Annotated in this window: 403 protein-coding genes, 5 tRNA genes and 3 pseudogenes (2 of these 411 only partly in view); 200 read left to right on the forward strand and 211 right to left on the reverse strand. The window is 61.1% G+C overall.

From position 1 onward, the window contains the following. The 3 genes in view from C4J89_RS15040 to C4J89_RS15050 are tightly spaced (at most 1 nt apart) and all read right to left on the reverse strand, a layout consistent with a single transcriptional unit that may run on beyond the window. On the reverse strand, positions 1 to 1,136 hold the 5' portion of the coding sequence (locus C4J89_RS15040) for an FAD-binding oxidoreductase (RefSeq protein WP_124363141.1). Its footprint begins 286 nt before the window's first position; only the first 1,136 of its 1,422 coding nucleotides appear in the window; it begins with the start codon at positions 1,134 to 1,136; its stop codon lies off the left edge, out of view. Beyond that, positions 1,129 to 1,935: a transporter substrate-binding domain-containing protein gene (locus C4J89_RS15045; RefSeq protein ID WP_124363142.1), complete on the reverse strand. Its 807-nt coding sequence runs from the start codon at positions 1,933 to 1,935 to the stop codon at positions 1,129 to 1,131. The genes C4J89_RS15040 and C4J89_RS15045 overlap by 8 nt, the downstream gene beginning before the upstream one ends. A 1-nt stretch (position 1,936) precedes the next feature. Next, positions 1,937 to 2,758: a transporter substrate-binding domain-containing protein gene (locus tag C4J89_RS15050; protein WP_124363143.1), complete on the reverse strand. Its 822-nt coding sequence runs from the start codon at positions 2,756 to 2,758 to the stop codon at positions 1,937 to 1,939. A 243-nt stretch (positions 2,759 to 3,001) separates the two neighbouring features. Between C4J89_RS15050 and C4J89_RS15055 the strand changes: the two genes are divergently transcribed. The 3 genes from C4J89_RS15055 to C4J89_RS15065 all read left to right on the forward strand — a co-directional run bounded on the left by C4J89_RS15055 (position 3,002) and on the right by C4J89_RS15065 (position 5,847). Next, complete coding sequence (locus C4J89_RS15055; RefSeq protein ID WP_124363144.1) at positions 3,002 to 3,853, forward strand: LysR substrate-binding domain-containing protein; 852 nt, start codon at positions 3,002 to 3,004, stop codon at positions 3,851 to 3,853. Positions 3,854 to 3,932: 79 nt separating this feature from the next. Further along, a complete protein-coding gene (locus tag C4J89_RS15060; RefSeq protein ID WP_124363145.1) occupies positions 3,933 to 5,078 on the forward strand; it encodes a MalY/PatB family protein in 1,146 nt (381 codons plus the stop codon). 82 nt (positions 5,079 to 5,160) lie between these two features. Continuing rightward, a complete protein-coding gene (locus C4J89_RS15065; RefSeq protein WP_218565833.1) occupies positions 5,161 to 5,847 on the forward strand; it encodes a hypothetical protein in 687 nt (228 codons plus the stop codon). Between the two features lie 20 nt (positions 5,848 to 5,867). On the opposite strand, the gene C4J89_RS15070 is transcribed toward C4J89_RS15065, so the two are convergent. After that, a complete protein-coding gene (locus C4J89_RS15070) occupies positions 5,868 to 6,083 on the reverse strand; it encodes a molybdopterin-binding protein (protein ID WP_003173733.1) in 216 nt (71 codons plus the stop codon). Positions 6,084 to 6,398: 315 nt separating this feature from the next. Between C4J89_RS15070 and C4J89_RS15075 the strand changes: the two genes are divergently transcribed. The 8 genes from C4J89_RS15075 (at position 6,399) to C4J89_RS15110 (ending at position 13,830) form a co-directional block, all read left to right on the forward strand. Further along, the gene (locus C4J89_RS15075) at positions 6,399 to 7,355 is read left to right on the forward strand and encodes an aliphatic sulfonate ABC transporter substrate-binding protein (protein ID WP_124414879.1); all 957 of its coding nucleotides are present in this window, start codon (positions 6,399 to 6,401) and stop codon (positions 7,353 to 7,355) included. Positions 7,356 to 7,365: 10 nt separating this feature from the next. Next, positions 7,366 to 8,187 (forward strand): ABC transporter permease, encoded by an 822-nt coding sequence (locus tag C4J89_RS15080; protein ID WP_124414880.1) that lies wholly within the window; start codon positions 7,366 to 7,368, stop codon positions 8,185 to 8,187. Next, a complete protein-coding gene (locus C4J89_RS15085; RefSeq protein ID WP_124414881.1) occupies positions 8,184 to 8,900 on the forward strand; it encodes an ABC transporter ATP-binding protein in 717 nt (238 codons plus the stop codon). Before C4J89_RS15080 ends, C4J89_RS15085 begins: the two co-directional genes overlap by 4 nt. Positions 8,901 to 9,126: 226 nt before the next feature. Then, positions 9,127 to 10,377, forward strand: coding sequence for a ribonucleotide-diphosphate reductase subunit beta (locus tag C4J89_RS15090; protein WP_124414882.1), 1,251 nt, complete (start codon positions 9,127 to 9,129; stop codon positions 10,375 to 10,377). A 151-nt stretch (positions 10,378 to 10,528) separates the two neighbouring features. Next, entirely contained in the window at positions 10,529 to 11,017 is a 489-nt protein-coding gene (locus C4J89_RS15095) for a DUF1289 domain-containing protein (RefSeq protein WP_124404433.1), read from the forward strand. Between the two features lie 49 nt (positions 11,018 to 11,066). Then, a complete protein-coding gene (locus C4J89_RS15100; RefSeq protein ID WP_124414883.1) occupies positions 11,067 to 11,987 on the forward strand; it encodes a class I SAM-dependent methyltransferase in 921 nt (306 codons plus the stop codon). Between the two features lie 148 nt (positions 11,988 to 12,135). Continuing rightward, entirely contained in the window at positions 12,136 to 12,852 is a 717-nt protein-coding gene (gene pcsA / locus C4J89_RS15105) for a phosphatidylcholine synthase (RefSeq protein ID WP_124363153.1), read from the forward strand. Between the two features lie 198 nt (positions 12,853 to 13,050). Next, positions 13,051 to 13,830: a TSUP family transporter gene (locus C4J89_RS15110; protein WP_124363154.1), complete on the forward strand. Its 780-nt coding sequence runs from the start codon at positions 13,051 to 13,053 to the stop codon at positions 13,828 to 13,830. On the opposite strand, the gene nudC is transcribed toward C4J89_RS15110, so the two are convergent. Further along, positions 13,798 to 14,631 carry an NAD(+) diphosphatase gene (nudC, locus tag C4J89_RS15115; RefSeq protein WP_124414884.1) on the reverse strand — a complete coding sequence of 278 codons (834 nt, stop codon included), beginning with the start codon at positions 14,629 to 14,631 and terminating at the stop codon, positions 13,798 to 13,800. The two genes, C4J89_RS15110 and nudC, sit on opposite strands and share 33 nt — an antisense overlap. Positions 14,632 to 14,636: 5 nt before the next feature. Beyond that, positions 14,637 to 15,449 carry a crotonase/enoyl-CoA hydratase family protein gene (locus C4J89_RS15120; RefSeq protein ID WP_124363156.1) on the reverse strand — a complete coding sequence of 271 codons (813 nt, stop codon included), beginning with the start codon at positions 15,447 to 15,449 and terminating at the stop codon, positions 14,637 to 14,639. Positions 15,450 to 15,610: 161 nt separating this feature from the next. On the opposite strand from C4J89_RS15120, the gene C4J89_RS15125 reads away from it, so the two are divergent. The 3 genes from C4J89_RS15125 to C4J89_RS15135 all read left to right on the forward strand — a co-directional run bounded on the left by C4J89_RS15125 (position 15,611) and on the right by C4J89_RS15135 (position 17,935). After that, a complete protein-coding gene (locus tag C4J89_RS15125; RefSeq protein WP_124414885.1) occupies positions 15,611 to 16,165 on the forward strand; it encodes a UPF0149 family protein in 555 nt (184 codons plus the stop codon). Between the two features lie 91 nt (positions 16,166 to 16,256). Then, the gene (locus C4J89_RS15130; RefSeq protein ID WP_124414886.1) at positions 16,257 to 17,513 is read left to right on the forward strand and encodes a 3-phosphoshikimate 1-carboxyvinyltransferase; all 1,257 of its coding nucleotides are present in this window, start codon (positions 16,257 to 16,259) and stop codon (positions 17,511 to 17,513) included. A gap of 32 nt (positions 17,514 to 17,545) precedes the next feature. Further along, entirely contained in the window at positions 17,546 to 17,935 is a 390-nt protein-coding gene (locus C4J89_RS15135; protein WP_124414887.1) for a hypothetical protein, read from the forward strand. A 1-nt stretch (position 17,936) separates the two neighbouring features. Here the strand turns inward: C4J89_RS15135 and C4J89_RS15140 are convergent, their stop codons facing one another. Further along, the gene (locus C4J89_RS15140; protein WP_124414888.1) at positions 17,937 to 18,536 is read right to left on the reverse strand and encodes an NAD(P)H-dependent oxidoreductase; all 600 of its coding nucleotides are present in this window, start codon (positions 18,534 to 18,536) and stop codon (positions 17,937 to 17,939) included. A 72-nt stretch (positions 18,537 to 18,608) separates the two neighbouring features. On the opposite strand from C4J89_RS15140, the gene C4J89_RS15145 reads away from it, so the two are divergent. Then, positions 18,609 to 19,229, forward strand: coding sequence for a TetR/AcrR family transcriptional regulator (locus C4J89_RS15145; protein WP_124414889.1), 621 nt, complete (start codon positions 18,609 to 18,611; stop codon positions 19,227 to 19,229). Positions 19,230 to 19,347: 118 nt separating this feature from the next. Here the strand turns inward: C4J89_RS15145 and C4J89_RS15150 are convergent, their stop codons facing one another. After that, complete coding sequence (locus C4J89_RS15150; protein WP_124414890.1) at positions 19,348 to 20,019, reverse strand: GNAT family N-acetyltransferase; 672 nt, start codon at positions 20,017 to 20,019, stop codon at positions 19,348 to 19,350. A 176-nt stretch (positions 20,020 to 20,195) separates the two neighbouring features. Between C4J89_RS15150 and C4J89_RS15155 the strand changes: the two genes are divergently transcribed. Together C4J89_RS15155 and C4J89_RS15160 are read left to right on the forward strand one after the other, a co-directional pair. Beyond that, positions 20,196 to 21,047 (forward strand): CAP domain-containing protein, encoded by an 852-nt coding sequence (locus C4J89_RS15155; protein ID WP_124414891.1) that lies wholly within the window; start codon positions 20,196 to 20,198, stop codon positions 21,045 to 21,047. Positions 21,048 to 21,219: 172 nt separating this feature from the next. Continuing rightward, a complete protein-coding gene (locus C4J89_RS15160) occupies positions 21,220 to 23,424 on the forward strand; it encodes a GAF domain-containing protein (RefSeq protein ID WP_124414892.1) in 2,205 nt (734 codons plus the stop codon). Here C4J89_RS15160 and C4J89_RS15165 read toward each other — a convergent pair. The 4 genes from C4J89_RS15165 to C4J89_RS15180 form a co-directional block, all read right to left on the reverse strand. Beyond that, entirely contained in the window at positions 23,403 to 24,530 is a 1,128-nt protein-coding gene (locus tag C4J89_RS15165; protein ID WP_124414893.1) for a diguanylate cyclase, read from the reverse strand. The two genes, C4J89_RS15160 and C4J89_RS15165, sit on opposite strands and share 22 nt — an antisense overlap. A gap of 90 nt (positions 24,531 to 24,620) precedes the next feature. Further along, positions 24,621 to 26,858, reverse strand: coding sequence for a 1,4-alpha-glucan branching protein GlgB (glgB, locus tag C4J89_RS15170; protein WP_124414894.1), 2,238 nt, complete (start codon positions 26,856 to 26,858; stop codon positions 24,621 to 24,623). After that, positions 26,855 to 30,202, reverse strand: a complete 3,348-nt coding sequence (gene treS, locus C4J89_RS15175) for a maltose alpha-D-glucosyltransferase (RefSeq protein ID WP_124414895.1) — start codon at positions 30,200 to 30,202, stop codon at positions 26,855 to 26,857. Before treS ends, glgB begins: the two co-directional genes overlap by 4 nt. A gap of 153 nt (positions 30,203 to 30,355) precedes the next feature. Beyond that, the gene (locus C4J89_RS15180) at positions 30,356 to 32,344 is read right to left on the reverse strand and encodes an alpha-1,4-glucan--maltose-1-phosphate maltosyltransferase (RefSeq protein ID WP_124414896.1); all 1,989 of its coding nucleotides are present in this window, start codon (positions 32,342 to 32,344) and stop codon (positions 30,356 to 30,358) included. A 205-nt stretch (positions 32,345 to 32,549) separates the two neighbouring features. Here C4J89_RS15180 and C4J89_RS26935 point away from each other — a divergent pair, with 205 nt between their 5' ends. Continuing rightward, positions 32,550 to 32,726 (forward strand): hypothetical protein, encoded by a 177-nt coding sequence (locus tag C4J89_RS26935; protein ID WP_164484545.1) that lies wholly within the window; start codon positions 32,550 to 32,552, stop codon positions 32,724 to 32,726. Here C4J89_RS26935 and C4J89_RS15185 read toward each other — a convergent pair. Then, positions 32,704 to 33,195, reverse strand: a complete 492-nt coding sequence (locus C4J89_RS15185) for an MgtC/SapB family protein (protein ID WP_124363169.1) — start codon at positions 33,193 to 33,195, stop codon at positions 32,704 to 32,706. The two genes, C4J89_RS26935 and C4J89_RS15185, sit on opposite strands and share 23 nt — an antisense overlap. A gap of 122 nt (positions 33,196 to 33,317) precedes the next feature. On the opposite strand from C4J89_RS15185, the gene C4J89_RS15190 reads away from it, so the two are divergent. After that, on the forward strand, positions 33,318 to 33,557 hold the full coding sequence (locus tag C4J89_RS15190) for a DUF3203 family protein (protein ID WP_124367309.1): 240 nt from the start codon (positions 33,318 to 33,320) through the stop codon (positions 33,555 to 33,557). A 252-nt stretch (positions 33,558 to 33,809) separates the two neighbouring features. After that, complete coding sequence (gene mapR / locus C4J89_RS15195) at positions 33,810 to 35,219, forward strand: GntR family transcriptional regulator MpaR (protein ID WP_124414897.1); 1,410 nt, start codon at positions 33,810 to 33,812, stop codon at positions 35,217 to 35,219. Positions 35,220 to 35,245: 26 nt separating this feature from the next. Here mapR and C4J89_RS15200 read toward each other — a convergent pair whose 3' ends face one another. From C4J89_RS15200 to C4J89_RS15215, 4 genes are all read right to left on the reverse strand, one after another. Beyond that, entirely contained in the window at positions 35,246 to 35,992 is a 747-nt protein-coding gene (locus C4J89_RS15200) for an SDR family oxidoreductase (RefSeq protein ID WP_124363173.1), read from the reverse strand. A 120-nt stretch (positions 35,993 to 36,112) separates the two neighbouring features. Then, entirely contained in the window at positions 36,113 to 37,021 is a 909-nt protein-coding gene (glsB, locus tag C4J89_RS15205; RefSeq protein WP_124416031.1) for a glutaminase B, read from the reverse strand. A 54-nt stretch (positions 37,022 to 37,075) separates the two neighbouring features. Then, positions 37,076 to 37,420, reverse strand: a complete 345-nt coding sequence (locus tag C4J89_RS15210) for a hypothetical protein (protein ID WP_124363174.1) — start codon at positions 37,418 to 37,420, stop codon at positions 37,076 to 37,078. A 159-nt stretch (positions 37,421 to 37,579) separates the two neighbouring features. Further along, positions 37,580 to 40,576: an amino acid adenylation domain-containing protein gene (locus C4J89_RS15215; protein WP_124414898.1), complete on the reverse strand. Its 2,997-nt coding sequence runs from the start codon at positions 40,574 to 40,576 to the stop codon at positions 37,580 to 37,582. 315 nt (positions 40,577 to 40,891) lie between these two features. Between C4J89_RS15215 and C4J89_RS15220 the strand changes: the two genes are divergently transcribed. Next, positions 40,892 to 41,974, forward strand: a complete 1,083-nt coding sequence (locus C4J89_RS15220; RefSeq protein WP_124416032.1) for an LLM class flavin-dependent oxidoreductase — start codon at positions 40,892 to 40,894, stop codon at positions 41,972 to 41,974. 42 nt (positions 41,975 to 42,016) lie between these two features. Here the strand turns inward: C4J89_RS15220 and uvrA are convergent, their stop codons facing one another. From uvrA to C4J89_RS15260, 7 genes are all read right to left on the reverse strand, one after another. Beyond that, on the reverse strand, positions 42,017 to 44,545 hold the full coding sequence (gene uvrA / locus C4J89_RS15225) for an excinuclease ABC subunit UvrA (RefSeq protein WP_124414899.1): 2,529 nt from the start codon (positions 44,543 to 44,545) through the stop codon (positions 42,017 to 42,019). Next, positions 44,542 to 46,254 carry an ATP-binding protein gene (locus C4J89_RS15230; RefSeq protein ID WP_124414900.1) on the reverse strand — a complete coding sequence of 571 codons (1,713 nt, stop codon included), beginning with the start codon at positions 46,252 to 46,254 and terminating at the stop codon, positions 44,542 to 44,544. Before C4J89_RS15230 ends, uvrA begins: the two co-directional genes overlap by 4 nt. A gap of 100 nt (positions 46,255 to 46,354) precedes the next feature. Beyond that, positions 46,355 to 49,426: an error-prone DNA polymerase gene (locus C4J89_RS15235; RefSeq protein WP_124414901.1), complete on the reverse strand. Its 3,072-nt coding sequence runs from the start codon at positions 49,424 to 49,426 to the stop codon at positions 46,355 to 46,357. A 136-nt stretch (positions 49,427 to 49,562) separates the two neighbouring features. After that, positions 49,563 to 50,978: a DNA polymerase Y family protein gene (locus C4J89_RS15240; RefSeq protein WP_124414902.1), complete on the reverse strand. Its 1,416-nt coding sequence runs from the start codon at positions 50,976 to 50,978 to the stop codon at positions 49,563 to 49,565. A 7-nt stretch (positions 50,979 to 50,985) separates the two neighbouring features. Then, on the reverse strand, positions 50,986 to 51,600 hold the full coding sequence (gene imuA, locus C4J89_RS15245) for a translesion DNA synthesis-associated protein ImuA (RefSeq protein ID WP_124414903.1): 615 nt from the start codon (positions 51,598 to 51,600) through the stop codon (positions 50,986 to 50,988). Then, on the reverse strand, positions 51,600 to 52,217 hold the full coding sequence (gene lexA, locus C4J89_RS15250) for a transcriptional repressor LexA (protein WP_124414904.1): 618 nt from the start codon (positions 52,215 to 52,217) through the stop codon (positions 51,600 to 51,602). Before lexA ends, imuA begins: the two co-directional genes overlap by 1 nt. A 461-nt stretch (positions 52,218 to 52,678) precedes the next feature. Beyond that, complete coding sequence (locus tag C4J89_RS15260) at positions 52,679 to 53,266, reverse strand: NUDIX domain-containing protein (RefSeq protein ID WP_124363181.1); 588 nt, start codon at positions 53,264 to 53,266, stop codon at positions 52,679 to 52,681. 182 nt (positions 53,267 to 53,448) lie between these two features. Here C4J89_RS15260 and C4J89_RS15265 point away from each other — a divergent pair, with 182 nt between their 5' ends. Continuing rightward, complete coding sequence (locus C4J89_RS15265; protein WP_124414906.1) at positions 53,449 to 54,375, forward strand: alpha/beta hydrolase; 927 nt, start codon at positions 53,449 to 53,451, stop codon at positions 54,373 to 54,375. Between the two features lie 194 nt (positions 54,376 to 54,569). On the opposite strand, the gene C4J89_RS15270 is transcribed toward C4J89_RS15265, so the two are convergent. The 4 genes from C4J89_RS15270 to C4J89_RS15285 all read right to left on the reverse strand — a co-directional run bounded on the left by C4J89_RS15270 (position 54,570) and on the right by C4J89_RS15285 (position 57,173). Then, positions 54,570 to 55,727 carry an alpha-hydroxy acid oxidase gene (locus C4J89_RS15270; RefSeq protein ID WP_124414907.1) on the reverse strand — a complete coding sequence of 386 codons (1,158 nt, stop codon included), beginning with the start codon at positions 55,725 to 55,727 and terminating at the stop codon, positions 54,570 to 54,572. Between the two features lie 68 nt (positions 55,728 to 55,795). Then, on the reverse strand, positions 55,796 to 56,533 hold the full coding sequence (locus C4J89_RS15275; RefSeq protein WP_124414908.1) for a DUF72 domain-containing protein: 738 nt from the start codon (positions 56,531 to 56,533) through the stop codon (positions 55,796 to 55,798). Then, entirely contained in the window at positions 56,530 to 56,961 is a 432-nt protein-coding gene (locus tag C4J89_RS15280; protein WP_124414909.1) for a DNA methylase, read from the reverse strand. Before C4J89_RS15280 ends, C4J89_RS15275 begins: the two co-directional genes overlap by 4 nt. A 2-nt stretch (positions 56,962 to 56,963) precedes the next feature. Beyond that, positions 56,964 to 57,173 carry a hypothetical protein gene (locus C4J89_RS15285; protein WP_124363186.1) on the reverse strand — a complete coding sequence of 70 codons (210 nt, stop codon included), beginning with the start codon at positions 57,171 to 57,173 and terminating at the stop codon, positions 56,964 to 56,966. 197 nt (positions 57,174 to 57,370) lie between these two features. On the opposite strand from C4J89_RS15285, the gene C4J89_RS15290 reads away from it, so the two are divergent. Further along, entirely contained in the window at positions 57,371 to 57,874 is a 504-nt protein-coding gene (locus C4J89_RS15290; protein ID WP_124363187.1) for a DUF4142 domain-containing protein, read from the forward strand. A gap of 30 nt (positions 57,875 to 57,904) precedes the next feature. Further along, complete coding sequence (locus C4J89_RS15295) at positions 57,905 to 58,465, forward strand: type 1 glutamine amidotransferase domain-containing protein (protein ID WP_124414910.1); 561 nt, start codon at positions 57,905 to 57,907, stop codon at positions 58,463 to 58,465. Positions 58,466 to 58,528: 63 nt separating this feature from the next. Here C4J89_RS15295 and C4J89_RS15300 read toward each other — a convergent pair whose 3' ends face one another. Next, positions 58,529 to 58,735, reverse strand: a complete 207-nt coding sequence (locus tag C4J89_RS15300) for a hypothetical protein (protein ID WP_124363189.1) — start codon at positions 58,733 to 58,735, stop codon at positions 58,529 to 58,531. A 279-nt stretch (positions 58,736 to 59,014) separates the two neighbouring features. On the opposite strand from C4J89_RS15300, the gene C4J89_RS15305 reads away from it, so the two are divergent. From C4J89_RS15305 to C4J89_RS15320, 4 genes are all read left to right on the forward strand, one after another. Further along, positions 59,015 to 59,491, forward strand: a complete 477-nt coding sequence (locus C4J89_RS15305; protein ID WP_124414911.1) for a hemerythrin domain-containing protein — start codon at positions 59,015 to 59,017, stop codon at positions 59,489 to 59,491. Positions 59,492 to 59,872: 381 nt separating this feature from the next. After that, complete coding sequence (locus C4J89_RS15310; protein ID WP_124363191.1) at positions 59,873 to 60,481, forward strand: SCO family protein; 609 nt, start codon at positions 59,873 to 59,875, stop codon at positions 60,479 to 60,481. Continuing rightward, positions 60,481 to 60,963 carry a copper chaperone PCu(A)C gene (locus C4J89_RS15315; RefSeq protein ID WP_124363192.1) on the forward strand — a complete coding sequence of 161 codons (483 nt, stop codon included), beginning with the start codon at positions 60,481 to 60,483 and terminating at the stop codon, positions 60,961 to 60,963. The genes C4J89_RS15310 and C4J89_RS15315 overlap by 1 nt, the downstream gene beginning before the upstream one ends. Before the next feature lie 244 nt (positions 60,964 to 61,207). Beyond that, positions 61,208 to 61,726 carry an HIT family protein gene (locus tag C4J89_RS15320; protein ID WP_124414912.1) on the forward strand — a complete coding sequence of 173 codons (519 nt, stop codon included), beginning with the start codon at positions 61,208 to 61,210 and terminating at the stop codon, positions 61,724 to 61,726. A 113-nt stretch (positions 61,727 to 61,839) separates the two neighbouring features. Here C4J89_RS15320 and C4J89_RS15325 read toward each other — a convergent pair whose 3' ends face one another. Further along, positions 61,840 to 62,352 carry a GNAT family N-acetyltransferase gene (locus C4J89_RS15325; RefSeq protein ID WP_124416033.1) on the reverse strand — a complete coding sequence of 171 codons (513 nt, stop codon included), beginning with the start codon at positions 62,350 to 62,352 and terminating at the stop codon, positions 61,840 to 61,842. Positions 62,353 to 62,564: 212 nt separating this feature from the next. On the opposite strand from C4J89_RS15325, the gene C4J89_RS15330 reads away from it, so the two are divergent. Genes C4J89_RS15330 through argE form a run of 4 tightly spaced genes read left to right on the forward strand, consistent with a single transcriptional unit; the run spans position 62,565 to position 66,119 of the window. Continuing rightward, positions 62,565 to 63,854 carry an NAD(P)/FAD-dependent oxidoreductase gene (locus C4J89_RS15330; protein WP_124414913.1) on the forward strand — a complete coding sequence of 430 codons (1,290 nt, stop codon included), beginning with the start codon at positions 62,565 to 62,567 and terminating at the stop codon, positions 63,852 to 63,854. A 23-nt stretch (positions 63,855 to 63,877) separates the two neighbouring features. Further along, entirely contained in the window at positions 63,878 to 64,288 is a 411-nt protein-coding gene (locus C4J89_RS15335; protein WP_063030874.1) for a RidA family protein, read from the forward strand. Between the two features lie 11 nt (positions 64,289 to 64,299). Further along, on the forward strand, positions 64,300 to 64,977 hold the full coding sequence (locus C4J89_RS15340; protein WP_124363195.1) for a DUF1028 domain-containing protein: 678 nt from the start codon (positions 64,300 to 64,302) through the stop codon (positions 64,975 to 64,977). After that, entirely contained in the window at positions 64,974 to 66,119 is a 1,146-nt protein-coding gene (gene argE, locus C4J89_RS15345; RefSeq protein ID WP_124414914.1) for an acetylornithine deacetylase, read from the forward strand. Before C4J89_RS15340 ends, argE begins: the two co-directional genes overlap by 4 nt. Before the next feature lie 121 nt (positions 66,120 to 66,240). Here argE and C4J89_RS15350 read toward each other — a convergent pair whose 3' ends face one another. Beyond that, positions 66,241 to 67,152: a LysR substrate-binding domain-containing protein gene (locus tag C4J89_RS15350; protein ID WP_124414915.1), complete on the reverse strand. Its 912-nt coding sequence runs from the start codon at positions 67,150 to 67,152 to the stop codon at positions 66,241 to 66,243. 250 nt (positions 67,153 to 67,402) lie between these two features. Here C4J89_RS15350 and C4J89_RS15355 point away from each other — a divergent pair, with 250 nt between their 5' ends. The 3 genes and pseudogenes from C4J89_RS15355 to C4J89_RS15365 all read left to right on the forward strand — a co-directional run bounded on the left by C4J89_RS15355 (position 67,403) and on the right by C4J89_RS15365 (position 70,574). Then, positions 67,403 to 68,818: a cytosine permease gene (locus tag C4J89_RS15355; protein WP_124414916.1), complete on the forward strand. Its 1,416-nt coding sequence runs from the start codon at positions 67,403 to 67,405 to the stop codon at positions 68,816 to 68,818. 365 nt (positions 68,819 to 69,183) lie between these two features. Then, positions 69,184 to 69,327, forward strand: a pseudogene (locus tag C4J89_RS15360) (GNAT family N-acetyltransferase); the annotation flags it as partial. An 83-nt stretch (positions 69,328 to 69,410) separates the two neighbouring features. Then, on the forward strand, positions 69,411 to 70,574 hold the full coding sequence (locus tag C4J89_RS15365; protein WP_124414917.1) for a hypothetical protein: 1,164 nt from the start codon (positions 69,411 to 69,413) through the stop codon (positions 70,572 to 70,574). Between the two features lie 26 nt (positions 70,575 to 70,600). Here C4J89_RS15365 and C4J89_RS15370 read toward each other — a convergent pair whose 3' ends face one another. Then, positions 70,601 to 71,800 (reverse strand): YgcG family protein, encoded by a 1,200-nt coding sequence (locus tag C4J89_RS15370; protein ID WP_124414918.1) that lies wholly within the window; start codon positions 71,798 to 71,800, stop codon positions 70,601 to 70,603. Between the two features lie 131 nt (positions 71,801 to 71,931). Between C4J89_RS15370 and C4J89_RS15375 the strand changes: the two genes are divergently transcribed. Continuing rightward, entirely contained in the window at positions 71,932 to 72,747 is an 816-nt protein-coding gene (locus tag C4J89_RS15375) for an alpha/beta fold hydrolase (RefSeq protein WP_124414919.1), read from the forward strand. Beyond that, entirely contained in the window at positions 72,737 to 73,897 is a 1,161-nt protein-coding gene (locus C4J89_RS15380) for a PAS domain-containing sensor histidine kinase (protein WP_124416034.1), read from the forward strand. The genes C4J89_RS15375 and C4J89_RS15380 overlap by 11 nt, the downstream gene beginning before the upstream one ends. Here C4J89_RS15380 and dapF read toward each other — a convergent pair. Next, on the reverse strand, positions 73,857 to 74,672 hold the full coding sequence (gene dapF / locus C4J89_RS15385) for a diaminopimelate epimerase (protein ID WP_124414920.1): 816 nt from the start codon (positions 74,670 to 74,672) through the stop codon (positions 73,857 to 73,859). The two genes, C4J89_RS15380 and dapF, sit on opposite strands and share 41 nt — an antisense overlap. 66 nt (positions 74,673 to 74,738) lie before the next feature. On the opposite strand from dapF, the gene C4J89_RS15390 reads away from it, so the two are divergent. Further along, positions 74,739 to 75,347, forward strand: a complete 609-nt coding sequence (locus C4J89_RS15390) for an AAA family ATPase (RefSeq protein ID WP_124414921.1) — start codon at positions 74,739 to 74,741, stop codon at positions 75,345 to 75,347. Positions 75,348 to 75,360: 13 nt separating this feature from the next. Here C4J89_RS15390 and C4J89_RS15395 read toward each other — a convergent pair whose 3' ends face one another. From C4J89_RS15395 to C4J89_RS15405, 3 genes are read right to left on the reverse strand one after another with little or no spacing between them, the layout of a single operon-like run. Continuing rightward, on the reverse strand, positions 75,361 to 75,777 hold the full coding sequence (locus C4J89_RS15395; RefSeq protein ID WP_124367337.1) for an SRPBCC family protein: 417 nt from the start codon (positions 75,775 to 75,777) through the stop codon (positions 75,361 to 75,363). A 26-nt stretch (positions 75,778 to 75,803) separates the two neighbouring features. Beyond that, positions 75,804 to 76,601 (reverse strand): SDR family NAD(P)-dependent oxidoreductase, encoded by a 798-nt coding sequence (locus C4J89_RS15400; RefSeq protein WP_124414922.1) that lies wholly within the window; start codon positions 76,599 to 76,601, stop codon positions 75,804 to 75,806. A gap of 16 nt (positions 76,602 to 76,617) precedes the next feature. Next, positions 76,618 to 77,622 (reverse strand): aldo/keto reductase, encoded by a 1,005-nt coding sequence (locus C4J89_RS15405; protein ID WP_124414923.1) that lies wholly within the window; start codon positions 77,620 to 77,622, stop codon positions 76,618 to 76,620. Positions 77,623 to 77,734: 112 nt separating this feature from the next. On the opposite strand from C4J89_RS15405, the gene C4J89_RS15410 reads away from it, so the two are divergent. Together C4J89_RS15410 and C4J89_RS15415 are read left to right on the forward strand one after the other, a co-directional pair. Then, positions 77,735 to 78,628, forward strand: a complete 894-nt coding sequence (locus tag C4J89_RS15410; protein WP_124414924.1) for a LysR substrate-binding domain-containing protein — start codon at positions 77,735 to 77,737, stop codon at positions 78,626 to 78,628. Positions 78,629 to 78,819: 191 nt separating this feature from the next. Continuing rightward, on the forward strand, positions 78,820 to 80,982 hold the full coding sequence (locus C4J89_RS15415; RefSeq protein ID WP_124414925.1) for a TonB-dependent siderophore receptor: 2,163 nt from the start codon (positions 78,820 to 78,822) through the stop codon (positions 80,980 to 80,982). A gap of 3 nt (positions 80,983 to 80,985) precedes the next feature. On the opposite strand, the gene C4J89_RS15420 is transcribed toward C4J89_RS15415, so the two are convergent. From C4J89_RS15420 to C4J89_RS15435, 4 genes are all read right to left on the reverse strand, one after another. Next, entirely contained in the window at positions 80,986 to 81,423 is a 438-nt protein-coding gene (locus tag C4J89_RS15420) for a carboxymuconolactone decarboxylase family protein (RefSeq protein WP_124363208.1), read from the reverse strand. A 93-nt stretch (positions 81,424 to 81,516) separates the two neighbouring features. After that, positions 81,517 to 82,962, reverse strand: coding sequence for a mechanosensitive ion channel family protein (locus tag C4J89_RS15425; RefSeq protein WP_124371006.1), 1,446 nt, complete (start codon positions 82,960 to 82,962; stop codon positions 81,517 to 81,519). Positions 82,963 to 83,066: 104 nt separating this feature from the next. Further along, a complete protein-coding gene (locus C4J89_RS15430) occupies positions 83,067 to 83,933 on the reverse strand; it encodes a pirin family protein (protein ID WP_124414926.1) in 867 nt (288 codons plus the stop codon). A 76-nt stretch (positions 83,934 to 84,009) separates the two neighbouring features. Beyond that, entirely contained in the window at positions 84,010 to 85,215 is a 1,206-nt protein-coding gene (locus C4J89_RS15435; RefSeq protein ID WP_124414927.1) for a multidrug effflux MFS transporter, read from the reverse strand. A gap of 100 nt (positions 85,216 to 85,315) precedes the next feature. Here C4J89_RS15435 and C4J89_RS15440 point away from each other — a divergent pair, with 100 nt between their 5' ends. The 5 genes from C4J89_RS15440 (at position 85,316) to C4J89_RS15480 (ending at position 97,175) form a co-directional block, all read left to right on the forward strand. After that, entirely contained in the window at positions 85,316 to 86,422 is a 1,107-nt protein-coding gene (locus tag C4J89_RS15440; protein ID WP_124414928.1) for an efflux RND transporter periplasmic adaptor subunit, read from the forward strand. 2 nt (positions 86,423 to 86,424) lie between these two features. Next, positions 86,425 to 89,499, forward strand: coding sequence for an efflux RND transporter permease subunit (locus C4J89_RS15445; protein WP_124414929.1), 3,075 nt, complete (start codon positions 86,425 to 86,427; stop codon positions 89,497 to 89,499). 110 nt (positions 89,500 to 89,609) lie between these two features. Then, positions 89,610 to 94,400 carry an RHS repeat-associated core domain-containing protein gene (locus C4J89_RS15450; RefSeq protein WP_124414930.1) on the forward strand — a complete coding sequence of 1,597 codons (4,791 nt, stop codon included), beginning with the start codon at positions 89,610 to 89,612 and terminating at the stop codon, positions 94,398 to 94,400. Beyond that, positions 94,397 to 94,804 carry a hypothetical protein gene (locus tag C4J89_RS15455; RefSeq protein WP_124414931.1) on the forward strand — a complete coding sequence of 136 codons (408 nt, stop codon included), beginning with the start codon at positions 94,397 to 94,399 and terminating at the stop codon, positions 94,802 to 94,804. Before C4J89_RS15450 ends, C4J89_RS15455 begins: the two co-directional genes overlap by 4 nt. Positions 94,805 to 96,755: 1,951 nt before the next feature. Next, positions 96,756 to 97,175, forward strand: a complete 420-nt coding sequence (locus tag C4J89_RS15480) for a hypothetical protein (protein ID WP_124414935.1) — start codon at positions 96,756 to 96,758, stop codon at positions 97,173 to 97,175. A 66-nt stretch (positions 97,176 to 97,241) separates the two neighbouring features. Here C4J89_RS15480 and C4J89_RS15485 read toward each other — a convergent pair whose 3' ends face one another. The 5 genes from C4J89_RS15485 to C4J89_RS15505 all read right to left on the reverse strand — a co-directional run bounded on the left by C4J89_RS15485 (position 97,242) and on the right by C4J89_RS15505 (position 101,425). Then, positions 97,242 to 98,471 (reverse strand): M20/M25/M40 family metallo-hydrolase, encoded by a 1,230-nt coding sequence (locus C4J89_RS15485; protein WP_124414936.1) that lies wholly within the window; start codon positions 98,469 to 98,471, stop codon positions 97,242 to 97,244. 48 nt (positions 98,472 to 98,519) lie between these two features. After that, a complete protein-coding gene (locus C4J89_RS15490; protein ID WP_124414937.1) occupies positions 98,520 to 99,578 on the reverse strand; it encodes a diguanylate cyclase in 1,059 nt (352 codons plus the stop codon). A gap of 81 nt (positions 99,579 to 99,659) precedes the next feature. Further along, positions 99,660 to 100,292, reverse strand: a complete 633-nt coding sequence (locus tag C4J89_RS15495) for a LysE family translocator (protein WP_124414938.1) — start codon at positions 100,290 to 100,292, stop codon at positions 99,660 to 99,662. Between the two features lie 53 nt (positions 100,293 to 100,345). Beyond that, positions 100,346 to 101,215 (reverse strand): sugar phosphate isomerase/epimerase, encoded by an 870-nt coding sequence (locus tag C4J89_RS15500; RefSeq protein WP_124414939.1) that lies wholly within the window; start codon positions 101,213 to 101,215, stop codon positions 100,346 to 100,348. Between the two features lie 27 nt (positions 101,216 to 101,242). Next, entirely contained in the window at positions 101,243 to 101,425 is a 183-nt protein-coding gene (locus C4J89_RS15505) for a rubredoxin (protein ID WP_124414940.1), read from the reverse strand. Positions 101,426 to 101,583: 158 nt separating this feature from the next. Between C4J89_RS15505 and C4J89_RS15510 the strand changes: the two genes are divergently transcribed. Continuing rightward, entirely contained in the window at positions 101,584 to 102,996 is a 1,413-nt protein-coding gene (locus tag C4J89_RS15510) for a PLP-dependent aminotransferase family protein (protein ID WP_124414941.1), read from the forward strand. A gap of 12 nt (positions 102,997 to 103,008) precedes the next feature. Here C4J89_RS15510 and C4J89_RS15515 read toward each other — a convergent pair whose 3' ends face one another. Next, positions 103,009 to 103,479 (reverse strand): Lrp/AsnC family transcriptional regulator, encoded by a 471-nt coding sequence (locus tag C4J89_RS15515; protein WP_124410194.1) that lies wholly within the window; start codon positions 103,477 to 103,479, stop codon positions 103,009 to 103,011. Between the two features lie 123 nt (positions 103,480 to 103,602). Between C4J89_RS15515 and C4J89_RS15520 the strand changes: the two genes are divergently transcribed. Beyond that, the gene (locus C4J89_RS15520) at positions 103,603 to 104,844 is read left to right on the forward strand and encodes a methionine gamma-lyase (protein WP_124414942.1); all 1,242 of its coding nucleotides are present in this window, start codon (positions 103,603 to 103,605) and stop codon (positions 104,842 to 104,844) included. A gap of 42 nt (positions 104,845 to 104,886) precedes the next feature. Here C4J89_RS15520 and aqpZ read toward each other — a convergent pair whose 3' ends face one another. From aqpZ to C4J89_RS15535, 3 genes are all read right to left on the reverse strand, one after another. Further along, a complete protein-coding gene (gene aqpZ, locus C4J89_RS15525; RefSeq protein WP_124414943.1) occupies positions 104,887 to 105,591 on the reverse strand; it encodes an aquaporin Z in 705 nt (234 codons plus the stop codon). Between the two features lie 294 nt (positions 105,592 to 105,885). Next, the gene (locus C4J89_RS15530) at positions 105,886 to 107,070 is read right to left on the reverse strand and encodes a sugar transporter (protein ID WP_124371024.1); all 1,185 of its coding nucleotides are present in this window, start codon (positions 107,068 to 107,070) and stop codon (positions 105,886 to 105,888) included. A gap of 143 nt (positions 107,071 to 107,213) precedes the next feature. Then, complete coding sequence (locus C4J89_RS15535) at positions 107,214 to 108,212, reverse strand: bile acid:sodium symporter family protein (protein WP_124414944.1); 999 nt, start codon at positions 108,210 to 108,212, stop codon at positions 107,214 to 107,216. An 85-nt stretch (positions 108,213 to 108,297) separates the two neighbouring features. Here C4J89_RS15535 and C4J89_RS15540 point away from each other — a divergent pair, with 85 nt between their 5' ends. After that, complete coding sequence (locus C4J89_RS15540; protein WP_124363230.1) at positions 108,298 to 109,086, forward strand: helix-turn-helix domain-containing protein; 789 nt, start codon at positions 108,298 to 108,300, stop codon at positions 109,084 to 109,086. Positions 109,087 to 109,195: 109 nt separating this feature from the next. Then, a complete protein-coding gene (locus C4J89_RS15545) occupies positions 109,196 to 109,627 on the forward strand; it encodes a hypothetical protein (protein WP_124363231.1) in 432 nt (143 codons plus the stop codon). 120 nt (positions 109,628 to 109,747) lie between these two features. Here C4J89_RS15545 and C4J89_RS15550 read toward each other — a convergent pair whose 3' ends face one another. The 10 genes from C4J89_RS15550 to C4J89_RS15595 form a co-directional block, all read right to left on the reverse strand. After that, entirely contained in the window at positions 109,748 to 110,992 is a 1,245-nt protein-coding gene (locus tag C4J89_RS15550; RefSeq protein WP_124363232.1) for a zinc-dependent alcohol dehydrogenase, read from the reverse strand. 60 nt (positions 110,993 to 111,052) lie between these two features. Continuing rightward, the gene (locus tag C4J89_RS15555) at positions 111,053 to 112,192 is read right to left on the reverse strand and encodes a carboxylate-amine ligase (RefSeq protein ID WP_124414945.1); all 1,140 of its coding nucleotides are present in this window, start codon (positions 112,190 to 112,192) and stop codon (positions 111,053 to 111,055) included. A gap of 6 nt (positions 112,193 to 112,198) precedes the next feature. After that, positions 112,199 to 113,143 carry a class I SAM-dependent methyltransferase gene (locus tag C4J89_RS15560; protein WP_124414946.1) on the reverse strand — a complete coding sequence of 315 codons (945 nt, stop codon included), beginning with the start codon at positions 113,141 to 113,143 and terminating at the stop codon, positions 112,199 to 112,201. A 9-nt stretch (positions 113,144 to 113,152) separates the two neighbouring features. Continuing rightward, positions 113,153 to 114,532 carry an iron-containing redox enzyme family protein gene (locus C4J89_RS15565; RefSeq protein ID WP_124414947.1) on the reverse strand — a complete coding sequence of 460 codons (1,380 nt, stop codon included), beginning with the start codon at positions 114,530 to 114,532 and terminating at the stop codon, positions 113,153 to 113,155. A 302-nt stretch (positions 114,533 to 114,834) separates the two neighbouring features. Beyond that, positions 114,835 to 116,577: an ABC transporter substrate-binding protein gene (locus C4J89_RS15570; protein ID WP_124363236.1), complete on the reverse strand. Its 1,743-nt coding sequence runs from the start codon at positions 116,575 to 116,577 to the stop codon at positions 114,835 to 114,837. Positions 116,578 to 116,737: 160 nt separating this feature from the next. After that, entirely contained in the window at positions 116,738 to 117,010 is a 273-nt protein-coding gene (locus C4J89_RS15575; RefSeq protein WP_124363237.1) for a DUF2160 domain-containing protein, read from the reverse strand. A gap of 11 nt (positions 117,011 to 117,021) precedes the next feature. Continuing rightward, positions 117,022 to 117,822 (reverse strand): carbohydrate ABC transporter permease, encoded by an 801-nt coding sequence (locus C4J89_RS15580; protein ID WP_003232361.1) that lies wholly within the window; start codon positions 117,820 to 117,822, stop codon positions 117,022 to 117,024. 10 nt (positions 117,823 to 117,832) lie between these two features. Next, positions 117,833 to 118,699 (reverse strand): carbohydrate ABC transporter permease, encoded by an 867-nt coding sequence (locus C4J89_RS15585; protein ID WP_124363238.1) that lies wholly within the window; start codon positions 118,697 to 118,699, stop codon positions 117,833 to 117,835. Next, positions 118,696 to 119,793: an ABC transporter ATP-binding protein gene (locus tag C4J89_RS15590; protein WP_124363239.1), complete on the reverse strand. Its 1,098-nt coding sequence runs from the start codon at positions 119,791 to 119,793 to the stop codon at positions 118,696 to 118,698. Before C4J89_RS15590 ends, C4J89_RS15585 begins: the two co-directional genes overlap by 4 nt. Then, positions 119,793 to 120,887, reverse strand: coding sequence for an ABC transporter ATP-binding protein (locus C4J89_RS15595; protein ID WP_124363240.1), 1,095 nt, complete (start codon positions 120,885 to 120,887; stop codon positions 119,793 to 119,795). The genes C4J89_RS15590 and C4J89_RS15595 overlap by 1 nt, the downstream gene beginning before the upstream one ends. Positions 120,888 to 121,224: 337 nt before the next feature. Between C4J89_RS15595 and C4J89_RS15600 the strand changes: the two genes are divergently transcribed. After that, positions 121,225 to 123,042: a sigma-54-dependent Fis family transcriptional regulator gene (locus C4J89_RS15600; RefSeq protein ID WP_124414948.1), complete on the forward strand. Its 1,818-nt coding sequence runs from the start codon at positions 121,225 to 121,227 to the stop codon at positions 123,040 to 123,042. 29 nt (positions 123,043 to 123,071) lie between these two features. On the opposite strand, the gene C4J89_RS15605 is transcribed toward C4J89_RS15600, so the two are convergent. Continuing rightward, positions 123,072 to 125,189, reverse strand: coding sequence for a TonB-dependent receptor domain-containing protein (locus C4J89_RS15605; RefSeq protein ID WP_124414949.1), 2,118 nt, complete (start codon positions 125,187 to 125,189; stop codon positions 123,072 to 123,074). 207 nt (positions 125,190 to 125,396) lie between these two features. Here C4J89_RS15605 and C4J89_RS26940 point away from each other — a divergent pair, with 207 nt between their 5' ends. The 3 genes from C4J89_RS26940 to C4J89_RS27510 are packed head-to-tail and all read left to right on the forward strand — an operon-like array spanning position 125,397 to position 126,737. Next, positions 125,397 to 125,555: a hypothetical protein gene (locus tag C4J89_RS26940; RefSeq protein WP_164484546.1), complete on the forward strand. Its 159-nt coding sequence runs from the start codon at positions 125,397 to 125,399 to the stop codon at positions 125,553 to 125,555. Positions 125,556 to 125,560: 5 nt separating this feature from the next. Beyond that, a complete protein-coding gene (locus tag C4J89_RS15610) occupies positions 125,561 to 126,187 on the forward strand; it encodes a helix-turn-helix domain-containing protein (RefSeq protein ID WP_124363243.1) in 627 nt (208 codons plus the stop codon). A 55-nt stretch (positions 126,188 to 126,242) separates the two neighbouring features. Further along, positions 126,243 to 126,737: a hypothetical protein gene (locus C4J89_RS27510; protein ID WP_372238291.1), complete on the forward strand. Its 495-nt coding sequence runs from the start codon at positions 126,243 to 126,245 to the stop codon at positions 126,735 to 126,737. Between the two features lie 258 nt (positions 126,738 to 126,995). Here the strand turns inward: C4J89_RS27510 and C4J89_RS15620 are convergent, their stop codons facing one another. Then, positions 126,996 to 127,277, reverse strand: coding sequence for a hypothetical protein (locus tag C4J89_RS15620; protein WP_124414950.1), 282 nt, complete (start codon positions 127,275 to 127,277; stop codon positions 126,996 to 126,998). Between the two features lie 139 nt (positions 127,278 to 127,416). Beyond that, positions 127,417 to 128,157, reverse strand: a complete 741-nt coding sequence (locus C4J89_RS15625) for a hypothetical protein (protein ID WP_124414951.1) — start codon at positions 128,155 to 128,157, stop codon at positions 127,417 to 127,419. Positions 128,158 to 128,670: 513 nt separating this feature from the next. Here C4J89_RS15625 and C4J89_RS15630 point away from each other — a divergent pair. After that, entirely contained in the window at positions 128,671 to 129,285 is a 615-nt protein-coding gene (locus C4J89_RS15630) for a LysE family translocator (protein ID WP_124363246.1), read from the forward strand. 40 nt (positions 129,286 to 129,325) lie between these two features. Here C4J89_RS15630 and C4J89_RS15635 read toward each other — a convergent pair whose 3' ends face one another. Further along, on the reverse strand, positions 129,326 to 130,246 hold the full coding sequence (locus C4J89_RS15635) for a LysR family transcriptional regulator (RefSeq protein WP_124414952.1): 921 nt from the start codon (positions 130,244 to 130,246) through the stop codon (positions 129,326 to 129,328). Between the two features lie 83 nt (positions 130,247 to 130,329). Between C4J89_RS15635 and C4J89_RS15640 the strand changes: the two genes are divergently transcribed. Further along, positions 130,330 to 131,127: an NAD(P)H-dependent oxidoreductase gene (locus tag C4J89_RS15640; protein ID WP_124363248.1), complete on the forward strand. Its 798-nt coding sequence runs from the start codon at positions 130,330 to 130,332 to the stop codon at positions 131,125 to 131,127. On the opposite strand, the gene C4J89_RS15645 is transcribed toward C4J89_RS15640, so the two are convergent. The 4 genes from C4J89_RS15645 to C4J89_RS15660 form a co-directional block, all read right to left on the reverse strand. Further along, complete coding sequence (locus C4J89_RS15645; RefSeq protein ID WP_124363249.1) at positions 131,124 to 132,071, reverse strand: DMT family transporter; 948 nt, start codon at positions 132,069 to 132,071, stop codon at positions 131,124 to 131,126. The two genes, C4J89_RS15640 and C4J89_RS15645, sit on opposite strands and share 4 nt — an antisense overlap. 79 nt (positions 132,072 to 132,150) lie before the next feature. After that, on the reverse strand, positions 132,151 to 132,879 hold the full coding sequence (locus C4J89_RS15650; RefSeq protein ID WP_124363250.1) for an AraC family transcriptional regulator: 729 nt from the start codon (positions 132,877 to 132,879) through the stop codon (positions 132,151 to 132,153). A gap of 123 nt (positions 132,880 to 133,002) precedes the next feature. After that, positions 133,003 to 133,521, reverse strand: a complete 519-nt coding sequence (locus tag C4J89_RS15655) for a DUF1993 family protein (protein ID WP_124363251.1) — start codon at positions 133,519 to 133,521, stop codon at positions 133,003 to 133,005. Between the two features lie 187 nt (positions 133,522 to 133,708). After that, positions 133,709 to 133,799, reverse strand: a tRNA-Ser gene (locus C4J89_RS15660). A 152-nt stretch (positions 133,800 to 133,951) separates the two neighbouring features. On the opposite strand from C4J89_RS15660, the gene C4J89_RS15665 reads away from it, so the two are divergent. Beyond that, positions 133,952 to 134,623 carry a Bax inhibitor-1/YccA family protein gene (locus C4J89_RS15665; RefSeq protein WP_053256786.1) on the forward strand — a complete coding sequence of 224 codons (672 nt, stop codon included), beginning with the start codon at positions 133,952 to 133,954 and terminating at the stop codon, positions 134,621 to 134,623. Between the two features lie 71 nt (positions 134,624 to 134,694). Here C4J89_RS15665 and murB read toward each other — a convergent pair whose 3' ends face one another. The 8 genes from murB to C4J89_RS15705 all read right to left on the reverse strand — a co-directional run bounded on the left by murB (position 134,695) and on the right by C4J89_RS15705 (position 141,550). Continuing rightward, the gene (gene murB / locus C4J89_RS15670) at positions 134,695 to 135,714 is read right to left on the reverse strand and encodes a UDP-N-acetylmuramate dehydrogenase (RefSeq protein WP_124414953.1); all 1,020 of its coding nucleotides are present in this window, start codon (positions 135,712 to 135,714) and stop codon (positions 134,695 to 134,697) included. Continuing rightward, positions 135,711 to 136,175, reverse strand: a complete 465-nt coding sequence (locus C4J89_RS15675) for a low molecular weight protein-tyrosine-phosphatase (RefSeq protein WP_124367380.1) — start codon at positions 136,173 to 136,175, stop codon at positions 135,711 to 135,713. The genes murB and C4J89_RS15675 overlap by 4 nt, the downstream gene beginning before the upstream one ends. Further along, positions 136,175 to 136,939: a 3-deoxy-manno-octulosonate cytidylyltransferase gene (gene kdsB / locus C4J89_RS15680; protein ID WP_124363254.1), complete on the reverse strand. Its 765-nt coding sequence runs from the start codon at positions 136,937 to 136,939 to the stop codon at positions 136,175 to 136,177. The genes C4J89_RS15675 and kdsB overlap by 1 nt, the downstream gene beginning before the upstream one ends. Next, a complete protein-coding gene (locus tag C4J89_RS15685) occupies positions 136,936 to 137,121 on the reverse strand; it encodes a Trm112 family protein (RefSeq protein ID WP_003174668.1) in 186 nt (61 codons plus the stop codon). Before C4J89_RS15685 ends, kdsB begins: the two co-directional genes overlap by 4 nt. A gap of 23 nt (positions 137,122 to 137,144) precedes the next feature. Then, positions 137,145 to 138,155, reverse strand: coding sequence for a tetraacyldisaccharide 4'-kinase (gene lpxK / locus C4J89_RS15690; RefSeq protein WP_124371042.1), 1,011 nt, complete (start codon positions 138,153 to 138,155; stop codon positions 137,145 to 137,147). Then, entirely contained in the window at positions 138,155 to 138,583 is a 429-nt protein-coding gene (locus tag C4J89_RS15695) for a biopolymer transporter ExbD (RefSeq protein WP_124363256.1), read from the reverse strand. The genes lpxK and C4J89_RS15695 overlap by 1 nt, the downstream gene beginning before the upstream one ends. Beyond that, positions 138,580 to 139,215, reverse strand: coding sequence for a MotA/TolQ/ExbB proton channel family protein (locus C4J89_RS15700; protein WP_122676958.1), 636 nt, complete (start codon positions 139,213 to 139,215; stop codon positions 138,580 to 138,582). Before C4J89_RS15700 ends, C4J89_RS15695 begins: the two co-directional genes overlap by 4 nt. A gap of 109 nt (positions 139,216 to 139,324) precedes the next feature. After that, entirely contained in the window at positions 139,325 to 141,550 is a 2,226-nt protein-coding gene (locus C4J89_RS15705) for a DNA internalization-related competence protein ComEC/Rec2 (protein WP_124414954.1), read from the reverse strand. Positions 141,551 to 141,685: 135 nt separating this feature from the next. Here C4J89_RS15705 and C4J89_RS15710 point away from each other — a divergent pair, with 135 nt between their 5' ends. After that, entirely contained in the window at positions 141,686 to 142,201 is a 516-nt protein-coding gene (locus C4J89_RS15710; RefSeq protein WP_124363258.1) for a DUF2062 domain-containing protein, read from the forward strand. 3 nt (positions 142,202 to 142,204) lie between these two features. Here the strand turns inward: C4J89_RS15710 and C4J89_RS15715 are convergent, their stop codons facing one another. After that, entirely contained in the window at positions 142,205 to 143,563 is a 1,359-nt protein-coding gene (locus C4J89_RS15715) for a sensor histidine kinase (RefSeq protein ID WP_124414955.1), read from the reverse strand. Then, a complete protein-coding gene (locus tag C4J89_RS15720) occupies positions 143,550 to 144,278 on the reverse strand; it encodes a response regulator transcription factor (RefSeq protein WP_124414956.1) in 729 nt (242 codons plus the stop codon). Before C4J89_RS15720 ends, C4J89_RS15715 begins: the two co-directional genes overlap by 14 nt. Before the next feature lie 205 nt (positions 144,279 to 144,483). Between C4J89_RS15720 and C4J89_RS15725 the strand changes: the two genes are divergently transcribed. The 4 genes from C4J89_RS15725 (at position 144,484) to C4J89_RS15740 (ending at position 149,296) form a co-directional block, all read left to right on the forward strand. Next, positions 144,484 to 147,237: a response regulator gene (locus C4J89_RS15725; protein ID WP_124363260.1), complete on the forward strand. Its 2,754-nt coding sequence runs from the start codon at positions 144,484 to 144,486 to the stop codon at positions 147,235 to 147,237. Between the two features lie 159 nt (positions 147,238 to 147,396). Beyond that, positions 147,397 to 148,386, forward strand: a complete 990-nt coding sequence (locus C4J89_RS15730) for a 2-hydroxyacid dehydrogenase (RefSeq protein ID WP_124414957.1) — start codon at positions 147,397 to 147,399, stop codon at positions 148,384 to 148,386. Positions 148,387 to 148,457: 71 nt separating this feature from the next. Continuing rightward, positions 148,458 to 148,898: a hypothetical protein gene (locus C4J89_RS15735; protein ID WP_124371049.1), complete on the forward strand. Its 441-nt coding sequence runs from the start codon at positions 148,458 to 148,460 to the stop codon at positions 148,896 to 148,898. Then, a complete protein-coding gene (locus C4J89_RS15740; protein WP_124414958.1) occupies positions 148,895 to 149,296 on the forward strand; it encodes an META domain-containing protein in 402 nt (133 codons plus the stop codon). Before C4J89_RS15735 ends, C4J89_RS15740 begins: the two co-directional genes overlap by 4 nt. 80 nt (positions 149,297 to 149,376) lie before the next feature. Here the strand turns inward: C4J89_RS15740 and C4J89_RS15745 are convergent, their stop codons facing one another. After that, positions 149,377 to 149,838 (reverse strand): TlpA disulfide reductase family protein, encoded by a 462-nt coding sequence (locus C4J89_RS15745; protein ID WP_124363264.1) that lies wholly within the window; start codon positions 149,836 to 149,838, stop codon positions 149,377 to 149,379. 115 nt (positions 149,839 to 149,953) lie between these two features. On the opposite strand from C4J89_RS15745, the gene arsC reads away from it, so the two are divergent. Genes arsC through C4J89_RS15760 form a run of 3 tightly spaced genes read left to right on the forward strand, consistent with a single transcriptional unit; the run spans position 149,954 to position 151,309 of the window. Next, positions 149,954 to 150,307 carry an arsenate reductase (glutaredoxin) gene (gene arsC / locus C4J89_RS15750; RefSeq protein WP_124414959.1) on the forward strand — a complete coding sequence of 118 codons (354 nt, stop codon included), beginning with the start codon at positions 149,954 to 149,956 and terminating at the stop codon, positions 150,305 to 150,307. Positions 150,308 to 150,360: 53 nt separating this feature from the next. Further along, on the forward strand, positions 150,361 to 150,918 hold the full coding sequence (wrbA, locus tag C4J89_RS15755; protein ID WP_372238987.1) for an NAD(P)H:quinone oxidoreductase: 558 nt from the start codon (positions 150,361 to 150,363) through the stop codon (positions 150,916 to 150,918). Continuing rightward, a complete protein-coding gene (locus tag C4J89_RS15760) occupies positions 150,902 to 151,309 on the forward strand; it encodes a DUF2069 domain-containing protein (protein ID WP_124363267.1) in 408 nt (135 codons plus the stop codon). Before wrbA ends, C4J89_RS15760 begins: the two co-directional genes overlap by 17 nt. A 62-nt stretch (positions 151,310 to 151,371) precedes the next feature. Here C4J89_RS15760 and C4J89_RS15765 read toward each other — a convergent pair whose 3' ends face one another. Then, positions 151,372 to 152,043: a DNA-3-methyladenine glycosylase I gene (locus C4J89_RS15765; protein ID WP_124363268.1), complete on the reverse strand. Its 672-nt coding sequence runs from the start codon at positions 152,041 to 152,043 to the stop codon at positions 151,372 to 151,374. 67 nt (positions 152,044 to 152,110) lie between these two features. Beyond that, positions 152,111 to 152,935, reverse strand: coding sequence for a tRNA 2-thiocytidine(32) synthetase TtcA (ttcA, locus tag C4J89_RS15770; protein WP_124414961.1), 825 nt, complete (start codon positions 152,933 to 152,935; stop codon positions 152,111 to 152,113). Between the two features lie 295 nt (positions 152,936 to 153,230). Here ttcA and C4J89_RS15775 point away from each other — a divergent pair, with 295 nt between their 5' ends. Beyond that, positions 153,231 to 153,833 carry a Yip1 family protein gene (locus tag C4J89_RS15775; protein WP_124367395.1) on the forward strand — a complete coding sequence of 201 codons (603 nt, stop codon included), beginning with the start codon at positions 153,231 to 153,233 and terminating at the stop codon, positions 153,831 to 153,833. Between the two features lie 129 nt (positions 153,834 to 153,962). Next, entirely contained in the window at positions 153,963 to 154,457 is a 495-nt protein-coding gene (locus C4J89_RS15780; protein WP_124414962.1) for a SprT family zinc-dependent metalloprotease, read from the forward strand. A 93-nt stretch (positions 154,458 to 154,550) separates the two neighbouring features. Here C4J89_RS15780 and C4J89_RS15785 read toward each other — a convergent pair whose 3' ends face one another. Further along, complete coding sequence (locus C4J89_RS15785) at positions 154,551 to 155,726, reverse strand: CaiB/BaiF CoA-transferase family protein (protein ID WP_124414963.1); 1,176 nt, start codon at positions 155,724 to 155,726, stop codon at positions 154,551 to 154,553. A gap of 159 nt (positions 155,727 to 155,885) precedes the next feature. On the opposite strand from C4J89_RS15785, the gene tusD reads away from it, so the two are divergent. From tusD to C4J89_RS15815, 6 genes are all read left to right on the forward strand, one after another. Further along, positions 155,886 to 156,278 (forward strand): sulfurtransferase complex subunit TusD, encoded by a 393-nt coding sequence (gene tusD / locus C4J89_RS15790; RefSeq protein ID WP_124414964.1) that lies wholly within the window; start codon positions 155,886 to 155,888, stop codon positions 156,276 to 156,278. Position 156,279: 1 nt separating this feature from the next. Further along, positions 156,280 to 156,630, forward strand: coding sequence for a sulfurtransferase complex subunit TusC (tusC, locus tag C4J89_RS15795; RefSeq protein ID WP_124414965.1), 351 nt, complete (start codon positions 156,280 to 156,282; stop codon positions 156,628 to 156,630). Further along, positions 156,630 to 156,908 (forward strand): sulfurtransferase complex subunit TusB, encoded by a 279-nt coding sequence (tusB, locus tag C4J89_RS15800; protein WP_124363275.1) that lies wholly within the window; start codon positions 156,630 to 156,632, stop codon positions 156,906 to 156,908. Before tusC ends, tusB begins: the two co-directional genes overlap by 1 nt. Continuing rightward, positions 156,905 to 157,240: a TusE/DsrC/DsvC family sulfur relay protein gene (locus tag C4J89_RS15805; RefSeq protein ID WP_124414966.1), complete on the forward strand. Its 336-nt coding sequence runs from the start codon at positions 156,905 to 156,907 to the stop codon at positions 157,238 to 157,240. The genes tusB and C4J89_RS15805 overlap by 4 nt, the downstream gene beginning before the upstream one ends. Beyond that, a complete protein-coding gene (locus C4J89_RS15810) occupies positions 157,237 to 158,238 on the forward strand; it encodes a glycosyl transferase family protein (RefSeq protein ID WP_124414967.1) in 1,002 nt (333 codons plus the stop codon). The genes C4J89_RS15805 and C4J89_RS15810 overlap by 4 nt, the downstream gene beginning before the upstream one ends. Positions 158,239 to 158,326: 88 nt before the next feature. Beyond that, on the forward strand, positions 158,327 to 159,322 hold the full coding sequence (locus C4J89_RS15815; RefSeq protein WP_124414968.1) for a glutathione S-transferase family protein: 996 nt from the start codon (positions 158,327 to 158,329) through the stop codon (positions 159,320 to 159,322). 188 nt (positions 159,323 to 159,510) lie between these two features. Here the strand turns inward: C4J89_RS15815 and cysG are convergent, their stop codons facing one another. Genes cysG through C4J89_RS15845 form a run of 6 tightly spaced genes read right to left on the reverse strand, consistent with a single transcriptional unit; the run spans position 159,511 to position 167,013 of the window. Continuing rightward, positions 159,511 to 160,905 (reverse strand): siroheme synthase CysG, encoded by a 1,395-nt coding sequence (gene cysG / locus C4J89_RS15820; RefSeq protein WP_124414969.1) that lies wholly within the window; start codon positions 160,903 to 160,905, stop codon positions 159,511 to 159,513. Further along, a complete protein-coding gene (gene serS / locus C4J89_RS15825) occupies positions 160,906 to 162,186 on the reverse strand; it encodes a serine--tRNA ligase (RefSeq protein ID WP_124363280.1) in 1,281 nt (426 codons plus the stop codon). Positions 162,187 to 162,202: 16 nt separating this feature from the next. Further along, positions 162,203 to 162,577 (reverse strand): fluoride efflux transporter CrcB, encoded by a 375-nt coding sequence (gene crcB, locus C4J89_RS15830; protein WP_124363281.1) that lies wholly within the window; start codon positions 162,575 to 162,577, stop codon positions 162,203 to 162,205. Further along, on the reverse strand, positions 162,574 to 163,899 hold the full coding sequence (locus C4J89_RS15835) for a replication-associated recombination protein A (RefSeq protein ID WP_124414970.1): 1,326 nt from the start codon (positions 163,897 to 163,899) through the stop codon (positions 162,574 to 162,576). Before C4J89_RS15835 ends, crcB begins: the two co-directional genes overlap by 4 nt. 27 nt (positions 163,900 to 163,926) lie before the next feature. Continuing rightward, complete coding sequence (gene lolA / locus C4J89_RS15840) at positions 163,927 to 164,550, reverse strand: outer membrane lipoprotein chaperone LolA (protein WP_124363283.1); 624 nt, start codon at positions 164,548 to 164,550, stop codon at positions 163,927 to 163,929. A gap of 54 nt (positions 164,551 to 164,604) precedes the next feature. After that, entirely contained in the window at positions 164,605 to 167,013 is a 2,409-nt protein-coding gene (locus C4J89_RS15845; protein WP_124363284.1) for a DNA translocase FtsK, read from the reverse strand. A 500-nt stretch (positions 167,014 to 167,513) separates the two neighbouring features. Between C4J89_RS15845 and aat the strand changes: the two genes are divergently transcribed. From aat to infA, 3 genes are all read left to right on the forward strand, one after another. Continuing rightward, on the forward strand, positions 167,514 to 168,194 hold the full coding sequence (gene aat / locus C4J89_RS15850; protein ID WP_124414971.1) for a leucyl/phenylalanyl-tRNA--protein transferase: 681 nt from the start codon (positions 167,514 to 167,516) through the stop codon (positions 168,192 to 168,194). A 56-nt stretch (positions 168,195 to 168,250) separates the two neighbouring features. Further along, positions 168,251 to 168,958, forward strand: coding sequence for an arginyltransferase (locus tag C4J89_RS15855; protein WP_124363286.1), 708 nt, complete (start codon positions 168,251 to 168,253; stop codon positions 168,956 to 168,958). A gap of 100 nt (positions 168,959 to 169,058) precedes the next feature. Then, positions 169,059 to 169,277 (forward strand): translation initiation factor IF-1, encoded by a 219-nt coding sequence (gene infA / locus C4J89_RS15860; protein WP_002553999.1) that lies wholly within the window; start codon positions 169,059 to 169,061, stop codon positions 169,275 to 169,277. Positions 169,278 to 169,523: 246 nt separating this feature from the next. Here the strand turns inward: infA and clpA are convergent, their stop codons facing one another. Together clpA and clpS are read right to left on the reverse strand one after the other, a co-directional pair. Beyond that, positions 169,524 to 171,794, reverse strand: coding sequence for an ATP-dependent Clp protease ATP-binding subunit ClpA (gene clpA / locus C4J89_RS15865; RefSeq protein WP_124414972.1), 2,271 nt, complete (start codon positions 171,792 to 171,794; stop codon positions 169,524 to 169,526). Between the two features lie 29 nt (positions 171,795 to 171,823). Next, on the reverse strand, positions 171,824 to 172,192 hold the full coding sequence (gene clpS / locus C4J89_RS15870) for an ATP-dependent Clp protease adapter ClpS (protein WP_005789091.1): 369 nt from the start codon (positions 172,190 to 172,192) through the stop codon (positions 171,824 to 171,826). Between the two features lie 224 nt (positions 172,193 to 172,416). Here clpS and cspD point away from each other — a divergent pair, with 224 nt between their 5' ends. Then, the gene (cspD, locus tag C4J89_RS15875) at positions 172,417 to 172,683 is read left to right on the forward strand and encodes a cold shock domain-containing protein CspD (protein WP_124363289.1); all 267 of its coding nucleotides are present in this window, start codon (positions 172,417 to 172,419) and stop codon (positions 172,681 to 172,683) included. A 74-nt stretch (positions 172,684 to 172,757) separates the two neighbouring features. Here cspD and icd read toward each other — a convergent pair whose 3' ends face one another. Next, positions 172,758 to 174,014: an NADP-dependent isocitrate dehydrogenase gene (gene icd, locus C4J89_RS15880; protein ID WP_124363290.1), complete on the reverse strand. Its 1,257-nt coding sequence runs from the start codon at positions 174,012 to 174,014 to the stop codon at positions 172,758 to 172,760. A 494-nt stretch (positions 174,015 to 174,508) separates the two neighbouring features. On the opposite strand from icd, the gene C4J89_RS15885 reads away from it, so the two are divergent. Beyond that, on the forward strand, positions 174,509 to 176,734 hold the full coding sequence (locus C4J89_RS15885; RefSeq protein WP_124414973.1) for an NADP-dependent isocitrate dehydrogenase: 2,226 nt from the start codon (positions 174,509 to 174,511) through the stop codon (positions 176,732 to 176,734). Positions 176,735 to 176,803: 69 nt separating this feature from the next. Here the strand turns inward: C4J89_RS15885 and C4J89_RS15890 are convergent, their stop codons facing one another. From C4J89_RS15890 to C4J89_RS15910, 5 genes are all read right to left on the reverse strand, one after another. Further along, positions 176,804 to 177,682 carry a LysR family transcriptional regulator gene (locus C4J89_RS15890; RefSeq protein WP_124414974.1) on the reverse strand — a complete coding sequence of 293 codons (879 nt, stop codon included), beginning with the start codon at positions 177,680 to 177,682 and terminating at the stop codon, positions 176,804 to 176,806. Positions 177,683 to 177,821: 139 nt separating this feature from the next. Further along, a complete protein-coding gene (locus C4J89_RS15895) occupies positions 177,822 to 179,378 on the reverse strand; it encodes an FAD/NAD(P)-binding protein (protein ID WP_124414975.1) in 1,557 nt (518 codons plus the stop codon). A 61-nt stretch (positions 179,379 to 179,439) separates the two neighbouring features. Continuing rightward, positions 179,440 to 180,963 (reverse strand): acyl CoA:acetate/3-ketoacid CoA transferase, encoded by a 1,524-nt coding sequence (locus C4J89_RS15900; RefSeq protein WP_124414976.1) that lies wholly within the window; start codon positions 180,961 to 180,963, stop codon positions 179,440 to 179,442. After that, the gene (locus C4J89_RS15905) at positions 180,960 to 181,385 is read right to left on the reverse strand and encodes a cupin domain-containing protein (protein ID WP_124414977.1); all 426 of its coding nucleotides are present in this window, start codon (positions 181,383 to 181,385) and stop codon (positions 180,960 to 180,962) included. Before C4J89_RS15905 ends, C4J89_RS15900 begins: the two co-directional genes overlap by 4 nt. A gap of 39 nt (positions 181,386 to 181,424) precedes the next feature. After that, positions 181,425 to 182,321 carry a DMT family transporter gene (locus tag C4J89_RS15910; RefSeq protein ID WP_124414978.1) on the reverse strand — a complete coding sequence of 299 codons (897 nt, stop codon included), beginning with the start codon at positions 182,319 to 182,321 and terminating at the stop codon, positions 181,425 to 181,427. Positions 182,322 to 182,589: 268 nt separating this feature from the next. Between C4J89_RS15910 and C4J89_RS15915 the strand changes: the two genes are divergently transcribed. The 22 genes from C4J89_RS15915 (at position 182,590) to C4J89_RS16025 (ending at position 207,178) form a co-directional block, all read left to right on the forward strand. Continuing rightward, entirely contained in the window at positions 182,590 to 183,036 is a 447-nt protein-coding gene (locus C4J89_RS15915) for an NUDIX hydrolase (RefSeq protein WP_124363292.1), read from the forward strand. Between the two features lie 59 nt (positions 183,037 to 183,095). After that, entirely contained in the window at positions 183,096 to 184,220 is a 1,125-nt protein-coding gene (gene mnmA / locus C4J89_RS15920; protein WP_124414979.1) for a tRNA 2-thiouridine(34) synthase MnmA, read from the forward strand. Beyond that, on the forward strand, positions 184,217 to 184,840 hold the full coding sequence (gene hflD / locus C4J89_RS15925) for a high frequency lysogenization protein HflD (protein ID WP_017137510.1): 624 nt from the start codon (positions 184,217 to 184,219) through the stop codon (positions 184,838 to 184,840). The genes mnmA and hflD overlap by 4 nt, the downstream gene beginning before the upstream one ends. Before the next feature lie 125 nt (positions 184,841 to 184,965). Then, positions 184,966 to 186,336: an adenylosuccinate lyase gene (purB, locus tag C4J89_RS15930; RefSeq protein WP_124363294.1), complete on the forward strand. Its 1,371-nt coding sequence runs from the start codon at positions 184,966 to 184,968 to the stop codon at positions 186,334 to 186,336. Between the two features lie 84 nt (positions 186,337 to 186,420). Beyond that, complete coding sequence (locus C4J89_RS15935) at positions 186,421 to 187,587, forward strand: cupin domain-containing protein (protein ID WP_124414980.1); 1,167 nt, start codon at positions 186,421 to 186,423, stop codon at positions 187,585 to 187,587. Further along, positions 187,580 to 188,002: a GNAT family N-acetyltransferase gene (locus C4J89_RS15940; protein WP_124363296.1), complete on the forward strand. Its 423-nt coding sequence runs from the start codon at positions 187,580 to 187,582 to the stop codon at positions 188,000 to 188,002. Before C4J89_RS15935 ends, C4J89_RS15940 begins: the two co-directional genes overlap by 8 nt. A gap of 228 nt (positions 188,003 to 188,230) precedes the next feature. Next, entirely contained in the window at positions 188,231 to 188,968 is a 738-nt protein-coding gene (locus C4J89_RS15945; protein WP_124414981.1) for a secretin N-terminal domain-containing protein, read from the forward strand. A 177-nt stretch (positions 188,969 to 189,145) separates the two neighbouring features. After that, the gene (gene aceA / locus C4J89_RS15950) at positions 189,146 to 190,471 is read left to right on the forward strand and encodes an isocitrate lyase (protein WP_034106845.1); all 1,326 of its coding nucleotides are present in this window, start codon (positions 189,146 to 189,148) and stop codon (positions 190,469 to 190,471) included. 1,155 nt (positions 190,472 to 191,626) lie between these two features. Next, positions 191,627 to 192,040, forward strand: coding sequence for an NADH-quinone oxidoreductase subunit A (locus tag C4J89_RS15960; protein WP_003192109.1), 414 nt, complete (start codon positions 191,627 to 191,629; stop codon positions 192,038 to 192,040). A gap of 10 nt (positions 192,041 to 192,050) precedes the next feature. Continuing rightward, positions 192,051 to 192,725, forward strand: a complete 675-nt coding sequence (locus C4J89_RS15965; protein WP_003174719.1) for an NADH-quinone oxidoreductase subunit B family protein — start codon at positions 192,051 to 192,053, stop codon at positions 192,723 to 192,725. Positions 192,726 to 192,796: 71 nt separating this feature from the next. Next, positions 192,797 to 194,581 (forward strand): NADH-quinone oxidoreductase subunit C/D, encoded by a 1,785-nt coding sequence (gene nuoC / locus C4J89_RS15970; RefSeq protein WP_124363298.1) that lies wholly within the window; start codon positions 192,797 to 192,799, stop codon positions 194,579 to 194,581. Positions 194,582 to 194,583: 2 nt separating this feature from the next. Continuing rightward, positions 194,584 to 195,081, forward strand: coding sequence for an NADH-quinone oxidoreductase subunit NuoE (gene nuoE / locus C4J89_RS15975; RefSeq protein ID WP_003232080.1), 498 nt, complete (start codon positions 194,584 to 194,586; stop codon positions 195,079 to 195,081). Next, positions 195,078 to 196,436: an NADH-quinone oxidoreductase subunit NuoF gene (gene nuoF, locus C4J89_RS15980; protein WP_124414982.1), complete on the forward strand. Its 1,359-nt coding sequence runs from the start codon at positions 195,078 to 195,080 to the stop codon at positions 196,434 to 196,436. The genes nuoE and nuoF overlap by 4 nt, the downstream gene beginning before the upstream one ends. 136 nt (positions 196,437 to 196,572) lie before the next feature. Continuing rightward, positions 196,573 to 199,287, forward strand: a complete 2,715-nt coding sequence (nuoG, locus tag C4J89_RS15985; protein WP_124414983.1) for an NADH-quinone oxidoreductase subunit NuoG — start codon at positions 196,573 to 196,575, stop codon at positions 199,285 to 199,287. After that, on the forward strand, positions 199,284 to 200,291 hold the full coding sequence (gene nuoH, locus C4J89_RS15990; protein ID WP_003174724.1) for an NADH-quinone oxidoreductase subunit NuoH: 1,008 nt from the start codon (positions 199,284 to 199,286) through the stop codon (positions 200,289 to 200,291). Before nuoG ends, nuoH begins: the two co-directional genes overlap by 4 nt. An 11-nt stretch (positions 200,292 to 200,302) precedes the next feature. After that, positions 200,303 to 200,851 (forward strand): NADH-quinone oxidoreductase subunit NuoI, encoded by a 549-nt coding sequence (nuoI, locus tag C4J89_RS15995; protein ID WP_003174725.1) that lies wholly within the window; start codon positions 200,303 to 200,305, stop codon positions 200,849 to 200,851. A gap of 9 nt (positions 200,852 to 200,860) precedes the next feature. Then, the gene (gene nuoJ / locus C4J89_RS16000; protein ID WP_065884950.1) at positions 200,861 to 201,364 is read left to right on the forward strand and encodes an NADH-quinone oxidoreductase subunit J; all 504 of its coding nucleotides are present in this window, start codon (positions 200,861 to 200,863) and stop codon (positions 201,362 to 201,364) included. A 2-nt stretch (positions 201,365 to 201,366) separates the two neighbouring features. Beyond that, entirely contained in the window at positions 201,367 to 201,675 is a 309-nt protein-coding gene (gene nuoK / locus C4J89_RS16005; protein WP_003174727.1) for an NADH-quinone oxidoreductase subunit NuoK, read from the forward strand. Continuing rightward, a complete protein-coding gene (gene nuoL, locus C4J89_RS16010) occupies positions 201,672 to 203,525 on the forward strand; it encodes an NADH-quinone oxidoreductase subunit L (RefSeq protein ID WP_124414984.1) in 1,854 nt (617 codons plus the stop codon). Before nuoK ends, nuoL begins: the two co-directional genes overlap by 4 nt. Before the next feature lie 55 nt (positions 203,526 to 203,580). Continuing rightward, positions 203,581 to 205,113 carry an NADH-quinone oxidoreductase subunit M gene (gene nuoM, locus C4J89_RS16015; protein WP_124414985.1) on the forward strand — a complete coding sequence of 511 codons (1,533 nt, stop codon included), beginning with the start codon at positions 203,581 to 203,583 and terminating at the stop codon, positions 205,111 to 205,113. A gap of 7 nt (positions 205,114 to 205,120) precedes the next feature. Continuing rightward, positions 205,121 to 206,584 carry an NADH-quinone oxidoreductase subunit NuoN gene (gene nuoN, locus C4J89_RS16020; protein WP_124367423.1) on the forward strand — a complete coding sequence of 488 codons (1,464 nt, stop codon included), beginning with the start codon at positions 205,121 to 205,123 and terminating at the stop codon, positions 206,582 to 206,584. A gap of 279 nt (positions 206,585 to 206,863) precedes the next feature. Continuing rightward, positions 206,864 to 207,178 (forward strand): DNA-binding transcriptional regulator, encoded by a 315-nt coding sequence (locus C4J89_RS16025; RefSeq protein ID WP_124414986.1) that lies wholly within the window; start codon positions 206,864 to 206,866, stop codon positions 207,176 to 207,178. Positions 207,179 to 207,407: 229 nt separating this feature from the next. Here C4J89_RS16025 and C4J89_RS16030 read toward each other — a convergent pair whose 3' ends face one another. Further along, complete coding sequence (locus C4J89_RS16030) at positions 207,408 to 208,160, reverse strand: outer membrane beta-barrel protein (protein WP_124414987.1); 753 nt, start codon at positions 208,158 to 208,160, stop codon at positions 207,408 to 207,410. Between the two features lie 252 nt (positions 208,161 to 208,412). Here C4J89_RS16030 and C4J89_RS16035 point away from each other — a divergent pair, with 252 nt between their 5' ends. After that, a complete protein-coding gene (locus C4J89_RS16035; RefSeq protein WP_124363304.1) occupies positions 208,413 to 208,649 on the forward strand; it encodes a DUF6555 family protein in 237 nt (78 codons plus the stop codon). A 43-nt stretch (positions 208,650 to 208,692) separates the two neighbouring features. On the opposite strand, the gene C4J89_RS16040 is transcribed toward C4J89_RS16035, so the two are convergent. Both C4J89_RS16040 and C4J89_RS16045 read right to left on the reverse strand, forming a co-directional pair. Continuing rightward, positions 208,693 to 208,890: a DUF6021 family protein gene (locus tag C4J89_RS16040; protein ID WP_124367427.1), complete on the reverse strand. Its 198-nt coding sequence runs from the start codon at positions 208,888 to 208,890 to the stop codon at positions 208,693 to 208,695. 14 nt (positions 208,891 to 208,904) lie between these two features. Then, positions 208,905 to 209,084 (reverse strand): hypothetical protein, encoded by a 180-nt coding sequence (locus C4J89_RS16045; protein WP_124363306.1) that lies wholly within the window; start codon positions 209,082 to 209,084, stop codon positions 208,905 to 208,907. A 114-nt stretch (positions 209,085 to 209,198) separates the two neighbouring features. On the opposite strand from C4J89_RS16045, the gene C4J89_RS16050 reads away from it, so the two are divergent. Beyond that, a complete protein-coding gene (locus C4J89_RS16050; RefSeq protein WP_124414988.1) occupies positions 209,199 to 209,708 on the forward strand; it encodes a DUF3087 family protein in 510 nt (169 codons plus the stop codon). Here C4J89_RS16050 and C4J89_RS16055 read toward each other — a convergent pair. Together C4J89_RS16055 and C4J89_RS16060 are read right to left on the reverse strand one after the other, a co-directional pair. Continuing rightward, positions 209,703 to 211,076: an MFS transporter gene (locus C4J89_RS16055; RefSeq protein WP_124363308.1), complete on the reverse strand. Its 1,374-nt coding sequence runs from the start codon at positions 211,074 to 211,076 to the stop codon at positions 209,703 to 209,705. The two genes, C4J89_RS16050 and C4J89_RS16055, sit on opposite strands and share 6 nt — an antisense overlap. A gap of 134 nt (positions 211,077 to 211,210) precedes the next feature. Then, positions 211,211 to 212,092 carry a Dyp-type peroxidase gene (locus C4J89_RS16060; protein WP_124363309.1) on the reverse strand — a complete coding sequence of 294 codons (882 nt, stop codon included), beginning with the start codon at positions 212,090 to 212,092 and terminating at the stop codon, positions 211,211 to 211,213. Between the two features lie 138 nt (positions 212,093 to 212,230). On the opposite strand from C4J89_RS16060, the gene C4J89_RS16065 reads away from it, so the two are divergent. Continuing rightward, positions 212,231 to 213,847, forward strand: a complete 1,617-nt coding sequence (locus C4J89_RS16065; RefSeq protein ID WP_124414989.1) for an NADP-dependent glyceraldehyde-3-phosphate dehydrogenase — start codon at positions 212,231 to 212,233, stop codon at positions 213,845 to 213,847. 92 nt (positions 213,848 to 213,939) lie between these two features. Further along, positions 213,940 to 215,001 (forward strand): FUSC family protein, encoded by a 1,062-nt coding sequence (locus tag C4J89_RS16070; RefSeq protein ID WP_124363311.1) that lies wholly within the window; start codon positions 213,940 to 213,942, stop codon positions 214,999 to 215,001. Positions 215,002 to 215,167: 166 nt separating this feature from the next. On the opposite strand, the gene C4J89_RS16075 is transcribed toward C4J89_RS16070, so the two are convergent. Beyond that, on the reverse strand, positions 215,168 to 215,920 hold the full coding sequence (locus C4J89_RS16075; RefSeq protein ID WP_124414990.1) for a TetR/AcrR family transcriptional regulator: 753 nt from the start codon (positions 215,918 to 215,920) through the stop codon (positions 215,168 to 215,170). Positions 215,921 to 216,272: 352 nt separating this feature from the next. Here C4J89_RS16075 and C4J89_RS16080 point away from each other — a divergent pair, with 352 nt between their 5' ends. The 4 genes from C4J89_RS16080 to C4J89_RS16095 are packed head-to-tail and all read left to right on the forward strand — an operon-like array spanning position 216,273 to position 220,881. Further along, complete coding sequence (locus C4J89_RS16080; protein ID WP_124414991.1) at positions 216,273 to 216,980, forward strand: ABC transporter ATP-binding protein; 708 nt, start codon at positions 216,273 to 216,275, stop codon at positions 216,978 to 216,980. Then, positions 216,977 to 218,176 carry an ABC transporter permease gene (locus C4J89_RS16085; RefSeq protein WP_124414992.1) on the forward strand — a complete coding sequence of 400 codons (1,200 nt, stop codon included), beginning with the start codon at positions 216,977 to 216,979 and terminating at the stop codon, positions 218,174 to 218,176. The genes C4J89_RS16080 and C4J89_RS16085 overlap by 4 nt, the downstream gene beginning before the upstream one ends. After that, positions 218,169 to 219,647, forward strand: coding sequence for a TolC family protein (locus tag C4J89_RS16090; RefSeq protein ID WP_124363315.1), 1,479 nt, complete (start codon positions 218,169 to 218,171; stop codon positions 219,645 to 219,647). Before C4J89_RS16085 ends, C4J89_RS16090 begins: the two co-directional genes overlap by 8 nt. Continuing rightward, positions 219,637 to 220,881 (forward strand): efflux RND transporter periplasmic adaptor subunit, encoded by a 1,245-nt coding sequence (locus tag C4J89_RS16095; RefSeq protein WP_124414993.1) that lies wholly within the window; start codon positions 219,637 to 219,639, stop codon positions 220,879 to 220,881. The genes C4J89_RS16090 and C4J89_RS16095 overlap by 11 nt, the downstream gene beginning before the upstream one ends. 118 nt (positions 220,882 to 220,999) lie before the next feature. Here the strand turns inward: C4J89_RS16095 and C4J89_RS16100 are convergent, their stop codons facing one another. From C4J89_RS16100 to C4J89_RS16150, 11 genes are all read right to left on the reverse strand, one after another. Continuing rightward, complete coding sequence (locus tag C4J89_RS16100) at positions 221,000 to 222,394, reverse strand: FAD/NAD(P)-binding protein (RefSeq protein ID WP_124414994.1); 1,395 nt, start codon at positions 222,392 to 222,394, stop codon at positions 221,000 to 221,002. A gap of 12 nt (positions 222,395 to 222,406) precedes the next feature. Beyond that, positions 222,407 to 223,174, reverse strand: coding sequence for an ABC transporter ATP-binding protein (locus C4J89_RS16105; protein ID WP_124414995.1), 768 nt, complete (start codon positions 223,172 to 223,174; stop codon positions 222,407 to 222,409). 3 nt (positions 223,175 to 223,177) lie between these two features. Next, on the reverse strand, positions 223,178 to 224,518 hold the full coding sequence (locus C4J89_RS16110; RefSeq protein ID WP_124363319.1) for an ABC transporter substrate-binding protein: 1,341 nt from the start codon (positions 224,516 to 224,518) through the stop codon (positions 223,178 to 223,180). A 21-nt stretch (positions 224,519 to 224,539) separates the two neighbouring features. After that, positions 224,540 to 225,589, reverse strand: coding sequence for a branched-chain amino acid ABC transporter permease (locus C4J89_RS16115; protein ID WP_124414996.1), 1,050 nt, complete (start codon positions 225,587 to 225,589; stop codon positions 224,540 to 224,542). A 4-nt stretch (positions 225,590 to 225,593) separates the two neighbouring features. Further along, positions 225,594 to 226,475, reverse strand: coding sequence for a branched-chain amino acid ABC transporter permease (locus tag C4J89_RS16120; protein WP_124414997.1), 882 nt, complete (start codon positions 226,473 to 226,475; stop codon positions 225,594 to 225,596). Continuing rightward, positions 226,472 to 227,242, reverse strand: a complete 771-nt coding sequence (locus C4J89_RS16125; protein ID WP_124371091.1) for an ABC transporter ATP-binding protein — start codon at positions 227,240 to 227,242, stop codon at positions 226,472 to 226,474. Before C4J89_RS16125 ends, C4J89_RS16120 begins: the two co-directional genes overlap by 4 nt. Beyond that, positions 227,239 to 228,087 carry an AMP-binding protein gene (locus C4J89_RS16130; RefSeq protein ID WP_124414998.1) on the reverse strand — a complete coding sequence of 283 codons (849 nt, stop codon included), beginning with the start codon at positions 228,085 to 228,087 and terminating at the stop codon, positions 227,239 to 227,241. Before C4J89_RS16130 ends, C4J89_RS16125 begins: the two co-directional genes overlap by 4 nt. 111 nt (positions 228,088 to 228,198) lie before the next feature. Continuing rightward, positions 228,199 to 229,632, reverse strand: a complete 1,434-nt coding sequence (locus tag C4J89_RS16135; RefSeq protein WP_124414999.1) for an LLM class flavin-dependent oxidoreductase — start codon at positions 229,630 to 229,632, stop codon at positions 228,199 to 228,201. Further along, positions 229,632 to 229,958, reverse strand: a complete 327-nt coding sequence (locus C4J89_RS16140; RefSeq protein WP_124363325.1) for an acyl-CoA dehydrogenase — start codon at positions 229,956 to 229,958, stop codon at positions 229,632 to 229,634. Before C4J89_RS16140 ends, C4J89_RS16135 begins: the two co-directional genes overlap by 1 nt. 12 nt (positions 229,959 to 229,970) lie before the next feature. Further along, the gene (locus tag C4J89_RS16145; RefSeq protein WP_124415000.1) at positions 229,971 to 231,167 is read right to left on the reverse strand and encodes an SfnB family sulfur acquisition oxidoreductase; all 1,197 of its coding nucleotides are present in this window, start codon (positions 231,165 to 231,167) and stop codon (positions 229,971 to 229,973) included. 154 nt (positions 231,168 to 231,321) lie between these two features. Continuing rightward, on the reverse strand, positions 231,322 to 231,885 hold the full coding sequence (locus C4J89_RS16150) for a helix-turn-helix domain-containing protein (protein ID WP_124363327.1): 564 nt from the start codon (positions 231,883 to 231,885) through the stop codon (positions 231,322 to 231,324). 92 nt (positions 231,886 to 231,977) lie between these two features. On the opposite strand from C4J89_RS16150, the gene C4J89_RS16155 reads away from it, so the two are divergent. The 7 genes from C4J89_RS16155 to C4J89_RS16185 all read left to right on the forward strand — a co-directional run bounded on the left by C4J89_RS16155 (position 231,978) and on the right by C4J89_RS16185 (position 239,124). After that, a complete protein-coding gene (locus C4J89_RS16155) occupies positions 231,978 to 232,907 on the forward strand; it encodes a DMT family transporter (RefSeq protein WP_124415001.1) in 930 nt (309 codons plus the stop codon). A gap of 174 nt (positions 232,908 to 233,081) precedes the next feature. After that, positions 233,082 to 236,006, forward strand: coding sequence for a monovalent cation/H+ antiporter subunit A (locus C4J89_RS16160; protein ID WP_124415002.1), 2,925 nt, complete (start codon positions 233,082 to 233,084; stop codon positions 236,004 to 236,006). Continuing rightward, positions 236,006 to 236,350, forward strand: coding sequence for a Na+/H+ antiporter subunit C (locus tag C4J89_RS16165; protein WP_124363330.1), 345 nt, complete (start codon positions 236,006 to 236,008; stop codon positions 236,348 to 236,350). The genes C4J89_RS16160 and C4J89_RS16165 overlap by 1 nt, the downstream gene beginning before the upstream one ends. Next, a complete protein-coding gene (locus C4J89_RS16170; RefSeq protein ID WP_124415003.1) occupies positions 236,347 to 238,029 on the forward strand; it encodes a monovalent cation/H+ antiporter subunit D in 1,683 nt (560 codons plus the stop codon). Before C4J89_RS16165 ends, C4J89_RS16170 begins: the two co-directional genes overlap by 4 nt. After that, positions 238,026 to 238,514: a Na+/H+ antiporter subunit E gene (locus tag C4J89_RS16175; RefSeq protein WP_124363332.1), complete on the forward strand. Its 489-nt coding sequence runs from the start codon at positions 238,026 to 238,028 to the stop codon at positions 238,512 to 238,514. The genes C4J89_RS16170 and C4J89_RS16175 overlap by 4 nt, the downstream gene beginning before the upstream one ends. Next, complete coding sequence (locus C4J89_RS16180) at positions 238,511 to 238,789, forward strand: K+/H+ antiporter subunit F (protein ID WP_005789171.1); 279 nt, start codon at positions 238,511 to 238,513, stop codon at positions 238,787 to 238,789. Before C4J89_RS16175 ends, C4J89_RS16180 begins: the two co-directional genes overlap by 4 nt. After that, positions 238,786 to 239,124, forward strand: coding sequence for a Na+/H+ antiporter subunit G (locus tag C4J89_RS16185; protein ID WP_124363333.1), 339 nt, complete (start codon positions 238,786 to 238,788; stop codon positions 239,122 to 239,124). The genes C4J89_RS16180 and C4J89_RS16185 overlap by 4 nt, the downstream gene beginning before the upstream one ends. 76 nt (positions 239,125 to 239,200) lie before the next feature. On the opposite strand, the gene C4J89_RS16190 is transcribed toward C4J89_RS16185, so the two are convergent. Both C4J89_RS16190 and C4J89_RS16195 read right to left on the reverse strand, forming a co-directional pair. Continuing rightward, positions 239,201 to 240,319: an acyl-CoA dehydrogenase family protein gene (locus tag C4J89_RS16190; protein WP_124415004.1), complete on the reverse strand. Its 1,119-nt coding sequence runs from the start codon at positions 240,317 to 240,319 to the stop codon at positions 239,201 to 239,203. Positions 240,320 to 240,383: 64 nt separating this feature from the next. Beyond that, complete coding sequence (locus tag C4J89_RS16195; RefSeq protein WP_124415005.1) at positions 240,384 to 241,148, reverse strand: GNAT family N-acetyltransferase; 765 nt, start codon at positions 241,146 to 241,148, stop codon at positions 240,384 to 240,386. A 328-nt stretch (positions 241,149 to 241,476) separates the two neighbouring features. Between C4J89_RS16195 and C4J89_RS16200 the strand changes: the two genes are divergently transcribed. Further along, positions 241,477 to 241,599: a winged helix-turn-helix transcriptional regulator gene (locus C4J89_RS16200; RefSeq protein WP_256681745.1), complete on the forward strand. Its 123-nt coding sequence runs from the start codon at positions 241,477 to 241,479 to the stop codon at positions 241,597 to 241,599. Between the two features lie 79 nt (positions 241,600 to 241,678). Here the strand turns inward: C4J89_RS16200 and C4J89_RS16205 are convergent, their stop codons facing one another. The 3 genes from C4J89_RS16205 to C4J89_RS16215 all read right to left on the reverse strand — a co-directional run bounded on the left by C4J89_RS16205 (position 241,679) and on the right by C4J89_RS16215 (position 245,424). After that, on the reverse strand, positions 241,679 to 242,005 hold the full coding sequence (locus tag C4J89_RS16205; RefSeq protein ID WP_124363336.1) for a nuclear transport factor 2 family protein: 327 nt from the start codon (positions 242,003 to 242,005) through the stop codon (positions 241,679 to 241,681). Positions 242,006 to 242,322: 317 nt separating this feature from the next. Further along, on the reverse strand, positions 242,323 to 243,705 hold the full coding sequence (gene cysS / locus C4J89_RS16210; RefSeq protein WP_124415006.1) for a cysteine--tRNA ligase: 1,383 nt from the start codon (positions 243,703 to 243,705) through the stop codon (positions 242,323 to 242,325). A gap of 18 nt (positions 243,706 to 243,723) precedes the next feature. Continuing rightward, entirely contained in the window at positions 243,724 to 245,424 is a 1,701-nt protein-coding gene (locus tag C4J89_RS16215; protein ID WP_124415007.1) for a glutamine--tRNA ligase/YqeY domain fusion protein, read from the reverse strand. Between the two features lie 248 nt (positions 245,425 to 245,672). Here C4J89_RS16215 and C4J89_RS16220 point away from each other — a divergent pair, with 248 nt between their 5' ends. Both C4J89_RS16220 and lpxH read left to right on the forward strand, forming a co-directional pair. Beyond that, positions 245,673 to 246,179 (forward strand): peptidylprolyl isomerase, encoded by a 507-nt coding sequence (locus C4J89_RS16220; RefSeq protein WP_065877469.1) that lies wholly within the window; start codon positions 245,673 to 245,675, stop codon positions 246,177 to 246,179. Continuing rightward, positions 246,176 to 246,925 (forward strand): UDP-2,3-diacylglucosamine diphosphatase, encoded by a 750-nt coding sequence (lpxH, locus tag C4J89_RS16225; RefSeq protein ID WP_124363339.1) that lies wholly within the window; start codon positions 246,176 to 246,178, stop codon positions 246,923 to 246,925. The genes C4J89_RS16220 and lpxH overlap by 4 nt, the downstream gene beginning before the upstream one ends. Positions 246,926 to 247,081: 156 nt before the next feature. On the opposite strand, the gene C4J89_RS16230 is transcribed toward lpxH, so the two are convergent. The 7 genes from C4J89_RS16230 to C4J89_RS16260 form a co-directional block, all read right to left on the reverse strand. After that, positions 247,082 to 248,611 carry a DHA2 family efflux MFS transporter permease subunit gene (locus tag C4J89_RS16230; protein WP_124363340.1) on the reverse strand — a complete coding sequence of 510 codons (1,530 nt, stop codon included), beginning with the start codon at positions 248,609 to 248,611 and terminating at the stop codon, positions 247,082 to 247,084. Then, entirely contained in the window at positions 248,611 to 249,810 is a 1,200-nt protein-coding gene (locus C4J89_RS16235; RefSeq protein ID WP_124363341.1) for an efflux RND transporter periplasmic adaptor subunit, read from the reverse strand. The genes C4J89_RS16230 and C4J89_RS16235 overlap by 1 nt, the downstream gene beginning before the upstream one ends. 15 nt (positions 249,811 to 249,825) lie before the next feature. Beyond that, entirely contained in the window at positions 249,826 to 251,277 is a 1,452-nt protein-coding gene (locus tag C4J89_RS16240; RefSeq protein WP_124415008.1) for an efflux transporter outer membrane subunit, read from the reverse strand. Next, positions 251,277 to 251,747: a MarR family winged helix-turn-helix transcriptional regulator gene (locus C4J89_RS16245; RefSeq protein WP_124415009.1), complete on the reverse strand. Its 471-nt coding sequence runs from the start codon at positions 251,745 to 251,747 to the stop codon at positions 251,277 to 251,279. The genes C4J89_RS16240 and C4J89_RS16245 overlap by 1 nt, the downstream gene beginning before the upstream one ends. 236 nt (positions 251,748 to 251,983) lie before the next feature. Then, complete coding sequence (locus C4J89_RS16250) at positions 251,984 to 255,670, reverse strand: translocation/assembly module TamB domain-containing protein (protein WP_124415010.1); 3,687 nt, start codon at positions 255,668 to 255,670, stop codon at positions 251,984 to 251,986. Further along, positions 255,670 to 257,397, reverse strand: a complete 1,728-nt coding sequence (locus C4J89_RS16255; RefSeq protein ID WP_124415011.1) for an autotransporter assembly complex family protein — start codon at positions 257,395 to 257,397, stop codon at positions 255,670 to 255,672. Before C4J89_RS16255 ends, C4J89_RS16250 begins: the two co-directional genes overlap by 1 nt. 64 nt (positions 257,398 to 257,461) lie before the next feature. Next, a complete protein-coding gene (locus C4J89_RS16260; RefSeq protein WP_124415012.1) occupies positions 257,462 to 258,112 on the reverse strand; it encodes an N-acetyltransferase in 651 nt (216 codons plus the stop codon). 169 nt (positions 258,113 to 258,281) lie between these two features. Here C4J89_RS16260 and xthA point away from each other — a divergent pair, with 169 nt between their 5' ends. Both xthA and C4J89_RS16270 read left to right on the forward strand, forming a co-directional pair. Continuing rightward, positions 258,282 to 259,094: an exodeoxyribonuclease III gene (xthA, locus tag C4J89_RS16265; RefSeq protein WP_124363347.1), complete on the forward strand. Its 813-nt coding sequence runs from the start codon at positions 258,282 to 258,284 to the stop codon at positions 259,092 to 259,094. Positions 259,095 to 259,292: 198 nt separating this feature from the next. Next, on the forward strand, positions 259,293 to 260,624 hold the full coding sequence (locus C4J89_RS16270; RefSeq protein WP_124415013.1) for a substrate-binding domain-containing protein: 1,332 nt from the start codon (positions 259,293 to 259,295) through the stop codon (positions 260,622 to 260,624). Positions 260,625 to 260,744: 120 nt separating this feature from the next. On the opposite strand, the gene C4J89_RS16275 is transcribed toward C4J89_RS16270, so the two are convergent. Then, entirely contained in the window at positions 260,745 to 261,974 is a 1,230-nt protein-coding gene (locus tag C4J89_RS16275; RefSeq protein ID WP_124363349.1) for an acyl-CoA dehydrogenase, read from the reverse strand. Between the two features lie 151 nt (positions 261,975 to 262,125). On the opposite strand from C4J89_RS16275, the gene C4J89_RS16280 reads away from it, so the two are divergent. From C4J89_RS16280 to C4J89_RS16290, 3 genes are all read left to right on the forward strand, one after another. Then, a complete protein-coding gene (locus C4J89_RS16280; protein ID WP_124404584.1) occupies positions 262,126 to 263,061 on the forward strand; it encodes a LysR family transcriptional regulator in 936 nt (311 codons plus the stop codon). Between the two features lie 115 nt (positions 263,062 to 263,176). Beyond that, complete coding sequence (locus tag C4J89_RS16285) at positions 263,177 to 263,569, forward strand: MerR family DNA-binding transcriptional regulator (RefSeq protein WP_124415014.1); 393 nt, start codon at positions 263,177 to 263,179, stop codon at positions 263,567 to 263,569. 16 nt (positions 263,570 to 263,585) lie between these two features. Next, positions 263,586 to 264,485 (forward strand): hydroxymethylglutaryl-CoA lyase, encoded by a 900-nt coding sequence (locus C4J89_RS16290; RefSeq protein WP_124415015.1) that lies wholly within the window; start codon positions 263,586 to 263,588, stop codon positions 264,483 to 264,485. Positions 264,486 to 265,160: 675 nt separating this feature from the next. On the opposite strand, the gene C4J89_RS16295 is transcribed toward C4J89_RS16290, so the two are convergent. After that, positions 265,161 to 266,792, reverse strand: coding sequence for an AMP-binding protein (locus C4J89_RS16295; RefSeq protein ID WP_124415016.1), 1,632 nt, complete (start codon positions 266,790 to 266,792; stop codon positions 265,161 to 265,163). A gap of 150 nt (positions 266,793 to 266,942) precedes the next feature. Between C4J89_RS16295 and C4J89_RS16300 the strand changes: the two genes are divergently transcribed. From C4J89_RS16300 to C4J89_RS16315, 4 genes are all read left to right on the forward strand, one after another. Next, complete coding sequence (locus tag C4J89_RS16300) at positions 266,943 to 268,106, forward strand: isovaleryl-CoA dehydrogenase (RefSeq protein WP_124415017.1); 1,164 nt, start codon at positions 266,943 to 266,945, stop codon at positions 268,104 to 268,106. 105 nt (positions 268,107 to 268,211) lie between these two features. Further along, complete coding sequence (locus C4J89_RS16305) at positions 268,212 to 269,816, forward strand: carboxyl transferase domain-containing protein (RefSeq protein ID WP_124415018.1); 1,605 nt, start codon at positions 268,212 to 268,214, stop codon at positions 269,814 to 269,816. Positions 269,817 to 269,949: 133 nt separating this feature from the next. Then, positions 269,950 to 270,756, forward strand: a complete 807-nt coding sequence (locus C4J89_RS16310) for a gamma-carboxygeranoyl-CoA hydratase (RefSeq protein ID WP_124415019.1) — start codon at positions 269,950 to 269,952, stop codon at positions 270,754 to 270,756. Next, positions 270,753 to 272,678, forward strand: a complete 1,926-nt coding sequence (locus tag C4J89_RS16315) for an acetyl/propionyl/methylcrotonyl-CoA carboxylase subunit alpha (protein ID WP_124415020.1) — start codon at positions 270,753 to 270,755, stop codon at positions 272,676 to 272,678. The genes C4J89_RS16310 and C4J89_RS16315 overlap by 4 nt, the downstream gene beginning before the upstream one ends. Here C4J89_RS16315 and C4J89_RS16320 read toward each other — a convergent pair. Further along, complete coding sequence (locus C4J89_RS16320) at positions 272,675 to 273,310, reverse strand: LexA family transcriptional regulator (RefSeq protein WP_124416035.1); 636 nt, start codon at positions 273,308 to 273,310, stop codon at positions 272,675 to 272,677. The genes C4J89_RS16315 and C4J89_RS16320 overlap by 4 nt on opposite strands. A gap of 129 nt (positions 273,311 to 273,439) precedes the next feature. Between C4J89_RS16320 and C4J89_RS16325 the strand changes: the two genes are divergently transcribed. Continuing rightward, entirely contained in the window at positions 273,440 to 273,790 is a 351-nt protein-coding gene (locus C4J89_RS16325; protein WP_124363358.1) for a DUF6124 family protein, read from the forward strand. 464 nt (positions 273,791 to 274,254) lie between these two features. Then, entirely contained in the window at positions 274,255 to 275,406 is a 1,152-nt protein-coding gene (locus tag C4J89_RS16330) for a M14-type cytosolic carboxypeptidase (protein ID WP_124363359.1), read from the forward strand. A gap of 7 nt (positions 275,407 to 275,413) precedes the next feature. Here the strand turns inward: C4J89_RS16330 and C4J89_RS16335 are convergent, their stop codons facing one another. The 4 genes from C4J89_RS16335 to C4J89_RS16350 all read right to left on the reverse strand — a co-directional run bounded on the left by C4J89_RS16335 (position 275,414) and on the right by C4J89_RS16350 (position 280,181). After that, positions 275,414 to 275,953 (reverse strand): cytochrome b, encoded by a 540-nt coding sequence (locus C4J89_RS16335; RefSeq protein ID WP_124371126.1) that lies wholly within the window; start codon positions 275,951 to 275,953, stop codon positions 275,414 to 275,416. Continuing rightward, positions 275,950 to 277,032: a catalase family peroxidase gene (locus C4J89_RS16340; protein ID WP_124415021.1), complete on the reverse strand. Its 1,083-nt coding sequence runs from the start codon at positions 277,030 to 277,032 to the stop codon at positions 275,950 to 275,952. Before C4J89_RS16340 ends, C4J89_RS16335 begins: the two co-directional genes overlap by 4 nt. 253 nt (positions 277,033 to 277,285) lie before the next feature. Continuing rightward, the gene (locus C4J89_RS16345) at positions 277,286 to 278,581 is read right to left on the reverse strand and encodes a hypothetical protein (RefSeq protein ID WP_124415022.1); all 1,296 of its coding nucleotides are present in this window, start codon (positions 278,579 to 278,581) and stop codon (positions 277,286 to 277,288) included. After that, positions 278,574 to 280,181 (reverse strand): amino acid adenylation domain-containing protein, encoded by a 1,608-nt coding sequence (locus tag C4J89_RS16350; RefSeq protein ID WP_124415023.1) that lies wholly within the window; start codon positions 280,179 to 280,181, stop codon positions 278,574 to 278,576. Before C4J89_RS16350 ends, C4J89_RS16345 begins: the two co-directional genes overlap by 8 nt. A gap of 194 nt (positions 280,182 to 280,375) precedes the next feature. On the opposite strand from C4J89_RS16350, the gene C4J89_RS16355 reads away from it, so the two are divergent. The 4 genes from C4J89_RS16355 to C4J89_RS16370 all read left to right on the forward strand — a co-directional run bounded on the left by C4J89_RS16355 (position 280,376) and on the right by C4J89_RS16370 (position 284,152). Then, positions 280,376 to 280,882: an RNA polymerase sigma factor gene (locus C4J89_RS16355; RefSeq protein WP_124363364.1), complete on the forward strand. Its 507-nt coding sequence runs from the start codon at positions 280,376 to 280,378 to the stop codon at positions 280,880 to 280,882. Then, positions 280,879 to 281,616 carry an anti-sigma factor gene (locus C4J89_RS16360; protein ID WP_124415024.1) on the forward strand — a complete coding sequence of 246 codons (738 nt, stop codon included), beginning with the start codon at positions 280,879 to 280,881 and terminating at the stop codon, positions 281,614 to 281,616. The genes C4J89_RS16355 and C4J89_RS16360 overlap by 4 nt, the downstream gene beginning before the upstream one ends. Positions 281,617 to 281,715: 99 nt before the next feature. Continuing rightward, positions 281,716 to 282,810 (forward strand): cell division protein ZapE, encoded by a 1,095-nt coding sequence (gene zapE, locus C4J89_RS16365; RefSeq protein WP_124415025.1) that lies wholly within the window; start codon positions 281,716 to 281,718, stop codon positions 282,808 to 282,810. A 40-nt stretch (positions 282,811 to 282,850) separates the two neighbouring features. Then, positions 282,851 to 284,152, forward strand: coding sequence for a leucine-rich repeat-containing protein kinase family protein (locus C4J89_RS16370; RefSeq protein WP_124416036.1), 1,302 nt, complete (start codon positions 282,851 to 282,853; stop codon positions 284,150 to 284,152). 123 nt (positions 284,153 to 284,275) lie between these two features. Here C4J89_RS16370 and C4J89_RS16375 read toward each other — a convergent pair whose 3' ends face one another. Both C4J89_RS16375 and C4J89_RS16380 read right to left on the reverse strand, forming a co-directional pair. Next, positions 284,276 to 284,983 (reverse strand): YebC/PmpR family DNA-binding transcriptional regulator, encoded by a 708-nt coding sequence (locus C4J89_RS16375; protein WP_124367488.1) that lies wholly within the window; start codon positions 284,981 to 284,983, stop codon positions 284,276 to 284,278. A 99-nt stretch (positions 284,984 to 285,082) separates the two neighbouring features. Then, positions 285,083 to 285,940 (reverse strand): LysR substrate-binding domain-containing protein, encoded by an 858-nt coding sequence (locus C4J89_RS16380; protein WP_124415026.1) that lies wholly within the window; start codon positions 285,938 to 285,940, stop codon positions 285,083 to 285,085. Positions 285,941 to 286,051: 111 nt separating this feature from the next. Here C4J89_RS16380 and C4J89_RS16385 point away from each other — a divergent pair, with 111 nt between their 5' ends. From C4J89_RS16385 to C4J89_RS16395, 3 genes are all read left to right on the forward strand, one after another. Next, on the forward strand, positions 286,052 to 287,161 hold the full coding sequence (locus C4J89_RS16385) for a 2-aminoethylphosphonate--pyruvate transaminase (protein WP_124415027.1): 1,110 nt from the start codon (positions 286,052 to 286,054) through the stop codon (positions 287,159 to 287,161). Between the two features lie 28 nt (positions 287,162 to 287,189). Then, positions 287,190 to 288,017, forward strand: coding sequence for a phosphonoacetaldehyde hydrolase (gene phnX, locus C4J89_RS16390; protein ID WP_124415028.1), 828 nt, complete (start codon positions 287,190 to 287,192; stop codon positions 288,015 to 288,017). 111 nt (positions 288,018 to 288,128) lie between these two features. Then, on the forward strand, positions 288,129 to 288,683 hold the full coding sequence (locus C4J89_RS16395) for a cytochrome b (protein WP_124415029.1): 555 nt from the start codon (positions 288,129 to 288,131) through the stop codon (positions 288,681 to 288,683). Between the two features lies 1 nt (position 288,684). Here C4J89_RS16395 and C4J89_RS16400 read toward each other — a convergent pair whose 3' ends face one another. Together C4J89_RS16400 and C4J89_RS16405 are read right to left on the reverse strand one after the other, a co-directional pair. Next, on the reverse strand, positions 288,685 to 289,575 hold the full coding sequence (locus tag C4J89_RS16400; protein ID WP_124415030.1) for a 1-aminocyclopropane-1-carboxylate deaminase/D-cysteine desulfhydrase: 891 nt from the start codon (positions 289,573 to 289,575) through the stop codon (positions 288,685 to 288,687). A gap of 67 nt (positions 289,576 to 289,642) precedes the next feature. Then, positions 289,643 to 291,682, reverse strand: a complete 2,040-nt coding sequence (locus C4J89_RS16405) for an NADPH-dependent 2,4-dienoyl-CoA reductase (RefSeq protein WP_124415031.1) — start codon at positions 291,680 to 291,682, stop codon at positions 289,643 to 289,645. A 211-nt stretch (positions 291,683 to 291,893) separates the two neighbouring features. Here C4J89_RS16405 and C4J89_RS16410 point away from each other — a divergent pair, with 211 nt between their 5' ends. The 3 genes from C4J89_RS16410 (at position 291,894) to C4J89_RS16420 (ending at position 295,402) form a co-directional block, all read left to right on the forward strand. Continuing rightward, positions 291,894 to 293,024 carry a carbon-nitrogen hydrolase family protein gene (locus C4J89_RS16410; RefSeq protein ID WP_124415032.1) on the forward strand — a complete coding sequence of 377 codons (1,131 nt, stop codon included), beginning with the start codon at positions 291,894 to 291,896 and terminating at the stop codon, positions 293,022 to 293,024. Between the two features lie 4 nt (positions 293,025 to 293,028). Beyond that, positions 293,029 to 294,063: an AraC family transcriptional regulator gene (locus tag C4J89_RS16415; protein ID WP_124415033.1), complete on the forward strand. Its 1,035-nt coding sequence runs from the start codon at positions 293,029 to 293,031 to the stop codon at positions 294,061 to 294,063. Positions 294,064 to 294,394: 331 nt separating this feature from the next. Further along, positions 294,395 to 295,402 (forward strand): pyruvate dehydrogenase, encoded by a 1,008-nt coding sequence (locus tag C4J89_RS16420; RefSeq protein ID WP_124415034.1) that lies wholly within the window; start codon positions 294,395 to 294,397, stop codon positions 295,400 to 295,402. A 16-nt stretch (positions 295,403 to 295,418) separates the two neighbouring features. Here the strand turns inward: C4J89_RS16420 and C4J89_RS16425 are convergent, their stop codons facing one another. After that, entirely contained in the window at positions 295,419 to 295,889 is a 471-nt protein-coding gene (locus C4J89_RS16425) for a MarR family winged helix-turn-helix transcriptional regulator (protein WP_124363377.1), read from the reverse strand. Positions 295,890 to 296,034: 145 nt separating this feature from the next. Here C4J89_RS16425 and aceE point away from each other — a divergent pair, with 145 nt between their 5' ends. Further along, complete coding sequence (gene aceE / locus C4J89_RS16430; RefSeq protein WP_124415035.1) at positions 296,035 to 298,695, forward strand: pyruvate dehydrogenase (acetyl-transferring), homodimeric type; 2,661 nt, start codon at positions 296,035 to 296,037, stop codon at positions 298,693 to 298,695. Position 298,696: 1 nt separating this feature from the next. Here the strand turns inward: aceE and C4J89_RS16435 are convergent, their stop codons facing one another. Then, positions 298,697 to 299,521, reverse strand: a complete 825-nt coding sequence (locus tag C4J89_RS16435) for a DUF2242 domain-containing protein (RefSeq protein WP_124415036.1) — start codon at positions 299,519 to 299,521, stop codon at positions 298,697 to 298,699. Between the two features lie 233 nt (positions 299,522 to 299,754). Between C4J89_RS16435 and nhaA the strand changes: the two genes are divergently transcribed. Continuing rightward, a complete protein-coding gene (gene nhaA / locus C4J89_RS16440; RefSeq protein WP_124415037.1) occupies positions 299,755 to 301,104 on the forward strand; it encodes a Na+/H+ antiporter NhaA in 1,350 nt (449 codons plus the stop codon). Positions 301,105 to 301,161: 57 nt separating this feature from the next. Here the strand turns inward: nhaA and C4J89_RS16445 are convergent, their stop codons facing one another. Further along, positions 301,162 to 302,055, reverse strand: coding sequence for a LysR family transcriptional regulator (locus tag C4J89_RS16445; RefSeq protein ID WP_124363381.1), 894 nt, complete (start codon positions 302,053 to 302,055; stop codon positions 301,162 to 301,164). Positions 302,056 to 302,175: 120 nt separating this feature from the next. Between C4J89_RS16445 and C4J89_RS16450 the strand changes: the two genes are divergently transcribed. Both C4J89_RS16450 and C4J89_RS16455 read left to right on the forward strand, forming a co-directional pair. Next, positions 302,176 to 302,502 (forward strand): carboxymuconolactone decarboxylase family protein, encoded by a 327-nt coding sequence (locus tag C4J89_RS16450; RefSeq protein ID WP_124415038.1) that lies wholly within the window; start codon positions 302,176 to 302,178, stop codon positions 302,500 to 302,502. Between the two features lie 112 nt (positions 302,503 to 302,614). Continuing rightward, complete coding sequence (locus tag C4J89_RS16455) at positions 302,615 to 303,040, forward strand: cupin domain-containing protein (RefSeq protein ID WP_124387221.1); 426 nt, start codon at positions 302,615 to 302,617, stop codon at positions 303,038 to 303,040. A gap of 145 nt (positions 303,041 to 303,185) precedes the next feature. Here the strand turns inward: C4J89_RS16455 and C4J89_RS16460 are convergent, their stop codons facing one another. From C4J89_RS16460 to C4J89_RS16505, 10 genes are all read right to left on the reverse strand, one after another. Continuing rightward, positions 303,186 to 305,060 (reverse strand): SurA N-terminal domain-containing protein, encoded by a 1,875-nt coding sequence (locus C4J89_RS16460; RefSeq protein WP_124415039.1) that lies wholly within the window; start codon positions 305,058 to 305,060, stop codon positions 303,186 to 303,188. 231 nt (positions 305,061 to 305,291) lie between these two features. After that, complete coding sequence (locus C4J89_RS16465) at positions 305,292 to 305,564, reverse strand: HU family DNA-binding protein (RefSeq protein WP_003174819.1); 273 nt, start codon at positions 305,562 to 305,564, stop codon at positions 305,292 to 305,294. 149 nt (positions 305,565 to 305,713) lie between these two features. Then, on the reverse strand, positions 305,714 to 308,110 hold the full coding sequence (gene lon, locus C4J89_RS16470; protein ID WP_124415040.1) for an endopeptidase La: 2,397 nt from the start codon (positions 308,108 to 308,110) through the stop codon (positions 305,714 to 305,716). Positions 308,111 to 308,300: 190 nt separating this feature from the next. Beyond that, complete coding sequence (gene clpX, locus C4J89_RS16475; RefSeq protein ID WP_010209414.1) at positions 308,301 to 309,584, reverse strand: ATP-dependent Clp protease ATP-binding subunit ClpX; 1,284 nt, start codon at positions 309,582 to 309,584, stop codon at positions 308,301 to 308,303. Between the two features lie 112 nt (positions 309,585 to 309,696). Beyond that, positions 309,697 to 310,332, reverse strand: coding sequence for an ATP-dependent Clp endopeptidase proteolytic subunit ClpP (gene clpP / locus C4J89_RS16480; protein WP_124363386.1), 636 nt, complete (start codon positions 310,330 to 310,332; stop codon positions 309,697 to 309,699). Positions 310,333 to 310,423: 91 nt separating this feature from the next. After that, positions 310,424 to 311,734 (reverse strand): trigger factor, encoded by a 1,311-nt coding sequence (gene tig, locus C4J89_RS16485; protein WP_124363387.1) that lies wholly within the window; start codon positions 311,732 to 311,734, stop codon positions 310,424 to 310,426. Positions 311,735 to 312,134: 400 nt separating this feature from the next. Beyond that, a tRNA-His gene (locus C4J89_RS16490) sits at positions 312,135 to 312,210 on the reverse strand. A 77-nt stretch (positions 312,211 to 312,287) separates the two neighbouring features. Beyond that, positions 312,288 to 312,372: transfer RNA gene (locus C4J89_RS16495), tRNA-Leu, on the reverse strand. A 55-nt stretch (positions 312,373 to 312,427) separates the two neighbouring features. After that, positions 312,428 to 312,503 (reverse strand) — tRNA-His (locus C4J89_RS16500). Between the two features lie 32 nt (positions 312,504 to 312,535). Continuing rightward, positions 312,536 to 312,612 (reverse strand) — tRNA-Arg (locus C4J89_RS16505). Positions 312,613 to 312,886: 274 nt separating this feature from the next. On the opposite strand from C4J89_RS16505, the gene folD reads away from it, so the two are divergent. The 3 genes and pseudogenes from folD to C4J89_RS27220 all read left to right on the forward strand — a co-directional run. After that, positions 312,887 to 313,741, forward strand: a complete 855-nt coding sequence (folD, locus tag C4J89_RS16510; RefSeq protein ID WP_124363388.1) for a bifunctional methylenetetrahydrofolate dehydrogenase/methenyltetrahydrofolate cyclohydrolase FolD — start codon at positions 312,887 to 312,889, stop codon at positions 313,739 to 313,741. A 118-nt stretch (positions 313,742 to 313,859) separates the two neighbouring features. Beyond that, positions 313,860 to 315,191 (forward strand): annotated as a pseudogene (locus C4J89_RS16515) (IS4 family transposase). Positions 315,192 to 315,314: 123 nt separating this feature from the next. Beyond that, positions 315,315 to 315,490: pseudogene (locus C4J89_RS27220) on the forward strand (SOS response-associated peptidase family protein); the annotation flags it as partial. A 102-nt stretch (positions 315,491 to 315,592) separates the two neighbouring features. Here C4J89_RS27220 and C4J89_RS16520 read toward each other — a convergent pair. Together C4J89_RS16520 and C4J89_RS16530 are read right to left on the reverse strand one after the other, a co-directional pair. Next, the gene (locus C4J89_RS16520; RefSeq protein WP_124415041.1) at positions 315,593 to 316,543 is read right to left on the reverse strand and encodes a hypothetical protein; all 951 of its coding nucleotides are present in this window, start codon (positions 316,541 to 316,543) and stop codon (positions 315,593 to 315,595) included. Positions 316,544 to 316,798: 255 nt separating this feature from the next. Then, positions 316,799 to 317,980 carry an acyltransferase gene (locus C4J89_RS16530; protein WP_124415042.1) on the reverse strand — a complete coding sequence of 394 codons (1,182 nt, stop codon included), beginning with the start codon at positions 317,978 to 317,980 and terminating at the stop codon, positions 316,799 to 316,801. 463 nt (positions 317,981 to 318,443) lie between these two features. Here C4J89_RS16530 and pbpG point away from each other — a divergent pair, with 463 nt between their 5' ends. After that, positions 318,444 to 319,367, forward strand: coding sequence for a D-alanyl-D-alanine endopeptidase (gene pbpG / locus C4J89_RS16540; RefSeq protein ID WP_124363392.1), 924 nt, complete (start codon positions 318,444 to 318,446; stop codon positions 319,365 to 319,367). 126 nt (positions 319,368 to 319,493) lie between these two features. Here the strand turns inward: pbpG and C4J89_RS16545 are convergent, their stop codons facing one another. Then, complete coding sequence (locus C4J89_RS16545; protein ID WP_124415044.1) at positions 319,494 to 320,156, reverse strand: peptidase C39 family protein; 663 nt, start codon at positions 320,154 to 320,156, stop codon at positions 319,494 to 319,496. Between the two features lie 213 nt (positions 320,157 to 320,369). Here C4J89_RS16545 and C4J89_RS26945 point away from each other — a divergent pair, with 213 nt between their 5' ends. Next, positions 320,370 to 320,531 (forward strand): hypothetical protein, encoded by a 162-nt coding sequence (locus tag C4J89_RS26945; protein ID WP_164484550.1) that lies wholly within the window; start codon positions 320,370 to 320,372, stop codon positions 320,529 to 320,531. On the opposite strand, the gene C4J89_RS16550 is transcribed toward C4J89_RS26945, so the two are convergent. Further along, positions 320,528 to 320,938 carry a hypothetical protein gene (locus tag C4J89_RS16550; protein ID WP_124363394.1) on the reverse strand — a complete coding sequence of 137 codons (411 nt, stop codon included), beginning with the start codon at positions 320,936 to 320,938 and terminating at the stop codon, positions 320,528 to 320,530. The genes C4J89_RS26945 and C4J89_RS16550 overlap by 4 nt on opposite strands. Positions 320,939 to 321,142: 204 nt before the next feature. On the opposite strand from C4J89_RS16550, the gene C4J89_RS16555 reads away from it, so the two are divergent. The 4 genes from C4J89_RS16555 to C4J89_RS16570 all read left to right on the forward strand — a co-directional run bounded on the left by C4J89_RS16555 (position 321,143) and on the right by C4J89_RS16570 (position 327,606). Further along, positions 321,143 to 324,364: an efflux RND transporter permease subunit gene (locus C4J89_RS16555; protein ID WP_124415045.1), complete on the forward strand. Its 3,222-nt coding sequence runs from the start codon at positions 321,143 to 321,145 to the stop codon at positions 324,362 to 324,364. Beyond that, positions 324,354 to 325,523: an efflux RND transporter periplasmic adaptor subunit gene (locus C4J89_RS16560; RefSeq protein ID WP_124415046.1), complete on the forward strand. Its 1,170-nt coding sequence runs from the start codon at positions 324,354 to 324,356 to the stop codon at positions 325,521 to 325,523. The genes C4J89_RS16555 and C4J89_RS16560 overlap by 11 nt, the downstream gene beginning before the upstream one ends. Beyond that, positions 325,507 to 326,925 carry an efflux transporter outer membrane subunit gene (locus C4J89_RS16565; protein ID WP_124415047.1) on the forward strand — a complete coding sequence of 473 codons (1,419 nt, stop codon included), beginning with the start codon at positions 325,507 to 325,509 and terminating at the stop codon, positions 326,923 to 326,925. Before C4J89_RS16560 ends, C4J89_RS16565 begins: the two co-directional genes overlap by 17 nt. Before the next feature lie 222 nt (positions 326,926 to 327,147). Continuing rightward, a complete protein-coding gene (locus tag C4J89_RS16570; RefSeq protein WP_124415048.1) occupies positions 327,148 to 327,606 on the forward strand; it encodes a transposase in 459 nt (152 codons plus the stop codon). Between the two features lie 132 nt (positions 327,607 to 327,738). On the opposite strand, the gene C4J89_RS16575 is transcribed toward C4J89_RS16570, so the two are convergent. Both C4J89_RS16575 and C4J89_RS16580 read right to left on the reverse strand, forming a co-directional pair. Further along, positions 327,739 to 329,022, reverse strand: coding sequence for a Zn-dependent hydrolase (locus tag C4J89_RS16575; protein ID WP_124415049.1), 1,284 nt, complete (start codon positions 329,020 to 329,022; stop codon positions 327,739 to 327,741). Positions 329,023 to 329,106: 84 nt separating this feature from the next. After that, on the reverse strand, positions 329,107 to 330,594 hold the full coding sequence (locus C4J89_RS16580) for an NCS1 family nucleobase:cation symporter-1 (RefSeq protein ID WP_124415050.1): 1,488 nt from the start codon (positions 330,592 to 330,594) through the stop codon (positions 329,107 to 329,109). A gap of 602 nt (positions 330,595 to 331,196) precedes the next feature. On the opposite strand from C4J89_RS16580, the gene hydA reads away from it, so the two are divergent. From hydA to preA, 3 genes are all read left to right on the forward strand, one after another. Then, positions 331,197 to 332,636, forward strand: a complete 1,440-nt coding sequence (hydA, locus tag C4J89_RS16585; RefSeq protein ID WP_124415051.1) for a dihydropyrimidinase — start codon at positions 331,197 to 331,199, stop codon at positions 332,634 to 332,636. 164 nt (positions 332,637 to 332,800) lie between these two features. Further along, entirely contained in the window at positions 332,801 to 334,168 is a 1,368-nt protein-coding gene (locus C4J89_RS16590; protein ID WP_124415052.1) for an NAD(P)-dependent oxidoreductase, read from the forward strand. Continuing rightward, positions 334,168 to 335,442, forward strand: a complete 1,275-nt coding sequence (preA, locus tag C4J89_RS16595; RefSeq protein WP_124415053.1) for an NAD-dependent dihydropyrimidine dehydrogenase subunit PreA — start codon at positions 334,168 to 334,170, stop codon at positions 335,440 to 335,442. The genes C4J89_RS16590 and preA overlap by 1 nt, the downstream gene beginning before the upstream one ends. Positions 335,443 to 335,546: 104 nt before the next feature. Here preA and C4J89_RS16600 read toward each other — a convergent pair whose 3' ends face one another. Then, positions 335,547 to 336,167 carry a TetR/AcrR family transcriptional regulator gene (locus C4J89_RS16600; RefSeq protein WP_124363404.1) on the reverse strand — a complete coding sequence of 207 codons (621 nt, stop codon included), beginning with the start codon at positions 336,165 to 336,167 and terminating at the stop codon, positions 335,547 to 335,549. Between the two features lie 116 nt (positions 336,168 to 336,283). On the opposite strand from C4J89_RS16600, the gene copC reads away from it, so the two are divergent. The 9 genes from copC (at position 336,284) to C4J89_RS16645 (ending at position 344,934) form a co-directional block, all read left to right on the forward strand. Next, positions 336,284 to 336,649 (forward strand): copper homeostasis periplasmic binding protein CopC, encoded by a 366-nt coding sequence (copC, locus tag C4J89_RS16605; RefSeq protein ID WP_124363405.1) that lies wholly within the window; start codon positions 336,284 to 336,286, stop codon positions 336,647 to 336,649. A gap of 3 nt (positions 336,650 to 336,652) precedes the next feature. After that, positions 336,653 to 337,510 (forward strand): copper homeostasis membrane protein CopD, encoded by an 858-nt coding sequence (gene copD, locus C4J89_RS16610; RefSeq protein ID WP_124415054.1) that lies wholly within the window; start codon positions 336,653 to 336,655, stop codon positions 337,508 to 337,510. A gap of 274 nt (positions 337,511 to 337,784) precedes the next feature. Next, positions 337,785 to 339,047, forward strand: coding sequence for an OprD family porin (locus tag C4J89_RS16615; protein ID WP_124415055.1), 1,263 nt, complete (start codon positions 337,785 to 337,787; stop codon positions 339,045 to 339,047). Positions 339,048 to 339,275: 228 nt separating this feature from the next. Further along, positions 339,276 to 340,091 carry an NAD(P)-dependent oxidoreductase gene (locus C4J89_RS16620; protein WP_124363408.1) on the forward strand — a complete coding sequence of 272 codons (816 nt, stop codon included), beginning with the start codon at positions 339,276 to 339,278 and terminating at the stop codon, positions 340,089 to 340,091. Between the two features lie 30 nt (positions 340,092 to 340,121). After that, positions 340,122 to 340,997 carry an SMP-30/gluconolactonase/LRE family protein gene (locus C4J89_RS16625; RefSeq protein ID WP_124415056.1) on the forward strand — a complete coding sequence of 292 codons (876 nt, stop codon included), beginning with the start codon at positions 340,122 to 340,124 and terminating at the stop codon, positions 340,995 to 340,997. Between the two features lie 51 nt (positions 340,998 to 341,048). Further along, positions 341,049 to 342,011, forward strand: coding sequence for a TRAP transporter substrate-binding protein (locus C4J89_RS16630; RefSeq protein WP_124404625.1), 963 nt, complete (start codon positions 341,049 to 341,051; stop codon positions 342,009 to 342,011). 74 nt (positions 342,012 to 342,085) lie between these two features. Next, positions 342,086 to 342,613 (forward strand): TRAP transporter small permease, encoded by a 528-nt coding sequence (locus tag C4J89_RS16635; protein ID WP_124363411.1) that lies wholly within the window; start codon positions 342,086 to 342,088, stop codon positions 342,611 to 342,613. A gap of 1 nt (position 342,614) precedes the next feature. Beyond that, positions 342,615 to 343,895 carry a TRAP transporter large permease gene (locus C4J89_RS16640; protein ID WP_124363412.1) on the forward strand — a complete coding sequence of 427 codons (1,281 nt, stop codon included), beginning with the start codon at positions 342,615 to 342,617 and terminating at the stop codon, positions 343,893 to 343,895. A 145-nt stretch (positions 343,896 to 344,040) separates the two neighbouring features. Further along, entirely contained in the window at positions 344,041 to 344,934 is an 894-nt protein-coding gene (locus C4J89_RS16645; protein ID WP_124415057.1) for an aldose 1-epimerase, read from the forward strand. Between the two features lie 72 nt (positions 344,935 to 345,006). Here C4J89_RS16645 and C4J89_RS16650 read toward each other — a convergent pair whose 3' ends face one another. From C4J89_RS16650 to C4J89_RS16670, 5 genes are all read right to left on the reverse strand, one after another. Continuing rightward, entirely contained in the window at positions 345,007 to 346,152 is a 1,146-nt protein-coding gene (locus tag C4J89_RS16650; RefSeq protein WP_124415058.1) for an HlyD family secretion protein, read from the reverse strand. Further along, positions 346,149 to 347,795, reverse strand: coding sequence for an MFS transporter (locus C4J89_RS16655; protein ID WP_124415059.1), 1,647 nt, complete (start codon positions 347,793 to 347,795; stop codon positions 346,149 to 346,151). The genes C4J89_RS16650 and C4J89_RS16655 overlap by 4 nt, the downstream gene beginning before the upstream one ends. A 109-nt stretch (positions 347,796 to 347,904) precedes the next feature. Next, complete coding sequence (locus tag C4J89_RS16660; RefSeq protein WP_124363416.1) at positions 347,905 to 348,708, reverse strand: sulfite exporter TauE/SafE family protein; 804 nt, start codon at positions 348,706 to 348,708, stop codon at positions 347,905 to 347,907. Then, positions 348,709 to 349,953, reverse strand: coding sequence for an FAD/NAD(P)-binding oxidoreductase (locus C4J89_RS16665; protein ID WP_124415060.1), 1,245 nt, complete (start codon positions 349,951 to 349,953; stop codon positions 348,709 to 348,711). Between the two features lie 51 nt (positions 349,954 to 350,004). Further along, a complete protein-coding gene (locus tag C4J89_RS16670; RefSeq protein WP_005789341.1) occupies positions 350,005 to 350,340 on the reverse strand; it encodes a helix-turn-helix transcriptional regulator in 336 nt (111 codons plus the stop codon). Between the two features lie 94 nt (positions 350,341 to 350,434). On the opposite strand from C4J89_RS16670, the gene C4J89_RS16675 reads away from it, so the two are divergent. Further along, positions 350,435 to 351,298: an MBL fold metallo-hydrolase gene (locus C4J89_RS16675; RefSeq protein ID WP_124363418.1), complete on the forward strand. Its 864-nt coding sequence runs from the start codon at positions 350,435 to 350,437 to the stop codon at positions 351,296 to 351,298. Between the two features lie 119 nt (positions 351,299 to 351,417). On the opposite strand, the gene bkdR is transcribed toward C4J89_RS16675, so the two are convergent. Continuing rightward, positions 351,418 to 351,906, reverse strand: a complete 489-nt coding sequence (bkdR, locus tag C4J89_RS16680) for a Bkd operon transcriptional regulator BkdR (RefSeq protein WP_122489983.1) — start codon at positions 351,904 to 351,906, stop codon at positions 351,418 to 351,420. 194 nt (positions 351,907 to 352,100) lie between these two features. Between bkdR and C4J89_RS16685 the strand changes: the two genes are divergently transcribed. The 5 genes from C4J89_RS16685 (at position 352,101) to C4J89_RS16705 (ending at position 358,285) form a co-directional block, all read left to right on the forward strand. After that, positions 352,101 to 353,336, forward strand: coding sequence for a 3-methyl-2-oxobutanoate dehydrogenase (2-methylpropanoyl-transferring) subunit alpha (locus C4J89_RS16685; protein ID WP_124363419.1), 1,236 nt, complete (start codon positions 352,101 to 352,103; stop codon positions 353,334 to 353,336). A 1-nt stretch (position 353,337) separates the two neighbouring features. Continuing rightward, entirely contained in the window at positions 353,338 to 354,396 is a 1,059-nt protein-coding gene (locus tag C4J89_RS16690; protein WP_124363420.1) for an alpha-ketoacid dehydrogenase subunit beta, read from the forward strand. Then, positions 354,397 to 355,662, forward strand: a complete 1,266-nt coding sequence (locus C4J89_RS16695) for a dihydrolipoamide acetyltransferase family protein (RefSeq protein ID WP_124415061.1) — start codon at positions 354,397 to 354,399, stop codon at positions 355,660 to 355,662. A 4-nt stretch (positions 355,663 to 355,666) separates the two neighbouring features. Next, complete coding sequence (gene lpdA / locus C4J89_RS16700; protein ID WP_124415062.1) at positions 355,667 to 357,046, forward strand: dihydrolipoyl dehydrogenase; 1,380 nt, start codon at positions 355,667 to 355,669, stop codon at positions 357,044 to 357,046. Between the two features lie 216 nt (positions 357,047 to 357,262). Further along, positions 357,263 to 358,285 carry a branched-chain amino acid aminotransferase gene (locus C4J89_RS16705; RefSeq protein ID WP_124363423.1) on the forward strand — a complete coding sequence of 341 codons (1,023 nt, stop codon included), beginning with the start codon at positions 357,263 to 357,265 and terminating at the stop codon, positions 358,283 to 358,285. 126 nt (positions 358,286 to 358,411) lie between these two features. Here the strand turns inward: C4J89_RS16705 and C4J89_RS16710 are convergent, their stop codons facing one another. The 5 genes from C4J89_RS16710 to C4J89_RS16730 form a co-directional block, all read right to left on the reverse strand. Beyond that, positions 358,412 to 359,302, reverse strand: coding sequence for a GNAT family acetyltransferase (locus C4J89_RS16710; protein WP_124415063.1), 891 nt, complete (start codon positions 359,300 to 359,302; stop codon positions 358,412 to 358,414). Between the two features lie 76 nt (positions 359,303 to 359,378). Further along, positions 359,379 to 360,212 (reverse strand): TIGR03915 family putative DNA repair protein, encoded by an 834-nt coding sequence (locus tag C4J89_RS16715; RefSeq protein ID WP_124415064.1) that lies wholly within the window; start codon positions 360,210 to 360,212, stop codon positions 359,379 to 359,381. Next, complete coding sequence (locus C4J89_RS16720) at positions 360,209 to 361,429, reverse strand: putative DNA modification/repair radical SAM protein (RefSeq protein ID WP_124371175.1); 1,221 nt, start codon at positions 361,427 to 361,429, stop codon at positions 360,209 to 360,211. The genes C4J89_RS16715 and C4J89_RS16720 overlap by 4 nt, the downstream gene beginning before the upstream one ends. Positions 361,430 to 361,617: 188 nt before the next feature. Continuing rightward, positions 361,618 to 362,955 (reverse strand): lysine N(6)-hydroxylase/L-ornithine N(5)-oxygenase family protein, encoded by a 1,338-nt coding sequence (locus tag C4J89_RS16725; RefSeq protein WP_124415065.1) that lies wholly within the window; start codon positions 362,953 to 362,955, stop codon positions 361,618 to 361,620. Between the two features lie 120 nt (positions 362,956 to 363,075). Beyond that, on the reverse strand, positions 363,076 to 363,558 hold the full coding sequence (locus C4J89_RS16730) for a sigma-70 family RNA polymerase sigma factor (RefSeq protein WP_124363428.1): 483 nt from the start codon (positions 363,556 to 363,558) through the stop codon (positions 363,076 to 363,078). Between the two features lie 256 nt (positions 363,559 to 363,814). On the opposite strand from C4J89_RS16730, the gene C4J89_RS16735 reads away from it, so the two are divergent. The 14 genes from C4J89_RS16735 to C4J89_RS16800 all read left to right on the forward strand — a co-directional run bounded on the left by C4J89_RS16735 (position 363,815) and on the right by C4J89_RS16800 (position 379,653). Further along, positions 363,815 to 364,984 (forward strand): efflux RND transporter periplasmic adaptor subunit, encoded by a 1,170-nt coding sequence (locus tag C4J89_RS16735; protein ID WP_124415066.1) that lies wholly within the window; start codon positions 363,815 to 363,817, stop codon positions 364,982 to 364,984. Position 364,985: 1 nt separating this feature from the next. Next, positions 364,986 to 366,959 (forward strand): MacB family efflux pump subunit, encoded by a 1,974-nt coding sequence (locus tag C4J89_RS16740; RefSeq protein ID WP_124415067.1) that lies wholly within the window; start codon positions 364,986 to 364,988, stop codon positions 366,957 to 366,959. Beyond that, positions 366,952 to 368,364 (forward strand): efflux transporter outer membrane subunit, encoded by a 1,413-nt coding sequence (locus C4J89_RS16745; RefSeq protein WP_124415068.1) that lies wholly within the window; start codon positions 366,952 to 366,954, stop codon positions 368,362 to 368,364. Before C4J89_RS16740 ends, C4J89_RS16745 begins: the two co-directional genes overlap by 8 nt. A gap of 108 nt (positions 368,365 to 368,472) precedes the next feature. Further along, positions 368,473 to 369,228, forward strand: a complete 756-nt coding sequence (locus tag C4J89_RS16750; protein WP_124415069.1) for an alpha/beta hydrolase — start codon at positions 368,473 to 368,475, stop codon at positions 369,226 to 369,228. A 108-nt stretch (positions 369,229 to 369,336) separates the two neighbouring features. Next, on the forward strand, positions 369,337 to 370,104 hold the full coding sequence (locus tag C4J89_RS16755; RefSeq protein ID WP_124415070.1) for a FadR/GntR family transcriptional regulator: 768 nt from the start codon (positions 369,337 to 369,339) through the stop codon (positions 370,102 to 370,104). A gap of 233 nt (positions 370,105 to 370,337) precedes the next feature. Further along, the gene (locus C4J89_RS16760) at positions 370,338 to 371,540 is read left to right on the forward strand and encodes an ABC transporter substrate-binding protein (protein WP_124415071.1); all 1,203 of its coding nucleotides are present in this window, start codon (positions 370,338 to 370,340) and stop codon (positions 371,538 to 371,540) included. A 41-nt stretch (positions 371,541 to 371,581) separates the two neighbouring features. Continuing rightward, positions 371,582 to 372,442 carry a branched-chain amino acid ABC transporter permease gene (locus C4J89_RS16765; protein ID WP_124415072.1) on the forward strand — a complete coding sequence of 287 codons (861 nt, stop codon included), beginning with the start codon at positions 371,582 to 371,584 and terminating at the stop codon, positions 372,440 to 372,442. A gap of 1 nt (position 372,443) precedes the next feature. Then, the gene (locus tag C4J89_RS16770) at positions 372,444 to 373,454 is read left to right on the forward strand and encodes a branched-chain amino acid ABC transporter permease (RefSeq protein ID WP_124415073.1); all 1,011 of its coding nucleotides are present in this window, start codon (positions 372,444 to 372,446) and stop codon (positions 373,452 to 373,454) included. After that, positions 373,451 to 374,200 carry an ABC transporter ATP-binding protein gene (locus C4J89_RS16775; RefSeq protein ID WP_124415074.1) on the forward strand — a complete coding sequence of 250 codons (750 nt, stop codon included), beginning with the start codon at positions 373,451 to 373,453 and terminating at the stop codon, positions 374,198 to 374,200. Before C4J89_RS16770 ends, C4J89_RS16775 begins: the two co-directional genes overlap by 4 nt. Beyond that, on the forward strand, positions 374,200 to 374,895 hold the full coding sequence (locus tag C4J89_RS16780) for an ABC transporter ATP-binding protein (RefSeq protein ID WP_124367543.1): 696 nt from the start codon (positions 374,200 to 374,202) through the stop codon (positions 374,893 to 374,895). Before C4J89_RS16775 ends, C4J89_RS16780 begins: the two co-directional genes overlap by 1 nt. A 13-nt stretch (positions 374,896 to 374,908) precedes the next feature. Beyond that, positions 374,909 to 376,177, forward strand: a complete 1,269-nt coding sequence (locus tag C4J89_RS16785; RefSeq protein ID WP_124415075.1) for a Zn-dependent hydrolase — start codon at positions 374,909 to 374,911, stop codon at positions 376,175 to 376,177. Continuing rightward, complete coding sequence (locus tag C4J89_RS16790) at positions 376,174 to 377,580, forward strand: amidase (protein ID WP_124415076.1); 1,407 nt, start codon at positions 376,174 to 376,176, stop codon at positions 377,578 to 377,580. The genes C4J89_RS16785 and C4J89_RS16790 overlap by 4 nt, the downstream gene beginning before the upstream one ends. 146 nt (positions 377,581 to 377,726) lie before the next feature. Next, on the forward strand, positions 377,727 to 378,590 hold the full coding sequence (locus tag C4J89_RS16795; protein ID WP_124367546.1) for a LysR family transcriptional regulator: 864 nt from the start codon (positions 377,727 to 377,729) through the stop codon (positions 378,588 to 378,590). A gap of 58 nt (positions 378,591 to 378,648) precedes the next feature. Further along, positions 378,649 to 379,653 (forward strand): LacI family DNA-binding transcriptional regulator, encoded by a 1,005-nt coding sequence (locus C4J89_RS16800; protein ID WP_124415077.1) that lies wholly within the window; start codon positions 378,649 to 378,651, stop codon positions 379,651 to 379,653. Here C4J89_RS16800 and C4J89_RS16805 read toward each other — a convergent pair. From C4J89_RS16805 to C4J89_RS16850, 10 genes are all read right to left on the reverse strand, one after another. Next, positions 379,650 to 380,375 (reverse strand): SDR family oxidoreductase, encoded by a 726-nt coding sequence (locus C4J89_RS16805; RefSeq protein ID WP_124415078.1) that lies wholly within the window; start codon positions 380,373 to 380,375, stop codon positions 379,650 to 379,652. The two genes, C4J89_RS16800 and C4J89_RS16805, sit on opposite strands and share 4 nt — an antisense overlap. 307 nt (positions 380,376 to 380,682) lie before the next feature. After that, positions 380,683 to 382,215, reverse strand: a complete 1,533-nt coding sequence (locus C4J89_RS16810) for an FGGY-family carbohydrate kinase (RefSeq protein WP_124415079.1) — start codon at positions 382,213 to 382,215, stop codon at positions 380,683 to 380,685. Positions 382,216 to 382,217: 2 nt separating this feature from the next. Next, positions 382,218 to 383,297 (reverse strand): alcohol dehydrogenase catalytic domain-containing protein, encoded by a 1,080-nt coding sequence (locus C4J89_RS16815; RefSeq protein ID WP_124415080.1) that lies wholly within the window; start codon positions 383,295 to 383,297, stop codon positions 382,218 to 382,220. A gap of 26 nt (positions 383,298 to 383,323) precedes the next feature. Continuing rightward, positions 383,324 to 384,316, reverse strand: a complete 993-nt coding sequence (locus C4J89_RS16820; RefSeq protein ID WP_124367550.1) for an ABC transporter permease — start codon at positions 384,314 to 384,316, stop codon at positions 383,324 to 383,326. Further along, positions 384,282 to 385,790: a sugar ABC transporter ATP-binding protein gene (locus C4J89_RS16825; protein WP_124415081.1), complete on the reverse strand. Its 1,509-nt coding sequence runs from the start codon at positions 385,788 to 385,790 to the stop codon at positions 384,282 to 384,284. Before C4J89_RS16825 ends, C4J89_RS16820 begins: the two co-directional genes overlap by 35 nt. 63 nt (positions 385,791 to 385,853) lie before the next feature. Then, on the reverse strand, positions 385,854 to 386,777 hold the full coding sequence (locus tag C4J89_RS16830; protein WP_124367552.1) for a substrate-binding domain-containing protein: 924 nt from the start codon (positions 386,775 to 386,777) through the stop codon (positions 385,854 to 385,856). Between the two features lie 333 nt (positions 386,778 to 387,110). Next, positions 387,111 to 388,553 (reverse strand): hypothetical protein, encoded by a 1,443-nt coding sequence (locus tag C4J89_RS16835; protein ID WP_124363449.1) that lies wholly within the window; start codon positions 388,551 to 388,553, stop codon positions 387,111 to 387,113. Positions 388,554 to 388,702: 149 nt separating this feature from the next. Next, positions 388,703 to 389,767, reverse strand: coding sequence for a lipocalin-like domain-containing protein (locus tag C4J89_RS16840; protein WP_124415082.1), 1,065 nt, complete (start codon positions 389,765 to 389,767; stop codon positions 388,703 to 388,705). Beyond that, complete coding sequence (locus tag C4J89_RS16845) at positions 389,757 to 392,219, reverse strand: ABC transporter permease (RefSeq protein ID WP_124415083.1); 2,463 nt, start codon at positions 392,217 to 392,219, stop codon at positions 389,757 to 389,759. Before C4J89_RS16845 ends, C4J89_RS16840 begins: the two co-directional genes overlap by 11 nt. A 1-nt stretch (position 392,220) precedes the next feature. Beyond that, complete coding sequence (locus tag C4J89_RS16850) at positions 392,221 to 392,889, reverse strand: ABC transporter ATP-binding protein (RefSeq protein WP_124415084.1); 669 nt, start codon at positions 392,887 to 392,889, stop codon at positions 392,221 to 392,223. Positions 392,890 to 393,169: 280 nt separating this feature from the next. On the opposite strand from C4J89_RS16850, the gene C4J89_RS16855 reads away from it, so the two are divergent. From C4J89_RS16855 to C4J89_RS16870, 4 genes are all read left to right on the forward strand, one after another. Then, positions 393,170 to 393,847: a histidine phosphatase family protein gene (locus C4J89_RS16855; RefSeq protein ID WP_177413031.1), complete on the forward strand. Its 678-nt coding sequence runs from the start codon at positions 393,170 to 393,172 to the stop codon at positions 393,845 to 393,847. 187 nt (positions 393,848 to 394,034) lie between these two features. Further along, entirely contained in the window at positions 394,035 to 395,690 is a 1,656-nt protein-coding gene (gene arnT / locus C4J89_RS16860; protein ID WP_124415086.1) for a lipid IV(A) 4-amino-4-deoxy-L-arabinosyltransferase, read from the forward strand. 22 nt (positions 395,691 to 395,712) lie between these two features. Then, entirely contained in the window at positions 395,713 to 397,230 is a 1,518-nt protein-coding gene (locus tag C4J89_RS16865; protein WP_124415087.1) for a glycosyltransferase family 39 protein, read from the forward strand. 577 nt (positions 397,231 to 397,807) lie between these two features. Next, entirely contained in the window at positions 397,808 to 398,113 is a 306-nt protein-coding gene (locus C4J89_RS16870; protein WP_124371198.1) for a DUF6124 family protein, read from the forward strand. 384 nt (positions 398,114 to 398,497) lie between these two features. On the opposite strand, the gene C4J89_RS16875 is transcribed toward C4J89_RS16870, so the two are convergent. The 12 genes from C4J89_RS16875 to C4J89_RS16925 form a co-directional block, all read right to left on the reverse strand. Beyond that, positions 398,498 to 399,358, reverse strand: a complete 861-nt coding sequence (locus C4J89_RS16875; protein WP_256681746.1) for a hypothetical protein — start codon at positions 399,356 to 399,358, stop codon at positions 398,498 to 398,500. 110 nt (positions 399,359 to 399,468) lie between these two features. Further along, positions 399,469 to 400,620: a type III secretion protein gene (locus tag C4J89_RS16880; RefSeq protein WP_256681747.1), complete on the reverse strand. Its 1,152-nt coding sequence runs from the start codon at positions 400,618 to 400,620 to the stop codon at positions 399,469 to 399,471. A 260-nt stretch (positions 400,621 to 400,880) separates the two neighbouring features. Beyond that, positions 400,881 to 401,813, reverse strand: coding sequence for a pyridoxamine 5'-phosphate oxidase family protein (locus tag C4J89_RS16885; protein ID WP_124415088.1), 933 nt, complete (start codon positions 401,811 to 401,813; stop codon positions 400,881 to 400,883). An 80-nt stretch (positions 401,814 to 401,893) separates the two neighbouring features. Then, positions 401,894 to 402,778, reverse strand: coding sequence for a LysR family transcriptional regulator (locus tag C4J89_RS16890; protein ID WP_124415089.1), 885 nt, complete (start codon positions 402,776 to 402,778; stop codon positions 401,894 to 401,896). Beyond that, a complete protein-coding gene (locus C4J89_RS16895) occupies positions 402,778 to 403,698 on the reverse strand; it encodes a LysR family transcriptional regulator (protein ID WP_124415090.1) in 921 nt (306 codons plus the stop codon). The genes C4J89_RS16890 and C4J89_RS16895 overlap by 1 nt, the downstream gene beginning before the upstream one ends. 16 nt (positions 403,699 to 403,714) lie before the next feature. Beyond that, on the reverse strand, positions 403,715 to 404,341 hold the full coding sequence (locus tag C4J89_RS16900; RefSeq protein ID WP_124371204.1) for a glutathione S-transferase family protein: 627 nt from the start codon (positions 404,339 to 404,341) through the stop codon (positions 403,715 to 403,717). Positions 404,342 to 404,482: 141 nt separating this feature from the next. Further along, the gene (locus tag C4J89_RS16905) at positions 404,483 to 404,644 is read right to left on the reverse strand and encodes a hypothetical protein (RefSeq protein ID WP_256681748.1); all 162 of its coding nucleotides are present in this window, start codon (positions 404,642 to 404,644) and stop codon (positions 404,483 to 404,485) included. A gap of 248 nt (positions 404,645 to 404,892) precedes the next feature. Then, a complete protein-coding gene (locus C4J89_RS16910) occupies positions 404,893 to 405,804 on the reverse strand; it encodes a DMT family transporter (RefSeq protein WP_124415091.1) in 912 nt (303 codons plus the stop codon). A 7-nt stretch (positions 405,805 to 405,811) separates the two neighbouring features. Next, positions 405,812 to 406,477 carry a 2OG-Fe(II) oxygenase family protein gene (locus tag C4J89_RS16915; protein WP_124415092.1) on the reverse strand — a complete coding sequence of 222 codons (666 nt, stop codon included), beginning with the start codon at positions 406,475 to 406,477 and terminating at the stop codon, positions 405,812 to 405,814. Then, the gene (locus tag C4J89_RS27030) at positions 406,470 to 406,919 is read right to left on the reverse strand and encodes a hypothetical protein (protein WP_218565835.1); all 450 of its coding nucleotides are present in this window, start codon (positions 406,917 to 406,919) and stop codon (positions 406,470 to 406,472) included. The genes C4J89_RS16915 and C4J89_RS27030 overlap by 8 nt, the downstream gene beginning before the upstream one ends. Positions 406,920 to 406,930: 11 nt before the next feature. Continuing rightward, a complete protein-coding gene (locus C4J89_RS27035) occupies positions 406,931 to 407,593 on the reverse strand; it encodes a ThiF family adenylyltransferase (protein WP_218565836.1) in 663 nt (220 codons plus the stop codon). Between the two features lie 76 nt (positions 407,594 to 407,669). After that, positions 407,670 to 407,771 carry a pantocin A family RiPP gene (locus C4J89_RS16925; protein WP_218565837.1) on the reverse strand — a complete coding sequence of 34 codons (102 nt, stop codon included), beginning with the start codon at positions 407,769 to 407,771 and terminating at the stop codon, positions 407,670 to 407,672. A 522-nt stretch (positions 407,772 to 408,293) separates the two neighbouring features. On the opposite strand from C4J89_RS16925, the gene C4J89_RS16930 reads away from it, so the two are divergent. From C4J89_RS16930 to C4J89_RS16940, 3 genes are all read left to right on the forward strand, one after another. After that, the gene (locus tag C4J89_RS16930; protein WP_124415093.1) at positions 408,294 to 409,370 is read left to right on the forward strand and encodes an aldo/keto reductase; all 1,077 of its coding nucleotides are present in this window, start codon (positions 408,294 to 408,296) and stop codon (positions 409,368 to 409,370) included. Between the two features lie 73 nt (positions 409,371 to 409,443). Beyond that, entirely contained in the window at positions 409,444 to 409,680 is a 237-nt protein-coding gene (locus C4J89_RS16935; RefSeq protein ID WP_124363466.1) for a hypothetical protein, read from the forward strand. Between the two features lie 39 nt (positions 409,681 to 409,719). Then, positions 409,720 to 410,550 carry a 5'-nucleotidase, lipoprotein e(P4) family gene (locus C4J89_RS16940; protein WP_124415094.1) on the forward strand — a complete coding sequence of 277 codons (831 nt, stop codon included), beginning with the start codon at positions 409,720 to 409,722 and terminating at the stop codon, positions 410,548 to 410,550. A 224-nt stretch (positions 410,551 to 410,774) separates the two neighbouring features. Here C4J89_RS16940 and C4J89_RS16945 read toward each other — a convergent pair whose 3' ends face one another. After that, positions 410,775 to 412,076 carry an IS4 family transposase gene (locus C4J89_RS16945; RefSeq protein WP_124416039.1) on the reverse strand — a complete coding sequence of 434 codons (1,302 nt, stop codon included), beginning with the start codon at positions 412,074 to 412,076 and terminating at the stop codon, positions 410,775 to 410,777. 449 nt (positions 412,077 to 412,525) lie between these two features. Between C4J89_RS16945 and C4J89_RS16950 the strand changes: the two genes are divergently transcribed. Together C4J89_RS16950 and C4J89_RS16955 are read left to right on the forward strand one after the other, a co-directional pair. Continuing rightward, entirely contained in the window at positions 412,526 to 413,083 is a 558-nt protein-coding gene (locus tag C4J89_RS16950) for a helix-turn-helix transcriptional regulator (protein WP_124371210.1), read from the forward strand. 86 nt (positions 413,084 to 413,169) lie between these two features. After that, the gene (locus tag C4J89_RS16955; protein WP_124363469.1) at positions 413,170 to 413,742 is read left to right on the forward strand and encodes an HD family hydrolase; all 573 of its coding nucleotides are present in this window, start codon (positions 413,170 to 413,172) and stop codon (positions 413,740 to 413,742) included. Between the two features lie 6 nt (positions 413,743 to 413,748). Here C4J89_RS16955 and C4J89_RS16960 read toward each other — a convergent pair whose 3' ends face one another. The 17 genes from C4J89_RS16960 to C4J89_RS17040 form a co-directional block, all read right to left on the reverse strand. Then, the gene (locus C4J89_RS16960) at positions 413,749 to 414,171 is read right to left on the reverse strand and encodes a RidA family protein (RefSeq protein ID WP_124363470.1); all 423 of its coding nucleotides are present in this window, start codon (positions 414,169 to 414,171) and stop codon (positions 413,749 to 413,751) included. An 11-nt stretch (positions 414,172 to 414,182) separates the two neighbouring features. Continuing rightward, on the reverse strand, positions 414,183 to 415,766 hold the full coding sequence (locus C4J89_RS16965) for an FAD-dependent oxidoreductase (protein WP_124415095.1): 1,584 nt from the start codon (positions 415,764 to 415,766) through the stop codon (positions 414,183 to 414,185). An 11-nt stretch (positions 415,767 to 415,777) separates the two neighbouring features. Beyond that, on the reverse strand, positions 415,778 to 416,701 hold the full coding sequence (locus C4J89_RS16970) for an ABC transporter substrate-binding protein (protein ID WP_124363472.1): 924 nt from the start codon (positions 416,699 to 416,701) through the stop codon (positions 415,778 to 415,780). An 18-nt stretch (positions 416,702 to 416,719) separates the two neighbouring features. After that, on the reverse strand, positions 416,720 to 417,493 hold the full coding sequence (locus C4J89_RS16975; protein ID WP_124415096.1) for an amino acid ABC transporter ATP-binding protein: 774 nt from the start codon (positions 417,491 to 417,493) through the stop codon (positions 416,720 to 416,722). Further along, on the reverse strand, positions 417,486 to 418,457 hold the full coding sequence (locus tag C4J89_RS16980; RefSeq protein WP_124415097.1) for an amino acid ABC transporter permease: 972 nt from the start codon (positions 418,455 to 418,457) through the stop codon (positions 417,486 to 417,488). Before C4J89_RS16980 ends, C4J89_RS16975 begins: the two co-directional genes overlap by 8 nt. A gap of 19 nt (positions 418,458 to 418,476) precedes the next feature. Beyond that, positions 418,477 to 420,870: a TonB-dependent siderophore receptor gene (locus C4J89_RS16985; protein ID WP_124415098.1), complete on the reverse strand. Its 2,394-nt coding sequence runs from the start codon at positions 420,868 to 420,870 to the stop codon at positions 418,477 to 418,479. Positions 420,871 to 421,394: 524 nt separating this feature from the next. After that, complete coding sequence (gene gspD, locus C4J89_RS16990) at positions 421,395 to 423,518, reverse strand: type II secretion system secretin GspD (protein ID WP_124416040.1); 2,124 nt, start codon at positions 423,516 to 423,518, stop codon at positions 421,395 to 421,397. A 5-nt stretch (positions 423,519 to 423,523) separates the two neighbouring features. Then, a complete protein-coding gene (locus C4J89_RS16995; RefSeq protein ID WP_124415099.1) occupies positions 423,524 to 424,024 on the reverse strand; it encodes a general secretion pathway protein GspN in 501 nt (166 codons plus the stop codon). Next, on the reverse strand, positions 424,021 to 424,623 hold the full coding sequence (gene gspM, locus C4J89_RS17000) for a type II secretion system protein GspM (RefSeq protein ID WP_124415100.1): 603 nt from the start codon (positions 424,621 to 424,623) through the stop codon (positions 424,021 to 424,023). Before gspM ends, C4J89_RS16995 begins: the two co-directional genes overlap by 4 nt. Next, positions 424,598 to 425,590, reverse strand: coding sequence for a type II secretion system protein GspL (locus C4J89_RS17005; protein ID WP_124363478.1), 993 nt, complete (start codon positions 425,588 to 425,590; stop codon positions 424,598 to 424,600). Before C4J89_RS17005 ends, gspM begins: the two co-directional genes overlap by 26 nt. Further along, positions 425,587 to 426,288, reverse strand: coding sequence for a general secretion pathway protein GspK (locus C4J89_RS17010; RefSeq protein WP_124415101.1), 702 nt, complete (start codon positions 426,286 to 426,288; stop codon positions 425,587 to 425,589). The genes C4J89_RS17005 and C4J89_RS17010 overlap by 4 nt, the downstream gene beginning before the upstream one ends. Next, entirely contained in the window at positions 426,285 to 426,893 is a 609-nt protein-coding gene (locus tag C4J89_RS17015) for a prepilin-type N-terminal cleavage/methylation domain-containing protein (protein ID WP_124415102.1), read from the reverse strand. The genes C4J89_RS17010 and C4J89_RS17015 overlap by 4 nt, the downstream gene beginning before the upstream one ends. Next, entirely contained in the window at positions 426,890 to 427,222 is a 333-nt protein-coding gene (locus C4J89_RS17020) for a type II secretion system protein (RefSeq protein ID WP_124410344.1), read from the reverse strand. The genes C4J89_RS17015 and C4J89_RS17020 overlap by 4 nt, the downstream gene beginning before the upstream one ends. After that, a complete protein-coding gene (locus C4J89_RS17025) occupies positions 427,219 to 427,644 on the reverse strand; it encodes a GspH/FimT family pseudopilin (RefSeq protein ID WP_124363482.1) in 426 nt (141 codons plus the stop codon). The genes C4J89_RS17020 and C4J89_RS17025 overlap by 4 nt, the downstream gene beginning before the upstream one ends. A gap of 7 nt (positions 427,645 to 427,651) precedes the next feature. Continuing rightward, positions 427,652 to 428,062 (reverse strand): type II secretion system major pseudopilin GspG, encoded by a 411-nt coding sequence (gene gspG / locus C4J89_RS17030; protein ID WP_124415103.1) that lies wholly within the window; start codon positions 428,060 to 428,062, stop codon positions 427,652 to 427,654. Between the two features lie 19 nt (positions 428,063 to 428,081). Further along, complete coding sequence (gene gspF, locus C4J89_RS17035) at positions 428,082 to 429,278, reverse strand: type II secretion system inner membrane protein GspF (RefSeq protein WP_124415104.1); 1,197 nt, start codon at positions 429,276 to 429,278, stop codon at positions 428,082 to 428,084. Next, the gene (locus C4J89_RS17040; RefSeq protein ID WP_124416041.1) at positions 429,275 to 430,942 is read right to left on the reverse strand and encodes a GspE/PulE family protein; all 1,668 of its coding nucleotides are present in this window, start codon (positions 430,940 to 430,942) and stop codon (positions 429,275 to 429,277) included. The genes gspF and C4J89_RS17040 overlap by 4 nt, the downstream gene beginning before the upstream one ends. Positions 430,943 to 431,604: 662 nt before the next feature. On the opposite strand from C4J89_RS17040, the gene C4J89_RS17045 reads away from it, so the two are divergent. From C4J89_RS17045 to C4J89_RS17065, 5 genes are all read left to right on the forward strand, one after another. Continuing rightward, on the forward strand, positions 431,605 to 431,940 hold the full coding sequence (locus tag C4J89_RS17045) for a hypothetical protein (protein WP_124415105.1): 336 nt from the start codon (positions 431,605 to 431,607) through the stop codon (positions 431,938 to 431,940). Positions 431,941 to 432,040: 100 nt separating this feature from the next. Next, positions 432,041 to 432,976 (forward strand): hypothetical protein, encoded by a 936-nt coding sequence (locus tag C4J89_RS17050; protein ID WP_124415106.1) that lies wholly within the window; start codon positions 432,041 to 432,043, stop codon positions 432,974 to 432,976. A gap of 2 nt (positions 432,977 to 432,978) precedes the next feature. After that, positions 432,979 to 436,554 carry a hypothetical protein gene (locus tag C4J89_RS17055; RefSeq protein WP_124415107.1) on the forward strand — a complete coding sequence of 1,192 codons (3,576 nt, stop codon included), beginning with the start codon at positions 432,979 to 432,981 and terminating at the stop codon, positions 436,552 to 436,554. Beyond that, on the forward strand, positions 436,551 to 437,909 hold the full coding sequence (locus C4J89_RS17060) for a hypothetical protein (protein ID WP_124415108.1): 1,359 nt from the start codon (positions 436,551 to 436,553) through the stop codon (positions 437,907 to 437,909). The genes C4J89_RS17055 and C4J89_RS17060 overlap by 4 nt, the downstream gene beginning before the upstream one ends. Positions 437,910 to 437,925: 16 nt before the next feature. Beyond that, positions 437,926 to 448,338: a peptidoglycan-binding protein gene (locus tag C4J89_RS17065; protein WP_124415109.1), complete on the forward strand. Its 10,413-nt coding sequence runs from the start codon at positions 437,926 to 437,928 to the stop codon at positions 448,336 to 448,338. Positions 448,339 to 448,756: 418 nt separating this feature from the next. Here C4J89_RS17065 and C4J89_RS17080 read toward each other — a convergent pair whose 3' ends face one another. The 3 genes from C4J89_RS17080 to C4J89_RS17090 form a co-directional block, all read right to left on the reverse strand. Then, positions 448,757 to 449,629 carry an oxaloacetate decarboxylase gene (locus C4J89_RS17080; protein WP_124415111.1) on the reverse strand — a complete coding sequence of 291 codons (873 nt, stop codon included), beginning with the start codon at positions 449,627 to 449,629 and terminating at the stop codon, positions 448,757 to 448,759. A gap of 119 nt (positions 449,630 to 449,748) precedes the next feature. Beyond that, the gene (gene dctA / locus C4J89_RS17085; RefSeq protein WP_124363493.1) at positions 449,749 to 451,056 is read right to left on the reverse strand and encodes a C4-dicarboxylate transporter DctA; all 1,308 of its coding nucleotides are present in this window, start codon (positions 451,054 to 451,056) and stop codon (positions 449,749 to 449,751) included. A 102-nt stretch (positions 451,057 to 451,158) separates the two neighbouring features. Beyond that, complete coding sequence (locus C4J89_RS17090) at positions 451,159 to 452,328, reverse strand: mandelate racemase/muconate lactonizing enzyme family protein (RefSeq protein ID WP_124363494.1); 1,170 nt, start codon at positions 452,326 to 452,328, stop codon at positions 451,159 to 451,161. A 99-nt stretch (positions 452,329 to 452,427) separates the two neighbouring features. Between C4J89_RS17090 and C4J89_RS17095 the strand changes: the two genes are divergently transcribed. From C4J89_RS17095 to C4J89_RS17105, 3 genes are all read left to right on the forward strand, one after another. Next, positions 452,428 to 453,303, forward strand: coding sequence for a LysR family transcriptional regulator (locus C4J89_RS17095; RefSeq protein ID WP_124415112.1), 876 nt, complete (start codon positions 452,428 to 452,430; stop codon positions 453,301 to 453,303). Positions 453,304 to 454,331: 1,028 nt separating this feature from the next. Beyond that, on the forward strand, positions 454,332 to 456,002 hold the full coding sequence (locus C4J89_RS17100; RefSeq protein WP_124415113.1) for a hypothetical protein: 1,671 nt from the start codon (positions 454,332 to 454,334) through the stop codon (positions 456,000 to 456,002). A 158-nt stretch (positions 456,003 to 456,160) separates the two neighbouring features. After that, entirely contained in the window at positions 456,161 to 456,814 is a 654-nt protein-coding gene (locus C4J89_RS17105; RefSeq protein WP_124415114.1) for a GIY-YIG nuclease family protein, read from the forward strand. A 241-nt stretch (positions 456,815 to 457,055) separates the two neighbouring features. Here the strand turns inward: C4J89_RS17105 and C4J89_RS17110 are convergent, their stop codons facing one another. After that, positions 457,056 to 457,949, reverse strand: coding sequence for a hypothetical protein (locus C4J89_RS17110; protein ID WP_256681749.1), 894 nt, complete (start codon positions 457,947 to 457,949; stop codon positions 457,056 to 457,058). 423 nt (positions 457,950 to 458,372) lie between these two features. Beyond that, positions 458,373 to 461,373, reverse strand: the 3' portion of a protein-coding gene (locus tag C4J89_RS17115) for an ATP-binding protein (RefSeq protein WP_124415115.1). The gene runs 1,343 nt beyond the window's last position; 3,001 of the gene's 4,344 nt are visible here — the last part of the coding sequence; its start codon lies off the right edge, out of view — the gene reads right to left on this strand; it ends in the stop codon at positions 458,373 to 458,375.

Raw genomic sequence — 461,373 nt, forward strand, 5'->3', positions numbered from 1 at the left:
AAGGTGAAGTGGCGCACGCCGGGAAAGTGCTGCTGCAACAACGCATCGGTCTGGGCCACGAACGCCACCACCTGGGAAATCGGCACCGAGATATCGTGCTTCATGTTGCGCCCAGCGCGTTTCTGCGCCTCGCTCATGTTTTCGCGCAGCAGCCACAGGGCCTGGCTCTGCGCCAGGCTCTCGGCGATCAGCGCATCACTGATCAATCGGTGTTCGAAGGCCTCACCCAAGACGTGTTCGAAGGCTTCGCGGGCATGGCTTTCGCCGTGGTTGTCGGACAGTTCGATCAGGGCGAACCAGGGTTGGCGCGCGCTCTTGAACGGCTGCGGGCCTTGGGGGAACTGCTCGCGCAGCAGGGCCAGGCAATCGGCAGAGAGCAATTCGAAAGCAGTCAGGTTCGCGCCGAAGCCGGCGCGGGCATGGGACAGGAAGGCGACGGCCTGGGCCAGTTCATCGAACGCCAGCAGCGCCGTGGCCTGGGCCAAGGGCTGCGGGAACAGCTTCAAGGTGGCGGCGGTGATAATGCCAAGGGTGCCCTCGCTGCCAATGTAGAGGTCGCGCAGGTCGTAGCCGGTGTTGTCCTTGCGCAAACCGCGCAGGCCATGCCAGATCTCGCCTTCGGCCGTAACCACTTCCAGCCCCAGGGTCAGCTCGCGGGTATTGCCGTAGCGCAGCACCGCCGTGCCACCGGCATTGGTGCCGAGGTTGCCGCCGAGGGTGCAACTGCCTTCGGCGCCCAAGCTCAGGGGAAACAGGCGGCCGGCCGCGCGCGCCGTGGCCTGGACGTCGTGCAGGATGCAACCGGCTTCCACGGTCAGGGTGTCGTTGTCGGTGTCGACATCGCGCACGCGGTTCATTCGGTCCAGCAACAGCAATACCGAACGCCCGCTGGCATCCGGCGTAGCGCCGGCCATCAGCCCCGTGTTGCCGCCCTGCACCACGATCGGCGCCTTCAATGCCACGCAGGCACGCACCACCGCCGCCACTTCGTCAGTGTTGGCCGGGTGCACCGCCGCGACGACCTGGCCGGTGTAGCGCCCCTGCTTGTCGGTCAGGTACTGCGCCGCCTGCGCGCTGCTCTGCACATGGGCGCTGCCGAGCAGTTGCTGCAGGGTGGCGAACAGCGCATCACTCATGGCTGTACTGCTCGTGCAAATCGCGCAGGGCCTGGGACGGCGCCATGCCGGTGCGCTCGCCCAGGGCAATCAGGAAGCCGCTTTTATGCCAGCCCTTCACGATGGCATCGAGCCTGGCCTGGGTGTCGTGCTCGCCCTTGCGAATCCAGATCACCGAGTTGGAGGGAATCAGGTCACCCGGCAGCGGTATCTCATAACCGGCCCACTCGGCGTCGCCGAGCAAGGCGTGCATGGTCGGGCTGACGTGCACCGCCGCCACGCACCCATTGCCGCGCAACGACAGCAGCGATTCGGACTGGCTGCGGAACGCCTTGATCTGCGCGCCGTAGGTGTCTTGCAACGGCTTGATGAAGTTGCTGCCCTGGGACACGCACACCGGCTTGTCCTTGAGGTCGGCCCACTGTTTGATGCCCGACCCCTTGCGAATCAACGCCGCGCCACCGACTTCTTCGTACGGCGTGGGCACGTAGTCGAGGATCTCGGCGCGCTCTTCGGTGAACTGCATATTGGCGATCAGAATGTCGACCTTGCCCTGTTGCAGGAACTGCACACGGTTGGGCGCCAGCACCGAAACGGTCTTGGTCTCGACGCCCAGCGCCTGGCCGACGGCCTTGGCCAGTTCGACGTTGTAACCCAGGTGCTCGCCGGTCTTGGGGTCGAGGGTGCCGAACGGCGGGCCGCTGAGGATCACCCCGACGCTGATGGCGTGGCGCTGGCCGATCTTGTCGAGGGTGGCGTCGGCATGGGCCACGCCTGCGCACAGGGCCAGGCCGAGCGCGAGGAGGCTTTTGAACGGCATGTCAGGCCCCCTTGAACTGTTGTTGCAACTCCACCAGCGCCGGCGAGGCCGGGCTGATGCGGTTGCGGGTCTGGGCTTCGATCAGCCAGCCGCTGCCGTGCAGCCGCTTGATGATCGGGTCGAGCCTGGCCTGGGTGTCGCTTTCGCCGCGACGGGTCCAGATCACCGATGGCGCCGGGTTGAGTTCCGGGCCGATGACACGGTAGTCCTGCCATTCGGCGCTGTCGTTAATCAGCGGGTTGATCAGGGTGGCGTCATGCACCGCCGCCACGCAATTGTTACCGCGCAGGGCCAGCAGGGATTCGGAGGAGCTTTTGAACGCCTTGATCTGCGCGCCGGATTCGGTCAGCGATTTGACATAGCTGCTGCCCTGGGAGGTACACACCGGCTGATCCTTGAGGTCTTCCCAGCGTGCGATCTTGCTGCGCTTGAGTACGGCCGCGGCGCCGCCGACGCGGTAGAACGGAGTGGGCACAAACCCGAGGATTTCGCCGCGCTCGGCGGTCCATTCCATGTTCGCGATCAGCAGATCAACCTTGCCCTGCTGCAGGAACTGCACACGGTTGGCGGGCAGTACCGGCACCAGTTGCACCTGGGCCTGGAGCTGGCGGCCGAGTTCGTTGGCCAGGTCCACGTTCAGGCCCTTGGGCTGCTGCGTCGTCGGGTCGATGCTGCCGAACGGCCCGCCGGACAACAGCACGCCCACCACCAGCACATGGCGCTGCTCGATCTTGTCCAGGGTCGCATCGGCCTGCGCCGCCACGCTGGCGCCCAGGGCGATCATCGACCCGAGGGCCACCGGCAACCATTTCTTCAACTTCATTGGATTTCCCCTGGCGAATGATCGGCGTAGCCCCGACCTGATGGAGGGGCATGCTAGGGAGAGTGGGCGAGCAACGGAAATGCAAATATCTCATATCGTTATAACTTTACTTTGAGGCGCCACCTTCGATTGCGGAATAAGCCATGCTTTGCTGGACTGAATAAAAACAGGCTTCCCTCATACATAAAAAAATGTAATGTTTAACTTCACACCGTTGATATAAAACCGCCTCCGGAACCGGCCATGTCGACCCTCGACCTAGAACTGTTGCGCACCTTTATCGCCGTGGTCGATCACCACAGCTTCGCCGAAGCCGGCCTACACCTGGCCCGCACCCAATCTTCCGTGACCCAGCATATGCAGCGCCTCGAGCAGCAGGTGGGGGTCAGCCTGTTCGAGAAGCGCGGGCGGCAAAAGCAACTGACCGAGCCCGGACTGCAGTTGCTGCGCCATGCGCGCCAGATGCTGTCGTTGAATGACGAGGTGCTGAATTCCCTGCGTGAAAGCAGCCTGAGCGGCGTGTTGCGTATCGGCTCGCCGCACGATATCGCCGACACCATCCTGCCGCCGATCCTCAGCCACATCGCCCGCTCCGCGCCGCGCTTGCGCCTGGAAATCGATGTGGGGCGCAGCCCGTTTCTGATGGACGATCTGCACCGGGGCAAGGTCGACATGGTCATTTCCACCCGCTCCGACCCCACCCTGGAGGGGTTTGCCTTGCGCACCTCGCCGGTCTGGTGGATTTGTTCGGCGCAGTACATTCATCAGCCCAGCGAACCGTTGCCATTGATTCTGGTGGATGAGCCGAGCATCTACCGGCGCTATGCACTGGAGGCACTGGAGCGGGCCAATATTGCCTGGCGCCAGGCGTACCTGGCGTCGAACCTGATCGGGATCAAGGCGGCGACCCGTGCCGGGCTGGGGGTGACGCCGCGCAGCATGGAGATGCTTGGCCCGGACATGCGCGTATTGGGCGAAACGGACGGGCTGCCGCGCCTGCCGGAGGTGACGTATTACCTCTGGATCCGCCCCAACACGGCCAACCCGATTGCCAGGAAAGCCTATGACTTGATTCGTGGCAGCCAGGGCTTGTAAAACACGCTGCTGGCAACGGGATGTTATCCCGTTAGAATCACCGCCCTATACTGCCCGCCTTCCTGATACGAGCCCCTCCATGAGCTTTGATTTCGACACGATCCACCCACGCCTCGGCACCGGCAGCACCAAGTGGAACCGCTACCCGCAAGACGTCTTGCCGATGTGGATCGCCGACATGGACATCGCCGCCCCACCTGCCATCCTTCAAGCCTTGCATGCGCGCCTCGACCAGCAGGTGCTCGGCTACAGCGTCGCCGGCCCGGATGTGCGCGAGGCGATCATCGCCGACCTGTGGGCCAAGTACGCGTGGCGCGTGCAACCGGATGAGCTGCTGTTCCTGCCGGGCGTCGAGCCGGGTTTCAATATGGCCTTGCACGCGTTTGTCCAGCCAGGCCAGCCGGTGGTGCTGCAAACCCCCAACTACCGGCCGATTCGCCTGGCGCCCGGCCACTGGAATTTGCCACGCATCGAAGTAGCGTTCGAGTGGATCGAGGGCGAATACCGCACGCCCCTGCCGGCGCTGCGCCAGGCACTGAGCGGCGCCGGTGCGCTGCTGTTGAGCAACCCGCACAACCCCATCGGCAAAGTCTTTCCCCATGCAGAACTGCTGGCCGTGGCCAACGCCTGCCTGGAAAGCGGTGCGCTGATCATCTCCGATGAAATCCATGCCGAACTGTGCTTTGACGGCCGTCGGCATATCCCGATTGCCAGCCTCAGCGAAGAGATTGCCCAGCGCACCATCACGCTGATGTCGGCGAGCAAGGCCTATAACGTGGCCGGCCTGAAGACCTGTTTTGCCGTGGTGCAGAATGCCGAAATCCGCGAGCGTTTCAACCAGGCCCGTTGCGGCATGGTCGACAGCGTCAGCCCCCTGGGCCTGGAAGCCACCCGCGCCGCCTACAGCCAATGCGGCGCCTGGCTCGACGCGCTGAAGCATTACCTGCAAGCCAACCGTGATTACCTGCTCGATGCCGTGCACACTCGCCTGCCCGGCGTGGTAATGCATGCGCCACAAGGTACATTCCTGGCCTGGCTCGATTGCAGCGCCCTGGGCCTGGAAGATCCGCAGCAGTTCTTCCTGGAACAGGCCAAGGTCGGGTTGAGCGCCGGCATTGAGTTCGGCGATGACAGCCAGCAGTTCGTGCGCCTGAACTTCGGCTGCCCACGGTCGATGCTGGAAGAGGGCCTGCAACGTATGGAACGCAGCCTGAAAAACCGCTGAATGGGCTGGAACCGTAGAAGGCTTTTTCAGCACTCAAGGCAATCCCCTTGTGCCGCTGAACCTTCTCGGAGCTTTGCGCCCTATGCTGTCGACACGCCCTGCAACCAACGGCCCTGTGCAATTCACAGAAGCATTCAAGCCGAACCAGTCACCGCAAGAACCTGCACCAACGGGCTCGGTTCTAGAGGCCGCTGCCTTCACCGCATCACATCAATTGACGCGCTTTGTGGGGCTGAAACATCCACTGGCTAACCCGCCCAGCGCGCGTTCAGACATCAAGTCTGTGGAGGTCGAAATGGGCCGGTCAGTCTCTTTGAATAGAGGCCACGACCCGCTCGCTACCCGCGGGTTGTCGGACTGCTCGGCGCTGGCAGTGCTCACCGGCTGGAACGGATCCACCTACCAGAATCGCACCTTGATGCATCTTACCGGCAGCAATCTGGAACTGGGCCTGAATCCGGGAAATAGCGATACTCGAGCATTGATGCACAGATTGCAGGCGTCGCTGGACAAGAACAGTCATGTGATTCTGGTAGCCGGGGTGAATTCAAGTTCCCTGCAAGGCATGGCAACGACCATCGGGCAAACCCTGCACGGCGAGCAGCCGCTACGGGACCTGCTCATCGGCCACTCAGGCGCGGCAGTGACCCTGGCCAGTTCCACCGGCATCACAATCAATGCCGATGGCACCTTCAAATTGCTCGACGGAACCGGTAAAGGGGTACTCAGTCGCGAAGACGTCGCCAGCGTGTTTGATCGCGTCGACTGAAAACGCCCGCCTCAGGCTTTTTAAAGCTTGGCGATGGACACTTCGGTAGACTTCACAAAGGCAATTACCTCGCTGCCTACCTTCAACTCCAGGTCACGCACCGAGCGGGTGGTGATCACCGACGTGACGATGCCGGATGCGGTTTGCACGTCGATTTCCGACACCACTTCACCCAGCAGGATTTCCTTGATCACGCCCTTGAACTGGTTGCGCACGTTGATCGCTTTAATGGTCATATCGGTTTTCCTTTTGGCTGTTGAGTCAATCCGCACGAATGCGCAGGCACTCAAAATGCGCTCTCGACAAGAACATTAAAAGGAATATATAACTCTTTATTTATTCGATATAGATATATACAAACTGTTGCCCAGCCAACAGCACTTCAACAATCTGCCTGCATCCGCCACAGCCTCCACTCGGCACACACGCGCAAACACGCGACAACGCAGATGGCACAGAGACTGCATATTCCTTAAAAGCATGATGGAACATGCGAACTAATTTTCTGAATATAAGAAAACTCTAAATGCCCACGTGCCCGGAGCTGTTCCATGAAATCCTTTGCCCAACGCTTACTCGGCGCATGCGCCCTCGCCCTGTGCCTGCAGCCGCTGGCCCAGGCCGCCGACAACGATCCCGCAAAAGTCACTCTCGACTACGCCTACTACTCACCCGTCAGCCTGGTGCTCAAGCATTTTGGTTGGCTTGAACAAGCCTTGCCGAATTCCAAGGTAGGCTGGGTATTGAGCCAGGGCAGTAACCGCTCCCTGGAATACCTCAACAGCGGCGGCGTGGATTTCGCCTCTTCCGCCAGTTTGTCCGCGGTGCTGAGCCGGGCCAACGGCAGCCCGATCAAATCGGTGTATGTGTACAGCCGCGCCGAGTGGACGGCCCTGGTGGTGCGCAAGGATTCGCCCTTCAACAGCGTCACCGACCTCAAGGGCAAGAAAATCGCCGCTACCAAAGGCACCGACCCCTACCTGTTCACCCTGCGCAGCCTGCAACAGGCCGGGCTGAACAAGGACGATGTGGAACTGGTGCACCTGCAGCATCCGGACGGCCGCACCGCCCTGGAAAAAGGTGACGTTGACGCCTGGGCCGGCCTCGACCCGCATATGGCCGCCAGCCAGATACAGGCCGGTTCGCGCCTGCTGTATCGCAACAAGGACTTCAACAGCTACGGCGTGGTCAGCGTCACCGAGCAGTTCGCCAAGGCGCATCCGCAGACCATCACCACGGTACTGGGCGCCTATGAAAAGGCCCGGGACTGGGCGGTAAAGCACCCGGATGAGTTCGCCAAGCTGCTCGCCGATGAATCCGGCCTGCCGTTGGAAGTGGCCAAGCTGCAGCTGTCGCGTACCGACCTGAGCACGCCGTTCTTGAGCAGCAAGGATGTGTTCGCCTCCAAGGCCGCCGCGCCGATCCTGGTGTCCGAAGAGCTGGTGCGCAAAGGGGTGAACGTGGACCAGGTGATCGACCAGTTGCTCGACACCTCGTTCGGCCGCTAAGGAGCGCGTGATGACCAGCAAAACCCAAGCCCTGCCACTCGCCCCGCCACGACAGATCAAGCGCAGCGCTTGGCCGCAACGGCTCAAGGGCCTGGTGTTGCCAGTACTGATCCTGCTGGTGCTGGAGGCGGTGGTGCGCGTGGGCTGGCTGCCGTCGTACCAGATGCCGGCGCCCAGCGAGATCGCCGTGACCCTGGCGGACCTCGCCGAAGGCTCCCTGTGGAAACACATCAGCGCCAGCCTGGTGCGGGTGCTGCTGGGTTTTGCCATTGGTGCGAGCCTGGCCTTGGTATTCGCCGCCTGGGTGGGCTTGAGCCGCGAAGCCGAGGCCTATCTGGAGCCGACCTTCGCCGGGTTGCGCTCGATCCCGAGCCTGGCCTGGGTGCCATTGCTGCTGCTGTGGCTGGGCATCGACGAGACCTCCAAGGTCGTGCTGATCGCGATTGGCGCGTTCTTCCCGGTGTACCTCAATGGCGTTGCGGCCATCCGCGATATCGATCGCAAGCTCGTGGAAGTCGGGCAAATGTATGGGTTCAATCGGCGCCGCCTGGTACGTCGCATCCTCTTACCGGCGGCGCTGCCCGGCCTGTTTACCGGATTGCGCAGCGGCCTGAGCCTGGCCTGGATGTTTCTGGTGGCGGCAGAGTTGATCGCGGCCACCAAAGGGCTGGGCTACCTGCTCAGCGATGGGCGGGAAACCTCGCGGCCGGATATCGTGCTGGCGGCGATCATCGTACTGGCGCTGCTCGGCAAGGTCAGCGATGGCCTGCTCGCGGCACTGGAAAAGCGCTGCCTGGCCTGGCGCGACACCTTCCAGGGAGCCGGAAAATGAGTGTGCAACCGCTGCTGGACATTCACGTTGTGCGCAAAAGCTTCGACAGCGCCGCCGTCTTGAACAATGTGCGCCTGGCCTTGCAACCGCGCGAAGCCGTGAGCCTGCTGGGGCCCAGCGGGTGCGGCAAAAGCACCTTGTTGCGCATTGTCGCGGGACTGGATAACGACTACCAGGGCGAACTGCACAGCCCCAACGGCGAGGTGGCCTTCGTGTTCCAGGAACCACGGTTGATGCCCTGGCTTACGGTGGAGCAAAACATCGGCTTCAGCGCGGACAATCACTACGACAAGGCCTGGGTCACGCAGTTGATCGAAGAAGTCGGCCTCACGGGTTTTGCCCAGGCGCTGCCCAAGGCGTTGTCCGGCGGCATGGCGCAACGGGTCGCGATTGCACGGGGCCTGTATTCACGGCCGCAGGTGTTGCTGCTGGATGAACCGTTCAGCGCCGTGGATGCGTTCACGCGCATGAAGCTGCAGGACCTGCTGCTGCAACTGGCCGAACACCATGCCATCGCCTTGCTGCTGGTGACCCATGATGTGGACGAGGCGCTGTACCTCAGCGACCGGGTATTGGTGATGGGCAATCGGCCCAGCAGCATTCGCCAGGTGCTGGCGGTGGATTTGCCGCACCCGCGAGACCGGCGCGATCCGTCCCTGGCTCGGCTCAAGGCGCTGTGCCTGACCGAGTTGCAACACGCCCACGTCATCTGACGGACTCCCCTCCAGCGTTCAACGCTCAGGCGCCGACTTGTGCGTTGACCATCGCTGTCACACACCATATAGTGTGCCCACAAACACATAACACCACTACATAGTGTGCAGGCTCGGTATTTTCCGACCACACTATGCGCCGTATTTCAATGCCTTGAAGCCTGCAAACCGCATATTTTTGGACGGTTTCACGCACCGTCAAAACAGAACAGGAAGGAGTATTTCGATGCTGAGTTGGGATGAAGTCGACAGCGAAGACAGCGTTGCCCCCGTGATCAAAGGCGCCAACGCCGGCCACGCCACCGAAGCCAACATGGACCGCCTCGACGGTGCCGGCGCCGCCGCCGCCATCGAAGCCCGCGCCGTCACCGCCAATGACTCCGCCGCCATCGTGCGCGCCAAGGCCGCCCTGGACAAACTCGACGTCGCCGAAGGCCTCGCCGAACTTGAAGGCGCCTCCGCCCGCGTCGCCGTTGACGAAAAACGCATGATCAACTGCCGCGCCGACCTCAACCAACTCGTGCCCTTCAAGTACGACTGGGCCTGGCAGAAATACCTCGACGGCTGCGCCAATCACTGGATGCCGCAAGAGGTCAACATGACCGCCGACATCGCCCTGTGGAAAGACCCCGGAGGCCTGACCGACGACGAGCGCCGCATCGTCATGCGCAACCTCGGCTTTTTCTCTACTGCGGATTCGTTGGTCGCCAACAACCTGGTGCTGGCCGTGTACCGCCTGATCACCAACCCGGAGTGCCGCCAGTACATCCTGCGCCAGGCCTTCGAAGAAGCGATCCACACCCACGCCTACCAGTACTGCATCGAATCGTTGGCCATGGATGAAGGCGAGATCTTCAACATGTACCACGAGATTCCATCGGTCGCCAAGAAAGCGGCCTGGGGCCTGAAGTACACCCGTTCGATCTCCGATCCCAAGTTCGAAACCGGCACCGTCGACACCGACAAGGAACTGCTGCGCAACCTGGTCGCCTACTACTGCGTGCTGGAAGGCATCTTCTTCTATTGCGGCTTCACCCAGATCCTCTCCATGGGCCGCCGCAACAAAATGACCGGCGTGGCCGAGCAGTTCCAGTACATCCTGCGCGATGAGTCGATGCACCTTAACTTCGGTATCGATGTGATCAACCAGATCAAAATCGAAAACCCGCATTTGTGGGATGCCGAGATGAAGGAAGAAGCGACCCAGATGATTCTGCAAGGGACCCAGCTGGAGATCGAATATGCGCGCGATACCATGCCGCGTGGGGTGCTGGGGATGAATGCGGCGATGATGGAGGACTATCTGAAGTTCATCGCGAATCGTCGGCTGTCGCAGATTGGGTTGAAGGAAGAGTACCCAGGCACGACCAACCCGTTCCCGTGGATGAGCGAGATTATGGATTTGAAGAAAGAGAAGAATTTCTTTGAGACCCGTGTGATCGAGTATCAGACCGGCGGCGCGCTGAGCTGGGATTGATTCAACAGCACAGATCCAACATGTGGGAGGGGGCTTGCTCCCGATAGCGGTGTATCAGTCACAGCTGCTTTAACTGAACCACTGCTATCGGGAGCAAGCCCCCTCCCACATTGGGAACGCGGTGTTTCATAAACTTTGCAAATTGCCCTTTATGCCCAACCAAACCATCAAAACGCCCTGTGTAGGCCTGTGCTCCACCGTCTACGGTGACCTGGTCTGCCGGGGCTGCAAGCGTTATCACCACGAAGTGATCCAGTGGAACGGCTATAACGCCGAGGAAAAACACGCGGTGTGGCTGCGCCTCGAGCAGTTGCTGGTGCAGGTCATGGCCAGCAAGCTGGAAGTGTTCGACCCGCAGCGCCTGCGCCAACAGCTGGAAGACCGCAAGATTCGCTTCATGCCGCAACAGTCGCCGTATTGCTGGGCATACCAGCTGATTGCGCGGGGGGCGCGGGTGATGTCGAAGCTGGACGCCTATGGGTTGGCGTTACTGCCGGAATTTCGTGAACGTAGCCTCACGGACCTGCGCGATGCGATTGACCGGGAGTTTTTCCTGCTGTCCGAGGCGCATTACGAGCGCTATATTGCGCCGGTTTTTCTGCGCGATTCCTTTGGTCCAGCCCTGATCGCCACGCTCTGACGCGCAATTGTGTTTAAAATGCCGCCCGCTCAACGACTGACGCTCAACGATGACCCCAGACGCACTCGCTACCCTGCACGCCCATCTGCTCACCGCCCTGGCCAGCGCTCCGGCTGAAACCCGGCGCCTGTTTCACGGCCGTGGCCGCTGCTGGCCGGGCCTTGAGCAGGTGACGGTGGACTGGCTGCAAGGCGTGGTGCTGGTAGCGCTGTTCAAGGAAACCGAGCATCTGCAGGCCCTGAAACAGCAGTTGTTGCAGATCGACTGGGCAAGTTTCGGTGCCCATACCGTGGCGCTGCAACACCGCTACCTGCCGCAAAGCACCACCGAGTGGCTGGTGGGCCAGGCAATCGATGAGCTGACCATCACCGAAGGCGGCCTGCGTTACCTGATCGACCTGGGTAAAAAGCAGAACAGCGGCCTGTTCCTCGACATGCGTTACGGGCGCAACTGGGTGCGCGAGCAGGCCGGGGGCCAGCGCGTGCTTAATCTGTTTGCCTACACCTGCGGATTCTCCGTGGCCGCGATCGAAGGTGGCGCCGACCATGTGGTGAACCTGGACATGGCCCGTGGCGCCCTGAGCCGTGGCCGCGACAACCATCGCCTGAATGGTCACGACTTGAGCAAGGTAAGCTTTCTGGGCCACGACCTGTTCAAGTCCTGGGCCAAAGTCACCAACAGCGGCCCCTATGACCTGGTGATCATCGACCCGCCGTCCTTTCAGAAAGGCAGCTTTCTGTTGAGCAAGGATTACCAGCGCGTCCTGCGCCGCCTGCCGGATTTGCTCACGGCCCAGGGCACGGTGCTGGCGTGCATGAACGATCCGGCGTTTGGCGAAGACTTCCTGATCGACGGCGTCACCCGCGAGGCACCGGGCCTGCGCTTTGTAGAACGCCTGGCAAACCCACCGGAATTCCCGGATATCGACCCGCAAAGCGGGTTGAAGGCCCTGGTGTTTCGCCAAGGCTGATGCCGAAAAGTCCTACGCTTGCTACGCTAAGCCATACGCCGGGCGGTGAACCTTATCCCTGCCTTCCCGGTCGATACCTGCATTCCCCGGCCAGACTCGACAGCGTTACGCTGTCGGCTGCCCCGTTTGACCCTTTGGAGAACCGCCCGTGATATCGACCCTGCATGTAGCCAGAATCAAAGCCTGGGGCGCCCACGGCTTTACCGCCACCGGTGTGGTACTGGCATTCCTGGCCACCCTGGCGCTGCTGGAAAACTCCCCCAAGGCCTGCTTGCTGTGGCTGGGCCTGGCACTCGTGGTGGATGGCGTCGACGGCTCCCTGGCGCGACGGGTCAATGTCAGCACGGTATTGCCCAGCTTTGACGGCTCGGTATTGGACCTGGTGATCGATTACCTCACCTACGTATTCATCCCCGCGCTGTTTATCTACCGCTATATCGACCTGCCGGACTTCACCCACCTGTTTGCGGTGTCGGTGATCCTGGTGTCGTCGCTGTTCTGCTTCTGCAATGTCAACATGAAGAGCAAGGACAACTATTTCGTCGGCTTCCCGGCGGCATGGAACGTGGTGGCCTTGTGCGTGTACATCATCCAGCCCGACGCCTGGATTACCTTGCTCACTGTAATCGGCCTGGCGCTGCTGACCGTGACGCCGATGAAGTTCCTGCACCCGTTCCGGGTCAAGCGGTTCATGCCGATCAATATCGCGGTGACCACAATCTGGCTGCTGTGCAGCTTCCTGATGGTGGTGGATTACCCGAACACCAACCCGTGGACGTTCGGCTTATGGTCGCTGATGTCGGCGTACTTCCTGGGTATTTGCATCTGGCGCACGGCGCTGGAGTGGATGGGCACCCACAAATAACCCAAGCGAACACTATTAAACATGTGGGAGGGGGCTTGCTCCCGATGACGGTGTATCAGTAGCACTCAAGCTCGCTGACCCACCGCTATCGGGGGCAAGCCCCCTCCCACATTGGGTTCTGCTCACTCATTTGGTTCTGCGCACATCCGGCAGGTAAGATGGCGGGCCTGCGTGCCCACCCAACAATAAGCCCTGCCCATGCCCTTCGAACTCAGCGTTGACCTGACTACCCTCGCCATTCTCGCCGTCGTGGCTTTTATCGCTGGCTTCATCGACGCCATCGCCGGCGGGGGTGGCTTGCTTACCACCCCTGCCCTGTTGACCGCTGGCATGCCGCCGCACCTGGTGCTGGGCACCAATAAACTCAGTTCCACCTTTGGCTCGGCCACCGCCAGCTTCACCTTCTACCGCCGCAAGCTGTTCCACCCGCGCCAGTGGGTGCATGCCATCGTCGGTACCTTGGTCGGCGCGCTGACCGGCGCTGTGGTCGCGCACTATTTGCCCGCCGAGACCCTGAACAAGATGCTGCCGGTGATTGTGTTCGCCTGCGGGGTGTACCTGCTGTTCGGCGGCACGCCCAAGGCACCGCTGGACGCCGAGGCGCCGATCAAGAAGAAATGGCAGGCTACCCAGGGCTTCGGCCTGGGTTTCTACGACGGCGTGGCCGGGCCCGGCACCGGTGCGTTCTGGACCGTGAGCACCATGCTGCTGCACCCGATCGACCTGGTGAAGGCCAGCGGTGTGGCGCGCAGCATGAACTTCGTCAGCAATGCGGCGGCGCTGACAGTGTTTATCATCAATGGCTCGGTGGACTGGGTGGTCGGCCTGGCGATGGGCGTCTCGGTAATGGGCGGCGCGTTCTTTGGCGCGCGCAGCGCAATCAGCGGCGGCGCCAAGTTCATTCGCCCGGTATTCATCACCGTGGTGCTCGGCCTGACGGTGCGCCTAGCCTGGCAGCACTGGTTCAGCGTGGCCTAAGCGACGGGCCACATACAGGTCGATCAGGTAACGCGCAATCGAGCGTGACGCCGGCAACGGCGGCAGGTCGTGGATGTTGAACCACTGCGCATCTTCGATCTCGTCGGCCTGGGGCACGATGTCGCCACCGGCATACTCGGCATGGAAACCCAACATCATCGAATGCGGGAACGGCCAGCACTGGCTGCCCATGTACTGCAGGTTCTTTACCTCAAGCTGCACTTCCTCGCGCACTTCGCGGATCAGGCAGTCTTCGGCCGACTCACCCGGCTCGGCAAAGCCGGCCAGGGTGCTGTAGACCCCGGTGACAAAGCGTGGCGAGCGCGCCAGCAGAACCTCATCGCCACGGGTCACCAGCACGATCATGCTCGGCGAAATCCGCGGATAGCTGCGCAGGTCGCAGGGTTGGCAGTACATCGCGCGCTCGCGTGCCACCTTGACCATCGCCTGGCCGCAACTGCCGCAGAACCGATGCTCGCGCGCCCAGGTGCCGATCTGCGCGGCATAGCCCAGCACTTTGTACAGGGTGTGATCGCCTTGCAGCATAAAGCCGCGCAGGCCTTGCCAGCTGCAACCCGGTACTTCGCCAGCGCTGTCGAGTTCCAGCAGGTACACCGGCTCGCCATCGAGGTGGCCGATGCCGTGTTCGGCAAACACCGACAGGTCCTGGCGCTTGAGCCATTCCCGAGGGAACAGAGGCCCGTTGGCATCCTGCAAAAAGCCATCGCGGCTGCGGGCGACGGCCCAGCCGCCGGCAGCGTCATTGTCCAACAGCGTTGTGGTAATCCAGCCTGGGGTCATATCGATCAATCCAAGAATTCGGGTGCCTGCTTGCTCATATGGGCCGCGATGGCCACGCGCAGGTCGTTGGATTGCAACATAGCCGAGTTCCAGGTGGCAACGTATTCCAGGCCATCATTGACAGTGTGGTCGCGCATATAGCTGATCATGGCCTTGGTACCGGCCACGGCGATCGGCGACTTGGTGGCGATTTCATGGGCAATGGTCATGACGCCGGCCAACAGGCTTTGCTGGTCGGCAAACACGCGGTTGACCAGGCCGATGCTGCGCGCCTCTTCGGCTCCGAACTGACGACCGGTGTAGGCCAGTTCGCGCAACATACCGTCGCCGACGATGCGGGGCAGGCGTTGCAAGGTGCCGACGTCGGCGGCCATGCCCATGTCGATTTCCTTGATCGAGAACTGCGCGTCCTCGGCGGCGTAGCGCATGTCGCAGGCGCTGATCAGGTCAATGGCACCGCCGATGCAGTAGCCGTGGATCGCGGCGAGTACCGGCTTGCGGCAGTTGTCGACCGCATTGAACGAGGCTTGCAGCCCGAGGATCTTGCGCCGCAGCAGGCGTGCATTGCGGCCCACATCCTTGCCCAACTCATTGGCCACCGAGGCCAGCAGCATCAGGTCGATGCCGGAGGAAAAATGCTTGCCGGCACCGCTGAGCACCACGGCGCGCACGGCATCGGTGTCGTCGACCCATTGGAAGATCTCGATGATTTCGCTCCAGAACGCCGCGTTCATCGCGTTGATCTTTTCCGGGCGATTGATCTGCACATGGGCAACGTTGCCGCTGAGTTCCACAACGAACGCTTGGTATTCGGACATGGCCGTGATCCCTGACTGGCGAGTGATAAGGGCCGAACTATAACAAGGGCAGGCAACGGCGCATCGGCCAAAAGCGGGACTGGCAAAAAACCTTGCCAGGCGCCATCCTTGGCGCTTTAAGCCGCCCCAACGCGGCGTTCGACGTTTGAAGGATATGCCCCATGCACGCCCAGCCGCTCACCCCCGCCGAGTTCGACCAGATCGAAGAAACCCTGCTCAAGTACGGCGACGACCATTCGGTGCTCAACGTCGCCGAACTCGACGGCTACTTCACCGCGCTGGTATCGAGCCCGACGCAGGTGGATATCGCCGAGTGGTTTCCGGCGATCTGGGGCGGGCAGAACCCGGACTGGGAAAGCCCCGAAGAGGCCGGGCAGTTCCTGGACCTGTGTGTACGACACTTCAATACGCTGGCGGCGCAACTGGCCGGCGATTCCAAGGCGTTCAAGGCGCTGTTCGATGAAAAGGAGCACCACGGCCAGTCCGTGACCCTCGCCGAAGAATGGTGCTTCGGCTATATCCGTGGCGCGGCCATCGGCAACTGGCCGCCGCTGCCCGCCGAACTGGCCACTCAGTTCGAGAAAATCTCCTGGTGCGCCGAGCAGGATAATTTCGAATTACCGGCGGACCTGGATGTGCGGGCCCATCAGCAGCGGGTCAGCGAAATCGAACCGGCGGCGCGGGCGCTGCACGATTACTGGCTGAGCAAGCGCTAAATCTCGACAAGCACCGCACCTTTGGCCGATTATTCGGGTCCGCCCCGTCGGCCACTCCATGCCACCTCGCCTTGATCAGGAGCCTTGTCCCTTGAGTTCGCAGAAAACCGTGACCGTTACCCCGCCCAACTTTCCTCTCAATGGCAAGGTCGCGCCCCCCGGCTCCAAATCCATTACCAACCGCGCCCTGCTGCTGGCGGCCCAGGCCAAGGGCACCAGCCGCTTGAGCGGCGCCCTCAAGAGCGACGACACCCGTCACATGTCGGTGGCCCTGCGGCAGATGGGCGTGACCATCGACGAGCCGGACGACACCACCTTCGTGGTCACCGGCCAGGGCAAACTGCAATTGCCGCCACAACCGCTGTTCCTCGGTAATGCTGGCACCGCCATGCGCTTTCTCACCGCGGCCGTGGCAACCGTGCACGGCACCGTGGTGCTGGACGGCGACGAGTACATGCAAAAGCGCCCGATCGGGCCGCTGCTCGCCACCCTCGGCCAGAACGGCATCCAGGTCGACAGCCCGACCGGCTGCCCACCGGTGACCGTGCACGGCGTGGGCAAGGTCCAGGCCAAGCGTTTCGAGATCGATGGCGGGCTGTCCAGCCAATATGTCTCGGCGCTGCTGATGCTCGCGGCATGCGGCGAAGCGCCGATTGAAGTCGCCCTGACCGGCAAGGACATCGGCGCCCGTGGCTATGTGGACCTGACGCTGGACTGCATGCGTGCCTTCGGCGCCCAGGTTGAAGCCGTCGACGACACCACCTGGCGCGTGGCCCCGACCGGCTACACCGCCCATGATTACCTGATCGAACCCGACGCCTCCGCAGCCACCTACCTGTGGGCCGCAGAGGTGTTGACCGGCGGCCGTATCGACATCGGTGTCGCCGCCGAGGCGTTCACCCAGCCGGACGCCAAGGCCCAGGCGGTGATCGCCCAGTTCCCGAACATGCAGGCCACGGTGGTGGGCTCGCAAATGCAGGACGCCATCCCGACCCTGGCGGTGCTCGCCGCGTTCAACAATACGCCGGTGCGCTTCACGGAACTGGCCAACCTGCGCGTCAAGGAATGTGACCGCGTGCAGGCGCTGCACGACGGCCTCAACGCAATCCGGCCGGGCCTGGCGACCATCGAGGGCGACGATCTGCTGGTTGCGGCTGACCCGGCCCTGGCCGGCACGTCCTGCAACGCCTTGATCAATACCCACGCCGACCATCGCATCGCCATGTGCTTTGCCCTGGCCGGGCTGAAAGTCGCGGGCATTCGCATCCAGGACCCGGACTGCGTGGCCAAGACTTACCCTGGGTACTGGAAAGCCCTGGGCAGCCTGGGCGTAACGCTCAGCTATTAAGACAACAGCGCAGGTTCAGGGAGGGCACGCACATGACCATTCGCCAACCCTGCCCGCCCGGCGTTTGTGACTGCGAGCGCGAACGCTTGCTGGAGGCGCCCGAGCCCGACCTGCGCATTCTCCACCTCACACGCCAGGAAGAAAAACGCCTGCTCGAGCGCCTGGAGAACCTCAAGAGCCTGCAAGACCTCGAGCATCTGCAGCAGCGGATGTTCGAACAGCTGGGCATCCGCCTGCATATCGCGCCGGGCCACACCGAGGTCAAGAGCATGCGCGGTATCCAGATCGTCATCGACGAGCTGCCCGGCCTGTGCCGCAAGACCCGCCAATCGATTCCAGCGGCGATCCGGCGCGGCCTGGAGAAGCAGCCCGAGATTGCCTACCGCTTGCTGGACGCCCACGACCTGTTTCGCAACGCTTGAATCACCCCGCTACCGTCTCGCGCACAAACAGCGTCTGCCCTGTCTCCCTGGCCTTTCGCAGATGCGCCTCGGCACTGTCGCTTTCCGATTCCAGCAGCAACTGCGAGGTCAGCACCTGCGCTCCGCAGTAGTCGAAGATCCCGTAATCGATCTGCGTGCGCATGGCCTGGGCATAACCGTGCCGGTCAAAGGCGCCGGCATCGGCAGCCCCCAAGGCCAGCAGGTGCACCTGCAAGTGCCGCAACTTCTTGGTCACCGGTGTATCCGGGCCGTAATCGATCGCCCAGCCGTTGACGAAGACACGGTCGATCCAGCCCTTGAGCAACGCCGGCATGGACCACCAGTAGATCGGGAACACCACGACCAACGCGTCGGCGCGCTCGATGCGGGCCTGTTCGGCGAGGACATCCGCCGGCGGCGTGGCGCGGCTGCGGTGTACCTGGTGGTCGGCGGCGGTGTAGCGCGGGTCGAAGCCTTCGGCGGCGAGGTCGGCGGTTTCAAAGGTGTGCCCGGAGGCGCTCAAACCGCCACCCACGTGCGCGGCCACGCTGTGGGTCAGGGATTGGCTGTCGTGATGAGCCACAACGATGAGTGCATGCATGACATTGACTCCTTTTAGGCTTAAGCTACTTTTAGTAAGTTACCTTATTTAAGTTACTTTTGGTATATAAGCATGTCAAGCGAACAATCTCCTGCCCCGCGCCGGCGTCTTTCCCGCGAAGAACGCCTGCAACAATTATTGGAAACCGCCTGGCAACTGGTGCGCGAGGAAGGCACCGATGCCCTGACCCTGGGCCGTCTGGCCGAGTTGGCCGGGGTGACCAAACCGGTGGTGTACGATCATTTCGTCACGCGCTCTGGCCTATTGGCCGCGCTGTATGAAGATTTCGATGGGCGCCAGAACCAGGTGTTTGTTGACGCCATCGAGGCCAGCAGCGCGACGCTTGAAGCGCGCGCGTGGGTGATTGCCTCGTCCTATGTGGATTGCGTGTTGCTGCAGGGCCGCGAGATTCCGGGGGTAACGGCGGCGCTCAGTGGCTCGCCGGAGCTGGAGGCGCTCAAGCGCAAGTACGAGGCCATCTTCCTCGATAAATGCCGCGATGCCCTGGCGCCCTTCGCGCCGGATGGCACGCTTTCCCAAGCGGGCCTGCGCGCCATGCTGGGCGCGGCCGAAGCCTTGTCCCATGCCGCAGCCAGCGCGGAAATCAGCCGCGAAGAAGCGCAACAGGAACTGCTGGCGATCATCCTGGCGATGGTCAAGCGCGGCGCATGTGGGAGTGGTTCAGTCAATTAATAGGTGACTGATACACCGCTATCGGGGGCAAGCCCCCTCCCACATTTGAAAGTATTCACAGTTCAAAGTGTGGGAGGGGGCTTGCCCCCGATTGCAGGGGTGAAGTCACCGCGAGTGCTCAACCCAAGCGTTCATCTACAAACCGCTGCACCTTGCGCGTCAATTGATCCAGGTGCCGGTCGCGCTGCTTTTCCGCGTCCACCATCGCGCGCTTCCCATGCTTTTGCAGCAGGTAGGTATGGATCTGCCGCACTTCCAATGAGCTGTAGATAGCAGCCACGTCGAGCACGCCCATCAACCCATCGGTGCCGTAGTCCCGCGTATTCATCAGCACTTGGGTGCCACGCGCGCCGCGCACCTGCAAGCCCATCGCTTCGAATGCCGGAACCTTCTCCACCGAGCACGCCAGCTCTCCATGGGGATAGCGCGCGAACACGTCATTCAGCATGGCCCGGGCCACGCCTTGGCGCCGGAAAGCCGAGTGCACGGCCATAAAGGCCACGCCACAGGCTTGAGGGTCGTCCTTCACCGGGAGGTACAGGCAAAAACCAACGACGGTCTCCTCCTGCATCGCCACGACCAGCTCAACGCTGATGCCCTTCGATCCATCCAGCGCCTCCAGGTACAAGTGCACCTCAAACCCGATGGCGTACTGGTAAATGTTGTAGAGCAGGTTGCTGGGCGCCAGTGCCACGCTGCTGATGTCGGTGAGGTTATCGACCACCAACTGCAGGATCTGGCTGTTGATCGGTTCGGGGCACGGCATGGTGTAGCGGGTAAGGCTGAACATGCAAATTCCTGGGGTTTCACGTCAAGGCAGTGGCGATTGTACCTGTTGCACGCCGTGAAGCCTCGGCCCTGAACCGCCGGCACTCAAGCATTGAACAAAAAAAGTTCGGACCAACGGGTGCATGCACGCACCTGGATCGCGCATCATGGGCACTTTCAAGCTCAAGGGTAACGTCCATGCGCGTTCTGTCATTGATGATGGGTCTTACGACGCTGGCCGCCAGTACGGTGTTCTGCGCCAGCGCGATGGCGAATGAAGAAAGTCAGTTAGTCGAACAGATCAACCAGTACCGCAGCCAGGTGCAGCGCTGCGGCGATCAGGGTTCCCAGGAATTGCCACCGCTGAACAGTGATACACGGCTGGTGCTGCCGGCCACCAATGTCGGCGATTTGCAGCAGTCGCTGGCGCGGGCCGCGTACCCCATGGTCAACGTGCAGGCCATCAGCCTGTCCGGGCCCAGGGATGCCGAGGCCGCTATGAAAGCGGTGCGTGAAAGCTTCTGTCGCGTGGTACTCGACCCGCAATTCGTCGACATCGGCGTGAGCAACAGCGGCCAGGACTGGCGCATCGTGCTCGCCCGCCCGCTGCTGACCAGCGGCCTGGGCGACTGGCAGACCGAAGGCCGCAAACTGCTCGACCTGATCAACGCCGCCCGCGCCCAGCCGCGCCAGTGTGGCACCCAGGCGTTCACCGCGACCACGCCGCTGTCGTGGAACGACGATCTGGCCGGTGCCGCCAACAGCCATACGCGCAACATGGCCAACGGCAACTTTTTCGATCACCTCGACCACGACGGCCGTACCCCCGGCGACCGCGCCGAGCTTGCCGGGTATATCGCAAAAAACATCGGCGAAAACATCGCCGCCGGCCTCGATACCCCACGCAAGGTGCTCGACGGTTGGCTCGCCAGCCCCGGCCATTGCGCCAACCTGATGAACCCACAATTTCGCGAATTGGGCGCGGCCTATGCAATGGACCCGAAAAGCGATGCGGGCATCTACTGGACGGGGCTGTTCGGCGCACAATAACGGTGGGCGGCGGCCCGGCCCTGCGACCACTCGTTCCGCCAAATGGGCAATGAAATCAAAGGGCCACCTAGGAGATAAACGCGCTGAACTGATCCAGATCATTCCGGTCTGTTGCTAGTCGGTCTGACCTCTTCAAAGCCTAACAACGCGTAGCGAGCAAGGTGTGAACCCAATGATGAATTGGCTGCAAGGCAGCAGCGTAATGGCAGAGCGGGTTCGTCGGCATGATTGGGCCAGTACGCCCCTGGGGCCAATTGAACACTGGCCGGACGTGTTGAAGACAACCGTTGCGTTGTGCTTCGCCTCCAGCTTTCCCCAAGCCATCGTCTGGGGGCCTCAGTTGATCACCCTCCACAACGATGCATTCGTGCCGATCCTGGGCAACAAGCCCGACGCCCTGGGCCGTCCGTTCAACGAGGTGTGGCACGAGGCATGGGATGACATCCGCCCTATCGCCGACACCGCGTTCGCCGGGCAGGCCACCTATATCGAAAACTTTCCGCTGTTGATCCTGCGTGACGACACGCCTGAACAAGCGTATTTCACCTTTTGCTACAGCCCGATCCGTGATGCAAAAGGCGCGGTGGTGGGGTTGCTCGATACCGTCACCGAAACCACCGCCACGGTCTTCCTCACCCGGCGCCTGGCCGTGCTGGACGCCATCGGCAACAGCGTCGCCACGGCCACCGACCCCGAAGCAATCATGATGTCGACCACCCGCCTGCTGGCCGAACACCTGCAAGTATCGATTTGCGCCTACGCCGACATGGAAGACGACCAAGACGGCTTTACCATTCGCGGCGACTGGTCGGCGCAAGGCTCGCCGAGCATCATCGGCCATTACAGCCTGGCTGCGTTCGGTGAGCGCGCGGTGGCCTGCCTGCGCGCCGGCGAGCCCCTGGTGATCGGCAATAACCTGCTCGAGTTGCCGGCCCATGAAGCCGCGAACTTCCAGGCACTCGGTGTAACGGCGACCATTTGTATGCCGTTGATCAAAGACGGCCGCCTCACCGCGCTGATGGCCGTGCACGACAAACAGCCCCGCCACTGGTCCTCCTATGACCTGGCGCTGTTGGGCGAAGTCACCGAACGTTCCTGGGCGCATATCGAGCGCGTACGCGCCGATGCTGTGGTGCGTGAGGGCCTGGCGGCCTATACCGAACTCAATGCAACCCTGGAACAGCGCGTCGAAGAGCGCACCCGCGCCCTCGCCCAGGCCGAAGCCGCGTTGCGCCAGTCGCAAAAGCTCGAGGCCATCGGCCAACTCACTGGCGGCGTCGCCCATGATTTCAATAACCTGCTGACGATCATTCGCTCATCCGTGGACTTCCTGCGCCAGCCGGGGCTCTCGGAAGAACGCCGGCAACGCTATATGGGCGCGGTGTCCGATACCGTCGAGCGGGCCAGCAAGCTCACCAGCCAACTGCTCGCCTTCGCCCGCCGCCAGCCGTTGAATCCGCAGGTGTTCGATGTCAGCCAACGGGTGCGCAACATTGGCGACATGCTTGAGAGCGTCACCGGCGCACGCATTCATGTGCAGGTGCAATTGCCCGAGCAGCCGTGCTATGCGCGCATCGACTCCAGTCAGTTCGAAACCGCCCTGATCAACATCGCCCTTAATGCCCGCGACGCCATGGACGGCCAGGGCAGCCTGATCATCAAGGTCGCCGGCCAGCAGCCGCTGCCGCGCATCCGCGGGGATGCCGAGTCGCGCCTGCCCTACATCGCTATTTCCCTGGCCGACACGGGCGTCGGGATTCCCGGCGATACCGTCGAACGCATTTTCGAGCCGTTCTTCACCACCAAGGCCGTCGGCAAGGGCACCGGCCTGGGCTTGTCGCAGGTGTTCGGCTTTGCCAAGCAATCGGGCGGCAATATTGATGTGGCCAGCACCCTGGGGCAAGGCACGGTGTTCACCCTGTACCTGCCCGAGGTGGAAGGCGAAGCCGCGCCCCGGCAGGACGCACAGCGAGACCTTCCACCCCCGTTGGACCTGGCCCAACGGCATGTACTGATCGTGGAGGACAATCTGGAGGTGGGCCGCTTCGCCAGCCAGATCCTCAAGGACCTGGGTTACCAGACCACCTGGGCCACCAACGCCGAACAGGCGCTGACGCTGGCCGGCAACGACGCCCAGGCCTTCGACGCGGTGTTCTCGGATGTGGTGATGCCTGGGATGACTGGCGTCGCCATGGCCAAACTGATGCGCCAGCGCCGGGCGGACCTGCCGGTGGTGCTGGTTTCCGGATACAGCGAAGAACTGGCGGACAGTGGCTATGAAGGCTTTGAGTTCCTCGCCAAACCCTACTCCGCCGAACAGGTTGCGCGCGCGTTGGCCAAGGCCATGGCCAAGGATCAGCCCGCCACGGCCACCTGATTGCGGCCCAGCGCCTTGGCCCGGTACAGCGCCTTGTCAGCGCTGTCCATCAAGCCATACAAGTCCAGCGCCTGGGTATGGGTCGAAGCCAGGCCCAGGCTGGCACTCAGCCCCTGCACCGGGTCGGCCCGCAAATCGCCAATGGCCTGGACCAGTTGCTCGGCGATGCTGCGCGCGGTCTCCAGGGACGTATTGGGCAGCAATATTGCGAACTCTTCGCCCCCCAGGCGGCCGTACACATCGACCTGGCGAAACGAGGTGCTGATCACGCTGCCAATCTGACGCAACACCTGATCACCGGCTTGGTGCCCGTAGGTGTCATTGATGGTTTTGAAGTGATCCATGTCCAGCATCAGCACACACAGCGGCTGCTGCTCGCGACGGCACTGGGCATAGAGCGCCTGGGCCTGTTCGAAAAATGCACGACGGTTCATCAACCCGGTCAGCTCATCGGTCTGGGAGGCGTGGGTTGAAATGGTGTGGGCGCGCTCCATTTGCCGGGTCAGGCGAAAAGCTTTTTCCAGCGCGTCGGACAGTTTGCGCGTGGCGCCCACCACAAAGGATGAGAACACCAACACCGCCAGCGCCACGCCCACCTGCATCGGCGACGGCTGGAACAGCAGCCACAGGGTACAGGGCAACAGCACCAGGCCCATGGACCCCAGCGACATGTAGCGATACGCCGAATAGCACGACACCGCGCTGACCGACATGCCCACGGCGAACAGCATGACCAGCACCTGGGACACGCGGTCATCGACCGGCATCACCGCCAGCGCCCCGCCCCCCCAGATGCCCGCCGACAGCATCAGCGTCAGCCAGTAACGCCGCTCCCAACGCGCAGGCGTACGCTCGCTGTCAGGGCAGCGGAACCATTCAAGGAATAATTGCAGGCGCAGCAGTGACGAGCCGGCCAGTAGCACCAGCCATACCACGATCACTTGGTGATCGAAGCGGTCCCAGCACAACCAGCACAGCATAAGAGCAGCCAGGTAGCTGCCAAACAGCGCCGGGAACGACTGGCGAAACAGCTGGTGCAAACGGTCGGTGCGCACCTGCTGTTCGATAACACGGTCCGGGTCTTGCCCAAGCCCACGGCTATTCATGCGATTCGCCTGTCTGAGTGCTACGACAAAGGTGCCATTGTGGCACCCTGCCAGTAGCCCGGACAACCGCATCCGTCGCGCCAGGCGCGTTTAACTCTCCTGTGGTCGCAGAATCAACACACCCAAGGGTGGCAGGTTCAGCGACAGCGACACCGGCTGCCCGTGGCGGGGTTCATCCAGGGTCTGTACCGCACCGCCATTACCGTAGTTGGACCCGGCATACATGTCGGCGTCACTGTTGATCACTTCGCTCCAGCGTCCGGCGAAAGGAACGCCGACCGCATAGGCCTCACGCGGCACTGGGGTGAAGTTGGCGACGACCAGCACTGGCTTGCCGTCCTTGCTCCAGCGCAGCCAGGCATAGACGCTGTTGATCGCATCGTCGCCAATCAGCCACTGGAAGCCCTGGGGTGCGTCATCCTGCTCGTGCAGCGCTGGCTCCTCGCGGTACAGGCGGTTCAAGTCGCCCACCAGCTTTTGCACCCCACGGTGCTCGGGGTATTGCAGCAGGTACCAGTCCAGTTGCTGGTCGTGGTTCCACTCGCGCCACTGGCCGAACTCGCAGCCCATGAACAGCAGCTTCTTGCCAGGGTGCATCCACATGAAACTCAGGTAGGCACGCAGGTTGGCGAATTTCTGCCAGCGGTCGCCGGGCATCTTGTCGATCAGCGAGTGCTTGCCGTGCACCACTTCGTCGTGGGAAATCGGCAGGATAAACCGCTCGGACCAGGCATACACCAGGCCGAAACTCAGCTCGTTGTGGTGATGGGCGCGGTACACCGGGTCTTGCTGGATGTAATGCAGCGAGTCGTGCATCCAGCCCATGTTCCATTTGTAGTTGAAGCCCAGGCCACCTTGCTGGGTGCTTTGGCTCACCCCCGGCCACGCGGTGGATTCCTCGGCGATCACCAGGGCGCCCGGCGCCTCCAGCGCCACCACGTCGTTCAAGTGGCGCAGAAAATCGATGGCTTCCAGGTTTTCGCGGCCACCGTGACGGTTGGGCACCCATTCACCGGCTTTGCGCGAATAGTCGCGATACAGCATCGAGGCCACCGCATCCACGCGCAGGCCGTCGACGTGGAAGTGCTTGAGCCAATGCAACGCCGAGGCCAGCATGAAACCGTGCACCTCGGTACGGCCCAGGTTGTAGATCAGCGTGTCCCAGTCCTGGTGGAAACCTTCCAGCGGGTTGGCGTATTCGTACAGCGCGGTGCCGTCGAACTGCGCCAGGCCGTGGGCGTCCGTCGGAAAATGCGCCGGCACCCAGTCAAGGATCACGCCGATGTCCGCCTGATGGCAGGCGTTGACGAAATACGCGAAATCTTCCGGCGAGCCAAAGCGTGCGCTCGGCGCAAACTGGGACAAGGCCTGATAGCCCCACGAACCGCCAAAGGGATGCTCCATGATCGGCATCAGCTCGATATGGGTGAAGCCCAGTTGCTGCACATAGGGAATCAGCCGCTCGGACAGTTCGCGCCAGCCGTACTGGCGTGACACTTCCCCGGCCTCGTCCAGCTCGCATTGCCATGACCCTACGTGCAACTCGTAGATCGACAGCGGCGCGGTGGCTTTCTGTTTGTCACCTCTAGCCTGCATCCACTCGTGGTCCTGCCAGTCCACCTGCAACGGCGCGGCGACTTTCGAGGCGGTGTCCGGCGGCAGCTGGGTGGCCAGGGCCATCGGGTCGGCCTTGAGCGGCAAAATGCCGTGGGCACCGAGAATCTCGTACTTATAGGCCGCCCCCGGTTGCAGACGCGGGATGAAAATCTCCCACACGCCCGACGGATGGCGCAGACGCATCGGGTGCCGGCGACCGTCCCAGATGTTGAAGTCGCCCACCACCGAGACCCGTCGGGCATTCGGCGCCCACACGGCGAAACGTACGCCCTGCACGCCGTCGACCGTGGTTACCTGAGCCCCCAGGCAACTGCCCAGGTCGCGGTGGTTGCCTTCGGCAAACAGGTACAGGTCCATTTCACCGAGCAGCAATTGGTTGAAGCTGTACGGGTCTTCAGTGATCTGCTCGCCGCCGGCCCACTGGATCTTGAGCAGGTAGGCCTGACGCGTGCTGAAGTGCCCGACGAACAGCCCCGGCACCTGGCTGGCGTCGAGGCTGCCGATCGGCTCGCCACTGTCACGCGCCAATACCTGGACACTCAAGGCTTCGGGCAGGAACGCGCGGATAAATTGCCCGCCCTGCTCATCATCATGCGGCCCAAGGATCGAGAATGGATCGTGGTGCTCGGCGCGTACCAGCGCCTCGACGTCCTTGGACGCCGGCATTGCAGTCAACTTGGGCTGCAGCGGTTCTCTATGCGTAAAACTCATGACGTCTCCCCACCGCGTGCAGTTTTCGATTCAGGTGTAAGCCCGCTGAGCAAACCGTGCAACCCTTGCAAGGGCACCGGCAACCAGCTCGGGCGATTTTCCGCTTCGTAGGCCACTTCATACGCGGCCTTCTCCAGGCTGAACAACGTCAGCGCGGCGTCCTGGCCGTTGGCATCCTGCCAGTCATGCGCCAGTGTAGCCGTCGCCGCCTGATAAGCCTGGGTAAATGCCTGGCGGGCTTCACTCACGTAACGCTCGGTCACGCGACGACGCGCGGCGTCGGCTTCCGGCGAATGATCAACCCCTTGCACATTCAGGGCCATGGCCGCTGCGTAATCAAAGGAGCGCAACACCCCACTCACGTCCTTGTAGGGGCTGTGCTTGCCGCGCCGTTCATGCAGCGGCCGCGCCGGTTCGCCTTCAAAGTCGATCAAATAGGCATCGCCCTTGACCACCAGTACCTGGCCCAGATGCAAGTCACCGTGGACGCGAATCCGCAACCCGCCCAGCGTGGCTTTCGCCAGCGCCTGGACATGGCTGCCGATGGCTTTTTTCTGCGCCAGTAATTCACTGACCAGCGCCTGATCGGCGGGGTTCAACTGGCTTTGATTTACTTTGAGCAACTGCAGGGCCCGCTCGATCTGCGCCCCCACATCCTTGGCCCAGGCCTGGGTGTCCTTGGCCGAAGTGACTTCGGGCTTGAAGTCCTTGTTCTGGGTAGGCGCGCCCAACACCACGTGCATCTCGCCCAGACGCTGGCCGAGCAGGCCGGCAAAGTCGGCCAGTTCGCCCAGGGCGTTGTAATGCTGCTCCTGTTCGGAAATCGCCTCGGCCAGTTCGTCGCGAATGGCGCGTTCGAGGTTGTTCTGGGTCCAGCTCCAGGCGTCGCCCTGGTTGCTCAGGTAGCCCTGGGCAATCATCAGCAGGTTGTCCTGGCCCTGGGCGTCGCGCCGGCTCATCGAGCCCATCAACGGCGAAATGTTCGGGTATTCGGCTGCGGTCAAGTAGGCGCTCATTTCCAGTTCCGGGTGCACCCCGGCACTGACTTTGCGGATCAGCTTGAGCACCAGGCTCTCGCCGACCACCACTGAACTATTGGACTGCTCGGCAGACAAGTAGCGCACCGCTGATTCATCCGTCAGTTGCAAGGCTGCCAGGTGCGGCGTGGCTTCAAAGCGCAGGTCACCCTCGCTGCTATTGAGCACGGTACCGGCCTGCAGGCTTTGAATCACGCTGCGCACGAAATGCTCGAGGCTGAACGCGTCGGTGACCAGCCCTACCTGGCGGCTGCGCCGTACCCGGGCCATTGCCAGTTGCTGCGGCAAGGCGCTGGTGAGCTGGTCTTCGCCAAGGAAGCCGAAGGGCAGCTGATAACGGCTGGTCTGGCCCGCGCTGGTTACGTCGATCTCGCTGAGCAGTACCGGGTGCTGGGCGTCGCCGAAGCGCACGCCGTAGGCGATATGCACACTGTCGATGGTGGCATCCTTACCGGCGAACCAGCGGCGCTTGGGCAGCCAGGCCGGCAGCGACGTATGCTCCAGGGTGGTGCGGCAGGGTTCTTCCAGTAACTCTTCCATACGTTTTTTCAACACCAATGTCGTGAAGTCAGGAATGCTCTGGGCCGGTTCCACATGCCAGCTCGGCATCTGGTTTTCCGCCGCCAGCACGAACCAATAAAAGCCATAGGGCGCCAGGGTCAGCAGGAAATTCAGTTGGCCGATGGGCGGGAACGCGTTACCGCCGAGCATCTCCACCGGCACCATGCCGGCGAATGCCGACAGGTCCAGCTCCGCCGCCTGGGCGCTGCGCGAAACGTTGGCCACGCACAGGATGGTTTCAGTGCGGCCGTCCTCCCCAGTGTATTCACGGGTATACGCCAGGATGCGGCGATTGCTCGGCGACAGCATTTTCAGGCTGCCTCGGCCAAACGCCTTGGATTGCTTGCGCACCGCCAGCATGCGCCGCGTCCAGTTCAGCAGTGAATGCGGGTCCTGGGCCTGGGTTTCGACGTTGACCGACTGATAGCCGTATTGCGCGTCCATGATCGGCGGCAGCACCAGGCTGGCCGGGTCGGCGCGGGAGAAACCGCCATTGCGGTCGATGGACCATTGCATCGGCGTGCGCACGCCATCGCGGTCACCCAGGTAAATGTTGTCGCCCATGCCGATTTCGTCGCCGTAGTAGAGGGTCGGCGTGCCGGGCATCGACAGCAACAGGCTGTTGAGCAGTTCCACGCGGCGCCGGTCACGCTCCACCAACGGCGCCAGGCGCCGGCGAATGCCCAGGTTGATGCGCGCGCGACGGTCTGCGGCATAGTAGTTCCACAGGTAGTCGCGCTCTTTGTCGGTGACCATCTCCAGGGTCAATTCATCGTGGTTGCGCAGGAAGATCGCCCACTGGCAATTGGCCGGAATTTCCGGGGTCTGGCGCAGAATGTCGGTAATCGGAAAGCGATCTTCCTGGGCCAGGGCCATGTACATGCGCGGCATCAACGGGAAGTGGAAGGCCATATGGCATTCATCGCCGTCGTCGCCCTTCCTGTCACCGAAGTAGAGTTGGGTGTCTTCCGGCCATTGGTTGGCTTCGGCCAGCAGCATGCGGTCTGGGTAATTCGCGTCGATTTCGGCGCGGATCTGCTTGAGCACCCCGTGGGTTTCGGCGAGGTTCTCGTTGTTGGTGCCGTCCCGCTCGATCAGATAGGGAATCGCATCCAGGCGCAGGCCGTCGATGCCCAGGTCGAGCCAGTAGCGCATCACCGACAGCACGGCTTTCATCACCTGGGGGTTGTCGAAGTTAAGGTCGGGCTGGTGCGAGTAGAAACGGTGCCAGAAGTACTGGCCGGCCACCGGGTCCCAGGTCCAGTTGGACTTCTCGGTGTCGAGGAAGATGATCCGCGTACCGTCGTATTTCTGGTCGTCATCCGACCACACATAGAAGTCCCGCGCCGCCGAGCCCGGTTTGGCCTTGCGGGCGCGCTGGAACCAAGGGTGCTGGTCGGACGTGTGGTTAATCACCAGCTCAGTGATCACCCGCAGCCCACGCTTGTGGGCCTCGGCTATGAAGCGCTTGGCGTCGGCCATGGTCCCGTAGTCGCTGTGTACGCCACGGTACTCGGCGATGTCGTAGCCGTCATCACGGCGTGGCGAGGGGTAGAACGGCAGCAGCCAGATGGTGTTCACGCCGAGGTCAGCAATGTAGTCGAGCTTGGCGATCAGCCCGGGAAAATCGCCGATGCCGTCATTGTTGGAGTCGAAATAGGATTTGACATGCACCTGGTAAATCACCGCGTCCTTGTACCAGAGCGGGTCCTTGATAAAGGTGGCAGCCTTGGGTTTTTTCGCCATTGGAAACTCCTGGAATACTCAAACTCTTACAGACTGAACGCGTTCAATGTGGGAGGGGGCTTGCTCCCGATGGCGGCGGTTCAGATAGATGTTCAGTGACTGACACACCACCATCGGGAGCAAGCCCCCTCCCACAGTTGATCTGCGCAAGATTCAGGAAGCAGTGATGCGCCAGATCCCGAACGGCATTTGCGGCTCCAGCCGAGTCCATTGGGTCTTGCCATACCAGGTCCAGCGATGGCCGTTCATCAAGTCTTCACCCTGGGTCTGGGCGTCGTCCGGCAAGCCCATCTCCCATAGCGGCAACTCGAAGTGCGCTTCCTGGGCGTTGTGCGGGTCGAGGTTGATGGCCACCAGCACGAAATTGCTGCCGTCCTCGCTGCGCTTGCCGAAGTACAGGATGTTGTCGTTCCAGGCGTTGTAGAGCTTGAGCCCCAGGTGCGTCTGCAACGCCGGGTTTTGCCGGCGGATGCGATTGAGCTGGGCGATCTCGGCAATGATGTTGCCGGGCGCGGTGAAATCGCGCGGGCGGATCTCGTACTTCTCCGAGTCCAGGTATTCCTCTTTACCCGGCACCGGCGCGGACTCGCACAATTCGAACCCGGAGTACATGCCCCACAGGCCCGAGCCCATGGTGGCCAGCGCGGCGCGGATCAGGAACCCTGGACGGCCGGACTCGTGCAGGAAGCCAGGGTTGATGTCCGGCGTATTGACGAAGAAATTCGGCCGGTAGCATTCGCGCCACGGCGACTGGTTCAACTGGGTGAAATACTCACTCAGTTCGGCCTTGGTATTGCGCCAGGTGAAATAGGTGTAGCTCTGGGAATAGCCGACTTTACCCAAGCGCGCCATCATTGCCGGGGTGGTAAAGGCTTCGGCCAGGAAGATCACCTCCGGGTATTTGGACCGCACATCGCTGATCAACCATTGCCAGAACGGCAGCGGCTTGGTGTGCGGGTTGTCCACGCGGAAGGTCTTCACGCCCTCTTCCACCCAGCCCACCACGACGTCGCGCAGCTCGGTCCACAGGCCGGGAATCGCATCCGCCGCGTAAAAGTCGACGTTGACGATATCCTGATACTTTTTCGGCGGGTTTTCCGCGTATTTGATCGTGCCGTCCGGACGCCAGTTGAACCAGCCCGGATGCTGCTTGAGCCACGGGTGGTCCTGGGAACACTGGATAGCGAAGTCGAGGGCGATTTCCAGGCCGTGGTCGGCAGCGGCCTTGACCAGACGGCGGAAATCCTCGCGGCTGCCCAGTTGCGGGTGGATCGCCTCGTGCCCGCCCTCTTCGCTGCCGATTGCGTAGGGGCTGCCGGGATCATCGGGGCCGGCGTTCAGGGAATTGTTCTTGCCCTTGCGATGGCTGCGGCCGATGGGATGGATCGGCGGGAAGTACAGCACGTCAAAGCCCATGTCATGGATCATCGACAAGCGTGAATGCACATCGTTGAAGGTGCCATGCCGGGCCGGATCGTCGGTGATCGAGCGGGGAAACAGCTCGTACCAGCTGGCAAACTGGGCGCGCTCGCGCTCCACGTCGATCGGGTACACGCGACTGATGCTCAAATAGGCACGGTGGTCGGCCTGGGTCATCAGGTGTGCACTGTCTTCGTGCAGGAACTGCGCGACCTGCTCGGTTTCCAGCAGGCCGGAGAGTTCGTGATGCAGCAGCATCAAGCGGTCGCGCAGTTCGTTGTCACTGCGTTCGGCGGCCTGCAGCACCAGGCTGCGGCCTTCCTGCAGCTCCAGGCTGACCGGCACCCCGGCTTCGTGCTTTTTGCGCAATTCATAGCAGAAGCTGGCGAAGGTATCGATCCAGGCCTCGATGCAGTATTCATGGGGCCCCTGGGCGGTGACGGTGAATGCACCTTCCCAGCCGTTGTTGCCCACATCGCTCATGACCACGCTGTGCCAGTTTTCCTGCCCGCGCGGGCGCCAGCGCACCAGCACCGCCAGTTGGTCATGGCCATCGGCGAACACTTTACTGGTCACGTTGACGCGCTGGCCAACCACCGCCTTGACGGCAAACTCGCCACCATCGATCACCGGCATGGTGCTTTCAATCGCAATTCTGGGTAATAGCAGCGCCTGGGACAACGGCAATAAAGACTCTTCTGGAACCAGTGTTTCAGCAGTCATCGAGCATATTCCCCTTACGCCCTGTGGACGCTCTGTGCTTGATCCGAATTCTTGAGATGGCGGCGCGCTCAATGAGCAGGCCCGTATTAGGTCCGAGCCTGGGCTTCGGGCAAAAGTTCAGGTGAATATGCCGCCACCCGGCGGGGAATCAATTCCCACCAATGGCTGTCCACCGATAGAGCAAAGCACAAAGGAGGCCACACCGATGAATATCCCCATCCCGGCTGAAACCCCGGACCCGAACATCGACAACCCGACGCTGCCCCCCACGGAGCCTGCACCGATTCCGGAAAAAGAACCGCCGGAGAACGAGCCGCCACCGGTGCAGGAACCGCCGACCACGATGCCGCCTGTGATCGTCAGTCCTTCTCGAAACGCTTGACGATTTTTGGCATCACGCTGAACACCGCCAGGGCCAGCAAGGTACTGAGTACCGCTGTCGATTCCCGGCCCAGACCGGCCGAGACCCCAATCGCAGCGGTCATCCACAAACCGGCGGCGGTGGTCAGGCCCTTGACGTGGCCGGCATCGTCATCCTTGCCCTTGATGATGGTGCCGGCTCCCAGGAAGCCAATGCCGGCAATCACCCCCTGCACCACCCGGCTCATGGCATCGGCCTGATTGCCGGACATCTGCGGCACCATCACAAACAGCGCCGCGCCCAACGCCACCAGCATATGGGTGCGCACCCCGGCGGCCTTGCCCTTGCTCTCCCGTTCAAACCCGAGAATGGCACCCAGTAGCGCGGCCATCAGCAGGCGCACGGTCATCTGGGTGAGCTGCCGGGCGTCGCCGATATCGGCAAATTCAGCCTGCAGTGTTTGCCACGCTTCATGCAACCAAGCGTCCATGAATGCCCTCCTGTGTTTTTTATAGGTAAAGGATGGACAGCGACGACCGCCAGTCAGTTGCGCGGAACCTGCATACACCGCAACACCCTAACCTTTATCGCCCATGAACAAAGGAGACCGGCATGTCCCTACGTATCGAAGATCAGCTGTGCTACTTCACGCTCGGTGACAATGCTCAGGAACACAGCGTGCCTGCGACCCGAGTCAATATCGCGACCGACACCGAAAAGTCCATGTCGTACGTAGAATTGGCGGCCGAGCGGATCTACATCACCGAAGCCGAGGCTGACGCCCTGACCGTTGCGGGGGCACATGATGGGCGTCAGCATGTGAAGGCTGATGCACCTGGCTCGGTGATTTGACTAAGGTGATTTAACTGAGCTGTGCAGTACCTGTGGGAGGGGCTTGCTCCCGATAGCGGAGGGTCAGTTACCTGATGTATCAACTGACCCAGCGCAATCGGGAGCAAGCCCCCTCCCACATTTGAGTCGGTTTCTTCAGTTAGCGCTGGGCGAGTCGCCCATCTGATCCGCTTTTTGTCGCACTACTTGATTCTGTTATGCAAACAGAGGTGCGGGTATAGTCCCCGGGGGAAATCAGCACCCAAGGCCCCCATGAAACGCTACGAAAAATTCGCCGAAGACATCGCAGAACTGATCCGCTCCGGCGTGCTCGGCCCCGGCCAGCGCGTGCCTTCGGTGCGCTACGCCAGCCAGACTTACGGCGTCAGCCCGTCCACAGTGTTCCAGGCCTACTACCTGCTGGAGCGCCGTGGCCTGATCCGCGCCCGACCGCGCTCCGGTTACTTCGTCAATACCCATGCGCCCAGCCCGTTTTCCGAGCCGGTGGTGAGCGCGCAGGTGCACGAGAGCACCGAAGTCGATGTGAGTGAGCTGGTGTTTTCGGTGCTGGATTCGATCAAAGACCCGAACACCGTGCCCTTCGGCTCGGCCTTCCCCAGCCCGATGCTGTTCCCGTTGCCGCGCCTGGCCCGCTCCCTGGCCAGCGCCAGCCGCGCAATGGACCCGCGCCTGGTGGTCACCGACATGTCCCCAGGCAACCCGCAACTGCGCCGTCAGATTGCGCTGCGCTACATGGTCGGCGGGCTGATGCTGCCCATGGAAGAACTGCTGATCACCAACGGCGCCCTGGAAGCGCTGAACCTGTGCCTGCAGGCCGTCACCGAGCCGGGCGACCTGGTGGCGATTGAAGCCCCGGCGTTTTATGCCTGCCTGCAAGTGCTCGAGCGCCTGAAGCTCAAGGCCGTGGAAATTCCGGTGCACCCGCGCGACGGCATCGACCTTGACGCCCTGGCGCAGAGCCTTGCGCGTTACCCGATCAAAGCCTGCTGGAGCATGACCAGCTTCCAGAACCCAATGGGCGCCACGGTGCCGGAAGAAAAAAAGCGGGCGTTGGTCGAGCTACTGCGCAGCCACCAAGTGCCGTTGATCGAGGATGATGTATATGCCGAGCTGTATTACGGGCAGCACGCGCCGAAACCGGCCAAGGCCTTCGACACCGAGGGGCTGGTGCTGCACTGCGGCTCCTTTGCCAAGAGCCTGGCGCCGGGTTATCGCGTTGGCTGGGTGGCGGCTGGTCGCTTCGCGCAGAAGGTCGAGCGCTTGAAACTGATGACATCGCTGTGCCCGTCGATGCCGGCCCAGGCCGCGATTGCCGATTACCTGCAACACGGCGGCTACGACCGGCACCTGCGCAAACTGCGCTATGCCCTGGAAGAACAGCAAAGCGCGATGCTCGCGGCGATCGGCCGTTACTTCCCGGCACAGACCCGAATCAGCCAACCGGCCGGCGGGTATTTCCTATGGCTGGAATTGCCCGAGCACACCGATTCATTGAAGTTGTTTCAGATGGCCCTGGCGCAAGGCATCAGCATCGCACCGGGGCCGATCTTTTCGGCAACCCGGCGCTTTCGCAACTGCATCCGATTGAACTACGGCAGCCCGTGGACCGACGAGTCGGAGCAGGCGATGGAGACCCTGGGCCGGATCGTACGCTCGTTTTGAGTAGCGCGGGTACAGGCACCGCGTAATCAGCGACCGCCGCCCAAGTCGATAAACGTACCGGTAGCATACGAGGCCTTGTCCGACAGCAACCAGATAATCGCCTCTGCCACTTCATCCGGGCGCCCGCCACGGGCCATCGGAATGCCGGACTCCAGCTTGCTGACCCGGTCCGGATCGCCACTGAGGGCGTGGAAGTCGGTGAAGATATAGCCGGGGCGCACCGCGTTGACGCGTATGCCCTCGCCCGCGACTTCCTTGGACAGGCCGAGGGTGAAGGTGTCGAGCGCGCCCTTGGACGCAGCATAGTCAACGTATTCCCCTGGCGAGCCCAGGCGCGCCGCCACCGACGAGACGTTGACGATACTGCCGCCCTGCCCGCCATGCCTGGGCGACATACGCAGCAGCGCATGCTTGGCGCAGAGGATCGGGCCCAGTACGTTGGTCTTGAGGATTTTCAGGATGCGGAATTCGGACATTTCATCGACCCGCGATTTATGGCCGACAGTGCCCGCATTATTCACCAGCGCCGTGACGCGGCCCAGCTCGGTATCGACACGGTTGAACAGGGCGATCACTTCATCTTCGTTACTGACGTCCGCACGTACCGCAATTGCCTGTGCACCAAGGCCGCGCACCTGTTCCAGTACACGCTGGGCGGCGTTTTCGTCGGACTGGTAGTTGATGCAGATGCGATAGCCCTGGCGAGCGGCCAGCAAGGCTGTTTCGGCGCCAATCCCGCGACTGCCTCCGGTAATGATGACGACTCTGTCCATGTGCAGTCTCCTGACTCAACCTGATGTTTGGGGTTGAGTTGAAGAATACCCGTCACGCAGGGCTTTTGTCAGGCGCGTGCGCGTGTTGAGATCGTTCCCACTAGAAGCGTGGCGACGATCTTAAAACACCGACCACCCAATCCGCTCACTCAACAACTCCAACGCCTTCATCCCTGCCAGTGAATTCCCCGCCGCGTTCAATTCCGGCGACCAGACACACACCGTAAACTGCCCCGGCACCACCGCGACAATCCCGCCGCCTACCCCGCTCTTGCCCGGTAGCCCGACCCGATAAGCAAAATTGCCCGCCTCGTCATACAGCCCGCTGGTGGCCATGATCGAGTTCACCTGCTTGGTCTGGCGCGCCGTCAGAATCTGCTCGCCGCTGTGGGCGCTCACGCCCTCGTTGGCCAGGAAGCTGAACGCCCTGGCCAGGTCCAGGCAGCTCATTTGCAACGCGCAGTAATTGAAGTAGCTGTGCAGCACCGCGTCCACATCGTTGTGGAAGTTACCGAAAGCCTTCATCAGGTAAGCCATGGCCGCGTTGCGCGCGCCGTGCTGCGCTTCCGAGTCGGCGACGACGCTGTTGACCAGAATCTGCGGGTTACCCGACAGGCGTCGTACGAAGTCGCGCATCGACAGAATCGGCACGGCGAAGCGTGATTGGTTGATGTCGCAGATCACCAGCGCGCCGGCGTTGATAAACGGATTGCGCGGGCGGCCGCGTTCGAATTCCAGCTGCACCATGGAGTTGAACGGTTGCCCCGACGGTTCGTGGCCCAGGCGCTCCCAGATGGTTTCGCCGCCGTGGTCGATGGCCTGCACCAGGCTGAACACCTTGGAAATGCTCTGCACCGAGAACAGCGTGTAAGCATCACCGGCGCAGTAGGCCGCGCCGTCGTTGCCGTAGACCGCGATGCCCAACTGGTTGGCGGGCACGTCGGCCAGGGCGGGGATGTAATCGGCGACTTTGCCGAGGCCGATCAGGGGGCGCACTTCGTCGAGGATCGACTCCAGCAGCGCCTGCATATCTTGTCCTGTCATCTTCTCTGGATCAGTAGTGAGCGAGGCGCGGAGCATACTTCAATGGGCGCGATAGCCCCACACAATCTCTACGACCCGCTCGGCAACCACCAGGTAAATCAGGATCAACAACACTTGCAGCGCCAGGTGATAGCGCAACTTGGCCAGGCGGCGAATGCCGTCGCTGACGTTCAAGAGCATCAACAGCGTCGACAGGATAATCAGCCCCCAGCCGGCGACGTTGGAGGCAAATACCCCGATAAATAACTCACGTTGGCCGACCAGTGTATTGGTGCCCGCCGCAAACAACAGCGCACACACCAGCAGGTTTTTCACGTTGTCGAACACCTGTGTGCTCAGGTCGTTTTCCAGCAACGCCAGATACCGCGTCCATAAGGTGCGCATGCTTGTGTACCGAGTGGGAAGGCTCGTCAATCAAGGTAGTTCAAAAGTGGGCGCTGTCGAGCATCGGCGAGACTTAGAAATGCGTCATATCCCACACCCGCTCATCCAGGCTCAACCGCTGACGCATTACCTGGGACCGCCGGGCCTTACAGCAATACATCAACCATCGCTTTGACGTGAGGCTTGTTGCTCTAACTTGTCGAGATAACGTGCCATTACTTCGCTCGAGAATTGCGTCTCGCGAATGCCGCTGCCGTCGAGAAACCGCATGGTATTGCTGCGGTCCCACAAATAATTTTCTTGGTAAAGTTCAAGGATGGTCTGGCCTGCGTGCATCGGATCTTTGAACATCCCGAGCAATGGGTAAAGTAACGCCTCAGAGTTGTGCTTCCACAGTTCGACCCACCGTTTGTAAGCCACAACCGAAAGCTTTCGGCCATAATGCTCGCCGACCTGCTCACAAAATGCCTTGAGATCAAAATTGGTGGCTTCAGGCGGGCACAGGTTGAACTTCAACCCTAGCGCTTGTGGGTTACGGGAAATATGTGCCACCGCCTCAACCATGAAGTCCACCGTGGTCAGACCTTCACGCAAACGCACCAAGTCAGGCACCGCGCCGTACGACAAGCAGGTGCGGATAAAACGCCCCCACCATTGGTACTGAGCGCTCTCGCCGGTCACGCTATGGCAAGTGGCGTAACCGAGGCGAAAGGTCATCAACGGCAGTCCTCGGGAAGCGGCCAGATCGGCAAGCTTTTCCATCACCCACTTACTTTGCACATAGCCCAGGTCATCGCGAATGGCCGGTAAGTTTTCATCGATATCATCCTGTTCGTACACATGGCTTTTATGGGTGAAACGATGGCCCCAGCTATAGATGGATATGGTCGACATCAACATCAGTGCCTTGGTCTTGTGTGCACCGCAAAAATGTAGGATTTGTGTGAGTGCCGCTACGTTATCTCGCCTCATGTAGCTGTAGGGCATGATGAAGTTAACCGCGCTGGCCGAGTGATAGACCACGTCCACACATCGCGTCAAATGGATAAATACTTCTTCCTCCAACCCCAGATGCTCATCTGCCAAGTCACTTGCATACACATGAATGCGCTTCCAGTCGCTTTCGCTGATGGGCACCTGATAACGTTCGCTGATCTGCTGCAGTCGCACCAGCCCTGCTACTGCACTGTCACAACGAATCGGGCAATGAATATGCGCCGTGGTAGTAACCAATAGTTGGTGCAACAAATGAATACCGACAAACCCGGTCGCGCCAGTCAGCAGGCTATGCCTGGGATCCTTTAAATACGCCGGCTCGAAATTTTCCGCGAAACGGATGTCTGGTTGCAGTACCCCATCTGCTTCGAAAGCGTGGGCACGATCACCCGCAGTTCCTTCAGGTAAAGACCGCGTGCGTCGGTGCAACTCGGCCGCCAGATCCTCTAGCACCAGATGTTCGTAGATGTCACGCACCGCTACGTGAATGTTGAATTGCTCTGATAGCTTTTCCGCCAATCCTGCCACGCCCAACGAGTGCCCACCGACGTTCAGAAAGTTGCTTTGCGGGCCAAAATCAGCGTGGCCCAGCATGTCGAACCACGTTCTTGCCAGCGCACGTTGTGGGCCCGGCGTAAAGCTTTCTATATCCAACGCTGCGGGCGGCATCGCCTGCAATAGAGTCAACAGCGCAGACCTGTCGATCTTGCCATTGACATTGCCGGGTAGACTGTCAAGGCGATAGAACAACTCAGGCACCATATAATCAGGCAAATCCATACCAAGGCTGAGTCGCAACTCAGCAATCAATCGCCCGCTATGAATCTGTCTGTTGCGCGGTACGACAAAAGCAACCAAGCGTTTTTGCGCTTGCGAGCCGGTGTCCTGCACCACTACCGCTGCGCTGTTGAGGTTCGGCTCCTTGAGCAGGCGGGACTCTATCTCACCGATTTCGATCCGGTAGCCGCGTATCTTTGTTTGCCCATCCATTCGACCCAGAAACTGAATGCGTCCATCGGGCAAGACTCGAGCCTGGTCTGCGCTACGGTACAACCGGCACTTGAGCGCGGGTGAGTAGATGAAACGCTGCGCGGTCAAGTCAGGTGCCCCTAGATAACCACGAGCAAGACCCGGTCCGGCAATACAAAGCTCTCCCACTTCACCAGCCGCCAGTTCGTTCAGGTGCTCATCCAGAATATGAATACGGCAGTGGTCTATCGCATAACCAATCGATGCGGGCCTTTGCAAACGCTTGCTTCGAACCTCATTGCGGGTCACGTAGATGGTTGCTTCCGTGGGCCCATAACAATCAAAAACACGGTAAGGCAAGTGGTCGACCTCTACGGGATGGAGTTTTTCACCGGCCGTGTAGAGACAGCTCAAGGCAAGGCCTTGCGGCTGCCGGGCGTTCAAAATGTCATAGATTTTCAAGGTAGGCACGAAGCCATGCGTGATCTGTTTTGCTACACAGAACGACAAGTAGGCATCACTACTGAGCAGCGAATTCTGATCCAGTACATACAGGCAGGCACCCGCCGTCAGCGCCGACCAGATTTCAAGCTGGCAAACATCGAAGCCAACCGACGCCATCAAACTGCAACGACTGGAAGTAGTCACCCCCAAATCTCGATTGTGCTGCGTCATCAGTTGCGCAACGCTGTGATGCTCAATGACGACGCCTTTCGGCTCACCCGTTGTACCCGAAGTAAAGATCACATAAATCGCATCATCTGGCCGGACAACAGCGGGCTCATAACTCCACGCCTCACTGGAAGTCAGCAACTCGTTGACAGTTTTTGTTTCGCACCCCGACAGGGGTTCACGATCATCGCTTTGGGTGGAAAGCATAATGGAGGCCGCGCATTGTCTGGCGATATAGGCTTTTCGATTAGAGGGAAGTCGTCGGTCCATCGGAACAAAGCCTGCGCCGCACTGGAGTACGCCAAGGAACGCAACGATCAGCTCGATGGATCGCTCGCCTTGCACCAGCACGTAGTCGCCCAGCCCGATATCTCGGGACTGTAAAAAGGCCGCAACTCTGGAGCTTCTGTCATTCAGTTCTGCGTAGGTCAAGCTTTCTGCCTCACCCACGACAGCCAGGGCAGTGGCGTTCTCAGCCAGACGTTTTGCAAATAAATCCAACACCGTTTCAGCCTGCATCTCAAAGCCCCTTTGGCATGCGGGACACGCCCACCGGATGAGAAAGAGAGGCCATTTTGTCTTAATCAAAGCGGTAAATAACTGTAAGAAATGACAGTTATTTAGATGTTTTGCCTATAAAAACTATTTCTTAAGATCAAAACACCGCATCAATCAAAAAAGTAATAACAACATAAGACTAGTATTCTTCTTTTTTATAATTAGGTTAGAACCAATCGGCCTTTTACAGACGCGCCCGTGCGCCCTACTTTCACGCTACGGACCGACCCCCTGCCCGGTGGAGGCTTGTTTATCGACTTCAACAAGGACCTGACCATGAGCATCGAATTCATCGGCTACATCGGCGGCCACCACGCCTCCGAGATCCACCCGCGCAGCGGCCCGACGCTGCAGCCAGACTACGTTGAGCGTGTGGCGCGCGCCCATGAAGAGGCCGGCTTCGACCGCGCCCTGGTGGCCTTCCACTCCACCAGCCCGGACAGCACGCTGATCGCCGCTCATGCTGCCAGCGTGACTCAGCGCTTGAAGTTCCTGATCGCCCACCGCCCAGGCTTTGCCCAACCCACCTTGGCCGCGCGCCAGTTCGCCACGCTGGATGTGTTCAACGGCGGGCGTACCGCCGTGCATATCATCACCGGCGGCGACGACCGCGAACTGCGCGCCGATGGCAGCCATATCGGCAAGGACGAGCGTTATGCGCGCACCGACGAATATTTGAGCGTGGTGCGCCAGGAATGGACGAGCGACAAGCCCTTCGACTTCGCCGGCACCTACTATCAGGTCGAAGGCGCGCACTCCACGGTGAAGTCGCCGCAGCAGCCGCATATCCCGCTGTACTTCGGCGGTTCGTCGGCGGCGGCGATTGCGGTGGCGGGCAAGCATGCGGATGTGTATGCGCTGTGGGGCGAAACCTATGAGCAAGTGCGCGAGGTCGTGACCCAGGTGCGTGCCGAAGCGGCCCGGCATGGGCGTACGATTCGCTTCAGCTTGTCATTGCGCCCGATCCTGGCCGAGACCGAGGAACTGGCGTGGCAGCGGGCAGACACTATTTTGCAGCAAGCCACGGCGCTGGCCGAGCAGAACGGTTTTGTACGGCGCGAACCGCCGAATGAAGGTTCGCGCCGGTTGCTGGCGGCAGCGGCGCAAGGCTCGCGCCTGGATAAGCGCCTGTGGACCGGCATTGCCGCCTTGCTCGGCGCGCAGGGCAACTCCACGGCGCTGGTGGGCACGGCCGAGCAAGTCGCGCAGGCATTGCTCGATTACTACGATTTGGGTATCACCACGTTCCTGATTCGTGGGTTCGATCCGCTCAATGATGCAATCGACTATGGCAAGCAGTTGATCCCTCTGACGCGCCAACTGGTCGCCGAACGCGAACGGGCCCGGCAAGTCGCTTGAGAACAGCTGGGAGGACGCTCGCGCCTCCCACCTTTCTGGCGACTAGCGCAGTTCCCGCGCCAGGAACGGCGCCGTGCGGCTGGTTTTGCTGCTGGCAACTTTTTGCGGCGTACCACTGGCAACCACCTTGCCGCCCGCGTCCCCGGCACCCGGGCCGATGTCGATCACCCAGTCACTCTGCGCCACCACGCGCATCTCATGCTCGACCACCACCACCGTATGCCCCGCCTCGACCAATTGGTTGAGCTGGCTGAGCAAGCGGTCGACATCCTTGGGATGCAGGCCAGTGGTGGGTTCGTCCAGTACGTACAACGTGGCGCCCCGCGCATTGCGTTGCAGCTCGGTCGCCAGCTTGATGCGCTGCGCTTCACCGCCCGACAACTCAGTGGCCGGTTGGCCCAGGCGCAGATAGCCCAGGCCGATATCGCGCAGCACCTGCAGAGCGCGCAGCACGCCCGGTTGTTCGGCAAATACGTCGACGGCCTGCTCCACCGTCAAGCCCAGCACTTGGGCGATGTTCAACCCTTGCCATGTGATCGCCAGGGTCTCGGGGTTATAGCGCGCACCGTGGCAGGTCGGGCATGGCGCATACACGCTGGGCATGAACAGCAATTCGACGCTGACAAAGCCCTCGCCTTCGCAGTTCGGGCAACGGCCCTTGGCCACGTTGAAGGAGAACTGCCCCGCGTCGTAACCGCGCTTTTTCGCGGCTGGCGTGGCGGCGAACAGTTTGCGCACGTTGTCGAACAGCCCGGTATAGGTCGCCAGGTTGGAACGCGGCGTACGGCCGATGGGTTTCTGGTCCACCTGCACCAGACGGCGGATCTGGTCCAGCCCGGCGCTGATGCGGCCCTCGCTGGCGGAAGGCGCAGCGTCTTCCAGGCTGGGCTCTTCGACGTTTTCCAACACGCGCCCGAGGCCGCTGCTGACCAGTTCCAACAGCGCCTGGCTGACCAGGCTGGACTTGCCCGAACCGGAAATCCCGGTCACTGCCGTGAAGCAGCCCAGCGGGAAATCCACCGCAAGATTCTTCAAGTTGTTGCGCGTCACGCCTTGCAGCTTCAGCCAGCCGCTGGGTTGACGCCGCGCCGGGTTCGCCGGGTTCGCCGGGCGCGGCTGGGCAAACAGGTATTCACGGGTCTGCGACGCGGCAATCTGCGCCAACCCCGCCGGCGGGCCGCTGTACAGCACTTGCCCGCCGTGTTCGCCAGCGGCCGGGCCGACATCGATCAGCCAGTCGGCGCGGCGCATGGTTTCCAGGTCATGCTCCACCACAAACAGCGAATTGCCGGCCGCTTTCAACCGCGCCAGTGCACTGAACAAGGCCTCGCCATCGGCCGGATGCAGGCCTGCGGACGGTTCGTCGAGCACGTAGATCACGCCGAACAACTGCGAGCCCAGTTGTGTGGCCAGGCGCAGGCGCTGCAATTCTCCGGACGACAGCGTCGGCGTGCTGCGCTCCAGGGCCAGATAGCCCAGCCCCAGCTCGATCAACGTACTGACCCGTTCGAGCAGATCCTCGGCGATCCGTTGGGCGGCCAGGCGTTTTTCCACTGACAACTTCATCTTGTCCTGCCCCGCCGCCACCGGCCGCAGCAACTCGGCCAGGCGGGTCAGGGACAGTTGCGACAGCTCACCGATATCCACCCCGGCAAACTTCACCGACAGCGCCGCCTTGGTCAGGCGCTTGCCCTCGCACAACGGGCAGGCGCTGCCTTGCATGAACTGCGACACGCGCTTTTTCATCAGCGCACTTTGGGTGTGGGCGAAGGTGTGCAGGATGTAACGCCGCGCGCCGCTGAAGGTGCCCTGGTAACTGGGCTCCAGCTTGCGTTTCAAGGCATCGCGGGTCTGCGCCGGGGTGAAGCCGGCGTACACCGGTACGGTGGGAGTTTCTTCGGTGAACAGGATCCAGTCGCGCTGTTTTTTCGGCAGGTCGCGCCACGGGATATCCACGTCGTAGCCCAGGGTCACGAGAATGTCGCGCAGGTTTTGCCCTTGCCAGGCCAGCGGCCAGGCTGCCACCGCGCGCTGGCGAATGGTCAGCGACGGGTCGGGCACCATCAGCGCTTCGGTCACTTCATACACGCGGCCCAGGCCATGGCATTGCGGGCACGCGCCCTGGGGCAGGTTCGGCGAAAAGTCCTCGGCATACAGCATCGCCTGCCCCGGCGGGTAGCTGCCGGCACGGGAATACAGCATGCGGATCAGGCTCGACAAGGTGGTCACGCTGCCCACCGATGAGCGCGCACTCGGCGTGCCACGCTGCTGTTGCAGGGCCACGGCGGGTGGCAAGCCTTCGATGCTGTCGACATCCGGCACGCCGACCTGGTCGATCAAACGCCGCGCATAGGGCGCCACCGACTCGAAATAACGACGCTGGGCCTCGGCGTAGACCGTGGAAAACGCCAAGGACGATTTGCCGGAACCGGACACGCCAGTGAACACCACCAGGGCATCCCGGGGAATATCCACATCGACGTTACGCAAGTTGTGTTCGCGAGCGCCGCGCACCCGCACGAAGCCGGTGTGCGGGGCGGTCGGTGCGGGGGTGTTGCGTTGTGAAGTCATGGACAACCTTGTCTGGCGGTGAGAACGCTGCGCACCCGTTGCGTGAGGGCATCGGGGCTGTAGGGCTTGCTCAGCAGGTGAATATCAGCGCTCAGCAGATGATTGGAGGAAAGAATGTCGCGGGTGTGGCCGGAGGTGAACAGCACCGGGATCGGCGGCACCTGCTCACGCGCCCAGTTGGCCAGGTCGATGCTCTTGATGCGACCGGGCATCACCACGTCGGTAAAAATCAATTCCGGCTGCAGGCCGGCCTGCAGCTTAGCCATGGCCTGGTCGCCGTCTTCGGCCGTCAGCACCGTGTAACCCGATTGTTGCAGCAGCTCCACCACGGCCAGGCGTACGCCCTCATTGTCTTCCACCACCAGGATGGTTTCCTGACCGGTGCAAGGGCTCTCCTGGCCAATGTCCGGCTCCAGATGCTCCGGTTCCAGGCTGCGCGGGAAATACATCTGCACCACAGAACCTTTGTTTTCCTCGCTCCAGATGTCCACATGCCCGCCGCTTTGCCGGACAAAGCCAAACACCATGCTCAGCCCCAGGCCTGTGCCCTGCCCTTCGCGCTTGGTGGTGAAAAACGGCTCGAACGCACGCTTGAGCACGGTCGCCGGCATTCCAGTGCCCGTGTCGGTGACAGCCAGGCGCACATACTCGCCGGGCTTGATGCTTTTGCCCGCACATTCGGCCGGATTGAGAATGATGTTTTCGCCGGTGATACGAATCACGCCCTCACCGTGCATGGCATCGCGGGCATTGATCGCCAGGTTGAGCAGCGCGTTTTCCAGCTGGTTGCGGTCGACGTTGATGCACCAGGAATCCTGCGGCAATTGCACGTCGATATGAATGGTTTCGCCCAGCGCGCGTTGCAGCAGTTCACCGAGACCGGCGTAGATACGTTGCGGGTTGTACACCGCCGGCGACAAGGGCTGGCGCCGGGCAAACGCCAGCAGTTGCGAGGACAGGGTGGCGCCGCGTTCCACCGCGGCAATCGCGGCAGAAACACGCCGCTGCACCTGCGCGTTGTCCGGCTCATGACGGGCCAGCAGGTGCAGGTTGCCGGCGATCACTTGCAGCAGGTTGTTGAAGTCGTGGGCCACGCCGCCGGTCAGGCCACCAATCGCTTCCAGCTTCTGCGACTGGCGCAACTGCTCTTCGGCGGCGGAACGCGCCTGCACTTCGGCGGCTACGCGCTGCTCCAGATTGTGGGTCAGCTCCTGGCGCACGCGCTCGGACCGCACCAGTTCAGTGGTCTCTACCACGATCGCCAGCACCCCGGCCGGTTGCTGGTTGTCACCGGCCACGGGGCTGTAATAGAGGTCCATCCACAAGGTTTCCGGCTTGCCGTTGCGCGACAACACCAGTTCCTTGTTGTTGAACGACAAGGTGCCGCCCGCCAGGCATGTATCCACTACATGCCGATTGAACTCGGCCACTTCCGGCCACCCCAGTTCCACCGGCGTGCCCAGCAAGTACGGATGGCGTCCACCGGCGAACTTCGAGTAGCTGTCGTTGTAGATCATGTAACCCGCCCGCCCCCACAGCATCACCATGGGTACGGGCGAGGCGAGCATCATCTGCACGGTGCAGGCCAGGCTGGTGGACCAGCGATCAATCGGGCCGAGGTCGGTGGTTGACCAGTCAAACCCGCGAATCCGCTGGGCCATTTCACCGGACCAGCCTTCACAGCCGTGGGGGTTGGATAAGAATTGCATGTTCGGGCTCTGGGCAGTGAGAGGACAGTCGCAAGTTTTGGAGCGCAGCGGCGATAGATGGTTTCATCTTGGCTAACTTAAGCCGAAGAAACCACTGGCCTCAGTGAAAATCCCGGCTGCGCACCACAATGCCGTCCAGCAGCGGCGTCAGGTCGGTCAGGCGTCCAGCGATCAAATGCCGCACCTCGCCCACCGCCTCCCAGCGCCCGTCTACCTTGAGCAAACGCGACCCGACCAGGGCCTGGCGCTGACGTTCGGCCAGGTCGCGCCAGACCACCACATTGAGGTTGCCGAATTCATCTTCCAGGGTGACAAAGGTCACGCCGCTGGCGGTGCCCGGGCGTTGGCGCCCGGTGACCAGGCCGGCGACGCTGACATTGCGCCCATGCTCCACAGTCAGCAGCTCCTGGGAACTGCGACAGCGGCGCCTGCGCAGTTCCGCGCGCAGCAATGTCAGGGGATGCGGGCCAAGCGTGGTGCCGAGCGTGGCGTAATCGGCGTGCAAGTCCTCGCCGACCGTGGGCTGGGGCAACGCCACCGGCGCTTCATCGGGGCTCGGCAGGCCGGCAAACAGGCCCAGTTGCGTGTGCACGCCGGCCACTTCCCAGCGCGCCTGGTGGCGGTTACCGGCTAACGCGCGCAAGGCGCCGGCATCCGCCAGCAGCGCTTGGGCGCGCGAATCCAGGCCGGCGCGGGCGTCGAGGTCGGCGATGTCACTGAAGGCGCGGTGCTGGCGCACGGCCTCGATGCGCCGGCCATCTTCTTCGCGAAACCCGCAGATCATGCGCAGGCCCATGCGGATCGCCGGCTGCTGGCCGTCGATGGGTTCCAGGCTGCAATCCCAGTCACTGGCCTGCACGTCTACCGGGCGGATCTGCAGGCGATGCCGGCGCGCGTCCTGCAGGATCTGGTCCGGGCTGTAGAAGCCCATCGGCCAGCTGTTGATCAGCGCGCAGGCAAAGGCTGCCGGCTCATGGCATTTGAGCCAGCTACTGGCGTAGGTCAGCAAGGCAAAACTGGCCGCGTGGGACTCGGGGAAACCATAGCTGCCAAAGCCTTTGATCTGCTCGAAAATCTGCGCGGCAAAGGCCTCGGTGTAGCCGTTTTTCAGCATGCCCTCGCGCAGGCGCTTTTGATGCGGTTCCAGGCCGCCGTGGCGTTTCCAGGCGGCCATGGAGCGGCGCAACTGGTCGGCCTCGCCAGGGCTGTAGTCGGCGGCGACCATGGCGATCTGCATCACCTGCTCCTGGAACAAGGGGATGCCCAGGGTGCGTTCCAGCACTTCTTTCAATGCCGGCGACGGATAGGTTTCTTCCTCCTCTTTATTCCTGCGACGCAAATACGGGTGCACCATGCCGCCCTGGATCGGCCCCGGCCGCACGATGGCAACTTCGATCACCAGGTCATAGAAGGTTTGCGGTTTGAGCCTGGGCAGCATCGACATCTGCGCCCGCGATTCGATCTGGAACACGCCGATGGTGTCAGCCTTGCTGATCATCGCGTAGGTGGCCGCATCCTCCTTGGGCATGCCTGCCAGGCTCATGTCCAGGTTGCGATGGCGGCGCAGCAGATCGAAACAGCGGCGGATCGCGCTGAGCATGCCCAGGGCGAGGATATCGACCTTGAGCAGGCCGACGGCGTCGAGGTCGTCCTTGTCCCACTGAATGATGGTGCGCTCGGCCATGGCGGCGTTCTCCACCGGCACCAGGGTGTCCAGCGGGTGTTCGGAAATCACGAAGCCGCCGGGGTGCTGGGACAAATGCCGAGGAAAGCCGATCAATTGTTGGGTCAAGGTCAATACGCGGCGCAGCAGTGGGCTGTCCGGATCGAAGCCGCTTTCACGCAGGCGCTCCAACGGCGGCGCGTCGTCACTCCAACGCCCGCAGCACTCGGCCAATGCGTTGACCTGGTCCGCTGGCAGGCCGAGGGCCTTGGCCACATCACGCACCGCGCCGGTCGCGTGGTAACTGCTGACCACTGCCGTCAACGCCGCACGCGTGCGGCCATAGCGCTGGAACACGTATTGCAGCACCTCTTCGCGGCGCTCGTGCTCAAAATCCACATCGATATCCGGCGGCTCGTTGCGTTCCCTGGACAGGAAGCGTTCGAACAGCACGTTGCTCAGGCTCGGGTTGATTTCGGTGATACCCAGGGCAAAACACACCGCCGAGTTGGCCGCCGAGCCGCGGCCCTGGCACAGGATCGAACGGCTGCGGGCAAAGCGCACAATGTCGTGCACCGTGAGGAAATAGCTTTCGTAGCCCAACTCGCTGATCAGCTCCAGCTCGGTGTTGATCTGCTTAAGGGTCTTGGCATCGATGCCGTCGGGCCAGCGCTGGGCGATGCCTTTCTTGGTGAGGGTGCGCAGCCAGGATTCGGCGTCATGGCCGGCGGGCACCAGCTCGCGTGGATAGTGGTAACGCAACTGGCCGAGGTCGAAGCTGCAGCGCCGCGCGATGGCGAGGGTTTCATCGAGCAAGGCTTGCGGGTACAGCGCGGCCAGGGCGTCGAGACTGCGCAGGTGCCGCTCGCCATTGGGATGCAGATGCAGGCCGGCTTCGGCCACCGGTACGTGATGGCGGATGGCGGTCATGGTGTCTTGCAGGGCGCGGCGCCCGCGCGCATGCATGTGCACATCACCGCAGGCGACGGCCGGGATTTTCAGGCTGGCCGCCAGCTGCAGGCGTTGCTCCAGATGCCGTGCATCGTCCTGCCCGCAGTGCAAGTGCACCGCCAGCCACAAGCGCTCGGCGAAGGTACGGCGCAGCCACTGGATGCTGGCCTGGGTGTCACTGTCCTGCGCCACCCACAACGCCAGCAGGCCGGGCAGCGGTTGCTCGAAGTCTTCCTGCAGCAGGCGATAGCTGCCCTTTTCGGCGCGGCGGCGGGCCAGGGTGATCAACCGGCACAGGTGCTGGTAACCGCTCAGGTTTTCCACCAGCAGCACCAGTTTCGGCCCGTTCTCGATGCGCACTTCGCTGCCGATAATCAGCGGCAACTCCAGCGCTTTCGCCGCCTGCCAGGCACGCACGATGCCTGACAGGGTGCATTCGTCGGTGATCGCCAGGGCGCTGTAGCCTTGGCGTTTAGCCCGCTCGAAGAGTTCCAGCGCACTGGATGCACCGCGCTGGAAGCTGAAGTTGGACAGGCAATGCAGCTCGGCGTACTTCATGCCTGCCCCGCCCCTGTAGGAGCGAGCTTGCTCGCGAAAAGCCCAAGGGCGCCGCATTCATTCTGGTGCCCCGCGTTATCGTTAACCACCTTCGCGAGCAAGCTCGCTCCTACAGGGGGTGGCGACTTATAGGTTTTCATGCAAACCAGCCTTGCAGCCACAGGCCATCCTGTTGCCCCACCGTGCGGTAGGCCCAGCCTTGCTGGCCGGCGCGGGTCTGGATGAGGTAATAGTCGCGGCGGATATCGGCGCCATCCCACCAGCCGGATTCGATGCGTTCCGGGCCCATCAGGATCTGTACGCCCTGCTCGGCCAGCAAGGTCGGTTGGTTCAACAACCAGCCAGGGCGCCGGACCTTGTTCAAGCTCGGGCATGGGTGGTTGTCGACGGCGGCTTGCCAGGCGCATTCAGGGCGATGGTCGGCGTGAAAACGCAGGCCCTGCACCGCCTCATCGCCCAGGCGCGCGCGCAGGCGTTCGCGCAATTGCTCCCAGGGCAGGGACTGTTGCGGGCGGTCGTCGAACAGGTCCTGGCGCTGCGGCACGAATACCGGCAAGTCCTGGGCCACCAGGCGAAACCCGCGCACCGGTGCAGTGACTTGCACCTGCTCCAATCGCCCCCGGGCCAGTTCGAACAGCATCGAAGGCTCGCGCTCGGCGCTCAGCAGGCCAACCTTGATCACACTGTCCGCTGCCTGGGCATGTTCCAAGTGCAGGTCGAAACGCTGCACGCCGCTGTCTCGCCCGCACAGGAAGGCGGCCAGGTCGGCGGTCAGACGGCGCAAGGGAAACAGCAGTGCCTGGTGGGATTGCACATCGAAATTCAACTCGATGCGTACATCGAACTGGTCCGGCGGCTGATAGAACCCCAGGGCCAACGGCCGCTGCCCGCTCAGGGCGTCGAGGTGCTTGAGCAGGCTGGCGTCAAAGCGCCGCGCCAGGGTATGCCGGGGCAGCGCCTGCACGTGGGCCAAGGTGCGCAGGCCCATGCGCGACAACGCGGTGGCGGCCTGCGGTTCAATCCCGGCGCGGTCGACCGGCAACGGCGCCAGGGCCTGCATCAAGGCGCTGTCGTCGGCCACCGCCAGGCCATCGTAACGGTTGGCCAACACCCGTGCCGCCGCCGGGTTGGGCGCGGCAACGATGCGGTGACGAAAGCCCAGCTCGGTCAACTCTTTGCGCAAACGCGCCTCGAACTGCGGCCAGGGCCCGAACAGGCCCAGGCTCGACTCGATCTCGAACAGCAAGGCGCGTGGGTAATACACGCTGACCTGGGAACTGAAGCGGTAGGCCCAGGCGGCGAGAAACTGCTGCCAGCGCTCGATTTCCAGCGGATCGTACTCGGCACAGGCGAAGGTCTTGGTCAGCGCATGCGCCGCCGTCAGCGACTGGCCGGGGCGCAACCCCAGGGCGCGGGCGGCGGCATTGACGGTTTGCAGCACGCGCCGCTGCGGCGTACCGGCCAGCAGTGCCAGCGGTTGGTCGGGCTCGGGATGGGCACGCAGTACCCCGTCCAGCGCCAATTGCGGGAAGACAATACAGACCCAGCGCATGGCAACCTCAATGCCCCGCCAGGGCAATCGGCGCCGGATGGGCCAGGCCGCCACGGCATTTGAGCACACGCACTTGCGCAGGCCTTGCCTCGACCGCCAGGCGCAAGGCGGCCGGCGATGGGTTGATCGCTTCACTCAAGGTGCGCCAGGCAAACGCCAGGGTCTGCCCGGTTTCCGCAGCCACCTGCAAACGGCGCAAGGCACGGTCATCGGCCTTGCGCGGCCAACACAACACCGCACCACAACTACCGGAGCGCAGGCATTGCTCCACCGCCCACAGCGCGTCGCGCTCCTGGGCCTGGATCACCGCGAGCTGACGCACATCCACCCCGGCGTTCTGCCAGGCATGGGGATACGGCGTATAGGGCGGTGCCACCAGCACAATACGTTCGCCCATCGCCGACAAGCGCGCCAGGGTTGGCAGCACCAGTTGCAGTTCGCCCACACCGTCCTTGGCCATCAGGATTTCACTCAAGGCCGCCTCCGGCCAGCCGCCGCTGGGCAGCACCGCATCCAGCGCCGCAAGCCCGGTGGGATGCACACTGGCCGGTGGCGCGGCGGGCCGGCCCTTCCAGACTCGCCCACCATTGAACAGCGAGTCCAGGGCAACCACGGCGCCCATCAGCCTTGCCTCACCAGGCCGCAGAACACCCCTTCGATGGCCAGGTCTTGATCGGCCCCGACCACGATGGGTTGATACGCCGGGTTGCGCGGCAACAGGCGCACCTTGTCGCCATGGCGCTCGAAACGCTTGATGGTGACTTCACCGTCCAGGCGCGCCACCACAATTTGCCCGTTCAAGGCCTCGGCACTGCGCCGCACGCCCACCAGGTCACCATCGAGAATGCCGTCTTCAATCATCGAATCGCCCTGCACGCGCAGCAGGTAGTCCGGGGTCTTGGCGAAGGTGGCGGGGTCGAGTTGCAGGCGATTGTGCACTTCGGCATCCGCGCCGATGGGCAAGCCTGCGGCTACACGACCGAGCACCGGGATGTCCAGCCATTCCGGGCGCGGCGGTTGGTTTAGCAAGCGAATCCCCCGGGCCTGGTTGGGGTTGACCTCGATAAAACCGGCTTCGGTCAGGGCCACCACATGCTTGCGAGCGACGCTGCGCGAGGCAAAGCCGAACGCCTCGGCGATCTCGGCGAGGCTCGGGGGCTGACCTTGCTGCGCGATGCGCTCGCGGATGAAGGTCAGGATGGCGGTACGGCGGGGGGTCAGGGTCGTCATGGAGTACATTTGTACTCTTGTGGGAAATTTCTGACAATAGCCGTCAGTCGGGGCTGGAGATTGACTTGGAAATCAGAAGCAAAGCACGCCGACCTTGAGCAAACTCGGTCCAAATGTGGGAGGGGGCTTGCCCCCGATGGCGCAGTGTCAGTCATGTACTTTTAACTGACCCACCGCTATCGGGGCATAGGTATCTACACAACTTTGTAGCAGCCTACGGTAACCACGATGCGAAGCGAGTCGCTCTTGATCTTAGGCGCCCCGTTAAACCACGCTGGCCGGAATTCGACAGTGATTGGGGCCCCGCCATCGGGGGCAAGCCCCCTCCCACATTTGGAACGGGGGGCATCAGTTAGAGAGGCTTCGGCTCCCGAGCCGCCACAGGTTCAGGGCCGTGCCAAAGTTGTGTAGAACCTATGGCTATCGGGAGCAAGCCCCCTCCCACCTTTTGATCTTCATGCTCGATTGAGCTACCACCGCTCTTTCAACATCCGCAGTTCCAAATGCTGCAGCAGCATGATGGTCTTGCCATCCACGATTTCCCCACTGGCTACCATCCCCAGCGCCTGCTCGAACCCCAGCTCCAGCACTTCGATATCCTCGCCCTCCTCCGCCAGGCCGCCGCCAGCCCCAACCCGGTCGCCCGGCTGGTATTCACCGATAAAAAAGTGAATCCGCTCGGTCACCGACCCCGGGCTCATGAACGCCGCATAGACTTTTTCGACATGTCCCACGCGGTAGCCGGTCTCTTCCTCGGCCTCCAGGCGGATGCGCTCTTCGGGGCTGGCGTTGTCAAGCAACCCGGCCGCCGCTTCGATCAGGTAGCCGGCGTAATCGTTGACAAACGTGGGCATGCGGAACTGGCGTATCAGCAGCACCGTGCGCTGCTCGCGGTTGTACAAGAGAATGGTCGCACCGTTGCCCCGGTCGTACACCTCGCGGGTCTGAGCTTGCCAGCTGCCGTCACGGCGGCGCAGTTCAAAGCTGTATTTCTTCAGGAGGTACCAGTTGTCCGAAAGGGTTTCTTCGGCGGTGATGCGCACGGGGCTGTTGTCCATGGTCGGGCCTTTGCTCAAAGAAACGGAGCATCGCGTGCAGGTCATGCAGCGTCAAGCCGGTCGCCCCGCTGCATCGCTGCAACACTTTGCAAGCAATCCTGGGTCACGGCCGTCGCATTAATTTCTTCCCCTCCCGGCTCATCTGGTACAACCCGTGCTTCGCCCTTTGTAATGGAACCTTCATGTCATCTCGTTCTATGCCCCGCCGGGGCCTGCGCTGGCTGGTGCTGCTGTGCATGGCCGTGTTGATCGTCGGCCTGCCGGTGGGCTGCGCCGTGCTGCAACACAAGGAGCGCGAACTGGTGTTTCGCATCGAACCGGGCACCGCAGGCTGGTACACCGGGCTGCCCAACGCCGTACAGGAGTTCGATATCAAGCCCGCCGCCTTCAAAGCCGGCCAGAATATTCATGGCTGGTGGTACCCGGCCGCGCAGAAAGATGCGCCCGCCATCCTCTACCTGCACGGCGTGCGCTGGAACCTCACCGGCCAGCTGTTTCGCATCGAACAATTGCACGCCATGGGTTTTTCGGTGTTGGCCATCGACTATCGCGGTTTTGGCAAAAGCCAGGGCGACCTGCCTTCGGAAACCACGGTGTATGAAGACGCACGCATCGCCTGGGAGCGCTTCCAGACCTTGCAACCCGACCCCGGCAAACGCCTGCTCTACGGGCATTCCCTGGGTGGCGCAGTGGCCATCGACCTCGCCGCAGAGCTGAGCAAACAGGTACCGCTGCCGGTGCGCGGGCTGGTGATCGAATCCACGTTCACTTCCCTGGGAGATGTTGCCACGGCGGTTGCCAATACCTCGTTGCCGGTACGCTGGTTGCTCTCGCAGAAATTCGATTCCATCGACAAGATGGCCGATATCCATATGCCCTTGCTGGTGGTGCATGGCCTCGATGACCGCTACGTGCCACCGCGTTTCAGCCAGCAATTATTTGAAGCCGCCCAGGAGCCCAAGCGGCTGTTACTGGTGCCGGGTGCCAGTCATAACAACAGCATGAGCCTGGCCGGGCGCGATTATGGCCAGGCGCTGCACAAGCTGATGCAAACGAGCATGCCTTCACCGCTGGTCACGCATTCCACAGACCGCGTGGGTGACTCATAAATGCGCTTTTCGGCACTGGGTTCGCTCAGGCCTGTCAAGCGCAAACCCTGGCCATATTGGCCCCCATTGAAAGTTGATCAAATATTGACCGCAGGTTAAATCGCCAACGCTGCCGGGCCCTTGCAAAGTTATCCACAGAGATACCCACGGTTTTCGTGGACAACTCTTTTTACTTTTTAAGGTTTTTTTGCGCATCACACGCCGTCAGGAAACGTGCCAGGCAGCAAGATCTCGCGATTCACCTCGCGTATATCGTTATAGCCACACAGTGCCATCGTCACATCCAACTCACGGGCGATGATCTCGAGCGCTTTTGTCACGCCCGCTTCGCCCATCGCCCCCAAGCCATACAGGTGCGGGCGCCCGATCATGGTGCCCTTGGCGCCCAGTGCCATGGCCTTGAGTACATCCTGGCCAGAGCGGATCCCCCCGTCGAGCCACACTTCAATCCGCTTGCCCACCGCCTCGACAATCGCCGGCAGCTGGCTGATGCTCGACGGCGCGCCATCCAGCTGGCGGCCACCGTGGTTGCTGACCACCAACGCATCGGCGCCGGTATTGGCCGCCAGGCGCGCGTCCTCCACATCGAGGATGCCCTTGATGATCAGCTTGCCGCCCCAGCACTTCTTGATCCACTCCACATCGTCCCAGCTCAGGCGCGGGTCGAACTGCTGGGCGGTCCACGCCGACAGCGAACTCATATCGGCCACCCCCGTCACATGCCCGACGATATTGCCGAAGCCCCGTCGCTGGGTGCCCAGCATGCCCATCACCCAACGCGGCTTGGTCATCATGTTGAGGATGTTCGGCAGGGTCAGCCTGGGCGGCGCGGACAAGCCGTTGATCAGGTCCTTGTGGCGCTGCCCGAGGATCTGCAGGTCCAGCGTCAACACCAACGCATCAACACCAGCCGCCTTGGCCCGCTCGATCAAACGCTCGATAAACCCACGGTCGCGCATCACATACAACTGGAACCAGAAGGGCTGGCCGACGTGCTCGGCAATGTCTTCCAGCGAACAGATGCTCATGGTCGACAAGGTATAGCGCAGGCCAAACGCCGCAGCGGCGCGGGCGGTGAGAATTTCGCCATCGGCGTGCTGCATGCCCGCCAGGCCGGTGGGTGCCAGCGCTACCGGCATGGCCATGTCCTGGCCGATCATGCTGGCGCGAATCGAACGCTCATCGATATTGCGTGCCACGCGTTGACGGAACTTGATCCGGGCAAAGTCGCTTTCATTGGCTCGGTAAGTGCTCTCAGTCCAGGAGCCGGAATCGGCGTAGTCGTAGAACATCCGCGGGACACGTTTTTGCGCAAGCTTGCGTAAGTCTTCGATGGTTGTGATCAACGACATCGGGTCACCTCTCCCTGAACTGAAAACAAAGAGTACCCGGCCCTCGCCCAGCTAACCAGCCGTTGCGTTTATAAGCCTTGCCGAGCGTCGAGGTGCGGGTAGACGTCGAGCAGGTCGAGGGCATCGGCGACCGCATGGCCGCTGGCGGTATTGTCGAAAATGCACCAGGTGGGAATGCCCTCTTCAATCGACTGGCGCAGCAACCGCGCATACGCCTGCACCCGCTCGTGCCCATAGGCGCTGTGATAAATCCGCGGCGAGCCATGCAGACGCCAATAACGCACGCCATGCCAGGCATCACCGGCAGCGATCACCGCAGGGTCGGCGCTGACCCAACCGATTTCGAGCGACTGCAACAAAGTTCCGGCCGCGAGCCAACTGGAATGGCGCGGTTCCAGCACCACGGTACCGGCAAACCGTTGGCGCAGCGCCTCGAAAAAAGCGTCGGCAACCAACGGCTCATACCTCAGGGACGGCGGCAGCTGCACTAACAGGCAACCCAGCTTCTCGTCCAGTTGCAGGCACTGCGCGAGAAACTCGTCCAAGGCGGTACCGCACTGCTGCAAGCGCAGTTCGTGGGTGATCCGCTTGGGCACCTTGACGGAAAAACGGAAACCCGCAGGCACCGACTCACGCCAACGCTCATAGGTTTTTGCCAGGTGAGGTCGATAAAACGAACTGTTGATTTCCACCGCATTGAAACGCGAGGCATAGCGTTGTAAATGCGTGCCTTGCTCAGCGAAGGCCGGCCAATGCTCGCGGGGCAAGCTCCAGCCGGCGCAGCCCACATACAGAGGTGCTGTCAAAACAACACCGTGGCGGCATCGCGCATGAAAATCTCGATGGTCTTGGGGCCGACACCCTCGAACTCACCCAGGCGTTTTTCGAACGCCTGGCGGTTATCGCTGGCCTCACGCATGCGGGTGATCTTGCCGCCGTACTCGGCGTTGAGCTTCGCACTCAGGTCCAACAGGCGTTGCGCCGTGGTTTCGTCGTAGCGCACGTAATGCGCACGCCCCAACATCGCGACCAGCTCCCGCGCCGTGCAGTGCTGCAACTTGCGCGGGGTGTCGCGGCCCTCCTCTTCAACGATCACCTTGTAGGCTTGCGCGGCAATGGGCGCCTGAATGCGCTTGCCCATCAGGAAACTGGCGATAAACCACTTGAACAGGCCGGTGTCATCGCCGGGCTTGAGCGCGATGCCCAACTCGGCCGCGCTGATGGAACGGGCCATGCTCACTGCCCCTTGCTGAGCTTCTCGTTGATCGCATCCGTCTGGCGTTCGATGTCCTTGATCGAGGTTGGCGTCACGACTTTGTCGATGGTTTCGGTCTTGGGGTTCGGACGCTCCAGGGTCTGCCCCTTGGCGCCGTCGGCATGGCCTTTTTGCGCGTCTTCGGAACTGATGGGTGCGGGGGTTTTATCGGCGGGCGTGTGATCGGTCACAGTGCTATCTCCTGGCAATGACAGGCCACCCACAGCGGCGGCCCTATGCAGCAGAACCTTGGGAATTTGGATTAGTTCAAGGAAATTGCCCGCTTGGCCGCTGGGTCAATTCACGCAAAAAAAATTTAAACCTTTTGCGCAGGGCGCGGCTCAACACTGATGTAACGGCATCACGCCATTTCCCAAGGAGAGACACCATGACGACTCGACTGATGAAACAAATGGGCCTGACATTCGCGCTGGTTGCGGGCTCGATTTCCACCGCGATGGCCGCCACGTCCAACGACTTTGTCGACAATGCCGCCGAGGGTGGTATCACCGAAGTGGAAGCCGGCAAGCTGGCCCTGGAAAAAAGCAGCTCGGCAGACGTGAAAACTTTTGCCCAACACATGATTACTGACCATACCAAGGCCAATCAGGAACTGATGGCCCTGGCGAAAAAACTCGACATCGAAGTACCGGATGATGCTGCTCTGACCGACAAGGCGAAGAAAGCCATCCTGGAAATGCGCGATGAATCGTTCGACAAGGCGTACGCCAACAACCAGGTCGACGCCCATCAAAAAACCGTCGACCTGTTCAAGAAGGAAGCCGAGTCCTCGGACAACGCCGAGTTGAAGGCCTTCGCTACCAAGACTCTGCCAACCCTGGAAGCACACCTGAAAATGGCCAAGGAGCTGCAAGCCAAACACGCCCATTAATCCTTCCATGACCCAAGGAGACACTCGACCATGAGTTCGCAACTCAACGGCAAGCACATCCTCGTCATCACCTCCAACACCGGCATCGAGCGTGACGAACTGCTCAAGCCCTTGCAAACCCTGCGTAGCTACGGCGCGACGGTAACGCACGCGTCCAGCAAAGGCGGCACCACCCAGACCTTTGTCGGCGATACGGAAAAAGACCAGACCGTGGAATCCGACGTGCAACTGTCGGACGTGGTCGGCGGCAACTTCGATGCGCTGGTCATTCCCGGCGGCACCGTGAATGCCGACACCCTGCGCCAGGACGCAGCCGCGCTGCGCTTGATCAATGAGTTCGCCCAGGCCGGCAAGACCATCGCGGCGATCTGCCACGGCCCGTGGGCGTTGATCGACGCCGGCGTGGTCAAAGGCAAGACCCTCACCGCGTATAAAAGCGTGCGTATCGACCTGGAAAACGCCGGTGCCGCTGGCGTGGTCGATGCCCAGGTGCAGGAATGCAAAGCCAATGGCTGGACCTTGATCACTTCGCGCACGCCGGACGATCTGCCGGCGTTCAATGAAGCGATTGCCAAAGCAGTCGCGGGCTGATCTTTAGGCCGCAACCAAAACAGGCGCCCCATGGGGCGCCTGTTTTTTTATCGCTGAATGCTGTTAGTTTTTGCGCTCTTGCGCCATCTCACGCTTAGGCCCGAACATCGCCCAGGCGATCAGCCCCAGCAGCGGTACGAAGACCAGCACCACCACCCACAAGCCCTTGGTTTCCCAGCCCCCAGTGCTGCGCAATACGATATTGATCGCCCACAGTTCCAACAGCAGCAGAATCACCGCCAGTACGATCCAGATATAGTTTATTTCCATGCTTCACCTCCTGATGTCTAAGGCTTAGGTCAAGCAGAAGCGCCAAGGGTTCCATTGGATTTTTTCAACTGAAACCTGGGCCAACGCGGTAAATGTGCGTTGTGCAATCCCGGCAACGCCCGATCATGCAAGCTGCACGACAGCGAAACGCTAGCTTGACTCTATCTATATGATTCTTAAAACAATTTTTTTTACGTGAAAGTTGGTACGCGTAATGCAATTTTCTGACTCACGAGGCGTGCGTTTCGACATGCCCGACGACTATCCGTGAGGTTCCACATGAATGCCATCGACCTTCTCAAAGCCGACCATGAACGCGTCAAGACCCTGCTGACCCAACTGAGCGAATCCACCGAGCGCGGGGTGAAAAAACGCACCGAGTTGCTGGCCAAGCTGGAGATGGAAATTACCGTGCATACCAAGCTGGAAGAGGAAATCCTCTACCCGGCTTTCAGGGAAGCCGGCGGTAAGGAACAGGACATCATGTACCACGAAGCCAAGGAGGAGCACCGCACTGTCGATTCACTGGTGCTGCCTGACCTGAAGCAGACCGATCCGTCTTCCACCGAGTTTTCCGGTCGCGTCAAAGTGGTCAAGGAGCTGCTGGAACACCATATCGAAGAAGAAGAAACCGAGATGTTTCCCCAGGCCAAGAAACTGCTGGGCAAGGCAAAGCTGGACGAGCTGGGCGCGCAAATGGAAGCGATGAAAGCAACTTACAAGAAGTCTTTGGCGAGTAAGCCATTGGCCGCGTGATGCCCTGTTTTCAAGCCCTTCCCTGATTTTGCGGTAGCGACAGGCCTGCTCACAGGCCCTGTCGCGTTCCATCGCAACTGAAAAATCATGAATATGATCGCGACGGTAACGGCGCTGCACTCGAGCAGGCAAAGTAGTTCGGGATGTTACTGGAACACCGGTCAGCCAAGCCTTAATCGGAAACCGAGACTCCCCTTTTCATGCGCCGCCGCTACCACCGAACCCGCAAAAGGACGCAGCGCAATGCTGCCCTGTGGCAGAACGTCGCAGATTACGCGGGGTGGCCAAGGTTGGTAGACTCAGCACCCTTCTCGTTACTCCTTTTCAAAGCCGGGTGGGCCGCTGCACAGCCATTCAGGCGTTTCACAGGACGCACAGTTGATGAGTACGTTATTCACCCGCCGCAAAGTGCTGACCGGCATGGGCCTGTTAGGCCTGGGCAGCCTGCTGGGCGGCTGTGACTACAGCCCCAAGCTGAATTTCAAGTACGGCAAAGACCTCAGTGACAAGATCATGGGGCGCACCTTCAAGCTCAAGAACACCGACGGCGAAACCGTCACCCTCAGCTCGTACCGTGGCCTGATGCCCGTGGTGTTCTTCGGCTTTACCCAATGCCCGGCGGTCTGCCCGACCACCCTGGCACGCGCCGCCCAGGCCAAGAAGCTGATGGGCCGCGACGGTGAAATCATGCAGGTGGTGTTCATCACCCTGGACCCCGAGCGCGACACCCCCGAGATTCTCGACAAATACGTCAAGGCCTTCGATCCCAGTTTCGAAGCCCTCTACGGCACCCCGCAGGAAATCGCCGTGGCCGCCAAGGAGTTCGGGATCTTTTATGAAAAGATCCCCGCCGGCGACACCTACACCCTGTCCCACACCGCCACCAGCTTCGTGTTCGACACCCGTGGCAACCTGCGCCTTGGCTTGCAGGCGTCCCTTACTGCTAAAGAGTGCGCAGAAGACCTGCTCACCGTCATGGAGGTCTGCTAATGACTGCCGTTCAACACCTCAAGCGTCTCACCCTCGGCCTCACCCTGCTCGGCCTCGCCGCCCACGCCAGCGCCCAGGTGCAAGTGACCGACGCCTGGGTCCGCGCCACCGTGCCGGGCCAGCCCTCCAGCGGCGCGTTCATGACCGTCACCGCCGACAGCGACAGCCAGTTGCTGCGCGTGGCGTCGCCCGTGGCCAAGGACGTGCAGATCCATGAAATGAGCATGAAGGACGACGTGATGCGCATGGGCCCGGTGGACTCGGTGGCCCTGCCCGCCGGCAAAGCCGTCACGCTCGACCCGAATGGCTACCACGTCATGCTGATGGGCCTGACCGGCCAGATCAAGGAAGGCGACCAGGTGCCGCTGACTCTCACGGTAAAAGACGCCAAGGGCGCTGAGCAAAGCATTGAAGTGAAGGCTGCTGCGCGGGGTGTTGACGGGATGGACCATAGCCAGATGGACCACAGCAAAATGCATTGAGGCTCGAACCCGGTCAGAAATGTGGGAGGGGCGGTGCGACGATTCGACTTGCCCCCGATGGCGGTGGGTCAGTCACAGGTGGAGCGACTGATACTTCCTCATCGGGGGCAAGCCCCCTCCCACATTTGGATTGCGGCGTATCAGTTACATAGCCGTCGATGGTCAAGCTCCCACAGATTCGAAACCACGCCCATTTCGGGGATCCTTGTTATCCTGGCGCTCCAGTTCACATGGACGCGCGCCCATGCCAATAGACCCCGCCTTCATCCTGCACCAGACCGAACACTGGCTGCTCAACCATCATCAGTCTTCAAAACTGCCGGGCTACCTGATGCTGGGCGCCAAGGCACCGATTGCTTCCCTCGCTGACATGCCCGACGCCGCACTGGCCGAACTGGGCGGTCTGCTTGCCCGAACCCAACGGATAATGGAAACGCAGCTGCAGCCCAAGTGGCTCTACATAAGCCGCTACGGGCATATGCCGGGATTTGCGCTGCACTTTCATTTCATCCCCGTCTATGACTGGGTAGAGCAAGCGTTCTGGCAGGACGAACGCTATCGCACGCTGCACAGCTTCGGCTCGCAAGCACAAGCCAAAACCCCGACCGATGGGGCTGAACTGACGTTGTTTGTATGGCGTGAATTTGGCGAGAGTGATGCGCCGCCGCTGATTCAAGGACCCGGAGTGGAGCAGGTGATTGAGCGATTGCGCACTGGTTTCAAAGATCGTTCCCACGCTCCCGCGTGGGAATGCAGCCCGTGACGCTCTGCGTCACCTGAGCGCAGTGGCTGGCAGGACGCGGAGCGTCCCGGAAGGCATTCCCACGCAGAGCATGGGAACGATCAGGGCCATATGGTGATCGGCCGAGCAGATGATTACGTAACCAGGCACTCGCTTTGGTCGCCTGCCGCACCGGAATTCTGCGCAAGCTTTTTCACCATCGGCACACACGCCAGCACCAGTCCCGCTGGCGAGCGATACACCGCCTGCTCATGCCCCACATACCCGCACGCTCTATAAAAGCTCACCGCGTTCAACGTCGAGTCAAGCACCACCTCTGCAACCGCCCGCTGCCGCGCAACGTCTTCCAGGTGGTCAAGCATTGCCTTGCCATACCCGCGCCCGGTGAATGCGGACCTTACGAACAACGCCCCGATTTCATTGTTGGCCAGGTCAAGCATGCCCGTAACGACGGCTTCACCGTTCACCCAACCCATGTAAAACAATTTTTCCATCAATGTGCTGTAACCGTCGCTTGCGCGACCTCGGGTCCAGAGTGCCATTTGCTCAGCGCTGTAGGCACCAATGCACTGACTGCGAATGGCCTCGCGACGAATCTCAAACGCCCTGTCAGCGTCGTCTGGTGTGGCTCGTTTTATCTCTAGCACAGCACTCACTCTCTCCATGACTTTAAAAAATCCACCCTTAACCGTTTGTATTAATCGCCCTACCTCCTCCACCGAAGGCTATCTCAAGACCCGCTGCATCCGATATTTATGCTCACTCCCAAGCTTAATAATATTTTATTAAAAACCACCCTCCCCCTAGCCTTGAAGTCATGCCCACGTTGAATCCAACTGCATGACGCAAGGACAGACACATGACTGAATCAATAACAAAAACCGACACCCTGGTGGTCGGCGCCGGCCAGGCCGGCGTGGCCATGAGCGAGCATTTGAGCAAGCACGGCGTGCCGCACCTGGTGCTGGAGCGCAGTCGTATCGCCGAGCGCTGGCGCACCGGGCGCTGGGATTCACTGGTGGCCAACGGGCCGGCCTGGCATGACCGTTTTCCCGGCCTGGAATTCGATGATGTGGCCCCCGATGGCTTTGCGCCGAAGGAGCGCGTGGCGGACTACTTTGAAGCCTATGCGCGCAAGTTCAATGCGCCGATTCGTACGGGCGTGGAGGTGACGTCGGTGGTGCGCAATGAAGGCCGTCCAGGCTTTACCGTACACACCAGCCAAGGCGTGATCGAAGCCAACCGCGTGGTGGCCGCCACCGGGCCGTTTCAGAAGCCGGTGATTCCGGCGATTGCGCAGACAGATACCGCGCTGCATCAGCTGCATTCCGCCGATTATCGCAACCCGGCGCAACTGCCGGCGGGCGCCGTGCTGGTGGTGGGTGCGGGCTCTTCCGGCGTACAAATCGCCGATGAACTGCAACGCTCCGGTCGTCAGGTGTACCTGTCGGTCGGCGCCCATGACCGGCCGCCTCGGGCTTATCGCAACCGGGATTTCTGCTGGTGGCTGGGGGTGCTGGGCGAGTGGGACCAGGCCGCGATGAAACCCGGCCGCGAGCACGTGACCATCGCAGTGAGCGGCGCCCACGGCGGCAAGACCATCGACTTTCGGGAACTGGCCCAGCAAGGCATGACCCTGGTCGGCCTCACCCAAGCGTTTAATGGCAGCGTCGCCACATTCCAACCGAACCTGGTAGAGAATCTGGCCCGTGGCGATGAGAACTACCTGGCCCTGCTGGATGCGGCCGATGCCTACATCGAGCGCAACGGCCTCGACCTGCCGCTTGAGCCTGAAGCCCGCCGCGTATTCCCGGATGCCGACTGCATAAAGCATCCGATCCTGGAACTAGACCTTGCCCAGGCCGGTATCACTTCGATCATCTGGGCCACCGGGTTTGCCGTGGACTACAGCTGGCTCAAGGTGGATGCATTCGACGCCGCTGGAAAGCCCCTGCACCAGCGCGGCGTAGCCAGCGAAACCGGGATTTATTTCCTGGGGCTGCCGTGGCAGTCGCGTCGTGGCTCGTCGTTTATCTGGGGCGTATGGCACGACGCCAAGTACGTGGCCGACCATATCGCCATTCAGCGTCAATACCTTGAGTACCGCGAAGCCGCCCCGCTGGCTCGCCCCTCCCCTGTCAGCGCCTGATCCCTTTGCCGGAGTTTTTTTTGATGCCTACTCATACTCGCATCCGCATGTTCAACACCAAAGAAACCTACCCCAACCAAAGCCTGGACAACGACCTGTGCCAGGCCGTACGTGCCGGTAATACCGTGTATGTGCGCGGCCAGGTGGGCACCGATTTCGACGGCAACCTGATCGGCCTGGGCGACCCACGTGCCCAGGCCGAACAAGCCATGCGCAACGTCAAGCAACTGCTTGAGGAAGCGGGCTCCGATCTGTCGCATATCGTCAAGACCACCACTTACCTGATCGACCCGCGCTACCGCGAACCGGTGTATCAGGAAGTCGGCAAGTGGCTCAAGGGCGTGTTCCCGATCTCCACCGGGCTGGTAGTTTCGGCGCTGGGCCAGCCGCAGTGGCTGATGGAAATCGATGTGATCGCGGTTATTCCAGAGTAAGGAGACTAGCCATGACCTTTTCAATCGTGGGTCGCTGCGCGGAGACCGGCCAGCTGGGCATCGCCATCAGCTCCTCGAGCATCGCCGTGGGCGCGCGTTGCCCATGGCTGCGGCCGGGTGTAGGTGCGGTCGCCACCCAGAACATCACGCTGCCGGCCCTTGGCCCGGAAGTGCTCGACTGCCTGGAGCAAGGCCTCACGCCGGCGGATGCCGTCGACACAGCCCTGACGCGCAACGGCTACAGCCAATACCGCCAGCTGACCGCAATCGATCACCTGGGCCGCAGCGTGCATTTCAGCGGCAGCGAAACCCTGGGCACCCACAATGCCGTGTCGGGCGAGCAATGCGTGGCGGCGGGGAATATGCTCGCCGACCGAGGGGTGATCGAGGCGATGGTCAGCGCCTTCGAACACGGCGAAGGCCAGTTGGCGGACCGCTTGCTCGCGGCAATGCATGCCGCCATCGGCGCCGGTGGCGAAGCCGGCCCGGTGCATTCGGCCGCGCTGGTGGTGGTGGGTGAGCTGACCTGGCCGATCATCAACCTGCGCGTGGACTGGGCCGATGAAGCCCCCATCAGTCAATTGCAAACACTGTGGGACGCCTACCGTCCGCAAGTGCAGGACTACATCGACCGCGCCCTCGCCCCGGATCGCTCCCCAGGCTATGGCGTGGCCGGAGACGAGCGATGAGCCGCAGCCGCGAGTTGCTGCAGACGCTGGTGGGGTTCGATACCACCAGCCGCGAGTCCAACCTGCAGTTGATCGAGTTCGTGCGCGACTACCTGGAGGGGTTCGGCGTCGCCAGCGAGCTGATCTACAACGCGTCGCGCAGCAAGGCTAACCTGTTCGCCAGCATCGGCCCGGTGGAATTACCCGGCATCGTGTTGTCGGGGCATACCGATGTGGTGCCGGTGGATGGGCAGCCCTGGACGCTGCCGCCGTTTCAACTGACCGAGCGTGACGGCAAGCTGTACGGGCGTGGCACCGCCGATATGAAAGGCTATATCGCCTGCGTGCTGGCGCTGGTGCCGGAGTTGGTCGAGGCGCGGTTGCGCCTGCCGGTACACATCGCCCTGTCGTATGACGAAGAAGTCGGCTGCCTCGGGGTACGCTCGCTGCTCGACGTGTTGGCGCAACGTCCGGTGAAGCCGATGCTGTGCATTATTGGCGAGCCGACCGAGCTCAAACCGGTGCTCGGCCATAGGGGCAAGCTGGCGATGCGCTGCGATGTGCATGGCGAGGCCTGTCATTCGGCGTATGCACCGTCCGGGGTGAATGCGATCGAGCATGCCGCCGAGTTGATCGGCGAACTGGGGCGCATTGGCCAACGCTTGCGTGCGCACCAGGACCCTCGCTTCGATCCGCCGTTCAGCACCGTGCAAACCGGCGTGATCAGCGGCGGCAAGGCACTGAATATCGTGCCCGCCGACTGCCGGTTTGATTTCGAAGTACGCGCCCTGCCCTCGACGGATCCCGGTGAAGTGGCGCACGAACTGCACACCTACGCCATGCAGCAGGTACTGCCGCGCATGCAGGCCGTGAGCAAGCAGAGCTCGATTCGGTTCACCGCGTTGTCCGCCTACCCGGGTTTGGTCACCGATGAGCACAGCCAGGCCGCGCAATTGATTGCGTCGTTTTGCGGCTCCAGTGCGTTTGGCACCGTGGCGTTTGGCACTGAGGGTGGGCTGTTTGATGCGGTGGGCATACCCACCGTGGTGTGCGGGCCAGGCAGCATGGACCAGGGGCACAAGCCGGATGAGTTTGTGAGCGTGGAACAGCTGGCAGGGTGTGATGCCCTGTTACAGCGGATGCTGGACTCGCTACGCATCTGAAATACACCACAAATCAAATGTGGGAGGGGGCTTGCCCCCGATAGCGGTGTATCAGCCAATACATGAGCTGGCTGATACACCGCTATCGGGAGCAAGCCCCCTCCCACATTGGGCTCTGTGTTTACCCGAGCAATCGCGCCAGCTCTTCGCGGCAGTAATCAACGAACAGTTGCACCGGCTTGGTCAGCGGGGCGCGCTTGAGCCACACCGCCGACAACCCCGAGCCAGTGACGGTTTCCGCCAGCGGAATACACACCACCTTCTGCCCATCATAGGTGTACTCGCTGAACGGCTTGGTCACCAGGATCGAAAATCCGAACCCGCGCCCCACCATGCCCCGCACCATCTCGATCGACGGCGAGCTGAACACGATATTCGGCGTCAACCCACGCTCATCAAAGATGCTCACGAAGTAAGTCCGGCTCGGCAGCACATCCAGCAGAATCATTGGCTCCAGCACCAGGTCGACCAACGACACCCTGGCCTGCCGCGCAAAACGGTGATCGGCCGGCAACAGCGCGTAGGGCTGCTGCGGCGGCATCAAGGGCATGGTCTCGATGGCGCCGCCCAGGTCGTGCTCGAACAGCATCGCCACATCAATGGTGCCCGCCGTCAACGCTTGCACCAGCTCCTGCTGCTCGCCATCGCGAATGCGGATTTCCACCCCCGGCCAGCGCGTCTTGAACCCGGCGATCAGGCGCGGCAGGTACAGCGGCGCCACGGTTTCAAAGCAGCCGATATCGATTTGCCCGGCCACCACATCATTGTCGGCCAAGGCGTTCTGTTCGAACTCATGAGCCACCCGCAGCAGCTCCAGCGCCTTGCGGTAGAAGCGCGCACCGCTGGGCGTCAGCGACACACCCTGGGCGTGATGGCGGATAAACAGCTGCACACCAAAACTGTCTTCCAACTGCTTGATGGCGGTGGACACCGACGGCTGAGCGATATACAGCTTGCGCGACGCCTCGGCGACGCTGCCGCATTCGGCGGTGGTGACGAAATACCTGAGTTGGCGCAGGTTGTAGGCAGCCATCGGGGCCTCCGAAAACAGGGGTTTTTGCCCCAAAAACGTGCAAGAAAAACCGGCTTTTTTCAACGATTCAAGCCCATGCAACATACCGGAGCAAAAACCGCCGCGAGATACTTTTTTTAAGGTCTATAGCAACAAACTTACTAATTTACCTCCCCCTGCCCATTGCAGATGATCACTCCAACAACAAAGCGCCGCCATTGCTGCGCACAGCGAAGTACGTCCACGTACTCACCTTGCCTTGGAGCTCCTCATGGTTACCACTGCAACATCCTCCGCCCCGCTTATCGAAAAACACACGATTGGATACGTGCCCCCGGAAGATCGCCATGGAAAGGTAAGAGACCTGTTCACCCTGTGGTTCGGCGGCAACATCGCGCCGCTGCCGATCGTCACCGGCGCATTGGGGGTGCAGTTGTTCCACCTCAACCTGGTATGGGGCATCGTCGCCATCCTGGTCGGCCATCTGGTCGGCGGTGTGTTGATGGCGCTGCACTCGGCCCAGGGCCCGCAAATGGGCATTCCGCAAATGATCCAGAGCCGTGCCCAGTTCGGCTCCCTCGGCGCGCTGCTGGTGGTGGTGATTGCCGGCGTGATGTACATCGGCTTCTTCGCCTCCAACATCGTGCTGGCCGGCAAATCCCTGCATGGCGTGGTCGATGCGGTGCCGGTGCCCGTCGGCATCGTGATCGGCGCCATTGGTTCGGGCATCATCGGCATCATCGGCTATCGCTTCATCCATGTGCTCAACCGCATCGGTACCTGGGTACTCGGCGCCGGCATCGTGCTGGGCTTCAGCTACATCTTCACCCACGTGCAGACCACGGATTTCCTGACCCGCGGCAGCTTCAACATTTCCGGTTGGCTGGCCACCGTTTCCCTCGCCGCGCTGTGGCAGATCGCCTTTGCGCCGTACGTTTCGGATTATTCCCGCTACCTGCCGGCCGATGTACCCGTCGCGTCCACCTTCTGGACCACCTACCTGGGCTCCGCGCTGGGGTCGAGCCTGGCCTTCATCTTCGGCGCCGTCGCCGTGCTCGCCACCCCCGTGGGCATGGACACCATGGACGCCGTCAAGCTCGCCACCGGCGCCATCGGCCCGCTGATGCTGGTGCTGTTCCTGCTCAGCGTGATCAGCCACAACGCCCTCAACCTGTACGGCGCGGTGCTGTCGATCATCACCCTGGTGCAGACCTTCGCCTACCGCTGGATCCCTACGGCGAAAAGCCGCGCGGTAATCTCGGTGGTGGTGCTGGCCGCCTGCGCGATTGCGGCGGTATTCGCCTCCAAGGACTTCATCGGCCACTTCGTCGACATGGTGCTGGTGCTGCTGGTGGTACTTGTGCCGTGGACGGCGATCAACCTGATCGACTTCTACGCGATCCACAAAGGCCAATATGACATCGCCTCGATCTTTCGCGTGGATGGCGGGATCTACGGTAAGTACAACCCACAAGCGCTGCTGGCGTATGCGGTGGGGATCGCGGTGCAGATTCCGTTCATGAATACGCCGCTGTACGTCGGGCCGATTTCCGAACACATCAACGGCGCGGATTTGTCCTGGGTGGTGGGATTGGTGGTGACGTCGCCGTTGTACTTCTGGTTGGCGAGTCGGGACAGTGCGTATAAGCGCCGGATGGAGGGGGGCAAGTTGGCGGCGGGAGTCTGATACAAACGCTCGGTTGCGCCTGTGCGAAGGTCACCTTCTAGTTCGTCCCGTCGCTGGCTTTGGTCGGCGATGGGGTTTCGCAAGGTTCAAGCCTAACGATTGGTCGTGTCGATTCGGTCAAAACCGCGCAGATTTTTTGTAGGAGCGAGCTTGCTCGCGAAAGACTCATAGGCGCCGCGTTCATTCAGAAAGCACGCGTTATCGTTGACCTTTTTCGCGAGCAAGCTCGCTCCTACAAAAGGCGACGGATGACCTTCCGGTGCCATCAGCCCAATGTTTCTTTAAGATGCCCCTTTCACTGAATATCCCTGGAAACACCCATGCCCGCCCTCACCTTTCGCAACGCCCTGCCCACCGACGCTCCCCGCGCACTGGGCAAGCAAAGCATTCACTTGATGTGCAAGGATCAGCATGTGCCGTTGTACACCCACCTGGGCTACACCTATGTGCAGCCTTCGCCCTCGGAGCACGGTGGCATGGCGTGGGATGAGACGGTGCAGACGCTTTAGCCTCTATTTTTCGAGCCACGCCATTAGAAAAAACCCAACGAACACTCGTCGACTCGCGTTCGACCCAAGGAAGGATGCTCACCGTGCTCAATGCAACCCCCCTGACCTTTCAACAAACCTTGAAGAAAAATCTCAAACGAGTAGCAACCTATTGGGCACCACTGAGCGTCGTTTTCGCTGGCTTCGGCACGCTGCTGGGGTTTTATACGTTGTCGACCTACGCCACTTCGATAGGCCGCCCGGATCTGATGGCCGCCGCGCTCGAGGCCAAATCTGCGCTGATCCCGTGGCTCGCCGCGGTGATGGGAATGCTGAGTGTTTACCTGCTGATTCTATTGTCGACCACTGTGCTGTTCGGGCTGACGGTTTCGTTGTTCAACGACATTCCGTCCCAGCAGCACAAACTGACTGGCGTGCTTCTTGTACCCATACTGGTCGGAATCGTTGGGCTGCTCTGGCAAAACTTTAAAGGCCCCGACTTGGACGATTGGGGCAAACTTATCTGGATGCTTATCTGGCTTGCCGGGTCACTGCTTGTGCTGCTGCTGATTCCGACGTTCAGGGTGGCCGTGGACACGTGCGCCACTATGGCGAGCCTTCGCAACCCTCGCAGTTGGTCGCTACGGTACTGGTTCATGCTGATGGTTGCATTGCTGCTGGTCGCAACCGTGATCGGCGCAGTGTTTCCGGCCAGCCTGATCCTGCAAGCCTACACGGGAGAAGACACACCCGAGGCCCTGAGCCGCCTGATGATTATCTCGATGTTCGCCGCCACCGTCGCGCTGCTGCCCGTCGTGGTGTTCTACGTCAGCAAGGCGGATTTATTCAAACGCCTCAGCCTTGGCTTGTTAATAATGCTCGTGTCCGCAGGCGTGGTCATCGCTATTTCGCCCGGCAGCCCCGCTGCGATCGTTTATTCGGCGGCATTGATGATGGAGGCCCGGACCTCGGTAGAGGCCCGGTACATGCTGACGAAGGATTATGCGACAGAAGATTTCGACACGACTATCTGGGGCAACGTGGAAACCGTGCGCGGCAAGCCCGAGGTATCAGCGTTCCCCCTGTTTTCCTTCGGTGACGTACTGTTGTTATGCCCCACGAGCCTGGTCAAGACGAGCCGCAAGGAGTGGCCGCAACACTCGGCCTATTGCGTGCTCACACAAGCCAGCAGCGCCATACGCCGGCCTAAAAAGTCAGACCCGGCGGCTGCGCCCACACCAGGCGTCGACGGCTCAACTGATCACTAGGCGCAGTGCCGGGCTGGCGGCGTAGGCTACCAACTCCCCGACGCCCCACCGCCGCCACTGGAACCTCCACCACCGGACGAGCTACTACTGGAATTGGAACTGGAACTGCTGGAACTCGACCCCGACCCACCGCCAGACCCCGATCCCTCGCCGACCTTGCCGAAAATAATCAGCGCCACGAACGACGCAATAGGAAACGCCAGCAGCCAACCGTCGCGACCGTCATCCAGCATCCACCCGGCCACCCCATAGACGGCGACCGCTGCCAGCAGCCGCACGACAAATCCTGTGCGGCGGGTCCTCCAGGTGTGCCTCATGATCATCAACAGCAGCAGATACAACCCCAGCACCACCAGCACAGCCAGCGGCCACGCCAGCCAATGGATAAAACTGACGTCCACATACCGATCCGCCACCCCCAACGCGGCGCTGTAGACCAGCAGCCCGACCACGCCGTAAAACAGCGGCCGTAGCTGCCACAACGCGCCGAAGGTGGCGCCGCCAATCAACAGGGTCAGCGGTATCACAAACAGAAACATCGGCCATTCTCGACCACCGCCCAGCAGCGCCAGCAATAACGTGCCCGCCACGGCGATGACCAAGGCCTTGCGCCAATGCACCTTGCCGGCGGCGAGCAGCACCCCAACGAGGCCGCCCAGGACAAACGCCGCCAGTACCGCGATGATTTGTGGATTGATCCCAGGCCCGGCCACTTTGGGCAGGTCGCCGCCGTCCACCAGCACGGTCAGGGCGTCCACACCCTGTTGAACGCCGCCGGCAAAGTCGCCCTGGCGAAATGCCGGGGTGATGCGCTCTTCGATGATGCGATGGGCCAGCAGGTCGGTGACCGTACCTTCCAGGCCATAGCCCACTTCAATGCGCACCGTACGGTCCTCCTTGGCCACCACCAGCAGGATGCCGTCGTCGACATCCTTGCGCCCCAGCTTCCAGGCGCGGAACAGTTGGTTGGCGTAGTCTTCGATGCCGGTGTCGCCGGTGCTGGGCACCAGCAATACGGCAACCTGTGCGCCTTTGCGCTGCTCAAGGTCGGCCAGTTGCTGCTTGAGGCGCAGGACGCTGCCCGCGTCGAGGGTATTGGTCAGGTCTATGACCCGTTGATCGAGCGCAACGCCAATGGGCGATGTGTCGGCTTGGGCGGTCATCAACAAACTGGCAAACATCAGCACCAGCACACTCATGACGGATTGCCGCAGAATCAGCATCATCTATTGTTACCTGAAGTCTCTTCCTGAAGGCGCCGACTTTACCTTATCTACGCGCAAACGCGTGACCCAGGCCCTGCGACTCTCTAAACTGCCGCCACGCTGTATAGCAACAAGCCATCTACGAGAACGCCATGGATCTACGTCACCGCAACAACGTCAATGTGATGGGCCGCGGCGCTGCGACCCTGGTGTTTTCCCACGGCTTCGGCTGCAACCAGGCGATGTGGAATTACCTGGCACCGCATTTTCTCGAACGCTTTCGCGTAGTGCTGTACGACTTGGTCGGCGCCGGCCTGTCGGACCTTGGCGCCTTCGACAAAGCCAAGTACAGCACGTTGGAAGGTTACGCCCGCGACCTCGACGAGTTGATCGACGCCTATGCCGAAGGCCCGGTGATTCTGGTGGGGCACTCGGTCAGCGCCATGATCGGCACCCTCGCTGACCGTCTCGCGCCGGGGCGGGTCGTGGCGCACGTGATGATTGGCCCATCGCCGCGCTATATCGACGCCGAGGGTTATGTCGGCGGTTTCAAGCGCGACGACATTGAAGACCTGCTCGACACCCTCGACAGCAACTACCTCGGCTGGTCCAGCAGCATGGCCCCGGTGATCATGGGTGCCCCTGGGCAACCCGAGCTGAGCACCACACTGACCGAGAGTTTCTGCCGCACCGAACCCGACATCGCCAAGCAATTTGCCCGGGTGACCTTTCTCTCGGACAACCGCAACGACGTATCCGGCCTGACCACGCCCGTGTTGATCCTGCAGTCGAGCGACGACTTGATCGCCCCGGTGGCCGTCGGCGAATACCTGCATGCCGTGCTGCCCAACAGCACCTATCACCTGCTGGACAACATCGGCCATTGCCCGCACATGAGTGCGCCCCAGGCCTGCGCGGCGGCGATGGATGAGTTCCTGGTGCCGTGGGCCACCGTCAGTGCCGGCTGAGCCGCTGTTCGACAGCGCCGCCTGCGCCCTGGCGGTGACCCAGCAAGACGGTACGATTGTGCACGCCAACCAGCGCTTGGGTGAGTGGCTCGGGCTCAGCGCGGCCCAGCTGCTCGGCCAACGTTTTCAAGACCTGCTGACCATGGGCGGGCGGATTTTCTACCAGACCCACCTGGCGCCGATGCTGCGCATGCATGGCAGCGTCAACGAGGTGAAGCTCGACATTCGCCATCGCGACGGGCACAAAGTCACCGTGCTGCTCAATGCCAGCCAACGCCAGCAGGCCGAGGGCGTGGTGTATGACCTGGCGCTGTTCGGCACCACCGACCGCGACAAGTACGAGCGCGAGCTGCTCAACGCACGCAAGTTGGCCGAAGCGCTGCTTCAGGAAAAAACCGCCGCCGAACAGGCACTGCACCAGGCCCAGGCCGAATTGAGCCAAGCCTACGCCGTTGCCCAGCAACGTGCGTTGTTCGCCGAGCAGATGGTGGCGATTGTCAGCCACGACCTGAAAAACCCGCTGACCGCGATCCGCATGGCGTCGGACTTTCTTCGCCGCGGCGAGCGCACAACCAAGGAGCACCAGTTGCTCGGGCATATCGACCAGTCGTCCGAACGCGCCCAACGCATGATCGCCGACCTGCTGGACTTCACCCAGGCCCGGGTCGGCCAGGGCATCAGCATCCGGGCCCAGCCATTGGATTTGCACACGGTGATTCATCAGGCCGTGGACGAACTGCGGGTGGCCTTCCCCAGGGCCACGCTGGTGCACCAGGCCGAGGGCTATGGCGACGCGTGCCTGGATGCCGACCGTGTGCAGCAGATGATCGGCAACCTCGTCGCCAACAGCGTGGCCTATGGTGACCTGCAACAGCCGATCACCGTCACCTCGCGCCTGGGCGCCCAGGGCGGTGAGGTTGCGGTGCACAACTACGGCGCGGCGATTCCCGAAGCGTTGCTGGCCGGGCTGTTCGAACCCATGACCCGAGGCACCCACCAGGGCAGCGATGTGCGCAGCGTGGGCTTGGGCCTGTACATCGTGCGCGAACTGGCCAGGGTGCACGGCGGCGATGTGGCGGTGAACTCCTGCGCGACGCGCGGCACCACGTTCAGCGTGACGTTCCAGGCAGGTACGCCACACCCTGCATGATCGGCTCGACGCTGCCCGTCAGTACCACCCCGCCCTGCCCGTCCCATTGCACCGTCAACGTGCCGCCGTCGCATTCGACCTCCACCTTGTCATCCAGCAGCCCGCGTCGAACGCCATTGACCACCGCCGCGCAGCAACAGGACCCGGAACCCAGCGGTACGCCGCCACCACGCTCCCAGATCCGCAGGCGGATACGGTTACGCTCGAGCACCTGCACAAAATGCACATTGGTCCTGGCCGGAAACAGCGGGTGATATTCCAGGGCCGGGCCCACCGCTTCGACATCCACTGCAGCGATGTCTTCCACGAAGAACGTACAGTGCGGATTGCCCATGCCGCAGGCGGCCGGTTCACCGTCGATGGGCAGCACGCGGGTGTCCATCGCCCGGGCCAGCGGCACCGCTTCCCACGCCAACGATGGCTCGCCCATGTCCACCGACACCCGCTGCCCGTCCACGCGTACGCAGGTGAGCAGTCCACGGTCGGTACGCAGCACCACGGCATGGGTGCCGGCCTCATGCATCAAGCGGTCGGCCACGCCTCGTGTGGCGCTGCCACAGGTTTGCAGCGGCGTGCCGTCGCAGTTCCAGAACTGAATGCGGGCGGCGGCATCGTCACAGTCGAGCATTACCGCAAGTTGATTGAAACCGATGCCGGTGTGCCGGTCGCCCAGGCGCCGGGCGATCTGCGCCGTGATAGGGTTATCCTGGCCACGGCGGTCGATGATGATGAAGTCGTCGCCGTGGGCGTGCATCTTGACGAAGGGCAAGGTCATGAACGGTCCTGTAGTCGAACGAAACAGCCCCACTCTAACACCCCCGTAGCAGCGAGGAGATCAACCATGCTTATCGTATTCAGCGGCCTGCCCGGCACCGGCAAGACCACGATTGCCAGGGAGCTGGCCCGGCAGATGGGCGCGGTTTACCTGCGCATCGACGTGATCGAACAAGCGCTGCGGGAGGCTGGCGCGCTGGCGGGCGATGTGGGTACCAGCGGGTATGGCGTGGCGAATGCGTTGGCACTGAGTAATGTGCGCCTGGGGCAACGAGTGATCGCTGACTGTGTGAACCCGGTGAGGGAGAGCCGCGAGGCTTGGCGAGGTGTAGCGCGGGCGGCGGGCGTTGAGCTGGTCGATATCCAGGTGATTTGTTCTGATCAGCAGGAGCATCGGCGCAGGGTCGAGAGCCGTGAAAGCGATATTCCAGGGTTGCTGCCGCCGACTTGGCAGTCGGTGTTGGCACATGAATACGAAGCCTGGGATGAGCCGCCGTTCCTGCTCGATACGGCGCGGCTCACACCCGCACAGGCCATCGCGTCGGCCCACGCACTGCTTGATCGTCCCCACGCTCCGCGTGGGCATGCAGCCCGTGACGCTCTGCGTCACCTGCGCAACGGGACGCGGAGCGTCCCAGGAGGCATTCCCACGCGGGAGCGTGGGAACGAGCCCTGACAGAGGGTTGGCGTCAGCCGGGGAAGTTGGCGCGCAACGCCTCCAGGCCATCGCTGTACACGCCGGCAAACAACGTCTCCGCCGCTGCATCCGTGGTGCCCTCAGCCGGCGTGAACACACCGGACCAGGTTACTTTGGCAGACGATTCGGTCAGCGCTTCAACCTGCACGGTCGCCAAGTAGGCGCTCACCGGAAACGGCGACTGCTCAATGGTGTAGCTGTAGGTGCGCGCCACGTTGTCGAAGGTCTGCAACCGCTCGACAATCTGGCCGCCATCGGCAGTATGCAGGTGACGCACGCGGCCACCGTCGCTCGGCTCGCTTTTGGCGATGAAGGGCAGCCAGTCAGGCAGGCTGTTGAAGCCACCGATGAGTTTCCAGACCTGGTCAGCCGACGCAGGGATTTCAATCACAGAAGACGCTGTTGCCACGATAAATACTCCAGACCGTTAAAAAATCAGATCGCCATGCTGTCGACCACACCACCGTCGACCCGCAACGCGGCGCCGGTAGTGGCAGACGACAGCGGTGAAGCAATGTACGCCACCAGGTTGGCCACTTCATCCACATTCGCCGCGCGCTGGATGATCGACGTCGGCCGCGCGTTGCGCACGAACACATCGGCCTCGTCCCGCGCGGTGCGCCCGGATTGTTGCGTGGCGTCCTTGAGCATGTGCTCCAGGCCATCGGTGAACGTCGGCCCCGGCAGGATCGCGTTGACCGTCACACCGGTACCTGCCAGGCGCTTGGCCAGGCCATGGGACACCGCCAGATTGGCGCTTTTGGTCACGCCATAATTGATCATGTCTGCCGGGGTCGCCACGCCGGATTCAGACGACACAAAGATCACCCGCCCCCAGCCCTGCTCGACCATGCCCGGTACGTAATGCCGCGCCAGTCGCACGCCGGAGATCACGTTGACTTCATAGAAGCGCGTCCATTCACTGTCCGGTGCCTCGAAGAAATCCACATCATTGAAGATGCCCAGGTTGTTGGCCAGGATATCGGCGCGGGGTTCGGCGGCGAACAGTGTCTCGGCACCTTCGACCGTGCCCAGGTCGGCCACGCACCCGCGCAGATCGGCGCCTGGCACCGCCTGGCGGATGCTCGCCAGTGCAGCGTCGACTTTGCTGCTGTCACGCCCGATCACCACCACGGTGGCACCGGATTGCGCCAGGGCCTGGCTGATGCCCAGGCCGATCCCGGCCGTGCTGCCGCTGACGATGGCTACTTTGCCGCTCACATCGATTTTCATGGTTGAACTCCTGAAGTTAAAGCGGCAGAGGCGCGCGAGGCGAGATCAACTGCGCATCGCGCAACGCCTGCCAGAAGGCTGCTGGAATCTGCTCTGACAACGCCGCCACGTCTTCGGCAATACGCCCCGGACGACTGGCACCGGGAATCACCGCGGCCACGGCCGGGTGAGCCAGGGAAAACTGTAGCGCAGCGGCCTTGACGCTGACGCCAAACGCTTGGGCAATCGCCTTGATCTGCTCGACTTTGCCGATGATCGCCGGGCTGGCCTGCTGGTATTCAAAGTGCGCGCCGCCGGCAAGGATGCCGGAGCTGTAGGGGCCACCGACCACGATCTCAACGTGCTGTGCGAGGGCCGCGTCCATCAGGCGCTGCAAGGCTCGGTCGTGGTCGAGCAGGGTGTAGCGCCCGGCCAGCAGAAAGCCGTCAGGTTGGGCTTCGGCCAGGTCCAGCGTCAGCTCGCACGGTTCGACGCGGTTCACACCCAGGCCCCAGGCCTTGATTACGCCTTCTTCGCGCAAGCGCGTCAGCACCTTGAACGCGCCGGTACGCGCCTGGTTGAAGTACTCCAGCCACTGGTCGCCGTAGAAATCCTGGGCAATGTCGTGAATCCACACGATGTCCAGGCGGTCGGTGCGCAGGCGCTCAAGGCTGTCCTCGATCGAGCGCAAGGTGGCGTCGGCGCTGTAGTCATTGAGCATTTTGTTCGGACGGCCGTGCTCGAACACGCCGCTTTTCTCGCCCAGGTCACGGGCGCTGTCTTCGACTTCGTCGAGACTCACCCGGCCGACCTTGGTGCTGAGCACGTAGTCGTCGCGGTTGTAATGGGACAAGGCCTGGCCCAGGCGGATTTCCGACAACCCCGAACCGTAGAACGGCGCGGTATCGAAATAACGCACGCCGTGATTCCAGGCGGCCTCGACGGTGGCCCGGGCTTCGTCTTCAGGAATGGCGCGGAACATATTGCCCAGCGGTGCGGTGCCAAAGCCCAGGACGCCGGGCAGTTTGTCTTTCAAGCTCATGGTGGTTCCTCAATCGGTTCAGGGTCGCAATGACCGTTGAGCAGATCCTAGATTGCCTGGATCGGACCGTCCAAGACATACTACGACCAACTTGAGTCCCGATAGGTCTTACATGATTGATCTACGCCAACTGCGCTACTTCGAAGTGGTCGCCGAAGAACAACACGTCGGCCGCGCCGCCGAGCGCCTGCACATCTCCCAGTCACCGTTGAGCCGGCAGATCGCCCAGCTTGAAGAGCGCCTGGGCCTGACGCTTTTCGAGCGCAGCCAGCAACGTATCCGCCTGACCCGCGACGGCCAGACCTTCCTCGCCGAAACCAGAGCGCTGCTGACCCACGCCAACCGCCTGGAGTCCCTGGGCAAGCGCCTGGGCCGGGGTGAAGAAGGCGGTTTGTGCATCGGCTATATCGAGAACGCCATGCACGCCGGGGTATTGCCCACTGCCTTGCGCGTGCTGCGCGATGACCGGCCTAACGTGCATATCAAGCTGTATAACCTGCCCTCCCTTGAACAGTTGGAAGGCCTGCGCCAGCGCAGCCTGGACATTGCCCTGGTGGGCGAACCACCAGCAGCCGACGACCCGGACCTGACTGCCCGCCAAGTGCTCGATGAACCCATGCTGCTGGCCTTGCCCGAATATCACCCGCTGACGCAGCAACACGAGCTGTTGCCCGAGCACCTGGCCGATCAACAATGGATCGGCGTACAGCGCAAACCCGGCGCCAGCCCGGCCGACGACTTCGTCGCCGCGTGCATCCGTGCCGGTTTCACTCCACAGATCCCCATGGAAGCCAGCGAACCCTTCACCGCATTGGGCCTGGTGGCCTCCGGACTGGGCGTGGCCATGGTCCAAAAAGGCCTGAGCCGCAACGCACCGCCCGGCGTGGTGTTGCGCGAGCTGCCCTGGCTGAGCTACACCACCCCGCTGTGGGCGGCCTGGCACCGGATCAACCTGCGGCCGTTGGTGGAGACGTTTCGCAAAGTGCTGACCGACCCCCAAGGCTGACGCGATCCAAACTGTGGGAGGGGGCTTGCTCCCGATAGCGGTGGGTCAGTCAGCTCATCTATGGCTGATATACCGCAATCGGGAGCAAGCCCCCTCCCACAGTTTGACCGAGTCCATACTGGCATCTTGTAAAGTCCCGCACTTCCCCCTAGCTTATGCGCCCCCCGCCCAGCGCTTTAAGGCCTTGCCCCATGGTTTTGCGTTTTCATCCCGTCGTTCCTTCACGTTTCGCCCTTGGCCTGTTGCTAAGCGGTGGCATCGGCCACAGCCTGGCGGCGCAGGTCGAACTGCCGGCGGTGCAGATCCAGGGCCAGGATGAGGCCGGCTATCGCGCGCAAACCGCCACAGTCGGTGGCTTCGATGAGGCGCCCCTGCTCGATACGCCCGCCTCGATCAGCGTGATAAATGCCACGCTGATCAAGGACCAGCAGGCCCGCTTGCTCAGTGAGGTGCTGCGCAACGACGCGTCGGTGGGCGACAGCTACGCGCCGATCGGCTATTACGAAAACTTCGTGGTGCGCGGCTTCTCGCTGAATGCAGCGAGCAGCTACAAGATCAATGGACGCACCATCACCGGCGAGCAGAACGTCGCCCTGGAAAACAAGCAACAGGTGGAAGTGCTCAAGGGCCTGGCCGGGTTGCAAAGCGGGATTTCCGAGCCCAGCGGGGTGATCAATTACGTGACCAAGCGCCCAGAGGACGTGCGTTCGGTGACGGTTTCCAGCGATGATCGCGGCAGCGGTTATGTGGCCACCGATGTCGGCGGCTGGTTCGGCAGTGAGCAGCAGTTCGGCCTGCGCGCCAACGTCGCCCACGAGGATCTGAATTCGTACGTGGAGCATGCCAACGGCCAGCGCGATTTTGTGTCCCTGGCCTTCGACTGGAACATCAACCCGGATGCCGTGCTGCAACTGGATGCCGAATACCAGAACAAACAGCAGCGCTCGGTGCCGGGTTATCAATTGTTGGGCGGTACCGAGGTACCCCACGACGCCTCGCCGAAAAAGCTGCTTGGCCACCAGACCGGCTCCAGACAAGTGGGCATCGACTCGCTGAACCTCAACGGCAAATTCGAATACCGTTTCAACGATCAGTGGAAAGGCAACATCAGCGCGGCGCGCAGCAAGGTGGTGATTGACGATTACAGCTCCTTTGCGTGGGGCTGCTACGGCTCGGCCAGCTGCAGCTCGGCAAGCGTGCCGAACTACTTCAGCCCCGAAGGCAACTACGACGTCTACGACTACCGCAGCCCTGACGACACGCGGCGTGACGACGAAGTCCAGGCCGCCATGACCGGCCTGTTCGACACCGCAGGCATAGGCCATGAGCTGACCTTCGGCACCAGCGCGTTTCGCCGGGTGATCGACAAGCGCAAGTCGGTCAATGAGCTCATTGGCACCGCCAATATCGACGCAGATGCGCCGAGCTTCCCGCCGACTGACAAACCGTTGAACGACAGCCACCGCAACCTCGACAGCCGCCAATACGGCCTGTTCGTCACCGACCGCATCCGCTTCAACGAGCAATGGCAAACCATCCTCGGCGGCCGCGAAGTACGCCTGGACGAAACAGCCTTCGACGGCGTCACCGGCAACCAGGCCCGCCACACCCAACAGTATGTGTTCCTGCCGCAGGCTTCGTTGATCTACAAACCGATTGAAAACATCTCGCTGTACACCAGCTATAGCAAAGGGCTGTCCCTGGGCGGCACCGCTCCGTGGTTTGCGAACAACGCCGATGAAACCCTGGCGCCTACCTCCTCGCGGCAGATCGAAGCCGGGGTGAAATACGACTGGCGCCGCATCAGCTTCGCCGCCGCTGTGTTCCAGACACGCCAGGCCTATCAATATGCAAAGCCCGAAGACGGTGGGTTCAACTATGTGCAACAAGGCGAGCAGAAAAACACCGGGATCGAAGTGTCGGCCAACGGCTGGGCCACCGAGCGCCTGCAGGTTTCCACCAGCGTCGCGGCGATCCGGGCGCGGGTGAACGGCAGCGGTACGCCGGAATACGAAGAGCACCAGGCGATCAACGTGCCCAAACTGCGCGCCAGTGTATATGCCGACTATGCGCTGCCGTGGGTCAATGGCCTGGCGGTGCTTGGTGGTGTGCAATACAGCGCCAAAAAGTACGCCAACCGCACCGGCAATGTGGAGGTGGGGGATTATGCGGTGGTCAATATCGGCAGCCGATATACCACCCGGGTCGATGGCTATGAAACGGTGTTTCGCCTGAGCGTCGACAACCTGTTCGACAAGCGCTACTGGCGCGACGCGGGCGAATACATGGGCGATGACTACCTGTTCCAGGGCGCGCCGTTGACGGCGCGCCTGAGTGCTTCGGTGAATTTCTAAGGGTTACTTGGGCATCTTGCGAAAGCCAACGGCCAGGCGATTCCAGCTGTTGATGGTGGCGATCGCCACGCTCAGGTCAACCTGTTCCTGCGGGCTGAACTCAGCGGCCAGTGCGTTGAAGTCTGCGTCCGGGGCGTGGGTCTGGCTGAGCAGGGTCAGGCTTTCGGCCCAGGCCAGGGCGGCGCGTTCGCGCGGGGTAAAGAACGGGGTTTCACGCCAGGCCGACAGGGTGTACAGGCGGCGCTCGGTTTCGCCGCCCTTGCGTGCATCGGCAGTGTGCATGTCGAGGCAGAATGCGCAGCCATTGATCTGCGAGACGCGCAGGCGCACCAGTTCCAGCAGCGGCAGTTCGATGGAGAGTTTGCCGACCGCCGCCTCGAGGGCAAGCATGGCCTTCATGGCGTCGGGGGAAGCAGTGTAGAAATCGGTACGGGTTTGCATGGTGGAACTCCAGAACGGTGGGATTGGTGAGCAGGTTAGTCACCTGGGCGTTCTGGAGAAATAGCCAATCCGGGCGAAGAACAGGTGACCAATCTACAGGCCACGGTTCTTCAACCACTGCAGGAAACCCTTCTTCACCGGGACCACCGGCGCGTCCTCGGTCAGCGCCTGGGCGGCATGCACGCGGAAATCCAACAGCGCCTTCATGGCTTCGCCGATGTCATGCCGTGCATCCAGGCAGGGCTTGAGGTATTCGTTTTCGATGCGGTACAGGGTGCAATAAGTCTTGGCGGTGAAGTCCGCCAGCGTGGCCTGGTCGGACAGGATGCCGGACTCGCCAATCACCTCCCCCGGCCCCATGCGCCCGGCTTCGAACTTATGGCCACCCTTGAGCAACATCACCGAAACCACGCCGGATTCAATGATGAACAAATGGTCGCTGACCTCCCCCGCCGGCAGGATCATGTCGCCGGCGCGGTAGGTGTGCAGGGTCATGTTCTGGCTGAAGGTGTCCTTTTCTTCCTGGCGCAACGTGGAAAAGATCGACGAACGCTCAAGCAAGGCCCGCGCGCCGGAGACCGTGGCGGGCGTGCTACCTTCGGTGGCAGACAACAGGCCCACGCCCGCCGCCTGCAGGTGCCGGAATGCCAGGTCGTAAAGCTGGTTGCGCACTTCGCGCTTGAGGCCCATGGCCGGCACGAAGCCACTGATTTCATACTCCACGCCGCCACTGCTCGACACCTTGAACGCCACGCTGGGTGCCGGCTTGGCCAACAACGCCCGGCAGCCCTGCATCGCCCGCTCGAGGGCCTCGATCACCGTTTGTGGGCGCGCATGGGGGCTCACTTGCAGGCTGACTGCCAGGCCGAACATATCCGCCGGGCGCGAGAAGTTGATGATCTTGGCCTTGGCCGCCAGGGAATTGGGGATGACCGCCAGGCTGCCCTGGGACGTCTGCAACCGCGTGGCACGCCAATCGATGTCGGTAACGCGGCCTTCGGTGCCGTCGATGGAGATCCAGTCGTCGATCTGGTAAGGCTTGGTGGTGTTGAGGACGATCCCGGAAAACACGTCGCTCAGGGTGCTTTGCAGCGCCAGGCCGACGATGATCGCCACGGCGCCGGAAGTGGCGAGCACGCCCTTGACCGGCAGGTCGAGCACGTAAGCCATGGCGGCGATGATCGCGATCAGGAAAATCACGGCGCCCATCAGGTCCTGCAACAACCGTCCGGTATGGCCGACCCGCTGCATCATCACCGCGCCGAGCAATACCGTGAGGGTGCGCGCGGCGAACAGCCACCAGCCGATCTGCAACGCGGTGGCCGCCAGGTGCAGGGTGGTGTCATCGGCGTAGGGCGCCGCTTGCATGGGGTTCATGCCGTCGTTGAACAACACCGCGCTGAACACCGCAAAGATGACCAGCCGCGCCGCAAGTTTCCAGTTGGCGAGCGTGGGCGAGATAAGGCGCCACACGGCAATGTCGATAAGGATCAGCGCCACGGCGCACAACATCGGGTGATCAGCGATAAATGAGGGCATCCAGGCGACTCCAGGGCGAATGCCGAGAAGATCGCATGAAATGGCGGTGCCGGGTATAGCGCAGAAAAAAATGTGGGAGGGGGCAAGCCCCCTTCCACGGGCTGTCAGGCCTGCATGCGCCCGAATTTTCCGGACTGGAAGTCGGCAAAGGCCTGGTGGATTTCCTGCTCGGTGTTCATCACGAACGGACCGTGGCCGACGATGGGCTCGTCGATCGGCTCGCCGCTGAGCAACAGCACCTTGGCGTCGTCATTGGACTCCAGGGTGAGCCGGTCACCGTCACGCTCGAACAGTGCCAGTTGCCCTTGGCGCGCGACTTCCTCGCCATTGATCAACACCGTTCCGCTCAGGATCACAAGCGCGGTGTTACGCCCGGCGTGCAGGTCCAGCGTAACGGCCTTACCGGCCTTCAAGCGCAAGTCCCACAGGTCAATCGGCGTGAAGGTCCGCGCAGGCCCTTGAGTGCCGGCGAACTCACCGGCGATCAAGCGCAGTTGCCCCGCGTCGCCCGGTAGCGCCAACACCGGAATGTCGCCATCGACGATGGTCTGGTAACCGGCGTCGGCCATTTTGTCCTTGGCGGGCAGGTTGACCCACAGTTGCACCATCTCCAGCGGCCCGCCTTTGCGCGCGAAAGCTTCAGAATGAAATTCTTCATGGAGAATGCCTTTGGCGGCTGTCATCCATTGCACGTCACCCGGGCCGATTTTGCCGCCGGCACCGGTGGAGTCGCGGTGCTCGACTTCGCCATCGTAGACGATGGTCACCGTTTCAAAGCCGCGATGGGGGTGCTGGCCGACGCCGCGACGGGTTTCGGTAGGCGTGAAATCGGCCGGGCCGGCGTGGTCCAGCAGCAGAAATGGGCTGATGTGTTTGCCCAAGGTGTCGTAGGAAAACAGGGTGCGCACCGGAAAGCCGTCGCCGACCCAATGGGCGCGGGGGCTGGTGTAGATACCGATCAGTTTTTTCATGGTGTACCTCCAAAGTGCCTACACCATAAGTCTCCCAACCGTTGAACACTAGCCGGCGAACGCGGCTTTGAGCGTTCTATGTATAGGACAATACCTTGGACGTGCGCTGGCGCAACAGGTGGAACGCGACGAAGGCCACGACGGCAAAAACGGCTTGAATAACGATCATTGGCGTCGCGCTGCCATCACGTAAATGGCTCAACAGCACGCCGCTGCAGGTGGCGCCGAACATCTGCGCAAACCCCATCAACCCGGCGGCCAGACCGGCGCGATGGGCGTTGGGCATCACCCCGCCCGTGACCGCACCGGGTAGCACCAGCCCACCCCCGAGCGTGGCCAGCGCAATGGGCAGGTCCAGGCCGACCACCGAAAGCCCGAACAGCGCATAAATCAGCAGTGCCAACACCCCGCCGGCCGCCACCAGCGTCACGCCCATCGTCACAATCCGCTGCGGTCCCAGGCGCAAAATGTTGCGCCGGGTATAGGTGGAACCGACGATCAGCATCGACACGATCAGGCCAAAATTGATCCCGTACTCCAGGCTACTCAACCCCAGCAGGTTAATGAACACCGCCGACGAACCGGCAATCACCGCAAACATCGCGCCGTAGGTACAGGCCAGGGCCACGGCATAGGCGCGGTACTGGCGGCCCTTGAGCAAATCCAGGTATTGCCCGCCGAGGGTGCGCCAATGTGCGGCCTTGGGATCGAGGTGAGGGTTGCTCTCGCGAAAGAACGCCACCGCCAGCAGCCACACCACGCTGCCGATGACCACAGCGAGCACGATGGGCGCGTGCCAACCGAACAGTTTGATCAGCAAGCCGCCCGCCATCGGCGCCACGACAATGGCATAGAGCATGCCGATCATGGTCAGCGCCAGGGCCGGGCCCGCCTCGGTTTTCCACACATCGCGTACCACCGTGCGTGCCAGCACCAACGCGGCGCATGCCCCCAGGCCCTGCAGCACGCGGGCGCCGATAAATTGCTGGATGTCGGTCACCAGCAGCATCGACAGCGTCGCCAGCACGTACAGCGTCAGGCCGGCGATCAATACCGGGCGGCGGCCGATACGGTCCGACAACGGCCCGAACAGCAACTGTCCCAGGCCGAACGCGGCCACAAATGCCGACAGTGCCATCAACGCCGAGCCTGGCGGCGCCGCCAATGCCTGCTCAATGGCGCCCAGGCCCGGGATGATCAATTGCGTCGAGACTTCACCCAGCGCCGTCAGCGCAACCAGTAAGAACAACAAGCGGCGCGAAGGTGCCGGGGCGTTTGTCATGGGGAATGTCCGGGGGCTGGATTAATTTATATTTCGACCATAATATGAGCGAAAAATTATGTCCATAATTTTTTGCCCTATGGTCACCCTGGAGTCCGTCATGCCGCCCCTTTCCCTTCGCCTCTTAACGCCCCTGGCTCTGTTGATGGTCCTCAGTGGCTGCAACAGCAAGGCCGACAGTGCCGCTCAAACCTCCCCGCCGCGTCCGGTACTGGCCGTCAAGGTCGAGGCTGGCGGCACCCAGCAAAGCGCGTACACCGGTGTGGTTGCCGCCCGTACCGAAAGCAACCTGGGCTTTCGGGTCAGCGGCAAGGTGATCGAACGCAAGGTCGATCCCGGCCAGCACGTCTCTCGGGGCGACACCCTGCTGGTGCTGGATATCGGCGATTTCGAACTGGCGTTGCGCTCGGCAAAAAACCGCGTCAACGCCGCGCAGGCGCAACTGCGCCAGCGCCGCGACGACGAAAACCGCTACCAGCGCCTGGCCAGTACCGGCGCGGTGTCGCGGCAAATCTTCGACCAGTCGGCGACCAACCTGCGCGTCGCCGAAGCGGAACTGGCGGCGGCGCAATCGGACGCCAGCCAGATCGAAAACCGGCGTACTTATAGCGTGCTCAAGGCCGATGGCGACGGCGTCATCACGGACGTCCTGGCGGATCGCGGCCAGGTGGTGGCCGAAGGGCAGATCGTCGCGCGCCTGGCCCATGACGGTGCCCGCGAAGCCATCGTCAACCTGCCCGAACAGCAGCGCGCCCAGGCCGCGCAAAACGCCCTGGCCTTCCCCTTCGGCGCCCCGGACCAGGCCGTCACCGCCACCCTGCGCGAGTTGTCCGCCAGCGCCGACCCCACCACCCGCACCTACCGCGCGCGCTATGTGCTGCACGGCCCGCTCGAACGTTTCGCCCTCGGTTCCACCATCACCGTGCGCCTGCAAGGCAACGGCCAGGCCCAACAAACCCGCGTGCCCATCGGTGCGTTGCAGGATGCGGGGCAAGGCACCGGCGTATGGCTGATCGGTGAAGACAACCGGATCAGCTTCGCCCCGGTGAAAGTCGCCAGCCTCGGCCAGGAAGAGGCCCTGCTCGACAGCGGCGTCACGCCGGGCCAAACCATCGTCGCCCTCGGCGCGCACCTGTTGCACAGCGGTGACAAAGTACGCCTGCTGCCCGCCCAGGCGCTGGCCCTCAACCGCAAAGAGGACCAATGAGCATGCGTGGAATCAATCTTTCGGAACTGGCGGTCAAGCACCGCGCAGTCACGCTGTTCCTGATCATCGCGATTATCGCTGCCGGGATCTTCTCGTTCGGCAAACTGGGGCGCGCCGAAGACCCCTCGTTTACGGTCAAGGTCATGACCATCACCGCCGCCTGGCCCGGCGCCACTGCCGAAGAAATGCAGGAACAAGTGGCCGACCGCCTGGAAAAGCGCCTGCAGGAACTGGACTACTACGACCGCGTCGAGACCATCGCCCAACCGGGTTTCGTCTCGATGCGCATGACCTTCCTTGAATCCACGCGCCCGAGCGAAATACAGGAGCTGTTCTACCAGACCCGTAAAAAGCTCAGCGACGAAGCCGCGAAACTGCCCAAGGGCGTGATCGGGCCGTTTTTCAACGATGAGTATTCGGATGTCTACTTTGCGCTGTACGCCCTGGAGGCCGAACACCTGCCCCATCGCCAGCAGGTGCAAATGGCCGAAACGCTGCGCCAGGGCCTGCTCAACCTGCCGGGGGTGAAGAAGGTCAATATCCTCGGCGAGCAGGCCCAGCGCGTGTTTGTCGAGTTCTCCTATGAGCGCCTGGCGACCCTGGGCATCAAGCCCGAACAGATCTTCGCCGCCCTCGCCGCGCAAAACGCCGTGGCGCCCTCGGGCTTCGTCGAAACCGCCGGCGCCCGCGCCTACATCCGTATCGATGGCGCCTTCGACAGCCTGGCGCTGATCGAGAACGTGCCGGTGCAAGCCAATGGCCGGGTGCTGCGCATCGCCGATGTGGCCACCGTCAGGCGTGGCTATGAAGACCCGCCCAGCTACCGCATCCGCCATCAGGGCGACCCGGCGCTGATGCTCGGGGTCATCATGCAGAAGCATTGGAACGGCCTGGAACTGGACAAAAGCCTGCAGGCCCAGGAAGCCCGAATCCAGGCCGACCTGCCCCTGGGGGTGAATTTTGCCAAGGTGTCCGACCAGGCGAAAAACATCAGCCTGGCGGTGAACGAGTTCATGCTCAAGTTCTTCGTCGCCCTGGCGGTGGTGATGCTGATCAGCCTGTTGGCCCTGGGCTTTCGCGTCGGGCTGGTGGTGGCGGCGGCCGTGCCGCTGACGCTGTCGATCGTGTTCGTGATCATGCTCGTCACCGGCCGTGAATTCGACCGCGTCACCCTCGGCGCCCTGATCATTTCCCTGGGCCTGTTGGTGGACGACGCCATCATCGCCATCGAGATGATGGTGGTGAAACTCGAAGAAGGCTTTGATCGCATCCATGCGGCCACCTATGCCTGGAGCTCCACGGCCGCGCCCATGCTGACCGGCACGCTGGTAACGATCATCGGCTTTTTACCGGTGGGGTTCGCGCGATCCGGTGCGGGCGAGTACGCCGGGAATATCTTCTGGATCGTAGGCTTTGCCTTGATTTCATCCTGGTTGGTGGCGGTGGTGTTCACGCCGTATCTGGGCGTGAAGCTGTTGCCGCAGATCAAGCCAGTGCCCGGCGGGCATGATGCGATTTACGCCGGGCGCTATTACCAGAAACTGCGCGGCCTGGTGGAGGCCTGTGTACGAGGGCGCTGGCTGGTGACTGGGCTGGTGGTGACGGCGTTTGTGCTGTGCGGCCTGGGGATGGCGGTGGTGAAGAAACAGTTCTTCCCCGACTCCGACCGCTCCGAGCTGATTCTGGAGGTGTACATGCCGCCCGGCAGTGCGTTCAAAAGCACCGAAGCGGTGGCGGCGCAGGTGGAAAAAGCTCTGCTGCAGGAACCGCAGACGAGCCTGGTCGACACCTATGTAGGCGGCGGCGCACCGCGCTTTTTCCTGTCGCTGAACCCTGAGCTGCCGGACCCGGCGTTCGCCAAGCTGATCGTGCAGACCCCGGATTCCCACGCCCGCGATGCCTTGAAAGTGCGCATGCGCGAGCGCATCGCTGCGGGCGAATTTCCAGCGGCGCGGGTGCGCGTCACGCAATTGGTGTTCGGCCCGCCGGTGCCGTTCCCGGTAGTGTTCCGTGTGTCCGGGCCGGACCTGGACACGCTGCGCGGGCTGTCCGAACAGGTGCGCCAAGTGGTGGCCGGCAACTCGCTGACTCGCGACGCCTTCCTCGAATGGGGCGAGCGCGCCAGCGGTTACCGCCTGGTGCTCGACCAGGATCGCCTGCGCCTGCTGGGTTTCACCCCGGACGAGGTCAAGTCGCAGCTTAACGCCCTGCTCAGCGGCAACCCGATCACTGAAGTGCGTGAAGGCAACCGCACCGTGTCCGTGGTGGCCCGCGCCCAGGGCAGCCAACGCGAAGACCTCGGCAACCTCAACAACATGACCCTGACCAACAGCGCCGGCACGTCGGTGCCGCTGGCCCAGGTCGGGCATTTTCAGGCGGTGATGGAAGAACCGATCCTCAAGCGCCGCAACCGCGCCACCACCGTGGAAGTGCGCGCCGACATCATCGACGGCGTACAACCGCCCGATGTGGAAATGGCCGTGTACAAAGACCTGCAGCCGCTGATCGCCCAACTGCCCACCGGCTACCGGATCGACATCGGCGGCCCGGTGGAAGAAAGCGCCAAGGCCAACGTCGCCCTGGCGGCGCTGTTCCCGATCATGATCCTGCTGACCCTCACGGTGATCATGTTCCAGGTGCGCTCCTTCGGCGTAATGCTGATGGTCTTCGCCACCGCGCCGCTGGGCCTGATTGGCGCGGTGCCGACCTTGTTGCTGTTCAACCAGCCGTTCGGGTTCAACGCAATCCTCGGGCTGATCGGCATCGGCGGCATTCTGATGCGCAACACGCTGATCTTCACCGACCAGATTCGCCAGAACCAGGACCACGGCATGCCGATCCGCGAGGCCATCGTCGAGGCCACCGTGCGCCGAGCGCGGCCAGTGATCCTCACCGCACTGGCGGCGGCGCTGGCGTTCATTCCGCTGACGCTGTCGGTGTTCTGGTCGTCCCTGGCATATGTGCTGATCGGCGGAGTGCTGGTGGGCACGGTGTTGACGCTGCTGTTCCTGCCGGCGCTGTGCAGCCTGGTGCTGCGCGACAGGGTTGCTGAAACTTCCCACGTAACCGCCGGATAAGCTCTACTCCCCTGCCCTGAAAACCTCTGCAAAGTCCTTCGCCTGATTAAACAGTGCGAGGGAGTGCAGATGGTTTTTCCAGTGAGAGCCCTGATCGATGGGGCTCACCCATGATCGAAGCAACCGGCCGAGCCATTGGCTTTCTGGTGCTGGCCGCGATGGATTCAAAGACGCGGGACGTCGAATCCGTGCTCAGCGATTTCCGCGGCTGCCTCAACCACTACGACAGCTGGGCACAGGGCTTTTTCAGCGCGTCGGCACTGGATGTGGAGCAGGTGTTCAAGGTTGGAAATGAGGTGGCGCTGGTCGCCCCGATCAACCGTTCGATCTTTCCCAGCAGCACCGTCGCTACATGCCAGGCCAACGGCACGTTGACCCTAGTGCATATGTTCCAGAGCTCGCGGTTCGTGCCGATCGGCAACACGCCGGTGATGTTGCAGCGCATCGATCCAGACGGTGGTCCGCTGGGCGAGCCGATCCATAAAACCATCGGCCCAAGCGGCATCCTCGAAGTCACCGAGTGCGACCGCAACCAGCGGTACCGGATCAGTTTTTACCCCGACGTTTCCTCGGCGCATTTCAAGGCGCTGTATGCCTCTTATCAGTCGGTCATCACGCCACTGGAAGACTGGCTGCGCAGCGAATGGGACACCACCTTCGAACCGCTATGGAAGAACTATTCCGAAGCGAATTTTCTCCAGCGCTACCTCTCGCTGCACCGCGCTTATGCCCAAGGCTTTGGCGAAGTTCTTTACTCGGTTTGGGACAACATCACGCAGTTACTCCAGTGGTTGTCCGACCCGCTGGCCAACGCTGAAAAGCTGCTGCATTACCTTTCCCAGGACGAGCTCGAAAAACTACTGGCGTTAAGTGCCGAGACCCTCGCCAAGGGTTTGCTGGTGCTCAGCGATGAGCCTTTGCTGTTCGTTCACCTGGCGGCCCTGGTCAGTTGGATGCGCATGCTGCCACCGCCGTATATGAACGAAATGCTCGGGGCGATTGGCGCCGAGATCGTCATCACCCTGCTATTGGGAATGGCAACGGCCTGCATGGGGGTTGTGGTGCGCATCAGCACCAAAGTGCTGGCCGGCATCAAGTCACGCCGGGTGCGCAGGTGGGTGGAGCAGATAGCCGCGCAGTTCGGGGCCGCTCGCTTGGAGGGACACACCGAAGCGCTTAAGCCGGTGTTGCTGGGTAGCGCCCCAATACCGGTCAAGGCGGTGCCGGTGGCGCCATTGAAGGCAGGCGACACGCTGGTTTCGAATGCGGTGCCGGCGGTGCGCAGCAAGACCCAGCGTACGGCGTTGGTGCGGCAGGAGGCGGTGGATGATGTGCCTGCTGTTGCGTCGAATCCGAAGGGCGATGCGGCGGCTCAGGCGGACAAGACCGTCACCCACGGCTGCCCGGTGTCGATGGTCACCGGCGAGGAACTGCTGACGCTCACCGATGGCGCGCTGGATGGGGTCTTGCCGTTCGAGTGGACGCGCTTGTATCGCAGCAGTGCGGTGGAAGTGGACTGTGGCTTGGGGTTTGGCTGGAGCCATGCACTGGCGCAGCGGCTCGTGGTTGTAGGCGATTCGGTGGTGTGGACCGACCATGAGAATCGCGCGACCACCCTGCCCTTGCCGACAGCTGCTCGGCCGGCGATTACCAACAGCCTGGCGGAAGCGGCGATTTACTTGGGGTCGTTGCCTGATGAGTTGGTGCTGGCCCAGGCGTCGCGCTTCTACCACTTTCGCGACGGTGTGCTAACGGCGATCAGCGATGCGTATGACAACCGGTTGTTGGTTGTCCGGGATCGGTTGGGGCGGATTGAGCGACTGGATAACGGCGTGGGCCGCTCTTTGCTCTTGCGCTATGAGCTGGATCGCATTGTCGCGGTGGACTACCAGGTTCATCGCGCCACAGGGCATGAACCCTTCGTCTGGGTGACCGAGCAGAACGTCGTTTCCTACACCTATGACGACAGTGGACGACTGGTTTCAGCGACCAACGCTGTCGGTGAGTGTGAGCGTTATCGGTACGACGAGCAGCACGTCATTCTTGAGCGCCAACTGGCCGGTGGGGCGAGTTTCTTTTGGGAATGGGAACGCGCTGGCAAGGCAGCGCGCTGTGTCCGGCATTGGGCCAGTTTTTCGCAGATGGACACGCGGTATGCCTGGGGCGATGACGGTCGCGTCACCGTGCACAACGCCGACGGCAGCCAGGAAGTTTACGTACATGACCAGCGGGCGCGGCTGATACAGCGCATCGATCCCGACGGCGCCCAGCATTTCAAATCCTACGACGATAAAGGCCGCCTGACCGTCGAGCAAGACCCGCTGGGTGCGGTGACGGCCTATCAATACGACGACGCCGGACGCTTGGTCGCGCTGTTTCCGGGGGATGACGAGCCGACGGCCTACGAGCATGACAACGGTTTCGTACGGGTTGTAAGACGTGGTGAGGCGGTCTGGAAATACGAGCGCAATGAACAAGGCGATGTCATTCGCCAGATCGATCCCGATGGCAACGCGACCGACTACAGCTACGACAAGCAAGGGCAACTGACCGGGGTTTGGTATCCGGATAACAGCTGCCATCGGTTGGTGTGGAATGAACGTGGACAGCTCGTTGAAGAACAGCTACCGAATGGTGGGATCAAGCGCTACCGCTATGACGACCTGGGCCGGCATGTTGCGCGTGAGGATGAACAGGGCGCGCTGACCCAGTATCAATGGGACGCCGTGGGTCGGTTAACTCGCTTGGTACTGCCGGACGGTGCCACACGAGAATTCAGCTACAACCCCTACGGAAAAATCACCGCCGAACGCGACGAACTCGGCCACGTCACCCGCTACGAATACGCCGACGGCCTGTACCTGATCAGCCGCCGCATCAATGCCGATGGCACCCAGGTCAACTACCGCTACGACAACGCCCGCTTACTGCTCACCGCCATCGAAAACGAAGTCGGCGAAACCTACCAGCTCGACTACCACCCGAGCGGCCTGATCCAACAGGAAACCGGATTTGACGGCCAACGCACTGCGTATGCCTACGACCTCAACGGCAACCTGTTGGAGAAAACGGAATACGGCGACGACGGCAGTCAGCTCGTCACTCAATACCAGCGCGACCACGCCGGCCGCCTCGTAAGAAAAACCCTGCCCAACGGCAGCGCTGTCGACTATGCCTACGACCGCCAAGGCAACCTCCTCAGCGTCGACGACGGCCACTGGTTCCTGGCCTACGAGTACGACCGCCAAAACCGCCTATCCGCCGAACACCAAGGCTGGGGCACGCTGCGCTACGGCTATGACGCCTGCGGCCAACTTCAGCATTTACGCCTACCGGACAACAACCGCCTCACCTTCAACCACGACAAAGGCGGGCATCTCGCCACCGTCGAGCTCAACGGAGAAGTGCTCACCTCACACCTGTTCAAAGCCGGCCGCGAACACCAACGCCAACAAGGCCAACTCCTCAGCCACTACCACTACGACGACCAAAACCGCCTGCACGCCCACGCCGTCACGCAGCAGGAAACCCACCTCTACCAACGTCACTACGACTACGACAAAACCGGCAACCTCACCCGCCTGCACGACACCCGCAAAGGCGAACACCTTTACCACTACGACCCACTCCACCGCCTGACCCGCGCCGATCACTCGCAAGACGTCCAGGAACGCTTCGGCCACAACCCTGCCGGCAACCTGCTGATGCAAGACAGGCCTGGCCCGGACATCGTCGCGGGCAACCGCCTGGTGATCCAAGGCGATCACCATTACGACTACGACGCCTTCAGCAACCTGACCCGCGAACGGCGCGGCAAAAGCCATCAACTCGTCACCGAATACCGCTACGACTGCCAGCACCGGTTGATCGGCATCACCAAGCCCAACGGCCACACCGCTAATTATCGCTATGACCCGTTCGGTCGGCGCATCAGCAAAACCGTCGATGGGAAAACCACCGAGTTCTTCTGGCAAGGCGACAAGCTGATCGCAGAACACCATGCGGAACGCCATCGCAGCTATCTCTACGAACCGGACAGCTTCCGACCATTGGCACTGCTGGAAGGCTTCGGCCCAGCAGAAACCAAGCCTTACCACTACCAACTCGACCACCTCGGCACACCGCAAGAACTCACCGCGCCCGACGGCGAAATCGTCTGGTCCGCCCACTACCGCGCCTACGGTGAAATCAGCCGCCTCGACGTAGGCAAAATCAACAACCCGCTACGCTTCCAAGGCCAATACTTCGACCCGGAAAGCGGCCTCCACTACAACCGCCATCGCTACTACAATCCGGATATTGGTCGTTACCTGACGCCTGATCCGGTGAAACTGGCGGGTGGGATCAACGCGTACCAGTACGTGCCCAATCCGACAGGTTGGGTGGATCCGCTAGGATTAAATAATTGCCCAGGAGGGGATGGCTGCCGATCGAGGTCTGAGGTAAAGGACCCTGCAACAGTTACTCCTCCAGTTAAAGGGGATCCTAAGCAGCCAATCAATAGCGGCGGAAAATACCTTTATCGGGGTGATGACAAGACGCCAGACCATGTATTTAAAAATGGTTTCAAAAGCAAAGGTGAAAGCAATGACTTGTATCTGCACGCTTTGGATAGTAACAACCCACCAAGTAACTTTATCAGTACTTCTCCATCGACGCTCATAGGAATCGATTTTGCGACTAGATACGGAACTCGAAAAGGATTTCTCTACGCTTTGCGGAAAATCCCCGGACGCGACGTCAACAAAGAGCTTGGGAAATTGGCTCCTTTTGACAGCGAGGCAGAAATCGCTATACAAAGTAAAATCAATACAACAGACATTTTAGGGGTAACTCCAGTTAAGCGTGATGGTAGCTACGTAGGCTATTCAATTCCGAATCCAAACAGGGAGATCAAATGAAAACAAAAAAAATCAAAGCCATAATAGACAATGTAGAAAAGTACGTTACTTTTAAGTACGACTCAGCCCATACAAAATTAATGTTCTCCGAAGCAGATAACTTTGAAAAAGTGTATACGGCGGAGGATATGTATATATGTTTAGGAAAAGTTATGACTGACTTCCCACACATACAGTTTCTTTGTAAAGGCGCGAAAATAAATGTCCGGCCCTCAAGCATGTCTTCACAAATGAGTGGTGGGATGGTCGCCTATGAATTGACCCTCGGAAAACGCACGACACGAGAAGACTTGGTTCACATATTTGATTTTGAAGATCAAAATCTGACGAATGATCCACATGAACAGCATCGCTTCTACAAAAGATGGATAGCATCTATAGGTGCCGAACGAAGCGAGCCCTAGGCCAAACAAGAGCTGACCCGAATAGGCCAGCGCCTGCTGGCTGGGCTCCCGGGCACCAAAGGCTGAGCCGGACAGCTTCCGCCCACCCGCAAGAACAAGTCATTTTTTTCAAAAAATGGTTGGCATCATTAGAGGCACAGGACTATGAAAAATTCAACTAGCGTCGATAGCACACAATCGCTCTCGACTACCTTTCACCCAATCGTTTAAATACGAGCAATACTGGATAAAAATGGGAGACCTAAAACAGCTTATACAAAATTATGACTCTGAAAAAAAGAGCACCCAAGATGTCAATAATTCGCGGCCTGCTATTTACTTATGACATCGAGAACACAGATGACCTGAAAAAAAGAAAAGCTCATAGCGTCAAAAGACGCAAACAACGAAAAATAACTTATTAAACTTTTTAACGAACTGACCAAACCGGAATTTCTGACATATACCAAACCTGAGCAAGAGGCCATATACTTCTAAAGCTTGTCCCCGTTACCCGATTTAAGATTGATACCCTGTAATGAACTACTTGGAACGAGAAATAGACGAAGCCTGCATAACGTTGGCTATAAACGCCAAAAAGCTTGGGCAGAACGAACTCATAACGTTGGTAAATGGTCTCACGAAACATTTTTTCAGATTTCAAAGCAACGTTCTCGACCCAGTCGAAATGAACGAGAAAGGCACCGAACACAACCCCAACTTTTGGAAGGAAATACAGCATCGCATTGACAAAAAAAATTTGATTCTTTTAGTACTTGACTCAGAATATAGAGGCTGGAAAATCGACTGTGCGAAAAATATTACATCTATTTTAGGTGAGACCTCGGGATACCCTTTCTGGATAACGAATAGAAAGCTCACGTTCCTAGTACACATGGATGATCATGACTGTGTCATTTGGGTTTGAATGGCGCTCACCAGAATCACTTTTATCGCTTACGCGACTTTAAAAAATGAAAACACGACCACAGCTATCAATAATTCAAGGATTGCTATTCACCTATTGCATCGAAAACTCTAGAAATTTAGAAAGAGAGGGGATCATAGCTTCAAAAAACGTCAATGACTCAAAGGAGCTAACAGAGCTTTTCGATGCTTTAACCAAACCAGAATTTTATACATACACCTTGGAAGAACAGGACTGGTATATCGAAACCATCAGATATTACCTATCAACCGAAGAAACTTTCGACTCAGTCTTTTATCTTTTTGACACATATTTTGAAGATGACATTAACGACAATAGAGCATTTGTGAAGACCTTACTCGAATGTCTGACTCGTTATCGAACTGAGGCGACGACCTAGTAGAACCACCACACCCTCTAAAACCATAATTCCCTGTGGCGAGCAAGCTTCCCCGCATTCCCTTTCGAACAAGGACCATGCTGAAAGACCCGTTTTTAAATGAGCCGTTCGCCCCAAGCCTAATGTGGTTTATCGGGGTATTTGATATTTTCGACCGCGAGCAAGAGGTCGGTATAGAGATTAGTAAATATGACCCAAAACAACAAGTCAGACAGAGAAGAACCAATAAAACGTTACGCGTTGAATTTAAGCTACCTATCGTATAGGCACAAATACGTGTTAACTGAAAGCTTAAAAAACAAGCTGAATGACGAGATCTACAACTTCCATAACTTATTTGAGATGAGCGAAGACAACACTGGATCGTGACCAAGAGCATAATGGTATGAACTTGATAATCCAACGGATTTTCTAAGAGAGATTTATCTTTTAGCTAAAGATGCGTGGAAAGACGACCTTCAAAAAGTAAGCCGCAAAGACCAGTCAACTTGGTAGAAACACCGACACCTTTCCGGAAAAATGCACCCTTCGGGCGAGCGAGGTCGCTCGTCCGCTACAAAAAACTCGCCAGTCAAAGATCTTTGCTTGTAGCAATAAGTGCGCACCAAATAAATCCGTAAACTTTCCAACCAAGAAATGAAAAAATGTTATTTCACCCACACTCCGACACTATCCCCTTCGACGCCAGCCTTTACTATTTTGTGGGAATTTTTGATATTTATGACAGGGAGGAAACCAAAGGGGAAGAGCTCGCTTGTTTTAACCCTAATGACCGTAAAGATAGAGAAACCCTCATAGTAAAGTACTGCCTAGATCCATACAAAAAACTATCCTATCGACACAGGTATAAATTAATAGAAAACTTATCTATCGCATTAAACACCCAAAATTTCAACTTCCACTCTTATTTTGAGGATGACCCAGATAAGTGCTCTACTATGGCTTGGGACGAAACGGAAATAGCCGATCCACGTGATTTCTTCGCCGACATATATCGCCTAGCCAACGAGGCCTGGAAAGACGACCTCGAAAAAGCCAGCCGCGAAGACCAATCAACCTGGTAGCCCCCTGAAATACCCTCCCCCTTGTGGCGAGCAAGCAAACTCCCTCGCCACAAGTACACGGCCCGCTCAGCGCTTGGAAAGCTCCATAATCATCCGACTCAACAAATACACCCGAGGCACCACACTCTCCACCTCGGCATATTCCTCCGGCGTGTGAATATTCCCGCCCACTATCCCAAACCCGTCCAGCGTCGGTGTGCCGACCCCGGCCGACAAGCTTGCGTCCGCCGCGCCGCCGCTGCCTTCGATGGTCAGGGTTTTGCCCAGTTCGCCGTAGATGCCTTGGGCAATCGCGACCAGTTTGTCTGACTCCGCCGTTTGCGGCATCGGTGGCAAGCCGCGTTGCAGGCTGGTCTTCACTTCGGAGTCTGGGATCAGTTTGTTCGCGGAGACCCGTGCCAGGTCCTTCTCGATGCGGTCGAACTCTTCCGGCAGCGCGGCGCGTACGTCGGCCTTGGCGGTGGCTTGGTCGGGGATGACGTTGGTGCGGTCGCCGGCCTTGAGTACGGTGAAGTTGATGGTGGTTTTTTTCTCGGCGTCGCCCAGCTTGCCCAGTTGCAGGATCTGGTGTGCGGCTTCCATGGCGGCGTTGCGCCCCAGTTCAGGCGCGACGCCGGCGTGGGCGGCTTTGCCTTTGACTTCAACCACCGCGGTGGCGCTGCCTTTGCGCCAGACCACCAGGCCGTCGGCTGGGCGGCCGGGTTCCAGGTTGAGGGTTACGTCGTGGCCCTTGGCGGTGGTGCGGATCAGTTCGGAGGCGGCGTCGGAGCCGGTTTCTTCGCTGGCGTCGAGCAGGAAGGTGATTTGTGCATAGTCCTTGAAGCCTTGGTTTTTCAGGACTTTCAACGCGTAGATGCCGGCGACGATGCCACCTTTGTCGTCCATCACGCCGGGGCCATAGGCGCGGCCGTCCTTGATGTGGAACGGGCGTTCGGCGGCCGAGCCTTCCTTGAACACGGTGTCCATGTGCGCCATCAGCAGAATTTTGGCCTTGCCGGTGCCCTTGAGGGTGGCGATCACATGGCTGTTGTTGGCGGCTTTGTCCGGCACCAGCTCGATGCTGAAACCCAGCTGTTTCAATTCATCCACGGCGATGTCGCGCACTTGGGTCAGGCCGAGCTCGTAGCCGGAGCCGGAGTCGATATTCACCAGGCGCTCCAGCAGTTTCAGGGCCTCGGCCTTGTACTGTTCAGCGTCCGCCTGGATAGGCTTGTGGGGTTCGGCGCTGTAAGCCGGTACGGCGAAGGACAAGGCCAGGGTGGCGGCCAGCAGGGTGCGGGGGAAGGTGAAGAGCATGGACCGATCCTTGTTTTTCATTGAGGGGGGCCGCCACACCCTACCCCACTAAACGGACCGCAACCAAGCCCCCTGCAGCGAGCTGACCCGGTTGCGCCCGCTGCTTTTGGCTTCGTACAAGGCCTGGTCGGCATCGTTGAGCCAACTGGTGGCGTCGGCGTGGCTCGGCAGGTATGGTGCCAGGCCGATACTCAAGCTGGCGCGCAAGGTCGGGTCCTGGGCGTAGGCCAAGGCGTTGAAACGATCACGCAGGGCGTCCATTACTTCAGTGGCACGGTTGAGCGGCATGTCCGGCAGGATCACGCAAAACTCGTCGCCGCCATAACGCCCGGCAAGGTCGGTGGCGCGCAGGTTCTGGCGCAATACCCGGCTCAACTGGCGCAGGACGATATCGCCGGTGACATGGCCATAGGTGTCGTTGATGATTTTAAAGTGGTCGATATCGATCAGCGCGATGGCCGCACCGGCAGGGCCGCGGCGGCAACGGTGGAACTCGATTTCCAATTGATCCTTCCAGGCGCCGTGGTTGAGCAGGCCCGACAGGCTGTCGGTGCGGCTCAGGGCCAACAGTTCGCGCTTGTGCCGCGCCAGGGTCACGGCCTGGCGGTAGCAGATCCAGCCCAGGGCCAGGGGATACAACGTCAGGATCGGCAGGCAGGCATACAGCTGGGCCTGGGTGGTGACGCCGATGAATGCGGGCGCGACTATCAGCAGCGCCGTGGCGATGCCCAGCGCCTGGGCCACCCACCCCGCCAGCAAAAAGCGCGGCCCGCCGATGGCGACGTTGTTCATGCTCATCATCGACAAGGTGGTGACGCTGGGCAGCGGGTTGAAGTGCATCGCGCCGACCCAGAAGCCGCCGCAGAAGGAATCGAACAGCAGGTTGCGACGCTCACTGCGCAGGGTATGAGCGGCACGCAAAGACGCTTGGAACGCCAGGTGCGGCCAGATAAACGCGTTGATCAGCATCCAGGCCCACACCCATGGGGACGGGTTCAGCGGATACATGCCGAACGCCACGCAAACAAAGCCGAGCGCCAGCCCCAGGAGGCGCGATTTGTACAAGCGCGAAGCGAGCGGAAGTCCATTTCCTCCGACGGCTGCCATGATGGGGGGGTAATCCTGGGTGAGTCCCTGGAGTCTATCAGGGCGACGGCAAATCGCCACTACTGCTTACAGGCTGATACTTCAGTGCGAAAACCCGCGCGCCAGCATCAATGCCACGCCGAGCAACATTATTGCCGTGATCCGCTGCAACATCACGCGCCGCTTGGGGTTTTCCAGCAGGTGTTTGATGCGCTGGCCGAAATAGCAGTACAGGCATCCACTGGCAAATTGCAGCAACAGGAAGGTCAAGCCGAGGATCGCGATATCCGCCGCCGAGCTGTGCTCCCCGGCCCCGGCGAACTGCGGGAAGACGGCGCTGAACATGATGATGGTCTTGGGGTTGGAAAAGCCGGTCAATAAGCCCTTGCCGAACAGGCTGCGCGAGCCCTCCACGGCGCCGGCCTTGTCGATCGACACGCCGCTGCTGGTCCACTGCTTGTACGCCAGGTAAAGAATATAGGCCACGCCAACAAACTGGATGGCCTGGGTAATCGCGAGGTTGCCCTTGATCAGCTCGGAAAAGCCCACGGCGAAGATCAGGATAGAAATCAGGTACGACACACTGGCGCCGATCTGCGCCGGGATCGAACTGCGCAGGCCGTCCTTCAGGCCCAGGCTCAATAACAACAGGGTCATGGGGCCGGGACTGAAGGTCATGGTCGCGCAAAACAACAGGAAGTAGAGAAACGAAGACAGCGTTAACGCACTTGTCATGGTCAGGGACCTTGAATGGGGCGCACGCCGCACGCGTGCGCCCATGGTTTACATCAGGCGACCGCGATTTCGGTCGTCAGCGATTCGCGGTACATCAAGGCCAGGTCAGCCAGGGCGGCCTTGGCGGTCTGGTTGCGGGTTTCGAATGCCACCAGGCCTTTCCAGTTGGTTTCGACGATGGCCTGCATCACGTCGGCGTAGTCGCAGTTGCCGTCGTGAATGCCGAAATGCTGGTCTTGCACGCCGTTGTTGTTGCTGAAGGAGATGCCCTTGATCACGTGGTGATACTTGCGCACCACCGCCGCCGGCAGGCCGTTCTCGATATTGGCGTGGCCGGCATCGAGGAAGAAGTACACATTGTCATGGGCTTGCAGGCGCTCGAACACAAAAGCGTATTCCGCCTCCTGGGTGAAGATGTAGTGGAACGGGCGATAGTTGACGTAGTTGGACAGGTTTTCCAGGTAGATGTCCGTGCCCTGGGTCGCGGCGTAAGCGGCCAGTTCCTGGACTGACTTGAGGTAATGTTCCAGGGCAACTTTCTTGGCCTTGAGCACCATCTTCGGTTCGACGATGCAGCCACCGTGAATGATCAGCGGCGCGCCCAGGCGACTGGCGATATCGATTTCTTGCTTGACGTAGGCCACCGCCGCCACGCGGAACGCCTCAACGTCACTGGCCAGCGGCGCCTTGAAGTTGCCGTGGAAGACCGGCTTGACGCCGCTGGCGGCGATTTGCGCGCGCAGGCTTTCGATGCGCGCCTCGGTCCAGTCATCGACCATTTCGCCGAACAGGCTGCCGTCGACATACCAGTGGGTGCACTGCCCTTCGATGGCGGCTTGCAGGCCCTGTTCAGCGTCCAGGTACTTCTGGTGGGCCACACCGGTACAGAACGGCACGGCAGAGTTGATCAGTTTGCTTTCCATGGAGCGATTCCTTTCGTTGATGGAGGGTCAGGCGTGTGAAGGGTCAGCGAGTTCGATGGCCATGAAATCGGCCTTGGTCACGCCGCAATCCGGGCATGTCCAGTCTTCAGGCACCTCTTCCCAAGGGGTGCCTGCGGGTATTCCATCCTCCGGAATGCCCAAGGCTTCTACGTACATAAAACCGCAGGGTGTGCACATATAAGTCTTCATGAGAATGCAAAATCCATTGCTCGGGAGTAGGAAATTCCGCCAATTCCTGGCGAGATGGCGCGCAGTCTAGGGGAATGGCATTGCGCCAGGCAGGTAAAGTGATGCCTAATCCGGCCTGACTTCACCGGTAAAAGTACCGGCAAACAAAAGGACGCTTCATGTTGGTATCCGCCATCGCTTTCGTGGAAGGCACACCCAAGGTCCAGCAGATCGTGGAGGCCTTCAGCCAGGCCATCGAGGCCGGTGAATGGGCGCCCGGCAGCAAGTTGCCGTCGGTGCGGGCGTTGACCGAAATCCTCGGCGTCAGCAAATTCACCCTCAATGAGGCCCTGGACCGCCTGCGCGGGCGCAACCTGCTCACCTCCCGCCAGGGCCGTGGCTATTTCGTTGCGATGGACAATGCGCGCCCGGCGTCGGTGACCTGGGTCGACCTGCTGCCCCAGGACCTGCTCAGCGTGTTGCGCCGCCCCTTGGCCACCGCCAGTGGCGAGCTGCGCCCCGGCGGCGGGCACTTGCCGGAAGCATGGTTGAATGGCGAAGCAATCCGCCAGGCCATGCGCAGCGTGGTGCGCGCGCCGTCGCTGCGCATCGCCGGGCTCGGCACTCCGGCCGGGCTGTTGCCGTTGCGCCAGGCGCTGCAACAGAAACTGCACGGCGAGGGCCTGTCGGTGCCGGTGGAACAGATCATCACCACGCCCAACACCGTGCAAGGCCTGGACATGCTCATGCGCCTGCTGGTGCGTCCCGGCGACACGGTGCTGCTGGACGCGCCGTGCTACTTCAACTTCCACGCCAACCTGGCCCTGCATGGGGTCAAGGTGGTGACCCTGGAACGACGCCCCGACGGCTTCGACTTCACCGCCTTGGAACACCTGCTGGCCGAACACCGGCCCAGCCTGTACCTGACCACCAGCGTCTTGCATAACCCCACCGGCCATTCCTTCAGCCCCAGCCAGGCGTTTCGCCTGCTGCAACTGACCCAGCACTACCACTGCCATATCGTCGAGGATGACCTCTACGGCGACCTGCACCCCAATCCGCCGCCACGCCTGGCCGCCGTCGCCGGGCTGGATCAGGTCACCTACCTGTCGGGGTTCTCCAAGATCCTCAGCGCCAACGCCCGCGTCAGTTACGTGGTGGCCGCGCCGCAGCTGGCCGCCAACCTGACCAATATGAAATTGATGAGCGGCGGCGTGACCTCGGAGCTGTTCGAGCAGATCGTGTACCGCATGCTCAGTGAGGGCAGCTATGCCAAGCACCGCAAGCGCATGGTCCAGCGCCTGATGGAAGCCGGTGGGCGCGTCGAGCAGTGGCTCAAGCGCTGCGGTTGCGAACTGCCAATGGCGTTTGAAGGCGGCATGTTTATCTGGGCGCGCCTGCCGACCGGCGTCAACGCCGAGCTGCTGGCCCAGGAAGCCTTGAAGCGCAGCATGGTGCTGGCGCCCGGCACACTGTTCGGCTACGACCCGGCGCATCGCGACCTGATGCGGTTCAATGTGGCCCACAGTGATGAGCCGCGGGTGCAGCGGGTATTCGAGGCGTTGTTGGTGCAGGCGGTACGGGCAGCTTGAGTGGCGGTGCCGTCACCCCGGCAACGGCATTACCCGCAACGGCCGCACCGACTTGTAGGAAAAGCTCGAATAAATTTCTTTCACACAGGGCAGGGTCTGCAGAACTTCCCTGGCGAATTCGCCAAATGACTCCAGGTCCTTGGCCACCACTTCCAGCAGGAAGTCATAGCGCCCCGACACGTTATGGCAGGCCACAATCTCTGGAATCGCCAACAGCCGCTGCTCGAACGCCCGGGCGATTTCCTGGGTGTGGCTTTCCATCATGATGCTGACGAAGGCGGTCACCCCATAGCCCAGGGCCTTGGGGGACAGGATCGCCTGGTAACCGCTGATCACCCCGCTCTCTTCCAGGTTGCGCACCCGTCGCCAGCACGGCGACGTGGTCAGGGCAACGCGCTCGGCGAGTTCGGCCACGGTCAGGCGGGCGTTGCTCTGCAACGCGTTTAAAAGGGCTTTATCGGTGCGGTCCAGGCTGACAGGCATAACGTGCCTCTATTCATTGTTTTTATCGGGTTTTCATCCATGAACGCCGGCGTTTCGAGGCATTTTTGCAACGTTCAACTGTGGTTATGAGCATAGCATTGTAGGAAATAAGGAGCGCCTGACATGAACAATAAACACCCTGCGTTCGGTTTTTCTACCCGCGCGATTCACCACGGTTACGACCCCAAGGACTATCACGGCGCCCTGGTACCGCCGATCTACCTGTCGGCCACTTTCGCTTTTCCGACCGCCGAGTACGGCGCGGCCTGCTTTGCCGGGGAGGCCTCCGGTCACTTCTATACGCGCATTTCCAACCCGACCCTGGCCCTGCTGGAGTCGCGTATGGCCGCCCTGGAAAACGGCGAGGCGGCCGTGGCGTTCAGTTCCGGGATGGGCGCGATTGCTGCGACGTTCTGGACCCTGCTGCGCCCAGGCGACGAAGTGATCGTCAGCCAGACGCTGTACGGCTGCACCTTCGCCCTGCTGCAGGGCATCGGCGAGTTCGGCATCAAGGTGCGCCATGTCGACCTCACCGACCTGGCCGCCCTGCAAGCGGCACTCTGCCCCGCAACCCGCATGATCTACTGCGAGACCCCGGCCAATCCCACCCTGCGCCTGGTGGACATCGCCGCGGTGGCCCGGCTCGCCCACCAACAACCGAATGTCACCGTGGTAGTCGATAACACCTATTGCACGCCCTACCTGCAACGGCCCCTGGAGCTGGGCGCCGATGTGGTGGTGCACTCGGCCACCAAGTACCTCAGCGGGCATGGCGACATCACCGCAGGCATTGCGGTGAGCAGTCACGCGATAGCGCAACGCATCCGCCTGCAAGGGCTCAAGGACTTGACCGGCGCGGTGATGTCGCCGCAGGACGCCGCCTTGCTGATGCGCGGTCTCAAGACCCTCGCCCTGCGCATGGACCGCCATTGCAGCAACGCCCAGGCCGTGGCCGAAGCCTTGCAGGCGCATCCCGCCGTGCAATGGGTAACCTACCCTGGGCTGGCGTCCTTCCCACAATACGAACTGGCTGCGCGGCAAATGAAGCAATCCGGCGGCATGATTGCCTTTGAGCTCAAAGGCGGGATCGATACCGGGCGGCGCTTCATGAACGCGCTCAAGCTGTTTACCCGCGCGGTCAGCTTGGGCGACGCCGAATCACTGGCCCAGCACCCGGCCAGCATGACCCACTCCACCTACACCCCCGAGGAACGCGCGCAACACGGCATCAGCGAAGGCCTGGTGCGCTTGTCGGTGGGGCTTGAGGACGTCGCCGACCTGTTGGCGGATGTGCAACAGGCACTGGGCAAGTGTGCCCGTGCGGTTGCGCGTCCAACGTTGCTGGCCGCGCACGCGGGGAAATAACCGTCGGGCTGTGGTAACGGGCTATAAGGAGCCCCAGGCACATCAATCCGGATCGCGTTCATCCAACGCACGCGCCGCCAGCGCCCCCATCACCCCGCCTGCGATTGGCGCCAGCCAGAACAACCAGAGCTGTGACAGGTAGTGCGCCCCGGCAAACAACGCCGGCCCGGTGCTTCGCGCAGGGTTGACCGACGTGTTGGTCACCGGGATCAGCACCAGGTGGATCAAGGTCAACGCCAGGCCGATGGCGATGGGTGCAAAGCCGGCCACTGCCCCCGGCGCCGTGACGCGCATGATGATCAACACAAAAAAGAACGTGGCGATCAGCTCGGCCAACGCAGCGGACTTCACGTCGAAGTGCCCGGGACTCAGCGGGCCATAACCGTTGGCGGCAAAACCGCCGAGTTCAAAACCGGGCTGGCCGTTGGCGATCAAGTACAGTGCTGCGGCCGCCAGAATTGCGCCAATCACCTGCGCCGCGATGTAAGGCAACACATCAGCACCGCAAACCCGACGCCCCGCCCATAAGCCAATGGTCACCGCCGGGTTGAAATGCCCGCCGGAAATACCGCCCACTGCATACGCCATGGTCAACACGGTAAGACCAAACGCCAGCGACACCCCTGCAAAACCAATACCCAACTCTGGAAACGCCGCCGCCAGAATGGCACTGCCACATCCGCAGAAGGTCAGCCAGAAGGTCCCCAAAAGCTCCGCGATCAAACGCTTTTGCACACTCGATTCCATTGCCGTTCATGCCGTCACCACGGGAGGTGGGCGGTCCCGCGAGACGGTAGCAATGGGCATTGATGGATCCTGTAGGAATTGTCCGGTTTTGTGTGGGAGGGGGCTTGCCCTAATGCCAGTCAGTTAAGCGTACACCACCGTCTGTAGGAGCGAGCTTGCTCGCGAAAAACTCACAGGCACCGCGTTTATTCAGGAAGCACGCGTTATCGTTGACGTTTTTCGCGAGCAAGCTCGCTCCTACAAAAAGCCTTGACTGACTGGAATTAGCCCAAGGCCGCCCTCTATTTTTCCCGTTCAGCTTTGCACCACACCCGTCCCAAACCGCCGAATCGCCAGGCAATACCCCACCAACCCCAGCGCCGCCAGCAACCCGCCCGCCGCGCCGATCCAGGCGAAGCCGAAGTGGCTGCCGACCCAACTGCCCATCAGCGCGCCGCCGCCGATGCCGATGTTGTAGATGCCGGAAAACATCGCCATCGCCACGTCCGTGGCGTCCGGCGCGAGCACCAGTACCTTGGACTGCATCGCCAGGCCGAAGCCCATGATCGCCATGCCCCAGAACACGCTCAGCACCACCAGGTAGGATTGGGCGCCGCTCAACGGCAGCATCAGCGCCAGGCAGGCCGCGAGCAGGAACACGCAGCTGATCACGAACACATGCGGATTGAACCGATGCACCAGGCTGAACAGCAGCGAGCCGATGATGCCGGCACCGCCGAACACCAGCAGGATCAGGGTGACCGCACTGCCGCCCAGGCCGGCGACACCTTCGACGAAGGGTTCGATGTAGCTGTAGGCGGTGAATTGTGCGGTGACGGTCATCGCGGTCAGCACGTAGAGCGCCACCAATGCCGGGCGTTTGAACAGCAACGGCAGGCTGCGCAGGGAGCCGGAGTTCTGGCTCGGCAGCGGCGGCAAGGTGCGCGCCAGCCAGAACACCAGTGCGGCCGCAAACGCGGCGATCACCAGGAAGGTGGTGCGCCAGCCCATGGCTTCGCCGAGCAGGCGGCCAAGGGGAATGCCCAGCACCATCGCCAGGGATGTGCCGGTGGCGAGCAGGCCAAGGGCTTGCACCTGCTTGCCCACCGGTGCCAGGCGTACCGCCAGGGAGGCGGTGATCGACCAGAACAACGCATGGGCCAGGGCGATACCGATGCGGCTGACCATCAGCAGGCCGAAGCTGGTTGCCACGCTGGACAGGATATGACTGGCGATAAACAAGCCAAACAACACGATCAGCAACTTGCGCCGTTCGACGTTACGCGTGAGCAGCATCACCGGCAACGATGTCAGCGACACGATCCACGCGTAGATGGTGAGCATCAGGCCGACGCTGGCCACGGGCATATCAAAGCTGGCGCCGATAGCGCTGAGCAGGCCGACCGGCACGAATTCGGTGGTATTGAACACAAATGCGGCCAGCGCCAGGGCGATGACCGGTTGCCAATTGGCTTGAGGGGTTGCGGCTGAAAGGCTCATTGACGGGCGAGGTACTCTGACAGTGATCAAACGGCCGCGCAGGGCATGCGGGCCGTTGAACATTCTATAGGTTTCTCGTGCAGCTGTTGGCGCCGATCCTGCGACAATCGCGCGCAGTCTCAGGGCAACGTATCAAGCCTGACTTACGGATCCACCTGCGTCATCAACTCAGGAATGCTTTCCGGTCGATTCGCATAGCGCTGGGCCAACGCCGCGCACACCATCAGCTGGATCTGGTGAAACAGCATCAGCGGCAGGATCAGCACGCCCATGGTCGCCCCGGCGAATAGCACCTGGGCCATGGGCACGCCGGTGGCCAGGCTTTTCTTCGAACCGCAGAACAGGATGGTGATGCGGTCTTCCTGGTTAAAGCCGAACGCCTTGCCCAACAGCGCGGACGCCACCAGCACCAGGGCCAGCAACACGCAGCACGCCACCACCAGCCCGCCCAGTTCCCACAGCGGAATCTGGTGCCAGATGCCTTCGTTGACCGCTTCGCTGAAGGCACCGTACACCACCAGCAAGATCGAGCCCTGGTCGACGAATTTGAGCCAGGTTTTATTGCGGCCCACCCAGTCGCCGATCCAGCGCCGAGCGATTTGACCGGCGACGAACGGCAGCAGCAACTGCACGCTGATCTTCAGGATCGCGTCGACGGTGGAGCCGCCATCGCCGTGCACATCAAGCAGCAGGGTCACCAGCAACGGCGTCAAGAAGATCCCGAACAGGCTCGAGGCCGCCGCGCTGCAGATCGCCGCCGGGATGTTGCCGCGCGCCAAGGAGGTGAAGGCAATCGCCGATTGCACCGTGGCCGGCAGCGCGCAGAGATAAAGCATACCCATGTACAGCTCGTTGCCGATCAGCGGTGACAGCAGCGGCTTGAGCGCCAGGCCGAGCAGCGGAAACAGCACGAAGGTCAGGCTGAACACCAGCAGGTGCAGACGCCAGTGCCCGGCCCCGGCGACGATGGCCTGGCGTGATAGCTTGGCACCGTGCAGGAAAAACAGCAGCGCGATGGCGAGGTTGGTGACCCAGCCGAAGGCCACGGCGGTCTGGCCGCTGGCCGGCAGCAAGGAGGCGAGGATCACCGTGGCGATCAGCGTCAGGGTGAAGTTGTCGGGCAGGAAACGTGGACGGGTCATAAGCAAATCTTCCAGGGGTTGCCAAGAGCATCTTGGCGACTCTAACGTAACGACCTGTTACCGACTAACGCCAATGAGCCAGTAAATGCCGCCTAAAGGACACGAAAAAACCGTCCGCCGCAGCGTACCCGGGCTGTCCAGCCTGCCACGACCGGTGTATGGGCGCACCGAATCCTTGCCCAACCGCGCGCTGACGCGGCGGCACAGCCATCCGTGGGTGCAGTTGTCATATGCGATTTCCGGGGTGCTGGAGATCCAGACCAGCGCCGGCCGCTTCGTTGCGCCACCGCAGCGTGCGGTATGGATTCCGGCGGGCATGCCCCATCGCGTGTACAGCTCGCCCCATACCGAGATGCGCAGCCTTTACCTCGATTGCCGCGTGACCGCCTGGGCGGCCGAGCGCTGCCAGGTGCTGGCGGTGAGCAATTTGTTGCGCGAATTGATTCGCAGCTTCAGCGAACTGCCCGTGGAATATGCCGAGGATGGCCCCGACGGCCGCCTGGCCCAAGTGGTGTTGGACCAACTCGCTGCAGCGCCCCATGTGGATTTGATGTTGCCCTTGCCCCATGACCCGCGCCTGCGCCAGATTTACCGCAGCCTTAATCTGCATCCAGAGCAGCAGACCACCCTGGGTGAGTGGAGCCGCAAACTGGGGGTGAGCGAAAAGACCCTCAGCCGTTTGTTTTTGCGCGACACAGGGCTGACGTTTCGCGCGTGGCGCCAACGCCTGCGACTGTTGAGCGCCCTGCCCGGCCTGGAGCAAGGTGAACGGGTGACGGATGTGGCGTTGGGCTGTGGTTATGAATCGACTTCGGCGTTTATCAACGCGTTTCGCCAGCAGTTCGAGGCCACGCCCGGTGAATTTTTTCGCTGAGCGTTGCCCAGTTGACCAAGCGCCACGTTCAAATAATCCCCAAACACGCGCTCGGCTGGTATTGTGCCGCGCTTTGAAAGACCGCTACCGACTTGCGAGGAAATGGACGTTGAACACTGACGAAAAAATGACCGGGGACCTGTTCGAGGTTGATAAGCGCCTGTCACTCAAGCCCGTGGTGGACTTCAACGCCTACCTGCGCAGCGCTTTCGGCGACGGCCCGTGCACCTGCATCCGCTGCGGCGCCAGCGGCGGCGATGAGAGCGGTTATGCGTTCCAGCACACCTTCAATTTCGACGGCAAGCCCACGCACCGCCGCTTCGCCTCCACGGCGGGCAGTGATGTGGTGATGGTGCTGAAGAAAGCCTGGTTGTCCTACACCAAGGCGGAGTTGCCGCTCAGCGGCGTGCTGGTGCTCGATACCGTCAAGGAATTCGTCGAGCCACAGCTGCACAAGCGCGTGGCGCCACTGCTATTGGCCAGCGGGTTGGTGAAGGATGTCGATGACCAATTGCACATTCAGCCACAAGCATTGACTTGAACGCACTTCAAATGTGGGAGGGGGCTTGCCCCCGATGGCGGTGAGCCAGCTAAGCATTGGTTGGCTGACACACCGCTATCGGGGGCAAGCCCCCTCCCACATTGGTTTTGTATTAGCAAATTAAAAACCGGGAACGCCTTGCACCCGGATCTCAGGCGTCAGTTCTTCCAGCGGCTCGGTCAGCGGCCGGTCGCTGCTCCCCGGCACCAGAATCACCTTGCGGCACTCCTCCTCGCACTTATCGAACAGCTCATAGCCGCGCGCCGCCTGTTCCAACGACAGCCGGTGGGTGATGATCGCTTCCGGGTTCAGGTGGCCCAGTTCGATATGCTCCAGCAGCTCCGGCAGGAAGCGCTGCACGTGAGTCTGGCCCATCTTGAAGGTCAGGCCCTTGTCGAACGCGTCGCCAAACATGAAGCCGTGGATAAAGCCGGCATACACCCCGGCCACGCTGACCACGCCACCACGGCGCACGGCGGCGATGCATTGGCGCAGGGCCTTGCCGCTGCTGCCTTCGATCTTCAAGGTGGTGAGGATCGTTTCGGTGGTGCTGCCCTTGGCTTCGAAACCCACCGCATCCACCACGCCATCGACACCGCGCATGCCGGCGGTCTGGCGGATGATGGTGTCGGCGGGGTCGTCGTCCTCTTCGAAGTTGATCGGGATCACGCCGTACATTTTTTGCGCGTAGGCCAATCGATAGGGATGGTCGTCGACCATGAAAATCTGTTCGGCGCCGAGCATCTGCGCGCACGCTGCGCTGAGCAAGCCCACCGGGCCAGCACCATAGATCGCCACGCTCGAGCCTTTGCCGATACCGGCATTGGTCACCGCCTGCCAGGCGGTGGGCAGGATGTCGGACAGGAACAACACCTTTTCATCCGCCAGCACACCGGGCACCTTGAACGGCCCGGCGTTGGCCTTGGGCACGCGCACCAGCTCGGCCTGGCCTCCGGGAATGCCGCCATACAGGCGGCTATAGCCGAACAGCGCGGCCCCCGGCGGGATCGCCTTTTTATTCAGGATCGCACCGCGCCCGTCGTTGGTGGTTTCGCAGGCGGCGTACTGCTGCAACTGGCAGAAAAAACAGTCGCCACAGGCAATCACGAAGGGGATCACCACGCGGTCACCGCGTTGCACCGCCGTCACGGCCGGGCCGGTTTCCTCGACGATGCCCATGAACTCGTGCCCGAAGATATCGCCATGCTCCACGGTCGGGATTTTGCCTCGGTACAGGTGCAAATCCGAACCGCAGATCGCCGTGGCGGTGACGCGCAAAATGATGTCGTCGGGCTGTTCAATGATCGGGTCAGGTACCGTATCGACCTGGACTTTGTGGGCGCCTTGGTAGGTCATCGCGCGCATGCTCTGCACTCCTGTGGTTGGGCTTATTACTTAAGGGCGCATGTAGTGCCCAGTGTTCCCTCAACCTGTTGCGGCAACCGATAAATGGTCGCCGCGGCTCTGGGCCAGGAGCCCATCCACCACGCGGCACAGGCCGCCCGACGCATCGGCACCCGCGCTGCGCGCCTGCGCGTACCAATGCAGCTGCTCGGTTGCACTGTTACCGCGCCGCAGCAACCTGTGCAGGCTGTCAAACAGCTGGCCTTCACCCAGGGCGTCGGCCGTGTCGGCGAACCTCTGGCAAGCGCGTTGCAACCACTGGTGCGCGCTGCAAAGGGCGCCTGAGGCGTCCAGCGCAAAGGTGCCGGCTGCGCCAAAGCGCTTGGCTTGCCAGCGGTTTTCCTTGAGCAGCCAACGCGTCTCGGGGGTGAAGCCCGCACCGGGCTGCTGCATCGCGCAGGCATGGCTGACCATCACCCGAAATAACGTCGCCAGGGCCAGGCTATCTTCCAGCCGCGGGCATGCATCGGTCATGCGCAGTTCAAGGGTGGGATAGCGCGCCGCCGGGCGAATGCCCCACCAGCCGTTGCCATCGGCTTCGATCGCGCCCATGCGCTGCAACATTGCCAAGTAGCGCTGGTACTCGTCCCAGTCGGCAAAATGCTCCGGCACACCCATGCGCGGCCACTCATCGCAGGCGGCCTGGCGGTAGCTCATGAAGCCGGTGGGCGCACCGTTCCAGAAGGGTGAGGAGCAGCTGAACAACAGCAGTAACGGCAACCAGGGCAACACCTCGTTCATCACCGCGATGCGATCGACCCGTGCCGGTACCTCGACATGCACGTGCAAGCCACACAACACACTGCGCCGCGCCACGTACTGCACATTCTCGAATAATTGCCGGAAGTGCCCGTGCTCAGTGGGCCGTTGCTCACGCCAGTCGGCCAAGGGATGGCTGCCGGCGCACACCACGCCCAGGCCGAAGTCAGCCAAGGCCCGCGCCAGGTTGCGGCGCACCGTTGCCAGGTAGTGGGTCGCCTCCTCGCCGGAGTGAAACACCGGTGAGGCGGCCTCTACCTGGCCCTGGAACATTTCATGGGTAAAACCCTCACCGATGGCTTCTCGGCAGGCCGCGATTACGGTTGCCGAGGGTGCGGCGAGCATCTGGCGCGTGTGCAGGTCAGTGATGAAATACTCCTCTTCGACACCGAAGGTGAGCATGAGCGTTCAGCGCAGGCGTGTAACGGTAAGTGCAACCACAGCGATCCGCTCGACGCGTTCATACCCCGGTTTATCGAGTTCTTCGCCGAAGACGTCGGGGTCCAGTTCACGGTAGGTCCAGCCATAGGCGTCGCTGGTCAGCAGCGGCTTGACCGCCTCCAGAAACGCATCGCCGCCCGCCACCATGGCCACGCCGGTATACAACACCAGGCTGCCGCCAATGGCGAGGCGTGGGAGCGATTCGCTGACGATGCGCACCGACAGCTGTTCGCCCAACGCGCCACCGCCATGGCGATAGGCGCGCTGGCGGTCGTCATTCATGTACGGCGGGTTGGCGACGATCAGGTCGAATTCACCCTCGACGCTGGCCAGCACGTCACTCTGGTACACACTGACATTCGCCAGGCCGGCCAGCTCGGCATTCACTGCGGTGAGGCGCAGGGCGCGGGGATTGATATCCACGGCCAGCACCTCGGTGTCGTGCCGCGCGTGGGCGATAACCAAGGCGCCGACCCCCGCCCCGCAGCCGATATCCACCGCGCGCTTGAGCGGTTCGAAACGCTGCTGCAGATGGGCTTGGATAACCTGGGCGAATCGATAGCTGTCGGGGCCGAAAAACACCGCGTCCGCCTCGACGGTGGGAAAAGGCGAATGGGCAAACAGCAGGTCATCCAGGCTCGACCAGCGCACCGTGCTGCGCCATAGGGCGTCGTGTTTTTCGATCACCTCGGCCTGCTGCAACTCTTCACGAAACGCCTCGGGCAACAGCTCGTTGTCAAACGGCATCGACCAGCCGAATACGTCACGCATATTCATCGCCAGCGGCGTGCCCAGGCGCCGGTACACGCGCTCGTGGGTCAGCGGCGTCGGCGTGATAAAACGGTAACCGCTTTCCTTCAAGCCTCGGCCGAGGTTGAGCAGGGCGCGGTCAGCCAGTTGTTGTGCAGACATGGAGTTTCCTTAGCGCAGGCGTGCGCGCAGTTGGATAAAGCGGCGGGTGGCGTACAACCCTGCGGGGCTGCAGTGACGCCGCGCCGACATCCAAGGGATCAGCGCGGTGAGCTGCTGGTCATCGGGCAAGTTCCATAACGAATCCACCAGGGCCTGGGTGTCAGGATCCGCAGGACGATGCTGCTCGCGGGAGAAACGGCTGCCACGTCCTGGACGAACCGGCGGCACGCGCTGGGTGCTGATCCAGTCCCCGGCGATCCAGTCATGCAGCACCTGTTTTTCATAACCGCTGAACACGCCGAACATCGCGGCCCCCGCCCCCTCGATCAACTGCCAGAAGCGGCTCTCGGCGGGGTCCTGGTTGCGCTTGATCCAACCCTTGTCTTCCATTGCCCTGAGGAAATCCCCGATCTGACCGGGCTTGGCCAGCCAATGGTTGACGGTCTTGCCTTCGAAGCGGCAGTAGTCCGAATGCATGTGCTGGCCAAAGGTACGCTTGCGTTCGAGCATGGCCACCACTTCGTCCTGCAGATCGAAATCTGCGATGACCGCCGTGGTGCCTGGGCCGAGATCGTTGAGGCGATACCCGGCCGCAACACGACGGTAGAACGCCTCCCTGCCCTCGCCGAGCGGCAGCAGGTTCAATACCGATTGCGCGGCTTTGCTGGCGTGGCCGCTGCTGGCATTGTCGATGGTCACGTGGAGGGTGAAGTAATAGGGGTCGATGCCCAACTCACTGAGTTCGTATGACGTAATCAGCAGGTGCAGTGGCAACTGCTCGTAACCCAGGTTGTAACCGATGACTTCCGGCAGGAACTCGTCGGCGCACAGGCCCAGGGCCAGCTGCAGGGCGCCTTGCAGGTAGTGGCCATCTTCAAGCCCGGCCTCGCTGTCGGCATCGTGCTCACTGAGCAGCTTGCGATAGATCACCACATGGTTCTGCGCGGCTTCGCCGTCGCCCAACTCTTCGAGGTAGGTGGTCAGCAGGCCGTCGAAACGCTGGTCCTGCCAATAGCGCAACAGGCCGTAGAGCCAGGCGCCGTCGACCTGTTTGGTCGGGGCCACGCGCTGCAGCACATACAACGCGTGCGCCTTGTTCTGGAAATAGCGACGCGGCCGGCCCTGCTGGCGTTGCTCCAGATACTCGGCATAGGCCTGGGCCACGACGGCGCAACGCTGTTCGACCCAGGCCAGCAACTGTTCGGGCACTTCGGGCAGGTCGCAGGCGGTGCTTTCTACATGCGCCAGTTGATCCTGCAGGTAGTCACGCGCCAATGCCGCCGCGCCTGGGGCTTCGCCATACAGCTGTTGATACACCCGTTGATGCCGGCCAGGGGCCGAGTCGGTGAGAGAGGCCGGTTGGCCCGACAGCGCAGTGAGGAGTGTCATGGTGGCAGTTTCCGCAAAGTCCGTTACAACGGGCCACCCTGCAAGGCGGCCCCGCAAAAGCGCTTCAAACCACACGCTTATGGAATGCAGAGCATCGGGATGTGCGAAAAATTCAAATGAGGTTGTAAAAGGGGGGATAAGCGGTCGCTCGGCAAGTTGCAAATGCCTTACGGGCTCATGAAGCAGATTCAAATGTGGGAGGGGGCTTGCTCCCGATAGCGGTGGATCAGTGAGTGCATTGGTCACTGACAAACCGCTATCGGGAGCAAGCCCCCTCCCACTTTTGATACTCAGTGTCCCTGTTACTTACGCGCCGCCTCCCACTGCTTGAGTAGGTCGTTGTAGTTCACGGTCTCGCCTTTGGGCTTCTCGTTCGCCAGTTTCGGCTTCGGCGCGCCTGGCTGGTCGAACCAGTATTGCGCGTCACGCTCGGGGTTCATTTTCGGGCCGCACACCGGTTGCACCTTGGAGCGCTCCAGGCGCGTCATGATCGCGTCCTGTTCCTTGGCCAGGTTGTCCAGGGCCTGTTGCGGGGTTTTCTCGCCGCTGGCGGCGGCCGCGATGTTGCTCCACCACAGTTGCGCCAGGCGTGGGTAGTCCGGCACGTTGGTGCCGGTCGGCGACCACTCGGTGCGGGCCGGGCTGCGGTAGAACTCCACCAGGCCGCCGAGTTTGGGGGCCATGTCGGTCATGGCCTGGGAGTTGATATCGGACTCACGAATCGGCGTCAGGCCAACGATGGTCTTCTTCAGCGACACGGTTTTCGAGGTCACGAACTGCGCGTAGAGCCAGGCCGCGAGTTTCTGCTTCTCCGGCGTGGACTTGAGGAAGGTCCAGGATCCTACGTCCTGATAGCCCTTTTTCATGCCCTTTTCCCAGTACGGTCCGACCGGTGACGGCGCCATGCGCCATTTCGGCGTACCGTCGGCATTCACCACCGGCAGGCCCGGCTTGACCATGTCGGCGGTAAACGCGGTGTACCAGAAGATCTGCTGGGCGATGTTGCCCTGGGACGGCACCGGGCCGGATTCGGAGAAGGTCATGCCCGCCGCTTCCGGTGGCGCGTAGGCTTTCATCCAGTCCACGTATTTCTGCGTGGCAAAAACAGCGGCCGGGCCGTTGGTGTCGCCGCCACGGGTAACGCTGGAGCCCACCGGGTGGCAGTCCTCCACGCGAATGCCCCACTCGTCCACCGGCAAGCCGTTGGGCAAGCCCTTGTCGCCGCCGCCGGCCATGGAGAACCAGGCATCGGTGAAGCGCCAGCCCAGGGATGGGTCTTTCTTGCCGTAGTCCATGTGCCCGTAAATGCGCTTGCCGTCGATTTCCTTGACGTCTTCGCTGAAGAATTTGGCGATGTCTTCATAGGCCGACCAGTTCACCGGCACGCCGAGATCATAGCCGTACTTTTCCTTGAACTTGGCTTTCAGCTCCGGGCGCTCGAACCAGTCGGCGCGGAACCAGTAAAGGTTGGCGAACTGCTGGTCGGGCAACTGGTAGATTTTGCCGTCCGGGGCGGTGGTGAAGGACAGGCCGATAAAGTCCTTGAGGTCCAGGGTTGGCGAGGTGAAATCCTTGCCTTCGTTGGCCATCAGGTCGGTGATGGACTCGGTCTTGCCGTAGCGAAAGTGCGTACCAATCAGGTCCGAGTCGTTGACCCAGCCGTCATAGATATTCTTGTCGGACTGCATCTGGGTTTGCAGCTTTTCCACCACGTCGCCTTCTTGCAGCAGGTCGTGGGTCAGCTTGATCCCGGTAATTTCGCTGAAGGCCTTGGCCAGCACCTTGGATTCATACTCGTGGGTGGTGAGGGTTTCCGACACCACGTTGATCTTCATCCCACGGAACGGCTCCGAGGCCTTGATAAACCACTTCAACTCCTCCAATTGCTGTTCGGCCGTGAGGGTGGACGGCTTGAACTCGCTGCCGATCCATTTTTTCGCGGCATCTTCATACGCATCGGCCCAGGCCGTAGCGCTCAAACCACTGAGGGCCAGTACGGCGGCCAATGAAATGCTATGTCGCAGCTTATTGTTTTTATTCAACATAGAGACCTCCTGGTTATTTTCAGACGGGACTCGCAGACACCCCTCTCTTGTAGGAGCGAGCTTGCTCGCGAAAAACTCAAAGACACCGCGGGCTACCAGGAACACCGCGTTATCGTTGACGATTTTCGCGAGCAAGCCCGCTCCTACAGGGTGTGCACACCTAGCCCCAGCGCATCACACTCAACAGCCACACCAGGGACAGCGCAGTCGCCACCCAGATGCTCCAGCCGGTGGCGCCGATTACCAGCAAATGCAGGTAGGCGCTGCCGAGAAGACCGATAAACAAGCGATCACCACGGGTGGTGCTGATCGGCAGAAAACCACGCCGAGGGATACTCGGCGCGCGCAACTCCCAGGTGGTCATGCCCGCCAGAATCAGCGCGATACCGCCAAAGAACAGTGCAGTCGGGGTGGTCCAGGCCATCCATTCCATCGTCGATTCCTCTAGACCCGGCCCAGGGCAAAGCCCTTGGCCACGTGGTTACGAACAAACCAGATCACCAGCATGCCCGGCAGGATGGTCAACACCCCCGCCGCCGCCAGCACGCCCCAGTCGATACCCGAGGCCGAGACCGTGCGGGTCATCACCGCTGCGATGGGCTTGGCATTGACCGAGGTCAAGGTGCGCGCCAGCAACAGTTCGACCCAGGAAAACATGAAGCAGAAAAACGCCGTGACGCCGATACCGGAGCCGATCAACGGGATGAAAATCTTCACGAAGAACTTGGGGAACGAGTAGCCGTCGATGTAGGCGGTTTCGTCGATTTCCTTGGGCACTCCGGACATGAAACCTTCCAGGATCCACACCGCCAGCGGCACGTTGAACAAACAATGCGCAAGCGCCACCGCGATGTGCGTATCAAACAGGCCGATAGACGAATACAGCTGGAAAAACGGCAGCAGAAACACCGCCGGCGGCGCCATGCGGTTGGTCAGCAGCCAGAAGAACAGGTGCTTGTCGCCCAGGAAACGGTAGCGCGAAAACGCGTAGGCCGCCGGCAATGCCACGCTCAGGGAAATCACCGTGTTCAAGCTCACGTAGTACAGCGAGTTGAGGTAGCCGGTGTACCAGCTGGGGTCGGTGAAGATCACCTTGTAGTTGGCCAGGGTGAAATCCTGCGGAAACAGGGTCAACCCGCCGAGGATTTCGGTGTTGCTCTTGAACGACATGTTCAGCAGCCAGTAGATCGGCACCAGCAGGAACAGGATGTAGATCAAAAGCGGTATAAGCTTGCGCTTGCTCATGTTGGCGGCCTCAGCGGTTGGCGTCGGAGTGGGTCATGGCGGTATAGAACAGCCAGGACACCAACAGGATGATCAGGAAGTACACCAGCGAAAACGCCGCCGCCGGGCCGAGATCGAATTGGCCTACGGCCATCTGGGTCAAGGTCTGACTCAGAAAGGTGGTGGCATTGCCCGGCCCGCCACCGGTCAGTACGAACGGCTCGGTGTAGATCATGAAACTGTCCATGAAGCGCAGCATCACCGCGATCAACAGCACGCTTTTCATCTTGGGCAACTGGATATGTCGGAAAACCGCCCAGGCCGACGCCCGATCAATGCGCGCAGCCTGGTAGTACACGTCCGGGATCGCCCGCAGCCCCGAATAGCACAGCAACGCCACCAAGGAAGTCCAGTGCCACACGTCCATCACCAGCACGGTGACCCAGGCGTCCATGGTGTTCGCCGCATAGTTATAGCTGATACCCATGGCGTTGAGGCTGTAACCGAGCAGGCCGATATCGGCGCGACCGAAAATCTGCCAGATGGTGCCGACCACGTTCCACGGAATCAACAAGGGGATCGCCAGCACGATCAACACCAGCGACGACCAGCGGCCCTTGGTCGGCATGGTCAGGGCGATGGCAATGCCCAGGGGAATTTCGATCAGCAGCACACAGGCCGAATAGATGAACTGGCGCAGCAGCGAGTCATGCAGGCGCGGGTCGAGCAGCACCTGTTTGTACCAGTCGGCGCCGACGAAATAGCGGCTGGACTGGTCGAAAATGTCCTGCACCGAGTAGTTGACCACGGTCATCATCGGGATCACGGCACTGAACGCCACCAGCAGGAACACCGGCAACACCAGCCACCAGGCCTTGTTGTTCTGCACCTTGTTCATGGCAGTTCCTCCAGCAGGTAATCGTCGGCGTAGAGCATCAGCCATTGCGCGGGGAAGCTGATGCAGGCGCGGCCTTCGGGCACCGGTTTGTCTTCGGCCAGGCGCACTTTGAGCGTGGCGCCGTCGAGGTTGAGGGTCATGATTTTGTAGGTGCCGAGGTCTTCCACATGTGTGACGTCGGCCTGCAAGGCGTCAGGGTTATGCTCGTCCCACACATGGATGAATTCCGGGCGAATACCCACCTGAAGCTTTTTGTAATCGGTGGCAGCGAGGCGCTGCTGCAGTGCCTCGGACAACGGCAACGACGTGTTGGCAAACCGCACCCCACCCGCCTCGGCCTGCACCTCGATCAGATTCATCCCAGGGCTGCCGATGAAATAACCGACAAAGGTGTGGCTCGGCCGCTCGAACAATTCGCGTGGCGTGCCGAACTGCACGATCTGCCCGCCGTACATCACGGCAATTTTATCGGCGAAGGTGGATGCCTCGAGCTGGTCGTGGGTGACGTAGACCATGGTGATGTTGAACTGCTCGTGAATCTGCTTGAGCTTGCGCCGCAGTTTCCACTTCAGGTGCGGGTCGATCACCGTCAGCGGCTCATCGAACAGGATCGCCGACACGTCGTCGCGCACCAGGCCACGGCCCATGGAGACTTTCTGTTTTTCGTCGGCGGTGAGGTTGCGGGCTTTTTTGCTCAACAGGTTTTGCAGGTCGAGAACCTCGGCAATTTCCTGCACCTTGCTGTGAATTTTCGCCTCGGCCATGCCTTGGTTGCGCAAGGGAAACGCCAGGTTATCGAACACTGTCATGGTGTCGTACACCACCGGGAACTGAAACACCTGGGCGATATTGCGCTTTTCCGGGGTGAGGTCGTTGACCACTTGGGTATCGAACAACACCTGGCCCTCGGACGGGCTGAGCAGGCCGGAAATGATGTTAAGCAAGGTCGACTTGCCGCAGCCCGATGGCCCGAGCAAGGCGTAGGCTCCGCCTTGCTCCCACACATGGTTCATTGCCCGGATGGCGTAATCCTCTGGGCCGCTCGGGGTCGCGCTGTAGCTGTGCGCCAGGTTCTGCAAATGGATCTCGGCCATCAGGCAACCCTCGCGACACGGCGCCCGGGGGCCTGGACCAAACGGCCCTGGCCATCGAACACAAACAGTTTATGGGTGGGGATGTACACGCGGATCGGCGCATCGACGTCGTACTCGTGCACCCCCGGCAGGTGCAATACGAGCAGGAAGTGTTCGCTGCGCACATGCAGGAAGGTTTCCGAGCCGCTGATCTCGGCGACTTCCACGGTCACCGCCAGCTCCAGGTCATCGTCGTTGCTCGGCACCAGGCTGATATGGCTGGGGCGCACGCCAAAGCGGAACTCACCTTCGCCGATGGGGCGCAGGTCGACATTGAGCGGGAAATGCACGAAGTTGGCGAAACTCACTTCGTTGCCACTGATGCGCCCCGGCATCAGGTTGATCGGCGGCTCGGAAAACAACTCGGCCGCCAATACGCTTTGCGGCTGGTGATAGACCTCGGCGGCCTTGCCGCTCTGGATCACCCGGCCTTCATGCAGGATGGTGGTGGTACCGCCCAGCGCCAACGCTTCGTTCGGCTCGGTGGTGGCGTAGATGGCGATGGTGTGGCGCGCCTTGAACAGTTCGCGCATTTCCTGGCGCAGCTCTTCGCGCAACTTGTAATCCAGGTTGACCAACGGCTCATCGAACAGGATCAGCTCGGCGTCCTTCACCAACGCCCGGGCCATGGCCGTACGCTGCTGCTGGCCACCGGACAGTTCCAGCGGGTGGCGCTGCAGGAATTTCTCGATGCGCAGCATCCGCGCCGTTTCCAGCACCTTGCTCTGGATCAGCTCGTTGGACACACCGGCCTGGCGCAAAGGCGAGGCGATGTTCTCGAACACGGTCATGGTCGGGTAGTTGATGAACTGCTGATACACCATCGACACGTTGCGCAGGCGCACCGGTTTTTGCGTGACATCCACACCGTTCATCAGGATGCGACCGCTGTCGGGCTTGTCCAGACCGGCCATCAGGCGCATCAAACTGGTCTTGCCGGACAGGGTGCGACCGAGCAACACGTTGAAGGAGCCCGCCTCGAAGCGCAGGTTGGCGTCGTCGATCCAGGTTTGACCTTCGACAACGCGGGAGACATGTTCCAGGGTCAATGACATGACACGACCTTTTTATTATTGGAATGAATCTGGCCAGTTATCAGAGCGAGTTTCGTGCCAGAAATGGCAGGTGGTTGATGCATAAGGAAATGGGTCAATCTGGATGTTCAGGAATGAACACCCTGGCTGAACAAATGAACACTGAGGGGGTTGACAATGAACAGTTCTGAACAACACTGATCAGACTGTGGGAGGGGGCTTGCTCCCGATAGCGGTATATCAGTAAAAGAAATGCTGACTGACACACCGCTATCGGGAGCAAGCCCCCTCCCACATGGGTCTGGTTACATCCGTTAGATTGTGCACACTCAATAACAATAAAAATGAAGGTCAATACATGGCCGAACCACTGACTCACGACACCATCATCCAGGACTCCTGGCGCCGTTGCCGAGCGTTCGGCCTGGATCACCAGAGCGTCCCCAGCTTCGACCAACTGCCCGCCGAGGGCATTCGGCAGTTACTGGAGAGCCAGCATTCACTGGTGCAGACCACCCATCAGGAGGTGCTGCCCTACTACGAGAACATCCTGAGCAATTCCAATTGCCTGATCATGCTGGCCGACAACCAGGGCCAGGTCCTGACGTCGTGGGGCACCCAGCGCTTTATCGAACCTGGGCTGGCCCGTGGTTTCAGCGCGGGTGCGAGCTGGATGGAACACGCCAGCGGCACCAACGCCATCGGCACCGCGTTGGCCTGCGCCCAGGCGGTGCATATCGAGCACGACGAACACTTCCTCAAGGCCAACCGCTTCATGACCGGTTCGGCGGCGCCGATTTTCGACGCGCAACGCGAGATCATCGCGGTGCTGGACGTTTCCAGCGACAGCTACCTGCCGCCCTCCCACACCCTGGGCATGGTCAAGATGATGAGCCAGACCGTGGAAAACCGGCTGATCCTCAACCTGTTTCGCGGCGAGCATTTCCAGCTGACGTTCAACACCGGCCTGAGCAACCTCGACAGCCAGTGGGCAGGCCTGCTGATCTTTGATGAAAGCGGCCAGGTGCTGTCGGCCAACCGGCGCGCGGACAACCTGCTGGGGATCAGCTTGTCGAGAGTGATGATCGACAGCTTATTCAAGGTGTCGCTGCTGGAGTTGTTGAATCAGCCGGAGGGGCTGGCGTTTTCCCTGCAAGCAGCGGGACGCAATCGCTTCCAATGCCTGCTCAAGCGCCCCAGGCAGACGCCGGTACAAGCGCGGATGTTCAATGAACCGGCGCCTGCGAAGCCGAGCTCCGTGAGCCTCACCACCCTGCATTTTGGCGACGCACGCGTGGAGAAAGCCGTGCGCCAGGCCGAGCGCCTGCTGGAGAAGGATATTCCGTTGTTGATCCACGGCGAGACCGGCGTGGGCAAAGAGGTATTCGTCAAAGCCTTGCATCAGGCCAGTTCCCGTAGCCGCCAGGCATTGATCGCGGTGAACTGTGCGGCGATTCCGGCTGAGCTGGTGGAATCGGAACTGTTCGGCTATGAAAAAGGCGCGTTCACCGGCGCCAATCAAAAGGGCAGCATCGGCCTGATCCGCAAGGCCGACAAGGGCACGCTGTTTCTCGATGAGATCGGCGATATGCCTCTTCCCACCCAGGCGCGACTGTTGCGGGTACTGCAGGAACGCTGCGTGCAGCCGGTGGGCAGCAGTGAGGTGTTCCCGGTGGACTTGCGCATCATCTCGGCGACCAACCGCGCGCTACGGGAGCTGGTGCAAGCCGGGCGTTTTCGGGAGGATTTGTATTACCGCATTGGTGGCCTGACCCTGGAACTGCCGCCGTTGCGCGAGCGCAGCGACAAGCAGGCGTTGTTCCAGCAACTGTGGCAGCGACACCGGGACCCCACGCAGTGGGCCGGCCTGAGCGCCGAGGTGCTGAAGCTGTTCGAACAGCATCCATGGCCGGGCAATCTGCGCCAGGTCAGCAGTGTGCTGCAGGTGGCATTGGCGATGGCTGAGGAACAGCCGATCCGCCCGGAGCATCTGCCCGATGACTTTTTTGTGGATTTGCAGGGGCCGATACCGCAGCCCGCCAGCGAGCGACTGGATGACAGCATCGACCTGACGCAACGCTTGAAGGCGGCAGGCGGCAACATATCGCACCTCGCCCGCGAACTCGGGGTGAGCCGCAATACCCTGTATAAGCGCCTGCGCCAGAACGAAGGCTGAACCGGCACGTTAGTCAGCCAGATGCCTCTTCAGCGCCAACGCCACGACACGCCGGTATAGAGGCCCCGACCATCGGCCGGTGTGGAGCGCGCGACATCCAGGCCTTTATCGTCATAGCCCGGGGTGACGGTGTTGGCATAACGCCGGTTGGTGAGGTTGCGCAGATCGACCCAGGCCTGCCAATCCTGCTTGGGCGCGTCAAAGCCAAACGTGGCGCCCAGGGTGGTGTAGGCCGCGGCGTAGTAAGAGTTGGCGTAGTCCACCGCCACCCGCGAGGCATGCTCGGTGTTGAGGCTGGTGTAGAAACCGCTCGGGTGGCTGTAGCGCAGTTGCGCCTGGTAATAATGCTTGGGAATGCCCGGCAAGGTGTTGTCACCGAAACGCTCGTCGTCGCGGTAGTGGAAGTCGCTGAAGGTATAGGCTTGGCGCAGCGCCAGCTGGCCGTTGGGGCCACCGTCCCATAGCGGGCTGAGCAGGCTCAGTTCCACGCCTTGATGCACGGTGGGGCTGGCGTTGGCTTCAGCGACGATGGAATTGCTGGTTGCGGTCTGGGCCTGGGTTTCCACGGTCAACAGTTCGTGGCGAACTTCCGAGCGGTAGAGCGCCAGGTCCCACTGACCAAGCCAGGCGTCACCGCGGCCACCGACTTCCAGCGTCGTCGCCGTCTGGTTGCGCAACTTCACGCCTTCGCGCTGCAAGCCGGTGGCCGCGCCACTGCCGGTACCGAAGTATTTGTTGGAACCCCAGATCATCGACCAGGCGTGCGGCGGCTCTACCGAGCGGCTCAGGTTGGTGTACACCTGCAATTGCGGGGTGAAGTCATAGCGCAGGCCAATGCGTGGCGCGTAGTCCCAATCGTGCTGGCTGGTCGGTGCCTGGCCGTCTGGATAGGTGACCTGGGTTTCGCGGCGGGTATAGATCGCGGCCAGGCCGGTGGTCAGCCATAGGTCAGGCACCAGCTCCAGTTCGTTGCCGATATGCAGCACGGTGTCGGAACCCAGGTAGGTGTAGTCACGGGTCTTGGTGCCCGGAGCGTAGCCGGCCGTATTGCCCGCCGGGATGCGCACGTACTCCGAGGCGCCGTTGTTCGGCATCGCCTGGGTGGTGCGCAGGCCGAGCGTGGTTTTGCTGTCGTGGCCGAACAGACTGTCCTGGCGAATGTAATTGAGGGTGCCGCTGATGTCGGTGTAGGCGACTTTCAGGCGGTTGGTGCCTTCGCGCAGGTCCATCGGGTAGTCGTGATAGGCCAGCCCGACTTCGACGCGCGAAGCGTCATCCAATTGCAGGGTGGTCTTGTTGGCGATCCAGGTGGAACCCGGTTGCAAGCGCTTGGAATCGCGGGCGGCGTTGAGGCTGTTGGCGGCACGCGGGTCATGGCTGATTTGGTAACGGGTGAGCTTGCCCGGGGTGTCGTTGGTGGTTTCGCGGTAGCGAAAATAGAAGCGCGTTTCCAGGTCCGGGTTGAAGCGATAGCCAAAGTTGGCCGCGACGCCCTTGCCGGCGCCAGCGCTCTGGTGTTGGTAACCGTCGGACGCAGAATCGGTGAGGCTGATGTAGTAATCGGCATCCCCGAGCACCTGGCCGGAACTGATCTCGCGCTGGGCGTAACCACGGCTGCCCGCTTCATAGCGCAGTTGCAGTTTGGGCGCATCAAGACCGGTGCGGCTGACATAGTTGACCGCGCCGCCCAGGGCCAACGCGCCCCGGTCGAAGCCATTGGCGCCGCGCAGCACTTCTACCCGGCTTTGCCAAAGCGGGTCCTTGAGCTCATAGGGCGTACCGCCGGGGCCGGTGAGCGGCAGACCGTCGAACATTTCGTACAACCCGGAGGCGTGGGCACCGGGGCTGCGGTTCAGGCCCGAACCGCGAATGGACAGCTTGACCCCTTCATTGTTCGCCGCCTTGGCGTATACCCCGGCCTGGTATTTGAAGACGTCCTCATTGGTGCTGATTCGCCCTTGCTGCACGCTGTTCATGTCAATGAAATTGGTGCCGCCGGGCACGCTTTTGAGCTGCGCCTGGGCGATTTCGCCGGCGCTGGCTTGGCCCGTGGTGACTTCGACCGGCGCCAATTGCAGGCTGTCGGCCTGTACCAGCGAACTGAGGGCCAGGGTGGCGAATAGCAGCGGAGGTTGTCGCAACAGCATGGGCGGGTCCTTGGAAGACAGGGCGTGGACGGCAGCGCCGGCACGCGAACAGTCATGGGAAGGCGCCCACACCCGCCAAGTCACGCGCGCACCGGGATTCGCTGGTAAGTCCAAAATCGAATTAACAAATGAAAACTCAGTATTTATAGAAATAACCGCTACGCTTTACTGTGGGTCATCGAACCCCCCACCGCCGAGATCCCACTCATGCAAACATCCGCCACCCTCATCGACTTCACCCTTCATCGTAAGCGTCGCCAGGCACGTGCGGCGGCCGAGTTGATGTGGGCGATGTACGCCGCGCGTGCAGGGCTGGCCGTGTTTACCGCGCGGGCCTTGGCAAACAGCGATACCCGCCAGGCGTAACGCCGATGAACTTCCTTCACGCCATTCCCGAACCGCCTGAGCCGCCGCCCACACCCAGCACCGACGATGACGTGATCAGCCTGTGCGTGGCGCATAACCTGCAACGCCTGCGCAGCAAGCGCCACCTGTCATTGGACGGGCTGGCGCGTGCCTGCGGCGTAAGCCGTGCAATGCTGGCGCAAATCGAGTCCGGGCGCAGCGTGCCGTCGATCAAGGTGCTGTGCAAGATTGCCAAGGGCTTGAAGGTGTCGGTGGCGGCCTTTCTGGAAGACCGCGCGTTCGAGGGTGTCGAAGTGCTGCCGGCGCGACAGAGCAAACGCCTGGTGAGCGCTGATGGAGCGTTCGTCAGCCGCGCGTTGTTCCCTTTCGATAGGGCGCGTCAGTCCGAATTTTATGAAATCCGTCTGCGAGGCCTGGGTGAAGAAGTCTCCGAGGGCCACGGACCCGGCATCCAGGAAAACCTGGTGGTCGCCCAGGGGGTGCTGGAGGTCAGCGTCAACGATGAGCGCTACCTGCTCTCTACCGGCGATTCGATTCTGTTTTTCGCCGACCAGCCGCACCGCTATCGCAACCCGGCTGACAGCGAGGCGGTGGCGTTCCTGGTGATCATTTACCCCGAACGCCTGGACTGAATGCAAAAAGCCCCGAAAATTCGGGGCTTTTGTCTGCCAGGCGAGCTGTCAGCAGGTGCAGCACATCATCGGCATGCCGTTGCAGCTCATCATCATCGGCATGGCGCAGTCGTTAATCATTTTGTTCATCAGCATGCAGCAGTTTTCCATCATGCCCATGCTCATGCCCGACATCGGCATCATTTTGCACAGCATGCTGTCACCCTGCAGGGTGCACTCCATCACGCATTTCATCATGCCCATGGGCATCGGCATGTTCATGCTCGACAGCATGTTCATCGCGTCCGCCGACATGCACATCATGTTCATATTGGCGCACTGCATCATCATCGGCATGCCGCAGTTCATCATCATCGCCATCATCTCGGCGCTGGTCTTGAACTGGGCCATGTCCATGCCTGCGGCAGGTTTCATGGTGCACATCATGGCGTCACCGGCCATTTCGCACTGCATGGTCGCCATCATCATGGGCATACCCATCATCGGCATCATTGGCATGGAGGTGTTCATCGGCATCTGCATTGCGTTCATCATGTTCGAAACTCCGTAATCGACAGGAAAGGCCAGGTTCTGGCGCCGATTCTAGAACCGACAGGCAACGGCGCAAGACGTTGGCAGAGCAGCAGGATTGGATGTTCGAAGGGCGACTTGGCCGGTTTTAACACGCGCAAAAACCGGCATCACGTCGATACCGACGCTGCAACGGCAAAACACGCCATGTAAGTTGCGAAATGGACGCGATGGATATGCGAACCAGGAACTTAAATATTCCAGATGGAAATAAACGATCTAACCCACTGCAAATAGATCACTTGCGCGCCCCGCTGCCTGGCAATTCCAGGGTTTGCATCAGATCGTCAGCGTCCGACCCAGCAGGAAATCTGAACCCATACATCTCATCGGTGGCCAGGATGTCGGCAAGCGCATCGCATAGCTGCGCCTCGGTCGGTGAGTCGCGCAGCAGTTTGTGCGCGGATAGCAAAACCTCCGAGGCCACTCCTTGAGCACTCGCGGCGTCGATGACAGCAAAAAGGATAAATCGCAGGCGGATTTCGCGATCAGTAGGCCAAACCGTTTTTCGCTTACCCAAGGTAGGCACTCGTGTTTAAGAAAAGTCCGAGGCTAGGGCCGACCGGGGGCGTGTTTCAAGCTGTCCAGGGCATCATAGGCATCTTCCTACAGAGGAAAAAGAAACATCGCACCCACAGGCCTGTTCGTGCCCCCGCGTGTCACTGCACAGGCAGGAAATTCATCAGCAGCAGACTTTGCGCATAGTTGAGGCCGATACGTCGGTAGCGCTCATCGAGTATCTGGGTCAGCAGATCCAAGCGTGCGACGATCTTGCCGAACTCGACGGCGAAACTGAGGTTGCTGCCCTCCTCCGATATTTCATTGGAAAACAGCAGCAACACGCCATTGGCGTCCTGGCGCTGGCCGAGCAGCCAAGTGGCTTTCTCGATATTGCGTGCGGCGTTGCTGACAAACTGGGGGTTGATCGAGTCGGTCACATAGAACTGCGTACGCCCTCCGTGTGCGGTCACCAGCATGCTGCCGATCGCGTAGATGAACGCCCCCACCCGATCACCTCGAAACTCCGGGCTCAGGGAGTAGCTCAAGGCCGCCAGATCACGGCGCTCTCCCAGCGCAGGCAATGGCTGACGGTTTTCGATGGCCTGGCGAATAGCGCGCGCAGCGCTCACCGCATCCGGATAACCAGACTGGCGCCACTGGTTGGGATTGCGCAGGTAAAGCTTGCTCATCAGCAGATACAGGCTTTGCAGGTTGTCGCGCATGCCCAGGGTGGCCATGCGGTCCACGCTGGTTTGAAAAAACTCATCGGGCTTGCCATCGCTGAACTGCCTGGCGATGTCGCGCCCCTGTTGCTGGCTGCAACCGACGGCACACAGCGCCAGTATCGCAACCAGCCACCGCGGCCAACGGGTGATAAAAACTGTGAACGTTCGATGCATCGGTACCGGGTCTACGCCTGTTGGCCAACCGCAGGAATCGGATGGCTGGGACAGAGGTAGATCAGGAAAACGGGAAAAAGTGCAGCACCACGGGTTCAGATAAGCATCGGACTACAGGCCCGGCCTTTAACTATTAAACGTGTAGAAAATTTGAATTAGCGAGTTGCCCCCTCGGTCAAGAATTATGGATACGATAAATCTGACGAGGTAACAGCAATGACTATCCAGGCAGAGACACTCGTACAACTGACCGAAGCGCTGAAAGAGCGCGGCCTGAATCTGGTTTCAGATGTCCACTTCACCCGCGCACCCTATCGGCATAATCACCGCTGGATTTGCACGGTAGAGTAACGGTCCACACTGCTGACGGCTTGGCGGCGTAGCCGGCCGTTGGCACCTTCCAGCACTGCGCAAGGGACGCCTACATAAAACAGGCCCCGATCTGCTGGGACTGTGTAAAACTCATGCTTTGGTGACAGTCACCGCCTCCCTGCAGACCTTGCGAGTAATCACATGATCGACGGTTCCGCTGTGTTAACAGTGTTCTTTGTCTACTTGGCGGGTGTCGTTATTCCTGGCCCGAATTTCGTTGCCGTCGTCCATAAGGCGGTGGCCGCTACGCGCGCTGAAGCCCTGGCTTTGGTCGCGGGAATCGTGGTGGTCAATCTGTTCTGGTCAACCTGTGCGATTGGAGGGCTGGGGATCGTATTCGCTGCTCTCCCCTGGGCCGCCTTTGTTGTGAAGATGCTCGGGGCCGCCTATCTGATGTGGTTCGGGTTCCGATTGCTACTCAATGCCGGCAGGAATGCTATCGGTCCCTCAAATGATACCGTAGCCGGCAGTTGCCGACAGTCCTTCACTCAAGGGGTGATTACCAACCTGGGCAACCCGAAGTCCATGGCCTTCTATGCCGCAGTATTCTCAGCCGCAGCCCCCGCCCACGTTTCGCCAGGCACGTTCTTGTCGATGCTGGCCGTTGTCGTGGTAGTTTCGATGGTTTGGTATGGAATGGTCGCAATCGCTCTTTCCCAGCCCAGGATTGCCAGCGCTTATCAAGGACGCAAAAAAGCGATTGATCGGCTGTGTGGAGGGTTGATTTTGTCGTTGGGGATTCGTCAGTTGATTTAGCAGTCCTGTAACCGAGAACTGAGCTGGCTATTCACTCCAATCAAACCTCAGGATTAGAGGCTGCCTGCAACGTCGAGGCGATAAGGTCACGCAGCCATCTATGGGCCGGGTCTCGGTGCAGTCGTTCGGGCCATAACATCAGCATTTCAAAACCGGGAATGGCCAGTGGAGGCGCTTGGACGTGAAGTGCCGGCTCATCTCGCACCAGCCTTTCTGGCACCACCGCCACAAGGTCGCTGTGCGCCAATGCTGAGACAAGCGAGTTGAAATTGGACACTGACAATACGACGCGTCGTTCAAGCCCTTTCACTGCCAGTGCCTGATCAGTAGTCCCCACGAACCCAGCGCCATCAGGTGACATAACAGCATGTTCAAGGGCGCAGAACGCTTTGAGCGATAGCTTGGCTGCCAACGCCGGATGGCCGCGCCGCCCTGCCAGCACGTAGCGTTCGTGCACCAAAGACCGATGGCGCAGTTTGGCTGGAGCGTCATCGCGGGTGTGCAGCGCCAGGTCGAGCTGGCCGTTCTCCAGTTCATTGGCAAGGCTGACGGGATGCTTGTTCAACAGTGCCAGGCGGGTATTCGGGGCCAGGCGCCTGAGCAGCGCCAGCGAGGGCCAGACCAAAGCGGTGGCTGCATAATCACTGGCTGCCACCTTCCACGTCTGATGGGACATCGCGGGCTCAAAAGCGCCGCCAGGACTGAGTGCGCCTTCCAGCGCTACCAGCGCTTCACGCAGCGGCCCACGCAGTTCACGGGCCCGCTCGGTAGGCGACATGCCTCGCGGGCCGGGCAGCAACAGGGGATCGTCGAGCAGTTCTCGCAGTCGGCCCAGTTGCAGGCTGACGGTAGGTTGGGCGAGGTTGAGCAATCGAGCGGCCCGCGTAACGTTCTGCTCGGACAACAGCGCATCCAGGGTGACCAGCAGATTGAGATCGAGACGGCGCAAGGTATTGTGCATGTAAATACCATATGTTTCGGAAATTCATTTCTATCATACCTGGTTCGTCGTTACGGTGAGGGCATAACCACTCGGAGCCCCTCATGAAGCTACTGCTGATTTACGCCCACCCTGAACCTCGTTCGCTCAACGGCTCGCTGAGGGATTTCGCGATTGCTCACCTGGAAACCGCAGGCCACCAGGTCAAGGTTTCAGATTTGTACGCTATGCATTGGAAAGCGCCCATCGATACGAACGACGCGCCAGGCTATGACGACAGCAAACCGTTCAACCCGGCAATCGAATCCCAGCGAGTATTCGCCGCCGGCACCCAACCGGCAGACATCGAGGCGGAACAGGCCAAGCTTCTGTGGGCCGATGCCGTGATCATCCAATTCCCACTGTGGTGGTTCTCGATGCCTGCGATCCTCAAGGGCTGGGTCGAACGCGTCTATGCCTACGGATTTGCCTACGGTGTCGGCGAACACAGCGAACGCCACTGGGGTGACCGCTATGGCGAAGGCCGCCTGGCAGGAAAGCGGGCGATGCTGGTGGTCACCATGGGCGGCTGGGAGTCGCACTACAGTGCCCGAGGGGTCAACGGTGCGCTGGATGACCTGCTGTTTCCTATCCAGCACGGGGTGCTGTTCTATCCCGGGTTCACTGTGATGCCGCCCTTCCCAATCTATAAAACCAGCAAAATGGACGCCGCTCGTTTCGACGAGCTAGCCAAGGCCTATGCTGCGCGGCTGGATAGCCTGTTCGATGATGAACCTTTGCCGTTTCGTCGTCAGAATGCCGGGGACTATGACATCCCGGCATTGACGCTCAAGCCGCATATCGCGCCGGGCCGTCAGGATCTGGGCATCCATATAGGCGATGCCATACAGTCTCAGGGCTAAGCATTCGCCGGCGTGCGCTGGGGCGCGCGATGACTGTTCAGGCACCAGACGACACCGGTGACCAGCAGCAGGATCGCGGCGAACTCGTATGAATCGGGGAATCGATGTTCCCATAGAAAACCAAAAACCAGCGCCGCCAGCGTCTCGATCACCAGCACTTGCCCGCTGAGCGCCAATGGCAGAAGCCTGCTGGCCTGATTCCAGCACGCGCCACCGATAACCGAGGATAAAAACGCCACGCCGCCAGCCACCAGGAAAAAGTGCAGCCATTCGGCGCTGCCATGGCTGGCGGCGTGCAAACCCAGGACCGGCGCCGCCAACAGCAGCGACTGCGCGCCGGTTATCACACCCATCAGCAGTGCCCAGTCATGGGAGGACACGCTGGCGACCTGAACCAGCCGCCGAGCGTTGCTCACCGCGAACCAACTCCAGGTGGCTAATGCGCCCAGCGCGCATGAAATCCCTGCGAGGCTGGTCAATGTGTCGGGCCTGTCGCCATTGACCAACGCATGCCAGCTGATCAGTACCACGCCGCCTACGGCACAGCACAACGAGGGAACGAGCTTGCGCAATGGCACGGCGTTGACGTCATGACGCCCCGCCAACGTGACGAACACCGGGATGAGCCCGACGATAAGCGAGGTTGTGGCAATGCCCACCAGCTGCACACCGGTGCCCACCAGCGCATAGTAGATAAGGTTGCCTACCAGGCTGAGCCAGAAGAGTGATTTCCAATCGGCAATCGTCAGGTTGGCGCAGACCCGCCGCCAGCGCGGCATCAGCAAAGCGAACGAGATCGCGCCATAACAGAGAAACCGCAGGACGGCGAACTGCAGCCCGCTCAGCCCCGGAGTCAGCTGGGGCCCGAGGAAGATCACGCCCCAACATAGCCCCGCGCATACTCCGTAGACGATGCCCTTGAGCAGTGATCGATCAGCAAACATTTCATCCGCGCTCCAAAGACTGGTGGTGGAAGTCTGCGGCAGCGGGCTCAGGGAATATTGGCGCTAATTGCGGGATTTTTTACCCAGGCTGTTTTTGCGCTTTACGATAAACCGCCGGGCTCGTAGCGCTTACCCGTTGCATGGCTCGGGTCAGCGAGGCCTGGTCGGAAAAACCGGCGCGCAGGGCAATCTCGGAGATGGGTAATGACGTAGCGCGCAGCCATCGTTGAGCTTGCTGGATGCGCACGTCGGTCAACCAGGCTTGCGGACTCATCTCGAACGCCTGCCGGAAGCGCTGGTGCAGTTGACTCATGCTCATGCTGGCGACTTCAGCCATGGCTTGGTTAGTCCAGTTCGCCCCCGGATTTGACCGCAGACGGGCAATCAACTGCTCGAACGGGTCGCAAAAACGCGGGGCATCCGGGCTAAGGGATGACAAAAGCAACGGCCCCAGCTGTGAGGCCGTGAGGGACAGTTGGGCATTGCCTACCAACTCGGCGAACTCGATCAGCCGGCGTGTCGCCGGGGGAATAGGGACATATATCTGCTGGGCAAGACGCTCGATCTGCAGCGTTTCCAAGGTGGTCGGCGCGCAGTCCAATACCAGAAAGCAACTATCGGCGTTCGTGTGCTGCGAATGCACCGCGCCAGGCGTCACCAGGGCTGCCACTGACGGATCGATGCACCCTCCGCGACCGCCTACGTCGATTTCCATGCGGCCATGGATCGGCAATACCAATTGAGTGTGGTCATGGTGATGGTTGTGGTTTTCGCGCTCGTAACTGCGCACTTCAAGGCTTAGAAACATTCATGCACCCTTTGCCCCGTCTGGTTGATGCCCCACAACGCCGGCTCGCAAGACCAGATCATGGTCGCGACTCGCACAGCACCCTCGCAGGGCCTGGGTCTTTAACGAGTTCAGGCGGCAAGGTTACTTTCGTAGGTAGGCAAACATGTGCCGTACGTAATCGGCTTTCCCGAGAGGTACGCCGTTATGACGCAAAATGTTGTAAGCCGTGATCAGATGAAAGTAAAACTGAGGTGTAGCCCAGTTCACTGCGTATTCGCTGCCGGACATATCGAAGGCCATGCCATTGGGTAACTCAATAGAAATCTGGCGCTCAGCGCCTTCCTCGATTTGAGCCTGATCGACTGAGTCGAGAAACGCCAACGTGCTCTCGATGAGCGCTTGCGCTGCCGCCAGATTTCCCGGAGGAGTTAGCGAGCGCACCGGCTGTTGCGTCAGTCGCAGCACCGCCTCCTGGGCTTGAGTGCATGCATACTGAATTTGCCGGGCGAGATCGTGCATATCCGGCGCCAGTCGAGATTCAAGCAGAATTTGCGGGTCGTAACCGTGCTCTTGGGCAGATGCCTGACCCTTTGACAAAAGAAACGATAACGCTCGCAGCATTTGCGCGAAACACGGAATGGTAACGGTGTAGACCGACATATCTTCTCCCTGAGTAGTCATTCATGGCGAGCAGAAAGGATCAGCCTTTCTCCCGGATAGCGGTTTGAATCCTAGCAGACTGTTGACCTTCCGCTGCCAACACTCCCGCAGCCGCTTATAGCCCGCCAGCTATACCGAAACTCAGAAACGCAAAAGCCCCGCTTTCGCGAGGCTTTCGTGTGAATCTTGGCGGGAAACCAGGGATTCGAACCCTGGGAACGCTATTAACGTTCGCCGGTTTTCAAGACCGGTGCATTCAACCACTCTGCCAATTTCCCTTGTGCGTTACAGGATCATAGTAGCTCATCCTGCGTCAGCGGGCGCAATAATACCCGAATGAAACACACTGTCAAACTCTCTGCATAGCTTGTTACAGAGCGTCTGTTATGATCTTTGCGACTGAACGTTTCAAAACTGAAGGAGAGTCGCCATGCGCGAACAGAATTACGCAGTGAATGGCAACGCGCAGGCTGAGCAGCTTGAAGTCAGCCGCGTCTTGCGCAATACGTACGGCCTGCTCGCCCTTACCCTCGCATTCAGCGGCGTGATGGCTTACGTGGCCCAGCAGATGCGCGTCGGTTATCCCAACATCTTCGTCGTGTTGATCGGCTTCTATGGTCTGTTCTTCCTGACCAACAAGCTGCGTGACTCGGCCTGGGGCCTGGTGTCGGCCTTTGCCTTGACCGGTTTCATGGGCTTTATCCTGGGCCCGATCCTTAACCGTTACCTCGGCATGGCCGGCGGCGCGGAAGTGGTCAGTTCGGCATTTGCCATGACCGCACTGGTGTTTGGTGGCCTGTCGGCGTACGTGCTGATCAGCCGTAAGGACATGAGCTTCCTGGGCGGCTTCATTACCGCAGGCTTCTTCGTGTTGCTGGCGGCAGTGGTAGCCGGCATGTTCTTCCAGATCAGCGGTTTGCAACTGGCGATCAGCGCAGGCTTCGTGCTGTTCTCCTCGGTGTGCATCCTGTTCCAGACCAGCGCCATCATCCATGGTGGTGAGCGTAACTACATCATGGCGACCATCAGCCTGTATGTATCGATCTACAACCTGTTTATCAGCCTGTTGCAGATCTTCGGCATCATGAGCCGTGACGACTGATTGTTAACGCTATAAAAAATGCCCCGTATCGCGAGATACGGGGCATTTTCATTTCCGGGGCCCAAGGACGATCAGTACTGGTTAGGTTCCATTTCCAGTTCCACCCCGAAGCGCTCGACAATATCCTGCTGGATACGTAGCGCCAGGTTGGCGATCTCACGCCCGGTGGCAGAGCCATAGTTCACCAGCACCAGCGCTTGCAATGCATGCACGCCAGCGTCGCCCTCACGAAAGCCCTTCCAGCCCGCCTTGTCGATCAGCCAACCGGCGGCGAGCTTCGTTTGCCCGTCTGCCTGAGGGTAGGCCACCAGGTCCGGATACTGGCTTTTCAGCTCAGTAGCCAAGGCCTGCGGCACCAGCGGGTTCTTGAAGAAGCTGCCGGCGTTGCCAAGCTGCGCCGGGTCGGGCAACTTTTCGCGGCGAATGCTGCAAATCGCACGGCTTACATCCGCTGGCGTGGCGTTGGTAATCCCCTGCCCGGCCAGACGCTGCTGCACCGGGCCGTAGTCGAGTTTCAGGTGACTGGCGCGGCTCAGGGCAAAGCGTACCCGCAGGATCAACCAACGGCCGACTTCATGCTTGAACAGGCTGTCGCGATAGGCAAACCGGCACTCCTGCAGGCTGAAATCCCGCAGTTCACCGGTCTGACGATCCAGCGCAGTGAGGCCGGCAAACACATCCTTGACCTCCACGCCGTACGCACCGATGTTTTGCATTGGCGCCGCACCGACCGTGCCGGGGATCAGGCTGAGGTTTTCCAGGCCGCAGAAACCCTGCTCCAGGGTCCATAACACAAAGGGGTGCCAGGCTTCGCCCGCTTCGGCTTCGACCACCACCTGCACGCCATCATCGTGCAGCACGCGAATGCCTTGGGTGGCCATACGCAACACCAGGGCAGGAACGTCCTGGGTCAGCAGCAGGTTGCTGCCGCCCCCGATCACCAGCAGCGGCACACTGTGCGCCTCGGCGTAGGCCAAGGCTTCCCGCACGTCGGCATCACTGCGGGCCTCGGCAAATAGCTGGGCGCGCACGTCGATGCCAAAGCTGTTGAACGGCTTGAGGGAGACCTGCGCCAGTACTTGCAAGGTCATAACCGCCCCTTCAATTCAATCACCAATAAATCACAGGCGCGCTCGATCAGGTCCAGGACCCGCTCAAAACCTTGTTCGCCTTCATAATAAGGGTCTGGCACCTCGTCCACTTCACCGCCGAAGCGGCGCAGGAATATATCCAACTGAGCCTTACCCTGTGCAGGCTGCATGGCTTTGAGGTGGCGCAGGTTGCTGTGGTCCATGGCCAGGATCAGGTCATAGCGCGCAAAGTCGGCGCGGCAGACCTGCTGGGCACGTTGGGATGACAAGTCATAGCCCCGCGCCAGCGCCGCACGTTGGCTGCGCTGATCCGGTGGGTTGCCGATATGCCATTGCCCAGTCCCCGCTGACGCCACCTCAACCTGGCCGGACAAACCTGCTTCGCGCAACTTATGGCGCAAAACGCCTTCGGCGGTGGGCGAGCGGCAGATATTGCCCAGGCAGACAAACAGGACCTCCATCAAGCCCCCAGCAGGCGACGGACGCGCTCGAGGTCTTCCTGGGTGTCGACGCCTGCAGGCGGCGCTTCCAGCGCATCGCCCACATGGATGCGCACGCCGTGCCACAGGGCCCGCAGCTGCTCCAGGGACTCGGTGTTCTCCAACCAGCACGGGCCCCAGCTGACGAAGTCATGCAGGAAGCCGGCGCGATAGGCATAAATGCCGATATGGCGGCGGTACGGCACACCTTGCGGCAGTGCATCGGGGTTGCTGGCGAAGGCATCCCGCGCCCAGGGCAGGATCGAGCGGCTGAATGTCAGGGCCAGGCCGTTGATATCGCTGACGACCTTCACCACGTTGGGGTTGAACAAGGTTTCGCTGTCTTCGATCGGTTCGGCCAAGGTGGCCATGCGCGCTTCGCCATGGGCCGCCAGATTGGCGGCGACCTGGTCGATGACGCTTGGCGGGATCAACGGCTCGTCGCCTTGCACGTTCACCACGATGGCGTCGGGCGCCAAGCCCAGTTGCGTGGCCACTTCGGCAAGGCGGTCGGTGCCGGAATTATGGTCTTCACGGGTCAGCACCGCCTCGGCGCCGAAACCTTTGCAGGCTTCGATGATGCGCGGATCGTCGGTCGCCACCACCACCCGTTCAGCGCTGCTTTTACAGGCCTGTTCCCATACCAGCTGGATCATCGGCTTGGCACCGATCATTTGCAGCGGCTTGCCCGGCAGGCGGGTCGACGCATAGCGCGAGGGAATCACCACGGTAAAGGCGGTAGTCATTTATCCAGGCGCTCATCGGTCGTCAGGGTACGGGCTTCGCTTTCCAGCATCACCGGAATGCCGTCACGAATAGGGTAAGCCAGGCCGGCGCCTTTGCTGATCAGCTCGGTTTTGTCGGCGCTGAGCTTGAGCGGGCCTTTGCAGATCGGGCAAGCAAGGATGTCGAGCAGTTTGGTGTCCATGAGTAGTTCCTGGAAATAAGCGGTTAAGGCAAAAGACGGTTGGGCAGCAAGCGCATCAACTGCGTGTCGAACCAGGCGACAAATGCTGGCGACGGCAGCGCATCCACCGCAAGGTACCACCAGTCGGGCCGGGCGAAGGCGCGGCACTTCACCGCGTCTTTTTCGGTCATGACCAGCGGCAATGGCGGCGTGAAATCCAGCACCTCGGCGCTGTAGGGCGCGTGGTCGGCAAACGCATGGGGGATCGGCTGCCAGTGTAGCGTTTCAAGGGTATTGAAGAAACGTTGCGGATTGCCGATACCGGCAACCGCGTGTACCGGTTGGCCTACTGGAAAGTAGCTGACCGGCTGCCGCTCGCCGCTGTGCAGGTTGACCAGCGCCGAGGGTTGCAGGCGGAAGGCAAAGCCGTCTTCGCGGTCCGAGGCGGCGCCGTTATAGAGCAGCGCATCAACGCTCTGCAGGCGCTCAACCGGCTCACGCAACGGCCCGGCCGGCAGGCAATGGCGATTGCCCAGGCCACGGGCGGCATCGATCAATACCAGCTCCAGATCACGGGCCAGACGATAGTGCTGCAGGCCGTCGTCGGAAAGGATCAGGTCCAGGGTTTCGCTGGCCAACAGCGCTTTCACCGCACGACTGCGATCCGGATCGATCATCAACGGTACACCGCAGCGCTGCACGATCAGCAACGGTTCGTCGCCAGCCACTTCGGCACTGTGGTTGGCCTCGACCCGCCACGGCAACTGTGGCGGCTTGGCGCCATACCCACGGCTGACCACGCCTACGCGCAACCCACTGCGCCGACAGTGCTCGATCATCCACAGGATCAGCGGCGTCTTGCCAGTCCCGCCTACGGTGATATTACCCACGACCACAACGGGCACCGGTGACTGGTAGACAGCGCCCTCACCCGCCAGGAAGCGCGCGCGCTTGCGCTGCACCACCCGGCGATACAGGCACTCCAGCGGCTTTAACAGCACGAGGGCAGGATGCCCGTCGTACCAGGCCTTGAGCAAACGATCGGACATGGCCATCAGGGTGGGCTCGCCGCCTCGACGGTGGTCATGCGCAGATGACTGAAACCGAGCTTGCCGGCAGCGTCCATCGCGGTAATCACTGCCTGGTGCTGGGTTTTGCCGTCAGCGCTGATCGACAGTGGCATGTTGGTGTCGCCCCCGGACTCCTTCTGCAAGGCCTCCATCAAGCTGGCCAGGTCGTTTCTCTCCAGCAACTGGTTATTTACCGAAAACACGCCATCGGCGCTGATGGCGATATCGAGTTGCTTGACCTGCTGGTCTTCGGCTGGAGAGCCGCTCACGGCTTCGGGCAAATCGACGCGCAGCTGGGTTTCCCGGGTGAACGTGGTGGTAACGACGAAGAACAGCAGCAGGATAAACACCACGTCAATCAGAGACGCGAGGTTGATGTCGACATTTTCCCGTTGCTTGCGGCGAAATTTCACGCTTTGCCCTCGACCAGGTCCACATCACGGTCGCCCTGCACCACCTCCACCAGCTTGATGGCTTCCTGTTCCATGCCGACCACCAGTTCATCGATGCGCCGTTGCAGGAAGCGGTGGAAGAACACCGACGGGATACCCACCATCAGGCCCGCAGCCGTGGTGATCAGCGCTTTGGAAATACCGCCGGCCAGCACCGCGGCGTTGGTGGTCATGCCCGAGCCCATGAACGAGCTGAAAATGTCGATCATGCCCAGCACCGTGCCCAGCAAACCGAGCAGCGGCGCCATGGCGGCGATGGTGCCGAGGGCGTTGATGTAGCGCTCCAGCTCATGGATCACCCGCGCTGCGGCTTCCTCGATGCACTCTTTCATGATCTCGCGACCATGCTTGGAGTTGGCCAGGCCGGCGGCGAGGATTTCACCCAGTGGCGAATTGGCGCGCAGTTCCTTGAGCTTCTGCTTGTCGAGCTGCTTGTTCTTGATCCAGCCCCAGACTTGCCCCAGCAGATGCTCGGGGGTAACGCGACTGGCACGCAGGGTCCACAGGCGTTCGGCGACGATGCCGAGTGCGGCAATGGAACTCATGATGATCGGCAACATCATCCAGCCGCCGGATTTGACCAATTCCCACACAGTGAATGCCCCCTCGAAAAAGTGCGCCACTTTATCATATAGGTTCGGCAGCGGGGTTCGTTGGCCGCAGACCGGACTGTCGCAGCCCGCGGTGTTTGGTAACGCCGGATTACGGTAACGGTTCGCGCCAGAACCGGCGTTGACTGCGCGCAACAACAGCGGGTTGGAACGCGCCCAACTGAAGACGCACGGCACCTTGCTCGGCGCTGTCGTATAACCGGCTGCCCAGGGCCCGATAGCGTTCCACCACCTGCGAATGAGGATGACCAAAGGCATTGCCCCGGCCTCTGGAGATCAGCACCGATCCAGGCGCAAGCCGTTGCACAAAGGGCCTGGATGACGAGCTGCGGCTACCATGATGGGGCGCTTGCAACCAGTCAGTGGGCACCGCCAATGGTGTGTCAAGCAGTGCGCGCTCCGCCGCACGGTCGATATCTCCGGTGAGCAGCAGCCGCTCACCGCTGGCCTGCACCTGCAATACACAGGATTTGGCGTTGCCACCGAGGGCGTCAGACCACTGCCATAACACGAACGACACACCATCCCACTCCCATCGTTCGCCACTGACACAAGGCTCGGTCCCCAGAAACGCCGGCAACCCTTCGGTTTCACCGCCAACCACGCGCCGGATGGGCAGCCCACGGGCGACAGCTGCAGCGCCACCGGCATGATCGGCGTCGGCATGGCTCAATAGCAGCATGTCCAACCGCTCTACTCCGAACTTTTTCAACGACGGCAGAACCACGCGCGCGCCCAGGTCGACCGCCCCCGAACGCGGCCCCGCATCGTAAAGCAAGGCATGGTTGCGGGTGCGCAAGATCACAGCCTGCCCCTGGCCGACATCCAGTTGCACCACCGTCACCTGCCCATGGGGTACCGATTCCTTGGGTGGAAACACCGCCAACAGCAGCATGGGCCAGCCCAGCAACCGAAATGGCACGCCCTTGGGCAGCAGCAATAACACCGCGCCCGCCAGGCTGACCAGCCAATAAACCAGCGGCACCTCGGCCGGCGTCCAGGCCGGCAACTGCCCGGCCAGCAGGGTCAGCCCCTTGAACCATCCCTCCAGCGCTCCGCCGGCCAACCAGAGCAAACCGTCACCGGCCAACGGCAGCCACAGCAGCGCCGTGCCCAGCAACGCCAATGGCAACACCACCAGACTGATCCACGGCACGGCGAATAAATTGGCCACAGGCGCGGTGAGGCTGATGGGTAAACTCAGCACCAACAGGACCGGAAACAAACCGATAGCAATCAACCACTGTGGACGCGTCCAGGCCTGCCAGACACTCCAGGGCCCCAGCCGCCCGCCGAACGTCAGCACCAGGATCGCAACCGCCGCAAAGGACAACCAGAAACCCGGTTGCAAACTGGCCAGAGGCTCAAGCAGCAGCACAGCGTTGAAGGCCAGCAGCAACGGCCACCACACGCCCAAATGCCGAAAGCGCAGCCGCCATAGCAATACCAGGCCCACCATCACGCAGGCCCGCTGCACCGGCACGCCGAAACCTGCCAGCAGGCCATAACCTAGCGCTGCCATAAAGGCCAGGCCGCAGGCCCACGGCAGCCATGGCAGGTTGCGTGGCCAGCAACCGTAACGCGCCATCCCGGCCACCAGTGCGTAGATCAGCCCGGCCAACAAGCCAATGTGTTGGCCGGAAATGACCAACAGGTGCACGGTGCCGGTGTCTTGCAACACCTGCCATTGCTCCGCGCGCAGCCCGGAACCGTCACCTAGCACCAACGCCGCCACGGCGGCTTCATGGGTTTGCGCATCCGCAGCCAGCAGGCGCTGGCGCAGGCTGTCGCGCAGGGCGTTGCGGGCCGGAGTCAGGCGCTGACCGTCTTTTACCGAACCCGTGGCGCCGATGCGTTGCGCCAGCAGCCAGGCCTCGTGGTCGAAACCGTGAAAATTGAGCAGGCCGGACGGCCGCTTGAGGGTGACAGCCAGGCGCCAGCGTTCTCCACTGCGCACCGGCGGCCCACCGTGCCAGGACACCCGGATGCGCTTGGGTAGCCGAGCTTTGCGCGACCGGCTGTCGGCCAGATCAAAACGCACGCCGGTGTCGGTCTGCTGGGGCAAGCCGACCACGCGCCCTTCCACCCATCGTGTTTCGCCGTCCAGTGCTGGTCGCAATCGATCATCCAGTGCCCACTGCGCGCTGATGCACGCCCAGCTCAAGCCCAGCAGGAAAAACGCCAGCGGATAGGTACGAAACGGCAATAACATCAATGCCAGCACCAGCATGGCCAACAGCCATCCGATGGGCGGCAACACCGGTAGAAAACGCAGGGTCAGCAGCCCCAGCGCAAGCGCGAACATCCCTGTCCTCATGAGTCATTCCTTTAAATGATTCACTCAGTCTTAGCCGGGGTTCCCGATGGTGCCTTTGATGTTTTGTCACAAAGTCTGAATTTTCTGTTTATAGAATACGCGCATACTTGCCCCTCGAACTGACCTGGACCCCTTATGCCCCGGCGCTTATTCAAACGGTACATGCCCGACCCCAGCAGTATCAGGGAACACAAGTCATTACAGTTTCTTGGCACCCTGCTGCATGACCCGAACCTCTGGCACCTCAACCGGCACTCGGTGGCCCGTGCGATGGCCGTGGGTCTGTTTGCTGCGTTTATCCCCATTCCCTTGCAAATGCTGCTGGCCGCAATCCTGGCGATCGTGGTGCGCGGCAACATGCCGATTGCCGTCAGCCTGGTGTGGCTGACCAACCCGATCACGATGCCGGTGGTGTTTGTCTGCACCTATATGACCGGTGCCTGGTTGATGAATGTGCCGCCACGCAGCCTCCCCGATAACCTCACCTGGGAATGGATCAGCGGCGAATTGAGCACAATGTGGCAACCATTCCTGCTGGGCTCGGTGGTATCCGGGTTGGTGTTGGGCGCATTGGCCTATTGCCTGACCATGGGCTATTGGCGCTGGTGGGTCGCGCACCAGTGGAAGAAACGCAAACTGCGCCGCCGCTGATGGCTAACGGGCAGGCAAGCGCAGGTGTATACGCAGGCCCTGCCCGGTATTTTGCGCCCAGATACGCCCGCCCTGGCGCTGCACCGCGTTGCGCGCAATGCTCAAGCCCAGGCCGAAGCCGCCGTCACCGGGCCGGGAACCGTCCAACCGGATAAAGGGCGCGAAGATACGCTCCAGGTCGGCCTCATCGATGCCGCCCCCCTGATCCTCCAGCCACACATGCCAGTACTCGCCTTCGCGCGTGCCGTCCAATGTCACCCGGCCTTGGCCTGGGGAGTGGCGTATTGCGTTACGCAGGATGTTTTCCAGGGCCTGGGCCAGTGCATTGAGATTGCCGCGCACCCAGCACTCAGCCGGCAACAGGCAGGGTAAACGCGATGCCGGCCAATGGCTTTCGAAACAAGCGTTTTCCCGCAGCATGTCCCACAGCGCGGGCAATTGAATGTCCTCCTGGGGCAGTGGCGCCCGGTCGCTGTCGAGCCAGGCCAGTTGCAGGCTGTCTTCCACCAGGCGCTGCATGGCGTCGATCTCCCGGCTCAGGCGTTCACGCAACCGCGCCAGGTCCTGCTCGCTGTCGCAGGCCACGCGCAAGCGGCTCAGGGGCGTGCGCAACTCATGGGACATGTCGCGCAGCAGCTGTTGCTGCAACTGCACCGTGCCCTGCAAGCGTTCGGACATCTGGTCGAAGGCGCGCCCCAGTTCACCCAACTCGTCCTGGCGGCTGGTCGCGTCACCGGACATCCGCGCAGTCAATTGGTCCGCACGCCAGGCATTGGCCTGCGCACGCAATTGATTGAGGGGCATGATCAGCAATCGATACAGGCCGATACACAGCAATAAGGTAAACAACCCGGGAATCAGGCCGTTGGTGATGACCCGCCAGAACAGTTGATAACGCCCTGGCATAAAGCGCTTGGGCAACTCGATCACCAGTGACCCCGCGTCGGGATCGACCGGGAAGGCGATTTTCAACCAGGGCAAGCCTTTGGCATGGCGGCTCACCGGCCAGTCCAATCCGCGCAAGAAGGTCAGGCGCTGGCTTTGCTTGTCGCTCAACGGTGCGCTGCCAAGTGATTGCAAGTCATTGCCGATGATGCCCAGCCAAGTGGTTTCACGCTCGCCCATATGCTGCAACCACGCATCCACACCGGCACTGCCCTGGGTACTCCAGGCCAACTCGGCGCCGGCTGCATAGCCGCGGAGCGTGTCGCGGGCTTCGTCAGTGAGGTAGGCACTTTGCTGTTCCATGTAGCGGCCCCAGGACCAACTGAGCCAGATCATCAGCAAACAAAACGCGATCAGCAGGCACGCCAGCTTCCAGAACAGCGAATGCCTGCCCGGCCACCGCTCAAAGCCCTTCATCGTGACCGCTCAACACATAACCCTTGCCCCACACCGTGCGCACTTCGCGCTCGGTGTAGCCGATCGCCTTGAGCTTGCGGCGAATCTGGCTCACATGCATGTCGAGACTGCGATCGTGTGGGGCATAGCCGCGCTGCAGCACGTGCTGGTAAAGGAAGGCTTTGCTGAGTACCTCTTCGGCGTTGCGGTGCAAGGTTTCCAGCAGGCGGTACTCGCTGCGCGTCAGGCCGGCCCAGTGCGTGTGGTAGACGACATCGCACAGCCCCTCGTCAAACCGCAGGACCTGCGCATCATCGCGCAGGGGCGCAAGGCCCGGCGGGGGGCGACGCTCCAGGGCCACCCGGCGCAGGATGGCTTCGATGCGCACCCGCAGCTCGATCATGCTGAACGGCTTGGGCAGGTAATCGTCGGCGCCCAGGCGAAAGCCGCTGACACGGTCGGCTTCGGCGCCCAGGGCCGACATCAGGATCACCGGTATGGCATGACTCTGGCGCAGATGCGTAAGGACTGACAGCCCGTCCAGCCCTGGCAGCAGAACGTCCATCAGCACCAGGTCGAATGCTTGGTCGCGGGCCAGTTGCAGGCCTTGCTGGCCATTGCGGCACCAGGTTACCTCGAAGCCACAGCGGCCCAGATGTTCATGGACGTAGGCGCCCAGCACGGGGTCATCCTCGATGGTCAGGATACTGGGTAGGCCAACGGCTGCGGGATTCATTAGCGTCTGCAAGTCATTCTCAATGACTGATTATTCAAGATTAAAGTGTTACAGGCAATCACAGGCCGCTACCGAATGGCCCGAAGATTGCGTTGTGTCATTAATTTACGAGATTCCTGGCGGCGCAAATGGCTACACTGCGCAGGTAGCGCGGGCCGGACGCCCGTGCGGAAGATTGATATCAATGTGGTAGCAGGAGAGTGGCGTGCTTAGAAGAATGGGGATAAAAGGCCGCGTACTGTTGCTGACGTTATTGCCGACCAGCCTGATGGCGCTGCTGTTGGGGGGTTATTTCACCTGGATGCAGCTCTCCGAGCTGCAAACTCAATTGCTGCAACGCGGTGAGATGATCGCCGAGCAGTTGGCGCCGCTGGTCGCGCCCGCCCTGAGCAGCAAGAACACCGACCTGCTGGAGCGCATAGCGACCCAATCCCTGGAACAACCGGACGTGCGCGCGGTGTCGTTCCTGGCGCCGGACCGCTCCTCCCTGGCCCATGCCGGCCCGACCATGCTCAATCAACCGCCCACTGGCAACAGTTCGCACCTGCTGCAGCGTACCGGCAACGATGCCACCCGTTACCTGATGCCAGTGTTTGGCCGCCATCGCAACCTCGCCGGCGAGCTGATTCCGGATGAGTCCGACCGCCTGTTGGGCTGGGTCGAGGTGGAACTGTCCCACAACGGCATGTTGCTGCGCGGTTATCGCAGCCTGTTCGCCAGCCTGCTGCTGATCGCCATCGGCTTGATCTGCACTGCGGCACTGGCCCTGCGCATCAGCCGCACCATCAATTCGCCGATCGGCCTGATCAAACAAGCCGTGGCCCAGCTTAAAGACGGCAACCTGGAAACCCGCCTGCCGCCCTTGGGCAGCCAGGAGCTGGATCAGTTGGCGTCGGGCATCAACCGCATGGCCGAAACCCTGCAAAACGCCCAGGAAGAACTGCAACACAGCATCGACCAGGCCACCGAAGACGTGCGCCAGAACCTGGAAACCATCGAGATCCAGAACATCGAGCTGGACCTGGCCCGCAAGGAAGCCCTGGAAGCCAGCCGGATCAAATCGGAATTCCTGGCCAATATGAGCCATGAAATCCGCACGCCGCTCAACGGCATCCTCGGCTTCACCCACCTGCTGCAAAAAAGCGAGCTGTCGCCACGTCAGCTGGATTACCTGGGCACCATCGAAAAGTCCGCCGACAACCTGTTGGGCATCATCAACGAGATTCTCGACTTCTCGAAGATCGAGGCCGGCAAGCTGGTGCTCGACAGCGTGCCCTTCAACCTGCGCGACCTGCTGCAGGACACCCTGACCATCCTCGCCCCGGCCGCCCACGCCAAACAGCTCGAACTGGTCAGCCTGGTCTACCGCGACACGCCGCTGGCGCTGGTGGGCGACCCACTGCGCCTCAAGCAGATCCTGACCAACCTGATCAGCAACGCGATCAAGTTCACCCGCGAAGGCACCATCGTGGCCCGGGCGATGATCGAGGATGAGCAGGAAGACAGCGTACAACTGCGCATCAGCGTGCAGGACACCGGCATCGGCCTATCCAACCAGGACGTGCGCGCACTGTTCCAGGCCTTCAGCCAGGCGGACAATTCGCTGTCGCGCCAGCCAGGTGGCACCGGCTTGGGCCTGGTGATTTCCAAGCGCCTGATCGAACAGATGGGCGGCGAAATCGGCGTCGACAGCACACCGGGCGAAGGCTCGGAGTTCTGGATCAGCCTGAACTTGCCCAAGACCCGCGACGACATCGAAGACCTGCCCAGCGCGCCGCTGCTCGGTCGCCGCGTGGCCGTGCTGGAGAACCACGAGCTGGCGCGCCAGGCCTTGCAACACCAGTTGGAAGACTGCGGCCTGGAAGTCACGCTGTTCAATACCCTGGAAAGCCTGACCAACGGCATTACCAGCGCCCATCAGACCGAACAGGCGATCAACTTGGCGGTGCTCGGCGTCACCGCCAATGACATCCCGCCCGAGCGCCTCAACCAGCACTTGTGGGACCTCGAACACCTGGGCTGCAAGGTGCTGGTGCTGTGCCCGACCACCGAGCAAATGTTGTTCAACCAATCGGTGCCCAACCCCAACAGCCAGTTGCAGGCCAAGCCAGCCTGTACGCGCAAGCTGCGCCGCTCACTGGCCGACCTGATCAGCCCGCGCCCCTCGCGCAGCGAGCCGGGTGAGCCGTTGTCCAGCCGTGCGCCGCGGGTGCTGTGCGTGGACGATAACCCGGCGAACCTGTTACTGGTGCAAACCCTGCTCGAAGACATGGGCGCCAAGGTCCATGCCGTGGAAAGCGGCTTCGCGGCCATTGACGCCGTGAAGCAGGAAACGTTCGACCTGGTGCTGATGGACGTGCAGATGCCCGGCATGGACGGGCGCCAGAGTACCGAAGCGATTCGCCAATGGGAAAGCGAACGCCATGGCACGCCGCTGCCGGTGGTCGCCCTCACCGCCCATGCCATGGCCAACGAAAAACGTGCCCTTCTGCAAAGCGGCATGGACGATTACCTGACCAAGCCCATCAGCGAGCGGCAGCTGGCCCAGGTGGTGCTGAAATGGACCGGCCTGGCCCTGCGCAACCAGGGGCCCGAGCGCCTCCCCGAAGGCCTTGGCCCAGGCGTGCAACTGCTGGTGCTGGACCATGAGGAAGGCCTGCGCCTGGCGGCTAACAAGGCGGACCTGGCGGCCGACATGCTCGCCATGCTCCTGGCCTCCCTGGAAGCTGATCGCCTGGCGATTACGGTCGCCCGTGAAGCCAATGACAACCACGCCCTGATCGAGCGCGTCCACCGCCTGCATGGCGCCACCCGCTACTGCGGCGTGCCGCAATTGCGCGCGGCCTGCCAACGCGCCGAAACCCTGCTCAAGCAGGACGACGCCAAGGCCATGGCCGCGCTGGATGAACTGGACATGGCGATTGCGCGGCTGGCCAGTGAAGCGCGGGTCAGCGCCTGACACGATTTCATGGACGACACCAATCAAATGTGGGAGGGGGCTTGCCCCCGATGGCGATGTGTCAGTCGAAATATCTGTCACTGATACACCGCTATCGGGGGCAAGCCCCCTCCCACATTCAGCTCGCATTTCAATTCATAAATTGCAGGGAGCCTTTTAATGCGCGTGATTCTTTTCAGCAGCCAGGCCTACGACCGCGAGAGTTTTCTCGGTGAGCCGCGCCCTCAGGGCATCGAGCTGCAATTCCAACCCGCCCGCCTCAACCTCGACACCGTCGCCCTGGCCGAACGGCACGAGGTGGTCTGCGCGTTTATCAACGATGATCTCAGCGCCCCGGTGCTCGAGCAACTGGCCAGTGGCGGTACGCGCCTGATTGCGTTGCGCTCGGCCGGCTACAACCATGTTGACCTGCACGCCGCCAAGCGCCTGGGCCTGAGCGTGGTGCGCGTACCGGCCTACTCGCCCCACGCCGTGGCCGAACATGCCGTGGCATTGATCCTTGCCCTGAACCGGCGCCTGCACCGCGCCTACAACCGCACCCGCGATGGCGATTTCAGCCTGCACGGGCTCACCGGTTTCGATCTGGTCGGCAAAACCGTCGGCGTGGTCGGCACCGGGCAGATCGGCGCCACCTTCGCCAGGATCATGGCCGGTTTTGGCTGCCAGTTGCTGGCCTACGACCCCTTCCCCAACCCTCAGCTGCAAGCCATGGGCGCGCGCTACGTGAGCCTGCCCGAATTGCTCGCCGAGGCGCAGATCATCAGCCTGCATTGTCCGCTGACCGCCGAGAGTAAACACCTGATCGACACACGCGCCCTGGCACACATGCAACCAGGTGCCATGCTGATCAATACCGGTCGCGGCGGCTTGGTCGACACGCCGGCACTGGTCGAGGCGCTCAAGAACGGCCAACTCGGTTACCTGGGGCTGGATGTCTATGAGGAAGAGGCGCAGCTGTTTTTCGAGGACCGCTCGGACCTGCCCCTGCAAGACGACGTGCTCGCCCGCCTGTTGACCTTTCCCAATGTGATCATCACCGCCCACCAGGCCTTCCTGACCCGCGAGGCGCTGGCGGCGATTGCCGGCACGACGCTGGCCAATATTGCGGCGTGGGCCGATGGCCGCGCGCAGAACCTCGTTGAGGGATGATCAGCGGTCACATACCGGGCTCATGATGAGCCGGCACCCGTGATAGGATGCCGCGCCTATTTGGAGGATCCATGGCCGAACACGATTTCCGCTTCAGCTTGCTGAGCCCGCAACACACCCTGATCGAATGCCGCGCCCTGGTGCCGGGCCGTTATCAAGTCACCGGCAACGGTGGTTCGATCAAGCATGGCGACGTGCTGATCGTCACCCTGCGCGGCAGCAAAACCCTGTCGATGCGCCTGACCGTGGAAGGTGACGCGCGCTACTCCATCCGCCCGGCGGGCCAATGGGTCGCCATGGCCCTGGGGCCGAAATTCGGCGAGTTGGAGATTCACACCTGGAAGGTCAATTGCGACAGCTGCGACAGTGTGCTGGAGTTTGAATTCGCGGTGGAAACCAAGCTGACCAAAGAACCGCTGCAGCCGGCCGCCAACGCACGTATCAAAGAACTCGGCTGGGCCAGCGAAGGCGACCAGCACCGCTGCCCGAAATGCCAGCGGGCCGCACAATGAAGGGCCTGCTGCTCGCCGCCGTGGGCGCGGCCCTGAGTGGCTGCGCTGGCGATGCGGTCAAGCTCAAGCAGGATCACAGCTACGTGGTGGAGTGGATAGGCGAGCGGCCCTTGATGGACTACGCGCACCTGACCGTCACCCTCGGTGCCGATGGGCGCGCCTATGGCAATGGCGGCTGCAACCACTGGTTTGCGCCGTACACCCTCGAAGGCGACAAGCTCAGCTTCGGCCCGATCGGCAGCACCCGCAAAATGTGCGCCGAGGCGTTAATGGAACAGGAGCACCGCTTCTTCCAGGCCCTGCAGGGCGTACAGCGCTGGGACATCTCGCCGATCGAACAGACCCGCTTCTGGCCGGCCCAAGGCAAGCCGATCCGCCTGTGGCTTGAAGAAGGCTGATATTCCCAGTCGCTGAACCAATGGGGATCCAAATGTGGGAGGGGGCTTGCCCCCTCCCACATTGGCTCTGAGTTGATGCTTTAACCGCGCAGGGCCTTGAGCTTGGCCAATACCCCTTGCGCCGTCTGCTCACCCATCAGTTGTTCGCGCACCTTGCCCTTGTCATCAATAATGTAGGTCACCGGCAGCGCCTCGCTGCGTGGAATATCGAAGATCCCTTCCGGGTTCTGCGCCAGCACGGTGAACTTGATACCCAGCTTGTCGCTGGCGGCTTTGAGCTCCTCACCCTGCACATTGTCGAAATTGACCCCGAACACGCCCACGTTCTGCGCTTTGAGTTGCTCGGCCAAGGCGTTGAGCTCGGGGATTTCCGTGCGACACGGGCCACACCATTCAGCCCAGTAATTGACCACCAGCCACTGCTTGTCCAGGCGTTCGGCCGGTATTTTCTGGCCATACTGGTCAACGCCGTAATCGTTACCGCAGCCACTGAGCAGCAGGGTTGTGATGATCGCCAATGCACCGATCAGTCGCCTAGTCATGGGGTAATCCTTCGTAAAAATGAACGTTGGCTGCGGCCTATCGCCTCTTACGGTTTAAGGACGGCCCGCAGCGCAGGTAGAATACCCGCCACCTTACGCAAGATGCGACCCGCACATGACCGATCTGACGCTTTATCACAACCCGCGCTGCTCGAAATCCCGCGGTGCGCTTGAACTGCTGGAAGCCCGCGGCCTCACGCCTACCGTGGTGCGCTACCTTGAAACCCCACTGAACGCGGCGCAACTACAAGCCCTGCTGATCAAACTTGGCCTAAGCGCCCGCCAATTGTTGCGCAGCGGCGAAGAGGAATACAAAAGCCTCAACCTGGCCGACGCCGGTCTCAGCGAAGCGCAGTTGATCGCCGCCATCGCCGAACACCCCAAGCTGATGGAACGCCCGATCCTGGAAACCGCCGATAAAGCCGTCATTGGCCGTCCGCCGGAAAACATACTGGAGCTGCTGCCGTGACGACCTCCTATGTGCTGGTGTTGTATTACAGCCGCAATGGCTCGGTCAGCGAAATGGCCCGGCAGATTGCCCGGGGTATCGAGCAAGGCGGCATGGAAGCCCGGCTGCGCACCGTGCCGGCGATCTCCACCGAGTGCGAAGCCGTGGCGCCGAGTATTCCGGACGAGGGCGCGCTGTATGCCAGCCTGGATGACCTGAAAAACTGCTCGGGTCTGGCCCTCGGCAGCCCGACGCGCTTTGGCAACATGGCCGCACCGCTCAAGTACTTCCTCGATGGCACCAGCAACCTGTGGCTCACCGGCGCCCTGGTCGGCAAACCTGCTGGCGTGTTCACCTCCACCGCCAGCCTGCACGGCGGCCAGGAGACCACGCTGATGTCGATGCTGCTGCCGCTGTTGCACCACGGCATGCTGATCACCGGCCTGCCCTACAGCGAGCAGGCGCTGCTCGACACCCAGGGCGGCGGTACGCCGTATGGGGCCAGCCACCATGCCGGGCCTGATGGCAAGCGCATGCTCGACCCCCATGAAATCACCCTGTGCCGCGCCCTGGGCCTGCGTCTGGCAAAAACCGCCACACTGCTGGAGAACGGCCGTGGCCAGGCAGCCTAAGGTCCTTCCGCCCCAGGCGTGGCTGGAGCCGCGGGTCAAGCTCGCGCGCGCACTGAGCCTTCTGGCGTTTTTTGGCCTGGTGGGCTTGTTGTGCGTGTACTACCTGTTCGTCGCCGACCTGCACGGGGCGCGTCCGTGGGTGATCCTGCTGATCGAACTGGTGCCGCTGCTGGTGCTGGCGCCAGGCATGATCCTGGGCAGCGCACGCGGGCATTCGTGGATGTGCTTTGTGGTGAATCTGTATTTCATCAAGGGCGCGCTGGCGGCGTATGACCCGAACCGGCAAGGGTTCGGGGTGCTTGAGATGGTGGCGAGCCTGGCGCTGTTTTGTACGGCGTTGCTGTATGTGCGCTGGCGCCACCAGTTGAATCGGCGGTTGGCGGCAGTCTGATACAGCAAGGTCTGGGACGCAGAGCGTCCTGGGCAGCATTCCCACGCAGAGCGTGGGAACGATCAATGGTTGACGGTGTAAGCCAGCATCATCGACAACTGGCACATCGGTCGCCCACTTTCGGCATGCCACTGGTTGAAAGCGCCCTGCACCGTCGCCAGGTCGCGCAGGCTGGTAGGCACCTTGTCGACGATCTTCTGCGCATTCAATGCCGCCACCACGTCATAGCTCGGCACAAAAGTGTCCTTGCCCACCATGCGCAAAAAGCGCGGTGCCGACAGGCCGCCCAACTGGTGACCGTGCTTGCTCAGGTACTTCCATAGCCCAACGATATCGGTGACCGGCCACTCGGCGATAAACGCGCCGAAGCTGCCCTTCTCCTGGGTGATATCCAGGATCATCTGCGCATTGCGCGGCACGCTCTTGAGCTTGCCCAGGTGACGGATAATGCGAGCGTCCTGCATCAGGCGTTCCAAATGCTCGGCGCCCATCAGCACGACTTTTTCCGGGTCGAAGCCAAAGAACACCTGTTCGAACGCCGGCCACTTGGCGTCCACTACGCTGTGCTTCAAGCCGGCACGGAACACGCGCAGCGCCAGGGTCGACAGGTAGCGGTCAGCGCTGATCCTGCGCAATTGCGCCGGGGTCTTGGGTACCGGCAGATGGGCTTCCAACTGGGCCGCTGAACCAAAACGGTTCAGACAATATTCGTGCAGCCACTTGTAATCGCGCATGCCCTCTCCTGGCAGGTGAAATGAAAACGGCGCCCGTGAGCGCCGTCTTTCAGAGCGTTGTAGAGCGTCAGAGGTTCACTACATTGACGAAACGCGAGGCGGCGGTTTCATCGATTTTCAGGCTGGTGAAGTCGAACAGGTTGCGGTCGGCCAATTGCGACGGGATCACATTCTGCAGGCTGCGGAAGATGCTCTCGGTGCGGCCCGGCGTCTTGCGTTCCCACTCCAGCAGCATGTCCTTGACCACTTGGCGCTGCAGGTTTTCCTGGGAGCCGCACAGGTTGCACGGAATGATCGGAAATTGCTTGAAGTCGGCATACGCCTGGATGTCCTTCTCGTTGCAATACGCCAGCGGGCGGATCACCACGTTGCGCCCGTCATCGGCACGCAGCTTGGGCGGCATGGCCTTGAGCGAACCGTTGAAGAACATGTTGAGGAAGAAGGTTTCGACGATATCGTCGCGATGATGTCCCAGGGCCATCTTGGTCGCGCCGATTTCATCGGCAAAGGTATAGAGCGTGCCCCGCCGCAGGCGCGAGCACAGCGAGCAGGTGGTCTTGCCTTCGGGGATCAACTGCTTGACCACCGAATAAGTGTCTTTCTCGACGATGTGGTACTCGACGCCCAGTTTCTTGAGATAGGCCGGCAGTACGTGCTCGGGAAAGCCCGGCTGCTTCTGGTCCATGTTGACGGCGACGATCTCGAACTTGATCGGCGCGACCTTTTGCAGGTGCAGCAGCACATCGAGCAGGGTATAGCTGTCTTTGCCGCCGGAAAGGCAGACCATGACCTTGTCGCCCTCCTCGATCATGTTGAAGTCGGCGACCGCTTCACCGGCCAGGCGACGCAGGCGTTTTTGCAGTTTGTTCTGGTTGACCGTAAGAGTGCCCATGGCGCTTGGATCCGCTGCAAGTGTGTGACGAAAAGCGGGGTATTTTAGCGACCTGAGCGCACTGGATTCAATGTGGGGAGGGGGCTTGCTCCCTTTGAATGCATTGCCCGCTACAGACCGTGCCGCGATTAGCGCCTGTGTTTACAGCGCGATTTACTCTAAAGGCCCTACAGTTTTCCAGGACATCACTTCCTATACTGCGACTAGAGGTCGCACAACTATCCGGACCTTGCAGGCCATTTGGCCGGCAGCGCTCCGCTGGGGGGCGATGGTAATAACGACAGGAGTGACTGGCATGATCCATCACGTCGTGGGGCTGTTTACCCATCCCGATCAGGAATGGCGGGAAATTCGTGGCGATAAAGAAGAAAGCATCAGCCACATGTACCTCACCCATACCCTGGTTCTCGCGGCGATTCCCGCCGTCTCTGCATTTATCGGCACCACCCAGGTCGGCTGGGTCATCGGCAGCCGCGCACCGGTCATGCTGACCCAGGAAAGCGCGCTGTGGATGACCCTGATGTCCTACGCTGCAATGCTCGGCGGCGTGGCGGTGATGGGCGCGTTCATTCACTGGATGGCCCGCACCTACGACGCCAACCCCAGCATGGCGCGCTGCGTGGCTTTTGCCACCTACACAGCGACGCCTCTGTTTATTGGCGGGCTGGCGGCGCTTTATCCGCACATGTGGCTGGGCATGGTCGTGGGCACGGCGGCGATCTGCTACACGGTATACCTGCTGTATGTGGGGCTGCCGACCTTCATGAGTATCGACCCGGATGAAGGCTTCCTGTTTTCCAGCTCGGTACTGGCTGTAGGACTGGTGGTACTGGTGGCGATCATGGCGTTTACCGTGATCGTCTGGGGCTTGGGCGTTGGGCCGATCTACACCAGTTAAGCCTTTTTTACCGCAGGCAAAGCCACCGACAAGGTGGCTTTGTGCGTTATGCATGACCATTCGGCGCCTGACAGATTCGGAAACACCCTGCTTTGCGGCATACTGGACGTCTCTGGAGATATGTACAGCATGCCCGAGCAACTCAATACCCGCGTCGAAGATTGTTTCCTGCAAGCCGAATCCTTTTTCAAACGAAGCTTCAAACGCCCCAAGGTCAGCCTCAAGCTGCGGGGCCAGAAAGCCGGTGTCGCGCATTTGCACGAAAACATGCTGCGCTTCAACCCTCAGCTTTACCGTGAAAACAGCCAACATTTCCTCAAACAGACCGTGGCCCACGAAGTGGCGCACCTGATCGCCCACCAACTGTTTGGCGAGCGCATCCAGCCCCATGGTGAGGAATGGCAGTTGATCATGCGTGGGGTTTACGAACTGCCGCCGGACCGTTGCCACACCTATGAAGTCAAGCGGCGTCAGGTGACGCGCTATATCTACCGGTGCCCATGTGCCAACAGCGACTTCCCGTTTTCGCCGCAGCGCCATGGGCTGGTGGGCCAGGGGCGGCGGTATTTGTGTCGGCGGTGTCGGCAGACCTTGGTGTTCACTGGGGAAACTCGGGTGGAATGAGGGCCTCATCGGGGGCAAGCCCCCTCCCACACTTTGATTTGTGAATACATTCAAAATGTGGGAGGGGGCTTGCCCCCGATGGCATCAGAACAGTCACCCAACAACCTTGGCCTGGCGCAAATCCGCAATCCGCTGAGCACTGAAGCCCAATTCCCCCAGCACTTCATCACTGTGCGCACCGACAGCCGCGCCAATATGCCGTGGTGCCGGCAAGCCCTCGGAAAACTTCAGCGGGCAGGCGATCTGCGCCTGGGTCGAGCCATCGCCCCTTGGCACCTGGCTGATCAGCGCGCGCGCCTGCAGCTGCGGATGCGCTACCGCTTCACTCAAGTTCAACACCGGTTCCACGCACGCATCCACTCCAGCAAACAGCGCGCACACTTCATCAAAGCTGCGTTTTTCGAATTCCACCTGCAGCGCCTGCTTGAGGGCCGGCTGCTGCTCAGGCTTGAGGCTGTGCAGCGCCAACTCCGGCCGCCCCAGCGCTTCGCACAATGGCTGCATGAAGGCCGGTTCCAGGCTGCCCACCGACATCCAACGCCCATCACGGGTGCGGTAATAATCGTAAAAACTGCCGCCATTGAGCACATGGCTTTCCCACGCCGGTTCCACCCCGCAGGCCAGGTAACCCGCGCCGGCCATGGCGTTCAGGCTGAACGCGCAGTCGGTCATGCTCACATCCAGGTACTGGCCGACGCCGCTCTGCTGCCGCGAGATGACCGCCGCGAGCAAGCCCACCACCGCATGCAACGACCCGCCGCCGATATCCGCCAATTGCACCCCCAACGGCAACGGCCCACTGTCGCGCCGCCCGGTGTGGCTGGCCACGCCGGCCACGGCCAGGTAGTTGATATCGTGGCCGGCGCGATCCCTGTAAGGGCCGGTCTGGCCGTAGCCGGTGATCGACACGTAGATCAGCCTCGGGTTGATCGCGCTCAGGGCCGCATACCCCAGGCCCAGGCGGTCCATTACGCCGGGGCGGAATTGTTCGATGAGGATGTCGGTGCCCTTGACCAGCTCGAACACGATCTGCAGCGCCTCGGCCCGCTTGAGGTCCAGCGCCAGGCTGCGTTTGTTGCGATTGAGGTAGGCATGGCTCGCTGACGCGCCCTGATCATGGGGCGGCAACACGCGCAACAGATCCATGCGCGTCGGCGATTCGATGCGCAGCACCTCGGCGCCCATGTCCGCCAGCATCAGTGAGGCGAATGGGCCTGGCAACAGGGTGGAAAAATCCAGCACTTTGAGGGACGCCAAGGGGCCTGACATACAAACTCCGTTTCCGATTCGACGGTTCACAGCGTAGTCAGCCTTGAGCGTCGACGGCAATCGTCAGAACGATCAACCCTCCTGACCGTTTTGATCACGGCGGGCTTTTTCGTCGCCACGGCTTTATCATTGGCCCACGTTTTGTTGGCAGAGTGTTCCATGAAGTTCGCGATTGCAGTGTTCAGCGCCGCCCACGCGCCCTCCTCGCGCCGCGCCCTGTTGTTCGCCCAGGCGGCCCTGGCCGGCGGGCATGAGATTGTGCGGCTGTTTTTTTACCAGGATGGCGTGTACAGCGCATCCAATAACGTCGTTGCGCCCCAGGACGAGCAAGACATCGCGCGCCAATGGCGCGAGTTCGTCAGCGCCCACCAGCTCGACGGCGTCGTGTGCATCGCTGCAGCCCTGCGCCGTGGCGTGCTCAACGCCGAGGAAGCCATGCGCTATCAACGCAGCGCGGTGAACCTGGAGGCGCCCTGGGCGCTGTCGGGCCTGGGGCAACTGCATGACGCGATCCAGGACGCCGACCGCCTGATCTGTTTTGGAGGTTCATGACATGGCCAAGTCAGTGCTGGTGATCAGCCGCCAGGCACCATGGTCCGGCCCCAGTGCGCGAGAAGCGCTGGATATCGTGCTGGCCGGTGGCGCGTTCGATCTGCCGATCGGCCTGCTGTTTCTGGACGACGGCGTGTTCCAGCTCGCATCGCACCAGGACGCCAAGGCCGTGCAACAAAAGGATTTGAGCGCCAACCTGCAAGCCCTGGGCCTGTTCGGCATCGATGACGTGTTCGCCTGCAGCCACAGCCTGGCCGAACGCGGGCTGGGTGTGCCGGCCAGCGCGCAGCCTTTGGCCCCTGACGCCATTTCCCAACTGATTGACCGTTACGACCAGGTGATTACCCTCTGATGTCGACTCTACATGTGGTGTCCCACTCCCCCTTTACCGACAGCCGTCTCGACAGCTGCCTGCGCGTCTGTGCCAGCGCAGATGCGATCCTGCTGTGCGGCGACGGCGCCTACGGCCTGCGCCACCCAGCGCTGCACACCAAAGGCGTGAAGGTGTTCGTGCTGGCTGAAGACATGCAGGCGCGCAACCTGCCTTTGCCGGACTGGGCCGACAGCGTGGATTATCCGGGCTTCGTGCAGCTGTCGATCGACTATGACAAGGTCAACACCTGGTTATGAATACGCTGACCGTTGGCACACACACCCTCGAACTGGACAAGGACGGCTACTTGGTCGACCTCGACGCGTGGTCTGCCGAGATTGCCGACGCCCTGGCCGCCGCAGAATCGCTGGAACTGACCCCGGACCACTGGGAAATCCTCGAACTGCTGCGCGGCTTTTACGCGCAATATCAGCTGTCGCCGGCCACGCGCCCGCTGATCAAGTACGTCGCCTTGAACCTCGGCCCGGAAAAGGGCAACAGCCTGCACCTCAACAAACTGTTCAACGGCACTCCCGCCAAACTTGCCGCCAAGCTGGCGGGCCTGCCCAGGCCGACGAATTGCTTATGACCGACTTTGCCCCACTGACCCTCTCAACGCCTGACGAGCACCCCTTTGCGCAGTTCGTGCGCATCCTCGGCAAGGGCAAGCGCGGCGCGCGCAACCTCACCCGTGAGGAAGCGCGGGAAGCCATGGGCATGCTGCTCGATGAAAAAGTCGAAGACACCCAACTGGGCGCCTTTCTCATGTTGTTGCGTCACAAGGAAGAAAGCCCGGAAGAGCTCGCCGGCTTCACCGAAGCGGTGCGCGAGCGCTTGAATCCGCCCGCCCTGAATGTGGATATCGATTGGCCGACCTACGCCGGCAAAAAGCGCCATTTGCCGTGGTTCCTGCTGGCGGCCAAATGCCTGGCGCAAAATGGCGTGCGCATCCTCATGCATGGCGGCGGCGCGCATACGGCGGGCCGTCTGTACACCGAGCAACTGCTGGAGCGTCTGCAGATACCGCTGTGCCGCAATTGGCAGCAGGTCGAGGCGGCGTATGAACAAGGCAACCTGGCGTTTATCCCGCTGGGCGACTGGGCGCCTCAGTTGCAGCGCATGATCGACCTGCGCAACACCCTGGGCCTGCGCTCGCCGATCCACTCCCTGGCCCGCTTGCTCAACCCGCTGAATGCCCGTTGCGGCCTGCAAAGCATCTTCCATCCGGGTTACCAGGGCGTGCACCGCGATGCCAGTGGCTTGCTGGGCGACAACGTGATTGTGGTCAAGGGCGATGGCGGCGAAGTCGAAATCAACCCCGACACCCTCAGCCACCTGTACGGCACCACCGGTGGCCTGAGCTGGGACGAAGAATGGCCCGCCCTCTCCGCCCAGCGCCACGTCAAACCGGCGAGCCTGGAGCCTGAGCACCTGACCGCCCTGTGGCGTGGCGAGGTCGAGGACAGCTACCCGCAACTGGCGCTGATCGCGACCATGGCCCTGGCCTTGCGCGGCCTCGGACATACCCGGGAGCAGGCATTTGAACTGGCCCGGCAGTATTGGGATGCGCGCGACAGATCGATTTAGTCGATCATTCACCTCGGGTCTTTGCGCTTTTAGTTCGAACTCATCCCTTTAGACTGGGCTCCAACGTTTATTAGCCAAGGAGCCAGTCATGGGTTTGCTGATTGAAGGACACTGGAAAGACCAATGGTACGAAAGTAGCGCAGACGGCGCGTTCCAGCGTGAACAGGCGCAACGCCGCCACTGGGTGACCGCCGACGGCCAGCCCGGCCCGAGTGGCGAAGGCGGCTTCAAGGCCGAGGCGGGTCGCTATCACCTCTACGTCTCTCTGGCCTGCCCCTGGGCCCACCGCACCTTGATCCTGCGCAAGCTCAAGGGCCTGGAAAGCCTGATCGACGTCTCGGTGGTCAGTTGGCTGATGCTGGAAAACGGCTGGACCTTCGACAAGGCCCACGGCTCCAGCGGCGACGCGCTCGACGGCTTCGACTTCATGCATCAGCGTTACACCGCTGATACCGCTGACTACAGCGGGCGTGTCACGGTGCCGGTGTTATGGGACAAGCAGCTCAAACGCATCGTCAGCAATGAGTCGGCGGAGATCATCCGCATGTTCAATAGCGCATTTGATGAGCTGACCGGTAATACCCTGGATTTCTATCCCGACGCACTGCGCACGACCATCGATGCGCTGAACGAACGCATCTACCCGGCCGTGAACAACGGCGTGTACCGCGCAGGGTTCGCCACCTCGCAGCAGGCCTATGAAGGTGCGTTCGATGACGTGTTTGCCGAGCTGGACCATTTGGAGCAGCACCTGGGCGAGCATCGCTACCTGGCCGGCGAGCACCTGACCGAGGCGGATGTGCGGCTGTTCACCACGCTGATTCGTTTTGATGCGGTGTATTACAGCCACTTCAAATGCAACCTGCGGCGGATTGCCGATTATCCGAGCTTGTCCAATTGGTTGCGGGAAATGTATCAGTGGCCGGGGGTGGCCGAGACGGTGAATTTTGAGCACATCAAGGGGCATTACTATGCCAGCCATCGGACGATCAACCCGACGGGGATTGTGCCGAAGGGGCCGCTGCAGCGGTTTGATGCCGGGCATGATCGCCAGCGTTTGAGTGGCAAAGGTGTGTGGAGCTGATCCGGATGATGGCTGAAGCTGGTGGCCTCATCGGGGGCAAGCCCCCTCCCACACTGATCGTTCCCACGCTCTGCGTGGGAATGCACCCCGTGACGCTCCACGTCACTTGTCTACATTGAGCTGTACCGCGTGACGCGGAGCGTCCAAGGTGGCATTCCCACGCAGAGCGTGGGAACGATCAATTGGTCTCAGACCTGGGCCTGAGCGCCTTCGAACCACTTCAGCTTCTCGCGCAACACCACCACCTCACCCACAATCACCAGCGTCGGCGCATGCACTTCATGCTCCGCCACCATGCGCGGCAAGTCGGCCAGGGTGCCGGTGAATACGCGCTGGTTGGCGGTGGTGCCCTGCTGAATCAACGCCGCCGGCGTATCCGGCGCGCGCCCGTGCTTGATCAATTGCTCGCAGATGATCGGCAAGCCAATCAAGCCCATGTAGAACACCAGGGTCTGCGACGGCCCGACCAGGTCCTGCCAGGGCAGGTCCGAGGTGCCATTCTTCAGGTGCCCGGTGATAAAGCGCACCGACTGCGCGTAGTCACGGTGCGTCAACGGAATGCCCGCATACGCCGCGCAACCGCTGGCCGCCGTGATCCCCGGAACCACCTGGAACGGGATGCCATGGGCCGCCAATTCCTCGATCTCTTCGCCGCCACGCCCGAAAATGAACGGATCGCCGCCCTTGAGGCGCAGCACGCGCTTGCCTTGCTTGGCCAGGTCCACCAGTTGTTGGTTGATCTGATCCTGCGGCACGGCATGATCGGCGCGACGCTTGCCGACGTACACGCGCTCGGCATCCCGGCGGCACAGTTCCAGGATCGCTGGAGCCACCAACCGGTCATACAACACCACGTCGGCTTGCTGCATCAGGCGCAAGGCACGGAAGGTCAGCAGGTCCGGGTCGCCCGGGCCTGCACCCACCAGGTATACCTCACCCGGTGCGTAAGGCGGCGCGCCATTGACCTTTTCGATCAACAGACGCTCAGCCTCATCGCCCTGCCCGGCCAGTTGCCGATCGGCAATCGGGCCCTGGAACACTTCTTCCCAGAACGCCCGGCGCTGCTGCACATCCGGGTACAAACCTTTGACCTGGGCACGAAAACGCGCCGCCAACCCTGCCAACTGGCCATAGGTGGACGGAATCCAGGTTTCCAGCTTGGCGCGGATCAAGCGCGCCAGTACCGGCGCATCGCCGCCGCTGGACACCGCGATCACCAATGGCGAACGGTCGACGATCGCCGGGAAGATCACGCTGCACAGGGCCGGCGCATCCACCACATTGACCGGTACACAGCGCCGCTTGGCATCACTGGACACTTGCGCGTTCAGTGGCTCGTCGTCGGTGGCCGCGATGATCAGCACGCAACCGTCGAGGTCCGTCTCCTGATAACCACGCAACGTCAGGTCCCCGCCACTGCCCAGCACCAGTTCACGCAACTGGTCTTCGATCTGGGGAGCAACCACCCGCAGCAACGCCCCGGCATCGGCCAGCAGCCGGGATTTGCGCAAGGCAATCTCCCCGCCGCCGACGACCAGCACACGACTGCCGCGCAGGTTATGAAACAGCGGCAGAAATTCCATTTAGCCGATGACCTCGACGCCCGCCATGTACGGCTTGAGCACCTCAGGCACACGAATCGAACCGTCGGCCTGCTGGTAGTTTTCCAGCACTGCCACCAGCGTACGGCCTACCGCCAGGCCCGAACCGTTGAGGGTGTGCACCAGTTCCGGCTTGCCGGTTTCCGGGTTGCGGAAACGCGCCTGCATGCGTCGGGCCTGGAAATCGCCGCAGTTGGAGCACGACGAAATCTCGCGGTACTTGTCCTGGCTCGGCACCCACACTTCGAGGTCGTAGGTCTTCACGGCGCTGAAACCCATGTCGCCGGTGCACAACGCCAGCACGCGATACGGCAGTTCCAGCAACTGCAGGACGCGTTCGGCGTTGGCCGTCAGGCCTTCCAACGCTTCCATGGATTTGGACGGCTCGACCACCTGGACCATCTCCACCTTGTCGAATTGGTGCTGGCGGATCATGCCACGGGTGTCGCGCCCCGACGCGCCGGCTTCACTGCGAAAGCACGGGCTGTGGGCGACGAATTTCAACGGCAGTTGTTTGGCATCGAGGATTTCGCCAGCGACGATATTGGTCAGCGACACTTCGGCGGTCGGGATCAGGTACAGGTCCGCTTCGCCGTCGCGGCTGATCTTGAACAGGTCTTCCTCGAATTTCGGCAACTGGCTGGTGCCCATCAACGCCGGCGCTTGCACCAGGTACGGGGTGTAGGCCTCTTCGTAACCGTGCTCGGCGGTGTGCAGGTTGATCATGAACTGCGCCAGGGCACGATGCATGCGCGCAATCGGGCCACGCAACAGGGCGAAACGCGCGCCGGACATTTTCGCGGCGGTTTCGAAATCCAGGCCGCCGGTCAATTCGCCCAGGGCAACGTGGTCCTTGATGTCGAAATCGAAGGCTTTTGGCGTGCCCCAGCGACGCACTTCAACGTTGCCGTCTTCGTCCGCGCCAATCGGCACCGATTCGTGAGGCAGGTTGGGGATGCCCAGCAAGATCGAATCCAGCTCGGACTGGATCTTGTCCAGCTCGGCTTTGCCGTCGGACAGCTCGGTGCCCATGCGCTCGACGTCCGCCATCAACGGCGCGATGTCTTCGCCGCGCTGCTTGGCCTGACCGATGGACTTGGAACGCGCATTCCGCTCAGCCTGCAGTGCTTCGGTGCGGGTCTGGACGGTCTTGCGCTGTTCTTCCAGCGCTTCGATGCGCGCAACATCCAAGGCAAAGCCACGGGATGCCAGGCGGTCCGCTACGTCCTGAAGGTTGCTACGTAACAGTTTGGAATCGAGCATGTCGGTCTCTCGTTTATCAAAGTTTGGTCAAGGACAGGCCGGCCCAGGTGGCGAGCAGCCCGCCGAATACGCTGATAGCTGCATAGCCAATCGCCAGCAGCACTTGCCCGCTTTCCAGCAGGCGTACGGTATCCAGTGAAAATGATGAAAAGGTCGTCAGGCCGCCAAGGAAGCCAACCATCAGTCCGGCGCGCACCTCAATCGGTACTTCGGGACGCACCAGGAACAGGCCGTATAAAACACCGATCAACAGGCAGCCCACGATATTAACGGCCAGCGTCGCGGTATAGAAGTGCTTGGGCCAATTCGCGTTGATCCAGTTACCCGTCGCAAAGCGCAGCAGTGTACCCGCGATACCGCCCGCCGAGACGGCGACCACTAAAGGAATCATGATTTTCTCCGCTGCCTGGGACTTAAACGATCGAGTGCGGCCAGATGATTGAGCTTCTCACCGATTTTCAGCTCCAGGCCACGGGGCACCGGCTGATAGAGCGGCAACGGTTCCAGCTCATCGGGAAAGTAGTCTTCACCGGCCGCGTAAGCGTCCGGCTCATCATGGGCATAGCGGTACTCGTCACCGTAACCCAGCTGTTTCATCAACTTGGTCGGTGCGTTGCGCAAGTGCATCGGCACTTCGAGGGAACCGTGTTCGGCCGCTGCGCGCAGCGCCGACTTGAAGCCCATGTACACCGCGTTGCTTTTGGGCGCGCATGCCAGGTAGGTAATGGCCTGGGCCACCGCCAGCTCGCCTTCCGGGCTGCCGAGGCGCTCTTGCACGTCCCAGGCGGCCAGGCACAGGCTCAGGGCGCGCGGGTCGGCATTGCCGATGTCTTCGCTGGCCATGCGCACCACGCGGCGCGCCAGGTACAACGGGTCGCAACCGCCGTCGATCATGCGCGCAAACCAGTACAGCGCGCCGTCCGGGTTGGAGCCACGGACGGATTTGTGCAGCGCCGATATCTGGTCGTAGAACGCTTCGCCGCCCTTATCGAAACGCCGGCGTGTGTCGCCCAGCAGGCTTTGCAGCAGGTCGACGCCAATCTCGCCGCCATCTTCGGCAAGGTCCGAGGCGTTCTCCAGCAGGTTGAGAAACCGCCGGCCATCGCCATCGGCGGCGGTGAGCAGGATCTTGAAGCCCTCTTCACTGACGCTCAGTTGGCGCTTGCCAAGCCCCTTGTCTTCGGTCAAGGCGCGCTGCAACAGCTTCTGCATCGCCGCCTCGTCCAGGCTCTTGAGCACGTAGACGCGCGCCCGCGAGAGCAGCGCGTTATTCAATTCGAACGAAGGGTTTTCGGTGGTGGCGCCGATAAAGATCAGCGTGCCGTCTTCGACGTACGGCAGGAACGCATCCTGCTGGGACTTGTTGAAGCGATGCACTTCGTCGACGAACAGGATGGTGCGCTTGCCGTATTGCCCGGCCTGCTGCTTGGCGATTTCCACCGCCTGACGGATCTCCTTGACCCCGGCCAGCACGGCAGAGACCGTTTCGAAGTGCGCATCCGAGACCTTGGCCAGCAGCCGCGCCAGGGTGGTTTTACCCACCCCCGGCGGCCCCCAGAAAATCATCGAGTGCAGCGCACCCTGCTCCAGGGCTTCACGCAAGGGCTTGCCGCGAGCGAGCAGGTGTTGCTGACCGACGTACTCGTCCAGGTTGGTCGAGCGCAGGCGCGCGGCCAGAGGCTGGGCAATCGGGTCACTTCGAAACAGATCCATGGGCAGCGTTTGAAACCTCTGGGGAGTTTATTCCTGGATCACGTCGGCACCCTTGGGGATGTCGAACTTGAACTTGGAGGCGGGCACCGGCTGGTTGGCCTTGACCCCGGAGAACAGGATATCGGTGCGCTGGCCGACGCTGTCGATCAGGCGCATGTTATTGATCACACCGTTACCGAACGACAGTTGCAGGCTGTCAAACAGCGTGTCCTTGGATTTTGGCTTGAGGGTGAATTCGATCACGTTGCTGGTTTGCTTGGAGGTGATATCGAAACTGTCGTTGATCTTCGATACATCGCCCGACAGCAGCAGCGCTGGCGTCTGGTTCAGCCGTGGGTCGAGCTTCTTGATGGTCGCCTGCTCCAGGTCCGGGTCCCACAGCGTGACTTTCTGGCCGTCGGAAACGATGGTCTGTTCGGCCTTGCCTTCGGTATGCCAGTAGAACAGGCCAGGACGCTGCACAGCCATTTCACCCGCGGTTTCCTGCAACTGGGTGCCACCGGCGTCCAGGGTCAGCTGGGAAAAGCGCGCGGTCAGGGTCTGGGATTTGTCCAGCAGGTTCTTCAGGCTGGCCACCGAAGCCGGGTCAGCGTGAGCCGAAGCGGCGGTCAGGGCCAGTACCGGCAACAACAGCATGCGGATAATGCGCATGGGAATCCTCATTGAGTAATCAGGGCGCGCCGCGTGCTGCCACGCGGCGCGGGATCAGTCGCGCATCTGCCCGGGGGCGATGATTTCACGCGAGCCGTTGGTGTTCATTGCGGTGACGACGCCAGCGTTTTCCATGGCCTCGATCATGCGGGCTGCGCGGTTGTAGCCAATCTTCAGCTTGCGTTGCACCGCAGAAATCGAGGCGCGACGGCTTTCCAGCACAAACGCCACGGCCTCGTCGTACAGCGCGTCGGTTTCGGCGTCATCGTCGCCACCGCCGCTGCCACCGTCGAAGCCGCTACCGGCCTCTTCAACGCCGGCGAGGATCTCGTCGTTATATTCCGGTGCACCACGCAGTTTCCAGGCTTCCACCACGCGATGCACTTCATCGTCGGACACGAAGGCACCGTGCACACGGATCGGCAGGCTGGTGCCGGGCGGCATGTAGAGCATGTCACCGTGGCCCAGCAGTTGCTCGGCGCCGCCCTGGTCGATGATGGTCCGCGAGTCGATCTTGCTCGACACCTGGAACGCCATGCGCGTGGGGATGTTGGCCTTGATCAGGCCGGTGATCACATCCACCGACGGCCGCTGGGTCGCGAGGATCAAGTGGATCCCGGCCGCACGGGCCTTCTGGGCAATACGCGCGATCAGTTCTTCGACCTTCTTGCCGACGATCATCATCATGTCGGCGAATTCGTCGACCACCACCACGATGGTCGGCAACTTGGTCAGCAGCGGCGCTTCGTCGTGAATGTTTTCGCGCTTGTACAGCGGATCGGTCAGCGGTGTGCCGGCGTCCTGGGCTTCCTTGACCTTGGCATTGAAGCCAGACAGGTTACGCACGCCCATCTTCGCCATCAGCTTGTAGCGACGTTCCATCTCGGCGACGCTCCAGCGCAGGGCGTTGGCGGCGTCCTTCATGTCGGTGACCACCGGGCACAGCAGGTGCGGAATGCCTTCGTAGATCGACAATTCCAACATTTTCGGGTCGATCATGATCAGCTTGGCGTCGTCCGGGCCGGATTTGAACAGGATCGACAGGATCATTGCGTTCACGCCCACCGACTTACCGGAACCGGTGGTACCGGCCACCAGCAGGTGCGGCATTTTCGCAAGGTCAGTGATCACCGGCTTGCCGCCGATGTCATGGCCGAGGGCCAAGGTGACCGGCGATTTGAAATTGTCATATTCCGGGGTCGACAGCACCTCGGAGAACCGCACGATCTGGCGGTCTTCGTTGGGAATCTCAATACCCACGGTGGTTTTGCCGGGAATCACTTCCACCACGCGCACGCTGGTCACAGCCAGGGAACGGGCCAGGTCTTTGGCCAGGTTGGAAATACGGCTGACCTTGACGCCCGCAGCCGGCTGGATTTCGTAACGGGTAATCACCGGGCCTGGGTGAATCGAGTCCACCGACACTTCGACCCCGAATTCCTTGAGCTTGATTTCCAGCAGGTGGCCGACGGCCGCCAGGGATTCGGGCGAGTAGTTGAGTTGTTTCTTTTCCGCCGGGTCGAGAATCGAGATCGGCGGCAGGGTGCCTTCGACGGCGCTGTCGATAAACAGCGGGGCCTGCTTTTCTTTCTGCACGCGATGGCTTGGCTCGGGCGCCTTGGGCGGCGCGGGAGCGATCACCGGCGGCACCTGCTTCTCGCGGTCCGACATGTGCTTGCTCAGGGCCTGTTCGCGCTCGATCAGGCGTTCCTTGACCTTGGCCTGCTCGCGGCGGTCCGGCGTGCTGGGAGCCACCACCTCGTTGACGCGGGTGTCCACTTCGCGCAGCTGCGCAACCATTTGCTTGCGCTCGACACGCGCCGCCCACCAGCGGTTGGCGGCCCCCTGGAACAACTCGAACAGATCGAGGGTGATCTTGCCGGTCACGTCCATCACCTTGAACCAAGACAGGTCGGTGAACACCGTAAGGCCGAACAGAAACAGTGCGATGAACATCAGGGTGCTGCCCTGGATATTCAGGGTGCGGCGCGCCAAGTCGCCCAGGCTTTCGCCCAGCGCCCCGCCCGCACCCGCCGGCAAACCGGTGGGCGCGTGGAAATGGATATGCGCCAGGGCGGCGCCGGACAACACCAGGAACACCAGCCCGATCAGGCGCCAGGAAAACAGCCAGCCGCTCCACTGCCACGGCTCATGCCGCTGGCGGAAGATCTGCCAGGTCTTGATCGCCAGCAGCAGCGGGAAGATGTACGCGAAATAACCGAGAATCATGAACAGGATATCGGCGCTGTAGGAACCCACCGGGCCACCGAAATTCTGCACGTCGTCGATTTTGCTGTTATGGCTCCAGCCAGGATCGTCCTTGCCATAGGTGAGCAAGGCCATCATCAGGAACAGGCACAGCGCGCCGATAGCGATCAGCGCACCTTCCTTGAGTCGGTAATGCAGGTGCTGACGCCAGGCCGGCACGACTGCTGCTTTGGGTGTTGCGGCGGATTTCTTCAAAACGGGTCTTTTCCTGCGCCTTTTAGCGCGTCCATCTGTTGAATGACTGCACACGACTGCTCTGTCCCGAGCAGCTGAAAAATGACGAATGTTGCTGAATCTACTTTTAACACTGCCAAACCCATAGGCGAAATGGCGATAACGCCACGATCGCCGCATTGTACGGGTTTGCGTGCGCGATGCCACGCACTTGCCCGTCACCCGGCAGCGTGAACCCTCCAGGTGTCGCAGCCTGTTCAATTTGAGCATGCATTGTCTTTGCTGACAAAGGCTTATGCGCTGTATTTAGCAAACCAGGCAAGCTTGGCAAATGGCCTGCACTGGCCAGACCCGATTACGACCGCGCCTTATGCACAGAGTTGCAGAAACACCCTTACACGCTAATCCGCGCCGAAAACCTATTCGGGCTGGCCCCATGGCGCTGTGTCGACAATAATCACCGCTTGGGGCAGGCGCCCAATAACCTGCCACTCCCCTCCCCTTCCGTAAGCCTGGATGCCATGCTGACCTGGTTACAACGCGACACCCTCACATTCCCGCCACTGGCCAAGGCCATGCGCGAACCCAACGGCCTGCTTGCCGCCGGCGGCGACCTCTCAGCCGCACGGTTGATCCAGGCCTATCGTCACGGCTGCTTCCCCTGGTTCTCCGAAGGCCAGCCGATTCTCTGGTGGTCGCCGGACCCACGCACCGTGATATTCCCCGACGAGCTGCATGTCTCGCGCAGCCTCGGCAAATTATTGCGCCAACAGCGCTATCGCGTGACCTTCGATCAAGACTTCGCTGCGGTTATTCAAGGCTGTGCGGCGCCACGCGCCTATGCCGATGGCACCTGGATTACGCAAGGCATCCAGAGCGCCTACCTGGAGCTGCATCAGCGTGGTTACGCCCACTCGGTAGAGGTGTGGGACCAGGGGGAACTGGTCGGAGGCCTGTACGGCCTGGCGATGGGCCAATTGTTTTTTGGTGAGTCCATGTTCAGCCGCGCCGACAACGCCTCCAAATTCGGCTTCGCCACGCTGACCCGGCAATTGCAGGCCTGGGGCTTTGTGCTGATTGACTGCCAGATGCCCAACGACCACCTGCACAGCCTGGGCGCACGCGCCATACCGCGCAGTGAGTTCGCGCAGTGGCTGCGCAATCATCTGGACGTGCCCAGCGCTGGGCCGTGGGTTTCTTAAGCGGCATCCGCGTACCTGGCTTACACTTATTTCAAAGCTTATCCCGAGGGTTGATCATGACCGAGCTGGCGCGCTTGAAGTTCTATGCCACTCAAGCCCACTCTTGCAGCTATCTGCCCGACGAGCAGGCCACCACGCTGTTCCTCGATCCCAGCCAACCGATGGACGTGCATGTGTACGCCGACCTGTCGGAGATGGGCTTTCGGCGCAGCGGCGATCACCTGTACCGGCCTCACTGCCAAAACTGCAACGCTTGCGTGCCGGCGCGGATTCCGGTGGCGCAATTTGTGCCGGATCGCAACCAGAAACGCATTCTCAAGCGCAACGCCGACCTGACGGTAAATGCGGTCAAACCGCAGTACAGCGAAGAATACTTCGATCTTTATCAACGCTACATCGAACAGCGCCACGCCGACGGCGATATGTTCCCGCCCAGCCGCGATCAATTCTCCACCTTCCTGGTGCGTGACCTACCTTTTTCGCGCTTCTACGAATTCCGCCTCGACGGACGGCTACTGGCGGTGGCGGTCACCGACCTGCTGCCCAACGGCCTGTCGGCGGTGTACACCTTCTATGAGCCTGCCGAAGAGCGCCGCAGCCTGGGACGCTTTGCCATTCTCTGGCAGATAGGTGAAGCACTGCGCCTGGAACTGGAGGCGGTGTACCTTGGATACTGGATCAAGAACTGCAAAAAGATGAACTACAAGACCCAATATCGGCCCATTGAACTGCTAATTAATCAAAGATGGGTAACGCTTAACTAGAACCCCTTGGCTTGAACACCCTTTTTCGGGCACAATGCACGCCGCTTTTGCCTGGCGCAGTTGCACCGGGCCATTCACTGGATACCGAGGGCTTTACTGCATGTCGAAAGAAGACAGCTTCGAAATGGAAGGCACTGTCGTCGACACCCTGCCCAACACCATGTTTCGTGTGGAGTTGGAAAATGGGCACGTCGTAACCGCGCATATCTCCGGCAAGATGCGCAAGAACTACATTCGTATTCTTACCGGTGACAAAGTGCGCGTCGAGCTGACGCCCTATGACTTGAGCAAAGGGCGCATCACTTACCGCGCTCGCTAAGCAAGTCAATACAAAACGCCCGGTTCTGCCGGGCGTTTTTGTGTGCATGAGATTTACCTGACACCTGAAAACCACTGTGGGAGGGGGCTTGCTCCCGATAGCAGTGGGTCAGCCAGTACACGGTTGGCTGATGTACCGCTATCGGGAGCAAGCCCCCTCCCACATTGGAATTTCATCGTTTTGGTGATGGTATTCCAGATAGCAAAAAGGCGCCTTTCGGCGCCTTTGTGTTATTGCAGTGAACGATCAGGCCATTTCAGCGGTGGTTTCGAAGTCGAAGGTCAGCTCGCCGTCCTTCAGATCGATATGCACCACGCCACCATGGTCGGAGAGCTCGCCGAACAGGATCTCTTCGGCCAACGGCCGCTTGATCTTGTCCTGGATCAGACGCGCCATCGGGCGAGCGCCCATTGCCGCGTCGTAGCCGCCTTCCGCAATCCAGCTGCGCGCCGCTTCCGACACCTCCAGCTGCACGCGCTTGTCTTCCAACTGCGCCTGAAGCTCGGTGAGGAACTTGTCCACCACGCTTTTGATGACCTCATGGCTGAGGCGACCAAATTGGATAATGGTGTCCAGACGATTGCGGAACTCCGGCGTGAAGCTCTTCTTGATCACTTCCATCGCATCGGAGGAGTGATCCTGATGCGTAAAGCCGATCGACGCCCGCGCAGCGGTTTCAGCGCCGGCGTTGGTGGTCATGATCACGATTACGTTGCGGAAATCCGCCTTGCGCCCGTTGTTGTCGGTCAGGGTGCCGTGATCCATCACCTGCAACAGCAGGTTGAAGACTTCCGGATGCGCCTTCTCGATTTCATCGAGCAGCAATACGCAATGCGGCTGCTTGGTGATCGCCTCGGTCAACAGGCCGCCCTGGTCGAAGCCGACATAGCCCGGAGGCGCACCGATCAGGCGCGACACGGTGTGACGCTCCATATATTCGGACATGTCGAAGCGCACCAGTTCGATCCCCATGGCTTTGGCCAATTGGCGCGCCGCCTCGGTTTTGCCGACACCGGTCGGGCCGGCGAACAGGAACGAGCCCACGGGCTTGTCCGGCGACTTGAGGCCCGCACGCGACAGCTTGATCGCGGTGGACAACGCATCGATGGCCGCGTCCTGGCCAAACACGGTCAGCTTGAGGTCACGTTCCAGGTTACGCAGCAGCTCTTTATCGGAGCTGTTGACGTGTTTAGGCGGAATACGCGCGATCTTCGCCACGATGTCCTCGACCTGAGGCACGTCGATGCGCTTCACACGCTTCTCGACCGGCTGCAGGCGCTGGTAGGCCCCCGCCTCGTCGATCACATCGATCGCCTTGTCCGGCATGTGCCGGTCATTGATGTAGCGCGACGCCAGCTCAGCGGCTGCACGCAAGGCTTCATCGGTGTACTCGATGCCATGATGCGCCTCGAAACGGCCCTTGAGCCCGCGCAGGATGCCGATGGTGTCTTCCACCGAAGGCTCGGACACGTCGACTTTCTGGAAGCGGCGCGCCAAGGCACGGTCTTTTTCGAAGATTCCACGGAATTCCTGGAACGTGGTCGAGCCAATGCAGCGGATATCACCCGACGACAGCAGCGGCTTGAGCAGGTTGGACGCATCCATCACCCCGCCCGACGCGGCGCCCGCACCAATGATGGTGTGAATCTCGTCGATGAACAGAATCGCCTGCGGGCGTTTTTTCAGCTCACCGAGCAGCGCCTTGAAGCGCTTTTCGAAATCGCCACGGTACTTGGTCCCGGCGAGCAAGGCGCCCAGGTCCAGGGAGTAGACAACACTGTTGGCCAGCAGGTCCGGCACCTGGTTGTCGACGATACGCTTGGCCAGGCCTTCGGCGATCGCGGTTTTACCCACGCCCGCTTCACCTACCAGCAACGGGTTGTTCTTGCGACGACGCGCGAGGATCTGCGCCACACGCTCAACCTCGAGTTCACGCCCCACCAGCGGATCGATCCGCCCCTGGCGCGCCAGCTCATTGAGGTTGCTGGCATAGGCATCCAGCGGGTTGCTTGAAGAAGAAGACTCACCGCCCTCCTCGTCCTGCATATCCTGCTCACCCTCGGAATGATCGCCGTGCCCAGGCACTTTGGAGATACCGTGGGCGATGTAGTTGACGACATCGATACGGGCTACGCTCTGCTGCTTGAGCAGAAACACAGCCTGGCTTTCCTGTTCGCTGAAAATCGCCACCAGCACGTTGGCGCCCGTGACTTCACGCTTACCGGAGCTCTGTACGTGGAATACAGCACGCTGCAATACCCGCTGGAAGCCCAGGGTCGGCTGGGTCTCACGGTCCTCGTCATGCACGGGGATCAGTGGCGTGGTGGAGTCGATAAACTCCTGCAGGTCATGCTTGAGTTTGTCGAGGTTGGCGCCGCACGCACGCAAAACGGTGGCGGCAGCTTCGTTATCCAAAAGTGCCAGCAGCAGGTGCTCGACGGTCATGAATTCATGACGCTTCGAACGAGCCTCCTTGAAGGCAAGATTGAGGGTGACTTCGAGCTCGCGGTTTAACATAGCTTCACCTCATACCCAAGTGGTCGGCGTTAACCGTCCTTCTCGATTTCACAGAGTAGCGGATGCTGGCTTTCCCTGGCGTACTGGTTGACCTGCATGGCCTTTGTCTCGGCGATGTCGCGGGTAAACACTCCACATACTGCCCGTCCTTCTGTGTGAACGGCCAGCATTACCTTGGTCGCCAACTCGCGGTTCAGGTTAAAAAACACCTCGAGCACTTCGACCACGAAATCCATCGGTGTGTAGTCATCATTGAACAAAACCACCTTGTACATCGGCGGCGCCTGTAAAGCAGGCTTGGCCTCCTGAACAGCAATGCCTGCAGAACCGTCGTCGTCATGTTCCTGATCCGGGCGATCCTGATTGAATGTTAGTCGAATCTGGCTATTTGCATGCATGGAAAGAAAGGTTCGTCAGTGGTTCAAATACAGTGGTGGGGGCGAGCTGTCAGATTTTCAACTCTGACCCTTCGGTCGCCTTGACTATCAGCAAATCGGTGTTACAACCAATAGAGCCCACAGTGGGTAAAAAAGGTCCGCGCAGTCAACCTTATTTATTCGGGTTAGGACGGATAGACGGGATGATACTCCAGTGATGGAGTCTGGTGCAGAGGGATAAGGGAATGGCTAGTGGTAAGGTCAAGTGGTTCAACAATGCCAAGGGTTACGGCTTCATTAACGAAGACGGCAAGGCTGAAGACCTTTTTGCGCATTACTCAGCAATCAAGATGGATGGCTACAAGACATTGAAAGCGGGTCAGACTGTCTGCTTTGAGATCATTCAAGGTCCCAAGGGCAAGCATGCCGTAGAAATTAAAGCACCAGAAGCTACTAAAGACGCGCCGAAAGCAGAAGCGCCTGCTCTGCTATCGACAACGCAACGGGCCTGACCAGCCACTTGGCAAAGTCTTGAGAGCTAAACCGGCCATTCTGAGTTATCAGCACGGCCGGTTTTTCTGCCTGTTTACATATGCTTGATCAGCGCATCACCAAAGCCCGACGACGACACCAGCGTAGCGCCCTCCATCAGGCGCTCGAAATCATACGTCACGGTCTTCGCCGAAATCGCGCCGTTGGTGCCCTTGATGATCAAATCGGCCGCCTCTACCCAGCCCATGTGCCGCAGCATCATTTCCGCCGAGAGAATCAATGAGCCCGGGTTGACCTGGTCCTTGCCCGCATACTTGGGCGCCGTACCATGGGTGGCTTCGAACATGGCCACGGTGTCGGACAGGTTGGCACCCGGCGCAATACCGATGCCGCCCACTTCCGCCGCCAGGGCGTCAGACAGGTAGTCGCCGTTCAGGTTGAGCGTCGCAATCACGTCATATTCAGCCGGGCGCAGCAGGATCTGCTGAAGCATGGCATCGGCAATCGCATCCTTGACCACCACGTTCTTGCCAGTCTTCGGGTTCTTAAACTGCATCCACGGCCCGCCATCGAGCAGGGTCGCGCCGAACTCCTCGGCCGCCACTTCGTAGGCCCATTCCTTGAAGGCACCTTCGGTGAACTTCATGATGTTGCCTTTGTGCACGATGGTCAGCGAGTCGCGGTCGTTATCCACTACATATTGCAGGGCCTTGCGCGCCAGGCGCTTGGTGCCTTCCAGCGATACCGGCTTGATACCAATGCCGCAATCCTGGTCGAAGCGGATCTTGGTAACGCCCATCTCCTCCTTGAGGAACTTGATCACCTTGATCGCCTCAGGCGAACCGGCCTTCCACTCGATGCCGGCGTAAATGTCCTCGGAGTTCTCACGGAAGATGGTCATGTCCACGTCCCCCGGCTTCTTGACCGGGCTGGGCACGCCTTCAAACCAGCGCACCGGGCGCAGGCATACATAGAGGTCGAGTTGCTGGCGCAGGGCTACGTTCAGCGAACGGATGCCGCCGCCGACCGGGGTGGTCAGCGGGCCCTTGATGGACACCACGTAATCCTTGACCGCATCCAGAGTTTCCTGAGGCAACCAGGTGTCCTGGTCGTAGACTTGGGTGGCCTTCTCACCGGCGTACACCTCCATCCACGAGATTTTGCGCTTGCCGCCGTAGGCCTTTTCAACAGCTGCGTCGACCACCTTGATCATTACCGGGCTGATGTCGACGCCAATACCGTCACCTTCGATATAGGGGATGATCGGTTGGTCAGGAACATTGAGAGAATGGTCTGCATTGACGGTGATTTTGTCGCCGACTGCCGGAACCTGAATCTTCTTGTATCCCATGCTGAACTCCATCTATGGATTGAACATCTGGCTGCGTTCGAGCCTACTCCAGATAAATGGCGACTGAAACCTTGCGCCATGCTCATTTGCATCGAAAACAGCATAAATTGTCGCCTACTAGCTTGAAAGCAAAGGCAAAATCGCCAATCTTGAGCACAGCGTGCGACTTTAGCCGCACAGGCGCTGCCTGCGACCTTTAGACCAATGGACGACCCACCTTTTGTATGAAGGCTCAGCGTAAGCATAGCGACCTATGTATAATGCCGCCGCTGACCAAAGAGTCACGACGGTTGACCGCTCTAGACAGTAGCCTTCAGCCAGAAAGCAGGACTATTACAATAGTCCAAACGCTTGACGCTCGACTGATGCAACCCAACATCACCGCGAAGAAACCTCGACATTTCGCTCATGGATGACTTTGAACGAACGCGCTCCACCCGGCGCATCTCGAGTTTCTGCGCACGCTTTCAGCAAAGAAGAGAGTTAATCCGAATATGCCCACCCGCTCGAAGATCATCTACACCTTCACCGACGAAGCCCCAGCCCTCGCCACCTATTCACTGCTGCCTATCGTAGAGGCCTTCACCGCTTCCGCTGATATTGCCGTGGAAACCCGCGATATTTCCCTCGCCGGGCGCATCCTCGCAAGCTTCCCCGAGCAACTGGGCGACAAGGCTATCCCGGACCACCTCGCCGAACTGGGCGACCTGGCCGTTACGCCTGAAGCCAACATCATCAAGCTGCCTAACATCAGCGCCTCGACCCCGCAGCTGCAAGCCGCGATCAAGGAACTGCAGGCCCAGGGCTACGCCCTGCCGGACTACCCGGAAACCGTAACCACCGACGCGGAAAAAGAAACCCGTGCCCGTTACGACAAGGTCAAGGGCAGCGCCGTGAACCCGGTCCTGCGCGAAGGCAACTCCGACCGCCGCGCACCGCTGTCGGTCAAGAACTACGCACGCAAGCACCCCCACAAGATGGGCGCCTGGGCTGCCGACTCCAAGTCGCACATTGCCCACATGAGCAATGGCGACTTCTACGGCAGCGAAAAAGCCGTACAGATCGAAACCGCTGACGCTGTCAAAATCGAGCTGATCGCTCAAGACGGCACCGCCACCGTCCTGAAAGAAAAGACCTCGGTACAGGCTGGCGAGATCATCGACACCGCCGTACTGAGCAAGAAAGCCCTGCGCGCGTTCATCGCCGCCGAGATCGAAGACGCCAAGAAACAAGGCGTGCTGCTGTCGGTTCACTTGAAAGCGACCATGATGAAGGTCTCCGACCCGATCATGTTCGGCCAGATCGTTGCCGAATTCTATAAAGACGCCCTGGCCAAGCACGCGACTGTGCTGGAACAGATCGGCTTCAATCTGAACAACGGCATCGGCGACCTGTACGCCCGCATCAAGGCCCTGCCTGCCGAGCAACAGGCGCAGATCGAAGCGGACATCCAGGCGGTCTATGCCGCTCGCCCTTCGCTGGCGATGGTCAACTCCGACAAAGGCATCACCAACCTGCACGTACCGAGCGATGTGATCGTCGACGCCTCGATGCCAGCCATGATCCGTGACTCCGGCAAAATGTGGGGCACCGACGGCCAACTGCACGACACCAAGGCCGTGATCCCGGATCGCTGCTACGCCACCATCTACCAAGCGGTCATCGAAGACTGCAAGGCCAATGGCGCGTTCGACCCCACCACCATGGGCAGCGTGCCAAACGTTGGCCTGATGGCGAAGAAAGCCGAAGAGTACGGCTCCCACGACAAGACCTTCCAGATCAAGGCTGACGGCGTAGTCCGCGTCACCGACAGCAAGGGCAACCTGCTGATGGAACAGAACGTCGAAGCGGGCGACATCTTCCGCATGTGCCAGACCAAAGACGCGCCGATCCAGGACTGGGTCAAGCTCGCCGTCAACCGCGCACGCGCCAGCAACACCCCGGCCATCTTCTGGCTGGACCCGCAGCGCGCTCACGATGGCGTGGTGGTCGAGAAAGTTCAGGCTTACCTGAAAGACCACAACACCGAAGGCCTGGACATCCGCATCATGGCCCCGGTTGACGCGATGAAGTTCACCCTGGAACGCACCCGCAAAGGCCTGGACACCATCTCGGTGACCGGTAACGTACTGCGCGACTACCTGACCGACCTGTTCCCGATCATGGAGCTGGGCACCAGCGCCAAGATGCTGTCGATCGTGCCGCTGATGAACGGCGGCGGCCTGTTCGAAACCGGCGCCGGCGGCTCGGCGCCGAAACACGTGCAGCAGCTGCTGGAAGAAAACTTCCTGCGCTGGGATTCCCTGGGCGAGTTCCTGGCCCTGGCCGCGTCCCTCGAGCACCTGGGCGTGACGTACAACAACCCGAAAGCCCTGGTCCTGTCCAAGACCCTGGACCAGGCCACTGGCCAGTTCCTCGATAACAACAAATCGCCCTCGCGCAAAGTCGGCAACATCGACAACCGCGGCAGCCACTTCTACCTGGCGCTGTACTGGGCCCAGGCCCTGGCCGCCCAGACCGAAGACACGGCACTGCAAGCGCAGTTCGGCGAACTGGCCAAGACCCTGGCCGCGAACGAAGCAACCATCGTTGCCGAGCTCAACGCCGTACAGGGCAAGCCAGTGGACATCGGCGGCTACTACGCACCGAACCCGGAGCTGACCAGCAAGGCCATGCGCCCAAGCAACACGCTGAATGCGGCGATTGCCAAGTTGAAGTAAGGTTGTAAAGCGATACCACAAACCCCGGCCGAGTGCCGGGGTTTGTGTCTTCGGCGAGTGAGACTTTAGTCATAGGGAAGCATTGACGTACTCTGCAACCCATACGGAGCGAATCAACTCAAGCACCTCACGCCTGTAAACGGGATTCCAACCCGCTCGTTCTTTTGGCATCACGGCAAACTGAGGTAGCACGGGCAAACTGGAAATGCCTTCAAGACTCTTTAAACCCGATACCTGCGCGACAAACGGAAGCAATGTGATCCCAACTCCGGCCTGCACTGCAGAACGCAACGATATCAAGTCCTCTGACTCATAAACGCAATGCCATTTAATGCCGCGCTCCTCCAGACTTCGGATCGCAAGACTGCGAAATCCACAAGGCGGCTTGAACAAGGCGAGCGGAATATCATGTGGTTTATCGACCATGTCAACACTATCGCTGGCAAACCACCTGACCGATAACGCATGCCACGGTTGCTCATGCATTTTTTCCAGTTCGTCTATCACGAGGCACAGATCAATCTTTCCCTCAATTATCGCATCCAATAGCAAGCCGGATCTAGCAACCTTGACCACCATTTGTATTTTTGGAAAGTGAGTAGCCATGCTGGAAATAATCTTAGGGAGCACCTTCTCACAAAAATGCTCTGGCATGCCCACTATGAGTATTTCTCGCTTTTCGGCTCTCTCAAATAGCGCACCGACTTTATCGTTACAAATAACAATATCCTTCGCATAACCAAAAAGCCTTTCTCCTTCCACGGTCAGTAATACCTGTCGATTTTCTCTTACAAACAACTCAACACCCAATAGATCCTCTAATCGTTTGATTTGCTGACTAATAGCGGGTTGGGTCAAGCTTAACGCTTCGGCTGCGCGCGTAAAGCTTTTGGTCTCGCCTACTTTGATAAAACTTCGCAACGACTGAACATCAAGATTGACTCTCATGGCACGCCACCGATCGAAACTGGTCTTCCGATTGTGGCAAATCAACGCTTTACTCGCCACTAGCTATTCGGCTAGGTACAAGCTAACTCCATGTATGAAAACATCCTGAAAATGTTTAAAAAAAGAATCGTCTGTCATCCTATGCCGACAATCGAGCACCGAACGTATTCACGTGCGTATCGGAAGTCAGCGCCAATTTCGCCAGAATGTACTCTGCTCGCGTCGCCGAATGACGAGCATTTATCTCTAAAGCGCTGGTAAAAAAGAACGCACCACTTGTCAGCTCTCCCAAAACAATGATTCTGTCATCCACATGCCCTAACTGATTTATTAAGCCGCCCGACTCAGCGGATACCTTCACCCCGCCGAATGGGTCCGCACACGCTATTCCCCGCTCAAGAATATGTTGCACCAATGGGTTATCAAACTTGGTCACATCACGGGGCGTGCCTGTAGCCACCACAACGGAATCGTAGGTATGGAAACTTCTATCTGACTGATTAGCCACTTGCAAAACAAAACGCCCATCGCACTCAATTGCCTCAAGCTCACCCTTAATGATTGATAGTTGCCCAGATTCAAGTAATGACTTAATCTTTAACGCATTTTCAACCGGAATAGAGACACGGTAAGCCATCCACCAACTCGAGTAACCCAAGAATATCTTTTTATCTTCATCCGGCATTGCAGGCCATATCAAATCAAGTACGGCATTTGTGGAATAAAGAACAGATTGCCAAAATCGAGGATGATGGGCAGCAGCTATTTCCGCTTCAAGAAATTCTACTGCTGGACGTTGAGAACATTTTGTTGACCAGTCAGGCCTGCATATCGGCTTGCCCTCCAAGGCCAACTCCTGCATCGTCCAACGAAGCACATCTTCAAGTCGCACCACCCCAGTTTGAGAGATACAAGATCTAACAGTTTCCGGTGTCAGTATCACCGGCTTATAGCGCCCCTGAGTTCCTCTGACACTTGGCAGGGCTCCCGTGCGCGAATGCAACGTAATGGGCCCTTCATGGCCATTAGCAGTAAGACCTATCACCGCATCGATAGCACTCAATCTCGATCCAACAATCGCAACACTCGCTTGCTTTTGAATCAGCCTGCATGTGCGTTTAATTGGATAAGGGCTGCAGAAAAAGCCTTTCATAGTAGTAAGGTGTTGGTATTCCAAGCTACACGCGTTACCACAGCTCAATACTACATGATCGCTAGGGAACGAGAGATTCCCCTTCGTTGAAACTACGACCCTGCCGTCATGTGAAAAGCTCATGTTGACGACCTCGTCGCGCACCGGAATCAACTGACACCCGAGCTCTACCGCTTTTTTGACTAGGAGCTGAATCATGTGCGCAAGATATAAACCAAACAAGGGTCGAGGTAGGAACGCCTCCGGACACAACTCAACATCACTGAAATCATCTTCCCAAATCTCACGATTAGCTAATAACCAGCGATAGAAATGCCCAGACTGATCAGGAAAAGGCGAAATGAATTCCGCTCGCGTATTTAAAATATTTGTCCTGCAGTCTTCAGAATAGGCAAGCCCGCGACCACATTGAAACTGCCTGTCTACCAAGAATATCGACACATCCGAATGACAGCCATATCTCCCTAAGCCATTTAAGACCGTATAGACAAAGGAGACGCTTGAAGCGCCACCCCCGATTACCGTAATCACCTTGTCAGCCATAACAACCTCCCACGGTTTTCCGTATGAAATATTTTATTATGCTACAGCCCCGAGCGAACACTTACATCGAAAAAACATCATCCGACATAGACTTGCAAGTGCCCGACACTACAAACCCGCCTTCTATGAAGGGCATAATTTCTTGCTCGACACTTATACCTGGAGCAACTTCCTCTAGATACACCACCCCATCTCTTAATGCAAAAACAGCTCGCTCCGTGATAAATATAACTTTTTGGCCCAATGATTGAGAGTAGGCGCCATTAAAAGTTATATGCGAGACTTGACGAACAAATTTATTTACACGACCTTCCCGGACTATGCGCAGCTTCCCTTCACTTATACCCAGCACCAATCCTATCGCTGTAAAAGTTCCGCAGAAAATGACATATCGAGCTGACTGAGAGATATTGATGAAACCGCCCGCACCTTGTAGCCTACGGCCGAACTTCGAAACATTGACATTGCCAAAGCTATCCATTTCAGCAAAGCCCAAGCACGCCACATCAATCCCACCGCCCTCATAAAAATCAAACAACGCCGCCTGCTCAATAATACTGACTGGACGATAACTGGCCCCAAACGACAATCCACGTGCAGGCCTACCACCTATAACACCAGATTCAACGGTAAAGCTCATTAGATCCGCACAGCCCAATTCTTCAGCTATCTGGCCGACGGCCACCGGTATACCGATGCCAAGATTGATAACGCGCGCATTTGCGTACCGAATTTCCTGTAAGGCTCTTTTGGCAATTATTCTTTCAGCGCATGAAATCGTACTTACACTGGGAATGAGCACTCCCGGACGTGTAAATGTTGAATTATGCGCCTCACCATAAGTTTGAGGATGCTCATCAGGGCGCGACACCGTCACATAATCGACCAATATTCCGGGTATTTTTACATCTTGCGGCTCAATATCATGCAACCCTACCAAGCTTTCAACCTGCACAATCACTATGCCACCGCTGTTCTTGACTGCCATTGCCTGCGCGAGCGCATCGCTATAAGACACTTCCCGCTCCATCGAAATATTTCCTAAAGGGTCACAAAACGTCCCTCTCAATAACGCACAATTAACATTAAGTGCGGGAAAAAAAAGCGTTGAGTTTCCGTTAATAACGATCTTCTGAACCAGCGTGCATTCCGCTCGTTGATTCAAGCGCGCACCTTGGTGGTCGGGATCAACGAAGGTATGGAGGCCTATATTCGAGATCACACCAGGTTTCTTCGCCGCGATCGCACGAAATAGCTGGCTGATCACGCCTTGCGGCCAGTTATGTGCCTCTATCTCCCCTTGGCGCGCCATATTTCCCAATTGCGGTACAAGCCCCCAGAATCCTCCAATGGCCTTAGCGACCAAGCCACTCTGGGCTAAAATGTCCACGCCCCTTCCGTTAAGATCTCCAGCAGCGGAGGCAAAGAGCAGGCCAAGATTACGAGGCCGTCCTTCCCGCTTGAAACGATCGCTGATTGCCCGAGTAAGCCCATCAGGATGTCCACAACTACCAAACCCTCCCGGTATGATTGTCCATCCATCTTCAATTAGCTCTGCCGCCTGTCGCTCGCTTACAACTTTCATACTGCAGCCTCTGCATCCTGATCCGGCGCAGGCTTAACCGACTGCTCCCAAACCACAAGAAACGTGCAACCTGATGGAGAGGAAAGTTGGTGTGTAGACCCAGGCGGGTATATTTGTAATGCTCCTTTAGCATGTCGGCCTCTATCATCAACAAGCTCACCATCAACCACCAATATTAACTCCCAACCCAAATGTCTATGCCTTGGCGTTAGAGCTCCACCGGCGTAACGAATCAACGCAGCAACTGGTCCTTTCGCATTAATCCGCGCATCATAAAGATAAAATATTGAAACGCCCTTGCGCCCATCAATATCGTAAGGCTTGAAAATTAGAGCATCGAGCTTGTCAACATACAACCCACCTCCAATACGACGTATTTCATTGTCAAATAGCTTTTTATCAGTTATCTCGATGTTAGACATTATTATTCTCCTGATAGGCCGGTTTAAATAATGAGTAGCTCACTTCGTTCGCGAATGATTCATTAAATAAACCCCAGCCCCCGAAACAATAAACCCCACTATTGCCACAATACTCGGCACCTCACCCAACACCAACGACGCCATAATCTGCGTGACCGCTGGAATCACATGAAACAAGTTCGTCGCTTTGCTCGCCTCCCCGCGCCGAATCATCAAATAGAGCAGCGTCAGCGCACCCACGGAGTTCATCAGCGTGATCCAGGCTACCGATGCTGCGAACGGAGCCCACTCAGTCACCTGCATGGTTTCGGTGGTATATGCCAACAGCAACATGACCAGTGACGCGGTAACCATCTGTATGAAACAACCCACCCATAGATTCACCCCGCCAAGAAAACGCTTCTGATAGAGCGTGCCAAGCGTGATACCCAATAGCGCTAAGCCCACCGCGCCGTAACCGCCAACTGACGCCTCGGAGCCAAAAAAACTGCTGGCCACGACGATGGCCACGCCGCCAACACCCAGGATCGAACCCGGCAGATCGCGCCAACTCAATTGTTCACCCAAGCAGAAATAGGCACCGATCACGACGAACACCGGCATCAGCCCGACGATCAACGCCGCCTGCCCAGCTGGGACGCCCTGACTTATCCCGGTGTAGAGACCGCCGAATTGCAGGGCTTGCAAAAGCAGGCCGACTGCCGCCGCATGAAGGTAAGGCGTAAGCCGCCGGGGCCACTGCGCCTTGATGACGAGCGCCACCCCCAGGAACACAAGGGCAGCCAAGGCAAATCGATAGAACGTCATGGTGAAGGGCTCGCCATAACGCACACCGAACGCACCGCCGATGTAGCCGGAACTCCACAGCAGAATGAAGGTTATGGGCAGCGGCGATGTGAGGCGCACTTGGTAGCGTTTATGAGCAACCGGGTTCATGACACTCTCCAAACTGATAGTCCTGGAGAGATAAGCTGCGCCATGCGCTGAAATCGGTAAAATCATAAAATGTCAGATGTATCATGCAGATTGCTTATGCATCAGCTCTGAAGAAACCGAATCCAAATGTGGGAGGGGGCTTGCCCCGATCGCGGCGTGTCAGCCGCCAATGTACTGGCTGACATACCGCTATCGGGAGCAAGCCCCCTCCCACACTGACCGCAATTCTGCTTGAAGAGCGGGTTGTATCCTGAATCGAGAGGCTTTCATGACCTGGCTCCCCCACATCACCGTCGCCACGATCGTCGAAGACAATGGCCGTTTCCTGATGGTCGAGGAACTCAAGGGCGGTCGCGCTGTGCTCAATCAGCCGGCCGGCCATCTCGACCCGAACGAAACCCTGACCGAAGCCGCGGTGCGTGAAACCCTCGAGGAAACCGGCTGGGACGTCGAAGCCACCGGTATCGTCGGCATCTACCTGTACACAGCCCCGAGCAATGGCGTGACCTATCAACGGGTCTGCTTCATCGCCAAGGCCCTGAAACACCACCCGGAGTACCAACTCGACGAAGGCATCCTGCGCGCCCGCTGGCTGACCCGTGACGAACTGATGGAACTGCGCGACGACTGGCGCAGCGAGCTGATCATCCGGTGTATCGATGATTATCTGGCCGGCCAGCGTCACAGCCTGGAATTGATCCGTCCTTCTCTTTAGCCTTGCGGGCCCAGGCCTGCTAGAATCGCGTCCTTTTTCAAGACACCCGTTGAAACCCTATGCGTGATCCAGCCCCTTCTGACACACAAAAGAAGCGCGTCATCGTCGGCATGTCCGGCGGCGTGGATTCTTCCGTTTCCGCCGTTCTGCTCATGGAGCAGGGTTATGAGGTGGAAGGCCTGTTCATGAAGAACTGGGAAGAAGACGATGGAACGGAATACTGCACCGCAATGGACGACCTTGCGGACGCCCAGGCCGTGTGCGACAAGATCGGTATCAAGCTGCACACCGCCAACTTCGCCGCCGAGTACTGGGACAATGTGTTCGAGCACTTCCTGGCCGAATACAAGGCCGGGCGCACGCCGAACCCGGACATCCTGTGTAACCGCGAGATCAAGTTCAAGGCGTTCCTCGACTACGCCATGATGCTCGGCGCCGATCTGATTGCCACCGGCCACTATGTGCGCCGCCGCGATATCGATGGCCGCACCGAACTGCTCAAGGGCCTGGACCCGAACAAGGACCAGAGCTACTTCCTGCACGCCGTCGGCGGTGAACAGATCGCCAAGACCCTGTTCCCGGTGGGCGAGCTGGAAAAGCCCGAAGTGCGCAGGATCGCCGAGCAACACGGCCTGGCCACTGCCAAGAAGAAGGATTCCACCGGGATCTGCTTTATCGGCGAGCGCCGCTTCAGCGACTTCCTCAAGCAATACCTGCCGGCACAACCGGGCGAGATCAAGACCACCGATGGTGAAGTGATCGGCCGCCACCACGGTCTGATGTACCACACCATTGGTCAGCGCCAGGGCCTGGGCATCGGCGGCTTGAAAGATGCCGGCGAAGAACCGTGGTACGTGCTGGTCAAGGACCTGGAAAACAATGTGCTGGTCGTCGGCCAAGGCAATGAGCACCCCTTGCTGTTCTCCGGCGCCCTGCTCGCTTCAGAAATCTATTGGGTCAACCCCATCGACCTGAGCACACCGCGCCGCCTGACCGCCAAAGTGCGCTATCGCCAGAGCGACCAGCCCTGCACCCTGGAAAAAACCGCTACCGGCTACCGTGCCACCTTCGATGACCCGCAGCGCGCAGTCACCCCTGGTCAATCCGTGGTGTTCTATGACGGCGAAGTCTGCTTGGGCGGCGGCGTGATTGAAGTTGCGCAAGCCTGGAGCAACCCGGCATGAGCCCGACCCAGGAGCAATTGACCGCGCTGGGCGGGGTTTTCCTTGCAGCGGTGCTGGTGGACAAGATCGCCAAGACCGGCCAGGTCACCGAGGCGGGCCTGACCTGCATGCTCGGCAGCCTGCTGATCCGCGACCCCAAGGACACCCTGGAAGTCTACGGTGGCGACGACTTGGCGCTGCGTGAAGGTTACCGCGCCCTGATCGGCGCCCTGGAGCGCGACCCCAGCACCCTGCAGCGCGAACCCTTGCGCTACGCCCTGTCGATGCTCGGCCTGGAGCGTCAATTGGCCAAGCGCGACGACCTGCTGGAAACCATTGGCAAGCGCCTGCCGCAGATCCAGTCTCAGGTGGAGCACTTCGGCCCGGCCCACGAGAACGTGATCGCCGCCTGTGGCGCGCTGTACCAGGACACCCTGAGCACCTTGCGCCAGCGCATCCAGGTGCACGGCGACATGCGCAACCTGCAGCAACCGAACAACGCCTCGAAAATCCGCGCCCTGCTGCTGGCGGGTATTCGTTCGGCGCGGTTGTGGCGCCAGTTGGGTGGCCATCGCTGGCAACTGGTGATCAGCCGGCGCAAATTGCTCAAAGAGCTTTACCCGTTGATGCGCAACGAATAAGTCGCACCAGCAGACCTTTTTCAAGCTGTTACGCGTAATACGCCGGTCAGTTGGCGACGGACCGGCGAATGTTTTCATGTATGATACGCGCCCCATTTCGTTGCCCGACTGTCCGAGAACACCCCATGCAGCTTTCTTCGCTCACTGCGGTTTCCCCTGTTGACGGCCGCTACGCCGGCAAAACCCAGGCCCTGCGCCCTATTTTCAGCGAGTACGGCCTGATCCGTGCCCGTGTCCTAGTTGAAGTGCGCTGGCTCCAGCGCCTGGCCGCTCACCCCGCCATCAGCGAAGTGCCGGCGTTTTCCGCCGAGGCCAACGCTGTCTTGAACACCCTGGCGGAAAACTTCTCCCTGGAGCACGCCGAGCGTGTGAAAGAGATCGAGCGCACCACCAACCACGACGTCAAAGCCATCGAGTACCTGCTCAAGGAGCAGGCGGCCAAGCTGCCGGAACTGGCCCAGGTCAGCGAGTTCATCCACTTTGCCTGCACCAGCGAGGACATCAACAACCTGTCCCACGCGCTGATGCTGCGCGAAGGCCGTGATGAGGTGATGCTGCCGCTGATGCGCCAGACCGCCGAGGCCATCCGCGAGCTGGCGATCCGTTTCGCCGCCGTGCCGATGCTCTCGCGCACCCACGGCCAGCCGGCCTCGCCGACCACCCTGGGCAAAGAACTGGCCAACGTGGTGTACCGCCTGGAGCGTCAGATCGCTCAAGTCGCCGCCGTGCCATTGCTGGGCAAAATCAACGGTGCCGTGGGCAACTACAACGCCCACCTGTCGGCCTACCCCGAGATCGACTGGGAAGCCAACGCCCGCGCCTTCATCGAAGACGAGCTGGGCCTGGGCTTCAACCCCTACACCACGCAGATCGAACCCCACGACTACATTGCCGAGCTGTTCGACGCAATCGCGCGCTTCAACACCATCCTGATCGACTTCGATCGCGATATCTGGGGCTACATCTCCCTGGGCTACTTCAAGCAGCGCACCATTGCCGGTGAAATCGGTTCGTCGACCATGCCGCACAAGGTCAACCCGATCGACTTCGAAAACTCCGAAGGCAACCTGGGCATCGCCAACGCCTTGTTCCAGCACCTGGCCAGCAAGCTGCCGATCTCGCGCTGGCAGCGCGACCTGACCGACTCCACCGTACTGCGCAACCTCGGCGTGGGCTTTGCTCACAGCGTGATCGCGTACGAAGCCAGCCTCAAAGGCATCAGCAAGCTGGAACTCAACGAGCAGAAAATCGCCGCTGACCTGGACGCCTGCTGGGAAGTGCTGGCCGAGCCGATCCAGACCGTGATGCGCCGCTATAACATCGAAAACCCCTACGAGAAGCTCAAAGAGTTGACGCGCGGCAAGGGGATCACCTCCGACGCGCTGCAAACTTTCATCGATGGCCTGGATATGCCAGCCGCTGCCAAGGCCGAGCTGAAACTGCTCACCCCGGCCAACTACATCGGTAACGCTGTAGAGCAAGCCAAGCGCATCTGACCGTCGCACGACCCTTTGAGACGCCCGGCCGCGCCGGGCGTTTTTATTCCTGTCTTAAAAGTGCTTTTTTTCAATAGGTTACACATGAATCCTGATATCCCTCTTCAACTTCTGGGCGGCATCACGGCACGGGAATTTCTGCGCGACTACTGGCAGAAAAAACCGCTGCTGATCCGCCAGGCCATCCCCGATTTCGAAAGCCCGATCGACGCCGACGAACTGGCCGGCCTGGCGCTGGAAGAGGAAGTCGAATCGCGCCTGGTGATCGAACACGGCGAGCGTCCGTGGGAACTGCGTCGCGGCCCGTTCGCCGAAGACGCTTTCAGCACCCTGCCCGAGCGCGAGTGGACCCTACTGGTGCAGGCGGTCGACCAGTTCGTGCCGGAAGTTGCCGAATTGCTCGAGCATTTCCGCTTCCTGCCAAGCTGGCGCATCGACGATGTGATGATCAGCTTCGCCGCGCCGGGTGGCAGCGTCGGTCCGCACTTCGACAACTACGATGTGTTCCTGCTGCAAGCCCAGGGCAAGCGCAATTGGAAGATCGGCCAGATGTGCAGCTCTGAAAGCGCGCTGCTGCAGCACGCCGACCTGCGCATCCTCGCCGACTTCGAAGAAAGCGCCGAGTGGGTGCTCGAGCCGGGCGACATGCTGTACCTGCCGCCGCGCCTGGCGCACTTCGGCATCGCCGAAGACGACTGCATGACTTACTCGGTGGGCTTTCGCGCCCCAAGCGCCGCCGAAGTGCTGACCCACTTCACCGACTTCCTCAGCCAGTACCTGACCGACGAAGAGCGCTACACCGACGCAGACGCCCAGCCGGTCAGCGACCCGCACCAGATCCAGAGCGACGCCCTGGACCGCCTCAAGAGCCTGCTGGCCGAGCACATGAGCGACGAGCGCATGCTGCTGACCTGGTTCGGCCAGTTCATGACTGAACCGCGCTACCCGGAGCTGGTGGCGGGCGAAGAGTTGGGCGAGGACGATTTCATCAGCAGCCTGCAAGACGGCGCGATCCTGGTACGCAACCCGAGCGCGCGCCTGGCCTGGTCGGAAGTGGACGACGATGTGCTGCTGTTCGCCAGCGGCCAGAGCCGTTACCTGCCGGGCAAACTGCGCGAACTGTTGAAACTGGTGTGCTCGGCAGACGCCCTGCACAACGAAAATCTGGGCGTTTGGCTGGCGGACGAAGACGGTCGCGACCTGCTGTGCGAACTGGTCAAGCAAGGCAGCCTGGGGTTTGCGGATGAATAAGATTCACGTAAGTGTCGCGGACTGGCGAAAGGATATCGACGAGATTCGGCGCATTCGTGAAGCGGTATTTATCGCTGAACAATCGGTCCCACCTGAGCTGGAGTGGGACGCGGACGACGCCGGCGCAATGCATTTCCTGGCCTTCGAAGGCGACTTTCCGATTGGCACCGCTCGCTTGCTGCCCAGCGGCGAGATCGGACGCGTATCGGTGCTCAAGGACTGGCGCGGGCTTAAAGTCGGCGACAAGCTGATGGAAGCGGTGATCGGCCAAGCCGAGAAGCGTGGCCAGACCCGGCAGTTCCTCAGTGCGCAGGTATACGCGGCGCCGTTTTATGAGCGGCTGGGTTTCAAGATCGTCAGCGATGAATTCCTTGAAGTCGGGATTCCGCATGTTGATATGGTGCGCGAGGGCTGATTCCAGACCGCGTCGCTGCTATCGGGGGCAAGCCCCTCCCACACTTGACCGCATTCCAAAGGATGTACTCGGTCAAAATGTGGGAGGGGGCTTGCCCCCGATAGCTATCCCAGCCACACCCCAAAATGCCCTGCCAGCCAGGGCATTTTGCCGTCTAGTATTCAACTTGCGACCCGCCGGGCCGACAAACTGGCACTATCCAGCCTTTGACTCGCAGAGATAACGGACATGTCCCTACGCACCCTGCTCACCGCCCTCCTCCTGGCCGCCAGCGCATCGGCCATAGCCGACACCGAAGTGGTCAACCTGAGCAACCGCACCAGCGCCGACCTGCTGCCCGTGGCGCAGAACTTCATCGGCAAGGACGGCACCGTGAGTGCCTATGGCAATCAACTGATCATTAACGCCGACCCCGGCAAGATCCAGGACCTGCGCACCCTGCTCTCTCAACTCGACACCCCCGCCAAACGCCTGCTGATCACCGTCGACACCAACGAGAACAACCAGCAGAACAGCGGCGACAGCCAGACCCGCATCATCAGCTACGGCACTACCAGCCGCGACGGCGGCATCCAGCAGATCCAGGCCAGCGAAGGCGTACCCGCGCTGATCCAGGTCGGCCAGAGCGTACCGCTGACCACCACCCAGCAGGACAGCTACGGGCGCCTGCAGAACCAGACCCAGTATCGCAACGTCACCCAGGGTTTTTACGTGACCGCCAGCGTCACCGGCGAGACCGTTCACCTCGCCATCAGTACCAACCGTGACCGCATGAGCCAGGAACGTCCCGATGTAGTGAACGTGCAAAGTACCGACACAAGCGTCAGCGGGCGCCTCGGTGAATGGATCTCCCTGGCCGGCGTCAACCGCGAAACCCAAGCCGACAAATCCTCTACAACCCGCAGCTACTCTACTCAGGGCCGCGATGACCTGACTTTGCGGGTCAAGGTCGACACGCTGAACTGAAGCACCAAAAACTGACCGTCGAGTCGTCCCGGAACAAATATGTAGTGCCTGAAAAAAAGCACTACAAAACATTTGACGCCCTCAAAAAGGCTGTGCATGATGGCCTCGCTCCCGCTTATCAGGGGCCCTGGCAAGGGCCTTCGAACCCTACAAGACGCGACGACGAGGTTTATCTACATGGCACTGACACGTGAACAGCAAATTGCAGCCCTTGAGAAAGACTGGGCTGAAAACCCACGCTGGAAAGGCGTGACCCGCGCTTATTCCGCTGCTGACGTCGTCCGCCTGCGTGGCTCGGTCCAACCCGAGCACACCTTTGCAAAACTCGGCGCCGAGAAGCTGTGGAACCTGGTCACCCAAGGCGCCAAGCCGTCCTTCCGTCCCGACAAAGATTTCGTCAACTGCATGGGCGCCCTCACTGGCGGCCAGGCAGTGCAACAGGTAAAAGCCGGCATCCAGGCGATCTACCTGTCCGGCTGGCAAGTGGCAGCGGATAACAACTCCGCTGAATCCATGTACCCCGACCAATCGCTGTACCCGGTGGACTCGGTGCCAACCGTGGTCAAGCGCATCAACAACGCGTTCCGTCGCGCCGACCAGATCCAGTGGAAAGCCGGTAAAGGCCCGGGCGACGAAGGCTACATCGACTACTTCGCGCCGATTGTGGCTGACGCTGAAGCCGGTTTCGGTGGCGTACTCAACGCCTACGAGCTGATGAAGAGCATGATCGAGGCGGGCGCCGCCGGCGTGCACTTCGAAGACCAGCTTGCGTCAGTGAAGAAATGCGGCCACATGGGCGGCAAAGTACTGGTTCCGACCCAGGAAGCTGTACAGAAGCTGACCGCTGCCCGCCTGGCCGCTGACGTTGCCGGTACGCCGACCATCATCCTGGCGCGCACCGATGCCAACGCCGCCGACCTGCTGACCTCGGACTGCGACCCGTACGACCAGCCATTCGTCACCGGCGAACGCACCCAGGAAGGCTTCTACAAAGTACGCGCCGGTCTCGACCAGGCGATCGCTCGCGGCCTGGCCTACGCACCGTACGCCGACCTGATCTGGTGCGAAACCGCCAAGCCGGACCTGGACGAAGCACGCCGCTTCGCCGAAGCGATCAAGAAGGAATACCCGGATCAGCTGCTGTCCTACAACTGCTCGCCTTCCTTCAACTGGAAGAAGAACCTGGACGACGCGACCATCGCCAAGTTCCAGCGTGAACTGTCGGCCATGGGCTACAAGCACCAGTTCATCACCCTGGCCGGCATTCACAACATGTGGCACAGCATGTTCAACCTGGCGCACGACTACGCCCGCAACGACATGACCGCCTACGTGAAGCTGCAGGAGCAGGAGTTCGCTGACGCCGCCAAAGGCTACACGTTCGTGGCGCACCAGCAGGAAGTGGGCACCGGCTACTTCGACGACATGACCACCGTGATCCAGGGCGGCACCTCGTCCGTGACTGCGCTGACCGGTTCAACCGAAGAAGAGCAGTTCCACTGAGTGACTGAGTACCCGGCCACTGCGGCCCCAGGGAAGACCTAACCGCAGTGCCGCACAACATCACGCCCCGACTGGTTCGGGGCGTTTTTTTTGTTTCAGTCACACCCAAAATCAAATGTGGGAGGGGGCTTGCTCCCGATTGCTGAGTGTCAGTCAGCACATCTGTTGCTGATCCACCGCCATCGGGGCATAGGTATCTACACAACTTTGTAGCAGCCTACGGTAACCACGATGCGAAGCGAGTCGCTCTTGATCTTGCTCTTGCTCTTGATCTTAAGCGCCCCGTTAAACCACGCTGGCCGCAATTCGATAGTGATTTGGGGGGTAAACCGGCAGGGATGCCGGTTTAGCCGCCCCGCGCCATGGATGGCGCGTGGCGGCGGCCCCCCAAATCACTGTCGGATTACGGGCACACCGAGCCTAGGCGAGGTGCCGAGTGGTGGGGCAAGAGCCCTTTGGTTACTTTGGGGCTCTTTTCCAAAGTGACCCGCCGTCAGGGCGGAACCCTAAGCCGCCGTTACCGCAGCAACGGATATGTACTCGCTCTGATCCAACATCCTGGTCGGCCCTGAGGCCGCCATCGGGAGCAAGCCCCCTCCCACATTTTGGTCGCGGGGCGTCAGTTAGAGAGGCTTCGGCTCTTGGGCCGCCACAGGTTCAGGACCACGCCAAAGTTGTGTAGATACCTATGGCCATCGGGGGCAAGCCCCCTCCCACATTGGAATGCGATGAGCCTGAAGATTTTGTGCAAAACCTTGATCCAGAGCGCTATTCGCTGCAGATAAATCGGTTACAAAATCCGTTCCATCAACCGGCGACAATCACACAAGTAACGGCAACTTCCCCCGCCACACGAGAAACATTCGCTTAAACCCTGCGCAAACAATATTCATTATCATTTAAACCATGAAAACTTTCTTACCGGTCAAACAAAACGCAATTGTTCAAAAGCCGGCTAATGCCCATGCTGCAAGGGCTACAGCCCCACAACGGTGCACTATGTGCTTATTCCATCGAATAATTTCGCCACAGGAATTTTACTTGCCCGGTGTTTAGCCATAAAATCACCGCGATTGATTGCAGTGCGACATATCGTCACTGCATCGTTACTTTTTCGAGCTCAGAGACCTTTGCTCTCTGTTAAGGATTTCCAGCATGACCGACGCGACAGGACTCATGGCCCACAACTGGGGCTTTGCCATTTTCCTCCTCGGTGTTGTAGGCCTTTGCGCTTTCATGCTCGGCGTCTCCAGCCTCCTCGGGTCAAAAGCCTGGGGCCGCAGCAAAAACGAACCGTTCGAGTCCGGCATGCTACCTACAGGTGGCGCCCGCTTGCGGCTCTCAGCCAAATTCTATCTGGTCGCGATGCTCTTCGTGATCTTCGATATCGAAGCCCTCTTTCTCTTTGCCTGGTCTGTGTCCGTTCGCGAAAGCGGCTGGACCGGATTCGTCGAAGCTCTCGTTTTCATAGCAATTCTGTTGGCAGGTCTTGTCTACCTGTTCCGAGTGGGCGCCCTTGACTGGGCTCCGGAAGCTCGTCGCAAGCGGCAAGCGAAGCTGAAACAATGAGGCTTTGGCGATGCAATACAATCTCACCAGGATCGACCCGGATGCTCCTAACGAGCAGTACCCCATCGGCGAACGGGAAACCGTTTCCGACCCGTTAGAAGACCAAGTCCACAAGAACATCTACATGGGCAAGCTGGAAGACGTGCTGAGTGGCGCGGTCAACTGGGGGCGTAAAAACTCCCTGTGGCCGTACAACTTCGGCCTTTCGTGCTGCTACGTGGAAATGACCACCGCCTTCACGGCGCCCCACGACATCGCGCGCTTTGGCGCCGAAGTCATCCGGGCCTCGCCGCGCCAGGCGGATTTCATGGTTATCGCCGGTACCTGCTTTATCAAGATGGCGCCGATCATCCAGCGTCTCTATGAGCAAATGCTCGAACCCAAATGGGTAATCTCCATGGGCTCGTGCGCCAACTCCGGTGGCATGTACGACATCTACTCGGTCGTTCAAGGGGTGGACAAGTTCCTGCCCGTGGACGTCTACGTGCCTGGCTGCCCGCCCCGCCCCGAAGCTTTCCTGCAAGGCTTGATGCTGTTGCAGGAATCGATTGGCAAGGAGCGTCGCCCGCTGTCCTGGGTCGTCGGTGATCAAGGCGTGTACCGCGCCGAGATGCCGTCCCAAAAGGAACAGCGCCGCGAACAGCGAATCGCAGTCACCAACCTGCGCAGCCCCGACGAAGTCTGATCCAGCCCGCTTCTTTTATAGAACGAAAACCTGGCTTCATTCTTTACGTTGACCGAAAGCGATAAAAAACCATGACTACAGGCAGTGCTCTGTACATCCCGCCTTATAAGGCAGACGACCAGGATGTGGTCGTCGAACTCAATAACCGTTTTGGCCCTGACGCCTTCACCGCCCAGGCCACACGCACCGGTATGCCGGTGCTGTGGGTGGCGCGTGCCAGGCTTGTCGAAGTCCTGAGCTTCCTGCGCAACCTGCCCAAGCCGTACGTCATGCTCTATGACCTGCATGGCGTGGACGAGCGTCTGCGCACCAAGCGCCAAGGCCTGCCGAGCGGCGCCGATTTCACCGTGTTCTACCACTTGATGTCGCTGGAACGTAACAGCGACGTGATGATCAAGGTCGCCCTGAGCGAGAGCGACCTGAGCGTGCCGACCGTGACCGGGATCTGGCCGAACGCCAGCTGGTACGAGCGTGAAGTCTGGGACATGTTCGGTATCGACTTCCCGGGCCACCCGCACCTGACGCGCATCATGATGCCGCCGACCTGGGAAGGTCACCCGCTGCGCAAGGACTACCCTGCCCGCGCCACTGAATTCGACCCGTTCAGCCTGACCCTCGCCAAGCAGCAGCTTGAAGAAGAGGCCGCGCGCTTCCGTCCGGAAGACTGGGGCATGAAGCGTTCCGGCACCAACGAGGACTACATGTTCCTCAACCTGGGCCCGAACCACCCTTCGGCCCACGGTGCCTTCCGTATCATCCTGCAACTGGACGGCGAAGAAATCGTCGATTGCGTCCCGGACATCGGCTACCACCATCGTGGTGCCGAGAAGATGGCCGAGCGCCAGTCGTGGCACAGCTTCATCCCCTACACCGACCGTATCGACTACCTCGGCGGCGTGATGAACAACCTGCCGTACGTGCTCTCGGTGGAGAAGCTGGCCGGCATCAAGGTACCGGACCGCGTCGACACCATCCGCATCATGATGGCCGAGTTCTTCCGCATCACCAGCCATTTGCTGTTCCTGGGTACCTATATCCAGGACGTCGGCGCCATGACCCCGGTGTTCTTTACCTTCACCGACCGTCAGCGTGCCTACAAGGTCATCGAAGCCGTCACCGGTTTCCGCCTGCATCCGGCCTGGTACCGCATCGGCGGTGTGGCCCACGACCTGCCGAACGGCTGGGAGCGCCTGGTCAAGGAATTCATCGACTGGATGCCCAAGCGCCTGGACGAATACCAGAAGGCCGCCCTGGATAACAGCATCCTCAAGGGCCGTACCATCGGTGTGGCCCAGTACAACACCAAAGAGGCCCTGGAATGGGGCGTCACCGGTGCCGGCTTGCGCTCCACCGGTTGCGATTTCGACCTGCGCAAGGCGCGCCCGTATTCGGGCTACCAGAACTTCGAATTCGAAATTCCGACTGCCGCGAATGGCGATGCCTACGACCGTTGCATCGTGCGCGTCGAAGAAATGCGCCAGAGCCTGAAGATCATCGAGCAGTGCATGCGCAACATGCCGGCCGGCCCGTACAAGGCGGATCACCCGCTGACCACGCCGCCGCCCAAAGAGCGCACGCTGCAGCACATCGAAACCCTGATCACGCACTTCCTGCAAGTCTCGTGGGGCCCGGTGATGCCGGCCAACGAGTCCTTCCAGATGATTGAAGCGACCAAGGGCATCAACAGTTATTACCTGACGAGCGATGGCGGCACCATGAGCTACCGCACCCGGATTCGCACCCCAAGCTTCCCGCACTTGCAGCAGATCCCTTCGGTGATCAAAGGCGAGATGGTCGCGGACTTGATTGCGTACCTGGGTAGTATCGATTTCGTTATGGCCGACGTGGACCGCTAAGCATGAACAGCACGCTTATCCAGACAGACCGTTTCACCTTGAGTGAAACCGAGCGCTCGGCCATCGAGCACGAGCTGCATCACTACGAAGACCCGCGCGCGGCGTCGATCGAAGCCTTGAAGATCGTCCAGAAGGAGCGTGGCTGGGTGCCGGACGGCGCCCTCTACGCCATCGGCGAGATCCTCGGCATCCCCGCCAGCGACGTTGAAGGGGTGGCGACGTTCTACAGCCAGATCTTCCGCCAGCCGGTCGGCCGCCACATCATTCGCGTGTGCGACAGCATGGTGTGCTACATCGGTGGCCACGAGTCCGTGGTCAGCGAAATCCAGGCCAAGCTGGGCATCGGCCTGGGCCAGACCACCGCCGACGGCCGCTTCACGCTGCTGCCGGTGTGCTGCCTGGGCAACTGCGACAAGGCGCCGGCGTTGATGATCGACGACGACACATTCGGTGACGTGCAGCCTGCTGGCGTGACCCAATTGCTCGAGGGCTACCCATGACCCTGACTTCCTTCGGCCCGGCCAACCTGATTAAGCGTTCGGCCGAGACCCACCCGCTGACCTGGCGCTTGCGTGACGACGGCGAGCCCGTGTGGCTCGACGAGTACCAGGCCAAGAACGGCTATGCAGCCGCGCGCAAAGCCTTCGCCGACATGGCCCAGGACGACATCGTCCAGACCGTGAAAGACGCCGGCCTCAAAGGCCGTGGCGGCGCAGGTTTTCCCACGGGCGTGAAGTGGGGCCTGATGCCCAAAGACGAATCCATCAACATCCGCTACCTGCTGTGCAACGCGGATGAAATGGAGCCCAACACCTGGAAAGACCGCATGCTGATGGAGCAACTGCCCCATCTGCTGATCGAAGGCATGCTGATCAGTGCCCGCGCGCTGAAAACCTACCGTGGCTATATCTTCCTGCGCGGTGAATACACCACCGCCGCCAAGCACCTCAACCGTGCCGTGGCCGAAGCCAAGGCGGCGGGCCTGCTGGGCAAGAACATCCTCGGTTCGGGTTTTGACTTCGAGCTGTTCGTGCACACCGGCGCCGGGCGTTATATCTGCGGTGAAGAAACCGCACTGATCAACTCCCTCGAAGGCCGCCGCGCCAACCCGCGCTCCAAGCCGCCCTTCCCCGCCGCCGTGGGCGTGTGGGGCAAGCCAACCTGCGTGAACAACGTCGAGACCCTGTGCAACGTACCGGCGATCATCGCCGACGGCGTGGACTGGTACAAATCGTTGGCCCGTGAAGGCAGCGAAGACATGGGCACCAAGCTCATGGGCTTTTCCGGCAAGGTCAAGAACCCTGGCCTGTGGGAGCTGCCGTTCGGCGTGACCGCGCGCGAGCTGTTCGAGGACTACGCCGGCGGCATGCGCGATGGCTACACCTTGAAAGCCTGGCAGCCAGGCGGCGCCGGCACCGGTTTCCTGCTGCCCGAGCACCTCGACGCACAGATGTATGCCGGAGGCATCGGCAAGGTGGGCACCCGTATGGGGACCGGCCTGGCGATGGCGGTGGACAACACGGTGAACATGGTCTCGTTGCTGCGCAACATGGAGCAGTTCTTTGCCCGTGAATCCTGCGGCTTCTGCACCCCGTGCCGTGACGGTCTGCCGTGGAGCGTCAAGCTGCTGATGGCCCTGGAAAACGGTGAAGGCCGCGAGGGTGACATCGAAACCCTGCTCGGGCTGGTCGGTTTCCTCGGCCCAGGCAAGACCTTCTGTGCTCACGCACCGGGCGCCGTGGAGCCGTTGGGCAGCGCAATCAAATACTTCCGCCATGAATTCGAGGCCGGCATCGCGCCAACCCGCGCGGGCGAACTCACTCAGGTGGTATCACCGACCATGGTCGGTGCGTAACGCTTAAAGAAGCGAAGGGTTCGTGCCCTTCGCTTTTCTCATGTGCGGACGCCTTGATGGCTGTGTAGATGCACATGAATAACAAGATTCCATTAGCCACGCCCGCTGACAACGGGCCAACGAAGAACTTTGAACCATGGCCACTATCCACGTAGACGGCAAAGCGCTCGAAGTCGATGGGGCAGACAACCTGTTACAGGCATGTCTGTCACTCGGCCTCGACATCCCGTATTTCTGCTGGCACCCCGCGCTCGGTAGCGTCGGTGCCTGTCGCCAGTGCGCGGTCAAGCAGTACACCGACGAAAACGACACCCGTGGTCGTATCGTCATGTCCTGCATGACCCCAGCCACCGACAACACCTGGATTTCCATCGACGATGATGAGTCCAAGGCGTTCCGCGCCAGTGTCGTCGAATGGCTGATGACCAACCACCCCCACGACTGCCCGGTCTGTGAGGAAGGCGGTCACTGCCACCTGCAAGACATGACGGTGATGACCGGCCACAACGAGCGCCGCTATCGCTTCACCAAGCGTACCCACCAGAACCAGGACCTCGGCCCGTTCATCTCCCACGAGATGAACCGCTGCATCGCCTGCTACCGTTGCGTGCGTTTCTATAAGGACTACGCCGGCGGCACCGACCTCGGCGTGTTCGGCGCCCACGACAACGTGTACTTCGGTCGCGTTGAAGACGGCGTGCTCGAGAGCGAATTCTCCGGCAACCTCACCGAGGTCTGCCCGACCGGTGTGTTCACCGACAAGACTCACTCCGAGCGCTACAACCGCAAGTGGGACATGCAATTCGCCCCGAGCATTTGCCATGGCTGCTCCAGCGGTTGCAACATCTCGCCGGGCGAGCGCTACGGTGAACTGCGTCGTATCGAAAACCGCTTCAACGGTTCGGTCAACCAGTACTTCCTGTGTGACCGTGGCCGCTTCGGCTATGGCTACGTCAACCGCGAAGACCGCCCGCGCCAGCCACTGCTGGCCGATGGCGCCAAGCTGAGCCTGGACGCGGCGCTGGATAAAGCCGCCGACCTGCTGCGTGGCCGTAACATCGTCGGTATCGGTTCTCCGCGCGCCAGCCTCGAAAGCAACTTCGCACTGCGCGAACTGGTCGGCGCCGAGCACTTCTACAGCGGTATCGAAGCCGGCGAACTGGAGCGCATCCGCCTGGTCCTGCAAGTGCTGAACGACAGCCCGCTGCCGGTGCCGAACATGCGCGACATCGAAGACCACGATGCGATCTTCGTGCTCGGTGAAGACCTGACCCAAACCGCCGCGCGTATCGCGCTGTCGCTGCGCCAGTCGGTCAAAGGCAAGGCCGAAGCCATGGCCGACGCCATGCGCGTGCAGCCTTGGCTCGACGCCGCCGTGAAAAACATCGGCCAGCACGCGCTGAACCCGCTGTTTATCGCCTCCCTGGCTGAAACCAAGCTCGACGACATCGCCGAAGAATGCGTCCACGCTGCACCGGACGACCTGGCGCGCATCGGTTTCGCCGTGGCCCACGCCCTTGACGCCAGCGCGCCTGCCGTCGACGGCCTGGACGCCGAAGCCGTGGCACTGGCCCAGCGCATCGCCGACGCCCTGCTGGCCGCCAAACGCCCATTGATCATCGCCGGCACCTCGCTGGGTTCCAAGGCGCTGATAGAAGCAGCCGCCAACATCGCCAAGGCCTTGAAGCTGCGCGACAAGAACGGCTCAATCAGCCTGGTGGTACCGGAAGCCAACAGCCTCGGCCTGGCCATGCTCGGTGGCGAGTCCCTGGACGCCGCCCTGCAAGCAGTGACCGACGGCAACGCCGACGCCATCGTGGTGCTGGAAAACGACCTGTACACCCGCACCGACGCGGCCAAGGTTGACGCTGCACTCAACGCCGCCAAGGTGCTGATCGTGGCCGATCACCAGAAGACCGCCACCAGCGAACGTGCGCACCTGGTGCTGCCAGCGGCCACCTTCGCCGAAGGCGACGGTACCCTGGTCAGCCAGGAAGGCCGCGCCCAGCGCTTCTTCCAGGTGTTCGATCCGAAGTACATGGACGCCAGCATCCTGGTTCACGAAGGCTGGCGCTGGCTGCATGCCCTGCGCGCGACCCTGTTGAACCAGCCGATCGACTGGACCCAGCTCGACCACGTCACCGCCGCTACCGCTGCAAGCGCACCGCAGCTGGCGCGAATTGTCGATGCTGCCCCGTCTGCTTCGTTCCGCATCAAGGGCCTGAAACTGGCCCGTGAGCCGCTGCGTTATTCCGGGCGTACCGCCATGCGCGCCGATATCAGCGTGCATGAACCGCGTACCCCGCAAGATAACGACACCGCGTTCGCCTTCTCCATGGAAGGTTATTCGGGTTCGGCCGAACCGCGTCAGCAGGTGCCGTTCGCCTGGTCGCCGGGCTGGAACTCGCCGCAGGCCTGGAACAAATTCCAGGACGAAGTCGGTGGGCATATCCGCGCTGGCGACCCGGGCACCCGCCTGATCGAAACCCAGGGCGATTCGCTGAACTGGTTCGCTGCGGTCCCGCGTCCGTTCAACCCGGCGCCGGGTACCTGGCAGGTCGTGCCGTTCTTCCACCTGTTCGGCAGCGAAGAGACTTCTTCCAAGGCCGCGCCGGTTCAAGAACGCATTCCAACCGCCTACGTGGCCCTGGCCAAATCCGAAGCCGACCGCCTGGGCGTCAACGACGGCGCCCTGCTCAGCCTGAACGTGGCCGGCCAGACCTTGCGTCTGCCGCTGCGCATCAACGAAGAGCTGGGTGCCGGCCTGGTTGCACTGCCTAAAGGCATCGCCGGTATTCCTCCAGCGATCTTTGGCCAAACCGTTGACGGTCTGCAGGAGGCAGCGCAATGACCTGGTTCACCCCTGAAGTGATCGACGTGATCATCTCGGTCGTCAAGGCCATCGTGATCCTGTTGGCCGTGGTCGTCGCGGGCGCCCTGCTCAGCTTCGTCGAACGTCGCCTGCTGGGCTGGTGGCAGGACCGTTACGGTCCGAACCGCGTTGGCCCGTTCGGCATGTTCCAGATCGCCGCCGACATGCTGAAGATGTTCTTCAAGGAAGACTGGACCCCGCCGTTTGCCGACAAGGTGATCTTCACCCTGGCACCGGTCGTGGCCATGAGCGCCTTGCTGATCGCCTTCGCGATCATCCCGATCACCCCGACCTGGGGCGTGGCGGACCTGAACATCGGCCTGCTGTTCTTCTTCGCCATGGCCGGCCTGTCGGTGTACGCGGTGCTGTTCGCCGGTTGGTCGAGCAACAACAAGTTCGCCCTGCTGGGCAGCTTGCGTGCCTCGGCGCAGACCGTCTCCTATGAAGTGTTCATGGGGTTGGCGCTGATGGGCATCGTGGTGCAGGTTGGCTCGTTCAACATGCGCGATATCGTCGAGTACCAGGCGCAGAACCTGTGGTTCATCATTCCGCAGTTCTTTGGCTTCTGCACCTTCTTCATCGCCGGCGTGGCTGTGACACACCGTCACCCCTTCGACCAGCCGGAAGCGGAGCAGGAACTGGCCGACGGTTACCACATTGAATATGCCGGCATGAAATGGGGCATGTTCTTCGTCGGTGAGTACATCGGCATCATCTTGATCTCGGCCCTGCTGGTCACGCTGTTCTTCGGCGGCTGGCACGGTCCGTTCGGCATCCTGCCGCAGTTGGCCTTCTTCTGGTTCTTCTTGAAGACCGCGTTCTTCATCATGCTGTTCATCCTGCTGCGCGCCTCGATTCCGCGCCCGCGCTATGACCAGGTGATGGATTTCAGCTGGAGATTCTGCCTGCCGCTGACCCTGATCAATTTGCTGGTGACGGCCGCCGTCGTGTTGTTGAACACGCCAGCAGCCGCGGTTCAGTGAGGATTTGACCCATGTTCAAATATATTGGCGACATCGTTAAGGGTACCGGTACCCAGTTGCGAAGCCTGGTGATGGTATTCGGTCACGGCTTTCGCAAACGCGACACCCTGCAATACCCGGAAGAAGCGGTATACCTGCCGCCGCGCTATCGCGGCCGCATCGTGCTCACCCGCGACCCTGATGGCGAAGAGCGTTGCGTAGCCTGCAACCTGTGCGCCGTGGCGTGCCCGGTGGGTTGTATCTCCCTGCAGAAAGCTGAAACCGAAGACGGTCGCTGGTACCCGGACTTCTTCCGTATCAACTTCTCGCGCTGCATTTTCTGCGGCCTCTGCGAGGAAGCTTGCCCGACCACCGCGATCCAGCTCACACCGGATTTCGAGATGGCCGAGTTCAAACGTCAGGACCTGGTGTACGAGAAAGAAGATCTTTTGATTTCCGGTCCCGGTAAAAACCCTGATTACAACTTCTATCGTGTTGCAGGTATGGCCGTTGCCGGTAAGCCCAAGGGCGCCGCACAAAACGAAGCCGAGCCGATCAACGTGAAGAGCTTGCTGCCTTAAGGAAGAAAGATGGAATTCGCTTTCTATTTCGCATCGGGTATTGCAGTGGTGTCCACGCTTCGCGTGATCACCAACACCAACCCCGTGCACGCCCTGCTCTACCTGATCATTTCGCTGATCGCCGTGGCCATGACCTTTTTCGCCCTCGGCGCACCGTTCGCCGGTGTGCTGGAAGTGATCGCCTACGCCGGCGCCATCATGGTGCTGTTCGTGTTTGTGGTGATGATGCTTAATCTGGGGCCGGCCTCGGTCGCCCAGGAGCGCGTCTGGCTCAAGCCCGGCATCTGGCTCGGCCCGGTCGTGCTGGCAGCGCTGCTGCTGGGTGAACTGCTGTATGTGCTGTTCGCTCACCAGAGCGGCCAGGCCATCGGCCACACCACCGTAGACGCGAAAGCCGTGGGCGTCAGCCTGTTCGGCCCGTACCTGCTGGTAGTCGAACTGGCGTCGATGCTGCTGCTCGCCGCAGCCATCACTGCCTTCCACTTGGGCCGCAACGAAGCCAAGGAGCAATGACGATGCCTGCTATCCCTTTGGAGCATGGTCTGGCGGTTGCCGGCATCCTGTTCTGCCTTGGCCTGGTCGGCCTGATGGTTCGCCGTAACATTCTGTTCGTGTTGATGAGCCTGGAAATCATGATGAACGCTGCCGCACTGGCGTTCATCGTGGCGGGTGCGCGTTGGGGCCAGCCGGATGGACAAGTCATGTTCATCCTGGTGATCAGCCTGGCAGCCGCCGAGGCCAGTATCGGCCTGGCGATCCTGCTGCAACTGTATCGTCGCTTCCACACGCTTGATATCGACGCTGCCAGTGAGATGCGCGGATGAACATGATCTTTCTGACTTTCGTATTTCCCCTGATCGGTTTCCTGCTGCTGTCGTTCTCTCGCGGACGCTGGTCGGAAAACCTCTCGGCCCTGATCGGCGTCGGCTCGATTGGCCTGTCGGCCATTGTGGCTGCCTACGTCATCTGGCAATTCAACGTGGCGCCGCCGGAAGGCGGTCACTACACCCTGGTGCTGTGGCAGTGGATGTCGGTGGAAGGCTTCAAGCCCAACTTCGCCCTCTACGTCGATGGCCTGTCGATCACCATGCTCGGCGTGGTGGTAGGTGTAGGCTTTTTGATCCACCTGTTCGCGTCCTGGTACATGCGCGGTGAAGCGGGCTACTCGCGCTTTTTCTCGTACACCAACCTGTTCATCGCCAGCATGCTGTTCCTGGTGCTCGGCGATAACCTGTTGTTCCTGTACTTCGGCTGGGAAGGCGTGGGCCTGTGCTCGTACCTGTTGATCGGTTTCTACTACAGCAACCGCAACAACGGTAACGCGGCACTCAAGGCCTTCATCGTCACCCGCATCGGCGACGTGTTCATGGCCATCGGCCTGTTCATCCTGTTCCAACAGGTGGGCACGTTGAACATCCAGGAACTGCTGGTGCTGGCGCCGCAGAAATTCCAGGTCGGCGATTTCTGGATCACCCTGGCCACCCTGATGCTGCTGGGCGGCGCCGTGGGTAAATCCGCGCAACTGCCGCTGCAAACCTGGCTGGCAGATGCGATGGCCGGTCCTACCCCGGTTTCCGCACTGATTCACGCGGCAACCATGGTCACCGCCGGTGTCTACCTGATCGCGCGTACCCACGGCCTGTTCACCCTGGCGCCGGACATCCTGCATCTGGTAGGCATCGTCGGTGGCGTGACCCTGGTACTGGCCGGCTTCGCCGCGCTGGTGCAGACCGACATCAAGCGTATCCTCGCCTACTCGACCATGAGCCAGATCGGCTACATGTTCCTGGCCCTGGGCGTTGGCGCCTGGGACGCGGCGATCTTCCACCTGATGACCCACGCCTTCTTCAAGGCCCTGCTGTTCCTTGCTTCCGGTGCGGTGATCGTGGCCTGCCACCACGAGCAGAACATCTTCAAGATGGGTGGCCTGTGGAAGAAACTGCCGTTGGCCTACGCCAGCTTCATCGTTGGCGGTGCCGCGCTCGCCGCGCTGCCGCTGGTGACTGCCGGTTTCTACTCCAAAGACGAAATCCTCTGGGAAGCCTTTGCCAGCGGTAACCAGAACCTGCTGTACGCAGGCCTGGTGGGTGCGTTCATGACCTCGCTGTACACCTTCCGCCTGATCTTCATCACCTTCCACGGTGAAGCCAAGACCGAAGCGCACGCAGGCCACGGCATTTCCCACTGGTTGCCACTGTCGGTGCTGATCATCCTGTCGACCTTCATCGGCGCCCTGATCACTCCGCCACTGGCCGGTGTACTGCCGCAAAGCGTCGGCCATGCCGGCGGCGCCGACAAGCACAGCCTGGAAATCGCCTCCGGCGCCATTGCCATCGCCGGTATCCTGCTGGCGGCCCTGCTGTTCCTCGGCAAGCGTCGCTTCGTCACCGCCGTTGCCAACAGCGGTATCGGCCGGTTCCTGTCGGCCTGGTGGTTCGCTGCCTGGGGCTTCGATTGGATCTACGACAAACTGTTCGTCAAACCTTACCTTGCGATCAGCCACGTGCTGCGCAAAGACCCGCTCGACCAGACCATCGGTTTGATCCCGCGCGCCGCCAAGGCCGGTCACACCGCCCTGAGCCGCAGCGAGACCGGCCAGTTGCGTTGGTATGCGGCGTCCATGGCAGTGGGTGCCGTGCTGGTGATCGGCGCCATCGTCGTGGTAGCGGTCTGACTATGTTTAAGTGCACTGCGTACTTTGCGAACTTGCGAAAGGAAACGAGCCCGTCATGATTCTGCCCTGGCTAATCCTGATCCCCTTTATCGGCGGCCTGCTCTGCTGGATGGGTGAACGCTTCGGCGCCACCCTCCCCCGCTGGATTGCGTTGCTGACCATGTCCCTGGAACTCGCACTCGGCCTCTGGCTGTGGGCCCATGGCGACTATTCATTCGCCCCCGCTCCGGGTGTCGATCCGACCTTCGCGCTTGAATTCAAGCACGTATGGATCCAGCGCTTCGGCATCAACGTGCACCTGGCCCTCGACGGCCTGTCGCTGTTGATGATCCTGCTGACCGGCCTGCTGGGTATCCTCTCGGTACTCTGCTCCTGGAAAGAAATCCAGCGTCACGTGGGCTTCTTCCACCTGAACCTGATGTGGATCCTGGGCGGCGTTGTCGGCGTGTTCCTGGCGCTGGACCTGTTCATGTTCTTCTTCTTCTGGGAAATGATGCTGGTGCCGATGTACTTCCTCATCGCGCTCTGGGGTCACAGTTCTTCGGACGGCAAAAAAACCCGGATCTACGCGGCGACCAAGTTCTTCATCTTCACCCAGGCTTCCGGCCTGATCATGTTGGTGGCGATCCTCGGTCTAGTCCTGGTCAACTTCAACAGCACGGGCGTGATCACGTTCAACTACACCGACCTGTTGAAAACCAAGATGTCCCTGACCACCGAGTACGTGCTGATGCTGGGCTTCTTCATCGCCTTCGCGGTGAAGCTGCCGGTGGTGCCGTTCCACTCCTGGTTGCCTGACGCCCACGCCCAGGCGCCGACCGCCGGCTCCGTGGACTTGGCCGGTATCCTGCTGAAAACCGCTGCCTACGGCCTGCTGCGTTTCGCCCTGCCGCTGTTCCCGAATGCCTCGGCCGAGTTCGCGCCGATCGCCATGACCCTGGGTCTGATCGGGATCTTCTACGGTGCGTTCCTGGCCTTCGCGCAAACCGACATCAAGCGTCTGATCGCCTTCTCGTCCGTTTCCCACATGGGTTTCGTACTGATCGGCATCTACTCCGGCAGCCAACTGGCGCTGCAGGGCGCGGTGATCCAGATGTTGGCCCACGGTGTCTCGGCCGCTGCACTCTTTATCCTGAGTGGCCAGCTGTATGAGCGCCTGCACACCCGTGACATGCGTGAAATGGGTGGGGTGTGGTCGCGCATCGCGTACCTGCCGGCAATCAGCCTGTTCTTCGCCGCTGCATCGCTGGGCTTGCCGGGTACCGGTAACTTCATCGGCGAGTTCCTGATCCTGATGGGTGCCTTCGTACAGACGCCGTGGATCAGCGCCATTGCTACCTCCGGCCTGGTGTTCGGTTCGGTCTACTCGCTGATCATGATCCACCGCGCCTACTTCGGCCCGGCCAAGTCCGACACCGTCCTGCAAGGGATGGATGCGCGCGAACTGATCATGGTGCTCGGCCTGGCGGTACTGCTGATCTACATCGGCGTATACCCACAGCCGTTCCTGGACACTTCTGCCGCAACGATGCATGGCGTGCAGCAATGGTTCGGCACCGCCTTCTCTCAACTCGCTTCGGCCCGGTAAGAGCGCTATGGAATTCACGATCCAACACTTTATCGCGCTTGCGCCGCTGCTGATCACCAGCCTCACCATCGTGGTGGTGATGCTGGCGATCGCCTGGCGCCGCAATCATTCGCAAACGTTCCTGCTGTCCTGCGCCGGGTTGAACCTGGCCCTGCTGTCGATCATCCCGGCCCTCAAGGTCGCACCACTGGCGGTCACGCCATTGATGATGGTCGATGACTTCGCGCTGCTGTATATCGCGCTGATCCTGGTCGCGACCCTGGCCTGCGTCACCCTCGCCCACGCCTACCTCGGCGAAGGCGGCACCGGGTACCCAGGCAACAAGGAAGAGCTGTACCTGCTGATCCTGTTGGCAGCGGCCGGCGGTATCGTGCTGGTCAGCGCGCAGCACCTGGCCGGCTTGTTCATCGGCTTGGAGCTGCTGTCGATCCCGACCTACGGCCTGGTGGCCTACGCCTTCTTCAACAAGCGCTCCCTGGAAGCCGGCATCAAGTACATGGTGCTGTCCGCTGCCGGTTCCGCGTTCCTGTTGTTCGGTATGGCCCTGCTCTACGCCGAAGCCGGCAGCTTGAGCTTCACCGGTATCGGCCACGCCCTGGCCGCCACCAACAGCCCTGCGCCGATTGCCCAACTGGGCCTGGCGATGATGCTGATCGGCCTGGCGTTCAAGCTGTCGCTGGTGCCGTTCCACCTGTGGACCCCGGACGTGTACGAAGGCGCCCCGGCGCCTGTGGCCGCATTCCTGGCCACTGCATCGAAAGTGGCCGTGTTTGCGGTGATGGTGCGTCTGTTCCAGATCTCGCCTGCCGCCAATACCGGCGTGCTGAGCAATGTACTGACTGTGATCGCCATCGCGTCGATCCTGTTCGGCAACCTGCTGGCGCTGACCCAGAACAACCTCAAGCGTCTGCTCGGTTACTCGTCCATCGCTCACTTCGGCTACCTGCTGATCGCCCTGGTGGCGAGCAAAGGCCTGGCCGTGGAGGCCATCGGCGTGTACCTGGTCACCTACGTGATCACCAGCCTTGGCGCATTCGGCGTGATTACGCTGATGTCCTCGCCATACAAAGGCCGTGACGCCGACGCCCTGTACGAATACCGCGGCCTGTTCTGGCGCCGTCCGTACCTGACCGCCGTACTCACCGTGATGATGCTGTCCCTGGCGGGTATCCCGCTGACTGCCGGCTTTATCGGCAAGTTCTACATCGTCGCCACCGGCGTCGAGGCCCACCAGTGGTGGCTGGTCGCGTCCCTGGTCCTGGGCAGCGCCATCGGCGTGTTCTACTACCTGCGCGTGATGGTCACCCTGTACCTGATCGAGCCGAATCTGCGCCGTGTGGATGCCGAGCTGCATTGGGAACAGAAGGCTGGCGGCGTGATGCTGCTGGCCATCGCCCTGCTCGCCTTCTTCCTGGGCGTGTACCCGCAACCGTTGCTGACGTTGGTGCAGCATGCGGTGCTGGGGGTTTGATCGCTTAAGTTGATGCAGTAAACAGAACGGCGCCTTCGGGCGCCGTTTTTGCGTTTCAGGGGGAACACATTAGAGATGCAGCGCAACCACTATCGTCTTCGCGGGCAAGCCCACTCCCACAGGGGTATGCATTCCAAATGTGGGAGTGGGCTTGCCCGCGAAGGCGCCTGGACGGGCGCTACAGAAGCGTCTTACCTAATACACAACTCCGTCTGACATACGGTCCCAACTTCCTTTTTTAGAGTGACCCGCTCATACGCAATCTACGTAGGAGCGACTATGACTCGCAATACCGCTTCAGAGCTAATCGAAGGCTTCGACGCCCTGGCCGAAGAACGCCAGGGCAAGATCACCCTGCGCACCCATAAAGTCCGCCTCAACAAGCTGGCGCCGCTCACCGCTGAAGAAGTAATCGCAGTGCGCCAGCAACTCAACCTCTCCCGCTCGGTATTCGCCATGTATCTGCGCACCAATACCCGCACCCTGGAGAACTGGGAACAAGGCCGGGCCAAGCCCAATGCACAGGCGGTCACGTTGATACGACTGGTGGCGCGTTTTCCCGAGACCGTGGCGCAACTGGCGGCACTGGGCTGACCTGCAAATTGGTTCACATGATCGTTCCCACGCTCTGCGTGGGAATGCCACCCGGGACGCTCCGCGTCCTGCTTTAAGCGCAAGATCCGGCACTTGCGCAAGGGTGACGCGGAGCGTCACGGGATGCATTCCCACGCGGAGCGGGGGAACGATCAACTGGGCTGATCTGAAACAGCTGCAAAAAAAAACGCCCCGACAGTTCGGGGCGTTTTTTTACAGGGCTACAGCGTCAGAACGCGATACCGACCTTGAAGCCATACTCATCACGCTTGAGCTTGGTATTGTCGGCCACATAGGAGTCGTCATCGAGCTTGTACTCGGTACGGGTGTAGTAAAGGCCCGCCATCACCGGCAGGTCGCCCTTCTGGTTCATCAGCAGGCTTACTTCGGCGTATGGGTTGGTGCGGTCCTTGAGGTCCACGCTGTCGCTGCCGATGCCGTCGACCTTGAGCTTGGCGCGGCCATCGATGGTATGACGGGCGCCGGCTTCAACGCGCAGGGTCATGTCATCGAACTGGTGGTTGTAGCCCAGGGCCGCCTTAGCGAACGGCGATTTGTTGGTGAGCTTCATGTCGTAGCCATTGGTGTCCGGCTCATAACGGGTCCAGGTGTAGCCACCGCCAACAATCACATCGACAAAGTTGCGCGCATCCAGCGCGGCACGCCAGCCGAGGTCGAGGTCGGCCTGGCCTTCCTTGAGTTTGTTGTCGCTTTTCTCACCGTACTTGGCTTCGATACCGGCCTGGTAGATAAAGCCGGATTCAGCGGTGAGCTTGTTGCCGAAGTTATAGAACAGGCCCGCCTCGGGCATGTGCTCCTTGTCGCTTTCGCTACCGCCTTCAAGTTTGAAGTCGTTATAGCTGCCGAGAATCCCGAAGGTGGAAATCGGGTCGGTGGACGGCGCAGCGAACACCACGGTTGGCGCGGCGACCAGGGCCAGCAACGAGGTGTTCTTGAGAAATTTTCCGAATAGTTTGGACATCGTTTACATCTCCATTTTTGAGTGGGCAAAGTATTCAGGAATCGGTTCGAACCTTGGCGCTTGCAAAAAGTTCGAACGGATTTGCACCAAAATGGACAAAAAACGGTTCAGCGAAGGCTCTAGTTCAATACTCTTCGCTATCGGGCCGGCCCCGGTGTTCAAGTCCCCGCGCAAGTGCCGCTGCGAATTGTGATTTTGAATGAACCTTTCCGCGCGCCTACCTATCCACCTATAACAAGACAGGGAGGCAACATGAGTACCGCTAAGATCTACACCATCCACTATCAACTGCACGGTAAACCCAAGTCTTTCGTGGTACGCGCCGAGGTGATGAACAGCACCGAAGCCTGGCATTGGGCGGCCGTCGATGCCGACATCGCGCACGTCAGCCGCATCGGCCGCGTGGGGCACGAGCAAGTAAAGAAAACCACCCGGCCCTGGGCTGAAAAGTACGGCATCACTGACGTGAGCTGGAACCCTCCAAAATAAACCCAACCAAATAAACAAAGCCCCGCAAAGTGCGGGGCCTGGTTCACTTCTTCAAGTCGCCCAGCGGATCGTAGGGCGGCTTTTTTTCCGGCTGCTCTTTTTGCTTGTCCAGCGGCGCGATGGCCGGGCCGACGGGGTCGACCTGCGGGTCAGCCAGGTCAGGCGAGTCAGGGTCGAACCCCAACTCATCGTTACCGCTGGCGTGTTCGTCGGAACGCGGACCGTTCGGGGGATTACTCATGAAGACCTCCTTGCTTACAGCGGGCGAGCTTTGTCGTGAAGGTTTTCCAGGTCGTGTTCGACCCGTTCCACGTCGTCGTTGTCTTGACGTTCCGCCGGGTCATTAGGGCGCAGTGCATCGTTATCGCGCTCCTCTTCACCGGGCGTGCGATCAGGATCGGGGGTGCCAGGCGGCGGTTGCTTGTGTTCGGACATGATGGCTTACCTCATGGGGACTTCATGGATTTAGAGGAACCCCTTGTGGCCATCGTTCAACTTGATTGCTTCAAGCATGAGAAGATGCCCTCCCGTGCTGGAGGCCCGACCCGAATGTTCGAACTCAAACCTTGTGACCCCGCTGTCTACCGGCAGCAGACCCGCCGCAGCACGCTGATCGTCGCTGTGGTGTTCCTGGCTCTGGCGATGTTGCTGTCGAGCCTGGCGGTGATGCTGTTCGGTGAACCGGGCGGTGATAACTTACGCTTCAATGTCGGCGGGGTGTTTGCCGGGGTATTGATCACCGTCGCCCTGGTACGCGGCCCGTTCTGGAACCAGGCGTGGTTGGCGCCGGCGGTATACGGCTGGCAGCTCAAGCGTAGCCTGATGAGCGTGACCAATGTGATGCATAAGGTCAGCGAACGGGTCCAGGCCAATGACCCCAGCGCGATCAAGCTGCTGCGCTTCTACCACCTGGGCCTGACGCAGATGCATGCCCTGGATGCCAACTCCAGCGCCCAGGCGCAACTGGCCGATGAGATCGACGCGCATGCGGCGAAAATGCAGGCACTGGGCATCGATACCGGACAAACCCGCCTCGATCCGGCGTGGCTACAGCTATAAAGGCTGATCCGTGCGTTTATAGGGCAATAAACGCAGGCCGCTGGCCACGGCCCCGGCCAGCGCGAACACGCACCCCAGCCACAGTGCGTATTGCGGGCCGCTGTCCACGAACAGATGAAAACACAACGCTACCAACGATGCGCCCAACGTCTGCCCCAGCAGCCGCGAGATCGCCACGATACCACTGGCCCCGCCGCTGCGAGCCAACGGTGCGCTGGTCATCAAGGCCTTGAGGTTGGGCGATTGGAAAAAGCCGAAACCGGCGCCGCAGAGGGCCATGCGCCAGCCGATCTCGAAGGCCGAGGCGTCAGTGCCCAAGGTGGCCAGCGCGGCCATGCCGACGCTGAGCATCAACAAGCCAATGCCGCACAGCAGGCCCAGTGACACGCGATCGGCCAGGCGCCCTGCGATCAAGGCCATGACCGCCACCACGGCCGGCCACGGTGTCATCAGAAAACCAGTTTCCACTTGGCTGTGGCCCAGCGTCGTCTGCAACAGAAACGGCAGCGCCACAAAGGCCAACCCCTGGGCACTGAAGGCACAGATCGCCGTCAACGAAGACAATGCAAACACCGGGCGCTTGAACAAATCCACCGCCAGCATCGGCGCCGGGTGCCCGGCCTCGCGGCGCAGCAGCAACGCGCCGAACACCAGCGCCAGCGCGATCAGCCCCAGGGTCAGCGCGCCCTGTGCGCCATGCACGGCGGCGCCCAGTCCCAAGACCAGCAAGGCGAACAAGCCTGCGCACAACAGCGCCGCCAAGCGGTCGAAAGCGTGACCCATGATTGGCAGCACGGGTAACGAACGCAGACCCAAGCCGAGGGCCAGCAGCCCCAACGGCACATTGATCAGGTATAGCCAGTGCCAGGTGGCGACCGAAAGGATCGCCGACGCAGCGGTCGGGCCCAAGGTAAACGCCAGCCCCACCACCAGCGAGTTATAGCCCAGGCCACGCCCGAGCATGTTTGCGGGGTAGATATGCCGCAGCAACGCGGTGTTGACGCTCATCAGCGCCGCCGCCCCCAGGCCCTGCGCCACCCGTGCGGCGGTCAGGGTCAGTAGCGAATCGGCCAGCCCGCACAACAACGACGAAACAATGAACAGCAGCAACCCGCCCAGGTACACGCGGCGATGCCCCAGTACATCGCTCAGCGCCGCGAACGGCAGCACCGTCGCGACAATCGCCAACTGGTAGGCGTTGACCACCCAGATCACCGAAGCCGAGTCAGTGCCAATACCCTCTGCCAGAGTCGGCAAGGCGGTATTGACGATGGCGGTGTCGAGGGTCGCCATGCCGATGCCCAAGGACAGGGCAATCACGGCCGGCAAGCGTTTATTGAGGGGCAGCCCATCGGCAACAGAAGACATGAACAATCCGCACGGGTGGCAAGGGCGCTTAGATTACGGCCAGTGCGGATTTTTTTCAGCGGTCATTGGCGTGGCTGTCAATTTTTTCATGTTCGCCGAGGCCAGGCCTGGCCCGGGCTTCAGGGGGCAAGCTGTCACCTGTGGATCGGCGTAGCCGGGGTAATCGCGCTCAGGTCCAAATGCCCCTGTTTCAACGGCGGGCACCAGTAGTAGCCACCGGTCAACGGTGTGCTGATGCGATACAAGCCATCGACAATCCCGTCTTCCAGGCCACTCATGCGGCGCAGTTGCGCTTCGAATGCATCGAAGGAATGCCCGAACGCGAGAAACATCAGCCCCGCCTGGCCGTTCTCGGCCCATGGCATCGAACGACGCACCACGAAGGCCTCCGGGGTGAAGCTTTCCTGTGCGGTGCGCTTGGTGTGGGCAAATTGGGGGGCGTCGTCGAGCTCTTCGTTGTCGCCATGGCGGCGGCCGATGATGTGGTCGCGCTCCTGGGCCGGTAGCGCGGCGAAACCGTCGAGGTCGTGCTGCCATTGCTGGATAGCGGCGAAGCTGGCGCCGCTGTCCGTCAGGGCCGCTTCAACGGCCGCGTCGTCGTGAGGGTTCTCAGTGCCGTCTTCGTAGTCGGTCAGGTCGAAACCGGTCTTGTAGCGAAAGCCTTCGGTCATTTGTACCAGGCGCAACGCCGGCGCCAGGGCTTTTTCGAACGCGCGGCTGCGCAGCAACAATTCTCCCCGGTCCACGCCATGCAGCCATACCCACAGGGCCTGCTGGGTAGAGGGGTTATGCGCGCCCGGGCCGCTGAGGGCCGGGAAGCTACGCAGCCCTGCGATGCGTGCACCCAATGCGTTTACCAGCGGCTCACCGAGACCGACCACCGCCGCGGAATCCGTCAACTGCACCAGTGCGTCCAGCGCAGCGGGCAAGGCCTGCGGTGACTCAATGGCAAAAAACAGATGGCGTGCCTGCAACGGCACCGGTGCGGCAAGAATGCCCGGCTGGTACTGACTCATGTGAACTCCTTCAAGAAAGCCGCGCAGTTTATCCCGAAGCACCCGGAATGCGCAGGGGAAAGCGCGCAAGCCTTGCCACAGAGCCTCGGTATGGGTGACTCTCTAGTCATGTTTTGCAACTATTCCAGGGGTAGCGCCATGACCACCAGTAACCTGCTCGCCCAGTTGTTTCCCGCCTCCACCGCCGACATTCCCGAGGCGTTTCGCCTAGGCGCGCCGATTGAACAGCGTGATTATCTGGTCGACGGCCAGTTGCGGGTGTGGAATGGCCCGTTGGCGCGTATCCAAAGCCCGGTGCAACTTGGCGATGAACGCGTGCACATCGGCAGTACCCCGCTGCTGGATGCCGAGACCGCCCTCACCGCCCTCGACGCTGCCGTGCGCGCGTATGACCGGGGCCAGGGTGAATGGCCGACCCTGCGCGTGGCCGAGCGCATCCAGCATGTGGAAGCCTTCCTGCGGCGCATGCGCGAACAGCGCGACGCGGTGGTCAAGCTGCTGATGTGGGAGATCGGCAAGAACCTCAAGGACTCGCAGAAAGAGTTCGACCGCACCTGTGACTACATCACCGACACCATCAACGCCCTCAAGGAACTCGACCGGCGCAGCAGCCGCTTCGAACTGGAACAGGACACCCTGGGACAAATCCGCCGCGTACCGCTGGGCGTGGCGCTGTGCATGGGGCCATATAACTACCCGCTCAATGAGACCTTCACCACGCTGATCCCGGCACTGATCATGGGCAATACCGTGGTGTTCAAGCCGGCCAAGCTCGGCGTGCTGTTGATCCGCCCGTTGCTGGAAGCGTTCCGCGATAGCTTCCCGGCCGGGGTGATCAACGTGATCTACGGCAGCGGCCGCGAAACCGTCAGCGCGCTGATGGCCAGCGGCAAGATCGATATCTTTGCCTTCATCGGCACCAACAAAGCCGCCAGCGACCTGAAAAAACTGCATCCAAAACCCCACCGCCTGCGCGCCGCATTGGGCCTGGATGCGAAAAACCCCGGCATCGTGTTGCCCGAAGTCGACCTTGATAACGCGGTCAGCGAAGCGCTCACCGGCTCGCTGTCGTTCAACGGCCAGCGTTGCACCGCGTTGAAAATCCTGTTTGTGCATGAGGCGGTGGTCGACAGTTTTATCGAAAAATTCAACGCCAGGCTGGCCACCTTGAAACCCGGCATGCCCTGGGATGACGGCGTGGCGCTGACCCCGCTGCCGGAAGTGGGCAAAGTCGATTACCTCAACGACCTGGTGGCCGATGCCACACAGCACGGCGCCCGGGTGGTGAATGCCAATGGTGGCACCCGCCGTGGGTCGTTCTTCTACCCGGCGGTGCTGTACCCGGTGAACCCGCAGATGCGCGTGTACCACGAAGAACAATTCGGCCCCGTGGTGCCGATCGTGCCCTACCGTGACCTGGATACCGTAATCGACTACGTGCTGGACTCGGATTTCGGCCAGCAGTTGAGCATTTTCGGTACCAACCCCGTCGAGGTCGGACGCCTGGTAGATACCTTCGCCAACCAGGTCGGCCGGATCAATATCAACGCCCAGTGCCAACGCGGGCCGGACACCTTCCCCTTCAACGGGCGCAAGAACTCGGCCGAGGGCACGTTGTCGGTACATGACGCGCTGCGTGTGTTCTCGATCCGCACCTTGGTCGCGACCAAGTTCCAGGAGAGCAACAAGGCGTTGCTCAGCGATATCCTGCGCAACCGTGACTCGAGCTTCATCAGCACCGACTACATTTTCTAAGCACAACGCCGATCTGAATGTGGGAGGGGGCTTGCCCCCTGCCACATTGTTTGACCGAGTTTACCCTGATGGATGAGGCCCCTTTACTACCGATGAACCTGCCTATGCTCGCCCGGCGCCTGCTGCGCCCCGTGCTCGACCCGTACCGACGCTATCGCCATGCCAAGCTGATCCACGCGGTACGCGTGTCCATCGGCTTGCTGGCGACGATCCTGCTGACCACCGGCATCAACCTGCCCCATGGTGAGTGGGCGTCGGTGACCATGCTGATTGTGATCGGCGGGTTGCAGCACCACGGCAATATCGGCAAGAAAGCTGTGGAACGCGCCTACGGCACGTTGATCGGGGCCAGTGTCGGCTTGTTGGTGGTGGTACAACATGCCTGGCTGGGTATGCCGCTGCTCACCTACTTATTGATGTCCGCGGTGTGCGGGTTCTTTTCCTACCACGCCATCGGCAAGGGCGGCTATATCGCGCTGCTGTCGGCGATCACGGTGTTCATCGTGGCCGGGCACGGCGACAACCCGATCTCGGATGGGTTGTGGCGCACCGTCGACATCCTGATCGGCATCGCGCTGGCCCTGGCGTTTTCCTTCGCCCTGCCGCTGTACGCGGTGTATTCGTGGCGCTACAACCTGGCCAGTGCCCTGCGCGATTGTGCAGCGATCTATAGCCGGATCATCAATGGCCAATCGGTCACCGATGATGAACATCTCAAACTGCTCAACCGCTTGAACGCGGCCATGCTGCAGCTGCGCTCGCTGATGCCGTCGGTGTCCAAGGAAGTGCGGATTTCCATGACCGAGCTGGATAAGCTCCAGCGGCACCTGCGCATGTGCATCAGCACCCTGGAGATTCTTGGCAATACCCGACCGGACCCGCGTGATGAGCAAGCTACCGCGCGGATGCGCGTGATGCTCAAAGCCGAGCATCGGCAGATTCGGGTGCAGTTGGTGGGAATGGCACGGGCGTTGAAATCGGGCGTTACGGAGCGTCTGCAACGCCCCCATACCGCCAGCGGCACCCAAACCACACTGGATGCACCCGTATACAGTGCGCTGGATGGTTATCGATTGTTGACCGTACAACTGGCGGATAACGTGGATCAGATGCGCCAGCGGCTGGCGAAAAGTGCCCCTCGCTGGAAAATCTAGAGAAGGCCGTTGGGTAAGTTTGCCCGCATTAACGTATTCACACTTTCTCTTACATATTTTTCACGTTTTATTCACAAGCCGAGACGTAGTGTGAAGCCTCATCCGTTACAAACGTTGCATATCAAGCCCGCCGCCCCAGCGGGCTTTTTTTTGCCCTGGATTTGACCTAGTGCGCGACCTTGCCGGCAGGTGCCGTCGTCTGCTCACGAATCGCCCGCTGGGTCTCCAGCACTTTGGCCAAGGCCGTTTCGGCCTCAGCGCTCTGCTGCGGCACACGAATGGCCGCCGACACCAGGGTGATCAACTTGGCCATCACTTCGGCATCCGTCGCCGGGCGCCCGAGACTCATGGAGTTCATCAGCAGGCGTAATTCAGTGCCGGCCATCACCCCGGAAATCGCCTTGAGCGCAAATTGCAGGCGCACGCCCAGTTCATTGCGTGGCAAATCCGGCAATGCCAGGGCGAACGCCTCGAAGAAACGCTGGAACACCGGCTGATAATGCACCTTGAGGTATTCCTGGATAAACGGCGAGGTGTCGCTGTACACCCGACCGAGAAAACGGATGAAGGAACGCCCTTCCCCACTGGCTGGATCGCTGCGTTCCAGGCCCATGGCCGGGGCGAACAGCACGCCAAGCAGCGTGTCGCAGTCCAGCGGGCCATCGGACTCGGCCTCGCAACGGGCCAGCAATTCCAGGCGCTGCTCGTTGAGCGGCTCCAGGCGCTGCATCAGCAGGGTTTTCATCAGGGAGTCCTTGTCCCCGAAGTGATAGTTCACCGCAGCCAGGTTGACCTGGGCGCGCTCGGTAATCTGCCGTAATAAAACCGCGTCATATCCGTACTTAATAAAGAGCGCCTCTGTCGCATCCAGCAGTCGAGTCTTGGTAATGTTTGGAGCGCTGAGCTTCTTCGCGGCCATAAGGGTTCCACGGGGGAAATATTGTTTTAAAAAATAATTTGATTTTTTATACCGGGGCCTTCGTTCGAAAGCAAGTAATGACACGGTGCCATATGAGCAAAAGCCTTGCATGCGAGAATATTCATGGCCGCCAACGGATTTTCAACCCTTCGCGAGGCCTGCGCAAACGTCGTCTCAACGCAACAAACCGCTCTACATCCATAGCTGGCGAAGCCGACTGAACGCGGTTACTATTCAAACAATTTTTTAAAAACAAGAAATTAAACTAGTCGGTGACGGCATCGGCAGCCCCGTAAACTTGTTACAAAGATTTGCAGGGCCACCCAAGACCGTCGAGACTGCAGGCGTAGTCATGATGACCGAGACCCCCGCGCACCCCAGCTTGATTTCCCTGCAAGGCATCGGCAAAAGCTATCAGCTTGCCGGGCAACAGCTGTCGATTCTGAATGACGTGTGCCTGTCCATCGCCAGCGGTGACAGCTGCGGCATCCTCGGCGCATCCGGCTCCGGCAAAAGCACCCTGCTCAATATCCTCGGCCTGTTGGACTTGCCCAACTGTGGCCAGTACCACTTCGCCGGCCATGACATTTTCAACGCCACGGCGGATGAACTGGCGGCGATCCGTAACCAGCAGATCGGTTTCGTGTTCCAGAGCTTCAACCTGCTGCCGCGCCTCAGCGCCCTCGACAACGTCGCACTCCCCCTCAGTTATCGTGGCGTATCTCGCCATGAATCGGTGGAGCAGGCCTTGCGCATGCTCGAGCAAGTCGGCCTGGCCGAGCGCGCCCACCATCACCCCGCCGACCTCTCCGGTGGTCAACGCCAGCGCGTCGCCATCGCGCGGGCGCTGGTCGGCAAGCCCTCGGTCATCCTCGCCGACGAACCCACCGGCAACCTCGACAGCAGCACCGCCCAAGACATCATGGACCTGCTCCTCACCCTCAATCGCGAGCAACAGGTAACGCTGATCATCGTCACCCACGACGCGCAGATCGCCGGGCGGCTGGAGCGCAAGATCCGAGTGCGCAACGGCGTAGTGCACGAGGACCAGCGCCGATGAGCCTGCGGGTCGAGCAGAGCCTGAGCCAACTGCTGCATGAAGCGTTCATCAGCCTGCGCACGCTGGGCAAACGCTCGGTGCTGGCCCTGCTGGGTATCGTGATCGGCAGTTCATCGGTGGTGGCGTTGATCAATATCGGCCATAACGCCGCGATGGACGCCGCGATGATTTTCAAGGACATGGGCACCGACACCCTGATCGTCCAGTTCCCGCCCAAAGGCACCAGCAACGTAGCGATGCGCAGCCAGATTGACCTGGAACCGGTGCGCCAGGCTGTGCCGGGCATCGCCCATATCGGCGCGCTCAGCCTGTTCAGCGGGCCCATCGTGTTCCATGGCCGCAGCGCCAATGCCAACTTCGTCGGCAGCACCCCCGATGTGCACGCCGCCATGCGCCTGGCGCTGCGCGAGGGGCGTTTCCTGTCCGCCTTCGATGCCAATGAAACCTATGGGGTGATCGGTGACCAGGTCGCCCAGACGCTCGGCGCACCCGGTGAGCCGCTCAAACTGGGCGACCGCGTGCGCATCAACGACTACCTGTTCCTGATCATCGGCATCCTGCACAACCAGCCCCGCGCGATGCTGATGCCGGTGCAAGCCAATGAATCGCTGTTCATTCCCGTCGAGGGCATGCGGCGTATCCTCGCCAGCCCGCAGATCAACAATGTGATCATCCGCGCCCAGCCTGGACAAGACATGGAACGTGTAGCGCGGGACGCCGCCGCTGCGCTGCAACCGCAATTGACCGAGCACACGGTCGACATCACCGTACCCCAGCAAATGATCGACGGCATGACCCGCCAAAGCCGCACCTTCGCCTATCTGCTGTTGGCACTCGGCGCGATTTCGCTGGTGGGCGGCGGTGTCGGGGTGATGAATGTGATGCTGATGAACGTTTCAGAACGGCGCCGTGAGATCGGCATCCGCATGGCCCTGGGCGCGCGCCAGCGGGATATCCGCAACCTGTTCCTGCTCGAAGCCGTCAGCTTGACTGCCGTTGGCGCATTGTGCGGCGCGGTATTGGGCATGACCGCCGCCTGGTTCTACGCGTGGCTTTCGGGCTGGGAATTTTCCCTGGCGGTGGCCGCCCTGCCCCTGGGCGTCGGCAGTACGTTGCTGGTGGGTCTGTTCTTCGGCATCTACCCGGCGGTCTCGGCCTCACGGTTGCAACCGGTGGAGGCCTTGCGCGATGAATAAAGGGCTATTGCTGCTGGCGCTGATCAGCCTGCCCGGCATGGCGGCCGACGTGGTCGTCAAACCCTCGGCGCCCAGCAGCACCCGCAGCGGCTATGACCGCGGCGTATCGCTGAACGCCCAGGTGACGACCTTGACCCTGGGCGACGCCGTGTACCTGGGCCTGCGCAACAACCCGGCGATCCGCAGCGCTTACCTGCAGCGGGTCGCGCAGAAGTTCGACCTGCGGGTCGCCGAAGACGTGTTCAACCCCAAGCTCATCCTCAACAGTTATTACCGTGGCACACGCGGTTCCCAGGACAGCGCGCGCAACGCCAACCTCGCACCGTCCACCAGCCTGCTCGGCGAATACGGCACCCGTTTGAGCATGGCCTGGACCCAGCAACTGAACAACGCCGACCGTGCCGGCCGTTACCGCAGCGACGGCCTTGACCTGGCCGTCATCCAGCCGCTGATGCGCGGCGCCGGCTGGGACGCCACCACGGCGCCGCTGCGCCTGTCGCGCCTGGCGGAGCAGGCCAACCGTCTCAACCTCAAGGCCACCGTGGCGCAAACCATCAGCCAGATCATCGCGACCTACCGCGAGCTGCTGCGGGCCCAGGAACAACAGGTGATCGTCCAGGATGCGCTCAAGCGTTCCAACACCCTGCTGGAGGTGAACAAGGCATTGATCAGCGCCGGGCGCATGGCCGAGTTCGAAATCGTGCAGACCGAAGCCGACATCGCCACCCAGCAATTGGGCGTCGAAGAAGCGCAGAACCAACTCGATACCAGTCGCCTGGCCCTGCTGCGCCTGCTGGCCCTGGACCTGTCCACGCCGATTCGCGCCACCGAAGCCCTGGAGGCCAGGCCCATGCAAATCGACAGGCGCCAGGCGTTCAACCTCGCACAAACCCAACAACCGGAATACCTCGCCGCCCTGCTGGGCAGCCAGCAAGCCGACCTGAACCTGGTGATCGCCAAGGACTCCGGGCGTTGGCAAGTTGACCTGGTAGCCGGTGCGAATCAGGTGCGCGACGCCTACGATAACGATAACGGCCGTACCAATAACCGCACCTGGGACAGCTACGCCGGGGTACAGGTGCAGATCCCGATCGGTGACATCAGCACGCGCCAGGCAGAAGTACGCGCGCGGGTGAATGTCGAGGACCAGGAAATCCGCATCACCGACGCCCGCCAGGAACTGGAACGCAACGTCAACGACGTGGTGCGCGACCTCGGCACCCGCTGGCGCCAATATGAAATCTCCCAGCGCGCCGTGGAGCTGTCGCGGCGCAAGATCGAGATCGAACGGGAAAAACTCAGCGCCGGGCGCTCCACCAACTTTCAGGTGCTGAGCTTCGAGACTGACCTGCGCAACGCCGAAAACGCGCGCCTCAATGCGCTGATCGCTTATTTGAACGCTCAGACCCAGCTTGACTTAACGCTGGGCATGACCCTGGAAAGCTGGGAAATCGCCCTCAATGACTACTAATCGCAAACGCCTGCTGGGTGCTGGGTTGATCGTGCTGCTGGCAGCGGTGGGGCTGGCCCTGCGCAGCCCGGCCGAAGGGCCGGCCACCCGTGAACAATGGCTGGCGGTGAAGCCCGACCCGCTGGTGCACCAGATCGGCCTGGTGGGCAAGATCGAACCCGACACCACCATCACGCTCACCGCGCCGTTCGACGGCAATGTCTTGGCCAACCTGGTCGAGCAAGGCCAACGCGTCGAGGCCGGCCAGGTGCTGTTGCGCATGGACCCGGCCACCCTCGAAGTGCAACTGCGCGAAGCCCTCTCCGCCCAGCTCAAGGCCCGGCGCACCGTGCAGGAAATGCAGGACTGGGACAGCAGCGCCGCCGTCAGCCGTGCCCGGCGCAGCCTGCGCACCGCAGAAATGACCGCCGGCAATACCCAGCGCAAACTCACTGAAAGCGAAAACCTGTTCAAGCGCGGCATCATCCCGCGCAACGAGCTTGACGACCTCAACCAACAGACCCAGCAGCAACAGCTGGACCTGACAGCGGCGCGCAGTGAACTGCAACAGGCGCTGGAGCAGGGCAAGGGCGTATACCGGCAGATCGCCGATATGGAGCTGACCAACGCCACGGTCAAATATGACGCCCTGCACACCCTGCTCGAAGGCAAGGAGGTCAAGGCGCCCTTCTCCGGTATCGTGGTGCCCGCGCCCGGCAACAGCACGTCGTCCCAGGGCGGCAGCACTAACAACGCACCGGTACAAGCCGGCAGCAAGGTCAGCCAGGGCCAGGTGTTGTTCGGCCTGGCCAATATCGAGCGTTTGAAAATCATCGCCAAGGTCTCTGAACTGGACATCAACCAACTGCATCAAGGGCAAGCGGTGGAAGTCATGGGCGATGGGTTTGACGGTGAGCGCCTGACGGGCTCGGTGAGCGTGGTCAGTGGCCTGGCAATCGCCAACGACAGCCAGGGCAGCGCGCAGTTTGCGGTGACCTTGTCGATCCCCAGGCTCACGCCGCAGCAATTGCAGCGGGTGCGGCTGGGGATGAGCGCACGCTTGACCATTGTGACTTACAACAATGCGCAGGCGATTGTGGTGCCGAGCGAGGCGATCCAGGCGGACATGACCGTGGAATACCGCGAGGCGATGGATAAACCGGTGGAGCGGGTGAAGGTGACGACCGGGCAATCGACTGCTCAAGGGGTTGAGGTGTTCGGCCTCAAGCCCGGACTGGTAAAGACCTCAAGATAAATGAAGATCCAACTGTGGGAGGGGGCTTGCTCCCGATAGCGGTGAATCAGTCAAACATGCTTTAACTGACCCACCGCCATCGGGAGCAAGTCGAATCGTCGCACCGCCCCTCCCACATTTAAATTTGTGTGAGCCTGGCGGCCAGTGCTTTAGCCTGAATCGCCACATCGGTCACCGCCGTACTCTCCCACCACATCCCGCGCAATGGCGGGCCCATGGCGAACAGCCGCCCGCTCACCTGGCCCTGAGCATCGAGCACTGCACCGCAGGCATCCGCCGCAATCCCCAGCGCCAACGGCCCCGGCTGGATCAACCCGCGCTTGAGCAATTGCTGCGGCAACGGCCTGGCCACGCGGCGCCAGTCGTATTCGATGCCGCTGGAGTTGATCAGCGCCGCTCCGTGCACCTGGGTGAGCGCCTGCTCGCCGCGATGGCGCAGGCGAATCGCCACACCGCTGGCCGAAGGCACCAGCCCCTTGAACGACGCCGCGTGAATCTGCAGGCGTCCTTCTGCATGCAAGCGTTCCACCAACTGCGCACTCAACGGCGGCGAACGGTGGTGATGGCTTTCCCACCACGGCCGCACATGCCGCACGAACTGGCGTTTTTCGCGGTCGCTGGCCTGACTCCACAGCCTTGCGATGTGCACCCGCACCGTGTCCAGCGGCGCCTGCCAATCGACGTCCTGGTCGAGCGCGATGCGGCATTGCCGCCGCACCTCACGCACCAGCTGCCGAGGGCTGCGCAGCCGGTGATCAGCGCCAAGAAAGTCGTCCCAGCTCGGCGGCTGGCGGCGCACATGGGGCAACAGACCATGGCGCGAAAACACCTCGATCGGCCCACGGTGCCCGGCCTGTTCGAGGGACACCACGGCATCCACCATGGTCAGCCCGGAGCCGATGATCAGCACGGTCGCATGCGGGTCGAGCTGGGTCATCGCCGGTACGTCCCAGGGGTCCAGCGCCGCAGCGTTCAAGCCGCTGGATTCAGTCTGCGGCGTGCGTGCCGCCGGGAACATGCCGGTGGCCAATACCGCAAGGGTGCCACGCAGGCGTTCGCCGTTATCCAGGGACACCAAGGTGCCGGCAGCCTCAACCTGTAAATCGACCACCTCTGCACGGACATGCTCGACCGTGGAAGCCGACAGCGCCTTGGCCTCAGCCAGGCGCTGCTGCGCGTACAGGCCAAAAATCCCGCGAGGCGGGAACAGCTCGCTGATGGGCACCGGCTGCTGCGCCGCCTGCGGCCACCCCCCTGCGTCGATGTAGGCGGTGAGCCATTGGGTCAGGTCATCGGCATTGTCCGGGTCGACACTCATGCGCGCCGCATTGCCGTTCAAGGTGTGGCCCAACTCGACCGCACTGTAGGCCTCGCCCCGCCCCAGTTCCGCGCGCGGCTCAATCACCAGGATGCGCCGCCGGCCTGGCAGGCGCAGCAATTGCACCGCCAGCATCGTGCCGCTCAGGCCGCCGCCGACGATCAGTACATCAGCGTTGCGGATCGATTCACTCATGCACGTTCGCCCTTAGCGTTTACCCAGATAAATGTCATGCAAATCACCCCGTGCCAACAGCTCGGCGGCACTGCCACTCAACACCACCCGCCCAGTATCCAACACGTACCCGTGGGACGCATAGGTGAGCGCGACGTTGATGTTCTGCTCGGCGATCAGAAAGCTCACCTGCTCGTCGCGGTTGAGCTGCGCAATGATCGCGAAGATCTCCTGCACGATCATCGGCGCCAACCCCATCGATGGCTCGTCGAGCAGCACCAACGCAGGACGGGTCATCAACGCCCGGCCAATCGCGACCATCTGCTGCTCGCCCCCGGAGGTCAGCCCGGCGCGGGTGTGGCGCTTGGTCTTGAGCCGGGGGAACCAGGTGTAGATGCGCTCCAGGTCGCTGGCCAGTTCCTTGCGACTCAAGCGCCGCACGAAGCCGCCGCTGCGCAGGTTGTCTTCCACCGTGAGCTGGCCGAACACATGACGGCCTTCCAGCACATGCACCATGCCCTGGCGCACGCGCTGGCTGGGGTCCACACCCGCCAAGTCGCGGCCGGCGTATTCGATGCGGCCACGGCTGACTTCGGCGCGCTCGGCCCGCACCAACCCGGAAATGGCCTTGAGGGTGGTGCTCTTGCCGGCGCCATTGGCGCCGAGCAACGCAACAATGGCGCCCTTGGGCACACTCAGCGACACCCCGGCCACCGCCAGGATCGCACCGTCATAGATCACCTCGATGTCGTCGACCGTCAGCAACGCCGGGCGCCCTGGCTCGATGGCAGGCTGGTTCATGGTTTATTCGTCCCCGTTGCAGGTGCGTGGCGTCAGGTGTTTTTCCTTGGCGAACGCGGCGGATTTTTCATCGATCAGCGGACGCAACAGCGCACGGTCAGCGGCGATCCAGTCGCTGATCAGCGCCCAGTTGGCACCGTCCCACTGCTGCACCCGCGCCGAGCCGCCGCCCTCGTGGTCGCGGCAGGACAGCTTGAGGTTCTGCATCAGGCCCAGGTAGCCCATGTCTTTGAGGCGCGCATCGTCGATATTCAGGTGTTCCAGGCCCCAGCGGCCTTCTTCACCATTGAGCGGGCGCTTGCCGAAGCGGGCCTGGCCGGTGCGGATCGCCTCCACCGCCACGGCGGCGTTCACCAGGCCTGAGTTGTAGTAAACACTGCCGAAGTTTTTCAGGTCCTTGAGGTCGCTGTGGCCCTTGTCGAGGACGTACTGCTTGAGGCGTTTGTGGATCTCGAAGTCGCTGCCTGCCGGGTACGGCGTAAGCGCCAGGTAGCCTTTGGCGGCGACACCGGCGGGCAACACGTCTTCGCTGGAACTGGCCCAGATATCGCCGATGATATGGTCGACCGGGAAGCCGAAGCGCGCCGCCGTCTTCACTGCCACCGGGGTGGATACGCCCCAGGTGCGCAGGAATACCCAGTCCGGATTGGCCTGGCGGACCTGGCGCCACTGCGCCGACTGCTCGTTGCCGGGGTCGGCCACCGGGATCTGGATATTTTCAAAACCGTATTTTTCGGCAAGCAGCTTCAACGGGCCGAGGGTTTCGCGACCGTAGGCCGAGTCGTGATAGACCGTGGCGATCTTCTTGCCCTTGAGTTTGTCAAAGCCGCCTTCGCGCTCGGCGATGTAGTTCACCAGGGTCGAGGCCTCGCTGTAGAAGGTCAGCATCACCGGGAAGTTGTAGGGAAATACCGTGCCATCGGTGGCTTCGGTGCGCCCGTAACCCAGGGTGATCAGCGGGATCTTGTCGACTTCCGCCCGTTCACTGAGGGCGTAGGCCGCCGGCGCGCCGTTGGGCTGGTACACCGCGACCGGCGCGCCGTCCAGGCCATTCTTGAAGCGCTCGTAGCACTCGATGCCCTTCTCCGCCGTCCACTCGGTCTCGCACTCCTGCCACACCAGCTTCACGCCGTTGATGCCGCCTTCGACTTCGTTGATATAGCGCAGGTAGTCGATCATCCCGGCCCACACCTGCACGCCGCTGGAGGCATAGGCACCGACACGGTAGGTCGCCAGGGGAATGAATTGCTGGTCGGGCGAGGCCATGGCCTGGGGCACGGCGCCGGCCAAGGCCGCCAGCGCGAATGCAGTGCCGACCAGGGAACGTTTCAGGGATGCACGCATGGAGATTCTCTTGAGGGAAGGTTAGAAGCGCAGCGGCCAGTGCCGCAGACGCTCACGCAGGTTGTGCAACAGGCGAATCAGGCCCTCGGGCTCCTTGATCAGGAACACGATGATCAACACGCCAAAGATGATTTTCTGCAGGTTCTGCAACTGCCCCGCATCCACCGCGCCGCCGAACAGCGCCTGCCCGACGTGGCTGAGCAGGATCGGCAGCAAGCTGATAAAGGCCGCGCCCACGAAGTTGCCGGCGATGCTGCCCATGCCACCGATAATGATGATGAACAGGATCTGGAACGAACGGTTGATATCAAAACTGCTGGCGCTGGCCGTGCCCAGGTAGGCGAAGGCCCACAGCGCACCGGCCACGCCTAAGTAAAACGAGCTGACCGCAAACGCCAGGCGCTTGTAGCGCACCACCGGGATGCCGACCACGGCAGCAGCAGTGTCCATGTCGCGGATCGCCATCCAGTTGCGCCCCACCTGGCTGCGCACCAGATTGACGGCGGTCCAGGTCAACAGCAGCACCGTGACCAGGGTCAGCCAGTAGCGGCCCAACGGGGTATTGAGGTCGTGGCCGAACAGCGTCAGCTGCGGGGCGGAAATGGTCCCGGAAGAGCCGTAGTTATAGAACCAGGGGAATTTGACGAACAACCATTCAAGGAAAAACTGCGCCGCCAGCGTCGTCACCATCAGGTAGAAACCCTTGATCCGCGAGCTGGGCAGGCCGAACAACAGGCCCACCAGCGCGCTGATAATCCCGCCGCCGAGCAGCGCCACTGGCAAGCCCAACTCCGGCAGGCGCAGCAGAAAACCGTAGGTGGCGAAGGCCCCGACCGCCATGAAACCCGCCGCGCCGACCGATGTCTGCCCGGTGTAACCGGTGAGCAGGTTCAGGCCCAGCCCGGCCAGCGACAGCACCAGAAACGGCACCAGAATCGCATTGAGCCAATAATCATCGCCCCACAGCGGTACCGCGATAAACGCCAGCGCCAGCCAGGCGAACAGGCCCCAGGGCAAGCGACGCGGCACCAGCAGCAGCGGCGCCGTGGGTTGTGCAACAGAGGTCGACATGGCTTCAGACTCGCTCGATAGCGCGCTCGCCAAACAGGCCGGCGGGACGGATATACAGGAAGGCCAGGGCCACGACATAGGCGAACCACGGCGTGATGCCGCCGCCGATCCACGGGCCGATATACACCTCGGCGAGGTTCTCCGCCGCGCCGACAATCAGCCCGCCGACAATCGCCCCGCCAATCGAGGTGAAGCCGCCGATGATCAGCACCGGCAAGGCCTTGAGCACGACCAGCGACAAGGAGAACTGCACGCCCTGGCGCGCGCCCCACAACAGCCCGGCCACCAGCCCGACGATGCCGGCCACTGCCCAGACGATCTGCCAGATGCGGTTGAGGTTAATGCCAATGGACAGCGCCGCCGTGGTGTCATCCGCCACTGCGCGTAGCGACACACCAATGCGGGTCTTGTTGAACAGCAGCGCGAGCGCCGTCACCAGCACCACGGCAGTGGCCGCAGCGATCAGGTCGAACTGGCTGAGCATCAGCGGGCCGACGAACAGCGGCACGTCATCGATGCCCAGGTCCAGCGCGCGCACCTGCGAGCCCATCAAGCCTTGCGCCAGGCCCTCGATGATGAACGACAGGCCCAGGGTGGCCATGAACAGGGTGATCTGCGAACGGTTCACCAGTGGCCGCAGCACCAAGCGTTCGATGAGCAAGGCGCCGACGACCATCACGATCACCGTCAGCAGCAACGCCAAGGCAAACGGTACGCCCTGGTCATGCAGGCTGACGAATGTCAGCGCGGCAAACAGCAGCATCGCGCCCTGGGCAAAGTTGAACACGCCGCTGGCCTTGTAGATCAGCACAAAGCCAATGGCGACCAGCGAATACAAGGTGCCGGCGAGCAGGCCGCCGAGCAGGGTTTCGAAGAAGGTCATCAATGTGTCACTCCCAGGTAGGCCGCAATCACCTCGGGATTGGCCTGCACCTCGGCGGGTGTGCCGTCGCCGACCTTGCGCCCGTAGTCGAGCACCACCACATGGTCGGACAGGCCCATCACCACGCCCATGTCGTGCTCGATCAACACCACGGTGGTGCCCAGGTCACGGTTCACGTCGGCGACGAAGCGCGCCATTTCCTGTTTTTCCTCGGCGTTCATCCCGGCCATGGGCTCATCCAACAACAACAGACTGGGCCCGGCGATCAACGCCCGGCCCAGTTCCACGCGCTTTTGCAAGCCATAGGACAGGTTGCCCACCAGCACCTCGCGATGGGCTTGCAACTCCAGGAAGTCCAGGATGCCCTGGGCGCGCTCACGGAACGCTTCGGCTTCTCGCCGCGCGCGGGGCAAGCCGAGGGCCTGTTCGATGAAGGTGCTGCGCATATGCCGCGACAGGCCGGTGAGCAGGTTGTCCAGCACGCTCATTTTCTTGAACAGCGCATTGTTCTGGAACGTACGGCCGATGCCTCTGCGCGCAGCGCTCAGCGGGTCGATGCGATGCAGGCGTTGCGCCTCGAACAGGATCTCGCCGGCATCGAAGCGATACACACCATTGAGCACGTTAAGCAGCGAGCTTTTGCCGGCGCCGTTAGGGCCGATCAGCGCGCAGATCTCACCGCGCCGCACCTCGAAAGACAACGCGTTGATGGCCTTGACGCCTTTGAACGACAGCGAAATATCACGCACCTGGAGAATGGCCTGGCTCATGCAATGTCCCGTTTGAATTCGGCCAGCCAGGTAGGCTCGGCAGTGGCTTTAAGCGGCTGCCAGATATAGCCCAGGCGCTGGAAGCCCAGCAGCGTACGCACACGATTTTTCAACAACCGGCGCAGGCCGCTTTGGGGATGGGCGATGGCCCAGTCACACAGGCGTCGGCGCCAGGTGCCGCGGGGGGCAAGGCGGTTTTCGATGTCGTCGGCCAGGTGCTGCAAGCGTTCGGGCGACAGCAGCAGACCGGTGGGGGCAACTTCGCTGCGGTCGCGCCGCGCCGAGGCCAGGGTCTCCGGGAAGGCCAGGCCGTGGCCGCTGCTCAGCCATTGTTCCAACACCACCGCGAGGCCACCTTGCCAGTGGGTGCCCTCCTCGCTCCACAGCAGGGTTTCGCCGGTGGGGTGCCACCAGCGGCTGATGCGTTGCGCGGGATCTACGGGGCCAAGCAACTGGGCGAAGTCCAACCGTTGGGTGAACTCCCAATCGGGTTGGCGACCCTGCACGTAGGCGTGGCTGGGGCGAATGCGCCACAGCTGTTGCTGCAAGGCCTGGGGCTCCAGGCTGTCGGCCAGCGTCAGCACCTGCCCGCCCACCGACTGGGCGGCCAGCGCCAGCAACAATAGGTTCGGCTCAAATGCGCCGCTGAGTGTCAGCCGCGACTGTTCGCTGAAGCCCTGCTGGCGCAAGCCGTCAGCCAAGCGTTCGACGTCGCGCAACGCGTCGATCCAGCGCCAGGCATGCCATTGACCTTGGCGCTTGTGGCGCAGGGCGATGTGCAACGGCGTGAGTTGCGCCCAGTGGTGCAGGCGTTCCAGGGCGGCTTTGGGTTCGGGCACGCTCATAGGGGTGATGCTCCTATCAGGGGTGGGCGTGCGGTGGTCCGCTGGCTGGGTTCTATCAGGCAATGCAAATCAACTGTGGGAGGGGGCTTGCTCCCGATGGCGGTGGTTCAGTTAAACCACCTTTGACTGGCCCACTGCTATCGGGAGCAAGCCCCCTCCCACATTGGTTTTGTGTAAGGTAGATAGGTCACGGTAGCTGGCGCCCGGATGGTTCGGCCTCAGCCGTGCGCCCTCGCCAAACAACTTCTCGCGCAAGGTGCCCTGGGCGTATTCGGTCTTGTACACCCCGCGCTTCTGCAACTCCGGCACCAACAAATCCACCGCGTCGATGAAGGTTTCGTGGGTCAGCGCATAGGCCAGGTTGAAGCCGTCCACATCGGTCTCTTCCACCCATTCCTGGAGCAGGTCCGCCACCGTCTGCGGCCCGCCGACAAACAGCGGGCCAAAGCCCCCGATGCCGACCCAGTCGGCCAGTTCATTCGGCGTCCAGACCTTGTTCGGGTCCGCCGTGGAGAAGGCTTCCACCGCCGACTGGATGGCGTTGGTATGCACATGCTTGAGCGGCTCATCGGGCCTGAACCGGCTGAAATCGATACCGGTCCAGCCGGAGATCAGCGCCATCGCGCCTTCGTAGCTGACATAGGACTTGTAGTCGTCGAACTTGGCCTTGGCCTGCGCGTCGGTCTCGCCGACGATCACCGTTTGCAAGTTGAAGATCAGGATTTTGCGCGGATCACGCCCTGCCTCGGCCGCGCGCCGGCGAATATCGGCCACGGTCTTCTTCAGCAGCACCTTGGACGGCGCGGCCACGAACACGCACTCGGCCTGTTCGGCGGCGAACTGTTTGCCACGGCTCGAGGCCCCCGCCTGGTAGAGCACCGGCGTACGCTGTGGCGAGGGTTCACACAGGTGAATGCCGGGCACCTGGAAGTGTTTGCCCACATGGCGAATCTCGTGGATCTTGCTCGGGTCGCTGAAAATCCGGCGCTCGCGGTCACGCAGCACCGCGCCCTCTTCCCAGCTGCCTTCCCAGAGCTTGTAGCAAACTTCCAGGTATTCCTCGGCGTAGTCATAACGTGCGTCGTGTTCGGTCTGGGCCTTCTGGCCAAGGTTCTTGGCGCCGCTTTCCAGGTAGGACGTGACGATATTCCAACCGACGCGCCCCTTGGTCAGGTGATCGAGGGTGGAGAGCCTGCGTGCAAACGGATACGGATGCTCGAAGGACAGCGAGGCGGTCAGGCCGAACCCTAGGTGCTCGGTAACCAGCGCCATCGGCGTGATCAGCGATAACGGATCATTGACCGGCACCTGCGTCGCCTGGCGGATCGCCGCGTCGCCGTTGCCGTGGTAGACATCGTAGATCCCAAGCACATCGGCGATGAACAGCCCATCGAATTTGCCCCGCTCGAGGATTTTTGCGAGGTCGGTCCAGTATTCCAGGTCCTTGTATTGCCACGAACGGTCGCGCGGGTGCGCCCACAACCCAGGCGATTGATGGCCGACACAATTCATGTCGAAGGCATTCAAGCGGATTTCGCGGGCCATCAGAGCACTCCGTTGAGGTGGTAGTTGCCGACGACCTGGTATTTCCAGCGCAACGGGTCATCCACCGACGATGGCAGCGCGGTGCGTTGGCCGGTCAGTTCGAATTCAGCGTTGCTCGCAGCGATAAGGGCTTGGGCCGCCGCGATCTGGGCTTCGGTGAGGGCGACCGGGCTGGGGTCGGTTTCGGCACGCTCGAACAGGGCGGCGGCCACGTCGACACGAATCTGCACATCGCCGAAGCGGCTGATCACATAAGGGTCGTCGCTGCGCTCGACAAAGCGGCGGGTGGTTTCCAGCAGTTGGCGTGCCTGGTTCAGTGCGGTCATGGGCAGGGCTCCTCAGTTCCAGGCGTGGCGCGCAGGCTTCACGCCGTTGAGCACAAAGTTGCCGATCAGGTGGTACTTCCAGCGCGCCGGGTCGTGCAGGGTGTGGGTGCGTGCGTTACGCCAGAAACGGTCGAGGTTGTACTTGCCGGTGACCGAGCGAGTGCCGGCCAACTCGAAGAGTTGGCTGCTGGCAAGCAACGCTGTTTCAGCGGAAAGCACCTTGGCCTGGGCGACGACCAGCGAGGCATTGGCGACGGTGTCTTCAGTCGGTTCGGCGAGGGCCAGGTCGACCGCTCTGCCGGCCTTGGCGAGGATCGCTTCGGTGCCGTGCACGCGCCACTCCAGGTCGCCGATGGCGGCAATAGTGAACGGGTCCTGCCAGCCGTGCTCCTGTTGGCTGTCGATCCAGGGTCGCGCCTGGCGGGCGTGAATCTTCGCCTGCTCCAGCGCTCCCAGCGCAATGCCGGTATCGACTGCGGCCTGGATAATCTGCGAGATCGGGCCGTTGGCGGTGGGTTGATCGAACGCCAGGTGTGCGGGGATGACCGCACTCGAGGGCACGCTCACACCGTCGAGGGTTACCCCACCACTGGCGGTCGTGCGTTGGCCGAAGCCGTCCCAGCTGTCGATCACCGTGAGGCCGGGCGCATCGCGCTCGACGAAGGCAATCAGCGCCTGCCCGTGCTCGTTGTTGCCGACGGTCGGGACGATGTGCGCAAACAGCGCGCCGGTGCAATAGAACTTCTCGCCGTCAATGCGCGCGGTGTCGCCGTCGACGCGAATCTGCGTGTCAAAGGTCCCGGCGTTTTTGCTCTTGGCTTCGGAAAACGCATTGCCGAAGCGATAGCCCGCCAGCACCTTGCCGAAGTAGTGGCGCTTTTGCTCCTCAGTGGCGGTTTGCAGCAGGATATCCACCACGCCGAGGTGGTTCTGCGGGATCTGCCCCAGGGAAGGGTCGGCGGCGGAGATCAACTTGATCACCTCGGCCACGGTCACATAGGACACCTCGGCGCCACCGTAGGCTTTGGGAATGGTGATGCCCCACAGGCCGCTGGCGGAAAACTCATCGAGTTCCGCCACCGGCAGGCGCCGCTCACGGTCGCGCTCGCTGGCCTCCAGGGCAAACCGCGCCGCCAGCCGCGTGGCGACCTGGATGGCTTCCGCGTCCGAGCGAATGATATGGGCAGGGTGTTGAGGGTGGGCTGACATGGGCCGACTCCAGGCTCCGAAGGAATAACAGAGCGTTTGCAGGAGTCGTGCCTGAATTTAATCATCAGCTAAATCATGGTATTACAGGTTAACGAAGGCAGCGGAACGGCTGCCAGGCCAGCAAAATGTCCATCCACTGTTGCCGAGCGAACAGTTAGATCACCACGTTGCGCACAAAACGCACGGTCAGCTCGCCATCGTTGCGATAGCCATGTACCTGACGACTGGCAAACATATAGAACTCACCGGCGGCGACGCGCTTTTCTTCTTCGCCCACCAACAGGGTGAGGCAGCCTTCGAACACAAACAGTTGCACGCTCCAGCCGTCCGGGTCGGGGTCCGGGCTGTAGCGGTCACCCGGTGCCAAGTGCATCTCCCACAGTTCGACTTCACGCCGTGCCGTGGCCTTGGCCAGCAACACGGCTTTGCTGCCGGGGATATCACCCGCCCAGGCCAGCTCGTTGATGCGGCTGTGGTCGGCGGCATCCGGCGCCTGGATCAAATCGCTGAAGGCGACATCCAATGCCTCCGCGACGCGGTCGAGGGTCGACAGGCTGACATTCTTCTCCCCCGCCTCGATCGCCACCAGCATGCGCCGGCTGACCCCGGATCTTTCCGAAAGCGCGGTTTGGCTGAGGTCGGCGGCATGGCGCAGGCGACGCACGTTCTGGCTGACGTGTTGCAGGACCGAAGCCCGGTGTGGATTTTCTTTGTGCACTATATTGCTCAATGGGTGGGTGTGCGCAGTATACTGCCCAGCGTGCGGCGCATTGTGCGGTCCGTGCCTTTCCCTTGCAAGACCGAGCCGCCATGACTGCCCCGAACTCCCCTCCGCGTTTCAATCGCTTGAGCAAAGCCGAATGCATCCTGGTGGTGATCACCATGATCTGGGGCGCCACCTTTTTGCTGGTGCAGCATGCCATGGCGGTCAGCGGGCCGATGTTTTTCGTCGGCCTGCGGTTTGCGGCGGCGGCCATTGTGGTTGGCGTTTTTTCCTTGCGTACTTTGCGCGACCTGACCCTGTTCGAGTTGAAAGCCGGGGTGTTCATCGGCGTGGCGATCATGTTCGGCTACGGCTTGCAGACCATTGGCCTGCAGAGCATTCCGAGCAGCCAGTCGGCGTTTATCACCGCGTTGTATGTGCCGTTCGTGCCGTTATTGCAATGGCTGGTACTGGGGCGGCGCCCGGCACTGCTGCCAAGTATTGGCATCATGCTGGCGTTTACCGGATTGATGCTGTTAACCGGGCCGGCCGGCGCTTCTTTCAATTTCAGCCCCGGTGAAATCGCCACGCTGATCTGCGCAATGGCGGTAGCCGCCGAAATCATTCTGATCAGCGCTTATGCCGGGCAAGTGGATGTGCGTCGGGTGACCGTGGTGCAGCTGGCCACGGCGTCGCTGTTGTCGTTCCTGATGGTGGTGCCGATGGGCGAGGCATTACCGGGCTTTTCGTGGTTGCTGCTGTTCAGTGCAGTGGGCCTGGGCTTGACCAGCGCGGTGATCCAGGTGGCGATGAACTGGGCGCAGCAGAGTGTTTCGCCGACCCGGGCTACCCTGATCTATGCCGGCGAGCCAGTGTGGGCGGGCGTGGTCGGTCGGCTTGCCGGCGAGCGATTCCCGCCGATTGCGATGGTAGGAGCGGCGTTGATTGTGCTGGCGGTGATTGTGAGTGAGATGAAGAGGAGCAGCCCTAAAGTTGTTGATGCCAGGGCCGAAGTTGAAGGGGAAAGTCAGGGGTGATGTTTTGAGCTGCAAGCTACAAGCTGCAAGAAATACGCGGTCGGCTATTCTCTTGCAGCTTGCAGCTTGTAGCTGTTTTCCACTGCTCTTGTAGGATCCTGCCACATCTTGCCGTTTGGTGATCGAGAAAGCGGCACGTATGATGCATCCCAAACTCCCGCAGATTAGAAGCCTATGTCCCTGATAGTTCTACTGCTTCTGCCATTCATTGGCAGCTGTCTGGCGGCCTTGCTGCCGCACAACGCACGCAACACCGAATCCTTGCTGGCTGGCCTGGTGGCCTTGGTCGGCACCATACAAGTCGCGCTGCTTTACCCCCAGATCGCCCATGGCGGCGTGATCCGTGAAGAATTCATGTGGTTACCCAGCCTCGGCCTGAATTTCGTGCTGCGCATGGATGGCTTCGCCTGGCTGTTCTCGATGCTGGTGCTGGGCATCGGCACGCTGGTGTCGCTGTATGCGCGTTACTACATGTCGCCGGACGACCCGGTGCCACGTTTTTTCGCGTTTTTCCTGGCCTTCATGGGCGCCATGCTCGGCCTGGTGATTTCCGGCAACCTGATCCAGATCGTGTTTTTCTGGGAACTGACCAGCCTGTTCTCGTTCCTGTTGATCGGTTACTGGCACCACCGCGCCGATGCCAGGCGCGGTGCCTACATGGCGTTGATGGTCACCGGCGCGGGCGGCCTGTGCCTGTTGGCCGGGGTGATGTTGCTCGGGCATATCGTCGGCAGCTATGACCTGGACCAGGTGCTGGCGGCGGGCGACCAGATTCGCGCGCACTCGCTGTACCCGGCGATGCTCGCCCTGGTGCTGATCGGCGCCTTGAGCAAAAGCGCGCAGTTCCCCTTCCACTTCTGGCTGCCCCACGCCATGGCGGCGCCAACGCCGGTGTCGGCCTATCTGCATTCGGCCACGATGGTGAAGGCCGGCGTGTTCCTGCTGGCCCGCCTGTGGCCATCGCTGTCGGGCAGCGAAGAATGGTTCTGGATCGTCGGCGGCGCCGGCGCCATTACCCTCCTCCTCGGCGCTTACTGCGCCATGTTTCAAAACGATCTCAAGGGCCTGCTGGCCTACTCCACCATCAGTCACCTGGGTCTGATCACCTTGCTGCTGGGCCTCAATAGCCCGCTGGCGGCTGTCGCGGCAGTGTTCCACATCCTCAACCACGCCACGTTCAAGGCCTCGCTGTTCATGGCCGCGGGCATCATCGACCACGAAAGCGGCACGCGGGATATCCGCAAGCTCAGTGGGTTGGTGCGCCTGATCCCGTTCACCGCGACCCTGGCGATGGTGGCCAGTGCCTCGATGGCCGGCGTGCCATTGCTCAATGGCTTCTTGTCCAAAGAGATGTTCTTCGCCGAAACGGTGTTTATCTCGGCGACAAAATGGGTGGAAATCACGCTGCCGTTGATCGCGACCATCGCCGGCACCTTCAGCGTGGCCTATGCGTTGCGGTTTACCGTGGATGTGTTCTTCGGCCCGCCTGCCACCAACTTGCCCCACACGCCCCACGAACCCCCGCGCTGGATGCGCGCGCCGGTTGAGCTGTTGGTGTTCACCTGCCTGCTGGTGGGGATTTTCCCGGCCCAGATGGTCGGCTCGATCCTCGCCGCCGCCGCGTTGCCCGTAGTGGGCGGCGTGCTGCCCGAGTACAGCCTGGCGATCTGGCACGGCTGGAACGCTCCGTTGATCATGAGCCTGGTGGCCATGTGCGGCGGTGTGGTGCTGTACCTGATGCTGCGCAAACAACTCAAGCGTGGCCGCTTCGCCTACCCGCCCCTGGTCGGCTATTTCAACGGCAAGCGCGGCTTCGAGCGCTGCCTGGTGCTGATGATGCGCGGCGTGCGTCGCCTGGAAAAACGCATCAGCACCAAGCGCCTGCAAACCCAATTGTTCCTGCTGGTGATCGTCGCGGTGATCGGCGCCATGATCCCCATGTTCAACAGCGGCCTGAGCTGGGGCGACCGGCCGAAAATCCCCGGTTCCATCGTGTTCGTCACCCTGTGGTTGCTGGCGATTGCCTGCGCGCTGGGCGCCGCCTGGCAGGCCAAGTACCACCGGCTGGCGGCCCTCACCATGGTCAGCGTGTGCGGCCTGATGACCTGCATTACCTTTGTGTGGTTCTCGGCGCCGGACCTGGCGCTGACGCAACTGGTGGTGGAAGTGGTGACCACCGTGCTGATCCTGCTCGGCCTGCGCTGGCTGCCACGGCGGATCGAAGAAGTCTCGCCGCTGCCCAGCTCGCTGCGCAAGGCGCGTATCCGGCGCCTGCGCGACTTTCTGCTGTCCACTGTGGTGGGCGGCGGTATGGCGCTGCTGTCTTACGCGATGCTGACCCGCCAGACGCCCAACGATATCTCCTCGTTCTACCTCAGCCGCGCCCTGCCCGAGGGCGGCGGCAGCAATGTGGTGAACGTGATGCTGGTGGACTTCCGCGGCTTCGACACCCTTGGCGAGATCACCGTGCTCGGCGCGGTGGCGCTGACCGTGTACGCGCTGCTGCGGCGCTTCCGCCCGTCGAAAGAAAGCATGGAACTGCCGCCTCAACAGCGCCAGCTCGCGCCCGATGTCGCCACCGACCTGGTCAACCCGCGCCAGGCCAGCGACACCGCCCTGGGCTTCATGATGGTGCCGGCGGTGCTGGTGCGCCTGCTGTTGCCGATAGCGCTGGTGGTGTCGTTCTACCTGTTCATGCGCGGCCATAACCAACCGGGCGGCGGCTTTGTCGCGGGGTTGGTGATGTCGGTGGCGTTCATCCTGCAATACATGGTGGCCGGTACCCAGTGGGTCGAGGCGCAGATGAGCCTGCGGCCGATGCGCTGGATGGGTTTCGGCCTGCTGTCGGCGACCCTCACCGGGCTTGGTGCGTTGTTCGCCGGATACCCGTTCCTCACCACCCATACCTGGCACCTGAGCGTGCCGATGCTGGGCGATATCCATGTCGCCAGCGCATTGTTTTTCGACGTCGGCGTCTACGCCATGGTCGTCGGTTCGACCCTGCTGATGCTCACCGCCCTCGGCCACCAATCGGTGCGCGCGCACAAACCGAGCAACCAGCTCAAAGCCGTCGCCAACCCACAAGGAGCTGCCGCCTGATGGAAGAAGTCATTGCAATTGCCATTGGGGTGCTGGCAGCCTCCGGCGTCTGGTTGATCCTGCGGCCACGGACATTCCAGGTGGTGATGGGCCTGTGCCTGTTGTCCTACGGCGTCAACCTGTTCATTTTCAGCATGGGCAGCCTGTTTATCGGCAAGGAGCCAATCATCAAGGACGGCGTGCCCCAGGACCTGCTCAACTACACCGACCCCCTGCCCCAGGCACTGGTGCTCACGGCGATCGTGATCAGCTTCGCCATGACCGCGTTGTTCCTGGTGGTGCTGCTGGCCTCCCGGGGCCTGACCGGTACCGACCATGTGGATGGCCGGGAGCCCAAGGCATGAATTGGGTCAATCAACTGATCGTTGCGCCGATCCTGCTCCCCTTGCTGACCGCCGCGCTAATGCTGATGCTCGGCGAGAAACGCCGCCCGCTGAAGGCAAAAATCAATCTGGTCTCGAGCATGCTGGGGCTGGGCATCGCCGTGCTGCTGTTGTACTGGACCCAAAAAGGCGGCCCCGGCTCGATCGGCGTGTACCTGCCGGGCAACTGGCAAGTGCCGTTCGGCATCGTGCTGGTGGTGGACCAACTGTCGGCGCTGATGCTGGTGCTGACCGGGATCATCGGCGTGAGCGCGCTGCTGTTCGCCATGGCCCGCTGGGACCGTGCCGGCACCAGTTTCCATGCGCTGTTCCAGGTGCAGATGATGGGCCTGTACGGCGCCTTCCTCACCGCTGACCTGTTCAATCTGTTCGTGTTTTTCGAGGTGCTGCTGGCGGCGTCCTACGGCTTGATGCTGCACGGTTCGGGCCGCGCGCGGGTGTCGTCGGGGCTGCATTACATCGCAATCAACCTGCTGGCGTCGTCGCTGTTCCTGATTGGCGCGGCGATGATCTACGGGGTCACCGGCACGCTGAACTTCGCTGACCTGGCGCTGAAAATCCCGCTGGTGCCGGAGGCCGATCGCGGCCTGCTGCACGCCGGTGCGGCGATCCTGGCCACCGCATTCCTGGCCAAGGCCGGTATGTGGCCGCTGAACTTCTGGCTGGCCCCGGCCTACTCTTCGGCCAGCGCGCCGGTGGCGGCGATGTTCGCGATCATGACCAAGGTGGGCGTGTACACCGTGCTGCGCTTGTGGACGCTGCTGTTCTCCGGCCAGGCCGGCGCTTCGGCGTTGTTTGGCGGTGACTGGCTGGTGTACGGCGGCATGGCCACGATTGTCTGCGCGGCACTGGCAATGCTCGCGGCGCAGCGCCTGGAACGCATGGCGAGCCTGAGCATTCTGGTCTCGGCCGGCATCCTGCTGTCGGCGGTGGGCTTTGCCCAGCCGAGCCTGACGGCGGGGGCGCTGTTTTATCTGGTCAGCTCCACCCTGGCGCTGAGCGCGTTGTTCCTGCTGGCTGAATTGATCGAACGTTCGCGCTCGGCCAATGACCTGCCGCTGGATGAAGAGATCGACGCACTGCCCAAGGCCATGGAATCCCTGCATCCACGCCCCGGCGTCAACCTCGACGATGAGCAGAAAGCCGTGGTCGGCCAGGTGATTCCATGGACCATGGCGTTCCTGGGGTTGAGCTTTGTCGCTTGCGCGCTGCTGATCATTGGCATGCCACCGCTGTCCGGGTTTATCGGCAAGCTCAGTTTGTTAAGCGCGTTGGTCAACCCGCTGGGCCTGGGCAATGCGCTGGATGAACCGATTCGCCCGGCGGCCTGGGGCCTGGTGGCGCTGTTGATCCTGTCTGGCCTGGCCTCGCTGATCGCCTTCGCACGGCTCGGCATCCAGCGCTTCTGGACACCCGAAGAGCGCCCATCGCCCCTGCTGCGCCGCTACGAATGTATGCCGATCTTCCTGCTGCTGGGCCTGAGCATTGCGCTGACCTTCAAGGCCGAGCCCCTGATGCGCTACACCCTGGCCACCGCCAACAGCCTGAATAACCCTGAGCATTACGTAATGGCAGTGATGGCGACGCGTCCGGTCCCCAGCCCTGAAGCCAAGGCCGCGGCCCTGGAGGTGCAGCCATGAAACGCCTGTTTCCCGCGCCGTGGCTGTCGCTGGCCTTGTTGGGCTTATGGCTGGTGCTGAACCTGTCCATCAGCCCCGGCAACCTGCTGCTCGGTGCGCTGCTGGGCGTGCTTGCGCCATTGATGATGGCGCCACTGCGCCCGCAACCGATCAGCCTGCGCCGTCCCGGCGTGATCCTGCGCCTGTTCCTGCTGGTGGGCCGCGACGTGATTGTCTCCAACCTGCAAGTGGCCTGGGGCGTCTTGACCTGCGGTTCACGCGCGCCGCGTTCGCGCTTTATCAAGATCCCCCTGGACCTGCGCAGCCCCAACGGCCTCGCGGCGCTGTCGATGATCACCACGGTGATCCCCGGCACCATCTGGTCCGAACTGGCGCTGGACCGTAGCATCCTGCTCTTGCACGTGTTCGACCTGGACGAGGAAGCGCCGTTTATCGCGCACTTCAAAGCCACCTATGAGCGGCCCCTGATGGAGATCTTCGAATGAGCGCCCTGCTCTCCAATGCGATCCTGTTCAGCCTGTTCCTATTTTCCCTGGCGATGGTGCTGACCTTGATCCGCCTGTTCAAAGGCCCCTCGGCCCAGGACCGGGTACTGGCGCTGGACTATCTGTACATCCTGGCGATGCTAATGATGCTGGTGCTGGGCATTCGCTATGCCAGTGACACCTACTTTGAAGCGGCGCTGTTGATTGCGCTGTTCGGCTTCGTCGGCTCGTTCGCCCTGGCCAAATTCCTGCTGCGTGGGGAGGTGATTGAATGATGCCGTTGTGGATGGAAATCGTCGTGGCGATACTGCTGGTGCTCAGCAGCGTGTTCGCGTTGATCGGAGCGATTGGTTTGCTGAGGATGAAAGACTTCTTCCAGCGCATGCACCCGCCAGCCCTGGCCTCGACCATTGGGGCGTGGTGCGTGGCATTGGCGTCGATTATCTATTTTTCGGTGCTCAAGTCCGGGCCGGTGTTGCACGGCTGGTTGATCCCGATTCTGTTGTCGATCACGGTGCCGGTGACCACCTTGCTATTGGCCCGTACCGCGTTGTTCCGCAAGCGCATGGCCGGTGACGACGTGCCCGCCGAGGTCAGCAGCCGCCGCTGATTTAAAATGTGGGAGGGGGCTTGCCCCTCCCACATTTGGTTTTGTGCCAGGCGAAAGGTCTGGCCCCCCAACCTTTCTAGCCCAGTTGCTCACATAGAAATGCGCTGCTGGCGACCCTGGAAGTCGGGTGGAACGCCAACACACGCGTTGCCACCAGCAGATAGGCAACTTCTTCCGACGACATGAACGCCATGCCGCCCATGAGTTCGAAGGCACGCGTGCCAATACGATTGACCGCTTCCTGCACCGCGAAGCGTGTGGCCTGTGCACGCGCCAGGTCGGTGCGCAAGAAGCGGTTTTCGTCTATCGAAGTGGCCAACCCCTGCAACGCCATCGTCGCCCCTTGCAGATCGATCAGCAACAGCGCCCGGTCTTCCGGCGTCCCCTTACCGGCCGTCAAGGCGCGCGATGCCAACGCGGACGCCATGCCCAGGTAGGACGCCGCCGCCAGCAACTGGAACCAGATCGCAAACAAATGGTTACCCGTGCCCTGTTGATCCTCATCGAGCTGCTCATCCACGGTTTTGCTGAAATGCATCATGGACTCGGGAACCACCAGGTTATTGAACCGCACCTCGTGACTGTCGGCCGCCTGCAAATGGGGAACAGACCAGAATGTTTTCCGCTCGATACAGGGATCCCCCGCCAACCCCGCGCCAATGCCAAGGTGCATCTGGCCTTGCGGATCAACGTAATTGACGCCAAACGTGATCACATCGAAGTGATGGGTCATGGTGCACGGTTTCTTGCTGCCATTGAGCACATAGCCGTCGGCGGTTTTCTCCACGGCCATGGTTGACGCCAAAATATCCGAATGCGCACGTCCTTCGGCGAACCCGGACGCAACCAACAAGTCGTTGCGTGCAACGATGCTCAACAGTCCTTCAAGATCAGGAAAGAAATAACTGCCCGCCATCATGCCGGCGACGGTGTGGTGATGCATGGTCATCATCACCGCCAATGAAGGGCAGTGTGCGCCGACCCACGTATGCAACTGCGCCAACTTGCGCGCACTGACACCTCCTCCACCCAGTGTCTCAGCGATGGCAAGCCCAGGCCGGCCCACTGTTCGAAACAGATCGGCCAACCGTTGCGACTGTCCCCGTTCAAGCTCCAAAAGCGATGCGGATTCAAGGAAGGCTGCCATTTGCGGTATCAGCTCAAAAGCCGTATTGCGTTCTTCTGTCAAAAACATGTGCTTAAAACCCTTCAATGATTCGTGCAATATCCCAACCACACTCAACGGAGCGCCCACTTATTCACTTCAAATAATGACGCGCATAACGCTGATCCAAATTCGATAACGGTAACAACATAAAGAAATCAGCCGAATGAAAATCAGCGTCCCACGCCGGTTCGCCGCACACCCAGGCACCACTGCGCAAATAACCTTTTAATAAAGGTGGCATGGGCGCAGGTTGTGCGCTTTTCACTTCATGAAGCACAAAGGGTATATGAGGGATGACACGATATTCAGAGGGCGCAAATTGTTCAGGCTTAAACGCACGATAGATCGCCGATGCGTGATGACCGCCATCCGTCAAACTGACGCTGGCACACCCCATCAAGTAATCACACCCTTCACGTTGCATATAGGCTGCCAGGCCCGACCACAGCATCATGATCACGCTGCCGCTGCGGTAGTCAGGGTGCACACAGGCATGCCCCGCTTCGATAATACGGGCACGCAAATGATCCAGACGGCTCAGGTCGAATTCATTCTCCGAGTAGTAGTGCCCCAAGTGCCGGGCCGCCGTCGGACTCATTACACGATAAGTACCGACCACGCAGGCCGTTGTGGTATCGCGCACAATCAGATGGTCGCAATAGTCATCAAACTCGTCGACATTCAAACCTTGCGCGTTCTTAAGTGCCGTCGCCTGGAAAGTTTCATTGAACACTTTATAACGAAGGGCTTGTACTTCTCGCAGTTGCTCTGACGTACTGGCGAGGCCGACGATCAATTTACCGCCATGTGGCGGCAAGCCTGAACCCGCGTCCCTGGTCTCTGTAAGCATTTGCATATAGTTTCCCTTCTTACAACGACAAGTAATAAACAAAACATTACCTGCCCTGCTTGAGGGGAGACTGTAAGGAAACTCTGAAACCTAGGGTGAATTCGGCAAGACTATAATCAAAGCGAAAGTCAACATTTTGACCGCCAGTCGGTTCCGACAGTGTTTAGGGTGTTACTTAAAAATGGCTGCACACCCTTCGGCGGTCGCCAAATCCATCGACCGCGTTTCGCCGCCCGGTTAAACTTCGAGCGCACAATGCCCGCACCCAGGTAGCGGGCGTTTTTTATGCCTGAGCTAAAAATGTGCGATCGATGCCAAGCGATGGACCGTATTCGTGCCGCCCATTTTCGCCACCCTCCAGGAATCGGTCGAATACCGCATGACCGAATGGGGCCAGAGCCTGTGCCCGGTGCTGGACAGGCTGCTCAAATGGCAGGCCGCCAAACCCGCGAGCTAGACCGTAGGCATGGTCCCGCCGTCGATCACGGACTTGGTGCCGCTGTTTGTAGCGACCACGCAGCCCGCGGCGGTCGAACTCATACCAGAATCTCCAATGCAGCGATCCTGCCGCCTTCCAGGCCGAAGACATACCGCAAGTCCAGCGGGCTTCCAGGAAAGTCGCCGACCAGATGGCTGGTGACCACGGTTTTATCGCCCTGTACTTCACAGGCGAAGGGTTCGCTGGTGTAGGTGTACTTGTCGGAGGTGCCGTCCTTCCAGGCCTGGATCGCTGGCAACCCGATATAGGTATGGCCCTCATCCTTCACCACCGCGTCGGCGGTGAAACATTCGCTGAAATCGCCTGTTTTGGCGGCGTCTGCGGCGAAGTAAAGGGCGATGGCTGGGGCAAGCGCGAGGGTCATGGTGGGTATTCCTGAAGATTGGATAGGACTCCAGCATAGAAAACTGGCGCGACTCGCCACAAGAACGCACGAAAAGGTAATGGGCTTACTGCAAAGTAAGTATGAGGCCGGCCCAGGCATCAACGCCTGCTCACACGCTGGATCGGGTGAGTTGATCGTTCCCACGCTCCGCGTGGGAACGCCGCCTGGGGCGCTCCGCGTCCCGCTATGCGTACGGGTGACGCAGAGCGTCACGGAATGCATTCCCACGCGGAGCTTGGGAACGATCGCCCCGAACCAGTCGGGGCGTTTTTCATTCAGCGTGCAGTAACCAACGCTCAGTCAGCCAACCGCCAGGTCGTCCCGCCCTTCCCGTCTTCCAACACCACACCCAGCGCAGTCAGTTGGTCACGGATACGGTCGGACTCCGCCCAGTCTTTACCGGCCCGCGCAGCCAAACGCGCCTGGATCAGCGCATCGACTTCAGCCGCATCCACCCGCCCTTCGGCGCCGGCTTGCAGGAAGTCATCGGCTTCCATCTGCAACACACCCAGCACACTAGCCAGCTCTTTCAGACGCGCTGCCAGACCCGCCGCTGCGTCGAGATCAGTCTCACGCAAACGGTTGATCTCACGCACCATTTCAAACAGCACCGCGCAGGCTTCCGGCGTGCCGAAGTCGTCGTTCATGACTTCGGTAAACCGTGCCACAAACGCTTCGCCGCCGGCGGGGGCCACGGCAGGCAAGCCTTTCAACGCATGGTAGAACCGCTCCAGGGCGCCCTTGGCGTCCTTGAGGTTGTCTTCCGAGTAGTTGATGGCGCTGCGATAGTGGCTGGACACCAACAAATAACGCACAACCTCCGGGTGGTACTTTTCCAGCACGTCGCGGATGGTGAAGAAGTTGTTCAAGGACTTGGACATCTTCTCGCCATTGATGCGGATCATGCCGCAGTGCATCCAGGCATTGGCGTAAGTCTTGCCGGTGGCCGCTTCGCTCTGGGCGATTTCGTTTTCGTGGTGCGGGAACTCCAGGTCGCTGCCGCCGCCATGAATGTCGAAGGTCTCGCCCAGGCAGCAAGTGGACATCACCGAGCATTCGATGTGCCAGCCCGGACGCCCGGCGCCCCACGGCGACTCCCAGCTCGGCTCGCCAGGCTTGGTGGCTTTCCACAGCACGAAGTCGAGCGGGTCCTGCTTGGCCTCGTCGACTTCGATGCGCGCGCCGATGCGCAGGTCTTCGATTTTCTTGCGCGACAGCTTGCCGTAGCCCATGAACTTGGCCACGCGGTAGTACACGTCGCCGTTGCCCGGGGCGTAGGCGTAACCCTTGTCGATCAGGGTCTGGATCATCGCGTGCATGCCAGGGATGTGGTCCGTGGCGCGCGGTTCCATGTCCGGCTTGAGGATATTGAGGCGCGCCTCGTCCTCATGCATGGCGGCGATCATGCGCTCGGTCAGCGCGTCGAACGCCTCGCCGTTTTCATTGGCGCGGTTGATGATCTTGTCGTCGATGTCGGTGATGTTGCGCACATAGGTCAAGTCGTAGCCGCTGAAACGCAACCAGCGGGTCACCAGGTCGAAGGCAACCATGCTGCGACCATGGCCGATATGGCAGTAGTCGTACACGGTCATGCCGCACACGTACATGCGCACCTTGTTGCCATCCAGCGGCTTGAAGACTTCTTTGGTCTTGCTGAGTGTGTTGTAGATCGTTAGCACAACGGCTTCCTTAGAGAATCACTGGCCCCACGAATCACGCAAGGTCACGGTACGGTTGAATACCGGATGACCAGGTTTGGAGTCCTTGATATCCGCGCAGAAGTAACCTTCGCGCTCGAACTGGAACCGATCTTCCGGCTGTGCGTCGCCAAGCGATGGCTCGGCACGACAACCCGTGAGAACTTGCAGCGAATCTGGGTTGATGTTGTCGAGGAAGCTTGCGCTGTCTTCGGCTTTCTCAGGGTTCGGCGAGCGGAACAGCCGATCGTACAGGCGCACTTCGCACTCGATGCTGGCAGCGGCCGGGACCCAGTGGACCACGCCCTTGACCTTGCGGCCTTCGGGGTTCTTGCCCAGGGTGTCCGGGTCGTACGAGCAGCGCAGTTCGACGATGTTGCCATCGGCGTCCTTGATGGCCTCATCGGCACGGATCACGTAGCTGCCACGCAGGCGCACTTCGCCATTGGGTTCCAGGCGTTTGTAGCCCTTTGGCGGCTCTTCCATGAAGTCATCGCGGTCGATGTAGATTTCACGCGCGAATGGCAACTTGCGCACGCCCAGCTCTTCTTTCTGCGGATGACGCGGCAGCTCGAGGTTTTCGACCTGGTCTTGCGGGTAGTTGGTGATCACGACCTTCAACGGACGCAATACGCACATGGCACGCGGAGCGTTCGCGTCGAGGTCCTGGCGGATGCTGAACTCGAGCATACCGAAGTCGACCACGCCGTCGGAACGGTTGGTGCCGACCATCTCGCAGAAATTGCGGATCGACGCCGGGGTGTAGCCGCGACGGCGAAAGCCCGACAGGGTCGACATGCGCGGGTCGTCCCAGCCCAGTACGTGCTTTTCATCCACCAGCTGCTTGAGCTTGCGCTTGCTGGTGATGGTGTAGTTCAGGTTCAAGCGGCTGAACTCGTACTGGCGCGGCTGTGCCGGCACCGGCAGGTTGCTCAGGAACCACTCGTACAGCGGACGGTGGCTTTCGAACTCCAGGGTGCAGATGGAGTGAGTGATGCCTTCGATGGCGTCTGACTGACCGTGGGTGAAGTCATAGTTGGGGTAGATGCACCATTTGTCACCGGTCTGGTGGTGGTGGGCATGGCGGATGCGGTACATGATCGGGTCGCGCAGGTTCATGTTCGGCGAGGCCATGTCGATCTTGGCGCGCAGCACGCGGGCGCCGTCCGGGAACTCACCCGCACGCATGCGGGCAAACCAGTCGAGGTTCTCTTCTACCGAACGGTCGCGGAACGGGCTGTTCTTGCCCGGCTCGGTCAGGGTGCCGCGGTATTCCTTGGCCTGTTCCGGGCTCAGGTCGTCGACGTAGGCCTTGCCGGCCTTGATCAGCTCGACGGCCCAGTCGTGCAACTGGTCGAAATATTGCGAGGCATAGCGCACTTCACCAGACCATTGGAAACCCAGCCACTTCACGTCGCTTTCGATGGCGTCGATGTATTCCTGGTCTTCCTTGGCCGGGTTGGTGTCGTCGAAACGCAGGTGCGTGACGCCGCCGAATTCCTGGGCCAGGCCGAAGTTCACACAGATCGACTTGGCGTGACCGATGTGCAGGTAGCCGTTGGGCTCTGGCGGGAAACGGGTGACGATCTGCGTGTGCTTGCCCGAATCCAGGTCCGCCTGGATGATCGGGCGCAGGAAATTGACCGGGACGGCAGGTCCGGCCTTGGAATTCGAGGTAGGGTCGACAGTGGGCTTGCTCATAGGATCCTTGAACAGACAGGTTCGTGGCCGGGTGAGGCCAGATAAAACAAAGGGCTTATCATAGCCGAACCTGTCAACCGCCTGACAGAGCGCGGTCAAAAACTGCTGGTTTAATTGCCTTGGCGGTAAAAAACCACCTCGAAATTCCTGCAGGGCACGCTAAACTGCGCGACTTGGCCGCCGTTTAGCCAGGCAGGTAAAGCGTTTATTCGCCCAACCCCACGAATTCCCTGAAAAGAGTAGTGAACATGACTCAAGTCAAACTGACCACCAACCACGGTGACATCGTCATCGAGCTGAACGCCGAGAAAGCGCCGATCACCGTCGCCAACTTCATCGAGTACGTCAAAGCCGGCCACTACGAAAACACCGTTTTCCACCGTGTCATCGGCAACTTCATGATCCAGGGCGGCGGTTTCGAGCCCGGCATGAAAGAGAAGAAAGACAAGCGCCCAAGCATCCAGAACGAAGCGGACAACGGCCTTTCCAACGACAAGTACACCGTCGCCATGGCCCGTACCATGGAGCCGCATTCGGCCTCCGCGCAGTTCTTCATCAACGTGGCCGACAACGCCTTCCTCAACCACAGCGGCAAGAACGTACAGGGTTGGGGTTACGCAGTGTTCGGTAAAGTCACCGCAGGCACCGACGTTGTCGACAAGATCAAAGGCGTGTCCACCACCTCCAAGGCCGGCCACCAGGACGTTCCAGCCGAAGACGTGATCGTCGAGAAAGCCGAGATCATCGAAGCGTGATATTGCTGATTTCAGATTTGCATCTGGAAGAGGAGCGCCCGGACATCACCCGGGCGTTTCTGGATCTGCTCCACGGCCGCGCCCGTGGCGCCCAGGCGTTGTACATTCTGGGCGACTTCTTCGAAGCCTGGATTGGCGACGATGGGATGACACCGTTCCAGCGCTCGATCTGCGCCGCACTGCGCGAACTGAGCGACAGCGGCACCCCGATTTTCATCATGCACGGAAACCGCGATTTCCTGATCGGCAAGGCGTTCTGCAAAGCGGCAGGCGCAACGCTGCTCAAGGACCCGAGTGTCGTGCAGCTCGCCGGCGAACCCGTGCTGCTGATGCACGGCGATAGCCTCTGCACCCGCGACCTCGGCTATATGAAGCTGCGGCGCATTCTGCGCAACCCGATGGTGCTGTTCATCCTGCGCCACCTGCCCCTGCGCACCCGCCACCGGCTGGCACGCAAGCTGCGCAGTGAAAGCAGCGCCCAGGTACGGATGAAGGCCAACGACATTGTCGACGTCACGCCGGAAGAAGTGCCACGGGTCATGCAACACTTTGGCGTGCGCACCCTAGTTCACGGCCACACCCACCGCCCTGCCATCCATAAACTGCAGATTGGTGAGCAGGCGGCCAAGCGCATTGTGCTGGGGGATTGGGACAAGCAAGGTTGGGCGTTGCAGGTGGATGAGCAAGGCTTTCAACTGGCGGCGTTTGACTTCGTCAATCCGCAGTTGGCATTGCCTGGCGCCTAAACTTCAAACACCACCTATTGAATGTAAACAGAGATCAAAATGTGGGAGGGGGCTTGCTCCCGATAGCAGTGGGTCAGTCAGCCAATCTGTAACTGCACCCACCGCTATCGGGAGCAAGCCCCCTCCCACATTGGATTGCATTCCAACCTCTGCGGGTCAGTGCCCGGACGCCTCCGGCCCGGCCTTGGCGCCAAATGGCGGTTTGGCCAGCCACACCAACAGCATCAACCCCACGAAGACCCACCCCATCAACGTGAAGTAATCCACGGTAGACATCATGTAGGCCTGGCTGGTGAGAATCTGGTCCAGTTGCGCATAGGCCTTGTGCCCTGCCCCACCCAGCGCCTGCACGGCATCGCGCGTGGTCGAGTCATAGACGGTCATGTTCTCGCTCATGTAGGCATGGTGCTGGTCGGCGCGGCGAATCCAGATCCAGGTGGTGAGCGACGCCGCGAAGCTGCCGCCCAGGGTCCGCAGGAAGGTCGCCAGACCGGCGCCGTCGGCAATCTGCTGCGGCGGCAGGTCGGACATCAGGATGCTCAAGGTCGGCATGAAGAACAGCGCCACGCCGATACCCATGAACAACTGCACCAGGGCGATGTGCTGGAAATCCACCTCGTTGGTGAAGCTCGCACGCATGAAACAGCTCAAGCCCATCGCCAGGAATGACAGCCCCGCCAGCAGGCGCAGGTCGAACTTGTGCGCGTACTTGCCCACAAACGGCGACATCAGCACCGGCAGAATACCGATCGGCGCCACCGCCAAGCCGGCCCAGGTGGCGGTGTAGCCCATCTGGGTCTGCAGCCATTGCGGCAGGATCAGGTTGATGCCGAAGAAACCCGCATAGCCGCCGACCAACACAATGGTGCCGATACGGAAGTTGCGGTAGGCAAACAAGCGCAGGTTGACCACCGGGTGCTTGTCGGTCATTTCCCAGATGATGAACACCGCCAGGGCGATCACCGAAATGGCCGCACCGATGATGATGAAGTTGGACTCGAACCAATCCAGGTCATTGCCCTTGTCGAGGATGATCTGCAAGGCGCCGACCCCGACGATCAGGCTGAGCAGCCCGACGTAATCCATCGGTTGGTGGCTGGTCTGCACCGGGCGTTTCTTGAGCTGCGCACGCACCACCATCACCGCAAAGATGCCGATGGGCACGTTGATGAAGAAGATCCATGGCCAACTGTAGCTGTCGGTGATCCAGCCGCCGAGGATCGGCCCGGCAATCGGCGCCACCACCGTGACCATCGCCAATAGTGCCAGAGCCATGCCGCGCTTGGCCGGCGGGTACACCGCGATCAGCAAGGTTTGCGTCATCGGGTACAACGGCCCGGCAACCAGGCCCTGCAGCACGCGAAAGCCGATCAACTCGGGCATGGAAGTGGAAATACCGCACAGGAACGACGCCAGCACGAACAGCAGGGTCGCCCACAGAAACAGCTTCACCTCGCCGAAGCGCCGGCTCAACCAACCGGTGAGCGGCAAGGCAATGGCGTTGCTCACCGCAAACGAGGTAATGACCCAGGTGCCCTGCTCCGAACTCACGCCCAGGTTGCCGGAAATGGTCGGCAACGCCACGTTGGCGATAGTGGTGTCGAGCACCTGCATGAAGGTCGCCAGCGACAGCCCGATGGTGGCCATCACCAGGCTGGGCGGCGTGAACGAGGCGTTATTGCTCATCAGCGTTGCGCAGCCTTGGGAGCGGCGACGCTGTTGTCATGGATCAACTGGTTGATCATGGCATCGGCTTCGGCCAATTGGCGGTCATACACGTTGGTGGTGAACGAGGCCTTCTGCGGCGCCTGTTGCGCCAGCACCGGGCCGCTCTGGTCATGCAGGTCCACGTTGACCACAGTACTCAAGCCGACCCGCAACGGGTGCTTGGCCAGCTCTTCGGCGTTGATATGGATGCGCACCGGCACCCGCTGCACGATCTTGATCCAGTTGCCGGTGGCGTTCTGCGCGGGCAGCAAGGCAAACGCGCTGCCAGTGCCGGCGCCCAGGCTGTCGACGGTGCCGCTGTACTTCACATCGCTGCCGTAAATGTCCGATTCGATATCCACCGGCTGGCCGATGCGCATATCACGCAGCTGGGTTTCCTTGAAGTTGGCATCGATCCACAGCTGGTCCAGCGGAATCACCGCCATCAGCGCGGTACCCGGTTGCACGCGCTGGCCCAGTTGCACGGTGCGCTTGGCCACATAGCCTGTGACCGGGGCGATCAAGGTGCTGCGCGCGTTGGCCAGGTAAGCCTGGCGCAGTTGCGCGGCGGCCGCCTGCACATCCGGGTGCGACGAAATCACCGTGTCATCCACCAAGGCATTGCTGGTTTTGAGTTGCTGCTCAAGGTTGGTCAAAGCGTTTTTGGCGGCGGTCAGGCTGTCACGGGCGTGGGACAATTCTTCCTGGGAGATCGCCCCGCCCTGGGCCAGGGTCTTACGCCGGTTGTAGTTGTCTTGGGCGGTCTGCACGTCCGCTTTCTGCGCGTTGACCTGGGCTTTCATCCCATCGACGTTGCTGTACAAACCGCGAACCTGGCGCACGGTGCGGGCCAGGTTGGCCTGGGCACTTTGCAGACCAACGGCGGCGTCGTTGGGGTCGAAGTTCACCAGCACCTGGCCTTCGTGGACCAGGTCGCCATCGTCGGCGCCAATGCTGACCACGGTGCCGGTGACCAGCGGGGTGATTTCCACCACGTTGCCATTCACGTAGGCGTCATCGGTGCTTTCGTTAAAGCGCCCGTAGAACTCGTACCAAGCCCAGACGCCGACGACACCGAGGATGACTATCAGCGCCAAGCCGATCAGCATGACTTTGCGTTTGCGCGGGTTGTTGTCTTTGGTTTGTTCGGGTGCGGTGTTGCTGTCGGCAGTGGCCATGACAAATACCTCAAATTATTCCGTGCGGTTGGCTGGGGTGGTCGCGGCCACGTTGCTGGCGTTGAACCCGCCACCCAGGGCCTGCATCAATTGAATCGACAGATCGATCTGCGCAGCATTCAAGGACGCCAACTGACGCTGGGCCTGCAGCAATTGCTGCTCGATGCTGAGCACATCCAGATAGTTACCGATGCCGGAGCTGTAGCGTTGCACCCCGGTGTCGTAAGACTGCTGGGCGATATCGGCGGCGTGTTGCTGCGCCTGGATCTGCCGTCCGGTGTCGCGCAGTTGCGACAAGGTGCTGCCGATGTCGCCCAAGGCTTGCACCAGGGTTTTGTTGTACTGGGCCACGGCCAGGTCGTAATCGGCGTCGCGGGCGTCGAGGTCGGCGCGCAGGCGGCCACCGTCGAAGATCGGCAGCGATATCGTCGGCGCGATATTGAAGAAGCGGCTGGCCGAACCGAACATGGCGTCGCCCAGCAACGATTCGGCGCCAGCGCTCGCGCTCAGGTTGAGGTTGGGATAGAAACGGGTCTTGCTGGCGGCGATGTCCTTGCTCGCAGCTTCCACCCGCCAGCGCGCGGCGACCAGGTCCGGGCGCCGGCCGAGCAGCTCGGCGGGCAACACCGACGGCACGGCGACCGCCGTGGGTTTCAGTACATTCGGGCGCGCCAGTTCGTTGCCACGGTCCGGGCCTTTACCGAGCAGCACAGCCAGGGCGATCTTGGCGCTTTGCAGTTGTTTTTCCGCATCGATCAACTGCGACTGGGAGCTGGCTTCCAGGCTTTCGGTTTGCTGGTATTGGTATTCGCTGTCGATGCCGGAACTCAGGCGGCGCTTGCTCAGGTCGAGCATCTGGCGGGTGCGCTTAAGGTCGTCGGCAGCCAGGTCACGCACGATATGCGCCTGGCCCAGATCGCTGTAGGCCTTGGCCACATTGGCGGCCAGGGTCAGGCGCGCGGCCTGCTGGTCGACTTCGGCGGCGCGGGCCTGGCCCAAGGCGGCCTCCCAGGCGGCGCGCTGGCCGCCCCACAGGTCGAAGTTGTAATTGAAGCTGGCGCCGATGTTGCGCACCGTCGAATAGGCATCGCCCTCCCCGCGCGGGTCCTGGTCCTTGGCCAGCCGCGAACGGCTGACACCGGCGCTGGCATCCACGGTGGGCATGCGCGCGGCGTTGGCGGCATAGGCCGCAGCTTCGGCCTGGTGCGCACGGGCACTGGCGACCTGCATGTCGGGGCTGTGTTGCAGGGCTTCCTGGATCAGGCCGTCGAGCTGTGGGTCGCCGAGGCTTTTCCACCAGTCGGCGGCCGGCCAGGCGGCGCTGGACAGGCTCACACCGCTCAGGGATTTGCCGGTGTGCAAGCTATTGGCGTCGAGGCGTTCGCCTTGGGTGTCAAGGCCGCTGTAGTTGGCACAACCGGCCAACGTCATCGCCATCAGCACCAGGCTGAATGCGCGTGTGTTCATCATTGTCCTACCCGCTGAAGGGTGATGGGATCACCCGCAGCTATCAGAATTTTCTTGAGGATCCGCTCCAAGGTTTCCAGCTCGCCCGCCTCAAGCACACCGGCCAGTTGGTTAAGGGCCTGGGCACCGATCTGCGGCAGCATGTCTGCCAGACGCTGGCCGTCGGCGGTGAGCACCAACTGCACCTGGCGGCGGTCCAGGTCGGAACGCTTGCGACTGAGCAGCTTTTTCTGCTCCAGCCGGTCGAGCATGCGCGTCATCGAGCCGCTGTCCAGGGACAGGTTGCGACACAGCTCGGCCGGCGTGTCGACACCGAACTGGGCCATGATGATCAACACCTTGAACTGCGCGGCGGTAACGCCGTGGGGTTCCATATGGGTGTCGATGATGCGGTCCTTGAGGATCGCAGCACGGCCCAGCAACAAGCCGAGGTGGCAGTTGTGGAAGTTTTCAGGGGTGAAATGCGGCATCGGAAGTCACCTTATTACTGCCTAGGCAGTGAATGTGTGACGAGATATTACTGCTTAGGCAGCGAATGTCAAATGGAATAGTTAGGTTGCTTGGTAATCACATGAAAACTTGAGTGAAACACATACCAATGTGGGAGGGGGCTTGCTCCCGATAGCGGTGGGTCAGGTACAGATTAGCTGACTGACACACTGCTATCGGGGGCAAGCCCCCTCCCACATTTTTGACCGTGCGATGCTTAGAAATCGCGCTTGTAGAAGATGTCCAGCGAACTGGCCACGCCGGTGGCCACTTCCAGGTACACCTTCTTGCTCAGCAGGTAGCGCAACGCGATGGTGTTGGCCGGTTCGAACACCCCAACCCCGTAACGCAGGCTGAGTTTTTCGTTGATCTTGCCGCTGGCCACCACCGCCGTGCTGTTGCCGCTGCCTTGGGTATCCAGGTCGAAATCCTGGATACCCAACTTGGTGGCGATGTCTGAGGTCACCCCGGCGCTGCCCATCAGGCCCAGGCCCAGGGCGGCTTCGGCGAGCATGTTGTTGTCTTCACCGTTGTTGGTGCGCGAACGCCCCAGCACCAGGTAGGACAACGCGTCCTCCTGGGCCATGGCGGGCTCGGAGAAGATCTGCGTGGTCGGCTGCTCGGCACTGCCGCTCAACCGAATGCCGGCGGTGACCGTGCGGGAAGACTCGGTGGTCACGCGTACCGCCTCGATATCCAGGAACGGCTGATCCAACGGCCCGGCGAACAACAGGCGCGCACGGCGCACATTCAGGCGCTGGCCGTAGGCCCGGTAACGACCATCGTTGAGCCACAGTTCGCCACGGGTGTCCATGTTGTCACCGATATGCACATGGCCTTGCACTTTGGCGGTGAGGCCAAAGCCGGCGAAGTTGAGTTGGTCTTCGCCCACCTCCACGTCGATATCCATGGCCATCGCCATCGGCGGTTTGCCCTCTTCGGTCTGGCTGCCGACGATCACCGTATCATCGGACACCTTGACCGTCGACGGCGGCAGCTCGCGCACGGTGATATCGCCGCGCGGGATGTGCACCTTGCCGGCAATCGCCAGCTTGTCGTCCTTGAGGCTGATCTTCAGGTCGGGCGCCACTTCCAATACGGCATAGGGCTCGACCGTCACCGGCAGTTGCGAACCCTTGAGGCTCAGGTCCACCACCAGCGCGCGGCCCCAGTCGATCTGGCCCTTGAGGCTGCCCTGCCCGGCCTTGCCACTGTGCCAGGCGCCATTGAGCTGCACGCTTTCGCCGGCAATCAGCGCCTGCACGTTCAGGCCTTCCAGGCTCACCGGCAGTTCAGGCCCGGAGATTTCGCCATCGACCAGATTGACGCTGCCGTTGACCTGGGGTGCGAGCAGGCCGCCGGAAATCCGCCCATTGCCATTGAGCTTGCCGCTGAGTTTTTCCACCATCGGCACAAACGGCCGTGCCACCGCCAGGTCCAGCCCGGTCAGGCTGAAATTGCCGGTGATCGGCTTGTTGGCCGGCAACGGGTTGATCTGCGCCTGCAACAGCAACTCGCCGAGCTTGCCGCCACGGAAGTTCAACTGGGTGTCGATACGCTTGGGGTTGAGGGTGGTTTCCAGCTTGAGGGTGTCGTACGAGAAATCCAACCACTGATTCTTGTCCTTGACGCGCAGGGTGCCGCCACCGGCGTCCACCGACACCACGCCTTTGGGGCCGCTGGCCGGCAGATCGAGCTGCACGTCGGCATTGAGCCTGCCCTGCCAGGCGAAGTCTTTGGGCAAAAAGCCCGCGAGGCTGTCGAGGGGGAATTGCTTGAGGTGGTACCGCAGCTTCGGCTCGGGCATCAGGCGCTGGTCTTCGCCGCACAGGCTGGCGCCACCGGACACCCAGCAATGGGCGGCAAAGGTCAGCTTGCCATCGGCCATGCGCTCGATTTTCGCCGGGGCTTGCAGCCTCCAGTCCTGGCCACCCGCTTGCACGTCGCCGCTGGCCAAGCGCCCGCGCCAGTTGCCTTTATCGAGGTTGCCGTCCAGGGCCAGGGCCAGCTTGAGCAAAGGACCGGCCAGGTCCAGCTGGACCTTCTGGCTCTTGATATCACCCTGGGCGCTGGCGGTGAGGGTGCCGAGCTGGGTCTCGCCGCTGTGGATGCCGCTGCCCTTGAGGTCGATCCTGGCGTGCTGGGCGCTGTCCAGTGTCGCGTCGAGGCTGAGGTTTTGCAGGCGGTTGTCGGCCAATGCCAGTTGCTGGCCCTTGAGGTTGAGCTTGCCTTGCGGCGCCTTCAGGGTACCGGCCACATCGACGCGGCCGTTGATCTGCCCACGCAGTTGCGGCCAGAGCTGGGCCAGGCGGGCCAGCTTGATGTCGATCTGCCCGGCCAGGCGCTGCTGCAGGCTGCCACTGCCGCTGATACGGTTGTCGCCCAGACGGATGTCCAGGTTGGCGAGGGTCCATTGTTCGCCCGCGCCTTCGGCCTTGGCGGCCAGCACGGCGGTTTGCCCGCGCAGACGGCCCTTGAGGTCAAGGTCGGCGTTGAGCTTGAGTTGCTCGTTCTTGAATTCGCCTTTGCTGCGCAGCGGCCCGGCCAGGGTGCCGGGCAATTCGGCGACCCAATAGGCCGGGTTCAACGCGGTCAAATCCAACGCGGTGTCCCAGGCGATGCCGTCCGCGAACTGTACGCTCAAACGGCCTTCGGCCTTGCCCTGGCCCGCTGTCAACTTGAGCTCGGGCAGGAAGATTTGCTTGAGGTCGCCACTGAACGGTGTAACCACGTTGAACTTGCCCGCCGGGCCGTCGAGATCGGCCTTGAGGTTGCCCAGGTAGTTGCCGTCTTTATAGGAAACTTCGCCGTTGAAGGTGCGCAAGGTCACCTGCGGTTCGTCGATCAGCGGATACAGGCGATGCCAGGGGAAGTCCAGCCAGGCGACCTTGGCGTCGGCGCTGAAGCCTTGTTGCCAGTCCAGGTTGGCGCTGAGCTTGAGGCTTTGCTGGTCGCCGGCCGTCAGGTCCAGGCCGGCGATCTGTGCGCCCTTGGCGTCGACCTTGCCTTGCAGCAGCAGGTCCACCGGGCCTTTTTCCGCCGGTAGCAGCGCTTTGCCCAGCAATTGGTAACCGTGTTTCAGGTCGCCCTTGGCGCTCAGGTCCAATTGATTGAGTTGCAAGGTGTCGGGCAGGTCGGCGCTGGGTTTGAAGGCGTCTGCGGTGATGCGCAATTGCGCCGGCAGATTGTCCACCAGCGGCTGCAACTCGCCGCTGAGCTTGGCCGGCAGATAACCGCTGCTGTCGGCGTCGAGCTTGAGGGTCTTGAGCAAGTCGCCATCGACCTTGAGGGCCACCGTCCAAGGTGCGCCGCCCGGGGCGTAAGGCAGGCTGAGATTACCGCTGGCCGTCAAAGGCCAGTCGCCGACGGGTTGCAGCAGGCCGGCGAGGTCCAGCACCAGGCCGTCGCGTTGCAGGTGCACGGCGTCGATCTGCATACCCGCGGAGGTCCAGTGCGCCGCCAGTTGCAGGCCCTTGAGTTCTTCGCTGCCGTTGAACAACAGGCTACCGACGCGAACGTCGCCCAGCTGGATGGCCAGCGGCAGCTTCAGGTCGGGCAACGCGATGGGCCCGCTGCTGCTCGCTTCGGCACTGGGGGGAAATTGCAGGCTGACCCGCTCCACATCCAGGCGATCGATACACAGGGTCATACGCAACAGGCACCCCGGCGACCACTCGAACTTGGGCGCATAAAGCTCGACGCGGCTGCTGTCTTGCTGCCATAGCAGGTGATCGGCGCTCCACTGTCCGCCCAGGCGCCCCTGGAAGTTTTCCAGGCTCAAACCCGGCACCTGGCCCAGTGCCCAGCGACTGCCCGCCTGGGTTCCGAGTACCGACCACAGCGCCAACACCGCCACCGCGAGGATGGCCATCAGGACCAGCCCCGCTATTTTCAAACCACGCATCACAGCTCAGGCCCCATGGAAAAGTGCAATCGAATACCGCCCGGGTCTTCCAGGGCATGGGCCAAGTCGAGGCGGATCGGGCCAACCGGCGAGACCCAGCGCACGCCCACACCGACACCGGTTTTCAGGCTGGGCATTTCCAGGGTATTGAACGAGTTGCCCTGGTCGATAAACGTCGCGATCCGCCATTTGTCGGCGATGGAATATTGGTACTCGGCACTCAGCGCCACCATATAGCGGCCGCCGATGCGGTCACCGCGATCGTTTTCCGGTGACAGGGTCTGGTATTCATAGCCGCGCACGCTCTGGTCGCCACCGGCAAAGAAGCGCAGCGACGGCGGCACCGACTGGTAGCCGTTGGTGGCGCTGCCGCCCACTTGTGCGCGGCCCAGGAACCGGTGGTTATCCCACAAGGTGGTCAAGCCCTTGATCGTGGCCGTGCCGTACAGCAGATTGGTGTCGGAACCGAGCCCTTCCTTGGCGACCTTGCTGTCGAACATCAGGCGATAACCGTTGTGCGGATCGATACGGTTGTCGCTGCGCAGGTAGGAGTAACTGATCCCCGGCATCACCAGGTTGCTCAGGCCCGAGTCATTGCCCAGGCGGTATTCTTCACGCTGGTATTTGAGCGAGATAACCCGTGTCCAGCCGCTGGGCAATTTACTGTGCCATTCGGGCCCGACGGTGAGCAGCTTGCTCAGGGTGTCGGTGTTGGCCAGCTCTTCATTCTGGTAACCGCCGGCGAAGCGCAGTTTGTCGGTGAGCGGTGGGTCGAGCGGGACGTCATACCACAGGCCGACGTTCTGGCGTGGCGCCGAAAGCTCGGCCTCCCAGCCATAACTGTGGCCCTGGGGATTGACCCAGTGGCGCGTCCAGTTGGCCTTGCCGCGCGGGCCCACATCCGTCGAAAAACCCAGGCCCAGGCCCATCGTGCGTGGCTTGCGCGTGTCCAGTTGCACGGCCACCGGAATCACGTCATTGGTCGAGGCCGTGGGGCTGGCGTCCACGCGCACGCTGTCGAAGAAGCCACTGCCTTGCAGGTTCTGGTTGAGTTCGGCGATCAGTTCGGAGTCGTAAGGGGTGCCACTTTCAAAGGGCACCATGCGTTGCAGAAGTTCTTCATCGAATGGAGTGTCGCCGCTAAAGCTGACCTTGCCCATGCTGTAGCGTGGGCCGCTGTCGTAAACCAGCTCGATATCGGCGACGCCCGCCTGGGGATCGACGGAGAGTGTCTGACGCGTGAAGCGCCCGCTGAAAAAACCGTAGCGCGATGCCTGGTTCTGGATCAGACGCTTGGCATCGTCGTAATGGCCGTGGTTGAGCACCGCCCCGGGCTTGAGATCGTCACTGGCAGGCACGCGAAACGCCTTGAGGTTCGCCGCCGGGCCGTCGACCCGCAGGGTGACGTTGCGCAAATGCACGGGCTCGCCGGGGTCGATGGTGAGGATCAGGCGCGGGTTCTTGCCGCCCTGCACATCGCTGGCGATCTGTGGCTGATAGAAGCCCAGGGCCTGGGCCGCTTTGCGCGCCTGCTCCTCGGCGCCACGGCTGAACCGCAGCAGCGCTTCTTCATCACGATCGCCCACCCCGCCGATGTAGCCTTCGATGTTGGCTTTCAGTGCGTCGTTAGAGGGCTTGATCCGCACGTCCAATTCGCTTTGCGCCCATGCGCCGCAGCTTGTGAACAGCAGGATCAAGCCGCTGGTAAATCTTCCTGGAAACTTCATAGGCGCGGATGCTACACGAGCGAGAGAGGAACTTTGAACCCGGATTTGTCTGAATAATTCTGTCTCAAGTCGCTGCAGCACTTAACGGCTGGGGGTTGGGATGGAAAAACACATGCTCCAGCACAGGTCCTACGGCAATTTCACCGATTTCCTCATAGCCCTGGCGCTTATAGAACTCCAGGTAACGGGAATTGCCCGTGTCGAGCACCACGCCCGATGAATGCGGGTCTTCGGCGCACCAATTGTGAACCGCTTCAAGCAATTGTTCGCCGTAGTGATGGCCCTGCAACTGCGGGTGAATGCCCAGCAATGGCAACACATGCACCGACTCGCTGGGCAGGCACGCCAGGACGGCCTGATGGTATTCAAGGTAACGCCGCGTGCCGCGTACCCCGGTGCTCAGCCACATGCGGATTTGCCAGGCCCAGCTCTCGGTGATGCCCAGGCGCCGTTGCGGCGGGGCGATCAGGGCAACGCCGACCAAACGGTCGTCGACGAACAGGCCAATGGCCGGAAGCTTCTGGAAGAAATGCTGCTTGACCAGCTCGCGCACGGTGGCGCGCACCCGCTGTTCATAACCGGAGCGCTCGGCTTCGAAGATGTAGGCGAAGGTCGGTTCGTGACGGTAGGCCTGGTACAGCAGGGAACGCGCTTCGCGGGAATAGCCGCTATTGAGCACACGAATTTCGGCAGCGGCCGTCGAAGTGTCAGGCATAACAGTCAATCTCCTGGACGCCACTCAAAGAGGTGGCGTTCTTATGGGTACGAACCTGCGCAGCGCCAGTCGTTCCCAGACATTAGCAGCGCATGCGCCCTACCGCCACGCTGGCCCCCGTCCGACTTGTCGGCTAGCATCGCCCTTTTGCCAGATTGGACTGCCGACCATGAAAATCGTCTCCTTCAATATCAACGGGCTGCGTGCCCGCCCTCATCAGCTGGCGGCGCTGATTGAAAAGCATCAACCGGATGTCATCGGCCTGCAGGAAACCAAGGTCCACGATGACCAGTTCCCGTTGGCCGAAGTCCAGGCGCTGGGCTATCACGTTTATTACCATGGCCAGAAAGGCCATTACGGCGTGGCCCTGCTCTCGCGCAAAGAGGCGTTGAGCCTGCACAAAGGCTTTGCCAGCGATGAAGAAGACGCCCAGCGCCGTTTCATCTGGGGCACCTTCGCCGACGAGAACGGCCACCCGGTCACTGTCATGAACGGCTACTTCCCCCAAGGCGAAAGCCGCGACCACCCCACCAAATTCCCGGCCAAGCAGCGCTTCTATGAAGACCTGCAACAGCTGTTGGAAAGCCAGTTCAGCAATGACCAGGCACTGGTGGTGATGGGCGACGTGAATATTTCCCCGCAGGACTGCGACATCGGCATCGGCGCCGACAATGCCAAACGCTGGCTGAAAACCGGCAAGTGCAGCTTCCTGCCGGAAGAGCGCGAATGGATGGCCCGCCTGAAAAACTGGGGCCTGGTGGACAGCTTCCGGCACTTGAATCCTGAGGTGACCGACCGCTTCAGCTGGTTCGATTACCGCAGCCGTGGCTTTGAGGATGAGCCCAAGCGTGGGCTGCGCATCGACGTGATCATGGCGTCCACCGGCCTGGTGCCTCGGCTCAAGGACGCGGGAGTGGATTACGATTTGCGCGCATTGGAAAAACCATCGGACCATGCGCCGATCTGGTTGGAGCTGAGCTGATTTCGCTGACTCTACCCGGTCAATGTGGGAGGGGGCTTGCCCCCGATAGCAGTGTGTCAGTCAGCCGATCTGGCACTGATACACCGCCATCGGGAGCAAGCCCCCTCCCACATTTTGACCCATGGCGTGTCAGTCACATTGCTGTAATCCCCCTGACTTAATCTCCCGGCACTCCCTTTGGCTGACGAAGGTGTCGGCATGATGCTGCGCGCTCTGTTACTGCTGGCCCTTTTCCCTTTCTTCGCGATGTCCGCCCCGCTGCCCCTGCCTGATCAAGGCTCGGCATTGCGCATCCAGGGCTCCAACACCATTGGCGCGGGTTTGGTCCCGGCATTGGTCAGCGGCTTGATGGAGCAGCAGGGTTTGCAAGGCGTGCACAGCGAACCCGCCGAGAGCGCCAATGAACAGCGTGTGACCGGCAAGACCCGTGAGGGCAAGACCGTGAGGGTCGACGTCGCCGCCCATGGTTCCAGCACCGGGTTTGCCGCGCTGAAAAACCACAGCGCCGACCTGGCCGCCTCGTCCCGTCCGATCAACGACGGCGAATTGGTTGACCTCGAGTCCCTGGGCGACCTGAAAAGCGCCGGCGCCGAACACGTGATCGCTATTGACGGCTTGGCGATGATCCTTAACTCGCGTAATCCGCTGAACACCCTCAACACCGAGCAACTGGCGCAGATTTTCAATGGCGAAATCAGCACCTGGGAAACACTCGGCGGCAGTGGCGGTGCCATTCACCTGTACGCGCGGGACGATCAGTCCGGCACCTATGACACCTTCAAGGAGCTGGTGCTGAACCGACGCGGCAAACCGCTGGCCGCGTCAGCCCAGCGTTTCGAGTCCAGCGAAGCGCTGTCCGATGCGGTCAGCCAAGACCCCCAAGGCATCGGTTTTATCGGCCTGCCCTACGTACGCCAAGCCAAGACCGTGGCGATTGTCGATGGCGACTCGCAACCGATGCCGGCGCTGAACAGCCTGATCGCCACCGAGGATTACCCGCTGTCACGGCGGCTGTACTTTTATTTGCCGCCGGCGACGCGTAATCCCTGGGCCAAGGCCTTGGTGGACTTTGCTCAAAGCGATCAGGGCCAGGCGATCGTGGCGGCCAACGGCTTTGTCGCCCAGCACGTGCAGGCGATTGGCGTAGCCCCACGCGCCTCGATGCCCGAGGCGTATCAGGCGATTGCGCGCAACGCCCAGCGCTTGACGGTGAATTTTCGTTTCGAGGAAGGCAGCGCCAGCCTGGACAACAAGGCGCGCCAGGACGTGCAGCGGGTGGTGGCGTATCTGCAAAGCCACGGCAAACTGCACAAACAGGTGACGCTGGTGGGCTTTGGCGATGCCAAGAATGATCCGCAGCGGGCGGCCTTGCTGTCCAAGTTGCGGGCCATGGCGGTGCGCAGGGAACTGGTGAAAAGCGGCGTGGTGCTGCGCGATATTCGCGGGTTTGGCGCGCAGATGCCGGTGGCGGCAAATACTGAGGATGAGGGGCGGATCAAGAATCGGCGGGTGGAGGTTTGGGTGTACTGAATCTTGGGGTTTGTGGTGCTTGGACTGGCCTCATCGGGAGCAAGCCCCCTCCCACAATTTGACGGTATTCACAATTCAAATGTGGGAGGGGGCTTGCTCCCGATGGCAGGCGACGCGGTGTTACTGCCCGCCCCGCATCAGCTCCTTGGGCACATACTTGCCAATCTCGAACTTGCCGATCGCCGCACGGTGCACTTCGTCCGGGCCGTCGGCCAGGCGCAGGGTGCGTTGCATGGCGTACATATAGGCCAGCGGAAAGTCGTTGGAAACGCCGGCGCCGCCGTGAATCTGGATCGCACGGTCGATCACCTTCAGCGCCACGTTCGGCGCGACCACCTTGATCTGGGCGATTTCGCTTTTGGCGACTTTATTCCCCACGGTGTCCATCATGTACGCCGCTTTCAAGGTCAGCAGCCGCGCCATATCAATCTCCATGCGCGAGTCGGCGATCTTGTCGATATTGCCCCCCAGGCGCGCCAGCGGCTTGCCGAACGCGCTGCGGCTGACCGAGCGCTTGCACATCAATTCCAACGCGCGCTCAGCCATGCCGATGGAGCGCATGCAGTGGTGGATACGCCCAGGGCCAAGGCGGCCCTGGGCAATCTCAAACCCACGGCCTTCACCCAACAGCACATTTTCGTAAGGCACGCGCACGTTGTCGAACAGCACTTCGGCGTGGCCGTGGGGCGCGTCGTCGTAGCCGAACACCGGCAGCGGGCGCAGGATTTTTACGCCGGGGGTGTCCACCGGTACCAGAATCATCGAATGCTGTTGGTGGCGTGGCGCATCCGGGTTGCTCAGGCCCATGAAGATCAGGATCTTGCAGCGCGGGTCGCAGGCGCCGGAGGTCCACCACTTCTTGCCGTTGATCACCCATTCATCGCCCTGGCGTTCGGCGCGAGCGGCCATGTTGGTGGCGTCCGAGGAGGCCACGTCCGGTTCGGTCATGGCGAAGGCGGAACGAATCTCACCGCGCAGCAGCGGTTCAAGCCAGCGTTGTTTCTGCTCTTCATTGGCGTAGCGCACCAGCACTTCCATATTGCCGGTGTCGGGGGCGGAGCAGTTGAACGGTTCCGGACCCAACAGCGAGCGGCCCATGATTTCGGCCAGCGGTGCATATTCGAGGTTGCTCAGGCCGGCGCCCAGCTCGGATTCCGGCAGGAACAGGTTCCACAACCCTTCGGCTTTCGCCCGGGCTTTGAGTTCTTCCATGATCGCGGTGGGCTGCCAGCGGTCGCCTTCGCTGACCTGGCGTTCGAACACCGGCTCGGCCGGGTAGACGTAAGCGTCCATGAATGCGCTGACGCGTTCACGCAGTTCCTGAACCTTGGGCGAATAGGCGAAATCCATGAGCAGCTCCCTTCTCTGAGAGGTTGTTTAGGTCATGCAATCGATGCTAGAACAGCGCTGATAATTTACCTAGCCTATTCTCGGCGTGTATTAACATTCATCACCGATATATGATCGGCGTATGAATACCTAACAATAAGAGTGCAACGACATGAATCTGAGCAAGGTCGACCTCAACCTCTTTATCGTCTTTGACGCGATCTATACCGAAGCCAACCTGACCCGCGCCGGGCAGATTGTCGGCATCACCCAGCCGGCGGTGTCCAACGCCCTGGCACGCCTGCGCGAGACCTTCAACGACCCGCTGTTCGTGCGCACCGCCCAGGGCATGGTGCCCACGCCGATGGCACAGAACATCATCGGCCCGGTGCGCAATGCGTTGTCGTTGCTGCGGGTTTCAGTGCAGGAGAGCCGGATTTTCAATCCGCAACAGGCGGCCAAGACCTATCGCATCAGCATGACCGACCTGACCGAAGCGGTCATTCTGCCAGCGCTGTTCCAGCGCCTGCGTCGCCTGGCACCGACGGTGGTCATCGAGAGCTTTTTGTCCAAACGCCGCGAAACCACCAAGGAGCTGGCCGCCGGGCGCCTGGACTTTGCCGTGGATGCGCCGCTCAACACCGACCCGCAGGTGCGCCACGTCAAGCTGATGGAAGACCGCTACGTATGCGCCATGCGCAAGGGCCACCCGATGGCAGGCAAGGACAAATTCAGCCTGGATGACTACCTGTCCCTGACCCATATCCATATTTCCAGCCGCCGCAACGGGCTGGGCCATGTCGACCTGGCCCTGGGCAAGATGGGCATCCAGCGCAAGATCGCCCTGCGCTCCCAGCACTACCTGATGGCGTCGCAGGTATTGCAGCAAACCGACATGGTCATGACCGTGCCCGAACGCTTCGCCCGCCGCCATGAACTGCACTGGTTCAACCTGCCGGTCAATGATGTGCCAGCGGTGGAAACCCACCTGTACTGGCACGAAAGCACCGACCAGGACCCGGCCAACCGCTGGATGCGCGAGCAGATGATCGAGTTGTGCCAGCAGGTAACGGCCCACGAGAAAAAGCTGGATAAACAACAGGCCTGAGGTAGCCGAGTTCCCTTGTGGGAGGGGGCTTGCCCCCGATGGCCTGCGCAGCAGGCCCTTGACGTTCACGTCAACCTGACATTAGCTTAGCGTCAAGACCTTCCTGAGCACCGCCATGAGCACCACCTACAGCATCTCCGACCTAGCCCGCGAGCTCGATATCACCACCCGCGCCATTCGCTTCTATGAGGAACAAGGCCTGCTGGCCCCGGAGCGTCGAGGCCAGGAGCGTATCTATTCGGCGCGGGACAAGGTCAGCCTCAAGCTGATTCTGCGCGGCAAGCGCATCGGCTTCTCCCTGGCCGAATGCCGTGAGCTGATCGAACTCTATGACCCCACCAGCGGCAACCATATCCAACTCAACAGCATGCTCGCAAAAATCGCTGAACGCCGCGAGCAGCTCGAGCAACAGTTGCTGGATATCGAACAGATGAAGCTGGAACTGGACACCGCCGAAGAGCGCTGCACCCAGGCCCTGGCACAGACCATGAGCCAGGCCGGCCATTGATCAGAAGGTAACCGCCATGTCCCTCCCCTCACACGTTCGCCTGGTGGAAGTCGGCCCGCGCGACGGTTTGCAGAACGAAGCCCAACCGATCAGCGTGGCCGACAAGGTGCGGTTGGTGGACGCCTTGAGCGGCGCCGGCTTGAGCTACATCGAGGTCGGCAGTTTCGTGTCGCCCAAATGGGTGCCGCAGATGGCCGGCTCCGCCGAGGTGTTCGCGCAGATCCAGCGCAAGCCTGGCGTCACCTACGGTGCGCTGGCGCCGAACCTGCGCGGCTTTGAAGATGCGCTGGCGGCCGGGGTCAAGGAAGTCGCGGTATTTGCGGCGGCGTCCGAAGCGTTTTCCCAACGCAATATCAACTGCTCCATCAGCGAGAGCCTGGAGCGGTTTGCTCCGATCATGGCGGCGGCCCGGCAGCATGGGGTCAGCGTGCGCGGGTATGTGTCGTGTGTGTTGGGTTGCCCCTATGAAGGCGAAATCGCCGCGCAGCAGGTCGCGGCGGTCGCCCGCGAACTGTATGCGATGGGCTGCTATGAAGTGTCCCTGGGCGACACCATCGGCACCGGCACGGCTGGCGCGACCCGGCAGCTGTTCGAGGTGGTCGGTGCACAGGTGCCGCGCGACAAGCTCGCAGGGCATTTCCATGACACCTACGGCCAGGCGATCGCCAATATCTACGCCAGCCTGCTGGAAGGTATCCAGGTATTCGACAGCTCTATCGCGGGCCTTGGCGGCTGCCCTTATGCCAAGGGCGCGAGCGGTAACGTCGCCACCGAGGATGTGGTGTACCTGCTCAATGGGCTGGGGATCGACACGGGTATCGACCTGGAACGCTTGATTGACGCCGGCCAGCACATCAGCCAGGTGCTGGGACGGGCGAGCGGCTCACGGGTGGCGAAGGCGCGTAACGCCGGTTGAGTAGCACGGATGTGACAATGTGTTACCGCACGCTGACACAGCGGGTAACGAGGGAACAAAATCCGGCGCATTTTTTGAAAGATATAACCTGCTGAAAAATCAAGGTATTGATTTTAAAGGACTTTAAAAAGTTGGCACGGCTTCTGCTATCTCTACCGCATAACAAAAATAAAAAGCGCCAAACCTAATAAAAATAAGACGAAACGACTCTGACATAACAAAAACAACACGGCAGAGACGCAGCTAACAGATTTTTTTGGAGAAGATGTGCTTCGCAGGGTACGGCATGCCGAAACCCGCAACCGGTCAGAGAAAAATAAAACTACCTCAGGTAGCTACCCACTGGTTGGATCGTTTACGAAGAAGCAGATCAGCGTTCAAAAAAATACGTTTGCTCTTGACCCCGGATGGGGGTCGCCAAAACAGCGGTAAAGGGTAACGGTTGCCAAAAACAACAATAGACCGCCCCTCAATAATAAAAAAAGAGCACGCAACGACAAATTAAAGGGGACCTTCGGGTCCCCTTTGTGCTTTCTGGCTGATCGTTCCCACGCTCTGCGTGGGAACGCTTCCTGTGACGCTCCGCGTCGCGCCAGCCGCTGCACATTTCGGCTACTACGCTAAGGTGACGCAGAGCGTCAGGGGCTGCATTCCCACGCAGAGCGTGGGAACGATCTAGCGCGCCTGGAGCTCTTCAATCGAGATTTCGCGCATGCGGAATTTCTGGATCTTGCCCGTCACCGTCATTGGAAACGCGTCTACGAACTTGAAGTGCCGGGGCGTCTTGAAGTGCGCAATGCGGCCCTTGCACCAGGTTTGCAGTTCCAGTTCGCTCGCCACATGGCCTGGGTGGAGTTTGATCCAGGCGACAATTTCCTCACCGTAGCGCTCATCGGGAATACCGATGACCTGCACATCGGCCACTGCCGGATGGGTGAAGAAAAACTCCTCAAGCTCGCGTGGATACACGTTCTCGCCACCGCGAATGATCATGTCCTTGTTGCGCCCGGCGATGCACACATAGCCATGCTCGTCCATGGTTGCCAGGTCACCGGTGTGCATCCAGCCCTCCGCGTCGATAGCATCGCGGGTGCCCTCGGGGTTGTTCCAGTAGCCGAGCATCACGCTGTAGCCGCGCGTGCACAGTTCGCCTGTCTCACCGCGTGGCACCGTGTTGCCGTCAGCGTCGATGATCTTGTTTTCCAGCTGCGGCTGAGTGCGGCCCACGGTGGTCACGCGGCGTTCCAGGTCGTCATCCGCGCCGGTCTGCAACGACACCGGGCTGGTTTCGGTCATGCCATAGGCGATCTGCACTTCACTCATGTGCAACTGGCCAATGACGCGTCGCATCACCTCGATCGGGCAGGTCGACCCGGCCATGATTCCGGTACGCAGGCTGGATAAGTCGAATTCGCCAAGGCGCGGGTGATCGAGCAGCGCAATGAACATGGTCGGCACGCCATACAAGCCCGTGGCGCGTTCTTCGGCGACGGCGGTTAGCGTGAGCAGTGGGTCGAAGCCGTCATTGGGGTAGATCATGGTGGTGCCGTGGGTGATGCAGCCGAGGTTACCCATCACCATGCCGAAGCAATGGTAAAGCGGCACCGGGATCACCAGGCGGTCGTGCGCCGTAAGACCGAGGCTTTGGCCAACCATGTAGCCGTTATTGAGAATGTTGAGGTGACTGAGGGTGGCGCCCTTGGGGAAACCGGTGGTGCCGGAGGTGTACTGGATATTGACCGGTTGGTCGGCGTGCAGACCGGCTTGGCGAGCGTGCAGTTGTTCAGGTGCAACCTGCGCCGCCAACGCCGACAGGTGTGACCAAGGCAGGAATCCTGCGGGCGGGTCGGGGTCGAGACTGACGATGGCGCGCAGGTCGGGCTGGAGCGCTTGCAGCATGACGTGGTAATCGGAGGTCTTGAACGAACCGGCGAACACCAGCCACGCGCAGCCGGATTGCTTGAGCACATATTCCAATTCACTGCTGCGATAGGCCGGGTTGATATTGACCAGGATCACCCCGAGTTTGGCGCTTGCCACCTGGCAGATCAGCCATTCGGCGCAGTTGGGCGCCCAGATACCCAGGCGGTCGCCGACTTGCATGCCCATGGCCATGAACGCCCGGGCATGCACCTCCACCGCCTCGGCCAGTTGCTGCCAGGTGTAGCGGCAATCCTGATGACGCACCACCAGCGCTTCACCCTCGGGATAACGCGCGACAGTACGATCAAAGGCCTGGCCAATGGTCTCGGCCAGCAAGGTCTTGTCCTGGGAGCCACGGCTGTAGCTCAGGTTCGCTTGATCCATAACGGCCCCTGTTGTCTTTTTTGTAGGTTGACGTAAACGTAAACTACGATTGACAGCGCCTCAACGCAAGCTTACGTTAACGTAAAGGTGAGCGCCCTCCTCCGCGCCTCGCCGACACAACAACAAAAGCTCACATTAAGGTGCCTGTCCATGAGTTACCCGTCCCTGAACTTCGCCCTCGGTGAGACCATCGACATGCTGCGCGACCAGGTGCAGACCTTCGTGGCCAAGGAAATTTCACCCCGTGCGGCCCAGATCGACATCGACAACCTGTTCCCCGCCGACCTGTGGCGCAAGTTTGGTGACATGGGCCTGCTGGGTATCACCGTACCGGAAGAGTACGGCGGTGCCGGCCTGGGTTACTTGGCGCACGTGGTGAGCATGGAAGAAATCAGCCGTGGCTCGGCCTCGGTGGCGTTGTCGTATGGCGCTCACTCCAACCTGTGCGTCAACCAGATCAACCGCAACGGCAGCCACGAACAAAAACTCAAGTACCTGCCCAAGCTGATCAGCGGCGAGCACATCGGCGCGCTGGCCATGAGCGAGCCGAATGCCGGCTCCGACGTGGTTTCGATGAAACTGCGCGCCGACAAGCAGGGTGACGCTTACGTGCTCAACGGCAGCAAGACCTGGATCACCAACGGGCCCGATGCCCACACCTACGTGATCTACGCCAAGACCGACCTGGAAAAGGGTGCCCACGGCATCACCGCGTTTATCGTCGAGCGTGACTGGAAAGGCTTCAGCCGCAGCAACAAGTTCGACAAGCTGGGCATGCGCGGCTCCAACACCTGCGAGCTGTTTTTCGATGACGTGCACGTCCCCGAGCAAAATATCCTCGGTGTGCTCAACGGCGGCGTCAAAGTGCTGATGAGCGGCCTCGATTACGAGCGCGTGGTGCTCTCCGGCGGCCCCACCGGCATCATGCAGGCCTGCATGGACCTGATCGTGCCCTACATCCACGACCGCAAGCAGTTCGGCCAGAGCATCGGCGAATTCCAGCTGATCCAGGGCAAGGTCGCCGATATGTACACCCAGCTCAACGCCAGCCGCGCCTACCTCTACGCGGTGGCCCAGGCCTGCGAGCGCGGCGAGACCACGCGCAAGGATGCGGCCGGGGTGATCCTCTACAGCGCCGAGCGCGCCACGCAAATGGCCTTGGATGCGATCCAGATCCTGGGCGGCAACGGCTACATCAATGAATTCCCCGCTGGGCGCCTACTGCGGGACGCCAAGCTGTACGAAATCGGCGCCGGCACCAGTGAGATTCGACGGATGTTGATCGGTCGCGAACTGTTTAACGAGACGAAATAAATTTCGTCAGCGGCAAGTGACAAGCTTCAAGTGGCAAGAGGACGGTGCTCTTGCTTCTAACTTGTAGCTTGTAGCTCGAAACTTAAAGCTGCTACGGAGTAGCCCATGCTTCTACACACCCAGCTCAACCCACGCTCGGCGGAATTTATCGCCAACAGCGCGGCGATGCGCCAACAGGTCGACGCGCTGCACAACCTGCTCGCCCAGGTACAACAAGGCGGCGGCGCCAAGGCCCAGGAACGCCACACCTCACGCGGCAAGCTGCTGCCGCGCGAGCGCATCGATCGCCTGCTCGACCCCGGCTCGCCATTCCTCGAATTGAGCCAGTTGGCCGCCCATCAGGTGTATGGCGAAGACGTGCCGGCCGCCGGTGTGATTGCCGGCATCGGCCGCGTGGAAGGCGTCGAATGCATGATCGTCGCCAATGATGCCACCGTCAAAGGCGGCTCCTATTACCCGCTGACCGTCAAAAAACACTTGCGCGCCCAGACCATCGCCGAGCAGAACCGCCTGCCGTGCATTTACCTGGTGGACTCCGGCGGAGCCAACCTGCCGCGCCAGGACGAAGTGTTCCCGGACCGCGAGCACTTCGGGCGAATTTTCTTCAACCAGGCCAATATGAGCGCCCAGGGCATTCCGCAGATTGCCGTGGTGATGGGCTCGTGCACGGCCGGTGGCGCGTATGTGCCGGCCATGGCCGACGAAGCGATCATGGTGCGCCAGCAAGCGACTATCTTCCTCGCCGGCCCGCCGCTGGTGAAGGCCGCCACCGGCGAAGTGGTCAGTGCCGAAGACCTCGGCGGTGCCGATGTGCACTGCAGGATTTCCGGCGTGGCCGACCACTATGCCGACAACGATGAACACGCCCTGGCCCTGGCCCGTCGCAGCGTGGCCAACCTCAATTGGCGCAAGCTGGGTGAGTTGCGCCAACGTCCGCCAGTGGCGCCGCTGTACAGCAGCGAAGAGCTTTACGGCGTGATCCCGGCCGATGCCAAGCAGCCGTTCGACGTGCGCGAAGTGATCGCCCGGCTGGTGGACGGTTCGGTATTCGATGAGTTCAAGGCGCTGTTCGGCGCCACCCTGGTCTGTGGCTTTGCGCACCTGCACGGCTATCCGGTGGCGATCCTGGCCAACAACGGGATCCTGTTCGCCGAAGCCGCGCAAAAAGGCGCGCACTTTATCGAGCTGGCCTGCCAACGCGGCATTCCACTGCTGTTCCTGCAGAACATCACCGGCTTCATGGTCGGACAGAAGTACGAAGCCGGCGGTATCGCCAAGCATGGCGCCAAGTTGGTCACGGCGGTGGCCTGTGCCAAGGTACCGAAGTTCACGGTGATCATCGGCGGCAGTTTCGGCGCCGGTAACTACGGCATGTGCGGTCGCGCCTATGACCCGCGTTTCCTGTGGATGTGGCCCAACGCACGCATCGGCGTGATGGGCGCCGAACAGGCGGCGGGCGTGCTGGTGCAGGTCAAGCGCGAGCAGGCAGAGCGCGCAGGCTTGGCATTCAGTGCCAGCGATGAAGCGGCGATCAAGCAGCCGATCCTCGACCAGTATGAAACCCAGGGCCACCCCTATTATTCCAGCGCACGCTTGTGGGATGACGGCGTCATCGATCCGCTGCAGACCCGCGATGTGCTGGCCCTGGCGTTGTCCGCCGCGCTGAATGCCCCTATCGAGCCGAGCCGCTTCGGCGTGTTCCGCATGTAACCTGTAGGAGCGAGCTCACCCGCGAAAAACGTCCAGTCAACGCGTGCATCCTGGATACCCGCGTTATCGTTGACGACCTTCGCGAGCAAGCTCGCTCCTACAGGAGGCCTCTCATTTTCATGGAGCTTCTTGCATGAGCGATTTCAACACCCTCGAACTGATCACCGACAGCCGTGGCTTTGCCACGCTGTGGCTCAGTCGTGAAGCCAAGAACAACGCGTTCAATGCCCAGATGATCCGCGAACTGATCATCGCCCTCGACCAGGTCCAGGCCGACCCGGCCCTGCGCTTTCTGGTCCTGCGCGGGCGCGGCAAACACTTCAGCGCCGGCGCCGACCTGGCCTGGATGCAGCAGTCGGCCGAACTGGATTACCACACCAACCTGGACGATGCCCGTGAGCTGGCCGAGCTGATGTACAACCTGGCCAAACTGAAAATCCCTACGCTGGCGGTGGTACAAGGCGCGGCCTACGGCGGCGCGCTGGGCTTGATCAGTTGCTGTGACATGGCAATTGGCGCCGATGACGCGCAGTTCTGTCTGTCGGAAGTGCGTATCGGCCTGGCGCCGGCGGTGATCAGCCCGTTCGTGGTGCAGGCCATCGGTGAACGCGCGGCCCGCCGCTATGCCTTGACGGCCGAGCGGTTTGACGGCCAGCGCGCGCGCGACATCGGCCTGTTGGCGGAAAGCTACCCGGCCGACACGTTGGACCAGCGGGTGGATGAGTGGGTCGCCAACCTGCTGCAAAACAGCCCGGCGGCGATGCGCGCCAGCAAAGACTTGTTGCGTGAGGTGGGCAACGGCGCCCTCACCCCGGCGCTGCGCCGCTACTGTGAAAACGCCATCGCGCGTATCCGGGTAAGTGTCGAGGGCCAGGAAGGCTTGCGCGCCTTTCTGCAAAAACGCACGCCGAGCTGGCAATCCCGGGAGCCGCGCCCATGACCACACTCACTACCGTGCTGGTCGCCAACCGGGGCGAAATCGCTTGCCGGGTCATGCGCACCGCCAAGGCGATGGGGCTGACCACCGTGGCCGTGCACAGCGCAATCGACCGTGACGCCCGGCACAGCCGCGAAGCGGACATTCGCGTCGACCTGGGCGGCAGCAAGGCCACTGACAGTTACCTGCAGATCGACAAATTGATCGCCGCCGCCCACGCCAGTGGCGCCCAGGCAATTCATCCGGGCTACGGCTTCCTCTCGGAAAACGCCGGGTTCGCCCGGGCCATCGAGGCAGCGGGCTTGATCTTCCTCGGCCCGCCCGCCTCGGCGATAGACGCCATGGGCAGCAAGTCGGCGGCCAAGGCGCTGATGGAAACCGCCGGCGTGCCGCTGGTGCCGGGCTATCACGGCGAGGCCCAGGACCTGGAGACCTTCCGCGAGGCCTGTGCGCGTATCGGTTACCCCGTGCTGCTCAAGGCCACGGCCGGCGGTGGCGGCAAGGGAATGAAGGTAGTCGAGGATGTCAGCCAGTTGGCGCAAGCCCTCGCCTCGGCCCAGCGTGAGGCCCTGTCGTCATTTGGCAACGGGCAGATGTTGGTGGAGAAATACCTGCTGCAACCGCGCCATGTGGAAATCCAAGTGTTTGCCGATCAACACGGCAACTGCCTGTACCTCAATGAGCGCGATTGCTCGATCCAGCGGCGTCATCAAAAGGTCGTGGAAGAAGCCCCAGCGCCGGGGCTCGGCAGTGAACAGCGCAAAGCCATGGGCGAAGCGGCGGTCCGCGCGGCGCAGGCGATTGGCTATGTGGGCGCGGGGACCGTAGAGTTTCTGCTGGATGCGCGCGGCGAGTTTTTCTTCATGGAGATGAACACCCGCCTGCAAGTGGAGCACCCGGTCACCGAGGCGATTACCGGCCTCGACCTGGTGGCCTGGCAGATCCGCGTGGCCCAGGGCGAGGCGCTGCCGATCACTCAAGCGCAGGTACCGCTGATGGGGCATGCGATTGAGGTGCGCTTGTATGCCGAAGACCCGGCCAATGACTTCCTGCCTGCAACCGGACGATTGGCGGTGTACCGCGAGCCTGCCCCAGGTCCGGGTCGGCGCGTGGACAGCGGCGTCGAGCAAGGCGACAGCGTCTCGCCCTTCTACGACCCGATGCTCGGCAAGTTGATTGCCTGGGGCCAAGACCGTGAGCAGGCGCGGCTGCGCTTGCTGAGCATGCTCGACGAATGTGCGGTGGGCGGGCTCAAGACCAACCTGGGCTTTCTGCGGCGCATCATTGGTCACCCGGCCTTTGCCGCGGCTGAGCTGGATACCGGATTCATTCCGCGCTATCAGCAAGAGCTGCTGCCGGTGGCCGGGGCGCTGGACGATGAGTTCTGGCAGGCAGCGGGGTCGGCTTTCATGCAGAGCCTGCCGGCCAGTGACGGGCCGTGGGCAGACACCCGGGGCTTTCGTGCGGGGCTGCCGGCGCAGGTCTCACTGCATCTGAGCTGTAATGGGCAGGATCGGCTGGTCACACTGGCCGGGCAATCGTTGCAGCTCACAGGCGAGCAACTGGTGATCGAACACCAGGGCGTGCGCCGCTCCCACTTGGCCGTGCGCGATGAAGGCATGGTGTATCTGCGCTGGAACGGCGAGATGCAGGCGGTCAGCCTGTTCGACCCGATTGCGGCGGCCGAGGCCAGCCACTCCCCTCAAGGCGGCCTCACCGCGCCCATGAACGGCAGCATCGTGCGCGTGCTGGTGGAGGTCGGTCAACGCGTCGAAGCCGGCGCGCAACTGGTGGTACTGGAAGCGATGAAGATGGAACACAGCATCCGCGCACCTGAGGCGGGTGTGATCAAGGCGCTGTTTTGCCAGGAAGGCGAGATGGTCGCCGAAGGCAGTGCGCTGGTGGAGCTGGAAACGGCGGACTAGAACTTCGCCGTGGCTTGCACGACGACGCCAAGGATGCGGCACTCGTCGGTGAACAGCAGCTTGGGATAGGTGGGATTGAGCGGCGCCAGGTAAAGCTGGCCGCTGTCTGCCTGCAACTGGCGAAAGGTCGCCTGGGGGTTGTCGAGCCATTGCGCAACCACCAGTTTACCGGCCTCGGCCTCGATGGCCGGGTCGACCAGGATCAGCATGCCTGCGCTGATGCTCAAGCCACTGGGCGCGGTCATCGCGTCGCCGACCACCGGTAGCCAAAAAGCGTCGCCGTGGGCATGGTAATCCGTCAGTTCGAAACGTGCCGGCCCATAGCTGGCGCGTGCTTCGCGCAGCTCGCACACGCCGCTCCAATCGCTGACCGGGTAGCGAAAGTACGGGTTGTGGTGGTGCTCCAGTGCCGCCTTGGTGTCTGCCCTCTCGCGAATCTCCAGCGCGACCTCCAGGTAGCCCAGCCCCAGTTCCGCCAGTACCCGGTTCATGTCCGCCAGGCTCGGCACGCGGCGCTTGTTGAGCCAGTGGCCCACGCCGCCCTGGGACATGCCCAGGCGCTCCGCCAGTTCATCCTGCGTGACCTTGCGGTCTTTCATGTTGGCTCGCACCAACGCTATCCAGTTATCCATGGCGCTGACAATACGTTGCGTATTTTCCAGGGCAATAAACAGTTTGTAGTAATCCATAAAACGACATAAATACGATACGTACTATCATCGACATAAGGTTTTCGACACCCACCCGGAGTACCGCCTCTTATGACGACGAGCCCGTATCATCTGCCTGAAACACCCGAACACACTGACCTGCATGACATGCGCTGCAGCGGCGCCGCCCAGCGCGCGCTGGACTATTACTTGAAAGAAGATATGTCTGCGCGAGACGTGGACGAGGCCTTTTTCACCATCAAGCCAGGCATCAGCCAGGAAGAAGCGCTGGTGCATGCCTCTGACCTGCTGCGCAGCGCTGCGGCAACGGCCTACGAATCGGCGAGCAGCCATCAAGGCAATCATCGCGACCTGGCGTTTTCGGTGGTTTACTTGATCGATATGGCGAAAGCGATGGTGGAGCGGTCGTTGCGAGCGACTGAGGCGCAGGCGAACATTTAAAGGACGTGCACGAAAAAATTTCTATCGAGCGGATAAAAACATTTGACTTGCAAATGATAATGATTATTATTGGGCCCAGCTGATCGCGAGATCAGTCGATAGACCAAGAGACCTTAGGTCGGACTCTTGGAATATCTCCTCATCAGGCTAATCACGGTTTTTGACCCGGCTCTTTGGCCGGGTCTTTTTTTTGCCAGTTTTTCCTGGCGTGGCTTCAGGCTAATGAAGACTGTGTGGTGCATGATGGCGCGCATGGTAGCAAAAGCCCATCGCGAAAAGAAAGGCGCAGCACCGCTCTAGCCCGGATCTTTGCGATTTAGCGCTTGAGAATCAATCTCATAAACCCTAAGCTGCGGCCGCGTCACGGATGACGCCCCCTCCCCCGTGCAACAATTTTGCTTCCAGAATGTGCCCACCGCCTGTGTAAGATAGCCGCCACATCCTCATATTCAGGCAACCAGACTATGACCGTGGCCTTGACCTCCATCAAGATCAGCACTGCTTTCGACAGCGGCAATATCCAGGTCCTGGATGCCAGCGATGCCTACCAGCTATTGCTGGCCATCAAGCCCGACACTCGTAGCCAGCACTACCAGTGGTTCCACTTCAAGGCCGAGGGCATGCACGTGGGCCACACCCACACGTTTCGCCTGAGCAACGCGGGCCGCTCGTCTTACAAGCATGCCTGGAGCGGCTATAACGCCGTAGCGTCTTATGACCATGTCAATTGGTTCCGCGTGCCGTCGCGCTTTGACGGCGAAATCCTGCATATCAGCCTCCAGACCCGGGAAAAACACGCGTGGTTCGCCTACTTCGAACCTTATAGCCGCGAACGCCACGACTGGTTGATCGAGCAGGCCCTGAAGTACGCCGGCGTCAAGCTATTGGCCACCGGCAAGAGTGTCGAGGGGCGCGATATCCAACTGCTGCGCCGTGGCAAAGGCGGCGAAGGTCGCCGCAAGGTCTGGATCATCGCCCAGCAACATCCCGGCGAACACATGGCCGAATGGTTCATGGAAGGCGTCATCGAACGCCTGCAACAGGACGGTGACGCCGAGCTGAAAAAGCTGCTGGCGGTGGCCGACCTGTACCTGGTGCCGAACATGAACCCCGATGGCGCGTTCCATGGTCACCTGCGTACCAACGCCATGGGCCAGGACCTCAACCGCGCCTGGCAGAGCGCCAGCCAGGAATTCAGCCCGGAAGTGCTGTTCGTGCAACAGCAGATGGAAAAGCATGGCGTCGACCTGTTCCTCGATATCCATGGCGACGAAGAAATCCCCTACGTCTTCACCGCCGGCTGCGAAGGCAATCCGGGCTACAGCCCGCGTATCGAAGCCTTGGAGAACCGTTTCCGTAGCCACCTGAGCCACCTGACCCGTGACTTTCAGACCACCCACGGCTACACCCGCGACCTACCCGGCGAAGCCAATATGACCCTGGCCTGCAATGCGGTGGGTGAGAAATACGACTGCCTGTCACTGACCCTGGAGATGCCCTTCAAGGACAATGACGACGCACCCAACCCGAGAACCGGTTGGTCCGGCGATCGCTCCAAGCAGCTGGGCAAGGATGTGTTGAGCAGCGTGGCCGATATCATCGGCCACGTGCGTTAACGCTCGGTCAGTGTTTGGTGCCGGTCATGCTTTGCAGCACGCCGTCACGGCGGATCAACCCGTGAAACAGCGCGGCCGCCAGATGCACCAGCACCGTCAGGAACAACAGGTAGGCGAGATAACCGTGGGCCTTGCGCAATAGCGCAAACAACGGCGCATTCGCCGAGACCAGTGCCGGCAGTTGCACGGAACTGCTGAGCATCACCGGGTCGCCGGCGGCCGAAATCATTGCCCAGCCCAGCAACGGCAACACCAGCATCAATCCGTACAAAACCACGTGAGACGCCTTGGCCGCCAACACTTGCCACAGCGGCAAGTCCGCCGGCAGCGGCGGTTGGCGCGTGGAAAAACGCACCACCAGCCGCACGATGACCAGCGCCAGAATGGCGATCCCCAGCGGCTTGTGCAGGTGAATCAACCACTCGTGGCGCTCGGAAACCGACGCCGCCAGCCCCGCGCCAATAAACAGCATGGCGATGATCATGAGCGCCATCAGCCAGTGCAGCAAACGCGCCAACGGGGCGAAAAACCTTGGTTGAACATTCATGGCTTCGACTCCTGGGAGGCACTGTGCAACGGGCCGACTTCACCGGCACGCCGCAGGTAGGAACTGGCATAGGCGGCTGAACGTGCAGCCAGCAGCGGGTCATTGGAGGCCTCGATACCGCTGGGCAGAATCAGCGGGTCGAAGTTGATATCGCGGCAATCGCCGTCGGCTTGTGGCTGGCTGCTCTGCAACACCAGGGTGCCGGCATTGAGCACTTTGTGTTCACCGGCCCAGGTCTTGCTGGCGTCATCCAGCGGGTCGCCGGGGTTGGCCAGCATCATGTTCAATTGCCACTCTAGCGGCCCGGCAGCCAGGCGCTGCACCAGGTCTTTTTCCAGGAAGTCGCCGCCCTCGGGCGCGGTATCTCCGGCGGCGTCGCGGCTCTGCGGCACCACGGCCCAGCGCACGGCCTGGCGCTTGCCGTCGGCGCTCACCAGGTAAAACGCGTTGATGCCGTTGTAGGTTTCGGTCGCGTAACTGGCCGATGGCTTGGCGGTTTTAACCCACGCCAGGAACGCTGCGGTCTCCGGGTGTGCGGCAAAAAACGCCGGCATGCTCGAAGGGTTCGGCTTGCCGGTGGCGGGGTCCGGCGCGCCGGCCTTGAGCAATTGGTAGAACGCCTCGGGCGTGCCCACCGGGAACACCGGCATGCTGTTCATCCCGGTGCGCCACTGCTGGCCGTTGGCCTGGCTGAATTGCACGGCAAAACTGCGGATCGGCACGCTGCTGTCCGGTGCATAAGGGTTGCCGCTGGGCAAGGCAAACCGCCCGATCACCGGGGTTTTCGCCACGCTGAACAACTGAGCACTGGAATACGTACGCGCCTCGGGGCTGCTCTCGAAGTAGCCGGCTACGCACACGCCCTTGGCATGGTTACGCCGAAATCCCGGATGCACACCGTTATTGGTTTCCAGGGCATTGACCAGGGTTTTTGGGCGCAGGCGCTGCGGGTCGAGCGTACCGTTGACGTAGGCAAAGGCACCAGCGACAACCGCTACCACAGCACCGATACATGCGAGCCTGGCGAGCAGGTTGGCGGTACTCAGAGGCGGAAGCGGCGGTGGTGAGTGATCAACCATGAAAAGCTCCAGGGCACGTGGCCGCAGGGGAAAAGTGTCATGAGACGAATCCCATGTAGGTTTATTCCCCCTCTACTGTAGTTTTTTTCATGGCAAACGCACGTGCAGGCCAAACGTCCTGCTAACGCTGGTTGAACAATGCAGGTCGTTTATTGAGGAAGGCTTGCATGCCCTCCTGCTGATCCGGGGTGACGCTCCAGCACTACATTCATAAGCACCTCGACAGATTGATATTATTTGCGACACCGTTGTTTCACGAGTCCCAGATTGCGCCATAGGCGGGTATTGCATGGGCTTCGAGCGCTTGCACCACGCGTTGAGTCAGCGCCTGGTTGGCAATGCAGATCACGGCTTCGGCGTCAAAGGTGCGCACCGCGCCGTAGGCCAACTGCACCAGGTCGGGCTTCCCTTGTTTATCGGTGTCCCAGATCAACGCGGTGGGCTGGACGCGCAGAATTTCGTCGACCAATTCATCACCGTAGGTTTTCCTCGGACTGCGGGTGGACCAGATCAAGTGAATCGGCACCTGCGCGGCCAGCAAGTGCGGCATGACCGGGCCAATGCCACTGCCGGTGGCGATGTACACCACCGATTTGAACAAGGTTTCCACATTGGCCACGCCGGCGGTGGTGATGCCCTTTACCCAGACATGGCTGGGCAAATCCTCGATAAACCGTCCGGTCCAATCCCCGGCGCGGGAGATGATCAGGCGAAAGCCCGCCTCGCCCGGCGCTGGAATGTTCGCAAAGGAATGCCACTCAAGCAGCGGATTGCGGCTGATTGCCGTGGACGAACCGGCGAACGGCGTGGTGTGGCCAAGGCGCGTTACCACCGCATGCCCGGAAGGCCGCGCATGTTCAACGGCCACTTTGCGCAACCGCAACCATGGCAGCAGAATGCTCACTGTCAGCAGTACCAGCATCCAGAACGCGCCACTGTGCAGCAGGTCCGATGAGGCTTGCGTTGCCATCAGCACTGTTTGCCACCAGAACAACAGCAACGCACTCCAACCGGCAAAGCGATGAACCCGTTCGAAACCGTTGTGAAAACGACTGCGAATCGGCGGGAGCGCCATAACCACCATGAGCAGCAACAGGCTGAACAGCGCGACGCTGAGCCACAACCCTGTCGACGACACGCTGCCCGGTTGTTGCACAAAGCTCGACATCTGGACACACACCAACGCTGCAAACCAGGCAGTGGCCGCCAGCGCCGCGCCGCTGTGCAGCCCTCCGAAATGGAACACTTTGGCCGCTCGGCGGCGCACCCACAGCGGCCAACACAGCGGAACCCGCGTGGCCAGCCAGAACAGCGCATTGATCACGTATTGCTGGCGTATCAGAATGGCAACCGACAGATTGATCAGCACCAGGTCCGACAGCATCGCTGGCGTGATCGCCAGCAGGTCAACGGCCAGCAGCACGGCGGCGTTCCCCATCAGCACCAATGCCGCCAGGCGGTTGTAGTAAGAAAACACAGGTAGTGACCTCAAGCGCCGCCATAGTGCCGGCTTGGGTGGCAAAACGGCGCGGGTCGATACTTCAGTCATGGCCAGGCTCCGTGGTGGCGCCCGCCCACGTCGCTGCCTGATAGTCCTCGGCCAGTCGCAGCAAAGCGGCCTTGTCGATCTTGCCCCTGGCGGTCATGGGAAACGCCTCCAGCGCGTAGATGAACTTCGGCACGCAGTAGTAGGCCAGGCGCCGGTGACACTCGGATAGGCAGTCCTGCGTGTCGGCACTGGCCGGCGAGACAAAGGCGACCAGGGTGCGGTCGTCCACTTTCAACGTGACCCCCCGCGTGCACCCGGTGCCGGCCTCCAGGGCTGCGGTTACCGCGTCCAGCTCCACGCGAAACCCGCGAACTTTGACTTGGTCATCGACGCGGCCCAGGTGTTCGAGTTGGCCGTCGGCGGTCCAGCGCCCCAGGTCCCGCGTGCGGAACATCACAGCATCGCCCCCCAGAAACGGGTCCGGGCGGTATCGTTCCTGGGTCAACACTGCGTTGTTCAGGTAGCCCGCAGTCACTCCCGCGCCGCCGGCCCACATCTCTCCGGTCTCGCCTAAAGCGCAGGCGCGCCCCTGATCGTCGAGCACATACACCGTGTTATTGGGCGTCGGCCGGCCAATGGTCAACAGCGTGCCTGGCACGTGGCGGTGCAATGTGTTGACGATCGTGGTCTCGGTCGGCCCGCAACCGTTGTGGAAGGTAGAGTGCTCGGCCCAACGCTCGGCCAGGGCCTGAGCACAAGGCTCTCCGGCCACCGCGACCACGCTCAGGTCTGGGCACTGCAATGGATCAAGGGTGGCCAGTATCGACGGTGTCGCAATCAAGACGTTGCACTGCGCGGCTGTCTGCGCAATGTCCTTGCCACGAATCAGCAAGGTCGCCCCATGGGCCAGGCAACCGAGTATTTCCCAGGCTGCCATATCAAAGCCGATGTTAAGAACCTGCCCTACGGTAATGCCGGGGGCCATGCCCATCTGCCCGGGCGAAGTCAGCAAGATGTTGCACACGTTGCGATGGCTGACACACACACCGTTGGGGCGTCCGGTGGTGCCGGACGTAAACAGCACGAAACACAGGTCATCGGGTTCAGCCAGGGCGCCCACCTGCTCGCTTTCTTCGGCGACCCAGGGCATTTGCGCAAGGAACGTGTCCAGGCACAGACTGCGCGGGACCGCATCAGCCGGCAGGCGTTCGAGCAGGTTCGACAAGGTCAGCACCAACGGGCTGCTCAATGCTTCCAGCACCTGGCCCAATTGCAGGGTGGGCACGATTCTGGCGTCCTGCGGGACATACGCGGCCCCCACCTTCAACACCGCCAGCAACCCCACCAGCATCGCAATCGAACGCTCGACGAACAAGCCCACCGTGTCGCCGCGCTTGACTCCCCGTTCAAGCAGGTGCACCGCCAATCGGTTGGCTTGGCGGTTGAGCTGCTCATAACTGATGCGCTGCCCCGCGCAGATCGCCGCCGTTGCCTGGGGCGCCCGCCGCGCCTGCGCTTCGATCGCGTGGTGCACATTGGAATAGGCAGGTTGGACCGACGGACCACACCCCCATTGTCCGAACAGGATTCGCTCTGAGGCAGCCAGGTGGGTCAGTGCCGCGCCAGAGAGAAAGCGTTTATCCATAGGTGACAACGTCATGAACACACCCTCATTGTTTGGCTGCCGGCTTAGTGCCGACAGGTACAAGGGTGGATGGAGCGCAACACCTGGGATTACAGAACCACCATTCAAAAAGACTGATCCCACTCGAATGGCTAAAAAATCTTTCGATCGAATAAGGAATAACTTACGCGCACGCGCGTCTACCCAGCACAACTGAGTAGACTCAACCCATGCATGAACTCGACGAACAGTTACGTGAACTCATCCCCAGGCTGCGGCGCTTTGCCGTGTCCCTGACCCGTAACGCCAGCAGCGCCGACGACCTGGTGCAGGCCACCCTGGAACGGGCGATCATCGCGTGGGCTGACAAACGCATCGAAGGCGACCTGCGCGCGTGGCTGTTTTCGATCCTCTACCGGCAATTCCTCGATGCCCACCGGCGCAGCCGCCGCTACGCCCGCATGCTCGAATTCTTCACCGGCCGCGATGATGCGCAGCCCTCGGTGGAACGTACGGTAATGGCCCAATTCACCCTGCAAGCCTTCGACCAGCTCACTACCGAGCAACGCGCCCTGCTGCTGTGGGTGTCGGTCGAAGGCTTGAGCTACAAGGAAGTCGCCGAAATACTCAACGTGCCCATCGGTACGGTGATGTCGCGCCTGTCCCGCGCCCGCCAGGCCCTGCGTCAACTCAGCGATGGCGAAATTGCCAGCCCTTCCCTGCGGATACTCAAATGATCAGCCTGCCCCCCAGCGAACGCGACTTACACGCTTACGTCGATCACCAATTGCTCGACAGTGATCGCCGGGCACTTGAAACCTGGCTGGCGAGCCACCCCGACGTGGCCGCCCAGGTGCATGCCTGGCAACAGGATGCGCAATTATTGCGCGCCTCTTTAAGCGGTGCTCTGCAACAGCCGGGTAACCCGGCACTGGACCCGGCGCTGATTCGCCAGCGCATCAAGCGTCAGTCCCGCCGCCACCTCGCCACGGCGGCGCTGCTGCTGATTGCCGTCAGCCTCGGCGGGATTGGCGGCTGGCACGCCCGCGATGTCGCCCAGCCAGCGCTGCTGCCGATGGCCGATGCCATGCAGGCGTATCGCCTGTTTGCCCAGGACGGCATCATGCCCGCCGACTACAGCGCCCAGGACCGCACCACGATGCAAGCCTGGCTCGACCGCTATTTCAACCAGGCCCATCGCTTGCCCGACTTGAGCCAGGCGGGGTTCACCCCGGTCAGCGGGCGCCTGCTCACCACCGACCAAGGCGCGGCAGCCATGGTGTTGTACGAAGACGCGCAAGGACGGCGCATCAGCTTCTACATTCGTCCGCCAGGCCCGAACAACGGCTTTCTGCCCCGTGGCAGTCGCAGCGCCGACGGCTTGCAGGCCGACTACTGGTCGGGCGGCGGGTACAACTATGCGATGGTCAGCCCGGTGGATCAGGCCGCTGCGCCGCAAATCAGGTTCTAGGGGCCCATGTCCGGGGCGGCTATGCACCGCCTTCTCTATTGGTCAAATCGCATCAGGCGCCCTAAAGTAAGCGACCAACGCAATAACGAGTGAGCTGTATTGGCCGTGCTTTCCCTGATCCGCCGCCTGCTGGGCAGCACCCATCGCATTTCGCGCGCCTCGCCTGTTGCGGCGTTTTTCCACGACAAGGCCCGGCAACAGGGCTACACCCTCAGCGCCGGCCAGGTGCAGACAATTGCAGCCATGGCCCGCGAGGCCCAGCACCTGCTCGCCGGCCGACCCACGCGCAGCCTGTACCTGCACGGCCCGGTGGGGCGCGGCAAAAGCTGGCTGCTCGACGGGTTTTTCCAGGCGCTGCCGATCACCGCCAAGCAGCGCGTGCACTTCCACGACTTTTTTGCCGAACTGCACCGGGGCATGTTCCGGCACCGCGAGCAGAACGACGCGCTGGCCGTCACCCTCGACGAACTGCTGGCGGGCTGCCGCGTGCTGTGTTTCGACGAGTTCCATGTGCACGATATCGGCGATGCCATGCTTATCAGCCGCTTGTTCCAGGCCTTGTTCCGGCGCGGTGTGCTGGTACTGGTGACCTCCAACTATGCGCCCGAAGGCCTGCTGCCCAATCCGCTGTACCACCAACGCTTCAAGCCGGTAATCGATCTGATCGCTGCGCGCATGGACGTGCTGGAAGTCAGCGCTCCCGAGGATTTTCGCAGCCTGCCCCAGGCCCATGCCGAGCAGCGCTTCAGCACTGGCCAGTACGTCTGGCCCGGCAGCGTGGCGCAACGTGCGGCGCTTGGCCTGCCTGCCGTCGACAGCCCGGCGCTGCCCTTGGCCGTCGGCAACCGGCAGTTGCTGTGCCGCCGCCGCGAAGCGCGCAGCATCGCGTTCACCTTCAACGACCTGTGCGAGCAACTCACCGCCGTGATGGATTACCTGCTGCTGTGCCAGGACTACGACCACTGGGTCATCGACGGCCTGCCCCACCTCGCCGACTGCCCGATCGCCGTGCAGCAACGCTTCATCAACCTGATTGACGTGCTCTACGACCGCGACAAACAGCTGATCCTGATCGGTGAACGGCCGCTGGAGCACGCCTTGAGTGGCGAGGCCATCGACCTTGCCCGCACCGCCAGCCGCTTGGGGCAACTGCAAGCGCGCCGCGCGCAATCTGTGCGCGACCCGGTATCATGAGCGCCTTTTCACGCCCCCTTGCCGAGTGACCGCGCCGTTGATCAATACCCTCGCCCAACTCAAGGACGGCCAATTGGCCGGTGCGACACGCCTGGACCTGGCCTGCGGGCTGACCGAATTTCCCCGGGAAATCTTCGAACTGGCCGACTCGCTGGAAATCCTCAACCTCACGGGCAACGCCTTGAGCAGCCTGCCGGACGATCTGTACCGCCTCAAGCACTTGCGCGTGCTGTTCTGCTCGGACAACGCCTTCACCGAACTGCCGGCGTGCCTGGGCCAGTGCCCCGCGCTGAGCATGATCGGCTTCAAGGCCAACCAGATCCGCCACGTGCCCGCCGCCGCCCTTCCGCCGCAGTTGCGCTGGCTGATCCTCACCGACAACTGCATCAGCCAACTGCCCGACGAACTCGGCCAGCGCCCGCTGCTGCAAAAGCTGATGCTGGCCGGCAACCAACTGACGCACTTGCCGCCCAGCCTGGCCCAATGCGAAAACCTCGAGCTGATCCGCATCGCGTCGAACCGCCTGACGCACCTGCCGCACTGGCTGCTGACGCTGCCCAGCCTGACGTGGCTGGCCTATGCCGGCAATCCGGTGGAAATGGCCGTGAACGTGGCCGGCGACGACGAGACAGCGGATATTCCCTGGGCCGAACTGGAACTGGGTGACGTACTCGGCGAAGGCGCCTCGGGGATTATTCGCAAGGCCTTGTGGAAGCCCCGCGCGTTACCCGTCGCGGTCAAACTGTATAAAGGCACGATCACCAGCGACGGTTCGCCGCTGCACGAAATGCAAGCGTGCATAGCCGCCGGGTTGCACCCCAACCTGATCAGGGTGCAGGGGCGCATCGTCGACCACCCCGGCGATCAGGCCGCGTTGGGGATGGACCTGATCGACCCGAGCTACCGCAACCTCGCGGCGTTGCCGAGCCTGGCGTCCTGCACCCGGGATATCTACGAACCGAGCCTGCGCCTGAGCCTCGACGTGGCGCTGCGCATGGCCCGCGGCATCGCCTCGGTGGCGGCGCACCTGCACCGGCACGGCATTACCCATGGCGACCTGTACGGCCACAATATTTTGTGGAACAGCGCGGGCGAGTGTTTATTAGGGGATTTCGGCGCGGCGTCGTTTCATGCCACGGCGGACACCCTGGAAACCAGGGCGTTGCAACGCATTGAAGTGCGCGCGTTCGGGGTGTTGTTGGGGGAGTTGCTGGAGCGGGTTGATACGACGGTCCCCGGCGAACTGGAAGACCTGCGCAAAAGCTGCTGCCAGCCCGATGTGCTGGCGCGACCAAGCTTCGAAGCTATTGAAGCCGTGCTGCAATCTTTCCAACACCACTAACCAATGTGGGAGGGGCGGTGCGACGATTCGACTTGCCCCCGATAGCAGTGGGTCAGACACAGATAGTGTGGCTGATACACCGCGATCGGGAGCAAGCCCCCTCTCACATTTTTTTACCGCGCTTTAACCCGCCAGGCCGACGAACATATCCTGCACATCATCGTGGTTGTCCAGGCCTTCCAGGAAGGCTTCGACTTCCGCCATCTGCTCCTCGCTCAAGCCGGTCACCGGGTTCTTCGAGATGTAGCCCAACTTGGCCGACAGCACGGTGAAACCCTGCTCCGGCAAGGCTTTCTGCACCGCATCCAGGTCGGTGGTTTCGGTGATGAACAGGCTGGTGCCGGCTTCTTCGCCGTCTTCGAAATCCTGGGCGCCGGCTTCGATGGCGGCCATTTCCGGGTCAGCGTCCGGGGTGTCCGGCGAGGCTTCGATCAGGCCGACGTGGTTGAAGTCCCAGGCCACCGAGCCGGAAGCGCCCAGTTGCCCCTTGCGGAACGCCACGCGGATTTCCGCCACGGTGCGGTTGATGTTGTCGGTGACGCACTCGACGATCAACGGCACCTGGTGCGGGGCGAAACCTTCGTAGGTCACGCGGTGGTACTGCACGGTTTCACCAAGCAGACCGGCGCCCTTCTTGATTGCGCGGTCCAGGGTTTCCTTGGGCATCGAGGCCTTCTTGGCCTGCTCCACCACCAACCGCAAGTGGGCGTTGGTCGAGGTGTCCGCACCGTTGCGGGCGGCGATGGTGATTTCTTTCACCAGCTTGCCGAAAATCTTGCCCTTGGCATTGGCTGCCGCTTCTTTATGTTTGACTTTCCACTGTGCGCCCATGACTCACTCTCTACTATCCATGGCGCCGAAACGTCTACTGGCCGGCGCTTTGGGGGCAGAGTTTATAGCGCAGCCACGCATCGTTCCACCAAAAAACCCTCAAGGCGCCAACTCGAAAAACGCCTGGATCAAGCGCAACGACCGACGCCGCTCAAGGCAGCCGAGACTGTGCCGGTTCAGCAGGCCATCGCCGAGGATCGGTACGGCGTGTACGCGCGGGTCCTGGCTGACCTCCATCGACGACACCACCCCCACGCCCAACTCGGCGGCAACCGCTTCGGTCACCGCTTCCCGGCTGTCGAGTTCCAGCAGCACCCTGGGCCGCACCTGGGCGGCCAGGCACGCGTCATCAAACGTACGCCGGGTGATGGAGCTGGGCTCGCGCAGCACCATGATCACCTCGTTCAACTGCGCCAGTTCAATGCCCTCGGCCTGCGCCGCCCACGGATGCGCGGCCGGCACCAGCGCGCAGATACGCGACTCGCCCAAGGGTTGCAGGTGCAGGCCATTGCGCGGTTCCACTTCGGTCAGCACCGCCACGTCTGCATGCTCCGACAACAAGGCCGCGAGGGTTTCCTGGGCATTGCCCAGGCGCAGGTTCACCGTGATCCCCGGGTAACAGGCACGCAAGCGGGCGATCATCGGCATCACCAGATGCGGGCCGTCCGCCGCCACTTCCAGGCGCCCGGTGAGCAATTGGCGATTGGCTTCAAGCATGGCCTGCGCCTCGTCGACCAAACCGAAAATCGCGCGGGTGATCGCCGCCAGGCGCGCGCCCTCTTCGGTCAACTCCACTCGCCGCGCGGTGCGGCGCAGCAAGGGAATCTGGTAGTGCTCTTCCAGGGCCTTGATATGCCCGGTCACCGCCGGCTGGCTGATGAACAGCCGGGCCGCCGCCCGGGTAAAACTGCCCTCGCGGGCCACGGCATCGAATGCGCGCAGTTGAAACAGGTTCATGGCTATCGGCCTCACTGATAGCTCGCATAACAACAAACAATTTGATTGATGACAAGCCAAACTGCAATTTAGGCGCCGTAGAGTCGACCCGTTGTTTTACGAGGAGCCACGATGAGCACTGCCGCGCCGATCCTGCTGACCCCAGGCCCCCTGACCACGTCACACCGCACCCGTCAGGCGATGATGGTGGACTGGGGTTCATGGGATGAGCGTTTCAACCAACTCACCGCCAGCGTGTGCGAGCAATTGCTGGCGATCATCCAGGGTGCCGAGCGTCATCATTGCGTGCCGTTGCAAGGCAGCGGCACCTTCGCCGTCGAAGCCGCCATCGGCACCCTGGTGCCGCGCACTGGCAAGGTGCTGGTGCTGGTCAATGGCGCCTACGGCAAGCGTCTGGCGAAGATCTGTGAAGTGCTTGGCCGTGCATTCAGCACCTTTGAAACCCTGGAGGACGCACCCACCGCCGCCGCCGATGTGGACCGCCTGCTGCACGCCGACGCCGCCATCACCCATGTCGCGCTGATCCACTGCGAAACCAGCACCGGCATCCTCAACCCGCTGGCGCAGATCGCCGAGGTGGTCAAACGCCACGGCAAACGTCTGATCATCGACGCCATGAGCTCCTTCGGTGCATTGCCGATCGATGCGCGCGAAGTGCCGTTCGACGCGCTGATCGCCGCCTCCGGCAAATGCCTGGAAGGCGTGCCGGGCATGGGGTTTGTCTTCGTCGAAAAAACCGCGCTGGCCGCCGCTCGAGGCAACTGTCACTCCCTGGCGATGGACCTGTTCGACCAGCACCACTACATGGCCCAAACCGGCCAATGGCGCTTCACCCCGCCCACCCACGTGGTCGCTGCCCTGCACGAAGCGCTGCTGCAATACCACGAAGAAGGCGGCGTGCCCGCCCGCTATCAACGCTACGCCGATAACTGCCAGACACTGCTGGACGGCATGGCCGAACTGCACCTGCGCAGCTTCCTGCCAGCGGCGATCCAGGCACCGATCATCGTCACCTTCCACGCGCCGAAGGACCCGCGCTACCAGTTCAGGGAGTTCTACGAACGGGTCAAGGCCAAGGGTTTCCTCCTGTATCCGGGCAAATTGACCCAGGTCGAGACCTTCCGCGTGGGCTGCATCGGCCAGGTCGATGCGACAGGCATGCAGGCCGCCGTCAACGCCATTGCCCAAGTGCTGCAAGACATGGACGTGCAGGACATCTGATTTCCCCTTTACCGACAGGATCTGCACCATGAACTATCAAAACCCCACCACCCTCCAGGCCGTCATCCTCGACTGGGCCGGCACCGTGGTCGACTTCGGCTCGTTTGCGCCCACGCAGATTTTCGTCGAGGCCTTCGCGGAGTTCGGCGTACAGGTTTCCATCGAAGAAGCCCGTGGCCCGATGGGCATGGGCAAGTGGGACCACATCCGCACGCTGTGCAACCAGCCGCAGGTTGCACAGCGCTACCGCCAGGCGTTCGGCCGCACGCCCACCGACGACGACGTAACGGCCATTTACCAGCGTTTCATGCCGTTGCAGATCGAGAAAATCGCCGAACACTCGGCGCTGATTCCCGGCGCCCTCGATACCCTCGCCGGGCTGCGCGCGCAGGGCATCCGGATCGGTTCCTGCTCCGGCTACCCCAGGCAAGTGATGGACAAAGTGGTCGCCCTGGCCGCCAGCAACGGCTATGTCGCCGACCACGTGGTCGCCACCGACGAAGTCCCCAACGGCCGCCCGTGGCCCGCCCAGGCCCTGGCCAATGTGATCGCGCTGGGCATTGACGATGTGGCGGCGTGCGTGAAGGTCGACGACACCGTGCCGGGCATACTGGAAGGCCGCCGCGCAGGCATGTGGACCGTGGCGCTGACCTGCTCCGGCAACGCCCTGGGCCTGACCTACGAGCAATTCCGGGGCTTGGACAGTGCCACATTGGCCAGCGAGCGCCAGCGTATCGAAGCGCTGTTCGAAGGCTCACGCCCGCACTACAGCGTGGACACCATTACCGAGCTGCCCCAGGTGATCGCCGATATCAACGCGCGCCTGGCGCGTGGTGAAATGCCACAAAGCGACTGACCGAGGTCAAGGCAACCGCATTCGCAACGGGCGAAGCGCTTGAAACAGGCATACAGTTACCCTACTCCGTCAAAGAACGGAGGCATGCCCTGACAAGTGAGGAACCCAGTAATGCCGTGGAAAAATTCCGATACACGCTACAGCACCATGTCGATTGCGTTGCACTGGTTGATGGTGGTGCTGCTGGCGGTGGTTTACGCCTGCATTGAACTGCGCGGGCAGTTCCCCAAAGGCAGCGGCGCACGCACGCTGATTGTGGAAATGCACTTCATGCTTGGCCTCACTGTGTTCGTGCTGGTGTGGTTGCGCCTGTTTGCGCGCAGCCTGGGCGTTGCACCGAAAATACTGCCGCAGCCGCCGCAATGGCAGAGCCTGCTGGCCACCCTGACGCACGCTGCGCTGTACGCCCTGATGATCGGCATGCCGATTGCCGGTTGGCTGATCGTCAGTGCCGAGGGCCATTCGGTGATGTTCTATGGGATGGAATTGCCGCCGCTGATTGGCGAGAACAAGGCATTGGCCAAGCAGATCGAAGGCTGGCATGTGTGGTTCGGCAAGGCCGGCTATTGGCTGATCGGGCTGCATGCGCTGGCGGGGATCTTTCATCATTATGTGCTGCGCGATAACACGGCACTGCGCATGATGCCGGGCCGAAGCAGTCGCTGAGCTAGGCGTTGAAGCCTCGGCGGCCTTGCAAGCCGCCGGTATGGAGGAAGATCAGCCGAGTGCCGGCGGCGAAAAGTCCGGCCTCGATCTGCTGCTTCAACGCCAGCAGCGCCTTGCCGGTGTAGAGCGGCTCCAGGGGTATGCCACACGCCTGTTGCGTGCTGTCGATGAATTCGAGCAATAGCGGGTCGACGCTGGCAAAGCCGCCACGGCTGGCGTCAAGCAAGTGGTAGCCGTGCTGCACGATGGCATTGACGTTCTGCGCCACACCGTGATCATCCGGCACCGCCATCGCCCCGTACACGGCATGCGCGCCCGCCTCGGCCAGCGCCAGGCCGGCCAGGGTGGTGCCAGTGCCGGCCGCCAGCCACCAGGCGTCGTAGTCGGCCCAGCCCAGGTTCGCCAATTGCGCCCGCGCCTGCTCGAGCAATACCGCGCAACCCAACGCTCCGGTCAATCCGCCACCGCCTTCGGGTACCGGGTACAAATGCGGATACTGCTCATGCCAAGGCAACCAGAACCCCGGCGCATGCCGCTCGCGATAACCGCCGTAGCCCAGCCAATGCAGGTGCATGCCTAAGGCTTTCAGGTCGAGCACTGTGGGGGTGTCCTGGGCATGGCCGCGCAACAGGCCGACGGTGGCGAAGCCAAAGCGCTTGCCCGCCGCCGCCAGTGCATGCAGATGGTTGGAGTAAGCCCCGCCGAGGCTGATGATGCCGCTGGCGCAGGCCTGTTGCGCCTGGGCCAGGTGGCCGCTGAGCTTGAACCATTTGTTGCCGCTGATCAGCGGGTCGATACGGTCCAGGCGCAGTACAGCCAACTCAACGCCCTGCAGCCAGTCCAGTTGCACGGGTTCAAGAGGAGCGTGGGGGAGCCAGTCGAAAGGACCCATGAGGGCGCATCTGCCTGAAAAAGAGCGGCAGTCTACCACCGCTCCTGTTCTTCACAGCTCCTGTGCCTCAAAGCTCGGCGGCGAGACGCGAGCCCTGGTTGATGGCGCGCTTGGCGTCCAGTTCGGCCGCCACATCGGCACCGCCAATCAGGTGCACGTGCTGCCCGGCGGCGACCAGGCCGTCGTGCAGTTCGCGCAGCGGGTCCTGGCCGGCGCAGATGACGATGTTGTCCACCGCCAGCACCTGGGGCTCGCCCTCGGCGCCGATGCGGATGTGCAGGCCTTCATCATCGATCTTCAGGTATTCGACGCTGTTGAGCATCTGCACCTGTTTGTTTTTCAAGCCGGTGCGGTGGATCCAGCCGGTGGTCTTGCCCAGGCCGTCGCCGACCTTGGACGCCTTGCGTTGCAGCAGGAATACCTCACGCGCCGGTGCATGCCGCTCGGGCTTGATCCCGGCCACGCCGCCACGGGCCTCAAGCAGGGTGTCGATGCCCCACTCCTTCCAGAACGCTTCACGGTCCAGGCTGGTAGACACGCCCTGATGCACCAGGAATTCCGACACATCGAACCCGATGCCGCCGGCGCCAATCACCGCCACACGCTTGCCCACCGGCTTGCGCTCGAGGATCACATCCAGGTAACTCAGCACCTTGGCGTGTTCCACACCGGGGATCGCCGGGGTACGCGGCGCGATACCGGTGGCCAGGATCACCTCGTCATAACCGCCCGCCACCAGTTGCGCCACGTCGACACGGGTGTTGAGGCACAGCTCAACATGGGTGGTCTGCAATTTGCGCTTGAAGTAACGCAGGGTTTCAAAGAACTCTTCCTTGCCCGGCACACGCTTGGCGATGTTGAACTGGCCGCCGATCTCGCTGGCGGAATCGAACAGCGTCACCTGGTGGCCGCGCTCGGCGGCCACCGTTGCCGCCGCCAGGCCTGCGGGGCCGGCACCGACTACCGCGATTTTCTTGATCTGCTTGACCGGCAGGTAATTAAGCTCGGTTTCATAGCACGCCCGCGGGTTGACCAGGCAAGTGGTCAGCTTGCCGCCGAAGGTGTGGTCCAGGCACGCCTGGTTGCAGCCGATGCAGGTGTTGATCTCGTCGGCGCGCCCGGCCGCGGCCTTGTTGACGAACTCCGGGTCGGCGAGGAACGGCCGCGCCATGGAGACCATGTCGGCGTCGCCTTCGGCGAGGATCTGCTCGGCGACTTCGGGGGTGTTGATGCGGTTGGTGGTGATCAACGGGATCTGTACCGCCCCGCGCAATTTGGCGGTGACCTTGCTGAACGCCCCGCGCGGCACCTTGGTGGCGATGGTCGGAATGCGCGCTTCGTGCCAGCCGATGCCGGTGTTGATCAGGGTCGCACCGGCCTGCTCGATGGCCTTGGCCAGCTGCACGACTTCGTCCCAGACGCTGCCGCCCTCAACCAGGTCGAGCATCGACAGGCGGAAGATAATGATGAAATTCGGGCCTACCGCTTCACGCACCCGGCGCACGATTTCCACGGCCAGGCGCATGCGGTTTTCAAAGCTGCCGCCCCAACGGTCGGTGCGGTGGTTGGTGTGGGCGGCGAGGAACTGGTTAATGAAGTAGCCCTCAGAACCCATGATTTCCACGCCGTCGTACTCGGCGACCTGGGCCAGCAGCGAGCAGGTGACGAAATCCCGGATCTGCTTCTCGATGCCCTCCTCGTCCAGCTCCTTGGGCTTGAACGGGTTGATCGGCGCCTGGATCGCGCTCGGCGCCACTTGCTTAGGGCTGTAGGCATAACGCCCGGCATGCAGAATCTGCATGCAGATCTTGCCACCGGCGTCGTGCACGGCTCGGGTGACGATCTTGTGTTTTTGCGCCTCTTCGTCGGTGGTCAGCTTGGCCGCACCGGCATACACGCCGCCTTCATCGTTCGGGCCGATGCCGCCAGTCACCATCAGGCCGACGCCGCCACGGGCACGCTCGGCGAAGTAAGCCGCCATGCGCTCGAAACCGCCGGGCTTTTCTTCCAGGCCGGTGTGCATGGAGCCCATCAGGGTGCGGTTGCGCAGGGTGGTAAAACCCAGGTCCAACGGGGCCAGCAAATGCGGGTAGGCAGCAGCGGTCATGGTACAGCTCCACAACGGATCATCACGGGACGTGGAGGGCTCGAATGGCACCCCATCGGTTTATGTCCCACAGACTAAGAGGCGATCACCTACCGCTCAATGACTGAAACTGACAAGTTATTGATCCAAATGCACAGCACCCCTTGGCAAGCCAGGCCATGGGCCCTACCCTAGTCGCGAACCCTGCCCCCGGTGTGTTGTCTGTTGCCCCATGCGTAAATTACTCGTGTTCACCGTCTCCATGGCCCTGGTTGCCGCCCTTGCCGCGTATCTGGTCTGGACCCAGGAGCGCCCCGTGGGGCATTACCTGTCAGACCTGCGCATCACCCTCGCCGTCAACGAAGGCCAGCCGGCCGAGCGTGGCAACCTGCTGGGCATCCAGCCGGAGCTGTTCCCTGCCGACTACCAGAGCCTGGAACGCTTGCACTTGAAGCTCTCGGCCTATCTGCAAAAGGCCCGTGAGCTGGGCTTGATCAACGACAAGACCATCGTGGTGCTGCCCGAGCACATCGGCACCTGGCTGATGCTGGGCGGCGAGAAAAACGAGCTGTACCAGGCGCCCCACCTCAGGGACGCAATGAACTGGCTGTCGATCAGCAACCCGGTGCAGTTCATGCGCGCCTGGATCAGCGCCACCGGCGAGAACCGCATGGACGATGCGTATTTGCGCATGAAAGCGCCGGACATGGCGCGCGATTACCAAGTGCTGTTTGGCGGCTTGGCCAAGGAGTTCGGCGTGACCCTGGTGGCCGGCTCCATCGCCCTGCCCAACCCGAGTGTGAGCCTGGGGCAACTGCAGGTCGGGCACGGCGCGCTGTACAACGTCAGTCTGGTGTTTGCCGCCGATGGTTTGCCCCTGGGCCAGCCGCAACGTCAGCTGTATCCGATCTACGACGAGCGCGGCTTTATCGAGCCGGGCGATGAAAACATCGTCAGCGTGGTCGACACCCCGGCCGGGCGCCTGGGCATCCTGATCGGCAGCGACAGCTGGTACCCGGATAACTACCGCAAGCTCAACGATCAAGGCGCCCAATTGATTGCAGTGCCGGCCTACGTGACCGGGCGCGACACCTGGGACCGCCCGTGGCGCGGCTTCAAGAGCGTGTCGACGCCGTCGGAAGTCAGCCTCAAGCCCGAAGAAACCAGCGAGGGCGAAGCCTGGCGCCGCCTGACGTTGATCAGCCAGCCACCGATCAGCCAAGCCACGGCGGGCATGAGCGTGTTTTTGCGTGGGCAGTTCTGGGACCTGGGCAGCGCCGGGCAAAGCTTCCTCAGCCGCAACGGGCAACTGTTCGCCGATGGCGATGCCCGTGGCGCGCGCCTGCTGAATATCTGGCTGTAGCCGCGTGAAGCCGGTGCGCCTGGGAGATTTGTCGGTGGGCTTCGTGCATACCTTGGCCGATGCCGTGCACAGCCACGGCTTGGACCCGCAACCGCTGCTGCTGCAATACGGTCTGGACCCCGCCCGCCTGGCCGAAGCGGGCGCGCGTTTGTCGATACCGCGCTATATGCGCCTGGGCCATGCGGCCATCCAACTGACCGGCGATGCGGGGCTGGGCCTGCGCATGGGCCAGCTCAGCCGCCTGAGCCAGGCCGGGCTCGCCGGTGTCACCGCGGCCCAGGCGCCGAATGTGCGCGAAGCCGCGCGTACACTGACGCGTTTCGAACCCTTGTATGGCTCCAACTACCGTGGGCAATCGAGTTTTCATGAGGACGCCGAAGGCGCCTGGCTGCGGTTCTATTCGATCAGCCCCTACAACGCCTACAACCGCTTTGTAGTGGACTCGATCATCGCCGGCTGGCTGCATCAATTGTCGAGCCTGGCGCAACAAAGGGTGCAGGCCCAGCGCATCGAAATCGAGTTCGAGGCTCCCGAGTACAGTGAGCGGTATGACGTGCTGGGGGCCGCACCGGTGCAGTTCGGTGCCGAGAACAATCAACTGCGCCTCAGCCAACCCACCCTCGCCCTGCGCAACCCGCACCACTGCCCGAGTACCTGGCAGCTGTTGCTGCAACTGTGTGAACGGGAACTGGAGCAGCTGACCCGCACCCGCAGCCTGCGCGAGCGCATTACCCGGTTGCTCGGGCCGATGCTCAATGGCGGCCGGGAACCCGACCTGGAGGAAGTGGCGGCACGTTTGAAGCTGCCCACCTGGACACTGCGCCGCAAACTGGCCGACGAGGGCACCCAGTTCCGTGCGATTCTCAACGACACCCGCCGCGACTTGGCCATGACCTACATTCGCGACACGGAACTGGCTTTCGGCGAGATCGCCTACTTGCTCGGTTTCGCTTCAGCCCAAGCCTTCCAACGCGCCTTCAGGCGCTGGAACAACCAGACCCCAGGGGAATTTCGCCGCAGTCAGCGGCATTCCGCCTGAAGTCGGGCTTACAGCTCGGTGGCATCGTCGACCGGGTCCAGCGGGTCGAATTCGAATGCCTGGTACTCCAATAGTTCTTCCTGGTAATCGTCCATGGGGACTCCTTGTTGAGTTAAAAGCGGCCGCACGATTAATGACCTGCACGATCAGCCTAAAGTGCCGTCATGACGAAAAAATGTCTGTGCCATGACGTTCCTGCACTCGAAGATTAAACGTGTCGGCGGCGGACAGATTTAGCGGATTAGCGCTGACGCGCAATTGCAATGATTGCAATTGCAATTACAAGTCGAATTCCATTAGGGTAGGCCCTCTGTTGTCAGGAGCCACGCCCATGCCCGCCTCTACCGCGAACGCTGCGCAATTGTGCATCGACGCACTCACCCCCTGCGCATCCACGCGCAACTCGCCGCTGTACACCATCATGACCATGGCCAACACCTTGGAATCGAGCCGCCAAGCCTGGGTGATTCGCGGGCAGTCACGCAGTCGGCGCGTGGGCAGCTGGCCCACCTGGTTTGCGCGCAACACCGGCGAAAAACCGCTGCTCTACCTCCACAGCGTGACGTCGTCCGCGCAGCTGTGCGCATTGTCAGACCAGACCGCCCAGCGCGGCATCTTGTGCAACGCCAGCGAAACCCAGCCATCGCCCTGGCCGAAGGGCGCGCAGCCGTCGTTGCCATTGTGGCTGTCGGCCAATCCACGCTGCACGCCCTACGACCCCGCCTCGGGCGAAGAAGCACAGGCGATCGTGCTGGCGGGGTTGCGCACGTTATATATCGATGGCACGCCGGGTTTTTATTACCTGGCGTTACATGACCAAGAAAGCGCCATCGCACCGCAGACGCTGGACCGTGAAGGCACGGTCAAGGGCATGTACTCCGTGCGGCGACCGGGCGCAGGGGCGACAGTGCGCCTGCTCGGTGCCGGCCGGGCACTGGAGGAGGTGATACACGCGGCGCAGTTGCTGGAAGATGAATGGGGCATCGCGGCGCACGTCTGGAGTTGCCCCAGTTACACCCGGTTGGCCCGCGAAGCGGCGGCCGCTGAGCGCTGGAACCGCCTGCATCCGCATGCGCCCAGGCGTAGCTGCCATCTGCGCGACTGCCTGGCGGGGAGCCGCGCCCCGGTAGTTGCCGTCACCGGCTACCCGCAGGCGGTTGTCGATCAGTTGGCGGCGCATGTGGATACGCGCTTCGTGGCACTGGGCGCAGGCTCGGTGCAGGCAGCCGCACCGAACCAGTATTGGATTACGGTGTTGGCGCTCAAAGCGTTGGCCGATGAGGGGTATCTGGACACACAAAAAGTGAAAGACGCCCTGCAACGCTATGGCCTGATATGAGCGGAAACGCGGCACCTCAGGTTTTGCGTCGACTGCGGGTTTGTACACCCGCCTCCATGGCCAGCCCCGCCGTACGCTCCAGCGCATCGGCAAAGGCCCGGCGATGCTCAGGCTCGATCTGCGACAGGAACAGCTCGTCCACAGTGCTTTCGTAGATCTTCCACATTTTTTTGCGCAGGGTCCGGCCTGCCTCGGTGATTGAGGCAAACGCCGCCCGACCATCACCGTCGGAACGCGAGCGCACCACCAGGCCGTCTTTTTCCAGGCGGTCGACCAGACGCGTGAGGTTGTAACGCTCGATGGCCAGTACATCGGCCAGTTCATGCATACGGCGAGTGCCCTCAGGACCGCTTTCCAGTCCCCACAACGCGTCGTACCAGGCATACGGCGGCAGTTGCGCCTCGGCCAACCGGCGCTCGATTTCACGGATGACCGTCCTGTGGGCCCTGACAAAACGGAACCATACATCAGGCTCTTTCGACGACATGCACCACCATCCGGGGAATTTCAAGAAGGTTGCAATAGTAGCTCATCCCGGGCTAAATTCGGGCATGTCGTTGCAATTGCAACTATAACTGCGCCACGCCCACAAGGCGTTCGCCGCCTGGAATCCGCTTACCCTGGAGCCTCATATGAACCCGAATAACGCCGCGTCCCTGGACAACGATCCGCAGGAAACCCGCGAGTGGCTGGACTCCATCGAATCGGTGCTGTCGGCCGAAGGCCGCCCCCGCGCCCACTACCTGATCGATCAGTTGCTGGATTTCGACGTCGCGCGCCACGGCGACTTTTACGGACGGGTGACCACCCCTTACGTGAATACCATTGCCGTCGATCGCCAGGTGCCCTACCCCGGCAATCTGGACATCGAACGCCGCACCAACGCATTTATCCGCTGGAATGCCATGGCGATGGTATTGCGTGCAGGCAAACACTCCGGCGTGGGCGGGCATATCGCCACCTATGCGTCAGCCGCAGTGCTGTACGACGTAGGCTTCGACCATTTCTTCCGAGGCCGAACTGACACGTTCGACGGCGACCTGGTGTACATCCAGGGCCATTCCTCCCCCGGCATCTATGGCCGCGCATATCTGGAAGGCCGTATCAACGAAGCCCAACTGGATAACTTTCGCCGCGAGGCCGGCGGCGAAGGCCTGTCGTCATACCCTCATCCACGGCTGATGCCGGACTTCTGGCAATTCCCTACGGTGTCCATGGGGCTCGGGCCGATCACTGCCGCGTACCAGGCGCGCTTTATGCGTTACCTGGAGTTTCGCGATCTCAAGCCACACCAGGGGCGCAAGGTCTGGGCGTTCCTGGGCGATGGCGAAATGGACCAGCCGGAATCCCTGGCCGCCATTTCCGTCGCGGGCCGTGAAAAACTCGACAATCTGATCTTTGTGGTCAACTGCAACCTGCAGCGCCTGGACGGCCCGGTGCGCGGTAATGCCAAGGTGATCCAGGAGTTCGAGAGCCTGTACCGCGCTGCTGGCTGGAATGTGATCAAGGTAATCTGGGGCGGTGGCTGGGATGCGCTGCTGGAAAAGGACCACAGCGGCCTGCTGCGCCAACGCATGATGGAATGCGTGGACGGTGACTATCAGAATTACAAATCCCAGAATGGCGCCTACGTACGCGAACACTTCTTTGGTAAATATCCGGAGTTGCTGGCACTGGTTGCAGATATGTCCGACGACGATATCTGGAAACTCTCACGGGGCGGGCATGACCCGGACAAGGTCTACAACGCCTACGCCGCCGCCGTGCGGCACAAGGGCCAGCCCACGGTGATCCTGGCCAAGACCGTAAAAGGCTTCGGCATGGGCGAAGCGGGCGAAGGCCAGAACATCAACCATCAATTGAAGAAAATGGGGGCCGACGCGGTGAAAGCCTTCCGTGACCGCTTCGGGCTGGAAGTGGCCGATGACCAGCTCGACGAAATCCCCTACCTCAAACCCGCCGCCGACAGTGCCGAAGCCCGCTACTTTGCCGCCCGACGCCAGGCCCTGGGCGGCTATGTGCCCGCTCGGCACAGCAGCGTCGCGCCGTTGACGATCCCGCCGCTGTCCGCCTTCGCCACTCAACTCAAGGACACCGGCGAGCGCGCGATTTCCACCACCATGGCCTTCGTGCGCATCCTCGGCACGCTGCTCAAGGACCCACATTTGAGCAAGCTGATTGTCCCCATCGTGCCGGATGAGTCGCGCACCTTCGGCATGGAAAGCCTGTTCCGGCAGATCGGCATCCACTCCGCCGTCGGTCAGCTGTACACCCCGCAGGACGCTGGGCAACTGAGCTACTACAAAGAGAGCAAGGACGGACAGATCATGCAGGAAGGCCTGAATGAATCGGGTGCTATTTCCTCGTGGATCGCGGCGAGTACGTCCTACAGCAACCACGGCCTGATGACCGTGCCTTTCTATATCTTCTATTCGATGTTCGGCTTCCAGCGCGTCGGCGACCTGGCCTGGGCGGCCGGTGATGCGCGGGCCCGCGGTTTTCTGCTGGGGGCCACGGCCGGGCGCACTACCCTGATGGGCGAAGGCTTGCAACATGACGACGGGCACAGCCATATCCTGGCGTCAGTGATTCCGTGCTGCGTGGCCTATGATCCGACCTTTGCCTACGAGCTGGCGGTGATCATTCGCGAGGGCATGCGCCGTATGTATGTCGAGCAAGAAGACATTTACTACTACATCACCCTGCTCAACGAAAACTACCCGCACCCGGCGATCCCCGAAGGTGTGGAGGATGGCATCCTCAAGGGTATGTACACGTTGAGCACACACCCCGATGCACAGGTGCAATTGATGGGCAGCGGTTCGATTTTGCGCGAAGTGATCGCCGCAGCGGCCCTGCTTGAGCAGGATTTTGCCGTGCACAGTGATGTATGGAGCGCCACCAGCCTGACTGAGCTGCGCCGTGACGGGCACGCAACAGAGCGCTGGAACCTGCTGCATCCGGAGGCTGAGCCACGCCTGAGCTACGTGGAACAGTGCCTCGCCGGTCAAACCGGGCCGGTGGTGGTGGCAACGGACTACATGAAATTATTTGCAGACCAGATTCGCCCTTTCGTACACAACCGCCGCTTCGTGGCGTTGGGAACCGATGGTTTCGGGCAGTCGGATACGCGGGAAGCGCTGCGCGAATTTTTTGAAGTGGATCGACACTTCATCGTGCTGGCGGCCCTGAAGGCACTGGCAGATGACGGCGTAATAGGCCGTGACAAAGTCGTGGAGGCCATCAACCGCTACGGGATCAACGCCGACAAGGCAGACCCCGTAGCGGTGTGAGTTACTGCGCAGGCGTTGGCAGGGGTGGAATCGCCTCTGTCGGCGCTGGCAGGTTCGGGTTGGTCGGCGCCGGCGCGGGTTCTGCTGTCGGGGCCGGTGCGGTGTCCGGTACGGGCTCCGGCGCGACGCTCGGCGCGATCGGTGCGGCTTCGGCGGGCGGTGCAAGCGGTTGCGCAGCGGCAGGCGTTGCCGGTGTGTCCTGGGGCGCCTCGACCTTCTCGGCGGCCGGTGCGGCCTTGGGTTCAGGCATGCCAAGCTCATCCTTGGGCTTTTCGGGGATGTGCGCAGCCTGCTTCACTTCCTGGGGCAGGAACACATCCACCAACGCAAAGTAACGCTCATAGAACTTGGGCGCCGAAACGGTCTCGCTCGCCACCTTGACCATCGAGTCATCGGTAGAGCCGATCGGCATCGACACCGAACCCAGTACCCCTACCCCGAGACTCGCGGAGTTGTTGACCTTCTTCAGCGCATAGCGGTCCTGCAGGGCGTTGGCAAACATCGTCGAATGATTGCTGCCTTTGCCATCCGCGGCACACACCACGTTGAAACTGATCTGCAGGTGGCTTTCGCCGGTCTGCTGGAAACTCTTGTTACCGGCCACCAACTTCGGGTCGCTGCTGGTGATGATATAGCCCTGGCTCAGCAAGGCACGACGCGCGGCTTCACAGGCCGCCACATCGCTTACCGGGTAATCGCGGGAAAACGTACCGGAATCGTCGAAATTCTCATGTTCGTAAATAGCGGTCTTGGGCGACGAGCAACCCGCCGCGCCCGCCAGCACCAGCGCCAACCCTAGGTTTCGCAAGTGAAATGATGTCGACATCGAAAATCCTGAGAAAAACAGTCCGGGCGGTATTGTGCAACAGAACGAGGCGTTGGCGCGCGCATTCCTGTCGGTAAAACGTCACAGGCTTTTGGGACCGGTGCCGCTGACTATGACAAGTTTGTTTACAACTTATTCCCCAACTTCCTATTATCGCCCTGGGTGCGCTGCTGCATATGGCACAGCGCAGGTTAAAGGATAAGCGTTGGTCGGGCCGCCAATGGAGATCTGTCGTGCCTGATAAACACCCTGCCATCCCTCGTCCTCAGCGTTTGACCGAGGGCGCACTGTCGGCCCTCGAGCGCTTTTCACGAATTGAAGCCGTCAGCGGCATCGTCCTGCTGCTGGCTGCCATCGTCGCATTGATCTGGGCCAACAGCCCGGCGGCCGACACCTATGAGCACTTCTGGAACACGCCGGTCACCCTTGGGTTGGGCGACTACAGCGTGTCGCGCTCCCTGCATTTCCTGGTCAACGATGGCCTGATGACCATCTTCTTCCTGGTGGTGGGCGCCGAGATTCGTCAGGAAATCAAGGACGGCGCGCTCGCCAACCTCAAGCTGGCCACGCTGCCATTGGGCGCTGCGCTGGGCGGCGTACTGATGCCGGCGCTCATCTACACCCTGCTCAACCACGGCACCGCCGCCGCCAGTGGCTGGGCCGTACCCACGGCAACGGACATCGCCTTTGCCGTCGGCGTGCTGGCACTGTTGGGCAAGTCGATTCCCGGCGGCGTGCGTATTTTACTGCTGGCCCTGGCGATTATCGATGACATCGTGGCGATCCTGATCATTGCCGTTTTCTTCACCGCCAGCCTCGATTACATGGGGCTGGTGATTGCCGTCGCCGGGCTAGCGCTGGTGCTGGTTTTCCAGCGCATGGGCATCAGCAAGGCCGCGATCTACCTGTTGCCAGGGGCGATTGTGTGGTTCGGCCTGCTCAAGACCGGCGTTCACCCGACGCTCGCCGGCGTGATCCTAGGGCTGATGACCCCGGTTAACTCCAAGCCCACCACCGAGCGCCCGCTGGACACCATCGGCCGCACGTTCAACGAATTGATGGAGCGCTTTTCCCAGTCGCCTGAAGGCCCAGGGCACGTTACCCAGCCGTTGAAGCAATTGCGCGAAGCACAGCGGGAAATATTACCGCCAGTGCAGCGGGTCCAATCGGCGCTGCACCCGTGGGTGGCGTTCGGCGTGATGCCGTTGTTTGCCCTGGCCAACGCGGGTGTCAGCCTGAGCGGCTTCAACCTGGACGATCCCCTGCCCCACGGTGTGTTCATGGGCGTCATCTTCGCCCTGGTGCTGGGCAAACCCATTGGCGTGATGCTGGCGAGCTTCACGCTGGTCAAGCTCAACCTCTGCAAGCTGCCGGACGGCGTTACCTGGACAGGTGTTGGCCTGGTGGGTCTGCTGGCGGGGATTGGTTTCACCATGTCGATCTTCATCTCCTCCCTGGCCTTCTCCGACCCGGCTTTGCTGGCGGCGGCCAAGCTGAGCGTATTGACGGCCTCGACCCTGGCGGCAGTCGTCGGCCTGAGCTGGGGCAAGCTCAAGTTCTCAAGCAAGAAATCTGAGAGCTAAGCGCCACCGCCATAAGCGTGCGGCGTAAAAAGCGGCCGACCGGCGCTCCAAACGACGTCAATCGCGATAGCGCAACGCATCCACGAGGAGGCTGAACGCTTGTGTGGGTTGGCGTCGACTTGGGTAGTACAGGTGATATCCGGAAAACGGCGGGCACCAGTCCTCTAGAACACGAATTAAGCTGCCGTGTTCGATGTCCGATCTCACCTGCTCTTCAGGTAGGTACGCGAGCCCTTGACCTGATCGAGCCCCCATCAAAATGAGGGACGCAGATCCAACAACAAGCTGACCGTCTACATGGACGTTTACAGCTCGACCGTTCTTCTCGAATTCCCAAGCGTACAGTCCACCATGTGTAGGAAGTCGCAGGTTGATGCAGTTGTGAAACGTCAAGTCGGAGGGCGCCTGCGGCTGTCCGTACTTCTCGAAGTACACGGGCGTACCGACTACCGCCATGCGCATGTCTGGCCCTATCCGGGTGGCTATCATGCCTTGCGCGACCGTTTCGCCAGGTCGAATGCCAGCATCGAAACGCCCGCCCACGATATCTGTCAGCCCTACATCTACGACAATTTCAATTTTGATTTCTGGGTACAGAGGAAGGAACTTCTCCAGCTTGGGCCAGAGCACGGTGGCCGCGGCGTTTTCGGTAGCCGCGAGGCGCAGAGTACCTCTGGGATTTTCGCCCAATGCAGTAACCGCTTCTAACTCCGCATCGACCTCCGCGAACCGCTGACCGACCGATTGCAGCAGGCGCTCGCCGGCCTGAGTGGGTGACACGCGCCTGGTCGTTCGAGTGAGGAGCCTTACGCCCAAGCGCGTCTCTAATGCCCGCATCGTTTGGCTCAGCGCGGACTGGGAGACACCCAGTTGCTTCGCTGCTTTGGTAAAGCTTTGTTCTCGTGCAACCACTAAAAACGTGACGAGGTCGGAAGCGGTCTGCTTGTGCATTAATAAGCTTCCCTTATATATCTAATCAATTTTAAGCACGTTATCAGAACCAATCGTGGCTGTTAATTTAGTTTCTGATCTAGCGCAGCCTCGCTGCCGAGTGAAAGGAAGGAAATTCTGATGGCATACGAAAAAGGCACAGCCCACAAGGCTTTTGGCGATGTAGCTCCGGCGCTTGCCGAATACACCGATAACCTGCTGTTTGATGATGTGTGGAAACGGCCCGGTCTCTCACCTCGTGACCGCAGCCTTGTAACCATCACCACCCTGATTGTGCTTTACCGTCAAAACGAGTTGCCGTACCACCTTAAGCTTGCCATTGAGAATGGCGTGACCCGTGAAGAAATCATCGAAACGATCACCCATCTGGCGTTCTATGGCGGCTGGCCCGTCGCGGCGACCGCACTGAATACCGCTCGTAAGGTGTTCGAGGAGACCGGTAAATAAGCAGGGCCTGTGAATATTTTCGGCAACGCAGGTGCCCACTGACGTGGCAGCTGCCGCCCACTATCGGTGGCGCATTACGTGCTCAAGCCACCCGCGACTCAGAGAGAATTCCATGAGTGATTCAGACCTGACCATCATCCGCAACGGAACCAAGCCATCTGCAAAGGGCCCTGACACTTGGTTCACTGGCTCGGTTCGTATCGACACTATGTTCCAGGCAACAGCACCTGGTCGAGCAACGGGCGCCATCGTCACGTTTGAGCCATCCGCGCGCACCTTTTGGCATTCTCACCCGGCGGGTCAAACGCTAGTGGTATTGACGGGTGTCGGCTGGGTTCAATGCGAAGGTGGCCAGCGAACCGAGATTCGCGCGGGTGACGTAGTCTCCTGTGCTTGCGGGAAACGGCATTGGCACGGCGCTGCTGCGACGACTGCGATGTCCCATTTCGCGGTCACCGAAACGATCGATGGCAAGAATACTGACTGGATGGAGCCGGTGACCGACGAACAATACCTCGGCGGTGCGCTCGTAAGCTGACAACGTTAGCGTCGATGCTGTGATGGATGGCTACGTTGGCAATCGTCGCCCCGGATGGCAGGTATCACGGGTCAACCTGAGCTTTAAACGGCGCAAAAAAAGACCCCGGCCTTTTCAGGACGGGGTCTTTTCATTCAAGCCGGCATCAGAACTTCTTGATGTCTGCCTGGGTTTCCAGCTGCTTGCGGTAGGCCGCAAAATCCTGCTGGCCAATACGCGAAGCGAGGGCGCGGCGGTATTGCGCCTTTTCTTCGTCCGTAGGCGCAGCCGCTTCGTTGACACCGTTCAAACGCACGATCACCTGGCTGCCATCGCGCAGGCTGACGGTGGTGAAGCTCGGCTTGTCCTTGCCCGCAGGCTTGGGCATGCGGAACAGCGCTTGCAGCACGGCAGGGTCGACAGCTTCCTGGCCACGGGTAGCGGCTTCAGTCACCTTCCAGGCCTGGCCGTCAATCGGCTGGCTCAGGGCGATCTTGCCATCGCGCAGGCCGGCGATCAGCTCGTCGGCATGGGTTTTGGCAGCAGCGCTCGCACGCTCTTTGGTCATCTGTGCGCGAATCGCCGTGGCAACCTTTTCCAGCGGCAACTGGGCAGGCTTGAGGTGCTCTTTGGCGCGCAGCACGATGATGGTTTCCGGGTCGAGCTCAATGGCGCTGCTGTTGGCACCCTCATCCAGCACTTCCGGGCTGAACGCTGCGGTGACCACGGCACGGTTGGCCGCGACGCCTTCGCCACCTTCACGGCCGAACGGCGCGGAAGTGTGTACGGCAAGCTTAAGATCGGACGCCGGCTGGGCCAGGTCGGACGCTTCGAATGCCGCATCTTCCAATTGCTTGGTCGCTTCGACAAACCGCTGTTCAACCTGCTGGGTCTTGAGCTCGCGGGTCAGCTTGTCTTTCAGGCTGGCGAACGATGGCACCTCGGGTGCTTCAACGCCCAGCAGCTTGATCAAGTGCCAACCGAAGGACGTACGCACCGGCACCGACACCTGGTCCTGCTTCAGGCCGTACAGCGCCGTCTCGAAGTCTGGATCGTAGACGCCAGGACCGGCAAACCCGAGATCGCCGCCATTGCTGGCCGAACCCGGATCCTGGGAGAACTCCTTGGCCAGGGCGTCAAACTGCTCGCCCTTGGCCAGGCGCGCCTGGATGTCTTCGATCTTGGCCTTGGCTTGCGCCTCGGTGACCTTGTCGTTGACTTCGATCAGAATGTGCGCGGCACGACGCTGTTCAGCGAGGTTGGCGGTTTCTTTCTCGTAGGCAGCCTGCAGTTCATCGTCCTTGACGGTGACCTGGTCGAAGAACGACGACTTCTTCAGCTCCAGGTAGTCGATGACCACCTGGTCCGGGGTCATGAACTCCTTGGCATGCTGGTCGTAGTACGCCTTGACTTCGTCATCGGTGAGTTTCACCGCTGCCGGGTCGGCTTTAACGTTGACGGTGGCAAAATCGCGCGTCTGTTTTTCCAGGCGGGCAAATGCCAGCACCTCGGCATCGGTCACGAAACCACTGCCGGCGATGCCTGCGCGAACTTGGCCGATCAGCATTTCCTGAGTCAGCATCTGACGGAATTGCAGGCGGGTATAGCCCAGTTGACGGACCACCTGGTCAAAGCGTTCGGCGTTGAACTTGCCGTCTACCTGGAACTCCGGCGTCTGCAGGATCACCTGGTCCAAGGCCGCTTCCGAGAAGCCGAACTTGGCATCAGCAGCACCTTGCAGCAGCAGCTTGCGGTCGATCAGGCCCTTGAGGGCCGCGTCGCGCAGCAGTTTTTCGTCCAACAGGGAAGCATCGAAATCCTTGCCCAGTTGTTGCATCAGCTGGCGCCTTTGCATATCGACGGCCTGGCTCAATTCGGTCTGGGTGATTTCCTCACCGTTGACCTTGGCCACGTCCTGCTTGTTATTACCCGAAGCCTGGAAAATAGCCTCGATACCGGTGAACGCCATCAATGCGACGATGATCCCGATAATGGTCTTGGCAATCCAGCCTTGTGAATTGTCCCTGATATTTTGCAGCATGCGTCCCCCAGAAACGGTTGAACATCAAAAATAGGCAACCGTGGAGCGTGGGTAGAATCCGGATAGAAGAAAGGCGCATCCGAGGATGCGCCTTCTCGTAACTGGCGGAGCGGACGGGGGTTTGAACTCTGACCCCCGGCGTGGCGACCCAATGGATACGTGGGTCAGCTACCGCTCCGCTGCCAGGCCAGACCTACGTCTGACCCGGGTAAGCAAAGGCTTGATCGAAGCTTAGTTAACGGCTTCTTTCAGGGCTTTACCGGCTTTGAAACCTGGTTTCTTGGCAGCAGCGATTTGCAGTGCTTTGCCGGTCTGTGGGTTACGGCCAGTGCGAGCTGGGCGGTCAGTCACAGAGAAAGTACCGAAGCCTACCAGTACCACGGAGTCGCCGGCCTTCAGAGCGCCAGTGACGGATTCGATTACTGCGTCCAGCGCACGGCCGGCAGCAGCTTTCGGGATATCAGCGGATGCAGCGATAGCATCAATCAGTTCCGACTTGTTCACTCTAAGTCCCCTTATATATCTATGAGTATGATTCTAAGTTTTTTGGTAAAAAGCAAAAACCAGTGCTGAATGGCCTACAGACACTTAAGAGCCGCTTTATAACAAGGGCTCTAAAAAGCTGTCAAGGAAGCCCCCCAGGCTTCAACACCTTAATGCGTGCTAATTCTTTCCTTGGAATCCGACTCGCGTTTTTCGTCCTTCGCGACAATCTCCGGAGCCACATCCGGCAAGGGCTCCGGCGCGTATTGCAGCGCAATTTGCAGGACTTCGTCAATCCATTTAACCGGTTTAATCTGAAGATCCTGCTTGATATTGTCAGGAATTTCCTTCAAGTCGCGAACATTCTCTTCAGGAATGATCACGGTTTTGATTCCACCCCGGTGTGCAGCGAGTAATTTCTCTTTCAGCCCACCGATGGCCAATACCTGGCCGCGCAGGGTAATTTCCCCGGTCATCGCCACATCGGCGCGCACTGGAATACCGGTCAATGCCGACACCAGCGCCGTGCACATGCCTACGCCGGCGCTCGGGCCGTCCTTCGGCGTAGCGCCTTCCGGCATGTGAATATGGGTGTCGTGCTTCTCGTGGAAGTCCAGGGGAATACCCAGGCTTCTGGCGCGACTGCGCACCACGGTCTGCGCGGCGGTGATCGACTCGACCATCACATCGCCGAGAGAACCGGTCTTGATCAACTGGCCCTTGCCCGGGATCACGGCAGCTTCAATGGTCAGCAACTCGCCGCCCACCTGGGTCCACGCCAGGCCAGTCACCTGCCCTACCTGGTCCTGCTGCTCGGCCAGGCCGTAGCGGAATTTACGCACACCCAGGAAATGCTCCAGCGCATCGGCCGTCACCTTCACCGAGAAGCGTTTTTCCAAGGAATGCTCCTTGACCGCCTTGCGGCAGATCTTCGCGATCTGACGCTCAAGGCCCCGCACACCGGCCTCGCGGGTGTAATAGCGCACGATGTCACGGATCGCTTCGACGTCAAACTCGATCTCGCCTTTCTTCAGGCCGTTGGCCGCAGTCTGCTTGGGCGCGAGGTATTTGACGGCAATGTTGATCTTCTCGTCTTCGGTGTAACCCGGCAGACGAATCACCTCCATCCGGTCCAGCAATGCTGGCGGAATGTTCATGGAGTTGGAGGTGCACAGGAACATTACGTCAGACAGGTCGTAGTCGACTTCCAGGTAATGGTCGTTGAAGTTGTGGTTCTGCTCGGGATCGAGCACCTCAAGCAACGCCGACGCCGGATCGCCACGCATGTCGCTGCCCATCTTGTCGATTTCATCGAGCAGGAACAGCGGGTTGCGCACGCCCACTTTTGTCATCTTTTGAATCAATCTTCCTGGCATCGAACCGATGTAAGTGCGGCGATGGCCACGAATTTCCGCTTCATCACGCACGCCGCCGAGGGCCATGCGCACGAACTTGCGGTTGGTCGCACTGGCAATCGACTCGGCCAACGAGGTTTTACCCACCCCAGGCGGACCGACCAGGCACAACACCGGGCCGCGAATTTTCTTCACGCGCTTTTGCACCGCGAGGTATTCAAGGATACGCTCCTTGACCTCTTCAAGGCCGTAGTGGTCGGCATCGAGGATTTCTTCAGCGCGGGCCAGGTCCAGGCGTACCTTGGTCTGAGCCTTCCACGGCACCTGCACCAGCCAATCGATGTAGGAACGAACCACAGTGGCTTCGGCCGACATCGGCGACATTTGCTTGAGCTTGTTCAGCTCGGCCGTGGCCTTGGTCAGCGCATCTTTCGGCAAGCCGGCGGCATCGATACGCTTTTTCAGCTCTTCGATTTCGTTATGGCCTTCCTCGCCGTCGCCGAGTTCTTTCTGAATGGCCTTCATCTGCTCATTCAGGTAGTACTCGCGCTGGCTGCGCTCCATTTGTTTCTTCACGCGGCCGCGGATGCGCTTCTCAACCTGCAGCAGGTCGATTTCGCCATCCAGCAGCGCCAGCACATGCTCGACACGGGCTGACAGATCGATGATTTCGAGAATGTCCTGCTTCTGCTCGATCTTCAGCGCCATGTGCGCAGCCATGGTGTCGACCAGGCGACTTGGCTCATCGATGCTGTTGAGCGACGAGAGGACTTCAGCCGGGACTTTCTTGCCCAATTGCACATACTGCTCGAACTGCGAAAGCAGACTGCGCACAAACACTTCGGATTCACGTTCAGGGGCTTCGACTTCGTCGATCAGCGCCACTTCGGCGCGCAGGTGACCATCCACCTCCATGAAACGCTCTACCGCGCCGCGCTGCTCGCCTTCTACGAGTACCTTGACGGTACCGTCAGGCAGCTTGAGCAATTGCAGGACAGTCGCAACGGTGCCGACCCGATACAGGGCGTCTTCGCCTGGATCATCATCAGCAGGATTCTTTTGGGCCAACAGCAGGATCTGCTTGTCGCCCGTCATCGCGGCCTCGAGGGCTTCGATAGACTTCTCGCGCCCCACGAACAGCGGGATAACCATGTGCGGATAGACGACGACATCACGCAACGGCAGGAGAGGCAATTCGCTGGTTGTCTTCATGATTTCGCCTCTATGACAGTTGAAAAATAAGCTTGAAACCAAGATGGGGGTTGCCTGCAAAAAAAACAAGCTCAATGCCAGCACTTAAACGCATGAATAAACGCGATTTAATCCGCCGTCCCGCAAAAACCCCCGAAAAAAACAAGGGGCCCCGAAAGGCCCCTTGCTTGTACCGCCACTGCAAAGACGCTTATGCGTCAGGTGCAGCCTTGGCAGCCGGCTCACTGTTTTCGTAGATATACAGTGGCTTGGACTTGCCTTCGATAACGCTTTCGTCGATCACCACCTTACTCACCTCGGACTGCGAGGGGATTTCGTACATGGTGTCGAGCAACACGCCTTCGAGGATCGAACGCAGACCACGTGCACCGGTCTTGCGCTCCAATGCCCGCTTGGCCACTGATTTGAGCGCGTCGGTACGGAACTCGAGGTCCACACCTTCCATCTCGAACAGCTTGGCGTATTGCTTGGTCAGGGCGTTTTTCGGCTCGGTGAGGATCTGAATCAAAGCCGCCTCATCCAGCTCGTCCAACGTCGCCAGGACCGGCAGGCGACCGACGAATTCCGGGATCAGGCCGAACTTGACCAGATCGTCAGGTTCGACTTCACGCAGGGACTCGCCTACCTTCTTGCCTTCTTCCTTGCTACGCACTTCCGCGCTGAAACCGATGCCGCCACGGGTGGAACGCTGCTGAATAACCTTTTCCAGCCCGGAGAACGCACCGCCACAGATAAACAGGATGTTACGCGTATCGACCTGCAGGAATTCCTGCTGCGGGTGCTTACGGCCGCCCTGGGGCGGTACCGAAGCGACCGTGCCTTCGATCAGCTTCAACAGTGCTTGCTGCACGCCTTCACCGGAAACATCCCGAGTGATGGACGGGTTGTCCGACTTGCGCGAGATCTTGTCGATTTCGTCGATGTAGACAATACCCATCTGGGCCTTCTCTACGTCGTAGTCGCACTTCTGCAGCAGTTTCTGAATGATGTTCTCGACATCTTCACCCACGTAGCCAGCCTCGGTGAGGGTGGTGGCGTCGGCGATGGTGAACGGAACGTTCAGCAGGCGAGCGAGGGTTTCCGCAAGCAGGGTTTTACCCGAGCCTGTAGGGCCGATCAGCAGGATGTTACTCTTGCCGAGTTCGACTTCGTCGCCTTTCTTGTCACGCTGGTTCAAGCGCTTGTAGTGGTTGTACACCGCTACGGCCAGAACCTTCTTTGCACGCTCCTGACCAATCACGTACTGGTCAAGGATGCCGCTGATTTCTTTAGGCGATGGGAGTTTGTGCGCACTGCTCTCGGCCTGGGCTTCCTGCACCTCCTCGCGGATGATGTCATTGCACAGGTCGACGCATTCGTCGCAGATAAACACCGAGGGGCCGGCAATCAATTTGCGTACTTCATGCTGGCTTTTGCCACAGAAGGAGCAATAGAGCAGCTTGCCGTTGTCCTCGCCGTTGCGGGTGTCAGTCATTCGTTCGATCCAAATCCGATAGGCTTGCAACACAAGATGAAGGCTTATGCGGGCTTTTTCAAGCCCGCCAGTGGTCGGACATGCCGACCAGCCCTATTTTGAGCGGCTTATATTAAGCGGGGCGCTTTTCGATCACTGCGTCGATCAACCCGTACTCACGGGCGGCTTCAGCGCTCATGAAGTTGTCACGGTTGGTATCACGCTCGATTTCTTCAAGTGTGTGCCCGCTGTGCTTGGCCATCAGCGTGTTGAGGCGCTCACGAATGAAGAGGATCTCCTTGGCATGGATTTCGATGTCCGATGCCTGGCCCTGGAAACCGCCCAGTGGCTGGTGAATCATCACGCGTGAGTTCGGCAGGCAGTAACGCTTGCCCTCGGCGCCGGCGGTCAGCAGGAATGCACCCATGCTGCAGGCCTGGCCAATGCAGGTAGTCGAAACGTTCGGCTTGATGAACTGCATGGTGTCGTAGATCGACATGCCCGCAGTCACCGAACCGCCCGGCGAGTTGATGTAGAGATGGATGTCCTTGTCCGGGTTTTCCGCTTCAAGGAACAGCAGTTGCGCACAGATCAGGTTGGCCATGTAGTCCTCTACCGGGCCAACCAGAAAGATCACTCGCTCCTTGAGCAGGCGCGAGTAGATGTCGTAGGCGCGTTCACCACGAGCGGACTGCTCGACAACCATCGGGACCAGGCCGCCAGCGGCCTGGACATCAGAGTTCTGCTGAATATAGGAATTACGGAACATGCTCTGCAGTTACTCCCAAATAGTCATGTCTTGAAAACGCATAAGCCAGCGCGAGGCTGGCTTATGGTTGAATTTCCAACGAGTTGGACAATCAGTCGGCTTGTGCTGCTTCCGCCGGTTTGACTGCTTCTTCGTAAGAGACCGCTTTATCGGTCACCTTAGCCTTCTGCAGAACAGTATCCACAACTTGTTCTTCCAGCACAACCGAACGTACTTCGTTCAGCTGCTGGTCGTTCTTGTAGTACCAGGACACGACCTGCTCAGGTTCCTGGTAGGCCGACGCCATTTCCTGGATCATTTCGCGAACACGGTCTTCGTCTGGCTTGAGGTCGAACTGCTTGACCACTTCAGCCACGATCAGGCCCAGCACGACGCGGCGCTTGGCTTGCTCTTCGAACAGCTCGGCCGGCAGTTGGTCAGGCTTGATGTTGCCACCAAACTGCTGAACCGCTTGTACGCGCAGGCGATCCACTTCGTTGGACAGCAGGGCCTTAGGCACTTCGATCGGGTTGGCGGCCAGCAGACCATCCATGACCTGGTTCTTGACCTTGGACTTGATCGCTTGACGCAGCTCACGCTCCATGTTCTTGCGAACTTCGGTGCGGAAGCCTTCGATACCGGTTTCCTTGATGCCGAATTGCGCGAAGAACTCTTCGTTCAGCTCTGGCAGCTTAGGCTCGGAAACGCTGTTGACGGTCACGGTGAACTCGGCGGCTTTGCCGGCCAGGTCCAGGTTCTGGTAGTCAGCAGGGAATTCCAGGTTCAGAACGCGTTCTTCGCCGGCTTTGGCGCCAACCAGGCCGTCTTCGAAGCCAGGGATCATGCGGTTGGAACCCAGCACCAGCTGAGTGCCCTTGGCGGAGCCACCAGCGAATACTTCGCCGTCAACCTTGCCAACGAAATCGATGTTCAACTGGTCTTCGTTCTGGGCGGCACGCTCGACCACTTCGAAACGGGTGTTCTGCTTGCGCAGGATTTCCAGCATGTTGTCCAGGTCCGAATCAGCCACTTCGGCGCTCAGGCGCTCGATAGCGATACCGTCGAAGCCCGCTACTTCGAATTCCGGGAACACTTCGAATACGGCTACGTATTCCAGGTCCTTGCCGGCTTCCAGGGACTTGGGCTCGATCGAAGGCGAGCCAGCCGGGTTCAGCTTTTGCTCGACAACGGCTTCGTAGAAGGAAGCCTGGATCACGTCACCTACAGCTTCCTGGCGCGCATCGGCACCAAAACGACGCTTGATTTCGCTCATTGGCACTTTGCCTGGACGGAAACCAGCGATCTTGGCCTTCTGGGCAGTCTGCTGCAGACGCTTGTTGACCGCAGTCTCGATACGCTCTGCCGGCACAGTGATGCTCAGGCGGCGCTCGAGAGCAGTAGTATTTTCAACAGAAACTTGCATGGATATTCCTCGTTGCACAGACATTAGCCGGCCATTTCCGACCCCAATCAAGGGCATGCATTCTAGTGGGTCAAACTCAAGAAGTCACCCTACTGAAAATACACCCGGAAACCGCCGGCAATTTATCGGTACGAAGGCACTGAAGTACCTCGCCCCGGTGACAAATACAGCCAATTGCGCCAGGGCTCTGCGCCGCCCCTCTATATATAGAAGAAGCTGCCATTCATCTCCCTGACGGCCCACCCCGCGAACGGAGCGGACAGGCAACGCGGCATCATCGAGACACACAAATACGACGAAACGCACTGCCGATGCGGCCCAGTACCTGCGACCGCCGAGATAATCAAACCGCCAAAACCAAAAAAGGCGCCAGACTGTTAAATCTGGCGCCTTTCGAATATGGGGTGGACGAAGGGGATCGAACCCTCGACAACGGGAGTCACAATCCCGTGCTCTACCAACTGAGCTACGCCCACCATATTGCGTTAACAAAGAAACCAAACCACTTCTTTGTTGAACCCTGCCCTGCCTGACGGCCGAGCAACGTTTTATTTGGTGCGGATGAAGAGACTCGAACTCTTACGCCTCGCGGCGCTGGAACCTAAATCCAGTGTGTCTACCAATTCCACCACATCCGCGCTTGAAGCTCTTAAAGCAAAGGCGCCAGACGATTAATCTGGCGCCTTTCAAATATGGGGTGGACGAAGGGGATCGAACCCTCGACAACGGGAGTCACAATCCCGTGCTCTACCAACTGAGCTACGCCCACCATCTAACGCTACTTGTGCCAAAGCTGCCTAATGGCGCACCCGGCAGGACTCGAACCTGCGACCATCCGCTTAGAAGGCGGATGCTCTATCCAGCTGAGCTACGGGCGCCTGATTAATCTGTACTCTTGGAGGATTACAAACTAAGTGTTTCCAGTCTTGCAGCACAACAATTCTGCTTGACCTTCTAACCAGTGCTAGGCTGTGCCCGACAAGTGCGACGAATAGTATAGAGGGTCCCGAAACCCGTCAAATCTTTTTTGAAAAAAACTGATTTTATTTAAGGGGTTAGGGCAATTTGCAGACCAAGCGCCTTTGCCCTCGCGCCCTGGCGTGCGAGAATGCGCGCACTTTTCTTCCCCCTCTCGATGGTTAATCACGCGTAATGACTGCACAACTTATCGACGGCAAATCAATCGCCGCCAGCCTGCGCCAGCAGATCGCCAAACGCGTCACCGAGCGTCGCCAGCAAGGCCTGCGCACGCCTGGCCTCGCGGTGATCCTGGTCGGCAGCGATCCTGCCTCTCAGGTTTATGTCTCGCACAAGCGTAAAGACTGTGAAGAGGTCGGCTTTATCTCCAAAGCCTATGACTTGCCTTCGGAGACCACTCAACAGGCCCTGACCGACCTGATTGACAGCCTCAACGATGACCCGAACATGGACGGCATCCTGCTCCAGCTGCCGCTGCCCGAGCACCTGGATGCTTCCAAACTGCTGGAACGCATCCGCCCGGACAAAGACGTCGATGGCTTCCACCCTTATAACGTCGGCCGTCTGGCCCAACGCATCCCACTGCTGCGCCCCTGCACGCCCAAAGGCATCATGACTCTGCTGGAAAGCACCGGGGTCGATCTGTATGGGCTCGACGCGGTTGTGGTTGGCGCCTCGAATATCGTCGGCCGCCCGATGGCCATGGAATTGTTGCTGGCCGGCTGCACCGTGACCGTTACCCACCGCTTCACCAAGGACCTCGCCGGGCATGTGGGCCGCGCTGATCTGGTGGTGGTCGCCGCGGGCAAGCCGGGCCTGGTGAAGGGTGAGTGGATCAAGGAAGGCGCGATCGTGATCGACGTCGGCATCAACCGCCAAAATGATGGCAAGCTGGTGGGCGACGTGGTGTACGAGACCGCCCTGCCCCGCGCCGGCTGGATCACCCCGGTTCCCGGCGGTGTAGGCCCGATGACCCGGGCGTGCCTGCTGGAAAACACGTTGTATGCAGCAGAAACCCTGCACAGCTGATAACCAGGCGTACTGAAAAAGCCCTGCTTTATCGCGTAATGCTGTTCACTTAAGCATTTGAGCTAAAGCGGGGCTTCCTAGAAAATCCGATGCCAGACCTCTGGCATCGGATTTTTTTATGTCTGTTCAACAGGACCTGCTCGACCTCGGCGACCTTTTCAACTTCTGCGACCTAAGCACTTTCACCCAGAACATCCCCATTGAATGGGTTGCGTCTGCGCTGGATCTATCCAGTCAGGCCACTATTCGTCGGCGTCGCTTGCCCGCCGATCAGGTGCTTTGGTTGGTGCTTGGCATGGCGTTGTTTCGTGATGAGCCTGTCCATGAGGTCGCTAGACGATTGAACATTTGCGCTCAAGGCCTCGCCTCCGACCACTTGTTGGCCCGAAGCGGCGTCACTGAAGCCCGCAAGCGACTAGGGGCCGATCCCGTTGAGTGGTTATTCCGTAAAACCGGCACTCAATGGGGCTTGGAGCGCTACGACGAGGACGACTGGCACGGTTTGCAGGTCTTCGCGGTGGACGGTGCGCTCTTGCGCACGCCGGACACACCCGAGCTTCGAGATCATTTCGGGTCAGGAAATACGCCCAGTGATCGTCAGACTCCCTTCCCCATGATGCGCTTGGTAGCGCTGATGAACGTGCGTTCGCACTTAATCCTGGATGCACAATTAGGGCCTTACCGGCGCAGTGAAATGCGCTTGGCCGACGAGTTTTTGCAGCAAGTCCCCGACCACTCCGTGACGCTATTCGATAAAGGATTTTGGGGCGCAGAAATGCTGTTGAGCCTGAGTAACACCGGAACCCACCGTCATTGGTTGATTCCCGCCAAAAAAGGCATGGTCTGTGAAGAAGTGATCCGTTACGGCGAGCACGACCGCTTGGTGCGCATGAAGGTCTCACCGCAAGCCAGAAAGAGAAATCCGGCTCTTGGCACCCACTGGGAAGCCCGCGAAGTCAGCTATGAAATCCAAGGCAGATTAAAAATCTGTCATGACGTCGTTACCAGCCAACACCTACAGCACCAAGGTCGTTGCCAAACTTTATCAGGAACGCTGGGAAATCGAATTGGGCTTTAGGGATATCAAAAGCTCTATGCAGCAGAATGCCGTGACCTTGCGCAGTAAAAAATCGACTTGGTCTATCAGGAGGTCTGGGGGCTTTTACTCGCTTACAACGTGATTCGCCGGGAGGCCGGTCAAGCAGCGGTAGCGTTTGGTCGAGCTCCGTCGGACATACGCTTTAAGCCCGTTTGCCAGTATATCGCCGTGCAGTTGATCGTGATGGCGGCAGCCAATCCGGTATCAGCCACAGGCAGACGCTTGGCCGAACTAAGGAAGGGTATCGGCAGCTTGTTTCTGGATCACCGCCCCAGACCTGCAAGGCCGAGGACGGTGAAGATCTCAAAAACCCGATTTCCAGTGGATCGCAATGCTGCTCCGCTTAAGTGAACAGCATTACGCCTTCTCGCGGGGCTTTTTATTGCCCGAAGAAAGCCTGTTTATTCATAGTGTTTAAATACTTTCTTATCAACGCGTGCATAGAGAAGGTAGCCGGCGGGGCGGTGAACCGATATCTGCGCTGCCATAAGCCCGCTACCGGACGCCGACGAAGGCCCTGGCGAGCATGATGGCATCGTGATCATCACAGCCGACAGTGGCGGTGCATGGTGGATATTCATGACCGGCCTCCCGTGATGCTGACGCCGGGCTTGGCGCGGGAATGGCTGGAACCGGCCACGCCCAAGGAAACAAAGGGCTAGCGCTCATTCAGCCAATCCCCACTCTTAACGTTTTTGATTTGGAGTTACAATCTGATAGCTCGACACTATTACAATAAAAAGTATAAGCCGCTATTTTCCACCCTTCACCTTCAAGACCCTATTTAAAATAAAACCAATGAATATAAAGTACGGCGCAAAACTCATGCTAAGAATCAAATACTCATACCACGCACTCCAGCACAAACTATATTTTTTACATAAGTCAAGATTTTGTTCTGAAACATGCACCAGTACCAAAGGCAGCATTATACCTATCACAATTAATGCCATCGTCGACATAAGCGCCACAATAGAATACCGCTTAAGAGGAAGCCTTTTATCCCATAGCTGACACTGCTGAAGCGAGGTGCGCAACTTCGGAACCAGAACTAAATATGTGTTGATAAGATCAATAAACCTGCTCAAGGTTTGGGAGTAATCAATAAATAACATTCCGTCACGACCTTCATAATCCTCAGTTTTTTTCGGGCCTTCCCCTCTATCAACTGACTCTCGAAACGCCTTCTCTTCCACTTGGAGGAAATGCAGCCTATTAGAGTCACACCTCACAGCTAGATTTAACAACGCACTCTTATTTTTTTCCATAAAAACAGACATGCTTTGGAGCATATACATGAAGCCATCGCAATGATGACTATCATCCAACAGCAATTTAAAAAAACCTTTATCTTCATCATTAGAAAAGCGATATTTGAATAAAAGACTGCTTAGCACACTTAAAAAATCATACAACCTCTTAATCCCCTTCAAGGGATCATAATCCTGGAGCAATTTGTTGCGAACATCCCATATCGAACTCCAATCTGGCTCCCCATCACTATGAAAATACGCTTCTGAAATTTTTATTCTATCAGCATACTGAGTGAGCTTTTTAAGCTCTTGTAGCGCCAGCTCCATCCGCTCTTCTGCTCCGTAATTTCGCTCAATTGAAAGCAGAGCATAGACACCAAACAGCGAACCACCAAGACCAATAAACGTGGCGTGAAGCGCTGGTAAATCCTTTAAAATCGAATGATCCATTCCATACTCCAACTTTGTGTATATTTAATACCTAGGCTAGCCCGCGAGCATATCTGCTATCCAGCTCGATACGCCTCATTTAAATCTCAAAATGTAAATAGATCATATTCTTATCTCAACACAGGCCTACCTATGCTGGGATGCTAATGGATTAAATATCGCTTTCTGTGCCCGACCTGAGCAATGAATGTCGCGGCTCGCGCGGCGCCTACGATCCCGTAGTGGGTCATGCCAGTATTCAGTGCAGCAACAGCTCTACAATCCGACAACGCGATTTATAAATTTAATTCTTCTGAGCAACAATATAGCCAGATATGAAGCGACAAAAACAATTACAGAGAGCATGGGTATATTGATGTAAGGGGTACTGAACAACATCGGCAGCAGTGACTCAAGGGCGTTACCACACACATCTAAAAAAATCACATGAATCAAATAAATACCAAAACTACATGCACTAACAGAAGAAACAAGACGATTAATATTTTTTTCTGGCTCAAGAACATATATGCCGGATAAAAATTTGATCCAAACAAACCAAGACGCTGATGCAACGACAACCAGCGGAGAGAGATAACTATAAAAATCACCGACAAAAACACCGTCATTGTTTGCCGTCAAATAAGAAGTCATGCATGTAATTATCGAAAAACAAATGAGCATGGATAACACGGCAATAACTGCATGATAAGACTTGTAGTCTTTCTTTCCAAGTAGATAACCAAGAACAAAATAACCAATATAGCCAGAAACATAAGAAAAATCGAACTGCCATTTTACGCCAAAATACTTATCAACTAGCGGTGATACCGTCATAGACAAAAACCAAAGCGCACAGTAATACACCAGAACATTGTCATCACCTGAGGCGACAACAACTCTGAGCAAAGGCAAAAACATATAGCACCCGATTATTGCATACAGATACCACAGATGATAACTAACGGGGGTAAAGATAAATTTACCGAAATTACCGAAATCGCTAAACTGCGAGCCTTGGTAGTATACTTTCCAGAACACATATATCACCGACCAAAAAACCAGAGGCCACAGGACCCTATTAATTCGCTTGGCAAAAAAAACGGAAACAGATTCACTCTTGCGTAAAAGCAGAAAACCAGAAGACATGAAAAACAATGGTACGCATGAGCGAACAAACGAGTCGTAAATATTTGCGATATTCCATTCACTCTGCGATATCTCGCCTAACTGATAGAGATAGGGTGCAGCAACATGCAATACCACGACCATAGCTATCGCTGCAGCTTTTACATAATGCACCCACAGACACTGATCGTTTTTCAATTTAAACCACGCTATTGACTTTTTACGGCCATGTGAAGACCGTGAGCTTGCCTTAAAAATCGCCTGAATCCAAGACACCAGGTGAGGTGAAAAGTCATTGCTCCTGTCCGCGTGAGCAGTCAAGGGATGCATAACCCTATACTTACTTAGTTCTTCGGCACCGCTTCAGCAATCCACAAAGTTGGCAGAGATGCGGCCATGGCCGTAGCGCTCAATCGACGGACGGTTACTCTTCAGTGATGGCTGTGGGTAGTGGCGTTTCAATCTTCTGCATTTCGAGTCGCACGTCGATCCAGCTGTTCAGCGGCGCGCCTCGGCACTGCCTTCGTCACGGGACAACTTGGACACAGAATCCCAGTACTGCTGACGACCTATGCGAAAGAGCTTTCATCAACGATGGTCTGGTTGACTGCTGGAAAGCTTGAGCAAAGCCTTGATTGGTAAAAGCACGGTACAACCCTAACCAATCATCGGCTTACAGCCTTTATTTAAAGGCTCTCTATCGCTTTCTGATCCATACTCCTAAAATGTAACGCCATTTGTCACCAAACCCGTTCCCAAACGGTACTTCTTACTTTTTAGCGAGTTCATCCGCGTGAAAATTCGTCTTTCCATTGTCAGCCTATTTTTTGCACTGACGGGCACCTTCGCAAACGCTGCCGAAACCACCTTGGCCCCGCGTGACGCCTCCAAACTGCAAATCGCCTCCGGCAGCGCCATGCTTGTGGATCTGCAGACCAACAAGGTCATCTATTCCAGCAACCCCGACGTGGTGGTCCCCATCGCTTCCGTCAGCAAGCTGATGACCGGCCTGATCGTGCTGGAAGCCAAGCAGGACATGGATGAATACATCGACATCAACATCACCGACACCCCGGAGATGAAGGGTGTGTTCTCCCGGGTGAAGATCGGCAGCCAAATGCCGCGCAAGGAAATGCTGCTGATCGCGCTGATGTCCTCGGAAAACCGCGCCGCCGCGAGCCTGGCCCACCATTACCCGGGCGGTTACGCGGCGTTCATTGCCGCGATGAACGCCAAGGCCAAGGCGCTGGGCATGACCAGCACCCACTACGTGGAACCTACGGGACTGTCGATCCATAACGTGTCGACCGCCCGCGACCTGAGCAAACTGCTGGCATATGCGCGCAAGTTTCCGATGTTGAGCCAACTGAGTACCACCAAGGAAAAAACCGTGGCGTTCCGCAAGCCCAACTACACCCTGGGCTTCTCCAACACCGACCATTTGATCAACCGGGCCAACTGGGACATCAAGCTGACCAAGACCGGTTTTACCAACCAGGCCGGGCATTGCCTGGTGCTGGTGACCAGCATGGGTAACCGCCCGGTGTCGCTGGTGATCCTGGATGCTTTCGGCAAATTCACCCACTTCGCCGATGCCAGTCGTATTCGCAGCTGGGTCGAAACCGGCAAGGGCGGCGCGGTGCCGGATGTGGCGTTGCGCTACAAGGCTGACAAGAACCTGAAGAACCGTGCAGGTGTGACAGAAGTGCGCCGTTAAAGAACACCGCAGAACCCATGTGGGAGGGGGGCTTGCTCCCGATAGCAGTGTGTCATTCACAGTATCAGTGACTGATCCACCGCTATCGGGAGCAAGTCGAATCGTCGCACCGCCCCTCCCACATTTTTATTTGTGTTCCGTCAGCACCTTGAGTGCTTGGGCCGCCGACTGCTCTTGCCCGGCCTGGGCCGTAGCATTCGCCGCCTCGCGCCAGCGCTGCGCATCCACATTCGCCGGCAACTGGCTCGGACGCTGGGTAAGAATCGCCCAATTCCCTGCGCTCTTCCACGCCGACTCAAAGTCGCTGAAGCCCATCATCAATCGCCGCTCCCTGCCGGAACGCAACAGCACCGTGCTCTTCTGCTGGTTGAATCCCACCACCACGACATAGCGCGGGTCGGACCAGAAGCTTGAGTTGATCCGTGCCATCACCGGGTAACCCGCCGCCACCTGCGCCAGCACTGCGGTCAGCCTGGCCTCCAGTGGATACACCATCAGCCCGTATTCGCGCGCCAGCTTCTGCATGTTGCGCTCAAGGTCCGCTTCGGCGCCTGGCAAGTGCAGCGGCTTATCCAGCAACCCTGGTGTCATGACAATGCCTTGTTGCGACAGCATGCTGGCCAGAGCCGTAGGACCGCTCTGATAAGCCTCGCTGCGAAAGGTCGGTACGCCGTTGAGTTCAACCCGCTCCGGCAGGCCGGGGAGTTTCGAAGGATGGCTGGAACAGGCCGTCAGCCCCAGGACGCAGGCCAGCAGGATGGATGCTTTAAGGTTCGACCGTAAGCGCAATTTTTTACTCTCTTGATCAACTGCCGGTGAGGGCCCCGATCATAGGACGCTCTTGGGCGGGGGTATAGCCTTCAGCGTAGGTAAAACGCCGGCGATAGAGCAAACGAGTTGGACAGACACGACCATTGGTCAATAGCAGGCAACCACCGGGTAGCTAGACTGTCCATTGGGAAGACTGTGTATAGACCCCGGATGGGGCGAAGGGAGGCCTGAATGAGCCTTGCAACGACGATTTTCATGCTGATCTGCGGTTGGCTGGCGGTGGCCGCCGCCATGTTGTGGGGGGTCATGCGCGTGACCCGTCGCCATCATCACCCCCACGTCAAACCCACTGCGCCCGCCAAGCCGCGCAAGGCGACGGCGCATCATGCCTAGCCCGGCATGCAGGTAAAATCCTGCGTGGCGGCAACCTCTTTGCCGTGCCCATCCTTGAGCGCTGCGCGCACAGTAGTCCCGAGGCTCGACTCCTCCAGGGTGTAATGCTCACCCGCCTTGAAATGCCTGTACTCGACCCGGCCCTGGCAGTCCTGCTGGTTATCGTCGCCGGGCTCTTCTTCAAACAGCGTCACGTCCAGGCGATGGTCCCCAGGGCTCACTTCAAAGTAGCGCCCGTCATCCACGCGCTGACCGTCGACGCGCTCGGCCAACAGGTCATTCGGTGCTTCTTCTTTCAAGCCGATCCAGGCTTCGCTCGGGTCGGCCTGGGGTATCGGGCCGGCACACGCCGACAACACCAAGGCGGCAGCCAGGACGGGAATCAACAACAGGGTTTTCGGTGACATGGCAGGGCTCCAAAGCACATCAGTAAAAAAGCGTATCCGATGGCTGACAAGCTTGAAGAGCTGCTGTTTGTAGAACAAATGAATACACATGAAAGGATCTTCAGCCGTTACCTAAATCTTCCTTCACCTGGCTGAAAGGTGCGTGTTAGGTGGGTCGGGCAAGACTGCCGGGGTTTGCAATCCTGCTCTTTCGGAGATCCACGCATGCTCGGGCTGGTAAAGACCGCACTGCACAAGCCGTACACCTTCATCGTGTTGGCCATTTTCATCTGCATCATCGGGCCGATGGCGGCCCTGCGTACGCCTACGGATGTGTTCCCCGATATCGGCATCCCGGTGGTCGCCGTGGTCTGGCAGTACAACGGCCTGTCGCCGGACGCCATGGCCGGGCGGGTGATCTACACCTACGAACGCTCCTTGAGCACCACCGTCAACGACATCGAACATATCGAATCCCAATCCCTGCCCGGCATGGGCATCGTCAAAATCTTCTTCCAACCCGGCGTGGATATCCGCACCGCCAACGCCCAGGTCACGGCGGTGTCACAGACCGTGCTCAAACAGATGCCACCGGGCATCACACCACCGCTGATCCTCAACTACAGCGCCTCCACCGTACCGATCCTGCAAATGGCGTTCTCCAGCCCGAGCTTGTCGGAAGCCAGAATCCGCGACCTGGTGCAGAACAATATCCGCCTGCCGCTGAGCGCCCTGCCCGGCCTGGCGATGCCCACGCCCATGGGCGGCAAGCAGCGCCAGATCACCCTCGATCTCGACCCCCAGGCCCTGGCCGCCAAAGGTTTGTCGGCCCAGGACGTCGGCAATGCCCTGGCGCTGCAGAACCAGATCATCCCGGTGGGCACCGCCAAGCTCGGCCGCAACGAATACACGATTCTGCTGAACAACAGCCCCAAGGCGATCGATGAGCTCAATGACTTGCCGATCAAGAACGTCGACGGCGCGATCATCACCATCGGCCAGGTCGCTCACGTGCGGGATGGCTCGCCACCGCAGACCAATATCGTGCGCGTCGACGGCCACCGCGCCGTGCTGATGCCGGCGTTGAAGAACGGCAGTATTTCCACTCTGTCGATCATCGACGGCATCCGCCAGATGCTGCCGCGCATCAACGAAACCCTGCCGCCGTCGCTGAAAACCTCACTGCTGGGCGACGCCTCGGTGTTCGTCAAGCAGTCGGTAGGCAGCGTGGCCCAGGAAGGCATCATCGCCGCCCTGCTGACCAGTGCGATGATCCTGCTGTTTCTCGGCAGCTGGCGCTCGACGCTGATCATCGCCGCGTCGATTCCCCTGGCGGTGCTGTCAGCCATTGCGCTGCTGGCGGTCAGCGGGCAAACCCTCAATGTGATGACCCTGGGCGGCCTGGCCCTGGCGGTGGGCATTCTGGTGGACGACGCCACGGTGACCATCGAAAACATCAACTGGCACCTGGAACAAGGCAAGGCGGTGAAGACGGCGATCCTCGACGGCGCCGCACAAATCGTCGGCCCGGCGTTCGTCTCGCTGCTGTGCATCTGCATCGTGTTCGTGCCGATGTTCTTGCTGCAAGGCATCGCCGGGTATCTGTTCCGGCCGATGGCGCTGGCGGTGATCTTTGCCATGGCCAGTTCATTCATTCTTTCGCGCACGCTGGTGCCGACACTGGCGATGTACCTGCTCAAGCCGCACACGCCGGAGCAAGGTGCAGGGCATCATCCGGAAGATGAATTCATCAATCACCATGAAGGTGATCAGCACAAGAAACCGCGCAATCGAGTGCTGCAAGCGGTGCTGAATTTCCAGCAGGGATTCGAGCGGCATTTCTCGAACATCCGTGACACCTACCACGGCCTGCTGATACTCGCGCTGGGCGCGCGCAAACGCTTTATCGTCGGTTTTCTCGCCTGCGTGCTGGCCTCGTTCGTGTTGTTGCCGAGCCTGGGCCAGGATTTTTTCCCGGCGACCGATGCCGGTGCGCTGGCACTGCATGTGCGCCTGCCGCTGGGTACGCGCATCGAGGAAAGCGCCGCTGCGTTCGACCGCATCGAAGCGCGGATTCGCGAAGTGATCCCGGCGCAAGAGCTGGACACCATCGTCGACAACATCGGCATCCCCCTCAGCGGCATCGACATGGCCTACAGCAGCAGCGGCACCATCGGCCCGCAGGACGGCGATATTCAGGTCACCCTGAAAAAGCACCACGCGCCCACCGCCGACTATGTCAAAAGACTGCGTGAAGCCCTGCCGCAAAGCTCCCCCGGCAGCCACTTCGCGTTTCTGCCGGCGGACATCAGCAGCCAGATCCTCAACTTCGGCGCGCCGGCACCGCTGGACGTGAAAATTTCCGGGCGCAGCGATGCCGAAAACCGCGCCTATGCGGTAGAGCTCGAACGCCGCCTGCAACACGTGCCCGGCATCGCCGACCTGCGCATTCAGCAATCCACCGGCTACCCGTCGCTGCAGGTGAATGTGGACCGCCTGCGCGCCAATGGCCTGGGCATCACCGAGAAAGACGTGACCAACAGCATGGTGGCCTCCCTCGCCGGCAGTTCCCAGGTGGCGCCGACGTTCTGGCTGAACCCGGCCAATGGCGTGTCCTACTCGATCGTCGCCGCAACGCCGCAATACCGCCTCGATAGCCTGCCTGCGCTGGAGGCGCTGCCGGTGACCGGTGCCGACGGCCAGTCGCAAATCCTCGGCGGCGTGGCGAGTATCTCGCGGGTACAAAGCCCGGCGGTGGTCACGCATTACAACATCGAACCTACCCTGGACCTGTACGCCAACGTGCAAGGCCGCGACCTCGGCGGCGTCGCCCGTGATGTGCAAAAAGTGCTGGATGACACCGCGTCCATGCGCCCTAAAGGCGCGACGATCAGCCTGCACGGGCAGATCGATGCGCTGCACGAGGCGTTCAGCGGCTTGAGCTTCGGCCTGCTCGGCGCGGTGGTGCTGATCTACTTGCTGATCGTGGTCAATTTCCAGTCCTGGGCCGACCCTTTCGTGATCATCACCGCGTTGCCTGCGGCACTGGCGGGGATCGTGTGGATGCTGTTCCTCAGCGGCACCTCGTTATCGGTGCCGGCCCTCACCGGCGCGATCCTGTGCATGGGCGTGGCCACCGCCAACTCGATACTGGTGGTGAGCTTCTGCCGCGAACGCCTGGCCGAACACGGCGATGCCTTGAAAGCCGCCATGGAGGCCGGATACACGCGCTTTCGCCCGGTGTGCATGACCGCCCTGGCGATGATCATCGGCATGCTGCCCCTGGCGCTCTCCGAGGAGCAGAACGCGCCGTTGGGCCGCGCCGTGATCGGCGGCTTGATCTTCGCCACCATCGCCACCTTGTTGTTTGTTCCCGTGGTTTTCAGCCTGGTCCACGGCCGTCACCCTACCCGCGCAACTGCTGGAGAAATGCCCCATGTCGTCTGATCACAAACCCTCGCGCAAGCGTCTGATGCTCCTGGGTGTCGGCGGCCTGACCCTGGCTGCCCTGCTGGTCGCCAACGGCTTGCACGCGCGTGCGCTGCATGAACAGTCGGTCAGCGCCTGGACGGAAACCGCGGCCATTCCCCAGGTGCTGGTGTTCCAGCCCAAACAGAATGCCACCGGCGATACCCTGCGCTTGCCGGCGCACCTGGAGGCCTGGAGCAAAGCGCCGATCCATGCGCGGGTCAGCGGCTACCTGAAAGACTGGAAGGTCGACATCGGCAGCCAGGTCAAGGCCGGGCAGGTCCTCGCGCAAATCGACAGCCCGGACCTGGACCAACAACTGGCGCAAACCCACGCCCACCTGGTTCAGGAACAGGCGAATGCGCGCCTTGCCGCCACCACCGCAACGCGCTGGCAAAACCTGTTGGCCAGTCATTCGGTATCGCGCCAGGAAGCCGATGAAAAAACCTCGAACGCCGCCGCCGCCAAAGCCAATGCCCAGGCTGCCGCCGCCGACTATGCGCGGCTGTGTGCGCTGGAAAGCTACAAGACGATCCGTGCGCCATTCGCCGGCACCATCACCGCGCGCAATACCGATATCGGCCAACTGATCAAGGCCGATACCGACAGTGATCCGGAACTGTTCAGCATCGCCGACACCCACCAACTGCGCCTGTACGTGCCGGTGCCACAGAACTACGCGGCGGTGATCCGTCCTGGTCTGGAAGCCGAGCTGAGCGTGCCCGAACATCCTGGCGAACACTTCAAGGCGCACCTGATCGGCGACTCCACCGCCATCGACCGACGCTCCGGCACCCTGCTCGCGCAGTTCGTCGCCGACAACCCGAACGGTGAGTTGCTGCCCGGCGATTATGCCGAAGCCACCCTGCCGATTCCGGCGGACACCCACGGCGTGAGCATCCCGGCCAGCGCCTTGATCTTCCGTGCCCAGGGCACCCAGGTCGCGGTGCTGGACCCGCACAACCATGTGCACCTGCAAGACATTCATATCGGCCTGGACCTGGGCGAACGCCTGGTGATCGACCAGGGCCTGAAACCCGCCGACCGCATCATCGACAACCCGCCCGACGCCCTGCGCGAAGGCGACCCGGTACAACTGGCCGGCGCCACAGGGGGTGCCCATGCGCCCAAGGCTTAAACCTTTTGCGGCCTGCCTGTTGCTGGCGTTGCAAGGCTGCTCCCTGGCGCCCAGCTACCAGGTGCCGTCGGTTGACCTGCCAGCGGGTTATCGCGAACACACCAGCGATGGCTCGTGGCACAGCGCGCAGCCGTCCGATCAACTGATGCCGCAGTGGTGGAAACTGTACAACGACCCAACGCTCAATGAGCTGCAACAGCAACTGCTCAAGGCCAACCCGGACCTGGCCGCGGCGCTGGCGCATTTCGATGCGTCCCAGGCGTATGCCAGTCAATTGCATGCCGGGCTTTTCCCACAGATCAGCGCCAGCGCGCAGCCGTTGCGCCAGCGGCAATCGGATTCCAGACCGTTGCGCGGTAGTACGCAGCCGTCGGTGTACAACAGCGACACCGCCGGGTTTTCGTTGAGTTACGACCTGGACCTGTGGGGCAAAATCCGCAACCAGGTCGCGGCCGGCGACGCCCAGGCTCAAGCGTCCGGCGATGACCTGGCGGCAGCGCGCTTGAGCCTGCAACGCCAGTTGGCGACGCTGTATGTGCAGCTCAATGGGCTGGATGCGCAGAGCCGGATTCTCGCCCATTCGCTGGAGGATTTCAGCCAGGCGCTGCAACTCACCCGCAGCCGTTATGAGGGCCAGATTGCATCGGAACTGGACCTGACCCGTGCGCAGAGTCAACTGGCCGAGGCCAAGGCGCAACTGGATGACGTGCGCGGGCAGCGCAACCTGACCGAGCATGCAATTGGCGAACTGGTCGGCGCGGCGGCCAGCGATTTCTCCCTGCCGCCAAGCCCGCAATTGATTGCCTTGCCCGGCATTCCCTCACAGCTGCCGAGCCGCCTGCTGCAACGTCGCCCGGATATCGCGGCGGCCGAACGGCGCGTGTTTGCGGCCAATGCCAACATTGGCGTGGCCAAGGCGGCCTGGTATCCGGACTTCAGCCTGACCGGATTGATCGGCGGCCAGACCCAGGGCGTGGGCAACCTGCTTGCGGCGGGCAATCAGTATTGGGCGCTGGGGCCGTTGATGAACCTGCCGATTTTTGATGGCGGGCGCTTGAGTGCCAACGAACGCCAGGCCAAGGCCGAGTTTGAAGAAGCGGCGGCGCAGTACCGCAGCCAGGTGCTGAAGGCCGTGCGCGAGGTCGAAGATAACCTGGCGCAACTGCGGGATTTGCAGCAGGAGGCGCAGGATGAACAAGCGGCGGCGGATGCGGCGCAGCACACACAAGTATTGGCAATGAACAGCTATCAGGCCGGAGCCGTGAGTTATCTGGATGTAGTCACCGCGCAAACGGCGGCGTTGCAGGCGCAGAGGACGTTGCAGGCGGTGCAGACAAGGCAGTTGCAGGCGAGTGTGGGGTTGGTGACGGCGCTGGGTGGGGGTTGGCAGCCGGGCGGCTGAGGCTGTACGTTCGGCAGCGTTAGTTCCGGCCTCATCGGGAGCAAGCCCCCTCCCACATGGGTTCTGTGCCAGACACACAATGTATGAACACCGCCGGCCCCCTGTGGGAGGGGGCTTGCTCCCGATAGCGCCCTCCCAGACACATCCTGCCAAAAGCCTGAACGACATCTTCAGCCCACCCCTTCTAGCCTCTCAGCATCCACTTAGCAGAGAGGCTAAGGAATGCCTGATCTACCCGCTTCACATCGCCTGCGCATCGGCCGGTTCAGCGAACCGAACCGCATCTACTTGATCACCACCAATACCCATGAACGTATTCGCCTATTCAGCGATTTTCATCTCGGGCGTCTGGTCGTCTGGCAGTTTCGGCTAGCCCAATACCAAGGGCTGGCGAACTCCCTGGCATGGGTGATCATGCCCGACCATTTCCACTGGATTATCGAGTTGAAAAAAGGCTCGCTGGCAAACCTGATGTGCCAGGTGAAATCCAAAAGTACACGAACCGTCAACGGCGCGACTGGCCGCAAAGGCCGGCTCTGGCAGGAAAGCTTCCACGACCGAGCACTGCGCAAAGAAGATGACCTTGTAAAAATGGCCCGGTACGTAGTGGCCAACCCATTGCGAGCGGGATTAGTCGAGCGAATTGGTGACTACCCATTGTGGGATGCCATCTGGGTCTGACGCTGTATCTGAAGCACACCGTTCAAATGTGGGAGGGGGCTTGCTCCCGATGGCGGTGTATCAGCCAAAAACTTATCGACTGACCCACCGCCATCGGGAGCAAGCCCTCTCCCACATTTTTTTAACCGCATTTCACGCCGCAAGCTTGCCACTGGCAATGGCTGCCGAAGCAGCCAGCATGGCCCGCAACAGCACCGCACACCCCGCTGCCAGATCATCCGGCGCGGCGTTCTCGATTTCGTTATGGCTGATGCCACCCTCACACGGCACGAAGATCATCCCCGCCGGGCCTAGTTCGGCGAGGAAAATCGCGTCGTGCCCGGCCCCGCTGACGATGTCCATATTCGACAAGCCCAAGCCATTCGCCGCATCGCGCACGGCGTCTACGCAGCCTTTGTCGAAGTACAACGGCGGGAAGTCGGCGGTGGGTTCCAACTCGAAACTCAACCCATGTTTGGCGCAGGTCTCATCAATCACCGTGCGCACCTGGGCAATCATCGAATCCAGCCGCGCAGGCTCCAAGTGACGAAAATCCAGGGTCATGCGCACTTCACCGGGAATCACATTGCGCGAACCGGGATACGCCTGCAGGCAACCCACGGTCCCACAGGCGTGCGGCTGATGTCCCAACGCCGCCGCATTCACCGCAGCCACCACCGCTGCCGCGCCGACCAGGGCGTCCTTGCGCAGGTGCATCGGCGTAGGCCCCGCGTGTGCTTCGACGCCACGCAGTTTCAGGTCGAACCATTTCTGCCCGAGTGCGCCAAGCACCACGCCGATGGTCTTTTTCTCATCCTCCAGGATCGGCCCCTGTTCGATATGCGCTTCGAAGTACGCCCCGACCTTGTGCCCGCTCACCGGCCGCGTACCCGCATAGCCGATCGCATTCAACGCATCGCCCACGCTGACGCCGTCCGTATCGACCTTGGCCAAGGTCTCGGCCAGGGTGAATTTCTCGGCGAACACGCCGGAGCCCATCATGCAGGGTGGAAAGCGCGAGCCTTCTTCGTTGGTCCACACCACCACCTCCAGCGGCGCCTCGGTTTCAAGCTTGAGGTCGTTGAGGGTACGCAAGACTTCCACCCCGGCCAGCACGCCGAAGCAACCGTCGAACTTGCCGCCCGTGGGCTGGGTGTCGATGTGGCTGCCGGTCATCACTGGCGGCAGGTCGGGATTGCGCCCAGGGCGCCGGGCGAAAATATTGCCGATGCCGTCGACGGTCACCGTGCAACCGGCCTGCTCGCACCACTGCACGAACAGGTCGCGCGCCTTGCGGTCGAGGTCGGTGAGGGCCAGCCGGCACACCCCGCCTTTTGGGGTGGCGCCGAGCTTGGCCAGGTCCATCAGCGACTGCCACAAGCGGTCGCGATTGATGTGCTGATGGGTCGATTGCAAAACGTCGAGGGCAGCGTTCATGGGGATCTCCTCAGGCTACATTTCTTATGATTGGACCGCATTCCAATGTGGGAGGGGGCTTGCCCCCTCCCACATTGACTGTGTTCACAAGGATGATTTGGCTGCGACTGGGGTGATCGCGCGCCTGGCATTGAGCGCGTAATACAACAGCCCGCCCAATGCCGAACCGGTAAACCAGCCGTAGCTGTAGAACCAACTGAATGCATCGCTGCCCAGGGACAGCAAGGTCAGCACCACCGGCACGCCAAACGCGACGAAGCCGCTCCAGTTCCACGCCGGGTACACGTCGTCGCGGTACAAACCGGCCAGGTCCAGCTGCTGTCTGCGGGTGATGAAGTAGTCCACCACCATGATCCCGGCGATCGGCCCCAACAGGCTGGAGTAGCCGAGCAGCCAGTTGGAATACACCGTCTCCAGGCTGACATCGGACACGATCAGGCCGAGTTTTTTCAGCAGCTCATGGGCCATCAACGCCAGCCCCACCAACCCGGTGAGAATCACCGCCGTGGTGCGGTTGATCAGCTTGGGCGCGATGTTCTGGAAGTCGTTGGTCGGCGAGACAATGTTCGCCGCCGTGTTGGTGGACAAGGTGGCGATGATGATCAGCGCCATGGCGATAGCCACCCACACCGGGCTCTGGATATGGCCGATCAGGGTAACCGGGTCGGACACGCTGACCCCCACCAGTTTCACCGAGGCCGCAGTCATGATCACGCCAAGCGCAGCGAACAGGAACATAGTCAGCGGCAGGCCGAAAATCTGCCCGAGAATCTGGTCCTTCTGGCTTTTGGCGTAGCGGCTGAAGTCAGGAATATTCAACGACAACGTGGCCCAGAATCCCACCATCGCCGTGAGGCCAGCCATGAAGTAGCCGGTGAGACTCGCCCCTTCGGGACGCTTGGGTGGAATCGCCATCAGCTCACTGATCGACACATTCGGCATCGCCCACACCAGCAAGCCAATGCCCACAGCGACCAGCAACGGCGCCGAGAGGGTTTCCAGGCGCTTGATCGACTCGGCGCCGCGCAGCACCACCCACAAATTCAGGCACCAGAAAATCATGAAACCGATCACTTCCCCGGTGCCGCCAAGAGATTTCCAGCCCTCGAAAATCGAGCCCAGGAACAAGTGAATCGCCAGGCCGCCAAACATCGTCTGGATGCCAAACCAGCCGCACGCCACCAGCGCACGAATCAGACACGGCACGTTGGAGCCGAGAATGCCGAAGGACGAGCGCAACAGCACCGGGAACGGAATGCCGTACTTGGTGCCGGGGAACGCGTTGAGGGTCAGTGGGATCAGCACCACGATGTTAGCCAGCAAGATCGCCATCAGCGCCTCGCCCACCGACAACCCGAAGTACGCGGTGAGCACACCGCCCAAGGTATAGGTCGGCACACAAATCGACATGCCGACCCACAACGCGGTGATGTGCCATTTGTTCCAGGTGCGTTCGTGCACCTTGGTCGGTGCCATGTCGTGGTTGTAGCGAGGGCTGTCGAGGACGTCGGGGCCGGCGTCGAGTTCGTACAGGCCGTTACGTTCGATGACTTGCGATCTGTTCTGTTGCATGGCCGCTCCACGGTTTTTTTAAAATTATTCTTGCTCACCTGCACGGTTAAGGCAGGTGGCCGGAGTACCTCGTCGACAACATGACATCTCGGGCCCGGCCAGCCGCCACTGCACTCAATAACCGTGCCGACCATCGCTTCCCGTCCCACACTGCATCTATAACTGGCTGATGTTTATCAGCTTTATCCGGTTGACCGATTGCATCTTCGGAACTTGCCCTGGAACTCAGGGTGAATAGCAAGGAAGTTGTCCGAACCTTCAGGACTCAATCTGGTGCAACACAATTATTTTTATTTATCAGCCCCGTCAAGCGCCATCGTTCAACCGGCTGATTTGCAATAAGAAATGTTGTTCAAATCGACAACCTGTCAAGTGCGTCAAAATGGTGTGAGGCTGCTTCATTTTGGTGAATTTTGATTTTTAACCTTTTAAATCAAATAGTTATATTGGTTATAAGCTTAATAAAAATATTCTTGCTCAATCGAAAAACTCGGGCTAGTTTCTATTCCTGTCACCGATGACAGGAATCAACCAGTTATCGGCGAGCCGTATTACAACACTTAGAACTGGCACAAGCCGGTCAAGCCTGTGAGGAACTCGACATGTCGCTGTTGATCCGTGGCGCTACCGTTATTACCCATGATGAAAGTTACCGCGCCGATGTGTTATGCGCAGGCGGTCTGATTCGTGCTATCGGCACGGACCTGGATATTCCCGCCGGCACTGAAACACTCGACGGCAGCGGCCAGTACTTGATGCCAGGTGGCATCGATCCCCATACCCATATGCAACTTCCGTTCATGGGCACCGTGGCCAGTGAAGATTTTTTCAGTGGCACGGCGGCGGGGTTGGCCGGTGGCACCACGTCGATCATCGACTTCGTGATCCCCAACCCGCAGCAGTCGTTGATGGAGGCGTTCCACCAGTGGCGCGGCTGGGCCGAGAAATCGGCGTCCGACTACGGCTTTCATGTGGCGATCACCTGGTGGAGCGAACAGGTCCGCGAGGAAATGGCCGAGCTGGTCAGCCATCACGGCATCAACAGCTTCAAGCATTTCATGGCCTACAAGAACGCGATCATGGCGGCCGACGATACCCTGGTGGCCAGTTTCGAACGCTGCCTCGAACTGGGCGCGGTGCCCACGGTGCATGCGGAAAACGGAGAGCTGGTCTATCACCTGCAACGCAAGCTGATGGCCCAGGGCATCACCGGGCCGGAAGCGCATCCGCTGTCGCGCCCTTCTCAGGTGGAAGGCGAAGCGGCCAGCCGTGCGATCCGCATCGCCGAGACCATTGGCACGCCGTTGTACCTGGTGCACGTTTCCACCCAGGAGGCGCTGGACGAAATCACCTATGCCCGGGGCAAGGGCCAGGCGGTCTACGGGGAAGTGCTCGCCGGCCACTTGCTGCTGGACGACAGCGTCTATCAACACCCTGACTGGCAGACCGCCGCCGGCTACGTGATGAGCCCACCGTTCCGCCCGCGCGGCCACCAGGAGGCGCTGTGGCACGGTCTGCAATCGGGCAACCTGCACACCACCGCCACCGACCACTGCTGCTTCTGCGCCGAGCAAAAGGCCGCCGGGCGTGACGACTTCAGCAAGATCCCCAACGGCACCGCCGGTATCGAAGACCGCATGGCGCTGCTGTGGCATGAGGGTGTCAACACCGGGCGTCTGTCGATGCAGGCCTTCGTCGCGCTGACCTCCACCAACACCGCGAAGATCTTCAACCTCTACCCGCGCAAAGGCGCGATCCGCGTCGGCGCCGATGCCGACCTGGTGCTGTGGGACCCGGAGGGCACGCGCACCATTTCCGCCAAAACCCATCATCAGCAAGTCGATTTCAACATCTTCGAAGGCAAGACCGTACGCGGCGTGCCGAGCCACACCATCAGCCAGGGCAAGCTGGTCTGGGCCGATGGCGACCTGCGCGCCGAGCGTGGGGCCGGGCGGTATGTGCAGCGGCCAGCGTATCCGCCGGTGTTCGAACAGTTGCGCAAGCGGGCGGAGCATTCCAGGCCCACTGCGGTGAAACGCTGAACATACAGCGCACATGATCATTCCCACGCTCTGCGTGGGAATGCAGCCAGGGACGCTCCGCGTTCCAAGAGCGGACGCAGAGCGTCCAGTAAGGCATTCCCACGCAGAGCATGGGAACGATCGCCCATCAGAGGCAGCACCTCAATAACCGTGAGGCCACCACCGTGATCCAGACCCTGACCCACCTTCCCCATCCCCATGACGACGGGCCCACCCTCGCCAGCCATTTCACCGACCTGGCGCCGCCCCTCAACGCCCGCCAGGCCCAGCTTGAAGCCTCGCGCTGCCTGTATTGCTACGACGCCCCGTGCGTGAACGCGTGCCCCAGCGAAATCGACATCCCCTCGTTCATCCGCAATATCCACACCGACAACGTCCAGGGCGCAGCGCAGAAAATCCTCTCGGCCAACATCCTCGGCGGCAGTTGCGCTCGAGTCTGTCCCACGGAAATCCTGTGCCAGCAAGCATGCGTGCGTAACAACGCCGAAGAATGCGCCCCGGTGCTGATCGGCCTGTTGCAACGCTATGCCATCGACAACGCGCATTTCAGCCAGCACCCGTTCCAACGTGCCGCGACCACCGGCAAACGCATCGCGGTGGTCGGCGCCGGGCCGGCGGGCCTGGCGTGCGCCCACCGTGCGGCCCTGCACGGTCATGACGTGGTGGTCTTCGAAGCCCGGGAAAAAGCCGGCGGCTTGAATGAATACGGAATCGCCAAGTACAAACTGGTGGACGACTTCGCCCAGAAGGAACTGGATTTCCTCCTGCAGATCGGCGGCATCGAGATCCGTCACGGCCAGCGCCTGGGCGACAACCTCACCCTGAGCGAGTTGCACGCGCAATTTGACGCGGTGTTTCTCGGCCTCGGCCTGGCGGCCAGCAAACGCCTCGGCCTGCCCGACGAAGACGCCCCCGGCCTGCTCGCCGCCACCGACTACATCCGCGAACTGCGCCAGGCCGATGACCTCACCCAGCTACCGCTGGCCGACCGCTGCATCGTGCTCGGCGCCGGCAACACCGCCATCGACATGGCCGTGCAAATGGCGCGGCTCGGTGCCCGCGACGTGAACCTGGTGTACCGCCGTGGCCTGGATGACATGGGCGCGACCCACCATGAGCAGGACATCGCCAAGGCCAACCAGGTTCGCCTGCTGACCTGGGCCCAGCCGGAGCAGGTGCTGCTCGACGACCAAGGGCACGTGCGCGGCATGCGCTTCGCTCGCACGCGCATGGAGAACGGTCGCCTGCACCCCACCGGGGAAACCTTCGAATTGGCCGCAGACGCCATCTTCAAGGCCATCGGCCAAGGCTTTGCCAGCGACGCGCTGCACGACCCGCTGGCCCAGCAGCTGCACCGCGTGGGCGAACGCATCTTCGTCGACGAACAACTGCGCACCAGCATTCCCGGGGTGTATGCCGGCGGCGACTGCGTCAGCCTCGGCCAGGACCTCACCGTACAGGCGGTGCAACACGGCAAGCTGGCCGCCGAGGCCATGCACGCTCAACTCATGCTCAACGTGGAGGCCGCGTAATGGCTGATCTGTCGATTGTGTTCGCCGGCATCAAAGCGCCCAACCCGTTCTGGCTGGCCTCCGCACCGCCCACCGACAAGGCCTACAACGTGGTGCGCGCGTTCGAGGCCGGCTGGGGCGGCGTGGTGTGGAAAACCCTGGGTGAAGACCCGGCGGCGGTCAACGTGTCGTCGCGCTACTCGGCGCACTACGGGGCGAATCGCGAAGTGCTGGGCATCAATAATATCGAGCTGATCACCGACCGCTCCCTGGAGATCAATCTGCGCGAAATCACCCAAGTGAAAAAGGACTGGCCGGACCGCGCGTTGATCGTGTCGCTGATGGTGCCCTGTGTTGAAGAATCCTGGAAAAATATCCTGCCGCAGGTGGAAGCCACCGGTTGCGACGGTATCGAGCTGAATTTCGGCTGCCCCCACGGCATGCCCGAACGCGGCATGGGCGCGGCGGTCGGCCAGGTGCCGGAGTACGTGGAACAGGTGACGCGCTGGTGCAAGACCTATTGCTCGCTGCCGGTGATCGTCAAGCTCACGCCCAACATCACCGACATCCGCGTCGCCGCGCGGGCGGCCTATCGCGGCGGCGCGGATGCGGTGTCGTTGATCAACACCATCAACTCCATCACCAGCGTCGACCTGGAACGCATGGTCGCCCTGCCCATGGTCGGCAGCCAAAGCACCCACGGCGGCTACTGCGGCTCGGCGGTGAAGCCGATTGCCCTGAATATGGTTGCCGAAATCGCCCGCGACCCACAGACCCAGGGCTTGCCGATCTGCGGTATCGGCGGCATCGGCAACTGGCGTGACGCCGCTGAATTCGTCGCCCTGGGCTGCGGCGCGGTGCAGGTGTGCACGGCGGCGATGCTGCATGGCTTCCGCATCGTCGAGGAGATGAAGGATGGGCTCTCGCGCTGGATGGACACTCAGGGCTACCAGAGCTTGCAGGAATTTTCCGGGCGCGCGGTGGGCAACACCACGGACTGGAAGTACCTGGACATCAATTACCAGGTAATCGCCAAGATCGACCAGGCGGCGTGCATCGGCTGTGGGCGTTGCCATATCGCGTGCGAGGATACCTCGCACCAGGCCATCGCCAGCTTGAAGCAAGCGGATGGCACGCATAAATACGAGGTGATCGATGACGAGTGCGTGGGCTGCAATTTGTGCCAGATCACCTGTCCGGTGGCCGATTGTATCGAGATGGTGCCGATTGATACGGGCAAGCCGTTTTTGAATTGGACACAGGACCCGCGCAATCCTTATCGGGAGGCTGTGTAGTCCTGTAGGCCGCTATCGGGGGCAAGCCCCCTCCCACACTGGAATGCATTCCAAATGTGGGAGGGGGCTTGCCCCCGATAGGGCCAGCAGGCTCACCACACCGCTCAAGGCTCCAACCCAATCCCGCGCAATATCACCCCGGTCACCGTCTGTATCGCCCGCTCAAACTGCATATCCGACAACGGTTGATGATCATTCAAAATGTTCACCTGATGATCGAAGTCGGCGTAGTGCTGGGTCGATGCCCAGATCATGTACAGCAGGCTCGACGGCTCCACCGGCAGGATGCGTTTGTCTTCCACCCAATGGCGAATTTTCGCTTCCTTCATCTTGGCCCAGTCGTACAGGCTTTCGTCCAGCGCCTCACCCAGGGTGGGCGCACCGTGGATGATTTCATTGGCCCAGACTTTCGAACCATACGGCCGCGTGCGCGAGCGCTGCATCTTGGCGCGGATGTAGCTGCTGAGCACCACCCGTGGGTCATCGAAGGTCTCGAAACTCAGGGCGTCCTGTTTCCACAGGTCCAGCAGGTCGAACAGCACCGCGCTGTACAGCTCGCTCTTGGTGGTGAAGTAGTAATGCAGGTTCGAGCGCGGCAGTTGTGCCTCTTTGGCGATGTCGGCCATGGCGGTGCTGCCATAGCCTTTTTCAGCGAAGACTTTCTCTGCGGCCAGCAGGATTTTCTCGACGTTGATCCGCCGAATTCCGATCTTGTGATTGCCCATAAGGGCTCCCTGACAACAACACGACCTAGAGACTACCATCCGCTCTAGATCGGGGCGACACGCCGAACCGAAACTTCGTACACTGCTCGCTTCTATCCTCTGATTGGTATTGAACAATGTTGATCAAGAAGTCCCTGACCATCGTCGCCCTGCTCGCCTCCCTGCTGGGCGCGTCTGCAGCCTTTGCCCATGCACACCTGAAAAGCGCCACGCCAGCGGCAGACAGCAGCGTAGCCGCACCGACAGACCTGCGCCTGACCTTCAGCGAAGGCGTCGAAGCGACGTTCACCAAGGTGTCCCTGAGCAAGGACGGCACGGAAATCGCGATCAAGGGCCTGGAAACCCCGGACACCGACAAAAAAACCCTGGTGGTCACCCCTGCCGCTCCGCTGGCGGCCGGTACTTACAAGGTCGAGTGGCACGCCGTGTCCGTCGACACCCACAAGAGCGAAGGCACTTACAGCTTCAAGGTTGGCCAATAATCCATGGCGACCCTGCTGGTGCTGTGCCGTTTTGTGCATTTCATCGTGGTGCTGCTGCTGTTCGGGGCCTGTGTGTTCAGGCCTCTGTTGCTCGGCGCGGCCGCGCAACCGGCACTCGACCGGCAAGTGCTGCGCATTACCCGAGGCCTGGCCTGGCTGGGGCTGGGCTCCGGGGTCGCGTGGCTGTTGCTGATCACTGCGAGCATGGCCGGCGGGTGGGAAGCCGCGCGGCAACCGGCCACGGTGATGTTGGTGTTGGGCAGCACCTTTTTCGGGCAGGTCTGGGTCTGGCACCTGCTGCTCAACCTGTTGCTGGTGATCGTATTGACCAAGCCGTGGCCGGCCTTGCGCCTGCCGCTGATTGCGCTGGTGCTGGCGACCCTGGCACCGGTGGGCCATGGCGCCATGCTCGATGGGCTCAGCGGGCGACTGTTGATCCTCAACCAGGTGGTGCACCTGGCGTGCGTCGGTGCCTGGCTGGGCGGCTTGCTGCTGCTGGTGTTGATCCTCAGACAGCCACAGCCGCCGACCCTGCAGCCGCTCCTGCGGCGCTTCAGTGGCGTGGGTTATGGCCTGGTTGCCGGCCTGCTGGTGACCGGTCTGGTCAACGTGCGCGTGCTCACCGGGCAACTGTGGCCTACCCCGCCGTTTGAAGGGTTTGCCTTGATTCTGCTGATCAAGGTGCTGCTGGTAGCGGGCATGTTGGTGCTGGCCTTGCTGAACCGATTGCGCGTGGAACAGTGTGAACAGCGGGTGGGCAGCTTGAAGGCCAGTGTCCTGCTGGAATGGCTATTGGGTATCGCAGCAGTGGCAGCGGTTTCCCTGCTAGGCACCCTGCCCCCAATGGTCATGGCCGGCTGAGACCCCGCCATTCTCATGATTGGTCACCAATCAAATGTGGGAGGGGGCTTGCCCCCGATGCGGTGTGCCAGTCACTAAACATGTGACTGAATCATCGCTATCGGGGGCAAGCCCCCTCCCACATTTTGAACCGTGTCCACATTTAGATAGGCCGAGCAAGTCATCCTATAACTTCTACTTGACACTCCCTTAAAACCCCGTAAATATCGCGCCCAACGTTGTACGACAACGTATGACGAATAATAAAAACAACAAAAGAAAAGGGAGCCTCACTGTGAGTCAATTCGCCCGTCATTTGTCCTCGCGTCTCGGTTTGATCAGCCTCGGCAGCCTCGCATGTACCTTACCCCTCACGGCCCACGCCGATGGGTTCGTCGACGATGCGAAGGCCACGCTCAACCTGCGCAACGCCTACTTCAACCGTAACTTCACCAACCCCGCCAATCCCCAGGGCAAAGCCGAAGAGTGGACGCAGAACTTCATTCTCGATGCCAGGTCCGGCTACACCCGTGGCACCGTGGGTTTCGGCATTGATGTCCTGGGCCTGTACTCGCAAAAGCTCGATGGCGGCAAAGGCACCGCTGGCACCCAATTGCTGCCGGTGCATGACGATGGGCGCCCCGCCGATAATTTCGGACGCCTGGGCGTGGCGTTGAAAACCAAGTTATCGAAGACAGAGTTGAAGGTCGGCGAATGGATGCCGGTGCTGCCGATCCTGCGCTCCGATGATGGCCGCTCCCTGCCCCAGACCTTCCGCGGCGGCCAGGTAACGTCCAACGAGATCGCCGGCCTGACCCTCTACGGCGGCCAGTTTCGCGGCAACAGCCCGCGCAACGACGCGAGCATGGAAGACATGTACATGAACGGCAAAGCCGCGTTCACCTCCGACCGGTTCAACTTCGGCGGCGGCGAATACACATTCAATGACAAGCGCACCCAGGTCGGCCTGTGGTACGCCGAACTCACCGATATCTACCAGCAGCAGTACCTCAACCTCACCCACACCCAGCCGGTGGGTGACTGGACCCTGGGCGCCAACCTCGGCTTCTTCAATGGCAAGGAAGACGGCAGCGCCCTGGCCGGCGACCTCGACAACAAGACCGTGTTCGCCCTGCTGTCGGCCAAGTACAACGGCAACACCTTCTACGTGGGCCTGCAGAAACTCACCGGCGACAGTGTGTGGATGCGGGTCAACGGCACCAGCGGCGGCACGCTGGCCAACGACAGCTATAACTCCAGCTATGACAACGCCAAGGAAAAATCCTGGCAGCTGCGCCATGACTTCAACTTCGTGGTGCTTGGCATTCCGGGCTTGACCATGATGAACCGCTACATCAGCGGCAGTAACGTGCACACCGGGGCAATCACCGACGGCAAGGAATGGGGCCGCGAATCGGAACTCGCCTACACCGTGCAGAGCGGCGCACTGAAGGACCTGAACGTCAGGTGGCGTAACTCGACCATGCGTCGGGATTTCAGCAATAACGAGTTCGATGAGAACCGGATCTTTGTCAGCTATCCAATCTCACTGCTTTAAAGGGTGGCGAAGGTCTGTAAAACCACTGCAAAACCAATGTGGGAGGGGGCTTGCCCCCGATGAGGGAGTGTCTGTGAATACATTTCTGACTGGGCCACCGCTATCGGGAGCAAGCCCCCTCCCATATTTGAATCTCACTCGCCTGCAAGAACGTTGACAACCTGGGGATCCCTAACAATACTTCGGCCTAGTCATACGACAACCTACAACAAAAAAATTGGACTACCCATGACCACCACGACCCCCGTTCCCTTCAACCGCATCCTGCTCACCGGTGCCGCCGGCGGCCTGGGTAAAGTGCTGCGCGAGCGCATGCGTCCCTATGCCCAGGTGCTGCGCCTGTCAGACATCGCTGATATGGCCCCCGCCGCCGCCCATGAAGAAGTACAAACCTGCGATCTTTCCGACAAACAAGCCGTGCACCATCTGGTGGAAGGCGTTGATGCGATCCTGCACTTTGGCGGCGTGTCGGTGGAGCGCCCTTTCGAAGAAGTGCTCGGCGCCAATATCAGCGGCGTTTTCCACATCTACGAAGCCGCGCGCCGTCATGGTGTAAAGCGCGTGATCTTCGCCAGTTCCAACCATGTGATCGGCTTCTACCCCCAGGACGAAAAGCTCGACGCCCACTCACCGCGCCGCCCGGACAGCTACTACGGCCTGTCCAAGTCCTATGGCGAAGACATGGCGAGTTTCTACTTCGACCGCTACGGCATCGAGACCGTGAGCATCCGTATCGGCTCCTCATTCCCGGAACCGCAGAACCGCCGGATGATGCACACCTGGCTGAGCTTCGACGACCTGACCCAACTGCTCGAACGCGCGCTGTACACGCCGAACGTCGGCCATACCGTGGTCTATGGCATGTCCAATAACCAGGACACCTGGTGGGACAACCGCTACGCCGCGCACCTGGGTTTTGCTCCCAAGGACAGCTCCGAAGTGTTCCGCGCCCAGGTCGAGGCCCAGCCGCCGGTGGCTGACAACGACCCGGCCAAGCTCTATCAGGGCGGCGCGTTCTGCGCTGCTGGGCCATTCGGTGACTGAGTTCACAGCAACCCAAGGGAATGAGTGGCCATGAGTGCAGAATTGATTGTCGACGCCCGCAACGCCGTGGGCGAATGCCCGGTATGGGTGCCCGAGGAAAACGCCCTGTACTGGGTGGACATCCCCAACGGTCGCCTGCAGCGCTGGGACGCGGCCACCGGCCTCGTCGCCACCTGGCAGGCCCCGCAGGTGCTCGCCTGTATTGCGCGCACCGATAAAGGCAACTGGGTTGCCGGCATGCAGAGCGGTTTTTTCCAACTGACCCCGCGCAGCGATGGCAGCCTCGAGACCATGCCGCTGGCCAGTGTCGAGCATCCGCGCGCGGATATGCGCCTGAACGACGGCCGCTGTGATCGCCAGGGCCGCTTCTGGGCCGGCAGCATGGTGCTGGACATGAGCTTGAACGCCGCCGAGGGCATTCTTTATCGCTACGCGTCAGGTGCGGCGCCTCACGCACAGCTGGGCGGTTTCATCACCCTCAACGGCCTGGCGTTCAGCCCCGATGGCCGCACGATGTACGCCTCCGATTCACACCCGTTGGTGCAGCAAATCTGGGCCTTCGACTACGACATTGAGACCGGCACGCCGTCCAACCGCCGCGTGTTCGTCGACATGCATCACCACCTCGGTCGGCCCGATGGCGCAGCGGTAGACGCCGACGGCTGCTACTGGATCTGCGCCAACGACGCCGGGTTGGTGCACCGCTTCACCCCGGACGGCCGCCTCGACCAGTCGCTGCCCGTACCGGTAAAAAAACCCACCATGTGCGCCTTTGGCGGCAGTCGCCTGGACACCCTGTACGTCACCTCGATCCGCGACGACGCGAGTGAACAATCGCTGTCCGGCGGCGTGTTCGCCCTCAACCCTGGCGTGCAGGGATTGCCCGAACCCAGCTTCATCCTCTAGCTGCATCGCTGTGCCTTGAATACAACAATAACAAGACAGGAATGACCCCTCATGGACTTCAAACGCACCTTGCTCGCCGCCACACTCGTCGCCCTCAGCAGCGCCGCTCACGCGCTGGAAATCAAGTTCGCCGACATCCACCCCGCCGGCTACCCCACCGTTGTTGCCGAAGAAAACATGGGCAAGGCGCTGACCAAGGAAAGTAACGGCGAACTGACCTTCAAGTACTTCCCCGGCGGCGTGCTGGGCTCGGAAAAGGAAGTGGTCGAACAGGCCCAGGTCGGCGCCGTGCAGATGACCCGCGTCAGCCTTGGCATCGTCGGCCCGGTGGTACCGGACGTCAACGTGTTCAACCTGCCCTTCGTGTTCCGCGACCAGGCGCACATGCGCAAGGTCATCGACGGCGAGATTGGTGACGAGATCCTGGCCAAGATCACCGATTCCGAGTTCGGCCTGGTCGCCCTGGCCTGGATGGACGGCGGCACGCGCAATCTCTACACCAAGAAACCGGTGCGCAAGATCGAAGACCTCAAGGGCATGAAAATTCGCGTCCAGGGCAACCCGCTGTTCATCGACGCCTTCAATGCGATGGGCGCCAACGGCATTGCCATGGACACCGGCGAGATTTTCAGCGCATTGCAGACCGGTGTGATCGACGGCGCGGAAAACAACCCGCCGACGCTGCTCGAGCACAACCATTTCCAGAACGCCAAGTACTACACCCTCACCGAGCATTTGATTTTGCCCGAGCCCATCGTGATGTCGAAGATCACCTGGAACAAGCTCAGCCCCGCGCAGCAGGACATGGTCAAGAAAGCCGCCAAGGCCGCCCAGGCTGATGAGCGGGTGCTGTGGGATGCCAAGTCCGCCAGCAGTGAGGAAAAACTCAAGAAGGCCGGGGTGGAGTTCATCACCGTCGACAAAAAACCCTTCTATGACGCCACCGCACAGGTTCGCGCCAAGTACGGCGCGCCTTACGCCGACATCATCAAGCGTATCGACGCCGTTCAATAACGCCCTCCTTCCTGACAAGGCCCGGCGCGGCCCGCTGCTCATGCAGGGGGCCGCGCCCGGTTACGGTGAACGCCATGAAGAATCTACTGCTGCGCATCAACGACCGCATCTACATGACCTGCATCTGGGTCGCCGGCCTCTCGGTGCTCGGGGTCGCACTGATCATCCCCTGGGGCATTTTCGCCCGCTATATCCTCGGCACCGGCTCAAGCTGGCCGGAGCCCACCGCCATCCTGTTGATGCTGGTCTTTACCTTTATCGGCGCGGCCGCCAGCTACCGCGCCGGTGCGCATATGTCGGTGGCCATGGTCACCGACCGCCTGCCGACCGCCCAACGCCGCGTCGTCGGCATTGTTTCGCAACTGCTCATGGGCACCATCTGTCTGTTCATGACGATCTGGGGCACCAAGTTGTGCCTGTCCACCTGGAACCAGTTCATGAGCGCCATCCCCACGCTGCGGGTCGGCATCACTTACATGCCAATCCCGATTGGCGGTTTGCTGACCTTGATATTCGTGGTGGAAAAACTGCTGCTGGGCGACCAGAGCAACCGGCGCGTGGTGCGCTTCGACCTGGTTGAAGAAAGCGAAGGGGCCGCCTGATATGGACGCGTTTATTCTGTTGGGCAGCTTTATCGCCTTGATCCTGATCGGCATGCCGGTGGCCTATGCCCTGGGCTTGTCGGCACTGATCGGCGCATGGTGGATCGACATTCCGTTCCAGGCCCTGATGATTCAGGTGGCGGGCGGGGTCAACAAGTTTTCGCTGATGGCGATTCCGTTCTTCGTACTGGCCGGCGCGATCATGGCCGAGGGCGGCATGTCGCGGCGGCTGGTGGCGTTTGCCGGGGTGCTGGTGGGCTTCGTGCGCGGCGGGCTGTCGCTGGTCAACATCATGGCCTCGACGTTTTTCGGCGCGATCTCCGGCTCGTCGGTGGCCGACACCGCGTCGGTCGGCTCGGTGCTGATTCCGGAGATGGAACGCCGCGGCTATCCGCGCGAATTTGCCACTGCGGTGACGGTCAGCGGCTCGGTGCAGGCGTTGCTGACACCGCCCAGCCATAACTCGGTGCTCTACTCCCTGGCGGCAGGCGGCACCGTTTCGATCGCCTCGCTGTTCATGGCCGGTGTGGTGCCAGGCCTGTTGATGAGCGCGTGCCTGATGGTGCTGTGCCTGATCTTCGCGAGAAAGCGCGATTACCCCAAAGGCGAAGTCATCCCCTTGAAGCAGGCGCTGAAGATCGCCGCCGACGCGCTCTGGGGCCTGATGGCCATGGTGATAATCCTCGGCGGCATCCTGTCGGGCATCTTCACCGCCACCGAGTCGGCCGCGATTGCGGTGCTGTGGGCGTTCTTCGTGACCATGTTCATCTACCGCGACTACAAATGGAGTGAGCTGCCCAAGCTGATGCACCGCACGGTGCGCACCATTTCCATCGTGATGATCCTGATCGCCTTCGCCGCCAGCTTCGGCTACATCATGACCCTGATGCAGATACCGGCGAAGATCACCACGCTGTTCCTGACCCTGTCGGACAACCGCTACGTGATCCTGATGTGCATCAACGTGATGCTGCTGTTGCTCGGCACGGTGATGGACATGGCGCCGCTGATCCTGATCCTCACACCGATCCTGTTGCCGGTGATCCTCGGCATCGGCGTCGACCCGGTGCACTTCGGCATGATCATGCTGGTGAACCTGGGGATCGGCCTGATCACCCCGCCGGTGGGCGCGGTGCTGTTCGTAGGCGCGGCAGTGGGCAAGGTCAGCATCGAGAAGACCGTGAAGGCGCTGCTGCCGTTTTATGCGGTGCTGTTTCTGGTGTTGATGGCGGTGACCTACATTCCGGCATTGTCGCTGTGGTTGCCGAGCGTGGTGCTGTAACCCGGAGTTGATCGTTCCCACGCTCCGCGTGGGAATGCTCCTTGTGACGCTCCGCGTCACGATTCAAGAGCGGACGCAGAGCGTCCAGGGCGGCGTTTCCACGCGGAGCGTGGGAACGATCAAACTTCCATAAGGCAGGTCAATTGTGATTGAGCTTTCGGACCCTTTCACCCATCTGGTGCTCGCCCCGGCCACCGGCGGCGCCATCGTGAACTGGACGGTGCGCGCCACCGGCCAGCCGCTGTTGCGGCACAGCGATGAGCAGGCGATCAACACCGGACTGCCGGGCAAATTGGGCTGCTACCCACTGGCGCCCTGGTCCAACCGCGTCGCCAAGGGAGGCTTCGACAACCCCGACGGCTGGCTCGCGCTCAAGCCCAACAGCCTCACCGATCCGCTGCCGATTCACGGTTCGGCCTGGCAACAGGCGTGGCAGGTGGTCAGCCAGTCGGCGGATGAGGTGCTGCTCGAAGTGCTGTGTGATACACCGTTCGCCTATCGCGCCGAGCAACGCATCCGCTTGAGCGGTGGGGAACTGAGGATCGAGTTGCGGGTCACGCATCTGGCCGAAACAGCCGCATGGCATGGGCTGGGCTTGCACCCCTACTTTCCGCGCTGGCCGGGTACGCGGTTGCAGGCCAGGGCGGCGCAGGTGTGGATGAGTGACGCGTCCAAACTGCCGACGGGGTTGGCGCCGGTGCCGCAGGAGTGGGATTTCAGGCAACCCCAGACGCTGCCGGAAGGCCTGGTGGACAATGGGTTCTGCGAGTGGGATGGGTACTGCTTGATCGAACAACCGGAGCTTGGATATACCCTCGAATGCCAGGCCACCGGCGCCGATTACTTCCTGCTGTACTGCCCGCCGGGGCTGGAATTTTTCTGTATCGAGCCGGTCAGCCATCCGGTGAATGCCCATCACTTGCCGGGCAGGCCGGGCCTGAAGCTGTTGGAGCAAGGCCAGTCAACCCAACTCGATTTCAACCTGAAATACAGTCCAAATGTGGGAGGGGGCTTGCCCCCGATAGCTGTGGGTCAGTAATAAATGGGGTGACTGATACACCGCTATCGGGGGCAAGCCCCCTCCCACAGTTTGTTCTGCACTGTGTCAGTGTCAGGGTGGTGAGTTTTTAAGCCGCCCCGCCGTGTCGATACTGACGACAACCGAAAGCCCCGGCCGCAACCGCTCGCTCTCGGCCTGGTCCGGGTCTACCGTGATCCTTACCGGCACGCGCTGGGCGATTTTCACAAAGTTGCCGGTGGCGTTGTCCGCCTGCAACAGGCTGAACTCCGACCCGGTCGCCGGGGAAATATGCTGCACCGTGCCGTGAAACTTGCGGTGGTTCAACGCGTCCACGGTGAAGGTCACCGGCTGGCCGACCTGCACATTGTCCATCTGGGTTTCTTTCATATTGGCGATCACCCACAACTGCTTGGGCACCAGCGCCATCAATTGCGCGCCGGAGTTGACGTAGGCCCCGAGGCGCACGCCAATCTGCCCCAGTTGCCCGTCCCGTGGCGCGGTGATGCGGGTGTTGGACAAGTCGATCCGCGCCAATTCCACCGCCGCCTCGGCGCTGGCCACTGCCGCTTCCAGGGAGCCGCGATTGACGATCACCGTCTGCAGGTCCTGCCGGGCGATCTCCAGGCTGGCCTGGGCCTGGGCCACGGCGGCGATAGTCTGCGCATTGGCAGCGCGGGCCACGTCCAGTTCGCGCCTGGACACCGAGCCGTCGCTGATCAATTCCTCATTGCGGCGCAAGTCAGCGGTGCTTTTACGCGCCTGGGCCTGGCTGTCGACCAGCGCGGCCTGGCGCAATTTGATGGTCGCTTCGGCGCTGTTGCGTTGCTGCACCACATTGGCCAACGACGCTTTCTGCACCGCCAGTTGCGCCAGAGCCTGGTCCAGGCGTTGCTTGTAGATACGGTCGTCAAGGCGCACCAGCAGGTCGCCCGCCTTCACATATTGAAAGTCCTGCACCGGCACTTCGAACACATAACCGCTGAGCTGGGGGCCGATAATCGTCACCTGCCCGCGCACCAAGGCATTCTCAGTGGTTTCCACCGCGCTGCTGAACGGCGGCAGTTGCCAGGCATACAGCACGATCAGCACGCCGACGATGGCAATCGCGGCAAAGCCCAGGGACGAAAGGATGCGCACCCGCAGCGAGCGCGGTTCGGTCACCGCAGCGCCCGGCGGCGTGGTGCCCTCGGGGGTGGAGGCGATCGCATTGGTAGTGGTGGTCGTGGGTTCGGTCATGAAGAGGCGCCGACAGGTTGAACGGGAGGGGTTGCGGATTTGGTGGTGCTCATCAGCCACAGGCTGCGGATAAAGATCCAGATCATGGTCAGGATCGCGATGATCGCGATCAGCATGAACACATCGTTGTAAGCCATCACGTTCGCTTCACGGGTGGCCGCCGTGGCCAGGCTGCGGATGCCCATGAGGTTGCGCAACTCCGGGTCGGCGACGATACCGCCATAGGCCGAGCCACCACTTTGCACCCGCGCCGCGACACGCGGGTCAAGCAGGGTCAGGTGCTCGGTAATCAGGCTTGAGTGATATTTCTCGCGCACGATCTGGAAGGTGCCGAGCAACGCCGCGCCGATCAGGCCGCCGAGGTTCTGGCAAATCCCGAACATCACCGAGAAACTCACCAGGTTGCGCGGGTTGGTCAACACGTTCTTGGTGCCCAGCACCATGGTCGGCCCGAGAAAGAAGGTACCACCAAAGCCTAGCAGGAACTGGCTGATATACAGGTTCTGCGGCCGAGTAAGGTTGCTGGAAAAACTGTCCATCACCGACCCGGTCGCCATCAGCGCCAGGGAAATCACCAGCGGCATCAGCAAGTGCGCCGGGTTGATCGTCAAGGCGCTGACCACCAGCCCGGCAATCGCCCCGGCCAGCATCACCACGTACAGCGTATGCATCTGCTGGTAACTCATGTTCAGCATCTGCATGAAACCGACCGCGCCGGTGGATTGTTCGGACAGCACCATGCGAATCAGGATCACCGCCAATGCCAGGCGAATCATGGTGCCGCTGCCCAGCCAGCGGGTCATCAGCAGCGGGTTGGCGCGGTTATGCTCAATGGCCAGCCCGGCCATGATCAGCACCAGCGAACAGGCCGAGGCGATGCCGATCCACGGCGCTTCCAGCCACCAGTCGATGCGCCCCAGGGACAACACCGCGCAGAGCAAGGCGACACCGGTGGCCAGAATTGCGAAAGTGAGGAAATCAAGTTTTTCAAAGGTTTTGAAGCGGTCGCCGGGCGGCAGCTTGAGCAGGAACACACAGCCCAGGCAGATCAAAGCCAGGCCCAGCTCGAACAGGTACAGGCCACGCCATTCGGCGATCTGCAGCAAATCCTCGGAGAACAGCCGCGCCAGAGGCAACGCCAACTGCGCCGTGCCCAGGCCCAGCACCAGGGCTTTCAAGCGCCATTTGGCCGGGAACGCCTGGATCATGTAGTACAAGCCCAACGAACTCAGCGCCGCCCCCACCATGCCGTGGGCCGCGCGCACGGCGATGGCCGAATTGAGATCGTTGACGAATAAATGGCCGAAGGTCACCAGCGCATACAACACCAGAAACACTTCGGTAAACGCGCGCAGGCCGAACTGCTGGCGAAACTTCACCAGCAGCAGGTTCATGCACACGTTGGTCATTACATAGGCGGCGGGCAGCCAGGCCATTTCCGCCGTGGTCGCGCCCAGGGCGCCTTGCAGGTATTGCAGGTTGGCGATGACCAGCGCGTTGCCCAACCCGCCGGTGATTGCCACCAGTACGCCGACCAGCGCAAACAGCCAGCGCTTGTGAGTGGGGTGCAACGGCGTCGACGGCGAGCCGGGCAGGCTCGGCCGCTCGTGGGGTTGCCAGGCGTGTGGGGTGTATTTATCCATTCGGTGACCTTGATGAACCGACGCGCAAGGCCGGTGAAGCCATGACTCAGAGAACAGTAAACCTGAGCGGGGTTCATTTTGTCACTTTTGAGCACATAACTGAGGGTCCCTAAAAAGCCTTGAGCAGCATGCCTGCGGCCACCATCACACACAGGCTGGCGAAGCCCACCTGCAGCGCACGCGCAGGCATCACCGAGCACAAGCGGCGCCCGGCCAACATGCCGACGATACTCGCGCCGATAAACACCCAGCCCACCGGCTCGATGCTCACCCCGGCGTGAAAGGCCCCCACCACCCCGATCAACGACAGCAGGCTGACAACCATCAACGAAGTGGCGACAATCCCGCGCATCTGCACATCGGTGAGTTGCTTGAACGCCGGAACGATCAGAAAGCCACCGCCCACACCGAGCAGCCCCGACACGGCGCCGGTCACCGCCCCCAGCGCCGCCAGGGTCGCGCTGCATTTGGCGGTCCAGGCCAGGCGGCCGGTCTGCTGGTTGAGCATGCAATTCTTCTGGCCCCAGGAGGCGGCGCCGTGGTCACTCGGCCCGGCCTCGACCTTTTCGCGCCGCAACATGCGCCAGGCCACCAGCACCATCAATGCGCTGAACAGGCCCATCAGCACCGGCTCCGACAGTTGATGGGCGACGAACACCCCCAGCGGCGAAAACAGCGCGCCCAGCAACGCGATCAATAAGGCCGCGCGGTAACGCACCAGGCCGTGGCGCAGGCCGTCGATCGCGCCCACCGCCGCCGCCGCGCCCACCGCGAGCAATGACACCGGCGCAGCTTGGGTCATGGTCAGTCCCAACCCCAGCACCAATGCCGGCACCCCGAGGATGCCGCCGCCCGCACCGGTCAGGCCCATGACCAGGCCCATCAATACACCCAACACACTCGCCAGCAGCATTCAGTCCACCTTGCTCAGGCGGGTCAGCCACTCGCGGCCCTTGAGCATGCCGTTCCAGTAGAACCATGGCAGCAACGTGGCCTTGAGGAACCACATCGAGCGGCGTGCCTGGGTCGGGTCGAGAGGAAAAGTCGGCAGCAGCTTGCCGCCATAACCGAACTCGGCCAGCACCACTTTGCCCTTCTCCACCGTCAATGGGCAGGAGCCATAGCCGTCGTACTTGAGCGGCAGCGGCGCCTGCTTGCGCAGGGCCAGCAGGTTCTCGGCAACCACCACGATTTGCTTGCGCACCGCCGCAGCGGTCTTGGCGTTGGTAGTGCCGCACACATCTCCGAGGCCGAAGATATGCGGGTAACGCAAGTGTTGCAGGCTGTGGGGGTTCACTTCGCACCAGCCGCCGGCGTCGGCCAGCGGGCTTTGGCGGATAAAATCCGGGGAGACTTGCGGCGGTACCACATGCAGCAGGTCGAAGGTTTTTTCAACGAGGCTGACGTTGCCTTCGGCGTCCTTCACTTCAAACCAGGCCTTGCGTGCCGGGCCATCGACCTTGATCAGGTTGGCATTGAACGCCAGGCGAGCGTTGTATTTCTCGACGTATTTCATCAACGGCGGCACGAACGCCGGCACACCGAACAGCGCGGCACCGGCCAGGTTGAATTCCACCTCGATGTTTTTCAGGGTGCCCTGCCTGAGCCAGTGATCGCAGGACAGGTACATGGCCTTCTGCGGGGCACCGGCGCATTTGATCGGCATGGCCGGCTGGGTGAAGAGCGCCTTGCCGCCGTTGAGTTGCTGCACCAGTTGCCAGGTGTAGGCGGCATGCTCGTAGCTGTAGTTGGAGGTGACGCCATGGCGGCCGAGGGTATCTTGCAGGCCTTCGATCTTTTCCCAGGCCAGGCGCAGGCCGGGGCAGACGATCAAGTGGCGCCAGCTGACGCGCTGGCCGCTGTCGAGCACCAGGCTCTGCTCGTCAGGCAACAACTGGCTGACCGCGGCCTGGATCCAGGTGACGCCGTCGGGCAGTACGTCGGCCAGCGGGCGCCGGGTCTTTTGCAGGTTATAGGCGCCGCCGCCAACCAGGGTCCAGGCGGGTTGATAGCAATGGAAGTCGTTGGGTTCGATCAGGGTGATGTTCAGGTGCGGGTCGCGCTTGAGCAGGCTGGCCAGCAGGCCGATGCCTGCCGAGCCGCCGCCGATGACTACGATATCGCCACTGATGGTAGGTCCCCAGTGTTGTTCGGTCATTGTCTACTGCCTTCTTGAGTCAGTGCACACAAGGGTCGCTGCCGGATGGCGTCACGCCCAGCTTTTTATGACCGCGCCGCAGTACAGGCCGGACAGGGTCTTCATCACTTGAATCACTTCGTGGCTGGCCAATCCGTAGAAAATGTATTTGCCTTCCCGACGGGTGGCAACCAACCCTTCGTCCCGCAGGATGCCCAACTGTTGTGACAGCGTGGGCTGGCGTACGCCGGTCAGCGCTTCCAGCTCGCCGACGTTGCGCTCGCCCTGGGTCAGCTGGCAGAGGATCAACAAGCGGTCTTCGTTGGCCAGCGCCTTGAGCAAGGAACAGGCCTTGGACGCCGATGCACGCAACTGGGCGACTTCGCCCTCACTCAACGTAGATTCCATTTGCCTCGGCTCCTTTGTCTCACTTAAGCTCAAAACATTATGTGTAAACGTAAACTGATTGTAACTACTTTTTTCCGCATCGGGGACAGCCGCCATGCCAGCGTTGATTCAAGCCTTTCTGGACGAGGCATCGTCGACCTATACCTACGTCGTCTATGAAGCGCACGGCGGTGCCTGCGCCATCGTCGACTCGGTGCTCAACTACGACCCGGCTTCCGGGCGCACCGAGACCACGCAGGCCGACCAGGTGATTGCCTTTGTCCAAGAGCATGGCCTCAAGGTGCAATGGCTGCTGGAAACCCATGCCCATGCCGACCACCTGTCCGCCGCGCCTTACCTGCGACGCGCCCTGGGCGGCAAGATTGCCATCGGCCAGTCCATCAGCCAGGTGCAGGGCGTGTTCAAGCACCTGTTCAACCTGGAACCGGAGTTTCGCGTCGATGGCTCGCAGTTCGACCACTTGTTTGCGCCGGATGAGATCTTTCACATTGGCGGCCTGCAGGCCCAGGCGCTGCATGTGCCCGGGCATACCCCGGCGGATATGGCTTACCTGATCGACGGGCGCTTGATCCTGGTGGGCGACACCCTGTTCATGCCCGACGTCGGCACCGCGCGCTGCGACTTCCCCGGCGGCGATGCGCGCCAGTTGTACGCGTCGATGCGCAAGTTGCTGGCCTTCCCTTCGGATACCAAACTGTATGTATGCCATGACTACCCACCCGAGGGCCGTGAGGCCAAGTGCCTGACCACCGTGGCGGAACAACGGGCGGGAAATATCCATGTGCATGACGGGGTGGATGAAGCGGCATTTGTAGCGATGCGCACCGCCCGTGATGCCGGGCTGGGGATGCCGACGCTGTTGTTGCCGGCGATCCAGGTGAATGTGCGGGCGGGGAATATGCCGCCGGCGGAAGAAAACGGCGTGACCTACCTGAAGATTCCCCTCAACCAACTTTGAAATGCGGTTAAAAATGTGGGAGGGGGCTTGCTCCCGATGGCGGTGAGTCAGCTACAGATAAGCTGACTGTCACACCGCTATCGGGGGCAAGCCCCCTTCCACATTTGTCTTGTGTTGAATCAGGTACCTAGGCTGATGCCGTTGGCCGGCAGCGGCAGTGCGGTTTTGTAGCGCACTTGCTTCAAGGCAAAACTGGAACGGATGTTCGCCACACCCGGCACCTTGGTCAGAAAGTCCATCATGAAGCGCTCCAGGGCCTGGATCGTCGGCACCAGCACCCGGATCAGATAATCCGGGTCGCCGGCCATCAGGTAACACTCCATCACTTCCGGCCGGTCGGAGATCGCCCCTTCGAACTGCTGCAACGCCAGTTCATTCTGCTTTTCCAGGCTGACATGGATGAACACATTCACATGCAGCCCCAGCAGGTCGGCGTCCAGCAGCGTGACCTGCTCGCGAATCAGGCCCAACTCCTCCATCGCCTTCACCCGGTTGAAGCACGGCGTGGGCGACAGGTTGACCGAGCGGGCCAGGTCGGCGTTGGTGATGCGCGCGTTCTCCTGCAGGGCGTTGAGAATGCCGATATCGGTACGGTCCAGTTTGCGCATGAGACAAAATCACCTGTTTATTATGTTTATGCAGATTTTTTATCCGCAAATGATCTTGAGCGCAATGAAACACAGATAAATATTCTTCTACGCCACGCCTATGATTGTTGTAGGACAAGATTTCTTCTACCCGAAGACTGACTGTCAGCTAGCGCGCCCACTACAAGAAATTCACAAGATCGAGCGTAGAAGCCATGACCCAGCCGTACGAACCGCTGCGCCTGCACGTCCCTGAACCCTCGGGCCGTCCAGGCTGCAAGACCGACTTCACCTACCTGCGCCTGACCGACGCCGGCCTGGTGCGCAAACCCGCCATCGACGTAGAACCGGCCGACACCGCCGACCTGGCCAAGGGCCTGATCCGCGTGCTCGACGACCAGGGCCAGGCCCTGGGCCCGTGGGCCGAGGGTGTCAGCGCCGACATCATGCGCAAAGGCATGCGCGCGATGCTCAAGACACGCATCTTCGACAACCGCATGGTGGTCGCCCAGCGCCAGAAAAAAATGTCGTTCTACATGCAGAGCCTAGGCGAAGAAGCCATTGGCAGCGCCCAGGCCCTGGCCTTGAACATTGACGACATGTGCTTCCCCACCTACCGCCAGCAAAGCATTCTGATGGCTCGCGATGTGCCGCTGGTCGACCTGATCTGCCAACTGCTGTCCAACGAGCGCGACCCGCTCAAGGGCCGCCAGTTGCCGATCATGTACTCGGTCAAGGACGCCGGTTTCTTCACCATTTCCGGCAACCTCGCCACCCAGTTCGTACAGGGCGTGGGCTGGGGCATGGCCTCGGCGATCAAGGGCGATACCAAGATCGCCTCGGCCTGGATCGGCGACGGCGCCACCGCAGAATCGGACTTCCACACCGCCCTCACCTTCGCCCACGTCTACCGCGCCCCGGTGATCCTCAACGTGGTGAATAACCAATGGGCCATCTCGACCTTTCAGGCCATCGCCGGTGGTGAAGCCACTACCTTCGCCGGACGCGGCGTGGGTTGCGGTATCGCTTCCCTGCGGGTCGACGGCAACGACTTCATTGCGGTGTACGCCGCGTCTGCCTGGGCCGCCGAGCGTGCGCGCCGCAACCTGGGGCCGAGCCTGATCGAGTGGGTCACTTACCGCGCCGGCCCGCACTCGACCTCCGATGATCCGTCCAAGTACCGCCCTGCCGATGACTGGAGCCACTTCCCATTGGGCGACCCGATTGCCCGTCTCAAGCAGCACCTGATCCGGATTGGCCAGTGGTCCGAAGAGGAACACGCGGCAGTCAGTGCCGAACTTGAAGCCGAAGTGATCGCCGCGCAAAAACAGGCCGAACAGTACGGCACCCTCGCCGGCGGCCAGATTCCAAGCGCCGCGACCATGTTCGAAGACGTCTATAAAGAGATGCCGGAGCACTTGAAGCGCCAGCGTCAAGAGCTGGGGGTCTGACATGAACGATCACAACAACAGCATCGAACTGGAAACCGCCATGACCACCACCACCATGACCATGATCCAGGCCCTGCGCTCGGCCATGGATGTGATGCTTGAACGTGACGACAACGTGGTGGTGTTCGGCCAGGACGTCGGTTACTTCGGCGGCGTGTTCCGTTGCACCGAAGGCTTGCAGACCAAGTACGGCAGCTCACGGGTATTCGACGCGCCGATTTCCGAAAGCGGCATCATCGGCGTGGCGGTGGGCATGGGCGCCTACGGCCTGCGCCCGGTCGCGGAAATCCAGTTCGCCGACTACGTCTACCCCGCCACCGACCAGATCATCTCCGAGGCCGCGCGCCTGCGTTATCGCTCGGCCGGCCAGTTCACCGCGCCCTTGACCATGCGCATGCCGTGCGGCGGCGGCATCTACGGCGGCCAGACCCACAGCCAGAGTATCGAAGCGGTGTTCACCCAGGTCTGCGGCCTGCGCACGGTGATGCCGTCCAACCCTTACGATGCCAAGGGCCTGCTGATCGCCTCCATCGAAAACGATGACCCGGTGATCTTCCTTGAACCCAAGCGCCTGTATAACGGCCCGTTCGATGGCCACCACGACCGCCCGGTGACGCCGTGGTCGAAACACCCGCAAGCGCAAGTGCCGGACGGTTACTACACCGTGCCGCTGGACGTGGCCGCCATCGTGCGTCCGGGTTCGGCCGTGACCGTGCTGACCTACGGCACCACCGTGTATGTGTCGCAAGTCGCTGCCGAAGAAACTGGCATCGACGCTGAAGTCATCGACCTGCGCAGCCTGTGGCCGCTGGACCTGGAAACCATCGTCAACTCGGTGAAAAAGACCGGCCGTTGCGTCGTGGTGCACGAAGCCACGCGCACCTGCGGATTTGGCGCCGAGCTGGTGGCGCTGGTGCAGGAACATTGCTTCCACCACCTGGAAGCGCCGATCGAGCGCGTCACCGGCTGGGACACCCCCTACCCGCACGCGCAGGAGTGGGCGTATTTCCCAGGCCCGTCCCGAGTGGGCGCGGCGTTGAAACGGGTCATGGAGGTCTGAATGGGCACGCACGTAATCAAGATGCCGGACATTGGCGAAGGCATCGCGGAAGTTGAACTGTCGCAGTGGCATGTCAAGGTCGGCGACATGGTCGTCGAAGACCAGGTACTGGCGGATGTGATGACCGACAAGGCGATGGTGGATATTCCCTCGCCGGTCCACGGCAAGGTGATTTCCCTCGGCGGCGAGCCGGGTGAAGTCATGGCGGTGGGCAGTATTTTGATCAGCATTGAAGTCGAAGGCGCCGGTAACGCCAAGGAAGCGCCAGCCGTGGCCGCACCGGTAGAAAAAGCCGCGCCGGTGGTGGAGAACACGCCGCCACCGGTTCAAAGCCAGCCCGCGCCTGTCGCGGTCAAGGCACCGGCACCGGCACCGGTAGCGCGTGATGGCAATGAACGCCCGCTGGCCTCCCCGGCCGTGCGCAAGCGTGCGCTGGATGCGGGTATTGCGTTGCGCCTGGTACAGGGCACAGGTCCGGCCGGGCGGATTCTGCATGAAGACCTCGACGCCTACCTTCAGCAAGGCACGAGCAACACCGCGACAGCGGCTAACCCCTACGCCGAACGCAACGACGAGCACCAGATTCCGGTAATCGGCATGCGCCGCAAGATCGCCCAGCGCATGCAGGACGCCACCCGCCGCGCCGCGCATTTCAGCTATGTGGAAGAAATCGACGTCACGGCGCTGGACGAGCTGCGCGTGCACCTCAATGAAAAACACGGCGCCACCCGCGGCAAGCTGACCCTGTTGCCGTTCATCGTGCGTGCCATGGTGGTGGCACTGCGCGATTTCCCCCAGATCAACGCGCGCTACGACGACGAAGCCCAGGTCATCACCCGCCTCGGTGCGGTGCATGTGGGCGTCGCCACCCAGAGCGATGTCGGCTTGATGGTGCCGGTGGTGCGCCATGCCGAAGCCCGTAGCCTGTGGGGCAATGCCGAAGAAATCGCACGCCTGGCCACGGCTGCGCGCACTGGCAAGGCCAGCCGCGACGAGCTGTCGGGCTCGACTATCACCCTGACCAGCCTCGGCGCGCTGGGCGGGATTGTCAGCACGCCGGTACTGAACCTGCCGGAAGTCGCCATCGTCGGTGTCAACCGCATCGTCGAGCGGCCCATGGTGATCAAGGGCCAGATCGTGGTGCGCAAGATGATGAACCTCTCCAGCTCGTTCGATCACCGCGTGGTCGATGGCATGGACGCGGCGCAATTCATCCAGGCCATTCGCAGCCTGCTCGAACAACCCGCCAGCCTGTTCCTGGAGTAAGGGCATGACTTCGACATTACACACCACCCTGCTGATTATCGGCGGCGGCCCGGGCGGTTATGTGGCCGCGATTCGCGCCGGCCAGCTGGGCATCCCGACCATTCTGGTGGAAGGCCAGGCGTTGGGCGGTACCTGCCTGAACATCGGCTGCATTCCGTCCAAAGCCTTGATCCACGTGGCCGAACAGTTCCAGCAAAGCGTTCACCACAGCCAGGGCTCGCCCCTGGGCATCGAAATGGATGTGCCTACCCTGGACATCCGCAAAAGCGTGGAATGGAAAGACGGTATCGTCGATCGCCTGACCACCGGCGTCGCCGCGCTGCTGAAAAAACACAAGGTGCAGGTGGTTCACGGTTGGGCCAAGGTGGTGGACGGCAAGACGGTCGACGTGGGCGACCAGCGCATTCAGTGCGAACACCTGCTGCTGGCCACCGGTTCGAAAAGCGTCGAGCTGCCGATGCTGCCGCTGGGCGGGCCGGTCATTTCGTCCACCGAAGCCCTGGCACCGACCCGTGTGCCGAGGCGGCTGATCGTGGTGGGCGGCGGTTATATCGGCCTGGAGCTGGGCATTGCCTACCGCAAGCTCGGGGCCGAAGTCAGTGTGGTCGAGGCCCAGGAGCGCATCCTGCCGGCCTACGACGCCGAGCTGACCCAACCGGTCGGCGAGTCGCTCAAACGACTAGGCATCAAGCTGTACCTCCAGCACAGCGTCACTGGCTTTACCGACAACCGCCTGCAAGTGCGCGACCCCAATGGCGACACGCTGGCGCTGGAGACCGACCAGGTGCTGGTGGCCGTGGGTCGCAAACCCAACACCCAGGGCTGGAACCTCGAAGCGCTGAACCTGGCGATGAACGGCGCGGCGATCAAGATCGACAGCCGTTGCCAGACCAGCATGCGCAACGTCTGGGCCATCGGCGACCTGAGCGGCGAGCCAATGCTGGCGCACCGCGCCATGGCCCAGGGCGAAATGGTTGCCGAACTGATCAGTGGCAAATCCCGCGAATTCAACCCGGCGGCGATCCCGGCCGTATGCTTCACCGACCCGGAAGTGGTGGTGGTCGGCAAGACGCCTGATGAAGCCAAGGCGGCCGGTGTGGAGTGCATCGTGTCGAGCTTCCCCTTCGCCGCCAACGGCCGGGCCATGACCCTGGAGTCGAACACCGGTTTCGTGCGGGTGGTGGCGCGGCGTGACAATCACCTGATTGTCGGCTGGCAGGCGGTGGGCGCTGGCGTGTCCGAGCTGTCCACGGCGTTCGGCCTGAGCCTGGAAATGGGCGCGCGCCTGGAGGATGTGGCCGGCACCATCCATGCCCATCCGACGTTGGGTGAAGCCGTACAGGAAGCGGCGTTGCGAGCCCTGGGCCACGCGTTGCATCTGTAGAACCGGGGTGCGGCCATCGGGGGCAAGTCGAATCGTCGCACCGCCCCTCCCACATTTGGAATGCATTCCCCTGTGGGAGGGGGCTTGCCCCCGATAGCAATGGATCAGCCAACAGAGATGTCGAATGGTCCATCCGCCCGCTCCCACACAAGCCAAGAATGCAGTATTGTTGTGCCATCCAGAAAAAAATCCGACTTGACCAAGATAGAGGGTGTCATGGGTAACGAGAGCATCAATTGGGACACGCTGGGTTTTGACTACATCAAGACCGACAAGCGGTTTCTCCAGGTCTGGAAAAACGGCGAATGGCAAGACGGCACCCTGACCGACGACAACGTGCTGCACATCAGCGAGGGCTCCACCGCCCTGCACTATGGCCAGCAGTGCTTTGAAGGCCTCAAGGCCTACCGCTGCAAGGACGGCTCGATCAACCTGTTCCGTCCGGACCAGAACGCCGCGCGCATGCAGCGCAGCTGTGCCCGCCTGCTGATGCCGCATGTGACGACCGATGCGTTCATCGATGCCTGCAAACAAGTGGTCAAGGCCAACGAGCGCTTCATCCCGCCTTACGGCAGCGGCGGCGCGCTGTACCTGCGCCCGTTCGTGATCGGCACCGGTGACAACATTGGTGTGCGCACCGCGCCGGAGTTCATCTTCTCGGTGTTCTGCATCCCGGTCGGCGCCTATTTCAAAGGCGGCCTGGTGCCCCACAACTTCCAGATTTCCACCTTCGACCGCGCCGCGCCACAGGGCACCGGTGCCGCGAAAGTCGGCGGTAACTATGCCGCCAGCTTGATGCCAGGGTCGGAAGCGAGAAAATCCGGCTTCGCCGACGCGATTTACCTGGACCCGATGACCCATTCGAAAATCGAAGAAGTCGGCTCGGCCAACTTTTTCGGCATCACCCATGACAACCAGTTCATCACACCGAAGTCGCCTTCGGTACTGCCGGGCATCACCCGCCTGTCGCTGATCGAACTGGCCCAGAGCCGCCTGGGCCTCACCGTGGTCGAGGGCGAGGTGTTCATCGACAAGCTGGACCAATTCAAGGAAGCCGGAGCCTGCGGCACCGCTGCGGTGATCTCGCCGATCGGTGGCATTCAGTACAACGGCAAACTGCACGTGTTCCACAGCGAGACCGAAGTGGGCCCGGTTACCCAGAAGCTCTACAAAGAGCTGACAGGTGTGCAGACCGGTGATGTTGAAGCGCCAGCGGGTTGGATCGTCAAAGTCTACTAGCCACAACGCAAAACTCAATGTGGGAGGGGGCTTGCTCCCGATGGCGGTGTATCAGTCAACATCTTCGGTGACTGACACATTGCTATCGGGAGCAAGCCCCCTCCCACATTTTGATTCCCGGTATTTTCAAGTTTGGGGGATGTTACTGGCAATCTTCTTGCCCATGCTGATCCTCTGCTCCACCCCATACCCCAACGCCTCGTAAAACCCCGCCACCGCATCATTGCCGCTGGTGATCTGCAGGTTGATCTTCATGCAACCCAGCGCCGTCAACGCCTGTTCCGCGTGACGCACCAACGATGATCCCAGGCCGTGGCGACGATAGTCGGCGTGCACCGCCACCGAATACAGCCAGCCACGATGGCCGTCGTACCCGGCGAGGATCGTGCCGATCACGGTTTTTTTGTCGGTGGCGACAAAGAACAGCCCGTCATTGACCGCCAGCTTCTTATCAATCGCCAGGGTCGGCAGGTTATGCGCGGTGTCATAGCCGAACGCTTCCTGCCATAACGCAACCACCTGCGCACGGTGCTGGCGGTCGCGATACGGGCCGATGGGGTGCCGAGACAGCAGCGCCTTTTCCATGACCAGCGTGCGCTCGTTGCCGTGGTAGACATCGCGCACGGTATGAAAACCCAGCTTGCTATAGAAAGGCTCGGCGGTCAGCGAAGACGGCACACTCAACACGCTCACCCCGGCTTCACGGGCGCGCAGCTCGATCTCGATCATCAGCAGCCGGCCAATGCCCTGCCCTTGCAGCGCAGGGTTGACGAACACCGAGCGCACTACGTTGGCATCCAGGGCCGCCGTGGCGACGATCACCTGCGCTCTTACCGCCACCAGTACCACACGACGCTTGAGCAGTTCCAAAACCGCCTCGGGTGTAAAATTGCTCGCCACGCGGGCGATCACATCCGCCGGGTAATCTCGTGCGTTGCTGCCGTGCAAGGCGGCGAGGATGACCTGGCTGATGCCCTCGGCATCTGAGGCTTGGGCATTACGAACGACGGTAGACATGCTTGCTCCTGGCTGACGGCGCTATAACAAGCACCACAATACCAATGTTGGAGGGGGCAAGCCCCTCCCACATTTTTTAACCATGCCCGCCCGCAATTCGTTTGCCCGGCTTGGCACCAACCAGCTTGGCCTGCCCATCTTTCTGCTTGCCCGTACGCGCCTCGCTGATAAGCCCCGGAATCAACTTGCCCTCCGGCAGGTTCTTCCAGAATCGGCTCGGCAAATGCCCTTCCATCACCTTGGGGTTCAACCGCGCCGGGTTGAAGATGTGGCTGTAATAGGTCAACCACATGGCGCTGTGCGGGTCCTCGACATTCTGCGCCAGTTGCTGCCAAGCCTCGGGGCACTGGCGTTGGTGAATCAATTGCTCGCCGTCGTAATACACGCCGTCCAGGGGCGTTGCGATCATCCAGCGATGCCGGCCCATGCGCCCGACAAAATGCTGGCTGGCGCTTTGCAGAATATCGTGGGCCGGTTCGTGCCAGGCCACGTACTCCGGCAGCTGCGGCCCTGCCCCCGGCGGCAATGCGATAAACCGTACAAACGCGTGCAAGTGGTGGGCTTCACGACTGACCTGCTTGATGCGTCGCTGCAACTCGCTGCCCAACTTGTCACCGGCCAGCATCGCCGTGCGATCACCATGGCTGACCCGCCACAACACCTCGTACAGCAAACTCCAGCGCTGGTCGCCGTGGTAGCAGGCGGCCGATTCCAGCAGGGGCAGCAACGCCTTGGGAATGCGCGCCTGGAACGGGCCAGGCCCAGACGGAATCGGCTCGTCGGTGGCAAACAGATCCGCCACCTCGGCTTCGCCCCAACTCACCTGGCTGGGGTCGACCTGATGGCTGAGCAGCCAGCGCGCCTGTTCGCGCCAGGTGCTGAACAGGTTGTCGCATTCCAGGCTGATCATCCCCACAACCCCATCTGTTGCGGTTGCGGGCGATCGCGCAGCTGCTCGCGCAGCAAGACGCTGGTGGTGTCCGCTTGCTGGGGGTGGTAGTCGCTGGTGATGAAAAACGGCTTGGCCTTGGCCAGCACGCAGCGCATGCGCGCCAGGTCTTCGAAGCGGATCTTGCGTTCGCGGCGCAGGTCGACCAGGCGCTGGGTGGTACGCAGGCCAATACCGGGAATGCGCGCGATCAAGGTCGGTTCGGCGCGGTTCAGGTCCAGGGGGAACACCTCGCGATGTTCCAGGGCCCAGGCCAGCTTGGGGTCGATATCCAAAGCCAGGTGGCCGGGGCCTTCGAACAGCTCGTTGGCGCTGAAACCGTAGCTGCGCAACAGGAAATCGGCCTGGTACAAGCGATGCTCGCGCATCAACGGCGGCGCGGCCAGGGGCACGCTTTTCGGGCTGTTGGGGATGGGACTGAAGGCCGAGTAATACACGCGGCGCAGCTTGTAATTGCCATACAGGGCTTCGGCACCGTGCAGGATGGTGCTGTCGTCGGTGTCGTCGGCGCCGACGATCATCTGCGTGCTCTGCCCGGCCGGGGCGAAGCGCGGCGCGCGGGGTTCGTTGAGCACGGTCTGCTCACCGGTGTAGATGGTCTGCATGGCCTGCTTGATCGAGACGATCTGCTTTTCCGGCGCCAGGGTTTGCAGGCTCGCATCGGTGGGCAGTTCGATATTCACACTCAGGCGGTCGGCATAACGCCCGGCCTCGGCGATCAGCGCCGGGTCGGCTTCGGGAATGGTCTTGAGGTGGATATAGCCGCGAAAGTCGTGCTCTTCGCGCAACAGCCTGGCGACCCGCACCAATTGTTCCATGGTGTAGTCGGCCGAACGGATGATGCCGGAACTGAGAAACAGGCCGCTGACGCAATTGCGCTTGTAGAAGTCCAGGGTCAGGGTGACCACCTCCTCCGGGCTGAACCGCGCACGGGGCACATCGCTGGAACGGCGGTTGACGCAATACTGGCAGTCGTACAGACAGAAGTTGGTGAGCAACACCTTGAGCAGCGACACGCAACGCCCGTCCGGCGTATAGCTGTGGCAAATCCCCATGCCATCGGTGGAACCCAGCCCCGCCTTGCCTTCGGAGCTGCGCTTGGGTGCGCCACTGCTGGCGCATGACGCGTCGTACTTGGCGGCATCGGCGAGGATGCTGAGTTTTTCGATCAACTGCATGGAGAGCTACCGATACTGGTTTTTTGTACAGTATCAGCAGCCACCCCTTGTCACAAGTGCCGTCTGTAGGAGCGAGGCGGGCGGCTAGCCCTTGCTCGCGAAGAACGTCTACGATAACGCGCCTTGTCTGGATTAACGCGGCGCTCTTGCGTTCTTCGCGAGCAAGCTCGCTCCTACAGGGGGACAGGTCAGCTGGCAGTAGCCAACAGCACGTCCTGCACCGAACGCGCCTTGCCACGGTGATGGTCCAGCGCATACAACGACGCCGCAATCTCATCCGCGCGAATCGGCAGCACCGACAGCAACGTATCGCTCAAGCCATGGCTGGCCTGGCTGAACCCCTGGATATAGATACCCGCCTTGCAGCGTTCATCGGTGACGATACGGTAGTCGCGGGCCACGTCGAAGTCGCCCATGTAGGCCTCCAGCGGCGCGAGCAGTTCGCGGTGCATCTGGCGTTCGTAACCGGTGGCGAGGATTACCGCGTCGTAGTGATTCACGCAGGTTTCGCCGGTAGCGTTGTTGCGCAACGTCAGTTCGATGCCGAGCGGACCGGGGGTGGCCTTTTCGACCACGGTCATGGTGCGAAACACCTGGCGCGCGATACCGGAGACTTTCTGGCGATAGAAGATGCCGTAGATGCGTTCGATCAGGTCCAGGTCCACCACCGAGTAGTTGGTGTTCTGGTACTCGGCGACCAGGCGCTCACGTTCGGCGCCGACTTGCTGGAATACCAGGTCGGTAAAGGCCGGCGAGAACACTTCATTGACGAACGGGCTGTCATCGGCGGGTTTGAGCGCCGAGCCGCGCAGGATCAGGTCAACCTGCACCGAGGGGAAGCTGTCGTTGAGGTCGATAAAGGCTTCGGCGGCGCTCTGACCACCGCCGATCACCGCGATGCGCATCGGCTTGCCGTCGACACAGGGCTGGCCGGCCATGCGCTCCAGGTACTGGGAATGGTGGAACACCCGGCTGTCGCCCTTGAGCGCCTTGAACGCCTCGGGAATACGCGGCGTGCCACCGGCGCTGACCACCACCGCGCGCGTGGTGCGCACATGCTGTTCACCCTGGGCGTCACGGGAAATCACGCGCAGCGCTTCCACCTGCTGCTGGTGCAGGATCGGCTCGATGGCCAGCACTTCTTCGCCGTAGCGGGCCTGGGCCTGGAATTGCCCGGCGACCCAGCGCAGGTAGTCGTTGTACTCCATGCGGCACGGGTAGAACGTGCCCAGGTTGATAAAGTCCACCAGGCGCTCGTGGGCCTTCAGGTAATTGACGAAGGAATACGGGCTGGTGGGATTGCGCAGGGTCACCAGGTCCTTGAGGAAGGAAATCTGCAGTTCGCTCTGGGTCACCAGGGTATTGCCATGCCAGCGGTAGTCGGCTTGTTTGTCGAGGAACAGCACGTCCAGTTTGCCCTGGGCCTTTTCACGCTCCTGCAGGGCGATGGCCAGCGCCAGGTTCGATGGGCCGAAGCCGATACCGATCAGGTCGTGAACCGCGGGCGAAGCAATTGCCTGTGTCATTCCAGTGTCCTCTGGATAAGCCCCTTGGCGGTTGGGGCGGGAATACCTTCATGGCCTGCACAACAGGCCGTGTGTTGATAGGAAACGAGGACAGTGAAATAAAATTTAACTAATGCCGCTTCAGTGGGCTTCCCACTCACGCATGCGTGACCGGCAGTGCTTCATGGCATTGACGATGTGCTTTTCCACCAGGCTGCGGGAAATGCTCAGGCGCTCGGCGATTTGCAGATGGGACAGGCCGTCGAGTTTGCGCAGCAGGAAACTGTCGCGGCAGGCCGCCGGCAGCTCGGCCAGGGCGCGCTCGAGCAGCTCCAGGCGCTGGCCCTGGTCGTGGCTGGCGTGGGGTGAACACGGGGCGAAGCGTTCTTCGCTGTCCAGCACCTCCAGCGGCTCGACCTGGCGCAGGGCGTTGCGCCGATGGCCGTCGATCACCAGGTTCAACGCGGTGCGATACAGGAACGCGCGCGGCTGTTCGATCGGGGTGTCACTGGAACGCTCCAGCACCCGCACATACGCGTCATGCACCACATCCTCGGCCACCTGACGGTTGCCCAGCTTGGCGTTGAGGAAACACACCAGCTCACGATAGTAGTTTTCCAACATGACTCCTGGCCCCATGGCCGTGGTGCTAACGATGCCAGTTCGGGTAGGAACAGGCCCATCGATGATGGCAGTTTGAGTAGGTGCAATTTATAGTAATTCTCATCTACTTTTAAAGAAGTCTCGCATCAACGGCCGATTTTTTTCGCCGCGCGAGCTGTAACCGCGCGTGTAACCGCCTAAATCCTGCGACATTTTCTTCGTTTAACTGTCAGCTCTGCGCGACTGCGCCCCGATCTTTCCTGGCTGGAACCTACGCATGAAACGCCCTCGACCTGCCCGACGCGCCCTGCTTGTGGTGGCGTGCCTGATTCCCATCGTTGCGTTTGCCACCTGGCAAGGCCTGGCGCCGGGTCGCGACACCCTGGCCACCGTCACCGTCACCCGTGGCGATATCGAAAACAGCGTCACGGCCCTGGGCACCCTGCAACCGCGGCGTTATGTGGATGTGGGCGCCCAGGCTTCCGGGCAGATCCAGAAGATCCACGTCGAAGCCGGCGACCAGGTCAAGGAGGGCCAATTGCTGGTAGAGATCGACCCCTCGACGCAAAAGGCCAAGCTCGATGCCAGCCGCTACGCCATCGAAAACCTTGCGGCGCAGTTGCAGGAACAGAAGGCCCAGCATGCATTGGCGCGCCAGAAGTACCAGCGCCAGCAACGCTTGAGCGCCGGCAACGCCACGCGCGAAGAGGATGTACAAACCGCCAAGGCCGAACTGAGCGCGACCCAGGCGCGGGTCGAGATGTTCCAGGCGCAGATCCGCCAGGCGCGGGCCAGCCTGCGCAGCGACGAAGCGGAACTGGGTTACACGCGTATCTATGCGCCGATGGCCGGTACCGTGGTCGCGGTGGATGCGCGGGTCGGCCAGACGCTCAACGCGCAACAACAAACTCCGCTGATCCTGCGCATCGCCAGGTTGTCGCCGATGACCGTATGGGCCGAAGTCTCCGAGGCGGATATCGGCCACGTCAAACCCGGTATGAGCGCTTACTTCACCACCTTGAGCGGCGGCAGCCGGCGTTGGACCAGCACCGTGCGCCAGATCCTGCCAATTCCACCCAAACCCTTGAACGAAACCCAGGGCAGCGGCAGCCCGAGCAGCGCCAGCAAAAGCGGCAGTGGCCGCGTGGTGCTGTACACGGTGCTGCTGGACGTGGACAACGCCGATAACGCGCTGATGGCGGAAATGACCACCCAAGTGTTTTTCGTCGCAAACCAGGTCAAGGACGCCCTCACCGTGCCAGTCGCTGCGCTGCAAGGCACGCCCAACGCGGATACGCAAATCGCCCGCGTGGTGGCGAAGAACGGCAGCATCGAGCAGCGCACGGTGCGCCTGGGTGTCAGCGACCGCCTGCGCGTCCAGGTGCTGGATGGCCTCAGCGAAGGCGATCACCTGTTGATCGGCCCGGCCGACAGCAGCGGGGGTTGAATTGACCACGCCCCTGATCGAACTCAAGCACATCCGCAAATCCTACGGCGGCGGCGACAGCCCGCAGGTCGACGTGCTGCGTGGCATCGACCTGGCGATCCATGCCGGGGAGTTCGTCGCCATCGTCGGCGCGTCCGGCTCCGGCAAGTCCACATTGATGAATATCCTCGGGTGCCTCGACCGCCCGAGCGACGGTGACTACCTGTTCGCCGGTGAAAACGTTGCCCACCTGGGCAGCGACGAACTGGCCTGGCTGCGCCGCGAAGCCTTCGGTTTCGTGTTCCAGGGCTACCACTTGATCCCGTCGGCATCGGCCCAGGAAAACGTCGAGATGCCGGCGATCTATGCCGGCATCAGTGCCAGCGAACGGCACGCCCGCGCCACCGCCCTGCTCACCCGCCTGGGCCTGGCCGACCGCACCGGCAACCGTCCGCACCAGCTCTCCGGCGGCCAGCAGCAGCGGGTGTCCATCGCACGGGCGCTGATGAACGGCGGGCATATCATCCTCGCCGACGAACCCACCGGCGCCCTCGACAGCCACAGCGGCGCCGAAGTGATGAGCCTGCTCGACGAACTGGCGAGCCAGGGCCATGTGGTCATCCTGATCACCCATGACCGCGAAGTGGCCGCACGGGCCAACCGCATCATCGAGATTCGCGACGGCCTGATCATCAGCGACTCGGCCGGCGCCCAGGCCTGCGTGCCTGCCGAAGCGGACAGCACTGCGCTGCAAGCCGTGGACCTGCGTCAGCGCCTGGTCGACGGCGCCGAACACAACGGCGCCTGGAAGGCCGAACTGCTCGACGCATTGCAAGCGGCCTGGCGCGTGATGTGGATCAACCGCTTTCGCACCGCGCTGACCCTGCTCGGAATCATTATTGGCGTGGCCTCGGTGGTGGTCATGCTGGCCGTGGGTGAAGGCAGCAAGCGCCAGGTCATGGCGCAGATGGGCGCGTTCGGCTCGAACATCCTGTATGTCAGTGGTTCGTCACCCAACCCGCGTACGCCCCTGGGCATCATCACCCCCCAGGATGTGGCCGCCCTGGCCACCCTGCCCCAGGTGAAACGGATCATGCCGGTCAACGGCGCCGAAGCCGGCGTGCGTTTCGGCAACATCGACTACATCGCCTATGTCGGCGGCAACGACACCCAGTTTCCGAGCATCTTCAACTGGCCGGTGGTCGAGGGCAGCTACTTTACCGAAGCCGACGAACGCAACGCCGCCACCGTCGCCGTGATCGGCGCAAGGGTGCGGGACAAGCTGTTCAAAGGCCGGGTCAACCCCATCGGCCAGTACATCCTGATCGAAAACGTGCCGTTCCAGGTGGTGGGCGTGCTCCAGGAAAAAGGCTCCAGCTCGGGCAACAAAGACAGTGATGACCGCATTGCCATCCCCTACTCCGCCGCCAGCATCCGCCTGTTCGGCAGCTATAACCCGGAATACGTGGTGATTGCCGCCGCCGACGCCACCCGGGTGAACGCCGCCGAGCAGGCCATCGATCAGTTGCTCAAGCGCCTGCACCAGGGCAAGGACGATTATCACCTGACCAACAACGCCGCGATGATCCAGGCCGAGGCGCGCACGGCCAACACACTGTCGTTGATGCTCGGTTCGATTGCGGCAATTTCCCTGTTGGTGGGCGGCATCGGCGTGATGAACATCATGCTGATGACCGTGCGCGAACGTACCCGCGAGATCGGCATCCGCATGGCCACCGGTGCCCGTCAGCGCGACATCCTGCGCCAGTTTCTCACCGAGGCGGTGATGCTCTCGGTGGTCGGCGGGCTGTTGGGTATTGCCCTGGCCTTGCTGGTGGGCGGCGTGCTGGTACTGGCCGAGGTGGCGGTGCAGTTTTCCCTGATGGCGGTGCTCGGCGCCTTTGGCTGCGCGCTGGTCACCGGTGTCGTATTCGGCTTTATGCCGGCCCGTAAAGCTGCCCGGCTCGATCCGGTTAAGGCGTTGACCAGTGAATAAACGACCCCTCGCACCGCCGCTGGCGCTGCTCAGCCTGTGCCTGTTGCTCAATGCCTGTGCGGGTAATGCGCCCGCCGTCGACAGCGGCATCGCGCCGCCCGCCGCCTGGCAATACGCCGAGCGCGCGGCCAGCCAAGCCACCAACCAGCGCTGGTGGACACAATTTGGCAGCCCCTCGCTCAACCGCCTGATCGACCAGGCGCGCCGTGACAGTTTCGACGTTGCCGCCGCCATGGCCCGCGTGCGCCAGGCGCAGGCAATGGCGGTGATTGCCGGCGCGCCGCTGCTGCCCGAGGTCAAGTTCAACCTCACCGCCAGCCGTGAAAAGCTGCTGCGCGGCAGCGGCAACTCGGACCTGAACGCCACCGAGAGCAACAGAACCGTCAGCAGCTATGACGCCAACCTCACGGCCAGCTACGAACTCGACTTCTGGGGCGGCCGCGCCGCCGCACGGGACAGTGCACTGCAGAGCCTGCAGGCCAGCCAGTTCGACCAGGCCAACGTCGAGCTGACCCTGCTCAGCAACGTGGCCGACCGCTACGCGCAAACCCTGGCCGCGCGCCAGCGCGTGCAGATCGCCGAGCTGAACCTGGCGAACGCGCGCAATGTGCTGAAGCTGGTGCAAACCCGCTACGACGCCGGTTCCGCCACGGCCCTGGAGCTGGCGCAACAGAAAAGCCTGGTGGCCAGCCAGCAACGGCAACTGCCGCTGATCGAGCAGTTGGCCGAAGATTCGCGGATCACCCTTGCCGCGTTGCTCGGCCAGCCCGTGCAGGCGCTGGCGCTGGGCAACGAGGCGTTCCAGGCACTGACTTGGCCAAGCATCGGGCCCGGCGTGCCGAGCCAGTTATTGAGCCGGCGCCCCGACCTGGCCCAGGCCGAGGCACAGCTGGCGGCGGCGAGCGCCGATGTGCGCGTGGCCCGTGCGGCGATGTTGCCTGCCGTCACCCTGGGCGCGACCCTGGGTTCGGGCGCGTACAAAGCCGACGACATCCTGCGCAGCCCGTTCTACACCCTGACCTCGGGCCTGGTGGCCCCGATCTTCAACAACGGTCGTTTAAGCGCGGAACGCGACAAGGCCCGTGCGCGCCAGGATGAGCTGCTGCACACCTACCGAGGGGCGATCATCAACGGCTTTGCCGACGTGGAAAAAGCCCTCAGCAGCATCACCCGGCTGGACCAGCAACGCCAATGGCAAGCCGAGGAGTTGCAACAGGCACAGACCGCGTTCCAGATCGCAGAAAGCCGTTACCAGGCCGGTGCCGAGGATTTGCTCACGGTGCTGGAAACCCAGCGCACCTTGTACGCGGCCCAGGACTTGAACGTGCAACTGCGACTGTCGCGCTTGCAGGCCAGCATCGCGTTGTATAAAGCGCTGGGCGGTGGCTGGAGTAGCGACATCTGATAAACGAAACTCCAGTTTCGTACACAAACCGTTTAATCGCCTTACATTATTAGACCCAAGGTCCTTGGTAAAAAAGCCGCCTTCACACGGCTCGTCCAGGACCTTTTAATGAAACCCTGCGTTGTTGGAAAATGCCTGGTTTGCCTTGGCGCCTGGCTGATCGCCCACCTGGCCTTGGCCGACCCCTTGATCACGCCCACCGCCATTGACTGGTTACTGGATTGCCCCTTCCCGGCGTTTGAACGGCTCGACCCCGAAGTCCTCGCGCGCACCCAATGCGGCCAGGTGACGGTGCCCCGCGACCATGCTGCACCCAGCCGCGGCCGCCTGCGCCTGAGGGTGACACGCGTCGGCGCACGCGACCCGCTCAACCGTGAGGGCGTGGTGTTTATCCAGTCCGGCGACCCGCGTGCAGCTAAAAACGCCACCTTTGCCCTGCATCTCGTCAGCCGCTGGGAGTCTTATGCCACCCAGGCTTACCGCACGTTAGTCGACCGCTACGACGTGATCGAACTGAGCCCCCGCGACCTGCAACAGGCCGCCGCCGTCGAACAGGCGGCGCGGGATATAGAGTATGTCCGTGTGCAATTGGGCGAGGCCCAACTCAACTACGTCGGCAATGCCGACGCGGCGCGACTGGGCAACCGCTATGGCACGCTGTTTCCCGAACGCATCGCGCGCATGGTGCTGGTCAACGCCGGGCGCGGGGAACCTGTGGCTTCCGGCGTCGAGCTGCTGCTGCTCAAGGAACCCGCCCAGGCCAGCGGTGACGGCTGTGTCAGCCGCTGGCTTGGTGATTTTCTGGCTTACGGCAAACAGCCACCGACGCACACACGCTGCCTGGACCGTGGCGGCTGGGACTGACCCTGACGTTTACGACCTGTTGATGCCAGAAACGACACCCTGCGTTGACGCTGCGGCCCGATCGTTATTAAGTGCTATTTATCCGCATTAATACGATAAATCGAAACCATGCTGAGTCGTCCGCTACGCCGCAAGCGCCAGAAGCTGTCCGATGTGATCGTCGAGTCGGTCAAGCGCTCCATCGTCACCGACGCCTTGAAGCCCGGCGACCGCCTGCCCACCGAACGTGAGCTGATGGAAAGCTTCCAGTGCTCCAAGGGCTCGGCCCGCGAAGCGCTCAAGGCGCTGGAAGTCGAAGGCCTGGTGAGCACGCGCACCGGCCCCAGTGGCGGCGCCTACCTGAACCAGGCCGGCACCGAACCCGCCAGCCGCGCACTGCGCAACTACCTGCACTTCCAGCACCTGGACGGCGGGCAGGTGTATCAACTGCGCAAGGTCATCGAGGTGGAGCTGGCGCTGTCGGTGCTCGGGCGCTTGAGCGAGAGCGACTACCAGGCCTTGCAGGACAACGTGGACTTTTGCAGCGCCCCCGAAGACAGCGAAGCCGGCCAGCGCGAACAGCGTCTGGCGGAACTGGAATTTCACAACCTGCTGGCCAAGGCCTGCCCCAACCCGCTGCTCGGTTTCATGGCGCAGTTCCTCAACGACCTGCTGCGCGACCTGGTGGTGCTGAAAAAAGCCTACAAGCCCAAGCGCAAACAGTTCGATGCGGCCAACCTCGACTACCACAAGCAATTGCTGATCGCCTTTCGTGCCGGGGATGAAAGCGCGGTGCGCAGCTTGATGCATGAACACATGTGCGATGCCGAACACCACATGACCGCGCTGGAAGGCCAGGTCAGTCCGCACTTCCTGCTGGAGTTCGATCACTCTTAACCCAAACACCACAAATCCAATGTGGGAGGGGGCTTGCTCCCGATAGCGGTGGATCAGCCACCTGATGCAGTGCCTGACACTCAGTCATCGGGAGCAAGCCCCCTCCCACATTGGGATTTGCATTCCAATCGATAGACCCGCGTCACCTCAATAAAAAACGCCTGCCCACAGGCCCTTGCTCCACCGTATCGCCCTTGCCGCTCCTGCCAATAACTAAACCAGGGAGTCACCCCATGCAGCGTCGTACGTTATTGAAAGCCAGTCTCACCTTCGCCTCCGCCCTCAGCCTCCCGCTGAGCGTGCGTGCGGCATTCGCCGCCGAGCCCTTTACCTTTTACGGCCTCAAGTCCATGTCTGGCGCCTTTGCCAGCTATGGCAAGTTTGCCGACATGGGTTCGCGCCTGGCGGTGGAGCAGCACCCGCAAGTACTCGGCCGCCCGTTGAACTACAAGGTCATCGACACCGAGGGCAATGCCGGCAAGGCGGTGCGCAAGGTGCAGGAAGCGATCCAGCAGGACGGCGCGCGGTTCTTCCAGGGCTGCACGCTGTCCTCGTCGGCCCTGGCAGTGGCCAAGGAAGTCGACAAGGTCGGCGGCGTGTTCATGACCCCGGTGGGCGCTGATGAAGTCACCGGCAAGGACTGCAACAAGGCCACGTTTCGCTGGTCGGTGCCCACCTACGGCGCCATCCGCGAAACCCTGGTGCCGCTGATCAAGCTGCTGCCGGACGCCAAGCGCTGGTACACCATCACCCCGCAATACGTGTTCGGTGAAGCCTTGCTCGAAGGCGCGAAAAACGTACTCAAGGAACATGGCCTGGAACACGTCGGCAACAGCTACCACTCCTTGCAGGAGCAGGAATTCTCCGGCTACCTGACCAACGCCATCTCCACCAGGCCCGATGTACTGGTGCTGCTCAACTTTGGCAGCCAGTCATCCAACACCCTGCGCCAGGCGGTAAATTTCGGCATCAAGGAACGCATGAAGGTGCTGCTGGTGTGGTCCGCCGGCCTCGACCAGTTCCAGGAACTGGGCAGCGACATTCTCGAAGGCGTGTACCTCGGCGCGCAGTACTGGCACCAGGTTGATACGCCGCTCAACCGCGAGTTGGTCAAGCTGACCCAGGCCAAATATGGCATCAACCCCACCTACCCGCTCGCCGCCGACTACATCAGCACCAAGGTGATGCTCGAGACCATCGTCGCCACCGGCAGCTTCGACGGGCCGACCGTGGCCAAGGCCCTGCAGGGCCTGAGTTATGAAGGCCCGACCGGCAAGGAATCGATCCGCGCCGGCGACCATCAGGTGATCAAGGACTACTACCTGCTGATCGGCAAGGCCGCCGCCGATATGACCGACAAGGACGACCTGGCCAAGGTGCTCAGCGCCGGCCAGTCCTTCCCGCCGGTGGAAGCCACGGGCTGCACGCTCGCCTGATTCCCTGAATATCGCACCGGCTTCCTGCTGAGGGCTTGCGCATGCTTAATCTTTACCTGTTCCAGATACTCAACGGCCTCGGGTTGGGAATGATCTACTTCCTGATCGCGGTCGGGCTGACGATCATTTTCGGGCTGCTCAACTTCGTCAATTTCGCCCATGGCGCGTTCTTCCTGCTGGGCGCCTATATCTGCTACACCGCTGTCAGCCTCACCGGTAGCTTCTGGCTGGCGCTGCTGGTCGCGCCGCTGGTGGTGGCTGCGCTGGCGTGGGTGATCGAGCGCCTGCTGATCCAACGCATCTATCACTTGCCGCACATGTTCCAGATTCTGGTAACGCTGGGCATCGCGTTGATCATCCAGGAAGCCAGCGTGATGATCTGGGGCCCGGTGGGCAAGAGCGTCGCGGTGCCGGAACTGCTGCGCGGGGTGCTGGTGGTGGGCGATTTCGTCTACCCCTACTACCGCCTGTTCCTCATCGTGTTTTCTGCGGTGGTGGGCCTGGGCCTGTGGCTGCTGCTGGAACGCACGCGCTTCGGCGCGCTGGTACGCGCCGGCAGTGAGAGCACCGAAACCGTATCGCTGCTGGGCACCAATATCTTCCGTTTGTTCTCCATGACCTTCGCCCTCGGCGTTGGCCTGGCCGGCATGGCCGGTGTGCTGTTCGCGCCGTTGCGGGGTGCGCAGCCGTTCGTGGGCCCGGAGATTCTCGGCATCGCCTTCGTGGTGGTGGTGATCGGCGGCATGGGTTCGTTCAGCGGCGCGCTGGTCGGCGGTTTGCTGGTGGGCGTGGTGCAAAGCCTGATGACCACACTTTGGCCCCAGGGTGCGAGCCTGATGATCTACGGCGCGATGGCCGTGGTGATTCTGGTACGCCCCTACGGCCTGTTCGGGAGAGCCTGACATGAGCGAGAAAAATCCCCTGCCGTTTGCCAAGACGCAATCGCGCGCCATGTTGCTGTGGGTCGTGGCGGTGCTGATCGGCCTGCCGTTGGTTTTGCCCTCGGCCACCCTGGCCAGCGAAATCCTGATCTTTGCCATGGCCGCCCTGGCCTGCAACCTGTTGCTGGGCTACACCGGGCTGTTGTCGTTCGGCCAAGGCATTTTCTTTGGTGCCGGTGCGTATTGCGCGGCGTTGCTGATGATCCACCTGCAATGGGGCCTGTTCACGGCGTTGCTCGGTGCCGCCGTCGTTGGCGGTTTCCTGGCGTTGCTGGTAGGTGCCCTGGCCATCCGCCGCACCGGCATCTACTTCGTGATGCTCACCCTGGCCTTCAGCCAGATGGCTTACTTTGTCGCCTACACCCTGAGCGACTGGACCGGCGGCGACAACGGCCTGCTCAGCGTGCCGCGCCCGGAGATTCGTATCGGTGACACGGTGCTGCTGTCGCTGGCCGATGCACGCGCCTTCTACGGCTTTGTCGCCGTGCTGTTCCTACTGATTTTTATCGGCGCGCGCCGGGTGATCGCCTCGCCGTTCGGCAGCACCTTGATGGCGATCCGCGAAAACGAAACCCGCGCCTCGGCCATCGGCTACGACACGCGGCATTTCAAGATCCTGGTGTTTGTGTTGTCGGGCGCGGTCACCGGTATCGCCGGGGCGCTGTACGCGATGCTGCTGCACTTTGTGCCGCTGTCGAACATCGACCTGGCGATGTCCGAGAACATCCTGATCATGACCATCGTCGGCGGCACCGGCTCGTTGTTCGGCTCGTTGCTGGGCGCCGGTTCCATCGTGCTGCTGGGGGATTTCCTGTCGGACCTGTGGCCGCGCTGGCTGATGCTGCTGGGGGTGATTCTGATCCTGGTGGTGATCTTCATGCGCGGCGGTCTGTGGGGCGGGTTGGCCGCGCTGTACGAAAAAGTACGCGCCAGTCGCAAGCCCAGCGTCGTCACCAAGGAGGACGTGCTATGAGCATCCTGCTGCAAACCCAAGACCTGGAACTGGCCTACGGCGCGTTCCATGCAGTCAATGGCGTCAACCTCAAGGTCGAGACCGGCACCATCCACACCATCATCGGCCCCAACGGCGCGGGCAAGACCAGCCTGTTCCACTGCCTCACCGGTGAGCGTCAGGCCACCGCCGGTGCGATCCACTTCGACGGCAGGAACCTGATGCGCAAACCGGCCCACGCCCGCGTCGGCCTGGGCATGGCGCGCTCGTTCCAGCTCACCAGCCTGTTCCAGAACCTCAGCGTGCGCGAAAACCTGCGCCTGGCCGCCCAGGGCCGTGACGGTGCGCGCGCCCTGAACTTCTGGCGCCGCGTGGACAGCAAGCGCGAACACCTGGAGATGGCCGACCAGGTGCTCGAGCGCCTGCAACTCACCGCTCGCGCCGACACCCTGGCCGGCGAGTTGTCCCACGGCCAGCAGCGGGTGTTGGAAGTGGGTATGTCGATCTGCTCCAGGCCCAAACTGCTGATGCTCGACGAGCCCACCTCGGGCATGGGCATCGATGACATTCCGATCATGACCCAACTGATCAGCGATCTGGGCCGCGACCACACGGTGCTGCTGATCGAACACAACATGAGCATCGTCATGTCCATCAGCCAACGCATCACCGTGATGAGCCACGGGCAGATCCTGGTGGAAGGCACGCCGGAATTCGTGCGCGCCGATGAACGTGTGCGCATTGCTTATCTGGGAGAGGCCGCCTGATGCTGATCGTCGAGAATATCCATTCCTACTACGACAAGAGCCACGTGCTCGAAGGCGTGTCATTGACCGTCAACCCCGGCGAACTGGTGACGCTGCTCGGGCGCAACGGCGCCGGCAAGACCACGACCTTGCGCAGCATCCTGGGCATCATCTGCCCGCGCCAGGGCCAGATTCACTTCAACGGGCAGGCGCTGGTGGGCCAGAAGATCTTCCAAATCGCCCGCCAGGGCCTGGCACTGGTGCCGGAGAACCGTGGGATTTTCCGCCTGCTCAGCGTCGAGGAAAACCTGCGCATCGCTGCCCGCAAGACCAGCCGCTGGCAGCTGGAGGATGTGTACGGCATGTTCCCGCGCCTCAAGGAGCGGCGCAAGAACGCCGGCCATGCACTCTCCGGCGGCGAGCAGCAGATGCTCGCCATCGCCCGCGCGCTGCTTAACGACCCCAAGCTGCTTATCCTCGATGAACCTACCGAAGGCCTGGCCCCGGTGATCGTCGACGAATTGGTGAAGATCCTGCGCAAGGTCAAGGACGACGGCCTGCCCGTGTTGCTGGTGGAACAGAACCTGATGGTCTGCGACAAGCTTGCCGACCGCCATTACGTACTCGAACAGGGCCGCGTGGTGTACGAAGGCAGCGCCGCAGATTTTCGCGCCGACCCGACCATCAAGAACCGCTACCTGGCCCTGAGTGCCTGACCGGAGAATGCTCATGAACAGCTTTGCGCAACCGCTAACCAGCAACGCCCCGCTGATCGATCGCGACCGCCTGTGGCAATCCTTGATGGACCTGGCCCGGCTTGGCGCCACGGCCAAAGGCGGCGTGTGCCGCCTGGCCCTGACCGACCTGGACCGCCAGGCCCGTGACCTGTTCGTGCAGTGGTGCGAGGCCGCCGGGTGCAGCGTGACTGTGGACGCCATCGGCAATATCTTTGCCCGTCGCGCCGGGCGCAATTCCGCCCTGCCCCCGGTGATGACCGGCAGCCACATCGACACCCAGCCCACCGGCGGCAAGTTCGATGGCTGCTACGGGGTGATGGCCGGCCTGGAAGTGATCCGCACCCTGAACGACCTGCAGATCGAAACCGAAGCCCCCATCGAAGTGGTGGTGTGGACCAACGAAGAAGGCTCGCGCTTCCCGCCGTGCATGATGGGCTCCGGGGTATTCGCCGGTAAGTTCGACCTGCAGGACACCCTCGATAAACAGGACGAACATGGCCTGTCGGTGGGCGCAGAATTGCAGCGCATCGGTTATGCCGGCTCCCGCCCTGTACTGGGCCATCCGGTGGGCGCGTATTTCGAGGCGCATATCGAACAGGGCCCGGTGCTGGAGGACCAGGCCACCACCATCGGCGTGGTGATGGGTTGCCTGGGCCAGAAATGGTTCGACCTGACCCTTACCGGCGTCGAAGCCCATGCCGGGCCGACGCCGATGCACCTGCGCAAGGACGCCCTGGTGGGCGCCGCCGAGGTGGTCAGCGCAGTCAACCGCATCGCCCATCAGCAGCAGCCTCACGCCTGCGGCACCGTCGGGTGCCTGAGCCTGCACCCCGGCTCACGCAATGTGATTCCCGGCCAGGTGCACATGACCCTCGACCTGCGCCACCTGCATGCGGACAAGCTGCACGCCATGGTCGACGAAGTGCGCGGCGTGATCGAAGCCAGCGCCGCCCGGCACGGCTTGACGTTCGAACTGACCCCCACCGCCGACTTCCCGCCTCTGGACTTCAACCCCACCTGCGTGAACGCCGTGCGCGACGGCGCGAAGGCCTTGGGCCTGAGCCATATGGATATCGTCAGCGGCGCCGGGCACGACGCGATCTTCGTCGCCGAACTGGGCCCGGCCGGGATGATCTTTGTGCCGTGTGAAGGCGGCATCAGCCATAACGAAATCGAAAACGCCGCGCCGGATGACCTGGCGGCGGGTTGCGCGGTGCTGCTGCGCGCCATGGTCAATGCCGCACAGGGAGCCCAGCCATGAGCGAAATCGGCCAACTGACGGCGGTGCAACTGCTGCAGCATTTTCGCGACAGGAGCTTGTCGCCGGTGGAGGTCACCGAGGACGCGCTGTTGCGTATCGAGCGCTATAACCCGCAGGTGAATGCCTACTGCCATGTGGACCCGGAAGGTGCGTTGAATGCGGCACGCGCCGCCGAGCAACGCTGGCTCAAAGGCCAGCCCTGCGGCGCGCTGGATGGCGTGCCGGCCTCGATCAAGGACTTGACCTTGACGATGGGCATGCCCACCCGCAAGGGTTCGCGCACCACGTCCGCCGAAGGGCCGTGGGACGTCGATGCACCCTTCACCGCCTTCATGCGCAAGGCCGGCGCGGTGCTGCTGGGCAAGACCACCACCCCGGAGTTCGGCTGGAAAGGCGTCACCGACAACCCGCTGTACGGCATCACGCGCAACCCCTGGGACACCCGCACCACGGCGGGCGGTTCGTCCGGTGGCGCCGGGGCGGCAGCGGCGCTGAACCTCGGCGTGCTGCACCAGGGCAGCGACGCGGGCGGCTCGATCCGGATTCCCTGTGCGTTCACCGGCACCTTTGGCATCAAGCCGACCTTTGGTTATGTGCCGCAATGGCCGGCAAGCTCGATGACGATCCTGTCGCACCTGGGCCCGATGACGCGCACCGTGGAAGACAGCGTACTGATGCTGCAGGCCGTGGCGCAGCCGGACGTGCGGGACGGGCTGATCGGTGCGCCGAGGACCACGCCGTGGCTGACGCCAGGTAACGACCTGAAGGGATTGCGCGTCGCCTACAGCCCCACCTTGGGTTACGTGGATGTCGACCCGCAGGTGGCCAGGGTGGTCGCCGCAGCGGTCGATGGCCTGGTGCAGTTGGGCGCCCATGTCGAACAGATCGACCCCGGTTTCAGCGACCCGTTGGAAGTCTTCAGCACCTTGTGGGCCGCCGGCGCCGCGCGCTTGACTCGCAGCATGAGCGATGCACAAAAACAGCTGCTGGACCCCGGCCTGCTGCGCATCGCGCAACGGGGCGAGCGCTTGAGCCTGGATGATTTCAATGCGGCCCTGGAAGCCCGTGCGGCGCTGGTCGCGCGGATGGCGGCGTTCCATGAGCACTACGACGTGCTGGTGTCACCGATGATGCCGATCACCGCGTTCGAGGCCGGGCATACCGTCCCGCCGGGTTCGGGCCTGGAGGAATGGACGCAGTGGACGCCGTTCACCTACCCCTTCAACCTCACCCAGCAACCGGCCGCGTCGGTGCCGTGCGGGCTGGCGGCGAATGGGCTGCCGGTGGGGCTGCATGTGGTGGGCGCGCGGTTTGCCGATGAGCAGGTGTTGAGGGTGTGCCACGCCTACGCCAAGGCATTCCCCACCCAACACCTGCAAGCCCCAATCACCGGAACACTGTAGATCCAATGTGGGAGGGGGCTTGCTCCCGATGGCGGTGTGTCAGCCACTACATCCCTAGCTGACCCACCGCCATCGGGAGCCAGCCCCCTCCCACAGTTTTGACCGCATTCCACTACAATGCCCTCCATTCATTCCCGGGGGGCTTCATGGACATCGAACTGGCACGCACCTTCCTCGAAATCACCCGCTGCGGCAGCCTGGCCGCGGCGGCGGAGAAATTGCACGTCACCCAGACCGCCATTACCGCACGGGTGAAAAACCTGGAAAACCAGCTGGGCAGTACGCTGTTCGTGCGCAATCGCGCCGGGGCCAGGCTGACCGCCGATGGCGAGGCCTTCGTGGTGTACGCCAACCAGTTGCTGCAAACCTGGGAAGCGGCACGCCGTGACCTGCCGTTGCCCGATGGCTATCGCAATGTGCTGCATATCGGCGGCGAAGTCAGCCTGTGCAACCCGTTGATGCTCGGCTGGGCCAAGGCGCTGCGCGAGCGGATACCGGGGCACGCGCTGCGCACTGAAGTGCGTGAAGGCGAGTACCTGTTGCGCCAGTTGGAACTGGGGGTGCTCGACGCCGCGCTGGTGTTCCAGCCGCAGTACTGGCCGGGCTTGCAGGTGGAGCAGGTGCTGGAAGAAAAACTGATCCTGGTGCAACTGGCGAGCAAGCCCGAGCCCTACGTGTATATCGATTGGGGCCCAGGCTTTCGCCAGCAGCACGACGCCGCCCTGCCCGACCGGGCACGCGCCGCCGTGAGTTTCAACCTGGGGCCGCTGGCGTTGCAGTACATCCTCGAGAACGGCGGCGCCGGGTATTTCCGCACGCGGGTGGTGCAGAGTTACCTGGACAGCGGCGTGATGCAGCGCGTGGCCAAGGCGCCGGAGTTCAGTTTCCCGACTTACCTGGTGTACTCGCGGGCACGGGACTCGGCGGTGCTGCAGCAGGCATTGACGCTGTTGCGCGAGGTGGTCAAGGCCGAAGGTGATTGGTCGCAACGCTGGGACCCGCTGATTTGAAGCACCCTGCCCCTGCGCGCATGCTAGCCTGCGGGTGTTTCCTCTCGCAGCCTTACCGATGAACAAGAAAAAGTCCGTCACCATCAGCGACATCGCCAAACGGGTGGGCATGACCACCATCACCGTGTCCCGGGCGCTGAGCAAACCTGACCTGGTCAAACCCGCCACCCTGGCGCGCATTCTGGAAGTGGCGCGCGAGCTCGACTACGTGCCCAACGCCTTCGCGCGCGGGCTCAAGCGCAGTGAAAGCCTGATCATCGGTGTGATCACCGCGTCGGTAGACAACCCGTTCTACAGCGAGATGATCAAGGCGATTTCCCGCGAAGCGAAAAAACACGGCTACACCATCATGCTGGTGGACACCGATGAGCTGGAAGAACTGGAAAGCAAGGCCGTCGATACCCTGCTGGGGTATCGCGTGGCAGGGATCATCCTGTCGCCGGTCTCCGATGAGCCGAGCTACCAGCCCGACTATCTCGAGCGCCTGGGCAACGGCAAGACGCCGGTGGTGCTGCTTGACCGCACGCTGCATGACAGCCCATTCAGCCGCGTGGTGCTCGACAACTACCACAGCGGCATCCAGGCCGCGCAGTACCTGTTGCGCCAAACCCCGAACCTTGAGCGCCTGCTGGTGCTGACCGGCCCCGAGCACTCGCGCATCACCGTGGAGCGCCTCAAGGGCCTGCGCGAAGTGCTCGCCGGACATCCCCAGGTGCAGGTCGAAGTGCAAGCCGGGGACTACACGTTGATGCCGTCCTACCTGCACACCCTCGACTACCTCGCCGCGCACTCGGCGCCGGACGCGATCATGGGCTTCAACCAGTTGATCACCCTCGGCGCCCTGCGCGCGTTGCGCATGCACAACATCGCCCATGACAGCCTGACCATCTGCGGCATCGACCGCCTGCCCTTCGCCGATATTTTCGGTGTGCCCATCGCCTGTGTGGCCCACGACGCATCCCTGGCTGGCAGCAGCGCGGTGCGCCTGCTGCTTGATCGCCTGCAAGACCCGCACAAACCACGGGACAAGGTGGTTATTGCCGGGCAGCTGGAGAACGGCTAGCGGCTGGTATAGCCACCATCGATGGGCAGGCTCACGCCGCTGATCATACTGGCGGCATCGCTGAGCAGGAACAGCACGGGCAACGCCACTTCCACGGTTAGCGCAAAACGGCCGAGGGGAATCGCGGCCAGCGCCGGATCGCGCTTGGCCGGATCCGACCAGGCCATGGTCGCCATCGGCGTGAGCGTGACGGTGGGGTTGACGCTGTTGACGCGAATGCCGAAGCGGCCCCATTCAGCGCACTGCACGCGGGTGATCGCATCCAGCGCGGCCTTGGAGGCGCAGTAGCCGAGGTGATCATCCAGGGCCACCAGCGAGGCTTGGCTGGACACGTTGACGATACTGCCGGCGATGCTCGCCTCGATCATCCTCGCCGCGACACGGCTGGCCACCTGCGCAGCGGCGCGGGCGTTGACGTTCATCACCTGGTCGAAGGCCGCAGCGCTGATGGAAACGGCGGGCTCCAGGCGTGAAATGCCGGCACAGTTGACCAGGCCGTGCAGGGGCGGCAAGTCTTGCAATGCTTTATCGAGGGCCGCGCTGTCGGCGATATCCAGGCTCAGGGTATGGCAGCCTAATTCGGCCAAAGCTTGAGCATCGCGGCCCAGGGCGAATACTTCAGCGCCGCTGAGGATGAGCTGCCGGGCGATCTCGCGACCGATGCCACTGCTGGCGCCGGTGACGAGGATACGGTGACGGGTGAAGTCAAAGCTGGCCTGCATAAATGAATTCCCAAAATAATGAAGAACCCCTGTGGGAGGGGGCTTGCTCCCGATGAGGGCGTGTCAGCCCATGCAGCTGTGACTGACCCACCGCCATCGGGGGCAAGCCCCCTCCCACATTTGGACGGTGTTGAATCAGGTGGGGCCGAGGTGCCTGAAGTCGAAGCTGCATAGTGAAATTCCCGAAACAATGAAGAACCCCTGTGGGAGGGGGCTTGCTCCCGATGAGGGCGTGTCAGCCAATGCAGCTGTGACTGACCCAACGCCATCGGGGGCAAGCCCCCTCCCACATTTGGACAGTGTTGGGTCAGGTAGCTTGCAGGGTGTGCATGATCGGTTTCAGGGCTGGGTACAGCTTTAGATATTCGGTAAACCCCTGGTCGTAGATCGCGACGTTCTCGCGCTTGGGCTGTGCGCGCAGCGTCAACTGCACCCAGCCCTTGTCCATCTGCCCATCACTGACCATCCCCACCGTATGCGCCGCCAACAACGCGGCCCCGAGCGCTGCTTCGACTTCCTGGACAAGGGTGTACACCGGGTAGCGCGTCACATCCGCGATGATTTGCATCCACAGATCCGAATGGCTCGCACCGCCCACCACGATCAAACGCGGGTCCAGGGAATGCGCGCCCTGGGTGCCGGCTTCGATGTTGTGGCGCAGGGCAAAACTCACCCCTTCGAGCACGGCGCGGTACAGGTGCAGGCGCGTGTGATACAGGTTCAACCCGACAAAACTGCCACTGGCGCGGTCATCCCATACCGGGCTGCGCTCCCCCATCAGGTACGGCAGGAACAGCAGGCCCTCGCTGCCAGCCGGGATCGCCATCGCGCCCTGTTCCAGCAGCGCCAGGCTGTCCTGGCCGGTGGCCCGGGCCTGTTGCTCCTCGGCCTGGCAGAACTGCTCGCGAAACCAGCTGACCGACGCCCCGGCGGTGATCGCGCCGCCGAAGATGTACAGGTCGCGATGGCCGTTATAGACGTGAGGCATGCTCACCAACCCGTGGTGCGCGTCGACCTGCTGGTTGAGGTAGCCCCAGCACATGCTGGTGCCGATCATCGCCACATGGTTGCCCGGTTGGGTGACGCCTGCGGCCAGGGTCGCCATGGCCGCATCCACGCCACCGGCGAGCACCGGCGTGCCTGCCTGCAAGCCCAGGCGGGCGGCCCAGTCTTCCAGCAGACCGCCCACCACTTCACCGGAATACACCAACCGCTCGGGCATCATCGAGTGCGGGATGCCCAGCGCATCGAGCATCTCGCCCGACCAATTGCGCGCAGCCACATCGTAGACACCGCCGATATTGCCGGCGCTGCTGTGGTCCACCGCCAGCGCGCCGGTCAGGCACCAGTTGATGTAGCTGTTGGGCGGCAGCAAATAGTGCGTATTGGCCCACACCTCAGGCCGATACTGCTTGAGCCAGAGCATCTTGGTGAAGCCGTAGTAACTGTCCACCGAATTCCCGGTGACCGCGAACAGCCGCTCCAGGTCCATGTGCTCACGCACCCACTGCACCTGCTCGCCAGCGCGCCGGTCCATCCAGATCAGGCACGGGTGCAACGGGGTGATCTGCGCATCCACCGCAATCCCCGAACCGCCATACAGGCTGCTGATGCACAGCGCCTTGACCTGCACCTTCTCCACACCGGCCTTGACCATGCACTGCGCCACGCACGCCTCGACCGCCGCCAACCAGACCTGCGGCCATTGCTCGGCCCAGCGCACTTTCGGGGTATCCACGCGATACCCCTGGCTGTGCTGGGCGATGAGCGTGCCGTGGGCATCCACCAGCAGCGCCTTGGTGCTCTGGGTTCCGATGTCGACCCCGATCACGTAGTCCATGGTCAGAGCACCGGCTTCAACAAGACCTTGATCGACTTCGTGGAGTTGGCCAGCTCGAAGGCTTCGGCAAAGTCATCCAGCGGGAAGTCATGGGTCACGATGCCCTGGGAGGTGACCAGGCCGCGTTCGAACAGGTCGATGGCAATCGGGTAGCAATACGGGCCGAGGTGGGCGCCGCGTACGTCCAGCTCCTTGCGGTCGCCGATGATCGACCAGTCCACGCTGGTCTCGGCGCCGAACACGCTGAACTCGACGAAACGCCCGAGCTTGCGGATCAGGTCCAGGCCCTGGGTGACGCCGGCCGGTACGCCGGTGGTCTCGATGTACACGTCGCAGCCGTATTTATCAGTAAGGCCGTTGATGATCTCGCGGGCGTTGTCGCGGGACGGATTGATCACCACATCGGCACCGAACTTCTTCGCCAACGCCAGGCGCTCGTCCACCATGTCGATCACCACCAGTTTCTTCGGCGTCTTCAGCGCCGCCACCTGCACCATGCACAGGCCCAGGGTACCGGCGCCGGCAATCACCACCACGTCATCGAGCTGGATATCGCCACGGTTGACCGTGTGGATCGAGCAGGCCATCGGCTCGACCAGCGCCGAGTCTTCCAGCGACACTGACTCGGGAATCCGGTGCACGATGGCGGTCTTGGGAATGCGCATGTACTGCGCCATGCCGCCCTCGGCGACTTCACGCTGGAAGCCGAAGATGTTGTGCACTTCGCACATCCAGTATTTGCCCGACTTGCAGAAACGGCACTTGGCGCACGGCACGATCTGCTCGGCGATCACCTTGTCCCCCACCGCCACTTCGAAGTGTTCCTCGGCGCCCTCGCCCGCCTCCACCACATAGCCGAAAAATTCGTGGCCCGGCACCACCGGCGCCTTGACCCAGGGGTTGTCGCCGCCCCAGAACATCGCCGCGCCGGAATGGCACTTGCAGTCGCTGGCGCAGATACCGCACGCGGCGATACGGATCACCAGTTCATTGGCGCGCGCCCGGGGTTTGCCGATGCGCTCCAGGCGGTAGTCTTTCGGGCCGTGGCAGACGACGGCTTGCATCTCTGTGTGCTTGTCCATGGTGTTCGTCCTGTGTGGATCAGTGTTCATCGATGGCGCTGACGGCTGATAAAGATCGCCAGCAAAATGATTGCGCCCTTGATCACGCTCTGCACGTAAGGCGAGACGCCGAGCATGTTCAGGCCGTTGTTCAATACGCCGAGCAGCATGGCGCCCAGCAGCGTGCCGACGATCACTCCGCGCCCACCGGCAATCGATGCCCCGCCCAGTACCACGGCGGCAATCGCATCCAGCTCGAACGACACGCCAGCATTCGGCTGGCCGCTCATCAAGCGCGACGTCAGCACCAGCCCGGCAATCGCGGCGGTGAGGCCGCTGATGCCGTACACCAGCAACTTGAAGCGCGCCGCCCGCACCCCGGACAAGCGCACCGCCTCTTCATTGCCGCCGATGGCGTAGATGTAGCGACCGATGCGCGTGTGCTGCAGCAGCACATAAGCCGCCAGGTAGGTGAGCAGCATGATCAGGATCGGCACCTGGATGCCCCACACGCTGGCGCGGCCGAAGACCGCGAACCACTCCGGCAGCCCGGAAATCGGGTAGCCGTCGGTGTACATCAGCCCGAACCCACGGGCGATGCCCATGGTTGCCAGGGTCACGATGATCGGCGGCATATGCAGGTAGGCCACGAACAGGCCGTTGCCGATGCCGAACGCCACCCCCACCAGCATCCCCGCGCCGATGGCCAGGCCCGGCGGCACACCCGCGACCATCAAGCCGGCCGTGAGCGTGCCGGACAACGCCATCACCGGCCCCACCGACAGATCGATGCCGCCGGTGAGAATCACGCAGGTCATGCCCACCGCGATAATCGCGTTGATCGATACCTGACGGGCGATGTTCGACAGGTTGCTGGCGGTGAGAAAGGTGTCGCTGGCCAGGATCATCACCAGGGTCACCACCACCAGCCCGACGAAGGGATAAAACGCCGGCGAGCGCAGCAGCCGTGCCAGGTTCAGGCGCAACCGGCCGCTGCCTGCAAGGTTAATGGACGTATTCACTGGAGCCCCCTGTTGCATGGCGCATGACCTCTTGAGGATTGACGGCGGACGCTTCCAGCACCTTGACGATCGCGCCCTTGTGGAACACCGCGACGCGGTCGCACATGCCGATGACTTCGGGCAGCTCGGAGGAAATCATGATGATCGCGTAGCCCTGTTCGGTCAGGCTGCGCATCAGCGCGTAGATCTGCGCCTTGGCCCCTACATCGATGCCACGGGTGGGTTCGTCGAACACCAGCACGTCGCAGTGGTGGTTGATCCAGCGGGCGATCACGACTTTCTGCTGGTTGCCGCCGCTGAGGTTGAACACTCGGCTTTCAGCGCTGGGCGCCTTGATCGACAGCTGGCGCATCAGGGCTTCGACGCTGGCACATTCCCTGGCCTTGTCGATCAGGCCCGTGGCGTTCTGGTATTTGGTCAGGTTATTCAGCGAGATATTTTCGCGAATGCTGAAGTCAGTGATCAGCCCTTCGCTCTTGCGGCTCTCCGGCAGCAGGCCGATGCCATGGGCGAGTGCCTGGGCCGGGTCGTCGAGGCTGACCTTTGCGCCGCGCAGCCATACGTCTTTGCTCACCGAGGGCAGCGCGCCCATCATGCCCAGGGCCAGCTCGGTGCGGCCGGAACCGACGAGGCCGGCAAAGCCGAGGATTTCACCCTGGTGGAGGTTGAAGCGGTTATGCGGGCCATTACGCACCAGCTGAATGTCCTTGACCTCCAGCAGCAACGGCCCGCGTTCGGTGGTGGGTTTGGGCGGGAAACCGCAGGCCAGGCGGCGGCCGACCATCATTTCGACCAAGCGGTCGATGTCGCTGTCGGCCACATCGGTGACGCCCACGTTAGCGCCGTCGCGCAGCACGCTGATGCGGTCGCACACCTGGAAAATTTCTTCCAGATGGTGCGAGATAAAGATCACCGCCACGCCCTGGCGCTTGAGCTCGCGCATGATCTCGAACAGCAACTCGGCTTCGCTGGGGGTCAGCGTCGCGGTGGGTTCATCGAGCACCAGCAAGCGCGCGTCCAGGGCCAGGGCCTTGGCGATTTCGACGAACTGCTGCTCGGCCACGCTCAGGTGCTTGACCGCGCAATCAAGGTTGATCGACACACCCAGGCGCTTGAACAGCGCTTCGCAGGCCTCACGCATGTCGCGCTTGCGCAACAGGCCGAAGCGGTTGCTCAGCTCATGGCCGAGAAAGATGTTTTCCACGGCCGTGAGGTAGGGAATCAGGCTGAACTCCTGGAACACGATGCCGATGCCGGCGGCAATCGCGTCCCGGTAGGTCGCGAATTGCCGGGCCTGGCCGTCGATCAGGATCTGCCCTTCATCTTGATGCTCGACGCCGCCGAGGATTTTCATCAGGGTGGATTTGCCCGCTCCATTTTCCCCGAGCAACGCGTGGATTTCGCCGCGCTCCACTTGCAGGTTGATGGACGTGAGGGCTTGTACCCCCGGGTAACGCTTACAGATATTTTCCAGCTTCAGAAGACTGCTCATACCGCCGACCTCGCATTCAGAAGGACAACCCGAGCCCCACGGCGGGCGTGGGGCGCGGGCGATTTACCAGCTGAAGTCCTTGGCCTTGGCCTGGTCGATCAAGGTGATGTCCACCGGCAGCGTGGCGGGCACTTGCGCGCCCCACTTCCTGGCCAGGGCAATGCCCAGGGCAAGGCGGATCTGGTCGCGGGGGTATTGGGCCGAGGTGGCGATGAACTTGCTGCCGGGTTTCTGGATCGCCTTGATCGCTTCCGGCGCGCCGTCGACGCTGACCAGCTTCACATCCAGGCCGCTGGCCTCGATGGCCGACAGCGCACCGAGGGAGCCGTTGTCGTTCACGCTGAAAATGCCCTTGAGGGTGGGCTGGGCCTGCAACATGTTTTCGGTGACGGTCAGCGCCTGGTCACGTTCCTGCTTGCCGTTCTGGATGCTGACAATCTTGATCTGCGGGTGCTTGGCCACCGCCTCCTTGCAACCGCGCACACGTTCCAGGATCGGTACCACGGCGATGCCGTCGAGGATGGCGATGTTGCCTTTGTCGCCGATGTTTTTGGCCAGGTATTCGCAGGCCTGGAAACCGGCGTCGTAGTTTTTCGAGCCGACGAAGGAATCCAGCGGGCCATCGGCCTGGGCGTCTACCGCCACCACGACCACACCGGCGGCATGGGCAGACTTGACCGCCGATTGCACGCCCACCGAGTCGGTCGGGTTGATCAGCAGGATATCGATGCCTTTTTGCAGCATGTCTTCGACATCGCTGACTTGCTTGGACACGTCATGGCGGGCGTCGGTGATGATCAGCTTCGCACCGATGCTCGCGCCGGCTTCTTCCAGGGCGTTTTTCATGGTGACGAAATAAGGATTGTTGATTTCCTGGAACGAAGCGCCGATGCGGATCGGTTTGGCGGCCTCGGCAAAAACGGCGGAAACGCTGCCCAGGGTGATGCTGGCAGCCAGTAAACACAGGGTTTTCGGGAGCATTTTCATGGCGTGGGTCTCTGTTTTGTTTTTATTTTTAGAGCAAATGTTATCGTTAACATTTTGCGAGAAGCTAGCAAGTAAATCAGACCTGCGCAAGCCTTTGCTGGTCGGCAGCAATCAAAATGTGGGAGGGGGCTGATCGTTCCCACGCTCTGCGTGGGAATGCCTTCTGCGACGCTCCGCGTCGCGCCAACCGCTGCACGTTTCGGCTACCGCGCACAGGTGACGCAGAGCGTCACGGGCTGCATTCCCACGCGGGAGCGTGGGAACGATCTATACACACGAAGCAAAAAAAGGGGCAGCCTCTGGAGGCTGCCCCTTCTGTTTCACATCACGCTGTCAAGGGATGATGGTCTGGGTGCAGATATGCCCCAGGCTGACGTATGGCTTGCTATCACCGCCGACGCCCACGCCGGGGAACTCGGCCAGTTCGATGCGCCAGCCACCCTCGTTGTAGGTGGTTCTCCACCGGTACGGCACACCGGTGCTGCTGTCGTTGATCACCGTGGTGTAATCACCGAAGCAGGTGCCGATATTGGCCGTGGCCGTGGACGCACCGGCGCTGTTGGTGGTCGCCGGGTAGTCGACCCAGTGGAAGTTCAGGTCAACGAAGTGGTTGTCCACGCGCAACACCGGGGTGACGCCCAGCAACGGCGCGCCGGTGGAGTCCGACCACTGGGTCGACCAATTCAACAGCCGCGCGGTTTGGGTGGCCAGCGGAGCCTCGCTGACCGGCACCCGCACGATGTTGTCACCCTTCACATCAAACGTCTTCAGGCTCGGCGTGGAACCCAGGCTCAACTGGTAATACTTGCTTGGGTCCTGCGCCACCGCCGGGTTGGCCCGCACACGCACCTTCACCGTGGTGCCCGGCGCGACGCTCGGGTAGGTCGAGGTGGAACCCGCCGGGACGGTGATCCAATTGGCACCATCGAAGCGATCGAAGATCCACTGCTCACGGCTGCCGTTCTCGTCGCCCGCCAGGTACATGCTCACGCTTTGGCCACGGACCGCCTTGAAGTCGAAATAATCGACGTCGCCGGCATTGTCGAGGTTACCGCTGAGCTTGTTCATCGAGTCCGGCAAGACGAACGCGGTTTGCGCGCTGTCGTTGGGCTCAAACGCGTCGACGTTGCTGTCCACCGCCACGCCGAAACTGAACTGCGCGTTATCGGCGACATTGGCCACCATGTACCAGTAATAATCACCGGCCGGCAGTACACCGTTGAGGTACTCATCGGCATTGCCCGCGGCATCCGAAGTCCCCACCACACTCAGGTTGCCCTGGCCGTCGTCCTGAAACAGGGTCAGCGCCATATCCGCGCCTGCGCTCTGGTTGACCAGCTGTACCTGCACTCGCGCGTTCTGCGGCAGGTTGAAGTGGTAGGCAAATTCGTTACCGGCCTGCACTCCATCGACGGTGTAGAGCGTGTTGATATCCAGGGTTGGGAACAGCGGCTCAAACGCTGCAACCGCCGCGTTTTTCAGCTCGCTTTGCGCCGGTTTCTTCAGCTCACCGACCACGCTGTCGAACGGCGCGGACTTGAGGGCTTTGGTCACTGCCTTGGATTGGCCGGACTTGGCCACCGACAGTTTCTTTTTGAGTTGCGGCGAGACCTGCGAGGCGTCCAGCTTGCCGCCGGACTTGAGCGCTTTGTTCGCGGCCTGCTTGACCGCTTCGGCACTGAGTGTCCGAGGCGCTTGATCAGCGAGGGAGAAGGCCGAGACGAAGCAGGAGGCCATCACGGCCGCACTTAGCATAAGGGCTTTTTTCGATTTCATTTTTTTATCCATCCATAGTTAAAAAATTGAAGCTCAGGTGAGCGGTGACATCCGGTCACCTGGGATGGACTGTAGGACACTACTGTTTATATGTACAGTATTTTCTCATTTTTTTGTCGGTCATGTCGGAGCAAGCCCGATGAAAAATCCTAGTACCCGGTCATCTCCAAATACCCCACCCCGCCGTCGAACTTCACCGGCCCTTCCCAATAGGGAATTCCCAGATTCATCCACGCCTTCGAGTTGACGGCTTCGGTAGTGATATCCAGGTGTTTGCCGGGAATTTTCAGCGACCAGCGCGTGGGGATATTGCGCCCCTCGATCTGGGTGGTGGTCAGCGGCGCCAGTTGGATATCGGCGTTATGCAAGGTCTCGGTACGGCCTTGCGCATCGATCCAGGTGCCGGTGAGGTAGCCGCCACCGTCCTTCTGCCGCACGCGAAACAGCATCAGGTGTTCGCCTCGGTCCAGGTGCAGGGAAAACCAGTCCCAACCGGTCTGGTTCGCGGCCAGTGGCTGGCTGCTCCATTCGCGGTCGAGCCAGGCGGGGCCGCTGACCTGGTAGGTCTGCCCGTCGATACTGAGGCTGCCGTTGGCGTTGAAGAACGGCTGGCTGTAGTAGTAGGACGCCTGGCCCTGGTCGGATTTGCGGCTGTAGCCGTTGTCGCCTTGCAGCACCAGCGGGCGGCTGGAGGTCAGCTGCAGGTCGTAGGCGAACTGCGCGCCATGGGCCTTGAGTTGCATGGCGGCCAACGGGTTGGCGGCGCCAGGGCGGGTGGCGAAGGTCCAGTCGTCGATCCAGGCGCTGAAGGGCTGCGCCTGCGCCCCGGCCTGGCCGACGCCACCCCGGGCGAAGCGCTCGGCGGCGGAGTGCCGGGTGGCGGAGGTGACGGCGGCATGGCCGAGCCAGATCGTGGGGTCGCGCCAGCCCGCTTGCGTCGGCCCCGCTTTCACGGCATTGCGAAACAGCGTCCATTGCACGCCGAAGGCATTGCCTTGGGCGTCCTTGAGGTTGGCGGTGACGTACCACCATTCAATGCGAAAGCCCGGATGGGGGCCGTGGTCTTCGGGGAAGCTGAAGACCTTGCCGGGCACCACTTGGACGAAGTCTGCCGCGTCGCTGCCCAGGCCGGCGAAGCTCTCCTGGGGCGCCGGCGCCTGGTCGCAGGCGCTCAGCAGCAGCAACACCGCCCACCCCAACGCTTTAATCTTCATGGGCAAAGGTCCTCAACAAATCCGCCGGGCGGCTGCGATACAGCTGCCACAACGGCCAGGCCGAGGCGAGCAAGGTGGCAAGCATCGCCAGCCCCATCAATTGCGCCAACTGCCACGGGAACATCTGCAACGGCAGGCGCCAGCCAAAGGCTTGCACGTTGATCACCGCATCCAGGCACCACGCCAGCAGCAGCCCCAACGGCAACGCCAGCATCAGGGTGAGCACCGCCAGCAGCCAGGTCTGGCCGAGGTTGAGCAGCATCAGTTGGCGCCGCGTCACCCCCAGGGCCCACAGCGGCGCCAGCTGGCCGAGGCGGCTCTGGCTTTGGGTCAGCAGGCTGATGAACAGCGCTACACCGGCCACGCCGAGGGTCAGGCTGTTCAACGCGGCGGTGGCGGCGAAGGTGCGTTCGAAGACCTGGCTGGACCAGCCCTTGAGTTGCTGTTGATCGACGATGCGGCTGTCTTCCAGGGCGAATTCACGCTGCACTTCACGTATCAGCGGCTGCACGTCCTGGGGCGCCACGCGCAAGTTGAAACGCACCGGTGACAGGCTCGGCCAATGCGCCAACAGGTGCTTGACGTTGACCAGCAGATGGCCCTTGGGGTTGCCGTAATCGGCGTAGATCCCGACGATTGTCGGCGCCCATGGGCCCTGGGGCGTGGGGACTTGTACCGTGTCGCCCAGCCGGACGTTCAAGCGTCGCGCCAATTGCTCGCTGAGCATCACGCTGTCGTCCTGCAGCAAGCGGTCCCAGGGCGTACTCGCTGCCTCCAGCAACGGCCAGTGCTGGCGATAGGTGGGGTCGTCGACCACGCCAAACACCTCCGCCGGCCAGCCTTGCAGTTGCACCGCGACCTGCCAGCTGGGCAGCACCGCACGCACCAGCGGCTGTTGCGCCAGCCACGCCTGCAGGTGCTGCGCCTGGGCCGGATTTTGCGGGTTGAGGTACAGCTCGGCGGTAAGGCGCTGTTCCAGCCAATTGTTGAACGTGCTGCGAAAACCCGAGGTCATCGAGCCTGCACCGATGTTCGCCGCCAGGGCCAACAGCAACGCCATCAATGCCAGGCTCAAGGCCGGCAGTTGCTGGCGGCAATCGGCCAGGAACCATTGGCCCAGCACCGAACGGCTGCGCCCCAGCACGCCCTTCAACAGCGCATTGAGCAGTACCGGCAAGCCGAGTGCGGCGCCCAGCAGCAAGGCCGCCATCAGTACGAACCCGGCGGCCAGGCTGTTGCCCCAGACCAGCGCCAGCAAGGCGATGAGCAGGGCCGCAGCTGCCACCCAGCCCTGGCGTCGCAACCAACGCCCGTGGGCCTCATGCCAGGCCTGGGCGTTGGCCAGCGCCAGCAGCGGCAAGCGTGCCGCACGCCACAGGCTGCTGGCCCCGGCGAGCAACGCACCGAGCAGGCTCAAGCCCAGGCCAGCCAGCCACCACCACGGGCTCAAGCTCAGTTGGCCGGCGACTTCGGCACCGTACAGGCCGCGCAAGCTGGCCGCGACATCCGGCAGCAACAGGCTGGCGAGCAGGTAACCGCTGGCCACACCGAGCACGCCGCCGAGCAACGCGAGGAACCCCAGCTCAACGCCCAGGCTCAGGATCAGCATGCGTGCGCTGACCCCGCAGGCGCGCAGGGTGCGCAGCAGGCCCCGGCGTTGCTCCAGGGCCAGGCCGATGGCCGCGTGCACGATGAACAGCCCCACCACAAAGGACAAAAAGCCCAAGGCGTCGAGGTTCAGGTGAAAGCTTTCGGTGAGGCGCGAAAGGTTATTGTCGTCGCCCTGCTTGAGTTGCAGCCCGGCGGGCGGCGTGGGATGAGCGGCGGCGAAGCGGTTGTCCAGGAGCAGGCGCGACAGCCGTCCATGCATGTCGAGCAAGGGCTGGGCAAAGCCGATGTCGGTGAGCAACATGCCGGGGGCCATGTCCGGCTGCACCTGCAACGGCGGCAGGCGTTGCCCGTTAGCCGTCAGTGGTTGTTCGCCTGGGCGCAAGCCAAGGGCCTGCAAGGTCTGCGCGGCAATCCAGGTACGCCCCGGCGCCTCGAAAAATGCGAGCATCTGCGCCTGGCTCAAGCGTTGCCCCGCCACGCTGCCGCTGCCGGGCAACGACACCGGCTCGATGCCCATCAACTGCAGGCGCTGTTCTTCATGCCCTTTGAGCACTATCCGCCCCTGCACCACCGGTGACACCGGCCAGCCAGCACGGCGCAGTTCGGCGAACAACGCCTGCGGGAAGCCGGCACCGTCCGGCGCACTCAGGCTGGCTTGCGGTGCGCCGCCGATCAATTGGCTGGCGCGCGCGTAGCCGTCCCGCGCCTGGCTGTTGAGGGCCTGCACCCCGGTCAATAACGCGGTGGCCAGCCACAGGCCGGTCAGCACGCTGAAAAACTGCACCGGGTGGCGCCGCCAATGGCTCAACAGCGCCCGCAGCGCCCAATGGAACACCGCCATCTCAGCGCGGGTCCATCGGCACGACGCGGCCGTGGTGCAGCACCACCTGCTGATCCAGCCGCGCGGCGAGACGCGGGCTGTGCGTGACCATCAACAGGCTGGTGGGGCTGTCGCGCAGCAGGTCGAGCAGCAGTTGCAGCACCTCGTCGCTGGTAGTTTCGTCGAGGTTGCCGGTGGGCTCGTCGGCCAAGAGCAGGCCGGGGCGCGACGCCAGTGCGCGCCCCACTGCCACCCGCTGTTGCTGGCCGCCCGAGAGCTGCTCCGGGTAACGCTTGAGCAGGTCGCCCAGCCCCAGGCGCTCCACCAACTGCGCCTGCCACTGCGGATCGAAACGCCCAGCCAGGCGCGCCTGGAACGCCAGGTTGTCCTCGACGCGCAAACTGCCGATCAGATTGAACTGCTGGAACACCAGGCCGATTTCGGTGCGCCGCCAATGGGCCAGTTGCCCTTCGTTGAGGCGATCAAGGCGCTGGCCGCCAATCAGGATGCTGCCGCCATCCACGCGGTCGAGCCCGGCCACCAGGTGCAGCAACGTGCTTTTGCCACTGCCCGACTCGCCCATCAGCGCCAGGCTGCTGCGCGCCCCCAGGTGCAGATCGACGCCTGCCAGTACGGCCAGCGGGCCTTGAGGGGTCGCGTAATGTTTAACAACACCTTCTACCTGCAACATCACCAACACTCGGGTTAAGGACTGCAAACGAGAATAACGGCTGCGGGGCCTTTCTACGCAATTTTTTCACATTGATTTCACCGCTTGCCCACTCCAAACACTTTAAATTCCCCACCCAAGCATGATTAACCTAACACTTCAAAGTTAATCAAAACGGTGTTTCTTAATATCCACATGTTCAGCTAAAAGACAGCAGCCGTATGACAGGCTTTTGCTCCACCAAGGGCGTCTGCCGTATTAGTTGCGCCTGTCTTTTAACAATAAACAATCACTCGTGCCAATGGTGAACTGCGTGGCAGACATTACCCTGACCAAACCCCCACGGGCCAGGTTAAAGCGCCTGAAGAAATTCCGCGTGCCAGTAGCAAGTATCATTGTGTTCGCACTGCTCTTGACCGGTTTTGTATTCTGGCCACGCTCACCGCAAGATCTGGGCATCGGCAACCGCCTGGTCACCTCCGGGGTGCTGGCCAGCTGGCGCAACGGTGACTTGATCGTGCTGGTGCGCCACGAAGAGCGCTGCGACCGCTCGCACAATCCCTGCTACGGGCCCGCCGACGGCCTGACGGTCAATGGCACGCAACGCGCGGCCGACCTGGGAAAAGCCTTTGAAACACTGGGCATGGAGCGCACCGACGTGCTCAGCAGCCCCACCACGCGCACTGCGCAGACGTCGTTGTTCATGTTCGGCAAGACCGAGCTGTCCCCTGGCCCCCTCGCCATCTGCGGTGATGCCATGGGCGAAGAAATCCTCAGCCATAAACAGGCGGATCGCGACCTGATGCTGATCACCCATAGCGCCTGCATGAGTGACTTCCAAGCCGCACTCGGCTACCCCCATGCGCAAGCCGCCGAGTATGGCAGCGCACTCTTCGTACAGGTATTGCCCAACGGCACACTCAAAGCAATCGGCACGATGAAAATCCAGGAATGGGCTGCCGCGCTGAAGCAACTTTAAATACAATTTTTTACATATTACCCAGTAGTGCGTTCAGCAAGACGACAGCCTGCGTCTGGCATTTTAAGTGCGCCTGTTAGTTCAGGACGCCCTAACTTTCCAATGAATTAGTGACCCTCTTAATGCCTGACGTCTTTAACTGTTCAAACTTCGCACGCACGACTGAACGCCATGGCGTGACACGGTCATGAGCCGATTGCAGCCCTTGCCTGTGCTATTGCTTGGCCTTGTGATGTTCTTCGTGCTGCCATTGGGTTTGCACGGTTTATGGATTCCGGATGAAACCCGCTATGCCCAAGTCAGCCAGGAAATGCTGATGAGCGGCAACTGGGTGGCGCCGCACTTCATGGGGGTGCGTTATTTCGAGAAGCCAGCTGCGGGTTATTGGTTGATCGCCCTGGGCCAGGCGGTGTTTGGCGAGAACCTGTTCGGCGTGCGTATCGCCTCGGTCCTGACCACAGCGCTGAGTGTGCTGTTGGCCTACGTGATTGCACGCCGCCTGTGGAACGAGCCGCGTAAAAGCTTCGCCTGCGCTCTGCTGTACATGAGCTTCGGCCTGGTGGCCGGGCAAGCGGGCTATTCCAACCTCGATCCGCAATTCACGTTCTGGGTCAACCTGAGCCTGGTCGCGCTTTGGTTTGCGCTCGACAGCGCCACCCCACGCAGTCGCCTGGGTGCCTGGGCTTTACTGGGGCTGGCCTGCGGCGTGGGTTTCATGACCAAGGGCTTTCTGGCGTGGCTGCTGCCGGTGCTGGTCGCCGTGCCCTACCTGGCCTGGCAACGTCGCGCCGGCGAGTTACTGCGGTACGGCCCTTTGGCGATCCTGGTCGCGGTGTTGGTCTGCTCGCCCTGGGCGTTGGCGATTCATGTGCAGGAACCGGATTACTGGCGCTTCTTTTTCTGGCACGAACACATCCGCCGCTTCGCCTCGGACACGGCGCAGCATGCGCGGCCGTTCTGGTTTTTCCTGCCGATCATGGTGGTGGCGTGCCTGCCCTGGTCAGCCCTGTTGCCCGTTACCCTGCTCAAGGCCTGGAAAGACAAACGCCAGCCCGCCATTGCCTTTCTCGCCCTGTGGCTGTTGCTGCCCCTGGGTTTTTTCAGCCTGAGCAGCGGCAAGCTGCCGACCTACATCATGCCGTGCCTGTTACCTTTGGCGCTGCTGATGGGCCATGCCTTGATCGACCTGATCAACCAACACAAGCCCCGTGCGATCTTCATCAACGGCGCGCTCAACTTCATCCTCGGCATGGCGGCCATGGTCACGCTGATTTACCTGCAGATCGCCAACCCGATCTACAGCAACAGCCACGCCGATATGTTCAGCCTGTCCCTGACCTTTATCGTGCTGCTCGGCTGGATCCTGGCCAACCTGCTGCAAGCAATGCGCCCGTTGACCTTATGGGCGATGCCGGCCCTGGGTATCGGCCTGCTGGTGGCGCTGCTACCGGCGGGCATGCCGCACACCATCGCGGCGAACGAAATGCCCGACCAGTTCGTGCTTGAACATCTGGATGAACTGCAACACACCCATGCTTTGCTGAGCAATGAACTGGGCTCGGCGTCTGCCCTGGCGTGGCGCCTGCGCCGGCCGGACGTGGCGTTCTACAACACCGCAGGCGAACTGCGCTACGGCCTGGACTACCCGGCTTCGCAGGCGCGCAAGGTCACCCTGGACAGCGTTCAGTCGTGGTTGACCGAGGCCCGCCGCCAGGGTTCGGTCGGCGTGCTGATGCGCGTCATGAGCACCAGCGAACACCTTGAGGAAGGCCAACTGCCGCCCGGTGGCAAGCGCTACCGCAAAGGCGACCTGGTACTGACGATTTACCCCCAACAACCTTGATAGCCTTTACAGGAACAGCCCAATGCGCTTGTGGAAAACCGAACGTGGCGCCCTGGCTTTATTGCTGGGTGTCTCGGCCTTGCTCCTGCTGCTGGGCCTGGGCAGTCGCGAGCTGTGGGGGCCGGAGACACGCTGGGCGAACATCGCCCTGCAAATGTTGCAAAGCGGTGACTACTTCGATCCGTACCTGAAGGGCACGCCCTATTACGACAAACCCCTGCCCTCCTACTGGCTGATCACCGGCTTTGCCAACCTGATGGGTGGCCTCGGGCCCTGGTCACTGCGCCTGTCCTCGGTGATCGCGGCCTGGCTGAGCATCTGGCTGGTGTACCTGATCGGCGAACAGCTGTTTCGCAAAGGCACCGGGCTGATCGCCGGCTGGATGCTCGCCACCACCTTCTACTTCCTGTTCTGGGCCCGCGTGGCCACGGCCGATGTGCTGACCGTGTGCGGCGTGCTGGCGGCGGTCTGGTGGTACTGGCGCGGGCCGGACGACACTCGTCTGGGCCGCTATACCGTATTTTTCCTGCTGCTGGCGGCCACGTCGCTGTTCAAGGGTCTGATCGGGTTCGTGCTGCCGGGACTCGCGCTGTTGCCGCACCTGCTCAGCGAACACCGCTACAAACGCCACCTCAACCTGCGGCTGGTACTGGCCCTGCTCATCGCCGGCGGGTTCTACGCCATTCCCTTCGGACTGTCCCACCTCTACGGCGCCCCCACCTACGGCGAGAGCGGCCTGGAATTGGTGTTTCGCGAAAACGTGGTGCGCTTCTTCGACCCCTTCGACCATATGGGCCCGATCTACACCTACCTGATCTACCTGCCGGTCTACACCCTGCCATGGGCGCCGTGCTGGATGCTCGGCGCGTGGCTCGCCCTGCGTCACTGGCACCGCACGCCGCCCAACGTACGCTGGCTGGTGTGGAGCCTGGGCCTGTTGTTCGTCTTCTTCACCGCCAGCGGCAGCCGACGTAGTTACTACGTACTGCCCCTGGTGCCCTTCGCCCAATTACTCGCCGCCTGGTGGCTGAGCGAGCACCTGCGCCAACACCCGGCCCGTTGGCCGCGCTGGCAAACAGGCTTCGGCCTCGCCGCAGGCTTGATGGTGTTGGTGCTGGGCGTGATCTACCCCTGGACCACGCGCAACGGCGGCGTGACCCGCTTCGCCGAGAACGTCCAAGCCCAGGCGGTGAAGAGCGCGCCCTGGAACCATTGGCAACTGGTACTGGTGGAAGTCGACAACAAGTTGCCGATGTACCTGCAGAACGGCGGCAAACCGTTCTACTACGTGAGCGAAACCCAAGACTTCCCGCGCCAGGGCGACAGCGCCGCGTTCATGGCCTGGCTGGAAAAGACCAGCGGCCAGGGGTTTGATCCAAGGCACACGATTATCGTCGCGCAGTACTCCAAGGAAGATCCCGCGCCGCTGGCGTTTCTGGGGGTTGATCACCAGGTGGTCACGACGCAACCGGATAATGGGGAGCGGTTGTTTCAGAAGCGCTCGGGGGGGAGTGTGGCGTTTATTCCTGCTGGGCATTGAGACGCGGGCAATGCATAAGCGAGCACGGCCACTGTTGGGTCACACAATAAAAGACCGGGCCGCTTCGCGCCCCAGCGGGAGCAAGCTCCCTCGCCACAGGGGACCGAGAGGTGTCAGGGCTGCCTGCGATCGTTCCCACGCTCAGCGCGGGAATGCAGCCCGTGACGCTCTGCGTCACCTGTAGGCAGTAGCGGTTGGCGAGACGCGGAGCGTCCCAGGAGGCGTTACCACGCAGAGCGTGGGAACGATCCCCTGTCGTTCACCCGCTGAAACATTTTCAAAGGGCCAGCAAGCCACATCTCTTTAAATTGCAGGACGTTTCCGAGACAATCCCCGCCGCCTTGTGCCGGTTGGAATCGGTGGCTAGTCTGCGGCCTGTCACTGCTCATCAGTGATCGGGTTTAGTCGCTCGGTATGTCACAAGGCGCATGGTCACATGGAGTTTTATGGTGGCTGTGCGCAGGGCGCCTTCGGGCGCGCCGGATTTCCTTGTGGCCGGTCGACTAACCTGCGTACAGCCGCCACCTTCGTTTAGTCGCGAGAGGCGTCGGCTCCAATACTCACAAGGAGCTACACCATGAACAAAGTCCTCCCCGATCCACCCTTCGATCCCGCCAAAGACCGTGCCGCGTTCAACCGGGCCATCGACCATTACCTGCCCACCCAAGGATTCCACAGCGTCAACGAAGACCTGAGCTTCGAAGATGCCCTGCTCTACACCGCCAGCTTGCTCGACAGCGCTTCGGCGACGGCGTTGGATTGCGGCGAGCTGCTTAGCAGCCCCGAGCGGGCGAAGATTCTGGCGGTGTGGCACTTGCTGGAGATTGCCAAAACAACCGTGGATCGCTCTATCGAGTGCATGAAGCCTTCGAAAACGGCCTGATATGCAATATTTTCGTCGGCTGTCAGGCCGCCATCGGAGGCAAGCCCCAATGCCAGTCAGTTAAGGCTTTTTTGTAGGAGCGAGCTTGCTCGCTCCTACAGTGGCATTGGGGCAAGTCCCCACAGTTGGATCGTGGAGTCTCAGTTGGATACCCGGCGGTTATCAAGCCCACCCGCCAAGGCGATCGTTCCCATGCTCCGCGTGGGAAAGTAGCCCGTGACGCTCTGCGTCACCTGTGTCCAGTAGCGGTTGGCGGGACGCGAAGCGTCCCAGGAAGCGTTACCACGCAGAGCGTGGGAACGATCCCATGTGGTTCACCCGCTGAAATCTTTATACCGCGCTGGGCGGCGCGTGGGGCGAGCCACCGAGCCTGGCGGTCGCACGCTAGAGCAGTTTCAGTCCAATGACTGAATGGCGGTTCCAGTCGCGCTTATCCAGTTGCTGTTTGTACCCATAACTGTCCAGAAAGCCGTCCACCACCGCCATTGAGTGAAACGCGTCGGCGATCGTGCCGATAGCCCCGTCCATGAAGTCCTGGAGGGTTGCGGGCGCAACGAAGTCCTTTAAGCCCAGGCGTCGCAGGGCCTGCCCCGGATACTCACCGTCATTCAACGTGCGCATGGCGGCGGCGAAGCTCTCATTGGCCTCGCCGTCATTATTTTCGAGATACGCGCGCTTGGCGCTCACGGCATATAAGAACTGCGCATTGACCAGTACATCATTGGGTCGGTCGGCGCCGAAGTTCGCGCCGGCCCGGGCCTGTTTCAGCTCATCATGGGTGATGTCCAGCTTGAAGCCATCACGCATGACGACACGATAGCCGGTGTTGATGGCGTGTATGGACGTGTAAATACCGTGGGGGTTGTGACCGAACTTCATCATGGCGGCTTTGATGGCGGATACCGTCACGCAATTGCCTTCGGTCAACTGATAGAAGCTCTGGAAAATATCCTTGGGTTTGGCGCCCGTATTCGCAGGTGTGCCTTTCAGAAACTCGTCACGGTTTACATCACGCTTATCGACGCGCCGTTCATTCAGATTATCAAGGGGGGACGGTGAGGGTTTTACGTCGACTTCCGGTTTAAGCCGCGCCGCTAAAAGCGCCAATAAACGTTCCAACTCTCCCACCAGGTTATTCAACTGCTCGGCTGCTCCGGCGGGTGCAGCCTCATTTGCAGCACCTGAAGAAATTACCGTACCACTCGCCTCGGCGAAGCCAGGGACAGCATACTTAACGTTAGACACTAACATCCACAATCACTCGCATAGCTGACTTAAAAAAGGCGCATAAACACTCAGCGCCATGAACACTACGGCCACTGTTCTAATGAGAATAAGCAGATAAATATGTGGTTTTACTCAACTTGATCGCGAAGCGTTACAACCTTCAACGACGGCGAAACGGGCTGGTTGTATAACTGCCCCTCCATGACCCCATCAAAGAGCGCACCATTCTTGTGTCGCTCGCCCTTGTCCAATGGCACCCCGACGCGCGCGCCCAGTGCACTGGCGTCGATGATCTGCATATGTTCTTTGAGGCCCAGGTACGACAACGCTATACCGCCGCCGATGCCCTGTGCCGCTGCCGCCAGCACCCCCGGATAAGTACGGTGGGCGTGGTAAGCGCTGTCCTTGCCATAAATGCTGTAGAACGGGTCCGTTGCATTGTTGCGCGCCTGCTCCAGGTGCTGACGCTTGCTCATTACCCCAAACAGAAATTGCGCGTCCTTGACCATGCCTTCATCACCGCCACTGAATTTCGCCGCCTTGGCCGCCAGTTGCAGCTCTTCACCGGTGATATGCAGTTTGAAGCCGTCTTTCATCGTGACGTTATAGCCATCCCCACTCTTGACGACGTGCGTGAACACCCCGGTTGGACTTTGCCCGAAGGTGGCCATGGCCACCTTGATCGCCGCCACGTGTTCTTCTCTGCCCGTGGTGCCCAGGTAGGGAAAGTTCTCATAGGTGGCGCGCAGCCCGTTGCGTATATCGTCGGGTTTTTGCCTTGGGGCTTTTTCAGACAAAAACGTGTTCGACGGCTCGCTGTTTTTATCGGAAAACATTTCAATAAGTTCAGTATCGAAAGCGTTTCGGCTACTGGCCAGATCTGACCGATTCATGAACGGTGCCAGTTGTTCTTTCCATCGGCTTTTACCGGGCTGCACAGTCTCAGGCGTTGGCACGACGTCGATCTGGGGTTTGGGAATGATATTCACGAATGGTTTGGGTATTACGGCCACCGGGGGGGGTGGGGCGGGTGGCGTATTCTGCTCGTTCATCCATGTTTTAAGCGTTGTTACGAGCGTATTGAGCAAGGTCAACAGTTCAGCTGTTCCCCGATCATTACCACCCGGCTGAACTGTTCGAGCAATCGCCTGATGAGCCGGTACTTGTCCGAAGCGATTGAGTCGATCGGACGTTGACGGCCCCTGTGTGTTATCAAACTGCTCAGAAGTTGCATAGGCGGAATAAGCCTGTTTAGTGTCAGACGTGTTAAGCGTGACCATCTTGTTTAGCCTCATTTATCAGAAGGAGTCCTCATGCGTGGCAAGCCAGTGGGAAACGTTCCTGATATCAGAGGCGTAACAGGTAACAACGTCCTTCTATTTCAGCTGATTTCTATCGGACAATTCCTCAACGGCGACGTTTTCATCCGAACAGTCCTCAGCGTAATTCCAGCTGCCACAAATGAGCCAGCTGAACCGCCGCTATCGGGGGCAAGCCCCCTCCCACATTTGACCTCCAGCGCCGGGCAGACCGCGCCTGGCTACCAGCTTCCCATCGCCAGGCTATAGGGCGAAAACTCGGCGAACTGCCAGCGCAAGGCCAATGCTGCCGGACGGCGGACCACCTGTTCCACGGTCACCGTCCATAACCGCTGCGCCCCTTTGAACTCGGCCACTTGCGGCCCGCTGAGGATCAGCGAAGTACGCCCGGCCACTTGCAGCACGTCACCCGATTCAAAATCAATGAACAACAACCCCGCCACCGGGTTGGTTTGCAGGTTGCCGAGGGTGTTGAAGAACAGGTTGCCGGCAAAATCCGGAATGGTCAGCACATTGCCCTCGACCCGCACAAAACCGGTGCTGCCGCCGCGATGGGAAACATCCACCGAGCGCTCGCCGTGCAGGTCGACATAACTGGCGACGAAGAAGGTGTCGGCATTGCGGATCATTGTGTGTGCAGCGCCATCCAGGCTGTCGCTGCACTCAGCCACGCTGCCAGGTTTGCGCGCAATGGTATCGACAGGTCGCAGTTGGATGTATTTGGGACAGTTGCCGAAGCTCTGCACCACGTCCACCGCAAAGCCGTCGTGATCCAGCGCGCCGATGCGCCCATTCATACGATTGCGACGGCGTGTGTTCAGGTCGATACCGAGCACGCCGACGGCCGCGCCGACCGTTAGCCCCGCCCGGGCGGGGTCGCTTTTGCAGGGCAGGCTGTCGATTTGCAACCGCTGCGGATCAGGCGAATGCGCGAAGCCTGGCGCGCCTTCGAGCATCGTTGCCCATGGAATGCCGTGTTCATCCACCACTCCCAGCATCAGGTAAGGCAGCAAGGGAAAGAAATCGCGATGCTGCTCCGGCAGGTGATCGCGTATGACCTTGGGGCCGATCACGGCCATGCGTTCGGCCACGCCGGCACTTTCCTGCAGTTGCCTTTCGCCGCTATGCCAGGGGGATACTTCGATCGCGTTCATGGCGTTCACCTCTCGTTGTGATAGCTGAATGCTGCGCCTGACCTGTCGCCGAGAGAATGACCACCCCAGGCAATCCACTGTTACGCCAACTGAAACGCCGGGTGCTCGCGCAAGGCCGCTACACAGTCATCGACAAAACTGCGCACGCGCATGGACGCATGGCGACCTTCGCGATACACCACCTGCACCGGTACCGCAGGCAATTCAAAGCCAGGCAATACGCGAAGCAGCCGGCCGCTCAGCAAGTGCTCGTGCACCGGGTAGCTCAGGCAACGCAGCAGCCCTGCCCCCGTTAAGGCCGCATTAATGGAACCCTGCACCGTGGCGCAGCGCAGCCGTGCGCGGGCCTTGAGCTGATAGTGCGCGAAGTCCCATTGCACCGGGTCGGCATTGGCGATCAAATGATGCTGCTTGAGGGCGGCGGGATGCTGCGGTTCTCCGTGGGCGGCCAGGTAACCGGGGCTGGCGCAGAGGATATGCCGCACATGCCCCACCGGCCGTGCGATCAATGACGAGCTGGGCAACTCGCCTACCAGCACCGCCACGTCCAGCCCTTCTTCGTGCAGGTTCGGGTAGTAGTCGTGGTAGTGGGCGACCACACGCACCTGCGGGTAACGGTCCATATACGCGGCCAGTACCGGCGCCATCACATAGCGGCTGAACAGCAACGGCAAGAATACCCGCAGATTGCCCTGGGCCTGGCTATGCAACCCTTTGGCCGAAGCTTCAGCCGCCTCCACCGCAGCCAGCAGCCGCACACAGTCGGCCATGTAGGCATCGCCCGCGTCGGTCAGGCTGACCCCACGGGTACTGCGCTGCAACAACGTTACGCGCAAACGCCCTTCCAGACGTGCAATCGCCCGCACCAGGGTCGGGCCGGAGACCTGCGCCAAGCGCGCCGCCGCCGCCAGGCTCGGTTGCCCGGCCAGCGCCGCGAACAACTGCATATCGCGATAACGCTCCATCAGTCGCGCGGCTTTATCAGCGGTTTCAGGGCCGCGTCATGCCCCAGCCGATCGGCAAGGAAATCGACGAAGGTGTGGACCTTGGCCGGCACTCGCCCGTTGTTCTGGAATACCACCTGCACCGGCAGCGCTGCCGGCTCGAAATCCTGCAGCACAAGCTCCAGCTCACCCGCCGCCACCGCCGCCGCCACCTGATAGGACAGCACCCGCGTCATGCCCCAGCCCAGGCGCGCCAGGTTGATTGCGGCGTTGTTCGCAGTGACCACCAGGCGCGGTTCGATAGCTACCGTCAGCGCCTGGCCGGCGTCGACAAACGCCCATTCATCCAGGCGTTGGCTGGCGGATGAGGCCACGATCTTCGCTTGACGCAAGTGTTCAGGCCGTTGGGGTCGCCCATGCCGGTCGAGGTAAGCGGGCGACGCGCACACCACCCGGCGCACTTCGCCGACCTTGATCGCCTGCTGCCCCGGCTCGTGCAGATGACCGATGCGCACGGCCACGTCGACGCCTTCGTCGCTCATATTGACCACACGGTCGACCAGCAGCGCATTGATGTTCACCTGGGGAAAGCGGTCGAGATAATCGCCCAGCGTCGGCGCCACGAACAGCTCGCCGAACAGCACCGGGGCGGTCACGTTCAGTTGCCCGCAGGGGATCGAATAACTGCCCGCTGCCGCTTCCTCGGCCTCGTCCAGCTCGGCGAGGATACGCCGACAGTCTTCCAGGTAACGCTGCCCGGCTTCGGTCAAGTGCAGGCTGCGGGTGGTGCGCGCCAGCAGCTGGGTGCCGATGCGTTGTTCCATGGCGGCAATCGCCCGGGTCACGCTGGGCGGCGAGGTGTTCAGACGCCGTGCGGCGGCGGCAAAGCCGCCCTCGTCGGCCACCGCGAGGAACACCTGCATTTCATGAAAACGGTCCATCGACGCCCCTTGCTGGTTACTCTGATTGCAGACCCGCCGCCGTGCGCGGCATGCCGACGAAACCCGGCAGTGCTTCAATGCTGGCCAGCCAGGCGCGCACCTGAGGATAGTCGGCCAGCGACACATTGCCTTCCGGCGCATGGGCCGTATAGGTGTAGAACGCGATATCGGCAATGCTCGGCGAATCGCCAGCCAGGAAGCGGCTCTCACCCAGTTGCTGCTCCATTACGTTCAGCAGTGCATGGGCACGGTTGATGGCGACGTCCGCGTCCACGTCGGCGCCAAACACCGTGGCCAACCGCGCCGTGGCAGGCCCGGCATGCAACTGACCGGCCGCAGCCGAGAGCCAACGCTGCACCCGTGCCTGCCCGACCGGATCAGCGGGCAACCACTGGCCGTTGCCATAGGTGGCGGCCAGGTAGACCAGGATGGCATTGGAGTCCGCCAGTATTGTCCCGCCATCGTCGATCACCGGCACTTGGCCGAAGCGGTTGAGGGTGGCGATGAATTCGGGCGATTTATGCGCGCCTTGCTTGAGGTCCACCAGGATAAATTCCATAGGCAGGCCCAGCAGGGACAGCATCAGCTCGGCTCGATGGGAGTGGCCGGACAGGGGGAAACCATACAGTTTGATTGCGGGCATGACGGACTCCAGAGCTTTGTCGACCGGATATCGTGTCGATGGCTGCAATCTTCTTATGTACCAACCGCCAGCGGAATTACCAGATTGTACAATCCAGCATTTCAGATAATGAAACAATAACGCGATTCCGCGCTGACGCTGCTAGCCGGCAGTCAGATAAGCTCCCTGGAATTCGAGTGCGCGAATCCTGCGGTAATCCGCCTCGATCACCACTGGGTCGGTATGAACCAAATACACCGTGCCCGGCTGACTGAATACATCCTGGGTCACGCCGATCGGCTGGCCGTTCTCAACGTAAAACACTGCCTCGAAAAACGACTCGACTGCTCATGGGTTTCCGCACATTTAAGTGCAGCGGTCAAATCGCATGATTCCATTAGCTCGACAAGATTATCGCGGCGCAAAGCATTGAGTGTTGCTAGAGGCTGGATTCGTGCAGCTATAGGTGCGATTTCCCACCAAGTGATTGATCCCAGTCAGCTGGCTTTACCGCATGGCGTAACAGGTGATCCTTATAGAAGTGCTGATTGACTGGATCAATAGCCCCAGTGTCATGTTGCCGCCTGATTGGTTTTTGAAATTAATGCAGGTCTAACAATATTTACTATCAATGCACTGATTAGAATTAATGAAAAACCGATCATTGTGCTAGTTGATGGCGTCTCACCGAAGTAAGCTATAGCTAGTATTATAGAAATAATCGGAGAGAATAACGTTGCGTAGCTCGCATATTCTGCATTCTGAAGCTTGATCAAATAAAACCAAATATAAAATACGATCGCCCCTCCTACAACCCCCATAAATAAAATTGAAGCAACAACAGGTAATGAAAAACTCCTGGAAAATTTTATGATTTCGGTAGGCCAACTTATAAATAGCGGAGATACCAAGAAAACGCAAAGGCAACCGAATGTTACCTGCCAGAACACTTTTACCCGGAAATCCACATTGGTCTCTAACCTTTGTGAGATGATAGAACCGATCGACCAAGCTATTGCGCTTGACAGAATGATAAGGTGGCTCGAAGAAAACTCAAAACTACCTATTATCAGCCCAACCCCTGATAAACAAAAAGCTAGCGAAGCAATAGAAAAAGCATCTAGTTTCCTATTCAGGATCATCGCAAAAAAAGATGTAAAACAAGGCATTGTGTAAATGAGAGACGTAGAGTCGGAAATACTTAAGCGCTCCAAGGCTATATTGTTCAAAACTGGGACGAGGAAAACATTAGGAACGGCGATGATGAAAAATTTAAAATAGAGTACAGGCTCTAAACTTATGCCGATTCTATTTACTGGGTTCCAAAATATTGCGTAGAGGAAAAGAACGCTGATAGAAGCGCATGCCAATCGAAATGGCCAAGCGCCCATAGCTTGAACACCTATTTTGGAAACTGGCAAGCCAGCCCCCCAAATTAGGGCCATGCCAGCGATAAGAAGCAAACTTTTTTGAAATGGCGACATAATTTAATTAACCATAACGAGCAATGAGAGCGATCCTGGTTTGATCCGGATTAGCTGTTACCATTGATACAAAATGCGGAACTTTTCGCTGTGAAGTATCGAACACAAATAGCTGGCCGTAAGTTGGCGTCAATGTATCATTAACCGACGAATGGGTTTTATTTAAAATGAAGGTAAGCCCGCCAAAATTCGGATTCCATTGGGGTGTTATGTTCAGTGCTATTCCAAGATTTGAACCTGGGTCGCAATGAGTTGTTAAAAAATCACCTTGGTCGAAACGATTTATGTAGCGAGCCTCCATTGCTCCAATTGTTCGTTCTGATAGCTTCGATAATAATTCTAGAAAATCGTCTCTCATAAGGTAATCATCGAAGAGTTTCATTGCCGGATGAACCGGTGCACCCTCCAATTCGACCAGCCTGCGAAAGCTAAAAGCAAAACCTCCCTCATGGTATATTTTAAGTGCGTCGGCTTTAGCATGCTTTAAACGCGAGTGTGGCACGCTGTATGGCAAATCAACTTCTTCAGTAGAATTGCGGATTATATACGTCCAATCTTGTTCTTCGATGCTTGCGCACGCATCTTTACAGCCATGCACAAGGTCTGGAATGCGTGAACATAGATCGATTGAGCAGTAACCTCGCTCTCTAAAGCACTGTGATTTCTTATTCATGTTCGAAGACGGTCTCTTCTCGCTTATCCAGGGTTTGCATTGATAGATAAATCCTCTTACCTATTACCGTTGGCAGATCGTAGCCAGTAATATGCTTGACGATTTGATCGCATGCTAATCCAGCCATTGCTGACAAGGAGGGAGCGCTTTGCCACGCATTAACTGTCCGATCCCCATCCAAAAAATTATGCTTGAGCCGAGCTCGCTGAAATTTCTCTATATTAGATTTACTGCTGTAATAAGTTTGTCGTGCGGATTGTTTTACATCTTCGAAAGATTTGTGTGACCCATCATTTAGGTATAACGGCCCAATGGATATTTCAAGCGGGTCTCCTCCTAACTCCATTACTGGAATGCCACGCTCTTTGGCCATAGTGTGGATCACTTCTTCTGGTGTGTGTTTTCGATAATAGCCCAAGCTTGCCCAAGCAAGTACGATCAAATCAACACCGTCTAATAGCTTGCTAATTTGTGAGGGTCTGGAGCAACAAATTCACAAAAGGCTTCCACTATTACATTAGGATTGTACTCATAAATTCTTTCTTTGGCCGCTGACACCTTCTCTTTTCCAACATCTGAAGTAGTGTATAAAATTTGACGATTTATGTTAGATAATTCGACGTCATCACCATCAACCAAGCGCAGTTTTCCTATGCCGGCCATTGCAAGAAGTAGAGAACACCAAGTCCCCCAACCTCCCATTCCAAACATAACGACGCTGCTGGACTTTAGACGCTCCTGATAAATTTGCGAATGTACATGTCCCTTGTCGATCAGCGAAAATTGAAGCATTTGACGGTCATATCGCTCGACCTCTTCACTCGTCAACGCATTTGAAAAAAAAGCGTTATCTTCTAGCAGATTCATCTCATGAAGTATTGCGATAAAGCCGGTGAGGTCCTGCTCAGAGACCTCAATATCCTGATGCCCTAACTCTTTGGCAATCTGCGGCACTGTGCGGGTTCCATCCAACTTCCCTAGCACATCTTTCACCCACTCTGGCGGTGCAACAATGATCTTAGATACTCCCGGAATCTCTCCGATGCAAATATCACCGTCCTCAGCCAGTATGATGTGATGTGATCGCTTGATAAGAGGCTTGGTGTTGGTATTCATACGAGGACTCGCAATTATTTTTGGCATAAAGAAAGGGGCTGCAGTAAGCAACCCCTTACCGAGAAACGTAACTTAATTAATCTTCCAGTTCGATCTCTTCGCCTTCAGAATACATAGCTTTCTCCTCAGAGATAGCCGATACGCGCTCTTCAAGCTCTTCAAATTGTACGTTCTGCATGATTCACCTCGCTCACTTATAAATTAAATTAGTTCAAACCATACGTCGCTCAACGCATTTAATGTATAGAACAAGAATTGATATTCTGCGGCGTTACTTTGTTGCCAAATACTTCAGCTTTCCTAAAATAGTATTTTTAATTCCGAATGATATTGCGGATTAGACTTCCTGTCAGATACTCAGAAACTACATCTCATGTTAATTATTAGTACGCACACCAAGGAACTTTCCTACGGCACTTTTAACTTACAAGCGCACTCCTCAAACCGCTCCTGCAAAGTCCGATGACTGCCCGAGAACCACCGGTGGTACGTCAACAGCATTACCCCTGCAGTGCCCAACGCCGACGCTGCCGCAAAAATCAATCACGAGTCGAACCGCGCCAGTCCTTATACCGGGGAGGCGGTGGGAATCCTGATTGCCTCACCAACAACCCGTGGCGCGAAGTTTTCATAAAAAAATTCAAACTATCGCCACCCTCATCGTTCACACCTTCACGTGCAACGCAAAGTAGGAGGCAACATGCAATACCGACAACTGGGTCATTCCGGCCTGCTGGTCTCGGAAATCATCCTGGGCACCGTGCCGTTTGGCGGTCGTGCCGAGTTCGAGAAATGCGGTGCGGTGGACGTGCCCCAGGCCAGGCGTATGTTCGATATCGCGTTCGACGCCGGGGTGAATATGATCGACACCGCCGACCTTTACTCCCATGGCCTGGCCGAGGAAGTGGTCGGTAAAGCCCTGGGCGACAAGCGCAACGACATCCTGCTGGCAACCAAGGGCCGCAGCCCGGTGGACCAGAACCCGAACAATTCCGGCTCATCGCGCTATCACTTGATTCGCGCCTGTGAAGCCAGCCTGAAGCGCCTGGGCACCGACCATATCGATTTGTACCAACTGCACAACTGGGACGGCCTGACGCCCATCGAGGAGACGCTCGAGGCGCTGCGCCTGTTGGTGGGTTCGGGCAAGATCCGCTACTTCGGCACCAGTAACTTCACCGCCTGGCAAATGATGAAAACCCTGGGCAAGGCCGAGTTGCACGGCATGCTCAAGCCGATCACCCAGCAGATCTACTACACCCCCGAATCCCGCGAGGCCGAGTACGAGCTGCTGCCGCTGGCATTGGACCAACAGGTCGGCACGCTGGTGTGGGGGCCGATGGGTGAAGGCCTGCTGACCGGCTCGACGCGGCGCGGACATAAGCCACCGGCCAATACCCGCCAGGGCAGCGACTGGCCGGAACCCTACGTGCACGACCAGGAACGCGCGCTGGACATCATCGAAACCCTGGCTGCCGTGGGCGATGAACACGGGGTCTCGGTGGCGCGCACTTGCCTGGCGTGGCTCAAGGATCGCCCGGGGATCACCTCGCTGATCGTCGGCGCCCGCACCGAGGCGCATCTGCGCGACAACCTTGCCGCCACCGAGCTGAAGCTGACCGAGGAACAATCCTCACGTATCGAGGCCGTGACGCGTCGCCAGCCGCTGTATCCGTACTGGCACCGGTTTACCGCAGGGATCGATCGCTTCGATCCGGCGGAGCAGCCGTTCCTTGCCGAGCATCAAAAAACCATGGATGCGCGCGAGGACAAATAGCCCTTCGGCGACACACTGCCGTTTAATAGGTGGGAGAGGCCCGTGCCCTCTCACCTTGATCAAGGAGACAGCTTTGATCGCGCAAATCATGATCGCCGCCCTCGGCGTCGTCGCTATCTGGTTCAGCCAAAGCAAACGCCTGCACGTTCGCCGCTACGCCTGCCTGTTCGGCATGGCCGGCCAGCCGTTCTGGTTCTGGTCGTCGATCAATGCCGAGCAATGGGGCATCGTGCTGCTCAGCTGTTTCTATACGGTGGCGTGGGCCAAGGGCATCAAGACCCATTGGATTGATCGCAAGGCCGATGGGTAGCGCTTATGATTGAGCCTACCCATCGCTGAGAGCCTTTCAATGCGCAACCTGATTTTCGCCAGCGCCTGCCTTTTATCCATTGCCCTCACCGGCTGCCAGCAAACCCCACCGGCCAACGACCAGCTCGACGCCGTACTCTGGACCCAGACCTCCATCGAGCACGAGCTGATCTACCGCCAGCTGTTCGCCAATGCGACCCGCCAACTCGATGCAGCGCTGGCCGATCCTACCTGGGACGCCCTGCCCTTGCGTGCCCGGGATTTGAAAGGATTGCCCCCGGCCGTGGTGGTCGATATCGACGAAACCCTGCTGGACAACGTGCCGCTCAATGCCCGTGACATTATCCATAACCAGGTCTATTCCTATGACCGCTGGAACACCTGGGTCGATCAAGCCAAGGCCCAGGCGCTGCCCGGTTCGGTGGCGTTCCTGCAGGCGGCCCGGCAAAAAGGCATTGAGGTCTATTACCTCACCAACCGCGAACACAGCCAGGTGGCAGCCACGGCGAGAAACCTGCGCTTGCGTGGTTTCCCGATCGAGCGCGACGAACAGATCCTGGCCGCCAGCACCCCCATCGGCCATTGCGAAAGCGCCGGCTACGGCAAGACCTGCCGGCGCCAATGGGTCGCCAGCCACGCGCGCGTGCTGCTGATGGCCGGCGATTCCCTGGGGGATTTCGTACAGGCCGAGCACAACACCCTGGCGGCCCAACGCAAGGCAGTGGCGCCCTATGTGAACTGGCTGGGGCAGCGCTGGTTTCTGCTGCCCAATCCGACTTACGGCAACTGGTACAGCGCGCCGTATGGGGATAATGAAACGTTGCCATTCGAGCAAAAGCGCAGGCTTAAACAGCAGGCGTTGCAGTTGTAGTCCGCCGGCTTGTCCATAGGTATCTACACAACGTTGGCACGGCCCTAAACCTGTGACGGCTCAGGAGCCGAAGCCTTTCTAACTGATACCCCGCGACCTAAATGTGGGAGGGGGCTTGCTCCCGATGGCGGCCTGACAGCCGACCAGGATGTTGGATCAAGGCAAGTACATATCCGTTGCTGCGGTAACGGCGGCTTAGGGTTCCGCCCTTACGGCCAGCCCTTTCAAGGTCTTTTGATTTTAGCGGCCTTGAGCACCCGATCCGTCGACACATGGGCATTCGCGGCTTTGCCTTCCAGCCATTCCTTGGGTTTAGGCACCTTCGGCCCCCTTTTGCTTTTGACGACCGCTTTGGGCTGGATATTTCGAGCAAGTGCAAGCAGGTATTGAGCCAGCCCCGCTGCGGGGATAGGGATGGATAAATATTCTGGCAAGGCTATTTGCATCCCCTCGTAACCGCTGCGTACCTGCACCGTCAGGTGAAAAATCGATGCTTCCCAATCGTCGGGCAGAGTTTGGCGATGAGCCTGTTCGACGCTGCGTTTGAGCACGGCCAGAACGTTGTAAGCCAACACCGCCGATGCAAATCCCAACAGGGCTGCCTTAGGGTTGCCCAAGGTTTCGATTTCACTGTCCAACACCGCTTCCAGGCGCTGGAACATCCCTTCGATGCTCCAACGACGGCGGTACAAATCGGCGATTTGCTCAGCACTGATAGAGTCGGGCAAGTTGCTCCAGAACAGCAGCGTGGTGTCGCCGGATTCGGTGGGGTTTTGCAGGCTCAGTTCGACTCGCCGCCACTGGCGTCCACCTTTTACTTCGATGATTTGCTCACGCACGCTGCCTGCCGCGACCGCAACAGGCAGCTGCCAGTCGCTTTCCTTAAGCAGGCGTGGATGTTTGCTCTGTTCGCGAATGATGAACGAGGCCCCGGTATCTTCGCAGGCCTCCATGACTGGGAGCGTGCAGTAGAGTCGATCAGCCATCCACAGTTGCCCCGCGTTGGCCTTTTCCAGCAACGGCAGCACGCTGACGCGTTCGCTGGCATAGGCATCTTCACAAGGCTGAAGATCAACGACCTGGTCCAGATCGGGGTCGTAAACCACAACGGAAAAACCAGGCCGGGCGGCGCCTCGTTCACGGCGCAAAGCGCCCAGACGCTTTTCGCTGGAAGGCAGGTGGTTACCGTCAACGACCCGTAGTTGCCAACCAGGCAAAATGGCTGTGTGCCCCAGTTCTTTTATCGTCGGTGCCAAACGCTCTGCGCTACCGGTGACCAAGGCGCGCAGTAGCGCAGGCTCTGTACGACTGACCTTGTCATACAGCGCCGCCAAGCTGACAGGAAGATCTTCCATCTGTCGCGCGGCGGCATGCAGCGAAGGTCGCAAACCCAATGAAACAAGGGACATCAGTTCAACGATGGTTGAAAACAAAAGCTCTCGTGGGTACTGCCGCTGACGGTGCTCTTCGAATATCTGGTCGACCCATTCAGCAGGAACAGCCTGCTCCAATATCACTCTGGTCATGACACTGGCCGGTGCTTTTTTCTCAAACCGCGCTAGAACCTCTGCCCACATCGCTTTCGTCACCCTGATCGGAGTTTTGCGGGATTTTATCAAAGACCTTGAAAGGGCTGGCCCTTACGGCGGCTCACTTTGGAAAAGCCCCAAAGTAAGCAAAGGGCTCTTGCCCCACCACTCGGCACCTCGCCTAGGCTCGGTGTGCCCGTAATCCGACATTGATTTGGGGGGCCGCCGCCACGCGCCATCCATGGCGCGGGGCGGCTAAACCGGCATCCCTGCCGGTTTACCCCCCAAATCAATATCGGATTACGGCCAGCGTGGTTTAACGGGGCGCCTAGATCAAAAGCAAGATCACGAGCAAGAGCGGCTCGCTTCGCATCGTGGTTACCGTAGGCTGCTAAAAAGTTGTGTAGATTACCTATGTCACTATGTCATTGACGAGGAAACGCGAAATGCCCGCCCTGATACTCCAGCCCGCCATTCCGGGCATTGCGCTGCGCCGATGGCGCCTGTTACACCGCGTCAAGCAAACCCATGCCGCACAGATGTTCAACGTAAATCAATCGACGTTGTCCCGCTGGGAGAATGGCCTGCAAGCCATGGACGCCGCCGCGCACCAACAGCTGGAACGGTTGCTGTCCGCTCGGCTTGACACCGCAGCTGATCAGGCCCTGGCTGGGCTGGTCAGAGACAGCTCGCGCGCCGTACACCTGGTGTGCGACCTGACGCACCGCCTCCTGGCTTGTTCGCCCTCCCGCGCCGCCCAGTTCAGCCGCCCATTGGTCGACTTGATGGGCCAATCGCTGTGGCGTTATGCGACAGCGGAAATCCGCCAGGTGGAAGCTGCGTTGGATCACACCGGCTGGCGCGAGAACCAGGCGCCGCCGGCGCTTCAATTCAGCACCGGCAGCAACGACTCCAGCCTCGTGCCGATCCGCCCGAGCCTGTGTCGCTGGACACGCCTGATCCTCAGCGATGGCAGCGCCGCGCGTCTGGTCGAGACGCTCTGACTGGCCTCGCGCATTTTTTATGCGTGGACGCACCGCGCCAGCGCACCTAGGCTTACCTGCATCATCAACCTGATGGAGGCAGCGTCATGGACTTCGAGAAAATCAAAGGCCGCCTCGACTTTCTGCGCGAAGCCGAGAAGCTCAAGGACGTGCTCAGAAGCGCCCACACCGCTTCGGGACGCACGGAAAGTACCGCTGAACACAGTTGGCGCCTGTGCCTGATGGCGATGGTGTTCGCCGATCAACTGCCCGGCCTGGACCTGCTTAAAATCCTCAAGATGTGCGTGATCCATGACTTGGGCGAAGCCATTAACGGTGACATTCCAGCAGTCAGCCAGGCGGCGTTTCCCAACAAGGGCGAGCAGGAGCGGCGCGACCTGCTGCAGTTGACCCAAGCCCTGGATGAGCCGCTGAAAAGCCAGATCCTGGCGCTGTGGGATGACTACGAGAACGCGCTGTCGCCGGAAGCCAAAGCCGTCAAGGCGATGGACAAGCTGGAGACCCTGCTGCAGCACACCCAGGGCCTCAACCCGCCGGATTTCGATTACGCTTTCAACCTGGCGTACGGCAAGAAACATACGGATGCGGCGCCATTATTCGAGGCGCTGCGCGCGTTGATCGACCGTTCTACCCAGGAACGCCTCGACGCCGCGCAGTAACTGACATCACCCGGCCCTGGCCGCCACCGCCTCCACTTCCACCAATGCCCCAGGCAGGGGCAGCGCCACCACCTGCAAAGCGGTGCGTGCCGGTTTGTTCGGTTGTTCGGGGGTGCCGAAGAACTGCGTGTAACCACGCTGCAGCCCGGCGAAATCCAGCTTGCCGTCGGTTTCAGCGGCGCCGACCAGAAACACCCGCAACTGCACGATATCGCCCAGGTCCAGGTCCTGCTGCTGAAGGATTTTGCGCAGTTTGTTGAACACCGAAACCGTCTGCACTTCGGTGTTGCCGTAAACCCCAGGGACGTTCGGGTCGGCAAGGTCTGGCAGTGTGCCGCTGACGAAGATCAGGCTGGCCGAGGCCGGTACGGTCACGGTTTGCGAGATGGGGAAATCGCCGACGCTGGTGCGTTGGATACTGTCGCTCATGGTGTTGCTCCTCAAGAGGCGGCCACGGCCGCGATCTGTCGTTGTTGGGTGACGCGCTCGGCCAGTTGCGCAACCACATGCCGCGCCGAATTGGCCGCCGATTCCTGCCAGATGCCCACGCCGCTTTGCACCAGACCGTCGCCGGCGAAGTACACGCGGCCGTGGGCTTGTTCGAGCAGCGCGCTGGCATCGGCCGGGAAGTGTTCGCGTTGCAGCCACGGGCCTTCGCTGTAGGGGATCTGCTCCCAGGACACCGCCAACGGATGGCGCAGGTGCCCGGAATAACCGGGGTGCAGCAACTCCACGGCGTGCCGGGAGGTGGCGTATTGCGCGTCGAACGACTGCGCGCCGAACACGTCGGCGCCCTCCCCGGTGACGTAACCGGCCACCAGCACGCCTTCGCGGGTATTGAGGTCGTTGCTCGGGTACCACAGCAAGCGCGCCGGGTGTTCGACCCAGGACAGGCCGCCATAAGTGCGGTAATCGGTTTCCCAGAAGCGCGGCGATTGCCACGCCACTTTGGTTGCCTGGTCGCTGCGGGTGCTGAGCAAGGCCGCCTTGATCGGGTCGCTGAAGTCGGTGTCGAGTTTGGCCAACAACGGCAGCGGCAAGGTGCAGACCAGGTAATCGGCGCGCACCACCTGTTCACGGCCGCTGTGCTGGTCGTGATAGGTCACCGCGACGCCGTCTTCCAACTGGCGAATCTGCCGTACCTGTGCGCCCAGCTGCACCTGCTCGCGCACGCGCCGGTAGAACGCCTCGGTGATCCGGTCCATGCCGCCCACCGGCTGGAACATGGTTGCCGAAAACTCCGGGAATTCGGTGTGCAGCAGCGCGCCCCACAGCTCTGGATGCAGCAGGCGCTCAAGGTCGAGCGGCCGCGCGCTGGCCGGCAGTGCGCCGGGGTGCGCAGGCGATTCCAGGTGGCCGGAACGCAAGCTGCCCTCGTACGCCAGCGCTTGGGAAAGGTCGCCATACACCTGCAGGAACGCGAGCAACCGCGTGCGTTCATCAAGGGTCAAGACGTCGTCGAGCGCATCGCGCTGCACTGCCTTGGCGAGCAAGCCGGACAGATGCCCGCGTGCATCGTTGACCGCCTGGCCGACGGTGAACGCCGGTTGCTGCAAGTCGGGCCGCACCTGGGCGCCATGGCTGCTGTTGACCAGCACTTCCAGGGGCACGCCCAATTCGCTGCAATAGTCGAGGATCGTGCGATGCTGGCTGGGAATACGCGCAGGGCCGGCGTTGAAATACTGGCCCGGATCGAACGCCACAGTTTGCGAGCGGCCATCCTTGTAGTCCACGCGGTCGCCGTTGCGCAGGGTCCAAGTGCGCCCACCCACGCGGTCGCGCGCCTCCAGCACCTGCACGGTGAACCCGGCCCGGTTCAGTTCCAGCGCAGTGACCAGCCCGGCAATCCCGGCGCCCAGCACCAGCACGCGGGTGCCCTGGCCCAGGCCATCCTTGAGTTTCAGCGGTTGCGGCCGCCGGTGTGAAGACGGCCCCAGGCCCAATGCGGCCAGCGCATCCTTGACCGCCTTTTCGCCGCCGACTGCGGCGATGCTGGACAGCGCTTCACGTCGTGTCAGTGTCATGTTCGCGACTCCTAATCCGGCAGGCCCGGTGGGTTGATCAGCGATTTATCCACGCGCTCCACATCCAGCCCCCAGCGCTGCAGCACCTGCGCGTATTGCCCTCCGGCAATCGCACCTTCCAGGGCGGTGTGGATCGGCTTGACCAGGCCGTTGTCCTTGCGCGTGGTCACGGCGATATCCGCCTGCAACGGCCAGCCGCCGTTGACGGTGCCGACGCGCTTGATACCGCCGGTGATCGCCGCCGAATAGGCGTACACCGAGTTGGGCCCGAACAACGCATCGCTGCGCCCCGACTGCACCGCCAGCTGCGCGGCGGCCTGGTCGTCGAAGTACTGCAACAGCGCAGGCTTGAGGCCGGCCTTTTCATTGGCCTCGTTCCACGCCAGCAAGACCTTTTCCTGATTGGTCCCGGAGCCGACGATGATCTTCAGCCCGGCAATGTCGGCGGCCTGTTTGATCTCGCTGATCGGGCTGGTGCTCTTGACGTAAAACCCGAGCACATCCTGTCGATAGGTGGCGAAGTCAAAGCGCTTCTTGCGCGCCTCGGTCACGGTGACGTTGCTGATCACCGCGTCGTACTTGCCCGAGCTGACGCCCAGGGGCCAGTCCTCCCAACTGGTCTGCACAACGTTCAGTTGCAGGCCGAGGCTGTCGGCGACCAACTGCGCGGTGTCGGCCTCACTGCCGATGGTGGTCTTGTCATCGCTGGCCAGCAGCGCCAATGGCGGCCCCGCCACACCGGACACGGCCACGGTGAACTTGCCCGCCTGGGCGAACTTGAAGCCCGGCGGAATTTGCGCGATGGCCGCCTCGTTACGTGGCGCATGAATGCGCGGGCGGTCGGGGCTGAGGTCGACCTGCTGCACAGCAAGCGCGTGTTGTGCGGTGCCGACGGCAAGCGCCAGCACGGCCACGCGCAGGGGATGGTTAAACATGGGCAGTCACTCCTTGAACTAAAGCACCTTGCCGAGAAAGGCCTGGGTGCGGGGATGTCGGGGTTGGCGCAAGATCTGTTCGGGCGGGCCTTCTTCGATCAACTGGCCGTCGCAGAGAAACACCACATGGTCGGCCACCTCGCGGGCAAAGCCGATTTCGTGGGTGACGATCACCAGGGTCACGCCCGATCGGGTCAGGCCCTTGATCACGTCGAGTACTTCGCCCACCAGTTCCGGGTCGAGGGCCGAGGTGGGTTCATCGAACAACAACACCTTGGGGTCCAGCGCCAGGGCACGCGCAATGGCGACGCGCTGTTGCTGGCCGCCGGAGAGCTGGCGCGGGTAGGCCTCGAGCTTGTCCGCCAGGCCGACCTTGGCCAGCAGCTCGGCGGCTTTGCCCTGGGCTTCGGCCCTGCTCCAGCGTTTGTGGGCCAACGGCGCTTCGGCAACGTTTTGCCAGGCGGTGAGGTGCGGGAACAGGTTGAAGTTCTGGAACACGAAGCCCACGTCGATGCGCCGCTTGAGAATCTCGCGCTCCTTGAGCTCGTAGAGCAGGTCACCCTTGCGCCGATAGCCGACGTACTCGCCGTCGATGGTGATATGCCCGCTGTCGATCTTTTCCAGGTGATTGATGGTGCGCAGCAAGGTGGATTTGCCCGAGCCGGACGGCCCGAGGATCACCGTGACTTTGCCCGGGTCGATCGTCAGGTCGATATTATCGAGCACCTGCTGATTGCCGAACCGCTTGCCCACGCCCTGGATCTGGATGCGCCCTGCGCGTGCTTCAGCCATGGGATGTCTCCTTGAGCCAATGGCGCAAGCGTTGCAGCGGTGTCGGCGGCAGCACGCGCGCGGTGCCACGGGCGAAATGGCGCTCGACGTAATATTGGGCGCTGGTCAGCACCGTGGTGATGATCAGGTACCACACCGTGGCCACGATCAGCAGCGGGATCACCGCCTGGGTACGGTTGTAGATGACCTGCACGGTGTAGAACAGCTCCGGCAGGGCCAGCACGTAGACAATGGACGTGCCCTTGACCAGGCCGATGATCTCGTTGAAACCCGACGGCAGAATCGAGCGCAAGGCCTGGGGCAAGATGATCCGGAAAATCCGCCGCGAGGCCGGCAGCCCCAATGCCGCCGCCGCTTCATGCTGGCCGGCATCCACCCCGATCAAGCCGCCGCGGATGATCTCCGCCGCGTACGCCGCCTGCATCAGGCTCAAGCCCAGCACCGCCACGGTGAACTGGCTGAGCACATCCACGGTGGACCATTGCGCGAACACCTGCTCGGTGAACGGCACGCCGATTACGATGTGGTCGTACAGGTAGGCAAAGTTGTAGAGGATGATCAGCACCAGCAGCGCCGGCATCGAGCGGAAGAACCAGATATAACCCCAGGCCAACGCCGCCAGCAGCGGCGAGCCCGACAATCGCGCCAGGGCCAGCGCGGTGCCGAGAATGACGCTGAACAGCGTGCTCAGCAGCGTCAGCAACAGGGTCTGCCCCAGGCCGCGCAGCACCGACGGCGAGAAGAACCACTGGCCGAACACGCCCCACTCCCAACGCGGGTTGGTGGCCAGGGAGTGCACGATGGCGAGCAGCACCAGCGCGGCGAAGATCGACCCAGCCCAGCGCCACGGATGCCGGGCCGGCACCACCTGCAGGGCCTTGATCGGCGTGGAGGCGCGGCGCGTGCGGATCGGGTAATGGTTGACCTCATCGATCAGGTCGTAGGGTTTGGCGACAATGGGCATGTTCTATTCCTCGCAGGCCTCAGAAGGCATAAGTCAGCCGGGTGTAGTAGTACCCGCCGGTAAAACCATAGGGCGAATAGGTGCCGTAGCTGGCGAGCATGGTGCTGCTCGGCACGCCTTGTTTCTTGGGGTAAATGTCGAAGAGGTTCTTGGCGCCGATGGCCAGGTTGAGGTCTTTGGTGAGGTTGTAGCCAAGGTCGAGGTCGGTGATCCATTTGGCGCTGTAGACGCGATCCAGGTCGCGATTGGCCGAGGCGTTGACTTCCTTGTAGGCGCCGTAGCGCGTCAGGGCCAGGTTGAGGTTCACGCGCCCGATGCTCCAGTCACCGCCGAGGATCAGCTTGGTGTTGGGTTGCACGTCGGTGATCAGGTTGCGCGCCTCGCGGTCCATCAGCTCGTAGGAGGTGCCGAGGATAGTGGTCGACTCTTTGTAATTGAGGATCTTGGTCTGGTTCCAGTTGAACGCGGCCGTCCACTTCACGGCACCGAACGCGCCCAGGTCGTGGTTATAGCTGCTGACCAGGTCCAGGCCCTTGGTGCGGGTGTCGGCACCGTTGATGAAGTACTGGCCGCCAGAGGTGGAGTTGACGCCGTTGTTCTGCAACACCTGGGTAACTTCCGGCCCGAGCAAGGTGCCCGTGAGGGTGATGCGGTCGCGCAGGTTGATCACGTAGGCATCGGCGGTGAAGCTCAGGCGGTCGGTGGGGGTGAGGGTGAAACCGAGGCTGAAGTTGGTGGAGCGTTCGGGCTTGAGGTCCTCGGCGCCCAACGCCTTGGCCGCCGCCGAACCGACTGGCAATACGCCGTAGTTGATCGACTGGTACACCCCGTCGACCACGCCATAGGTGGTCGAGCGCGCACTGAACAGGCTGTTGGCCAGGGACGGCGCACGAAAGCCATTGCTCACCGTGGCACGCACCGCGAATTGCGGCGTGAAGTCATAACGCGTGGTCAGTTTGCCGCTGCGAGTAGCGCCCACGCCCTGGTTGTAATGCTCATAGCGCACGGCGGTGCCCACGTACCAGTCCGGCAGCGGGTTGAAGCCCGCATCCACGTAACCGGCGACGCTGTTGCGCGAGGCGGTGCTTTCTTCGTCCGGGGAAATGCCGTTAGTGACCTGGGCCCCGGACGACGCGCAATTGCCCGGTGCCACGCAGTAGCCGCCGTTGGCATAGGACGCGTAGTCACCGGCTTGCACCTCATAGGTGTCGCGTCGGTGCTCGAGGCCATAGGACAGGTCCAGCGGCTTTTGCAGGCCGATATCGAAGCCGCGCTTGACGTCCAGGTTGGTGGTCAGCTCGGTAGAAATCCAGGTGCCGGAGGTGAAGCTGTTCGGCGTGGCCTCGCCCAGGGACGGGTTCTGGTTATGGGTGGTGCCCTGCTCCGCTTCGTTGCGCCCGTAGGTGGTGGACAGGTCCCAGTCCCACTCGCCCACGGTGCCTTTGCCGCCGAAGGCGGCCTGGAAATCGTCTTCGTCAATGTACCAGGTGGGCGTGTAGCCGGCCGGATAACCGTTGGGCCCGGCGGTGATGGTGTTGGTGATGGTCGGCAGGCGAAAGTTCTGGCCCTGCTCGGCCTTGCGCCGTGAGTAAGTGGTGAAGGAGTACAGGCTCAGGCTGTCGTCGAGCGGCAGTTCGGCGTTGTAGCCCAGGGTCAGCAGGTTGGTCTTGGGCGTGCCGTAGCCGCCGTAAGTGGACTTGCCGGCCAGGCCGTAGGCTTGTTCGTAGGTGTAGCCGTTGGCGCTGGCCTTGTTGTCGTCATTCTGGCTGCGCGCATCCAGGGCCAGTTGCACGATGCCGCCGTCGCCGATTTCAAAGCCTTTGTTGAGGCTTTGCTGCACGGTCTGCTTCTTGCCGTCATAGCCAAGGCCGGCGTTGGTCACCGAGGTGCCGCCGGTGTCGGCCTTGAGGATCACATTGATCACCCCGGCGATTGCGTCGGAACCGTACTGGGCGGCGGCGCCGTCGCGCAGCACTTCCACATGGTCGATGGCGCTGATGGGGATCAGGTCCAGGTCAGCCGGTGCGGCGCCGGTGTTGATGCCGTTGATGTTCAGGGTCGCACTGGTATGACGCCGCTTGCCATTGACCAGTACCAGCACCTCGGCGGCGCTCAAGCCACGCAAGTTGGGCGCGCGGGCAATGCCGCTGGCGTCCCAGCCGGTTTTTTCCGGGAGTGTCAGCGATGGAATCACCGCACTGAGCGCTTCCATCAAACCGGGTTTACCGGTGCTTTGCAGTTGTTTGGCGCTGACCACATCGATAGGCACCGGGCTGCTGGTGACCGTGCGTTGCTCGGCGCCACGGTTACCGGTGACGACCACGGTGGATAGGGTGCTGTCGCCCTGGGCCTGGGCCGCGGCGGCCAGCAGGGAAAAAGTCAAGGCTGCGGTGGGGGGTAGAACATGCTTCATCGCTGATCCCGGTTTTTCAAATCGCAGGGTCGGGCAGGCACGCGTCAGACGCGGCATGGCCGGTGTTCAAGGTGTGGGTGCGGTTTGAACTAGGTGTGGGGCGAGCGAGGGGCTTGAAGGGGCAACATACGTTGAACTCCGTTCCAACGATTCTGCTGCCGGGGATTACCCGGTCAGGTGCGCAGAATCTGAATCACGCTGGGTACCATCCGGGGTCTGGGGTAGGCTGTTGAGACCAAACATAACGGAATGGATTTTAAAAATATAATGCTATTTGGGCATAAGCTAATATTTGTTAATTTCATTATTTATAAATATCTTTATTCATATAAATAATGTCTCAGCCACATTGGTACGGCGTTCGAAAATCGTTCCCACGCTCCCGCGTGGGAATGCAGCCCGTGACGCTCTGCGTCACCTATACGCAGCAGCATCGGCCGGAAGCTGGACGCGGAGCGTCCCAGGAGGCGTTACCACGCAGAGCGTGGGAACGATCAAAATTCCAGATGTGGGAGGGCTCGCTCCTACAGGGGCCGCAACAGCTGCATCTGCTGGCGGTAATCATCCGTCACCTGCCGTGCCTGGCTGCTGCTGGTAATCACCCGTGGGGTAATCAGCACGATCAACTCCGTGCGGTCCTTGGATTTGCTGGTGTTGCCAAACAACCAGCGCAGGCCGGGGATCTTGCCCAGGTACGGCACGGCGCTGACGCTCTCGGCGTTGTCCTGCTTGATCAACCCACCCAATAACACCGTCTGCCCGCTTTGCACGGCGACCTGGGTAGACACCGAGCGCGTGGAAATCCGTGGATTGACCGGTGTTTCACTGCTGCTACCCGGGCTCTGTGCATCGCTGACCTGCTGCTGGATATCCATGTACACCAGGCCGCCCGGATTGATGCGCGGCACCACGTCGAGGATCACGCCGGTCTGCACGTATTCGACGCTGCTCAAGGTGGTATCGGCGTCACCTGTGTTGACGGTGGTCTGGCTGATGGGAATGTTGTCACCCACCTGGATCTGCGCCGGCTGGTTGTTCATCACCACCAGCGACGGCGCCGACAGCACCTGGGTGCGGCCGTTGGTTTCCAGGGCGTGCAGGGCCACTTGCAGGTTGGAGCTGACGAAGGAATAGAACAACGAATCCGCCGCCCCCAGCCCTGCCCCGCCACCGCCCAATGCGCCTTGGCTACCAGAGGCGTTGGCCACTGTGGTACTGGTGGAGTTGCCGGCCAGGCGGCCGAGGTACCACTGCACGCCAAGGTCGAGTTCGCCGGTCAGTTTGACTTCGAGAATGCGCGTTTCGATCTGCACTTGGAGCGGTGGGTTGTCGAGGCGCTTGATCGCCGCTTCGATTTCTTTCCATTGCGCCGGACGCGTGCGCACCAGCAGTTGGTTGCTGCTTTTTTGCGCGGTGATGCGGGTGCCGGTTTCGAGGTCGCTGATGGGCGGCGCCGGAGTCTCCTCGCTGCTCTCCTGCGTGGGTTCCTCTGCGGCGGGCGCGGGGGTGTTGGCCTGCAGCCCTGCGCTGGTGGACGAGGACAGCGTAGTGGTGCGCAACCCCGGCGCGACCTTGGCCGGGGTGTCGTCCTTGATCGCGCCATTGCCGTAAATCTGCCGCAGGTACCTGGCCAGGTCCGCGGCCTTCATGTTGCGCACGTCGTACACGTACATCTGCGGCTCATTGCCGCCACCCTCGTCGATGGTGCGAATCCAGTCACCCACTTCGCTGAGGTACTGGGGCTGGGAAGAAATCGCCACCACCGAGTTGGTGCGCTCCACCGGCAAGAACCGCAGCATGCCCGCCAGGGGCGTGCCGCTGTCGGCGCCGAACATGGCTTGCAGCTCGGGCATCAGCTCGGCCACCGAGGCGCGTTGCAGGCCGAACACGCCCACCGACATGCCCTTGAGCCAATCCACATCGAAGGTGTCGATGGTGTCCTGGTAGTTGGCCAGTTCTTCCGGGGTGCCGGCCAGGCTCAGCACATTGCGCGCCGGGTCCACCAGCAGGAAGGCGTTCTCCCGGGCGAAGGGCTTGAGCAGTTTCTGCATCTCGGTGGCGGAGATATAGCGCAGCGAGAACAGGCGTGCCGAGAGGCCGCTGGCGGGCTGCGCCACGCGCATCTGCGGCACCAGCTTGCCGGCCACCGCCTGATTGGCCGGTAGGATTACATAGCGGTTGCCCTGGCGGATCATGGCGTTATCGGTCCAGGACAACAGGGTTTCGAGGGTCGACAGCGCCTGCTGCTTATCCACCGGCCTGGAGGTGGAGAAGCTGACGTTGCCCTTTACGCCCTGGGCGATGCTGTAGTTTTCGTGCAGCAGGTCGCCCATTACGCTGTTGATCACCGCTTCGATGGGCTGGTCCTGAAAGTTGAACACGATGTCGCCGCCCGCCTCCTTCACCGCAGGCGTTGATGCAGGCGCGCGCAGGAACTGCTGGTTGCCGCGAATCAACTGGCGCGGCGCGGGTGACTTCGCCTCGGGCTGGGGGCTTTGCAGCACGGGCGCTTCGCTGGGCGGGCGTTGCGAACCGGTGCCCTGCAGGGCTTCGTGGAGCAGTTCTTTATCCGGGTCGAGGCGGTCGGGCAACGCACCGCAGCCGCCGAGGGCGACGGTGGTGGCCAGGCAAAACAACGGGGTGCGCATATCAATCAAGGGAGTGGCTCGCGAGAAGGAGAAATCGAGGGCAGCCGCTTGCCGTACAGGCTCAGGGTCTGGGTGCGTCCGTCCAGGGCGAAGCGCGCCGATTGCGGGGTGAGGTGTTCCAGGCGCCAGCCGTTGGGCAGGCTCTGACCCAGGCGCACCGTCAGGGGTGGGCCGTCGGCTTGTTTAAGCATGGCCATTTGCAGGTTGCCGGTGATCATGATGCCGCTGAGGCTCAGGTTCGACAGGCTGGTGACCCGCGCCTTGCCCGCCACACGGTCAGGGCTGCGATCCGGACTGAACAGCGGCGCTTGCCAGGTACCGGCGAGGTCGGCCAGGGCCACCGTGGGCGGCGCCTGCAGGTTGACAGAGGGCTGCGCCGGCGCGGGCTCCTCGGGCAACCACTGCGGTTCATCGCCGATGCTGCTGAGGATCACCGCCATCAACAGTCCCAGTAACCCGGCCAGGCCGAGCAAGCCCCACTCCAAGGGGCGCAGTGTGCCGTTCATGGTGCCACCCGCGCCGGTTGCAAGTAGCCGCGCACCAGCAGGTTGACCACCAACTTGCCCGCGCCGCCACGGGCGGGCGCTTCGCGACTGCGCCGGATGCGCAGCTCATCGACGAACAGATACGGCGGCGGATACTCCAGCGCATGCAGGATCGCGGTCAACGGTTCGATGGCGCACTCAAGGGTCAGGCTGACCTTGACCTGTCGATACGGCTCGCCAGCGTCCTGCCCGGCAGTGATGGGTTTGCGCTGGGTCAGGCTGCAACCGCCGCCACGACTGGCCTGGCTGGCGATGAGGTCGGCGAGGCGCTGCATCAGGTCGGCGGCGACCACGTCGGGGTCATCCCCCGGCAACAGGCTGGCGCTGCTGGCCGGGTCCTGCCGTGCCTGCTCAAGCTGCTGGCGCAGCGCATCGCCCTGGCGCAACAGGCTGGCATAGCGTTGCTGTTGTTCGCGCAACTGTTCGGCGTGGGCGCCCATGCTGCGCAGCGGCCCGGCGAACCAACTGTCGATCAACAGCCAGTAGGCCGCGCCCAGCACGGCGGCCAGCACCAGCAAGGCTGCCCCGCGACGTTCACGGGGTGTGAGGGGTCGGCGCATCGGCAGCCTCCTGGCGCAAGTGGGCACGCAGGGCAAACTGATCCTTGCCGGTGCGCGCATCGGGTTGAATCACCCCTTCGAACTGGGCGTTTTCCAAACGGTGGCAGCCTTTGATCCGGGTAATCAGGCCGCTGGCCTTGGCACTTTGACCGGCGATGGAAATCTCACCGTCCTTGACGTCCAATTGCTCGAGCCAGGTGTCGGTCGGCAGGCAGCGGGTCAAGTCATTCAGCAGCCCGGCCAAGGGCGGCTGTGCCAGTTTGCGGCGAGTGAGGTACTGCGCCGCGCCCTGGGTGTTGAGCAGTTGCTGGCGCAGGGCATGCACCTGGGCCACCTGGGCTTTTTGTTGCTGGACACTGTGCTGCATGGCATCGAGGACGCGCTGGCGGTCGTTGAGCCACAGCAGCATCGCCGCGATCAGCAAGGCGCCACACAGCCACGGCAAGCTACGTTGCAAGCCTAAGCCCTGTGCGCGTTGACGCGGACGCAGGCTGGCGGGCAACAGGTCGATGCCCATACCTGCCACATCCACCCGATGAGGCCGCAGGCCCAGGGTGGCGCAGTCGGCGAGAATCTGGTCCAGGCGTTCGCGCAGGATCGCTACCAGCGTCACCTCAAGGTGCGTAGCGGTGCGCTGTTCCTGGCGCACGACGAAGTACAACTGCTCGGCATCGAACGGGGTATAGCGGTCCAGTTCATACCCCACCACATTGGCCAGGTTGCGCGCGGCGGCCAGGGGCAGGTGCACGGTTTGCCGCAGCACGTCGTCAGGGCCGAGCATCAGCACTTGGCGCGCTTGGCCCAGTTCGAGCGGCGCGCTCAGCGGCCAGTGATGGATGCGCTCCGGCGGCTCCTTGAGTGCCAGCCAGCCCGGCACACAGCCGCGCAACTCCGTGAGCCACAGGCGCCAGGCCTGTTGGGCCAGGCTGCCGCGCCAATGACGGGCGATAGGTTCGAGTCGATTCATTCTTGCCACCGCAGCACCCGATAGGGCTGTGCGCTGTCCTCCGCTGGGCTCAGTGAAACGGTAATGCGCACGCGCGCCTGGTAACCGCCGGGGCGCTCGGCGCGGCTGTCGATTTCCACGACTTGGCCGGGGTCGGCGCCCTCGGCATTGCGGCTTGGCAGGTTGAGCGCGTTGCGCATCAAGGGGCTGGCGAACGCCGGATCGGGCCGATCCAGGTCGCTCCATAAGGTGATTTCGGGCAGCAGTTGGCTGTAGAGCGCCTGGGTCATGCCCGGCAGCTGGCGCACTTCTTCGAGCACCCGAAACGGCGCCAGGCCCTGGCGGCGCCGGGCCTCGAGCGCCTTGACCCATTGCTGCGCCTGGGCTGGCGTGGCGCCGCAGGCCAGGGCCAGGCGCGTGAGGTCATCGGCCGAGGCGTTGATCAGGTACAACTTGCCGCGCTCGCTGCGCAGGCTGACCTGCAGCCGCGCATCGTCAAAGCCCAGCGCCATAGCGCGCCCATCGGCCACCCAGTGCGGCTGCGCCATCACCATGGCGATGCCGGCCTGGGCCGCCAATTGCGTCTGGGTGTGCTGTTTGAGCCACAGGGCCTGGCGGCTTTGCAACTGCACCCAACCGGCCAGGCCGCCGAGCAACACGCTGAGCAATGCCAGCACCCACAGCACCAGCAGCAACGCCGCACCGCGCTGGCGCTTCATTCTTCCAGGCTCCCACTGGACAGGTCCAGGCGCAGCGCAATCACTTGGGTGACCCACGGCACCGGCCCGTTGACGTTGGCCACGATGCGCACCGCATAAGGCAAGCGCCTCGGCCAGGGCCAGTCAGCGACCCAACCGGTCGGCTGGCCCAGGGGCGACAGGCCGCGGTAGCTGAACTGCAGCTGCTCGACGTGGTTGAGCAGCACCTGCGGTTCAACGCGGGCCGGGTTGATGTGGGATTCCAACTGTGCGAACTGCACCTGCAAGGCCTGGTCGACCCGCTGCAAGGTAAAGCGCTGGATACCGCCGCCGAGCACACCGGGCAAGGTCGACACAAACTGCAGGCGCTCGGCCGTGCCGCTGAAAAAGCCCTCGGCCTGGCTGTCGTCTTCCGTCACATCCAGAGGCAGCGCCTCGCTGATGGCGGTGCGCAGGAACTGCTGGGCGGCACGCATTTCGTCCAGGCTGACGGTGTAGCGCTGGGCCTTGGTCACCGCACGATTGGCGCCCAGCAAGGCGCCGCCGACCAGCACCAGCAGCACCGCGAGCAAGCTGAGTACCACGAGGATTTCCAGCAAAGTGAAGCCCTGCTCGCGGCGCTTCACAGGCGCGCCTTCAAGGTACTGAAATGCGCCTGGTGCGGGCCTTCGCTGACGGTCAGCTCGAGGCGATACAGCTGCGGCTGTTGGCGGCTGACGGTCAGTTGCCAATGGATGCCATCCAGTTCGCCCTGGCGCACACCGCTGTCGAGGCGGCCGGCGGTTTCCTGATCGAGCACCGTGAGCGCCGCATGGGCCAGCCGATCACTGCGCGCCACCTGCGCCAAGGAACGCGCGCTCTGGCCGAAGGCGACCAGCAACACGCTGCTGCACACCGCCAGCAGGGTCAGGGCGGCGAGCATTTCGAGCAGGGTGAAACCGGCCTGGCGCTTCATGGCAACGCCTTGGACTGCACGCTGCCGGTCAGCCAGCCGATATCGATGCGCCAGCGCCGGGTGCCGCTGGTCAACAACAGGTTGCCGCCGGTGGAACTGCCGTCAGGGTAGAACTCAACCGCCGAGCCGGCTTGCTCGGCGGTGTGCATGCTCAGCTGCAGCGCTTGCGGCCAGTGCAGCGGTGGCCGGCCAGGCGCGCTGAACGCACGGTTGGGCAGATCGAATTCGGTACGCGCCGCCTGGCCGCTGATAATCGCCCCGGCGCGTGTAGCGCGCAGCGCCTCGACCATCTGCCCGACCACCCGACGCTCCTTGGCCGCTTGCAGGCCCTGGCGCAGCCCGACGCTGAGCAAGCCGGCAGCAAGGCTGATCAGCAGGATCACCACCAGCATTTCCAGCAGGGTAAATCCACGCTGGGCCATGGGCCGCTTATTCCCAATTGCCCAGGTCGGCACTGTAGCCCTCGCCGCCGGGTTGGCCGTCCTGGCCGTAGAAGATCAAGTCAAAGGCGCCATGCTCACCGGGAAAGCGATAGCCGAACGCGTGGCCGAACGGGTCTTTCAATTCCGACGGCTTGGCGTAGGGCCCGGCCCAACCGGAGGCCGTCGCGGGCTTGTCCACCAGTTGTTGCAGGCTGGCGGGCGGCGAGCCGACGTCCAGCGCGTAGCTGTCGATTTTCATGCTCAAGCCGGCGAGTTGGGCCTTGCCCGCGCCGTACTTGCCCTTGTCCACATTGCCGCCGACCTGGCGTACCACGATGGTCGCGACAATGCCCAGCAGCACGATCACGGCAAGCATTTCCAGCAGGGTAAAACCGCTTTGGCGGCGTCGGGCATTCATCGTTATAGCTCCTTGAAGTTCATATATGGCTGGTGAGGCTCATCAGCGGCAGCATGATCGCGAGCATGATCACCGCGACCAGCACCGCCATGACCACGGTCAGTGTGGGCACCAGTGCGGCGAGCAATCGGTCGATGCCGCGCTTGGCCTCGACGTCGAAAATATCGGCGACCTTGAGCAGCATGCTGTCCAGTTCACCGGCCTGTTCACCGACCTCGATCATTTGCAGCGCCAGTTCGGGCAGCAAGGGTTGGCCGCCAAACGCCTGGCCGAGGCTGCCACCGGCTTTCACCGATTCGGCGGCCATCGCCACCTGCGCCTGCAGCGCTCGGTTGCTGCAGACCTGCCGGGCAATCACCAGCGCCGGCAGCAGCGCCACGCCATTGCTGAGCAAGGTGCCCAAGGTGCGCGTCAGCCGCGCCGCTTCGACCCGTTGCAGCAGCGGGCCAAGCACGCGCAGGCCGAGCACGCGGCGATCACAGCGCTCGCGGCGGCGCGGGTCGCGCAGGCCGATGACCACCGCCCACAGCAGGGCGATCAACCCGGCCAGCACCAGCAGCCCATAGGCGCCGAGAAACTCGCCGAGCCCCAGGATCACTTCGGTGATCAGTGGGATCGGCACGCCCAGGTCCTGGAAAATCGGCACGAATTGCGGCACCACGTACGCCAGCAACAGCGCCAGCGAACCCAACACGCCCACCACCAGGAACGCCGGGTAGATCAGCGCGTTGATCACCTCGCCACGCAGGCGCTGGCTGCGCTCCAGGTAGTCGCTGAGCTGGCGCAGGGTCCGTTCCAACGCGCCGCCCGCCTCACCGGCGCGCACCATGCTCAGGTACAGCGGCGAGAAGCTGCCGCCCTCCTGTTCCAGCGCGGCCGATAACGGTTGGCCGGCCTTGACCTCATCGCGGATGCGTTCGATCAAACCGCGCACCTGGGGCGAGCCGGGCTGCTTGAGCAGCAGGCCGAGGCAGCGTTCCAGGGGCTGGCCGGCGCCGAGCAAGGTCGCCAGTTGTTGCGTGAAGCTGACCAGGCCCGCGCCTTTCAATGCTCCGCGCGCAGGGCTCAATAGCGGCCGGCCCGCTGTTTCGATCTGCAACAGCAGCAGGCCGCGCTTGTGCAACGCGGCGACGGCAGCGGCCTGGTCCTTGGCCTGCAAGGTGCCGTTGTGGGCGACACCCTGGCTGTCGAGCGCACGAAACTTGAACAGCGTCACGCCGGTTCCCCACGGGTGACGCGCAGCACTTCTTCCAGGCTCGTGACGCCGGCCAGCGCCTGGCGCAAGCCCTCTTCATACAAGGTGCGCAAGCCTGCGCGGCGAGCGGCCTGCTCGAGGGTGGCGGCGTCGGCGTGGCGCATCAACAGGTCGCGCACCTCATCGTTCATCACCAGCAACTCGGTGAGGGCGCTGCGGCCATGGTAGTCGCCGTGGTAGAGCAGAATCGGGCGCTGGTCGGTCAGACGGTCCAGGCCGTGTTCTTCGATCAACGCCGCTGGCGCTTCGAACGCCACGCGGGTGGCTGGGTCCAGGCGGCGCACCAGGCGCTGGGCAAGGATGCCGCTGACGGTCGAGGCAATCAGGTAACTTTCGACGCCCATGTCCAGCAGCCGCGTGATGCTGGCGGCGGCGCTGTTGGTGTGCAGGGTGGACAGCACCAGATGGCCGGTGAGCGCGGACTGGATGGCGATGCGGCAGGTTTCCAGGTCACGGATCTCGCCGATCATGATCACGTCCGGGTCCTGGCGCACGATAGAGCGCAGCACGCCGGCAAAGTCCAGACCGATGGCCGGTTTTACCTGGATCTGGTTGATGCCTTCGAGCTGGTATTCGACCGGGTCTTCGACGCTGATGATTTTGCGCTCAGGGGTGTTGAGGCGCGACAACGCGGTGTAGAGCGTGGTGGTCTTGCCGGAACCGGTCGGCCCGGTCACCAGCAGAATGCCGTGGGGCCGTTCCAGCAGTTCAAGAAAGGTGGCCAGGCGCTGACCATCGAAGCCCAGGCTGGGAAAATCGAACTGCACGGTCTGTCGGTCGAGCAAGCGCATCACCACCGATTCGCCGAAAGCGGTGGGCACCGTGGACACGCGCAAATCCAATTCCTTGCCCTGGATACGCAGCATGATGCGACCGTCCTGGGGCAGGCGGCGCTCGGCAATGTCCAGGCGCGCCATGATCTTCACCCGGGAAATCACCGCTGCCGAGGAGCTGGCCGGCGGCGCCTCGGCGTCGTGCAGCACGCCGTCGATGCGGTAGCGCACCTTGAGCTGGTGTTCGAAGGGTTCGATATGGATATCCGAGGCGCGCTGCTCCACGGCGCGCTGCAGGATCAGGTTGACCAGGCGAATCACTGGCGCTTCGGAGGCCATGTCCTTGAGGTGCTCGATATCTTCCAGCGCACCGCCCTGCTCGCCCAGGTTCTCCACCAGCGTGCCCATGGCGGATCGGCCCTGGCCGTAGTAGCGCTCGATCAGGCTGTCGACTTCCGTGCGCGGGCCGATGGCCAGCCAGATCGGCACCTGGCAGGCATAGGCCAAGGCCTGGAATGGATACAGCTGGGCCGGGTTGGCCGCGAGTACGCGCAACCCGCCATCGGCCCAACCGATGGGCACCAGCTGGTAGTGGCGCATGAAGCGCTCGGTCAACGCGGGGATCGGGTCGAGCAACGGCGGCGCCGCATCGGCGTGCACCAGCGGCGCATCGAGCAAGGCGGCCCAGGCGCGGGCCAGTTCGATTTCGCTGACCAACCCCAGGCGCGTGAGCAGACCGAGCAGGTCGCTACCCTCGGTGGATAAGCGTCTGGCGCGGTCCAGGTCGACGGTCTTCAGCCCTGCATGCACCATCAACCATGCGCACACCTGCTCGGTGTGCGGGACAGGCATCTGGCAGGCATTGATGGGGGCTGACGACATAATGAAGTGATATCTGATAGGGCGAAAAGTATGGCTATTTGGAACTACCGAACAATGCCATTAGTTCGCCATAGCCCTGCCGGGAGTTAGCCGGGGGTATCGACTGGAAGTTATAGCGCTAGTTCCTGTGCGAGGGAAATATAAATACAAAACATTGCTGAATGCACTGATTTAGAGCGTTGGCAGCCAATTGCCACTAGTTGCACATAGCCATACGCCTTAATTATTCACGCACTTTCCCTTAAATAACCGGCAAGGAAAAACAGGCAAGCGTTTTACTGCGGCACTACGCGCGAAGGTGTTTCGCCGGGAAGGAATTTTTACCCCCTCTTTCGTAGCCAATACCGCTTTTTCCCATGGGCGTGCCCACGGAGCTGATCGAACGACTATTTCGGCCTAACGATGCTTATAAAACGCTATTAGAGGCATTTAGCCACACCCAGCCCCATTGCAAAAAGCCATCTGATTACAGTCAGTTGGACGTTAAGAAAGCCACGCGCTCATCGCAAAACTGGCGAAAAAACGCACCAAATGCTGTTAACGCCCTTCCTTTACAGGCGAAGAAGCACGCCTAGACTCTCACTCGATTCAGCTCCCTGGATCATGACCAACACTGGAAAAGGATATTCAAAATGAACGCCTTCACTTCGGTAAATACCGTCACCACGCCCCTCACCATCAACTGCAACTCCGTGACCACGTATAACGGCGATCCCAACGAAACCACCAAGGTCACGTTCAACTACCAGAACAACCTGCTGTGGGCGACCCAAGTCACTAACACTGCCTCAACGCAAATTCTCTCCGCCGACGCCCCTGCCGGACCGGTGAACCTGCGCGCGGGCGCCAAGGTGACGCTGCAAAACGTCGGCTCGGGGTTCAGCATCCTGTTCACTGGCGTCATCGTCGACAGCGGTTCCGAGACGCCTTTCACCAGCACCAACATCGGTACATTCAGCCTTTCCTGATCCATACGGGTTCTTTAGCCAGACCCCATCCTTGAAGCCGGCGGACGCGCACGTACGCCGGTTTCATTAACGCAGTACGGGACATGGACGGTACCCTCGCGTGACAAAGCATCGGATGCTTTATACCCGGGTTTGCTGGTTAACACTGGGCGCGATTCTGGCAACCATCCTGTGGGTAATGGCGACCGGCAGACATGCGCCGACGGCTTTGCCTGACGGGTTCAGCCATACTTTTTCCAGCGTCGAGTACGCCTCCCTGACCTCGGGCTGCGCCGACCTCGTTCCCGCTCCTTCCGCCTCCTCGGCGACCCCGGCACCCTGCCTGCCTGGGCCGATACTGCTGCCCGGCATGAACGTCAGCCGTCAGGTGGGTCCGGTGCTGTTCATTCTGGTCGTCGACAGTCGCGAGGCCCGGGTGAACGCCGAACTGTCCATGGGCGGCGCTGGCCTGACCGGGTTGAGCATGACGGCCGACACACCCACTGCCACCTTTGACCTGGCCAGCGATGGGCAACGCATACGTGGCAGCCTGGGCGCATTTTTCTGTGCCCCTCCGAACACTTCGCATGTGCTCGCCGACTTCAATATCGAAGGTACGCACGAGGACAACAAGGACAGCGCGCAAGCCTATCGCGGCGACCTTATCCGCTGGCAGAGCCCAACCACCAGCGTGATTGCCCAGTACCGCCAACCCTTGTTGCCGGACCTGCAAGTGACCGTGGAACTGCTTGATCCCTACAAGCCCGACAGCAGCAACGCGTTGACGGCCCAAGTGAGTTTCTACTACGCCACGAACCTGATCGACCGCTACACCGTGATGGCCACCGCCACCCCCGTGACCCTGCGCAAATCCAGCGTCGGCCCGGTACATATCCAGGGTGGGGCCTTGTCGTTTCGTCCCGCCACCCAGGAACAGCGGGGGCAGCTCAGCCTCGATGGCACTTTCCAGTCTGGCCATAACCTGCCCAACCACTACGCCGGCAGCATCGCCGACTGGTCGTGGATTCGTGGGCGTGCCGACAATTGCAGGGGATAGACATGACCAGCCGCGCCGCCACCCCGTCCGACTATCAGCAAATTGCCAACAGCGCGGCCTATGCGCTGCCCGATGACAGTGGTTATGGCTGGCGCGGCTACGTGATGCCCCAAGGCACCCTACCAGCCGATTTGCCGGCCAGCCTGAGCCCCGCCGATGCGTTCGATAAGCAGGCCGGCCATTACCTGTTCGCCCCCAGCGAGCCGGTCAGCCTAAGCAGCGACCCGTCGACGTTTGTCACCGCCCTCTATGCCTTTCTTTTTGCCGTCGAGCAGCGCAACTTTGTCGGCAGGGCGCTGCTCTGGTTGCCGGGCAGCAACCTGCCGGCGCCCAAGAACTTCAACGAATATGGGCTGCGCATCAGCCTGGGGACATCCTGCCAAGTGCAGAACAACCTCAACATAAAGCTCGGCGACCGCCTGACCTTCTTCATCAACTTCGGCACCTTCGTCAAATACGATGCCGACCTCAACGCGTTACGCCTGAAGTCCAGTACCGGCATCAGCATGGGCTTCAACGACAAACTGCAGGCAGACAGCGGCCTGCAACTGACTCCCCCACTGCAGCCGTTGGCCTATGTACCGCTGGACGGTAGCCAGGCCGCAAGCCTGGTGTATGCCTTGACCTACAACCCCGTGGCTGCGCTGCGGTATTTCCAGACCGGCTTTGCCTATGTGGTCAACACCGGGAACGGCAACACCCTACTCAACTACCCGGTGTTCAACCCGATCGGCATGCCGGCCACGTTGAACATGGGCGGTGTCCTCGACCCGCTGGACCGGCTGAACCAGCACATCAGTGCGACGCAACTGGCCGCCGGGTTGATCCGAACCGGCCTGGCCTTTGCCGCTGCCGGCACCACCTCGCTGCCCAGTCAATGGCGCAGCACTGCCGGCAACCCCATCAATCTGGTTCCGCTCAATGGCCTCGATGCCAATGGCTGGCCGCTGCCCCACGCGGCCAGCCTGGTGTTCTGCGATCATGGCGCGAGCTACAGCCTCACCCTGAGCGGTGACTATGGCTTGAGTGTGCCGACCGTTCCCGCCGCCGTCGGGCAATCGCTGTTGTGCGGCATCTTCGGTACCGAATGGCTGAGCTTTTCCAACTACAATCCTGCGGCCAGCCCCACCGAAAATGACCGCATACGCCTGCTCGCCGCTCAATCGGCGTATGCACCCATCTTCCCATTCCCGACCAGCAGCCTGGTGTCCCCCACCAGCGGCGCGGTCACCGCCCTGCTGACCGGCGATTACCGGACCTCCTGGAGCAGCCTGATTGCCGGCGCCTCTATCCCGGCCTACAGCGCACAGCCCGACGGCAGCCCGCTTTATGGCCAGGCCGCGGCCGCTGGCGACACCGTGATGCTGGCCCCCGCCGCGCCACGCACACCGCTCCCGCAAACCCCAGGCTTCGCCTTCCCCCTGGTGCCGTATGCCGGCATGCCCAATACAACGGGCGTCAACCTGACCCAGTTCGAGAGCGAGATTCTTGCGGCCTCGCGCAAGAGCCTGATCAGCGCCGCCACCCTGCCGGGCAGGCGGGCCGCACGGCTCAAACGCCTGCAACGGGCCCCGGCTGGCGCGGCCGAAAAACCCGATCGAGCGACCACACCGCAAGGCTTGCTGGTGGATCTGGACCCGGACGGTATCGGCTACCGCAAAGTGCTGCTGGCACGCTCGAAATCTGCCGAGAGCATGCTGGATTTTGCCTTCGAACAGCCCACAGAGGCACTGCACGAAGCGCTGCAAACCAATCAGTTATTTCTCGTCGGCGTCAACCCGCAACCGTTTTTCACCCAGGGCGCAACGTTCAGCAACCACCTGGAGATCGCCGACTGGCACTTCATCGCCAATATCGGTGCCGGCGTGCAAACCACCAGCTACCGCAACGTGCTGATCATGAAATATTGCAGTGGCAGCCTGAAAGAGCGCATCGACAATCCCAACCGCTGGACCCTGCCCGAGACGTTCTCGAAAACCGCAGACCTGGTGCCGGGGCTTGAGACCCTGGCCTACACCGGTTTGTCCCAGTGGCTGCAGGACTTCATCAGCGCCGCCGAGCTCAAGGCCGCCGCCACACCGGACAGCCTCTATGCGGACTTCGTCGCCCAGGTCAACGACCCCGAATGGAAAGGCTTTATGGTGCTCAACGCCGACCTGCCCTTGGACAGCCTCCCCGAGCAATTGGCCGGGATCGCCGCCGGCATCGATTACAGCCGCTTTCTCGCCCACCACTTCGGCGCCAGCGTCAGTCGCATCAGCCATCAGGACGACACCTTGGATATCCAGGGCATTTCCAACCTCTTCGGACTGATCGACTATCAGAACCCGGCTTATGAACAGGCCCGGGCCAACGGCGCGGACGCCGACATGCCCATCGCCCTGGCCACGACCGAAGGTTATGCCTTCAGCGTCCTCCAGCTCCAGGCACTGTTTCGTCAGTCCAGGCTGGTGACCTTCAACAGTCGTATCCAACTGAGCCTGGACCGCCTGTTCGGTTCAGCGATCCAGGCCACACGACGCGCCGAAAATCCGAGTGCCGTAAACGCCATGGTCCTCGACGGCAGCGCCCTGCAACAAAACGACACCACCACCTATGTCTTCGAACAAAGCCAGAGCTACCTGTTCAACCTGGACAGCAACGTGCTACCGGCCGCATCCGTCAATCGCATCCAGTTCAACACCCTGGGCAGCCCGGACAGCGGCGTCACCACCGCCAGTCGTTTCCTGTTGTGGGGCAAGCTGGATTTCGCCCTGCTCGATACCTCCGCCGGGCCATTCGACCTGTTGTCCTTTGGCAGCGAAGACGGCAGTCCGCGCAACGAGGGCCTGGCTTATACCAACCTGCAGATCGGCATGAGTTTTCCCAGCGCCACACCCAACGCCGTGAGCTTCAGCTTCAATCCCGGCAACCTGGGATTCGATCCGGTCACCAGCCAGGTTCGCGGCAAAAGCCTCTACAAGGGTTTGACCCTGCAGCTCAAGCAATTCATCCAGGCGCCGGAACAGAAGAAACCTGCGGATTACGGTTTTCTCCCGGTCCTGCCGGAGAACCTGTCGCTCAAGCCTATGTCCGGAGCCTGGTCGGGCATTGTCTACAAAGTCACCATGGGATCGCCCGGCGCCTTGGTCTCGGGCGCTGGTTTCGAGTCCGACCTGTTGGTTGCCTGGTCGCCCGACAGCCAGAGCACCGACGCCAACCCCATGCTCTTCGTTGGCTTGAGCCTGCCGGGCGCCGCGCCATCCGCCAGCGTGTTTTCCCTGCAGGGAATCATCAAGGTGTCCACCGGACCGATCAAACTGCTCTACCAGACCATCCCGGGGCAGCCCGATCCGCAGGCGAAATTCTTCAACCTGCAACTGACCGATATCGGCATCAAGATCCTCGGCATCGCCAAGTTGCCCCCGGGGGCGACCCTGCAGTTTTTCCTGTTTGGCGACCCTCAGTCCTCCGGCAGCCTGGGCTGGTATGCCGCCTACGTCAAAGATCCGGACAGCGACACCGAACGCCTGCAGGCCCTGGCGCCGGATACGTCCACGCATCCGACACTGACCGGGCCATCGGAGATCGCCTCATGACGCGCGTCCTGTACTGGAACATCGAGAGCTTCGGCTATAACAAGATCCGCCCTTTGAGCACCAAGCGGAACCGCGCCGGGGCGTTTATTCCCGACCTGAACGCTGCCGACCGACTGGCGCTGATCCTGGCCCATATCACCGCGTTCAACCCGGACATCTTTGTGGTGGTAGAGACCGCCAGTGGCCCGAGCCACGGCCCAGGCTCACTGATTTCGCCAACCGGCGGCTGGCAAGGTTGCGTGGAGCTGTTGTTGCGCATCCGCAACCTGACCGGCCTTGACTGGAACCTGGTGCCGCCTCTGGTGGTCGGCCAGGCCGGGCGAGCCGAGGGTGTCGCGGTGTTCTACAAACCGGTGATCCCGGCGGGCCCCGGCGTGGCGGCCGGCAGACGCTTGTTCACCGGCCCCAACGCCTGGTCACCGGCGGCCAATGGCATCAGCTTCAACCCCACCGTTTTGCCCGCGCCCGCCGCCGGCAACTACCCGCCGCTGCAGACCAACGCTTGTTTTACCGTCGCCGGTCGCGCTATTCCCCCTACCGCCCTGAACCCCGGCAACCTGTCCGAAAGCCGGTGCGCGGCGCGGGTCGATTTCGTCGATAACCTCGGCGCGCCCCTCAACTATGGCGGCCTGCGCGAACCCTATATGGTGACGTTCTGTGAAACCGTCGACGGCCCGCCCGTGGTGGTGCAGCGCAACCTCACGCTGTTTGCCATCCATTCGCCCCCGCAGTACGTGGCGGCCAATGCCTACCTCAACGGTCTGGCCAACGTGCGTGACATCAGCGCCGCCCTGGGCGCGTTGGAAACCCGGGTCATCACCGGTGATTTCAATGTCAACCTGCTGAGCCAGACCGGCAATGATCCACTGCGCTACGCCCCGCTCACGGGCCTGGGTTACGCCCTGCAACTGCAGCCACCGGCCGCGGCCCCGCCTCCAGCCCTGGATGCCTACATGGGCTATTTCGCCACCCACCTCAAGAGCAAGAAATCGACGATCTTCTGGTCGACCAACGTGGGCGCCGTGCCTTATCCGGGTTACCGCTACATCGGTTCGTCGAGCAGCAGCAACCTGTATTCGATCGACAACATCCTGGTACGTGGCGGCGCGGCCGGGAACTTCACCATCGCCAATACCGTGGTCGGCACGCCGCTGAATGTGGTCAACCCCGCGCCTGGCGGTGCGCCCGTGGGCATGGTGGCCATCGCCAGCGATTTCCAGGCGCCTCCGCTCGGCTGGCCGCCATCACCGGCGCCGGCATTCGCCGCTGGCGACCGGCAACGTTTTCGTGGCTGGCGAAACATGGGGCACATCCGCTCCACCAGCGATCACCTGGCCCTGTTCGTGACGGTCTGATTCAAGGAGAAGACAGATGGCCAACAATCCACTGAGCAACCTCGCCGCGGCACTGACTCGCGATGCCGGCGCCCCGATCCTCCTCACCCGTGACTACCTGATCGCAGGCCTGGCGGATGCCGGCGTCAGCGTTTCCGACAATCTGGACAGCGACCTCAATGCGGCCTTCCAATCGTCTGTCGCCGGGTTGTCGATCAGCCTGACCGCGCAAAGCGTGCAACCGCTGAACCCGACCAGCCAGACGTTCAAGGTCACGGGCGTCAGTGCGCGGTTTCTGCAACAGGACGTGCAGCAGGGGCTGGTGCTGACCTTCGGCCTGAGCGGCATCGACGGCGCGCAGGCCCTGAGCCTGGAGATCGTCACCACGCCGGCCAGTTGGAGCTGGTCCGATCTGTCGAGTTTTGCCACCGGGATTCCCTTCAAGTGGGCCGTGATCAGCAACGCGGTGTTCACCTTCAATGACAATCTGGGTCCCTGCCAGGGTTTTGCCGCCAACCTGACGCCGCCCGCCCAGCTCAGCAATGCGGTCGCGGTGGTGCAGGGCCTAGGCTTTCCAACCCTGGCCCTGCCCTTCAGCGGCAGCATGGATTTCGCCAAGGTCGACGGGATCGATATCTTCATGCCGACCACGACCCTGCAGGCGCCTTTCCTCGGCGCGGACAGCGGCCTGAAACTGTTGTACCTGAGTGTCGATGCGCCGGTTTTCGGGTTGATCATCGGCCCACCGGAACTGCAGGACGGCGACGACCCGGCGCAAGCCTTCTACGACCAGCAGGTCAGCCTGTATCTGGGCCTCGACCTGAGCCTGACGGACCAGCGCGGTCAATCCATCGACTACCAGATGCGCGCCCTGGCCCAGATCAACAATGGCAACGCGTTCAATTTCTACCTCGGTCACAGCGACGACGGCAGCGCGCTGTTGACCCCGGCCACGGTCATCGACCTGCTGGACAACAAAGGCAGTTTTTTCACGGGAACGCCACCGGTCTTGCAGCAGTTCCTCTCCGGGATCGGCCTGCGCAGCCTCAGCCTCAGCGGCACCACCAGCCCCAGCCTGGCCCTGAGCAGCGCCAGCGTGACCTTGGGCGCAGACCCGACGGTGATCAATGTCGAGCACCCTTGGGTCCCCTTGCAGGACCCGACCAACCAGTTGGTTTTCGGCGTCACCGATTTCGAGTTGGTATGGGGCATCAACTATCTTCCCCAGGGCAGTGCCTATAGTTTTCTGTTCCAGACCCAGTTCCTGTTGTTGCCCGAGGTGTTCAAGGGCAAGACCACCGGCGAAAACGGCCTGTTCTTCGTCCAATTCAATTCCGACCTCCAGTTGCTTGCACGTTTCGACGGTACCGCCAATCTCAACGACCTGATTGCCACGCTCACCCTGGGTTTGATCCGCATTCCCAAAAGCTTCGTCGATGCCTCGCTGTCCGACGTAGGCCTGAGCCTTGACGTGGGCGCCAAGAGCTACGCCTTCAACGCCGGCTTCGAACTGGACCTGAACCTGTTCACGCTCGACGGCCTGCCGATACTCTCGGTCACCGACGGTCAGCTTTATATCAAGGCCACCACCCCCACCAGTGCCAGCGGTGTCGCCAATACCGCGCCGGTCACCACTTACCAGGCAGGCATCGGCGGACTGGTCGGCATCGGGCCGTATTTCGCCAACGCCAGCATCGACTATGACGGCACCGAGTCCCCAGCCACCTGGACCGTCGCCGCACGGCTGGCGCAACCGGTGGATGTGCAACAGCTGGTCAGCCAATTCCTCAGCTTCGGTGGCGCCTTCACATTCCCCGACTTCCTGCCCGGCACCCTGCTGGTCGACACGCTTGAGGTGGACGCCACTCTTGCCACCGGTGCCACGCCGATCGACCGCTACACCGTCGCCGGTAGCCTGCGCTGGACCTTCAACCTGGGCCAGGCCTTCAGCGTCGACACCCTGGCCACCCTGAGCCTGAGCTACGACGCCAGCAAACCCGCCCAGCAGCAGTACAGTGGCAGCGCCACTACGCTGTGGGATTTCAGCTTCCTCAACGACAGCGTGCTGCTGGGCTATAGCTTTGCGCCCGACAATCAGGGCAGCAATGCCCAATTGAGCCTGTCCTGGGAAGGCTTGACGGCGATTTATCAGGTCGACAAGAAAACCCTGACCTTCACCCTGAAAAACTGGAGCCTGGGGCGTCTGATCCAGAAACTCATGCAGTCCCTGGGCGACCCCTACTTCACGCTCGACTCACCCTGGGACGTGCTCAACCAGGTTTCCCTCGACGGCCTGTCGCTGGTCATCAGCCTGGAAACCAGCAACGGCAGCACGCCGACCATCGCCGCCAAATACACCCTGGCGAGCAAGATCGACCTGGGCTTCATGAGCATCGACGGTCTGGTGTTCGAACGCAAGAAGGTCGACGGCGTCGACAAAATCACCCTGGGCATCGACGGTTCCTCTGTGTTCAAAGGCAACAATCCCGAGGAACAACAGGACTGGAGCAACCTGCTGGATCCCCAGAAAGGTCAGCCCGTGGACAAGCTGCCTTCGGTTCCGGGCCAAGGTACGGACTATTTCAGCCTACCGTTGCTGGTACTTGGCCAACGCGTGGCCATCAGTGGCTACGACAGCTTCGCTAATACCAAAGCGGTGATCGACGCCTTGAAAGCGGTGCCTTCAACCACCGGCTCCAGCAACCCGCTGAACCCTGGCGACAGCGGTACCAAGGGCACGCCGTACTACAACCGCAACAGCGACTGGCTGATCGCCGGGCAACTGTTGCTGCTCAAGACCGGCAAGGACTGGACCGTCGACCTGATGCTGGTATTCAACGACCCCAACCTCTACGGCCTGCGCCTGGCCCTTGCCGGAGAGAAGGCCAAGGCGCTGGGTAATCTGGTGCTCGACATCCTCTACAAGAAAATCACCGACGATGTGGGCGTCTACCAGATCGAATGGACCTTTCCCGACAGCATCCGCAACCTGAACTTCGGTGCGGTATCGATCGTGCTGCCGGAGATCGGAGTGAAGATCTATACCAATGGCGATTTTTTCATCGACATCGGCTTCCCCTACAATCTCGACTTCAGCCGCTCGTTCTCGATTAGCGCGATCGTCTACGGCGTGCCAGTGCTGGGTGCCGGTGGTTTCTACCTGGGCAAGCTCTCGTCGGTCACCGCGACCCAGGTACCGAAGACCACCCAGGGCACTTTCGACCCGGTGATTGTCTTCGGCCTGGGCCTGCAACTGGGCCTGGGCTACAACTTCGTCAAGGGGCCGCTCAAGGCCGGCTTCGCGCTGACGGTATTCGGCATCCTGGAGGGCACTATCGCCGCTTTTCACGCCTATCGCCCGTCCACCGCGCTGGTCACGGCCAACGGCAGTGTGCAGGACGACTACTACTTCAAGATCCAGGGCACAGTCGGGGTCATCGGCCTGCTCTACGGCAGCATCGACTTCGCGATTATTTCGGCGGCGGTCAACGTGCGCATTACCCTGTCGCTTTCGCTGACGTACGAGAGCTACATGTCAATTCCTATCGCGGCCCGAGCCACGGTGGAAGTCAGCGTCAAGGTCAAGATCGACCTGGGATTGTTCAGTTTCAGCATCAGCTTTTCATTCCATGCCGACGTCTCGGCGCGCTTTGAGATCAATGCCCTCAACAGCGGCCCGGCTCCCTGGGCCGAGCCGACCGCGCTGCTGGCTCGCCAGGCTCGGCATCTGCAGCTCGCCGGCCAGCGACGGGCCGTCACACCCAAGGCAATGTCGGTGCCGCGCAGTGCAACCAAGCCGGCATTGAACCTGTACGCGACGCCGCAATTCACCGTGATGTGCAACGAAGGCGTGAACAGCTACAGCGGCCAGCAAGGTGCTTTCGTGTTCCTGTTGACCATGGACGCACCGTCCCCGACTCAACACACACGGCAGGCGGTTGGCTCCAGTAGTTTCGAGCGCTTGTGCGCCGATTACCTGCCGTGGCTGATCGGCACCCTGGGCTCAGCCAGAAGCGAGCAGGACACCCTGGCCGACATCCTCGGCACGTTGGTGGACAAGGCCCTGCTGGAGGTGGATATCGAACGCCTTGCCGACCTGGCCAACCCGCCGTTCGGCATCAGCGAGTTGTTGACGTTCCTGTCGTCCTTCGACGTCAGCATCACCTTGCCCGACGCTGCCAACCAGGCGCAGATCAAGCAGGTGCTGGAGGCCGGCTCGGTGCTGTTCCCGGTCTTCGACGGCCTGTCCCTGGACGTCCCCCTGGCGAACGCCGGCAGCGCGACCCTGGACTTTCTCCAGTACGTGGGCACCAACAGCACCTATCGCAGCAACGTCGCGCAGTTATTCAAGGAACTGGCGGCCGTTGTCACGGCCAAGGATGAGCGCAGCGCGCCGCCGCTGCGCGCTGCAGACGATGCCAACGAATCGATGGCCGCCGTGATTTTTACCGATGCCTTCATGGTCATCGGCCGGCAACTGTTGCAGGTCGCCCTCAATGCCTTTGACGACTACGCCTATGCCACGGCCAACGGCAACTCCATCGAGCAGATTCTGCAATGGACCAATGAAGCACGTGGCAACAGCCTGACCCTCGACGATATTGTCCGGCCCAATGCCGAAGTCGCCTTGACCGGTGGGCTGACTCTGAACATCCCTCTGCCCGCCTATACCCTGCAAAGCAGCGACACCCTGGCAAGCGTCGCACGGGCCTGGTCCGACAGCGCCGTGCCAGCCCGTTGGACGACCACTGCGGCGGGTTTGATCCTGGCCAACGGCAACTCGACGGTGATTGCCGCCGGTCAACTCATCAGCCTGATGGTGGGCAACGACATTCACCAATACACCACGGGCCCCGGAGAAACGTTCAACAGCCTGGCCAGGGCCCTGGGAATCGACCTGCCCGCACTGGCCATGGACAGCGCGCTGTACATCATGGCCGACCTGCTGTTGCCGGGCCAACCGTTGCTGCTGCCGAGCCTGGCGTACCAGACCGCCGCCGGCGACAGCCTGAACAGCAGCGGCGCACGCTTTGGCGTGAGTGCCATGGCCCTGTTCAGCGATCCGCTGTCCGGCAACGTCAGTGTCGGGCCGCTATTTGCCACGCAACAGATCACCCTGACAGCCCTCAATAGCCTCTTTACCCAAGACCTGTGGGCCGTGGTGGTGGGCACCGATCAACTGGCCCAATTGGCCGGCATGCTTTCGCGCTTTTTGGCCTATGGCCTGCGCCTGCCGTCGAACCCGGCGGGCATGGGCGGCCTGAGCCTCGGCGCGCAATTTCTCTACCCAAACAACCAGAGCGCCTATGGTCTCTATCAACTGACCGGCCAGCAGTTCCCCACGCCAACCGACCAGATGCCCGGGACTGACTTCCCCATCAGCCTGAGCCGGGACGCCAGCAGCCATGGTGTCGACTTGTCGTTCGTAACGATCGCCGGCGGCAGCAGCGGCTCAATGAACCTGAACGAGGCCTACAGCAACCTTTGCGTGGTGCTGGCCTACGCGCAAAACCGCAAGTTCCAGCCGGCACCGAGCATCAGCCTGCTGCCGACCGTTGCCCGCAGCCCGAAAGACTATGCGGTTAAAAGCATCTCCCTGTGGTCGACCGCTGACCTGCAGCAGTTGCGTGACCTCTGCCAGCCGAACCTGCGAGCCTCAACCGAAGAGGCGCCCAGCGTGCAACCGATACTCTGGTCCCTGCCGGATGGCCTGGTCCGGCTGAGCAACCAGCGGGTGGGCTGTCTCGCCCCGCAACTGCCTGATCTCTCGCAGCAACTGCCCTACCTGCCGGCCTTCACCCCCTGGGAAGTTTCAACCGACCCCGCGACCCTCGAAACCACGCGCCGCGAAATAGCCTCCTACAGCTACGCGACCCGGGTTGACTTCACCATCAAGCGGCTGCCCCAGGCCCAGCCCGGCGTCATTGCCAGCGATGGCAGCAGCCTGGCGTATACCTACCAACTGCTCGGCCCTTCGGCCACCGATGCGCAATTACTGGAGCGCCTGTTGGGCGCGGTGAGCGAGCTGGGTACGTCAATCATCAGCGGCCAGTTCCTGCTGATGCCCCAGGGCAATGCCAAGGCCAGCAACCTGCTGAGTCAGGCACAGAGCGACTTCCTCGCGTTCCTGACGCAGACCAACCTGTCGACCGAAACCAACCCGCCACCCGACTTGATGACCCCGCGCACAGCCGACGACGCGGGGCCGCGTGGCATCCTCAATCCTCCCCAGGAAGTGGTAAAACTGCTCTGGGAACTGTCTACCGTCCGTTCGGGCGGCTACTACTTGAGCTATTACGACGTGATCGCCGCCAGCGGGTTGCCCGATGGGATTTTCGACGACAGTGGCACGGCGACCCTGACCCTGGTAATGACCTATCCACGGGGTGCCCTGCTAGGCCGCCTGTGCAACTTCATCAATGCCTTTGCCACCACCGATACGGTGATCCAGCAAGGCAGCCACATGGCCCTGCGCTCGGCCAGCACCGCCGGTGTCAGCCAGCCGACCCGCGCCAGTGACAGCCTGGAAAGCCTGGCGACGTTCTACGGTATAGGCTCCGGCCGCATTGCCGAACTCAATCCGGGCGCGACCCTGACCACGAACGCACAAGTACCGATAGACGGCATCATTCACTTGGTGACACCGGCCGACTCCAGCGCAGGCAATGGCGTGCCTGCGGCAATCCTCGACAATCTGGCCCGCTACTACTCGGTGGGGGCACTGCAACCGGTCAGTGCAGCGCAGATCGCGGCCCTCAACCCCGGCGTCAGCGCCGCCAGCACCGTGGCGCTGTTCATCCCGGCACTGGTCTATGTTGTTGACGGCAGCCTTGCACCGGGTAACAGCCTGCGGTCCCTGGCCGACTACTACGGACTCGATCTCGATGCACTGGCGGTCGGCGCCGAGCGGGTAGTCGGGCTGCTGGCCAGCGGCAGTGCGTTGACGCTGAATACCCGGACCTTCGATTTGCAAGCGGTGTTCAACCAAGGCAATGCCGCTTTCAGTGTCCTGCGTGACAACCCGCCACCGGTGGATTCCCCGAGCGTGGACCCGGACGGTTATGCCAGTGCCTACCTGTACAACCTTTACTCGGTGCTGAGTGCAGGCATCGATGGCTCGCCCTGGTACAGCGCCAGCGACCTGGCCCTGCCCTTCGGGCCACAGCGGCCGGACATTGGGGCGGATGAACTTGAGGCGCAAATCCATCGTCGAGCCATGCGCAACCCGCAGAGCCGACGCGAGGCCCTCAACGCTCTGGCCGAGGACAGCCAGTACTTCTATCAGCAAACCCTCGGCCTGGCCCGCCGCGCCACCAGCAATGCCGCCCCGCAGCCGGTGGACCCAGGCCTGCCGTCCGCCTCCGACAACCCCTATCGAGGTGTGGGCAGCTTCGCCCAGGTGAACCTCTCCTGGCTGGACATCTTTGGCAACATCACCGTGACGCCCTTCCAGCAGCCGCCGCCCGGCTACAGTGGCAGCCTCAACCATCCTCCGCTGCCGTTGCGCTACAACGATCGCCTGATCGCCCTGTCGGCCTGGCCCAACACCCGCGCCTTCTACACCTATGAAGCCGCTGCCGGCGGCGTGCAACTGGTTATCCACCTGAGCCTCGACACCTCCAGCTACGACCCGGCCGGCGGCGGCGACATCAAGGTCCAGGCCGGTAAGGATCTGGAGATGTTCAACCTGATCTACTACCAACTGAACCAGACCTACCAGGACTTGAACCTGCCCTGGTGCAACGGCCGCGCGGTCAGCGTGGAACTGGTCAACAGCCTGTTCGCCCAGCCGCTGAGCCAGCTTGACATCAGCCAGTCGCAGCCGTTGCTGGACTACATCAACGGGGTGATTCTGTACCTCGGGCAATTGACCCAGGGCGCCGCTGCAGCACCACCCGCTACCGTGCGCCTGTGCCTGGCAGTGGATATCGATAACCTCGCGCCCGGCTCGATCCTGCCCCTGAGCCTGACCCTCAGCCTGCGGCGGGTCTCGACCCTGGTGGCGCCGGATGTCGCCGGCCTGGCAGGCGGCGTGGCGGTGACCAGTACGCTGCTGCCGGTTCCCGATCCAGTGACCGCCAGCACCAGTGGATATAGCGTGTTCGCCGCAGCCTTCGAGGCGCTGTTCCTGCGCCCCGGCGCCTGGCTGACACGGGTCGGCAGCGGCACCGCAGACCCCGGCAGCACGCCGGACGGACGCAGCCAGACGCTATGGGCCGTCCGTTTCGCCGAGCAGGACGGCGCGGCAGGTATTCGCTACCGCATCGATCCGGTCCCAGGCTACTTCGCAGCCCGGCCGATCGCTAACAGCCTGACCTCCGACAGCGTGCAGATCTACCCCACCTACCGGCCGGACCAGCCGTTCCCTGGCGATGACCTGGCGACACTCAACCTCACGGGCGTCGATCAGAACCTCTGGTTCGAAACCGCCCTCAAGGCCATCGACGGCTTCCTGTCACCCACCTATGCCCCCTCGGTGTTCCTGCTCGACACCCTGCTGGGCAGCAAGGACCCGCTCAAGGACGGTTATCTCGGCAAAATCCTCAGCGCCAAACAGGTGCTGGCTGACGATATCGCGTCCACCCTGGAACCGGTGCTATCGGCAGGTCCGCAAGACGGGGCAACCCGGGCCGCAGCGGCTGAAAAACTGCGCCAGGCCCTGCTCAACCAGCTGTACTCGGCCTACAGCACCACCGCTATCGTCGGCTTCTGCGTGCAAGGCAGCGCGACCGACCAAACGTTGTCGCTGTACGGCCAGCCGACCGTTTCGGGTTCCAGTCAGTCAACGCCCGGCACAGGGAACGACAACTACGCCTTCGGCAGCGGCCGCATTCGCTTGCAGGCTTCGGTTGGCGAAAGCGCCCTTGCGTTTGTGTTCAATTCCCGCAACGAGGCAGCAAGGAGCTATGTACCACTGGAACTGGCGTTGCAGGTCAGTCACCTGGAACACGACATGCGCAGCGTCCCGGGGATCAGCGGCTACACCCAGTCGAACTGGATCTCATTGATCAGCGGGCCATTGCTGATCCCCTTGGCCGGAGGGCAGACCATGAACCTGCCGGTGCTGCTGCGATCCTTGCCTGAACCACCGACGGTCCAGCGCCAGACGGCGACAGCCTGGGCACAGCCGGCGCAAAGTGCTTCGGACCTGAGCAAGTGGACTTATGCCTTTGACTCCCTGGTCCGGGGTGCCGCCCAGGACAGCCTCAACGTCGCCATAGCCCTGAACACCCCGACAACCAACGGCGCGTTGCGCAGCACCGGTAAAAGCCTGGTCGCGGCATTGGCCCAGTTCGTCACTGTTTACCCGAGCATCGAAGTGGCCATGCAGCAGAACCTCACCGGGATCAATGTCAGCCAGCCGACCGAAGTGCAAATCGCTGCGGCCCAGCATGCAGTGGCGGCCTTCGTGTACATCGTCCAGGAGGTCACCGATGCCTACCATGCCTGGGCCAGTCCGATCCGCAGTAAAACCGCGTTTGTGCCCCCCCAAGCCCTGACCTGCGCCTTCAGCCAGGTGCTCACTTGGGTGATGGTCGACGGGCAAGAGGCGGCCCAGACCCTGCTGCTGGACATGACCATCAACGATGTGGCGGCCAGCTACGATCCAGGTACCGGCCGAATCAGCGCCACCCTGGCGCAATGGGGCGAGGTCAGCCTGCCGGCGCCACGGGTGGAAATAGATCCGACGCAGTACGAGGCGGTGAATGTCATCGATCCGGACATCCCCGGGGCGGTCGCCTACCGTTATCGCCTCAAGAATGTGGTACCGGCAGAATGGCTCGATTATGCGCAAGCGCTGCTGGTCAACGAGCGCTGTACCAGCCTGCCGGCCCTCAACGTGTTCGATCATCAGGACGCGTGGGCTTCGCTGTCGGTGGAGCGCAACCGCATCCTGTTCCCCGCCGCGCAGATCGGCACCTTGCACACCAACCCGCTGTTCCGCTTCTCCACACCGGTCGTGCGTTTTGTCGACAGCATCAGCCCCCACATCATCCAGGACAGCTTTTCCCTGGACAGCCTGCCAGTGGCGAAGGCGAGTCTGGAGGATTACTTGAATGTGTTTTTTGCCGCCCTGGGTTCAGGCAGCAACGGCACTACGGTCCAGGTGGGCATGGAGGGGCGCTACAGCTACGACATCGCCGGGCAGGGAGTCGTCGCGCGCACCGTGCTGCCGGCCGCGCTGATGTTGCCGGTGAGCACTTCGCTGAATACCCCGCCCGCCTTCATCAGCACATTCAGCCAGGCCATCGATCGCTGGCGCCTGGCCGAAAAAGCCACGGTCCAGGGCAACGCCCGGATCGACCTGACCCTGCGCGCATTCAGCGCCGACGATCCGGCCCAACTGGCCCAGGGAGCATTGCCCTCAGACAACCAGCCGCCGTTGCTGAGCATCGAAAATCTTTGGATATCGGCCAACAAGGTTCCCCCGGAACAAGGAGGTCTATGAGGCGAAAATGCTGCTGACCAGGCAGGTCGCTTTCAGCGGAGCAACGAGATGGTCATGAACCTGGCGTCGAGTCCATCCAGCTAGAACGTCCTGCCTATTGGGTCAAGTGGCGAACAGATCAGCAAGCGCCAGGCGGAATGCCGTCTTTGTTGAAGTCCTTCAAGCGCTCACGCTCTTGCTCAGTGGAGTGCGCTGGGGTTTCCTGCTCGGGCTCTTTCTTCTTTTCTTCAGTCATCGCTATATCCTCTGGGTGGTAGCTGTTTCGGCACCTAGTGGAATCAGCAGTTCAAATCAATCCACTTGTAGTGGTCAACTAATCCCGGACACGACGTTCAGTCTTTCTTCGGCCCGAGCTGGCGCCAGCCCTCCGTTGAACGGATGCGGTCGAATCCAGTTGTATCAATGCATCAAAAGTTTTTTAGCCGAAGTCGTGTCCTGACTTCAAATAGGTTTTCGCCCACTCACAGTAATTGTCCGAGAGTGTGTATTTAGAAAGCAGATCAGGAAGCGAAAGCTCGCTTCCCTCTGTGCCGCTTTGTTCGCGCAGCGCCTCGTAACTCGCTTTGATAGCGGCCAAAAATGGAGCATGCCCATTGACCACGATCCTCACATTGGCTGCGCTCAGTTTCTCAACATCGCTCAGTGCCGGGTTTCCATAATTGATCAGCATGATCGGCACGCAAAGATGCGAGGTGAGTGCCTCCAAATGTTGGAAGTCCTTTACTCCGACAAGGCAAATCGCGTCAGCCCCAGCCTTTTGATAGGCCGTGGTGCGTGCAATGGAGTTTTCCAAAGTGGTAACGGCCGCATTCGTACGGGCGATGATGCTGAGGGCATCATCTGAACGGGCAAACCGCGCAGCGTAAATCTTGCTTGCGGCTTCTTCCATTTCAATAAGTACGTGCGACTGCTCGTCGTATCTGGCCGGTAGGTGGGTGTCTTCCAGCGTCAGGGCAGCAACACCGGCTTTCTGCAGCTCGGTCACTGTTCGCATTACATTGAGTGCGTTACCAAACCCATGATCAGCATCCCCAATGATTGGGATCTGGCTGGCCCGACCGACTCTGGAAACCTGCTCGACATATTCATCAAGCGTGATCAGAGAAATGTCCGGAGCTCCGAGCACTTGAAGCGAGGCGACGGAGCCACCTTGAATGGCAACCTCAAAGCCAAGGTCGTATGCCATACGAACCGAGATAGGATCGAACACGGAAGCAGCAAATTTGCAGATGGTTCCCTGGAGTAAATCACCAAACGCCTCGCGCAGTTCATGATGTGATCGCTCAATCATTTTTGGCTCCACCAAGTTCTTACAAGTAATTTATTTTTCTCATTCGAGTTGAACGAAACCTGCAAGGCACTACCGGTCATATCCGTTTCTAAGGCGAGCTGACCGGCTCTCTTTGCAGGCTATTTCTGCGCCAGCAATGCCTTCCTGGCCGTCTTTTCGTGTTTCATTGCGGCAATCTCACGCTCGCAGGCTTCGGCGTCAAAGGAGTTGTCCCATTTGGCAATGGCGAGGGTGCCGATACCGTTGCCGATCAGGTTAGTCACGGCTCGCGCTTCGTTGAGGAATCGGTCGATGCCCAAAAGCAGGACAAGGCCTACCAACGGAATGGAGTGGATGGTTGTTAGCGTTGCCGCAAGGGTTATGAACCCGGCACCCGCTACGCCAGCGGAGCCTTTTGAGGTCAGCAGGAAGACACCCAGCAGAATCATCTGATCCATAAACGTCAGGGGCGTATTGGTGGCCTGTGCGATAAAAATCGCCGCCATGGTGAGGTAGATGCAGGTGCCATCTGCATTGAAGGCATATCCAGTGGGTAGCACCATGCCCACCACTGACTTCTTGCAGCCGAGCTTTTCAAGTTTCACCATCATTCGCGGAAGCACAGCCTCGGTTGAGCAGGTGCCAAGCGTGATGAGAATTTCATCTTTGAAATAACGCAGAAATTGCATCAGCGGCATGCCCGACCATCTGGCAACCGCCCCCAGTACGACCACGATAAAAATCAAGGTAGTGATGTAGAGCGCGACCAGCAACTGGCCGAGTGACAGCAAGGTACCAATGCCGTACTTGCCTATAGTGAACGCCATCCCGGCGCCGGCACCAAGGGGAGCCAGGCGCATCACCATTGCGACGATCTTGAACAGCCCTTGCAGAAACAAGTCGATGGTATTGATCAGCGGTTTGCTGGTTTCGCCCATTTGAACGAGGGCAATGCCCATCAATACCGAAATCAGAATGACCTGAAGCATGACGCCATTGGAGAATGCGCCAATGAAGGTGCTCGGGATGATGTTGAGAAAGAAATCGATAGTGCCGCCCTGTTCACTGGCGGCTTGGCTGTACTTGGCGATAGCGCTGGCATCAAGCGTGGTAGCGTTGATATTCATCCCGGCGCCTGGCTTTACGACATTGACCACAATAAGGCCGATGACCAGCGCAATGGTTGAAAGGATTTCAAAGTAGAGCAGCGCCTTGACGCCGATCCGCCCGACCTCCTTGATGCTGCCCATCTTGGCGATACCCACCACGACAGTACCGAAAATAATCGGCGCCAACAGCATTTTGATGAGTTTGATAAAGCCATCCGCAAAAGGTTGAAGCCTGGCTCCGAATTGCGGTTCAAAGTGACCAATTGCAGCGCCGATGACGATACCGATCAGCACCTGCACATACAGCTGGCTGTACCAGCGGGACTTGGACATTTCCACGGTAGCACCTCATTTTATTTTTGTGATGGGCATGTGGTTTGGCGTCAGTGGATGACGCCTGAGTCTGCGGCCCCTTTAAAAGGAACCGCAGATCGGGGTTGATCAGCCTTCGCCTAACTCGCGCATGACTGCGTACAAGGCGGACTTGGCTTCGAAACCAACACCTGGAATATCCGGCAGGCCGACATAACCATTTTCCACCTTGATTCCGTCGGCAAAGCCGCCGAAAGGCTGGAACACGTCGGGGTAAGATTCGTTGCCACCCAGGTGCAGACCGGCTGCGATGTTCAGGGACATCTGGTGGCCACCGTGCGGAACTACGCGGCGGGAAGACCAGCCCATTTCTTCCATCACTTTCAGGGTGCGCATGTACTCCACGAGCCCATAGGACAGCGCGCAGTCGAACTGAAGAAAGTCGCGATCAGGGCGCATGCCGCCGTGGCGCAGAAGGTTACGAGCATCCTGGTGGGAGAACAGGTTTTCCCCGGTCGCCATAGGCAGCTCATAGTGATTGGCAAGCTCAGCCTGAAGTGCGTAATCGAGCGGATCGCCGATTTCCTCGTACCAGAAGAGGTTGTACTTCTTGATGGCTTGCGCGTAAGCAATACCGGTCTGAAGATCGAAACGACCGTTGGCATCGACCGCCAGTCGACGACCGTCCCCAACCACCTCGAGTACCGCTTCGATGCGACGGATATCTTCGTCCAGTGGCACCGCACCGATCTTCATTTTGACAACGTCGTAGCCACGATCCAGGTAGCTCTGCATTTCTGCTTTGAGTTTGGTCTGGTCTTTGCCTGGATAGTAGTAGCCACCTGCTGCGTAGACCCAGACCTTGTCATCGGCCACGCCGTTACGGTAACGATCAGCCAGCAGGCGATAGAGAGGTTTGCCTTCGATCTTGGCGACGGCATCCCATACAGCCATGTCGATAGTGCCAACTGCTACTGAGCGCTCACCGTGACCTCCAGGCTTTTCGTTGGTCATCAGGGCTTTCCAGATGGCAAACGGATCCAGGTTGTTGTTTTCATGATCGACGAGCGTGTCTGGATCAGCTTCGGTGATACGCGCCAGGAAGCGATCACGCATCAAAGCACCTTGACCATAGCGACCGTTGGAGTTGAAACCGTAGCCGATGACAGGTTTACCATCGCGAATTACATCCGTGACAACAGCGACGACCGAGCAAGTCATTTTGGAGAAATCGATATAGGCGTTGGCAATTGGGGAGGCAATAGAAACAGTTTTTTCGCGGATGTCTACGATACGCATAACGGGTTCCTCTTGTTGTTTGTGGCCACACGTTATGCTTTGCGATGACACCCGCCCAATGCTATTAATGCCGCGCCCTATGCACAGGAGGCATTGCCCTTGGAACTCGTTTGGCTTGAGGATTTTTCAGCGCTTGCGGAATACGGCAGCTTTGTTAGGGCGGCTGAAGCACGGCATGTTACGCAGCCAGCATTCAGTCGCAGAGTGCGCTCATTAGAGAATTGGATGGGGGTACAGCTGTTCGTTCGCACGCCTCAAGGTGCGACCTTGACCGAAGCAGGGAGGCAAATTCTGCCAAGTGCTCAGGAGGCCGCCAGGCGCTTGTACAGAATGCGCAACGAGGCTCAAGAAGTGGCGGGAATGGCCGCTAAATCGCTGCAATTCGCTGCAACCCACTCCTTGTCGTTTACATTTTTTCCAAGGTGGCTTCGAAGTGCAGAAAACGGCGCCCCAATCGAGGCTGTGCAATTGCACTCGGATAGTATGGCTGTCTGTGAGCAAATGCTAATACATGGACAGGTTCAGTTTCTGCTCTGCCACCGCCATCCCGACGTTCCCCCCTTACTGGCTCCTGACCAGTTCATGGGTAAGAAAGTTGGAGAGGACGTTCTCGTTCCTTTGGCGAGTGCTTCTGCCAACTTCGGCACCTCCCCAGCGGCATTGCCATATCTGGCTTACAGCCATGAGTCAGGATTGGGGCGCATAGTCGCTCACCGACTGCGTGGCAAGGAAGATTACCTTCACCTCAAACCACTTTTCAGCAGCCACCTCGCGGCAGTTCTGATGTCCATGGCACTGGAAAGCAAAGGAGTTGCATGGTTGCCCAAAAGTCTCACCGAGCAAGAAATACTGGATGGCCGCTTAGTCAGAGCACTCGACGAAAGCTGGGATATCCCCTTGGACATTCATCTGACCCGTCCGATAGCGCCACTCAGTCAATCTGCCGAAGAATTCTGGGCGAGGATGGGCGGCTAGATCCATTTAGCTACCTACAGTTCTCATTCATCAATGGCATTCTAGTGGCTAACAAAACCAGATACGTCACGTATTCGTGAAGTATCTGATCACTGAATCGCCATTGTTTGAAGTCAGCAACCTGATTCATCAGATTATCGCCAAATTGAACCCCTACTGTGGGGCACTGCGAAGCATTGACGCATGCGCGACCGTGAAACAGACCTAATCCCAGGTGCAAAGTATCCGAGGTGCTATTCAGTGCATCGGCCACCTGTTCTTTGCGCGGCTGATTGATTCACAGATAACGGTAGGGCCTTGGGTGAACCTCGAGTGGTACTTCCTGCGCCCTGTTCTCATGCCTCTCCAGAATTTATGCGCCAGCTAAGATTCCACCTAGAGCTAGCGGTTTTGCAGGGGTGAAAACTAATAAAAATAAAAAAGGGTCGCGAGATAAAATCTCGCGACCCTTTGAAATATATGGTCGGGACGGAGTGATTCGAACACTCGACCCCTAGCACCCCATCTCCTTTTTCATACTTCTTGAAAGCTTCCAAAATTTTACTCTGGATTTTTCCAAGCGAGTATTTACTTGAGCTCCAGCGGTGTTCTGCTCTACGAGAGTCCAGTAACGTCCATCAAGAGCCGACGTTTTTGTGGGGGGAAAAGTAGGGGGAGCACCAGCTCAAGCTATGATCCAACCGAGAATAACTGGTGGAGTGAATAGGGTTACCGATCGGTTATCCTTTCAAAACACCCTGCCAAAAATCGAACCGCCAATACTGAATTTCATACAACTGGAATGCTTGTGATCGAAGGAAATGCACTTGTGGCAGGGTCTGCCTTGCGATTCATTTACGTTTCGCGATAAGCTCAGTCACCAGCGCCGCTCATGGTCGGCGCGCTGCCCACCCCAAGGGCCCTAGAGGCCGCAGCTAAGTGGATATCAACCATGTATCTATAGAAGCCTCTGGCCGCTCCTGTTTCGGGCACCGGGGAATGTGGGTGGGCGTCTCCGGTGTAGCTCTTCGAGAGCAACGGAAATCACCATGGCATTGCTGAAAACCTCCTATCTTCGTGAAAACATCGTTCGTCAATCCAAACGTCTTAGCGAGAAACTTGCCGTCCCGCTAACTACCGCCAAAGAGATACTCGCTTCAGGGCCTTACGGTTGCGCGAGCTGGGCGGATTTAAACGCCCGACTGGAGTCACCTTCCCCACACGACGAATCATTGATCCTTGCGGCTTTACCGCACGTGGACGCGGCACAAGCTTATTTTGCCAACAACATACGTGAGCTGGCGAAGGGGCTCAGCCGCCGCATTTTGACAAACACCAATTTGGCCGGTTTGTACGAAATACTCAGGTACGTCTTTGTTATATCCCAAGTACCAGTATCGCTCAGTGATATTGCTACGAAGATAGAGGCCAGTGCCTGGCAGCCAAGTCACATCGGCCCCGATCCTGCCGCTGTTATTCATGCTTATACGAGAATCAATGACACTTATATCAAACTCATTGCGACTCGCGTCTACCTTCCAGAATATTACGATCTCGGAGAGCACTACCAACCTCTCGCAAAAATAGCCGAGCCCTACAACGAGAATATCAAAATCATTTGGTCCGACCCGATGGGTTGGTACAAGGCAACCTGCGACTATCTGGAGGCCTTTGACCGTACAGCGGATGACGATGAATATGACGTCGAGCTGATATTGCCTGAGGAACATTTGGATGAGGCCATGCGCATTCACCAACGATGGTTCGACAATGCCTTGAACGTATGGCGTGACGAAAGCCGTTATGGTGAGAGTGACCAATATTTTGTGCCCTATGCTCTTCCACTAGGGTGTTACCTAGTGCTCGGCGTACCCTGTACCGCTCCTGCCAATCTCCCTGTGCTCAACAGTACTTCAGTCGCGTTTGACTCAGAGTGGGACAACGACACCACTCTGGTGACGCTCGGCAAGCAGCCTGTGTGTATTGAATGGATCAACATCAACAACCAGACACGGCAGCATGATGGTGAACACCATGAGCATTTCAAAAGTCTAATGGATGGCGTCTTTTCTCACTCGGATTGCGAACTTGATCAATTTCAATCCGAAGGCCGTTACCACAAGTTGTTCTACATCACGCCTGCCTCGAATTTTGCGATCGACAGTTATTTGAAGGTCGAACTCAAACCGTCTGGTGACGAAGAGTTCTTTGTGCTTCAAACCGACAATCCCTTCCTTGCCTCGAAAATCGTGGATTACGCATCAACGCGACAACTCATGGGGTATCAATCGAAACTTGGGACCTCCAATTTCCTTATGAAAATTGAGGCTAAAGAGTCGCTCCTTGAAAAGGCTAGCTTAGCCTTGATCGCGTATCGGGCGGGTAACAAAAAAAGCTATAACTTGATCACCCAATCCCTGCTAACCAGAAGGGCTGAAAACTCCACGGTGGTCGTGAATATCCAGGCCGCCCTGCTGTCACTTTGCGACCTGATTGACAAGCGGGTGCTCAAGGATGCTATTCATCATGGGATCGTGGTGTACTGCGATCCGGGGTTTCTCGATGATCTCGATGTATCGTCAAAGCGCAGTAAAGGCTTACAGGTCGCACCACAATCACTGATTGAAACGCTTGAGCAACCGTTCCAGGAAAAAGACTTTTCTCTCCACGATTTATTCTCAAACCTAACGCTGGCCCACTACACCCGACGAAATCACTAGCGCCAACATAACGAGAAATGCCCCTTGAGTTTTGCTCCGGGTCATTTTTATTTCACGTAGGCGTTGAGGTGGGTTGAGCACTCTGCCGTTCAAAAAGCACACGCAGAGCGCGCCCCATACAACGATTGATTCATTACGTAGCTCAAGGAACCCCAACAATGAGCGCAGGTTTCGTTTACTTGATCATCAATCCCAGCATGCCCGGACTGGTTAAAATCGGCCAGTCAACACGCTCATCCAAACAACGGGCGAGGGAGGGAAAAGGAACTTGGGTACCTGATAATTTTGAGGTCGTCTACGATGAACTTGTCACCGACTGCCGGCAGGTAGAAATCCTGATGAAGCAACGTTACCTGGACTACCAATACAAACCCAACCGAGAGTTCTTCCAACTCCCCATTCGCGAGGCCATTCGAGGACTGATGGAGGAGGCACTGAACTTCCGCGTGCCTCAGGTGGGCTCTAACAGCGGCGTGGAAATTCTTCCGGACTTGAAGCGCAAGTACCCGACTTATCTGGATCCTGCTTTTCACTCGATCAAAATCGTCCACCGCGATAATATTGTTTATCTAGAGTCTGTAAGATTTCGCCACACCACTAGCCGGGACGAGATCGTCGAGCGCACCGATTTGGCGTTTATTTCCGATGGGGAAATAGATATGTTTATAGCCAATCGCAGCCCTGAGGATAACGCCCGACTTTTCGTGCATGAACTGGACGAGTATTCGATGATTCACTGCACTGATCTTTTCACTCAGCAAGCGTGCTCATACATCGCGGAAACACGTGAGAAAAATCGCTGCCTTTCTTAAACGCTTGTGCCAACCGGATCAAAGATGGCACCGCGCTCTTGACCAAAATAACTCAGCACTCCCCGCTCGCTACTTTGCTGGTAGCAGGCGGGACACTGCTGTGCGGTCACCGACCGTGGGTATGCGATCCACGAAGTACACCTACCGCCAGGAGCGTTTCGTGTTTACCGTGACATCTCTGGTGCGCAGTTCCACGGCAACAACTCTTCATAGTCGGCCACCGACTGCGCATGCGATTCAGTTACACGGTTACGGCGAAACGCTGAGCATCAAGGGCGGCAACGGCCGAGAATCCAGCGCCCTTCTTGAAGCTCATGTTATGGACGAAATTCTTCATCGCATCAGACGGGTCGATGGTTTCGAGGTTAAGTCCGTCAACAGTTGGCCTAGAGAACGCAGCACTCAGAATTGGCTGCTCCTCCATATGACCTGTCGAGCTGTTGAGCACATTGTCCAGAGCGGTGACGATGACTAGGTCATCCGGCAGGATTGCCAACAACTCTCGACCTACTCGCAGAGCGCAGCTGCACACGTAGTCCTGGTGAAGCTCGTTGAACCGCCCAGCAGGCATAGCTTTAGTCGACAGCTTGCCGCTTTTGAGTAGAGATTTGATTTCAGTCGGAATCACGTCGGAGCCATGGATAGCGAGTCTTGCTTCTAGGACACCACCTTCATGAACAATCATCTGAATGGCTGAGCCGAGGTGCGAGATTTCTGCAAACGACTCGAAAGCTTCGATGGCATCGAGCTTGGCTTGACGGTCACCATCAAGGATACGGATCGCAATGTCCCGCTCCTCTGCCCACTCGGTATTGGCAGTCTTCCATTCATCAAGCTGAGCCTGATACTGCCTTTCATCTTCCGCCTGTGCGGTGCCAATCTTGCCGAGCAGGACTGCGCGTTGACGAGCCTCTAGCTTGAAAAGGCGAGCCCAGAAATTGGGGCGATATGTAGCGGCCGCATGCGTGGCTTCTTGCTCAAGTGTACCGCTCTTCAGTGGCTGTCTAGGTTCGGGGTTGGAGAGAAGCCGTTTCCATTTCACAGGCTCGGCACACTCCTTGTGCATCGAAAGGAGGATATCTATGTGATTTTCGTACACATCGACTTCATACGCTGCTTGCTCCAGCGCTTCCATCTTTGCGTACTCTTTCTGTTGCTTTTCGAGCTCACGCTGCCGGCGATGAGCGTTGCGCTCTGATCTCCGCGCAGACGCTTGCAGCGAACGTACAGTCCCTTTCCAGCCCATCACGATTCTCCATACCGTTCATGTGATGGCACATTAGCATAGCTCGTAGCTTTGTCTGAATCACCTAAGAACCTGGAAACTGAAAATACCAGGTAACCCAGATGGAGCGCATTTGTACTCCACGCGTCACAGAACGAGGGCAGGGTCAACTACGCACAAAAAAAGGGGCGCCTCCAACGACTGCAGTGTAAACATGTCGAGTCTCAAAACAGATGGAACACCCCTTTCCCGTCGACAACATCGTTGCATGAACTTAGATCGCCTCACAGCCGAAACGGACCCGTTGGAAGCGTCTTCACTGAAATTTACCCATTAAGAAACCAATCCTCTAGAGCCGGCTGAGAGACGCGGTCGAAGGTCAAGCACCTTAATCAGTAACCGGAGACTGTTGCCCATCTCGCTGACAACTCTAGAAGCTTCGAATTCAAGCAGTTCTCGCAGCCCCTCAATGCCAATTAATTCTCCAGTTTCCGGATGCTCCCATCTACGTTCGCTCACAACAGTCACGAGTAGACAGCCCGAACGGCAGCACTCAGCCGCCATGTATCGAGTAACAAGCTGGTTTTTTATCGTGTCACGCAGTACACGTCCTGACCAATTTTCGCCAAGTTTGAGTTCAACCGTAGCCTGCTGCCCCGATATTGCCCGCATTCGAATATCCGTCTCCTTCTCGTCAGCGGTAGCCGCTTCTTGGTCGACCGTGTAGACATGATTGGACGCGTTTCGTAGTTCCCGAGCAATTTCCCGGCGCATTACTTTCTCTTCACTGATCAAAACCCAAGCATCTCGTGGCGTAACATCCTGAAGCAGCAAATCATCGAGGTCTTCGAAGCGGTCGACAAGAACGGCGAACATGTCATCGCGCGTGGTCGGCGGTGCCTCACCGTAGCTATTGAGTGTCGCCACCTCTGACTCGGTGAGCACGGCTCCATCAACTTCTTCAGCCGCCTTTTCGCGAGCAAGCAATGCGAGGCGGTCACGAAAATGAGCGAAAAGTGGATCTGCGAGCATCTCGATTTTGACCATCCAAGCTTCAGCACCTTGAGTGTCAAGAATTGCAGTGAGGAGCGCGTTTCTTGCGTTTTGCGCATCGTCTCGAGGACCTGGTGAAAAGGTACCCTCATGAGTAATGTCGTCGGAGGGACGAACATGCTGATATGCAAGTCGGAGTAACCGCAGGAGCAACTGGGGGGTGAAGCCAGATGTACTTAGATCGACGCGCAGACTCGCGAAGCGGTCCCCAAACAAAGTACTGAAGGCATTGATAGCGATACCAGTTGGCATGGGCTCATGCAGTGCCAGTAATAGCTCCAAGGCGTCGGCCCCTGCTCCTGGATCGAGACGCATCAATGTAGTGAGCCAAACCTGAGTAAAGGGACCGTTGTCGGCAACGCTCAGCTGTTTCGCAGCCAAAGTGTGAATCTTGCCACGCGTTTCGCCGCCGCCGTGCTGAAGGAGAATTTTTAGTACCCGCTCAAGTCGACCTAACGCAGCGGCCTCGTCTTCGTCACGACAAGGATTATCGACATAAGCATCAAGCCAGCGTAGTAATCGAGGCACAAACAATTGCGCCACGATGTCCGAGGCATAACTCACATCCTGAAGTAACATGGCAAACGAATTTGTCTTAGCGACTTCATTGAGTTCAGCGGTCAAATCGGGACCTAGCGTCTGTTCGACCGCGTCAGGAAACTCCCGCGCCAGGGATTCGAGCCATGCTGGAAAACCGTTGCACTCAACTCGAGCGTAGCGCGCGGCCAGTTTAGCCTCAACTACGGAAAGGTTCCGCGCCCAGTCAGGGTCTTCAGCTTCGGCGGCAATCGCGGCCAGCCCGAGCTGCCACCTAATAAGAAATGTCCCCTTTTGCTCCGCGGGTCTCTCGTAGCGAAGCGTTGGATGATCGCCGCGCCAAATAGCGCGCATGCTGGTACGTAGCCGGTCGGCGGTCGTTTTGCCAAAATGCGCCTCAAGAAAACGACGATCCCAACCGGATGCACGGCTTTCGTTTCCAGAGCGCTGCATCGCCTGCCACAAATTCCAAGCGGTATTTCCTTCGCGATCGGGTGTAAAAGCTTCCTCGGGGTGCTCAACAACCTCACACCAGAATGCCACCCAGTCCGCATGCTGAGTTGCTTGGCGCTCTTCGCTTGCTCTGCGCTGATGATCTATTCGAGCCTCTAGCTTGACCATTTCCGGATCGATTTCCGGTGGAGCGAGATACTGATCTATCAGGGCGATCAGCACAGGCTTATCGAGAACATACTGCTTGAGGCCTTCGATATGATCACGAGAATCGCCGACACCGTCCCAGATACCACGCATCGAGGCATGGAGCATCATTGCACGCTCCGACAACGGGCGATCAGCATCAGCCAAAATGCGTCGCACCCACGCAGCATCTTGTTCGTAATTTAATTGGATGGGACCGCGGAATGAAGCCTGGCAAAATCGCGCCCAAGAGTCAGCTCGCGGGTGCAGACTTTCATTGAACGCATCATCAGACCAGAAAATTGCCTCGCGCTGTATTGAGTTCAGTTCCGAAAGTGCTTTGCGTAGGTTCTTCAGCGGCTCGTCGTGGGTATGATCATCGGGCAGGAGCCGCAATGCGATCGTAGATGAGCGAAGGACTTCTAGCCGACACTCGTCCCCACGAATAAGTCTTAAGCAAACCGCTGCGAGCGCTGAGAGCAATTGGGAGCGTTTACTGACGAGATGTGGCCACTCACTCACCCAAGCCAAATCCTCGGTGACCAAGTTGGTCAGCCCCTCGCGCAGCGTCTCCAGATAGCCTGGAGCGAATTCAAGCTCTGCAATACTGTACGGTAGCGGCCATCCTAGCTCGTGCCCCGTACTTGATGACTCCGAGAGCCCCCTCAAAATCCCACAGAGTCGATCAGGTGTAAAAAATAGAGGAAACAATCTGACGACCGCACCACGCACCACGGAGTCGGGCCAGAGTGCCTGTGCCTCCTCCATCGACTGTGTGAGTAACTCGACCCGAGAGTCACCAAGACGAGCGAGTGCCGTAATCGCATCAAGACGCTCACCGTCCGTAGCCAATCCATCGATTGCGACTGTATGAGCAATATCCGCACATGCTGGCATCGGCCCTGCACCAATTAGATCGAGCAACAGCTCACGGATCTCGGGATTCTCAATACCCTCCCCCCACAGCTGTAAAACTTGTCCTTCCAAGTCAGGTGAAGCAAAACGATGGATCTGCACCTGCGGAGCTTGCAGCCCACGCCATCCTCCAGGTCCGTAAAGCCTCACATAGGATCGCAATGCGTCTAAGCGCTGAGAAAGTGTGAGC

Origin of the sequence: Pseudomonas sp. R4-35-07, from assembly GCF_003852235.1 — a bacterium.
In the GTDB taxonomy this organism is placed as follows: Bacteria; Pseudomonadota; Gammaproteobacteria; order Pseudomonadales; family Pseudomonadaceae; genus Aquipseudomonas.

Excerpts from the sequence above, each read along its gene's own strand:
- C4J89_RS16620 (WP_124363408.1), top strand. The coding sequence starts at position 339,276 with ATGACCACCACGACCCCCGTTCCCTTCAACCGCATCCTGCTCACCGGT.
- C4J89_RS15065 (WP_218565833.1), top strand. The coding sequence starts at position 5,161 with ATGCTGTCGACACGCCCTGCAACCAACGGCCCTGTGCAATTCACAGAA.
- C4J89_RS16080 (WP_124414991.1), top strand. The coding sequence starts at position 216,273 with ATGATGACCGAGACCCCCGCGCACCCCAGCTTGATTTCCCTGCAAGGC.
- C4J89_RS15610 (WP_124363243.1), top strand. The coding sequence starts at position 125,561 with ATGAACTTCCTTCACGCCATTCCCGAACCGCCTGAGCCGCCGCCCACA.
- C4J89_RS15855 (WP_124363286.1), top strand. The coding sequence starts at position 168,251 with ATGACCGAGCTGGCGCGCTTGAAGTTCTATGCCACTCAAGCCCACTCT.
- C4J89_RS16665 (WP_124415060.1), bottom strand. The coding sequence starts at position 349,953 with ATGACCGAACAACACTGGGGACCTACCATCAGTGGCGATATCGTAGTC.
- C4J89_RS16255 (WP_124415011.1), bottom strand. The coding sequence starts at position 257,397 with ATGAAGTTTCCAGGAAGATTTACCAGCGGCTTGATCCTGCTGTTCACA.
- C4J89_RS17105 (WP_124415114.1), top strand. The coding sequence starts at position 456,161 with ATGAGCGCAGGTTTCGTTTACTTGATCATCAATCCCAGCATGCCCGGA.
- mnmA (WP_124414979.1), top strand. The coding sequence starts at position 183,096 with ATGCGTGATCCAGCCCCTTCTGACACACAAAAGAAGCGCGTCATCGTC.
- nuoK (WP_003174727.1), top strand. The coding sequence starts at position 201,367 with ATGCCTGCTATCCCTTTGGAGCATGGTCTGGCGGTTGCCGGCATCCTG.
- nudC (WP_124414884.1), bottom strand. The coding sequence starts at position 14,631 with ATGACCCCAGGCTGGATTACCACAACGCTGTTGGACAATGACGCTGCC.
- C4J89_RS16320 (WP_124416035.1), bottom strand. The coding sequence starts at position 273,310 with ATGGATAACTGGATAGCGTTGGTGCGAGCCAACATGAAAGACCGCAAG.
- C4J89_RS15390 (WP_124414921.1), top strand. The coding sequence starts at position 74,739 with ATGCTTATCGTATTCAGCGGCCTGCCCGGCACCGGCAAGACCACGATT.
- C4J89_RS16140 (WP_124363325.1), bottom strand. The coding sequence starts at position 229,958 with ATGACCGCACTGAACCAGGCACGCCAACTGCTGGAAACCACCCGCCGC.
- C4J89_RS15045 (WP_124363142.1), bottom strand. The coding sequence starts at position 1,935 with ATGCCGTTCAAAAGCCTCCTCGCGCTCGGCCTGGCCCTGTGCGCAGGC.
- C4J89_RS15425 (WP_124371006.1), bottom strand. The coding sequence starts at position 82,962 with ATGCCCTCATTTATCGCTGATCACCCGATGTTGTGCGCCGTGGCGCTG.
- C4J89_RS16755 (WP_124415070.1), top strand. The coding sequence starts at position 369,337 with ATGCTGAGTCGTCCGCTACGCCGCAAGCGCCAGAAGCTGTCCGATGTG.
- C4J89_RS16230 (WP_124363340.1), bottom strand. The coding sequence starts at position 248,611 with ATGAGCAATAACGCCTCGTTCACGCCGCCCAGCCTGGTGATGGCCACC.
- gspD (WP_124416040.1), bottom strand. The coding sequence starts at position 423,518 with ATGCGCACCCCGTTGTTTTGCCTGGCCACCACCGTCGCCCTCGGCGGC.
- C4J89_RS15220 (WP_124416032.1), top strand. The coding sequence starts at position 40,892 with ATGAGCATCGAATTCATCGGCTACATCGGCGGCCACCACGCCTCCGAG.
- C4J89_RS15110 (WP_124363154.1), top strand. The coding sequence starts at position 13,051 with ATGCCCTTCGAACTCAGCGTTGACCTGACTACCCTCGCCATTCTCGCC.
- C4J89_RS16985 (WP_124415098.1), bottom strand. The coding sequence starts at position 420,870 with ATGAAGCATGTTCTACCCCCCACCGCAGCCTTGACTTTTTCCCTGCTG.
- C4J89_RS16660 (WP_124363416.1), bottom strand. The coding sequence starts at position 348,708 with ATGCTGCTGGCGAGTGTGTTGGGTGTATTGATGGGCCTGGTCATGGGC.
- C4J89_RS17060 (WP_124415108.1), top strand. The coding sequence starts at position 436,551 with ATGACGCGCGTCCTGTACTGGAACATCGAGAGCTTCGGCTATAACAAG.
- C4J89_RS15200 (WP_124363173.1), bottom strand. The coding sequence starts at position 35,992 with ATGGACAGAGTCGTCATCATTACCGGAGGCAGTCGCGGGATTGGCGCC.
- gspG (WP_124415103.1), bottom strand. The coding sequence starts at position 428,062 with ATGAATGCCCGACGCCGCCAAAGCGGTTTTACCCTGCTGGAAATGCTT.
- C4J89_RS15140 (WP_124414888.1), bottom strand. The coding sequence starts at position 18,536 with ATGCATGCACTCATCGTTGTGGCTCATCACGACAGCCAATCCCTGACC.
- tusD (WP_124414964.1), top strand. The coding sequence starts at position 155,886 with ATGAAGTTCGCGATTGCAGTGTTCAGCGCCGCCCACGCGCCCTCCTCG.
- C4J89_RS15705 (WP_124414954.1), bottom strand. The coding sequence starts at position 141,550 with ATGAGGACAGGGATGTTCGCGCTTGCGCTGGGGCTGCTGACCCTGCGT.
- C4J89_RS15270 (WP_124414907.1), bottom strand. The coding sequence starts at position 55,727 with ATGTCGTTGATCACAACCATCGAAGACTTACGCAAGCTTGCGCAAAAA.
- C4J89_RS16790 (WP_124415076.1), top strand. The coding sequence starts at position 376,174 with ATGAGCGAAATCGGCCAACTGACGGCGGTGCAACTGCTGCAGCATTTT.
- C4J89_RS15805 (WP_124414966.1), top strand. The coding sequence starts at position 156,905 with ATGAATACGCTGACCGTTGGCACACACACCCTCGAACTGGACAAGGAC.
- C4J89_RS16825 (WP_124415081.1), bottom strand. The coding sequence starts at position 385,790 with ATGAGCAGTCTTCTGAAGCTGGAAAATATCTGTAAGCGTTACCCGGGG.
- C4J89_RS15070 (WP_003173733.1), bottom strand. The coding sequence starts at position 6,083 with ATGACCATTAAAGCGATCAACGTGCGCAACCAGTTCAAGGGCGTGATC.
- icd (WP_124363290.1), bottom strand. The coding sequence starts at position 174,014 with ATGGGATACAAGAAGATTCAGGTTCCGGCAGTCGGCGACAAAATCACC.
- C4J89_RS15885 (WP_124414973.1), top strand. The coding sequence starts at position 174,509 with ATGCCCACCCGCTCGAAGATCATCTACACCTTCACCGACGAAGCCCCA.
- C4J89_RS15590 (WP_124363239.1), bottom strand. The coding sequence starts at position 119,793 with ATGGCCGAGATCCATTTGCAGAACCTGGCGCACAGCTACAGCGCGACC.
- C4J89_RS16775 (WP_124415074.1), top strand. The coding sequence starts at position 373,451 with ATGAGCATCCTGCTGCAAACCCAAGACCTGGAACTGGCCTACGGCGCG.
- C4J89_RS16865 (WP_124415087.1), top strand. The coding sequence starts at position 395,713 with ATGCGCTTGTGGAAAACCGAACGTGGCGCCCTGGCTTTATTGCTGGGT.
- C4J89_RS15565 (WP_124414947.1), bottom strand. The coding sequence starts at position 114,532 with ATGACACTCCTCACTGCGCTGTCGGGCCAACCGGCCTCTCTCACCGAC.
- C4J89_RS15635 (WP_124414952.1), bottom strand. The coding sequence starts at position 130,246 with ATGCACAATACCTTGCGCCGTCTCGATCTCAATCTGCTGGTCACCCTG.
- C4J89_RS16245 (WP_124415009.1), bottom strand. The coding sequence starts at position 251,747 with ATGCCGCATTTCACCCCTGAAAACTTCCACAACTGCCACCTCGGCTTG.
- C4J89_RS16850 (WP_124415084.1), bottom strand. The coding sequence starts at position 392,889 with ATGTTGCAGGTAGAAGGTGTTGTTAAACATTACGCGACCCCTCAAGGC.
- C4J89_RS16530 (WP_124415042.1), bottom strand. The coding sequence starts at position 317,980 with ATGCATCCCTTGACTGCTCACGCGGACAGGAGCAATGACTTTTCACCT.
- C4J89_RS15165 (WP_124414893.1), bottom strand. The coding sequence starts at position 24,530 with ATGAATAGCCGTGGGCTTGGGCAAGACCCGGACCGTGTTATCGAACAG.
- C4J89_RS15455 (WP_124414931.1), top strand. The coding sequence starts at position 94,397 with ATGAAAACAAAAAAAATCAAAGCCATAATAGACAATGTAGAAAAGTAC.
- C4J89_RS16565 (WP_124415047.1), top strand. The coding sequence starts at position 325,507 with ATGCGCCCAAGGCTTAAACCTTTTGCGGCCTGCCTGTTGCTGGCGTTG.
- C4J89_RS15530 (WP_124371024.1), bottom strand. The coding sequence starts at position 107,070 with ATGAGCCTTTCAGCCGCAACCCCTCAAGCCAATTGGCAACCGGTCATC.
- C4J89_RS15190 (WP_124367309.1), top strand. The coding sequence starts at position 33,318 with ATGTCCCTACGTATCGAAGATCAGCTGTGCTACTTCACGCTCGGTGAC.
- cysG (WP_124414969.1), bottom strand. The coding sequence starts at position 160,905 with ATGGAATTTCTGCCGCTGTTTCATAACCTGCGCGGCAGTCGTGTGCTG.
- C4J89_RS15120 (WP_124363156.1), bottom strand. The coding sequence starts at position 15,449 with ATGTCCGAATACCAAGCGTTCGTTGTGGAACTCAGCGGCAACGTTGCC.
- gspM (WP_124415100.1), bottom strand. The coding sequence starts at position 424,623 with ATGCGCCGACCCCTCACACCCCGTGAACGTCGCGGGGCAGCCTTGCTG.
- C4J89_RS15330 (WP_124414913.1), top strand. The coding sequence starts at position 62,565 with ATGACTGAATCAATAACAAAAACCGACACCCTGGTGGTCGGCGCCGGC.
- C4J89_RS15150 (WP_124414890.1), bottom strand. The coding sequence starts at position 20,019 with ATGTTCAGCCTTACCCGCTACACCATGCCGTGCCCCGAACCGATCAAC.
- C4J89_RS15180 (WP_124414896.1), bottom strand. The coding sequence starts at position 32,344 with ATGACTGCTGAAACACTGGTTCCAGAAGAGTCTTTATTGCCGTTGTCC.
- aqpZ (WP_124414943.1), bottom strand. The coding sequence starts at position 105,591 with ATGGAATCGAGTGTGCAAAAGCGTTTGATCGCGGAGCTTTTGGGGACC.
- C4J89_RS16650 (WP_124415058.1), bottom strand. The coding sequence starts at position 346,152 with ATGACCGAACCCACGACCACCACTACCAATGCGATCGCCTCCACCCCC.
- C4J89_RS17065 (WP_124415109.1), top strand. The coding sequence starts at position 437,926 with ATGGCCAACAATCCACTGAGCAACCTCGCCGCGGCACTGACTCGCGAT.
- C4J89_RS16765 (WP_124415072.1), top strand. The coding sequence starts at position 371,582 with ATGCTTAATCTTTACCTGTTCCAGATACTCAACGGCCTCGGGTTGGGA.
- C4J89_RS27035 (WP_218565836.1), bottom strand. The coding sequence starts at position 407,593 with ATGAATACCAACACCAAGCCTCTTATCAAGCGATCACATCACATCATA.
- C4J89_RS15910 (WP_124414978.1), bottom strand. The coding sequence starts at position 182,321 with ATGAACCCGGTTGCTCATAAACGCTACCAAGTGCGCCTCACATCGCCG.
- C4J89_RS16720 (WP_124371175.1), bottom strand. The coding sequence starts at position 361,429 with ATGCAGTTGATCGAAAAACTCAGCATCCTCGCCGATGCCGCCAAGTAC.
- nuoN (WP_124367423.1), top strand. The coding sequence starts at position 205,121 with ATGGAATTCACGATCCAACACTTTATCGCGCTTGCGCCGCTGCTGATC.
- C4J89_RS15490 (WP_124414937.1), bottom strand. The coding sequence starts at position 99,578 with ATGGCAGCCGTCGGAGGAAATGGACTTCCGCTCGCTTCGCGCTTGTAC.
- C4J89_RS16335 (WP_124371126.1), bottom strand. The coding sequence starts at position 275,953 with ATGAATGTTCAACCAAGGTTTTTCGCCCCGTTGGCGCGTTTGCTGCAC.
- C4J89_RS15400 (WP_124414922.1), bottom strand. The coding sequence starts at position 76,601 with ATGAAAATCGATGTGAGCGGCAAAGTAGCCATCGTCAGCGGCAGCACG.
- C4J89_RS16085 (WP_124414992.1), top strand. The coding sequence starts at position 216,977 with ATGAGCCTGCGGGTCGAGCAGAGCCTGAGCCAACTGCTGCATGAAGCG.
- bkdR (WP_122489983.1), bottom strand. The coding sequence starts at position 351,906 with ATGCGCAAACTGGACCGTACCGATATCGGCATTCTCAACGCCCTGCAG.
- C4J89_RS16030 (WP_124414987.1), bottom strand. The coding sequence starts at position 208,160 with ATGTCCAAACTATTCGGAAAATTTCTCAAGAACACCTCGTTGCTGGCC.
- C4J89_RS15080 (WP_124414880.1), top strand. The coding sequence starts at position 7,366 with ATGACCAGCAAAACCCAAGCCCTGCCACTCGCCCCGCCACGACAGATC.
- C4J89_RS15350 (WP_124414915.1), bottom strand. The coding sequence starts at position 67,152 with ATGGCTGCCTACAACCTGCGCCAACTCAGGTATTTCGTCACCACCGCC.
- C4J89_RS16075 (WP_124414990.1), bottom strand. The coding sequence starts at position 215,920 with ATGGCCGCGAAGAAGCTCAGCGCTCCAAACATTACCAAGACTCGACTG.
- C4J89_RS16770 (WP_124415073.1), top strand. The coding sequence starts at position 372,444 with ATGAGCGAGAAAAATCCCCTGCCGTTTGCCAAGACGCAATCGCGCGCC.
- C4J89_RS16330 (WP_124363359.1), top strand. The coding sequence starts at position 274,255 with ATGACCGTGGCCTTGACCTCCATCAAGATCAGCACTGCTTTCGACAGC.
- C4J89_RS16930 (WP_124415093.1), top strand. The coding sequence starts at position 408,294 with ATGCAATACCGACAACTGGGTCATTCCGGCCTGCTGGTCTCGGAAATC.
- C4J89_RS16655 (WP_124415059.1), bottom strand. The coding sequence starts at position 347,795 with ATGGATAAATACACCCCACACGCCTGGCAACCCCACGAGCGGCCGAGC.
- C4J89_RS16025 (WP_124414986.1), top strand. The coding sequence starts at position 206,864 with ATGACTCGCAATACCGCTTCAGAGCTAATCGAAGGCTTCGACGCCCTG.
- C4J89_RS17040 (WP_124416041.1), bottom strand. The coding sequence starts at position 430,942 with ATGCCTGTCCCGCACACCGAGCAGGTGTGCGCATGGTTGATGGTGCAT.
- C4J89_RS16995 (WP_124415099.1), bottom strand. The coding sequence starts at position 424,024 with ATGAACGGCACACTGCGCCCCTTGGAGTGGGGCTTGCTCGGCCTGGCC.
- C4J89_RS15435 (WP_124414927.1), bottom strand. The coding sequence starts at position 85,215 with ATGACAAACGCCCCGGCACCTTCGCGCCGCTTGTTGTTCTTACTGGTT.
- C4J89_RS15510 (WP_124414941.1), top strand. The coding sequence starts at position 101,584 with ATGTTGGTATCCGCCATCGCTTTCGTGGAAGGCACACCCAAGGTCCAG.
- C4J89_RS15775 (WP_124367395.1), top strand. The coding sequence starts at position 153,231 with ATGATCCATCACGTCGTGGGGCTGTTTACCCATCCCGATCAGGAATGG.
- C4J89_RS16145 (WP_124415000.1), bottom strand. The coding sequence starts at position 231,167 with ATGTCAGCCCACCCTCAACACCCTGCCCATATCATTCGCTCGGACGCG.
- C4J89_RS16445 (WP_124363381.1), bottom strand. The coding sequence starts at position 302,055 with ATGCACAAGCAGACCGCTTCCGACCTCGTCACGTTTTTAGTGGTTGCA.
- C4J89_RS15665 (WP_053256786.1), top strand. The coding sequence starts at position 133,952 with ATGCGCGAACAGAATTACGCAGTGAATGGCAACGCGCAGGCTGAGCAG.
- C4J89_RS16315 (WP_124415020.1), top strand. The coding sequence starts at position 270,753 with ATGACCACACTCACTACCGTGCTGGTCGCCAACCGGGGCGAAATCGCT.
- infA (WP_002553999.1), top strand. The coding sequence starts at position 169,059 with ATGTCGAAAGAAGACAGCTTCGAAATGGAAGGCACTGTCGTCGACACC.
- C4J89_RS16340 (WP_124415021.1), bottom strand. The coding sequence starts at position 277,032 with ATGGTTGATCACTCACCACCGCCGCTTCCGCCTCTGAGTACCGCCAAC.
- preA (WP_124415053.1), top strand. The coding sequence starts at position 334,168 with ATGGCTGATCTGTCGATTGTGTTCGCCGGCATCAAAGCGCCCAACCCG.
- C4J89_RS17010 (WP_124415101.1), bottom strand. The coding sequence starts at position 426,288 with ATGAAGCGCCAGCGCGGTGCGGCGTTGCTGCTGGTGCTGTGGGTGCTG.
- C4J89_RS16520 (WP_124415041.1), bottom strand. The coding sequence starts at position 316,543 with ATGGATCATTCGATTTTAAAGGATTTACCAGCGCTTCACGCCACGTTT.
- treS (WP_124414895.1), bottom strand. The coding sequence starts at position 30,202 with ATGGCGAAAAAACCCAAGGCTGCCACCTTTATCAAGGACCCGCTCTGG.
- C4J89_RS26935 (WP_164484545.1), top strand. The coding sequence starts at position 32,550 with ATGAATATCCCCATCCCGGCTGAAACCCCGGACCCGAACATCGACAAC.
- C4J89_RS16045 (WP_124363306.1), bottom strand. The coding sequence starts at position 209,084 with ATGTCCGAACACAAGCAACCGCCGCCTGGCACCCCCGATCCTGATCGC.
- C4J89_RS16970 (WP_124363472.1), bottom strand. The coding sequence starts at position 416,701 with ATGTTTAACCATCCCCTGCGCGTGGCCGTGCTGGCGCTTGCCGTCGGC.
- C4J89_RS15735 (WP_124371049.1), top strand. The coding sequence starts at position 148,458 with ATGGCCGAACACGATTTCCGCTTCAGCTTGCTGAGCCCGCAACACACC.
- C4J89_RS16410 (WP_124415032.1), top strand. The coding sequence starts at position 291,894 with ATGCGTAAATTACTCGTGTTCACCGTCTCCATGGCCCTGGTTGCCGCC.
- C4J89_RS15260 (WP_124363181.1), bottom strand. The coding sequence starts at position 53,266 with ATGGACAACAGCCCCGTGCGCATCACCGCCGAAGAAACCCTTTCGGAC.
- C4J89_RS16710 (WP_124415063.1), bottom strand. The coding sequence starts at position 359,302 with ATGTCTACCGTCGTTCGTAATGCCCAAGCCTCAGATGCCGAGGGCATC.
- C4J89_RS16455 (WP_124387221.1), top strand. The coding sequence starts at position 302,615 with ATGAGTGATTCAGACCTGACCATCATCCGCAACGGAACCAAGCCATCT.
- C4J89_RS15300 (WP_124363189.1), bottom strand. The coding sequence starts at position 58,735 with ATGGAAATAAACTATATCTGGATCGTACTGGCGGTGATTCTGCTGCTG.
- C4J89_RS16270 (WP_124415013.1), top strand. The coding sequence starts at position 259,293 with ATGATGCTGCGCGCTCTGTTACTGCTGGCCCTTTTCCCTTTCTTCGCG.
- C4J89_RS16170 (WP_124415003.1), top strand. The coding sequence starts at position 236,347 with ATGAATTGGGTCAATCAACTGATCGTTGCGCCGATCCTGCTCCCCTTG.
- C4J89_RS16820 (WP_124367550.1), bottom strand. The coding sequence starts at position 384,316 with ATGCAACAGGGGGCTCCAGTGAATACGTCCATTAACCTTGCAGGCAGC.
- C4J89_RS16260 (WP_124415012.1), bottom strand. The coding sequence starts at position 258,112 with ATGCCTGACACTTCGACGGCCGCTGCCGAAATTCGTGTGCTCAATAGC.
- uvrA (WP_124414899.1), bottom strand. The coding sequence starts at position 44,545 with ATGACTTCACAACGCAACACCCCCGCACCGACCGCCCCGCACACCGGC.
- C4J89_RS16635 (WP_124363411.1), top strand. The coding sequence starts at position 342,086 with ATGAAGAATCTACTGCTGCGCATCAACGACCGCATCTACATGACCTGC.
- C4J89_RS15145 (WP_124414889.1), top strand. The coding sequence starts at position 18,609 with ATGTCAAGCGAACAATCTCCTGCCCCGCGCCGGCGTCTTTCCCGCGAA.
- C4J89_RS16345 (WP_124415022.1), bottom strand. The coding sequence starts at position 278,581 with ATGACTGAAGTATCGACCCGCGCCGTTTTGCCACCCAAGCCGGCACTA.
- C4J89_RS16625 (WP_124415056.1), top strand. The coding sequence starts at position 340,122 with ATGAGTGCAGAATTGATTGTCGACGCCCGCAACGCCGTGGGCGAATGC.
- C4J89_RS15890 (WP_124414974.1), bottom strand. The coding sequence starts at position 177,682 with ATGAGAGTCAATCTTGATGTTCAGTCGTTGCGAAGTTTTATCAAAGTA.
- C4J89_RS15945 (WP_124414981.1), top strand. The coding sequence starts at position 188,231 with ATGTCCCTACGCACCCTGCTCACCGCCCTCCTCCTGGCCGCCAGCGCA.
- C4J89_RS16955 (WP_124363469.1), top strand. The coding sequence starts at position 413,170 with ATGGACTTCGAGAAAATCAAAGGCCGCCTCGACTTTCTGCGCGAAGCC.
- C4J89_RS15900 (WP_124414976.1), bottom strand. The coding sequence starts at position 180,963 with ATGAAAGTTGTAAGCGAGCGACAGGCGGCAGAGCTAATTGAAGATGGA.
- C4J89_RS16830 (WP_124367552.1), bottom strand. The coding sequence starts at position 386,777 with ATGAAAATGCTCCCGAAAACCCTGTGTTTACTGGCTGCCAGCATCACC.
- C4J89_RS17090 (WP_124363494.1), bottom strand. The coding sequence starts at position 452,328 with ATGCGTATCGTAGACATCCGCGAAAAAACTGTTTCTATTGCCTCCCCA.
- hflD (WP_017137510.1), top strand. The coding sequence starts at position 184,217 with ATGAGCCCGACCCAGGAGCAATTGACCGCGCTGGGCGGGGTTTTCCTT.
- C4J89_RS16180 (WP_005789171.1), top strand. The coding sequence starts at position 238,511 with ATGAGCGCCCTGCTCTCCAATGCGATCCTGTTCAGCCTGTTCCTATTT.
- C4J89_RS16250 (WP_124415010.1), bottom strand. The coding sequence starts at position 255,670 with ATGCGTGGTTTGAAAATAGCGGGGCTGGTCCTGATGGCCATCCTCGCG.
- folD (WP_124363388.1), top strand. The coding sequence starts at position 312,887 with ATGACTGCACAACTTATCGACGGCAAATCAATCGCCGCCAGCCTGCGC.
- C4J89_RS15550 (WP_124363232.1), bottom strand. The coding sequence starts at position 110,992 with ATGCGCGCGATGACCTACCAAGGCGCCCACAAAGTCCAGGTCGATACG.
- C4J89_RS15730 (WP_124414957.1), top strand. The coding sequence starts at position 147,397 with ATGCGCGTGATTCTTTTCAGCAGCCAGGCCTACGACCGCGAGAGTTTT.
- C4J89_RS15835 (WP_124414970.1), bottom strand. The coding sequence starts at position 163,899 with ATGGATCTGTTTCGAAGTGACCCGATTGCCCAGCCTCTGGCCGCGCGC.
- C4J89_RS15535 (WP_124414944.1), bottom strand. The coding sequence starts at position 108,212 with ATGACCCGTCCACGTTTCCTGCCCGACAACTTCACCCTGACGCTGATC.
- C4J89_RS16435 (WP_124415036.1), bottom strand. The coding sequence starts at position 299,521 with ATGTCGACATCATTTCACTTGCGAAACCTAGGGTTGGCGCTGGTGCTG.
- C4J89_RS16780 (WP_124367543.1), top strand. The coding sequence starts at position 374,200 with ATGCTGATCGTCGAGAATATCCATTCCTACTACGACAAGAGCCACGTG.
- phnX (WP_124415028.1), top strand. The coding sequence starts at position 287,190 with ATGAACTATCAAAACCCCACCACCCTCCAGGCCGTCATCCTCGACTGG.
- lpdA (WP_124415062.1), top strand. The coding sequence starts at position 355,667 with ATGACTTCGACATTACACACCACCCTGCTGATTATCGGCGGCGGCCCG.
- C4J89_RS15600 (WP_124414948.1), top strand. The coding sequence starts at position 121,225 with ATGGCCGAACCACTGACTCACGACACCATCATCCAGGACTCCTGGCGC.
- C4J89_RS15505 (WP_124414940.1), bottom strand. The coding sequence starts at position 101,425 with ATGAAGACTTATATGTGCACACCCTGCGGTTTTATGTACGTAGAAGCC.
- C4J89_RS15960 (WP_003192109.1), top strand. The coding sequence starts at position 191,627 with ATGACCGACGCGACAGGACTCATGGCCCACAACTGGGGCTTTGCCATT.
- clpA (WP_124414972.1), bottom strand. The coding sequence starts at position 171,794 with ATGTTAAACCGCGAGCTCGAAGTCACCCTCAATCTTGCCTTCAAGGAG.
- C4J89_RS15630 (WP_124363246.1), top strand. The coding sequence starts at position 128,671 with ATGATCGACGGTTCCGCTGTGTTAACAGTGTTCTTTGTCTACTTGGCG.
- C4J89_RS15555 (WP_124414945.1), bottom strand. The coding sequence starts at position 112,192 with ATGCTCACCTTCGGTGTCGAAGAGGAGTATTTCATCACTGACCTGCAC.
- C4J89_RS15280 (WP_124414909.1), bottom strand. The coding sequence starts at position 56,961 with ATGGCCCGTTCCATCAGCGCGGCCGAGTTGGGCATCGCGCTCAAGCCC.
- C4J89_RS16305 (WP_124415018.1), top strand. The coding sequence starts at position 268,212 with ATGCTTCTACACACCCAGCTCAACCCACGCTCGGCGGAATTTATCGCC.
- C4J89_RS17110 (WP_256681749.1), bottom strand. The coding sequence starts at position 457,949 with ATGGAAGCGCTGGAGCAAGCAGCGTATGAAGTCGATGTGTACGAAAAT.
- C4J89_RS16285 (WP_124415014.1), top strand. The coding sequence starts at position 263,177 with ATGAGCACCACCTACAGCATCTCCGACCTAGCCCGCGAGCTCGATATC.
- C4J89_RS16220 (WP_065877469.1), top strand. The coding sequence starts at position 245,673 with ATGACTCAAGTCAAACTGACCACCAACCACGGTGACATCGTCATCGAG.
- C4J89_RS15310 (WP_124363191.1), top strand. The coding sequence starts at position 59,873 with ATGAGTACGTTATTCACCCGCCGCAAAGTGCTGACCGGCATGGGCCTG.
- tusB (WP_124363275.1), top strand. The coding sequence starts at position 156,630 with ATGTCGACTCTACATGTGGTGTCCCACTCCCCCTTTACCGACAGCCGT.
- arnT (WP_124415086.1), top strand. The coding sequence starts at position 394,035 with ATGAGCCGATTGCAGCCCTTGCCTGTGCTATTGCTTGGCCTTGTGATG.
- C4J89_RS16235 (WP_124363341.1), bottom strand. The coding sequence starts at position 249,810 with ATGGCCACTGCCGACAGCAACACCGCACCCGAACAAACCAAAGACAAC.
- C4J89_RS16160 (WP_124415002.1), top strand. The coding sequence starts at position 233,082 with ATGTCCCTGATAGTTCTACTGCTTCTGCCATTCATTGGCAGCTGTCTG.
- C4J89_RS16105 (WP_124414995.1), bottom strand. The coding sequence starts at position 223,174 with ATGAACCAGCCTGCCATCGAGCCAGGGCGCCCGGCGTTGCTGACGGTC.
- C4J89_RS15320 (WP_124414912.1), top strand. The coding sequence starts at position 61,208 with ATGCCAATAGACCCCGCCTTCATCCTGCACCAGACCGAACACTGGCTG.
- C4J89_RS16560 (WP_124415046.1), top strand. The coding sequence starts at position 324,354 with ATGTCGTCTGATCACAAACCCTCGCGCAAGCGTCTGATGCTCCTGGGT.
- arsC (WP_124414959.1), top strand. The coding sequence starts at position 149,954 with ATGACCGATCTGACGCTTTATCACAACCCGCGCTGCTCGAAATCCCGC.
- C4J89_RS16070 (WP_124363311.1), top strand. The coding sequence starts at position 213,940 with ATGAACCTGCCTATGCTCGCCCGGCGCCTGCTGCGCCCCGTGCTCGAC.
- C4J89_RS16575 (WP_124415049.1), bottom strand. The coding sequence starts at position 329,022 with ATGAACGCTGCCCTCGACGTTTTGCAATCGACCCATCAGCACATCAAT.
- C4J89_RS15315 (WP_124363192.1), top strand. The coding sequence starts at position 60,481 with ATGACTGCCGTTCAACACCTCAAGCGTCTCACCCTCGGCCTCACCCTG.
- C4J89_RS16035 (WP_124363304.1), top strand. The coding sequence starts at position 208,413 with ATGAGTACCGCTAAGATCTACACCATCCACTATCAACTGCACGGTAAA.
- C4J89_RS26945 (WP_164484550.1), top strand. The coding sequence starts at position 320,370 with ATGAGCCTTGCAACGACGATTTTCATGCTGATCTGCGGTTGGCTGGCG.
- C4J89_RS16420 (WP_124415034.1), top strand. The coding sequence starts at position 294,395 with ATGCCCGCCTCTACCGCGAACGCTGCGCAATTGTGCATCGACGCACTC.
- C4J89_RS15230 (WP_124414900.1), bottom strand. The coding sequence starts at position 46,254 with ATGCAATTCTTATCCAACCCCCACGGCTGTGAAGGCTGGTCCGGTGAA.
- argE (WP_124414914.1), top strand. The coding sequence starts at position 64,974 with ATGAGCCGCAGCCGCGAGTTGCTGCAGACGCTGGTGGGGTTCGATACC.
- C4J89_RS16205 (WP_124363336.1), bottom strand. The coding sequence starts at position 242,005 with ATGACCCTCGCGCTTGCCCCAGCCATCGCCCTTTACTTCGCCGCAGAC.
- tusC (WP_124414965.1), top strand. The coding sequence starts at position 156,280 with ATGGCCAAGTCAGTGCTGGTGATCAGCCGCCAGGCACCATGGTCCGGC.
- C4J89_RS15570 (WP_124363236.1), bottom strand. The coding sequence starts at position 116,577 with ATGTTGAATAAAAACAATAAGCTGCGACATAGCATTTCATTGGCCGCC.
- C4J89_RS15440 (WP_124414928.1), top strand. The coding sequence starts at position 85,316 with ATGCCGCCCCTTTCCCTTCGCCTCTTAACGCCCCTGGCTCTGTTGATG.
- glsB (WP_124416031.1), bottom strand. The coding sequence starts at position 37,021 with ATGCAGGCGCTGCTGGAGTCGATCCTCGACGAAGTGCGCCCCCTGATC.
- C4J89_RS15240 (WP_124414902.1), bottom strand. The coding sequence starts at position 50,978 with ATGCGCTGGGTCTGTATTGTCTTCCCGCAATTGGCGCTGGACGGGGTA.
- C4J89_RS16730 (WP_124363428.1), bottom strand. The coding sequence starts at position 363,558 with ATGTTGGAAAACTACTATCGTGAGCTGGTGTGTTTCCTCAACGCCAAG.
- C4J89_RS16975 (WP_124415096.1), bottom strand. The coding sequence starts at position 417,493 with ATGGCTGAAGCACGCGCAGGGCGCATCCAGATCCAGGGCGTGGGCAAG.
- C4J89_RS15495 (WP_124414938.1), bottom strand. The coding sequence starts at position 100,292 with ATGACAAGTGCGTTAACGCTGTCTTCGTTTCTCTACTTCCTGTTGTTT.
- crcB (WP_124363281.1), bottom strand. The coding sequence starts at position 162,577 with ATGATTCCTTTAGTGGTCGCCGTCTCGGCGGGCGGTATCGCGGGTACA.
- C4J89_RS16050 (WP_124414988.1), top strand. The coding sequence starts at position 209,199 with ATGTTCGAACTCAAACCTTGTGACCCCGCTGTCTACCGGCAGCAGACC.
- C4J89_RS16805 (WP_124415078.1), bottom strand. The coding sequence starts at position 380,375 with ATGCAGGCCAGCTTTGACTTCACCCGTCACCGTATCCTCGTCACCGGC.
- C4J89_RS17100 (WP_124415113.1), top strand. The coding sequence starts at position 454,332 with ATGGCATTGCTGAAAACCTCCTATCTTCGTGAAAACATCGTTCGTCAA.
- C4J89_RS15605 (WP_124414949.1), bottom strand. The coding sequence starts at position 125,189 with ATGCTGTTGCGACAACCTCCGCTGCTATTCGCCACCCTGGCCCTCAGT.
- C4J89_RS16760 (WP_124415071.1), top strand. The coding sequence starts at position 370,338 with ATGCAGCGTCGTACGTTATTGAAAGCCAGTCTCACCTTCGCCTCCGCC.
- C4J89_RS15370 (WP_124414918.1), bottom strand. The coding sequence starts at position 71,800 with ATGATGCTGATTCTGCGGCAATCCGTCATGAGTGTGCTGGTGCTGATG.
- aceA (WP_034106845.1), top strand. The coding sequence starts at position 189,146 with ATGGCACTGACACGTGAACAGCAAATTGCAGCCCTTGAGAAAGACTGG.
- C4J89_RS16185 (WP_124363333.1), top strand. The coding sequence starts at position 238,786 with ATGATGCCGTTGTGGATGGAAATCGTCGTGGCGATACTGCTGGTGCTC.
- C4J89_RS16555 (WP_124415045.1), top strand. The coding sequence starts at position 321,143 with ATGCTCGGGCTGGTAAAGACCGCACTGCACAAGCCGTACACCTTCATC.
- C4J89_RS15085 (WP_124414881.1), top strand. The coding sequence starts at position 8,184 with ATGAGTGTGCAACCGCTGCTGGACATTCACGTTGTGCGCAAAAGCTTC.
- C4J89_RS16295 (WP_124415016.1), bottom strand. The coding sequence starts at position 266,792 with ATGGATCAAGCGAACCTGAGCTACAGCCGTGGCTCCCAGGACAAGACC.
- C4J89_RS15410 (WP_124414924.1), top strand. The coding sequence starts at position 77,735 with ATGATTGATCTACGCCAACTGCGCTACTTCGAAGTGGTCGCCGAAGAA.
- C4J89_RS16880 (WP_256681747.1), bottom strand. The coding sequence starts at position 400,620 with ATGGTCACGCTTAACACGTCTGACACTAAACAGGCTTATTCCGCCTAT.
- C4J89_RS16355 (WP_124363364.1), top strand. The coding sequence starts at position 280,376 with ATGCATGAACTCGACGAACAGTTACGTGAACTCATCCCCAGGCTGCGG.
- C4J89_RS15095 (WP_124404433.1), top strand. The coding sequence starts at position 10,529 with ATGCCCAACCAAACCATCAAAACGCCCTGTGTAGGCCTGTGCTCCACC.
- C4J89_RS16360 (WP_124415024.1), top strand. The coding sequence starts at position 280,879 with ATGATCAGCCTGCCCCCCAGCGAACGCGACTTACACGCTTACGTCGAT.
- C4J89_RS15710 (WP_124363258.1), top strand. The coding sequence starts at position 141,686 with ATGCCCCGGCGCTTATTCAAACGGTACATGCCCGACCCCAGCAGTATC.
- C4J89_RS16040 (WP_124367427.1), bottom strand. The coding sequence starts at position 208,890 with ATGAGTAATCCCCCGAACGGTCCGCGTTCCGACGAACACGCCAGCGGT.
- C4J89_RS16110 (WP_124363319.1), bottom strand. The coding sequence starts at position 224,518 with ATGCGTGCATCCCTGAAACGTTCCCTGGTCGGCACTGCATTCGCGCTG.
- C4J89_RS16115 (WP_124414996.1), bottom strand. The coding sequence starts at position 225,589 with ATGTCGACCTCTGTTGCACAACCCACGGCGCCGCTGCTGCTGGTGCCG.
- C4J89_RS16460 (WP_124415039.1), bottom strand. The coding sequence starts at position 305,060 with ATGCTGCAAAATATCAGGGACAATTCACAAGGCTGGATTGCCAAGACC.
- C4J89_RS16325 (WP_124363358.1), top strand. The coding sequence starts at position 273,440 with ATGACGACGAGCCCGTATCATCTGCCTGAAACACCCGAACACACTGAC.
- C4J89_RS15415 (WP_124414925.1), top strand. The coding sequence starts at position 78,820 with ATGGTTTTGCGTTTTCATCCCGTCGTTCCTTCACGTTTCGCCCTTGGC.
- C4J89_RS15235 (WP_124414901.1), bottom strand. The coding sequence starts at position 49,426 with ATGAAGTACGCCGAGCTGCATTGCCTGTCCAACTTCAGCTTCCAGCGC.
- C4J89_RS16925 (WP_218565837.1), bottom strand. The coding sequence starts at position 407,771 with ATGCAGAACGTACAATTTGAAGAGCTTGAAGAGCGCGTATCGGCTATC.
- C4J89_RS15935 (WP_124414980.1), top strand. The coding sequence starts at position 186,421 with ATGAATCCTGATATCCCTCTTCAACTTCTGGGCGGCATCACGGCACGG.
- C4J89_RS16815 (WP_124415080.1), bottom strand. The coding sequence starts at position 383,297 with ATGGACAAGCACACAGAGATGCAAGCCGTCGTCTGCCACGGCCCGAAA.
- C4J89_RS15575 (WP_124363237.1), bottom strand. The coding sequence starts at position 117,010 with ATGGAATGGATGGCCTGGACCACCCCGACTGCACTGTTCTTTGGCGGT.
- C4J89_RS15740 (WP_124414958.1), top strand. The coding sequence starts at position 148,895 with ATGAAGGGCCTGCTGCTCGCCGCCGTGGGCGCGGCCCTGAGTGGCTGC.
- serS (WP_124363280.1), bottom strand. The coding sequence starts at position 162,186 with ATGCTCGATTCCAAACTGTTACGTAGCAACCTTCAGGACGTAGCGGAC.
- C4J89_RS16175 (WP_124363332.1), top strand. The coding sequence starts at position 238,026 with ATGAAACGCCTGTTTCCCGCGCCGTGGCTGTCGCTGGCCTTGTTGGGC.
- C4J89_RS15405 (WP_124414923.1), bottom strand. The coding sequence starts at position 77,622 with ATGAGCTTGAAAGACAAACTGCCCGGCGTCCTGGGCTTTGGCACCGCA.
- C4J89_RS16135 (WP_124414999.1), bottom strand. The coding sequence starts at position 229,632 with ATGGCCCGCGAAATCCGCTTGAATGCCTTCGACATGAATTGTGTCGGC.
- C4J89_RS16300 (WP_124415017.1), top strand. The coding sequence starts at position 266,943 with ATGAGTTACCCGTCCCTGAACTTCGCCCTCGGTGAGACCATCGACATG.
- wrbA (WP_372238987.1), top strand. The coding sequence starts at position 150,361 with ATGGCCCGGCAGATTGCCCGGGGTATCGAGCAAGGCGGCATGGAAGCC.
- purB (WP_124363294.1), top strand. The coding sequence starts at position 184,966 with ATGCAGCTTTCTTCGCTCACTGCGGTTTCCCCTGTTGACGGCCGCTAC.
- C4J89_RS16630 (WP_124404625.1), top strand. The coding sequence starts at position 341,049 with ATGGACTTCAAACGCACCTTGCTCGCCGCCACACTCGTCGCCCTCAGC.
- C4J89_RS15075 (WP_124414879.1), top strand. The coding sequence starts at position 6,399 with ATGAAATCCTTTGCCCAACGCTTACTCGGCGCATGCGCCCTCGCCCTG.
- C4J89_RS15625 (WP_124414951.1), bottom strand. The coding sequence starts at position 128,157 with ATGCATCGAACGTTCACAGTTTTTATCACCCGTTGGCCGCGGTGGCTG.
- C4J89_RS15500 (WP_124414939.1), bottom strand. The coding sequence starts at position 101,215 with ATGGAAAGCAAACTGATCAACTCTGCCGTGCCGTTCTGTACCGGTGTG.
- clpX (WP_010209414.1), bottom strand. The coding sequence starts at position 309,584 with ATGACTGACACCCGCAACGGCGAGGACAACGGCAAGCTGCTCTATTGC.
- C4J89_RS16685 (WP_124363419.1), top strand. The coding sequence starts at position 352,101 with ATGACCCAGCCGTACGAACCGCTGCGCCTGCACGTCCCTGAACCCTCG.
- kdsB (WP_124363254.1), bottom strand. The coding sequence starts at position 136,939 with ATGACTACCGCCTTTACCGTGGTGATTCCCTCGCGCTATGCGTCGACC.
- C4J89_RS15375 (WP_124414919.1), top strand. The coding sequence starts at position 71,932 with ATGGATCTACGTCACCGCAACAACGTCAATGTGATGGGCCGCGGCGCT.
- C4J89_RS16980 (WP_124415097.1), bottom strand. The coding sequence starts at position 418,457 with ATGCCCATTGTCGCCAAACCCTACGACCTGATCGATGAGGTCAACCAT.
- C4J89_RS15420 (WP_124363208.1), bottom strand. The coding sequence starts at position 81,423 with ATGCAAACCCGTACCGATTTCTACACTGCTTCCCCCGACGCCATGAAG.
- C4J89_RS15185 (WP_124363169.1), bottom strand. The coding sequence starts at position 33,195 with ATGGACGCTTGGTTGCATGAAGCGTGGCAAACACTGCAGGCTGAATTT.
- nuoF (WP_124414982.1), top strand. The coding sequence starts at position 195,078 with ATGACCCTGACTTCCTTCGGCCCGGCCAACCTGATTAAGCGTTCGGCC.
- C4J89_RS16695 (WP_124415061.1), top strand. The coding sequence starts at position 354,397 with ATGGGCACGCACGTAATCAAGATGCCGGACATTGGCGAAGGCATCGCG.
- lon (WP_124415040.1), bottom strand. The coding sequence starts at position 308,110 with ATGAAGACAACCAGCGAATTGCCTCTCCTGCCGTTGCGTGATGTCGTC.
- C4J89_RS15090 (WP_124414882.1), top strand. The coding sequence starts at position 9,127 with ATGCTGAGTTGGGATGAAGTCGACAGCGAAGACAGCGTTGCCCCCGTG.
- C4J89_RS15675 (WP_124367380.1), bottom strand. The coding sequence starts at position 136,175 with ATGGAGGTCCTGTTTGTCTGCCTGGGCAATATCTGCCGCTCGCCCACC.
- nuoI (WP_003174725.1), top strand. The coding sequence starts at position 200,303 with ATGTTCAAATATATTGGCGACATCGTTAAGGGTACCGGTACCCAGTTG.
- C4J89_RS15940 (WP_124363296.1), top strand. The coding sequence starts at position 187,580 with ATGAATAAGATTCACGTAAGTGTCGCGGACTGGCGAAAGGATATCGAC.
- C4J89_RS16600 (WP_124363404.1), bottom strand. The coding sequence starts at position 336,167 with ATGGGCAATCACAAGATCGGAATTCGGCGGATCAACGTCGAGAAAATC.
- C4J89_RS15445 (WP_124414929.1), top strand. The coding sequence starts at position 86,425 with ATGCGTGGAATCAATCTTTCGGAACTGGCGGTCAAGCACCGCGCAGTC.
- lolA (WP_124363283.1), bottom strand. The coding sequence starts at position 164,550 with ATGCGCATTATCCGCATGCTGTTGTTGCCGGTACTGGCCCTGACCGCC.
- C4J89_RS16450 (WP_124415038.1), top strand. The coding sequence starts at position 302,176 with ATGGCATACGAAAAAGGCACAGCCCACAAGGCTTTTGGCGATGTAGCT.
- C4J89_RS26940 (WP_164484546.1), top strand. The coding sequence starts at position 125,397 with ATGCAAACATCCGCCACCCTCATCGACTTCACCCTTCATCGTAAGCGT.
- C4J89_RS16570 (WP_124415048.1), top strand. The coding sequence starts at position 327,148 with ATGCCTGATCTACCCGCTTCACATCGCCTGCGCATCGGCCGGTTCAGC.
- C4J89_RS15720 (WP_124414956.1), bottom strand. The coding sequence starts at position 144,278 with ATGAATCCCGCAGCCGTTGGCCTACCCAGTATCCTGACCATCGAGGAT.
- C4J89_RS15450 (WP_124414930.1), top strand. The coding sequence starts at position 89,610 with ATGATCGAAGCAACCGGCCGAGCCATTGGCTTTCTGGTGCTGGCCGCG.
- aceE (WP_124415035.1), top strand. The coding sequence starts at position 296,035 with ATGAACCCGAATAACGCCGCGTCCCTGGACAACGATCCGCAGGAAACC.
- C4J89_RS15685 (WP_003174668.1), bottom strand. The coding sequence starts at position 137,121 with ATGGACACCAAACTGCTCGACATCCTTGCTTGCCCGATCTGCAAAGGC.
- C4J89_RS16190 (WP_124415004.1), bottom strand. The coding sequence starts at position 240,319 with ATGTTTTTGACAGAAGAACGCAATACGGCTTTTGAGCTGATACCGCAA.
- murB (WP_124414953.1), bottom strand. The coding sequence starts at position 135,714 with ATGACCTTGCAAGTACTGGCGCAGGTCTCCCTCAAGCCGTTCAACAGC.
- glgB (WP_124414894.1), bottom strand. The coding sequence starts at position 26,858 with ATGAGTTTTACGCATAGAGAACCGCTGCAGCCCAAGTTGACTGCAATG.
- C4J89_RS15485 (WP_124414936.1), bottom strand. The coding sequence starts at position 98,471 with ATGCTCTTCACCTTCCCCCGCACCCTGCTGGCCGCCACCCTGGCCTTG.
- C4J89_RS15815 (WP_124414968.1), top strand. The coding sequence starts at position 158,327 with ATGGGTTTGCTGATTGAAGGACACTGGAAAGACCAATGGTACGAAAGT.
- C4J89_RS15335 (WP_063030874.1), top strand. The coding sequence starts at position 63,878 with ATGCCTACTCATACTCGCATCCGCATGTTCAACACCAAAGAAACCTAC.
- C4J89_RS16705 (WP_124363423.1), top strand. The coding sequence starts at position 357,263 with ATGGGTAACGAGAGCATCAATTGGGACACGCTGGGTTTTGACTACATC.
- C4J89_RS16800 (WP_124415077.1), top strand. The coding sequence starts at position 378,649 with ATGAACAAGAAAAAGTCCGTCACCATCAGCGACATCGCCAAACGGGTG.
- C4J89_RS16055 (WP_124363308.1), bottom strand. The coding sequence starts at position 211,076 with ATGTCTTCTGTTGCCGATGGGCTGCCCCTCAATAAACGCTTGCCGGCC.
- C4J89_RS16385 (WP_124415027.1), top strand. The coding sequence starts at position 286,052 with ATGAGCACTGCCGCGCCGATCCTGCTGACCCCAGGCCCCCTGACCACG.
- C4J89_RS17005 (WP_124363478.1), bottom strand. The coding sequence starts at position 425,590 with ATGAATCGACTCGAACCTATCGCCCGTCATTGGCGCGGCAGCCTGGCC.
- C4J89_RS16670 (WP_005789341.1), bottom strand. The coding sequence starts at position 350,340 with ATGGAATCTACGTTGAGTGAGGGCGAAGTCGCCCAGTTGCGTGCATCG.
- C4J89_RS15290 (WP_124363187.1), top strand. The coding sequence starts at position 57,371 with ATGACGACTCGACTGATGAAACAAATGGGCCTGACATTCGCGCTGGTT.
- C4J89_RS16900 (WP_124371204.1), bottom strand. The coding sequence starts at position 404,341 with ATGCCCGCAATCAAACTGTATGGTTTCCCCCTGTCCGGCCACTCCCAT.
- C4J89_RS16195 (WP_124415005.1), bottom strand. The coding sequence starts at position 241,148 with ATGCAAATGCTTACAGAGACCAGGGACGCGGGTTCAGGCTTGCCGCCA.
- C4J89_RS15905 (WP_124414977.1), bottom strand. The coding sequence starts at position 181,385 with ATGTCTAACATCGAGATAACTGATAAAAAGCTATTTGACAATGAAATA.
- C4J89_RS16735 (WP_124415066.1), top strand. The coding sequence starts at position 363,815 with ATGAAACGCCCTCGACCTGCCCGACGCGCCCTGCTTGTGGTGGCGTGC.
- C4J89_RS15585 (WP_124363238.1), bottom strand. The coding sequence starts at position 118,699 with ATGAACAAGGTGCAGAACAACAAGGCCTGGTGGCTGGTGTTGCCGGTG.
- nuoH (WP_003174724.1), top strand. The coding sequence starts at position 199,284 with ATGACCTGGTTCACCCCTGAAGTGATCGACGTGATCATCTCGGTCGTC.
- C4J89_RS16725 (WP_124415065.1), bottom strand. The coding sequence starts at position 362,955 with ATGACACAGGCAATTGCTTCGCCCGCGGTTCACGACCTGATCGGTATC.
- aat (WP_124414971.1), top strand. The coding sequence starts at position 167,514 with ATGCTGACCTGGTTACAACGCGACACCCTCACATTCCCGCCACTGGCC.
- xthA (WP_124363347.1), top strand. The coding sequence starts at position 258,282 with ATGAAAATCGTCTCCTTCAATATCAACGGGCTGCGTGCCCGCCCTCAT.
- nuoM (WP_124414985.1), top strand. The coding sequence starts at position 203,581 with ATGATTCTGCCCTGGCTAATCCTGATCCCCTTTATCGGCGGCCTGCTC.
- C4J89_RS16380 (WP_124415026.1), bottom strand. The coding sequence starts at position 285,940 with ATGAACCTGTTTCAACTGCGCGCATTCGATGCCGTGGCCCGCGAGGGC.
- C4J89_RS15965 (WP_003174719.1), top strand. The coding sequence starts at position 192,051 with ATGCAATACAATCTCACCAGGATCGACCCGGATGCTCCTAACGAGCAG.
- C4J89_RS15155 (WP_124414891.1), top strand. The coding sequence starts at position 20,196 with ATGCGCGTTCTGTCATTGATGATGGGTCTTACGACGCTGGCCGCCAGT.
- C4J89_RS16125 (WP_124371091.1), bottom strand. The coding sequence starts at position 227,242 with ATGAGCCAGGCCATTCTCCAGGTGCGTGATATTTCGCTGTCGTTCAAA.
- C4J89_RS16945 (WP_124416039.1), bottom strand. The coding sequence starts at position 412,076 with ATGACCAGAGTGATATTGGAGCAGGCTGTTCCTGCTGAATGGGTCGAC.
- C4J89_RS15480 (WP_124414935.1), top strand. The coding sequence starts at position 96,756 with ATGTTATTTCACCCACACTCCGACACTATCCCCTTCGACGCCAGCCTT.
- C4J89_RS16890 (WP_124415089.1), bottom strand. The coding sequence starts at position 402,778 with ATGGAGCGTTATCGCGATATGCAGTTGTTCGCGGCGCTGGCCGGGCAA.
- C4J89_RS16130 (WP_124414998.1), bottom strand. The coding sequence starts at position 228,087 with ATGAGCGTGCCCGAACCCAAAGCCGCCCTGGAACGCCTGCACCACTGG.
- C4J89_RS15745 (WP_124363264.1), bottom strand. The coding sequence starts at position 149,838 with ATGACTAGGCGACTGATCGGTGCATTGGCGATCATCACAACCCTGCTG.
- C4J89_RS15160 (WP_124414892.1), top strand. The coding sequence starts at position 21,220 with ATGATGAATTGGCTGCAAGGCAGCAGCGTAATGGCAGAGCGGGTTCGT.
- C4J89_RS16785 (WP_124415075.1), top strand. The coding sequence starts at position 374,909 with ATGAACAGCTTTGCGCAACCGCTAACCAGCAACGCCCCGCTGATCGAT.
- C4J89_RS15305 (WP_124414911.1), top strand. The coding sequence starts at position 59,015 with ATGAATGCCATCGACCTTCTCAAAGCCGACCATGAACGCGTCAAGACC.
- cspD (WP_124363289.1), top strand. The coding sequence starts at position 172,417 with ATGGCTAGTGGTAAGGTCAAGTGGTTCAACAATGCCAAGGGTTACGGC.
- clpS (WP_005789091.1), bottom strand. The coding sequence starts at position 172,192 with ATGCATGCAAATAGCCAGATTCGACTAACATTCAATCAGGATCGCCCG.
- C4J89_RS17020 (WP_124410344.1), bottom strand. The coding sequence starts at position 427,222 with ATGAAGCGCCAGGCCGGTTTCACCCTGCTCGAAATGCTCGCCGCCCTG.
- C4J89_RS16375 (WP_124367488.1), bottom strand. The coding sequence starts at position 284,983 with ATGGGCGCACAGTGGAAAGTCAAACATAAAGAAGCGGCAGCCAATGCC.
- C4J89_RS17080 (WP_124415111.1), bottom strand. The coding sequence starts at position 449,629 with ATGATTGAGCGATCACATCATGAACTGCGCGAGGCGTTTGGTGATTTA.
- C4J89_RS15765 (WP_124363268.1), bottom strand. The coding sequence starts at position 152,043 with ATGCGCGATTACAAGTGGCTGCACGAATATTGTCTGAACCGTTTTGGT.
- C4J89_RS16675 (WP_124363418.1), top strand. The coding sequence starts at position 350,435 with ATGCCAGCGTTGATTCAAGCCTTTCTGGACGAGGCATCGTCGACCTAT.
- C4J89_RS16405 (WP_124415031.1), bottom strand. The coding sequence starts at position 291,682 with ATGACCGCTGCTGCCTACCCGCATTTGCTGGCCCCGTTGGACCTGGGT.
- nuoE (WP_003232080.1), top strand. The coding sequence starts at position 194,584 with ATGAACAGCACGCTTATCCAGACAGACCGTTTCACCTTGAGTGAAACC.
- C4J89_RS16100 (WP_124414994.1), bottom strand. The coding sequence starts at position 222,394 with ATGAGTGAATCGATCCGCAACGCTGATGTACTGATCGTCGGCGGCGGC.
- C4J89_RS16885 (WP_124415088.1), bottom strand. The coding sequence starts at position 401,813 with ATGAACGCGATCGAAGTATCCCCCTGGCATAGCGGCGAAAGGCAACTG.
- C4J89_RS16215 (WP_124415007.1), bottom strand. The coding sequence starts at position 245,424 with ATGAGCAAGCCCACTGTCGACCCTACCTCGAATTCCAAGGCCGGACCT.
- C4J89_RS16840 (WP_124415082.1), bottom strand. The coding sequence starts at position 389,767 with ATGAAGATTAAAGCGTTGGGGTGGGCGGTGTTGCTGCTGCTGAGCGCC.
- C4J89_RS16280 (WP_124404584.1), top strand. The coding sequence starts at position 262,126 with ATGAATCTGAGCAAGGTCGACCTCAACCTCTTTATCGTCTTTGACGCG.
- C4J89_RS16810 (WP_124415079.1), bottom strand. The coding sequence starts at position 382,215 with ATGGACTACGTGATCGGGGTCGACATCGGAACCCAGAGCACCAAGGCG.
- C4J89_RS15810 (WP_124414967.1), top strand. The coding sequence starts at position 157,237 with ATGACCGACTTTGCCCCACTGACCCTCTCAACGCCTGACGAGCACCCC.
- C4J89_RS15295 (WP_124414910.1), top strand. The coding sequence starts at position 57,905 with ATGAGTTCGCAACTCAACGGCAAGCACATCCTCGTCATCACCTCCAAC.
- C4J89_RS15650 (WP_124363250.1), bottom strand. The coding sequence starts at position 132,879 with ATGTTTCTAAGCCTTGAAGTGCGCAGTTACGAGCGCGAAAACCACAAC.
- C4J89_RS16580 (WP_124415050.1), bottom strand. The coding sequence starts at position 330,594 with ATGCAACAGAACAGATCGCAAGTCATCGAACGTAACGGCCTGTACGAA.
- C4J89_RS15895 (WP_124414975.1), bottom strand. The coding sequence starts at position 179,378 with ATGGCTGACAAGGTGATTACGGTAATCGGGGGTGGCGCTTCAAGCGTC.
- C4J89_RS15785 (WP_124414963.1), bottom strand. The coding sequence starts at position 155,726 with ATGTCAGGCCCCTTGGCGTCCCTCAAAGTGCTGGATTTTTCCACCCTG.
- C4J89_RS15050 (WP_124363143.1), bottom strand. The coding sequence starts at position 2,758 with ATGAAGTTGAAGAAATGGTTGCCGGTGGCCCTCGGGTCGATGATCGCC.
- C4J89_RS16425 (WP_124363377.1), bottom strand. The coding sequence starts at position 295,889 with ATGTCGTCGAAAGAGCCTGATGTATGGTTCCGTTTTGTCAGGGCCCAC.
- C4J89_RS16290 (WP_124415015.1), top strand. The coding sequence starts at position 263,586 with ATGTCCCTCCCCTCACACGTTCGCCTGGTGGAAGTCGGCCCGCGCGAC.
- C4J89_RS16400 (WP_124415030.1), bottom strand. The coding sequence starts at position 289,575 with ATGGGTCCTTTCGACTGGCTCCCCCACGCTCCTCTTGAACCCGTGCAA.
- C4J89_RS15580 (WP_003232361.1), bottom strand. The coding sequence starts at position 117,822 with ATGAGCAAGCGCAAGCTTATACCGCTTTTGATCTACATCCTGTTCCTG.
- C4J89_RS16915 (WP_124415092.1), bottom strand. The coding sequence starts at position 406,477 with ATGAATAAGAAATCACAGTGCTTTAGAGAGCGAGGTTACTGCTCAATC.
- C4J89_RS16165 (WP_124363330.1), top strand. The coding sequence starts at position 236,006 with ATGGAAGAAGTCATTGCAATTGCCATTGGGGTGCTGGCAGCCTCCGGC.
- C4J89_RS16870 (WP_124371198.1), top strand. The coding sequence starts at position 397,808 with ATGAACAAAGTCCTCCCCGATCCACCCTTCGATCCCGCCAAAGACCGT.
- C4J89_RS16965 (WP_124415095.1), bottom strand. The coding sequence starts at position 415,766 with ATGACACTGACACGACGTGAAGCGCTGTCCAGCATCGCCGCAGTCGGC.
- C4J89_RS15100 (WP_124414883.1), top strand. The coding sequence starts at position 11,067 with ATGACCCCAGACGCACTCGCTACCCTGCACGCCCATCTGCTCACCGCC.
- C4J89_RS16350 (WP_124415023.1), bottom strand. The coding sequence starts at position 280,181 with ATGACGTTGTCACCTATGGATAAACGCTTTCTCTCTGGCGCGGCACTG.
- C4J89_RS15595 (WP_124363240.1), bottom strand. The coding sequence starts at position 120,887 with ATGTCATTGACCCTGGAACATGTCTCCCGCGTTGTCGAAGGTCAAACC.
- C4J89_RS15915 (WP_124363292.1), top strand. The coding sequence starts at position 182,590 with ATGACCTGGCTCCCCCACATCACCGTCGCCACGATCGTCGAAGACAAT.
- C4J89_RS15210 (WP_124363174.1), bottom strand. The coding sequence starts at position 37,420 with ATGCGCACCTTATGGACGCGGTATCTGGCGTTGCTGGAAAACGACCTG.
- C4J89_RS17055 (WP_124415107.1), top strand. The coding sequence starts at position 432,979 with ATGACCAGCCGCGCCGCCACCCCGTCCGACTATCAGCAAATTGCCAAC.
- C4J89_RS16550 (WP_124363394.1), bottom strand. The coding sequence starts at position 320,938 with ATGTCACCGAAAACCCTGTTGTTGATTCCCGTCCTGGCTGCCGCCTTG.
- C4J89_RS16640 (WP_124363412.1), top strand. The coding sequence starts at position 342,615 with ATGGACGCGTTTATTCTGTTGGGCAGCTTTATCGCCTTGATCCTGATC.
- mapR (WP_124414897.1), top strand. The coding sequence starts at position 33,810 with ATGAAACGCTACGAAAAATTCGCCGAAGACATCGCAGAACTGATCCGC.
- C4J89_RS16895 (WP_124415090.1), bottom strand. The coding sequence starts at position 403,698 with ATGGACCGTTTTCATGAAATGCAGGTGTTCCTCGCGGTGGCCGACGAG.
- C4J89_RS16750 (WP_124415069.1), top strand. The coding sequence starts at position 368,473 with ATGAAACCCTGCGTTGTTGGAAAATGCCTGGTTTGCCTTGGCGCCTGG.
- C4J89_RS16690 (WP_124363420.1), top strand. The coding sequence starts at position 353,338 with ATGAACGATCACAACAACAGCATCGAACTGGAAACCGCCATGACCACC.
- C4J89_RS16310 (WP_124415019.1), top strand. The coding sequence starts at position 269,950 with ATGAGCGATTTCAACACCCTCGAACTGATCACCGACAGCCGTGGCTTT.
- C4J89_RS16855 (WP_177413031.1), top strand. The coding sequence starts at position 393,170 with ATGGTGAACTGCGTGGCAGACATTACCCTGACCAAACCCCCACGGGCC.
- copC (WP_124363405.1), top strand. The coding sequence starts at position 336,284 with ATGTTGATCAAGAAGTCCCTGACCATCGTCGCCCTGCTCGCCTCCCTG.
- C4J89_RS16060 (WP_124363309.1), bottom strand. The coding sequence starts at position 212,092 with ATGAGTCAGTACCAGCCGGGCATTCTTGCCGCACCGGTGCCGTTGCAG.
- imuA (WP_124414903.1), bottom strand. The coding sequence starts at position 51,600 with ATGGGCGCCGTGGTTGCCCTGGACTCGCTGTTCAATGGTGGGCGAGTC.
- C4J89_RS16395 (WP_124415029.1), top strand. The coding sequence starts at position 288,129 with ATGCCGTGGAAAAATTCCGATACACGCTACAGCACCATGTCGATTGCG.
- ttcA (WP_124414961.1), bottom strand. The coding sequence starts at position 152,935 with ATGGGCACTCTTACGGTCAACCAGAACAAACTGCAAAAACGCCTGCGT.
- C4J89_RS15560 (WP_124414946.1), bottom strand. The coding sequence starts at position 113,143 with ATGTCTGCACAACAACTGGCTGACCGCGCCCTGCTCAACCTCGGCCGA.
- C4J89_RS15125 (WP_124414885.1), top strand. The coding sequence starts at position 15,611 with ATGCACGCCCAGCCGCTCACCCCCGCCGAGTTCGACCAGATCGAAGAA.
- nuoJ (WP_065884950.1), top strand. The coding sequence starts at position 200,861 with ATGGAATTCGCTTTCTATTTCGCATCGGGTATTGCAGTGGTGTCCACG.
- copD (WP_124415054.1), top strand. The coding sequence starts at position 336,653 with ATGGCGACCCTGCTGGTGCTGTGCCGTTTTGTGCATTTCATCGTGGTG.
- lexA (WP_124414904.1), bottom strand. The coding sequence starts at position 52,217 with ATGTACTCCATGACGACCCTGACCCCCCGCCGTACCGCCATCCTGACC.
- C4J89_RS15430 (WP_124414926.1), bottom strand. The coding sequence starts at position 83,933 with ATGAAAAAACTGATCGGTATCTACACCAGCCCCCGCGCCCATTGGGTC.
- hydA (WP_124415051.1), top strand. The coding sequence starts at position 331,197 with ATGTCGCTGTTGATCCGTGGCGCTACCGTTATTACCCATGATGAAAGT.
- C4J89_RS16275 (WP_124363349.1), bottom strand. The coding sequence starts at position 261,974 with ATGGATTTCGCCTATTCGCCCAAGGTTCAGGAACTGCGTGAACGCGTC.
- C4J89_RS16240 (WP_124415008.1), bottom strand. The coding sequence starts at position 251,277 with ATGAACACACGCGCATTCAGCCTGGTGCTGATGGCGATGACGTTGGCC.
- C4J89_RS16910 (WP_124415091.1), bottom strand. The coding sequence starts at position 405,804 with ATGTCGCCATTTCAAAAAAGTTTGCTTCTTATCGCTGGCATGGCCCTA.
- C4J89_RS15655 (WP_124363251.1), bottom strand. The coding sequence starts at position 133,521 with ATGTCGGTCTACACCGTTACCATTCCGTGTTTCGCGCAAATGCTGCGA.
- C4J89_RS15715 (WP_124414955.1), bottom strand. The coding sequence starts at position 143,563 with ATGAAGGGCTTTGAGCGGTGGCCGGGCAGGCATTCGCTGTTCTGGAAG.
- C4J89_RS17025 (WP_124363482.1), bottom strand. The coding sequence starts at position 427,644 with ATGGCCCAGCGTGGATTTACCCTGCTGGAAATGCTGGTGGTGATCCTG.
- C4J89_RS16950 (WP_124371210.1), top strand. The coding sequence starts at position 412,526 with ATGCCCGCCCTGATACTCCAGCCCGCCATTCCGGGCATTGCGCTGCGC.
- C4J89_RS16835 (WP_124363449.1), bottom strand. The coding sequence starts at position 388,553 with ATGAAATCGAAAAAAGCCCTTATGCTAAGTGCGGCCGTGATGGCCTCC.
- nuoG (WP_124414983.1), top strand. The coding sequence starts at position 196,573 with ATGGCCACTATCCACGTAGACGGCAAAGCGCTCGAAGTCGATGGGGCA.
- C4J89_RS16845 (WP_124415083.1), bottom strand. The coding sequence starts at position 392,219 with ATGGCGGTGTTCCATTGGGCGCTGCGGGCGCTGTTGAGCCATTGGCGG.
- lpxK (WP_124371042.1), bottom strand. The coding sequence starts at position 138,155 with ATGGCCATGTCCGATCGTTTGCTCAAGGCCTGGTACGACGGGCATCCT.
- C4J89_RS16795 (WP_124367546.1), top strand. The coding sequence starts at position 377,727 with ATGGACATCGAACTGGCACGCACCTTCCTCGAAATCACCCGCTGCGGC.
- C4J89_RS16960 (WP_124363470.1), bottom strand. The coding sequence starts at position 414,171 with ATGAGCGACAGTATCCAACGCACCAGCGTCGGCGATTTCCCCATCTCG.
- C4J89_RS15640 (WP_124363248.1), top strand. The coding sequence starts at position 130,330 with ATGAAGCTACTGCTGATTTACGCCCACCCTGAACCTCGTTCGCTCAAC.
- C4J89_RS15645 (WP_124363249.1), bottom strand. The coding sequence starts at position 132,071 with ATGTTTGCTGATCGATCACTGCTCAAGGGCATCGTCTACGGAGTATGC.
- clpP (WP_124363386.1), bottom strand. The coding sequence starts at position 310,332 with ATGTTCCGTAATTCCTATATTCAGCAGAACTCTGATGTCCAGGCCGCT.
- tig (WP_124363387.1), bottom strand. The coding sequence starts at position 311,734 with ATGCAAGTTTCTGTTGAAAATACTACTGCTCTCGAGCGCCGCCTGAGC.
- C4J89_RS16715 (WP_124415064.1), bottom strand. The coding sequence starts at position 360,212 with ATGATCAGCCTGGAATGCGACAACCTGTTCAGCACCTGGCGCGAACAG.
- C4J89_RS16090 (WP_124363315.1), top strand. The coding sequence starts at position 218,169 with ATGAATAAAGGGCTATTGCTGCTGGCGCTGATCAGCCTGCCCGGCATG.
- C4J89_RS15060 (WP_124363145.1), top strand. The coding sequence starts at position 3,933 with ATGAGCTTTGATTTCGACACGATCCACCCACGCCTCGGCACCGGCAGC.
- nuoC (WP_124363298.1), top strand. The coding sequence starts at position 192,797 with ATGACTACAGGCAGTGCTCTGTACATCCCGCCTTATAAGGCAGACGAC.
- C4J89_RS15515 (WP_124410194.1), bottom strand. The coding sequence starts at position 103,479 with ATGCCTGTCAGCCTGGACCGCACCGATAAAGCCCTTTTAAACGCGTTG.
- C4J89_RS16155 (WP_124415001.1), top strand. The coding sequence starts at position 231,978 with ATGACTGCCCCGAACTCCCCTCCGCGTTTCAATCGCTTGAGCAAAGCC.
- C4J89_RS15780 (WP_124414962.1), top strand. The coding sequence starts at position 153,963 with ATGCCCGAGCAACTCAATACCCGCGTCGAAGATTGTTTCCTGCAAGCC.
- C4J89_RS15265 (WP_124414906.1), top strand. The coding sequence starts at position 53,449 with ATGTCATCTCGTTCTATGCCCCGCCGGGGCCTGCGCTGGCTGGTGCTG.
- nuoL (WP_124414984.1), top strand. The coding sequence starts at position 201,672 with ATGAACATGATCTTTCTGACTTTCGTATTTCCCCTGATCGGTTTCCTG.
- C4J89_RS15215 (WP_124414898.1), bottom strand. The coding sequence starts at position 40,576 with ATGCAGGCTGAAACGGTGTTGGATTTATTTGCAAAACGTCTGGCTGAG.
- dapF (WP_124414920.1), bottom strand. The coding sequence starts at position 74,672 with ATGACCTTGCCCTTCGTCAAGATGCACGCCCACGGCGACGACTTCATC.
- C4J89_RS15135 (WP_124414887.1), top strand. The coding sequence starts at position 17,546 with ATGACCATTCGCCAACCCTGCCCGCCCGGCGTTTGTGACTGCGAGCGC.
- C4J89_RS16940 (WP_124415094.1), top strand. The coding sequence starts at position 409,720 with ATGCGCAACCTGATTTTCGCCAGCGCCTGCCTTTTATCCATTGCCCTC.
- C4J89_RS15520 (WP_124414942.1), top strand. The coding sequence starts at position 103,603 with ATGAACAATAAACACCCTGCGTTCGGTTTTTCTACCCGCGCGATTCAC.
- C4J89_RS15355 (WP_124414916.1), top strand. The coding sequence starts at position 67,403 with ATGGTTACCACTGCAACATCCTCCGCCCCGCTTATCGAAAAACACACG.
- C4J89_RS15540 (WP_124363230.1), top strand. The coding sequence starts at position 108,298 with ATGCCGCCTAAAGGACACGAAAAAACCGTCCGCCGCAGCGTACCCGGG.
- C4J89_RS16095 (WP_124414993.1), top strand. The coding sequence starts at position 219,637 with ATGACTACTAATCGCAAACGCCTGCTGGGTGCTGGGTTGATCGTGCTG.
- C4J89_RS16065 (WP_124414989.1), top strand. The coding sequence starts at position 212,231 with ATGACCACCAGTAACCTGCTCGCCCAGTTGTTTCCCGCCTCCACCGCC.
- C4J89_RS17045 (WP_124415105.1), top strand. The coding sequence starts at position 431,605 with ATGAACGCCTTCACTTCGGTAAATACCGTCACCACGCCCCTCACCATC.
- C4J89_RS15340 (WP_124363195.1), top strand. The coding sequence starts at position 64,300 with ATGACCTTTTCAATCGTGGGTCGCTGCGCGGAGACCGGCCAGCTGGGC.
- C4J89_RS15055 (WP_124363144.1), top strand. The coding sequence starts at position 3,002 with ATGTCGACCCTCGACCTAGAACTGTTGCGCACCTTTATCGCCGTGGTC.